General features: G+C 64.2%; 412 protein-coding genes, 3 tRNA genes, 3 pseudogenes and 3 riboswitches (2 of these 421 cut by a window edge). Of the genes and pseudogenes, 168 read left to right on the top strand and 250 right to left on the bottom strand.

The annotated features are described in order from the left end of the window. Positions 1-1,389: the 5' portion of an excinuclease ABC subunit UvrC gene (gene uvrC / locus ACXJ1Z_RS12390; protein WP_463777013.1), read on the bottom strand. Its footprint begins 555 nt before the window's first position; 1,389 of the gene's 1,944 nt are visible here — the first part of the coding sequence; the start codon lies at positions 1,387-1,389; its stop codon lies beyond the left edge, outside the window. Positions 1,390-1,555: 166 nt separating this feature from the next. On the opposite strand from uvrC, the gene infA reads away from it, so the two are divergent. From infA to ACXJ1Z_RS12365, 5 genes are all read left to right on the top strand, one after another. Further along, positions 1,556-1,804 (top strand): translation initiation factor IF-1, encoded by a 249-nt coding sequence (gene infA / locus ACXJ1Z_RS12385; protein ID WP_463777012.1) that lies wholly within the window; start codon positions 1,556-1,558, stop codon positions 1,802-1,804. Positions 1,805-1,824: 20 nt separating this feature from the next. Then, positions 1,825-2,430 carry a Maf family protein gene (locus ACXJ1Z_RS12380; RefSeq protein WP_463777011.1) on the top strand — a complete coding sequence of 202 codons (606 nt, stop codon included), beginning with the start codon at positions 1,825-1,827 and terminating at the stop codon, positions 2,428-2,430. Continuing rightward, positions 2,423-3,403 carry an Rne/Rng family ribonuclease gene (locus tag ACXJ1Z_RS12375; protein WP_463777010.1) on the top strand — a complete coding sequence of 327 codons (981 nt, stop codon included), beginning with the start codon at positions 2,423-2,425 and terminating at the stop codon, positions 3,401-3,403. The genes ACXJ1Z_RS12380 and ACXJ1Z_RS12375 overlap by 8 nt, the downstream gene beginning before the upstream one ends. Further along, positions 3,400-3,576 (top strand): DNA gyrase inhibitor YacG, encoded by a 177-nt coding sequence (gene yacG, locus ACXJ1Z_RS12370; protein WP_463777008.1) that lies wholly within the window; start codon positions 3,400-3,402, stop codon positions 3,574-3,576. The genes ACXJ1Z_RS12375 and yacG overlap by 4 nt, the downstream gene beginning before the upstream one ends. A gap of 100 nt (positions 3,577-3,676) precedes the next feature. Next, a tRNA-Phe gene (locus ACXJ1Z_RS12365) sits at positions 3,677-3,752 on the top strand. Here ACXJ1Z_RS12365 and ACXJ1Z_RS12360 read toward each other — a convergent pair. From ACXJ1Z_RS12360 to ACXJ1Z_RS12350, 3 genes are all read right to left on the bottom strand, one after another. Then, on the bottom strand, positions 3,715-3,981 hold the full coding sequence (locus ACXJ1Z_RS12360; RefSeq protein ID WP_463781246.1) for an AAA family ATPase: 267 nt from the start codon (positions 3,979-3,981) through the stop codon (positions 3,715-3,717). The two genes, ACXJ1Z_RS12365 and ACXJ1Z_RS12360, sit on opposite strands and share 38 nt — an antisense overlap. Positions 3,982-3,990: 9 nt before the next feature. Continuing rightward, on the bottom strand, positions 3,991-5,208 hold the full coding sequence (locus tag ACXJ1Z_RS12355) for a VWA domain-containing protein (RefSeq protein WP_463777007.1): 1,218 nt from the start codon (positions 5,206-5,208) through the stop codon (positions 3,991-3,993). 447 nt (positions 5,209-5,655) lie between these two features. Further along, the gene (locus tag ACXJ1Z_RS12350; protein WP_463777006.1) at positions 5,656-6,798 is read right to left on the bottom strand and encodes a hypothetical protein; all 1,143 of its coding nucleotides are present in this window, start codon (positions 6,796-6,798) and stop codon (positions 5,656-5,658) included. Between the two features lie 378 nt (positions 6,799-7,176). Between ACXJ1Z_RS12350 and ACXJ1Z_RS12345 the strand changes: the two genes are divergently transcribed. Genes ACXJ1Z_RS12345 through ACXJ1Z_RS12335 form a run of 3 tightly spaced genes read left to right on the top strand, consistent with a single transcriptional unit; the run spans position 7,177 to position 13,074 of the window. Next, positions 7,177-8,364 (top strand): efflux RND transporter periplasmic adaptor subunit, encoded by a 1,188-nt coding sequence (locus ACXJ1Z_RS12345; protein ID WP_463777004.1) that lies wholly within the window; start codon positions 7,177-7,179, stop codon positions 8,362-8,364. A gap of 7 nt (positions 8,365-8,371) precedes the next feature. After that, positions 8,372-11,608, top strand: a complete 3,237-nt coding sequence (locus ACXJ1Z_RS12340; RefSeq protein WP_463781245.1) for an efflux RND transporter permease subunit — start codon at positions 8,372-8,374, stop codon at positions 11,606-11,608. Then, on the top strand, positions 11,605-13,074 hold the full coding sequence (locus tag ACXJ1Z_RS12335; RefSeq protein WP_463777002.1) for an efflux transporter outer membrane subunit: 1,470 nt from the start codon (positions 11,605-11,607) through the stop codon (positions 13,072-13,074). Before ACXJ1Z_RS12340 ends, ACXJ1Z_RS12335 begins: the two co-directional genes overlap by 4 nt. Positions 13,075-13,113: 39 nt before the next feature. Here ACXJ1Z_RS12335 and ACXJ1Z_RS12330 read toward each other — a convergent pair whose 3' ends face one another. The 3 genes from ACXJ1Z_RS12330 to ACXJ1Z_RS12320 all read right to left on the bottom strand — a co-directional run bounded on the left by ACXJ1Z_RS12330 (position 13,114) and on the right by ACXJ1Z_RS12320 (position 18,464). Continuing rightward, the gene (locus tag ACXJ1Z_RS12330; RefSeq protein WP_463777001.1) at positions 13,114-14,160 is read right to left on the bottom strand and encodes an NAD(P)H-dependent amine dehydrogenase family protein; all 1,047 of its coding nucleotides are present in this window, start codon (positions 14,158-14,160) and stop codon (positions 13,114-13,116) included. 143 nt (positions 14,161-14,303) lie between these two features. Then, on the bottom strand, positions 14,304-16,676 hold the full coding sequence (locus tag ACXJ1Z_RS12325; RefSeq protein ID WP_463776999.1) for a TonB-dependent receptor: 2,373 nt from the start codon (positions 16,674-16,676) through the stop codon (positions 14,304-14,306). A gap of 129 nt (positions 16,677-16,805) precedes the next feature. After that, a complete protein-coding gene (locus ACXJ1Z_RS12320) occupies positions 16,806-18,464 on the bottom strand; it encodes an MFS transporter (protein WP_463776998.1) in 1,659 nt (552 codons plus the stop codon). A gap of 217 nt (positions 18,465-18,681) precedes the next feature. Between ACXJ1Z_RS12320 and ACXJ1Z_RS12315 the strand changes: the two genes are divergently transcribed. Continuing rightward, positions 18,682-19,935, top strand: a complete 1,254-nt coding sequence (locus ACXJ1Z_RS12315; RefSeq protein WP_463776996.1) for an acetyl-CoA C-acetyltransferase — start codon at positions 18,682-18,684, stop codon at positions 19,933-19,935. A 77-nt stretch (positions 19,936-20,012) separates the two neighbouring features. Continuing rightward, complete coding sequence (locus tag ACXJ1Z_RS12310; RefSeq protein ID WP_463776995.1) at positions 20,013-20,444, top strand: MarR family winged helix-turn-helix transcriptional regulator; 432 nt, start codon at positions 20,013-20,015, stop codon at positions 20,442-20,444. Positions 20,445-20,555: 111 nt separating this feature from the next. Here ACXJ1Z_RS12310 and ACXJ1Z_RS12305 read toward each other — a convergent pair whose 3' ends face one another. Next, a complete protein-coding gene (locus ACXJ1Z_RS12305; protein ID WP_463776994.1) occupies positions 20,556-20,867 on the bottom strand; it encodes a hypothetical protein in 312 nt (103 codons plus the stop codon). 328 nt (positions 20,868-21,195) lie between these two features. Between ACXJ1Z_RS12305 and ACXJ1Z_RS12300 the strand changes: the two genes are divergently transcribed. The 5 genes from ACXJ1Z_RS12300 (at position 21,196) to ACXJ1Z_RS12280 (ending at position 27,044) form a co-directional block, all read left to right on the top strand. Next, positions 21,196-22,425, top strand: coding sequence for a CaiB/BaiF CoA transferase family protein (locus ACXJ1Z_RS12300; RefSeq protein WP_463781244.1), 1,230 nt, complete (start codon positions 21,196-21,198; stop codon positions 22,423-22,425). Positions 22,426-22,618: 193 nt separating this feature from the next. Next, positions 22,619-22,909 (top strand): hypothetical protein, encoded by a 291-nt coding sequence (locus ACXJ1Z_RS12295; RefSeq protein ID WP_463776992.1) that lies wholly within the window; start codon positions 22,619-22,621, stop codon positions 22,907-22,909. A gap of 37 nt (positions 22,910-22,946) precedes the next feature. Continuing rightward, positions 22,947-24,446, top strand: a complete 1,500-nt coding sequence (locus ACXJ1Z_RS12290) for a class I adenylate-forming enzyme family protein (RefSeq protein ID WP_463776991.1) — start codon at positions 22,947-22,949, stop codon at positions 24,444-24,446. Next, complete coding sequence (locus ACXJ1Z_RS12285; RefSeq protein WP_463776990.1) at positions 24,430-25,629, top strand: CoA transferase; 1,200 nt, start codon at positions 24,430-24,432, stop codon at positions 25,627-25,629. Before ACXJ1Z_RS12290 ends, ACXJ1Z_RS12285 begins: the two co-directional genes overlap by 17 nt. After that, the gene (locus ACXJ1Z_RS12280) at positions 25,623-27,044 is read left to right on the top strand and encodes an amidohydrolase family protein (protein ID WP_463776989.1); all 1,422 of its coding nucleotides are present in this window, start codon (positions 25,623-25,625) and stop codon (positions 27,042-27,044) included. The genes ACXJ1Z_RS12285 and ACXJ1Z_RS12280 overlap by 7 nt, the downstream gene beginning before the upstream one ends. On the opposite strand, the gene ACXJ1Z_RS12275 is transcribed toward ACXJ1Z_RS12280, so the two are convergent. After that, positions 26,943-27,929, bottom strand: a complete 987-nt coding sequence (locus tag ACXJ1Z_RS12275) for an enoyl-CoA hydratase/isomerase family protein (RefSeq protein WP_463776988.1) — start codon at positions 27,927-27,929, stop codon at positions 26,943-26,945. The genes ACXJ1Z_RS12280 and ACXJ1Z_RS12275 overlap by 102 nt on opposite strands. A gap of 273 nt (positions 27,930-28,202) precedes the next feature. Between ACXJ1Z_RS12275 and ACXJ1Z_RS12270 the strand changes: the two genes are divergently transcribed. Beyond that, positions 28,203-29,006 (top strand): helix-turn-helix domain-containing protein, encoded by an 804-nt coding sequence (locus ACXJ1Z_RS12270; protein ID WP_463776987.1) that lies wholly within the window; start codon positions 28,203-28,205, stop codon positions 29,004-29,006. A gap of 72 nt (positions 29,007-29,078) precedes the next feature. Here ACXJ1Z_RS12270 and ACXJ1Z_RS12265 read toward each other — a convergent pair whose 3' ends face one another. Continuing rightward, positions 29,079-30,440: an amidohydrolase family protein gene (locus ACXJ1Z_RS12265; protein ID WP_463781243.1), complete on the bottom strand. Its 1,362-nt coding sequence runs from the start codon at positions 30,438-30,440 to the stop codon at positions 29,079-29,081. 252 nt (positions 30,441-30,692) lie between these two features. Between ACXJ1Z_RS12265 and ACXJ1Z_RS12260 the strand changes: the two genes are divergently transcribed. Continuing rightward, positions 30,693-32,882: an acyl-CoA dehydrogenase family protein gene (locus ACXJ1Z_RS12260; RefSeq protein ID WP_463776985.1), complete on the top strand. Its 2,190-nt coding sequence runs from the start codon at positions 30,693-30,695 to the stop codon at positions 32,880-32,882. Between the two features lie 12 nt (positions 32,883-32,894). After that, positions 32,895-33,728, top strand: a complete 834-nt coding sequence (locus ACXJ1Z_RS12255; protein WP_463776984.1) for an enoyl-CoA hydratase/isomerase family protein — start codon at positions 32,895-32,897, stop codon at positions 33,726-33,728. Positions 33,729-34,056: 328 nt separating this feature from the next. Here ACXJ1Z_RS12255 and ACXJ1Z_RS12250 read toward each other — a convergent pair whose 3' ends face one another. The 10 genes from ACXJ1Z_RS12250 to cysD all read right to left on the bottom strand — a co-directional run bounded on the left by ACXJ1Z_RS12250 (position 34,057) and on the right by cysD (position 45,232). Continuing rightward, positions 34,057-34,773 (bottom strand): TetR/AcrR family transcriptional regulator, encoded by a 717-nt coding sequence (locus ACXJ1Z_RS12250; RefSeq protein WP_463776983.1) that lies wholly within the window; start codon positions 34,771-34,773, stop codon positions 34,057-34,059. A gap of 19 nt (positions 34,774-34,792) precedes the next feature. Next, positions 34,793-36,283, bottom strand: a complete 1,491-nt coding sequence (locus ACXJ1Z_RS12245; protein WP_463776982.1) for an aldehyde dehydrogenase family protein — start codon at positions 36,281-36,283, stop codon at positions 34,793-34,795. 40 nt (positions 36,284-36,323) lie between these two features. After that, on the bottom strand, positions 36,324-37,109 hold the full coding sequence (locus ACXJ1Z_RS12240) for an SDR family oxidoreductase (protein ID WP_463776980.1): 786 nt from the start codon (positions 37,107-37,109) through the stop codon (positions 36,324-36,326). A gap of 110 nt (positions 37,110-37,219) precedes the next feature. Next, on the bottom strand, positions 37,220-37,642 hold the full coding sequence (locus ACXJ1Z_RS12235; RefSeq protein WP_463776979.1) for a nuclear transport factor 2 family protein: 423 nt from the start codon (positions 37,640-37,642) through the stop codon (positions 37,220-37,222). Next, positions 37,642-39,348, bottom strand: a complete 1,707-nt coding sequence (locus ACXJ1Z_RS12230) for a class I adenylate-forming enzyme family protein (RefSeq protein WP_463776977.1) — start codon at positions 39,346-39,348, stop codon at positions 37,642-37,644. The genes ACXJ1Z_RS12235 and ACXJ1Z_RS12230 overlap by 1 nt, the downstream gene beginning before the upstream one ends. Positions 39,349-39,468: 120 nt before the next feature. Continuing rightward, a complete protein-coding gene (acuI, locus tag ACXJ1Z_RS12225) occupies positions 39,469-40,467 on the bottom strand; it encodes an acrylyl-CoA reductase (NADPH) (protein WP_463776976.1) in 999 nt (332 codons plus the stop codon). A gap of 136 nt (positions 40,468-40,603) precedes the next feature. Further along, positions 40,604-41,263: a TetR/AcrR family transcriptional regulator gene (locus ACXJ1Z_RS12220; protein WP_463776974.1), complete on the bottom strand. Its 660-nt coding sequence runs from the start codon at positions 41,261-41,263 to the stop codon at positions 40,604-40,606. Between the two features lie 131 nt (positions 41,264-41,394). After that, positions 41,395-42,138 carry a 3'(2'),5'-bisphosphate nucleotidase CysQ gene (locus ACXJ1Z_RS12215; protein WP_463776973.1) on the bottom strand — a complete coding sequence of 248 codons (744 nt, stop codon included), beginning with the start codon at positions 42,136-42,138 and terminating at the stop codon, positions 41,395-41,397. Continuing rightward, the gene (gene cysN / locus ACXJ1Z_RS12210; RefSeq protein WP_463781242.1) at positions 42,138-44,060 is read right to left on the bottom strand and encodes a sulfate adenylyltransferase subunit CysN; all 1,923 of its coding nucleotides are present in this window, start codon (positions 44,058-44,060) and stop codon (positions 42,138-42,140) included. Before cysN ends, ACXJ1Z_RS12215 begins: the two co-directional genes overlap by 1 nt. A gap of 236 nt (positions 44,061-44,296) precedes the next feature. Further along, on the bottom strand, positions 44,297-45,232 hold the full coding sequence (gene cysD / locus ACXJ1Z_RS12205; protein ID WP_463776972.1) for a sulfate adenylyltransferase subunit CysD: 936 nt from the start codon (positions 45,230-45,232) through the stop codon (positions 44,297-44,299). A gap of 41 nt (positions 45,233-45,273) precedes the next feature. Here cysD and ACXJ1Z_RS12200 point away from each other — a divergent pair, with 41 nt between their 5' ends. Beyond that, complete coding sequence (locus ACXJ1Z_RS12200; protein WP_463776970.1) at positions 45,274-46,371, top strand: helix-turn-helix transcriptional regulator; 1,098 nt, start codon at positions 45,274-45,276, stop codon at positions 46,369-46,371. A gap of 502 nt (positions 46,372-46,873) precedes the next feature. Here the strand turns inward: ACXJ1Z_RS12200 and ACXJ1Z_RS12195 are convergent. From ACXJ1Z_RS12195 to ACXJ1Z_RS12185, 3 genes are read right to left on the bottom strand one after another with little or no spacing between them, the layout of a single operon-like run. After that, positions 46,874-48,118, bottom strand: coding sequence for an MBL fold metallo-hydrolase (locus ACXJ1Z_RS12195; RefSeq protein WP_463776969.1), 1,245 nt, complete (start codon positions 48,116-48,118; stop codon positions 46,874-46,876). 1 nt (position 48,119) lies between these two features. After that, positions 48,120-49,130: a zinc-dependent alcohol dehydrogenase gene (locus ACXJ1Z_RS12190; protein WP_463776967.1), complete on the bottom strand. Its 1,011-nt coding sequence runs from the start codon at positions 49,128-49,130 to the stop codon at positions 48,120-48,122. 45 nt (positions 49,131-49,175) lie between these two features. Continuing rightward, on the bottom strand, positions 49,176-49,964 hold the full coding sequence (locus ACXJ1Z_RS12185; protein WP_463776965.1) for an SDR family NAD(P)-dependent oxidoreductase: 789 nt from the start codon (positions 49,962-49,964) through the stop codon (positions 49,176-49,178). Between the two features lie 204 nt (positions 49,965-50,168). On the opposite strand from ACXJ1Z_RS12185, the gene ACXJ1Z_RS12180 reads away from it, so the two are divergent. From ACXJ1Z_RS12180 to ACXJ1Z_RS12170, 3 genes are all read left to right on the top strand, one after another. Further along, positions 50,169-51,062, top strand: a complete 894-nt coding sequence (locus ACXJ1Z_RS12180; RefSeq protein WP_463776963.1) for a helix-turn-helix transcriptional regulator — start codon at positions 50,169-50,171, stop codon at positions 51,060-51,062. A gap of 145 nt (positions 51,063-51,207) precedes the next feature. Next, a complete protein-coding gene (locus tag ACXJ1Z_RS12175; RefSeq protein ID WP_463776962.1) occupies positions 51,208-52,371 on the top strand; it encodes a sulfotransferase family protein in 1,164 nt (387 codons plus the stop codon). Positions 52,372-52,374: 3 nt separating this feature from the next. After that, complete coding sequence (locus ACXJ1Z_RS12170) at positions 52,375-52,845, top strand: VOC family protein (protein ID WP_463776961.1); 471 nt, start codon at positions 52,375-52,377, stop codon at positions 52,843-52,845. Between the two features lie 45 nt (positions 52,846-52,890). Here ACXJ1Z_RS12170 and putA read toward each other — a convergent pair whose 3' ends face one another. Next, positions 52,891-56,487: a trifunctional transcriptional regulator/proline dehydrogenase/L-glutamate gamma-semialdehyde dehydrogenase gene (gene putA / locus ACXJ1Z_RS12165; RefSeq protein ID WP_463781241.1), complete on the bottom strand. Its 3,597-nt coding sequence runs from the start codon at positions 56,485-56,487 to the stop codon at positions 52,891-52,893. Between the two features lie 125 nt (positions 56,488-56,612). Here putA and ACXJ1Z_RS12160 point away from each other — a divergent pair, with 125 nt between their 5' ends. Both ACXJ1Z_RS12160 and modB read left to right on the top strand, forming a co-directional pair. Next, entirely contained in the window at positions 56,613-57,056 is a 444-nt protein-coding gene (locus ACXJ1Z_RS12160) for an Lrp/AsnC family transcriptional regulator (RefSeq protein WP_463776959.1), read from the top strand. A 66-nt stretch (positions 57,057-57,122) separates the two neighbouring features. Then, positions 57,123-57,806 carry a molybdate ABC transporter permease subunit gene (gene modB, locus ACXJ1Z_RS12155; protein WP_463776957.1) on the top strand — a complete coding sequence of 228 codons (684 nt, stop codon included), beginning with the start codon at positions 57,123-57,125 and terminating at the stop codon, positions 57,804-57,806. A 48-nt stretch (positions 57,807-57,854) separates the two neighbouring features. Here modB and ACXJ1Z_RS12150 read toward each other — a convergent pair whose 3' ends face one another. Next, entirely contained in the window at positions 57,855-58,115 is a 261-nt protein-coding gene (locus ACXJ1Z_RS12150) for a hypothetical protein (RefSeq protein ID WP_463776956.1), read from the bottom strand. Between the two features lie 302 nt (positions 58,116-58,417). Here ACXJ1Z_RS12150 and ACXJ1Z_RS12145 point away from each other — a divergent pair, with 302 nt between their 5' ends. From ACXJ1Z_RS12145 to ACXJ1Z_RS12135, 3 genes are read left to right on the top strand one after another with little or no spacing between them, the layout of a single operon-like run. Beyond that, a complete protein-coding gene (locus ACXJ1Z_RS12145) occupies positions 58,418-59,104 on the top strand; it encodes an SRPBCC family protein (RefSeq protein WP_463776954.1) in 687 nt (228 codons plus the stop codon). Next, on the top strand, positions 59,104-60,312 hold the full coding sequence (locus tag ACXJ1Z_RS12140) for a zinc-dependent alcohol dehydrogenase (protein ID WP_463776953.1): 1,209 nt from the start codon (positions 59,104-59,106) through the stop codon (positions 60,310-60,312). Before ACXJ1Z_RS12145 ends, ACXJ1Z_RS12140 begins: the two co-directional genes overlap by 1 nt. Next, positions 60,312-61,124 carry an SDR family NAD(P)-dependent oxidoreductase gene (locus ACXJ1Z_RS12135; RefSeq protein WP_463776951.1) on the top strand — a complete coding sequence of 271 codons (813 nt, stop codon included), beginning with the start codon at positions 60,312-60,314 and terminating at the stop codon, positions 61,122-61,124. The genes ACXJ1Z_RS12140 and ACXJ1Z_RS12135 overlap by 1 nt, the downstream gene beginning before the upstream one ends. A gap of 460 nt (positions 61,125-61,584) precedes the next feature. Here the strand turns inward: ACXJ1Z_RS12135 and ACXJ1Z_RS12130 are convergent, their stop codons facing one another. Further along, positions 61,585-62,637, bottom strand: a complete 1,053-nt coding sequence (locus ACXJ1Z_RS12130) for a glycosyltransferase family 4 protein (protein ID WP_463776950.1) — start codon at positions 62,635-62,637, stop codon at positions 61,585-61,587. Position 62,638: 1 nt separating this feature from the next. Beyond that, positions 62,639-64,234 (bottom strand): alpha-amylase family glycosyl hydrolase, encoded by a 1,596-nt coding sequence (locus tag ACXJ1Z_RS12125; RefSeq protein WP_463781240.1) that lies wholly within the window; start codon positions 64,232-64,234, stop codon positions 62,639-62,641. A 152-nt stretch (positions 64,235-64,386) separates the two neighbouring features. Between ACXJ1Z_RS12125 and ACXJ1Z_RS12120 the strand changes: the two genes are divergently transcribed. The 3 genes from ACXJ1Z_RS12120 (at position 64,387) to ACXJ1Z_RS12110 (ending at position 65,908) form a co-directional block, all read left to right on the top strand. After that, positions 64,387-64,575 (top strand): DUF3008 family protein, encoded by a 189-nt coding sequence (locus tag ACXJ1Z_RS12120; RefSeq protein WP_463776949.1) that lies wholly within the window; start codon positions 64,387-64,389, stop codon positions 64,573-64,575. A gap of 89 nt (positions 64,576-64,664) precedes the next feature. After that, the gene (locus ACXJ1Z_RS12115) at positions 64,665-65,474 is read left to right on the top strand and encodes a glycosyltransferase family 9 protein (RefSeq protein ID WP_463776947.1); all 810 of its coding nucleotides are present in this window, start codon (positions 64,665-64,667) and stop codon (positions 65,472-65,474) included. Between the two features lie 44 nt (positions 65,475-65,518). After that, complete coding sequence (locus ACXJ1Z_RS12110; protein ID WP_463776946.1) at positions 65,519-65,908, top strand: DUF6165 family protein; 390 nt, start codon at positions 65,519-65,521, stop codon at positions 65,906-65,908. 101 nt (positions 65,909-66,009) lie between these two features. Here the strand turns inward: ACXJ1Z_RS12110 and ACXJ1Z_RS12105 are convergent, their stop codons facing one another. From ACXJ1Z_RS12105 to ACXJ1Z_RS12080, 6 genes are read right to left on the bottom strand one after another with little or no spacing between them, the layout of a single operon-like run. Further along, a complete protein-coding gene (locus ACXJ1Z_RS12105) occupies positions 66,010-67,095 on the bottom strand; it encodes a CgeB family protein (protein ID WP_463776945.1) in 1,086 nt (361 codons plus the stop codon). Then, entirely contained in the window at positions 67,092-68,192 is a 1,101-nt protein-coding gene (locus tag ACXJ1Z_RS12100; RefSeq protein WP_463776943.1) for a CgeB family protein, read from the bottom strand. Before ACXJ1Z_RS12100 ends, ACXJ1Z_RS12105 begins: the two co-directional genes overlap by 4 nt. After that, positions 68,189-69,304 (bottom strand): CgeB family protein, encoded by a 1,116-nt coding sequence (locus ACXJ1Z_RS12095; protein ID WP_463776942.1) that lies wholly within the window; start codon positions 69,302-69,304, stop codon positions 68,189-68,191. Before ACXJ1Z_RS12095 ends, ACXJ1Z_RS12100 begins: the two co-directional genes overlap by 4 nt. Next, positions 69,301-70,374, bottom strand: a complete 1,074-nt coding sequence (locus tag ACXJ1Z_RS12090; protein WP_463776940.1) for a glycosyltransferase family 4 protein — start codon at positions 70,372-70,374, stop codon at positions 69,301-69,303. Before ACXJ1Z_RS12090 ends, ACXJ1Z_RS12095 begins: the two co-directional genes overlap by 4 nt. A gap of 26 nt (positions 70,375-70,400) precedes the next feature. Further along, positions 70,401-71,471: an SDR family NAD(P)-dependent oxidoreductase gene (locus tag ACXJ1Z_RS12085; RefSeq protein ID WP_463776938.1), complete on the bottom strand. Its 1,071-nt coding sequence runs from the start codon at positions 71,469-71,471 to the stop codon at positions 70,401-70,403. Continuing rightward, positions 71,468-72,598 (bottom strand): NAD-dependent epimerase/dehydratase family protein, encoded by a 1,131-nt coding sequence (locus ACXJ1Z_RS12080; RefSeq protein ID WP_463776937.1) that lies wholly within the window; start codon positions 72,596-72,598, stop codon positions 71,468-71,470. Before ACXJ1Z_RS12080 ends, ACXJ1Z_RS12085 begins: the two co-directional genes overlap by 4 nt. A 246-nt stretch (positions 72,599-72,844) precedes the next feature. On the opposite strand from ACXJ1Z_RS12080, the gene ACXJ1Z_RS12075 reads away from it, so the two are divergent. From ACXJ1Z_RS12075 to ACXJ1Z_RS12050, 6 genes are all read left to right on the top strand, one after another. After that, positions 72,845-73,447 (top strand): histidine phosphatase family protein, encoded by a 603-nt coding sequence (locus tag ACXJ1Z_RS12075; RefSeq protein WP_463776935.1) that lies wholly within the window; start codon positions 72,845-72,847, stop codon positions 73,445-73,447. Further along, positions 73,440-74,282: a TIGR04290 family methyltransferase gene (locus ACXJ1Z_RS12070; protein ID WP_463776934.1), complete on the top strand. Its 843-nt coding sequence runs from the start codon at positions 73,440-73,442 to the stop codon at positions 74,280-74,282. The genes ACXJ1Z_RS12075 and ACXJ1Z_RS12070 overlap by 8 nt, the downstream gene beginning before the upstream one ends. Further along, positions 74,279-75,211 carry a glycoside hydrolase 5 family protein gene (locus ACXJ1Z_RS12065; RefSeq protein ID WP_463776932.1) on the top strand — a complete coding sequence of 311 codons (933 nt, stop codon included), beginning with the start codon at positions 74,279-74,281 and terminating at the stop codon, positions 75,209-75,211. Before ACXJ1Z_RS12070 ends, ACXJ1Z_RS12065 begins: the two co-directional genes overlap by 4 nt. Positions 75,212-75,223: 12 nt before the next feature. After that, positions 75,224-76,324, top strand: a complete 1,101-nt coding sequence (locus tag ACXJ1Z_RS12060) for an inositol-3-phosphate synthase (RefSeq protein WP_463776931.1) — start codon at positions 75,224-75,226, stop codon at positions 76,322-76,324. A gap of 217 nt (positions 76,325-76,541) precedes the next feature. Further along, positions 76,542-77,507, top strand: a complete 966-nt coding sequence (locus ACXJ1Z_RS12055) for an MDR/zinc-dependent alcohol dehydrogenase-like family protein (RefSeq protein ID WP_463776930.1) — start codon at positions 76,542-76,544, stop codon at positions 77,505-77,507. Beyond that, positions 77,504-78,484, top strand: a complete 981-nt coding sequence (locus ACXJ1Z_RS12050; RefSeq protein WP_463776929.1) for a Gfo/Idh/MocA family protein — start codon at positions 77,504-77,506, stop codon at positions 78,482-78,484. The genes ACXJ1Z_RS12055 and ACXJ1Z_RS12050 overlap by 4 nt, the downstream gene beginning before the upstream one ends. Before the next feature lie 13 nt (positions 78,485-78,497). Here the strand turns inward: ACXJ1Z_RS12050 and purU are convergent, their stop codons facing one another. Both purU and ACXJ1Z_RS12040 read right to left on the bottom strand, forming a co-directional pair. Continuing rightward, on the bottom strand, positions 78,498-79,352 hold the full coding sequence (gene purU / locus ACXJ1Z_RS12045) for a formyltetrahydrofolate deformylase (RefSeq protein WP_463781239.1): 855 nt from the start codon (positions 79,350-79,352) through the stop codon (positions 78,498-78,500). Then, positions 79,349-80,374, bottom strand: coding sequence for an NAD(P)H-dependent flavin oxidoreductase (locus ACXJ1Z_RS12040; protein WP_463776927.1), 1,026 nt, complete (start codon positions 80,372-80,374; stop codon positions 79,349-79,351). The genes purU and ACXJ1Z_RS12040 overlap by 4 nt, the downstream gene beginning before the upstream one ends. Before the next feature lie 191 nt (positions 80,375-80,565). Here ACXJ1Z_RS12040 and ACXJ1Z_RS12035 point away from each other — a divergent pair, with 191 nt between their 5' ends. After that, complete coding sequence (locus ACXJ1Z_RS12035) at positions 80,566-80,955, top strand: hypothetical protein (RefSeq protein WP_463776925.1); 390 nt, start codon at positions 80,566-80,568, stop codon at positions 80,953-80,955. 43 nt (positions 80,956-80,998) lie between these two features. Here ACXJ1Z_RS12035 and ACXJ1Z_RS12030 read toward each other — a convergent pair whose 3' ends face one another. Next, positions 80,999-82,273, bottom strand: coding sequence for an aspartate kinase (locus tag ACXJ1Z_RS12030; RefSeq protein WP_463776924.1), 1,275 nt, complete (start codon positions 82,271-82,273; stop codon positions 80,999-81,001). A 78-nt stretch (positions 82,274-82,351) separates the two neighbouring features. On the opposite strand from ACXJ1Z_RS12030, the gene ubiG reads away from it, so the two are divergent. Beyond that, positions 82,352-83,101, top strand: coding sequence for a bifunctional 2-polyprenyl-6-hydroxyphenol methylase/3-demethylubiquinol 3-O-methyltransferase UbiG (ubiG, locus tag ACXJ1Z_RS12025; protein WP_463776922.1), 750 nt, complete (start codon positions 82,352-82,354; stop codon positions 83,099-83,101). 46 nt (positions 83,102-83,147) lie between these two features. On the opposite strand, the gene ACXJ1Z_RS12020 is transcribed toward ubiG, so the two are convergent. Further along, positions 83,148-83,495, bottom strand: coding sequence for an arsenate reductase (locus tag ACXJ1Z_RS12020; protein WP_463776921.1), 348 nt, complete (start codon positions 83,493-83,495; stop codon positions 83,148-83,150). 247 nt (positions 83,496-83,742) lie between these two features. On the opposite strand from ACXJ1Z_RS12020, the gene aroC reads away from it, so the two are divergent. From aroC to ahpF, 3 genes are all read left to right on the top strand, one after another. Next, complete coding sequence (gene aroC, locus ACXJ1Z_RS12015) at positions 83,743-84,810, top strand: chorismate synthase (protein WP_463776919.1); 1,068 nt, start codon at positions 83,743-83,745, stop codon at positions 84,808-84,810. Positions 84,811-84,960: 150 nt separating this feature from the next. After that, positions 84,961-85,527: an alkyl hydroperoxide reductase subunit C gene (ahpC, locus tag ACXJ1Z_RS12010; RefSeq protein ID WP_463776917.1), complete on the top strand. Its 567-nt coding sequence runs from the start codon at positions 84,961-84,963 to the stop codon at positions 85,525-85,527. Between the two features lie 103 nt (positions 85,528-85,630). Then, positions 85,631-87,241, top strand: coding sequence for an alkyl hydroperoxide reductase subunit F (gene ahpF / locus ACXJ1Z_RS12005; protein ID WP_463776915.1), 1,611 nt, complete (start codon positions 85,631-85,633; stop codon positions 87,239-87,241). Positions 87,242-87,364: 123 nt separating this feature from the next. On the opposite strand, the gene ACXJ1Z_RS12000 is transcribed toward ahpF, so the two are convergent. The 3 genes from ACXJ1Z_RS12000 to ACXJ1Z_RS11990 form a co-directional block, all read right to left on the bottom strand. Then, positions 87,365-87,796, bottom strand: coding sequence for a Smr/MutS family protein (locus ACXJ1Z_RS12000; protein WP_463776913.1), 432 nt, complete (start codon positions 87,794-87,796; stop codon positions 87,365-87,367). Positions 87,797-87,933: 137 nt separating this feature from the next. Beyond that, positions 87,934-89,109: a murein transglycosylase A gene (gene mltA / locus ACXJ1Z_RS11995; protein ID WP_463781238.1), complete on the bottom strand. Its 1,176-nt coding sequence runs from the start codon at positions 89,107-89,109 to the stop codon at positions 87,934-87,936. Positions 89,110-89,153: 44 nt separating this feature from the next. Continuing rightward, the gene (locus tag ACXJ1Z_RS11990) at positions 89,154-89,837 is read right to left on the bottom strand and encodes a Tim44/TimA family putative adaptor protein (protein WP_463776911.1); all 684 of its coding nucleotides are present in this window, start codon (positions 89,835-89,837) and stop codon (positions 89,154-89,156) included. Positions 89,838-90,055: 218 nt separating this feature from the next. On the opposite strand from ACXJ1Z_RS11990, the gene secB reads away from it, so the two are divergent. The 3 genes from secB to trpS are packed head-to-tail and all read left to right on the top strand — an operon-like array spanning position 90,056 to position 93,218. After that, positions 90,056-90,565, top strand: a complete 510-nt coding sequence (secB, locus tag ACXJ1Z_RS11985) for a protein-export chaperone SecB (protein WP_463776909.1) — start codon at positions 90,056-90,058, stop codon at positions 90,563-90,565. A 27-nt stretch (positions 90,566-90,592) separates the two neighbouring features. Then, positions 90,593-92,188 (top strand): murein biosynthesis integral membrane protein MurJ, encoded by a 1,596-nt coding sequence (murJ, locus tag ACXJ1Z_RS11980; RefSeq protein ID WP_463776908.1) that lies wholly within the window; start codon positions 90,593-90,595, stop codon positions 92,186-92,188. A gap of 10 nt (positions 92,189-92,198) precedes the next feature. Beyond that, complete coding sequence (trpS, locus tag ACXJ1Z_RS11975; protein ID WP_463776906.1) at positions 92,199-93,218, top strand: tryptophan--tRNA ligase; 1,020 nt, start codon at positions 92,199-92,201, stop codon at positions 93,216-93,218. A 12-nt stretch (positions 93,219-93,230) separates the two neighbouring features. Here the strand turns inward: trpS and ACXJ1Z_RS11970 are convergent, their stop codons facing one another. Continuing rightward, entirely contained in the window at positions 93,231-93,878 is a 648-nt protein-coding gene (locus tag ACXJ1Z_RS11970; RefSeq protein WP_463776904.1) for an MOSC domain-containing protein, read from the bottom strand. Between the two features lie 205 nt (positions 93,879-94,083). Between ACXJ1Z_RS11970 and ACXJ1Z_RS11965 the strand changes: the two genes are divergently transcribed. Further along, positions 94,084-94,785: a DUF4136 domain-containing protein gene (locus tag ACXJ1Z_RS11965; RefSeq protein WP_463776903.1), complete on the top strand. Its 702-nt coding sequence runs from the start codon at positions 94,084-94,086 to the stop codon at positions 94,783-94,785. 147 nt (positions 94,786-94,932) lie between these two features. Here the strand turns inward: ACXJ1Z_RS11965 and dut are convergent, their stop codons facing one another. The 4 genes from dut to ACXJ1Z_RS11945 form a co-directional block, all read right to left on the bottom strand. Continuing rightward, complete coding sequence (dut, locus tag ACXJ1Z_RS11960; RefSeq protein WP_463776901.1) at positions 94,933-95,403, bottom strand: dUTP diphosphatase; 471 nt, start codon at positions 95,401-95,403, stop codon at positions 94,933-94,935. Further along, entirely contained in the window at positions 95,390-96,625 is a 1,236-nt protein-coding gene (gene coaBC / locus ACXJ1Z_RS11955; RefSeq protein WP_463776900.1) for a bifunctional phosphopantothenoylcysteine decarboxylase/phosphopantothenate--cysteine ligase CoaBC, read from the bottom strand. The genes dut and coaBC overlap by 14 nt, the downstream gene beginning before the upstream one ends. Before the next feature lie 96 nt (positions 96,626-96,721). Further along, positions 96,722-98,290 (bottom strand): 2-polyprenylphenol 6-hydroxylase, encoded by a 1,569-nt coding sequence (gene ubiB / locus ACXJ1Z_RS11950; RefSeq protein WP_463776899.1) that lies wholly within the window; start codon positions 98,288-98,290, stop codon positions 96,722-96,724. Between the two features lie 40 nt (positions 98,291-98,330). Then, positions 98,331-99,062: a class I SAM-dependent methyltransferase gene (locus ACXJ1Z_RS11945; RefSeq protein WP_463776898.1), complete on the bottom strand. Its 732-nt coding sequence runs from the start codon at positions 99,060-99,062 to the stop codon at positions 98,331-98,333. Positions 99,063-99,142: 80 nt separating this feature from the next. Between ACXJ1Z_RS11945 and mutM the strand changes: the two genes are divergently transcribed. The 5 genes from mutM (at position 99,143) to aat (ending at position 104,239) form a co-directional block, all read left to right on the top strand. After that, entirely contained in the window at positions 99,143-99,955 is an 813-nt protein-coding gene (mutM, locus tag ACXJ1Z_RS11940; protein WP_463781237.1) for a bifunctional DNA-formamidopyrimidine glycosylase/DNA-(apurinic or apyrimidinic site) lyase, read from the top strand. Between the two features lie 135 nt (positions 99,956-100,090). After that, complete coding sequence (rpsT, locus tag ACXJ1Z_RS11935; protein ID WP_463776896.1) at positions 100,091-100,351, top strand: 30S ribosomal protein S20; 261 nt, start codon at positions 100,091-100,093, stop codon at positions 100,349-100,351. Between the two features lie 512 nt (positions 100,352-100,863). Beyond that, the gene (gene dnaA, locus ACXJ1Z_RS11930) at positions 100,864-102,294 is read left to right on the top strand and encodes a chromosomal replication initiator protein DnaA (RefSeq protein ID WP_463776895.1); all 1,431 of its coding nucleotides are present in this window, start codon (positions 100,864-100,866) and stop codon (positions 102,292-102,294) included. A 223-nt stretch (positions 102,295-102,517) separates the two neighbouring features. Next, on the top strand, positions 102,518-103,360 hold the full coding sequence (locus ACXJ1Z_RS11925; RefSeq protein ID WP_463776894.1) for a GGDEF domain-containing protein: 843 nt from the start codon (positions 102,518-102,520) through the stop codon (positions 103,358-103,360). A 90-nt stretch (positions 103,361-103,450) separates the two neighbouring features. Continuing rightward, on the top strand, positions 103,451-104,239 hold the full coding sequence (aat, locus tag ACXJ1Z_RS11920; RefSeq protein WP_463776893.1) for a leucyl/phenylalanyl-tRNA--protein transferase: 789 nt from the start codon (positions 103,451-103,453) through the stop codon (positions 104,237-104,239). A 35-nt stretch (positions 104,240-104,274) separates the two neighbouring features. On the opposite strand, the pseudogene ACXJ1Z_RS11915 reads toward aat, so the two are convergent. The 4 genes and pseudogenes from ACXJ1Z_RS11915 to ACXJ1Z_RS11900 form a co-directional block, all read right to left on the bottom strand. Further along, a pseudogene (locus ACXJ1Z_RS11915) lies at positions 104,275-104,457 on the bottom strand (DUF2155 domain-containing protein); the annotation flags it as partial. A 259-nt stretch (positions 104,458-104,716) separates the two neighbouring features. After that, complete coding sequence (locus ACXJ1Z_RS11910) at positions 104,717-105,118, bottom strand: NADH:ubiquinone oxidoreductase subunit NDUFA12 (protein WP_463776891.1); 402 nt, start codon at positions 105,116-105,118, stop codon at positions 104,717-104,719. A gap of 82 nt (positions 105,119-105,200) precedes the next feature. Next, positions 105,201-105,701 (bottom strand): DUF192 domain-containing protein, encoded by a 501-nt coding sequence (locus ACXJ1Z_RS11905; RefSeq protein ID WP_463776890.1) that lies wholly within the window; start codon positions 105,699-105,701, stop codon positions 105,201-105,203. A gap of 11 nt (positions 105,702-105,712) precedes the next feature. Beyond that, positions 105,713-106,282, bottom strand: a complete 570-nt coding sequence (locus ACXJ1Z_RS11900) for a RecX family transcriptional regulator (RefSeq protein WP_463776888.1) — start codon at positions 106,280-106,282, stop codon at positions 105,713-105,715. A gap of 143 nt (positions 106,283-106,425) precedes the next feature. On the opposite strand from ACXJ1Z_RS11900, the gene ACXJ1Z_RS11895 reads away from it, so the two are divergent. Then, the gene (locus tag ACXJ1Z_RS11895; RefSeq protein ID WP_463776887.1) at positions 106,426-108,198 is read left to right on the top strand and encodes a fatty acyl-AMP ligase; all 1,773 of its coding nucleotides are present in this window, start codon (positions 106,426-106,428) and stop codon (positions 108,196-108,198) included. 54 nt (positions 108,199-108,252) lie between these two features. Here the strand turns inward: ACXJ1Z_RS11895 and ACXJ1Z_RS11890 are convergent, their stop codons facing one another. Then, a complete protein-coding gene (locus ACXJ1Z_RS11890) occupies positions 108,253-108,993 on the bottom strand; it encodes an energy transducer TonB (protein ID WP_463776886.1) in 741 nt (246 codons plus the stop codon). Positions 108,994-109,075: 82 nt separating this feature from the next. Between ACXJ1Z_RS11890 and ACXJ1Z_RS11885 the strand changes: the two genes are divergently transcribed. Further along, positions 109,076-109,795: a dienelactone hydrolase family protein gene (locus ACXJ1Z_RS11885; protein WP_463776885.1), complete on the top strand. Its 720-nt coding sequence runs from the start codon at positions 109,076-109,078 to the stop codon at positions 109,793-109,795. A gap of 243 nt (positions 109,796-110,038) precedes the next feature. After that, positions 110,039-112,612 (top strand): TonB-dependent receptor, encoded by a 2,574-nt coding sequence (locus ACXJ1Z_RS11880; protein ID WP_463776884.1) that lies wholly within the window; start codon positions 110,039-110,041, stop codon positions 112,610-112,612. Between the two features lie 112 nt (positions 112,613-112,724). Here ACXJ1Z_RS11880 and ACXJ1Z_RS11875 read toward each other — a convergent pair whose 3' ends face one another. Next, complete coding sequence (locus tag ACXJ1Z_RS11875; RefSeq protein WP_463776882.1) at positions 112,725-113,807, bottom strand: phosphotransferase; 1,083 nt, start codon at positions 113,805-113,807, stop codon at positions 112,725-112,727. Between the two features lie 138 nt (positions 113,808-113,945). Here ACXJ1Z_RS11875 and ACXJ1Z_RS11870 point away from each other — a divergent pair, with 138 nt between their 5' ends. From ACXJ1Z_RS11870 to ACXJ1Z_RS11845, 6 genes are all read left to right on the top strand, one after another. Further along, positions 113,946-115,163 (top strand): CaiB/BaiF CoA transferase family protein, encoded by a 1,218-nt coding sequence (locus tag ACXJ1Z_RS11870; RefSeq protein ID WP_463776881.1) that lies wholly within the window; start codon positions 113,946-113,948, stop codon positions 115,161-115,163. After that, a complete protein-coding gene (locus tag ACXJ1Z_RS11865; RefSeq protein ID WP_463776880.1) occupies positions 115,163-115,588 on the top strand; it encodes a Zn-ribbon domain-containing OB-fold protein in 426 nt (141 codons plus the stop codon). The genes ACXJ1Z_RS11870 and ACXJ1Z_RS11865 overlap by 1 nt, the downstream gene beginning before the upstream one ends. Continuing rightward, positions 115,585-116,769, top strand: a complete 1,185-nt coding sequence (locus ACXJ1Z_RS11860; RefSeq protein WP_463776878.1) for a thiolase family protein — start codon at positions 115,585-115,587, stop codon at positions 116,767-116,769. Before ACXJ1Z_RS11865 ends, ACXJ1Z_RS11860 begins: the two co-directional genes overlap by 4 nt. Positions 116,770-116,850: 81 nt before the next feature. Continuing rightward, the gene (locus ACXJ1Z_RS11855; protein WP_463776877.1) at positions 116,851-118,050 is read left to right on the top strand and encodes an amidohydrolase family protein; all 1,200 of its coding nucleotides are present in this window, start codon (positions 116,851-116,853) and stop codon (positions 118,048-118,050) included. A 100-nt stretch (positions 118,051-118,150) separates the two neighbouring features. Further along, positions 118,151-118,945, top strand: a complete 795-nt coding sequence (locus ACXJ1Z_RS11850) for a histidine phosphatase family protein (protein ID WP_463776876.1) — start codon at positions 118,151-118,153, stop codon at positions 118,943-118,945. Then, complete coding sequence (locus ACXJ1Z_RS11845) at positions 118,942-119,832, top strand: NAD(P)H-hydrate dehydratase (RefSeq protein WP_463776875.1); 891 nt, start codon at positions 118,942-118,944, stop codon at positions 119,830-119,832. Before ACXJ1Z_RS11850 ends, ACXJ1Z_RS11845 begins: the two co-directional genes overlap by 4 nt. 48 nt (positions 119,833-119,880) lie before the next feature. Here the strand turns inward: ACXJ1Z_RS11845 and ACXJ1Z_RS11840 are convergent, their stop codons facing one another. From ACXJ1Z_RS11840 to ACXJ1Z_RS11820, 5 genes are all read right to left on the bottom strand, one after another. Further along, a complete protein-coding gene (locus tag ACXJ1Z_RS11840; protein ID WP_463776874.1) occupies positions 119,881-121,284 on the bottom strand; it encodes a M20/M25/M40 family metallo-hydrolase in 1,404 nt (467 codons plus the stop codon). Positions 121,285-121,367: 83 nt separating this feature from the next. Beyond that, a complete protein-coding gene (locus ACXJ1Z_RS11835; RefSeq protein ID WP_463776873.1) occupies positions 121,368-122,417 on the bottom strand; it encodes a phosphotransferase family protein in 1,050 nt (349 codons plus the stop codon). A 128-nt stretch (positions 122,418-122,545) separates the two neighbouring features. Then, entirely contained in the window at positions 122,546-123,403 is an 858-nt protein-coding gene (locus ACXJ1Z_RS11830) for an IclR family transcriptional regulator (protein WP_463776872.1), read from the bottom strand. An 84-nt stretch (positions 123,404-123,487) separates the two neighbouring features. Next, positions 123,488-125,074 carry a class I adenylate-forming enzyme family protein gene (locus ACXJ1Z_RS11825; protein ID WP_463776870.1) on the bottom strand — a complete coding sequence of 529 codons (1,587 nt, stop codon included), beginning with the start codon at positions 125,072-125,074 and terminating at the stop codon, positions 123,488-123,490. Between the two features lie 149 nt (positions 125,075-125,223). Beyond that, positions 125,224-126,612, bottom strand: coding sequence for a helix-turn-helix domain-containing protein (locus tag ACXJ1Z_RS11820; RefSeq protein ID WP_463776869.1), 1,389 nt, complete (start codon positions 126,610-126,612; stop codon positions 125,224-125,226). Between the two features lie 139 nt (positions 126,613-126,751). On the opposite strand from ACXJ1Z_RS11820, the gene ACXJ1Z_RS11815 reads away from it, so the two are divergent. The 5 genes from ACXJ1Z_RS11815 (at position 126,752) to ACXJ1Z_RS11795 (ending at position 131,649) form a co-directional block, all read left to right on the top strand. Next, positions 126,752-128,338: an isocitrate lyase gene (locus ACXJ1Z_RS11815; RefSeq protein WP_463776867.1), complete on the top strand. Its 1,587-nt coding sequence runs from the start codon at positions 126,752-126,754 to the stop codon at positions 128,336-128,338. A 22-nt stretch (positions 128,339-128,360) separates the two neighbouring features. Continuing rightward, entirely contained in the window at positions 128,361-128,537 is a 177-nt protein-coding gene (locus tag ACXJ1Z_RS11810; RefSeq protein ID WP_463776866.1) for a hypothetical protein, read from the top strand. Between the two features lie 201 nt (positions 128,538-128,738). Next, positions 128,739-129,848, top strand: coding sequence for a type III polyketide synthase (locus tag ACXJ1Z_RS11805; protein WP_463776864.1), 1,110 nt, complete (start codon positions 128,739-128,741; stop codon positions 129,846-129,848). 38 nt (positions 129,849-129,886) lie between these two features. Then, positions 129,887-130,567: a methyltransferase domain-containing protein gene (locus tag ACXJ1Z_RS11800; RefSeq protein WP_463776862.1), complete on the top strand. Its 681-nt coding sequence runs from the start codon at positions 129,887-129,889 to the stop codon at positions 130,565-130,567. Beyond that, complete coding sequence (locus ACXJ1Z_RS11795) at positions 130,561-131,649, top strand: NAD(P)/FAD-dependent oxidoreductase (protein ID WP_463776861.1); 1,089 nt, start codon at positions 130,561-130,563, stop codon at positions 131,647-131,649. Before ACXJ1Z_RS11800 ends, ACXJ1Z_RS11795 begins: the two co-directional genes overlap by 7 nt. A gap of 224 nt (positions 131,650-131,873) precedes the next feature. Here the strand turns inward: ACXJ1Z_RS11795 and ACXJ1Z_RS11790 are convergent, their stop codons facing one another. From ACXJ1Z_RS11790 to ACXJ1Z_RS11780, 3 genes are all read right to left on the bottom strand, one after another. Beyond that, positions 131,874-132,899, bottom strand: a complete 1,026-nt coding sequence (locus ACXJ1Z_RS11790) for an IS110 family RNA-guided transposase (RefSeq protein ID WP_463781236.1) — start codon at positions 132,897-132,899, stop codon at positions 131,874-131,876. A gap of 256 nt (positions 132,900-133,155) precedes the next feature. Then, positions 133,156-133,530, bottom strand: a complete 375-nt coding sequence (locus ACXJ1Z_RS11785; protein WP_463776860.1) for a response regulator — start codon at positions 133,528-133,530, stop codon at positions 133,156-133,158. Further along, on the bottom strand, positions 133,514-136,657 hold the full coding sequence (locus ACXJ1Z_RS11780) for a CheR family methyltransferase (RefSeq protein ID WP_463776858.1): 3,144 nt from the start codon (positions 136,655-136,657) through the stop codon (positions 133,514-133,516). The genes ACXJ1Z_RS11785 and ACXJ1Z_RS11780 overlap by 17 nt, the downstream gene beginning before the upstream one ends. A gap of 443 nt (positions 136,658-137,100) precedes the next feature. Here ACXJ1Z_RS11780 and ACXJ1Z_RS11775 point away from each other — a divergent pair, with 443 nt between their 5' ends. Further along, positions 137,101-138,165 (top strand): Crp/Fnr family transcriptional regulator, encoded by a 1,065-nt coding sequence (locus ACXJ1Z_RS11775; RefSeq protein WP_463776857.1) that lies wholly within the window; start codon positions 137,101-137,103, stop codon positions 138,163-138,165. Between the two features lie 666 nt (positions 138,166-138,831). On the opposite strand, the gene ACXJ1Z_RS11770 is transcribed toward ACXJ1Z_RS11775, so the two are convergent. Together ACXJ1Z_RS11770 and ACXJ1Z_RS11765 are read right to left on the bottom strand one after the other, a co-directional pair. Continuing rightward, the gene (locus tag ACXJ1Z_RS11770; RefSeq protein WP_463776856.1) at positions 138,832-141,243 is read right to left on the bottom strand and encodes a TonB-dependent receptor plug domain-containing protein; all 2,412 of its coding nucleotides are present in this window, start codon (positions 141,241-141,243) and stop codon (positions 138,832-138,834) included. Positions 141,244-141,536: 293 nt separating this feature from the next. After that, on the bottom strand, positions 141,537-141,713 hold the full coding sequence (locus ACXJ1Z_RS11765; RefSeq protein WP_463776854.1) for a hypothetical protein: 177 nt from the start codon (positions 141,711-141,713) through the stop codon (positions 141,537-141,539). A 1,054-nt stretch (positions 141,714-142,767) separates the two neighbouring features. On the opposite strand from ACXJ1Z_RS11765, the gene ACXJ1Z_RS11760 reads away from it, so the two are divergent. After that, complete coding sequence (locus tag ACXJ1Z_RS11760; protein ID WP_463776853.1) at positions 142,768-143,154, top strand: GNAT family N-acetyltransferase; 387 nt, start codon at positions 142,768-142,770, stop codon at positions 143,152-143,154. Positions 143,155-144,007: 853 nt separating this feature from the next. Here the strand turns inward: ACXJ1Z_RS11760 and ACXJ1Z_RS11755 are convergent. Further along, entirely contained in the window at positions 144,008-144,481 is a 474-nt protein-coding gene (locus ACXJ1Z_RS11755; RefSeq protein WP_463776852.1) for an Lrp/AsnC family transcriptional regulator, read from the bottom strand. Between the two features lie 108 nt (positions 144,482-144,589). On the opposite strand from ACXJ1Z_RS11755, the gene ACXJ1Z_RS11750 reads away from it, so the two are divergent. Together ACXJ1Z_RS11750 and ACXJ1Z_RS11745 are read left to right on the top strand one after the other, a co-directional pair. Further along, a complete protein-coding gene (locus ACXJ1Z_RS11750) occupies positions 144,590-144,841 on the top strand; it encodes a DUF6356 family protein (protein WP_463776851.1) in 252 nt (83 codons plus the stop codon). 143 nt (positions 144,842-144,984) lie between these two features. Continuing rightward, the gene (locus ACXJ1Z_RS11745) at positions 144,985-145,665 is read left to right on the top strand and encodes a hypothetical protein (RefSeq protein WP_463776850.1); all 681 of its coding nucleotides are present in this window, start codon (positions 144,985-144,987) and stop codon (positions 145,663-145,665) included. Between the two features lie 876 nt (positions 145,666-146,541). Here the strand turns inward: ACXJ1Z_RS11745 and ACXJ1Z_RS11740 are convergent. From ACXJ1Z_RS11740 to ACXJ1Z_RS11710, 7 genes and pseudogenes are all read right to left on the bottom strand, one after another. After that, a complete protein-coding gene (locus ACXJ1Z_RS11740; protein ID WP_463776848.1) occupies positions 146,542-147,345 on the bottom strand; it encodes a hypothetical protein in 804 nt (267 codons plus the stop codon). A gap of 515 nt (positions 147,346-147,860) precedes the next feature. Next, a complete protein-coding gene (locus tag ACXJ1Z_RS11735; RefSeq protein ID WP_463776847.1) occupies positions 147,861-148,322 on the bottom strand; it encodes a hypothetical protein in 462 nt (153 codons plus the stop codon). A 183-nt stretch (positions 148,323-148,505) separates the two neighbouring features. Continuing rightward, complete coding sequence (locus ACXJ1Z_RS11730; protein ID WP_463776845.1) at positions 148,506-149,714, bottom strand: tyrosine-type recombinase/integrase; 1,209 nt, start codon at positions 149,712-149,714, stop codon at positions 148,506-148,508. Further along, the gene (locus ACXJ1Z_RS11725; protein ID WP_463776844.1) at positions 149,711-150,367 is read right to left on the bottom strand and encodes a tyrosine-type recombinase/integrase; all 657 of its coding nucleotides are present in this window, start codon (positions 150,365-150,367) and stop codon (positions 149,711-149,713) included. The genes ACXJ1Z_RS11730 and ACXJ1Z_RS11725 overlap by 4 nt, the downstream gene beginning before the upstream one ends. A gap of 99 nt (positions 150,368-150,466) precedes the next feature. Continuing rightward, positions 150,467-150,535, bottom strand: a pseudogene (locus tag ACXJ1Z_RS11720) (hypothetical protein); the annotation flags it as partial. Between the two features lie 131 nt (positions 150,536-150,666). Continuing rightward, positions 150,667-150,864: pseudogene (locus ACXJ1Z_RS11715) on the bottom strand (Arm DNA-binding domain-containing protein); the annotation flags it as partial. A gap of 203 nt (positions 150,865-151,067) precedes the next feature. Beyond that, a complete protein-coding gene (locus ACXJ1Z_RS11710) occupies positions 151,068-151,706 on the bottom strand; it encodes a TetR/AcrR family transcriptional regulator (RefSeq protein ID WP_463776843.1) in 639 nt (212 codons plus the stop codon). Positions 151,707-151,844: 138 nt separating this feature from the next. Between ACXJ1Z_RS11710 and ACXJ1Z_RS11705 the strand changes: the two genes are divergently transcribed. Further along, complete coding sequence (locus tag ACXJ1Z_RS11705) at positions 151,845-152,171, top strand: 2Fe-2S iron-sulfur cluster-binding protein (RefSeq protein WP_463776841.1); 327 nt, start codon at positions 151,845-151,847, stop codon at positions 152,169-152,171. A gap of 26 nt (positions 152,172-152,197) precedes the next feature. Continuing rightward, the gene (locus ACXJ1Z_RS11700) at positions 152,198-153,445 is read left to right on the top strand and encodes a cytochrome P450 (RefSeq protein WP_463776840.1); all 1,248 of its coding nucleotides are present in this window, start codon (positions 152,198-152,200) and stop codon (positions 153,443-153,445) included. Between the two features lie 61 nt (positions 153,446-153,506). Here ACXJ1Z_RS11700 and ACXJ1Z_RS11695 read toward each other — a convergent pair whose 3' ends face one another. The 5 genes from ACXJ1Z_RS11695 to ACXJ1Z_RS11675 form a co-directional block, all read right to left on the bottom strand. Beyond that, complete coding sequence (locus ACXJ1Z_RS11695) at positions 153,507-154,361, bottom strand: alpha/beta fold hydrolase (protein ID WP_463776839.1); 855 nt, start codon at positions 154,359-154,361, stop codon at positions 153,507-153,509. A gap of 2 nt (positions 154,362-154,363) precedes the next feature. Next, positions 154,364-155,320, bottom strand: a complete 957-nt coding sequence (locus ACXJ1Z_RS11690) for an aldo/keto reductase (protein ID WP_463776837.1) — start codon at positions 155,318-155,320, stop codon at positions 154,364-154,366. Between the two features lie 104 nt (positions 155,321-155,424). After that, positions 155,425-155,724: a DUF938 domain-containing protein gene (locus ACXJ1Z_RS11685; RefSeq protein WP_463776836.1), complete on the bottom strand. Its 300-nt coding sequence runs from the start codon at positions 155,722-155,724 to the stop codon at positions 155,425-155,427. 133 nt (positions 155,725-155,857) lie between these two features. Further along, positions 155,858-156,355 carry a GNAT family N-acetyltransferase gene (locus tag ACXJ1Z_RS11680; RefSeq protein ID WP_463776835.1) on the bottom strand — a complete coding sequence of 166 codons (498 nt, stop codon included), beginning with the start codon at positions 156,353-156,355 and terminating at the stop codon, positions 155,858-155,860. A gap of 88 nt (positions 156,356-156,443) precedes the next feature. After that, the gene (locus tag ACXJ1Z_RS11675) at positions 156,444-157,121 is read right to left on the bottom strand and encodes a DUF938 domain-containing protein (protein ID WP_463776833.1); all 678 of its coding nucleotides are present in this window, start codon (positions 157,119-157,121) and stop codon (positions 156,444-156,446) included. Positions 157,122-157,220: 99 nt separating this feature from the next. Here ACXJ1Z_RS11675 and modA point away from each other — a divergent pair, with 99 nt between their 5' ends. Then, positions 157,221-158,003, top strand: coding sequence for a molybdate ABC transporter substrate-binding protein (modA, locus tag ACXJ1Z_RS11670; protein ID WP_463776832.1), 783 nt, complete (start codon positions 157,221-157,223; stop codon positions 158,001-158,003). Between the two features lie 9 nt (positions 158,004-158,012). On the opposite strand, the gene ACXJ1Z_RS11665 is transcribed toward modA, so the two are convergent. The 3 genes from ACXJ1Z_RS11665 to ACXJ1Z_RS11655 are packed head-to-tail and all read right to left on the bottom strand — an operon-like array spanning position 158,013 to position 162,224. Further along, positions 158,013-159,563, bottom strand: coding sequence for a DHA2 family efflux MFS transporter permease subunit (locus tag ACXJ1Z_RS11665; protein WP_463776831.1), 1,551 nt, complete (start codon positions 159,561-159,563; stop codon positions 158,013-158,015). Continuing rightward, positions 159,563-160,756, bottom strand: coding sequence for an HlyD family secretion protein (locus tag ACXJ1Z_RS11660; RefSeq protein WP_463776829.1), 1,194 nt, complete (start codon positions 160,754-160,756; stop codon positions 159,563-159,565). Before ACXJ1Z_RS11660 ends, ACXJ1Z_RS11665 begins: the two co-directional genes overlap by 1 nt. Then, complete coding sequence (locus tag ACXJ1Z_RS11655; RefSeq protein WP_463776828.1) at positions 160,749-162,224, bottom strand: efflux transporter outer membrane subunit; 1,476 nt, start codon at positions 162,222-162,224, stop codon at positions 160,749-160,751. Before ACXJ1Z_RS11655 ends, ACXJ1Z_RS11660 begins: the two co-directional genes overlap by 8 nt. A 65-nt stretch (positions 162,225-162,289) precedes the next feature. Here ACXJ1Z_RS11655 and ACXJ1Z_RS11650 point away from each other — a divergent pair, with 65 nt between their 5' ends. Both ACXJ1Z_RS11650 and ACXJ1Z_RS11645 read left to right on the top strand, forming a co-directional pair. Beyond that, entirely contained in the window at positions 162,290-162,910 is a 621-nt protein-coding gene (locus tag ACXJ1Z_RS11650) for a TetR/AcrR family transcriptional regulator (protein ID WP_463776827.1), read from the top strand. A 58-nt stretch (positions 162,911-162,968) separates the two neighbouring features. Then, a complete protein-coding gene (locus ACXJ1Z_RS11645) occupies positions 162,969-166,424 on the top strand; it encodes an acyl-[ACP]--phospholipid O-acyltransferase (RefSeq protein ID WP_463776826.1) in 3,456 nt (1,151 codons plus the stop codon). A 36-nt stretch (positions 166,425-166,460) separates the two neighbouring features. Here ACXJ1Z_RS11645 and ACXJ1Z_RS11640 read toward each other — a convergent pair whose 3' ends face one another. The 29 genes from ACXJ1Z_RS11640 to ACXJ1Z_RS11500 form a co-directional block, all read right to left on the bottom strand. Next, positions 166,461-167,321 carry an NAD-dependent epimerase/dehydratase family protein gene (locus ACXJ1Z_RS11640; protein WP_463781235.1) on the bottom strand — a complete coding sequence of 287 codons (861 nt, stop codon included), beginning with the start codon at positions 167,319-167,321 and terminating at the stop codon, positions 166,461-166,463. A gap of 44 nt (positions 167,322-167,365) precedes the next feature. Next, positions 167,366-168,496: a glutamate 5-kinase gene (gene proB / locus ACXJ1Z_RS11635; protein WP_463776824.1), complete on the bottom strand. Its 1,131-nt coding sequence runs from the start codon at positions 168,494-168,496 to the stop codon at positions 167,366-167,368. A 135-nt stretch (positions 168,497-168,631) separates the two neighbouring features. Further along, on the bottom strand, positions 168,632-169,690 hold the full coding sequence (obgE, locus tag ACXJ1Z_RS11630; RefSeq protein ID WP_463776823.1) for a GTPase ObgE: 1,059 nt from the start codon (positions 169,688-169,690) through the stop codon (positions 168,632-168,634). Between the two features lie 98 nt (positions 169,691-169,788). Continuing rightward, a tRNA-Ala gene (locus tag ACXJ1Z_RS11625) sits at positions 169,789-169,864 on the bottom strand. 90 nt (positions 169,865-169,954) lie between these two features. Continuing rightward, positions 169,955-170,650 carry a hypothetical protein gene (locus ACXJ1Z_RS11620; protein ID WP_463776822.1) on the bottom strand — a complete coding sequence of 232 codons (696 nt, stop codon included), beginning with the start codon at positions 170,648-170,650 and terminating at the stop codon, positions 169,955-169,957. A gap of 178 nt (positions 170,651-170,828) precedes the next feature. Next, positions 170,829-171,569, bottom strand: coding sequence for a Bax inhibitor-1/YccA family protein (locus ACXJ1Z_RS11615; protein WP_463776820.1), 741 nt, complete (start codon positions 171,567-171,569; stop codon positions 170,829-170,831). Between the two features lie 115 nt (positions 171,570-171,684). Then, positions 171,685-172,491, bottom strand: coding sequence for a pyrroline-5-carboxylate reductase (gene proC, locus ACXJ1Z_RS11610; protein ID WP_463776818.1), 807 nt, complete (start codon positions 172,489-172,491; stop codon positions 171,685-171,687). Positions 172,492-172,505: 14 nt separating this feature from the next. Further along, positions 172,506-173,012, bottom strand: a complete 507-nt coding sequence (locus ACXJ1Z_RS11605; RefSeq protein WP_463776817.1) for a type III secretion system chaperone family protein — start codon at positions 173,010-173,012, stop codon at positions 172,506-172,508. Positions 173,013-173,155: 143 nt separating this feature from the next. Next, positions 173,156-175,207, bottom strand: coding sequence for an SPOR domain-containing protein (locus ACXJ1Z_RS11600; protein ID WP_463776815.1), 2,052 nt, complete (start codon positions 175,205-175,207; stop codon positions 173,156-173,158). Positions 175,208-175,400: 193 nt separating this feature from the next. Further along, positions 175,401-176,969, bottom strand: coding sequence for a cell division protein FtsZ (ftsZ, locus tag ACXJ1Z_RS11595; protein WP_463776814.1), 1,569 nt, complete (start codon positions 176,967-176,969; stop codon positions 175,401-175,403). Positions 176,970-177,121: 152 nt separating this feature from the next. Beyond that, a complete protein-coding gene (gene ftsA, locus ACXJ1Z_RS11590; protein WP_463776813.1) occupies positions 177,122-178,417 on the bottom strand; it encodes a cell division protein FtsA in 1,296 nt (431 codons plus the stop codon). Then, positions 178,417-179,346, bottom strand: coding sequence for a cell division protein FtsQ/DivIB (locus ACXJ1Z_RS11585; RefSeq protein WP_463776812.1), 930 nt, complete (start codon positions 179,344-179,346; stop codon positions 178,417-178,419). The genes ftsA and ACXJ1Z_RS11585 overlap by 1 nt, the downstream gene beginning before the upstream one ends. After that, positions 179,343-180,296 (bottom strand): D-alanine--D-alanine ligase, encoded by a 954-nt coding sequence (locus tag ACXJ1Z_RS11580; protein ID WP_463776811.1) that lies wholly within the window; start codon positions 180,294-180,296, stop codon positions 179,343-179,345. Before ACXJ1Z_RS11580 ends, ACXJ1Z_RS11585 begins: the two co-directional genes overlap by 4 nt. Next, positions 180,293-181,183, bottom strand: coding sequence for a UDP-N-acetylmuramate dehydrogenase (murB, locus tag ACXJ1Z_RS11575; RefSeq protein ID WP_463776809.1), 891 nt, complete (start codon positions 181,181-181,183; stop codon positions 180,293-180,295). Before murB ends, ACXJ1Z_RS11580 begins: the two co-directional genes overlap by 4 nt. After that, complete coding sequence (gene murC, locus ACXJ1Z_RS11570; RefSeq protein WP_463776808.1) at positions 181,183-182,592, bottom strand: UDP-N-acetylmuramate--L-alanine ligase; 1,410 nt, start codon at positions 182,590-182,592, stop codon at positions 181,183-181,185. Before murC ends, murB begins: the two co-directional genes overlap by 1 nt. Beyond that, a complete protein-coding gene (murG, locus tag ACXJ1Z_RS11565) occupies positions 182,589-183,785 on the bottom strand; it encodes an undecaprenyldiphospho-muramoylpentapeptide beta-N-acetylglucosaminyltransferase (RefSeq protein ID WP_463776807.1) in 1,197 nt (398 codons plus the stop codon). Before murG ends, murC begins: the two co-directional genes overlap by 4 nt. After that, on the bottom strand, positions 183,782-184,945 hold the full coding sequence (locus ACXJ1Z_RS11560) for an FtsW/RodA/SpoVE family cell cycle protein (RefSeq protein ID WP_463781234.1): 1,164 nt from the start codon (positions 184,943-184,945) through the stop codon (positions 183,782-183,784). The genes murG and ACXJ1Z_RS11560 overlap by 4 nt, the downstream gene beginning before the upstream one ends. Before the next feature lie 56 nt (positions 184,946-185,001). Continuing rightward, entirely contained in the window at positions 185,002-186,360 is a 1,359-nt protein-coding gene (gene murD / locus ACXJ1Z_RS11555) for a UDP-N-acetylmuramoyl-L-alanine--D-glutamate ligase (protein ID WP_463776805.1), read from the bottom strand. A 9-nt stretch (positions 186,361-186,369) separates the two neighbouring features. Further along, entirely contained in the window at positions 186,370-187,440 is a 1,071-nt protein-coding gene (gene mraY / locus ACXJ1Z_RS11550) for a phospho-N-acetylmuramoyl-pentapeptide-transferase (RefSeq protein ID WP_463776804.1), read from the bottom strand. A 15-nt stretch (positions 187,441-187,455) separates the two neighbouring features. Continuing rightward, positions 187,456-188,925, bottom strand: a complete 1,470-nt coding sequence (locus ACXJ1Z_RS11545) for a UDP-N-acetylmuramoyl-tripeptide--D-alanyl-D-alanine ligase (protein ID WP_463776803.1) — start codon at positions 188,923-188,925, stop codon at positions 187,456-187,458. Between the two features lies 1 nt (position 188,926). Further along, on the bottom strand, positions 188,927-190,405 hold the full coding sequence (locus ACXJ1Z_RS11540) for a UDP-N-acetylmuramoyl-L-alanyl-D-glutamate--2,6-diaminopimelate ligase (protein ID WP_463776801.1): 1,479 nt from the start codon (positions 190,403-190,405) through the stop codon (positions 188,927-188,929). Further along, complete coding sequence (locus tag ACXJ1Z_RS11535) at positions 190,402-192,102, bottom strand: peptidoglycan D,D-transpeptidase FtsI family protein (protein ID WP_463781233.1); 1,701 nt, start codon at positions 192,100-192,102, stop codon at positions 190,402-190,404. Before ACXJ1Z_RS11535 ends, ACXJ1Z_RS11540 begins: the two co-directional genes overlap by 4 nt. Positions 192,103-192,216: 114 nt before the next feature. Continuing rightward, on the bottom strand, positions 192,217-192,756 hold the full coding sequence (locus ACXJ1Z_RS11530) for a hypothetical protein (protein WP_463776800.1): 540 nt from the start codon (positions 192,754-192,756) through the stop codon (positions 192,217-192,219). After that, the gene (rsmH, locus tag ACXJ1Z_RS11525; RefSeq protein WP_463776799.1) at positions 192,753-193,727 is read right to left on the bottom strand and encodes a 16S rRNA (cytosine(1402)-N(4))-methyltransferase RsmH; all 975 of its coding nucleotides are present in this window, start codon (positions 193,725-193,727) and stop codon (positions 192,753-192,755) included. The genes ACXJ1Z_RS11530 and rsmH overlap by 4 nt, the downstream gene beginning before the upstream one ends. Beyond that, entirely contained in the window at positions 193,724-194,221 is a 498-nt protein-coding gene (locus ACXJ1Z_RS11520) for a division/cell wall cluster transcriptional repressor MraZ (protein WP_463776797.1), read from the bottom strand. Before ACXJ1Z_RS11520 ends, rsmH begins: the two co-directional genes overlap by 4 nt. Before the next feature lie 352 nt (positions 194,222-194,573). Next, on the bottom strand, positions 194,574-195,284 hold the full coding sequence (locus ACXJ1Z_RS11515) for a DUF4350 domain-containing protein (RefSeq protein ID WP_463776796.1): 711 nt from the start codon (positions 195,282-195,284) through the stop codon (positions 194,574-194,576). Positions 195,285-195,288: 4 nt separating this feature from the next. After that, on the bottom strand, positions 195,289-195,498 hold the full coding sequence (locus ACXJ1Z_RS11510; protein ID WP_463776795.1) for a hypothetical protein: 210 nt from the start codon (positions 195,496-195,498) through the stop codon (positions 195,289-195,291). Positions 195,499-195,646: 148 nt separating this feature from the next. Further along, positions 195,647-196,645 carry a cysteine synthase A gene (locus tag ACXJ1Z_RS11505; protein WP_463776793.1) on the bottom strand — a complete coding sequence of 333 codons (999 nt, stop codon included), beginning with the start codon at positions 196,643-196,645 and terminating at the stop codon, positions 195,647-195,649. A gap of 131 nt (positions 196,646-196,776) precedes the next feature. Further along, entirely contained in the window at positions 196,777-197,094 is a 318-nt protein-coding gene (locus ACXJ1Z_RS11500; protein WP_463776792.1) for a 2Fe-2S iron-sulfur cluster-binding protein, read from the bottom strand. A gap of 121 nt (positions 197,095-197,215) precedes the next feature. On the opposite strand from ACXJ1Z_RS11500, the gene ACXJ1Z_RS11495 reads away from it, so the two are divergent. Further along, the gene (locus tag ACXJ1Z_RS11495) at positions 197,216-197,833 is read left to right on the top strand and encodes a DNA-3-methyladenine glycosylase family protein (protein ID WP_463776791.1); all 618 of its coding nucleotides are present in this window, start codon (positions 197,216-197,218) and stop codon (positions 197,831-197,833) included. 3 nt (positions 197,834-197,836) lie between these two features. Here the strand turns inward: ACXJ1Z_RS11495 and ACXJ1Z_RS11490 are convergent, their stop codons facing one another. Continuing rightward, positions 197,837-198,127: a 4a-hydroxytetrahydrobiopterin dehydratase gene (locus ACXJ1Z_RS11490; protein WP_463776789.1), complete on the bottom strand. Its 291-nt coding sequence runs from the start codon at positions 198,125-198,127 to the stop codon at positions 197,837-197,839. Positions 198,128-198,192: 65 nt separating this feature from the next. Here ACXJ1Z_RS11490 and ccmA point away from each other — a divergent pair, with 65 nt between their 5' ends. The 7 genes from ccmA to ACXJ1Z_RS11455 all read left to right on the top strand — a co-directional run bounded on the left by ccmA (position 198,193) and on the right by ACXJ1Z_RS11455 (position 203,494). After that, a complete protein-coding gene (ccmA, locus tag ACXJ1Z_RS11485; protein WP_463776788.1) occupies positions 198,193-198,783 on the top strand; it encodes a heme ABC exporter ATP-binding protein CcmA in 591 nt (196 codons plus the stop codon). Beyond that, positions 198,780-199,439 carry a heme exporter protein CcmB gene (locus tag ACXJ1Z_RS11480; RefSeq protein ID WP_463776787.1) on the top strand — a complete coding sequence of 220 codons (660 nt, stop codon included), beginning with the start codon at positions 198,780-198,782 and terminating at the stop codon, positions 199,437-199,439. The genes ccmA and ACXJ1Z_RS11480 overlap by 4 nt, the downstream gene beginning before the upstream one ends. 90 nt (positions 199,440-199,529) lie before the next feature. Continuing rightward, on the top strand, positions 199,530-200,675 hold the full coding sequence (locus ACXJ1Z_RS11475; protein ID WP_463776785.1) for a sulfotransferase family protein: 1,146 nt from the start codon (positions 199,530-199,532) through the stop codon (positions 200,673-200,675). Between the two features lie 68 nt (positions 200,676-200,743). After that, positions 200,744-201,370 (top strand): carboxymuconolactone decarboxylase family protein, encoded by a 627-nt coding sequence (locus ACXJ1Z_RS11470; RefSeq protein ID WP_463776784.1) that lies wholly within the window; start codon positions 200,744-200,746, stop codon positions 201,368-201,370. A 177-nt stretch (positions 201,371-201,547) separates the two neighbouring features. Further along, entirely contained in the window at positions 201,548-202,261 is a 714-nt protein-coding gene (gntA, locus tag ACXJ1Z_RS11465; RefSeq protein ID WP_463776782.1) for a guanitoxin biosynthesis heme-dependent pre-guanitoxin N-hydroxylase GntA, read from the top strand. Further along, a complete protein-coding gene (locus tag ACXJ1Z_RS11460) occupies positions 202,258-202,842 on the top strand; it encodes a DUF1989 domain-containing protein (protein WP_463776781.1) in 585 nt (194 codons plus the stop codon). The genes gntA and ACXJ1Z_RS11460 overlap by 4 nt, the downstream gene beginning before the upstream one ends. Positions 202,843-203,047: 205 nt before the next feature. Further along, complete coding sequence (locus tag ACXJ1Z_RS11455; RefSeq protein WP_463776779.1) at positions 203,048-203,494, top strand: hypothetical protein; 447 nt, start codon at positions 203,048-203,050, stop codon at positions 203,492-203,494. 99 nt (positions 203,495-203,593) lie between these two features. Here the strand turns inward: ACXJ1Z_RS11455 and ACXJ1Z_RS11450 are convergent, their stop codons facing one another. The 8 genes from ACXJ1Z_RS11450 to ACXJ1Z_RS11415 form a co-directional block, all read right to left on the bottom strand. After that, entirely contained in the window at positions 203,594-204,157 is a 564-nt protein-coding gene (locus ACXJ1Z_RS11450; protein ID WP_463776778.1) for a DUF4142 domain-containing protein, read from the bottom strand. Between the two features lie 123 nt (positions 204,158-204,280). Next, positions 204,281-204,721: an NfeD family protein gene (locus tag ACXJ1Z_RS11445; protein WP_463776776.1), complete on the bottom strand. Its 441-nt coding sequence runs from the start codon at positions 204,719-204,721 to the stop codon at positions 204,281-204,283. Positions 204,722-204,726: 5 nt separating this feature from the next. Continuing rightward, complete coding sequence (locus ACXJ1Z_RS11440) at positions 204,727-205,710, bottom strand: SPFH domain-containing protein (RefSeq protein WP_463776775.1); 984 nt, start codon at positions 205,708-205,710, stop codon at positions 204,727-204,729. Positions 205,711-205,791: 81 nt separating this feature from the next. Then, complete coding sequence (locus tag ACXJ1Z_RS11435; RefSeq protein WP_463776773.1) at positions 205,792-206,124, bottom strand: hypothetical protein; 333 nt, start codon at positions 206,122-206,124, stop codon at positions 205,792-205,794. Next, on the bottom strand, positions 206,124-206,996 hold the full coding sequence (locus ACXJ1Z_RS11430) for a dienelactone hydrolase family protein (RefSeq protein ID WP_463776772.1): 873 nt from the start codon (positions 206,994-206,996) through the stop codon (positions 206,124-206,126). Before ACXJ1Z_RS11430 ends, ACXJ1Z_RS11435 begins: the two co-directional genes overlap by 1 nt. Positions 206,997-207,106: 110 nt before the next feature. Further along, the gene (locus tag ACXJ1Z_RS11425) at positions 207,107-207,508 is read right to left on the bottom strand and encodes a VOC family protein (protein ID WP_463776770.1); all 402 of its coding nucleotides are present in this window, start codon (positions 207,506-207,508) and stop codon (positions 207,107-207,109) included. Positions 207,509-207,569: 61 nt separating this feature from the next. Continuing rightward, the gene (locus tag ACXJ1Z_RS11420) at positions 207,570-208,946 is read right to left on the bottom strand and encodes a Coenzyme F420 hydrogenase/dehydrogenase, beta subunit C-terminal domain (protein ID WP_463776769.1); all 1,377 of its coding nucleotides are present in this window, start codon (positions 208,944-208,946) and stop codon (positions 207,570-207,572) included. 4 nt (positions 208,947-208,950) lie between these two features. Further along, complete coding sequence (locus ACXJ1Z_RS11415; RefSeq protein ID WP_463776768.1) at positions 208,951-210,009, bottom strand: polysaccharide pyruvyl transferase family protein; 1,059 nt, start codon at positions 210,007-210,009, stop codon at positions 208,951-208,953. A 306-nt stretch (positions 210,010-210,315) separates the two neighbouring features. Here ACXJ1Z_RS11415 and ACXJ1Z_RS11410 point away from each other — a divergent pair, with 306 nt between their 5' ends. Beyond that, positions 210,316-211,302, top strand: coding sequence for an asparaginase (locus ACXJ1Z_RS11410; RefSeq protein WP_463776766.1), 987 nt, complete (start codon positions 210,316-210,318; stop codon positions 211,300-211,302). Between the two features lie 17 nt (positions 211,303-211,319). Here ACXJ1Z_RS11410 and ACXJ1Z_RS11405 read toward each other — a convergent pair whose 3' ends face one another. After that, positions 211,320-212,459, bottom strand: coding sequence for a JmjC domain-containing protein (locus ACXJ1Z_RS11405; RefSeq protein WP_463776765.1), 1,140 nt, complete (start codon positions 212,457-212,459; stop codon positions 211,320-211,322). Positions 212,460-212,609: 150 nt separating this feature from the next. Between ACXJ1Z_RS11405 and ACXJ1Z_RS11400 the strand changes: the two genes are divergently transcribed. Beyond that, the gene (locus ACXJ1Z_RS11400; protein ID WP_463776764.1) at positions 212,610-212,897 is read left to right on the top strand and encodes a UvrB/UvrC motif-containing protein; all 288 of its coding nucleotides are present in this window, start codon (positions 212,610-212,612) and stop codon (positions 212,895-212,897) included. Between the two features lie 45 nt (positions 212,898-212,942). After that, entirely contained in the window at positions 212,943-213,197 is a 255-nt protein-coding gene (locus tag ACXJ1Z_RS11395) for a DUF3253 domain-containing protein (protein ID WP_463776763.1), read from the top strand. Positions 213,198-213,296: 99 nt separating this feature from the next. Here the strand turns inward: ACXJ1Z_RS11395 and ACXJ1Z_RS11390 are convergent, their stop codons facing one another. Next, a complete protein-coding gene (locus ACXJ1Z_RS11390; RefSeq protein ID WP_463776761.1) occupies positions 213,297-213,467 on the bottom strand; it encodes a hypothetical protein in 171 nt (56 codons plus the stop codon). 190 nt (positions 213,468-213,657) lie between these two features. After that, positions 213,658-213,746: riboswitch (TPP riboswitch) on the top strand. Positions 213,747-213,792: 46 nt separating this feature from the next. Here ACXJ1Z_RS11390 and ACXJ1Z_RS11385 point away from each other — a divergent pair. From ACXJ1Z_RS11385 to pnuC, 3 genes are read left to right on the top strand one after another with little or no spacing between them, the layout of a single operon-like run. Continuing rightward, a complete protein-coding gene (locus ACXJ1Z_RS11385) occupies positions 213,793-216,087 on the top strand; it encodes a TonB-dependent receptor (RefSeq protein ID WP_463776760.1) in 2,295 nt (764 codons plus the stop codon). Positions 216,088-216,139: 52 nt separating this feature from the next. Next, positions 216,140-217,279, top strand: coding sequence for a phosphotransferase enzyme family protein (locus tag ACXJ1Z_RS11380; protein WP_463781232.1), 1,140 nt, complete (start codon positions 216,140-216,142; stop codon positions 217,277-217,279). Further along, complete coding sequence (gene pnuC / locus ACXJ1Z_RS11375; protein WP_463776759.1) at positions 217,279-217,845, top strand: nicotinamide riboside transporter PnuC; 567 nt, start codon at positions 217,279-217,281, stop codon at positions 217,843-217,845. Before ACXJ1Z_RS11380 ends, pnuC begins: the two co-directional genes overlap by 1 nt. A gap of 7 nt (positions 217,846-217,852) precedes the next feature. Here pnuC and ACXJ1Z_RS11370 read toward each other — a convergent pair whose 3' ends face one another. The 12 genes from ACXJ1Z_RS11370 to cpaB all read right to left on the bottom strand — a co-directional run bounded on the left by ACXJ1Z_RS11370 (position 217,853) and on the right by cpaB (position 229,244). Then, positions 217,853-218,710 (bottom strand): response regulator, encoded by an 858-nt coding sequence (locus ACXJ1Z_RS11370; protein WP_463776757.1) that lies wholly within the window; start codon positions 218,708-218,710, stop codon positions 217,853-217,855. 282 nt (positions 218,711-218,992) lie between these two features. Then, positions 218,993-219,466, bottom strand: coding sequence for an A24 family peptidase (locus ACXJ1Z_RS11365; RefSeq protein ID WP_463776756.1), 474 nt, complete (start codon positions 219,464-219,466; stop codon positions 218,993-218,995). Next, positions 219,467-219,901 carry a TadE/TadG family type IV pilus assembly protein gene (locus tag ACXJ1Z_RS11360; protein WP_463776754.1) on the bottom strand — a complete coding sequence of 145 codons (435 nt, stop codon included), beginning with the start codon at positions 219,899-219,901 and terminating at the stop codon, positions 219,467-219,469. 14 nt (positions 219,902-219,915) lie between these two features. Further along, the gene (locus tag ACXJ1Z_RS11355; RefSeq protein ID WP_463776753.1) at positions 219,916-220,092 is read right to left on the bottom strand and encodes a Flp family type IVb pilin; all 177 of its coding nucleotides are present in this window, start codon (positions 220,090-220,092) and stop codon (positions 219,916-219,918) included. Between the two features lie 151 nt (positions 220,093-220,243). After that, the gene (locus ACXJ1Z_RS11350) at positions 220,244-222,067 is read right to left on the bottom strand and encodes a TadG family pilus assembly protein (RefSeq protein ID WP_463776752.1); all 1,824 of its coding nucleotides are present in this window, start codon (positions 222,065-222,067) and stop codon (positions 220,244-220,246) included. Further along, positions 222,064-222,765 (bottom strand): tetratricopeptide repeat protein, encoded by a 702-nt coding sequence (locus tag ACXJ1Z_RS11345; RefSeq protein ID WP_463776751.1) that lies wholly within the window; start codon positions 222,763-222,765, stop codon positions 222,064-222,066. Before ACXJ1Z_RS11345 ends, ACXJ1Z_RS11350 begins: the two co-directional genes overlap by 4 nt. Continuing rightward, positions 222,762-223,667 (bottom strand): type II secretion system F family protein, encoded by a 906-nt coding sequence (locus tag ACXJ1Z_RS11340; protein ID WP_463776749.1) that lies wholly within the window; start codon positions 223,665-223,667, stop codon positions 222,762-222,764. The genes ACXJ1Z_RS11345 and ACXJ1Z_RS11340 overlap by 4 nt, the downstream gene beginning before the upstream one ends. Then, positions 223,667-224,575: a type II secretion system F family protein gene (locus tag ACXJ1Z_RS11335; protein WP_463776747.1), complete on the bottom strand. Its 909-nt coding sequence runs from the start codon at positions 224,573-224,575 to the stop codon at positions 223,667-223,669. The genes ACXJ1Z_RS11340 and ACXJ1Z_RS11335 overlap by 1 nt, the downstream gene beginning before the upstream one ends. Continuing rightward, entirely contained in the window at positions 224,569-225,927 is a 1,359-nt protein-coding gene (locus ACXJ1Z_RS11330) for a TadA family conjugal transfer-associated ATPase (protein WP_463776746.1), read from the bottom strand. Before ACXJ1Z_RS11330 ends, ACXJ1Z_RS11335 begins: the two co-directional genes overlap by 7 nt. After that, positions 225,924-227,090, bottom strand: coding sequence for a CpaE/TadZ family protein (locus ACXJ1Z_RS11325; protein ID WP_463776744.1), 1,167 nt, complete (start codon positions 227,088-227,090; stop codon positions 225,924-225,926). The genes ACXJ1Z_RS11330 and ACXJ1Z_RS11325 overlap by 4 nt, the downstream gene beginning before the upstream one ends. A 1-nt stretch (position 227,091) precedes the next feature. Next, the gene (locus ACXJ1Z_RS11320; protein ID WP_463776743.1) at positions 227,092-228,291 is read right to left on the bottom strand and encodes a type II and III secretion system protein family protein; all 1,200 of its coding nucleotides are present in this window, start codon (positions 228,289-228,291) and stop codon (positions 227,092-227,094) included. Next, positions 228,288-229,244 carry a Flp pilus assembly protein CpaB gene (cpaB, locus tag ACXJ1Z_RS11315; protein ID WP_463776742.1) on the bottom strand — a complete coding sequence of 319 codons (957 nt, stop codon included), beginning with the start codon at positions 229,242-229,244 and terminating at the stop codon, positions 228,288-228,290. The genes ACXJ1Z_RS11320 and cpaB overlap by 4 nt, the downstream gene beginning before the upstream one ends. A gap of 633 nt (positions 229,245-229,877) precedes the next feature. Here cpaB and ACXJ1Z_RS11310 point away from each other — a divergent pair. Further along, a complete protein-coding gene (locus ACXJ1Z_RS11310; RefSeq protein ID WP_463776741.1) occupies positions 229,878-230,990 on the top strand; it encodes a sensor histidine kinase in 1,113 nt (370 codons plus the stop codon). Positions 230,991-231,011: 21 nt separating this feature from the next. Here ACXJ1Z_RS11310 and ACXJ1Z_RS11305 read toward each other — a convergent pair whose 3' ends face one another. The 6 genes from ACXJ1Z_RS11305 to ACXJ1Z_RS11280 all read right to left on the bottom strand — a co-directional run bounded on the left by ACXJ1Z_RS11305 (position 231,012) and on the right by ACXJ1Z_RS11280 (position 239,103). Next, positions 231,012-231,872: a sensor histidine kinase gene (locus ACXJ1Z_RS11305; RefSeq protein ID WP_463776740.1), complete on the bottom strand. Its 861-nt coding sequence runs from the start codon at positions 231,870-231,872 to the stop codon at positions 231,012-231,014. A 52-nt stretch (positions 231,873-231,924) separates the two neighbouring features. Further along, on the bottom strand, positions 231,925-232,308 hold the full coding sequence (locus tag ACXJ1Z_RS11300) for a response regulator (RefSeq protein ID WP_463776738.1): 384 nt from the start codon (positions 232,306-232,308) through the stop codon (positions 231,925-231,927). Between the two features lie 272 nt (positions 232,309-232,580). Beyond that, a complete protein-coding gene (locus ACXJ1Z_RS11295) occupies positions 232,581-234,038 on the bottom strand; it encodes a hypothetical protein (RefSeq protein ID WP_463776737.1) in 1,458 nt (485 codons plus the stop codon). A gap of 1,034 nt (positions 234,039-235,072) precedes the next feature. Then, entirely contained in the window at positions 235,073-235,999 is a 927-nt protein-coding gene (locus tag ACXJ1Z_RS11290; RefSeq protein ID WP_463776735.1) for a ParB/RepB/Spo0J family partition protein, read from the bottom strand. An 812-nt stretch (positions 236,000-236,811) separates the two neighbouring features. After that, positions 236,812-237,213 (bottom strand): 2OG-Fe(II) oxygenase, encoded by a 402-nt coding sequence (locus ACXJ1Z_RS11285; protein WP_463776733.1) that lies wholly within the window; start codon positions 237,211-237,213, stop codon positions 236,812-236,814. A gap of 237 nt (positions 237,214-237,450) precedes the next feature. Next, positions 237,451-239,103, bottom strand: a complete 1,653-nt coding sequence (locus tag ACXJ1Z_RS11280; protein WP_463776732.1) for a ShlB/FhaC/HecB family hemolysin secretion/activation protein — start codon at positions 239,101-239,103, stop codon at positions 237,451-237,453. A gap of 485 nt (positions 239,104-239,588) precedes the next feature. Between ACXJ1Z_RS11280 and ACXJ1Z_RS11275 the strand changes: the two genes are divergently transcribed. From ACXJ1Z_RS11275 to ACXJ1Z_RS11265, 3 genes are all read left to right on the top strand, one after another. Further along, the gene (locus ACXJ1Z_RS11275) at positions 239,589-239,777 is read left to right on the top strand and encodes a DUF6961 family protein (protein ID WP_463776730.1); all 189 of its coding nucleotides are present in this window, start codon (positions 239,589-239,591) and stop codon (positions 239,775-239,777) included. 448 nt (positions 239,778-240,225) lie between these two features. Further along, entirely contained in the window at positions 240,226-242,088 is a 1,863-nt protein-coding gene (locus ACXJ1Z_RS11270; protein WP_463776729.1) for a putative bifunctional diguanylate cyclase/phosphodiesterase, read from the top strand. A gap of 154 nt (positions 242,089-242,242) precedes the next feature. Then, positions 242,243-244,756: a sensor domain-containing protein gene (locus ACXJ1Z_RS11265; RefSeq protein ID WP_463776727.1), complete on the top strand. Its 2,514-nt coding sequence runs from the start codon at positions 242,243-242,245 to the stop codon at positions 244,754-244,756. A gap of 25 nt (positions 244,757-244,781) precedes the next feature. Here ACXJ1Z_RS11265 and ACXJ1Z_RS11260 read toward each other — a convergent pair whose 3' ends face one another. The 8 genes from ACXJ1Z_RS11260 to ACXJ1Z_RS11225 form a co-directional block, all read right to left on the bottom strand. Then, positions 244,782-246,167: an FAD/NAD(P)-binding protein gene (locus tag ACXJ1Z_RS11260; protein WP_463776726.1), complete on the bottom strand. Its 1,386-nt coding sequence runs from the start codon at positions 246,165-246,167 to the stop codon at positions 244,782-244,784. A gap of 182 nt (positions 246,168-246,349) precedes the next feature. Next, positions 246,350-247,411 carry an SGNH/GDSL hydrolase family protein gene (locus tag ACXJ1Z_RS11255; RefSeq protein WP_463776725.1) on the bottom strand — a complete coding sequence of 354 codons (1,062 nt, stop codon included), beginning with the start codon at positions 247,409-247,411 and terminating at the stop codon, positions 246,350-246,352. 1 nt (position 247,412) lies between these two features. After that, positions 247,413-248,852 carry an MBOAT family O-acyltransferase gene (locus tag ACXJ1Z_RS11250; protein WP_463776723.1) on the bottom strand — a complete coding sequence of 480 codons (1,440 nt, stop codon included), beginning with the start codon at positions 248,850-248,852 and terminating at the stop codon, positions 247,413-247,415. After that, on the bottom strand, positions 248,849-250,795 hold the full coding sequence (locus tag ACXJ1Z_RS11245; RefSeq protein ID WP_463776722.1) for an HAD-IIIC family phosphatase: 1,947 nt from the start codon (positions 250,793-250,795) through the stop codon (positions 248,849-248,851). The genes ACXJ1Z_RS11250 and ACXJ1Z_RS11245 overlap by 4 nt, the downstream gene beginning before the upstream one ends. Positions 250,796-251,015: 220 nt before the next feature. Continuing rightward, positions 251,016-251,240: an acyl carrier protein gene (locus tag ACXJ1Z_RS11240; RefSeq protein WP_463776720.1), complete on the bottom strand. Its 225-nt coding sequence runs from the start codon at positions 251,238-251,240 to the stop codon at positions 251,016-251,018. 172 nt (positions 251,241-251,412) lie between these two features. Next, a complete protein-coding gene (locus tag ACXJ1Z_RS11235) occupies positions 251,413-252,792 on the bottom strand; it encodes a MaoC/PaaZ C-terminal domain-containing protein (protein WP_463776719.1) in 1,380 nt (459 codons plus the stop codon). Between the two features lie 224 nt (positions 252,793-253,016). Continuing rightward, entirely contained in the window at positions 253,017-253,808 is a 792-nt protein-coding gene (locus ACXJ1Z_RS11230; protein WP_463776718.1) for a hypothetical protein, read from the bottom strand. 724 nt (positions 253,809-254,532) lie between these two features. After that, positions 254,533-255,084, bottom strand: a complete 552-nt coding sequence (locus tag ACXJ1Z_RS11225) for a hypothetical protein (RefSeq protein WP_463776717.1) — start codon at positions 255,082-255,084, stop codon at positions 254,533-254,535. Between the two features lie 64 nt (positions 255,085-255,148). On the opposite strand from ACXJ1Z_RS11225, the gene ACXJ1Z_RS11220 reads away from it, so the two are divergent. Beyond that, positions 255,149-255,706 (top strand): hypothetical protein, encoded by a 558-nt coding sequence (locus ACXJ1Z_RS11220; RefSeq protein ID WP_463776715.1) that lies wholly within the window; start codon positions 255,149-255,151, stop codon positions 255,704-255,706. 36 nt (positions 255,707-255,742) lie between these two features. On the opposite strand, the gene ACXJ1Z_RS11215 is transcribed toward ACXJ1Z_RS11220, so the two are convergent. Both ACXJ1Z_RS11215 and ACXJ1Z_RS11210 read right to left on the bottom strand, forming a co-directional pair. Continuing rightward, positions 255,743-257,065: an alkaline phosphatase family protein gene (locus ACXJ1Z_RS11215; protein WP_463781231.1), complete on the bottom strand. Its 1,323-nt coding sequence runs from the start codon at positions 257,063-257,065 to the stop codon at positions 255,743-255,745. Between the two features lie 8 nt (positions 257,066-257,073). Next, the gene (locus ACXJ1Z_RS11210) at positions 257,074-259,440 is read right to left on the bottom strand and encodes a TonB-dependent receptor domain-containing protein (RefSeq protein WP_463776714.1); all 2,367 of its coding nucleotides are present in this window, start codon (positions 259,438-259,440) and stop codon (positions 257,074-257,076) included. Positions 259,441-259,755: 315 nt separating this feature from the next. Between ACXJ1Z_RS11210 and ACXJ1Z_RS11205 the strand changes: the two genes are divergently transcribed. Continuing rightward, entirely contained in the window at positions 259,756-260,772 is a 1,017-nt protein-coding gene (locus ACXJ1Z_RS11205) for a sensor histidine kinase (protein ID WP_463776713.1), read from the top strand. 12 nt (positions 260,773-260,784) lie between these two features. Here ACXJ1Z_RS11205 and ACXJ1Z_RS11200 read toward each other — a convergent pair whose 3' ends face one another. The 6 genes from ACXJ1Z_RS11200 to ACXJ1Z_RS11175 form a co-directional block, all read right to left on the bottom strand. Next, positions 260,785-263,133, bottom strand: a complete 2,349-nt coding sequence (locus ACXJ1Z_RS11200) for a TonB-dependent receptor (RefSeq protein WP_463776711.1) — start codon at positions 263,131-263,133, stop codon at positions 260,785-260,787. Continuing rightward, entirely contained in the window at positions 263,048-264,043 is a 996-nt protein-coding gene (locus ACXJ1Z_RS11195; RefSeq protein ID WP_463776710.1) for a FecR family protein, read from the bottom strand. Before ACXJ1Z_RS11195 ends, ACXJ1Z_RS11200 begins: the two co-directional genes overlap by 86 nt. Before the next feature lie 82 nt (positions 264,044-264,125). Continuing rightward, positions 264,126-264,650 (bottom strand): RNA polymerase sigma factor, encoded by a 525-nt coding sequence (locus ACXJ1Z_RS11190; RefSeq protein WP_463776708.1) that lies wholly within the window; start codon positions 264,648-264,650, stop codon positions 264,126-264,128. A 258-nt stretch (positions 264,651-264,908) separates the two neighbouring features. After that, positions 264,909-265,424: a DUF2141 domain-containing protein gene (locus ACXJ1Z_RS11185; protein WP_463776707.1), complete on the bottom strand. Its 516-nt coding sequence runs from the start codon at positions 265,422-265,424 to the stop codon at positions 264,909-264,911. 133 nt (positions 265,425-265,557) lie between these two features. Continuing rightward, positions 265,558-266,256, bottom strand: a complete 699-nt coding sequence (locus tag ACXJ1Z_RS11180) for an outer membrane protein (RefSeq protein WP_463776706.1) — start codon at positions 266,254-266,256, stop codon at positions 265,558-265,560. Between the two features lie 145 nt (positions 266,257-266,401). Beyond that, complete coding sequence (locus ACXJ1Z_RS11175) at positions 266,402-267,094, bottom strand: DUF3313 domain-containing protein (RefSeq protein ID WP_463776705.1); 693 nt, start codon at positions 267,092-267,094, stop codon at positions 266,402-266,404. A gap of 268 nt (positions 267,095-267,362) precedes the next feature. On the opposite strand from ACXJ1Z_RS11175, the gene ACXJ1Z_RS11170 reads away from it, so the two are divergent. Continuing rightward, a complete protein-coding gene (locus tag ACXJ1Z_RS11170; protein WP_463776703.1) occupies positions 267,363-267,767 on the top strand; it encodes a hypothetical protein in 405 nt (134 codons plus the stop codon). Next, positions 267,764-268,060 (top strand): hypothetical protein, encoded by a 297-nt coding sequence (locus tag ACXJ1Z_RS11165; protein ID WP_463776702.1) that lies wholly within the window; start codon positions 267,764-267,766, stop codon positions 268,058-268,060. The genes ACXJ1Z_RS11170 and ACXJ1Z_RS11165 overlap by 4 nt, the downstream gene beginning before the upstream one ends. 88 nt (positions 268,061-268,148) lie before the next feature. Here the strand turns inward: ACXJ1Z_RS11165 and ACXJ1Z_RS11160 are convergent, their stop codons facing one another. The 5 genes from ACXJ1Z_RS11160 to ACXJ1Z_RS11140 all read right to left on the bottom strand — a co-directional run bounded on the left by ACXJ1Z_RS11160 (position 268,149) and on the right by ACXJ1Z_RS11140 (position 273,560). After that, complete coding sequence (locus ACXJ1Z_RS11160; protein ID WP_463776701.1) at positions 268,149-268,955, bottom strand: TrmH family RNA methyltransferase; 807 nt, start codon at positions 268,953-268,955, stop codon at positions 268,149-268,151. Positions 268,956-269,149: 194 nt separating this feature from the next. Then, positions 269,150-269,866, bottom strand: a complete 717-nt coding sequence (locus ACXJ1Z_RS11155) for a fimbria/pilus periplasmic chaperone (protein ID WP_463776699.1) — start codon at positions 269,864-269,866, stop codon at positions 269,150-269,152. After that, positions 269,863-272,406, bottom strand: a complete 2,544-nt coding sequence (locus ACXJ1Z_RS11150) for a TcfC E-set like domain-containing protein (RefSeq protein WP_463776698.1) — start codon at positions 272,404-272,406, stop codon at positions 269,863-269,865. The genes ACXJ1Z_RS11155 and ACXJ1Z_RS11150 overlap by 4 nt, the downstream gene beginning before the upstream one ends. A 10-nt stretch (positions 272,407-272,416) precedes the next feature. Continuing rightward, positions 272,417-272,914: a hypothetical protein gene (locus ACXJ1Z_RS11145; RefSeq protein ID WP_463776696.1), complete on the bottom strand. Its 498-nt coding sequence runs from the start codon at positions 272,912-272,914 to the stop codon at positions 272,417-272,419. 79 nt (positions 272,915-272,993) lie between these two features. Beyond that, positions 272,994-273,560 (bottom strand): hypothetical protein, encoded by a 567-nt coding sequence (locus ACXJ1Z_RS11140; protein ID WP_463776695.1) that lies wholly within the window; start codon positions 273,558-273,560, stop codon positions 272,994-272,996. A 345-nt stretch (positions 273,561-273,905) separates the two neighbouring features. Here ACXJ1Z_RS11140 and ACXJ1Z_RS11135 point away from each other — a divergent pair, with 345 nt between their 5' ends. The 4 genes from ACXJ1Z_RS11135 (at position 273,906) to ACXJ1Z_RS11120 (ending at position 277,838) form a co-directional block, all read left to right on the top strand. Then, entirely contained in the window at positions 273,906-274,598 is a 693-nt protein-coding gene (locus ACXJ1Z_RS11135; protein WP_463776693.1) for a response regulator, read from the top strand. Further along, a complete protein-coding gene (locus ACXJ1Z_RS11130) occupies positions 274,588-275,346 on the top strand; it encodes a histidine kinase dimerization/phospho-acceptor domain-containing protein (RefSeq protein ID WP_463776692.1) in 759 nt (252 codons plus the stop codon). Before ACXJ1Z_RS11135 ends, ACXJ1Z_RS11130 begins: the two co-directional genes overlap by 11 nt. Positions 275,347-275,547: 201 nt before the next feature. Further along, positions 275,548-277,242 carry a catalase gene (locus ACXJ1Z_RS11125; RefSeq protein WP_463776691.1) on the top strand — a complete coding sequence of 565 codons (1,695 nt, stop codon included), beginning with the start codon at positions 275,548-275,550 and terminating at the stop codon, positions 277,240-277,242. After that, positions 277,242-277,838, top strand: coding sequence for an ankyrin repeat domain-containing protein (locus ACXJ1Z_RS11120; RefSeq protein ID WP_463776690.1), 597 nt, complete (start codon positions 277,242-277,244; stop codon positions 277,836-277,838). Before ACXJ1Z_RS11125 ends, ACXJ1Z_RS11120 begins: the two co-directional genes overlap by 1 nt. 105 nt (positions 277,839-277,943) lie before the next feature. On the opposite strand, the gene ACXJ1Z_RS11115 is transcribed toward ACXJ1Z_RS11120, so the two are convergent. After that, positions 277,944-278,606, bottom strand: coding sequence for a TenA family protein (locus ACXJ1Z_RS11115; protein ID WP_463776688.1), 663 nt, complete (start codon positions 278,604-278,606; stop codon positions 277,944-277,946). Between the two features lie 261 nt (positions 278,607-278,867). Further along, positions 278,868-279,123, top strand: a riboswitch (cobalamin riboswitch). Between the two features lie 241 nt (positions 279,124-279,364). On the opposite strand from ACXJ1Z_RS11115, the gene ACXJ1Z_RS11110 reads away from it, so the two are divergent. The 3 genes from ACXJ1Z_RS11110 (at position 279,365) to ACXJ1Z_RS11100 (ending at position 283,414) form a co-directional block, all read left to right on the top strand. Further along, complete coding sequence (locus tag ACXJ1Z_RS11110; RefSeq protein ID WP_463776687.1) at positions 279,365-281,506, top strand: TonB-dependent receptor; 2,142 nt, start codon at positions 279,365-279,367, stop codon at positions 281,504-281,506. Then, positions 281,493-282,971: a PepSY domain-containing protein gene (locus tag ACXJ1Z_RS11105; protein ID WP_463776686.1), complete on the top strand. Its 1,479-nt coding sequence runs from the start codon at positions 281,493-281,495 to the stop codon at positions 282,969-282,971. The genes ACXJ1Z_RS11110 and ACXJ1Z_RS11105 overlap by 14 nt, the downstream gene beginning before the upstream one ends. Before the next feature lie 263 nt (positions 282,972-283,234). Continuing rightward, the gene (locus tag ACXJ1Z_RS11100; RefSeq protein WP_463776685.1) at positions 283,235-283,414 is read left to right on the top strand and encodes a hypothetical protein; all 180 of its coding nucleotides are present in this window, start codon (positions 283,235-283,237) and stop codon (positions 283,412-283,414) included. 241 nt (positions 283,415-283,655) lie between these two features. Here the strand turns inward: ACXJ1Z_RS11100 and ACXJ1Z_RS11095 are convergent, their stop codons facing one another. After that, a complete protein-coding gene (locus ACXJ1Z_RS11095) occupies positions 283,656-284,102 on the bottom strand; it encodes a DUF983 domain-containing protein (protein WP_463776684.1) in 447 nt (148 codons plus the stop codon). A 522-nt stretch (positions 284,103-284,624) separates the two neighbouring features. Then, positions 284,625-284,715: transfer RNA gene (locus tag ACXJ1Z_RS11090), tRNA-Ser, on the bottom strand. 75 nt (positions 284,716-284,790) lie between these two features. On the opposite strand from ACXJ1Z_RS11090, the gene ACXJ1Z_RS11085 reads away from it, so the two are divergent. After that, complete coding sequence (locus tag ACXJ1Z_RS11085) at positions 284,791-285,975, top strand: peptidylprolyl isomerase (protein WP_463776682.1); 1,185 nt, start codon at positions 284,791-284,793, stop codon at positions 285,973-285,975. Between the two features lie 9 nt (positions 285,976-285,984). Here the strand turns inward: ACXJ1Z_RS11085 and ACXJ1Z_RS11080 are convergent, their stop codons facing one another. Both ACXJ1Z_RS11080 and hemF read right to left on the bottom strand, forming a co-directional pair. Then, on the bottom strand, positions 285,985-288,096 hold the full coding sequence (locus tag ACXJ1Z_RS11080) for a RelA/SpoT family protein (protein ID WP_463781230.1): 2,112 nt from the start codon (positions 288,094-288,096) through the stop codon (positions 285,985-285,987). A gap of 93 nt (positions 288,097-288,189) precedes the next feature. Beyond that, the gene (hemF, locus tag ACXJ1Z_RS11075; RefSeq protein WP_463776680.1) at positions 288,190-289,053 is read right to left on the bottom strand and encodes an oxygen-dependent coproporphyrinogen oxidase; all 864 of its coding nucleotides are present in this window, start codon (positions 289,051-289,053) and stop codon (positions 288,190-288,192) included. A gap of 44 nt (positions 289,054-289,097) precedes the next feature. Between hemF and pdeM the strand changes: the two genes are divergently transcribed. The 8 genes from pdeM to ACXJ1Z_RS11035 all read left to right on the top strand — a co-directional run bounded on the left by pdeM (position 289,098) and on the right by ACXJ1Z_RS11035 (position 295,830). Then, complete coding sequence (pdeM, locus tag ACXJ1Z_RS11070; protein ID WP_463776679.1) at positions 289,098-289,778, top strand: ligase-associated DNA damage response endonuclease PdeM; 681 nt, start codon at positions 289,098-289,100, stop codon at positions 289,776-289,778. Positions 289,779-289,941: 163 nt separating this feature from the next. Further along, positions 289,942-290,460 (top strand): translation initiation factor IF-3, encoded by a 519-nt coding sequence (infC, locus tag ACXJ1Z_RS11065; RefSeq protein WP_463776677.1) that lies wholly within the window; start codon positions 289,942-289,944, stop codon positions 290,458-290,460. Positions 290,461-290,718: 258 nt separating this feature from the next. Beyond that, complete coding sequence (gene cobA, locus ACXJ1Z_RS11060) at positions 290,719-291,495, top strand: uroporphyrinogen-III C-methyltransferase (RefSeq protein WP_463776676.1); 777 nt, start codon at positions 290,719-290,721, stop codon at positions 291,493-291,495. Then, positions 291,492-291,788 (top strand): DUF2849 domain-containing protein, encoded by a 297-nt coding sequence (locus ACXJ1Z_RS11055; RefSeq protein WP_463776675.1) that lies wholly within the window; start codon positions 291,492-291,494, stop codon positions 291,786-291,788. Before cobA ends, ACXJ1Z_RS11055 begins: the two co-directional genes overlap by 4 nt. Before the next feature lies 1 nt (position 291,789). Continuing rightward, complete coding sequence (locus tag ACXJ1Z_RS11050; RefSeq protein WP_463776673.1) at positions 291,790-293,418, top strand: nitrite/sulfite reductase; 1,629 nt, start codon at positions 291,790-291,792, stop codon at positions 293,416-293,418. Between the two features lie 35 nt (positions 293,419-293,453). Next, positions 293,454-293,885, top strand: a complete 432-nt coding sequence (locus ACXJ1Z_RS11045; protein ID WP_463776671.1) for a DUF934 domain-containing protein — start codon at positions 293,454-293,456, stop codon at positions 293,883-293,885. A 197-nt stretch (positions 293,886-294,082) separates the two neighbouring features. Then, positions 294,083-294,907, top strand: a complete 825-nt coding sequence (locus ACXJ1Z_RS11040; RefSeq protein WP_463776670.1) for a phosphoadenylyl-sulfate reductase — start codon at positions 294,083-294,085, stop codon at positions 294,905-294,907. A gap of 113 nt (positions 294,908-295,020) precedes the next feature. Then, positions 295,021-295,830: an SDR family oxidoreductase gene (locus ACXJ1Z_RS11035; RefSeq protein WP_463776668.1), complete on the top strand. Its 810-nt coding sequence runs from the start codon at positions 295,021-295,023 to the stop codon at positions 295,828-295,830. Here ACXJ1Z_RS11035 and ACXJ1Z_RS11030 read toward each other — a convergent pair. The 8 genes from ACXJ1Z_RS11030 to ACXJ1Z_RS10995 all read right to left on the bottom strand — a co-directional run bounded on the left by ACXJ1Z_RS11030 (position 295,827) and on the right by ACXJ1Z_RS10995 (position 305,882). Beyond that, positions 295,827-297,206, bottom strand: a complete 1,380-nt coding sequence (locus ACXJ1Z_RS11030) for an efflux transporter outer membrane subunit (RefSeq protein WP_463776667.1) — start codon at positions 297,204-297,206, stop codon at positions 295,827-295,829. The two genes, ACXJ1Z_RS11035 and ACXJ1Z_RS11030, sit on opposite strands and share 4 nt — an antisense overlap. After that, complete coding sequence (locus ACXJ1Z_RS11025; RefSeq protein ID WP_463776666.1) at positions 297,203-298,348, bottom strand: HlyD family secretion protein; 1,146 nt, start codon at positions 298,346-298,348, stop codon at positions 297,203-297,205. The genes ACXJ1Z_RS11030 and ACXJ1Z_RS11025 overlap by 4 nt, the downstream gene beginning before the upstream one ends. Then, entirely contained in the window at positions 298,348-300,039 is a 1,692-nt protein-coding gene (locus ACXJ1Z_RS11020; RefSeq protein ID WP_463776664.1) for an MFS transporter, read from the bottom strand. Before ACXJ1Z_RS11020 ends, ACXJ1Z_RS11025 begins: the two co-directional genes overlap by 1 nt. 128 nt (positions 300,040-300,167) lie before the next feature. Next, positions 300,168-301,529: a methyltransferase family protein gene (locus ACXJ1Z_RS11015; RefSeq protein WP_463776663.1), complete on the bottom strand. Its 1,362-nt coding sequence runs from the start codon at positions 301,527-301,529 to the stop codon at positions 300,168-300,170. A gap of 92 nt (positions 301,530-301,621) precedes the next feature. Beyond that, positions 301,622-302,965: an outer membrane protein assembly factor BamB family protein gene (locus ACXJ1Z_RS11010; RefSeq protein ID WP_463776662.1), complete on the bottom strand. Its 1,344-nt coding sequence runs from the start codon at positions 302,963-302,965 to the stop codon at positions 301,622-301,624. Positions 302,966-302,990: 25 nt separating this feature from the next. Beyond that, on the bottom strand, positions 302,991-303,764 hold the full coding sequence (locus ACXJ1Z_RS11005) for a tetratricopeptide repeat protein (RefSeq protein WP_463776660.1): 774 nt from the start codon (positions 303,762-303,764) through the stop codon (positions 302,991-302,993). 124 nt (positions 303,765-303,888) lie between these two features. Next, positions 303,889-305,016, bottom strand: a complete 1,128-nt coding sequence (locus ACXJ1Z_RS11000; RefSeq protein WP_463776659.1) for a glycosyltransferase — start codon at positions 305,014-305,016, stop codon at positions 303,889-303,891. A gap of 5 nt (positions 305,017-305,021) precedes the next feature. Further along, positions 305,022-305,882 carry an alpha/beta fold hydrolase gene (locus tag ACXJ1Z_RS10995; protein WP_463776657.1) on the bottom strand — a complete coding sequence of 287 codons (861 nt, stop codon included), beginning with the start codon at positions 305,880-305,882 and terminating at the stop codon, positions 305,022-305,024. A 68-nt stretch (positions 305,883-305,950) separates the two neighbouring features. Between ACXJ1Z_RS10995 and ACXJ1Z_RS10990 the strand changes: the two genes are divergently transcribed. After that, entirely contained in the window at positions 305,951-307,327 is a 1,377-nt protein-coding gene (locus tag ACXJ1Z_RS10990; RefSeq protein WP_463776655.1) for a protein adenylyltransferase SelO family protein, read from the top strand. Positions 307,328-307,430: 103 nt separating this feature from the next. Further along, complete coding sequence (locus tag ACXJ1Z_RS10985; protein ID WP_463776654.1) at positions 307,431-308,909, top strand: succinylglutamate-semialdehyde dehydrogenase; 1,479 nt, start codon at positions 307,431-307,433, stop codon at positions 308,907-308,909. Positions 308,910-308,922: 13 nt separating this feature from the next. Here ACXJ1Z_RS10985 and ACXJ1Z_RS10980 read toward each other — a convergent pair whose 3' ends face one another. Beyond that, on the bottom strand, positions 308,923-309,654 hold the full coding sequence (locus tag ACXJ1Z_RS10980) for a hypothetical protein (RefSeq protein ID WP_463776652.1): 732 nt from the start codon (positions 309,652-309,654) through the stop codon (positions 308,923-308,925). 270 nt (positions 309,655-309,924) lie between these two features. Further along, a complete protein-coding gene (locus ACXJ1Z_RS10975) occupies positions 309,925-310,365 on the bottom strand; it encodes a glycine zipper 2TM domain-containing protein (protein WP_463776651.1) in 441 nt (146 codons plus the stop codon). A 174-nt stretch (positions 310,366-310,539) separates the two neighbouring features. On the opposite strand from ACXJ1Z_RS10975, the gene rarD reads away from it, so the two are divergent. Continuing rightward, complete coding sequence (rarD, locus tag ACXJ1Z_RS10970) at positions 310,540-311,445, top strand: EamA family transporter RarD (protein ID WP_463776650.1); 906 nt, start codon at positions 310,540-310,542, stop codon at positions 311,443-311,445. On the opposite strand, the gene ACXJ1Z_RS10965 is transcribed toward rarD, so the two are convergent. The 6 genes from ACXJ1Z_RS10965 to ACXJ1Z_RS10940 all read right to left on the bottom strand — a co-directional run bounded on the left by ACXJ1Z_RS10965 (position 311,442) and on the right by ACXJ1Z_RS10940 (position 322,001). Next, positions 311,442-312,764, bottom strand: a complete 1,323-nt coding sequence (locus ACXJ1Z_RS10965) for a dihydroorotase (protein WP_463776648.1) — start codon at positions 312,762-312,764, stop codon at positions 311,442-311,444. The two genes, rarD and ACXJ1Z_RS10965, sit on opposite strands and share 4 nt — an antisense overlap. 177 nt (positions 312,765-312,941) lie before the next feature. After that, positions 312,942-315,362, bottom strand: coding sequence for a malto-oligosyltrehalose synthase (gene treY / locus ACXJ1Z_RS10960; RefSeq protein WP_463776647.1), 2,421 nt, complete (start codon positions 315,360-315,362; stop codon positions 312,942-312,944). Beyond that, positions 315,359-317,326 carry a 4-alpha-glucanotransferase gene (malQ, locus tag ACXJ1Z_RS10955; RefSeq protein ID WP_463776645.1) on the bottom strand — a complete coding sequence of 656 codons (1,968 nt, stop codon included), beginning with the start codon at positions 317,324-317,326 and terminating at the stop codon, positions 315,359-315,361. Before malQ ends, treY begins: the two co-directional genes overlap by 4 nt. Continuing rightward, positions 317,323-319,026 carry a malto-oligosyltrehalose trehalohydrolase gene (treZ, locus tag ACXJ1Z_RS10950; protein WP_463776644.1) on the bottom strand — a complete coding sequence of 568 codons (1,704 nt, stop codon included), beginning with the start codon at positions 319,024-319,026 and terminating at the stop codon, positions 317,323-317,325. The genes malQ and treZ overlap by 4 nt, the downstream gene beginning before the upstream one ends. Further along, complete coding sequence (gene glgX / locus ACXJ1Z_RS10945) at positions 319,023-321,128, bottom strand: glycogen debranching protein GlgX (protein ID WP_463776643.1); 2,106 nt, start codon at positions 321,126-321,128, stop codon at positions 319,023-319,025. The genes treZ and glgX (ACXJ1Z_RS10945) overlap by 4 nt, the downstream gene beginning before the upstream one ends. Positions 321,129-321,230: 102 nt before the next feature. Next, a complete protein-coding gene (locus ACXJ1Z_RS10940; RefSeq protein ID WP_463776641.1) occupies positions 321,231-322,001 on the bottom strand; it encodes an energy transducer TonB in 771 nt (256 codons plus the stop codon). 127 nt (positions 322,002-322,128) lie between these two features. On the opposite strand from ACXJ1Z_RS10940, the gene ACXJ1Z_RS10935 reads away from it, so the two are divergent. The 8 genes from ACXJ1Z_RS10935 (at position 322,129) to ACXJ1Z_RS10900 (ending at position 332,559) form a co-directional block, all read left to right on the top strand. After that, positions 322,129-322,821, top strand: coding sequence for a PepSY-associated TM helix domain-containing protein (locus tag ACXJ1Z_RS10935; protein ID WP_463776640.1), 693 nt, complete (start codon positions 322,129-322,131; stop codon positions 322,819-322,821). 17 nt (positions 322,822-322,838) lie between these two features. Next, entirely contained in the window at positions 322,839-323,324 is a 486-nt protein-coding gene (locus ACXJ1Z_RS10930) for a DUF2271 domain-containing protein (protein ID WP_463776639.1), read from the top strand. A gap of 55 nt (positions 323,325-323,379) precedes the next feature. Beyond that, positions 323,380-324,315: a DUF4198 domain-containing protein gene (locus ACXJ1Z_RS10925; protein WP_463776637.1), complete on the top strand. Its 936-nt coding sequence runs from the start codon at positions 323,380-323,382 to the stop codon at positions 324,313-324,315. Between the two features lie 19 nt (positions 324,316-324,334). Continuing rightward, a complete protein-coding gene (locus ACXJ1Z_RS10920) occupies positions 324,335-325,312 on the top strand; it encodes an FAD:protein FMN transferase (RefSeq protein WP_463776636.1) in 978 nt (325 codons plus the stop codon). A gap of 143 nt (positions 325,313-325,455) precedes the next feature. Continuing rightward, entirely contained in the window at positions 325,456-327,864 is a 2,409-nt protein-coding gene (locus tag ACXJ1Z_RS10915) for a TonB-dependent receptor (RefSeq protein ID WP_463776634.1), read from the top strand. Positions 327,865-327,968: 104 nt separating this feature from the next. Continuing rightward, positions 327,969-328,649 carry a Fe2+-dependent dioxygenase gene (locus ACXJ1Z_RS10910; protein WP_463776633.1) on the top strand — a complete coding sequence of 227 codons (681 nt, stop codon included), beginning with the start codon at positions 327,969-327,971 and terminating at the stop codon, positions 328,647-328,649. Beyond that, the gene (locus tag ACXJ1Z_RS10905; RefSeq protein ID WP_463776631.1) at positions 328,646-329,761 is read left to right on the top strand and encodes an alpha-hydroxy acid oxidase; all 1,116 of its coding nucleotides are present in this window, start codon (positions 328,646-328,648) and stop codon (positions 329,759-329,761) included. Before ACXJ1Z_RS10910 ends, ACXJ1Z_RS10905 begins: the two co-directional genes overlap by 4 nt. 104 nt (positions 329,762-329,865) lie before the next feature. Continuing rightward, the gene (locus ACXJ1Z_RS10900) at positions 329,866-332,559 is read left to right on the top strand and encodes a TonB-dependent receptor (protein ID WP_463776630.1); all 2,694 of its coding nucleotides are present in this window, start codon (positions 329,866-329,868) and stop codon (positions 332,557-332,559) included. Positions 332,560-332,586: 27 nt separating this feature from the next. Here ACXJ1Z_RS10900 and ACXJ1Z_RS10895 read toward each other — a convergent pair whose 3' ends face one another. After that, the gene (locus ACXJ1Z_RS10895; RefSeq protein WP_463776629.1) at positions 332,587-332,991 is read right to left on the bottom strand and encodes an EthD domain-containing protein; all 405 of its coding nucleotides are present in this window, start codon (positions 332,989-332,991) and stop codon (positions 332,587-332,589) included. A gap of 169 nt (positions 332,992-333,160) precedes the next feature. Here ACXJ1Z_RS10895 and ACXJ1Z_RS10890 point away from each other — a divergent pair, with 169 nt between their 5' ends. From ACXJ1Z_RS10890 to ACXJ1Z_RS10880, 3 genes are all read left to right on the top strand, one after another. Continuing rightward, on the top strand, positions 333,161-335,857 hold the full coding sequence (locus ACXJ1Z_RS10890) for a M1 family metallopeptidase (RefSeq protein ID WP_463776628.1): 2,697 nt from the start codon (positions 333,161-333,163) through the stop codon (positions 335,855-335,857). 133 nt (positions 335,858-335,990) lie between these two features. Continuing rightward, positions 335,991-336,173 carry a hypothetical protein gene (locus ACXJ1Z_RS10885; protein WP_463776626.1) on the top strand — a complete coding sequence of 61 codons (183 nt, stop codon included), beginning with the start codon at positions 335,991-335,993 and terminating at the stop codon, positions 336,171-336,173. A 636-nt stretch (positions 336,174-336,809) separates the two neighbouring features. Beyond that, entirely contained in the window at positions 336,810-337,910 is a 1,101-nt protein-coding gene (locus tag ACXJ1Z_RS10880) for a zinc-binding metallopeptidase family protein (protein WP_463776625.1), read from the top strand. Between the two features lie 45 nt (positions 337,911-337,955). Here the strand turns inward: ACXJ1Z_RS10880 and ACXJ1Z_RS10875 are convergent, their stop codons facing one another. After that, on the bottom strand, positions 337,956-339,677 hold the full coding sequence (locus ACXJ1Z_RS10875; RefSeq protein ID WP_463776624.1) for a DEAD/DEAH box helicase: 1,722 nt from the start codon (positions 339,675-339,677) through the stop codon (positions 337,956-337,958). A 267-nt stretch (positions 339,678-339,944) separates the two neighbouring features. Here ACXJ1Z_RS10875 and ACXJ1Z_RS10870 point away from each other — a divergent pair, with 267 nt between their 5' ends. Beyond that, positions 339,945-342,317, top strand: a complete 2,373-nt coding sequence (locus tag ACXJ1Z_RS10870) for a TonB-dependent receptor (protein WP_463776623.1) — start codon at positions 339,945-339,947, stop codon at positions 342,315-342,317. 25 nt (positions 342,318-342,342) lie between these two features. Beyond that, positions 342,343-342,759 (top strand): ribonuclease HI family protein, encoded by a 417-nt coding sequence (locus ACXJ1Z_RS10865; RefSeq protein ID WP_463776621.1) that lies wholly within the window; start codon positions 342,343-342,345, stop codon positions 342,757-342,759. 9 nt (positions 342,760-342,768) lie between these two features. On the opposite strand, the gene ACXJ1Z_RS10860 is transcribed toward ACXJ1Z_RS10865, so the two are convergent. Continuing rightward, positions 342,769-344,070 carry an Hsp70 family protein gene (locus tag ACXJ1Z_RS10860; protein WP_463781229.1) on the bottom strand — a complete coding sequence of 434 codons (1,302 nt, stop codon included), beginning with the start codon at positions 344,068-344,070 and terminating at the stop codon, positions 342,769-342,771. A gap of 110 nt (positions 344,071-344,180) precedes the next feature. Then, the gene (locus ACXJ1Z_RS10855) at positions 344,181-344,453 is read right to left on the bottom strand and encodes a hypothetical protein (RefSeq protein ID WP_463776620.1); all 273 of its coding nucleotides are present in this window, start codon (positions 344,451-344,453) and stop codon (positions 344,181-344,183) included. 143 nt (positions 344,454-344,596) lie between these two features. Here ACXJ1Z_RS10855 and ACXJ1Z_RS10850 point away from each other — a divergent pair, with 143 nt between their 5' ends. Further along, positions 344,597-345,289: an SDR family NAD(P)-dependent oxidoreductase gene (locus ACXJ1Z_RS10850; RefSeq protein ID WP_463776619.1), complete on the top strand. Its 693-nt coding sequence runs from the start codon at positions 344,597-344,599 to the stop codon at positions 345,287-345,289. Here ACXJ1Z_RS10850 and ACXJ1Z_RS10845 read toward each other — a convergent pair. After that, a complete protein-coding gene (locus ACXJ1Z_RS10845; protein ID WP_463776618.1) occupies positions 345,286-346,611 on the bottom strand; it encodes a cobyrinic acid a,c-diamide synthase CobB in 1,326 nt (441 codons plus the stop codon). The genes ACXJ1Z_RS10850 and ACXJ1Z_RS10845 overlap by 4 nt on opposite strands. Positions 346,612-346,767: 156 nt before the next feature. Further along, positions 346,768-346,960: riboswitch (cobalamin riboswitch) on the top strand. A 210-nt stretch (positions 346,961-347,170) separates the two neighbouring features. Here ACXJ1Z_RS10845 and ACXJ1Z_RS10840 point away from each other — a divergent pair. From ACXJ1Z_RS10840 to cobU, 8 genes are read left to right on the top strand one after another with little or no spacing between them, the layout of a single operon-like run. Next, positions 347,171-347,578 (top strand): DUF1636 domain-containing protein, encoded by a 408-nt coding sequence (locus ACXJ1Z_RS10840; protein WP_463776616.1) that lies wholly within the window; start codon positions 347,171-347,173, stop codon positions 347,576-347,578. Then, a complete protein-coding gene (gene cobT / locus ACXJ1Z_RS10835; protein ID WP_463776615.1) occupies positions 347,575-348,591 on the top strand; it encodes a nicotinate-nucleotide--dimethylbenzimidazole phosphoribosyltransferase in 1,017 nt (338 codons plus the stop codon). The genes ACXJ1Z_RS10840 and cobT overlap by 4 nt, the downstream gene beginning before the upstream one ends. Then, on the top strand, positions 348,588-349,178 hold the full coding sequence (locus tag ACXJ1Z_RS10830) for a histidine phosphatase family protein (protein ID WP_463776614.1): 591 nt from the start codon (positions 348,588-348,590) through the stop codon (positions 349,176-349,178). The genes cobT and ACXJ1Z_RS10830 overlap by 4 nt, the downstream gene beginning before the upstream one ends. Continuing rightward, the gene (cobS, locus tag ACXJ1Z_RS10825; protein WP_463776612.1) at positions 349,175-349,888 is read left to right on the top strand and encodes an adenosylcobinamide-GDP ribazoletransferase; all 714 of its coding nucleotides are present in this window, start codon (positions 349,175-349,177) and stop codon (positions 349,886-349,888) included. The genes ACXJ1Z_RS10830 and cobS overlap by 4 nt, the downstream gene beginning before the upstream one ends. After that, entirely contained in the window at positions 349,885-350,871 is a 987-nt protein-coding gene (locus ACXJ1Z_RS10820; protein WP_463776611.1) for an aminotransferase class I/II-fold pyridoxal phosphate-dependent enzyme, read from the top strand. Before cobS ends, ACXJ1Z_RS10820 begins: the two co-directional genes overlap by 4 nt. Then, the gene (gene cbiB, locus ACXJ1Z_RS10815; RefSeq protein ID WP_463776610.1) at positions 350,868-351,803 is read left to right on the top strand and encodes an adenosylcobinamide-phosphate synthase CbiB; all 936 of its coding nucleotides are present in this window, start codon (positions 350,868-350,870) and stop codon (positions 351,801-351,803) included. Before ACXJ1Z_RS10820 ends, cbiB begins: the two co-directional genes overlap by 4 nt. Then, the gene (locus ACXJ1Z_RS10810; RefSeq protein ID WP_463776608.1) at positions 351,791-353,251 is read left to right on the top strand and encodes a cobyric acid synthase; all 1,461 of its coding nucleotides are present in this window, start codon (positions 351,791-351,793) and stop codon (positions 353,249-353,251) included. The genes cbiB and ACXJ1Z_RS10810 overlap by 13 nt, the downstream gene beginning before the upstream one ends. Positions 353,252-353,253: 2 nt before the next feature. Further along, positions 353,254-353,751, top strand: coding sequence for a bifunctional adenosylcobinamide kinase/adenosylcobinamide-phosphate guanylyltransferase (cobU, locus tag ACXJ1Z_RS10805; RefSeq protein WP_463781228.1), 498 nt, complete (start codon positions 353,254-353,256; stop codon positions 353,749-353,751). Between the two features lie 391 nt (positions 353,752-354,142). On the opposite strand, the gene ACXJ1Z_RS10800 is transcribed toward cobU, so the two are convergent. From ACXJ1Z_RS10800 to fliI, 10 genes are all read right to left on the bottom strand, one after another. Beyond that, positions 354,143-355,201: a DUF2332 domain-containing protein gene (locus tag ACXJ1Z_RS10800; RefSeq protein ID WP_463776607.1), complete on the bottom strand. Its 1,059-nt coding sequence runs from the start codon at positions 355,199-355,201 to the stop codon at positions 354,143-354,145. Positions 355,202-355,213: 12 nt separating this feature from the next. Next, a complete protein-coding gene (locus tag ACXJ1Z_RS10795; RefSeq protein ID WP_463776605.1) occupies positions 355,214-357,043 on the bottom strand; it encodes a methyl-accepting chemotaxis protein in 1,830 nt (609 codons plus the stop codon). Positions 357,044-357,137: 94 nt separating this feature from the next. After that, complete coding sequence (locus ACXJ1Z_RS10790; RefSeq protein ID WP_463776603.1) at positions 357,138-359,633, bottom strand: TonB-dependent receptor domain-containing protein; 2,496 nt, start codon at positions 359,631-359,633, stop codon at positions 357,138-357,140. 406 nt (positions 359,634-360,039) lie between these two features. Then, on the bottom strand, positions 360,040-361,929 hold the full coding sequence (locus ACXJ1Z_RS10785) for a methyl-accepting chemotaxis protein (RefSeq protein ID WP_463776602.1): 1,890 nt from the start codon (positions 361,927-361,929) through the stop codon (positions 360,040-360,042). A gap of 176 nt (positions 361,930-362,105) precedes the next feature. Next, positions 362,106-362,705 carry a response regulator transcription factor gene (locus tag ACXJ1Z_RS10780; RefSeq protein ID WP_463776600.1) on the bottom strand — a complete coding sequence of 200 codons (600 nt, stop codon included), beginning with the start codon at positions 362,703-362,705 and terminating at the stop codon, positions 362,106-362,108. A 449-nt stretch (positions 362,706-363,154) separates the two neighbouring features. Then, complete coding sequence (locus tag ACXJ1Z_RS10775) at positions 363,155-364,381, bottom strand: helix-turn-helix domain-containing protein (protein ID WP_463776599.1); 1,227 nt, start codon at positions 364,379-364,381, stop codon at positions 363,155-363,157. An 88-nt stretch (positions 364,382-364,469) separates the two neighbouring features. Continuing rightward, entirely contained in the window at positions 364,470-365,576 is a 1,107-nt protein-coding gene (locus ACXJ1Z_RS10770; protein WP_463776598.1) for a sigma-70 family RNA polymerase sigma factor, read from the bottom strand. 116 nt (positions 365,577-365,692) lie between these two features. Next, positions 365,693-366,628 carry a peptidoglycan-binding protein gene (locus ACXJ1Z_RS10765; protein ID WP_463776596.1) on the bottom strand — a complete coding sequence of 312 codons (936 nt, stop codon included), beginning with the start codon at positions 366,626-366,628 and terminating at the stop codon, positions 365,693-365,695. 41 nt (positions 366,629-366,669) lie between these two features. Next, positions 366,670-367,116: a hypothetical protein gene (locus ACXJ1Z_RS10760; protein WP_463776595.1), complete on the bottom strand. Its 447-nt coding sequence runs from the start codon at positions 367,114-367,116 to the stop codon at positions 366,670-366,672. Then, positions 367,113-368,459, bottom strand: a complete 1,347-nt coding sequence (gene fliI / locus ACXJ1Z_RS10755; RefSeq protein ID WP_463776594.1) for a flagellar protein export ATPase FliI — start codon at positions 368,457-368,459, stop codon at positions 367,113-367,115. Before fliI ends, ACXJ1Z_RS10760 begins: the two co-directional genes overlap by 4 nt. Positions 368,460-368,711: 252 nt before the next feature. On the opposite strand from fliI, the gene flgE reads away from it, so the two are divergent. From flgE to ACXJ1Z_RS10740, 3 genes are read left to right on the top strand one after another with little or no spacing between them, the layout of a single operon-like run. Beyond that, positions 368,712-370,013 (top strand): flagellar hook protein FlgE, encoded by a 1,302-nt coding sequence (gene flgE, locus ACXJ1Z_RS10750; protein ID WP_463776592.1) that lies wholly within the window; start codon positions 368,712-368,714, stop codon positions 370,011-370,013. Between the two features lie 46 nt (positions 370,014-370,059). After that, on the top strand, positions 370,060-372,144 hold the full coding sequence (gene flgK, locus ACXJ1Z_RS10745; RefSeq protein ID WP_463776591.1) for a flagellar hook-associated protein FlgK: 2,085 nt from the start codon (positions 370,060-370,062) through the stop codon (positions 372,142-372,144). Between the two features lie 12 nt (positions 372,145-372,156). Further along, complete coding sequence (locus tag ACXJ1Z_RS10740; RefSeq protein WP_463776590.1) at positions 372,157-373,065, top strand: flagellin; 909 nt, start codon at positions 372,157-372,159, stop codon at positions 373,063-373,065. Between the two features lie 89 nt (positions 373,066-373,154). Here ACXJ1Z_RS10740 and ACXJ1Z_RS10735 read toward each other — a convergent pair whose 3' ends face one another. Both ACXJ1Z_RS10735 and ACXJ1Z_RS10730 read right to left on the bottom strand, forming a co-directional pair. Beyond that, positions 373,155-374,993, bottom strand: coding sequence for a tetratricopeptide repeat protein (locus ACXJ1Z_RS10735; RefSeq protein WP_463776589.1), 1,839 nt, complete (start codon positions 374,991-374,993; stop codon positions 373,155-373,157). Then, positions 374,990-375,238 carry a hypothetical protein gene (locus ACXJ1Z_RS10730; protein ID WP_463776587.1) on the bottom strand — a complete coding sequence of 83 codons (249 nt, stop codon included), beginning with the start codon at positions 375,236-375,238 and terminating at the stop codon, positions 374,990-374,992. The genes ACXJ1Z_RS10735 and ACXJ1Z_RS10730 overlap by 4 nt, the downstream gene beginning before the upstream one ends. Before the next feature lie 98 nt (positions 375,239-375,336). Here ACXJ1Z_RS10730 and ACXJ1Z_RS10725 point away from each other — a divergent pair, with 98 nt between their 5' ends. Next, entirely contained in the window at positions 375,337-375,750 is a 414-nt protein-coding gene (locus tag ACXJ1Z_RS10725) for a flagellar basal body-associated FliL family protein (RefSeq protein WP_463776586.1), read from the top strand. A 49-nt stretch (positions 375,751-375,799) separates the two neighbouring features. Here ACXJ1Z_RS10725 and ACXJ1Z_RS10720 read toward each other — a convergent pair whose 3' ends face one another. Genes ACXJ1Z_RS10720 through ACXJ1Z_RS10705 form a run of 4 tightly spaced genes read right to left on the bottom strand, consistent with a single transcriptional unit; the run spans position 375,800 to position 378,232 of the window. Then, entirely contained in the window at positions 375,800-376,324 is a 525-nt protein-coding gene (locus ACXJ1Z_RS10720; protein WP_463776584.1) for a MotE family protein, read from the bottom strand. After that, positions 376,321-376,689 carry a DUF6468 domain-containing protein gene (locus ACXJ1Z_RS10715; RefSeq protein WP_463776582.1) on the bottom strand — a complete coding sequence of 123 codons (369 nt, stop codon included), beginning with the start codon at positions 376,687-376,689 and terminating at the stop codon, positions 376,321-376,323. Before ACXJ1Z_RS10715 ends, ACXJ1Z_RS10720 begins: the two co-directional genes overlap by 4 nt. Before the next feature lie 5 nt (positions 376,690-376,694). Further along, the gene (gene fliM / locus ACXJ1Z_RS10710; protein ID WP_463776581.1) at positions 376,695-377,699 is read right to left on the bottom strand and encodes a flagellar motor switch protein FliM; all 1,005 of its coding nucleotides are present in this window, start codon (positions 377,697-377,699) and stop codon (positions 376,695-376,697) included. Continuing rightward, positions 377,696-378,232 (bottom strand): flagellar basal body-associated FliL family protein, encoded by a 537-nt coding sequence (locus ACXJ1Z_RS10705; RefSeq protein WP_463776579.1) that lies wholly within the window; start codon positions 378,230-378,232, stop codon positions 377,696-377,698. The genes fliM and ACXJ1Z_RS10705 overlap by 4 nt, the downstream gene beginning before the upstream one ends. Before the next feature lie 135 nt (positions 378,233-378,367). Here ACXJ1Z_RS10705 and ACXJ1Z_RS10700 point away from each other — a divergent pair, with 135 nt between their 5' ends. From ACXJ1Z_RS10700 to flgH, 4 genes are read left to right on the top strand one after another with little or no spacing between them, the layout of a single operon-like run. Then, positions 378,368-379,108 carry a flagellar hook-basal body complex protein gene (locus ACXJ1Z_RS10700; protein WP_463776578.1) on the top strand — a complete coding sequence of 247 codons (741 nt, stop codon included), beginning with the start codon at positions 378,368-378,370 and terminating at the stop codon, positions 379,106-379,108. A gap of 27 nt (positions 379,109-379,135) precedes the next feature. Further along, positions 379,136-379,921 (top strand): flagellar basal-body rod protein FlgG, encoded by a 786-nt coding sequence (gene flgG, locus ACXJ1Z_RS10695; RefSeq protein ID WP_463776576.1) that lies wholly within the window; start codon positions 379,136-379,138, stop codon positions 379,919-379,921. Continuing rightward, entirely contained in the window at positions 379,921-380,379 is a 459-nt protein-coding gene (gene flgA / locus ACXJ1Z_RS10690; protein ID WP_463776574.1) for a flagellar basal body P-ring formation chaperone FlgA, read from the top strand. The genes flgG and flgA overlap by 1 nt, the downstream gene beginning before the upstream one ends. 29 nt (positions 380,380-380,408) lie before the next feature. Further along, on the top strand, positions 380,409-381,182 hold the full coding sequence (gene flgH / locus ACXJ1Z_RS10685) for a flagellar basal body L-ring protein FlgH (RefSeq protein ID WP_463776573.1): 774 nt from the start codon (positions 380,409-380,411) through the stop codon (positions 381,180-381,182). Between the two features lie 153 nt (positions 381,183-381,335). On the opposite strand, the gene ACXJ1Z_RS10680 is transcribed toward flgH, so the two are convergent. Beyond that, complete coding sequence (locus tag ACXJ1Z_RS10680) at positions 381,336-381,740, bottom strand: flagellar biosynthesis repressor FlbT (RefSeq protein WP_463776571.1); 405 nt, start codon at positions 381,738-381,740, stop codon at positions 381,336-381,338. A gap of 332 nt (positions 381,741-382,072) precedes the next feature. Between ACXJ1Z_RS10680 and ACXJ1Z_RS10675 the strand changes: the two genes are divergently transcribed. The 3 genes from ACXJ1Z_RS10675 to ACXJ1Z_RS10665 all read left to right on the top strand — a co-directional run bounded on the left by ACXJ1Z_RS10675 (position 382,073) and on the right by ACXJ1Z_RS10665 (position 383,966). Beyond that, on the top strand, positions 382,073-382,939 hold the full coding sequence (locus ACXJ1Z_RS10675; protein WP_463776569.1) for a flagellin: 867 nt from the start codon (positions 382,073-382,075) through the stop codon (positions 382,937-382,939). 155 nt (positions 382,940-383,094) lie between these two features. Then, on the top strand, positions 383,095-383,499 hold the full coding sequence (locus ACXJ1Z_RS10670) for a hypothetical protein (protein WP_463776567.1): 405 nt from the start codon (positions 383,095-383,097) through the stop codon (positions 383,497-383,499). Between the two features lie 131 nt (positions 383,500-383,630). After that, positions 383,631-383,966: a hypothetical protein gene (locus tag ACXJ1Z_RS10665; RefSeq protein WP_463776566.1), complete on the top strand. Its 336-nt coding sequence runs from the start codon at positions 383,631-383,633 to the stop codon at positions 383,964-383,966. A 182-nt stretch (positions 383,967-384,148) separates the two neighbouring features. Here ACXJ1Z_RS10665 and ACXJ1Z_RS10660 read toward each other — a convergent pair whose 3' ends face one another. Beyond that, positions 384,149-384,811, bottom strand: a complete 663-nt coding sequence (locus tag ACXJ1Z_RS10660; protein ID WP_463776564.1) for a flagellar hook assembly protein FlgD — start codon at positions 384,809-384,811, stop codon at positions 384,149-384,151. A gap of 13 nt (positions 384,812-384,824) precedes the next feature. Further along, positions 384,825-385,916, bottom strand: a complete 1,092-nt coding sequence (locus tag ACXJ1Z_RS10655) for a flagellar hook-length control protein FliK (protein ID WP_463776563.1) — start codon at positions 385,914-385,916, stop codon at positions 384,825-384,827. Positions 385,917-386,085: 169 nt separating this feature from the next. Between ACXJ1Z_RS10655 and ACXJ1Z_RS10650 the strand changes: the two genes are divergently transcribed. Next, positions 386,086-386,475 (top strand): hypothetical protein, encoded by a 390-nt coding sequence (locus ACXJ1Z_RS10650; protein WP_463776562.1) that lies wholly within the window; start codon positions 386,086-386,088, stop codon positions 386,473-386,475. Between the two features lie 33 nt (positions 386,476-386,508). On the opposite strand, the gene flhA is transcribed toward ACXJ1Z_RS10650, so the two are convergent. The 6 genes from flhA to ACXJ1Z_RS10620 form a co-directional block, all read right to left on the bottom strand. After that, on the bottom strand, positions 386,509-388,587 hold the full coding sequence (flhA, locus tag ACXJ1Z_RS10645) for a flagellar biosynthesis protein FlhA (RefSeq protein WP_463776560.1): 2,079 nt from the start codon (positions 388,585-388,587) through the stop codon (positions 386,509-386,511). A gap of 9 nt (positions 388,588-388,596) precedes the next feature. Beyond that, the gene (locus ACXJ1Z_RS10640; protein ID WP_463776558.1) at positions 388,597-389,928 is read right to left on the bottom strand and encodes a sigma-54-dependent transcriptional regulator; all 1,332 of its coding nucleotides are present in this window, start codon (positions 389,926-389,928) and stop codon (positions 388,597-388,599) included. Continuing rightward, the gene (gene fliN, locus ACXJ1Z_RS10635) at positions 389,928-390,293 is read right to left on the bottom strand and encodes a flagellar motor switch protein FliN (protein ID WP_463776557.1); all 366 of its coding nucleotides are present in this window, start codon (positions 390,291-390,293) and stop codon (positions 389,928-389,930) included. Before fliN ends, ACXJ1Z_RS10640 begins: the two co-directional genes overlap by 1 nt. An 11-nt stretch (positions 390,294-390,304) precedes the next feature. After that, positions 390,305-391,900, bottom strand: a complete 1,596-nt coding sequence (gene fliF, locus ACXJ1Z_RS10630) for a flagellar basal-body MS-ring/collar protein FliF (protein ID WP_463776556.1) — start codon at positions 391,898-391,900, stop codon at positions 390,305-390,307. 110 nt (positions 391,901-392,010) lie between these two features. Beyond that, entirely contained in the window at positions 392,011-392,661 is a 651-nt protein-coding gene (locus ACXJ1Z_RS10625; protein ID WP_463776554.1) for a FliH/SctL family protein, read from the bottom strand. A 44-nt stretch (positions 392,662-392,705) separates the two neighbouring features. Continuing rightward, positions 392,706-393,737, bottom strand: a complete 1,032-nt coding sequence (locus ACXJ1Z_RS10620) for a flagellar motor switch protein FliG (RefSeq protein ID WP_463776553.1) — start codon at positions 393,735-393,737, stop codon at positions 392,706-392,708. A gap of 88 nt (positions 393,738-393,825) precedes the next feature. On the opposite strand from ACXJ1Z_RS10620, the gene ACXJ1Z_RS10615 reads away from it, so the two are divergent. Together ACXJ1Z_RS10615 and ACXJ1Z_RS10610 are read left to right on the top strand one after the other, a co-directional pair. Then, complete coding sequence (locus tag ACXJ1Z_RS10615) at positions 393,826-396,507, top strand: NHL repeat-containing protein (protein WP_463776552.1); 2,682 nt, start codon at positions 393,826-393,828, stop codon at positions 396,505-396,507. Further along, a complete protein-coding gene (locus ACXJ1Z_RS10610; RefSeq protein ID WP_463776551.1) occupies positions 396,504-396,935 on the top strand; it encodes a flagellar basal body protein in 432 nt (143 codons plus the stop codon). Before ACXJ1Z_RS10615 ends, ACXJ1Z_RS10610 begins: the two co-directional genes overlap by 4 nt. A 128-nt stretch (positions 396,936-397,063) precedes the next feature. On the opposite strand, the gene ACXJ1Z_RS10605 is transcribed toward ACXJ1Z_RS10610, so the two are convergent. The 3 genes from ACXJ1Z_RS10605 to ACXJ1Z_RS10595 are packed head-to-tail and all read right to left on the bottom strand — an operon-like array spanning position 397,064 to position 398,903. Then, the gene (locus ACXJ1Z_RS10605) at positions 397,064-397,486 is read right to left on the bottom strand and encodes a hypothetical protein (RefSeq protein ID WP_463776549.1); all 423 of its coding nucleotides are present in this window, start codon (positions 397,484-397,486) and stop codon (positions 397,064-397,066) included. Then, the gene (locus ACXJ1Z_RS10600) at positions 397,483-397,803 is read right to left on the bottom strand and encodes a rod-binding protein (protein WP_463776548.1); all 321 of its coding nucleotides are present in this window, start codon (positions 397,801-397,803) and stop codon (positions 397,483-397,485) included. The genes ACXJ1Z_RS10605 and ACXJ1Z_RS10600 overlap by 4 nt, the downstream gene beginning before the upstream one ends. Beyond that, on the bottom strand, positions 397,803-398,903 hold the full coding sequence (locus tag ACXJ1Z_RS10595) for a flagellar basal body P-ring protein FlgI (protein ID WP_463776546.1): 1,101 nt from the start codon (positions 398,901-398,903) through the stop codon (positions 397,803-397,805). Before ACXJ1Z_RS10595 ends, ACXJ1Z_RS10600 begins: the two co-directional genes overlap by 1 nt. Before the next feature lie 67 nt (positions 398,904-398,970). Here ACXJ1Z_RS10595 and ACXJ1Z_RS10590 point away from each other — a divergent pair, with 67 nt between their 5' ends. Beyond that, entirely contained in the window at positions 398,971-399,390 is a 420-nt protein-coding gene (locus ACXJ1Z_RS10590; RefSeq protein WP_463776544.1) for a flagellar assembly protein FliX, read from the top strand. 17 nt (positions 399,391-399,407) lie between these two features. On the opposite strand, the gene flhB is transcribed toward ACXJ1Z_RS10590, so the two are convergent. The 5 genes from flhB to flgC are packed head-to-tail and all read right to left on the bottom strand — an operon-like array spanning position 399,408 to position 402,301. Beyond that, positions 399,408-400,478: a flagellar biosynthesis protein FlhB gene (gene flhB, locus ACXJ1Z_RS10585; RefSeq protein WP_463776543.1), complete on the bottom strand. Its 1,071-nt coding sequence runs from the start codon at positions 400,476-400,478 to the stop codon at positions 399,408-399,410. Between the two features lie 4 nt (positions 400,479-400,482). Then, a complete protein-coding gene (fliR, locus tag ACXJ1Z_RS10580; protein WP_463776542.1) occupies positions 400,483-401,235 on the bottom strand; it encodes a flagellar biosynthetic protein FliR in 753 nt (250 codons plus the stop codon). 5 nt (positions 401,236-401,240) lie between these two features. Further along, a complete protein-coding gene (gene fliQ / locus ACXJ1Z_RS10575) occupies positions 401,241-401,504 on the bottom strand; it encodes a flagellar biosynthesis protein FliQ (protein WP_463776541.1) in 264 nt (87 codons plus the stop codon). A gap of 4 nt (positions 401,505-401,508) precedes the next feature. Further along, positions 401,509-401,832, bottom strand: a complete 324-nt coding sequence (gene fliE, locus ACXJ1Z_RS10570) for a flagellar hook-basal body complex protein FliE (protein ID WP_463776539.1) — start codon at positions 401,830-401,832, stop codon at positions 401,509-401,511. 31 nt (positions 401,833-401,863) lie between these two features. Further along, complete coding sequence (gene flgC / locus ACXJ1Z_RS10565) at positions 401,864-402,301, bottom strand: flagellar basal body rod protein FlgC (RefSeq protein WP_463776538.1); 438 nt, start codon at positions 402,299-402,301, stop codon at positions 401,864-401,866. Between the two features lie 115 nt (positions 402,302-402,416). On the opposite strand from flgC, the gene ACXJ1Z_RS10560 reads away from it, so the two are divergent. Genes ACXJ1Z_RS10560 through fliP form a run of 3 tightly spaced genes read left to right on the top strand, consistent with a single transcriptional unit; the run spans position 402,417 to position 403,869 of the window. Beyond that, on the top strand, positions 402,417-402,644 hold the full coding sequence (locus tag ACXJ1Z_RS10560; protein WP_463776537.1) for a FliM/FliN family flagellar motor switch protein: 228 nt from the start codon (positions 402,417-402,419) through the stop codon (positions 402,642-402,644). A 3-nt stretch (positions 402,645-402,647) separates the two neighbouring features. Further along, on the top strand, positions 402,648-403,151 hold the full coding sequence (locus tag ACXJ1Z_RS10555; protein WP_463776536.1) for a FliO/MopB family protein: 504 nt from the start codon (positions 402,648-402,650) through the stop codon (positions 403,149-403,151). Further along, positions 403,144-403,869 (top strand): flagellar type III secretion system pore protein FliP, encoded by a 726-nt coding sequence (fliP, locus tag ACXJ1Z_RS10550; RefSeq protein WP_463776534.1) that lies wholly within the window; start codon positions 403,144-403,146, stop codon positions 403,867-403,869. Before ACXJ1Z_RS10555 ends, fliP begins: the two co-directional genes overlap by 8 nt. Here fliP and ACXJ1Z_RS10545 read toward each other — a convergent pair. Genes ACXJ1Z_RS10545 through motA form a run of 13 tightly spaced genes read right to left on the bottom strand, consistent with a single transcriptional unit; the run spans position 403,859 to position 413,289 of the window. Beyond that, positions 403,859-404,554, bottom strand: coding sequence for a PilZ domain-containing protein (locus tag ACXJ1Z_RS10545; RefSeq protein ID WP_463776533.1), 696 nt, complete (start codon positions 404,552-404,554; stop codon positions 403,859-403,861). The two genes, fliP and ACXJ1Z_RS10545, sit on opposite strands and share 11 nt — an antisense overlap. 22 nt (positions 404,555-404,576) lie before the next feature. Then, on the bottom strand, positions 404,577-405,002 hold the full coding sequence (locus ACXJ1Z_RS10540; protein ID WP_463776532.1) for a hypothetical protein: 426 nt from the start codon (positions 405,000-405,002) through the stop codon (positions 404,577-404,579). Positions 405,003-405,006: 4 nt separating this feature from the next. Further along, positions 405,007-405,858: a flagellar motor protein MotB gene (locus ACXJ1Z_RS10535; protein WP_463776531.1), complete on the bottom strand. Its 852-nt coding sequence runs from the start codon at positions 405,856-405,858 to the stop codon at positions 405,007-405,009. 1 nt (position 405,859) lies between these two features. Continuing rightward, complete coding sequence (locus ACXJ1Z_RS10530; RefSeq protein WP_463776529.1) at positions 405,860-406,144, bottom strand: hypothetical protein; 285 nt, start codon at positions 406,142-406,144, stop codon at positions 405,860-405,862. Between the two features lie 40 nt (positions 406,145-406,184). Then, complete coding sequence (locus ACXJ1Z_RS10525) at positions 406,185-406,706, bottom strand: chemotaxis protein CheD (RefSeq protein ID WP_463776528.1); 522 nt, start codon at positions 406,704-406,706, stop codon at positions 406,185-406,187. A gap of 9 nt (positions 406,707-406,715) precedes the next feature. After that, positions 406,716-407,105, bottom strand: a complete 390-nt coding sequence (locus ACXJ1Z_RS10520; protein ID WP_463776527.1) for a response regulator — start codon at positions 407,103-407,105, stop codon at positions 406,716-406,718. 11 nt (positions 407,106-407,116) lie between these two features. Then, a complete protein-coding gene (locus tag ACXJ1Z_RS10515; protein WP_463776525.1) occupies positions 407,117-408,139 on the bottom strand; it encodes a protein-glutamate methylesterase/protein-glutamine glutaminase in 1,023 nt (340 codons plus the stop codon). Beyond that, positions 408,136-409,008: a CheR family methyltransferase gene (locus ACXJ1Z_RS10510; protein WP_463776524.1), complete on the bottom strand. Its 873-nt coding sequence runs from the start codon at positions 409,006-409,008 to the stop codon at positions 408,136-408,138. Before ACXJ1Z_RS10510 ends, ACXJ1Z_RS10515 begins: the two co-directional genes overlap by 4 nt. Next, the gene (locus ACXJ1Z_RS10505) at positions 409,005-409,496 is read right to left on the bottom strand and encodes a chemotaxis protein CheW (RefSeq protein WP_463776522.1); all 492 of its coding nucleotides are present in this window, start codon (positions 409,494-409,496) and stop codon (positions 409,005-409,007) included. Before ACXJ1Z_RS10505 ends, ACXJ1Z_RS10510 begins: the two co-directional genes overlap by 4 nt. Continuing rightward, complete coding sequence (locus ACXJ1Z_RS10500) at positions 409,493-411,748, bottom strand: chemotaxis protein CheA (RefSeq protein ID WP_463776521.1); 2,256 nt, start codon at positions 411,746-411,748, stop codon at positions 409,493-409,495. The genes ACXJ1Z_RS10505 and ACXJ1Z_RS10500 overlap by 4 nt, the downstream gene beginning before the upstream one ends. Next, positions 411,745-412,110: a response regulator gene (locus tag ACXJ1Z_RS10495; protein ID WP_463776519.1), complete on the bottom strand. Its 366-nt coding sequence runs from the start codon at positions 412,108-412,110 to the stop codon at positions 411,745-411,747. Before ACXJ1Z_RS10495 ends, ACXJ1Z_RS10500 begins: the two co-directional genes overlap by 4 nt. Further along, a complete protein-coding gene (locus tag ACXJ1Z_RS10490) occupies positions 412,107-412,412 on the bottom strand; it encodes an STAS domain-containing protein (RefSeq protein WP_463776518.1) in 306 nt (101 codons plus the stop codon). Before ACXJ1Z_RS10490 ends, ACXJ1Z_RS10495 begins: the two co-directional genes overlap by 4 nt. Beyond that, entirely contained in the window at positions 412,405-413,289 is an 885-nt protein-coding gene (gene motA, locus ACXJ1Z_RS10485) for a flagellar motor stator protein MotA (RefSeq protein WP_463776516.1), read from the bottom strand. The genes ACXJ1Z_RS10490 and motA overlap by 8 nt, the downstream gene beginning before the upstream one ends. A 174-nt stretch (positions 413,290-413,463) precedes the next feature. On the opposite strand from motA, the gene ACXJ1Z_RS10480 reads away from it, so the two are divergent. From ACXJ1Z_RS10480 to ACXJ1Z_RS10460, 5 genes are all read left to right on the top strand, one after another. Next, positions 413,464-413,823, top strand: a complete 360-nt coding sequence (locus tag ACXJ1Z_RS10480) for a flagellar biosynthesis regulator FlaF (protein ID WP_463776514.1) — start codon at positions 413,464-413,466, stop codon at positions 413,821-413,823. Between the two features lie 222 nt (positions 413,824-414,045). After that, complete coding sequence (locus tag ACXJ1Z_RS10475) at positions 414,046-414,348, top strand: DUF1153 domain-containing protein (RefSeq protein ID WP_463776513.1); 303 nt, start codon at positions 414,046-414,048, stop codon at positions 414,346-414,348. 430 nt (positions 414,349-414,778) lie between these two features. Continuing rightward, complete coding sequence (locus ACXJ1Z_RS10470; RefSeq protein WP_463776511.1) at positions 414,779-416,344, top strand: cyclic di-GMP phosphodiesterase; 1,566 nt, start codon at positions 414,779-414,781, stop codon at positions 416,342-416,344. Between the two features lie 176 nt (positions 416,345-416,520). Next, positions 416,521-417,603: a PAS domain-containing sensor histidine kinase gene (locus ACXJ1Z_RS10465; protein ID WP_463776510.1), complete on the top strand. Its 1,083-nt coding sequence runs from the start codon at positions 416,521-416,523 to the stop codon at positions 417,601-417,603. Positions 417,604-417,622: 19 nt separating this feature from the next. Continuing rightward, entirely contained in the window at positions 417,623-418,498 is an 876-nt protein-coding gene (locus ACXJ1Z_RS10460; protein ID WP_463776508.1) for an SDR family NAD(P)-dependent oxidoreductase, read from the top strand. A gap of 77 nt (positions 418,499-418,575) precedes the next feature. On the opposite strand, the gene ACXJ1Z_RS10455 is transcribed toward ACXJ1Z_RS10460, so the two are convergent. Both ACXJ1Z_RS10455 and ACXJ1Z_RS10450 read right to left on the bottom strand, forming a co-directional pair. Continuing rightward, positions 418,576-420,009 carry an acyl-CoA reductase gene (locus ACXJ1Z_RS10455; protein WP_463776506.1) on the bottom strand — a complete coding sequence of 478 codons (1,434 nt, stop codon included), beginning with the start codon at positions 420,007-420,009 and terminating at the stop codon, positions 418,576-418,578. Continuing rightward, the gene (locus ACXJ1Z_RS10450; RefSeq protein ID WP_463776505.1) at positions 420,006-421,358 is read right to left on the bottom strand and encodes a hypothetical protein; all 1,353 of its coding nucleotides are present in this window, start codon (positions 421,356-421,358) and stop codon (positions 420,006-420,008) included. Before ACXJ1Z_RS10450 ends, ACXJ1Z_RS10455 begins: the two co-directional genes overlap by 4 nt. Positions 421,359-421,461: 103 nt before the next feature. Between ACXJ1Z_RS10450 and ACXJ1Z_RS10445 the strand changes: the two genes are divergently transcribed. Beyond that, a complete protein-coding gene (locus ACXJ1Z_RS10445; RefSeq protein WP_463776504.1) occupies positions 421,462-422,118 on the top strand; it encodes a TetR/AcrR family transcriptional regulator in 657 nt (218 codons plus the stop codon). 128 nt (positions 422,119-422,246) lie between these two features. Here the strand turns inward: ACXJ1Z_RS10445 and ACXJ1Z_RS10440 are convergent, their stop codons facing one another. Together ACXJ1Z_RS10440 and ACXJ1Z_RS10435 are read right to left on the bottom strand one after the other, a co-directional pair. Then, a complete protein-coding gene (locus ACXJ1Z_RS10440) occupies positions 422,247-424,196 on the bottom strand; it encodes a GGDEF domain-containing protein (RefSeq protein WP_463776502.1) in 1,950 nt (649 codons plus the stop codon). A gap of 355 nt (positions 424,197-424,551) precedes the next feature. After that, positions 424,552-425,544 (bottom strand): Ros/MucR family transcriptional regulator, encoded by a 993-nt coding sequence (locus ACXJ1Z_RS10435; protein ID WP_463776501.1) that lies wholly within the window; start codon positions 425,542-425,544, stop codon positions 424,552-424,554. Between the two features lie 318 nt (positions 425,545-425,862). Between ACXJ1Z_RS10435 and ACXJ1Z_RS10430 the strand changes: the two genes are divergently transcribed. After that, complete coding sequence (locus tag ACXJ1Z_RS10430) at positions 425,863-426,204, top strand: DUF3060 domain-containing protein (RefSeq protein WP_463776499.1); 342 nt, start codon at positions 425,863-425,865, stop codon at positions 426,202-426,204. An 83-nt stretch (positions 426,205-426,287) separates the two neighbouring features. Here the strand turns inward: ACXJ1Z_RS10430 and ACXJ1Z_RS10425 are convergent, their stop codons facing one another. The 3 genes from ACXJ1Z_RS10425 to ACXJ1Z_RS10415 are packed head-to-tail and all read right to left on the bottom strand — an operon-like array spanning position 426,288 to position 428,714. After that, entirely contained in the window at positions 426,288-426,458 is a 171-nt protein-coding gene (locus ACXJ1Z_RS10425) for a hypothetical protein (RefSeq protein WP_463776498.1), read from the bottom strand. Further along, entirely contained in the window at positions 426,437-427,219 is a 783-nt protein-coding gene (locus ACXJ1Z_RS10420) for a hypothetical protein (protein ID WP_463776496.1), read from the bottom strand. Before ACXJ1Z_RS10420 ends, ACXJ1Z_RS10425 begins: the two co-directional genes overlap by 22 nt. Next, a complete protein-coding gene (locus ACXJ1Z_RS10415) occupies positions 427,212-428,714 on the bottom strand; it encodes a glycosyltransferase family 2 protein (protein WP_463776495.1) in 1,503 nt (500 codons plus the stop codon). The genes ACXJ1Z_RS10420 and ACXJ1Z_RS10415 overlap by 8 nt, the downstream gene beginning before the upstream one ends. Before the next feature lie 29 nt (positions 428,715-428,743). On the opposite strand from ACXJ1Z_RS10415, the gene ACXJ1Z_RS10410 reads away from it, so the two are divergent. After that, positions 428,744-429,355: a cytochrome b gene (locus ACXJ1Z_RS10410; protein ID WP_463776493.1), complete on the top strand. Its 612-nt coding sequence runs from the start codon at positions 428,744-428,746 to the stop codon at positions 429,353-429,355. Positions 429,356-429,361: 6 nt separating this feature from the next. Here ACXJ1Z_RS10410 and ACXJ1Z_RS10405 read toward each other — a convergent pair whose 3' ends face one another. Together ACXJ1Z_RS10405 and ACXJ1Z_RS10400 are read right to left on the bottom strand one after the other, a co-directional pair. Further along, the gene (locus ACXJ1Z_RS10405) at positions 429,362-431,887 is read right to left on the bottom strand and encodes a TonB-dependent receptor (RefSeq protein WP_463776492.1); all 2,526 of its coding nucleotides are present in this window, start codon (positions 431,885-431,887) and stop codon (positions 429,362-429,364) included. A 194-nt stretch (positions 431,888-432,081) separates the two neighbouring features. Further along, on the bottom strand, positions 432,082-432,873 hold the full coding sequence (locus tag ACXJ1Z_RS10400; RefSeq protein ID WP_463776490.1) for an N-formylglutamate amidohydrolase: 792 nt from the start codon (positions 432,871-432,873) through the stop codon (positions 432,082-432,084). A gap of 13 nt (positions 432,874-432,886) precedes the next feature. Between ACXJ1Z_RS10400 and ACXJ1Z_RS10395 the strand changes: the two genes are divergently transcribed. Together ACXJ1Z_RS10395 and ACXJ1Z_RS10390 are read left to right on the top strand one after the other, a co-directional pair. After that, positions 432,887-433,831, top strand: coding sequence for a transglutaminase family protein (locus ACXJ1Z_RS10395; protein ID WP_463776489.1), 945 nt, complete (start codon positions 432,887-432,889; stop codon positions 433,829-433,831). Between the two features lie 14 nt (positions 433,832-433,845). Then, the gene (locus ACXJ1Z_RS10390; protein WP_463776487.1) at positions 433,846-434,664 is read left to right on the top strand and encodes a transglutaminase-like domain-containing protein; all 819 of its coding nucleotides are present in this window, start codon (positions 433,846-433,848) and stop codon (positions 434,662-434,664) included. Here the strand turns inward: ACXJ1Z_RS10390 and ACXJ1Z_RS10385 are convergent. From ACXJ1Z_RS10385 to tsaD, 4 genes are read right to left on the bottom strand one after another with little or no spacing between them, the layout of a single operon-like run. After that, positions 434,661-435,245 carry a helix-hairpin-helix domain-containing protein gene (locus ACXJ1Z_RS10385; RefSeq protein ID WP_463776486.1) on the bottom strand — a complete coding sequence of 195 codons (585 nt, stop codon included), beginning with the start codon at positions 435,243-435,245 and terminating at the stop codon, positions 434,661-434,663. The two genes, ACXJ1Z_RS10390 and ACXJ1Z_RS10385, sit on opposite strands and share 4 nt — an antisense overlap. A 55-nt stretch (positions 435,246-435,300) precedes the next feature. Then, a complete protein-coding gene (locus ACXJ1Z_RS10380) occupies positions 435,301-436,806 on the bottom strand; it encodes a lipopolysaccharide biosynthesis protein (protein ID WP_463776485.1) in 1,506 nt (501 codons plus the stop codon). Beyond that, entirely contained in the window at positions 436,803-437,804 is a 1,002-nt protein-coding gene (locus ACXJ1Z_RS10375; protein ID WP_463776484.1) for an NAD(P)H-dependent glycerol-3-phosphate dehydrogenase, read from the bottom strand. Before ACXJ1Z_RS10375 ends, ACXJ1Z_RS10380 begins: the two co-directional genes overlap by 4 nt. After that, positions 437,801-438,832 (bottom strand): tRNA (adenosine(37)-N6)-threonylcarbamoyltransferase complex transferase subunit TsaD, encoded by a 1,032-nt coding sequence (gene tsaD / locus ACXJ1Z_RS10370; RefSeq protein ID WP_463776482.1) that lies wholly within the window; start codon positions 438,830-438,832, stop codon positions 437,801-437,803. Before tsaD ends, ACXJ1Z_RS10375 begins: the two co-directional genes overlap by 4 nt. 69 nt (positions 438,833-438,901) lie before the next feature. Here tsaD and hemC point away from each other — a divergent pair, with 69 nt between their 5' ends. From hemC to ACXJ1Z_RS10355, 3 genes are read left to right on the top strand one after another with little or no spacing between them, the layout of a single operon-like run. Further along, the gene (gene hemC / locus ACXJ1Z_RS10365) at positions 438,902-439,843 is read left to right on the top strand and encodes a hydroxymethylbilane synthase (RefSeq protein ID WP_463776481.1); all 942 of its coding nucleotides are present in this window, start codon (positions 438,902-438,904) and stop codon (positions 439,841-439,843) included. Beyond that, complete coding sequence (locus ACXJ1Z_RS10360; protein ID WP_463776479.1) at positions 439,840-440,568, top strand: uroporphyrinogen-III synthase; 729 nt, start codon at positions 439,840-439,842, stop codon at positions 440,566-440,568. The genes hemC and ACXJ1Z_RS10360 overlap by 4 nt, the downstream gene beginning before the upstream one ends. Further along, complete coding sequence (locus ACXJ1Z_RS10355) at positions 440,555-441,508, top strand: hypothetical protein (RefSeq protein ID WP_463776477.1); 954 nt, start codon at positions 440,555-440,557, stop codon at positions 441,506-441,508. The genes ACXJ1Z_RS10360 and ACXJ1Z_RS10355 overlap by 14 nt, the downstream gene beginning before the upstream one ends. 19 nt (positions 441,509-441,527) lie before the next feature. On the opposite strand, the gene ACXJ1Z_RS10350 is transcribed toward ACXJ1Z_RS10355, so the two are convergent. After that, complete coding sequence (locus ACXJ1Z_RS10350; RefSeq protein ID WP_463776476.1) at positions 441,528-442,784, bottom strand: UbiH/UbiF/VisC/COQ6 family ubiquinone biosynthesis hydroxylase; 1,257 nt, start codon at positions 442,782-442,784, stop codon at positions 441,528-441,530. After that, on the bottom strand, positions 442,781-444,466 hold the full coding sequence (locus ACXJ1Z_RS10345) for an alkaline phosphatase family protein (protein ID WP_463776475.1): 1,686 nt from the start codon (positions 444,464-444,466) through the stop codon (positions 442,781-442,783). The genes ACXJ1Z_RS10350 and ACXJ1Z_RS10345 overlap by 4 nt, the downstream gene beginning before the upstream one ends. A 104-nt stretch (positions 444,467-444,570) precedes the next feature. Between ACXJ1Z_RS10345 and ACXJ1Z_RS10340 the strand changes: the two genes are divergently transcribed. Continuing rightward, a complete protein-coding gene (locus tag ACXJ1Z_RS10340) occupies positions 444,571-446,652 on the top strand; it encodes a protein-disulfide reductase DsbD family protein (protein WP_463776474.1) in 2,082 nt (693 codons plus the stop codon). Positions 446,653-446,665: 13 nt separating this feature from the next. Here the strand turns inward: ACXJ1Z_RS10340 and ACXJ1Z_RS10335 are convergent, their stop codons facing one another. The 7 genes from ACXJ1Z_RS10335 to glgB form a co-directional block, all read right to left on the bottom strand. Further along, on the bottom strand, positions 446,666-446,890 hold the full coding sequence (locus tag ACXJ1Z_RS10335; protein ID WP_463776472.1) for a DUF3072 domain-containing protein: 225 nt from the start codon (positions 446,888-446,890) through the stop codon (positions 446,666-446,668). Positions 446,891-446,977: 87 nt separating this feature from the next. Next, positions 446,978-448,960 (bottom strand): TonB-dependent receptor family protein, encoded by a 1,983-nt coding sequence (locus ACXJ1Z_RS10330; protein WP_463776471.1) that lies wholly within the window; start codon positions 448,958-448,960, stop codon positions 446,978-446,980. Positions 448,961-449,041: 81 nt separating this feature from the next. Continuing rightward, positions 449,042-449,452, bottom strand: a complete 411-nt coding sequence (locus ACXJ1Z_RS10325) for a hypothetical protein (protein ID WP_463776470.1) — start codon at positions 449,450-449,452, stop codon at positions 449,042-449,044. Positions 449,453-449,516: 64 nt separating this feature from the next. Further along, on the bottom strand, positions 449,517-451,301 hold the full coding sequence (gene glgX, locus ACXJ1Z_RS10320; protein ID WP_463776469.1) for a glycogen debranching protein GlgX: 1,785 nt from the start codon (positions 451,299-451,301) through the stop codon (positions 449,517-449,519). An 8-nt stretch (positions 451,302-451,309) separates the two neighbouring features. Next, positions 451,310-452,785 carry a glycogen synthase GlgA gene (glgA, locus tag ACXJ1Z_RS10315; RefSeq protein WP_463781227.1) on the bottom strand — a complete coding sequence of 492 codons (1,476 nt, stop codon included), beginning with the start codon at positions 452,783-452,785 and terminating at the stop codon, positions 451,310-451,312. A gap of 2 nt (positions 452,786-452,787) precedes the next feature. Beyond that, a complete protein-coding gene (glgC, locus tag ACXJ1Z_RS10310; RefSeq protein ID WP_463776468.1) occupies positions 452,788-454,050 on the bottom strand; it encodes a glucose-1-phosphate adenylyltransferase in 1,263 nt (420 codons plus the stop codon). 18 nt (positions 454,051-454,068) lie between these two features. Continuing rightward, a protein-coding gene (gene glgB / locus ACXJ1Z_RS10305; RefSeq protein ID WP_463776467.1) for a 1,4-alpha-glucan branching protein GlgB crosses the window boundary here: on the bottom strand, positions 454,069-455,743 show its 3' portion. 491 nt of this gene lie beyond the right edge of the window; the window shows 1,675 of its 2,166 coding nt (coding positions 492-2,166); the start codon falls outside the window, past its right edge; its stop codon occupies positions 454,069-454,071.

The raw sequence follows: 455,743 nt of genomic DNA, 5'->3' as shown, positions 1-455,743 counted from the left end.
TATGTTGAACTTGCGGTACTGGGCCTTGATGAACCCCTCCGGACCCGCGACCACCATCGCCCCCAGCGCCTTGGTGCCCGAGATGTGGCTGTTGTCGTAGACCTCGATCCGCTTCGGGATCTCCGGCAGCTCGAGGAACTCGGCGAGGTCCGCCATCACCTTGGCCTGGGTGCCGCGCTCCGCCAGGCGCCGGTCCAGCGCCTCGACCGCGTTGCGCGTGGCCTGTGCCATCAGGTTGCGCCGATTGCCGCGCTGGGGAACCGAGATTTCGACCTTGCCGCCCGCGCCTTCGCGGAACGCCTCGGCCAGCAGATCCGCCTCGGGCAGTTCGCGATCGACCAGGATCGTGCGCGCTGGCGGCACCTCCTCGTAGAACTGCGCCAGGAACGCGGTCATGATCTCCGCCTCGGACAAGCCCTCGGTATGGGTCGGGAAGAACGCCCGGTGGCCCCAATTCTGGCCGCCGCGGATGAAGAACGCCTGCACCCCGACATGCCCGCCCTTACAGGCCATCGCGAATATGTCGGCGTTGTCCATGCCCTCGGCGTTGATCGCTTGGCTGCCCTGGATGAAGGTCGCTGCGCGCAGCCGGTCGCGCAGCATCGCCGCGCGCTCGTAGTCGAGCGCCTGCGCCGCCTCGGCCATCTGGCTTTCGATCTTCTTCTGCACCGCGCTGGACTTGCCGCCCAAGAAGTCCTTCGCCTCGCGCACCAGCTCGCCGTAACCTTCGCCGTCGATGCGCCCGACGCACGGCGCCGAGCAGCGCTTGATCTGGTACAGCAGGCACGGCCGGTCGCGCCGCGAGAAGAAGCTGTCGGTGCAGCTGCGTAACAGGAACAGCTTCTGCAGCGCGTTGATGGTGGTGTTCACCGAGCCCGCGCTGGCGAACGGGCCATAATAGTTGCCCTTGGCGTTGCGCGCGCCGCGATGCTTGGTGATGCGCGGGAAGGCATGTTCCGAGCGCAGCAGAATGAAGGGAAACGACTTATCGTCGCGCAGCAGCACGTTGTAGGGCGGGCGGAAGCGCTTGATCAGCTGCGCTTCCAGCAGCAGCGCCTCTGCCTCGGAGTTGGTGGTGACGATCGTCATGCTGCGCGTTTGGCTGACCATGCGCTGCAGGCGGCCGGTCAGCCGCTCCCACTGAGTATAGTTGGCGACGCGGTTCTTCAGCGCGCGCGCCTTGCCGACATAGAGGACGTCGCCCTTGGCATCCTGCATGCGGTAGACGCCCGGACACGGCTTGAGCGTGCGCACGGTGTCGCGGATCACCTCGACGCCGGCCTTCAAGTCGGGCTGGTCGGAGCCGCGTACGGTATAGGTCGCACGGTCTTCGTGGAAACGTTCGGTGCCTTTGGGCAAATCGGGCCTGCCGGCGGGGGTTCGAGTCATGAGCGCGATTTAGGAGCGGTGGGACGAAAAGGGAACTGCACCGCAAGCGGTTATCACGCCAAACCGCCGCAGCTTGCGCCGGGCACGTCGCAACGCTTCCCTTTTGCCATCGCGATAGCTATGTGCCGCCCCGATGATGAACAAGACGAACGGAAACTGATCGCCTATGGCGAAAGAAGAACTCCTCGAGATGCGCGGCAAGGTAGTTGAACTACTGCCGAACGCGATGTTCCGGGTGGAGCTGGAAAACGGCCACGAAGTCCTCGGCCACACCGCCGGCAAGATGCGAAAGAACCGCATCCGCGTGCTGGTGGGTGACGAGGTCTTGTGCGAACTTACCCCCTACGATCTCACCAAGGCGCGGATCACCTATCGGTTCATGCCGGGTCGTGGCGGCCCCGGCCAGTTCGGCTGAGGCCGGTTCCGAGCGCAGACATGGATGGTAAGCAGATCGAAGCCGGAGAGCGAACCGCTCCCCGGCTTATCCTTGCGTCCGCCAGCCCGCGCCGCCGCGAACTGATCGCGCGGCTTGGCCTGGTGCCGGACGCCATCGCCGCCGCCGACATCGACGAGACACCCGCCCCGCAAGAACTGCCGCGCGTCTATGCCAAACGCATGGCGCGCGAAAAGGCTTTGGCGGTCCCGGGCGGCGACGATCATGTGCTGGCCGGCGACACGGTCGTCGCGCTTGGCCGGCGGATCCTGCCCAAGGCCGAGGATGAGGCGACCGCGCGCCGCTGCCTCGAACTGCTCTCCGGCCGGCGCCATCATGTGCTCTCCGCCGTGGCACTCAAGGCGCCGGACGGCTCCTTGCGCGAACGGATCAGCGATACCGTCGTGCGCTTCAAGCGATTGAGCCCTCAGGAGATCGACGCATACATCGCCGGGGGCGAGTGGGACGGCAAGGCCGGTGGCTATGCCATCCAGGGCAGCGCCGAAGGCCTGATCGCGGCGATCGCCGGCAGCCATTCGGGCGTGGTCGGCCTGCCGCTGTTCGAAACGCGCGCCCTGTTGCGCGCCGCCGGTTTCACGATTGCCTGACGCCGTCTGGCTGGTCGAGCGGGGCATCGGTGAAGACCGGGCCATCCTGATCGAAGCCGGCGAGGTCTGCGCCGCACGGATCCAGCGCCCTGGCCGCCTCGCCCCCGGATTGATCGCCGACGCCAAGCTCATCTCCCGCACCGCCGGAGCACGCCGTGGCACGCTGCTGTTCGACAATGGCGAAGAAGCGCTGGTGGACGGCCTGCCCATTGACGCCCGCGAGGGTGCACCGTTTCGCGCGCTTGTCACACGTGCCGCCATCGCCGAGATTGGCCGGTACAAGCGCGCGCAGGCTCGTCCGACAGACGCCGCTCCTCGCTCCGCGCCCGCGCTGGATCAATCCTTGCAGGCAGACGGCACATCGGTGCGCGTGGTGCGCCGCTTCGCTCCGGACGAATGGCCCTACATCATCGAGGAAGCGCACGATGGTACGATCGCTTTTGATGGCGGCACGCTGGTGCTCAGTCCCACGCCGGCGATGACATTGATCGATGTCGACGGCACCTTGCCACCCGCACGCCTCGCCATGGCGGCAGTTCCCGTCGTCGCCAGGGCGCTGCACCGACTCGACATCGCCGGATCGATCGGCATCGACTTCCCCTCGATCGAAGGACGCGCCGAGCGTCGCGCGCTTGACGAGGCACTAGGATCCGCTTTGGTCGACTGGCCGCACCAGCGCACCGCGATCAACGGCTTCGGCTTCGTCCAGTTGGTCGCGCGACTCGAACGCCCCTCGATCCTGGCCGAGATTCGCCAGGATCCAGCCCGAGCAGGCGCCTTGCAGCTCTTACGACGGATCGAGGATGTTGCCGCCCCGGGCATGATCCTGGCTACCGCCCATCCCGACGTGATGGCTGCACTTACCCCGGTGTGGAAGGCCGAAGTGGAGAGGCGCACCGGGCGCGCCGTCCGCTGGCAGGCCGACGCAGGCCTTGCGCCGCTGGGCGGCTTCGCCCAGGCGGTGCCATCATGAGTCGACCGAACCGCCCCTGCCCGATCTGCGGCAAACCCCGCCAAGCCGAGCACACGCCATTCTGCTCCACGCGCTGCCGCGATCGCGACCTGCTTCAGTGGCTCGACGACGGCTACGCCCTGCCCGGTCGCCCGACGACCGATCCAGCCAAGGATGACGACGAAGACGCGTGATCGCACGATCGCCGAATCTGGGGTTGCCAAGGCGGATCGCCTTCGCCATAGGCGCTGCTCCAACCGCTGGACGCTCCTTAACAGGCACAAGTCCGGCGATGCCCGGGTAGCTCAGTTGGTAGAGCACGTGACTGAAAATCACGGTGTCGGCGGTTCGAATCCGTCCCCGGGCACCAGTTGGGCTATCGCATAGGTCGCCCTGCCCTTTACAACACTGCAGCAATCCACGTTTTTCGAACCACTGGTCGCGTATTCGAGCGCCGAGCGGATACTGGAGCCTGTCTTTCCAAGATAGCTGCGCATCACCGTTACTAGGTCGAGCGTGATAAGCGGACGGCCAAGCTGAGACGCCAGCCAGCGCGCCAACATCGTCTTACCGACCCCCGGGTAGCACCCGCAGTTCATGCATGTGTGTCACTGGCCTGGCTTCCAACCGCTCGGCAAGACGCAGCGACCGGCGTCATAAGTGCCGACGGTCCTGATCACTTCGGCTCGCTCTGGTTCGATGCGGCGACCGGAGATCTGCGCATCGAGCACTCGACGAACCGCATCGGCAAGGCTCGTCACCTTATAGCAATCGATCGCCGGTGGAGCATGCGCGTTGCCGATGCCGCTATCGTCAGTGAGAAAGAGATAGCGAGACTGCGTGAGCGCAGCAGCCGCACGCATGATGTACTCCGCCCCTCCGTTGGTGTCGGACGAGGCGACCGGCACGATTTGCACCCGCTTCTCTCGGAGTGCCTCGGCTGCCTGCCAGCTGGATGCCACGTCGTCTGCGTGCGGCGGTGCATCTGCGACCCACAACAGTGACTTTACCGCATCCGGACGCCACTTCAGAGCGGCCGCCCGCGCCAGTGCCTGCTCCACTGCTTCCGGCGTGTCGCCCCCTCCGCCCGCACTCAAGCCCCCTAGATCGCGCTGCAGTCTCGCGAGGTCACCCGTGAAAGGAAAGGTGCGCGTCACATACTCATCGCCCTTGTCGCGATAGGCCACGAGCGCGACACGCAGGCTTAAACCAGGATGCGCTGCATGAACTCGGTCGAGGATCGCCCGCAACTCCTCTCGCAAGAAGGCGATTTCGTCACCCATGCTACCAGTGGTGTCGAGCACGACCGCCAGATCGAGCGACTCAACCGCGCGTGGCGCACCACGTACCGTCATCGTTTGCATCGCTCCGCCTCGTCCTGACAGATCGATGCTTCGCGAGTCACCTCCAGGTACAAGCACCCTAACCTTGGCTCCGAGCTGATCGAGTCCTGGGAAAAATACTGCGCGACCGTCCGCGACTGTCGCCAGGGTCAACGTATTTCCATCTGCGCAGGTTAGCGTTACCGGGGCGAAAGGGACGGGTCGGCCCGCAGGGTCCTGAACGGCAATGGTGAGGACGCTGCTCGTATCGACACGAGGTACACCCGCGAGCGGTTCCGACGCGAGAAACCGCTCGACATAATTCGCGTAGAGCTCCGGGTTGAGCAAATCGTCATGCTCACCGGCAGTAAGGAGTCCTGCTCCTGGCCGCTGGCTCGGCGCACGAGGTGCGAATGCGGAACCGCCTTTCACCGCCTCCTCCAGATCGGCGCCAGCGCTCGACGCGGTCGTGGCAGCGCCTACTCTCCTGCTGGTCACGACCACATCAGCGCCCGTCTCCCCTGCCACGGGGGATGCAGCTGGCGGCGGCGGTGGTGGCGGTGGTGGCGGTGGCGGTGGCTCGGACACCGCAGCGATCGCCGGCCGGCCCACAGAGCCCTTGCCTGACGCTCTTGCCTGCTGCGGCTTCGCTATGGGAGGCTCTGGGACCAGCGTCGGAAGGTGAGCTGCACGCCGACACATACCGGAAGCTGCAACCGGACCCTGCATCGTCTCTGCGTAAGCTGGAACAGGAGGCACAAGCAGCAGAGTAACCGCAACGATAGCTTGTATGCGCATTCGTGTTCCCCCGACAGATCCGGCCAGCATCGTGAACCTGGCGGATCTGGTCTATGCTTTGATTACGCCATCGCCGTTGCAAGTCGAGGAACTAGTGATCTCGCATTTGGCCCGCTCCAACAAGGTTGCTGGCGCGTTTCTGCACGAGGTGGCTCAATCGGGCAGCGGCGCGGCCGCCTTGGTCAGATCCAGCACTTGCAAGGTCCGCGGCCCCGCCGCTCGCTTGATGAGCGAGCCGATTGGCGCAAGGTGCTGTGCGCGCCAGGTGAGGCGCTCCACCCGGTACAGCCCAGGCTGGCCGGGCGCGAGCGCAAGCGGTGCATAACGGCGAGCGGCGATGCGCTTCACGAACGGTTCCGTCCAGCGCAGGTCGCGATTGCCGCGCAGCACGTCAACTTCGGACACGCTGCCGTCGGCTGCCACCATGTAGCCGATGTCGGCCCACTGTATCGGTGAAGCCTCGCTAGAGGCCGGCGCCGCCCGGTTCGGCTCCCAGTAACGTGCGGCCTCCTGCGCGGCGGCTTGATCGGCAGTTGGGTCAGCTTCAGGCTCGTGCAGCAGCACCGGCGCCACGATCGCTTCGGTGCGCAGCGTGGCAAGCAAGTTCTCGATCCCGCCTTCCTCACCTCGCGCCGAGGCAATGCGGGCGCCCAAGACCGCCCGCAACTGCGCAACGGCGGGATCGTTCGCCGCGGGCATCGCTGCCACCGTACGCAGTCGGCTCTCACTCAGTTGCAGGTTCTTGCGCGAGAAAGCCATATAAGCACCCCGCAACGCTGCCAGGGCCGCCAGCCGCGGTTGTTGCGCCTCCCCATAGCCACGTTCCGCAGCGGCATACCGCCGTTCCGCTTCACGCCAGTCGCCTCGTGCAGCGTAATAGTCTCCTTGTTCTATGCTGAGCAGTAGCACCTGCGGATCGTTGGGCGGCAGATTATCCCGCAGCGTCTTGGATTGCCCGACAAGCGCGGTACGATGCGCGTCCATGTCACCACGATGTAGGCTTACCGTACCGCTCGCCTCGTAGAGGGCGGCAACCATCCGCGGATACGTTTTTGCAGCGCCCTTATTGCGCCCTATGGCGGTCTGAAGCGTATGCTGCGCGCCGTTGTAGTCGCCATTGGCGAACTGCGCCTCGGCAAGGGCGATCGACAGGCGGATGTCCTCGGAGGTGGGGCAGCCTTTAGCGAGGCACGTGTTTAGCGCGGCATCAATTCGCTGGGCTCTGACCACGATTTCAGAAGTCGGTGTCGCGGCCGCTGCCTGCGCCGCGAGGACCAGAACGATGGATGTGAGCATCGCGTTTCCTGGGACACTAAGCGGCTAATGGTGACACTCCCATCGGGTTTGACAAGAGTTTTGAGCACCTGTCGACCGCCTTGGACAGCCCTTCCGGACTTGGTTCACCGGGCGGTCATTGCAGTACCACCCCGTCCGATCGGCGGGCTGGCGCCGCGTTGCATGAAGTGATCTGCTTGCCGCGAAACCTGCGTTGGCTGCGATCCCAGCCCCTTGGTGCACGTCGGTCGCAAAATGTCGCTGCGGCGCGATCATGCCTTGCCCGGTTCGAGAAACGGTTCGATACGCAAGCTGATCTATACCGAGGCGAATAATTTGACGTTCCGACGCTCCGTTGCGGGTGGCTGCCAACCCGGGGCTGGCGCCGCCCGATCTTCCATGTCCTTTTTTGGTGTGACGGTACTGTGCGTCGCGCTCCTGTCCGGATGCGGCAAATCCGACGACGAAAAGCGCCAGAAGCCTCCGCCCAAAGTAGGTTTCATGGTTGCCGCACCCAGTGCGGTTCCGCAATCGGCGACGCTTGGCGGGCGAACCGTCGCGTTCGAGACCAGCGAAGTGCGCCCCCAGGTGGCCGGCGTGATCCAGCGGCGGTTGTTCACCGAAGGCAGCTATGTGCGCGCCGGGCAGCCGCTATTTCAGATCGACCCCAGTTTGTACCGCGCCAGCGTCAACCAGGCGGAAGCCAATCTACAAAGCGCCCGGGCGAGCGCCGCAGCAGCCATCGCCAAGGCAGAGCGCTACAAACCCCTGGCTGCGATGGAAGCGGTCGCGGCACAAGATTATACCGATGCCGCCGCGCAAGCCCGCGTCGGTCGCGCGACCATCGCCCAGAACGCCGCCGCGCTCGAAACCGCGCGCGTGAACTTGCGCTTCACTACAGTGCCCGCTCCGATCAGCGGCCGCATCGGACGCTCGCTGGTGACCGTCGGGGGGCTGGCCAGCAACAGCCAGACCACTCCGCTGGCGATTATCCAGCGTACCGATCCGATGTTCGTCGACATGCAGCAATCTGCCTCGGACTTGACCGCCCTGCGCCGCAAGCTGCGTAGCGGCGGGATCGAGGCCGGCAGCACGCAAGTCACGCTCAAGTTCGAGGACGGCAGCGATTATCCCTTGCCGGGAACCGTGCAGTTCTCGGAGGTCACCGTGAACCAGGATACCGGTACGGTAACCCTGCGGGCGCGCTTCCCCAATCCCCAGGGCATTCTGCTACCCGGCACTTTCGTCAACGCCGTGTTCAACCAAGCGGTCGAAAACAACGTATTCCTGATCCCGCAACAGGCGGTGCAGCGCGACTTCGATGGCTCGGCCTACCTCATGCTCGTCGGCGGCGACAACAAGGTCGTGCGCCGCAAGGTCGCAACCACACGCACCTACGGTAATTACTGGGTGGTCAGCTCCGGCATCAAGAAAGGCGACAAGTTCATCCTTCAGGGTCTCAACGGCCTGAAGCAGGGTGCGCAGGTCGTGCCCGTGGCTGCCAGTACGCCACAGGATCCAACCAAGACGGCCCCTTCGGACGCCCAGCAGCAGGGCCGATCCGGCGCTCAGAAGCGGGGCGGCTGAACCCTTGATCTCGCGCATATTCATCGACCGGCCGATCTTCGCCTGGGTCATCGCGATCATCGTCATGCTCGCCGGTGCCGGCGCGCTGACGATGCTGCCGAGCCAAGAATACCCGGACATCGCTCCGGTCCAAGTAAACATCACCGCGACGTACCCGGGCGCGCAGGCCGAGGCGATCGAGAACAGCGTCACGCAGGTGCTCGAGCAACAGCTTACCGGGATCGATGGCCTGCTGTATTTCAGTTCGCAATCATCGAACCGCGGCCGTGCCACCATCAGCGCGACTTTCGTGAAGGGCACCGATCCCGACATCGCGCAAGTGCAGGTGCAGAACCAGGTACAAAGCGCGATCCCGCGTTTGCCGCAGCAAGTGCAGCAGCAAGGCGTACGTGTCACGAAATCGAATCCCGATCAGTTGATGCTGGCGGCGGTGTATGATTCGACCGATACGCGATCGAACCAGGACGTCTCGGACTATCTCGCGTCGAACATCCAGGACCCCCTCTCGCGCATCAATGGCGTGGGTGACGTCAACGTCTACGGTGCACCACACGCCATGCGTATATGGCTCGACCCGCGCAAGTTGGCTGCGGTCAGCCTGATGCCCAGTGATGTCACGTCCGCCATTCAGACCCAGAACACCGAAGTCGCGGCGGGCGAAGTGGGCGGCACCCCCTCACCCGACGCGCAGATGCTCAACGCCACTGTTACTGCTCAGTCCCGGCTGCAGACGCCCGAGCAGTTCCGCGCGATCGTGATCAAGACGCAGCCGGACGGATCCACCGTGACCGTCGGCGATGTCGGGCGGGTCGAGATCGGCGCGGACAGCTATGCCGTGGTCAGCCGCGTCAACGGGCACCCTGGGGCTGGTATCTCCATCTCCCTGTCCCCCGGCGCGGACGCGCTGCGCACCGCCGAGGCGGTGAAGGCACGGATGAAGGAGCTGACTCGCGACATGCCCGAAGGGCTGGAATACGTTTACGGCAGCGACACCACCGCCTTCATTAAACTGTCGGTCGAGGAAGTCGAGAAGGCTCTGCTCGAGGCGATCGCGCTCGTCGTGGTGGTGATGTTCGTGTTCCTGCAAAGCTGGCGCGCCACGCTGATCCCGACCATCGCCGTGCCGGTCGTGCTGCTGGGCACGTTTGCGGTGTTCTATGTCGTCGGCTTCTCGATCAACACGCTCACGCTGTTCGGTCTTGTTCTGGCGATCGGCCTGCTGGTCGATGACGCGATCGTCGTGGTCGAGAACGTCGAGCGGCTGCTGGAAGAAAATCCGGGCATGAGCCCGCGAGAAGCGACGATCAAGTCGATGGACGAATTGACCGTGGCGCTGGTCGCGATCGCGTTGGTGCTGTCGGCCGTATTCCTGCCGATGGCTTTCTTCGGTGGGTCGACCGGCGTCATCTACCGCCAGTTCTCGCTCACCGTCATCACCGCGATGGTACTGTCGGTGCTGGTGGCGCTTATCCTCAGCCCTGCCCTGACCGCCACCTTACTCAAGGCCAAGACCGAGGAGAAGCAGCCAGGCTTCATGCGCCGCCATTTCCCGGCAGTAGGCGACCGGCTAGTGCAGTTCAGCGATGCGTTCAACCGCGGGTTCGAGCGGTTGAGCGATCGTTATGCCGGCACGGTCACCCGCACCGTCGATCGCAAATGGCTGTTCCTGCTGATCTATGCGGCGGTGGTCGCGATCATGGCGATCTTGTTCTTCCGCCTGCCAAGCGGGTTCCTTCCGACCGAGGACCAGGGCACGGTACAGGTCCAGTACCGCCTTCCGGCCGGCACCGTGCTCGGACGCACGCAAGTCGTGCAAAAAGAGATCGAACGCTATTTCCTGACCAAGGAAAAAGCCAATGTCGATGTCATGTTCACGGTTTCCGGCGGCGGACAGGGCGCAGCTGGACAGAACACCGGCAGCGGCTTCGTCAAGCTGAAGGACTGGTCGGATCGTTCCGGCAAGGAAAACAGCGCCGATGGCATCGTTCAGCGCGCGTCGAAATCCTTTCCGGCCTTGCGAGACGCTCAGGTCTTCGCGCTGGTTCCCGCAGCGGTCCGGGGTTTGGGTCAATCGTCCGGCTTCACGATGGAATTGCAGAATGCCAGCGGAATGACCCGCGCCAAGTTCGTGGAGGCGCGTGACAAGCTCCTCGCCGCAGCCAATGCCGATGAGCGACTGGCCGGCGTGCGCCTCAGCGATTTGCCCGACGTCGCCACCATGTCGATCAATGCCGATCCACAACGCGTCACCGCCTATGGTATCCGCCTCGCCGATGTGAACAGCACCCTGGCAACCGCATGGGGCGGCACATACGTCAACGATTTCATCGACAAGGGCCGCGTCAAGCGCGTGTATGTCCAGGGCGATGCACCTTACCGGACCAAGCCAGAGGATCTGGCTCAGTGGTACGTGCGGTCGAGCACGGGCGCGATGTCGCCCTTTTCCGCATTCGCGCAGACCGGCTGGTCGACAGTGCCCAGCACCACGTCCCGTTTCAACGGCATCCCGGCGTACGAATTCTCGGGCCAGGCCGCGCCTGGGGTGAGCTCGGGAACCGCGATGGACATCATGGAGGAACTTGCGAACAAGATCCCGGGCACCAGCGTCGCCTGGGCCGGTGCCTCGTTTCAGGAACGCCTGAGCTCTGGCCAAGGGCCCTTGCTCTACGGTCTGTCCCTAGTGGTCGTATTCCTGTGCCTGGCCGCGCTGTATGAAAGCTGGTCGATCCCGGTGGCAGTGCTGTTGATCATTCCGCTGGGCCTCGTCGGGGCCATATTCGCGGTCACGCTGCGGGGGCTGGAGAACGACGTCTATCTGCAGATCGGTCTGCTCACCACCATGGGCCTCGCCGCAAAAAATGCGATCCTGATGATCGAGTTCGCCGAACAGGCGGAAAGACAAGGCAAGCGGGTGATCGACGCTGCGGTAGAGGCCGCGCGCATCCGCCTGCGTCCGATCCTGATGACGAGCTTCGCCTTCATTTTCGGTGTCTTGCCATTGGCGCTCGCCACCGGGGCCGGTGCCAATAGCCGCGTGGCGATCGGTACCGCGGTCATCGGCGGCATGCTGACCGCTACGATCCTCGCGCTGTTCTACATCCCGCTTTTCTTCGTGCTCGTGCGCCGTGGCGTGAGGGATGGCATAGCTGCCGCGCGCGATCGGTTGGGCCACAAGGATCATGACGCTGACCACGATCCCGACGCGCCGGTTCGTGGCGATCGCGCGAATGGTGAGCCGGCATGATGCGTCAATCGCTTTTACGCTGTGTGGCGCCGTTCGTCGTTCTTTCCCTTGGCGCATGCTCGCTGGCGCCGAAGTATGTCGCGCCGACCCCACCGGTTCCCCAAGGCTGGCCGGTGGGCGACGCCTATCTTGCGCAGAGCGAAGCGCGGTTGCCGGTCGTTTCCTATACCGAGATCTTCCGTGATCCCCGGCTGCAGCAGCTCATTACCCTTGCGCTGGAGAACAACCGCGACATCCGCGTTGCCGCCGCAAACCTCGGCGAGGCTCGGGCGCAAGTGCGGGTGGTGCGTGCCGACCAGTTTCCCGCGATCGGCGCCAATACCTCGGCGACGTACGCGGATCGTGGCAACTCGAACGTCAACACTGGCACCAATGGCGGCACCGGCACGACGAGCGGCGCCACTCGCCGGTGGTCGTATTCGGTGCAAGGCGGTATCTCCAGTTTCGAACTCGATTTCTTCGGCAAGTACGCCAATGCTACCGAGGCGCAGCGCAATGCCGCGCTCGGTACCGAGGCTGCGGCACGTACCGTCCGCCTCGGCCTGATCGCGGATCTGGCGCAGACCTGGGCGACATATGCGGCCGATCGCGATCTGATGGGGGTTGCCGAGGCGACCGCCCGCAATGCGCAGCGCAGCGTCGAACTTACCCGATTGCGCCTGAAAGGTGGTGTCTCACCGCGAACCGACCTGCGCCAGGCTGAGCAGATTCTCGAGACCGCGCGTGGCGACCTGGCCGAGCAGCAAACGGCATTGGCGCAGGATGCCAACGTGATGCGCCTGCTCATCGGCGCAGAGTTCGACCAGACCCTGCTGCCCGGTGGCATCAGCGAAGTGCTCTCCTCGCTTGCGACGCTACCTGCGGGCACCAATTCGCAAGTGCTGCTGCGCCGCCCGGATGTTGTCCAGGCCGAGTACGATCTGCGCGCCGCCAATGCCGACATCGGCGTGGCTCGCGCGCAGCTGTTTCCTTCGATCACGTTGACCGGCCTGCTCGGGTTCGCCAGCACCGCGCTGGGATCGCTGTTCAAGGGCGGCGCGTTCAACTGGTCAGCCGGCGGCGGCGCCTCGTATTCGTTGTTCAACGCCGGCGGCCGGGTCGCCAATGTGGAAGCAAGCAAAGCCCGCCGCGATGCCGCAGTCGCCAGCTACGAACGCGCGATCCAAAGCGCATTTCGCGAAGTGGCCGATGCGCTTGCCGATCAGGGCACACTGGGCGAGCGGCTTCGCGCGGCGAGCGCCAACACGACCGCCGCAGCCGACACCGCGAAACTGACCGAGGCCCGCTATCGCTTTGGTGTCGACAGCTTCCTGTCGAGCCTCGACGCCCAGCGCAGCCTCTACACCGCGCAACGTGCGGAAGTATCAACCCGCCTCGCGCTCGCCACCAACCGCGTGACGCTCTATCGAGTGCTGGGTGGCGATGCCGCCACCGCCACCGCGCCCGGAGCGGAACCCCGCCCCTGACCGAAATCCGGGCGGTTTTGGCGACAGGGCCGCCCGACCCTAGCTGAAGTTCGGAATGACCTGCGGCAGGTCCGCAGTCGTGCGGATGCCGGCGGGGGCGGCGCAAACCACTGCGATGGCATTGACCGGGCGATGCGCGGTCAGTCCTGGTGTGAACGCCGCGTAGTCTTCCTCTGGCACCGGAAAATGGACGTCGACCAGCAGCGGCGTGTCGCCCTCGGTGTGCACCCGCCATCCCGAATCGCGCAAGTTCCAGCCCTCGTCCTCGATCTCGGTGGTGACATACCAGTTCGCGCGGAAACGCAGTACTTCGCGACCCCGATGCTTGCAGGTGATCGTGGTACGCATCGCTCCGACTGTGCCGGCCTCGACCGTTCCGGCCGCGATATGCAGCGTCTTCTTGGTGGCGGAGAGCTCGCCCTTCGCGGTGATCTCGTCGATCGGCAGCCCGATCGCTTCACCGATTTGTGACAGCGAACTTCCAAAGTCGCCCTTGAGATGCTCGGCACGCCGCTGATCGAACGGTGCCATCGGCTGGCCGAAACCCATGATCTGGAACAGCATCTCGGGCGAGTCACGGCTCGACACATCCGCATATTCATCGATCGTCAGCAGGTCGTGCCGGCGCGCGAGCGACAGCAGCGGAAGCACGAAAGCTTCGGTTATGAAGCCGGGGCTCGAACCGGTGCTGTAGATCGAGCTGTTGCCCTGCCGACAGGCCTCCTCGATCCGCACGCGATTGTCCGGTGCGATCATCGCCGGATAATGGAAATCGCCGCGCGTGGTAACGACGTTCTTGCCCGAGGCAAGGATCGCGCACAGTTCGTCCCAATCGGTACCCTGGCGCATGTAGAGGACGCAGTCGGCTTCGAGCGCGATGAGCTCGGCGGCGGAATCGGTGGCCTTAACCCCGATCTCGCGACCGAGACCCGCCAGATCGCCGGCATCCTTTCCGACCTTCGCCGGTGAACTGACCCACAGCCCCACCATCTCCATCGCCGGATGCTCGATCACGGTGCGCATCGCGCGGCTTCCGACATTGCCGGTCGCCCACTGAATCACGCGGTACTTGGTGTCTTCGGCCATTCGCATCTCTCCCGATCGCGCGTCGTGCGCTGATCCACCAGGCTCGGTTCTGGCAGGCCACTCCCGATGCCAGAGTATATCCTATAACCCGGTCGACACGGCGGACAGTACCCTTGTGGTAACTGCCCGCCCCCCACAGACGATCAGAACTTGAAGCCGACCTCGCCACCGAATGTCACCGGCTTGTTCCAGTTCGCGCCAATGCCGAAATTCGAATACTGCACCTGCGTGAGGTACCGCTTGTTGGTCACGTTGTCGCCATAAGCGGCCAGGTACCAGCGATCGTCCGGAGCGGTCCATTGTGCGCGTAGCGAAAGCGTTTCGTATCCCGCCTGCTTGAACTGGATGCCCGATGGTCCGAAGAAGAACTTCGACGAGTAGGACAGGTTGCCCGAAAGCGCCAGTTCGCCACCCGCCACGTCCGTCGCGTAACGCGCGCCCAGGAAGCCGGTGAATTCGGGTGTGCGTTGCATCGTCACGTTGTCGAGGTTGCGTCCCAGCACGAGGAACGAGATGCCGTTGGCGGCGCAAGTCGCCGGCGCGGGGGCCGGAAGCGTGCTGCAGCGCGTATAGATCGGCGCGTTGGTGAAATCCTTGTACCGTGCGTGCACCCAGGATGCGCCGGCGGACAAATCGAGTCCCGGCAGCGGCCGGATATGCGTGGCGCCTTCGAGGCCGTAGATCTCCGACTGCGCGGCATTGACGATACGCGCCGTTCCCGCTTCGTAGATCGACACCTGCAAGTCGCTATAGTCGTAATAGAAACCCGCGCCCTCGAACGAGAAGCCGGGAACCTCGTATTTGAAGCCCAGCTCGTAGGCATCGACCGACTCCGGCCTCACCCGGCTGCAGACGAACGGTGCGTTCTGGCACGATCCCCCGACGTCGATCAGCGCCGCCTTGTAGCCACGGGTGAAGGAAGCATAGATGCTCGACCGATCGTCCGGCTTGAAGCGGATCACGGCGCGGGGAGTGAAGCGTCCGCTGTTGGCGAACTTGACGGCGTCGGGATCGAAATCCTTGATGTAGATCCGACCGTCGGGCGCGTTGGGTTCGCCGGTATCCTGCCGCCCGTTGCTGTTCTGGTCGAGATACGGCGCCAGGAACCGCGTGTTGAAATAGGCGTCATCGACCTTGTCGTACGCGTATCGCAGTCCGGCGGTGAAGAAGAGCCGGGGCGTGATCTCGTACGTGGCGTCGGCAAATGCGGCATAACTGCGCACGGTCGTGCTCGATCCGCCCAGACGCGTACGATTTGCAGCACCGCGTGTGTCGATCGCGGTGATGTATTGGTCGGTGTTCTCGAAATAGAACAGCCCGGCGGTCCACTGCAGCTTCGGCCCCGACTTCGAGGTCAGCAGCAGTTCCTGGCTCCAGGTCTCGTTGTTGTTCGGCAAGCCGATCTGGAAGATGTCGGCACCCGAGTAATCGAGCTCCATCGAGGCATCGACCTTCTCGTTCCGGTACTGCGTGTACGAGGTGAGGTTCGCAAACCCGAGATCGGCGGTCAGCGTGGCTTGCAAAACGTCCGAGTTGGAACGGAAGAATTCTGGCTGCGATCCCGATGCGATTTCGTTCTTGGCAGTGGTGAAGGTACCCGGAATCCCGCCGAATGGCGCGCCGATGCCGACATCGGAGTCGACATAGCTCGACGTCAGCAGCGGCGAAGGATCGTCGACGCTGCCGTGCTTGTAGCGCAGCAGCAGCGAAACGTCGTCGGTCAGCTCAGCTTTCAGGCTGACCCGCGCGGACCAGTTCTCGTAATCGCCGACCCGGCGGTCGGTCGATATGTCCCGCTGCCATCCGTCTCCACGACGGTATTGCCCTTCCACGCCGATGGCGACGCGATCGGAGACGACGATGTTGGCGATGCCATCGATGCGTGCCTCGTTGTAGCGGCCATAGCTGGCACGCCCCTCGAACGAATTTGCTTCTGTGGTCGGTTCGCGCGTGGAAACCAGGATCGCGCCACCGGTGGTGTTGCGCCCGAACAGCGTACCTTGCGGCCCCTTGAGCACCTGAATGCTGTTGACGCTGATGAGATCGAAATCCGCTGCCAGTGGATTGGGCGAGTAGAACCCATCGATGTAGATGCCGACGTTCCCGCCACCGCCGGAGGTGGCGACGGCGGTGCCGATGCCGCGGATGGTCGGTTGAAAGAAGCCGCCCGCGAAGTCGAAGCGCAACCCCGGCGTGACCTTGCCGATATCGGACAGTTCCTGAACGTTGGCGGTATCAAGCGCGTCGCTGCTCAAGGTCGTGATCGAGATCGGAACGTCGACTTGCGCCTCGGCGCGGCGCTGGGCGGTGACGATGATGACGTCTTCGTTGCTGGCGACCTCGGGTTGATTGGCGACTTCGGCCTCGACCCGCGGTTCGATCTGCGTCTGTGGTGTACTTCCGGTCTGGCCGGCAATCGCGCTCGTATCCTGAGCGCGGACCGGCGCGATGCCGAATGCCGTGGTTGCCAAAGCCGCGCCCATGGCGGCCGACGCACGAAGATGCTTATGCAGCATAGTTTCACTCCCCCTGTTTTCTACACTTTGCGTGCTATTCTAGCTTTGCTTGCGGAACATCCTAGCCATGCCAAGCTGCTCCGTATCTGTTTGCCACCACTGTGCAGCTTTGGCGCAACGGGTGAGGCGCTATGGCCCCATGTAGCCCATGGTCTCCTGCTGCGGATCGAACGACTCCGCCTTCCAGCGCACCGAACCGAATGGCCGCTCAAGCATGCGACGGACTCGCCGGCTGGTGGAGCGTTTGTTGAAGCTGTCAGCGTCGGCCTGGATCTGGAACTCCACCTGACTGTAGCGGTCCCTCATGCGCAGATAATCGCCCCAGGTCGGGCAGTGATAGCGCTCGGTCCAGATCGCCGGATTCTCGATATCGCGCGCAAGCGACCAGTCGAAACCGCCCAGCCGTTTGCGCACGCGCTGCAATTGCATCATCGCCGCGTAGAATTCGCGCGCCCGCTCTGGATCGACGTCGTACTCGAGCTCCAGAACGATCGGCCCCGACCGCAAAGTCAGCGCCATGCCCACTTCGGGCTCATGACCAATCTCGACGAGGTTGGTATCATAATCCTCCCGGCTGAGTGGCAGGACGAAGCCCAGCAACACGGTAGCGCCGACGGCGATGCCCGATGCGATGAATGCGCTCGACACGCTGGTCGCACCGGCGATCTCGCCCCATGCCCAGGCGCCGATGCCGATCCCTGCGGTGATCGCCGACGAGTAGAGCGACAACGCCCGAGCGGTCACCCAACGGGGTGCCGACATCTGCACGGATACGTTGAGAATGGCGACGGTAAGGATATTGCTGCCGCCCACCACGAAGAAGGCGAGGCAGGTAACAATGACGTTGCCGCTAAGGCCGACCACGACCAGCGCGATACCCGTGGCGATGGCGCACGCGCGTATCGCCGCCTCGGTCGACATACGCTGGGTTACCTGCGAAACGAACAGAGCACCCAGCACCGCGCCGACGCCCTGCGCGCCGAGCAGAATGCCGTAGATGGCTGGGCCGCCCTGCAGCAGCGACTTGGCGACCAGCGGCGCAAGTCCGGCCGCCGTCGCGGTGCACAGCCCGAACGCGAAGATGCGGGCCAGCGCCGTCCGGATGCCGGGCGAATGCAACGCATATCGCGCGCCGCCGATCATCGCGCGATCGATACGCTCGGGTGGGAGACGCGAGGGGACGTGGCGCCGCTTCCACAGCACGAACGAGATCAGCAACGGTAGATAGAGCAGCGATGTCAGGCCGAATACCGCCTTGGCCCCGGCTGCCAGCACGATCACGCCACCAAGCGCCGGACCGAAGCTGCGCGCGACGTTGTAGCTGATCGTACCCAGCGCAATCGCCGCTGGCAGGTTCTCGCGAGAGACTTGTTCGGGTATCGAAGCCTGCCAGGACGGCGAGTAGAGCGCCACGCCCGCACCGATCAGCGCGCAGAATAACAGCAGGATCCACGGTGTGGTAAGACCCAGGAACGCTATCGTGGCAAGGATGGCAGCGGACACCGCCGAGAACGTCAGGCCAGAAATCGCGATCCGGCGCCGATCGAACATGTCGGCAATGGCCCCAGCCGGCAACGTCACGAACATCAGCGGCACCATCAGGGCGGTCTGTACCAGAGCGACCATCGTCGGCGAGTTGCTGAGCCGCGTCATCTCCCAGGCGGCACCGACGCCAAGGAACAGCTGCCCGAAGTTCGACAGCACGCTGGCGGTCCAGATGCGGCGGAAAACCGGCTCTCGCAACGGAGCGAACGCCCCGCCCGATTTTACGCTCACGCCCCCGGTCATCGTATTCCTCTCACCCTGCCCGTCCCGTCTGTCCTCCACGCGATGCGCGGTCGCGTCAAGCCGACATCAGCGGCACGTTGGGCAGCGCCGACGGCAGGCGGTCCTCGCAAGATACTAACCTTTGAAAGTAAATCGCAGCGGCGATGCCCTGCCCGATTGCAATCCGCACCTTGCCCACGCATGTCGTTATGGAGTTCAGGTTTGCAGGAGATCCGCCATGGCCGAGGCCTATATCATCGATGCCGTCCGTACGCCGCGCGGCGTGGGCAAGATGGGCAAGGGTGCGCTCTCCACCATGCACCCCGAGCATCTGGCTGCCACGGTGTTTACCGCCTTGAAGGAGCGCAACGACCTCGACACGGCCGATGTCGACGATATCATCTGGGGCACTTCGGCGACGATGGGCCTTCAGGGTGGCGCGATCGGACGCATGGCCGCGCTCGACGCCGGATACGACGTGCGCGCGAGCGGCGTGAACCTCAATCGCTATTGCGGCTCGGGCCTTACCGCCACCAGCCTCGCCGCCGCGCAGATCATGTCCGGGATGGAGGATCTGGTGATTGCCGGCGGGTCCGAGCAATTGTCCTACGTCAATTACTACGGCGGCAAGATGCGCGAAGCCGGCATGGGCAGCGGGGGCATGGGCGTGGGCAATCCGCGCCTCCAGGCCAAGCATCCGCAGACCAACCAGGGTATCGCCGCCGATGCCATCGCTGCCATGGAGGGCATCGATCGCGACGCGCTGGATGCGTTCGGAGCCGAGAGCCAGCGCCGCGCGGCGATCGCCATCGAGGAAGGCCGCTTCGCCGGATCGACGATCACCGTCAAAGACGATGAAGGCAACGTGATCCTCGATCACGAGGAATACCCGCGCCCAGGCACGACCAAGGAGAACCTCGCCCAGCTCAAGCCGGCTTTCGCCATGTTCTACGACATGCCGAGCGAAAAGGACGGGCCGACCTATGCCGAGCTGATCAAGAAGAAGTATCCCGATCTCGCGTTCTCTCCGATCCATCACGCCGGTATTTCATCCGGCGTGGTCGATGGCGCGGCAGGCGTTCTGCTGGCCTCGGCGGAATATGCCGAGGCTCACGGTCTGAAGCCGCGCGCGCGCGTGGTCGCCACGGCCAACGTCGGGGACGATCCAACCCTGATGCTTAACGGACCGGTCCCTGCAGCCCGCAAGGTGCTGAAGCGAGCCGGACTGACGATCGACGATATCGACGTTTTCGAGATCAACGAGGCGTTCGCTGTCGTGGTCGAGAAATTCATCCGCGATCTTGGCCTGGATCGCGCCAAGGTGAATCCGAACGGCGGATCGATCGCGCTGGGTCACCCGATCGGCGCGACCGGTGCGATCATGATCGGCACCGCCCTTGACGAGCTCGAGCGAACCGGCGGTCGTTACGCGCTGGTGACCATGTGTGCGGCTGGCGGAATGGCGCCTGCCATGATCATCGAGCGCGTGTGACGCTGCTGACGGACAGGATCGGTGCGGAACCAGAACCCGACATGAAAGGCAGCCCGGCAATACCCGAATCGAGTGAAATGGCTTACGAAGCGCGCCGCAGCATCGGGCTGCGCTTTACGATCCTGGCGCGTCTGCTTCGCAACAACTTCGATCGCCAGGTCGTCAACCTGAGCGTGACGCGCTCGCAATGGGCGATGATCGCGGTGGTGTCGCGCGCGCCCGGCGCGACTCAGCGCACCATCGCCGAAACGCTCGAAATGTCGGAGGCGTCCGCTGGCCGTCTGATCGATCGGCTCTGCGCGGACGGGTTGCTCGAACGGCGCGATCGACGGGACGATCGCCGCGCCCGTGCCGTTTACCTGACCCCTGCCGCCGAGCCATTGTTGGCACAGCTGGCCACCATCGCGCGCGCGAGTGAGCAGCGCATGTTCAAGGGTTTCAGCGAAGACGAGCTGGTCACGCTGGGCGGACTGCTGGATCGAATCTACGACAACGTCAGCCGCGGCTGAGCGCGCAGGTCGCGTTCACGGGATGTATGTGGGCTCGGATCATCCGGCAGGAATGAAGAAGGGGCGGCGCTTTCGCACCGCCCCTTCTTTTATCAGATTGCTCCGTGCCGATTACTTGGCCGAAGCGAGATCCTTCTTGGTGAGCGAGGTGGTGACCTTGCCGGCAACCGACGAGATCGTCGTGGCGGGAACGGTCACAAGCTTGCCGCTCAGGATGATCTGCGGGTTGCCTTCGGCGTTCACGCGATAGATCGGCGCAACGCGATAGCCTGCCGCGCTATACAGCATCTGGCCGGCGTTCAACTTGGCAGGAGCCGCTTCTTCGGTGACTTCGCGGACCGACTGCGAGGTCTCGGCGAATGCGGCCGGGATCGAGAAGGTTGCGATGGTGGCGACGGCGGCGAGAGCGATGATCTTCTTCATGTTATAAACTCCGGCGTTCGAACTGTTGACCCAGAAGGGGTAGGCGACGACTTGCCTTACTCACCTAGGTTAGGATTGCGTGTCGCGCAAGTCAATTGCAAATGCTGCAAGCGCGAAGAAGATTTGCTCAACTACCTTAGTGTGCCCCGGTAATCGCGGCATAAACCGTATGCGGATGCAAAATGCCGGCCATCGCTCTGGATCGCAGCGATATAGATCATCGTCGAGACGATGGGCTCCACAGTTGATCCATCCGATGATTGCGCCCAAACCTTTGGGATGGGAGCCGAGCCATGCCTCGGCACGAAAAGCAGGAAAGATGACGAACATGGTCACCAGGGTGATGGAAGGCGTGAAGGTTCTGGAAGTCGCCCAGTTCACGTTTACGCCGGCAGCCGGCGCGGTCCTCGCCGATTGGGGCGCTGACGTCATCAAGATCGAGCACCCGGTTCGTGGCGATACGCAGCGCGGATTCCTCAACATGGGCGGCGTCAAGCTCGACCCGCTGCGTCACACGCTGTTCGAACACCCCAACCGCGGCAAGCGCAGCGTCGGTATCGATCTTGGCACGGTTGAGGGGCAGGAACTGCTCTATGAGCTGGCCAAGCAATGCGACGTGTTCCTGACCAACTTCCTTCCGCAAGTCCGCCAGAAAAACAAGTTCGACGTCGAACATATCCGCGCGGCCAATCCGAACATCATCTACGCACGCGGCTCGGCGCTGGGCAACAAGGGCCCGGAGCGCGAGGTCGGCGGCTTCGATGGCACCTGCTTCTGGTCGCGCAGCGGCATCGCCAAGGCCATGACCCCGGACGAACTGGAAGGTCCGCTGACGCAGGGCATTCCCGCGTTCGGTGATTCGATCGGCGGCATGTTCATCGCCGGCGGCATTTCGGCCGCGCTGTTCCATCGCGAGAAGACCGGCGAAGCGGTCGAGCTCGACGTCTCTCTGCTAAGCGCCGCCTGGTGGGCATCGGGCGCACTAGTCTCGCAAGTCATGGAAACCGATGTGCTCAGCGGCAATTCGATGCCCAAGTCTGGGGGATCGCCGGTCAATCCGTTCATGGGCAACTACCGCACGCAGGATGGTGGCACGATCAACTTGTGCACCATCAGCCCAACGGGCCACATCCGCAGCTTGTTCGAGCACCTGGGCATTCCCGAGGCTGCGGAAGACGCACGCTTCTCGGAACCGCGCGCCTTGTTCGACAACGCCGATGCCGCCAGCGCGCTGATGGTCGAAGCGTTCGCCCGTCAGCCGTTTGCCTACTGGCGTCAGCACCTCAAGACCTACTCGGGCCAGTGGGCTCCGGTGCAGACATTCCGTGACCTGCTGACCGACGAGCAAGTCATCGCCAACGACATGATCATCGAGGTCGAAGGCGGCGACGGCGGCGAGCCGCTCAAGCTCGTGCGTGGCCCCGTGCAGTTCAATGGAGAGGCGCTGGAAACCACCCGATCACCTCAGGCGAGCGAACATACCGAGATCGTCCTGATGGAAATGGGCGTCGAATGGGATCGCATCGAAGCACTGAAGGCCAAGGGCGCGATCGCCTAGGACCGTGGCTTTGCCAAGGATCGGCGTGGGACATGCCTTCGATGCGTGGCCCGCGCCCTGATCCCGCTTTCGCCGCCACCATTAGCCGGGATTGCTGATCCAAGCGGATCTCGGTCTTGAATGCGACGGCATGGAAGGCTTAAAGGCGGGCGAGCCACCGCCTGACCATAGATCAGCATGAGGATTTAAGACCATGAAGCCCGGTACCCGACTCAAGAGCGCCGCAGACGACACCGAAGTCATGGTCATCCGCACCGGGGGCGGATCGATCGAATGCGGCGGCTCGCCGATGGTCGAGACGAAGCCCGCCGAACTGGCGCCTCTGGCAGCGGACTTTTCCGGCGGCACGCTGATGGGCAAGCGCTATGTCGATGCCGACAACACCTACGAACTGCTGTGCGTGAAGGCCGGCAAGGGTTCGCTCTCGGTCGACGGCGTCGCGCTGGTGACCAAGGATGCCAAGCCGCTTCCCGCTTCCGACTGATCCCACTTTACCGATCCCGAGGGCCATCGACAACGCCATGAACATCGCGCTTCTTCTCGAAATGGCCGCGGAGGCCGCACCCGACCGGGTCGGTCTCGTTTGTGACGGCAAGCGATGGACATATGGCGAATTGCTGTCGGCGGCACGTGGCGCGTTCGAACTGATCGTCGAGAGCGATGCGCAATACGTCGCGCTGCTGGACGAAAGCAGCGAGGCGGCACTGATCGCGGTGTTCGGAGCAGCCCTGGCAGGCGTACCTTATTGCCCCCTGAACTACCGCCTTCCCGACGCCGACCTGGCCGCCCTGCTCGGGCGGATCGCACCGGCCCTGGTCATCGGTGACGAGGAACGGGTGATCCGCGTCGCGGCAGACCAGGGACACACGATCATGAGCCGGGAGGAGTTCAGCCTCAAGGTTCAGGAAACGGTACCCGGCGAGGACACGCGCGAATACGACGCCGGCGAAGGTGTGGCGATCCAGCTGTTCACCAGCGGCACGACCGCAGCGCCCAAGGCGGCGATCCTACGCCACTCGAACCTGATCGGCTACATCCTGGGCACGGTCGAATTCGCCAGCGCCGACGAAGACGACGCCGCATTGGTGGTGGTTCCACCCTACCATATCGCCGGGATCTCGGCGCTGCTTTCGTCGATCTATGCGCAGCGCAAGATCGTCATGCTGCCGAACTTCTCGCCTGAGTCCTGGCTCGCACTGGTCAGCGATGAGCGGATCACCAATGCGTTCGTCGTGCCCACAATGCTGGCGCGGATCGTCGACGCCATGGCGAAGGGCGCGACGGCCCAGGTCTCGAGCTTGAGGGCGGTTGCCTATGGCGGCGGCAAGATGCCGCTGGAGGTGATCCACAAGGCGCTCGAGCTGTTCCCGACCAGCGGCTTTACCAATGCCTATGGCCTTACCGAGACCAGTTCCACCGTCGCGCTGCTCGGCCCCGACGAGCATAGGGCGGCGCTGGCCTCGGACGATCCCAAGGTCCGCGCACGCCTGACATCGGTGGGCAAACCCATCCCCACCGTTGAAATGGAAATCCGCGGCGAGGACGGCGAAGTCCTGCCCGTTGGCGAGGCGGGCGAGATCTACGTGCGCGGCGACCAGGTTTCGGGCGAATACAAGGAAAAGAGTGCGCTGGACGCACAAGGCTGGTTCCCGACCCGCGATGCCGGATTCATGGACGAGGACGGCTATCTGTTCCTGTCGGGCCGTGCCGACGACGTGATCGTGCGCGGGGGCGAGAACATGAGCCCCGGCGAGATCGAGGACGTCTTGCTGACGCACCCGGCGATCGCCGATGCCTGCGCCTGCGCAGTGCCCTCGATCGAATGGGGCGAGGCCGTTGGCGTCGCCGTGGTGACCCGTGAGGGCCATGAACAGCCTGACGAGAACGAGCTCAAGGAATTGATCCGCGGTCGTCTTCGCTCCAGCCGTGTGCCCGAGCGGATCGCCTTCGTCGCCGAGTTGCCTTATAACGAAATGGGCAAGCTCCTGCGCCGCAAGGTCAAGGATGTCCTTGCCGGCTGACGGCACGCAAGGCCCGGCGATCCCCCTGGCACGCTGGGCCGATCGCCGCCTCAAGGATCTTGCGGCGGAAACGGCCAGCGTCCGCATTGCCGCTCTGGATGGGGCGACTTTGCTGGCGGAGCGCGGCTCCAACGGTAGTTACCGCATCAACGGTCGTGTCTCTGCCGGACTTGGTGGCAGCCGTTTGCTCGCCACGCACGACGGCGGCTGGTTCGCCCTCACGTTGATCCGGAGCGAAGATCGCGAGCTTCTGCCCGCCTTGTTCGGCGATGCCGACCTGAATGTCTTGGACGACGCGGCAATCGCCGCAGCCGTAGGACGGCACGATTGTGCCACGCTGGTTGCGCAGGGACGCGACCTTGGCCTGCCGGTCGCGAGCGCGGACGAGACCCCGGTTTCTACACCCGTCGAGTTGCTGACCCGCGGCCCCTGCAAACGGCGGAGCGGCGTTGATCGTCTGCTGGTGGTCGATCTCTCGGCCATCTGGGCCGGACCGCTGGCGGGGCATTTGCTCTGGCTTGCGGGTGCCGAGGTGGTCAAGGTCGAGAGCCGCACGCGCCCCGACCTCATCCGCCGCGACGATTCGGCCACCTTCGACCTCATCAACCAGGGCAAGGCCAGCATCGTCGTCGATCTGACTCGCGAAGCGGACCGCGCCGCGTTGGTCGACCTGATCCGCCGCGCCGACATCGTCATCGAATCCTCGCGGCCACGCGCCTTGCGCCAGCTAGGGATCGACGCCGACGCCCTGATTCGGGATGTTCCCGGGCTCGTCTGGCTGTCGGTGACCGGCCATGGAGCGCAAGGCAGCGCGGCGAACTGGACCGGGATCGGCAACGACTGTGCGGTGGCGGGCGGCCTCAGCCGCGCGCTGGCCGATGTCACCGGCGAAATCGGCTTTGTCGGCGACGCGATTGCCGATCCGCTGACCGGGATCACCGCCGCGCTGGAAGGCTGGCGGGCACTGCGGAGCGGACGCGCGTGCCGCCTGGGCTTCGCCATGAGCGCCATCGTCGCCGACGCCATCGCTGGCGAGCTTGCACAGGATGCGCCGGCGTTCCGCGACGACCTGCAGGCCTGGGGTGATGCCAGCGGCAGTCCATTTCCGAAAGTCGCGCGCCGCCCTCTGGTGGGTGCCGTGCGGCAGATCGGCGCCGACAATGCCCGTTACCTGACATGCTGATCCGCGATGCCGATATCATGGGATACGGACGCGCCAGCCTGCGCATCCGCGATGGTGTCGTCGCTCAGATCGGCCGGCTCGAGGCTCACTGCGATGAAGTGGTCGTCGAGGCGCGTGGCGGCGCGCTGCTTCCGGGCCTGCACGACCATCACATCCATCTTGCCGCATCCGCCGCGCGTGCCGCATCGGTTGTTTGCGGCCCGCCTCACGATGCCGAAACCCTCACCGGCACACTTCGCCGGGTGCCTGGCAGCGGATGGATCAGGGGTATCGACTATCACGAGAGCGTACTGGGCGGCTTGCCCGACGCGATCATGCTCGATCGCCTGGTGGCGGATCGCCCCTTGCGTATCCAGCATCGATCCGGTCGCATGTGGCTGTTCAACACGCTGGCGCTGGAAATCCTGTTGGATAGCAATCCCGCGCCCGAAGCTCTGGAACGCGACGGCACCCGTTTTACCGGTCGGCTGTTCGACGACGATGCCTGGTTGCAACGGACTTTGGGTAGCGTGCCGCCGGACCTTACCGCGGTCAGCGAAGAACTCGCCCGTTGCGGGGTAACCGGCGTGACCGACATGTCGCCGCGAAACGACCCGCGAATGGCGGCGCACTTCGCTGACCAATGCCGCTCAGGTGCGCTGCTTCAGGGCCTGGTCTTAGCCGGAACGCCGCAATTGGCGCAGGCGCCTGCGGACTTGTGGGCTTTAGGGCCGGTCAAGCTGCACCTGCATGAAGCTGCCCTCCTCGATTTCGACGCGGCGGTGACGCTGGCGCGGACCGCCCACCGGCAGGATCGTGCGCTTGCGGTGCACTGCGTTACCGAAACCGAGCTGGTGTACGCACTGGCGGTTCTCGCCGAGGCTGGCCCACGATGCGGCGATCGTATCGAACATGTCTCGGTTGCCAACGATGAACTCCTCGATCGCATGGCCGAAATGAACCTGCGCGCGTGCGTACAGCCAGCGTTCGTCCATGAGCGCGGCGACCGCTACCTTGCCGATGTCGAGCCCCGGCACCTGCCAGACCTGTATCGCCTGCGGGCGCTGGTCGATCGGGGCATCGTGCTCGCCGGCGGCAGTGATGCGCCATACGGCAGCGTCGATCCGTGGCTCGCGATGGCCGCTGCGGTTTCGAGAGAGACGAGCGGCGGTCAGGCCATCGGCCGCCACGAGGCGCTCGAACCCGATGAAGCACTCGCATTGTACCTTGCCGATCCGCTCGATCTCTCGCGCCGGGGCGTCATCGCGCTGGGTAGTACGGCGGACCTTTGCCTGTTAGACCGACCGTGGACCCAAGGCCGCATGCGGCTGACATCAGCCGGTGTCGTCGCCACCATCGCGGCTGGCAGGATTATCTACCAACGCGTCGACCAATCCCCAGGCGAGAGCCTCGCGCGCACCGACACGACGGCCTGAAAGCACCATCAAGGCGGTGCGCTGCCGACCGATCCGGCGCGGCAGCGATACGCACCCGCCCGCTCCCGGAATGATACCCATCGCCAGTTCGGGTAACTGGAACCACGATCGCGATGTCGCGGTGATCCGGCTCGCGAACGCCGCCAGTTCCAGCCCCGCCCCGATGCAGGCGCCATCGACGTGCACCTCGAGGCGGTCGGCGCAAGCGATGGCGGCGTGCGCCGGCAGTGTTCGCGACCGGATCGAATGCGCCATCGCCGGATCGCCAGTCGTGCCGAACTCGGCCAGTTGCGCCCCGAGACAGAACGCCTTGCCCCGGGCATCAAGGGTGATGCGGGCAATGGTGGTATCGAGCGCTGCGAGCGACAGGGTCTGCGCCAGGGTGTCGCGCATGGTTGCGTCGATCGCGTTGCCGTACTGCGCATGATCCAGCATCAGCCGCAGGTGATCGTGAGCGCGCCTAACGGCTACCTTGCCTTCGGATGGGATCGGGGCCTCCGAACGCCTCGCGAGCCATGCACGATGCTCAGCGCTTCCCTGCAGCATGGCATAGGCCAGCGACTCGACGACAAGTGCATCACCGGGAAGCATGGCTTGCGTCGTTCGCAGCACCTGCACCAGTGCTGCCGCGGCAAGGGGATTTGCCGCGACTCGTCGCGCTATGTCCTGTGCGATTGGGACCGAGCCGACGATGGCATCCATCTGCATCGCCAAAGGGTGGTGCCCTGCCCCGTGGCCCAGTGCCAGAACGGGACACGATGGCATGTGCAAGTCGTCGGGATCGGGCTGATCCATACCCAACGACACGAAGGCAAGCGCCCCATCCCACGGCTTCTCCCACCGTGACAGGCGCGAGATCGGAATCGTGAGAGCAGCAAGGTCCATCGCGCGCTCTGTCATGCAAATACACGGCGCTGTCACCCGACATCGCTACACGTTTCCGCCGCGCATCCGCACCTCATCGTCATCCTCACCCATTTCAACGCCATCCGGGGGCCGGAGATCGCCTAGACACTTGAGCTCAAACGATGGCGAAGCTAAGCAAGGTCAGCAAAAAATGAACCGCGCTCATTTTTCTTGACGATCGGCGACGCTTGGCTGATGTTTCAGCCGCCCCCGCGATCATAATAGAAAATAAGCGGAACGGAGGAGATGTGTATGCCCGGTGCCATGTCAGGCTCTAACAAGGCGAAGATCGCGCGGCGCGTGATCGAGGTTCTCGAATATTTTGACGACGCCCATTGCGAGGCGACCGTGATGGACATCGTCCGCCGTTACAACCGGCCGCAGTCCAGCACGTCCGAACTGCTTTCCAGCCTCGTCGAGCTTGGACTGCTGCACAAGGATGCCTTTACCCGCTCCTATCGCCTCACCCCGCGTGCGGCGCTGCTTGGCACATCGGGCCAACCCGAGATCGTGCGCGATGGCAGACTGATGCGCCTGATGGATCGTCTGGCAGCGCAGACCGGTCTTTCGGTGTCATTGATCGGCATGGTCGGGCTCGACTCGCAAGTCATCGTATGGCGCCACGGCCAGCGCGCCCCCGCTTGCACCCGCGACTTGTTCGGCGGTTGCAAGGAGCCTCTCGCACGTAATCTGGCCGGCCAGTTGATGCTTTCCACCGTGTCGGCAAGCCGTTGCGAAGGCATGCTGCGTCGACTCAACGCCGAAGCTGACGCCGCTCACAAGTTTCCCGCCGCCGAAATGAGCGCGCGGATCGCCGCGCATCGTGGTCACAACTACCTGTTCGGCACCACCGGGTTCGGGTCGGAAGCCGAGTCGCTATGCGTACTCATCCCCCGCCAGCCCGACGACCATCCATTGGTGATCTCGCTGGTCTATGGCCGCGACGAGAAGGTAAACGCTGACAGCTTGCTGCAATGCGTCAGCGAGGCGATGCGCGCCTGCCTTCCCGATCCGCAGCCATCCAATATCGAAGAACTGCAGAAATCCGCCGCCTGATCTGGCGTTCGGCTGACTGACGGAACCCAAAAAGGCCGCCCGGGATCACTCCCGGGCGGCCTTTTCTTGCGTTCAGGCGTCTTCGTGGCGCATGAACATCTTCATGATGTCGCCCGAGGTGACGGGACGCACGTCACCTTGCGCCAGTGGCCGTTCGCCAAGCGACGACTTGGGCGATACGTCGACGTTCGCGGCCTTCGCCTTCGCCCGCAGCGCGCCGACGCTCAGGTCCGCGCGACCGTAATGTGCGAACGGATCGAAGCGGAACCACCTCATCGCGTTGCCATGCGTGATCTTGTCGATCTGCGCATCGGTAAGGTGATTGATCGTCGGCCACAGCCGTTCGGGCACTTCGGGCCACAGCGTGTCGGAGTGGGGATAATCACACTCGTAGGCGATGTTGTCCTCGCCGATGAATTGCACGTTCTGCAGGCCGAACGCATCGTCGATGAAGCAGTTGAGGAAGTGCTTCCTGAACATCTCGCTCGGTTTCTTGTCCTGAAAACGCGAGTTGGTCCAATACTTGTGCCGCGAGTTCGAGAAGTCGGCGCGCTCGGTGAAATAGGGGACCCAGCCGATGGATCCCTCCGACAGCGCGATGCGCAGGTCGGGATACGTGTGCAATGCGTCCAGCTGCAGCCAGTCCGAAGCAGCGTAGGCGATCGACATCGGCATCGTCGAGATCCACGCTTCGATCGGCGTCTCCATCGAAGCATGCGGTGCGGGATTGCCGCCGCCGATGTGGATGCAGATCGTCATGTCGAGATCGGTGATCGCCTTGTAGAACGGATCCCAGTATTCGTTGTGGATGCTGGGCAGGCCCTGACACGTCGGGTTCTCGCTGATCGAGACGGTGTGGCAGCCCTTGGCCGAAACGCGCTTCAGCTCGGCGATGGTCGCTTGCATGTTCCATGTCGGCAGGATCGCGCAGGGGATGAAGCGGCCGGGATAGGCCCCGCACCACTCGTCGATGTGCCAATCGTTGTAGGCGGCGATGTGCGTGACCGCCAGTTCGCGATCCGGCACGCGATGCAAGCGTCCCCCGGCGAAGTCGAAGACACTGCCGAAATTGAGCGAGGCCGCGACGCCGTTGACGTCCATGTCCTTCACCCGCTCGTGCACGTTGTATACGCCCTCGCGCAGCTGATCGAGCGAGGTTGGTTCCATGCCGTATTCTTCGAACGGGCGGCCAACCACGGCATTGAGCGCAACCGACGAAAAGGATTGCCCCTGGTAGACCCAGATGTCCTTTCCGTTGTCGTCCTTGATCAGCTTCGGCGCGCTTTCCAGCGCGGCACCGGTCAGGTGCTTTTGGAACATCTCGGGGGGTTCGCTGATGTGATCATCGACCGAGATGATCACCATGTCGTTCATGTCCATTCGCATCCGTCTCCAGCTGTAGCCGGCTTGATCGGTGGCATGTTCGATCCGCATCGCCACGACGGAAATACGGATCGAAGGCTGCGTGATCGCGGCTCTGTTTTCAAGATCTCCCGGGCCGCTTGGCGGCCTCGCACGAAGGTGTAACACCGTCCCGGCGCGCGACAAAACGATGTGGATGCGGATCGCTCGTGCGATGGCCCCAAATGGGAAGTTGAACCGCCGCGCGGTCTATGGTGTGGGTTGTCGCAAAGGCGGATCGCATCCGCGGCCAACGACAACATAACTCCTGGAACGGTAACGCTCATGAATTTCGATCTCACCGACGAACAGGTCATGGTGCGCGACACTTTCGCGCGCTTTCTGGACGAGAAGTCGAGCACCGTGCGCGTGCGCAAGGCGCTTGAGACCAACGGCTTCGATGCCGAACTGTGGTCCGGCCTCGCCGAGCTTGGCGCGTTCGCCATGCGCGTTCCGGAAGAGTCGGGTGGCATGGGCCTGGGCCTGTTCGACGCCGTGATCCTCATGGAGGAAGTCGGCCGCACGATCGCATCCGGCCCTGTCGCCGAAGCCCTGGTCGCCGCCCGCGTGCTCGCGCAGCTTGGCGGGGCGGACGAACTGCTCGAAAGCGCCATCGGCGGCGAGAGCGTCGTCACCATCGCATTTCACGACATCGCCCAACGTCCGGTCCAGTGGATCGCGGGTGGCACCGATGCTGCCGCTGTCGTCGCGCGTCGCGGTGACGACATCGTGCTGGTGACGATCCCCCAGGACACCGCCACCGCCGAGGAGACGCTCGCCACCACGCCGATCGCCGAGATCGACCTGCGCGCGCTGGATACGCAGGTACTCGGCTCGGGCGAGGCCGCTCTGGCCGCCTTTGCCGCCGCTCTCGAAGAGTGGAAGCTGTACATGGCGGCGGCGCTCTCGGGCCTGGGTCGACAGGCGCTTCAGCTCGGCGCCGCCTATGCCAACGAGCGCAAGGCGTTCGGTCAGCTGATCGGCACCTTCCAGGGCGTCTCGCACCCGCTCGCGGATCGGCTGTGCGAAGTCGACGGCGGCAAGCTGATGGTATGGGGCACGATCCGCCAGATCGCCGATGGCGAAGCTGACGCCGCCGGCAACATCTCGCTCGTCTTGTGGCATTGCGCGACCGCGGCGGCGGCGGCGGTCAGCCAGGCGCTGCAGACTTTCGGCGGATACGGCCTCACCACCGAGTATGACATCCACCTCTACAACCTGCGCGCCAATGCCTGGCCGCTGGTGCGTGGCGACATCCAGGATCTGCTCGTCGAAGCCGGCGCTCGCCTTTATGGCGGCGAAACGGCTGTGCTGCCCGAAGCCGGCGAAGTGCCGATCGAGTTCGACATCGGCGAAGAGGCCCGCGCGATGGGCGCTGAAATCGACGCCTTCTTTGCCGAGCAGACCACCGAGGAAGAGCGCGCGCAGTTCCACTACAGCTGGGAAGGCTGGGTGCCGTCGGTGCACAAGAAGCTGGCTGACGCCAACCTGTTGTTCCTGGGCAACCCCGACATGGGCGGTCGCGCCCTGGGCCCCTATGCCAAGAAGGCTGCCCGCGAACGCTTCAACAAGCACGGCTACGCCAACCCCGGCGCCGGCGTGACAGAAATGGTCGGTCACATGATCGTCCACTACGGCAGCGACGAGCTGAAGGAGCAGGTACTCACCCGGCTGAAGGCCGGTGACTGCATCACTTCGCTGGGCTATTCCGAGCCTGGCTGCGGTTCCGACGTGTTCAACGCCCAAACCCGCGCCACCCAGGCCGAAGACGGCAGCTGGCGCATCAACGGCACCAAGATGTGGACCAGCGGCGCGAATCTGTCCGAATACGTGCTGATGCTCACACGGACCAACCCGGACGTGCCCAAGCACAAGGGGCTGACGATGTTCGTCGTGCCGCTGAAGGCCGAAGGCGTCGAGATCCAGCCCATCTACACTTTCCAGGATGAGCGCACGAACGTCACCTTCTACGACAATGTCGAAGTGCCCGACACCTGGCGCCTCGGCCCGGTCGACGGCGGCACCAAGGTGATGGCAGTCGCGCTGGAACTGGAGCATGGCGGCGGTTTCTCCAAGACGATCGAGGAAAACGTCGACGCGGGCGTCGAGGTACTTCGCGAGACCGGCCGGATCGCCGAGCCCGGTGTGCAGCAACGTCTCGCCAAATTGCGCGCTCTGGTCACCACCTCGGAGATGATCGAGCTGCGCGCGATGTTCTCCAGCGTCGAGAAGAAGCCCAACTTCGCGTTCGGTCCGATGGCCAAGATGTACTCGTCGGAGTGCTTCATGATCGCCGCGCGCGAGATCCTGCAGCTGACCGCGCCTGCCTCGCTCTCAAAGCGCGAGGGTGCGCTTCATCTCATCAACCAGAGCTACCGTCATGCGCACGGCACCCGCATCTATGGCGGCACCAGCGAGGTGCACCGCTCGATGATCGCCGAGCGTGGTCTCGGCATGCCCCGGACCCGTGGCTGAAGGATGACGGACGTGACCGAAGCCACCGAAGCGCCGCATCTGCTGACCGAGATCGTCGACGACAGCATCCTTGTCGCCACGCTCAACCGTCCGGACAAGCTCAACGCGATTTCGCGCCAGATGATGGACCTGTTGACGCAGGCCGTGCTGACGTTTCGCGACACACCGACGCTGAGGGTCATGCTGATCCGTTCGTCGGGACGGTATTTCAGTTCCGGCGCGGACTTGCGCGGCGGCAACCAGAACATCGCGTCATCCGCGAACAGCGCCAACAATTCGGCCAGCACCATCCGTGAGAACCATCGCCTCAACCTCAACAACATGCAGCAGTTGTGGGACGAGATGGAGCATATCGAGAAGCCGTTCGTCGTCGCACATCATGCGATGTGCGTCGGAGGTGGCTTGGAGATGAGCCTGTCGTGCGACTTCCGCCTTGCCGGTGAGAGCGCTGGCTATGCGTTTCCCGAAGGACTGTTCGGCGTGCTGCCCGCTTCCAACGGCGTTTCGCGTCTGACGCGCCTGTGCGGGCCGCACTGGGCTCGTTGGTTGATCATGGGCAACAAGAAGGCGGATGCGCAAAAGGCGCTGACGATGGGACTGGTGCACGAAGTCTATCCAGACGATACCCTGCAGGAGGAGGCGCTCGAATTTTGCCGCCACCTCACCAAGCAGAAGCCGGAACAGATGGGCGCCGCCAAGATCGCGATCGAAATGTGTGCCGAACTCGGCCGCGATATGGGTCGTAACGTCGAACGCATGGCCAACTCCGCGTTGATGCTCAATCCGGACTACATCAAGGGTATGGAGCAGTACCTGAAGGGAGTCGGTAACAAGTCGAAGAGCTGACATGGCTCGTCGGGCGCGCTGACGAGGGCATGACGAGCGGAGCCCGCCCACGCTCGTGACTTGGGTAGAAGCCTGAAGGCGATCCCGCGCGCGACAGTATTGTGCACTCAGGCATTGTGCGTGGCCGATCAGCGCATTGTCGCGGTGCAGGCCGAAGCTGTCATTCTTGCAGACGCGATACGAAAATCCAACTCAGATTAGCATGCGTTCTGCCGGGAGATGATGGAGACCCACAAAGGGTCCTGCCCACGCTTGCATCCCTACCGATAAGGTGGCTTTAACGAATGAGCGGCGCCGCGCGCTTGGGACGCCGTGCCCGTTCCGCGCCTCAACCCTGCCGCAAGTCGCGAATAGCCAGTTCCAGCAGCCGCGCGTTGCTGACGTGGTAGCGATCCTCGCCCACGTTGAAGGGCAGGCCCGTAAGCTTGGGCAAACGCTTGTCGGTCGCCAATGTCACCGAGCGTTCGATACCGGTCATCAAGACGGTCGCCATGCTGGTATGTGCCTGTTGCGGCTCTGCTCCGGCGCTCATCTGCCGAACCAGCAGCGCGATCAGCGGACGGGTGGAATTGATGCGGTGCATCATCATGCGCACGTCGAGCTGGTCGGCCAGGCTATTACGCAGATGCAGGAGGCCAGAGTGCCTTGCCCAGAACGCATGATAGGCCCTGACGAAGGTGAGTGTGGACGCGGTCAGCGCCTCGTCGGGCCAAGGCAGCCGAACTTGCTCCATATAGGCTTCATCGGAGGTCGCCATGACGGGTTCCAACACCGCCAGCAGCAACTCGGTCTGATCCGAGAAGTAGTTGTAAAGCGACGACATGCCGAGGCCAGCGCGTCGTGCGACCCCGGTCAGCGTAAACGCCTCGTCTGCGTTGTCTTCGATAAGTTCGAGCGCGGCGGCGATGATCCGTTCGCGGGTGACCCGGCCTTTGCGGCCCAGCTTTTGCCCGGCGAGATTGTGGCTGACGGCGGCACAAGCGCCGGCCACGGCAGCGGCGAGCGCGGGCGGGAAGCTTAGCTCCCCGCCACGAGCCGATGCCACCGCAGCAGCCATCCTGGCCTCAGGCTGGCTCGACCTGGCGAACCGGCCAGGCCAGCATCTTGAGGTTGAGGTATTCTTCGATGCCCTCGACACCCCACTCGCGGCCGACACCGCTCGCCTTGTATCCGCCGAACGGGATATCGCCAGCGATGCACATGCCGTTGTTGATGCTCATCGAGCCGGTGCGGATGCGCTTGGCAACGCGCATCGCCCGCTCATGATCACCCGAGCTGACGCCGCCCGAGAGACCGTAGTTGCTCTCGTTGGCGATACGGATCGCGTCCTCGTCGTCCTCATAGGGGATGACCACCAGCACCGGACCGAAGATCTCTTCCTGGGCGATGCGCATGTCGTTGGTGACGTCGACGAAGCAGGTCGGTTCGATGAACCAGCCGCCGCCCTTATCGGGGCGCATGTTGCCGCCGGCGAGCAGCGTCGCGCCCTCTTCCTTGCCTAGCTCGACATAGCTCATCACGCGCTCCATCTGCCGCTTGGACACGACCGGACCCATGATCTGCTGCGGATGCGCGACGTCGCCCCAGTTGTCGCCGAAGTTGCTGTAGGCACCCTTCAGGATCGCCTTGGCTTCCTCATAGCGGCTCTTGGGAACCAGCAGTCGGCTCTGCACGGCGCAACCCTGGCCGGCGTGGAACACCAGCATCGTCATGCCCACTTCCATCGCGAAGTTGGGAGCATCGTCGAGCACGATCTTGGCCGACTTGCCGCCCAGTTCCAGGAACACGCGCTTCAGCGTGGCCGCGCCCTGCTCCATGATGCGCTTGCCGACACCGGTCGAACCGGTGAACGAGATCAGGTCGACGCGCGGATCGGTAACCAGCATTTCACCCGCCAGCGCCGGATCGGAACCGAACACCACGTTCAGCACGCCCTTGGGCAGACCCGCAGCTTCGGCCAGTTCACCGAAGATCGCGCCCATACCGGGGGTGTTCGGAGCTGGTTTGAGGATCACGGTACAGCCGGCGAGCAATGCCGCGACCACCTTGCCGATGTTGACGTAGAGCGGCACGTTCCAAGGCGTGATCGCGCCCACGACGCCGACCGCCTCGCGTACGGCCACGCGCTTGTGCACCGACCCGAACGCTTCCTTTTCACCGTAGTCCTTTTCCCACTCCACGCGGGGGAACACGGCCAGGTAATCGTCCCAGCCGTCGAGCGCCATATTGACGTGGGCGCGGAACACCGCGCCCTGCGCCGCACCGGCCTCGTGCGTGGCGAGTTCGGCAAGGCGATCGCGGTTCTGCTCGAACAGTTCGCGGTACTTCTTGAGGATCTCGAAGCGGTTCTGGCGGTTCTCGTCAGAACTCCAATCGGTGTGGTCGAATGCGTGGCGGGCAGCGGCGATCGCCGCATCCACGTCAGCCGCGGTCGCATCGGCCGCCTGACCGACCGTCTCGCCGGTCCACGGGCTGGTGATATCGTACGTTGCCCCGCCGGTCGCGCCGCGCAGTTCGCCGTTTATGAAAAGCTTGGCTTCGGGAAGAGTGGTCATCGTTATGATCCTTGGCGTTGGCGTCGCAGAATGGAAAAAATCAGACTTTGGCAGCGCTGACCGAAATGTGCGGAAGCTGCACATCGGCCGGAAGATCGAGGATCGCGCGGAACACGCTGGTGACGTTCTCGCAGTTGGAGATGCCACGCTCGCGCAAGTTCACGCCATTGGCCATGCTGCGCTTGTAGAACTCCGCAGCAACGGTCGGATCCCATGCGGGCGCCTGCTTGCCCACTTCGTACATCTGGCCGGCACGAACTGTCGTGACCCTGATGCCGTTCTCGTCGAGTTCGGCGGCAAGCGCTTCGGAAAAGCGCTCGAGCCCGGACTTGGTGGTCTGGTACATCGAAAGCATGGCGAAGGGAACGGCGATCGATTCGCTGCTTACATTGATGATCTGGGCGCCCTTGCCCATCATGGGGATCGCCGAGCGACAGCAATAAATCGGCCCCGCCAGATTGGTCGCCAGCGAATCCGTGATCTGCGCGTCGGTCGCATCGACCACCTTGAACGGCTCGTAGATCGCCGCGTTGTTGATCAGCACGTCGATCGTCGGGAAACGTTCGGCGATCGTGGCAAATGCCGATCGCACCGAGTCGGGCGATGCGACGTCGCACGCGACCGCCAGGTGCTTGTCGCCAAGCTCCTGCGCCAGCTCCTGCACTTTGCTGAAGGTTCGTCCCAGCAGGACGACCGTGTCACCCTCCGCAGCGAAGCGACGCGCGAGCGCGCGACCAAGGCCCAGACCCGCTCCGGTAATGACGATCGTCTTGGCCACAAACTCTCCCGATTTACTTATCAGCACTGGCTGGATTTGGCCCATCATATCGCCACAACAAGAGGTTGCCTATCGCATTGGCGATAGTTCGCGCTAAAATGGGAACGCCGTTCCCATGTTCCAGGCGAAGATAATCCGGGCAAGGTACGTCGGCCCGTTCAAGGAGCTTGGCGAATGTCCACCATCAGGCGTGTCAGCGATTGCGATGCGATACGCCATCCCGCGTTCGTGCGCACGCAACGCTCGTGATAATGGCCGTACCCGGTGAGGTCGAAGGCATCCTTGACCACGCGATCCTGCATCGCCCAGACCACGTCGACCGTGTCTAGTCCGTCAAACGTCATCTCGGGACTGTGGACCTGATGCGCCGTTTTCGCGGTTGCAAGACTCTGGCGCACGAACACGGCCATCGCGGCGCTGCCCTCGACCACGGATCCACCACTGCCGGTGGTGTCGAAATGGCAGTCGGGGGTGAACAGCTGCTCCCACGCTTCCCACTGCTTGGTATCGAGCAATCGGCAATATGCAGCCTTCAGATTGCAGATCGCCAGCCAGTCGTCGAACCGGGGCGCCGGCGCCATCAGTTCGCTGCCGCCAGTCGCCCGGCCGCCAGCTTGCGCAGCTCGGCGGTCTTGATCTTGGCGCTGCCGGTAGTCTCGAGATCTTCCTCGGCGACGAACAGGATCCGGCGCGGCACCTTGTAACTGGCCAGCTTCTCCTTGGCGAAATTGCGCAGAGCCTCGGGATCGGGAGATGCCCCCTCTACCGGCACGATGCAGGTCACCACGACCTCGCCCAGCAGTTCGTCGGGCACGCCGACCGTCTGCGAAACCTTGACGTCCGGGTGGTCGCGGATCACCGCATCGATCTCCAGCGGCGATACGTTGGCGCCGCCGGTCTTGATGATGTCGTTGAGCCGCCCTTCCCAGAACAGTCGACCACGTTCGTCGAGATAACCGCCATCCGCCGTGCGTAGGAAGCCCTCGCTGTCGAGCGTCTCGTCCAGCGGCACGCCGATATAGCCCAGCATCAGCGTCGGCCCCTTCACGGCAATCTCGCCACGCTCGCCGATGGGGACTATCGCACCGGTCAGCGGTTCGACGATCTTGATCGTGGAGCCGGCTGTGGGAATACCATGGCTGGTCGACGCGACATCGTCCGGTGTACCCGACGGGAACACGGTGATGAGGGTGAAGGTCTCGGTATTACCGTAAGCCTGGCCGGGTTCGCGCCAGGTGGTGTCGACCGTCGGATGCTGGGCGATCGGCATGTTCGCATCGACATAGCGCATCGCCGAGAAATCGACGTCGAGGTAATTGGGCGCGGCGGCGAGTTGCGGCCATTGATGCGGCCAGGCCAGAGCCATTGTGCAGCGTTCCTTTGCCATCACGTCGTTGGCCTCGGTCGGATCGAACCAGCGCTGCAGGATCAGCGTGCCCCCGGTGGAGAGCGTACCGCCCAGCGCCTGAGAGAAATTGCCAGACCAGAAGAAGCCGTTGGCGGACCAGGTACGTGGCGACTGCTGCGGATCGATCGCATACCAGTTCGGCCACCGCCAAAGCTGCAGGCAGACCCCGCGGTGTGCACTTAGGATGCCCTTGGCCTTGCCGGTCGATCCTGAGGAGAACAGCAGGATTCCCGGATCGGCTGGAGCGATGGCGTCCGCGGCGGCATGGACCCAGTCATCCGCGATATCGCTGCCGCGCGCGACGAAGGCGTCCCAGCCCTCGATCATGCCCAGCGGCTCGCGGCTGTCGATCATCGCGGCATAGCGCAGGAACGGGAAGTTGGTGGAATGCAGTTCTCCCGGCGCGCAATCCTGCGCCAGCGGCTCGAGATCGAGCAGTATCTGCGCAAAGTCCTTTTTCAGGACGCGGCGTTCGAGCAGCAAGACCGACACGCCCGAGGCCTTGAGCACGACCTCGATCTCGGCGGCGGTGTAGAAGGTGCTGATCGGAGTGGCGACGCCGCCGGCCAGGGCCGCACCGAAGACCGAGGCGAGGAACTCCTGCCGGTTCGTGATCAGGATGCCGACGCGCGTGCCCTTGGTGACGCCTAGCGCCACCAGCGACTTGGCGACCTCCATCGCCCGATCGAGCAGATCCTGATAGGTCCAGCGGATCACCTCGCCATCGAGATGCAACACCGCCGCTTCACGGGGGCCGAAGCGCCCGGCCAATTCACGCAGATAGCCACCGAGCGTGAGCGCGCCCACGCCTTCTTCCTCCGCCAACGGAATGCCGCGCACCTCGGACATACCACCGACGATCGTCGCCAACTGCGTCATTGTCTTCCCTTCTCGAAGGCGCTGGAGACTTTTCCGCCCCCCGAACCGTCACATCCCGGCATGGCCGTGCCGTCGTCCCCGTCGCCGTGGCGGGGGAACGACGGCATGGTTTGTCCGCCCTCAGGCGTTCACGTCGACGATGTAGCGGCCCTTGACCTCGCCCGACATGAACTTCTTGGCGGTATCGATCGCTTCGCTCAGACCGATGGTCTGTGCGATGGTTTCGAGCGCTGCAGGGTCGAGATCCTTGGCCAGGCGATCCCATGCCTTCAGGCGCTTGGCCTTGGGCGCCATGACGCTGTCGATGCCAAGCAGCGAAACGCCGCGCAGGATGAACGGCATCACCGAACCCGGCAGGTCGAAACCCTGCGCCAGACCGCAAGCCGCAACCGCGCCGCCGTAACGGGTCTGCGCGATCGCGTTGACCAGCGTGTAGCTGCCGGCCGCGTCGACCACACCGGCCCAACGCTCTTTCTGCAGCGGCTTGCCCTTTTCGGCGAACTCGGCGCGGTCGATCACGCTGTCCGCGCCCAGGCTCTTGAGGTAGCCCTCTTCGCTCATCTTGCCGGTGAGCGCGGCGACCTTGAAGCCCAGCTTCTTGAGGATCGCGATCGCGACCGAACCGACGCCGCCGGTGGCGCCGGTGACCAGGATCTCACCCTGTTCGGGTGTAACGCCCGCGTCGATCAATGCATCGACGCACAGCGCGGCGGTGTAGCCGGCGGTGCCGATCGCCATCGCCTGGGCCGGGGTGAACGCTGCAGGCAGCGGTACCAGCCAGTCGCCCTTGAGCCGTGCTTTCTGCGCCAGGCCGCCCCAGTGGCCTTCGCCCACGCCCCAGCCATTGAGCACGACGGTGTCACCGGCCTTCCAGTCCGCGTGGCTGCTCTCGGTCACGGTGCCGACCAGATCGATGCCCGGAACCATCGGGAACTTGCGCACGACAGGCGAACTGTTGGTGATCGCCAGGCCGTCCTTGAAGTTGAGCGTCGAGTACGCGACGTCGATCGTCACGTCACCTTCGGGCAGCGCGCTTTCGTCCAGCTGCTGCAAGGAAACCGTCTGCGCACTCTTGGGGTCGGCGGCATCGACCTTGTCGATAACGATCGCTGAAAACATCGGCTTCTCCTAGCTTCCCGAGCAGCAGTGGCCCGGTACAATACCCGTGTCGGGCTATCAGAACTTCGCACCTGCACAAGGCGCAAAGGCCGCGTCACGTCAATGACACCATCGTCGCTCATCGCCGGAGCGAAGGCTATGAAGTTGCGTCCGGCCGCACTCTGGCAACGATTTCGGGAAATGCCTCGGCGCGCATCGTGCCGAACAGCGACAAGCGCAGGATTTCCTGGCTGAAGCGGCGGCTCAGTTCCAGCCGCTGCTTGGGCGTAACCGCATGCGCGCGCGCCAGAATCGGCCAGAAGAACACGCCCGACAGGTTCATGACCGACAGCACTTCGACGTCGATGCCCGGCTCGGCCAGATCCGTTGCGGCGAAGCGCGCGAACGAGCTGGAATATTCACGCCAGAACGGATCCTGGCGCGGATCGGGCGATGCCAGCACCTGCTGCAGCCAGACCCGGCACATATCCGGGTTCTCCATGGCGAAGTCCCCCAGCCGCTCAGCCATCGCCAGGGGGTCGACTTCCTCGATCCGGCGCTCCCCGATGGTGGCGGGATCGCCGAAGACCGCGCGAAAAAGGCGATCGGACACCCACTGCACCGTCGCTTCTATCAGGCGCTCGCGGGTTTCGAAATGCTGGTAGGCAGTGCCGCGATTGACCGCGGCCAGATGCGCGACGGCCGACAGGCTGACGCCTTCGGGTCCATCCTTGGCGAGCAGGTTGGCGGCCGCCTCCAGGATCGTCTCGCGCGTGGCGACCGGATCGCGTACCCTGCGCTTCACTCGCGCGTCCATCGTATGCTCTCCCTGTTTGGAGCGAGCATACCGCGCGTGGAACTAATCGACAATGTTGATCATCGACGCCCGATCAACCTGCGGTCGGGAGACGAGCGATCCCGGCTAAGCCCAGGATCGCCCGTATCCGATCAGGTCGTCAATGCAGCCACTTCGGCCAGCACGCGCTCGGCATGATCCTTACGGCAGATGAGCAGGTCGGGCATGTAAACGTCCTGCTGGTTGTAGACCAACGGGCTGCCGTCGATCCGCGAGCAATGCAGCCCCCAGCCCAGCGCCACCGCGACAGGCGCGCAAGAGTCCCACTCGTACTGTCCGCCCGAGTGCAGGTAGATGTCCGCCTCGCCGCGCAGGATCGCCATGGCCTTGGCCCCGGCCGAGCCCATCGGCACCAGCTCGGCGCCAAGCTTGGTCGCGACTTCGGTCGCCTCACGCGCAGGGCGCGTGCGGCTGACCACCATGCGCAAGGTCGCGGGCGCGGGCGGCACCTGACCCGGCTGATCCGAACGCAGCACTTCGTCGAGCCCGGGGAGCGCGACGGCCCCCAGCACCGGCGCGCCATCCACCGCCATCGCGACGTGGACCGCCCAGTCGGCCCGCTCCTCGCCATACTCGCGGGTGCCGTCGACGGGGTCGACGATCCACACGCGGCTCTGGCTCAGGCGCTCGGCGTTGTCCTTTTCCTCCTCGGACAGCAGCCCGTCGTCCGGCCGTTGCTGACGCAGGGCGTGGACGAGGAACTGGTTGGCGGTCTGGTCACCCGCCTTGCCCAGAGACTTGCCCTCGAACAGGCCCGACTCGCGAACCTGCAGGAGGATCTTGCCGGCCTCGACCGCCAACTTGGCGGCGAGGTCGCCATCGTTTTCGATCGCCATCAGGCGTCGCCCAGCAGCTTGTCGACGATCAGGCTCGCGGCTTCCTCGGCCGTGATCGCGGTGGTGTCGATACGGATCTCGGGATTGCGCGGGGCTTCGTAGGGGCTGTCGATCCCGGTGAAGTTCTTCAGCTCGCCATCGCGCGCCTTCTTGTAGAGGCCCTTGACGTCGCGGCTCTCGGCAACGCGCAGCGGGGTGTCGATGAACACCTCGATGAACTCGCCTTCGGGCAGCATCGCACGGACCATTTCGCGCTCGGCCTGGAACGGCGAGATGAACGCGGTGATCACGATCAGGCCGGAGTCGGTCATCAGCTTGGCGACTTCGCCGACACGGCGGATGTTCTCGATGCGGTCGGCCTCGGTGAAGCCCAGGTCCTTGTTGAGACCGTGGCGCACGTTGTCGCCATCGAGCAGGAAGGTGTGCCGGTTCATGCGGTACAGCTTCTTCTCGACCAGGTTGGCGATGGTCGACTTGCCCGAACCCGAAAGCCCGGTGAACCACAGCAGCGCCGGCTTCTGGTTCTTGAGGTCGGCACGCTGGTTGCGGCCGATGTCGAGCGCCTGCCAGTGCACGTTCTGCGAGCGGCGCAGCGAGAAGTTGATCATGCCCGCAGCCACCGTGGCGTTGGTCATCTTGTCGATCAGGATGAAGCCGCCCAGCGCGCGATTGTCGGCATAGGATTCGAACACGACCGCCTTGTCGGTGGTCAGCTCCGCCACGCCAATCGCGTTGAGTTCCAGCGTCTTGGCCGCCATGTGCTCCATGGTGTTCACGTTGACCGTGTACTTGGGCTCCTGCACCGTGGCCGAGACCATCTGCGTGCCGAGCTTGAGCCAGTAGGCGCGCCCTGCGGTCATCGCCTCGTCGGCCAGCCACACGAAGGTCGCCTCGAACTGGTCGGCAGTCTGCGGCGGATTGTCGGCGGTGGAGATCACCGAGCCGCGTGAGCAGTCGATCTCGTCGGCGAAGGTTACGGTGATCGACTGGCCGGCAGTGGCTTCCTCAAGATCGCCGTCCAGCGTGACGACGCGGGTGATCGTGCTGGTCTTGCCCGAGGGCAGGACGCGGATCTTGTCGCCCGGCTTGACCGAACCGGTCGCGATCAGGCCCGAGAAGCCGCGGAAGTCGAGGTTGGGACGGTTGACCCACTGCACCGGCAGGCGGAACGGCTTGTCGGCATCGATCGAGCTCAGCACTTCGACGGTTTCGAGATGCTCGATCAGCGTCGGGCCGGTGTACCACGGCGTGTTCTCCGACCGGCTGGTGATGTTGTCACCCTTGAAGCCGGAGATCGGCATCGCGGTGAACGTGTTGATCCCGATCGAATGGGCGAACTCGGTATAGTCCTTGACGATCGCATCGAATACCGCGTGATCGTAATCGACCAGGTCCATCTTGTTGACGGCCAGGACGATGTTCTTGATGCCGATCAGGTGGCACAGGTACGAGTGGCGGCGCGTCTGCACCAGCACGCCCTTGCGCGCGTCGATCAGGATCACCGCCAAGTCGGCGGTCGAAGCGCCGGTGACCATGTTGCGGGTGTACTGCTCGTGGCCGGGGCAATCGGCGACGATGAACTTGCGCTTCTCGGTGTTGAAGAAGCGATAGGCGACATCGATGGTGATGCCCTGCTCGCGCTCGGCGGCGAGACCGTCGACCAGCAGCGCGAAATCGATGTCCTGCCCTTGCGTGCCGACCTTCTTGGAGTCGGCGGTCAGCGCGTCGAGCTGGTCCTCGAAGATCATCTTTGAATCGTACAGCATGCGGCCGATCAGCGTGGACTTGCCGTCGTCGACGCTGCCGCAGGTGATGAAGCGCAGCATCGTCTTGTGCTCGTGCTGCTCGAGGTATGCGTCGATATCTTCGGCGATCAGGCTGTCGGTGACGTAGATCGCGTCTTTGGTTTCGGTATCAGCCATCATCTTCTCTCCGCTCGCCCTGAGTTGTCTCGAAGGGCATTGGCGTGGCGCTCGGGGGCTTCGACAAGCTCAGCCTGAGCGGGAATGGAACGCTAGGTTGTGTCGAGGTTCAGTCCAGACCGAGCCGAAAATGGTGGATCTGGGTGACCCGGAGCGCAGCGTACTTAAGTACGTGAGCACCGGAGGCGCACAGAACCGCCATTTGCAGGCCGGTATAATCTGAAGATCGATGCAACCTAGAAGTAACCCTGCTGCTTCTTCACTTCCATGCCGGCGCCGCCCGCGTCCTTGTCGATGGCGCGGCCCTGGCGTTCCGACGTGGTGGTCAGGAGCGTTTCCTGGATCACCTCGGGCAGGGTCTTGGCGGTGCTCTCCACCGCGCCGGTCAGCGGGTAGCAGCCCAGCGTGCGGAAGCGGATCGAGCGCTCGACCGGCACTTCGCCCTCACGCAGCGGAAAACGATCGTCATCGACCATCAGCAGCATGCCGTCGCGCTCCACGGTGGGGCGCTTGTCCGCGAAATACAGCGGGACGATCGGAATGTCGTTGAGGTGGATATACTGCCAGATGTCCAGCTCGGTCCAGTTCGAGATCGGGAACACGCGGATCGACTCGCCCTTCGCCTTGCGAGCGTTGTAAAGGTTCCACAATTCCGGGCGCTGGTTCTTGGGATCCCAGCCATGCGACGTGGTGCGGAACGAGAAGATGCGCTCCTTGGCGCGGCTCTTTTCCTCGTCGCGGCGGGCGCCGCCGAACGCGGCATCGAAACCGTACTTGTCGAGCGCCTGCTTGAGGCCCTCGGTCTTCCACATGTCGGTGTGGAGCGCGCCATGATCAAAGGGGTTGATGCCCTTATCCTTGGCTTCCTGGTTCTGATACACGATCAGTTCCATGCCGGATTCCTGCGCCATCTTGTCACGCAGCTTGTACATCTCCTTGAACTTCCAGGTCGTATCGACGTGGAGCAGCGGAAACGGCGGCGGCGAGGGATAGAACGCCTTGCGCGCAAGGTGCAGCATCACGGCGCTGTCCTTGCCCACGGAGTACATCATCACCGGCTTTTCAGCTTCGGCAACGACCTCGCGAAGAATGTGGATCGCCTCGGCTTCGAGACGATCGAGATGCGTAAGTGTCGTCATATCCCTCTCCGATTGTTCGGTTGCCCCTGTCATCGCAGAGGTGACATCTTCGTAAACCTCCCATATGGTAGGTCATGGCACTTACCAGTCGTGATGAGACCGATTTGTTGCTCCCGCTGCTTGGCGGGGCAAGCGAAGTATCGCCTTTCTCGACGTTTCTCGAACGGCTGCGCCAGCGCACGCGGATGGTCAGCGTAAGCCTGACCATCCGGCCGGGAGAACATCGCCAGCCGATCGCGCTGTTCGCCGGTCCGGACATTCGCGCGCGTGCGCACGAACTGAACCTGGCCGAACTGAACCTGACCGACCGCATCCAGTACGATCGGCTGCGGCCGGGCCGGGTCTATAGCGGTGACGAATTCGACGATCATGATCGGGTGCGCAAGGCACGCCGCGCGCAGGACATGCGCAAGTTGGGTCTGGTCGATGAACGCGTGGTGCGTCTGCTGGATGACGATGAGGCGAGCGCCTGGTTGATCCTTGCCAGCGAACGTCCCTGCACAGCCGCCGACAGCGCCTTGCTTTCGAACCTCGCCCCCTATGTCGCCGTCGCGGTGCGCGGTTTCGTTCGCGCGGAGCGGACGAAGCTGGCGATGGTAATCGACGAGGAAGCGCTCATGCGCGCCGGATCGGGCTGGATCGTGTTCGACAAGGCAGCGCACGTCCTGGCCCTGGCGCCAACGACCGGGCAAATGTTGACCAGGGCTTTCGGCCACGCGCCAGCGCGCGGCCAACGGCTGCGCGAACTTGGACCCGGCGTCGATCGGGCGCTGAGCGATGCTGCGCGCGCGTTTGCGGCAGATCCCGCCAGTACGGACCGGACGCTGGTTCTGTCATCGCAGCCATCGATCCTGGCGATCCTGACGCCTTGGCATTCCGGACTTGTGACGGTGCTGGATGCGCCGGCTATGGTGGCGCATTGCCGGCAGCCGCGCCATGCGCTGGTTGGGGGTGCCGCGCATTTCGCGCACCTGTTTGCGCTGCCGCGACGGGAAGCGGAGCTGGCGATGCTGCTGGCGTCCGGCCATTCGCTCGTCGAAGCCGGCGAAGAACTCGGACTGACGATCGAGACCGTGCGGAACTATTCGAAGCGGCTGTTCGCCAAGGTCGGCGTGCGGGGGCAGGCTGAACTGGTGAGAGCGGTTTACGAAAGCTGCGCAGTCCTGGCGTGAGCGCGACGTCGATGCAGGCGGCAGCGATTGCCCCACCTTGACATAGCGAACCGTTTAGGTTATATGCTGCAGCACTGGAGCAGGTCTTGGCCTGATCCGGTAAACGGCGGGTGCGGGCGGACAGGGCCTTGTTCGACACCAACCCGCACCGTGCGGCCGGCGCTTCACAGACGGGCGCCTGCACCCGATGCGATAGCTAACGAGTGGCATACCGGCGGTACGTCCGCAGGCTCTGCCGATCGTTCAAACCGGCGGCGTTCTGCGAACCTTTCGCCGCCGGGGCTTCGCATGACAAGAAGGTCGAGTTGACGGTCCGCTTCTCGCGCTTCCCCCGTCAGCCGGTCGCGAGATGGAACGCGAGCCAAGCCTGTCGTGTCAGGCACCCCGCGCCGGCCGCAACGTCCGCCGTGTGTTTCCCCTGGTGTTATCCCGCGTTCGCCGGCGGGTGAGAAGCCGCGCATAAGGCAGACCCACCCGTTTAAAGGCGGATATGCCTGCACGTTTACTTTGCGAGCTTCGCCTCGGTCTCGGCGATCTCGGAGCGCAGCCACATCGTCTCCGACAGGTTGCTGCCGCCCGATGCCTTGAGCAGCGCCTCGGTCGCTGCCTTCTTCACCTGCAACGACGCGTTGTCATCCGGCACGGCGCCAAGCGCAATCGCCACCAGGTGCAGCGCTTCCAGCGGCGCCCCTGCATCGAGTTTCGCCTGCGCCCGCTCGGCCAGCTTGCCCGCTCCGCCGGCCAGTTCGACCAGATCGGCATCAACGCTGGAGCGCGGCACACCGTACAGCTCGGTGGTACCGTCCTCGTAATGGAACCAGCCGGAGTATTCCTCCCAGATGGTCTTGACCGCCCAGCTGGCCTTGCCGTGGAACTCACCGATCGCCAAACCTTCCGGCCAAGCGAACTCGCGCATCAGTTGGTGGACGTCCTTGCCCGCCTTCATGCCTTCCAGCGTGTAATCGCGCACATAGGTCACTGCCGTCTCGATCCGGTCGAGGTCGGCGCGGATCGTGTCAGCGCCGCGGATCGGCTCGCCGTGGCCAGTGACGATGATCTCGGCCCCGAGATCGCGCACCTTCGCCAGCGACTTGAGATACTGCCGGACCGAGCGCGGCTTGTCCCCGCGCAAGGTGCACAGGAACGGCATCGACAGCCAGACCGGGCCGAACAGGTTGCCGGTAAAGGCGATCTTTTCCTTGGGCAGCCAGACCGTCAGCCCGTCGATCGTCTCGCCCTCGGGCGTGTGGATGATCTCGAATGTGCGATCACCCAGTTCCAGCGTCAGCTTGCGATCGACGAGAATGTCGGGCGTGATCATCGGTGCCGGCTTGGGCGTGCCGCCGCGCTTCAGCGTCGAGCCCCACAGCTTGCCGCTGCGTGGTCCGAAATACGATTGCAGCCCCATCATGTCGCCGTTCGCCTCGACGAAGTCGGGACCGCCGATGATCTGCGTGCCCTCTTCGAGGAACTCTGGCACGCCGCCGAAGTGATCGGCGTGGCTTTGCGTCAGCACGATGAACGCCAGCGGACCGGTGCGGTGAGGCTGCAGCAGCCCCTTGGTCCGCTCGGCATTGTCCATGAAGCCGGTGTTGATCATCACATCGCCTTCGGTCGTGGTGACCAGGTAGGCATTCGAGATGTCGTTCGCCTGGAAGACGAAGTCGGTGATGGCGATGGCCTCGGCCTGCGCATCGCCCGACCGGACGAGATTGGCGAGCTTGGGCGCCTCTTTGGTGTCGCTCATGTTATGCGTCCTCGAACCCGATCATGACTTTGGCGGAGCTGGGCGTGGCTGCGATCTCCAGGCCCTTCAGCACGTCCTTGAACGGCAGCTTGTGGCTGATCATCGCCGCGATCTTGTCCTTCAGGCGCGGCATGGCTGCGACCACTTCGGGCATCTCGGTGGGATAGCCGACCGCGGTGGTGATCGTCATCTCGCTGGTCAGCATGCGACCGGCGGGGAATTCCAGCGGCTTCATGTAGGCGGCGGTGATGACCAGGCGCGAATGGAACTTGGCCATCATGATCACGTCGGTGAGGATCGAGGGCGCGCCGGCGGCATCGATGTAGGCATCGGTGCCCACGCCGACCCGGCCATAGCTCGGCACTTCGCCATGCAGCCGCGCAAGCTCGGCGCGCAGATCCACCTTTGAGGGGTTGAGCGCCGCCTGGACGCCCAGTGCGCGGGCGCGTTCAAGCCGTTCCTCTGACAAGTCGAGCGCGACGACGTCGGTGATCCCACGATCGATGAGCCACAGCAGCATGCCAAGGCCGATCGGACCGCAGCCGAACACGACGACCTTATCGCCAGCCTTGACCTCCGCGCGATTGACGCCGTGCATTGCGACGGCGAGCGGCTCGCACATCGCGGCGACGTCGAACGAGATGCCTTCGGGGATCGGCAGGATCGAGTCGCCCAGACGGGCTTCGCGCACCAGCAGCTCCTGGGTGAACGCACCCTCGGGGCCGCCCGAACCGATGTTGCTGGGGGTCATCATCGGATTGATGATCACCGGATCGCCGATCGCGATGCCCTCGACCTCCGAGCCGACTTCAAGAACCTCGCCCGCACCTTCATGACCCAGCGCCGTTTCGGTGCCGGGGGTCGGAATGCCGCCCATCTTGATGTACGACAGGTCCGAGCCGCAGATGCCGACGGACTTCATCTTGACGACGACGTCCTTGGGGCCGGCGGTCGGGCGCTCGTACGAGCCCAGCCGCACATCACCGATGCCATGAATCTTCAGCAGTTCCATCTTGTCTCTCCCAGAGCTCTGTTTCGGCCCCCGTTTATCGTGTGGTTATGGGCGAACCATGTAGCCGCCGTCGATGGCGATCGTCTCGCCCGTCATGAACGACGAAGCGTCCGAGCACAGATACGCGCCGATGCCTTCGAAGTCGGAAGGAAAGCCGGTGCGCTTCATCGGGATCTGCGGCGCGAAGTGCGCGGCAACCTGCTGCGCCCGCTCCCCCTCACCCATCATCGGCGTGATGATGAGACCCGGTGCGACCACGTTCGCGCGGATGCCGAGGGGCGCCAGCTCGATCGCTAGCGCGCGCACGGCAGCGGCGACGGCGGACTTCGATGCGGAGTATTCCATCTTGCCCGGCAGGCCCTGGAACAGCGACAGCGATCCGCATGCCACCAGGCTGCCCCCACCGCCACCGGCCTCCGCACGTGCCTTCATGTGCCGCGCACCTTCGCGCAAGGTGAAGAACGCACCATGCAGCGCGGTCTTCTGGAACTCGTACCAGTGCTCGGTCGGCATATCGAAGACCGAGTTATACCGCGGGCTGGCCCCAGAGTTGGCGAAGACGCAGTCGACCCGGCCAAAGTCGGCCATCACCGTGTTGAAACCGTCGATGATCGGCTGTTCTTCGGAAACGTCGATTTGATAGGCGATGACCTTGCCGGCGCCGGCGGCCTCGAGCTCCGCCTTCGCCTTCGCGCTTTTCTCGGCATTGCGCGCCCAGATCGCCACGTCGCCACCCATCTTGGCGACGCCCATGGCGAAGCCGAGGCCGATTCCGCCGTTGCCGCCCGTGACGACCGTAACCTTGCCAGTGCAATCGAATAGGCCAGCGGCCATGGTATTCTCCTCAAGATCCCATCGTGCGGACTGCTTGAAATCAGCACCGCTTGCGTCGGCGCGGATTTCGCGCGTCCGATGCTTGCGCCGCAACCCCGCCCCTCATAGAGATCGGGCCGGACTGTCTGATCACGGACACAATGCTGGCACTGATCCCGCCGGTCGTCACGATACCGCGCGCCAGCGGGTGAAGAAAGAGGAGCGATGACCGAACCACCCCTGGCCAATGCCACGATGACCGTCGATGCAGAGCTTACAGGGCCCGCGATCATCGCGCAGATCGTCCGCTTCAACATGCCCGAACCGACCGCGTCGGTGCACGCGATCGAGGATCGCTATCACCTCAACATGTGCCTGACCCCCCGGCCGCTCTCCAGCCGCGGCGGCTATGCCAAGCGCTGGGGTCCGCATCGCATGGAGCGGCTGGGGGACATCTTCCTGCTGCCACCGGGCGAATCGCTGTTCATCCGGGGTGGCAGCGGGCGGCAGGCCTCGCTGATCTGCCATCTCGATCCGGCGCTGGTGCACGAGATGGCCGGCCGCCCGCTCGATTGGGACGACCAGCATCTGGCCGCGACGCTCGACATCGGCAGCGCTCGCATCCGCGCGATCCTGTTCCGGCTGACCGAGGAAGTGCGTCATCCCGGCCTCAACTGGGAGCGGATGCTCGGCTTCCTGGCCGGAGAACTCTCGCTGGAACTGGCGCGCCACTGTCTCGACACGATCGAGCAGCCGGTCACAGGCGGCCTCTCGGGCTGGCGCTTGCGGCTGGTCGACGAGCGCATCGCCGATGTTTCGCGCGCGCCGTCGCTGCAGGAGCTTGCCGACTTGTGCCACGTCTCGGTTCGCCAGCTCACCCGGGGTTTTCGCGTCAGCCGCGCCTGCTCGATCGGCGACTACATCGAGCAGCGGCGCATGGAGACGGCGAAGCGGCTGCTGATGGCAGGCGAAAGCGTGAAGACGATCGCCTTCGCCATGGGTTTCGCCTCGCCCTCCAGCTTCACCTTCGCATTCCGACGCGCGGTCGGCGCCAGCCCCAGCACCTTCCGCCAGCGCCAGGGCCGCGCCATTGACGGGCCGCTGAAAACCATCGCCTGACCCACCGTCGGTAGTGTCCTGCATTCGACATAAGGTCCCGATCTGCACGCCCAACCGCGTGGCCGACGATGGCAAGTGCGGGCTAGGTCACGCTCAAGAGCCGCCCGGCGGCCCGCAACACCACGCATAGGGATAAGAGGAACCGATGGCCCAGCACCTGAACGCAGATGCGCTGATCGAAACCGCGATGAAGTCGACCGGCCTCGACCAGTTCGATGCCGAGACCTACCGCGAGGGGCTCGACGTCCTCGTCAACGACGTCAACGCCGGCATCGACAAGGGCTGGTTCATCGACAGCGGCGTCGCCCAGATCGAGAAAGACTGCCTGCTCTATCTCTCCAGCCGGTTGAAGGTCGCGGACTACCTGCGCCGGAACCCGGAACTGGAAAGCCGCAAGATCGAACGCCCCGTCTTCGTCATGGGCGTGCCGCGCACCGGCACCACGTTGATGTCGAACCTGCTCGCCGCCGACCCTGCGCGCCGCTCGCCGCTGACCTGGGAAATCGACGACCCGGTTCCGCCCGCCACCACCGCGACGCTGACCACCGATCCGCGCGCGCTCGCCCGGATCGAGGAACAGCGCCGGATGCTGGAAGCGATGCCGGAAGCGGGCAAGTATTACCGCTCGTCGCCGATCTATCCCAACGAAGACGTCTTCATCATGGCCGGCGACTTCAAGACGCTGATGATCGAATCCAAAGGCCGCCTGCCGGCCTACAAGGAGTTCATCTTCGGCGCCGACATGACCAGCGCCTACGCCTATCACAAGAAGTTCCTGCAGGTGCTGCAGCACCACGCGCCGGGCGTGTGGAACCTCAAGAAGCCCAGCCACGCGCTGTTCCTGGAATACCTGTTCGCCGAATACCCGGACGCCCGCGTGATCTGGACCCACCGCGATCCCTACGCCGCTGCGGCGTCGCTTTGCTCGATCATCTCGCTCTCGCACCGCCGCCACATGGGCAAGGTCGATGTCGAGTGGCTGGCGCAGGATTACCCGTGGCAGGCGGCCGAACATGCCAACCGGATCATGGATTTCCGCGACAAGTTCGGCGAGGACAAGATCATCGATATTCATTACGACGCGATGCTCGACGATCCGCTTGGCACGATGAAGTCGCTCTACAAAACGCTGGGCGACGAGTGGACCAGCGGAGCCGAGCAAGGCATCTCGGGCTGGCTGGCCGACAACGCCCAGGACAAGTTCGGCAAGCACGAATACAAGCTGGCGCAGTACGGCCTCAGCAAGGAGCAGCTCGATCCGCTGTTCGAACGCTACCTCTCACGCTACGACGTCGCGCGGGAGGGCTGAACCATGCTCGAAGGCAAGCATTACCAGAACGCCTACATCTGCGATAACCTGGAGGCCGGGATCGATCTGTTCCGCGGTCGCGGGCTGGTCAAGGAACCGACGATCATTCCGGTCGACCAGGAAGTGATGACGCCCGACGGCCTCAAGCGCCAGAAAGCACGCATCTGCTTCATCTGGATCGGCGAGCTGCAGTACGAGCTGATTGAATATGAACTCGACGAAGTGGGCATCTACGGCAACTGCCTGTCGAACGGCGGCCCGTTGCGGTTCCATCACATCTGCTTCCGGATCGACGACTGGGCCGACTTCCGTGCTCGTGTCGACGAGCAGGAGTTCCCGATCGCGATGGAACGGGCGGGCGCGGGTGAGAACGACTTGAAGTTCCTCTACCTCGACGCGCGCAAGGTGTTCGGCCACTACATCGAATACACCTGGGTGCCCGAACCGATGTGGCAGCATATTCGCGGGATGTGACGTACACGGCGTCCCGGGATCGCCCGGGACGCCGCCGATTTCCCGTCAGCCGATCATCATCAGGCTGGCATTGCCGCCCGCCGCCGTCGTATTGATCGAGATCGACACCTCTTCCAGCAACCGATCGCAGTCCCACTGCCCATCATCGTCCGCGACATGAACCGGCACGATCGGCCCGGGCAACGACGCGGCCCAGGCGACCGCATCGGCAACGCGTGTTGGCCCGCCTTCGACCAGAATACCGGCCAGACCACTCGCGGCTCCGCAAAACGCCGCGGCGACGGTCGACGGTAAGCCTTCGGGCAGCACCATGTCTTCGATGGTCCCGCTGTTACCGGTCGCCAGAACGGCCGCCATCTGGGCATAGAGTCCTGCTTGCGTCATCGGCTTTAGCAACATCCGCCCGCGCGGATGCAGCGTATAGACGTTACGCTCCCCCACCGGCCCGGGCAGGATGAACTCGGCGCCAAAGGCCGACGCTTGCATCTGGCGGCGAGCCGAAGCGGCGGCTTTGTCTTCGCCGCGCGCTTCGAGCCAGTCGGCGAAACCATGCAGCGGCGTCACCGCCTGCCCCAGGACACCCAAGGCCGCCGGCCTGTCGACCAGACGTCCGAGGTACAGCGGGCCACCCGCCTTGGGTCCGGTTCCCGAAAGGCCGCGTCCACCGAACGGCTGTACGCCGACGATCGCACCGATTACGTTGCGGTTCACATACAGATTGCCCGCCTTCACCCGTGCCGTCACCCGGGTGACCGTTTCGTCTAGTCGGGTATGCAGGCCGAAGGTCAGGCCATAGCCGGTGGCGTTGATCGTATCGAGCAGCGCCTCCAGTCCATCGCGGCGCCAGCGCAGCACATGCAGTACCGGCCCGAACACTTCACGCTCGACATCTGCGATCCGATCGATCTCGATGATCGTCGGCGCGACGAAGCTGCCATGCCCGGTTCCGGGCCCTAACGGCAGCCGCTCGATCGCGTGACCTTGGCCGCGCATCGTCTCGACATGGCGCTCGATGCTTTCACGGGCCTGGGCGGTAATGACCGGTCCGATATCCATCGCCAGACTATCGGTATTGCCGACGCGCTGCTCGGCAAGTGCGCCCTTCAGCATCGCCAGCACGCGATCGGCGCAGTCCTCCTGAAGGCACAGTATCCGCAAGGCCGAGCACCTCTGCCCGGCGCTATAGAAAGCCGATGCGATCACGTCGCCCACGACTTGCTCGGCCAAGGCGGAACTATCGACGATCATCGCGTTCTGGCCCCCTGTTTCGGCCACCAGCGGGATCGGTTTGCCGGCGGGCGAGAGACGTGTCGCAAGCTGGCGCTGGATCATTCGCGCCACCTCGGTCGAGCCGGTGAACATGACTCCCGCGATCTCGGGCGCGGCGACCAGGGCGGCGCCGATGTCGCCATCGCCGGGTAGCAATTGCAAGGCGTCGGCGGGCACGCCCGCCGCGTGCAGCAGACCCACCGCCTGCGCGGCGATCAGCGGCGTCTCTTCGGCGGGTTTGGCCAGCACCGGATTGCCGGCGACCAGCGCCGCCGCGACTTGCCCGGTGAAGATCGCCAGCGGGAAATTCCACGGGCTGATACAGGTGATCGGACCCAGCGGCGCCTGTGCCGGACCCAGCGTCGTGCGCCCTTGCGCCGCGTAATAGCGCAGGAAGTCGATCGCCTCGCGCACTTCGGCGATCGCGTTGGCGGCGGATTTGCCGGCCTCGCGCATCGCTAGTCCCATCAGCTGCGACATGCGGTCCTGCATCGCGTCAGCGGCACGATCCAGCATCGCGGCACGTTCGATGACCGGAACCGCGCCCCAGGCGGATGCCGCGGCGATGCGGGCAGCTTCGCAAGCCTGCTCGACGCTCGCCTCGACGACATGCCCGACGATGTCGCGATGATCCGCCGGATTGCGCACGGCGCGCTCACCTTTGGCAGGCGAAGCCGGCGCCGCGCGCCAGGTGATCGCGGCACTCTCACGAAGCGCCTGGGACAGGGCCGCCAACGCGTTCTCGTCGCTGAGGTCGAGCCCTGCAGAGTTGCGCCGCTCCGGGTAGAGCTCACTCGGCAGCGCAATCTGTGCGTTCGGGGCGCCGGGATCGGGCATCGCCAGAACCACATGCGCGGGATCCGCGATCAGCTCCTCGACCGACACCGCCGGATCGGCGATGCGGTTCACGAACGAGGAATTCGCCCCGTTCTCCAGCAACCGTCGCACCAGGTATGCCAGCAGGGTCTCGTGGGTGCCGACGGGCGCGTAGATCCGGCATGGTCGGTTCAGCCGATTGGCACCGACGACCTCGTCGTAAAGCTGTTCCCCCATGCCGTGAAGGCACTGGAATTCATACTGGCCCGGCGCGAAAGCCGATCCGGCAAGGTGGTAGATCGTCGCCAGCGTCTGCGCGTTATGCGTGGCGAACTGCGGGAACACCGCGTCGGGTGCGGCAAGCAGTCGACGCGCGCAGGCGATGTAGGCGACGTCGGTGTAAACCTTGCGCGTATAAACCGGAAAGTCGGCCAACCCGTCCACTTGCGCACGCTTTATCTCGGCGTCCCAGTAGGCGCCCTTGACCAGGCGCACCATGATCCTGCGGCCAGAGCGCCGCGCCAGGTCGATGATCCAGTCGATCACGAACGGGCAGCGCTTGCCGTAGGCCTGCACGACGAAACCCAGTCCATCCCAACCAGCCAACGCGGGATCGAACGCCAGGCTTTCCAACAGGTCGAGCGAGAGTTCCAGCCGATCCGCCTCCTCCGCATCGATGTTGAAACCGACGTCATGGCTCTTGGCGAGCGAAGCCAGTTCCCGGACGCGTGGCAGCAGTTCGGCCATCACCCGCCCGACTTGCCCACGCCCATAGCGCGGGTGCAGCGCCGACAGTTTGATCGAGATACCCGGCCCGGCATAGATGCCCCGGCCCGCCGATGCCTTGCCGATGGCGTGGATCGCCTGGACGTAGTCGTCGAAATAGCGTTTCGCATCGGCGGCGGTCATCGCCGCCTCACCCAGCATGTCGTAGCTGTACTGGAAGCCTCTCGCCTCCATCGCTTTCGCGCGCTTGAGCGCTTCAGCGATCGTCTCGCCGGTGACGAACTGCTCACCCATCATCCGCATGGCGAGATCGACCCCGCGCCGGATGACCGGCTCTCCCGCGCGGGCGACCAACCGTGTCAACGCCGAGCCAAGTCCGCGATCGTCGACGCTGCCCACCAGCTTGCCGGTCACGACCAGGCCCCAGGTCGCGGCATTGACGAATAGCGACCTGCCACCGCCCAGATGCGCGGCCCAATCGCCGTCGGCGATCTTGTCGCGGATCAAAGCGTCCCGCGTGTCGTTGTCGGGGATGCGCAGGAGCGCCTCGGCCAGGCACATCAGCGCGACGCCTTCCTCGCTGGACAGGGAATATTCCTGAACCAGCCCTTCCACCGGAGAGCTCTTGCGGTTGCCGCGAAGCGAGGCGACTAGGTTCCGTGCCGTCGCTGCGATGTCGGCGCGCATCGCATCATCCAGCCTGGCGGCGTCGAGCAACGGCTTCATCGCCTCCTGCTCGGGCAGGCGACAGGCGGCGGTGATCGTCGCGCGAAGCGGGCCTGGCACCGAAACCGGTGGAGCGAAATCGGCGAACGGGGCTGGCTGTTCCATCATACGGTTATAACCCATCAGCGCCGGACGGTTCGACTTTTCAAGCGCACCGTGACGAGCATGATGCCTTATTGCAGACAGGTTCGCAGCGTGCTTAGCTCACTTTCATGTCGCAAACAGTCGATATGGATGACTTCGACCGCAAGATCATCGGTGCCTTGCGCCTGGATGGGCGCATATCGGTGACGGACCTTGCGCGGCAGATCGGGCTGTCGAAGACGCCATGCCAGGTCCGCCTGCGCCGGCTTATCGACAGCGGCGTGATCCGTGGGTTCACAGCGCTGGTCGATCCGGCCAAGCTCGGCCTCGACCATGTGGCGTTTGCCGAAGTAAAGCTGTCCGACACCCGCGAAACCGCCCTCGAGGAGTTCAACGCCGCCGTTCAGCGCATCCCTGAGGTCGAAGAGTGCCACATGATCGCCAGCAGTTTCGACTACCTGCTGAAAGTCCGCACGTCCGACATTCGCCGCTACCGCATCGTGCTGGGCGAGAAGATCTCCGCCCTGCCCCATGTCTCCAGCACCTCGACATTCGTGGCCATGGAAACGGTCAAGGATCCGGGCGGCTGACGGTTGCGAAACCGGCCCGGTCGATATACCGCCGGATACATGCAAGTGATATCGGTCTGATCCCGGGTGCTCAGTCCCGCCGAATGGGAGGTGATCGGCCTGTCGCTCAAGGTCAGCGTCATCGCGATGGCAGCCATGCTCCCCATCGCGTTCGCACTCGCCTGGGTGCTGGCGCGTACCCGGATCCCGGGCAAGCTGCTGCTGGATGCGCTGGTACACTTGCCTCTCGTACTGCCGCCAGTGGTGACCGGCTGGCTCCTGCTGCTGGCATTCGGCCGTAACGGTCCGATCGGACACCTGCTGGCGGATTGGTTCGATGTGTCGCTGATGTTTCGCTGGACCGGTGCCGCGCTAGCAGCCGCGATCATGGCGCTGCCGCTCATGGTGCGGGCCATGCGCAGTTCGATCGAGAATGTCGACCGCCGGCTCGAGAACGCCGCTCGCACTTTGGGGGCGACCCCATGGCGCACCTTCTGGACGGTCACCGTGCCGCTGGCGATGCCCGGGCTCCTCGCCGGTCTGGTGCTGGGCTTTGCCCGCTCCATCGGCGAGTTCGGCGCTACCATCACCTTCGTGTCCAACATTCCCGGCGAAACGCGGACCCTGCCACTGGCCATCTACACCGCCTTGCAGGTTCCAGGCGGCGAACAGGCCGTGACCCGACTTGCGCTGATCTCGGTTGCGCTCTCACTCGTCGCGCTTGCCGTCTCAGAGCTGCTGACGAGGCGCGCCGAGCAGAAGCGCCAGTAGTCATCCTGCCGGGGCAGCGATTGCGGATTTGCCACCCCGGCCCGACGCTTACTCCGGCTTGCCGGACACGTCGTTCCGAACGTCGTTCTCACCCGGCGTTCCATCGGCGCGAGGCGGCTTTTTGCCGTCCTTCTGCCATCGGTCGGTCGGATTGGAGGTTTGACCGGTCACGTTGCGGCTATCGGCGGGCTCGTATTCCGCGGTCGACGCCTCGGGGTCTTCCTGCTCGCGCCAGCTCTTGTCGGGATCACCTTTGGTTCCCACGACCTTGCGTGAATCCTTGGGTTCGTATTCGCCGCCACCAGGCATATTCTTGCTCCTTTACCCATGCGGCGATCCGGCGATCACCGCGCTGCTCATTTGCAAGCGAGCTTGCTGGCGAAAAGTTGCCGAGAGCGTTCTCGTCACAGATAAATCATTGTTAATCCCGGACACTTGGATGCGCTGCCACTCCGACGGAATGGTGCCGGCGTACGATCTGATGAAGCGCGGCGGGGCAACTTCGCCGGCGTGCGCCCGCTTACATCCCCATGATGGAACGACTGACCAAGGTCGCTTCACAACCGACACGGGCTGGCGAACAATCGCGGTCCGCCAGCCAGGAGACACCAATGTCCGATTATACCAGGAAAGGCCTGTGGGGTTCGGCGGGATTTGCCGGCCTGATGCTTGCCGCTGGTGCCGGAGCATACCTGTCGGCCCGACGCGAAAAACGCGATCGATCGCCCGACGACGCGCCCGGCGTAACCGCTCGCCGCAGCTTCGGGGCCTATGACGTGATCGGACGCACGGTCACCATCGCCCGCCCACGCGAGGAACTTTTCACCTTCTGGCGTGACTTCGCCAATCTGTCGACTTTCATGGAGAACATCGTTTCGGTCAGGCCAACCGGCGATGATGGCCGCGCGGTCTGGACGATTTTGGCTCCGGCAGGTCGCACCGTCGAAGTCGAAACCGAGATCGTCCGCGAGGAAGCAGGCGAACTGATCGCCTGGCGCTCGGTGCCCGGCTCCCAGATCGATACCGAGGGGCGCGTGACGTTCGTCGATGCGCCGGGCGAGCGAGGCACCCGCGTCGGCGTTCGCGTGGCCTACAAACCGCCCGCAGGAGAGTTGGGACGCGTCGTGGCCAAGCTGTTCATGCGCGAACCCGAGATCCAGGCACGCCATGATCTGAAACGGTTCAAGATGCTGATGGAGGCAGGCGAAATCGCAACCTCCGCCCGTCGCAAGGACCAGACGCGCGCCGCCAAGCAAGCGGATGCGCAGAACAACTCGAAGCAAGAGGAGAACGCCTGATGCGCGCACTTACCTGGCAGGGCACGCACAAGGTGCAGGTCGATACGGTCGATGATCCCGAGATCGTCAACCCGCGCGATGCCATCATCAAGGTCACCTCCACCGCGATCTGCGGCTCAGACCTTCATCTTTACGATGGCGTCATTCCCGGCCTGATGCCGGGTGACATCCTGGGTCACGAATTCATGGGCGAAGTGGTCGAGACCGGCCCGAAGAGCTCCTTGCAAAAGGGCCAGCGGGTCGTGGTGCCGTTCACCATCAGTTGCGGCCAGTGCTTCTTTTGCAGCACATTGCAGTATTCGTGCTGCTCCAACTCCAATCCGGTCGAGAAGCAGGATATCTCCGCCAACGTCTATGGGCAGGCGATGTCCGGCCTGTTCGGCTATTCGCACATGACGGGCGGCTATTCCGGCGGTCAGGCGGAATACGTCCGCGTACCGTATTCGGACGTGGGCCCGATCGTGATCCCCGATCATCTCGAGGACGAGAAGGTCCTGTTCCTGTCCGATATCCTGCCCACCGGGTGGATGGCGGCCGAGAACGCCGAGATCCAGCCAGACGACACCGTCGCCGTGTGGGGCTGCGGCCCGGTCGGCCTGTTTGCGATTCAGTCCGCGCTGGTCATGGGCGCATCGCAGGTCATCGCGATCGACCATTACCCCCACCGGCTGGAGCTCGCGCGCAAGCTCGGCGCCAAGGTGATCAACTTTCGCGAGAGCAACGTCCTTGAGGCCCTGATGGAAATGTCGGGCGGCATCGGCGTGGATGCAGTGATCGATGCGGTGGGCATGGAGGCCCACGGCTTCGCGATCGACAACATCATGGACACCGCCAAGCAGAAGATCGGCATCGGCGCCGATCGCGTCAGCGCGCTGCGCCAGGCGATCATGGCGGTGCGCAAGGGGGGCCGCGTCTCGATCCCAGGCGTCTATGGTGGGATGGCAGACAAGTTCCCCATCGGCGCGATCATGGAAAAAGGCCTGCAGATCCGCGCCGGACAGACCCACGTCCAGCGCTATACCAAGGACCTGCTCGCCAAGATCGAGGACGGCACGCTCGATACAACCTTCCTCATCAGCCATCGTTTGCCACTCGAACAGGCGGCCGATGGCTACAAGAACTTCAAGGAGCAGCAGGACACCTGGACCAAGGTCGTCCTCAAGCCCGGCATGAGCGCATCAGAAAACACGCCTGGGGAGAACGCCTAATGGCAAAGCATAGCATCGACGCCCTTGACGGGTTCGTCGTCATCACCGGCGCATCGAGCGGTATCGGCCTTGAACTGGCGAAGCTGGCGGCGAAGGACGGCACTTCGCTGCTGCTCGTGGCAGACACCGACCTGACCGAGGCGCAATCCGCTGCGCAGATGGCGGGCGCGATTGCAGTGGAGACGCTGCAGGTCGACCTCGCAACGGATGATGGCGTGGAGCAGGTGATCTCGAAGATCGGCGCACGACCCGTATCTGCATTGCTCGCCAACGCCGGTCACGGTCTGGGCAAGGGCTTCCTGGACCAGGACTGGACCGAGGCGCGCCATGTGATCGACACCAACGTGGTCGGTACCGTGCACCTCATCCACGCGGTCGGCCAGCAGATGCGCAGCCGCAATGAGGGACGCATCCTGGTCACCGGATCGATTGCCGGGCACATGCCGGGTAGCTTCCAGTTGGTCTACAACTCGACCAAGGCGTTCATCGACGACTTCTGCAACGGCCTTGCCAACGAGTTGAAAGACACCAACGTTGTCGTCACTTGCCTGGAGCCGGGCCCGGTCGAGACCGAATTCTTCAAACGGGCGGACATGCTCGACACCAATGCCGGCACCGGCAGCAAGTCCGATCCGGCCGATGTTGCGAGGGACGGCTACAAGGCGCTGCTCGCCGGCGACCTGCAGATCACCAGCGGCTTCATGAACAAGGTGCAGTCGTTCTTCGCCGATATCCTGCCCGACGATCTCATGGCGCAGATGCACCGCCGCATGGCCGAGCCCAAGTCCGAGAAAGCGCGCGAACACACCTGACATGCAAATGGGAGAGCCTCGAAAGGAAGCTCTCCCATCACGTTGCGTCGATGACGTACGGGGCGCACATGCGTTCCGGCACTCTGTGTTCAGTTGGCGGGAGCGTCGCTGGGCGCCGCGGCCTCACCAGCCTTGCGCATGGTCTGCTGGGTGTACGAACCCGGTTCGCCCGCAGGGGCGGCGCTTTCCTGATTGCGCAACGCGTCGGCACCCTCCCTGATGACGGCGACCGCGGTCGGGTCGCTTTGTGCAGCAGCCTTATCCAGTTGATCCGCCTCCCGACGGAGAAGCCTGCTGCGGTTTCTTGCCGCACGCGCTCAACGTCAACGCTGCCCCGATGATCACCGGCGCCAGCGCTCTCGTGCTCACAAACTTTCTCATGACCAGCCTGTACCTTTCTGCCTGCATTGCAATCTAACCGAGGGGATCGCGCGATCGTTCCTCTGTTTCGCAAGCTCAATCACGCCCGTTCGGTCGCCCTCTGCGCGTCCTGGGTTGGCCGTTGCCCGCCATCGAGGATCCGACGGTACAAGGCGAGGTACTCGTCAGCCATGCGATCGACGTGGAACCGGGTTTCGACGCTGCGACGAACGGCAGCCCGGTCCAGCGTCGCCACCTGCTCGACCGCTGCCAGTGCCTCTTCGTGATTGTCGACCAGAAAGCCATTCACGCCATGCTCGATGATCTCCGCCATCGAACCGCGGCGCGAGGCGATCACCGGCGTCCCGCACGCCATCGCCTCGACCACCGACAGGCCGAACGGCTCGTCGAACTCGATCAGGTGCAGCAAGGCGCGCGCGGAGCCCAGAGCCTTGAGCCGGTCGGCACCGCCGACGGGGCCATGATAACGCGCTGTGTCATTCAGATTGGGCGAAACCTCGCGTTCGAAGTAGCCGTGGTCCTGAACGATGCCGTAGAGGTTAAGCCGCCGCCCGCTCTCCGCCGCCACGGCCAGCGCGAGATGTGCGCCCTTGTCGGGGTGCATGCGGCCAAAGAACAGCAGGTCGTCGCTGCCGACGGGATCGAACGGAAAACCCTCGACATCGATGCCATGATGGATCGTCGCCGCATAGCGCAGCCGCGGGTGCCGGTCGGCCTCGCTGATGGCGACGTAGTGCACCCGATCCTGGTATGGCTCGTACATCGGCAGGATCCGGTCTGACGAAAACCCGTGAATGGTCGTCACCATCGGCGTTTTCACCAATGCTGCAAAGGCATGCGCCGGAAAGTCCGCCTGGTTGTGGATCACGTCGAAACGATCGGCCTGCGTGAACAGATGCGCGAGATGACGATGCTCCCACACCTTGGCATCGATCGCCGGATCTTCGCTGTAAGGCGCGGGGACCACGCCATCCAGCTTTCCGGCAGTCTCGCTGTCCTGCGTGGCGAACAGAGTCACGTCCGCACCTTTTCGCACCAGCGCCTCGGTCAGCAGGCTGGTGACGAGTTCCCATGGGCCATAGTGCCGTGGCGGGGTGCGCCAGGCGATCGGAGCCAGCATCGCGATGCGCATGTCAGTGTTCCTCAAGCCGCAGGATCAATCCCTCGTCGCCGCCGACGGTGCCGTCGATCTCGCGAGCGGGCTTGGTCGATGCCAGCGTTTGTGTGGCCTTGAAACCCCTCGGCAGAACATATCGACGGACCTGGCAGCCAAGATTGAGCACGACGAGAAGGGTCTGGTCGCCTTCGACGCGGACGAAGGAAAGCACGTCCTCTTCGGCATCGGTCAACGCGAAGCTGCCAGTCGCCAAGGCGGCCTGTGTACGCCGCAACCGCAGCAACAAGCGATAGAAGTGCAGTAGCGAACCATCGTCCTGTTCCTGCGCGGCAACGTTGCGCACGGACCAATCGTCGTTGAGTGGCAGCCACGGTTCGACGGAGCTGAAGCCGGCGAACGGCGCTTCGCTCCACGGCATCGGCGTACGCGATCGGTCGCGACCGATGTTCAATTCGGGCTGACGGTGATGCTGCGGGTCGCGCATGCGATCGGGCGGGATCGTCACTTCGCCGATACCCAGCTCGTCACCCTGGTACAACGTCGGCGTGCCCCGCAACGTCAGCAGCAACATCGCCGCGACGCGCGCCTGGGCATCCCCGATCCGGGCGGCAATCCGCGGTGCGTCATGGCTGCCGAGCACCCAGTTCGGCCAACCGAACGAAGGCAGCGAGGCTTCGTAGTCGGCAATCACGCGACGCAAGGTGGCGGCATTCCACTCGTTCTCGACAAGCTGGAAGTTGAACGGAAGATGCACTTGCGGCTGCTCGACCGAACCATACCAACGCGCAAGGCGATCGTTGGGCAGGAATATCTCCCCGATAAGCACCCGATCACCATAGCCGTCTGCCAGTCGCCGCATTTCTGCAGAAATAGCGTGGGCCTCGGGCTGGTCTGTCGAATGCGACTGGATCAGTCGATCGCGATCCCGCACCGCCGGAGTCCAGGCCGGGTTCGGCGGATTGTCGAGCAGTTCCTCGTGCTTGACGATGTGCCAGAGCACGTCGATCCGAAACCCGTCCACGCCGCGATCGAACCAGAAGCGCAGGACGTCCATCATCGCCGCGCGTAACGCCGGGTTGCGCCAGTTGAGATCCGGCTGCTCCTTCAGGAAAGCGTGGAGGTAATATTGGCGGGTCGCCTCGTCCCATTCCCAGGCCGCGCCGCCGAAGTCGCTGATCCAGTTGTTCGGCGGACCGCCATCCGGCGCCGGATCCCGCCAGATATACCAATCACGCTTGGGGCTCTCGCGCGACGAGCGGCTCTGGCGAAACCACGGATGCTGATCGGAGCTGTGGTTCGGAACGAAGTCCAGCAGCAGCTTGAGGCCTTGATCGTGAACCGCGCGCAGCAGATCGTCAAACTCGGAGAGATCGCCGAACATCGGCTCCACATCGCAATAGTCCGCTACGTCATAACCGAAGTCCGCCATCGGCGAGGGGAAGATCGGCGATAGCCAGATCGCATCCACGCCGAGCGCGGCGATGTAATCGAGGCGCGACCGGATACCGGCAAGATCGCCGATACCGTCTCCGTTGGCGTCCTGGAACGAGCGGGGATAGATCTGGTAGACCACTCCCCGCTCCCACCAGGGCCTATCGCGTGCCGTTGCCATATCGCACACGAAAGGCGCAGGCCGGTCGATGGTTCCTGCCGACACCCCCCGCACCATCGGCGGAAGCGGACAGCCGCTGATTTTTATGAAGAAATTCGACAACCGCAGGTGACTTTGCGCGTTGTTCGAATGACCATTCGAGGAGCCTGACGATGCCGGCAAAATCCGCAGCGCAGCAAAAAGCGGCCGGTGCCGCGCTCTCTGCAAAACGCGGCGAAACGCCCAAAACCAAGCTGAAAGGCGCATCGAAATCGATGGAGCGATCCATGAGCGAGGATCAGCTGGAAGAGCTTGCCGCGACCAAGCGCAAAGGCAAGCCCGAGCATGACGCCAAGAGCTGATGCTCCACGCGCGCTCGCACGACGACTGGCTAACCGCAATTCGCGCGGGCAATCATGAGCGGGCGTGGGAGTTGAACAGGCAGCAGGCCATGCTGCGATCGCCAGACCAGCGCGACGATCCCACCCTGCCCTATCACCAACGCTGGGTGTGGGATCTGGCTGACCTGGATGATCGCGACGTGCTGGTGCGGTGCTATCACGGGCTTGGCGACACCATCCAGTTCCTGCGCTTCCTTCCTGCTTTGCGCCAGCGGGCCGCAAGCGTCACCCTCGAGATGCAGGGGCGGCTGATCCCCCTTCTGCCCCCAGGTTATGCCGATCGCGTGGTGGCCTTCGATGTCGCCGCTCCCTTGAAGCCGGCCGCGCGCAATCTTGAGATAATGGAGCTGTCATTTGCGTTGAGGCTTGCGCCAGACCGATGCCCGCCGCCGTATCTCGAGGTTGCATCGGCACCCCTGCCGCCCCGTACGATCGGCGTATGCTGCGTATCCGGAGATTGGGACGCCGATCGGTCGGTTCCGCCATCGCTGTTGGCGCCGGTGCTCAACGGTCGCTCCTGCATCAGTCTGGACGCTGCGCCCGGCGGCTTGCCGGTGATCAACCCCGACGGCTGCCCGTTCGACATGGCGCAGACGGCTGCCCTGGTTGCCGGTTGCGCGCTTGTGATCACCGTCGACACCATGATCGCGCACCTGGCCGGCGCGCTCGGCCGTCCGGTGTGGCTGATGCTCAAGCACGAGCCCGACTGGCGCTGGGCACCCGCAACGGGACGTAGCGAATGGTATCCCACGGCCCGCCTCTATGCGCAGGCGGCCCCGGGCGACTGGCCCTCCGTCATCGAGCAGGTGGCGCACGACCTTGAACTATTTTTATCGCCCAAGCCGGAGTTTGTCCGATGAACCAAGTCGTTTGCTGCCCCCAGGTGCCCGTCTCGTGGGGCGAATTGGTCGACAAGATCACCATCCTGCAGATCAAATCACAACGTATCGCGACCGGCGAAGCCCGTGCGAACGTGACGCACGAACTCGGCTCGCTGAGCAGCGTCGCTGGCGCTGCCATCGACAGTCCGATGATCACACCGTTGATCGCGCAGCTGCGGGCCGTCAACGAAGAGCTATGGGAGATCGAAGACAAGATCCGCGAGCGCGAGGCCGCGGCCGATTTCGGACAGCGCTTCGTTCAGCTTGCCCGTTCGGTCTATAAGAAAAACGATCTGCGCGCGACGATCAAGCGACACATCAACGAGGCGCTTGGTTCTGAACTGGTCGAGGAAAAGAGTTACGCGAACTGGCAGACAAACCGCCGTTCAATCCCACAAGTTCAGGTAGCGTAGTTTACCAGCGATGTATGCGAACCGCATTGGCCGACTGGCGCGCATACGTCGAAAGCTGCCCTGGCGATTGCGACCATCCGCACTCGGCCGGATGGCTGGAATCACCTCGTAACACTGTCCCGCATACGTCTGATCGCGGGCTCGGCGATCGCTTGCTCCAGGTCTCGCTCAAGTTGCAGCGCACGCCACTGCGCCGTGTGTGCGCTCAGAACTGCCGCGCGCGCGGCTTCGCCGAAGGAGGTTGCGTCCTGTTGAAGCGCGGCGACAACGTCGTCGGTCGTATCCGCGAGGATGATCGCCCTGCCGGGTTCGAGCACATCTTCGATCCCCTCCCACCTATCCGAGATGATCGGTGTTCCGCAGGCCCCCGCCTCGAACAAGCGGACCGATGGCGACCAGCCTGCCGCTATCATGTCCGCGCGCGTCACGTTGAGCGTGTAGCGCGACTCGGAATAGAACCGCGCATGATCGGCGGGTGGCAAGTGCTCGATCCGCTCGACATTGACGGGCCAATCGATGTCCGCCGGATATTGCGGTCCGGCAACGGCAAAGCGCATCCCGGGGCAACGCCGGGCCGTTTCAATCAGCAGGGTGTTCAAGGTGGGCTGGCGATCGTCGCTGTAAGTCCCAAGGTACGTCAGATCCCACCGCTGCTCCACCGCCAGCGGCTGATAGCGCGTGGCATCGACCGAGCAGTACAGCGCCCGCGCGCTTGGTGAACCGAAATCATGCTCAAGCCGTTCCAGCGTGGGTCCGCCGGTAAACGAGAAATAGATGTCGTAGTCGGGAATGGATTCGGGATTTAGATATTCGAAGTCGTTGCGCGCCAGCTTGGCCAGCGTCACGGGCGTATCGATATCGTAAAAGCAGACGACACCTTGCGCCTCGGCTTGCACGAAAGCCCCGACCGCCACGCCATCGGGCACGTAGGACCCGACGATCACCGCGTCCGCTCCCGCGATCACGTCGCGCCAGTTCGCCAGTTCGTCGACAGAACGATAATAGTCCAGCTTGCAGAAGTCCGGATCCGGCAAGTCGCGATGGTCGGCATACCAAGGCTTGTCTCGTTCCAGGAACAGGATCTGATGCCCCCTTGCCGCGAAGGCGGAAAGCAGTGCGCGAAAGGTCGTGGCATGGCCGTTGCCCCACGCGGAGGACAGCGTCAGCCCCAGAACCACCAGCCTCATGCGACCGGCACTGCGCTGGTCTGCGAAACCTCATGGGACGCACGCAGGATGCGATCAACTTCCACGGCCCGCAATTCGTATGTATGTTCCGCCAGCACGCGCGCGAGCGCGGCCTGCCCGATCGCACGGCCACGATCCTGGGTCAGCTCCGACAGATGCTCGGCAACGTCCTGCCCGTCGCGTGCGACAAGAACTTCCTCGTCGGGCTTGAGGAACTGCTCGATCCCCTCCCACGCATCGGTGATCAGGCAGGCGGCGGCCCCTGCTGCCTCGAACACCCGGGTGGCTGGCGAATACCCAATCCGCGCCATCGAATCGCGCGCCACGTTCAGCACTGCTCGCGGCGTACAGTTAAAGGCGTTATGCTGGCCCGTGCCCACATGGCCGATGTCGCGCACATTGGCGGGCATGGCCTTGTCGTGCCAACCATTGCCGCCGATCAGGAACTTGCGATCGGGCAATACAGCCGCCGGCCTCAGGAAAAACTCTTCCACCCTGGCTTCGCGATCGGGCAGACGATTGGCGAGGAACGCCAGGTCGCAGTCGAAAGCCGGCTCGGCCGGCACCGGATGATGCGTCGCGGGATCCAGCGCATTGTAGATCGGCACGCACCGCGCGGCACCAAAGCCCTCGTAATCCCGGATCACGGGAGGTCCGCCGCCATACGTTAGCACCATGTCGAGATGGGGCAACGCCTTGCACACCGGGTGATCGGCATCGCCCCGCATCTCGTCGAGCGTCGCGGCGGCATCGACGTCCCAGTATATCTTGATCGCGTCCGGTCGCGCGTTGGCGATCACGCCTTCAAGCAGTTCCTTGTCGAACACGCCCACGCCGTTCGCCTTGACGACGACGTCGGCATGCGCCGCCTCCGCCAGAACGCGGCGCAATGACGCTTCATCGGCATCATAGACGACCGATCGCACCCATTCGGGCGGCTCGATGTCGCGGTGTTGCTGTCGGCCAAAAGCATCCGGCTCGTAAAACGTGATCTCGTACCCACGGGCCGCCATCGCCGAAAGGATCCCGCGATAGTAAGTCGCCGCGCCGTTCCAGTACGACGACAGCAGGCTCGAACCATAGAATGCGATCTTCAAGCGGGGCCTCCTGCCGCAGATAGGGAAGGTCTCAGGGTCGCGACGATCGCCAGCAGCTCGTCGACACGGTGCGCGCATGTATGCCGCGCCAGGATGATCTCCCGTCCGCTAGCCACCAGCGTCTCCTGCAACGCGGCATCGTTCTTCAAGTCGAGCAGATGCCTCGTCATTTCGCGACCGTCCCGCGCGACGAGGTAATCCTGCCCCGGCCGAAACAGGCCCTCGGCGTCATCCCAAGGTGCGGATACCAGCGGAATGCCGCAAGCCAGTGCCTCGAAGACGCGGATCGTCGGGATACCCGGCAGGATGGTGGAGTAGTAGCGACGCGGCACATGCACCGTCGCGAGATGGCGCGAAAAGATCCCCGGCGCTGCGGCATTGGCCGCCCAGCCGTGGTAGCGCACCGCATATCGGTCGAGCAGGGCGCGGGCCTCGGGGGGATAGCGGACGCCGTAAACATCGAGCGAGAGGTCTGCCGCTTGCGCAGGCTCGAACAGAAAGTCCTGCAACTCCTGCGTGCGCTCGCCATCGCCCCAGTTACCGATCCAGACCAAGCCTTCGCGTGGCACGTCTTGAGCAGGAGGCCGAAACCGGCGCACGTCGGCAGCCTCGTGCCATGTCCATACCCGGTTGCCCCAACCGCGATCCCGATAGACCGCGCTCAATGTCTCGCCAAAAGCCAGCACGCCATCGTAGGATGACAGATCGTAAGCCTGCATCTCGTCAGGGGCGCTGACCGCGCGATGATGAGTGTCGTGGAACAGCAGCAAGTATCCAGCACCCTGAGCCCTGGCTTCGCCCAGGGCAGCGACAAGTGCGTGATCGTTCCATTCATGCACGATGACGAGGTCCGCACCTTCGGCCAGCGCCACTACGTCATCGTCCTTCCCGTAGCGCATCGAGGAGAGGCCGGGATAGGCCTCGCGATAGGCGTTCAGGCCCTCTTCGCCATGATCGGCGACAAGATTGGCCCGGCTCCAAGCATCGTGCGGCTCATAAACCCGCACGTCATGGCCCCGGCCGATCAGATCGTCGAGCACGCCACGAAGAAAGTGGGCGTTACCGTGGTTCCAGCAGGAATCGAGCGAATGCGTGAAGTAGACGATTCTCATGCCGCCAACCTTTCGGCCAAAAGATCGCGGTAGATCGTCGCCATCGCGGTAGCCATTCGCTCGGGCGTGTAGGCAAGCGCCCGCTCACACGCGGCCCTCCCCATGGCGGCGCGCTGTTCGTCCGAAAGCAGGATCTCGTTTATCGCAGCGGCAAAGCCGGGCGCGTCCGAAGCAGGCACGAAGGTGGCGGCGCCATTCCAGAGCTCGCGGAACGTCGGGATGTCCGAGAGTACGAGAGGACAGCCCGCAGCCGCCGCTTCCAGAACCGCCAGGCCGAACGGCTCGAACGTCGCAGCGGACACGAACACCGGGCGCGCTTGCATTTTTGCAGCAAGCGCAATGTCGTCGAGGTGGCCGAGCAGTTCGAGATGCTCGACCCGCGCGGTCTCGCCATGTGGCGCCGTTATGTGACCGGCAGCGCGAAATGGAACGGACAGCGCTGCAGCGGCGGCATCGAGCGTACGAACGTTCTTGACCTCGTCCCACAGCCGTCCGGCGGTCAATGCCTCGTCGACCCCCGGCACATCGGTGCGAGCGCCGGGCGGAGTGCGACCGTTGTGCACGACCAAAGGCACACCGTTGAGTCCGAATACGCGGCAAAGTACATCCGCGAAGGAGGCGGTCGGCGCGATCACGCGATCACTGGCGCGCAAGCCCTTCGCCATCATGTCACGATGCCACGTAAACGTTTCATCCAGCGGCTGATCGCCGCGCGCCGCATCCCACCACGTCGCCAGACAGCCATGCGCGACCGCGACGATCGGGACTGGCCAGACGTGGCTGGCCGCGAGCGCGGGAGAGTTTAGGTGCACCAGATCGACGTGTTCGCGTCGAGCGATCCCCGACAGGGTGACGGCAGCCTGTCGGGTCGATCCCGCATCGCTGAGCCAATCGAGCGGCAAACCGGTTTCAATCAATTGCAGGCCGGCAATGCGCTGCACGTCCTGCCACTGATCTTCGCGGCAATTGGGCCCGAGAACGGCCAGAACGGTATCGACACCCACTGGCTGCAGCGCGCGGGCCAGTTCGGTTGCATATTGCCAGACGCCACCGACGGCATCGACCGTCATGAGGATCCTGACCGGCGCGCCCGTCATCAACCGTGCCCGACTGCCGCCAATGGGATCGAAGCAGCCGGAGCAACGAGATCGCGCTGCTCGGTCAGCCAGTCGGCCAGCCGGGCCACGCCGCTGCGCCAATCCCGCTTTGCAGGCAGGCCCAACGCCGCGTCGATCGCGCGGGTGTCGGCGACGAACCAGCGTTGGTCACCCTGCCGCCACTCGGACGTTTCGATCGCCACTTTGCGGCCCAGCGTATCGGCGATGTGGCCAAGAAGATGGTGCAGCGAAACAGCATTTTGCGGGCCCCCGCCCAGATTGAAGACCTGGCCCTTGATCCTGTCGATCGCCCGCAATGCGCCGACATAGGCGGAGACGGCGTCGCCGACATAAAGGATATCGCGCACCTGGTGACCATCGCCATATAACGTGATCGGGCTACCCTCGATCGCACGAATGAGGAAATGGGCGACCCAGCCCTGATCTTCCGTCCCCATTTGCCGCTCGCCATAGACACAGCTCATCCGCAACACCGCGGTTGGCAGGTCATAACTGCGGGCATAATCGAGTACGTACTGATCGGCGGCGCCCTTCGAACAACCATAGGGCGTGTGGAAGTCCAGCGGCTGCGTTTCGGGCACGCCATGAGCCGCCAGCATCGCATCTTCGGGATAGTGCCCCCGGTCGGTCATTTCCGAGCCGAACTGCACGAGATCGCCATAGACCTTGTTGGTCGAGGCAAAGATGACCGGAACGGGAACGCTGGCCAGCCTTGCGGCCTCGAGAAGATTGAACGTGCCGTTGATGTTGATCGCAAGGTCCGCTGCCGGATCCACCATGCTGGTCGTGACTGCGACCTGGGCGGCGAAGTGGTATGCCGCGTGCACCCCTCGCACGGCCGCCGTCAGCTTGTCAGCCTCGCGGATGTCAGCAATCACAGGCTCGATCAGATCGCCATGACGCTGGCACAGCCATTCCAGATTGCGCTCGACGCCCGGCCGAGCAAGCGCATCGAATATTCGCACGCGATACCCATCTGACGCCAACCTGTCGGCAAGGTTGCTGCCGATAAACCCGGCACCGCCGGTGACCAGGATCGTCTGCGTCATGCCACCAATCCACGGGCTTCAAGTTCCTGGCGTGCCTTTGCGACATGGTCGGTGGCGGTTTGCTGGCCGACCCATTCGGCGAGTTCGGCCAGACCCAGGGCGAAATCCTCGGTCGCCTCGATACCGAGTTGCTCACGCGCATTGCCGGTGTCGCAGAAGCAATGGCGGATATCGCCGATGCGCGCCTTGCCGACGATCTCGGCGGTAAGATCGTTGCGCCCCATCGCGCGGGCCAGTTCCTCGGCAACCTCGCGCACGGAGAGGTCTCGCCCGGACCCCACGTTGTACGTGCCGCCGGGCGCTCGTGGATTCTCCAGCGCCTCGGCGAATGCCCTGGCAACGTCGCGCACATGCACGAAGTCACGACGTTGCTCGCCGTCCTCGAAGATCATCGGCGCCTCACCATTGAGAAAACGAGAGGCGAAGATCGCCAGAACACCCGTATAAGGATTGGAAAGCGCCTGCCCGGCGCCGTAAACATTGAACAACCGCAGGCACACACCTTCGATGCCGTAAGGTGGCGCCATGATGTGAGTTGTGCACTCCTGCACATACTTGTTGAGCGCATATATCGAGGAAAGGTTGGGCCTCTTCCACTCAGGCGTAGCGACGGGTTTTAAGGGACGGCCCTGCTTGTCGAGGGGCTCCCAATTCGCCTGCCCATCGTGCAAGGCAAGTCGTTGCGCGTCTTCGACCAGATTGCCGTCGAGATCCTCGTAGAGCCCCTCGCCATAGATGCTCATCGAAGAGGCTGTCACCACGCGACGGACGGGATGATCGATCAGCCGCTCGAACAGGACTGCTGTGCCCACGTCGTTCGTCGAAGTGTAGCGCTCGACCTCATACATGGATTGACCAACGCCAACCTCGGCAGCCAGATGGATGACGCTATCGACGCCCTTGAGGGCTGCAGCGACTGCATCACCATCGCGTACATCGGCTTCGATCAATTCGATCTCGGGCTCGAGGAACGGTGGCCGCCCACCGCTGCCCCTCAGATCCGCGCCATGAACTTGCTCGATCAGGCTATCTAGCGCGATCACCCGGTGGCCGCGCTGCAAAAGCTCACGACCGACATGGCAACCGATGAACCCTGCTCCGCCAGTAATGAGTACTGTTTCGCTCATACGCCCCCATCGATCAAAACCACGGCGAGATTAAAGCACCTTCATCCTCATTGTTCCAGAAGAAGATGAAGCACGTATGGACCTTAACATTTGTTATCTGTACTAGGCTTCTGTTCTATCGATATCGGCGGACAGTCGAAAGATAGCAACAATCCAGCTGCTGACTGGTGACTTTCAGGAACTAAGCTTCTAGCCTTTGGTTCTGTCGACGCTGCGACAAGCGCGGCTCAGATCAAAGGAGGCGATGTGACTGCGACGATCCTGCTGATCCGTCATGCAGCGCATTCGCATCTTGGCCACATACTCTCAGGTCGTTCGCCCGATATCGCACTCAGCGGCGAAGGCCGATTACAGGCAGCCAGGCTCGCCACACGCCTGGGCCGCGAGACGCTGAGCGCGGTTTATTCCAGCCCGGTGCAGCGCGCATGCGAAACGGCACAGGCCATCGCCACGAGACATCCGGGGCTTACGGTCGAGGCCGTGCCCGCGCTGGACGAGCTGGACTTCGGCGAATGGACCGGTCGATCGTTCGCGGAATTGGCCGATGACCCTCGCTGGACCATCTGGAACGAAGCACGCTCCTGCGCCACCGCACCCGCTGGCGAAAGCATGCGCGCAGCGCAACGGCGCGCCTGGGCTCATGTCTCCCGTTCGGCGCGGCTTCACGCCGGGCGAACGATCGCCATGGTAAGCCATTGTGACATCATCCGCGCCATCGTGGCGCAAGTGCTTGGCCTGTCGCTCGACCATTATGGCCGGTTTGACATCGATCCGGCTTCGATCACGCATATCGCGGTGGGAGATTGGGGTGGAAGGATCCTGCGAATCAACGAGACCATCAATGAGTGATCGAACCATATCGACGGACGCAAATCAGGCACGATCGCTGCACAGGCAGGTGGAGCAGCTTGGCCCATGGTTCCAGAACATCGATCTTGGCGCTGGCGTGCTGACTGCGCCGCACCATTTCCTCGGTGACTACCCGGCCTTCAAATTCCGCGGGTTCGCGCACGTCATTCCTGAAGATCTGAGTGGCAAAAGCGTGCTGGATATCGGTTGCAACGCCGGCTTCTACACCATGGAGATGAAGCGGCGTGGCGCCAGTCGTGTTCTGGGCGTGGACAGCGATGATCGCTACCTCGCTCAGGCACGCTTTGCCGCTGCAACGCTTGGGTTTGCCGACATCGAGTTCCGCAATCTATCGGTCTATGATGTCGCGACCTTGGGCGAGAAGTTCGACCTCGTGATCTTCATGGGCGTATTGTATCATCTGCGCCATCCGCTGCTGGCGCTCGACCTGATCCGCGAACACGTCGCCGACGACATGATGCTGTTCCAGACGATGCAGCAAGGTTCGGTGGACGTGTTGCAGGTTCCCGAGGATCATCCGTTCCACATTCCCGGCACCAGCACGCCTCCTACTTGCTTCGAAAATCCGGCATATCCGAAAATGCATTTCATCGAGAAGTCTTTCGCCAACGACTGGACCAATTGGTGGGCGCCCAATTCGGCATGCAGCCAGGCCATGCTGCGCGCCGCCGGCTTCGCCATCGAGGCGCAGCCCGAGCCTGAAGTGTACATGTGCCGCACGGTGCCCGTTCCATACGCGGAATTTGGATCGGCGGTAGTCTATCCGGCGGCAGGATCCGCGAAAAAGCAAGCGACCGAGGTGAATACGAAGTGATCGAAGCGGCGATGATCTGGAACGAGCCCAACAACAAGTCGCACTGGGATCCCCAGTTCGACCCCGACTGGAGCGTCTATGGCGATCTCGTCAAGCGCGCCGGGCAGGCCATCCACGCGGCCAATCCCAACATTTTGCGCGTACTGGGCGGGATGTCACCGATCGATCCGTCCTGGGTGAACCGCATGCGTGGGCACGGCGCTCTCGAAGCCGTCGATGTCGTTGCGGTCCATGGTTTCCCGCTCGACTGGAACCTGTGGCCGATCCACGACTGGCCCACCAAGATCGCGGAGATCGAGGCCGCCTGCCCCGACAAGCCGATCTGGGTCACCGAAGTCGGCGTCGGTTCGTTCGGTGCCGAGGAGGTGCAGGTATTCGGTGTGAACCGCACAGCCGAATTGCTGATCGGACGGGTGCCCCGCATCTTCTGGTACTCGCTATACGATCTGCCGCAGGAATGGGGCGCGACTACCCGCCACCGCGAGGCCGAGGGATCGAGCTATTATCGCCACTTCTACATGGGCCTGATCCGCGAGGACGGCACGCCGAAGCCCAGCCTGGACGACTACGCGAAGGTCGCTGGCAAGATGGGTCTTATGCAGTGGTTCCACTTCGAAGACCCACGGCTCGACGATGCCGTGGCCTGGATGAAGCGACTCGGCACGCGGCATCTGCGTACGGGGCTATCGTGGGCGGACAGCTTCCGCCCCAACGCCCTCGATTGGTTCGATCGCCAGATGGAAGCGCTTGCCGACTTCGACGTGACGGTCACCTTCTGCTTCACCCCAGAGCACCTCGGTGCCGGCGCGCACCACACAAGCCCGCCTTTCGAGACGCAAGGGTTCGCCGACTTCTGCGGGCAGATGATCGAGCGCTATGCGCCGGCGTCAGTCATGCCGGCCTCCCCCCTTCAGCCCGCCGTAGTCTGAGGAGACATCCCGATGCTTTCACCCCATCCGCACGGGATCAACGTCGCCGTCGTCGGGATCGGCAACTGCGCCAGTTCGCTGGCCCAGGGTATCGAGCACTACCGCCTCGGTGCCAACGAGACGATCGGCCTGATGCATTACGAGCTTGGGGGATATGGCCCGAGTGACATCCGCATGGTCGCGGCGTGGGATATCGATAAGCGCAAAGTCGGTCGCGATGTCGCCGATGCCGTCTTCGCCAAGCCCAATTGCACGACGGTCTTTTGCGAGACGATCACCCCGACCGGAGCGATCGTGAAGATGGGTCGCCTGCTGGACGGCGTGGCCGAGCACATGGCCGATTACCCCGACGACCGCACGTTCCTGATCGCCGACGAACCCGAAGCCACACAGGATGAGGTCATCGCTACGCTGCGCGAAAGCAAGGCCGACGTGCTGATGAATTATCTGCCGGTCGGATCGCAAAAGGCGACCGAGTTCTATGCCGAATGCGCGCTCAAGGCGGGCGTAGCCTTCGTCAACAACATCCCGGTGTTCATCGCCAGCGATCCCGAATGGGCACGTCGTTTCTCCGAAGCCGGCGTTCCGATCATTGGTGACGATATCAAGGCCCAGCTCGGCGCGACCATCACCCATCGCGTCCTCACCGACTTGTTCGCAAAGCGCGGCGTGAAGCTCGACCGCACCTACCAGCTCAACACTGGCGGCAACACCGACTTCCTCAACATGCTGGAGCGAAAACGCCTCGCCTCGAAGAAGGAATCGAAGACGGAAGCCGTGCAGTCGGTGGCTGCCGAACGGATCGAGGACGAGAACATACACGTCGGTCCATCGGATTACGTGGCCTGGCAGAACGACAACAAGGTCTGCTTCCTGCGCATGGAGGGCCGCATGTTCGGCGGCGTACCGGTGAACCTGGAAATGCGGCTTTCGGTCGAGGACAGCCCAAACTCCGCTGGCGTCGCGATCGACATGATCAGGTGCGCCAAGATCGCCAGCGAGCGCGGCCTCTCGGGCCCGATCGATCCCGCTTCGGCTTACTTCTGCAAGCACCCGCCAAAGCAGATGACGGACGACGAGGCCTTTAGCGCCCTGGAGACGTTCATCGGATGAACAGGCCCAGGGTCGGCGCTCTCTGGCCCGCGGCACCGGTTACCGAATTCACCGCCGTGAAAGCGATGTTGAACCGCATCCGCGAAAGTCTTCTTCCTGCTGCCTTCCTTTCCTCTGGTGATATGCCGATGATCAACGAATGTAATTTGATGACCGCGCCGAGTGGTCGCGCCTCGACCAACGTGGCTTGTGGCGCATGTGAAAGTCCGGTGCGTTCATGGCGATGATGCAAACTGCCGTCGTCACCGGGCCCCGCAGTCTCGAAATCATCGACGCCGCACTCCCATCACCTGACGCTGGTCAGGTCAGGATAAAGCTTGAAGGGTGCGGTGTGTGTGCCTCTAACGTCGAGCCGTGGCAGGGACAGCCGTGGAGCACTTATCCCGGTGAGGCCGGTGGCTTGGGCCACGAAGGCTGGGGCATCGTCGACATGGTGGGGACTGGTGTCACCGACGTCTCCGTCGGCGATCGTGTCGCCACGCTCACCGGCCACAGCTTCGCGCAGTATGACGTCGCCGGATCGGACAGCGTGGTGAAACTTCCCGATGAACTTGCGGGCAAGCCCTTCCCCGGCGAGCCTTTGGGCTGCGCCTTCAACATCTTTCGCCGCGCCGACATCCGGGCCGGACAAACCGTCGCTATCATCGGCATCGGTTTCCTTGGCGCGGTGCTGACCAAGCTTGCGACCGACGCCGGTGCGCGCGTGATCGCGGTGTCGCGACGCGCTTCGTCACTCGATCTTGCCCGCCACTACGGAGCGGCTGACACGATCGTCATGGACGATCACTGGCGCATCATCGAAAGCGTCAAGGCAATCACCGGTGAAGCCTTGTGTGAGCGTGTGATCGAGTGCGTCGGTTACCAATGGCCCTTGGATCTCGCGGGCGAACTCGTCGGTTTTGGCGGCAAGCTTGTGGTCGCAGGCTACCACCAGGATGGTCCGCGACAGGTCAACATGCAGATGTGGAACTGGAAGGGCATCGACGTGATCAATGCCCACGAGCGCGATCCGACAGTGCAGCTTCAGGGATTGCGGGACGCCGTGAACGCGGTCGCCAGCGGCCGCCTCGATCCTGCGCCGCTTTACACGCACACTTACCCGCTGGAACGGCTCGCCGAGGCGCTCGATGCCACCCGCGACAAGCCCGATGGCTTCGTCAAGGCACTGGTGATCATGGCATGAGCAAGCCGCGCATCGGTTTTCTGGGTACCGGCTGGATCGGGCGGCATCGCATGGAGGCGGCCCTCGCCACCGGGGCGATCGAAGCTGTCGCCATTTGCGACCCATCGCCACAATGCGCGGAGCAGGCGGCGCTGCTTGCCCCCGAGGCGGCGGTTGTCACCTCGCTGGAGGCCATGTTGCAACAACGGCTGGATGGGGTGGTGATCGCGACCCCAAGTGCTCTTCACGCAGCACAATCGATCGCTGCACTCGATCGAGGCGTGGCGGTATTCTGCCAGAAGCCGCTTGGGCGCAACGCTGCCGAAGCAGCCGCGGTGGTCGAGGCCGCTCGACGAGCGGACCGCTTGCTCTCGGTGGACTTCTCGTACCGTCATACCCGTGCGGCTCGGGCCATGGCCGAACAGGTGCGCTCGGGCGCGCTTGGCGATGTCTTCGCTGCCGACCTGATGTTCCACAATGCCTATGGCCCGGACAAGCCATGGTTCTACGACCGGGTTCAATCGGGCGGTGGCTGTGTGATGGACCTTGGCGTGCATCTGGTGGATCTGCTGCTGTGGCTGCTAGACTTTCCCGAAGTCGCGAGCGTGACGTCGTCGCTCTTGGCCGGGGGCAAACCGACCGGCGCCGATGCGGTCGAAGACTACGCCGTCGCGCAGATCACGTTAGCGAGCGGAGTGGTCGCTCGTCTTGCCTGCTCGTGGCGCCTTCAGGCCGGACAGGAAGCCGTCATAGAGGCCAGCCTCTATGGAACGAAGGCTGGCATTTCGCTCCGCAATATCGCAGGCAGCTTCTACGATTTCGAGACGCGCCGCTATAGCGGCACTACAAGCGAGACGCTGGTGACACCTCCCGACGACTGGGGTGGTCGCGCCGTCGCCGCATGGGCGGTACAACTGGCGCAAAGCAACAGGTTCGACCCGGACGCAGAGCGTCTGGTCGATGTAGCCAGGGTGCTGGACCGCATCTACGCCGCCTGATCCGACCGTGCGCTCAGCTGCGGAACACCACCGTGCGGGTTCCGTTCAGCAGCACCCGGTCGCCAAGATGCAGCCGCACAGCTTCGGCCAGAACGCGACGCTCGATATCGCGACCCTTGCGTACCATCTCGTCGGGCGTATCCGCATGGGTCACTGGCTCGACGTCCTGGTGGATGATCGGGCCTTCATCGAGATCGGCGGTCACATAATGCGCCGTCGCGCCGATCATCTTGACCCCTCGCGCATGCGCCTGGTGATATGGCTTGGCGCCCTTGAAGCCGGGCAGGAACGAATGGTGGATGTTGATGCAGCGGCCCGACAGGAACGCGGCCATCTCGTCCGATAGTATCTGCATGTAGCGCGCCAGCACGACCAGTTCGGCTCGCGTATCCTCGACGAGGGCGCGCACCTGCGCTTCCTGCGCGGGCTTGTCGTGCTTGGCGACTGGCAGGTGATGAAATGGGATGTCGCCGATCAACTGCGTGTTGATGGCCTCGCGCGGATGATTGGAGACGATGCCCACCACGTCCATCGCGATCTCACCGATGCGGTGGCGATAGAGCAGGTCAGCCAGACAGTGATCGAACTTGCTGACCATCAGCAGCACCCGGCGGGGTCGATCACGCCGCGACATCGACCAGGCCATGCCATATTCGTGGGCGATCGGGCCGAAGCCTTCGCGAATGTCCTCGTGATCGGTTTCGCCCGGATCGAAGGCGACCCGCATGAAGAACTTGTTTTCGGCCAAATCGTTGAATTGCTGCGCCTCGATGATGTTGCCGCCGGCCCGCGCCAGATAGCCGGTCACCCGGGCGACGATGCCGGGCCGATCCGCACAGGACAGCGCGAGGATCAGCGGTGCCATCAGGCAGCGGCCATGCGCATGCCCAGGGCCGTCTCGCACTCGCTCATCAGCGCCGTCAGGATTTCCGCCACAGGCTCTTCCTTCGTCACCATGCCGACCGACTGTCCGGCCATCAGCGATCCGTTCTCGACGTCACCGTCGATCACCGCACGCCGCAGGGCCCCCGCCCAATAATGCTCGATCTGCAACTGGGCCTCCATCATCGCCAGCTTGTCGTCATCGACCATCTTGGCGACCTCGATCTGCTTGGTGGTGAATGCTTCGGTGCCCTTGTTCTTCAAGGCGCGGACCGGAATGACGGGCAATCGCGCGTCTACCTGCACTGAAGCGATCGCATCGCGCGCCGATGCCCGGAAGAACGCCTTTTTGAACGCCGGATGGGCTATCGATTCGCTGGCACAGGCGAAGCGTGTGCCAAGCTGCACGCCCGCTGCGCCCATCTCGAGGTAACCGGCAATCGCCTCGCCGCGGCCGATACCGCCGGCAACGAAGACCAAGTGGTCGGCAGCCAAGCTCGGCAGGATCTCCTGCGCCAGCACCGAGGTGGAAACCGGACCGATGTGACCGCCGGCCTCCATGCCTTCAATCACCAGAGCATCCGCGCCGGAACGCAGCAGCTTCTTGCCCAGCGCCAGCGTTGGCGCGAAGCAAATGACCTTGGCGCCGTCGCCAGCCTTGATCGCCTCGACACTGCCCTTGGGCGGAATACCGCCGGCAAGCACGACATGGCCGATGCCATGACGGTTGCAGACCTCGATCAGGTCGAACAACTGGGGGTGCATGGTGATCAGGTTCACGCCGAAAGGCTTGGCGGTCAACGCCCTGGTAGCGGCGATCTCGGCATCGAGCAGCTCGGGCGTCATGGCGCCGCACGCGATCACCCCGAAGCCTCCGGCGTTGCTGATCGCGGAGACGAGCTTGCGCTCCGAGACCCACGACATGGCCCCACACATGATCGCGAATTCGCTGCCGAGAAATTTGGCGCCGCGTTCCATCAACGTTGCGCTTCTGCGATAGGCGGCCATGGCTGCTCCTGGACCCTCGGGATGAGCCCGCGATGGGAAGGAGCGCGCCTTAAGCCCCCAAGGCTTTTCGCACAAGGCCGCCGACACGTAGCACAACCGCCACAATGCCACGCTAGGATGCGGGAACAAAAGGCGCTTTTGCGCACTAAGCAGGTACCGGCGGAAGATCGGTTAAGTAGGAGAACCTCGAAATGGCCGCGCCGCTGTTACAACGCGATAGCGATATGGACGAGACGGTCCCTGCCAACGACGTTACGGATGGCGTTTCGACGCTTGCCTCCATCGACAAGCCCAAGGCTGCAAACGCGGCGATCGAGATCGCCGGCAGAGCGGCCTGGCTTGCGTGGCAGATCGATGCCGAAGAAGTAAATCTGGATGAAGCACGATACCAATTATCGGGTATTGGCGAGGATCTCGGGCGTTACAAAGAACGTCTGCCCGCCCACCTGATTTCCCGTGTGATGGCCGATTACAGCGCCGCGCGATCGGCATCGCAGAATAACGATCTAGCCGGTATGTCAGCCGCCACCAGGCAGATCCGGCTGACCATGGAGCAATTCCACAAGGCTACGCTCGGTTGAAATTCGGCTCCGGATAGGCCCACCGCCGTCCGGAGCATTTCGCTCAGCTCGCGGCGTCCATGCCGTACGCGGTATGCAGCACGCGAACGGCAAGCTCGGTCTCGTCCGAATCGATCAGCACCGATACCTTGATCTCACTGGTGGAGATCGCCTCGATGTTGATGCCGCGCTCTGCCAAGGTGCGGAACATGGTCGAAGCGACGCCGGCGTGACTGCGCATGCCGACGCCGACAACGCTGATCTTGGCCACCTGATCGTCTGCGATCAGGCGATAGTAGCCGATAGACTCTTGACGTTCTTCAAGCAGCGCCTGCGCACGCGCCAGGTCCGATATCGGCACGGTGAAAGTGACGTCGGTTTCGCCCTTCTCCTTGGCGACGTTCTGGATGATCATGTCGACGTTGATGTTGCCATCGGCAAGCGGGCCGAAGATCGCGGCCACTGCGCCCGGTCGATCGGAGACGCGGGTCAGGGTGATCTTGGCTTCGTTCTTGTCGGCGGCGATGCCGGTGATCAGCTGGCGTTCCATGTCGCTTCCTTCCAGTTCGGCGTTGGCCAGTTCTTCGTCGCTGACGATCAATGTGCCCGGCAGAGTATCGGCGGCCGGCGCGTCTTCGTCGATGAACGAGGAAAGCACCTGAACGCGCACCTTCTCCTTCATGGCAAGGCTGACCGAGCGGGTTTGCAGCACCTTCGAGCCGACCGAAGCCAGCTCGAGCATTTCCTCGTAAGTCACCAGCGGCAGCTTGCGCGCCCGCGCGACGATGCGTGGGTCGGTGGTATAGACGCCATCGACATCGGTGTAGATATCGCACCGGTCGGCCTTGATCGCCGCGGCGACGGCCACCGCCGACGTGTCCGAACCACCTCGACCCAGGGTCGTGATACGCCCTTCGGGCGAAACGCCCTGGAATCCGGGGATCACCGCGATCTCGCCTGCCGCCATCGATGCGAGCAGCGCCTCGGCATCGATGTTCTCGATCCGCGCCTTGGCGTGGGCATCGTCGGTGTGGATCGGCACTTGCCAGCCCAGCCAGGACCTCGCCTTGCAACCGATCGCCTGCAACGTGAGCGCCAGCAGGCCCGATGTCACCTGCTCGCCACTAGCGACGACGACATCGTATTCGGCGGGATCGTAAAGCGTGTTGGCTTCACGGCAGAAGTTCACCAGCCGGTCGGTCTCGCCCGCCATGGCCGACACCACCACCGCGACTTCGTGGCCCGCTGCCTGCTGGCGTTTGACGATACCCGCCACGCGCCGGATGCGCTCGGTGCCGGCCATCGAGGTGCCGCCGAATTTCATCACGATGCGAGCCACGTCTTCGATGCCCCTCTAGCGCGAGCCCGACTATGCGGGCAGGTGGATTCAAGTTCGGCGCGCTGTTAGGAGGTGCCCATGAACAATGCAACCACGGCTGACACCGCGATCTCCGCCACGATACGCCCTGCCGAAGCCGCGCACTTCGGTGCGCTGGCCGCGCAATGGTGGGATGCGAAGGGTTCTTCGGCCATGTTGCATCGGCTCAACCCGGTGCGGCTGGGCTTTATCAGGGCCGCCATCGACGACCATTTCGGAACCGATAGCCGGGCGCTGAAGCCATTGACGGGACGCCGCGCTCTCGACGTCGGTTGCGGTGCGGGCCTGCTTGCCGAACCACTCGCAAGGCTGGGCGCACACGTGACCGGGATCGACGCCGCAGCGGAAAATATCGCCGCTGCACGCAGCCATGCCGCCGCGATGGGCCTGGAGATCGACTATCGGGCGGGCGACATCGGCCATATCGCGCCAACCGGGTACGATCTGGTCTGCGCGATGGAAGTCATCGAGCACGTCGCCAACAAGGGAGCGTTCGTTTCCGCGCTTACGAACGCTGTCGCGCCGGGCGGATTGCTGGTGCTGTCCACTCCGAACCGCACCGCCAGATCGCGCATCCTGCTCGTCGAAGCTGCCGAGCGCCTGGGTCAGGTGCCGCGTGGAACGCACCATTGGGATGATTTCATCACGCCCGACGAGCTTGGCGAACTGCTCGCCGCAGCCGGGTTCACGATGGGCAAGCCCCGGGGCATTGCCTGGTCTCCGGTGAAGGGCCTGCACTTGAGCGACGACGCGGCACTCAACTACATTAGCATCGCATTGCGCAGCTGAAAGCGCGATTGCAGCCCATCCCGGTGATGGACGCAAAACGGCGCGATCAGAGCAGGACTTCACCCCAGGCCTGCGCATCGAAGCCGACCAGCAGTCCGCCGCGATGTTCGACGATCGGGCGTTTGATGCAGCTGGGATGCGCTGCCATGATCGCCACGGCCTTGCCTGCATCGAGATCGGTCTTCTCCGCTTCGGGCAGCGCCCTGAACGTCGTGCCGCGCCGGTTCAGAACGACTTCCCAGCCGGCCTGATCCACCCAGCCCGCCAGCCGCTCGGGATCGACGCCCTGTTTTTTGTAATCATGGAAATCGTACTGGATGCCGTGCTGATCCAACCAGCCGCGTGCCTTTTTCATCGTATCGCAGTTTGGAATGCCGAACAGAGTGACGCTCACGGATTTGCCCTTCGTATGGATCGCAACGCCTCTCGGCAGAGTAGTCGGCCAGAAGGCGGCGTACTACGGCAGCACCCCCCGCGTCCGCAATGATCGATGTCCCCCAGCGAACGTTCCATTCGCGCGATATCGCTGACAGGCGCGACCATGCCGAAGGGCGTGCCGACATCCGATGACGACGATGAAGTTGACCGTCCCTCCGAGCCCCGGCTGGACAAAGGCGCGATCTGGCGACAAGGGGGGGCGCATGAGCGTGAACAGCTTCGGCCGCCTGCTGCGTTTCACCACCTGGGGCGAGAGCCATGGGCCGGCTCTTGGTGCCGTCGTCGATGGCTGCCCTCCCGGTCTGGCGATCAGCGAGGCGGTGTTGCAGCCATTCCTGGATGCAAGACGCCCGGGGCAATCCAAATACACCACCCAGCGCCAGGAACCCGATCAGGTCCGCATCCTATCCGGCGTGTTCGACGGACGCACCACCGGTACGCCGATCTCGCTGATGATCGACAACGTCGATCAGCGTTCGAAGGATTACTCCGAGGTCGCGAAGGCCTATCGTCCCGGACACGCCGACTATGCCTACGATGCCAAATATGGCTTTCGCGACTATCGCGGCGGAGGGCGCAGTTCGGCGCGCGAAACGGCAGCGCGGGTGGCCGCCGGCGGCGTCGCCCGGCTGGTGATCCCCGAGGCAGCGATCCTTGCCTATGTGACCGAGATTGGTGGGGACGTGATCGATCGCGCCAACTTCGATCCGAGCGAAATCGGCAACAACCCTTTCTTTTGCCCCGATCCGCAGGCGGCGGAACGCTGGGCCGTTCAGCTCGAGGCCGTCCGCAAGTCTGGCTCCTCGATCGGCGCCGTGGTCGAATGTCTCGTCACCGGTGTTCCGGCGGGTTGGGGCGCGCCGCTTTACGGCAAGCTCGATGCCGACCTTGCTGCCGCGATGATGGGCATCAATGCGGTCAAGGGCGTGGAAATCGGCGACGGCTTTGTCGCGGCGCGTTTGTCGGGTGAACAGAACGCCGATCCGATGTACCCCGGCGATGGCGGGCCGGTCTTCGATGCCAATCATGCAGGCGGCATCGCCGGAGGCATCTCGACCGGGCAACCGATCGTCGTGCGTGTGGCGTTCAAGCCCACCAGCTCGATCCTGACCCCGCAACCCACCATCACACGTGATGGCGAGGCGACTCAGCTGATGACCAAGGGGCGGCACGATCCGTGCGTCGGCATTCGCGGCGTGCCTGTGGTCGAAGCGATGATGGCGCTGGTGCTGGCAGACCATAAGCTGCTGCATCGTGGGCAATGTGGCTGAACCAAAGCAACTTATCGCCGCAGTCACTCAATTCAGCGCTTGGTGATCGGGTTAGCCGATCAAGCCCATCGGACCTTTTGGCTACCAAGTGCGTCTTGCCGACCCTATCTCCGGTTCTCGACAGTTCAACCAACCAGGAGATAATCACCCATGGGTATCGTCGGTAGCACCATCAAGCCGTTCAAGAACACTGCCTTCCAGGCCGGCAAGGAGTTCTTCGACGTCACCGAGAAGGACATCGAGGGCAAGTGGGCGGTCTTCTTCTTCTATCCCGCGGACTTCACCTTCGTTTGCCCCACCGAGCTCGAAGACCTTGGTGAGCAGTATGCCACCCTGCAGGGTCTCGGCGTCGAGGTCTTCGGCGTCTCGACCGACACGCATTTCAGTCACAAGGCTTGGCATGACACGTCCGAGACCATCGGCAAGCTGACCTATGCGTTTCTCGGCGATCAGAACCATGCGCTGACCAACAACTTCGGCGTGCTGCGTGAAGGCGCCGGTCTTGCCGATCGCGCCACCTTCGTGGTCGATCCCGACGGCGTTATCCAGCTGGTCGAGATCACCCCAGAGGGCGTGGGCCGCAATGCCACCGAACTGGTGCGCAAGATCAAGGCTGCCAAATACTGGCGCGAGCATCCCGGTCAGGTTTGCCCGGCCAAGTGGGAAGAAGGCGGCGAGACGCTGGCTCCGTCTCTCGACCTCGTCGGCAAGATCTGACGATAATCCGCGCGGCCTGATGGCCGCGTAAGGTGCGGCTCCGTCGATCCCGGCCGTGGATCCGGAGCCGTCACCACCACTACTTTCATGGAGTTTTCGACCAATGCTCGACGCCACCTTGAAGCAACAGCTCTCGCAATATCTCGCAATGCTGCGCGAGCCGATCGAGCTCGTCGCCTCGCTGGGCGCCGACGCCAAGTCGACCGAGACGCGCGAGTTGCTGGAGACCATTTCCGGCTTGTCCGACAAGGTTACCGCCACCTACGACGGCGATGACGCGCGCCGGCCCAGTTTCATTATCCGCCGTGCGTCCGACGCATCGGTATGGGTGCGCTTTGCCGGCGTTCCCCTTGGCCACGAGTTCACCTCGCTTGTCCTGGCCTTGCTATGGACCGGCGGGCACCCTCCGAAGGTTTCCGACGAAACGCTGCAGGCCATCCGCGATCTCGAGGGCGATTTCGATTTCGAGATGTATTTCTCACTATCGTGCCACAACTGCCCCGACGTGGTGCAGGCCTTGACACTGATGGCGCTGTTCAACCCACGCGTGAATGCAACCCTGATCGAGGGCGGAACCTTCAAGCAGGAAGTCGATGAGCGCGGCGTGATGGCTGTGCCGGCCGTTTTCCTGAACGATCAGATGTGGGGTTCGGGCAAGATGAGCGTCGAGGAAATCCTCGCCAAGCTCGACACCGGTGCCGACGCCCGCGTCGCCGCCAAGCTTGCGGACAAGGATCCCTACGAAGTGCTGGTGATCGGCGGCGGTCCAGCAGGTGTAGCCTCCGCTATCTACACCGCGCGCAAGGGCTTCCGCACCGGCATCGCTGCCGAACGTTTCGGCGGCCAGGTGCAGGACACCATGGGCATCGAAAACTTCATTTCGGTTCCCTATACCGAAGGCCCCAAGCTGGCAGGGTCACTGGAACAGCACGTCAAGGAGTATGAGATCGACTCCATGAACCTGCTGCGCGCCGAAAGGCTCATTCCGGCGACCCGGTTGGGCGGAATGCATGAAGTGGTATTTGCCAACGGCGCTTCGCTGAAGGCGCGCTCGGTGATCCTCACCACCGGGGCACGTTGGCGCAACCTGGGCGTTCCCGGCGAGGCGGAATATCGCAACAAGGGCGTCGCCTACTGCCCGCATTGCGACGGCCCGCTGTTCAAGGGCAAGCGCGTCGCGGTGATCGGTGGTGGCAACTCGGGCGTCGAAGCGGCGATTGATCTGGCCAACATCGTCGGCCATGTGACGCTGGTCGAGTTCGACAGCAAGCTGCGCGCCGATCAGGTACTGGTGGACAAGCTGCGTTCAATGAAGAACGTCGACATCCTCGTTTCGGCACAGACCACGGAAGTGGAAGGTGACGGCGAGAAGGTCAACGCCCTCGTCTACAAGAACCGTGAGACCGGGACCGAGCACAAGGTGGAGTTGGAAGGTGTCTTCATCCAGATCGGTCTGGTGCCCAACACCGAGTTCCTCAAGGACTCGGGCCTCGAACTGACGCGCTTTGGCGAAGTCGTGATCGACGCGCACAACGCTACCAACCTGCCCGGCGTGTTCGCGGCGGGAGACGCCACCACGGTGCCGTTCAAGCAGATCATCATCGCCATGGGCGAAGGTTCGAAGGCCGCACTCAGCGCCTTTGACTACCTGATCCGCAACGAGCCCGTCGAGGAGATCGCGCAGGAGTTCCAGGAGGCCGTCGCAGCGGAGTAAGGCTTCGGGTCGCGCTGAAGGCATAGGCGGCGGTCGTTTGGGCCGCCGCCGACCTTGCGACTTCAAGGGTTGGCGGATGCCCGACACTCGTCCTGAACGGATGGGTTTACAGCAGCGTGGCCTTCAACGGGTTTTTTTTAACACCACGTACAGTGCGCCTTGTCCGCCGTGACGTCGATGCGCGCCACGGATCGCCGCGATCGAGCCCGCATGTTCGCTGGCACCCAGCCAATCGACGATCTTGGCGCGGATCGCCCCACGCGCGCTTCCGCGATCCGCCGCCTCGGTGGGGCGTGGCTTGCCGGTGACGATCAGAACGACTCGTGCGCCCATGGCGCGAGCCTGGCTCAGCCCGTGCATCAGCCGTCCATACGCCTGGTCCAGTCCCGAACCGTGCAGATCGAGGCTGAAATCGGGATCCAGCACGCCACGGGCGATCTTGCGCTCCCAGGATGAGTCCAGACCCAAATTGTCGTTGGGCTTGCGGATTAACGGCTTGGGGTGATCCGGCGGCACCAGCGATCTCGCGGACGAAGGCTTCGGCGTCTTGACCATCGGTTGCGATGGATTTGGCGGAGACGGAGGGTCTTGCGAGGGCACCGCCGAAATCCGACGCCGATCCAGTGGCGTGACGGTCACCGCCACCTTGCGCCACAGCGCTGCCTCATCGCTGGTAAGCCGGCGGGGCGGCCTCATCTGGCGCCCAGGCGCTCTAGCGCGCCCTTCGGCAGCAAAATGAACGCACGGCCATTGCCGCTCATGCCTCCGGCGATACGCCGGGCGTCATCGCCAGTCCCCCAGAACGTATCGAAGCGATTGGCCCCCTTGATCGCTCCGCCGGTGTCCTGAGCGATCCATAATCCGTTCGCCTCGGTTCGATCGAGATCAAGCCAGACCGGCGCGCCAAGTGGAACGAAGCGGGGATCGGCAGCCACCGAACTTTGCGCTCGAACCGGCACACCGAGCGCGCCAAGCGGCCCATCACCTTTCAGTTCACGAAAGAACACCCAACTACGGTTCTCGCGCATCAGCGCGCGGCCTTCGGCCGGGTTTGCGCGAATATACTGCATGATGCCCTGCATCGAGCCCGGGTATTGGCCTGGCCCCTCCCCGATGAGGCCACGCTCGCGCATCACCGCGCCGATCCCGGTATAAGGCAGGCCGTTCTGCCCGGCATAGCCGATTTGCATGACGCCGCCATCGGGCAGCCGCAGCCGACCGGACCCTTGCACCTGCAGGAAGAAGAACTCCACGGGATCGCGGACCCACGCGAGTTCCAGACCCTTGCCCGCCAAGGCACCATCATCGATCTGGCCACGGTCGAAGTACGGTTGGAACCGCCCAGCTTCGTCATAACGGCCCAACAGCATCTGTCCGTTGTCGACAGGCGCGGCATCGCCGGGCCTGGCTCTGATCAGGTCCGGCGGAACGGCATAGACCGGGGTGTCGTACCCCGCGATGTGCGTCCGCGACCCGGCAATCTCCGGCTCGAAGTATCCGGTCGCGAACGCGCGACCATCACCGACCTGAACCGCTTCGAAGTAGGTGGTGAAGAAATCCGCGGATTGCGCATAGGGCCAAGTCGCGAAGGCCGCACACGCGGCCTTCCAGTCGTCAGGTCGCGTCAGGCCGCTTTGATCCGTTCGCGTTGTCAGACGCGGGCAACTCTCGCGAAAGGACAGCAACGCGGCCGCCGCATCCGCCTGCCGTAGGCTCAGCGAGTCGATCGCGGGCCCTTCTCGCAGACCGAGTTGCAACGCGGTGTTTGCATTGGCGGCCGCCGGCTTCATAGCCCCGCGGGGCAATTCGCCCGGTTCCGGCACCAGACCGCCACAAGCGGCCAAGGCCGCCAGGAAAGCCGGGATCAGGACAAGACGAACCCCTCGTCGGAACCCCGCACTGGACGGCAAGATCAGCCCTCGTCAGTCTCGTCGAGCAGCCAGTCCGGATCGGCGGACGTTACGTTACGGCTGAACGTCCAGACGTCGATCGCTTCGATCGCATCGTCCAACGAACCGGCGATAACCGCCCCATCGCTGTTGCGGGTAACTGCAGCGATATCGCTACGAAAGCGAACGGTGATGCGCGCGACGTTACCATCCATCCCGGCGGCGGTAATCGACGTGTCCTCAATGCGGATCAGCCGGTTGTTAAGCGTCTCACCGGCTTCGGTACGCGCGTCGATTGCCCCAGCAAAAGCTTCGTAAACGTCGTCGTCGCAAAATTCGCGAAGCTCCGCCTTGTTGCCAGCCCAATATGCTTCGAGGATCATGCGATAGGCACCGCGCGCGCCGTCGAGAAACGCGACCGCATCGAAGCGGCGATCCGCGGAGGTTATGTCGCGCAGACCACGCTCGACCGCGGGCGGGTAAGCCGGCAGTTCACGCTGGCGAACATTGGTGTTGGCAGCGCCATTGGCGTTGTCATCGGACTTGGCGGGCGCGGCCACGCGTGGCGTGTTCGCGGCGCCACGGCGCGGATCGAGACGGCCGGCGATCGGCTCTTCCTCATGCTCGGCCCGACGGCCCAGCACGGAATAGAGCCGCAGACCCAAAAAGGCCGCGATCATGGCCAGGATTACGATTTCGACCGTCACGTCTAGCTAACCGTCCTTCCGTCACCACCGAGTGATCCGGCAGCATAAACCCAGATAGGTAAACTTTACAAATGAACAACGCGTGAGTTCCGCCTTAGGGAAGATTTCCCAGTCATGCGTGCGCGCGATGCCATACCGGATGTGCGTGCCATTGCCGCACGACGACGGCGATGCTAGGCGCGGCGTCATCGACACGGACATCAGAAAGCTTTGGTTAAATGGCCGACGAAGGCAACATCATCTCCGATCTCAACTTCGACAGCGACACCTTTGCCGAAGACACCGGCCCTGCCGCGGGCATCATCTCGCAGTACATCAAAGACCTGTCGGTCGAAAATCCCAACGCGCCGCAAAGCTTCCAGTGGCAGGATACACCGCAGATCGACGTGCAGTTCAACATCGGCGCCACGCCGGTGGAGGGTGAAGTGCATGAGGTCGAACTCAAGATCGTCGTCACCTCGCGCGCCGACGCAGGCGTCGCCTTCGCCATCGACTTGAGCTATTGCGCGCTCGTCGGCATGCGCAACCTGGCCGATGCCCAGGCTCACGCGTTTCTCTTCGCCGAAGCACCGCGCATCCTGTTCCCGTTCGCGCGCGCGATCATCTCCGAGGCCGTGCGTGATGCCGGCTATGCGCCGCTGATGCTTGAACCGATCGACTTCAACGGCCTCTACACCCAGCAGCTTTCCGCTCAACAGGGCGTCGGCGAACCTGCGGGGAATGCCTGATCGCGACACGCTGACGAGGCTTGCACAATGAGCCTCGTCCGCAATGTCGGCACGATCGGCGGGCTGACGGCAGTCAGCCGCGTGTTCGGCTTCGTTCGCGATATGCTGCTGGCCCGCGTACTTGGTGCCGGACTGGCCGCCGACGCCTTCCAACTGGCCTTCGTCCTGCCAAACACCTTTCGTCGGCTGTTTGCCGAAGGGGCTTTCTCGGTCGCGTTCGTACCCATGTACACGCGCGTTCTTGCCCGCGAGGGCGGGACTGCAGCCGCCGAACGCTTCGCCGCCGACGTGCTGGCAGTGTTCATCTGGGTTCTGCTGGCCTTTTCGGCGCTGGCGATGCTGGCCATGCCGGCCATTGTCTGGGCGCTCGCGGCCGAATACCAGGAGATCCCGGGCAAGTTCGAACTGGCCGTCGCGTTGAGCCGGGTGACGTTTCCCTATCTCGCCTTCGTCAGCCTGGTCGCGATGCTGTCGGGCATCCTCAACGCGCACGCACGCTTCGCTCCGGGTGCGTTCGTACCGGTCCTGCTCAACCTCGTGTTGATCGCCGGGGTCGTGGTCGGAGCCATGCTACGTGACGCAGGGGGCGACGACGTGTCCGTCGCCTGGTCGATCGCAGTGGCAGTCGGTGGCGCCGGCGTCGCCCAACTGGGCTACATGGCCTGGGCCACCCGCAAAGCCGGCGTGCGCATCCGGATCACCTATCCGCGACTGACTCCCGACGTGAAGCGCCTGGGGCGTCTCATCCTGCCGGCGACGTTCGGGGCGGGGATCTACCAGATCAGCCAGTTCGTCGACACCTTCTTTGCCACATCGCTGGCGCAAGGTTCGCTGACGCTGTTGAAATATGCCGATCGCCTAAATCAGATGCCGCTGGGCATCGTCGGTATCGCGCTGGGCACCGCGATCCTCCCCATGCTGGCGCGCCACATTCAAGCCGACGATCATGCCGGCGCCCAGAAGCTACAGGCCAATGCCGTCGAGATGTCGACCCTGTTGACCCTGCCGGCAGCCGCCGCACTGTCAGTCTGCGCCCCGGCATTCGTCACGGCATTCTTCGTCGGTGGGAAGATGACGCAGATCCAGGGAGAAGTCATGGCGCAGATCGTCGCGGCCCTGGTTTGCGGCCTGCCCGCCTATGTCCTGGTCAAGGTGTTCCAGCCGGCGTTCTTCAGCCGCGAAGACACCCGCACGCCGGTCTGGATCGCCGTCGCCTCGCTCGTCATCAACATCGCGATCAATATCGCCATTGTGCCGCGCTATGGCATCGTCGGGCTGGCTGGTGCCACCGCCTTCACCGCCAGTCTCAACGTGGTGACGCTTTACGCCGTGTTGCATGCACGCGGATGGTTCCGGTTGTCCTGGCCGCTGATCTCCCGCGTGATCCGTCAGTTTGCCGCGACAGGGGTGATGGCACTCGCGCTGTGGGCGCTCGTGCCGCTGCTGGCCGATCACTACGGCGGCACCGCCATCGAGCGGGTGGGATCGCTGTCGCTGCTGGTCGGGAGCGGCTCGGTCGTTTTCTTCGCCGTGGCATGGCTCGTCGGCGCGCTCGACAAGGGGCACTTCGCACAGCTACGGGGACGTAAATCGGCTGTACGGCCGGTCGATCAACCCGAATAGGTTCACGAATATGCGTATCGTTTCCGGCATCCAGCCAACCGGCAATCTGCACTTGGGCAATTACCTCGGCGCGATTCGCAACTGGGTGCGGATGCAGGACGAGGTTGCCGCCAGCGGTGGCCAGTGCCTCTATTTCCTGGCCGACCTGCACGCGATCTCCATGCCGCAAGTGCCGACCGAGCTGGCCGCCAACACGCGCGAGATGGTGGCGGCTCTGGTCGCCTGCGGGATCGATCCCGAACGTTCGATCCTGTTCAACCAGGCGCAGGTGCCGCAGCACGCAGAACTGCAGTGGTTGCTGAACGGAACCGCCCGGATGGGTTGGCTGAACCGGATGACGCAATGGAAGGACAAGGCGGGCAAGAACCGCGAAGGCGCCTCGGTGGCGCTGTTCACCTACCCCGTGCTGCAGGCGGCCGACGTGTTGCTGTATCAGGCGACGCATGTGCCGGTCGGTGACGATCAGAAGCAGCACCTCGAACTCGCCCGCGACATCGCTCAGAAATTCAACAACGATTTTGCATCAGAGGATGCGCCGGTGTTTACGTTGCCGGAACCGTTCATTCCACCGGAAGCCGCTCGCATCATGTCCCTGCGTGATGGTTCGGCCAAGATGAGCAAGTCCGATCCCTCGGACATGAGCCGCATCAATCTGACCGACGATGCCGACACCATCATGCAAAAGGTGAAGAAGGCCAAGACCGATCCCGAGCCCATGCCCACCGACAAGGCCGGGCTGGAAGGTCGGCCCGAAGCCAAGAACCTCGTCGGCATCTATGCCGCGATGGCGGGCACGACCATCGAGGACGTGCTCACCCGCTTCGGCGGTGAAGGGTTCGGCAAGTTCAAGCCGGCGCTCGGCGAATTGCTGATCGAAAAGCTGGCCCCGATCAACGCGCGTTTCGTGGCGCTGCGGCAGGATCAGGGTTCGCTCGACGCCATTCTCAAGGCCGGTTCTGCAAAGGCGCGCGATCTTGCCGTCCCCACGCTGAACGCGACGTATGCGGCGCTCGGCCTCGTACGGGGCTGATCGAAAGACCAGCTATGGGCCTAGGAGCGATGCGCGGCGCGACGCCCAAGGTTCCGCCAAGGCACGAACGATCCCCAAGGCATCAAGGCTTGCCCGATCATGCCGGTGGTCGCCGGCGATCAGCAGTCCGAACACCCGTGCGACGGTCCAGTCCGGATATGCCCGATCGACGAGGTCCAAGGTATCTCCCGCTGCGACATCCCCTTCCTCGATCACGCGATAGTACCAGCCCGAACGGCGCGACTTGATCATGTTGGCCATGACGGCGGCGCCAGCGAAGCGATGATCGAGTTTCCAGCAAGGCTGGCGCCCCTGGCTGACTTCGACGAGCGCCGAGCCCAGACGCCAGCGGTCCCCGATGCAGACTTGCGTCTCGTCGAGATCTGCGGTGGCGACGTTTTCACCGAATGCCGCTGATCTGGTAGCGGGCAGATCCTCGCCCAGGATCCCGCGCCACCACGCGTAATGCTCTTTCGGATAGTGATGGATGGCCTTGTCGGGCCCGCCATGCACGCGCAGATCGGCTTGCTCGTCTCCTTCGATGCCAAGCTTGGTCACCCGGATACGCCCGGTCAGCGGCTGTTTGCTGATCGCGCTGCGTTCCTCGCCCCGGAACGGTACGGCCTTTCCACCATTGATCGTAAGAATCCTGCTCGTCATCGCCCGACCTCCTCCCTACATCCTATCATACGGCGGCACGGCAGGAACGAGCGAGTACCAGATATCGTGATTCTCTATCCAGTTTGTCGCACAAGTAGCTCTATTCAACCGGTATTCAGGCGTCTCAACGCATGATTCGCATCATTTCGGATGGACCACGCCGGGAGGGGCGTAACGGACCAATCGATTCATGGAGAATATAAGCATGACCATGAAAGCCAACAGCCACTTCGGTCGACTTCGCGTCGCCGCCGCAGTGGTTTTGCTGGCGGCTCTTGCGGCGTGTACGTCGACCTTCCGGGCCGACGTATCGCGGTTCCAGTCCCAGCTTCCCGCTCCTGCGGGGCAGACGTTTGCCGTCGTCGCCGATGATCCGTCGATGGCCGGCGGTATAGAGTTCGGCCAGTATGCGCGTCTGGTGGAAGCGCGCCTGGCACAGCAAGGCTACACGCCCGCAGCCTCGCCTGAACAGGCCCAGTTGCTCGTCCACTTCGATTACGGCGTCGACAAGGGTCGTGAGCGCGTGCGTTCCACCGGCTTTGGCGGCGGGTACGGCGGCTGGGGTCCCTGGTACGGTGGCGGCTTCGGCTACGGCGGTTTCGGCCGTGGCGGGTTCGGACGCTACGGCGGCTGGGGCGGTCCCTGGCGCTATGGCTGGTACGATCCGTTCTTCGACAACGGCGTCGAAAGCTACACCATCTACACCAGCGGCATATCGATGAAGATCGATCGCCGGGCGGACGGTAAGCGGCTGTTCGAAGGCAAGGCCGAGGCGGTTTCCACCTCTAACAACCTGCCCTATCTGGTTCCGAACCTGGTCGAAGCCATGTTCACCAACTTTCCCGGGAACTCGGGGGAGACCATGCGCATTACCGTGGCGCCAGAGAAGACAAAGCGAGCCAACTAGCTCCCGTCAGGGGGAGACCACCGAGGGGCGGGTCCGTCGAAAGGCGGGTCCGCCCTTTTGGTTTGGGGCTGGGTCACGGTCGTCCGCCCCTAGCGGGCCGGTCACAAGGCTTCAGGAGCGACCGCATTCGGATGCCGCGTGCCAAGATTAGTTGCCCAGTGAGACTACGCCGCCCGTGGAGCCAAAGCCACCTTCACCCCGATCGGTACGGTCGAGCTCGTCGACCTTGAGCCATGAGGCGCGCGTAACCGGCGCCAGCACCAATTGCGCCACCCGATCGCCGCGTCGCACCTCGAACGGTTCGGTCCCGTGATTGATCAGGATCACCTTCAACTCGCCGCGATAATCAGAATCGATGGTTCCCGGCGTATTCGGCACGGTGATGCCATGCTTCAGCGCCAACCCTGAGCGTGGTCGGACCTGGATCTCGAAGCCAGCCGGGATCGCGAAAGCCAGGCCTGTCGCGACCGCATGACGCGCACCCGGAGCCAGCGTCACGTCCTCGGCTGCGAGCACATCCATCCCGGCCGCACCTTGCGTGGCGTATCCGGGCAGTTCCAGTCCGTCGAAGTGCGCGAGCCGCTTCACCGGAACGGCGACGCTTTCAACCGAGTGCATCGGCAATCCTTTCGACGAGGATGCGGGCTACGTCCTCCTTGGGCATTTCAGGCAGGCTGACGACGTCATTTTCGCGCACGATGTGCACCGCATTGACGTCTCCGCCCATCACGTCACCCGACACGTCGTTGGCGATGATCCAGTCGACTTGCTTGCGGGCGCGCTTCTCTTGCGCATGGCGCAGCACGTCATGCGTTTCAGCGGCGAAGCCGATCAGCAAGCGCGGACGCCGGGCGCTGGCTGCAAGGGTCGCCAATATGTCCGGGTTCTCGGCCAGTTCGAGCGGGGGCGGAGTGCTGCCATCCTTCTTGATCTTGCTGGTGACCGAAGTGGCTGCCCTCCAGTCGGCGACCGCGGCCACCATCACCGCGACATCGGCGGGAAGCGCCTGCTCGACCGCATCCGCCATCTCGCGCGCTGTCTCGACGTCGATCCGGTCGACACCCGATGGTGTCGGCAGATGAACCGGCCCTGCCACGAGCGTGACCCGCGCACCGGCCGCAGCCGCGGCGGCAGCGATCGCAAAGCCCTGTTTGCCCGACGAGCGATTGGCGATGTAGCGCACCGGGTCGATAGGCTCATGGGTCGGACCGGCGGTGACCAGAACATGACGGCCGTGCAGCGCACGATGCGGTGCTGCATCGAAATCAGGCTGGCCGCTCAGCGGATCACCACCAAGCTGCTGGCTTATGCGCTGCCAGATCACCGACGGTTCGGGAAGCCGACCGGGCCCGAACTCGCCGCATGCCATCGGTCCTTCGTCCGGCGCGATGACGTTGACACCCGAGGCGCGCAATGTCGCCACGTTGCGAACGGTGGCCGGGTGTTGCCACATCCGCACGTTCATGGCCGGCACCGCCATCACCGGCTTATCGGTCGCCAGCAGCAGGGTGGTCGCCAGATCATCCGCCATTCCAGCGGCCATCTTCGCGAGAAGATCGGCGGTAGCGGGGCAAACCACCACCAGATCCGCCTGACGCGACAGCTGGATATGACCCATCTCGGTCTCGTTCTTGAGATCCCAGAGGGTTGTATAGACCTCGTTTTCCGAGAGCGCGGCAAGCGTCATCGGTGTCACGAAATGGCTGCCGCCCTCGGTCAGGACGCAAGTGACCTGACCGCCCTCCTTGCGGATCAAGCGTACGAGTTCGCAAGCCTTGTAGGCGGCGATCCCGCCACCCACCACGAGCAGGATGCGCCAAGGGGATTGATGTCCGGACATGCCGAGGCTTGTGCAACAGGGTCGAACGCGAGGCAATGGCCTTGGCCGGCTCGAGACGTCCAGGCGCTCCAGCGCAGTCGCGCCACTACGACTAGACTAGCTCAGCAGCCCCGATAGCGACAGCATCCATACCGCCACTCCCCCGCCCGCAGCGGCAAACACGTATCCCAGCCAAGTGTTGGCATGGCGTTTACGCGACCAGATCAGTTCGATGGGCGGCAGCGGCGCTTGTTCGGGTGCACCGCCCTTCGGCGGATACTTGTCCTCGATCCGGCGCACGAGCGCGGGGATGCGCAGCAGCGTATCGACGTCGGTGCGCAGGCGCTCGGCGATGAACGCCTCCGGGCCAAGCTCGTCGCGGATCCAGCCGCGCACGAACGGCGCCGCGACATCCCACATGTTGATGCCCGGATCCAACGAGGTCGCCAGGCCTTCGACCATCACCATCGTCTTTTGCAGCAGCAGAAGGTGCGGCTGGGTCTGCATGTCAAAATCGCGGGTTATCGCGAACAGGCCGTCGAGCATCTGGCCGACGGACAGCTCGCTGACCGGCTTGCCACGCATCGGCTCACCCACCGCGCGCAGGGCCGTCGCGAACTCGTCGACCGAGTGGTACGACGGTACGTACTGCGCTTCGAAGTGGATCTCGGCGACGCGACGATAGTTGCCGGTGGTCAGGCCATAGAGGATTTCGGCCAGCCACTGCCGCGCCTGGCGATCGATCCGGCCCATAATGCCGAAATCGATCGCGACGATGGTACCGGCAGGATCGCCACCGCTGGGCTGAACGAACAGATTGCCCTGGTGCATGTCGGCATGGAAATAGCCGGCATTGATAGCCTGCGTCAGGAAGGCAAGGACCAGGCGCTGCGCCAGTAGCGGCATGTCGATGCCCGCCGCGCGCAGGGCATCGTGGTTGCTGATCTTGATGCCGTCGATCCACTCGCTGGTCATCACCTTGCCATTGGTGCGGTCCCAGTCGAGATGGGGGACGCGATATCCTTCGTAGCCCTTCATCGCATCGGACAGTTCCGATGCCGACGCCGCCTCGCGCCGCAGGTCGAGCTCGCGCAAGGTCCACCGCTTCAGATTGGCGATGACCGCCCTGGGGCGCAGGCGCGAAGCCTCACCACCCAACGCCTCGAGGTGCGCGGCGGCCCACTCATAGGTTTCGATGTCCTGCGAAAACCGCTCGCGTACGCCGGGGCGCAACACCTTGACCGCGACTGTCTGCCCATCCGCGGTGGTCGCGCGATAGACTTGCGCGATCGAGGCCGATCCGATCGGCTGGGGATCGATACTGGCGAACAGCTTCTCGACAGGCGCGCCAAAGCTGTCCTCGATCTCGCGGCGGACCAGATCGAACGCGAGTGGCGGCAAGGCGTCCTGCAACGTCAACAGGTTGCGCGCAGGCTCCTCCCCGACGATATCGGGCCGGGTAGCAAGTGTCTGACCCAGCTTGATCGCCGCCGGACCTATCTCCTGAAAAGCGCGCGCGTAGTCCGGAACCTTGGGCTGAACGGTGCCGAACCGCGCGACCCGACACAGGCGGCGGACCGGGGCGGGCGTGTTGCGTCCTTCCTCGATGATGCGCAAGGCACCATGGCGCGCGAGCACGCGGCCCCACTTGAGCAGACGCAAGATGTGCGTGACAGAGCCGGTCATGCGGGTACCGGGCCTTTGCTGCGATGAGGCGGCAAGATGCTCAGGCTTTCCATCCCGAGTGGATCGCGACCAGTCCGCCCATGATCGGTTCGACCTTGGTCTGGGTAAAGCCGGCTTCGCGGATCATGCGCTGAAACTCGGGCATCTTGGGAAACTTGCGGATCGATTCGACGAGGTATTTGTAGGAATCGGCATCCCCCGCGATCGCCTGGCCGAGCTTGGGCACGACCTTGTGCGAATAGGCGTCATAGACTTCCTTGAACCCCGGCCACTCGACGGTCGAGAACTCCAGGCAGAAGAATCGCCCGCCATAGCGCAACACGCGGTGGGCTTCGGCGAGCGCCTGGTCGATGCGGGTCACGTTGCGGATGCCGAAGGCGATCGTGTATGCATCGAAGAACCTGTCCCCGAACGAGAGCTCCTCGGCGTTCTGGCACGACCACACCAGGCCATCGATGCCGCGCTCCATCGCGCGCTCGACGCCTACGTCGAGCATGTCCTGGTTGATGTCGCTGACGGTGACGCTCGCACCCTTGGCCGCCATGCGAAAGGCGATGTCGCCGGTGCCGCCCGCCATATCGAGGATCGTCTCGCCGGGACGTGGCTTCACCCGGCGAACGAAACGATCTTTCCACAAGCGGTGCATGCCGCCTGACATGGCATCGTTCATCACGTCGTACTTGCGCGCGACATTGGAGAACACGGCGCCTACGCGCGTGGTCTTCTCCTCGGGGCTGACCTCTTCATAGCCGAAGGACACGGTATCGTTCATGCCGCCTGCCTTAGGGGCAATTGGCGATGGCGCAAAGGGTGCTGGAGGGTCAGGCCTACACTTCCTATATCACGCTTCACATGCCCGAACTTCCCGAAGTCGAAACCACCGTGCGCGGCCTCGCCCGCTTCCTCGAAGGTGAGCGGATCGTCCGCCTAACCCTGAACCGTGCCGATTTGCGCCGCCCTTTCTCCGATGGGTTGGTGCAGGCCCTCACCGGCGCGGTCGTGACGGGCCTTGGCCGCCGGGCGAAGTACGGACTGGTCCATACCGATCGCGGTAGCACGATGATCTTTCATCTGGGCATGTCGGGCCGCTGGCGGATAGAGCCGACCGCCATCGAGAAGCACGACCACCTTGTCGTCGAGACAGGCTCGGGTCACATTCTGGCTCTCAACGACGCGCGGCGGTTCGGGTCGGTCGATCTCGTCGACACCGACAAGCTGGATTCCTGGCCTCCGTTCGCGGCGATGGGGCCGGAACCGCTGGGGCCCGATTTGACGGCGGCCCACTTGCAACAGGCGTTCGCCGGCAGGATCGCACCGATCAAGCAACTGCTGCTCGATCAAGGCGTCGTCGCCGGGCTTGGCAATATATACGTGTGCGAGGCGCTTCATCGGGCCAGGATCCGTCCGGACAAGGCGGCGGGCAAGGTCTCGCTTGCTGCGCTGAAGCGTCTGGTGCCCGCCGTGCGCGAGGTGCTTACCGAATCGATCGCCGCCGGGGGGTCGACGATCCGCGACTATGCGCAGCCGACCGGGGAGCTTGGCTACTTCGCCAGTTCCTGGCAGGTGTACGGTCGTGAAGGCGCGGCCTGCCGTTGTGGCGCGCCGGTGCTGCGGTTCGTCCAGGGTGGTCGCAGCACGTTCTGGTGCGCGAAGTGTCAGAAATAGGCCGCTCGGCTAAGTCGCCGCGCGCTTGACGATTCGGGAACCCGCCTGTAAGGCGCGCCCTTCCCGGCGAGTCCGCTCGCCAGACAGTTTCAACCTGACAAGCGAAGGCCGCGACCGGCCGGTACGAGGACAGACATGGCCAATACGCCGCAAGCCCGCAAGCGCATCCGCCGCAATGAGCGTCGCGCAGAAGTAAACACCAACCGCGTCAGCCGCATCCGCACCTTCATCAAGAAGGTCGAGGCTGCGATCGCCGGTGGCGACAAGACCGCCGCATCCGAAGCGCTGAAGGCCGCTCAGCCCGAACTGGCCCGCGGCGTATCGCGCGGCGTGCTCCACAAGAATACCGCTTCGCGCAAGATGTCGCGTTTGTCGAAGCGCGTTTCGGCTCTCTAAGCTGATTCGCGTGAGCCGCGTGTTTGCGGCTCGACAGTACGGAACAAGAACGAAGGCCGGGGGCAACCTCCGGCCTTTTTCTTGCGTGCTTGCGACAACCATCAGGGCTTTTGGCTAACTCGCGGAAATGCTGCGATTCGGACCATGGTGAAAATCTAACTGCCTGTTTTATTGTCGGAAATTAGCATTATTAAGGTTTTGCGTCAGTCCTGGAGTGTCAACGCCAAATACTTTTTTTATTTGGGGACGCGCTCTTGCTTTGGCGCGTGATGCCTTCCTAAAACGGGGCTCGGCAGTTGCGATAGAGCAAGCCGGGACGGAAATTCGAAAGCGTGAATTGCTGGGCGGCAGACCTCGTTTGCTGTTAATGGCGAAGTCATGCCTGTCTGTCCCGGATCCTTCGCGCGCCGGTCGGGGACAGCTTCGACATAAGGAGGCGGTCGGTGACGGGGACAATAGCAGGGCAGTCGGCAAGCAATGCCGGCAGGAAAGCGAAATCAGTGCGGGTGGAAATGAACGAGGATCAGGAAGCGCTTAACCTGGCGGCCGATTGGGCCGACATCAGCCAGGGCTTGCGCAAGGATCTGGGCCAGCAGGTTCACAGCCAATGGATCAAGCCGGTTCAGCCCGGCAACTACTGCGCCGAAACCGGCACTCTCGACCTCTACCTGCCGACGGAGTTTTCCGCCAACTGGGTTGCCGATCGCTTTGCGGACCGCCTCTCACTGGCCTGGAAGATCGCTCGGCCCGATGTCCGGCATGTGCGTATCCTGGTTCATCCCGGCCGCCGCCAGCTTCCCGAACTGCGGCTGGGCAACGGCGGCAATCCGCGCCGGCCCGCCAACGATTCCGCGCAGGGCGTTTCGGATCCGCTGGGTGCCGCGCTGGAAGGCGATGCCTTCGCCTCGCTCGGCCAGGGCGCGCCCGGCATTGATGCCTCCCAGACGTTCACCAGCTTCGTCACCGGCACCAGCAACGTGCTGGCGGCCAACGCGGCACAGCGCATGGCCGCTCCCGAAACCCCGCAGTTTTCGCCCTTGTACCTCAAGGGCGCGACCGGTCAGGGCAAGACCCACCTGCTGCATGCGATCGGCCACGCCTATCTGGCCAGCCATCCCAATGCCCGCATCTTCTACTGCTCGGCCGAGCGTTTCATGGTCGAGTTCGTCCAGGCGCTGCGCCAGCATCAGATGATGGAATTCAAATCCCGGTTGCGTGGTTTCGACCTGCTGCTGGTCGATGATATCCAGTTCATCATCGGCAAGGCCAGTGCCCAGGAAGAGTTGCTCTACACGATCGATGCGCTGCTTCAGGAAGGCAAGCGGCTCGTGTTCGCCGCCGATCGGGCACCGCAGGCGCTGGACGGGGTCGAGCCTCGCCTGCTCAGCCGCCTGTCGATGGGCCTGGTCGCGGATATCCAGTCAGCCGACATCGAGCTACGCCGTTCGATTCTGGAAAGCCGCCTGACCCGCTTCGCCTCGGTGACGGTGCCGGCCGATGTTATCGAATTCCTGGCGCGCACGATAAATCGCAACGTGCGCGAACTCGTCGGCGGCTTGAACAAGCTGATCGCCTATGCCCAGCTCACGGGTCAGGCCGTCTCGCTCCAGCTTGCCGAAGAGCAGCTGACCGACATTCTTTCCGCCAACCGCCGCCGCATCACCATCGACGAGATCCAGCGGACGGTCTGCCAGTTCTACCGCATCGACAAGACGGAGATGAGTTCGAAGCGCCGTGCCCGCGCCGTCGTGCGCCCGCGTCAGGTGGCGATGTACCTGGCAAAAGTACTGACGCCCCGCTCCTATCCCGAGATCGGTCGCAAGTTCGGCGGACGCGATCACTCCACCGTGATCCACGCAGTCCGCCTGATCGAGGAACTGCGTACGCGCGATGCCGACATGGACGGCGACGTGCGAAGCCTGCTGCGTCAACTCGAAAGCTGATCCCGCAGATACTTTACCGCGAACGAAGGGCCGGAAAGTCATCTTTCCGGCTCTTTGTGTATCCGCTGCGGGCTCAAACCGCCTCTCGCCCGGGATTTGGACGATTGCGTGCTATTCCCCATGTCATTGTCCCGCTAATCGCGATCCTCGTGGTGAGAACGTCGACACGACCGGCAGGGCAGATCCGCATCTGATTGGGTAAGCAGCAGGGATTTTTGCCAACATGCGGTTCTACCAGGCAACCCGGTTCCTGTTTCCGCGCAGCTTCGAGCTGCGCGTGCTCGCGATATGTTTCCTGGCGGTGCATCTGCCGCTATTCGCCTGCATCGGGTTTGGCGCCATCACCGGCAACTGGCCGATTGAAACGCTGCTGGTCGTGCTGGTGGCCACGCTGGCCGGCACCGCCATCGGCATGGCCGCCATCCACGCGCTACTGTCGCCGCTCAAGGAAGCCACGGCGATGCTCGGTGCGATCCAGCTTGGCCAGCGTGTTGCGACCATCCCGGTCGGCGGCGATGATCTGGTGGGACAATTGCTGCGCGGGGTCGGAAACGCGGCTAACGAATCGGCCGATCGCTCCGATCGCCTGACCGATGCGGCGGAGCGCGATCCACTGACCGGGGTGCTCAACCGACGCGGCTTCACAAGCGCCGCGCAAGGTCTGCTCGCACCGGGAGATGGCGCGGTTCTGGCCTTGCTCGATCTCGACCATTTCAAGGCGATCAACGATCGATATGGCCACACCGCAGGCGACGCTTTGCTGCAGAGCTTCGCGCAGCGATTGCGGGACAGCTTGCGCCGCTCCGACATCTGCGCGCGATGGGGCGGCGAGGAATTCGCGGTCATGCTGCCCGGCGCCAGTCTGCAACAGGCACGCGAAGTCATGGAACGCTTGCGCGCGGGAATCGCGCTCGATCCGCTTGCGCCCGATACGCTGGTCACTTTTTCGTGCGGGCTTGCCATGCTGCAGGACATCGCCGGGCTTGCCGCCGCAGTTACACGGGCCGATGATGCGCTGTATGCTGCCAAAAGCGACGGCCGCGACAGGATCGAGAGCGCCGAGTAGGCCGCCTACGAAGGGTCACGATGACAGTCGACCATCGTTCCGGCTGCGCTGGCGGCGGCGATCTGTTATGATCCACGCGTGCATGCGCCCATGACGACGATCGAACCCGAGCTGCTCATGCTCGCCTACCGCAGCGGGATCTTCCCGATGGCGGATTCGCGCCACGATGCCGACATATTCTGGGTCGAGCCCAAGCTGCGGGCGATATTGCCGCTCGATGACTTTCACTTGTCGCAGTCCCTGGCGCGAACGCTGCGTCGGGAGCGCTTCACCGTCACTTGCAACACCGCGTTCTCCCGCGTGCTCGATGCCTGCGCCGCGCCGCGCGACTCCGAAAGCGGAAGCTGGATCAGCCATCGCATCCAGGCGAGCTACGAAACCCTTCATGCCCTGGGACACGCCCATTCGATCGAATGCTGGCAGACCGATGGCGAGGGGCGCCAGGAACTCGTCGGCGGGTTGTATGGTGTCGGGTTCGATCTGGCCTTCTGCGGTGAGAGCATGTTCTCACGTCGGGCCGACGCTTCGAAAGTGGCCCTGGCGTGGCTGGTCGCCGCCTTGCGCAAAGGCGGAATGCAACTGCTCGATTGCCAATTCATCACCCCTCACCTTGCCTCCCTTGGCGCAGTGGAGATCAGCCAGAAACGCTATCTGGGGCTGCTCAAACAGGCTCAGTCCGGCGCGTTGCCAACCTCGCCAGCGTCCGGCGAAGGCGCTGCAGGCGATGGTGTCGCGCTGGCCGAAGCGGTTGGCGTGGGGGTCGCGTCAATGCGCCCCCTGCCAGACGCCTTCGCCGCGCTCTTGGCGGATGCTGCATCGGCCGGGCTTTCCTCTTCACCCGGAAAACTCATCGCGCAGTTCTTGAGCCATACGTCATAGACCGGATGCTGCACGACATTCAGCGCCGGCGAGTTCTTGAACAACCAGCCTGAAAAGATCTTGTGCCACGCCAACGGCTCCTGCGACGTCGCCCGATCCTGAATGAACACCTGGACGAACGCGCCCTGCTCCGCCGGCCGTTCCCAAGGAAGCGTCCGCTCGCATGATGCCAGCTTTATCACCACGTTGCCCACCCGACGTGTCTCGCCGGGCTTCATCACCACGTCCTGGTTCAAGTTGTTGCGCTTGTTCAGCAAGCCAATGGTGGCGACGCGCTCCTTGAGCGGGGTGCCGTAATCATCCTTGCGCGTGATCGGCGCGACCGCCTTGCCACCGGTCTGCGCGATCGCTTCGGGAATGCCGGTTTCCTGCACCTCGGGCGCGGGCTCAACCTTACAGCCCGGCAGCAACGCTAGAGGCGCCACCAGCGCGGCGAAGCCGACCGCCGCCTTGTTCAGCCGCGACATCAGCGGCGCCTCAGGCGTCCGGTGACCAGGCTTCGTAATCGCCCGTGGCACGAGCCCGCTTGCCGCCGCGCTCCAAAGCACCTTGCGGGCGATAGGCCTCGAGCGTGCCGGTCGCATTGGGCGTGTAATCGACTTCCCAGATCCGTGCGGGCGCAAGATGACTTTCGGGAATGGCATCGTAGCTGTGATGCAGCCAGCCGTGCCATTCGGCAGGCACGTTGCTCGCGTCGTTCGCACCCGCGTACATCACCCAGCGCCGCTCATAACCTTGCGTGGTTTTCAGCTTGGGCGAGCGGAAGTACGTGTTGCCTTGCGCGTCGGTGCCGACCTTGTCGCCGAAGCGCGAACTCCACAGCATCGTGCCGAGGGTGGCACCGTCCCACCAGGTGAAGATTTTCGATAGGATGCTCATGACCTTCGCGCGTTAGCCTCCTTCGCGGGTCGTGCCAAGGCCATTGCTGGCCCACCGGCACTTGGCGCGGGGATGATCTCGATCACGATGAGGCATTGCGGGGCGCGGGCAGCTTCCAACTCACCTTGTCGCCTGGTTTGATGCCAAGCTGCGCGGCGCGGCCGCCATTCAGTTCGAGCACGCCTATCGCGAGCCCCTCGGCAGGAAGCGGCGTCAGATCGTAAGGCAGCGCATTGACGATGTTGAGCACCCGGCCGTTGGTGCCGATGTAGATGATGTCCAGCGGGATCACCGTGTTCTTCATCCAGAACGAGGGCTGGCGCGGCGTTTCCTCGGGGAACAGCATGCCCTCGTCGCTGCCCATCGCGGTTCGGAACATCAGGCCGCGCGCCTGCTCTGCCTCGGTTCTCGCTACCTCGACGTGGAATCCATGCTTTCCGGTCTTGGTAGCGACCGTCAGATCGATCACCGGCAAGCCCGAGACCGGGTGCACCGATGGCTGCATGCTCTTGGCCGAGGCAGCGCCTGATCCGCCATCCAGCGCGCCCGAGGAACACGCTCCCAGCGCCAGGGCGACAGCCAATACCGTTGGTATCAATCGCAATTGTCGTCTCCGAAAAAACTGTGAGGGTCTGCCGATTCGACCCATTCCTCGACCGTGGCGAGATCGATCGCTTCCACGATTCGGCGCGCATTGTCGAGCGTGTGTCCTGCACGCAGCATCGCGGCGATCTGCTTGTCGCGCAGTGGTCGGTCCGGCAGAGGGTCCGCCCATGGACCAAACCGGCGACGCCGGGCCATGGCGAAGGCCGCACGCCGCGAGGCGTCGGCACCCGGGGCGACATCGTGACGGACGGCTTCGTCCACGCCCGCGGCTCGCAGGGCCTCGCCCACCCGCCGGCCGCCGTAGCCCCGACGCAGCAGGCTCTCCGACTTCGCGCGCGCATAAACGGCATCGTCGACATAGCCGGCATCGGCAAACCGCACCGCCAGGCCTGCGGGATCGGGTGGCTGCTCGCCTTCCCAGCCCCGCTCGCGCAGCTTGCGCACGAGGTATGCCTCCAACTTTGCACGGGTGGTGGCGAAGCGCGCGACATACGCAAGCGCCAGTTCTTCCAGCTTGGTGTTACCAAGCGGCAACGGTTTGTGATCTCGGTACGCCATTGTGCCCTAATCGTGCCACAGTCGCGGCAGAATGAGGAGAGCTGCCGTGACACGGGAGTGAGACAGGTTTCGCAATAGCCAATTCCCGCATAAGGGCCGCGAAACTCGAATGATGAAATAGCAACAGCACAAGGTCTTGTGAGATGAACGCCACCGTCAGACTGGTGCCGCAGCCTGAAAATGGCCCGCCGGCCCCGACGCCGCGAGAGGACAGCCTGCCCCGCCGCCTGGCGGACTTCGCGACGTTTGGCGACGCGCTCGACTATGCCGCCCAAGGCGTGCGTGGCCTCAACTTCCACGATCCGCGCGGCACTCTCACCCGCGCCTATCCTTTTGCCGAACTGCGCGAGGAAGCGCTGGTGGTCGCGCGCGCGCTCATCGCCCGGGGCCTCGTACCCGGCGACAGGCTGGCGTTGATCGCCGAGACCGGCCCTCAGTTCGCGGCGCTTTTTTGCGGTGCGGTCTATGCCGGTGTCTGGCCGGTTCCCCTGCCGCTGCCCACCAGCTTCGGTGGGCGCGACAACTATATCGAGCAGCTTTCGGTCCAGCTCGCGAGCTCGGATCCCACGATGCTGGTCGGCCCGGACGAAATCGCCGAACTGACCGCGGCCGCTGCCAATCGGCAGGGTTGTGCACACGCCTCCTGGAGTGACTTTGCCGCCAGCGCGATCGGCGATGCGGCAGCTTGCGAGCTGCCCGAACTTCAGCCTGACGATATCTGCTACTTGCAGTACTCGTCGGGATCGACGCGTTTCCCGCACGGTGTCGCGGTGACCCACCGCTCGCTGCTGTCCAACCTTGCCAGCCATAGCCATTCCATGAACGTCCAGGACAGCGATCGCTGCATCTCGTGGTTGCCTTGGTACCACGACATGGGCCTGGTCGGCTGCTTCTTGTCGCTGATCGCCAACCAGATTTCCGGCGACTATCTTCGAACCGAGGATTTCGCCCGCCGCCCGCTCGCCTGGCTCGATCTGATAACCCGCAACCCGGGTACGTCCGTCTCGTTCTCGCCGACGTTCGGCTACGATATCTGTGCGCGTCGCATCTCGAGCCAGAGCTCCGTCTCCGATCGCTTCGACCTTTCGCGCTGGCGGATCGCAGGTAACGGCGCCGACATGATCCGGCCCGACGTTATGCAAAGCTTCGTCAACGCATTTGCCGATGCCGGCTTCAAGGCCAGCGTGTTCCTGCCGAGCTATGGCCTTGCCGAAGCGACGCTGGCGGTCACCGTCATGCCGCCGGGTGAAGGAATCCGCGTCGAGCTGGTGGAGGAAGAACGCCTGTCTGGCAGTCCGCGCGATCTTTCCCGCCCTGCGCGATACCGCGCGATCGTCAATTGCGGCAAAGCCGTCAAGGACATGGAAGTCGTGATCCGCGGCGAAAGCGATACCCCGCTGGGCGATCATCAGATCGGCAAGGTGTGGTGCCGCGGGACCAGCGTCATGCACTCCTACTTCCGCGATCCCGAGGCGACCGCCGCCTGCCTGGTCGATGGCTGGCTGGATACCGGCGACATGGGTTACATGGCGAAGGGATATCTGTTCATCGTCGGGCGTGCGAAGGACATGATCATCATCAACGGCAAGAACCACTGGCCACAGGATATCGAGTGGGCGGTGGAGCAGTTGCCCGGCTTTAATCACGGCGACATCGCCGCCTTCTCGATCGAGATGGAAAACGGCGAGGAGACCCCGGCGGTGTTGGTGCATTGCCGCGTGTCCGACCCGGTCAAGCGGATCGAACTGCGCGATCAGATCCGCGACAAGGTGCGTGCGATCACCGGGATGAATTGCGTGATCGAACTCGTTCCGCCCAAAAGTTTGCCCCGCACCAGTTCCGGCAAGCTCAGCCGTGCGCGAGCCAAGAAGCTCTATCTGTCGGGCGAGATCGCTCCGTTCGAAATGGCGGCCTGATAGCGACAGGATCGGCGGGGCACGCCAACCCTCCCGATCGGTTGCGTCAACGCGTCAGGGCGCGGTTGGTGCAAACCAGCGTTGTCGCCAGCCGAATGTGGATGCGACCGGCCTGCCCGTCGCATCATGTGCTGGTTTGAAGCGGAAGCGCGTGGTTGCCAGCCGGCAGGTGATCGCATCCGCCTCAGGATCACGACTGGGTCCGACGATGCGACAATCGCTGACGCGCCCCTCGACGTTCACGGTCAATGCGATCGTGACCGCACTGCCGATCCGCAACGTCCGTGATTTCGCGGGATAGTCCCTGGCCGAGACGATATCGCCGGCGATCTTGATCGGTTTGGTCGCACCGCCGCCAGCGCCGCCACCCATACCCACCGATCCAGCTCCATTACCGGAATCTGATGCGCCTGCACCCACGCCGGGGCCCTGTTCCTGCGCGCCCGCGTCGTTTTCACTCCCGTTCCCGACGACAGGAGGCGCACGCAGGGGCGCCAAGGCAATATGCACTTGCGGCGCGGCGATCGCGCGCCGCGTCGCCCTTCGTCCGGCCAGACCCGACGGGGCTTCGGCCAGCGGCGCGGAAGTCGGTTCTGGCGGGCGGACGGGCGGGCGCACAGGAGGCGTCCTATCGATCACCACATCGAAAGCCCTGATGGCGGGATTTATGATCGTTTGCCCGAAATCTGGTGCGAAGGCGCGTATCAACACCGTAAACGCCACCGCGTGCAGCAGGACCACACCCAAGGCGATGCTGACGCGAGCGCGGCGCGGGGTGTGCAGATCGGCTGACATCTCACCATTGAGATAGTTAGGCGCCAATGGCTTTGACAGGCCCGGGGCAATTGGAACACATTGCCGAAAGGGGAGACGGACGATGACGCAGACGCCCGAAGCGGTGTTCGAAATCGCACATGACGACGTGATGCTGCGCGGCTGGGCGGTGTCGCCGACTGGGCCTGGCCGGCGTCCGGCGGTGCTGATGTTCCCGGGCGGCACCGGACCGACGCCGGCTTTCACTGCAGCGGTACGAGAGCTTGCAGGTCTGGGTTATCTGACGATCGGCGTCGATATGTACGGCGGCGATGCGGACATCAGCACGCCGGAGGCTTGCGGCGTTCACTTCGAGGCATTGCTGCGTGCGCCCGATCGGTTGCGAGCCCGCGCTCTGGCGTGGGTGGATGCCGTCGCCGCCCGGGAAGATGTCGATGCAAGCCGGATGTCGGCGATCGGCTACTGCTTCGGCGGCAAATGCGTGCTCGAGCTTGTTCGCGGCTCGGCTACCTTGCGCAGCGTGACCAGCTTTCATGGACTTCTGAAAACGCATGCGCCTGCGAGCCACAAATGCTTCGACGGCCACGTCGCGGTCTGGACCGGCGGACGCGATCCTTATGCGCCGGTCGAAGATCTCGCCGGCTTGTGCGCAGAGTTCGACCAAGCGCAGATCGACTATCAGACGACCTTATTCGCTCAGGCCCTGCATTCCTTCACCGACCCGGGAAACGACGGCATTCGCCCTGGCATCGCGTACAATGCGGTGGCCCATCGCGTCGCATGGGCAGGTACCTTGGCCATGCTCGATCTCGTCCTGCGATAATCCTCGGGATCGGTCATCGCATATTCTCATTCTTGACGCGAAGTTCGCTATTGTGAAGAATTGGCTCTTGATCTAAGTCTTGAATTACCAAGAAGCTCGCTCAAGCGGCTCGGGTCAGGGGAGGATGAACAAGTCCGCGCACATCGCGGCTATCGGCGAAGCTGCATCAATCAAGAACATCATAGTCGGCAGCAACCCCCGCGCGTGGGGCTGCGAAGTTCGACAAACGGGGAGGATGATCGCGTGACAAGCAAGGATTGGAAAGCTGTACTTGGCGCCGGCGCAGCCGTCACCACACTTATCGTGAGCATGCCAGCCATGGCTCAGGATGCCGGGGACATCGTCGTCACGGCCCGTCGAACGGAAGAACGTCTTCAGGACGTTCCCATTTCCATCACGGTGTTCAACCAAGAGCAGCTGCAAAAGCAGAACGTAGCGGTCGCATCCGATCTTGCGATCTACACTCCGTCACTGGCGGTCAACACGCGTTACGGCCCTGAAAAGGCGACGTTCGCCATTCGCGGTTTCAACCAGGATGCCGCTGCGGCGCCGACCGTCGGTGTGTACTTCGCCGATGTGGTGGGCGTTCGCGCGCAAGGCGGCACCGCCGGTGGTAACTCGGTCGGCGCAGGATCGTTTACCGATCTGCAGAACGTGCAAGTGCTCAAAGGCCCACAAGGCACGCTGTTCGGCCGCAACACGACCGGCGGCGCGGTGCTGCTGGTGCCGACCAAGCCCAGCGATTCACTCGAGGGCTACGTGGAAGGCACCTATGGGAATTACGATCAAAAGCGGGTCCAGGCCGCAATCAACGTGCCGTTGGCCGAAACGTTCAAGGTCCGATTGGCAGTGGAGCGCAACAAGCGTGATGGGTACATGCGCAATCGTTCGGGTGTCGGTCCCGACCGCTACAACGATGTCGATTACTCCTATTACCGCCTGAGCGTCGTCGCCAACCTGACTCCCGATATCGAGAACTATACGCTCGCTACCTACAGCCACTCGAACACCAACGGCTATGCGACGCACTACGAAGGATGCGATCGCAATCCAAGCACCGCAAACCTGCCGCGTTACTACACCTCGCTCGCCGCCTGCGACCAGATCGATCGCCAGGCCGCGCGGGGCGATGGTCCGCTCGATGTCGACGTCAGCAATCCTAACCCGGGTATCAAGCTGGATATCTGGCAGGTCATCAACACGACTACCTGGCAGGCCAGCGATGCTCTGACCGTCAAGAACATCGTGAGCTATGGTGAGTACCGCGAGAAGTCGGCCTTCCAGCTTTACAGCGACAACTTCTTCATTCCCAATACGGCTGTCACCAGAGCGTTGGCCGCAACTGGTGGGCCTGCGGTCGGTCGCCCGTTCGATTACATCCAGCTCGGCACGCAACCCGGTTATGACGCGGCCGCCGGATCGACGACGACGGAGGAGCTGCAGCTTCAGGGGCGATCGGCGGACGGCAAGTTCAACTTCGTCGTCGGCGGTTATCTTGAGTTCAGCCGTCCGATCGGCTTCAACCAGCAACGCACCGGCATCTATGGCAATTGCAGCGATCCCGGCCTGGGCGTCGCGGGCTGCACGGGTGGTATTCCCCTCGTACCGATCCCCGCCAACGGACTGTTCCCCGGCTCTCCTGCCTACGTGCTGTCAGCCGGCCTCCTTTCTGAATCACGTACGAAGTTCGATTTCGACAATCATGGCATATTCGGTCAGGGCACCTACAAGTTCTCCGATAAGTTCTCGGTGACTGCCGGCGGACGTTGGACTTTCGACAAGATCGTCGGGTATTCCGAAAGCAACCGCTTCACCTTCGCGACCCTTCCCGCCGCACTGGGGGGCAGCACCCGCACCTTCGCGCGCGGCTGCAACGACAATCTTAACCACCCCGCACCCGGCGCCCGCAACGCGACACCCGCCAACACCGTGAACCTGCTCACCAATGGCGGCAACACGGCGGCTTGTGGAACGACCATCACCAACAAGTCGAACAAGCCGACCTGGCTGATCGATTTCGACTTCAAGCCGTCGCCGGACATGCTCATCTACGCCAAGTACGCGCGCGGCTATCGCCAAGGCGCGGTGAACTTCACCAATCCCGGTATCGAAACCGTCGCGCCCGAGAAGCTCGACGCCTATGAAATCGGCGGCAAGTTCACGTTCCGCGGCAGCGTCCCAGGCTACTTCAACGTCGCTGCCTTTTATAACGACTTCTCCAACCAACAGATCTTCGGTGCTTTGATCGCCAAGCCGGATAGTGGTCTGACGGGTGGTGCGGCGCTGATCAACGCCGGCAAGTCCGTGTTGAAGGGCGTCGAGGTCGATACCGGCGTCACCGCGTTCGACGTTCTGCGCCTGGGTGGTTCCTACACGTACCTGGACACGAAGCTGAAAGAGATCACCGTGCCGACGCTATCGGTGGATAGCCCGTTCTCGGCGATCATCCCACGCGGCAACGTTGGTGGTCCGCTCACCTACACGCCGAAGCATCGCCTGACCCTGTCCGGCGACATCATGATCCCGGTCGACGAGAACATCGGCAAGGTAAGCGTAGGCGCGATCTACACGTATACCGCCAAACAGCTTGTCGATGGCAACACGGGTATTCCGTCGTTCAGCCTGCTCAACCTGAACGCTACCTGGAACAATATTGGCGGCAGCGGTCTCGACGTCGTCGGATTTGCAACCAACATCACCAACAAGAAGTATCGCGTGACTTCGGGCGGTGGCTTCGAATCGTCGGGCATCCTCGACTTCGCGTATGGACAGCCCAGAATGTACGGCGTGCGCGTACGGTACAACTTCGGGACTTGAGCGATAAAGGGCCGTGGCTCGATCCACGGCCCGACCCACCGGCTACCGAGCCGACCTGAGGCCACGCTCCATCCGGAGCGTGGCTTTCCTTTTGCTGAAAGCGCCGCTTCGCCTAGCTGACGCCAAGCAGTTTGTGGCTCTGATGCCGCATCACCGCCTTGCCCAGGCGATCGGTAAATTGCACGATGATCGGCGGATCCACCCGGCGGGTAATGCTCCACAGATAAAAGCCGTAGATCGGCGCCTCGCGATATTGCGCCCAAGCGTCCTCGTCGGACGGCATTTGCATGCCGCGGCCACGCATCAGGCTAAGGTATTCGCGTAAGAGCCGCCGCTCTTCCACCTCGGCGACTGCGGGCGGCAGCACAGCATTGAGGTGATAGGCGACGTCGAGCGCCCATCCGCCGCGCTGCAGCAGTTGCCAGTCGATAAGGCCGGCTCCTTCGTCGGTGCGAAATATGTTGCCGGCATGCGCATCGCCGTGAATGAGGAACTGGGGTCGCGCACCATCTCGTGCCGCCAGCGCCTTCATCGCCGCGCCCAATCGCGTGGCACTGCGCACGTCGGAGCTGAGATTGTCGCCACGCGGGCCGTCGAGCAATTCCTGCAGCATATCCGGAGTCACGTAAGTCATCTGCGCCAGTTCCGCCGCGCGGGGACGGATCCACTCGGCTCCGTCCAGCAAGTGACTGCTCGCATGCAGCTTCGACAGCTCCGCCAAACTCAGCAGCGCATCATCGGCGCTGAACGGTTCGAGCGCAGTGCAGAAGCGACCGCCATCGACGATCACGTCGCGCATCAGCGTTACCGCTTGCATGGCCTCGCGATCGACGACCGCCGATACGCAGGTCGGCACACGCAGGTCGGGTATCGATGGCGCGATCCGGCAATAGAAATCGTCCTCCAGCACGCACGTGGAGCCACCCCGCGCAGTTGCAGCATCGACATCCAGCAAGCCCTTCAGACAAAAGGCGTGCCGATCACCGGAACCGGCAAACGTCACCGCGAAGCGCACCTTGGTCGCGACGGTGCGGATCACCTCGACCTGCTCGACCGATGTAATGGACGCGCCACCCGAGATTTGCGCCAGCGCCGCGCTCAACCATTGAGGGTCGAGCGCCTCGGCCAAAGTCTTGGGGACTGCGATCGCTGGCTGTGCCGGTATCGCGCGTTCCGGGGGCTGCGGCATCATCATCGTCCCTCTCCGTGTCAGCGTCAGACCGCTTGACGCTATTCGCTATTTCGTTTCATGCTTCACAATATAGAATTTGTATGGCCGGGGAAGCGTCATCGAACAAGGTGGGCCCGTCGGTTGGAAAAAATGGGACGAGGCATGGGAAAACCACTGGAAGGCATCAAGGTCGTCGAAGTCGCGATGTGGGCGTTCGTACCCGCATGTGGCGGCATGCTCGCCGACATGGGAGCCGACGTCATCAAGATCGAGCCACCGACCGGCGACCCGTTGCGCGGTCTGCAGATCGGCAACATGGCTTCGGGAAGTGGTCGCAACATCGATTATTCCTGGGAAAGCTATAATCGCGGCAAGCGGTCGATCACCCTCGATCTCAAACAGCAGGCAGGTCGCGCGGTACTCGACCAGCTACTGGCGGACGCCGACGTTTTTCTTACCAACCTTTTGCCGCGTGCACGTCGATCGATGGAGATTGACGCCGATGCGCTGCGTCCTCGCTTTCCGAACATCATCTACGCCAGCGGCAGCGGGGTGGGCCCGCAAGGTCCAGAGATGGAAAAGGGCGGCTATGATGCGATCACGTTCTGGGCTCGCGGCGGGATCTCCTCGTCCATGACCGAAGACGGTTCCGAGCATCCGGTGGGACCGCCGGGGCCGGCATTTGGAGATACCCTGTCAGGATCGATGCTGGCCGGCGGCATCTGCGCTGCGATCGCCAAACGTGCGTTGACCGGCGAAGCTTCGGAAGTCGACGTATCGCTGCTGGGTACGGCCATGTGGTCGATGCAGCGCTATATCTGCCAGGCCACCGCAGACGGCGTCGACAAGTTTCCGCGACCCAGCGCCCGCAGGCCCAACAACGTGCTGGTCAGCAACTACCGCACGTCGGATGGTCGCTTCGTGGCGCTCTGCATGCTGCAGGCGGACAAGTACTGGGCGCCGCTGATGGCTGCCGCCGAACGGCCGGACCTGCGCGACGATCCACGGTTCGCCGATGCCAGAAGCCGACGCGAAAATCTCGACGCCTGCTACGCCGAGGTCGCGGCGATGTTCGCCTCCAGGACGCTGGCCGAATGGCGCGCGATCCTTGCCCGGCAGGATGGGCAATGGGACGTGGTGCAAAATGTCGGCGAGATGAAGCAGGATGTGCAGGTCCAGGCGAACGGTTATCTCAAGGACGTGGACTATGGCGACGGCTCGACCATTCCGATGGTCAGTGTGCCGATGCTGTTCGACCGTGAGCCGCTGTCCTCCACCCGCTCGCCGGACCTGGGCGCCGATAGCGATGCGATCCTGGCGAGCCTGGGATACGACGAGGACGCGATCATCGACCTCAAAGTACAAGGCACCGTCCTTTGATGAACGACCATGCCGGCCCGCCACCGCGCAAGCTGCCTCTGCTGGAACCGGGCAGCGCCTTCTTCTGGACCGGAGGCGAGACCGGTCGCCTGCTGATCCAGCGCTGCACCCCGTGCGGGGCGTGGCAGCACCCCCCCCTGCCCCGCTGCGCCGCCTGCGGCAGCGAGGACGTGGCGCCTCGACCGGTCAGCGGCAACGGCCGGATTGCCAGCTACACGATCAACCATGAACGCTGGTTGCCGGGGTTGGAGGTTCCCTTCGTCTTCGCGGTCATAGAACTCGAGGAACAGGCTGAACTCTACGTCTTTTCCAACATCCGCGCCCCGATCGAAACGGTCCGCATCGGCATGCCGGTCTTCGCCGCATTCGAGCGGCACGACGATGTCTGGCTGCCGATGTTTCGCATTTCGGAAACCGCTGCATGACGCTCTATCCTGAAAAGTCGTGCGCCATCACCGGCGCCGGACAGTCTGCCGTCGGACGACCCTCTTCGCGCACCGCACTGCAACTCACCGCCGATGCATGCCTGGAGGCGATCGCGGACGCCGGGCTGAGACCGAGCGACATCGACGGGATCGCGACCTATCCGGGCAAATCCTCGGAGGGCGGCGGCATAGCGCCAGTCAGTCCATCGGAAGCGGCGGCGGTGCTGGGCATCGAGCCCAAGTGGATCCTGGCGTCCGCCGAAGGGTTCAGCCACATGGCGCCGATCTTCAACGCGATCAACGCGATCGCTTGCGGCTTTGCACGACATGTCGTGGTGTTCCGCTCGGTAGCGCAGGCACAGGCACGCATGGCCTCGCGATCCTCGACCCTGATGTCGGGTCATCACAACCGCGTCGAAGGCAACAACGCCTGGACCGTGCCGTACAACGCGCTCTCGCCGATAAATACCTTTGCACTCTACGCGCAGGCCTATTTCGCCAAATATGGTGCGAACGAGAAGCAACTGGGCGCCATCGCGGTGAACAGCCGCGCCAACGCCGCGCACAATCCGAACGCGATCTATCGCAAGCCGCTCAGCTTGGACGATTACCTCGCCTCTCGGGTGATCTCCTCGCCCCTGCGTCTGTACGACTGCGACTCGCACATCGATGGCTCGACCGCGATCGTCATCTCGCATCTCGACGCTGCCAGGGATCTGAAGAACGCGCCGTTGCGCTTCGAATCGATCGGCATGGCCGTCGGCGGCCTGTGGGTGGGCAAGCACGAAGGCGATTTTACCAGCATGCCGGCCGCGGCCCGCGCCGGCGAGATGCTATGGTCGCGCACCGATCTCAGACCCGCCGACATGGATTGTGCGCAAATCTACGACGGCTTCTCGATCCATGTGTGGATGTGGATGGAAGCGCTCGGCCTCGTTCCGCGCGGGGAGGCTGCCGGCTTCGTCGAGGGTGGCAGCCGTATCGCCCGCGATGGCGAGCTTCCGCTCAATACAGGCGGCGGGCAACTCTCAGGCGGACGCTTCCACGGTTACGGCCACATCCACGAAGCGACAGTGCAATTGTGGGGACGCGCCGCGGGTCGGCAGGTCCAGGATGCGCGGACCTGCATCGTCTCCAACGGTGGGTATGGCTACGGCGCGATGATCCTGCGCCGCGATTGATCGCGCTCTCGCCTTGACCGGATAGTTCGTAAATGCGATAATGCATTCGCTATTTAGAATATGGATGTTGGGAGACTGGAGATGGGTGAAGCTGATCCGGCACTGGGTGGTGCCACCAAGCCGGCCTGGACGCTCGGACCGATTTTCGATGCGGACGCGCACATCGATCCCCCGCATGACATGTGGAAGGACTACCTGCCCGCGCATCTGAGAGATCGCGCGCCCACCATCGAACACGGGCCCGAAGGCGATTTCATCTGCTTTGAAGGCAACAAACGCCCGTTCATGATGATCAACAACCAGGCCGGACGGGAGGGGCGCAACTTCAAGATGCAGGGCCGCCTTGCCGATCAACGCAAGGTCTGGGAGCCAGCGCAGCGCCTCGCCGACATGGATGCCGATGGCATGGATGCCGCCCTGCTGTTCGGCGGCGGACCGCTCGGCACTTCCGACAACGAACTCTACATCGCCAGTTACGAAGCCTATCAGAACTGGGTTCTGGACTTCGCGGCGGCCGCGCCCGATCGGTTATTTCCGGTCGGCTATGTGCCCATGCGCGATATCGACGAGACGTGCACCCATGTGCGGCGGCTGGCCCGCAAGGGTTTCAAGGCGATCAACCTGCCGGCGTTCCCGCAGAACCCGGATGCATGGAACACCAGCTCCGGTATCGCGGCGATGAAGTCCGGCCAGGTCTCCGCGCTGACCGGCGACCCCAAAAGCTCGCTGCAATACTTCCAGCCCGAATTCGACAAGCTGTGGCAGACCGTGGTCGACGAAGGCGTCATCATCACCTTCCACCTCGGCGCTCGCGTGCCGCGCTTTGGCGAAAAGCAGCATTTCCTGGCGGACATGCCGATGAGCAAGCTCGCCATGGCCGAGCCACTCGGCATCTTCATCTTCAACTGCATCTTCGACCGCTTTCCCGACCTCAAGATCGGCAGCATGGAAAGCGGCGTCGGCTGGTTCGCCTGGTACACGGAGTACATCACCCGTACCTGGGAGAAGCAACGCTTCTGGACCCAGAGCGAGCTGAAAAACGCGCCGGTCCACTACATGGAGAACAACGTCTTCGGATCGTTCATCCAGGATCGCACCGGCATTCTGAGCCGCGACTTGCCGGGCGGCAAGAACATCATGTGGTCATCCGACTACCCGCATTCGGAAACCACATTCCCCAACTCGCACGATATCATCCTTCGTGATTTCGCCGGCGTGCCGGAGCCCGCCATCAAGGACATCATCAACAACAACGCGCGCAAGTTGTTGGGTATTTCCTGACACGAGTTATGGGGCCAAGCTGCCCCATCGCCGCACGCGGAACCGGGCCAATGCGCTGGCCCGGCTCGGAACATGCGCCGATCCGCCGCATTTCCTTCTTATGAATCAAGATCTCACGAACTCTGCCCGCAACAGTCGCTGGCCGGCTCGGTTATGGGTGGTCCGTCATGGTCAGAGTGCCGGCAACGTTGCACGCGATGCTGCCCATGCTCAGGGGGTGCACCGTATCGCTCTGGATATCCGCGATGTCGACGTGCCGCTGTCCGAACTGGGAGAGCGACAGGCCGAAGCGCTTGGGCACTGGTTCGCGTCGGGAGAGGCGCATGATCGCCCCGAGGTGATCTTGTGCAGTCCTTATGTCCGAGCGCGCGACACTGCCCGGCTGTTCCGCGAAGCTGGCGGTGCCCCGTACGACGAGCCGATCTGCGGCGATGAGCGTCTGCGCGAGAAAGAGTTCGGCATCCTCGATGGCCTGACCACCGCAGGAGTTCGCGCGGAAGAACCGCAGCAAGCCGAGTTTCGCCGCCTGCTGGGCAAGTTCTATCACCGTCCGCCCGGTGGCGAGAGCTGGTGCGATGTGATCTTCCGCCTGCGTTCGCTGCTCGACACGGTATCGCTGCACTATCACGGGCGCGCGGTCATGATCGTCGCGCATCAGGTGGTCGTGCTATGCCTACGCTACATCATCGAAAATCTGAACGAGGAACAGATCCTCGCCATCGATGCCGAAGGCGACGTGGCGAATTGCTCGGTGACGGAATATGTCTTCGATCCTCGGCAAGGTGACCATGGCGGCCTCAGGCTTGTGCGCTACAACGTGACCGCACCGGTAGCTGAAGACCCGTCGACACAGGTTACCAGCGAACCCGATGCCATGGTCGGCGCCCGCGGATGACGCCGCTGGACGATGCCTGGCTGACGGACCACCCGCTGCCGCAGATCGAGCAGGATACAGACAAGAACCGACGCGGCCGCCTGCTGATCGCCGGGGGCGCGTTGAACGTACCCGGCGCCTTGCTGCTGACGGCGGAAGCAGGCCTGCGTGCAGGGGCGGGCAAGGTACAACTCGCAGCGCCGCTCGCCATTGCCACTGCGATCGGTGTGCTCATGCCCGAAGCTGCCGTGTTCGGCTTACAGACGGGCGACAAGGGCGAACTCGGCCCCGCCCCCCACGAACTCGCGGCTTTGGTCGATCGGTGCGATGCGCTCGTTCTCGGACCGGGGACAGGACGCGATGCCGATGGCCCCGCCCTGCTTGAGGCGGTGCTCGACAAGGACAATGGCGACATCGCGTTGTTGGTCGACGCGGCCGTGCTTTGCGCGAGTGGCGACCTTGCCGACGCACTACGCGCATGGCGTGGGCCGCTGGTCTTCACGCCGCACTTCGGCGAAATGGCGACGCTGATGCGGTGCGAGGCCGATACCGTCGAAAAGAGCATGGCCGCCGCCGCCGCCGAGCGGTTCGGCGCCACCGTGGTATTGAAGGGCCCGAAAACCTGGATCGCTTCGCCCGGAGCGGAGGTGATCGAGTATCCCGGTGGCGGCCCCGGACTAGGGACGGGCGGTTCGGGCGATGTGTTGGCAGGCGTCATCGGCGGCCTGCTGGCGCGTGGCGCCGACGGACCGACCGCAGCCGGCTGGGGCGTGTGGGCGCATGGCCAGGCGGGTCGAGCACTTGCCAAGCAAGTCGCGCCGCTGGGCTTTCTTGCGCGCGAGTTGCCGCCGTTACTGCCAGGGTTGCTCTACGGCGGTGACCAGCGTGTCGGGACTACGCCGCGCTGACCTTGGTCGGGAGCCGTCGCGCGTATCAGACTCAGCAGCTCGTGCGGCTCATTTGCTCAGATCGGGAATAAGCGCGAGATAATACGTGATGCCCGGCGCGATGTTGCTTAGCGGGATACGCTCGTTCAAGCCATGCGCGAACTCGTCCGAATCCTTCACGAAGACGGGGCTGGCTCCGTAACTATCGACGCCCTTGGCACGAAACCACATGCTGTCGGAGGCACCTGACGCCTGGACGGGGAAGATCGCGACCCCCGGATAAGCCTTGCCCATCGCCTTGGTCACCGCCGCTACGAAGTCGGGTCGCAAGGGGGATGCCGGCGAAACGGTCGATTGCTCGCCGGTGATATCCTCGACCTTCACGTTCGGGTTGCCGATCACACGCTCCAGCTCCGCGCCGATTTCCTTGCGCGAATGTCCGGGAAAAACGCGGCAATTGATGTTGGCGGTGGCCTTCTGCGGCAGCGCATTCTGGGCATGGCCGCCCTGCACCATCGTCGGCACGCAGGTCGTGCTGATCTTGCCGACCTGCGAAGGATCGGCCCGCAATGTCGCGGCGGCGGCCTGATCGTTCGGGTTGGCCGCGAAAGCCCGCATCGCCGCAGCCATCGCCGGCTCCTTGAACCGGGCAGCGCCTTCGAAAAACGCCTTGGTGATCGGATTGAGCTCGGTCTTGAAATGGTAGGCCCCGATCTTCTCCAACGCCCTGGACAGTTCCACGATCGCGTTCACCGGGCGCGGCGCGGAGCTGTGTCCGCCGGGGTCGGTGATGGTGAGCTGATAATCGATGTAGGTCTTTTCGGCCCCGTCCCAGCCCCAGAAGGTCGGCTTGCCGGTCTTCTCGTCAAGCGTGCCGCCGCCGCCATCGATGTTGACGACCAGTTCCGCGCCCGACAGCTTGTCGGCCAGAATCTTGCTGGTTTTCATCGTCGTTTCCTCATCGCCCGAAAAGGCGACGACGATTGTGCGCCGAGGTTGGTAGCCCTGCCTTCGCAGCGCAATCAGCGACGATACGGTCAGGGCCGCGCTGGTCTTCATGTCGATCGATCCGCGCCCGAACAGATAGCCATTTTCCATGACAGGCTTGAACGGATCGCGCTCCCAGTCCTTGGGATCGGCCTCCACGACGTCGAGATGGCCCGAGAACACCAGCGGCTTTAGGCTCGCATCGCTCCCACGCCAGGTTGCGACGAGGTAGGCGGTATCATCGACGGGCGTGATCTCGACGTCGGCCGTGCTCCAGCCGCCCGCGACAAGCGCATCGCGGAAGAGGGCGTCCACCTCTGCGGTCTTGTTGCCGGGCCCCGCGACCGAACGCAAGGCGATGGCCTTTTGCGCCAGGTCGAGCGCCTGCTTTTGCGCAGGATCGTTCGCCGCTGCGCTTGTCTGGACCGGTAACAGCCCCAGCGCGGCGGTGCAGACCAGTGCGATCATCGAAGCGCGTGCGTTCACGTATAATTCCCTCGGTATCCAAGCGCAAACGCTACAGCCTGATCCGCCGCTCCCGCAACCTCGCGCTTAGACTCGTACCCGCATCAGGCGACCTTGAGCCGCCGCCGCATCGTCTCGTCATCCATCATCTGCGTGCCGCGCAAGTGACCGAGCCGAACCCCGGTGCACGTCATCTTGAATTCGGCGAACGCCTCGTACCATTCCAGTCCCTTGGCCGATTTGCCACTGACTTCCTCCCACAGCGCCACCGTTTCGTCATGGCTGCCCATGCCCTCTAGCGGAGCGCCGTATGTCGAGCGGGGGCCATGCATGGTTTCCGCGATGACACAGAACCAGGCGAGATCGTGAAGCGCGCCGCCCAACGATGGCTGCTCCCAGTCCATGACCGCGACCACGTCGCAGTTCTCATCGAACATCATGTTGCCGATGCGCGCGTCGCCCCAGACCAGGCCGCTGGGCTGATGCTCGGGCCATAATCCCTTGAGACGATCCATCGCCGCGCGCAGAATCGGTTGGGGCGCCGTCTCTTCCAGCCAGTCGACGAAGCGGGTGTACTTGTCCCACTCCTGGAGCAATCCCCGCCGGGCACCCTCGGGTCCCTCGAGGAAAGAGAACCGATCGTCCGCAATTGTCTGGATCAGGGCAAGTTGCGTCACGGCGTTGTGCCACAAGGTCCGCCGCTGCGCGACCGTCGCCTCGGTCATCCAACCGCTACGCGAATACGGCGGGATGCTGACCGGTACCCGGCCATCGACCTTCCTCATGACGAAGAACGGCTTGCCCAGAATGGTCGGGTCGCGCTCTAGCCAGAATGGCTCGGCGACACGGACGCGGCCATCTTCATGCAGCGCCTTCATGATAAGGTACTGCTCTTCGAACAGGTTGTCCGGAAAAACGGTGAACGCCTCGGGGCGGATCCGCACCACACAGCCGAGTTCGTGATCCCGACCCGCCTGGCGATAGCGCGCATCGAACAGGATCGTCTCGTGCGACTGCCCCGCTCCGCGAGGATACGCCAGGTTGGCGATCGTGATATCGGACGCACCATCCAGACGCTGACCCATCCAGCGCGACAACTGGCGCGCAAGGATGTCGAGATCACGAACCTCGGGCGCGACGATGACATCGGACATACTGCTCTCCCTTATGCCGACAACCTATCAATTCACATAAGCGAATTATTGTTCGGATATGGATAACAGTTAAGTGGATGCGATAGCCCGGTCAAGCGTTGCCGGGCCTTGGCTAAACGCCATAGGCCTCAATCCTCGTCAGCGGGCTCGACACGGCCGGTCAGGAAATCGGACACGCGTGCGCACGCGGCCTGCAAGCGCTCGCCGGCAACCACCAGCTGCGAGCCGGTCTGCGCGTCGTGGAAACCCGCCATAAGCAGCAGGATCATCGTGCGACCACCCGCGTCATAGATGGGCGCCATGATCGCGGCCAGGGGATAACGCTCATCCTTGTCCACCATCAGCAATGGCCGCACTGGGGGGTCATCGCGCGCAGTGCGCGACTCCGGGGCGATATCGCCTGCCTTCCAGGTCGCTCCGGGACGCCGCACCAGCGCGAGGTATCCATGCTCGCGCACGTGTTCCATCGCGATGGTCATCGCCTCGCTGCGTTCCTTGTCGATGTCAGGAAAATTGCGTTCGAGCCAGGCTTCGCTCTCCTTGGGAGCCTTGGCGAAGAAGACACTCGCCTGCACCGTCGTCAACGGCATGCGCGAACCGAGCGGTACGGGATAGCCGACATGGCTGGCCGACGTCGATCGCTCGCGCAGATGCATCATGTCGCCTTCGAGGAAGTATGCGCCGCACACCACGTCGAATTCGTCGGCGATGGCGCGCATCTCGGGCTGGGCGACCTGGAGCGGAGAGAAATGCTCGGCAGCGATGCGCCCGATGTTCACCAGAGCCGGTCCCAGAACGTAAGTCTTTTCGCCTGTGCGATAGAGATATCCGACATCGACCAGCCCCGTCAGCAAGGCATGACAGGTCGCCCGGCTCAGCTTGAGCGCGCGCACGAGGTCGGTCAGAGCAAACGCCTTTCCCGGGTGATCGGCGATGAAGTTCAGGATCGACGCGACGCGGCGCACGCCGGGAGAAGAGCGCGACATAAAGACTTTCGCTATTTCGAATTGCGGGTAAGTCGTTGCGTCTCGCGCGTCAATCCCGCGGCTTGTGATCGACGGGCGCCAGCCTCAATCGCGGATCGCTGCTGGCGCCACCTCTGAGCTACGCCCCAGCCGTTCCGCCAGCAATGCGGCGATTTCACGCCGCGCCACCTTGTTCGAGGCGAGCAGTGGCACTTCTTCGCGTGTCAGCGACAGATACACGCGCGGCACCTTGTAACTGGACAGTTGCTCGCGGAGCTTGCCCTCAATCGCGGCAAAATCCAGATCCGCGCCGTCGCGCGCGACGACCGCCGCCGCCAGGAGCTGGCCACGTTCGGGGTCGGGCAGACCGACGACGTAGGCATTGTGGACCCCGTCGAGCGCCTGCATCTCCATCTCGACCTCGGCGGGGGAAACGTTCGAACCCGCGGTCTTTATCATGTCCCCGCTGCGGCCGACGAAGTGCAGTCGCCTGCCCTGCGTTCGCATCTCGACCAGGCACATGTCTCCGGTCCGGTAATATCCGTCGGCGGTGTAGTAATCGTCACGGCGCAGCTTGTGCAGACCGGTGGCGACGGCAAGCCCGCGCAACTGCATTTCGCCGACCTCACCGTCGGCAACAGGACGATCATGTTCGTCGGCGATCCGCACTTCGTAGCCAGGGGCGATGTGGTCCAGTGGCGCACATACCGGATAACCCGGCGCGCGAAAGTCGTCGGCCCATGAATAAGGGCCGAGCGTCTCGCTCATTCCGAGGCCCCACCACGGCTTGGGCGCTCCGGAAAGCCGCGCCAGATCTTCGTCCGACAACACCGAGCCCATCGCCATGCGACTGTCGTTGAGTGTCTTGTCGGCACAGATGGTCGTCGCCCCGGCCTCCCAGTTGGGCAGCAGCGTCATCATCAGCCCGCCCACCCAGAACATCGGCAACATGGCGCGGGCCTGTTTCCCCTTTGTCGCGCCCAGCATCCCGACCAGCCAGTGGCTGCGGAACAGGACGGCGGCATGGGTGTGCTTGACCCCTTTTGGCAAAGCCATCGAACCCGAAGTGTAGATTTCGACGATCTGGTCCGTCGGATGGACTTCGCTTTCCACCTCGCGCAGCAATTCGTCGCTGACCCCGGCGGCGGCCGCGATAACTTCGCCGACATCGCGGATCGTCGGCGGCAAATCGGCGCCGTGGGAGATGATCGTGCGCAAATAAGGCACGCGGGCAATGCGCAGGTCGGCGGTCGCACCCTCGCGCAGTTCTCCCAATGCATCGCACAACCGCTCGACATAGTCCTTCCCAAGCTGCTCGCGCTGCAGATAGAGAAATTGCACGTCCGACTGGCGCAGAACGCGCACAAGTTCGTTGGCGCGGATCATCGTGCTGATCGGCACCGCGATCGCGCCGATCCGCGCGGCAGCGGCAAACCAGAGCGCGAAGCGCGGGCCGTTGCCGCAGATGAAGCCGATGCGACTTGCCTTGCCCGCGCCCATCGCCAGCAGGCCGCGCGCGAGCATCGCGGACTGATCGTCCAGCTCGGTGAAAGTCGCGCTCTCGTCGGGGATCGAGGCATCGCGCAGGACCACCGCCGGCAGTTCGCCATAAGCCGCGGCTGCCGAGCGGATCAGCTGCGGGAACGTCGCCGCTTCATGCGGAAGATTGCGGGCAACAGGCTCTTGGCTCAAGACGGCATCCTCTCCATTATTCTTATCGCCTGTCAGTCTCGCAATTCACTGACGGCAGCATGACCCACCCGGACGTCAATCACACCCGCCCGGTTTGTAGGTTTGGCAGTTCACCCACGCAAATTAAAAGTCGCGATATCGAATTTACATCAGCTTTCTGTAAACGCGAAGGGTTGTGGTGGCCGGCGATATTCATCCGTAAGGATGTCGCGGCCGATCGGCGGGGCCGAACGCGCTTCGCATTCGACACGTTGGCATAGCCGGCACGTTACCCCGATCGGAGTGTTAGCGCTTTCGTCGTCCTGCGCATAAACCAGCCGCGGTGCTTCGGAGGCCGCACAAGCCAGCGCGATCGCGCGCAGGATCCGCGGTCTGCGGTGGCCACCCCCGCCGCTCGTCACGGTCCGGGCAATCGAGAAGAAGCGCTGGCCATCGGGCAATTCTAGCCTCTGCGTCAGCACCGCCCCGGGCGAGCGGAACGTGCTGTGTACGCTCCACAGAGGGCAGCCACCACCATGAGCGGCGAAGGGGAAACCCGCTCCGTCGAGACGCTTGGAAATATTGCCGGCTTCATCGACCCGAACGAGAAAGAAAGGCACCCCCTCCTGCCCCGGTCGCTGCAGCGTGGCCAGCCGGTGAGCGACTTGCTCGAAGCTTGCGCCGAACATCCCGGCGATCGCTTCGATATCGTACTTTCGCGCCTCCACCGTGCGCGCGAACCGATCATACGGCATGACGATCGCGGCGGCGGCATAGCCGGCCAGGCCGCGCCGGACGAGCAGTTGCGCAGTGGTGCTGGAAAATTCCTCTTCACGCAATGTCTGGGCTATTTCCGTTCGCAGCGAGGCGTAGGCGATGTGCAGCGCGATCTGGAAGGTTCGCGTCGCCGGTGCCAGCGTATCCGCGATCAGAAGTTGCTGGTTGTGGCGATCGAACCGTCGCAGCGCGTCGGCCAGGACATCGGGCGGCAGAAACCGCACGCGCACGCCTTTCTTGGCCAGAAAACGCACCGCGCCGCCATCGGCCTCGATCTCGGCGGCCAGATCTTCGGCCCGCCGGTCGAGCAGATCGACGTAGTTGCGGCGATTGGCGATAAAACGCTGGGCTTCGGCGACAGGGTCGTTCTCATCCCCATCCCCCGACCCGGACCGGCGGGCCGCCAAGGCCTGCTGCTCGCGGATATAGGCGCCATGCAACCGCAGGAGTGCTTCGGAAACTCCGGGAAAGCTGGTTGCCAGATCCGAAACCTCCAGCGGCGGCATATCGATATCGGAAAAGATCGGATCGCGCAGGACGTCGGCGATTCGCCGGGCGTAGCTCTCCCCGTCTTCGCTGGCCAGATCCGTGACGTCGAGCCGGTAGGTGCGTGCCAGACGCACCAGCATGTCCGCCGTGATCGGCCGTTGGTTGCGCTCCAGCAACGCGACATACGATGCGGAAATGCCAAGGTCCTCGGCCATCACCGACTGGGTCAAACCCAGTTCACGTCGCAGCCTGCGAAGGCGTGGTCCCAGATAGAGAGAGCGATTCTCAGCCATACAACCAGCTTTGTCACGCCTACACAACTTTACAAGCTTCATCTGTAAGGTTTGACAGACTGACACCAGGTAGGGTTCCGGGCCGTCGAACCACGGCATATCCAAGGGCTAACGAAATTGAGCAATCCGAGGACGTATCGTGACCTATCAGCAGACCATCGCCAAAGCCGATGACGCCATCACCGCCGAACCCAACTGGAACGGCATCGAGGCGCAGTCCGTCGCGCGTATGCGCTTGCAGAACCGGTTCCACACCGGCCTCGACATCGCCAAGTACACCGCCAAGATCATGCGCCAAGACATGGCCGCCTATGACGCAGACCCTGCGAACTACACCCAGTCGCTGGGTTGCTGGCATGGCTTCATCGGTCAGCAGAAGATCATCAGCATCAAGAAGCACTTTGGCACCACGAAGGGCCGTTACCTCTATCTGTCCGGCTGGATGGTCGCGGCGCTGCGCAGCGAGTTCGGCCCGCTGCCGGACCAGTCGATGCATGAAAAGACCAGCGTTCCGGCCCTGGTCCAAGAGCTTTACACCTTCCTGAAGCAGGCCGACGCCCGCGAACTGGGCGGCCTTTTCCGCGATCTCGACAAAGCGCACGAAGCTGGCGACGAGATGGAAGCCAAGCGCATCGAACACGCGATCGACAACTACGAGACGCATGTCGTTCCGATCATCGCCGACATCGATGCCGGCTTCGGGAACGCCGAAGCGACCTACCTGCTCGCCAAGAAGTTCATCGAGGCCGGCGCCTGCTGCCTGCAGATCGAGAACCAGGTTTCGGACGAAAAGCAGTGTGGCCACCAGGACGGCAAGGTCACCGTGCCGCATGAGGACTTCATCGCCAAGATCCGCGCCATACGTTACGCGTTCATGGAGATGGGCGTCGATGACGGCCTGATCGTCGCCCGCACCGACTCGCTGGGCGCCGGCCTGACCAAGCAGATCGCCTTCACCCGCGAAGCCGGCGATATCGGCGACCAGTACAACAGCTTCCTCGATTGCGAGGAAGTCAGCACCGTCGGCCATGGCGAGGTTCTGATCAGCCGCGACGGCAAGCTGATGAAGCCCAAGCGCCTGCCCTCCAACCTCTACCAGTTCCGCTCGGGCACCGGCGAGGACCGCTGCGTCCTCGATTGCATCGAGGCGCTGGAGAAGGGCGCCGACCTGCTGTGGATCGAGACCGAGAAGCCGCACATCGCCCAGATCGGCGGCATGGTCAGCCGCATCCGCGAGGTGATCCCCAATGCCAAGCTGGTCTACAACAACTCACCCAGCTTCAACTGGACACTCAACTTCCGCCAGCAGGTGTTCGACGCGTGGCAGCAGGCCGGCAATGATGTCTCGGGCTACGACCGCGCCCGCTTGATGAGTGTGGATTACGACGGCACCGAACTTGGCATCGAGGCCGATGAACGCATCCGCACCTTCCAGAAGGACGCGGCGCGCGAAGCGGGGATCTTCCACCACCTGATAACCCTGCCAACGTACCACACCGCCGCGCTGTCGACCGACAACCTGGCCAAGGAATACTTCGGCGAGGCGGGCATGCTCGGCTACGTCAAGGGCGTCCAGCGCGAGGAGATCCGTCAGGGCATCGCTTGCGTGCGCCACCAGAACATGGCCGGCTCCGACGTCGGCGACGATCACAAGGAGTATTTCGCCGGTGAAGCCGCCCTCAAGGCCGGCGGCGCCCACAACACCATGAACCAGTTCGCTGCCTGAGAACGCTCGAAGGAGATCTGTGATGACCGATACCACCACCACGGCAGAACCCACCCGCGCTCGCGCCGTGCTTTCGAACGAAGACTTCAAGCTGCTGCAGGAAGCCGTCGTCTTCTACATCAAGGCGCATGAGGACGATCCGATCTCGTCCAAGTATGCCAACCTGCATCACCGCCTCGGCAGCGCCATTCGCCGCTAGGCATCTCGCCATCGGGCGGTCCGATGGCGAGAGAGAGTTTCCTGGGGAGGAAAACCGCGGCCCGCCGTGCGAAAGCATGGCGGGCCCTTTTGCGTTCTTCGCCCTGCGGGTCAGGTCGGCAGCAAAGTGGCCCCGCGCACGTTTGTACTCTCAGGCATAGGCATGCATGGCGCTGATGGATGCCGGTATAGAGTACTGACAATGCAGACAGATTCCGCCCCGACTATCGCGCACATCAACGCCATTGGCACCGCCGTTCCGCCCAACAACGTGCACGAGGCGTTTCGCGGTCTGATCGACCACATGCTGCCCGACCGTCGCAACCGGGCGATCTACGAACGCATGGCGAGACGATCGGGGATCGAACGGCGGTACTCGTTCATCGAGCCGGCCATCACGGACGACGGGCAGACCACCGACACCGAGCGCTTCTACATACGTGGGGCTTTCCCCACGACGGCCGAACGCATGGAGCGGTACGAGCGCTGGGCGCCAGGCCTGGCCTTGCAGGCGATCGAACAGCTGGACGGTGATATCGCCGGCCAGGGCATCACCCATGTCGTCGTGGCGAGCTGCACCGGGTTCGTCGCGCCCGGCCTGGACCAGATCCTGATCCGCAAGACCGGGATCGATCCATCCGCCGAACGGACCCTCGTCGGTTTTATGGGCTGTTACGCCGCCGTCAACGCACTGCGGCTTGCCCATCACATCGTACGCTCGACGCCCGAGGCACGAGTGCTGGTGGTCAATGTCGAACTGTGCACGCTTCACCTCCAGCAGACCGAAGAGGTGGAGCGATTGCTGGCGATGCTCCTGTTCAGCGACGGTGCCTCCGCCGCGCTGATCACGTCCGAGCCCAAAGGGATCGCACTCACCGACTTTCGCGCGGCTGCTATTCCGGGCTCCGATGATCTCATCACCTGGCGTATCGGCGACCAGGGTTTCGCGATGCACCTTGACGGACAAGTACCGCTGCGGATCGCCGAGGCTCTCGAACACGAGCGCCAGCGCAACGATGACACGGGCATCCTGCGCGGCCGATCGCCTGCGGACTACGATCTGTGGGCGGTCCACGCCGGGGGTCGCTCGATCCTTGATGCGGTGGAGCGAGCACTCGAACTTCCGGAAGACGCGCTAGAACCATCGCGGACGGTCTTGCGTGAAAAGGGCAATATGTCGTCGGCCACGCTGATGTTCGTGCTTGCACGGATGATGGCGGCGCGCCGCCCACAGGACGGTCCAAGGTCGGGCCTGGGCATGGCTTTCGGTCCTGGCCTCGCCGCCGAGACCTTCCGCTTCGATCTTCTGTGACCGTGCCGGACTTGCGCAGCCGCGCACGCGGCGCAGAAATGATGGATGGAGATGACGTCGCGCCAAGCGACTACGCCGCTTGCATGGCCGATCTGGCGCAGGTCAACACGGTGACTCTGGCGCGACGGCCCACCCTGGCCTTCATCTCGCAGGCGATCGCGCATCTCCCGCCGAACCCCACGATCCTCGACGTGGGATTCGGCGCCGGCGACATGCTGCGCGCGATCGCCACCATGCTTCACCGCCGGGGCATCCCGGCGCGTCTTATCGGCATCGACCTCAACCCCCGTAGCGAGGGCGCCGCGCGCGGATTGACACCGACCAACGACGCGGCAATGGCCGCCATCGAGTGGCGCACCGGCGATGCCTTCGCTCTCGGCCCCGCCGACCGCCCGGACATCGTCATCAGCTCTCTCGTCACCCACCACATGGACGACGCAGAAATCGTGCGCTTCCTGGCCTGGATGGAGGCAACCGCCCGACATGGCTGGTTCGTCAACGACCTGCACCGCCATCGCATCGCCTATTGGGGCATCACCACGATGGCTAGGATCGCGCGCTGGCATCGTTTCGTGCGCCACGATGGCCCCCTGTCGGTGGCGCGCAGCTTCCGCCGGGCGGATTGGCAGGCCTTGCTGGCGCGGGCTGGCGTATCGACGCGCGCCACGGTGCGCTGGCGCTTTCCTTTCCGCTACTGTGTGGAGCGGCGCGCGTGGTAAATCCGATCGTGGTGATCGGCGGTGGCCTGGCCGGTGGTGCCGTCGCCACGAAGCTGGCGCGTGCCGGGCGTGCGGTCACAGTGCTGGAGCGCGAAAACGGACCGCATGAAAAAGTCTGCGGCGAGTTTCTGTCGGTCGAAGCTTGCCACGATCTCGACCGCCTGGGCCTTCCACCGCAATCGCTGGGCAGCGTCGCCCTGGACACGGTGCGCGTACACCACGGTCGCCATAGCGTCGAAGCACCGCTGCCGTTCATCGCGCATTCGCTGAGCCGGGCGCGATTGGACGAGGCGCTGCTGCAATCCGCCGCCGCTGCCGGCGCAGAGGTGCTGCGCGGTGTGCGTGTGACCGGTATCAGCGGCGACACCGTCCTGGCATCGGACCGAGCCCGAACTTCGCAGCACATCCTGCTCGCGACCGGCAAACACGACTTGCGCGGTCTGCCGCGCACCGCCCCGGCAACGCGGGACGGCTATGTCGGCTTCAAGATGCATTATCGCCTCACCCCCGCAGCCCTGGCAAAAGTCGGCACCGCCATCGAGTTGCTCGTGTTTGCGCAAGGCTACGCAGGATTGCAGCGGGTCGGCGAACACGACGCCAACCTCTGCTTGGTGGTCAAGCGGACGCATCTGGCGGATGTCGGCAACAGTTGGGACACACTGCTCGACGACCTGCGGAGTGATGCCGTACTCGCGGATCGGCTCGATGGTGCGGTGCCCCTTTTCACCAGGCCGCTTGCGATCGCCAATCTACCGTACGGCTACATCTATCGCCCCCAAGCGCTATCAGACGGCATCTGGCGGCTGGGCGATCAGGCGGCGATGACCGCGTCGCTCACCGGCGACGGGATGGCGGGCGCATTGCGAAGCGCGCATCTTGCCGCCGATTGTCTTGAAGCCGGCACAAGTGCTGCCTGTTTTCAGAGGTTGCTGGCCGAGCAGACTACTCGCCAGGTGCACCGTGCCATGCTGCTCCAGCGGATGGCGGAAAGCAAAAGCGCACTGCGCCTGGGGATGATGGCAGCGCGGATCTGGCCGGCATTGTTGACGATGAGCGCGCGGGCGACGCGCCTATCCGCGTAGGGTGTGCTCGCGCAGGTTCAGGTGCTTCCGTGTGTCCGGCCTGATTGATGCAGCCATCATCACGGCTGCTGGCCTGTATGGAGATCGCGGATCGGGTCCATGACGCTTTCGCGCGCTCGAAGCGCTTGGCCACTCTCTGGTTTTCCCGACCCCGTCTTCTGACCGTTGCGCCATACCTCTCTACTGACCTTCCTTGCGTCCCTGACGCCTCAAGCCTTGGCGGGTTACACTGCCGCGGCCGGAGCTCTGTAGGACCCGCCATGCGCCATCAGCGCCCAGACGATCCTAGCCATCTTGTTGGCGAGTGCGACGGTGACGAGCATGCGCGGCTTGCGCGTCAACATGCCGGCCAGCCATGCGCTAGCTTTATCGGGGTTACGTGCAGCGACCTTGGTCGCTGAGCTTGCGCCCAGGATCAGCAGCCGTCTCAAGCTGCGCTCGCCCATTTTCGTGGTGCGCCCGAGCCGCTCCTTGCCGCCGCTGGAGTGCTGCCTTGGGACGAGCCCGAGCCAGGCTGCAAAGTCACGCCCCCGCTTGAAGGTGTTAGCAGCCGGCGCAAGCGCAACCAACGCCGTTGCCACCACAGGGCCAACACCTGGAATAGTCATCAGCCGCTTGGCGACGGGATCAACCTTTGCGCGAGTGGCGATCTCACGATCGAGAAGAGCGATCTGCGATTGCAGCGCCTGAAAGCTGTCCGCCATGATCACGAGCACCGGCCGTGCTTCATCCGGGATGTCGGATGCAGGATCTCGGACCAGTTCGACCAGCTTGCTAACGTGGCCCACGCCTTGGCGCACGATGTAGCCGAACTCGGTAAGATGCCCGCGCAAGGCGTTTATCAGCTGCGTGCGCTGGCGAACGAGCAGATCACGGGTACGAAAGACTACCGCTGAAGCCTGGGCCTGCGCGCTCTTGCCTTGCACGAACCGCATCGTTGGGCGCTGAGCTGCCTCACAGATCGCTTCCGCATCAGCCATGTCGTTCTTCTGGCGTTTCACAAACGGCTTCACGTACGCCGGTGGGATGAGCCGTGTGTCATGACCCAAGCCTCCGATCTCACGCGCCCAATAATGAGCGCTTGCACATGCCTCCATCGCAACAATGCATTGCGGCAAGGACGCGAAGAAGGGCAGGACCTGGCCTCGGCGCAGCTTCTTGCGAAACACAACAGATCCATTCGGTCCTGAGCCGTGAACCTGAAAAACCGACTTGGCCAAGTCGATGCCGACTATGCTAACCTCATCCATGGACGCCTCCAACAGTGGTGTTTCAACACCTCCACTATGGCACATCAAGGCCGTCAGGGGGCGTCCACCCCAACGCTTTCGGGCGTGCTTCCGCGGCAGTTGAGTGACCGGAATGAGGGCGGTAGGCGCCCTGCCCCGCCCCTTATTTTCCGCCCACTTGGCGAAATGAGGTCGGCTGACTATACCCGCAAATGAGCTATCTAGGCATACATCGCAGCTTGATGATGTTGATACCTGTTTTCTAGAGGGTTCAGCATTATGACCCATCTAACAGTCGCGTTAACGCCGCCAGTATGCTCTGTGGCGTAGTTGGTTTTGATAGTGAGGGGATTGTATGATATCTTCTCGGTAGATCCGTATAATGGTATCCTGTGATCAGTAATGTAGGGATACCGCGACTTATCAGCGCGTCAGCAATCGGGTAACTCATCTCTGTACCAAGATTGATATCAAGAAGCGCCGTATCGATGTGATGGTTTTCGACTAACGCCAACCCGGTCTGAACCGTATCGGCAGGGCCTATGGCACGATAGCCGGCCCTCTCGACAATGTCGGCGATCATCTCGGCAATCCACCATTCATCCTCAACCACAAGCACATTCAATATGCTGTTCTCACCGTGGTCCATCATCGTCCTCGCCGCCATGCCGGGGGTAGGGGAACGAGAGTGTGACCTTCAAACCCTCTGATCTGAAGGCGAATTCACAAGACCCTTTCATGCTATAGCGCATTTCGTTCCGAACCAGGCGCATGCCAAATCCGGTTTTCGACGGCTCACTTACCGGCGGGCCTCCCGTTTCCTCCCAGATCAGTGCCAGTTGATCGTCCTCAGCCTCATGGCGCGAGGTGGCGGCGATGCTGATCTGCCCGGCGGCATTCGACAGGGCTCCGTACTTTGCCGCATTGGTGGCCAGTTCATGCAGGACCATGCCAAGGGAGAGTGCTCGCCGCGGATCAAGTGCGATTGCACCACCCGCTATATTGACCCGATGCCGGCCAAACGGCTCCAGTTCGTGCGAAGCGATATCCTGCAACATCACCGGCGCCCAGTTTTCGCGCGATAGCAACTCGTAGGCCCCCGCCATCGCTGCCAATCGGCCGTCAAAGGCAACACCGAATTCATCAAGTGATGTGTAGGCCTGACGCATCTGCCCCGAGATGGCCATCACGATGCCCAGCATGTTCTTAACGCGATGGTTGAGTTCGGCGATCAAGGTACGCTGATGAGACTCTGCCTCGGCCAAACCGGTCACATCGATAATCGCGACCGCAACGCCTTCGGCGTCACCGCTGTGATTGCGATACGGTGTGATCCGAACGAGGAAGCGCTGAGCCCCTTCCGATTCCGAAACGTGCCGCTCTATCACTTCACCCGAAGCCAGAACCCGTCGGAGATCATCGAAGAGCTGCGGATGATCCAACCTGTGAGATAAATCCGTCAGCGGTCTCCCGCGATCGCTCGATAGCATTCGGAAGATCTTACCCGCAGCCGGGGTAAACAACCGGATTACCAAGTCGCGATCAAGGAAAATCACGGCAATGTCGGTTACTTCAAACACGTTCTGGAGATCGGAGAACGTTTCATCAAGCGCTTCCATCTTGCTGTGAAGCTCACCGTTGACGGTGTACAACTCCTCATTCAGCGCCTGTAGTTCCTCCTTGGACGCCTCAAGCTCCTCATTGGTGGACTGCAATTCTTCATTTACCGAAACCAGCTCCTCATTCGAAGATTTGAGCCCCTCCAGAGCCGTTTCATATTCCTCGATTGTCGATTGCAGCCGCTCGCGCGTGTCGCGAAGCTCTCGTTCCAGTTCGAAATTGGCGTCGTCATGCCCACGCGGACGCAGGCGTGCCTGCTCAGCGCTTATCGATGGACCGTAGTCATGGAAGATCACCAGCAAAAGGCGCTCGTCGGCTATGCCTGAGAGGGGTTCGACGCTGATGGCGAGCTGTTGAATGCGACCATCGTCGTTTTCAAATTCGACGCCATGACAGTCAACCCGCTGCCCATTTTCCACGGCCTCCCGGAACGCGCTGCGCAGATCCAAGCGCAGGCCTTTGCGCGCCATGAACAGAAGCTGCCGATTTGGCATTCCCGCGGGGGCTTCAAAATACTTGCCGGTGCGCGCGCCATAATAGACGATGTCGCCCTCTGCATTGACGACCACGTGTGGCGGAGCATGGCGATCAAGAACAAACGCCTCGACACCTTGGCGCAGCGGTGTGATCGCCGTTCCTTTTGGCCCATGTGGAATGGACAAGTGCGTCAATGTCGAGCGGATGTCCGGTGCCACCAACGGCAAACGTTGAGCCAGTCCACCAGCATCGCGCGCGCGGAATAAGCGGTGCTTCTTGTCCACCGGCGCAAATAGCTCGTCAAATTGACTGATACCTTCCGATGAGCCGAGAAACAGATAGCCGCCTGGGCGGAGCGCGTAGTGGAAAGTGGGTATCACCTGGCTTTGGGCGTCGGCACCGAAATAGATCAGCAGGTTTCGGCAGGAGACCAGGTCAATCCTCGAGAACGGTGGGTCCCGCAACACGCTGTGTGGCGAGAATATGCACATTTCGCGGATTTCTTTCGTTACCACCCAACCGCCACCGTTAGGGACGAAGTAGCGCTTGCGTCGCTCTTCGGAGACGCTGTCGAGTAATGCTTCCGGGTAGTGAGCGGCCCGCGCAACACCCAGCGCACGGTCGTCGATGTCGGTTGCAAAAAGTTGAACACGAGGCACATTGCGCAGGGTATCCATGTGTTCACGCAAGACCATCGCGATGGAGAACACCTCCTCGCCGGTTGCACAGCCCGGCACCCAAACGCGCACCGTCTCATCCGCACCCCGCCCCTCGAAAAGGTGGGGAACGATCTGCTCGGCAAAAGCGTCGAAGGTTTCAGGGTCACGGAAGAAATTCGTCACGTTTATGAGCAAGTCGCGGAAGAGAGCCGAGACCTCCTTGGGATCCCTGCGGAGCAATTCGACGTAGGTGTTGATTGCATCCAACTGATTGACCTGCATCCGTCGTTGGACGCGACGCAAGAAAGTCCTCGTTTTGTACCCACTGAAATCATGGCCCATCTGCCCGCGGACCAAGGCATAGATTTCCCTGGCGGCGTCGTTGACGCTCGCATCCTCACCATGCGCTACCTCTCTGGCCATGGCCTCCAGGACTGAAAAACTGCGGGCGAACTCGACCAACCGTTGCGCCATGGCTGCCACTGGCACAGCAAAATCGATCAATCCCGTAGAAATCGCGCTATCAGGCATTTGCTCATGCTGGGGTGGGTGCCCGTCGGCGACCTGCGCCATTGTCAGCCCACCCCGCTCCTTCACAGCCTTGATGCCGAGCGTGCCATCGGAATCGCTGCCGGACAGGATGATCGCTGCAGCCAGCTCTCGCTTGTCCTTGGCGAGCGCGCTGAGGAATATGTCGATCGGCTTGCGCTGCCGGACGCCCTCGTGCGGCGAACGCATCCTCAAGCAGCCGTCGCTGAAACCGAGGACGGCATGCGATGGAAGAACGTACACGTGGTTGGGTTGTACCTCTATCCCGTCAATCGCGTCGTGGACTGGCATAGCGGTAAACCGGGAAAGGATCTCGCTGAGCATGCTTTTGCGATCCGGGCTCACATGGGTAACCACCACGAAGGCGATGCCTGTATCGACAGGCATGGGCTCGAACAGCCCCTTCAAGGCATCGACGCCGCCGGCGGACGCTCCGATGACGACAACGGGGAAGCTGGGATTCTGGCCTGTCAAATTGCTGTCCTCGAGCCTGACAGCCTCATGAGCCCTATTGCGCGATAATCAAAACAGGTTCGGCACCTTCGACGCGCACTAAGCGAGAAACAGGAGCGAACGGAGATTCTCAGCAAGGCGTAATTTTATGGTTTGCCATCGACTGCGCCAAGGAAGACGCACAAATGCCAAATCCCAAGGGTCGCTTGGGTTGGTCGTCACGCTCCTGTCAGCGTCGACGCTTCCCCCAGGCCGGGCGGTGTCGCCGTCTGCGATGTCACAAGCAAGCGGCATATCGCAATCTTGGGAGAGGATTGTTCGATCCTCCCCCGCTTGCGGCCTTTTCCTAGCTCCGCCTGATTATGAACGGAATTTTGCTCCCAGGCAGTCGAAGCGACATTAAGAATGGCTGGAACTGGGCGATTAGCCGCCCTCCTGCCGTAATCTGATGCCCGATTTTCCGGATGGATCTGCCTGAAACCGGGAACGTCGATCCCGTCACCAATGCCGTCGACATCCAACCCACCGTTTTGCGCCGTCGGAGAGAAAAGGCTGATGATCAAGGACGGACCGCGCCAGCCAGTGAGCCGCCGGAGCTTGAACGGCAACTGCAATGCTTGGATCATCACCAAAACGATATGAGGTTGGTACAGTCTATAGACGGTGCTACGCCTGCGACATCACCGGCACGACTTCTCGGGCGCTGGTGGCTGCGAGACCTGTGCGCTCCCGCCTTTCTGGCCGGAGTACACATCATGCCTGCATTTCACCTTGCTGCTTTGCCTTTGTTTATGAGGCGCTTATCCTCACGCTCCATTCTCACCGGAGACGAAGAAGTTGCCCTAATGGCTTTGAAGGGCCAGGTGAAGCAGGTCGAACGGCGTATCGACATCGTTTTACAGGGAGAGACTGTTGATCACTCCTGTCTTGTCGTAGAAGGCCTGATAGGTCGGTTTGGCCAGAGCAGTGACGGTTCGCGGCAAATAACATGTCTGTATATTCCCGGCGACATGGCCGATCTACCGTCCGTGGTCAGCCCTAAATCGGGGTGGGGATTGATGTCTCTAACCAAGACAACGATCCTTCGTTTGCCGCATATCGATCTCCGTCGCCTCGCCGCTTCGTACCCCGGAATCGCTGAAGCGTTTTGGCGCGATTGTGTGGCAGATGGATCGATCTTTTCCGAATGGGTTGTGAATGTTGGCAGCAGGGATGGTCCTGCCCGTATCGCGCATCTGATTTGCGAGATGGCCATCAGGTACGAGCAATCCGGACAAAGTAGTCGACAGTCTTTCTCGCTTCCGATCACCCAATCCGATCTCGGCGATGCCACCGGCTTGACAAATGTCCACGTTAATCGTGTCTTGAAGGGGCTCAAGAACCAATCAATAGTCACCCTTCAATCCGGCCACATCACAATCCCTAGCTGGGAGAAGATCGTATCGGCTGGTGACTTTGATGACAGCTTCATGCTTTTGGATGGACCATCACCTCGAATATCGCTGACGGAGAATAACCGCGCCCTTTAGCAATCATCATCCTGTGACCCCGCCTCTATTCCGCAAATTCATAGCGAAGACTGCCACAGCTTTTACACATGTTGTTTCTGAGTTGCGCGGAAGATTCTAGTTCCCCTGCATATCTAGGGGATGAGCGCCATGATGTCAGATGTAAGCCTCTGTGCGACAAAGCTCTGCGAACAGCGTCGACTGGCACGAACGGCTCCGTGCGCTGAAGTTGCCGAGGTTCACCTTCAGAGGGCGATGCTATATAAAGATCAATTCAGGTTTCTGAGGGCTCGTAGACGCCAAAGTTGCAGGCCTTGATCGGGATCGTACCGTTTCACGTTGGCTTAATCGAAGTTGAAGGGCGTCCACCCGAAAGGCTGCCGCAGATTGCGAATTTACATAAGAAGGCAGCATGCCAAACCAACCTAAAGGTCGATCGTGGCGGTTGTACTTGCCGGAAGAACCACTTTGCTGGCAGCTGGCTGCACTAGTTAAGGCGCCATCATGGAGATTAACGAAGGGCAGCTTACGGGCACGGCATCGTGGCCTGCCCATGACTGGAATGAGGGCGGTTGCAGGCGCCCTCCCCCGCTTGTCCCGCCGGGCACGTCCGCTAACCTCGCTTCGTTCCGCAATCCGGACAAGCTATTCGCGCCCTTCCAAGTGAGCTGGATCAGGCGCGCTCGGTCACCATGCCAGGTTCACGCGCGCGTAGAGGAAGCGGCCGTTGAAGCCGAAGGGTGAATAGTACGGAAACGCCGTGCCACCGTTGTTGTAGTTGATCACGTTGGTATCGGGCACGCGGTCGGGATAGACGTCGAACAGATTGTTGACGCCGATCGCCACGTTGGACTTGCCGAACAGCGGGGCGCGCAGTTCTGCGTCGACGATGACGTGCTTGCCGGTCTCGACGTAGTCCACCAGGCTTGAAGCCGGTTGGGTGACGCTGCCGTAATATGTCGCGCGCAGCAGGCCGCCGAAGCCCGACTTGGTCCAATCTACCTGCCCGGTCAGCTTCTCGCCCGGCGTGCCGTCCTCGATGCTGACGATGCGCTGCTGGCCGAACAGCGCGGGCACGGTGATCGTGCCGGTGCCGGTGGGTACGCGCGTGAGCTTCACGTCGTTGAGGTTGCCCGCCACGGTGAAGTCGAAGTTGCCCGCGGACGTGGTCGTCAGGCGATAGTGTGCGACGAGGTCGATGCCCTTCGTTGTCGACCGGATGCCGTTCACGAAGAAGCGCGCGGCCGTCACATTGAAGGGCTGCAGCAGCGCGGTGATCGCGGCGCTGGAATTCACGCCAGTGCCGATGTTGTCGGACAACGCGAGCTGGTTGCGCAACTTGATGCGGTACGCGTCGACCGTAAGGTCGAACCCGCCCGAGCGGAAGACGAAGCCACCCGACAGGTTGAACGACTTCTCGGCGTCGAGCGGCTTGCCCCCCAGTGCCGCGCCAACCGGGCTGGTCGAGGGGAACGTTCCGGTGTCGACCACGGTCGCGACGCCGCCGATGTTGGCGACCTGCGGCTGCGTCAGCGTGTAGAACTGCTGCTGCAAGGACGGAGCGCGAAAGCCGGTGGAGACGGTGCCGCGCAGCGCGAAGCTGTCCGCCAAGTCATAGCGGGCGGAGAACTTGCCGGTGCCGGTCTCGCCGAAGTCCGAATAGCTCTCGCCACGACCCGCCAGCCCTAGGAGCAGCTTACCGATCTGCGCTTCCAGATCGACGTAGCCGCTGACGTTGTCACGATGGCGGCTGACCGAGTTGGCGGGCGAGAAGCCTTGGAACCCTTGCGCGCCGCTGCCCAGCGCGGTGTTGCCGCCCAGCGGACCGCGCGCGAAGCTTTCGGTCTGGCCCTCGCGGATCTCGAAGCCTTCGTTGCGGTACTCGACGCCCCAAGCGACGTTGAGCGAGTTGCCGCCGTCGAAGTCGAACTTCTTGCTGACGTCGAGGCCGCCGACGATCTGGTCGTAGATCAACTTGCCATCGTAGAAGTCAGTCGGCGAGGCGGCCCCGTAGGTCGAGTTGATCGAGTTGCGGGTGTGCAACGTCAGCTCATTGCGGCCGTAGGAAACGCTGAGGTCGACGGCCCAGCTGCTCAGCTCGCCGCGGATGCCGAGCGCTGAGTTGATGTCGTCTGACTTCACGTTGATCAGCGGCAGGAAGCCGGTGGGGTATACCGCAGCCACGTTGTTGACGTTGCTCCTCAGCCGCGGAAACGCAGCGCTGGTGCTGTCGCGGTTCTGGTAGCCAGCGTAGCCGTACACGGACCACACATCGTTCACCGGCGCCCCGAAGTTGGCAAAGACGGTGTACTGTTCCTGCTTGGGATCACCGAAGCGGCTGGTCACGGCGTTAGGCGTCACGCGCCGGTCGAGGTCGCCACGACTGGTGTAACCCCGGTTGAGGTAATCGGCCGAGATCGTCAGGAAGCCATCCTCGCCGATGCCGAAGCCCTGCCACACCGAGGCGTTGTAGGTCTTGCCATCGTGCCGGTCGCGGCTCTGGCGCGCGGTCTCGACTTCAGTCTCGTACTGGCCGTAGCTGGCCGAGGCGCCCCCGCCCTGGCGTGCTTCGCGCAGGCGCAAGTTGATGACGCCGGCGATCGCATCTGAACCGTACTGCGCCGACGCACCGTCACGCAGGACTTCGACCCGGTCGAGCGCGACGGTCGGGATCGTGTTGAGGTCAAAGGCCGACGAGCCTCGCCCAACCGAACCGTTGGTGTTGAGAAGTGCCGAAGCGTGGCCGCGGATGCCGTTGATCAGCACCAGGGTCTGGTCGGGCGAGAGACCGCGCAGCGTAGCGGGACGGATCGAGTCCGTGCCGTCCACTGCGGCCGAGCGCGGGAAGTCGATCGAGGGGGTTACGTTCGAGAGCGCCTGACCCAACTCGGTCGTACCCTGGGCGCGCAAGGCTGCGCTCGACAGCACATCGACCGGCGAGGCCGTGTCGAGCCGCTGACGTCCGGCCACCCGGGTGCCCGTCACGATGATCTCGTCGGTTCGGGCGGCCTCATCACGTGCATCCTGCGCCTGCGCCAGGTCCGGCGCGAATATTGCCATCAGCGAGCAGGCGATCAGATAATGGGTACGTGTCTTCATGGCGGGCTCCACATCCTTGGATTGCCGGCCTAATACACAACCAAGTGGCTAGACATATACCTCTTGGGCATCATGCAGCATCGTTTCGCGCAAGCGATGCACATGAGCAACACGGTAGGCGACTGGCGCATTATGAAACTACAGGCTGGATGGGCTTATTATAGATCCGCAGCGCCAGTTTTTTGGTCGCCCCGTCACTCATCCGAACACTGCCTTTGGTGCGGCAGGCGTCCTTCCGCGCCCGTTCCGCTCGCCGCATGCGATATGGCAAAAGCATCAGTGCGCTTCGACCATCAGTCGTTGTCTGGCATCAGCCTGGCTGGATCAATCGCCACCAGGGCGCCAATCATCCAGAACGAAGTTTCCAGCAGCGCATCGTTCAAGCGCGGGTTGTCCCAGTGCAGATCGCTTCCAGTGATTGCGACTAGCCAGCGGTGCAGATTAGCAATTCGGTCACGCGACATGCTCACGAGGTCGATTTAAGCTCAGGATTGGCGCACCGCAATCGTAGGCCAGCCAGGTCGCGCAGGGTATTCCCAGTCGTTGGCATGAGTCGGAGGAAAGTTGATGGTTCTAGGAGGCTCAAGTCCCGATCGCGAACGGAACGTTGCGATTTACATAGCCGTCATTGATGGCGCGACCTTTGGTGAGCTTGCTGCGCAGCACGGTATTAGCAAGGTTCGCGTGCAGAAGGCCTATGCACGTGAGCGCACAAACGCGTGGGAAGCGCGAAGCCGAGGAGATACAAGCTACCTAGACCGCCCAATTCCAGCGGATGTTTGAGACCGGCACGCGACCGTGGAGATGAACGATGGTCCGCTATCGGGCACACTGGCCTAGTCTGCGAATGACTGGAATGAGGGCGACAGGCACCCTGCCCTGCCTCTTCAGCCACGCATGTCAGCTAACAGCACTTACTATCCTGAACTCGGACAGGCAGTTTGCGCGCCCTTGCAGACATCACCTTGGTGGGTCAGCATTGTCGCTCACGAGATGGAGGTTTCCCCTGCGACTGCCTATCCGCAACTATCTCGCGACACCGCTGACGATCTTCATCGAACCAGTCTGTGATCAGTATGAAGTTCCGCCTCAAGGCGAAGCAGTTGTGATCCTTGAAGGTGGCCTCCCGCACTCAATTGACATCCACCCGGATAATTGGGTTTCGGTTTGGAACGAGGGATCAGAGTGGGCGAAGGTCGAGATATTTGATCAGCACCAGTTCTCCGGCCCTGTGCGCCCGGCAAAGTAGGGTCTGCCAATGGCGGCTCACCCACCGATCCTCGTCATAGGGCCCGCTCCATACGGAGCCCGAAAGCTGCCTCCCATTCAGCTAGCGGGCACCTCCATCAAGCCCCCGTCAGTCCTTTCCAATGGGATCAGGTAGCGAGAAGCTGCCCAGTCGCCTAAAGCGCCCCAGACTGATGCCAGGGGCGGTGACAAAAGATGCAAATCCGGCGAGACGATCCGACAGCACCTTACGTAGCGAACCTACTGCGCCATCACCTTCGAGAGTTGCAGGGCGCGATGGCTGGCAATGCATTCGCACTCGATGCTTCCGGGCTTTCGGCGGCGAGCGTTACATTCTGGACGGCATGGAATGGCGAAACGCTGCTCGGCTTCGGCGCTCTCAAGGAGTTGGACACAACGCACGGCGAGGTGAAGTCCATGCGAGCAGCTCCGGCAGCACGAGGCACCGGGGTCGGTCGCGCCATGCTTGAACATATCATCACGGAAGGCCACCAGCGCGGCTACACCCAGTTGAGCCTTGAAACGGGAACCGCGCCGCTGCACGTGCCGGCCATCTCACTCTATCGCAGCGCCGGGTTCACATCCTGCGACGCATTTTCAGATTACCAACCTAGCCCACATAACCAGTTCTTCCGGCTCGATCTATCATATGCGGCAGGCTGATTGCTTACGAACGAACGGTTGACGAAACGGTTCGGGCTGTCTCGATCGGGATCGCAAAATGGGAAATCCGGCGAGCCGATATCAAAAGAAGAGTGCTGCTACTCCGTTGCGTGCCTGTCCCCGACGCATGGCCTGGCGGTAGCCAATATGATAAAATGGGAAACGAGTGTTCATCTGATCCTGAGCGGAGTGACAATGAAACTGGTAATCCTCGTTTCGGCGCTGGCTCTATGCGGTGCATCGTCCGCCAGCGCATCCGACCAATTCGGTGAGATTTGCACAGGCACTGAGACGGTGCAGGTTGGGACACAGGCGCCGAGAAGCGTTCCATACACCCTCACTTTCAGTGCGGACCTACGGGCCGGGTCGTACTGCTATGACAAGTGTGGATCAGACCAGACATATATTGTGAGCAATAGCAGCAGCGATCCTGTAAAGCTTGCGGACCTCAGTAGTGGAGGACAGGAGCGTATGCTGACCTTCGATCGGCGAAACGCCGTGCTGACTGATTATCAAAGCTTTGATGCCGGTCTTGGTAGGATTGTCAGGAAAGCTTCCGCTCAATGCCGACCAGCGGCATTTCACCAGCCGGCTACGGTGAGCGTGGGCAAACCCTGACGATCGCAAGGGGGGCCGCTCTTCAGTCGTTGCTACGTTCCTGATTTGGAACGGCCAGCGAGACGGCGCAGGCGTTCTCGGAATCGATGGTGAAATGGGAAAGCCGGCGCCAGGGTCCGCTATGTGCGGCATCGGTGCCCGATTCCGGACAGGCCGTTCACGCCCCACTTGAAGACGGAAGCGGCAGTTCGGCACACGCAAGACGCAAATTTCAGCGGACGCATTTGTAACGGGCTCAGCCGAAAAGCGGAAGAGCGGTCGTTGACTTGATCTCCTGCATCGCAAAAGACGAACTCACATCAGTCAAAGGCGCAACTTTGGTGAGCTTGCGGTAAATCCGATCATAGTCGGCGATATCCCGCGCAACGATCTTAAGCAGATAATCAATTTCGCCACTCATCCTGTAGAACTCGACCACTTCCGGAATCCGCGAAACACCTGCGGCAAAATTATCCAACCATTCTTCACTGTGTTGCGCCGTGCGTATAGCCACGATCACCGTTACACTTAGTCCAAGACTATTACGGTCGAGAATGGCAACCCGCTTGCTGATTACCCCCTCCCGTTCCAAGCGCTTGATCCGTTTCCAGCATGGCGTTGCCGATAGGTTAACCCGCTCGGCAACTTCGGCAATCGCGACGGTGGCATCCTCCTGCAAGATGCCAAGGATGCGCCTGTCCACGCTATCAAGAATAATATTCCCTACCATCCAGCCTTGATAGCATGTGATGCTCCGTCAGACCAGTTGAGGCGGACAAAAAGTGAGATAATCTCTCTCTGCCTGGTATGTTGCTGGCTCAGTTTATCGGAGCACCTCATGATCAAGCGTCTCTTTCTCGACCATCCGGCTGATGTGGATGAAACCTATTTTGAGCATCTGCGGACCGCCAGTGGGTTCGCCATCACGATGCAAATCAGCGCTTTGGCGTGCTTCATCCACGCTTTGGTGCCCGGATTATTCGCGAGAAGAGGCGGAGACATCATACGTAAGCTTCATGACCGTATGGTTCTCAACCGACGGCACACAATGATCGCGGCAGAGCAGCGGAACAGCGACATTGAGGATTAGAGATGGCCGCTATCCACCCCAACCTCGTCATTTAGCCGGCTCCATACGGAACCCAAAAGCAGCCGCCCGTTCATCAAGCGGACACCCCCTCTGAGCGTCGGTCGGTCGTTCCCAATAGGATGGTTAATCGGGAATTGTGGTGCGTGGATGATAGCCGCTGGCCTAGCTCACCAAGCAGGCCTCGTGAGTTGAGAACGGCCTGCGGAGAAGCGGTAATGCGTTACATGTACCGGGAGGAAGATGCCGAATACGTTGCCGATCTACAGTTTGATGCACGCAGCTACAAAGAGATCCATGATCTTAAGCTGGCGCCCCTACCAACCAAGGTGCAGCTCAGCGTCCGCCGACGGCGGACTTTGTTCGCCAAGATCAACCAACTCGGCGATGTGTCCGTGCCAAGCGCGCCGTGGTTCAATGCACGGATCATGGCTTTGATGGACGGGACCTTGTTTGTAGGCGTCGACCATGGCTTGCTGTTAATCGATCCAGCTACGGCCAGCGTCCGGCAAAGCATTCGCGCTGGCAACACCGAAGTGACGCAGATCATGCCAGATCACGATCGGCGCCGAGTCTACGTCGTCAACGAAGCTTACGGCTTCGCGGCCGAGCCTCATGTGTCGAACATCGCGGCTTTCGAGCATGACGGCACGCTGGCTTGGCGTGCCCCAACGGTGGCGGAACCATGGGCGCAAGATCCGGGCTTCTACTCGCAAATCGTGGCCATGGATCGCGCGGTCCTCGAAGTCACGACCTGGACGGGCCGATGCCAGCTGGACATCGAAGACGGCCATGTCATCGCCAGCTGGTTCACCAAGGGGATGTAACGACCTGACAAAGCGGAACCCCTATATCGTCGGCCAGCAGCTTCAGCCCTAGCCCTGTAGCGCATAAGCGACCTTTCCCGTTTCGGAACGGTGATCGAGACAGCGGACAGGACGAGCTAGGGCCTTTCCCGCTCCGGCGCCGGCGTTTTCCCGATACCTGTTCCCAATTGCTCTTTCCCGAAACGGTCTGTTGGACATGGAGAAACGGGACTGCTGTAGGCTCTCGAAATGGCCGGTTTAGGGATGCCGCAGCCGATCTGCCGAACGGCCGACATTGGGTCGCTAGCCGACCGGCGGGTCATGCGCCGGAAGCCGCCATACGACTGAGCCGCAAGGAACGGCGGATTTGTCCCACTTGCCGCCTTCCCCAAGCGCCTGCGCGATTATGAACGAGTGTCAGCTTTCGGGCGCGCCGTCGAGTCACCTGAGCGACCGGAATGAGGGCGTCAGGCGCCCTGCTCCCGCTTTTGCGCGTGTCCACTATTCCCGGCATCGATCTTGATTTCGGACGGGCGGGTCGCGTGGCAGTGGGCCATATCGTGCTTGCCGTAGCCCGCCAGCATTCCATTACGTCGCTACGAAACTCGCAGAGGCGACGAAAGCCATTCAGGAATGGGTGAACCTCCATCCCTAGCGGCAGCTAAGAAGTCAGGCGCGACCGGGCAACACGGATCAGCCGAAAGTCAACCGCAAGGTGTTGCTATTAACACCTCCGGCTATTCCCTGCTTAGTACCAGTCACGCGATCAAATCGTTGCCCGCAAGTCCTAGATGTTTCCATCTGCGCGACAGCCCTCCGACGAGCAGCATGGGCGTTTGAGGATCGCTACTCTGCCTTAGGAGGCGAACGTACCTTGCCCTTATGTATCCTAGTTGATCAGGCAAATTCACCTCGACTCACAAACGATACCTCAATGGTGTTTGCGACCGTTCGTGTGTTGGTGTTGTCAGCGCCAAGACTGAAAAAGAACAGCTTAAGCTTACCACCGACTTGGCCAACTTTTTCGATGGTGAAGCCTAGCTTCACTGAATTGCCTTTCTGGTCCTGCTCAAGGCCAAAATTGAAGCATGGCTTGGTATCTGCCGTTTTCTCCATCGAAGAACGCAACGCTTCTAGAGTGTCAGTTATCGGGTGACCAGTGAACTCAGGCTGCGCTACTGGCTCGCTGTCGACATACTCTTCTTCGTCTAAAGCATTTGGGGCCGTTGGATAAATTTCGACGGTCGTGGTTAGGCTCTGAGAATCTTTCACAGAGTAACTCCCAGATGGAGAAAATGAAGCCAGGCCAATCGGAATCTCCAGTCCACCGCTTGCTCCCGTCTTGTTATCAACGGAGGCAGTCACAGTGAGCTTCACCTTGGTTAAGGTCATTGATACTTGTCCGGCACAAGCTTCCTTTCGTCCCGGCTTTGTCTCACGATACTGCCCCGCAGCGAGCAGGTCATTGAAAGCCTTGATCTTCTCCGGTGACGCTCCTGGCGCAGGACGATTTAGAGCTTCCTTTTCATACTGATGCCGCCACAACCATGTGCCCACATCGTACTTTACTTGTCGCAACAGAGCTTCAAACGGGATTGTCTCGACAGGTACCGACGCTCGCCCGCGACCAGTAACGCATCCACTCAGAAGCGCAGCAAAACCAACGCTGCCGGTGACTAAAAGGTGACGACGATCTACCATAAATCCCCCTAGGTTGATGAAGCTGCCGCGACCCAGGTATCGATTCTCTGTCGATTTGCAGGATATTCCCACAACAAACTTGCGAAGACTAGGGGCTTACTGCTGGACGCTACAGGCGGTCCATATCGAATGGCGGCATCGATGGTGCTCGGGAATGGCATTAGAATCTAGCGTTTTGCGTCCGCCTCTCGGCTCTTAAGCGCAGACTTCGAACGGGGGGCTATCGACCCCGATGGAGACGATTGTGCCTCCGCATCAAGCATGGCACTGGTCTTGATGGCTTTGCTGTAAGCCCGGGGCCGGGTAGGTAAGCCAGATGAACGGTCGTCCGCTTTTGGACGTGCAGTCACGCCGTTCGAATGACTGGGTTGAGGGCGTGAACGGCCGGGCGCGGAGCCGCTCCGAACGGTCGGAAAGGCCAGTCCGGCGCTCCAAAGCGGCCGTGCCGTCGTCCGCCAGGCGCGACAACGTTGATAATTTTCAGCCGCGTGGCTGGCCTGAAGTCGGCTTGGCAATCAGGAGCGCTGATAATCGGCAAGGCGCACCCCGCAAGCTTGACGGCTTGGCCGCTGCCGCTTGGCGACCTGCACGGCGATAGTCATGTCAGAGCGCTTGATGACGTAGTCTGGGTTGTCCCCGTAGCAGATAACCAGATGGTCAAGAGCGCAATCGGCGAGGGTTGTGCCAACCGCACAACGTATAGCGTGCAACCAGCGCGCTGAGGCGTACGGATGGGCAAGGGTCCATATGCCTCGGCCAAAATCGAAGACAACCACGATCAGCCAAAGCCCAAAAATGGCCAAGGCGGGAACCGATGAGGAATCGTCTATGATCGCCTGTGTAGCCGCCGCTGCTACAAACAGGAACGGTAGCGCAAGTAGGCTTAGCGACGACGGGATCGTTCCAAGCGGACTTACTTCCAACCGCGCGATTGCCAAGCTGATGAGGCCAGGTTTTCGGTCTTTCGAGGGGGTCATATGGGCCTCCTTTGCGTCGGGCAGCCTTGCCATTTCCAACTGTAATCCCGGACAAGATGGATACCACGCCACCCGTGTTAGCGAATAACGTCGATCGTATTTGGCCGACGATACTGCCTTGGGGGCCGCACGCCTATCGAAAAGCTATACTCCAGCCGTAGCTTGCAGCGAGCGCTTCGACCATCAAGGCGCCGTGCCGCCAAGCAATCGCTCAACAACGATCCCAATCTGCTTCGATGCCTCCAACAAGTGCTCATCGCCCAAGTGAGAGTATCTTGATGTCGACTCCGCTTTGACATGGCCCAGCAACCGCCCGATCATGGGAATGGACTCCTTGTTCATCGCCGCGTGGCTGGCAAAGGTATGACGCAGGTCGTGGAGCCTGACGTTTCGCAATTCAGCCTTGCTGCGGAACTCCTCCCAGTAGTACTGAAGGCTTCTGAGCGGCTTTCTAAACTTCAGGTTCCAGAACAGCCAAGGGATGTCGCGATGGCGTGGGAGAGTGGCGATCAGTGCCCTGGCTTCATCGCCAAGCCAGATGGTTCGCGGACCGGTCTTGCTGTCCCGAAGCTTGAGGCGGCTCCCCTTCACATCCTGCCACTGTAGTCCCAAAATCTCTCCGCAGCGGCACCCGGTCAGCAACAACAGAGTGATGGCGACGGCTGCCACCGGACGGACCTTCTCGTCGCCTGCCCTCTCCCTAGCGAGCAATCCCCCAAGCTTCTCCAGTTCCGCGACACTGAGGAACCGCTCGCACTTCCTGCGACGGTTCTGGCGCACCTCGCGGCATGGGTTAGTGTTATCGCGGCGATATCCCCAGCTCTCGGCCTTGTTGAGCATGTGGCTCAAGATGCCAAGCGTCCGGTTGGCAGCGCCGGGGCCGCCGTTATCCGTCACCATCGAGAACCACTTGGTCACGTGCGCTTCGTTCAGCTCGTCGATGAACACGCCGGTGAACGCGTCGTCGAGGTAGAGCGCGCGGTAGTACTGATTGCGATCATAGGTGGACGGCTTCCAGCGCGGCGCCCAACGTCGCCAGTATTCTTCGAGGAAATCGTCAAACCGCGGTGCGCCTCGCGCGCGACGACGATCCGTCGCCGGATCGCCACCTACCTGGGCGTAAGCGGACACGCGCCGGGCAACAGCGGCCGCTTGATGCTGCGTGATCACGTTGGCGGGGCCGATCGTAACCGTGCGGACGCGCCCGCCCATGCGGGTCTGAACTATGTAGACGTTTCGACCGCTCTTGTAGTGCCGTACGCCGAAGCCGTGTTCGACACCGATCCAGGTCGTTGTCCGCGGACGGCCCTTGGGGACGCGAAGGTCCAGCAGATTGGCGCCGATCTCGGCAAGTGCTTTTGCCAACACCTGCTTGAGCGAAAGAGCCGTCATCGCGTTAGCCCTATGTTGCGAGCCAAAGCGCCGCAGACCCGCTGCGCCGCGTCAGCGATGGTGTCATCGGACAGGTGGGCGTACTTGGCAGTAGTCTCGACGAGCAGATGGCCAAGCAGCTTTCCGATAGTTGCAAGAGGAACGTTGTCCATGACAGCCGTCGAAGCGAAGCTGTGCCGCAGGTCATGGATGCGCACGTCCGGTATCGCGCATGTACGTCGGAAGTTTGGCCACCATTTTCCGAGAACCATCGGCCCCGTTCGCTTGACGTTCGGGAAAACCAATGGGCAGTCGCCGATGCGTGGTACAGCGTCGAGGATGGCGAGCGCCTGACTGTTGAGCCAGATGGTTTTCGCGCCGGTCTTGCTATCCGGGAGGAGCAGGTATGGCGGCCTGACCCATTCCCATCTGAGGTCCTTGATCTCGCTGATCCGAGCACCCGTGTAGAGCAGCAATCGGATAATCGCGACCTCGGCTGGGTAGTCACCTTCCGCTTCGCTTAGAGCCGCTCCTACGCGACGATATTCAAGCGGAGTGAGGAAGCGTTCACAACGCGCGCGGCGGTAGCGCGGCATAGCCCTGCAAGGGTTTGATCCCTTGGGTCTCAGGTGCAGCTGTTCGGCGTAGTTCAGCAGCGATGCGAACACCGGCACCGCCCGATTGAAACGCGCTTCGAGGTCACCCGAGCAATCATCTCGCCACCGTGTCACATCAGCACGGGTTATGTCTGCAACGCGTATGCTCCCGAATACCGGCCCAAGGTCGCGCTTCCACGCTTCGAAGTTGCGTTTCTGCGTCGATGGCTTCCAATGCCGAGCAATGTCTTTCCAGTAGATCTCGACATAATCGGTGAGTGTCGGAGTAGACTGACGACCACTCTTTTGGGCAGGCCGTCGAGAGCAACTTCGGCAAGCAGGCGACGTGCACTGGCGCGTGCCGCCACTGCCTCGACATCCACCGTCTTGCCCAGACTAAACCGCCGATGCTTGCCACGCTGCCGCAGCCGAACGAACCAAAAGCGGGCGCCTGACGGTCTGACACGAAGCCCGAAACCAGGCAGTTGTGTGTCCCAGATGCAGTATTCTTTGCTGCGCGTGGGCAGCTTGCGGCGAGCGAGATTGCCGTCAAGAAATGCCCTTCGAGGCTGCATCGGTCGTTTGGGGACCATAAGGCCATCAGGTACAGCAAAACTATTAAGAAAAGCCTCGGAAGTCTGCGGATCTGCGGGGACCTGACAGCCATCGTGAGCACCCGAACTGTCGAGCGATTCCTGAAACGCCTGCACTGATTTGATTGCACTTTTTCCCATAAAATGCGGCTTAGCCGCGTAGGGTGTGCCTCATCACGGGCGGATCAAGCGATAACGGCCCTGCGGCAAAACTCCCAGATCGCATCGGACAATTGCTCGCGACGTTCCAGATTGGGATGATCTCCCTCTTCGGCGAGCAATTCGACATGCACCGTGGCCGCCACGAAGTTGTACACCAGCCCTGCCTGCAGACGCGGGTCGCAGTCACGAAGCTGGCCATTGGCGATCCCTGCGGCGATTACTTCCGCGATCATCGCCAGCAGCGGACTGAGCGCGATCTGGAGATCCTGCGGTCGCGATTCCGCCAGCCGCAAATGCTCGCGGCTTAATGCGGCGCTGCGCCGGCTGTTCGCCGTGCCACGGCCATAGCCGAGTTGACCGACGACCAGGCTGGTGACGATGACACGCAACGCTTCGAGCGGATCGGCGGCATTCGTCGCCTCCTGACGGAAGTGCTCCGCCGCAAAGTGCAAGGTGCGTTCGAACACCGCCAGCACCAGGTCGTCCTTGCCCTGGAACTGTTCGTAAAACGCCCGCCGCGCGCGGCCGGACCGATTGAGGACCGCACGAATGGTCAGCCCTTCGAGTCCGCTTTCCTCGAGCAAATCGCTGGCTGCCAGAATGAACACGCTGGAGCGGTCGTCACTCGCCTGGGAGGCGTATGGTTCGACGGTTGTTGCCATGCGAACATGGACTAGCCACGATCCCGCACATGGTCCACCGGCGATCGCAGCATTCGCGGTGCGCGGCAACACAGCCTAAGTTGACGATCGCTATCTTGCGCGCTAAGAGATCGAGAACAATGTTCTCATGGAGAGAAGATGCCCAAGATCACTTTCGTCGCCTTTGATGGCGAGGCAACCGATGTCGATGCGCCAGCGGGCGAGAACGTCATGCGCGTCGCGCTTTACAACGGTATCGACGGCATCGTCGGTGAATGCGGCGGCGGCCTGTCGTGCGCGACATGCCATTGCTACGTCGACGATGAGTGGATGGACAAGGTGGGACCACCCGCTTCGGAGGTCGAGGCCGAGCTTCTGGAATCGGCCGGTGCGAGCGTGAAGCCGACCAGCCGCCTCAGCTGCCAGGTCGAAATGACCGACGCACTCGACGGGCTCGTCGTGCATCTGCCTGAAACCCAGTACTAAGCCGGCACGGAACAAAGGATCTCACCATGGCCATAGACGCCGCCAATCCCGTACCGCCGACGCTTCCGCGTCGCGCCGGTCCCGATCAGGTTCCGGATCATGTCGCACCCGAACTGATCAGGTCTGCAGGCATCACTTTCGCGCCGGACTTCCTCAAGGCACCGCACGACTTCATGGCGAAGCTGCACGAGGATTTTCCGCCGATCTGGTACGACGTCTCGCCGTTCCAGAATGCCTGGAGTGCGATCAAGCACGAGGACGCGCTGTTCGTATTGCGCAACCCCGAGATCTTCTCGAACGAGGGCGCCACGCCGTTCCCGCGCGATCCGGACGACTATTTCTACTTCATCCCGATCGAGATCGATCCGCCGCATCACCGCAAGTATCGCAACATCGTCGATCCCATGCTCAGCCCCAAGGGCGTGATGGCGTTGGAAGGCCGCATTCGCGAGCTTGCGAACGATCTGATCGACGAGGTGATCGACAAGGGCGAGTGCGAGTACACCACATCCTTCGGCCGCACCCTGCCCGTCTCAGTCTTCCTCGACATCATGGGCCTGCCGCAATCGATGCGCGACACCTTCGTCGACTGGGCGGTGAACCTGCTCCATTCGAACGATCGTGCTATCATGGCGCAATCGATGAAGAGCATCTCAGACTACCTCAAGATGGCGATCGAGGAAAAGAAGGCCAACCCGGACGAAGGCGTGGTCAGCCGCATCGCCCATGCCGAGTTCGATGGCGTGCCGCTGTCGGACAAGGAAGTGTTCGGCTTCGTGGTGTTCCTGTTCATCGCCGGGCTCGATACGGTCTTCGCGACCCTCAACAACATCTGGATGTATCTGGCCGAGCATCCCGACAAGGTGCAGGAGATCATCGATCGCCCGCAGGACATCGACAAGGTCGTGGAAGAACTGCTCCGCCGCTGGTCGGTGACGTTCTCGGGCCGCGTTCTGGCCAAGGACTACGAAATGCGCGGCGTCCAGATGAAGGAAGGCGATCGCATCACCTGCGTGTTGCCGGCCTGCAACTTCGACCCCGAGGTGTTTCCGAATCCGCTGGAAGTCGACTTCGATCGCCCCCGCAAGACGATCCTGGCCTTCACCGTCGGCGTGCACAGCTGCATGGGCGCGCACCTCGCTCGCCTCGAGGTCAAGATCGCGCTGCAGGAATGGCTCAAGCGCATTCCCAAGTTCCAGATCAAGCCCGGCTACGAGATCGAATACCGCCCGGGTGGCGTGGTCGGCCCCGAATACCTGCCGCTCGTCTGGTAGTAGGCTCGCAACTGGATTTAAGCGCTGGCGGTGAGGACGTTCATCGCCAGCAGCGCGGCGATTACGAGGTCGTCGCGCTGCCAGATCTTGATGCGCCTGCTGCCAGGATCCCGGCCAACGCCTCCTCGAAGGCCTGCGGCCGTTCATACATCGCCCAGTGCCCGGCATCGGCCACGACCGCGAAGAGCAGGTCCGGACACACCGAGCGCAACGCCGCTTCCTGAAGTGCAGGATCGGGATGCGGGCGATCGAACTCACCCCAGATCGCATCGACGCGGCATTGCACCCGCGGAAGTATCCGCAGCAACTTGTCGGGCAGCACCATGTCCGCCGCGACGAGGCGCGAACGTTTCGCGTTGGGCAGCAGCATGTGCACGGCAAGCGCATCGGCGCTCTCGGGATGGTGCAGCATCAGGCCCAGCAGATTGGCTTTCAAGACCGCTTCTCGTTCCGCTCCGCGCAAGCCGCTGACACGCTGCAGATGAACATGGCCCGCCGGGGTGCCCAGCCCACCGCATCCGACCAGCACCAGCCGACGCGCAACCTGCGGGTGCAATGCCGAAAGATGCGCAAAGCACAAGCCGCCAAAGGAGAAGCCGCACAAATCGGCGGCAACACCCTCACCCAGGATAAGCGCGAGACCATCCGCCAGCGCCTTGGCGATACCGGGGTGATCGGGCGTGTCGGGCAAGGCTGAGTCGCCGTGGCCGGGCAAGTCAGCCGCGATCACCCGGCGCGACGCCGATAGCGTATCGATGTTGCGCACCCAGTGCTGCCATGATCCTTGCGCGCCATGCGCAAGCACCAGCGGTTCGCCCTGCCCCCACGCATGCCAGACCATCGAACCGTCACCGCAAGGGGTCTCGATCCGCTCCGCCCTGGCGGTCAGATCGTCGATGATGAATTGAGGATCCATCGTCAGTAACGCTCGCCCACCACTTGCGCGGCCGGAAGCGCCTGTTCGATCTCGCCGAGATCCTGAGCGCTCAAGACAATGTCGGCGGCGGCAAGATTTTCGTCCAGCCGATCGATGCGCCGGGTGCCGGGGATCGGCACCATGTCCTCGCCTTGATGCAGAACCCATGCGAGCGCCAGTTGCGCGGGTGTGCAGCCCTTGCGCCCCGCCAGCGCCTTGAGCGCGTCGACCAGACGCAGGTTGCTCGCCCCGGCTTCGGCCTGAAAGCGCGGCATGCCGGCGCGAAAATCGCTTGGGGCCAACGAACCGGGCTGCACTGCCCCCGTCAGGAATCCCCTGCCGAGCGGACTGAACGGCACGAGGCCGATTCCCAGCTCGCGGATAGTCGGCAGCACCTCGGCCTCGATGTCACGCGTCCACAACGAATACTCGCTTTGCAGCGCTGCGACCGGTTGCACCGCGTGAGCGCGACGGATGTCCTCGGGCGCCGCTTCGGACATGCCGAACCAGCGCACCTTGCCGGCAGCGATCAACTCCGCGACCGTTCCCGCGACATCCTCGACCGGAACGTCCTTGTCGACGCGATGCTGGTAGAGCACGTCGATGTGATCCGTACCCAGCCGCCGCAGCGAAGCCTCGACCACCGCGCGGATATGCTCCGGGCGGCTGTCCATTCCAGCCGCGCGGCCGGTATCGGGATCGATCTTGAAACCGAACTTTGTGGCGAGCACGACCTGATCGCGGAACGGCGTGATCGCCAGACCAACCATCTCCTCGCCCAGGAACGGGCCATAGATCTCGGCGGTATCGAACAAGGTCACGCCCTGGTCGAAGGCTCTGCGCAACAGCGCATCCGCATCGGCCTGGGAAATCCTGTCGCCGTAGCTGCCGCTTATACTCATGCAGCCAAGGCCCAGTTTCGAGACTTCCAGGCCGCTACCCAGCTTGCGCATGTCCATTATCGCTTCTCCTCTTGTGCAGGAAAGCACGGCCTCGTTGCGATGCGAAGCGTTTATCAGCTGCGATCGCCGCTGCGTCGCATCGTCTTTACACGAAGCGGGCGTCAGCGACGACGCAGCACCAGCGAGAGGTTGTTGGCTGGCATCTCCACCGCTTTGCGCTCGAAGCCATGCTCTGCCGCAAGCTGGCAAACCTCATCGAGATCACGCAACCCCCATCGTGGATCACGGGCCTTGAGATCGGCGTCGAAAGCCACGTTGCTGTCGGCGAGCGGCACGTCCGCGCACACGAACGGCCCATAAAGCACCAGCGGCGCGCCCGTTGTCAGGATCTGTCCGGCATGGCGCATCAAGCCTACGCTGGCGGACCAGGGGCTGATGTGGATCATGTTCACAATAGACATCAGCCTATTTATTAAAGCTTTTTGTTTCAAATCAATATGTTACCAAGATGAGGCTGCGATGAGCGGATCGGTCACATCAGTCCATGCAAGGCGAGGCGGAACGTCTAAAAGGGCGGTGGAGAGCGGACGAGAGTTACCCGGTAAAGGCAGAAGCGTATTCGACGCTGGCAGACGGCGTAGTGGGCGCGGCAAGGAGCAAGCGCATGAAGTATTCTGGCGGCGCACCATCATACCGCAGATTGTCATGCCTCTCGAACCCGAAGCGCGCGTAGTAGGCAGGGTCGCCTAAGACGACACATCCAGCAGCCCCTTGGGATTCAAGCTGCTTGAGGCCGCTACGGATCAGAGCTGAACCAATGCCCTTCGCCTGATGATCCGGTTCGACCGAAACTGGCCCCAGCCCGAACCACCCGTCCTCAGCCCCATTGATCGTGACTGGTGAGAAAGCGACATGACCGACCAGCCTGTCGTCATCGACCGCGACAAGCGAGATTGTCAGGGCGTCAGTTGCTCGCAACCTCACAATGATTTCCGGCTCGGTCTGGTCGCTATGTTCCGCATCGGCAAATGCCAGTGCAGTCACCATGCTGATGGCATCGTAGTCGCCTTTTTGCTCGTGTCGTATCAACATCGATAGCCCCATAGCAGAGGGTTGAAGTCGCACGTCAAGGCTGCTTACCCGTGTCCGCAATTGGGGCGTGAACGGACATTAGCCAAAATCAAGAGCCTGACTCGCCGACGCGATAGACGAGAATGAGATTGTTGGCTGGCATTTCGACCCGTTTGGTCCGGCGGAACCCGTACTCAGCAGCCACCCGATCCACGTCAGCGATATTCCGTAAGCCCCATTCTGAATTGCGCTCCTTCAACGAGCGATCGAACTCCAGATTGGACGGGGCGGTTTCGATTCCGTGTTCAATATACGGACCATAAAGCACCAGCGGAGCGCCAAGTACGAGCAGCTTCGCGCATCCTCTAAACAGGCCCACGGTCGCGAGCCACTCGCTTATATGCACCATGTTGATGCACACGCAGGCGTCATAGGTAGATGATTTTGCTGGATAACAACTTTTAGAAGGCATGTTGATGCACACCACGGCATCGGCCCGCGCGATTGGCCAGGCAGCCGCTGCGGCATCCAGCGCGATCGGCGGCAGCAGGTTGGCGCCGCCTTCCTGCGCACGCCAGCCCTCTATCGAGGCGCGAGCCTCATGATCGGGATCGCTGGGCTGCCATTCGAGGGAAGGCAGCGCGCGGGCGAAATACGCCGCATGTTCGCCGGAGCCACTCGCGATTTCGAGCACGAAACCGTTTGCGGGCAATGTTGCTTTCAGAACCTGCAGTATCGCCTCGCGGTTGCGAAGGGCGGCGGGCGAATGGCGACGGGCATCGGTCATGCCGCCGTCGATAGGCCCTGCGCCGCCATGAGGAAATGCTGTTCAGGCAGTCCGTCAACGTTATATCCAGCCGTATATCGATAAAGAAGGACACCCGCCTTGCGTCGCATTCTTTTGGTGCTGCTTGCCTTGGTCGCGCTGGGCGCCGGATCGTTCTGGCTGCTTCGAGGCCGCGAGGAACCACGCGGTCCGGTCGTGCTTGCGGCCGCCAGCCTGCAAGGTTCGCTGGACGAAGCCACCCGGGTCTGGGCAAGCCAAGGCCATCCCGCTCCGGTCCTGTCGTTTGCCGCCAGTTCGGTGCTGGCGCGACAGGCAGCGGCGGGCGCGCCCGCAGACGTGTTCATTTCCGCCGATGAGAAATGGATGGATACACTGGCCGGCAAGACGCTGATCCGGCCGGCCAGCCGCGCCACGCTGTTACGCAACAGCCTGGTGCTGATCGCCCCCGTGGCCAGCAAGGTCTCCCTTGATGCGCGCCCCGGCTTCCCCCTGGTCGCCGCGCTGAACGGGGGCAAGCTTGCGCTGGCCGATCCCGCAGGGGTGCCCGCCGGGCGCTATGCGAGGCAGGCGCTGGAGGCGCTGGGCGTCTGGGACCAGGTGTCGGGGCGCGTGGCGGCAGGGGACAACGTGCGCGCCGCACTCGCACTGGTCGCGCGCGGCGAGGCTCCGCTAGGGATCGTCTATGCCACCGACGCGATCGCCGAGCCGAAAGTGCGGATCGTCGCGACGTTCCCCGATCGGAGCCACACGCCGATCACCTATCCGGTGGCGGTACTCACCACCGCGCGAAATGCCGATGCGCAAGCGCTGCGGGACTTTCTGCTATCGGCGCAAGCGCAGGCCATATTCCGGCGCCACGGTTTCGCCTCACCGGCTCGCTGACATCGCCGATCAGTGCGCGGCGCCCGCAGGTGCCGCTCGCTTGGGCCGCGGCGCCAGCCAGATCGCCGATGCCGCCATCAGCAAGACCACCGCCGCGACCATGAACAGGTGCGTCGTGCCGACCGCCATGCCTTGCTGGGTGACCAACTGGTCCAGCATACCGCGAGATTGCTCGACGCTGTAGCCATGCTCCTGCAGGCGGGTCATCGTTTCTGTACCGCCGTTGACCTGGCCCGCCATCTGCGCCGCATCCGCCCGCGCCTGGTTGCTCCAGTATGTGGTGACGAGCGCTGTCGCGACGGCGCTGGCAAGCGTGCGCCCGAAGTTCGCGATGCCCGCCGCCGATGCCGTCTCCTCGGGATCGACCGCGCCCAGGCTGATCGTGGTCAACGGCACCATGAACAGCGAGACACCCGCGCCCTGCAGGAGTTGCGGCAGCGCCAACGTCCAGAACGTCGCGTCGGTCGACCACCACAAGGCCCGCAGCAGCGAGCAAAAACCGATCCAGCCGATACCGACGAAGACGAGCAGACGCGGATCGAACCGTTTCATCAAGGCTGGCACGAACGGAGATATCAGCACCGCCAGAACACCGCTGAAGGCCATGACATAGCCTGCGTCCGTCGCGGTGTAGTTCAGCGATGTCTGCAACCATTGCGGGATGATCACGACTGACGAGAAGTACGTGCCGAAAGCCAGGATGAGCGAAAGTGCCGCCGCCGAGAACCCGGGATGCCGGAACACCTTGAGATTGACGATAGCCTCTTCCTCGGTCAGCTCCCAGATGACGAACAACGCGAAGAACACCGCCGCCACCACGCCGCAGGCCACGATGAAGGGCGAAGCGAACCAGTCCTCTTCGCGCCCCTTGTCGAGCATTACTTGGAACGCACCGACCCAGATCACCAGCAGTCCCAGACCGACGCCGTCGATCCGGCGCTTTTGCGTGGGTGTCTCCACGCCCCGCACCATCGTCACCACGCCGAATATAATCGCGACGATGATCGGTACGTTGATGAAGAATATCCCCTGCCACGACCAGTTGTCGCTGATGTAGCCGCCCAGGATGGGGCCCAGAATCGGAGCCACCACCACGGTCATCGCCCACAGGGCCATCGCCTTGGGATGATGCTCCTTGGGAAAGATGCGCAGCAGTAGCGTCTGCGTCAGCGGCATCAGCGGGCCGCCGCAAAACCCCTGCCCCAGCCGAAACAGCACCAGCATCTCGAGCGAGGTCGACAGGCCGCACAAGACCGAGAAGATGCCGAACCCGACCAGCGAGAACATGAAGGTGCGCAATGTGCCGAAGCGCTGTGCGAGCCAGCCGGTCAGCGGCACGCAGATCGCTTCGGCAACGGCGTAGGAGGTGATGACCCAAGTGCCGCTTGAGACCGATACGGCGAGGCCGCCGGCGATGTGCGGAACCGAGACGTTGGCGATGGTAAGGTCGAGCACGACGATGAAGTTCGCCATCGCCAGCACGAGGCCGGCGATGATGAGCTTGGCTCCGGTAAACGTGCGCGGTGGCTCCGAAACCTCGAAGAGGCCTCCGAAAGCCATCAGTGGCGACCACTCTTCAGGTCGATCGTCGCTTCCATCGACAGGCCGACGCGCAAGGGGTGCTCACGCAGTTCCCTGGGGTCGAGTCTGATGCGCACCGGCAGGCGTTGCACCACCTTGATCCAGTTGCCGGTCGCGTTCTGCGCCGGGATCAAGGCGAACGCCGCTCCGGTCCCGCCCGAGAATCCCACGACCTTGCCGTGATAGACGACGTCATCGCCATAGAAGTCAGACACGACCTCGACGTCCTGTCCGCCGCGCACCTTGCCAAGCTGGTCTTCCTTGAAGTTCGCGTCGACGTAGAGCTGCTCGACCGGCACGACGACCATCGCCACGCTGGCATTGGTCACGCGCTGTCCAACCTGGACCGAGCGCTGCGCGATGACGCCGTCGATCGGCGCCCGGATCACGGTGCGCGATAAATCGAGCCTGGCGGTGGCGAGGCGGGCCATGGCAGCGCGCACTTCGGGCGCCTGATCCACCGCAAGGCCGCTCGTGGCGGCGCGGCTGGCGGTCTCATCTTGACGCGCGCTGATCGCGTCCGCACGCGCCTGGGCGACGCTCGCCTGCGCCTGCTGCACCGCAGCCTGCGCTGCGACGAGCACATTGCGGGCAGAGGTCAGTTCCTCGCCCGAAACCGCGCCGCTGCCATCCAGCGACGCACGGCGCCGGTAATCGGTCCGGGCCTTTTCGACGTCGGCCTGCGCCGAGGCGAGACGAGCCTGAGCCTCGGGGATGCCGGCCTCCTTGGCCTCTGCCGTTGCCCCCGCCGCCGAGCCTTGCGCGCGAGACTGGGTATAGCGGCGCTTGGCCATCGCCAGCATCGCTTCGGCCTCGGCCACGGCGATACGCTGATCGGAATCATCCAGCCGCATGAGCAGCTGTCCCCGGCGGACGGGCTGGGTGTTTACAACTGCCACCTCGATCACCTGACCTTGCGTCAACGGCGTGATCTGCGCGTTTTCGCCGGCGACATAGGCGTTGTCGGTGGATACCGAGCGGCTGCCGACGAAGATGCTGTAAAGCAGATAGATCAGCCCGATCACGACGATCGCGATAACCAGGCCGACGATCAGCGGCTTGCGCTTGCGCTTGTCGACCATGCTGCCCGATGCGGCACCGGCAGCGCCCTCTTGCGAAGTGTCTTGATCGTGCTCGGCTTCGACGGAGCCGCCTTGGTTGTTGTCACTCATCTGTCGAAACCTTCTTGTTCGTATCGTCCACGAAGCCACCGCCCAGCGCGCGTTTCAGCGTCACCTCGGTTGCCAGCGTGCGAAAATGGGCATCGACCGCCGCCTCGCGCGATTGCAGCGCGAGTTGCTGCGCGCTCAGCGCCTCGATGTAGCTGGACAGGCCGGCATTGTACCGCTTGTTCGCCAGATCGTACGCGCTTTCCGCCGCGATCCGCGCCTGCGCCGCGTCGCGCTCCTGGCTGCGCGCGGCATCGCGCGCGACGAGCGCGTCGGCGATCTCGCGCAAGGCGTCGACGACGATCGCGTTGTAATCGGCGACGGCAAGATCGAAAGCGCCCCGAGACCGGCGGTACTCGCCCCGGATGCGCCCGCCATCGAAGATCGGCAGCGTGAAAGCGCCCCCGGCGTTGCCATAGGTCGAGCCTGAGTCGAACAGGTTGGACACGCCAAGCGAGGTCAGCCCGATCAAGCCACGCAGGCTGATGTCGGGCAGGTATGCGGTCTTGGCGATATCGATCCGCTTGCCCGCGCTTTCGACGCGCAATCGGGCCGCCACGATGTCGGGACGACGCCCTGCCAACGCGATGCCCGCATCGGACGGTAGCGCCGTCTCGGTAAATGTCGCAAGCGGAGTGGGATCGATGGCGAGGCCGCGATCGGGGCCCTGCCCAAGCAAGGCCGCGATCGCATGGCGTCGCGCGGCGATCTGCTCGCGATTGGCGGATAGCGCGATCTTCGAATTCAGCGTCTCGGCCTGCGTCTGACGCACCGGCGACTGATTTTCCAGCCCTTGCTGCGCACGCCGGCTGGTGAGCGCCCCCAGGCTTTCGCGTGACTTCACCGCCTGCTCCAGCGCCTGATCGCGCGCCAGCAGCCGTGCCAGGTCGAAGTACGAGGAGACCACGTTGCTGGCGAGGATCAAGGTCGCCTGGCTGGCATCCGCCCGCGCCGCCTGCGTCTCCGAGGTAGCAGCGGCGAGCAGCTTGCGTCGGCGGCCCCACAGGTCGAGGTTGAAGTCGCCGCTCAGCGCCAGCGTGCCGGTGTCGTTCCATCCCCTGGGCACGAAGCCGGCGGGGATGCCGTTGTTGTAGCTCTGCTTGGTGTACCCGACGGAACCCTGGCCGTTGAGCTGGGGCAAGGTGTCGGCGCCCACGATCTCGGCTTGGCCGCGCGCCTGTCGGATCCGTGCCAGCGCGGCGGCAACATCGGGCGAACCGGCCAGAGCCTCCGCAACCAGCGCATCGAGCTGCGGATCGCCATAGGCCCGCCACCATTCCTGTTGCGGCCAGTCTGCCGAAGCATCGGGAGCAAGCCCACCGGCCGTCGCGAACGACCGCGTCGTCGCCAGGCCGGCTGGTCCGCGGGTTTCGGGCCGGGCACCAAGATCGGGCAAGCCGCACGCGGACAATCCCACGGTCAACGCCAGCAGTCCTACCGCAGCGACTCGTCTAGTGATGAACATCTTCATGATCGCTGGCCAGATCGTCTCTCGGCTTGCGCTTGTCAACGCAAAACTGTACTTGCCCGTACGGTATGGAAAGCAAGATGGGCAAGCGTGAACGCAACAAGCTGCAGCGGCGTGACACGATCGTCGAGATCGCGACGCATGCCTTCTTGGATAACGGCTATGCCGCGACCAGCATGTCCGCCATCGCCGATCAACTTGGTGGTTCGAAAGCGACCTTGTGGTCGCACTTCGCCTCTAAAGAGGATCTGTTCGCCGCCGTCATCGACCATCTCGTAAGCCGCTTCGCCGGCGAACTGGACACCGCGCTGAGCGAGGGCGTTTTCTCGCTCGACGGATTGCGCCGCTACTGCCTCCGGTTCCTGGCCAAGCTGATGGGCGATGACGCGATCCGACTGTACCGCCTGATCATCGCCGATGGCGGACGCTTTCCCGAGATAAACACTGTCTTCCATGTGCGTGCACCGGCGCGTATCCAGCGCTTGCTGACGGGATACTTCGCCACTCGGTTCGATGCGGAGGATGCGGACCGCCTGGCGCGCCTCACCAACTGCGCGATGGTGGGCTACCGCGCGAACGCACTCACGCGCCCTGCCCTGCCCGGCGAGGCCGAAATGGAACAGTTCGTGGAGGACTTCATTGCCCATCTGCGTCTCCCCGCATACGAGACGTTGATCCCAGGCACTTAGGCCGGGCACCCCCCTTTGGTGGTGACCGGACAGCGAGCCGACCACCGCAGGAGCCAGCGTGTCAGCACCCGATCTTTCGCTTCTGGCCAAACGCCGGCTCGGCCCGATGTTCGTCGTCCAGTTCCTGGGCGCGTTCAACGACAACCTGCTGAAGTATGCGCTCGTCTTCCTGGCGAGCTTCACGATCTACAAGTCCGACCCCAGCCAGGCCGAGCAGCTCGCGGTGATCTCGCAGGGGCTGTTCATCCTGCCCTACTTCCTCTTCTCGTCGATCGCCGGGCAGCTGGCGGACCACATCGACAAGGCGCGGCTGGTGCGCCTAGTCAAGACTGCCGAGATCGCGATCATGGCGCTCGCGCTTGCGGGCTTCTGGTTCCAGTCCGTACCGATCCTGCTGTTGTGCCTGTTTCTGATGGGCATCCATTCCACGGTGTTCGGGCCGGTCAAATACTCGATCCTGCCGCAGCACCTGCATGGCAACGAGATCATGGGCGGCACCGGACTGGTCGAAGGCGGGACGTTCCTGGCCATCCTGGGCGGCCAATTGCTTGCCGGCTTCATCCCGCCATGGGAGGCAGGACTCGTAGCCGTCGGCCTCGCGGTTCTAGGCCTGGCGATGAGTTTCGCCGTTCCGCCCGCACCGCCAACCGGTGAAAAGGGCAAGATCGACTACAACATCGTGCGCGGCACCTGGGCGGTCCTCAAGACCGCGCATACGGGACGCGGCGTTTGGCTCGCGATCCTGGGCATCAGCTGGTTCTTTACTGCGGGCGCCGTACTCACCAGCGAGTTCGCGCCGCTCGTGGCGGGGCAGTTCTCGGGCAGCCAGCACGTCGTCAACCTGCTGCTGGCGGTGTTCTCGGTTGCCGTCGCACTGGGATCGCTGGCGGTGAACCGCTTGCTCAAGGGTGAAGTCTCGGCCCGTTACGTTCCGGTCAGCGCGCTGTTCATGGCGATCGGCCTGATCGACCTGTGGCTTTCCTCGCACGCCTTCGTCCCGCAGGTCACGGGCGCCACGGTCGAGCAATTCATCGCCAATCGCGGCTCGTGGCGTGTCATCGCCGACCTGGTGGTGGTCGCATTCGCGGGCGGCATGTTCATCGTGCCGCTCTATGCCATCCTGCAGACCTGGACCGCGCCCGAGCAGCGCTCGCAAGTGGTCGCCGCGAACAACATCGTCAACGCCGCCGTGACGGTGGTCGTCGTCGGCGTCGTCAGCGTCCTTCTAGCCAACGGCATGAACGTGCCCGGGATCATCGGTACGCTGGGCTTCGCGACGCTGGCCGTCGCGCTCATCAGCATCTGGCTGCTTCCCGAAACCGTATTCAAGACCGTAGTGCGCTGGATCCTCAAGGCGCTCTACCGCGTCGAGCTGATCGGGGCCGAGAACATGGCCAAGGAAGGCGAACCTGCGGTGGTCGTGGTCAATCACCTCAGCCTGCTCGACGGCGTGCTGCTCGGCGCGTTCCTGCCCGGGCGACCGACCTTCGCGATCAACACCCAGATCTCCAAGGCCTGGTGGGTGAAGCCCTTCCTCAAGCTGTTCGAGGCGTTCCCGGTCGATCCCACCAACCCGATGGCGGCCAAGGCGATGGTGCGCGCGGTGAAGGAGGGCAAGACCCTCGTCATCTTCCCCGAAGGCCGCATAACCGTCACCGGCGCGCTGATGAAGGTGTTCGATGGTCCCGGCATGGTCGCCGACAAGTCCGGCGCGCCGATCATCCCCGTGCGCCTCAACGGGCCGCAGTTCACGCCGTTCTCGCACCTCAAGGGCAAGGTGCGGACCAAGTGGTTCCCCAAGATCACGATCACCGTGCTGCCCCCGCGCCACTTCGAGATAAAAGGCGAGATGAGCGCGCGCCAGCGTCGCGCCGCCGCCGGCCGCCAGCTCTACGACGTGATGAGCACCATGATCTTCGACACCTCTCACACCGACGAGACGTTGTTCTCGGCCCTGTGCGAGGCGCGCCACATGTATGGCGGCAAGGCCAAGATCGTCGAGGATACCAAGCGTGAGCCACTGAGCTACGACAAGCTGATCCTGGGCGCGGAGCTGGTCGGCGAGCAACTCGCCTTCACCACGAAGCCGGGCGAGAACGTCGGCGTGCTGCTGCCCAACGTCGCCGGTGTCGCCCTCGCCTTCTTCGGCCTGCAGGCCGAAGGCCGCGTGCCGGCGATGCTCAACTTCACAGCGGGCCAGGCGAACCTTGTCTCGGCCTGCCAGACCGCGTGCATCCGCACCGTCGTCACCGCGCATGCCTTCGTCGAGCAGGCCAAGCTGCAGCCGGTGATCGAGGCGCTGGAAGCGGATGGCCGCAAGATCCTCTACCTCGAGGACGTCGCCAAGCAGATCGGAACGCCCGCCAAGCTGTGGCGCCTGCTGACCAGGAACGGCGCCGCGAGCCGCCACAAGGCGCGCCGCATCTCGCCCGAAGCCCCGGCGGTGGTGCTGTTCACCAGCGGCTCGGAAGGCACCCCCAAAGGCGTCGTCCTCACCCACCGCAACCTGCTGTCGAACTGCGCGCAGCTGGCCGCGCGGATCGACTTCAACCCATCCGACATCGTGCTCAACGCGCTGCCGGTGTTCCATTCGTTCGGGCTGACCGGCGGCACGCTGCTGCCGATCTTCTACGGCGTGAAGACGGTGCTGTACCCCAGCCCGCTGCACTACCGCATCGTTCCCGCGCTCGCCTACGATGCCAACGCGACGATCATGTTCGGCACCGACACCTTCCTCGCGGGCTACGCGCGCATGGCGCACAGCTACGACTTCTACTCGCTGCGCTACATCTTTGCCGGGGCCGAGCGCGTGCGCGACGAGACCCGCAAGGCCTATGCCGACAAGTTCGGACTGCGCATCCTCGAAGGCTACGGCGCCACCGAGGCTGGCCCGGTAATCGCGGTGAACACGCCGATGCATTTCAAGGCCGGCACCGTGGGTCGCCTGCTGCCCGCGATCGACCAGCGGCTCGATGCGGTGGAAGGCATCGAGGAAGGCGGCCGCCTGTTCATCCGAGGTCCCAACGTCATGGCTGGCTACCTGCTCGCCAGCGATCCCGGCAAGCTGCAGCCGCCCGAAGGCGGCTGGCACGACACCGGCGATATCGTCACCATCGATGACGAAGGCTTCATCGCCATCAAGGGCCGCGCCAAGCGCTTCGCCAAGATCGGCGGCGAGATGGTCTCGCTCCCGGCGGTGGAAGGCTATGCATCCAAGGTCTGGCCCGACGCCGAACATGCCGTCGTCACGCGACCCGACGCCAAGAAGGGCGAACAACTGGTCCTGTTCACCACCGCCAAGGACGCCAACGGCAAGGCCCTGCTCGGCTGGGGCCGCGAAAACGGCGTCACCGAACTGATGCTGCCGCGCGACGTGCGGGTGGTGGATGCGCTTCCGGTGCTGGGCACGGGCAAGCTGGACTACGTGACCATGGGCAAGATGGCGCAGGAAAAGGCGACCGGGGCGGCACAACCAGAGCAGGACGAACCCGCCGATGACGAGGAGCAAGCCTGATCGAGCAAAACTATCCGTTGATCCGAAACCAGCGGCTTAGAGCCAGCCCTCTTCGCGGTACCAGTCGGCCGTCGCCTTGAGGCCGGTCCGGGTTTCGATCTGCGCCTGCCACAAGCTTGCGGGCACTTGCGCGCGAGGAGAGCCGGTCCAGTCGGGATGCGCAAGGTAGGCCGCGCGGTCGAGAGTCATCTTCGCGCCCTTGCCCCGCAGAAATCCGTCGACCCCCGCCGCCCGGCGCAGCGATGCCGGCGACAATCCCACCACACGCGGGCGTCGCCCGACGGCCCAGCCGATTGCCAGCGCCAGTTCGCGATGATCCCAGCCGCCGGGCCGCCCGTCGTCGGGTTCGAACACCTCGAAGCTCACGCCTTCGCCACCGGGCAGCAGCGCCAGCAGCAATCGCGCGAGATCCTCGACATGAATCACCGATGCCCGTCCGTCCTTGGGCACCGGCATCACGCCCCACCGCGCGGCGCGAAACAACTCGAACATCTCCTTGTCGCGCGGACCATAGATCACCGCGGGGCGCACTGCCGTCCAGTCGAGCAGGCTGGCCTTCACCACCTTCTCGCCCTTCAACTTGGATGCGCCATAGGCCGACAATCCGGGCTCGCGCGCCGAAAGCGACGAAACATGCACGAACCGCCCGACGCCTTCTTTCAAGGCGGCGTCGACGAGGTTGAAGGTGCCGACGACGTTGCCGTCCTCGAACCCTTGCGGATCGGGCGCGTTCACCACGCCAGCGATATGAACCACCGCCTCGGCGCCATGCACCAGCTCGGCCAGCGCGGCATGATCTGAAAGGTCGCCGGATATCCACTCGACCCCCTCGCGCGGAATCTGCGTGGAGCGGGCGAGCGCGACGAGCTTGTGCCCTGCTTCGAGCGCGCAATCCATGAATGCGCGGCCGACGAAGCCGGTCCCTCCGGTCACCGCGATGATCACTTGAGCACCAGCTGGTCGCGGTGGATCACGGCCGATCGAGGGGCATAGCCCAACAGCTGCGCATGCTCGCTGCTGTGCCGGCCCTGCAATCGCGCACATTCCGCAGCGCCGTACTCCGCCAGGCCATGCGCCAGCACGCGGCCATCCGGACCGCAGATGGCGATGGGATCGCCGCGCTCGAACGCGCCGCCGACGTCGGTCACCCCTTTGGCCAGCAGGCTCGACCCGCGCGACAGCGCCGCCGCGGCCCCACTGTCGACCGTCAGTTCGCCCTTCAGACGCAAGCGGCCGCCAAGCCAGGCCTTGCGCGCACCAGCTTTGCGACGGGGGCGGAACAGAGTGCCGATACCCTCGCCCATCGCCCGCGCCATCGGCCGATCATGCACGCCATTGGCGATCACCAGCGCGATACCGGCCAACTCGGCGATCTCGGCCGCCTGCAGCTTGGACGTCATCCCGCCCGAACCCATGCCCGATGCGGACTCGGCACTTGCCATCGCATGTATTTCGGCGGTGACGCCGTCCACTTGCGCGATCAGCGTTGCACCCGGTAGCCTGGGATTGCGGTCGTACATCCCATCCACGTCGGAGAGCAGCAGCACCGCGCTCGCCTGCGCCGCCTGCGCAACGCGCGCGGCCAAGCGGTCGTTGTCGCCGAAGCGGATCTCCTGAGTCGCCACCGAGTCGTTCTCGTTGATCACAGGCACCGCGCCAGCGTCGAGCAATCGAGCCAAAGTGGCGGTGGCGTTGAGATAGCGGCGTCGATCTTCCAGATCGTCCAGCGTCAGCAGGATCTGCGCCGCGGTCAGACCGTGACTGCCCAACAGTTCGGCCCACAAGCCCGAAAGCGCGATCTGGCCCACGGCGGCGGCTGCTTGCGCATCGGCAAGGCTACCGCGCCCGCCCCGATCCAGCCCAAGGCGAGCCGCCCCCAGCGCGATCGCTCCGGAGGATACCACGATCACGCGCTGACCACTTGCGTGGGCCGCCGCAATCTCACCCACCAGTCCCTGCAGCCATTCGCGGCGCACGCCATCCTTGTCGACGAGCAGCGACGACCCGACCTTGATGACCAGGAGCGGACAAGCGACGGGGCTGGCTAGATCGAAGAGGCTGGCAATAGGCATGGGAGGGCAAGCCTCTAGGCGCTTAGAGGGGCTGTGAAAAGCGCGTCCACCGCAATGCCGGCGCATACCAGCGCGCGCGATTGTGGACTTCTTTTCGGCCGGCAAACGATACGACGGTGGGAAGTGGCTGTCCGCTCAGAGCGGGGACCACGGCGCGTCGTCCGCCTCCTCACGCTCGCCCTCCGGCCGCTCGGTAACCGTCGCGGCAGGCAATTGCGCGATCACCGCGTCCAGCAAGGCATCCATTCCCTCGCCGGTCGCACCGGAAATCGCGAATACCCGCCCAGCCCCGGCATCCTGGAGCTCAGCGGCAAAGCTGGCGGCCAGTTCCTGATCGCCAAGGTCGATCTTGTTGAGCACGATCAGGCGCGGTTTCTCCTCGAGCCCGCCGCCATACGCCTCAAGCTCTTCTTCGATCACCTGCATGGCCTCGGCAGGATCATCGCCGGCGATGTCGATCAGATGGATCAGCACGCGGCACCGTTCGATATGGCCGAGAAACCGATCGCCGATGCCCGCGCCTTCGGATGCACCCGCGATCAGGCCGGGAATATCCGCCACCACGAACTCGCGGTTCTTATGCCGCACTACGCCCAGTTGCGGATGCAGCGTGGTGAAGGGATAGGCGCCGACCTTGGCCTGCGTATTCGTCAGGTAATTGATGAAGGTCGATTTGCCCGCGTTCGGCAAGCCGACCAGACCCACGTCGGCCAGCAGCTTGAGCCGCAGCCACACCCACATCTCCTCACCCGGAATACCCGGCTGATGCTGGCGCGGCGCACGGTTGGTGCTGGTCTTGTAGGACAGGTTGCCCCGGCCGCCCATGCCGCCTTCCAGCAGGACGATGCGCTGCCCCACTTCGGTCAGATCGGCGATGACGGTATCGCGATCTTCGTCGTCGACGATGACCTGGGTGCCGATCGGCACCTTGATGACCAGATCGCTGCCCTGCGCTCCCGTCCGGTTCTGGCCCATGCCATGCCCCCCGCGCGGGGCCTTGAAGTGCTGGGTATAGCGAAAGTCGATCAAGGTGTTGAGCCCGGCGACCGCCTCGATGATGATGTCGCCGCCCTTGCCGCCGTTGCCGCCGTCCGGGCCGCCGTACTCGACGTATTTCTCACGGCGGAAACCCACCGCTCCGGGGCCACCGCCACCGGCGCGGATGTAGATCTTGGCTTGGTCGAGGAAGTGCATGGCGATACGATCCGATAAGCTCTGCGGCCAATCCTGCGATCCGCCCAAATGCGAACGGCCGCAGCAATGTGCGGCCGATCAACGCTGATTTCAATTACTGGTGGAGCCGAGGGGGATCGAACCCCTGACCTCGTCATTGCGAACGACGCGCTCTCCCAGCTGAGCTACGGCCCCGTTCCAGCAATCGCGCGACACGGGTACCCGCAACGCCTGCGGCCGCCATAGCGAACCCGCGAGCCGCTTGAAAGGTAAATTTGGCTGGCCTTACGGCGTGACGACCTGCGACGCCGCCGGAGCACGCTGCGCCTGCTGCGGCGCTACCACGACGATGCCGCCATATTTGCCCTGCCAGGCGGCAAGGTCGGCTCGATACTGATCGTAGGCGTTGAAGAAGTCCATGAAGGGCGCCTCGATCTTTGCCAGACCCTGCGGGGCATAGCCGTCGAGTTGACCTGCGGGCACAGATGCCAGATCGATGGCCACCTGCATCGCCGCACGGCAGAAGGTCGTCTTCACCGGCGGAACCGAAAAGAAGTTGTAGACCTGCGTCTGGTAGGTTTCACGCTCCCGCGTGCCGGACTTGCCGAATGCGCCGTTGAAGTTCTTTTTCAGGTCCGCGTCGGCCTTGTCGAGCGTCTTGTCATGGACTTTGAGGAACGACTTGTAGCCATCAAGCACCGAAGCATATTCCGGCTCGACGCAATTCAACGCAGCCACGTTGAAGGCCGAACGGAAATTCCACACCGCCTGCGCACTGGACACGTTGGTGTTCACGGTCTTGCGGACACCATCGACCCCGACTTCGGGAATGCGCATGTTATCCTGCGCACCCATCGGCGGCTGTGGCTGAGGCGGGATAACCACGACCGGAGGCGGTGGCGGAGGCGGCACTTTCTGGGCGCATGCTGCGAGCAGGCTGATCGCCACCGCCGACGGTGCGAGCCTGGAAAAACGTGGCATGAAACTTCTGGCAGTCGGACGCGTCACCGGACCCTCTTGTGCACCTGTGAGGTGTTTCCTCTAACCGCTTACCGCCACAAAGCAAATGCCCGGCGCGAACGAGTCGCACCGGGCAAAATCAATCACCTGTGGATGAACCGCAGATCGCCTTGATACAGGCGTCTGCGGCCATCGCAGATCAGTTACGCTGCCCCATGAAGCTGAGCAGGAACTGGAACATGTTGATGAAATCGAGATAGAGGCTCAGCGCGCCGAGCACGATCGCCTTACCCGCGAATTCGGTACCGGCAAGCTGATGGTACTGCTGCTTCAAACGCTGCGTATCGTAGGCGGTGAGACCCGCGAAGATCAGCACGCCAATGACCGAAATCGCCATTGCCAGCGCCGGCATCGGCCAGATCATGTTGACGATCATCGCGATCAGCAGACCAACCACACCCATGATCAGGAAGGTGCCGAAGCCCGACAGATCCTTCTTCGTCGTGTAACCGAAGAGGCTTAGACCTGCAAAGGCGCCCGAGGTCGCGAAGAACGTCGCGGCGATCGAGGGTCCGGTATAGACAAGGAAGATCGACGACAGCGACAGACCCATCGCGATGGCGAAGCCCCAGAACAGCAACTGCAGCGTCGAAGTCTTCATACGACTTGCGCCGAAGCTCATCGCGAACACGAAGCCGAGCGGTGCGAGCGCAATGACCCAGCGCAACGGCGTACCGAAGACGGCCGCAGCCGCGCCAGACTGTGCGAACAGAAGCGCCACGACGCCAGAGAGCAGCACGCCCGACGCCATGTAGTTATAGATCGACAGCATGTGACGGCGCAGGCCGGCGTCCACGCCAGCGCGGGCACCTGTGCGGCCGCCCAGGCTCGGGGACGCACCGAAGCCCGAACGGGGCTGAGGGTCGTTCCAGTTAGCCATTTAAAACTCCTATCCCGGCACCGCCGAATGCGGTGGGTTCCGGACAGAGTTGAATATCGGCCTGCTTCCTCGACAATTCAAGAACAACCACAGGCGATCTGCGTAACGAAGTGTGTCAAACCTGACGGGCTTCGCGCCCCATCTCCGCCGAGCGCGCCTCGGCTGCCTTCATCGCTGCCGCGACCACCCCCGCCAGCGCCGATCCGGCATCCAGCACATCAAGACCGGCCTGCGTCGAGCCGCCCGGGCTCGCGACCCGGCGGGCCAATTCGCCCGGCGCATGATCCGAGGATCCTGCCAGCAGCGCCGAGCCTTCGACGGTCGCCAATGCCAATCGCGTCGCTTGCCCCGGCTCGATACCAAGCGCCACCGCACCTTGGGCCAGAGCATCGATGAACCGATAGACAAAGGCCGGCCCACAGCCTGCCAGTGCCGTGACAGCATCGAACAGTGCCTCGTCGGCCAGCCACTCGGGCGTGCCCAGCGGTTGCAGGAAATTCGCCACCGCATCGCGTCCCGCCTGGCCCAGGCCGCGCTGCGCCAGCGCCATGGGCGACTTGCCGATCGCGGCCGACAGATTGGGCATGATTCGCACGATCCCGCCGTTCGTGGGAAACGATGAGGCGAGAGTGGCCAGTTCGACCCCTGCCAGGATCGATAGCAGCAACGTGTGCGAACCGATCGCCCGCGCCACCTGCGGAGCGACATCACCCAATCCCTGGGGCTTCACGCCCAGCAGCACGGCGTCGAAGATCGCGTCCGGAACGTGTGGGACGACCCTGACCCCGGCGGGGGCATCCTTCAAGTTGGGATCGGCGACCGTGAAGCGTTCGGGGGACACGCCCCCCGCCAACCAACCCTGCAACATGGCGCCACCCATATTGCCGCAACCCACGATGAGAACGCGATCGAGCCTTGCCATGACCATTAGTGCCTTCAGGCTTCGCCGACCGCGTCGACCAACGCGGCCGCCAGGGCTTCCGCCGGGGTCTTGTCCCCCCACAGAATGAACTGGAACACCGGATAGAAGCGATCGCACTCCTCGACCGCCATTTCCACCACCGCCTGGGCCTGAGCAGGACCGAGCAAGCCATCTTCGCCCAGCATCAGGCCATGGCGATACAGCACCACGCCACCATTGGACCACATGTCGAAATGCCCCAGCCAAAGCTGTTCATTGATCAGGGCCAGAGCCTCATGCATCGGCGCGCGCTTGCCTTCGGGCACCCGGATCTCCGGGAGACACAGCAATTGCAGCACGCGATCCTCGGTCCGCCAGATGGCCTGGAACTGGTACGTCGCCCAGCTACCCTTGACCTCTGCGGATATCTCGTCCTCGCCCGCGTACTCGAAAGGCCAGTCGCGCGCCTCGAAGAGTGCGGCCAGCATCTCCACAGGGGCGGAATCGTCTTCCCGATCGATTTCGTCTTCAACGCTTCTCATATGTTCCGACATCACGCCTCCGTGTTGCGCCACGATTGCGTCGCTCGGGCAGGCGGCACAATCATCATGCCCCACACCGTTGCGTAAAACTCGACAAGTCTGTGAACAGAGTGTGGATAAGCCGGGATTAAGCAAGCTTTGCGCTATTTTACGGGAAGGGGATCCACGGCCTGTCCGGCCGGGCTGCTCCACACGAAAGCGCCGGCGACATCACCCTTCTTCAACTTCGCCGTAAGCTCACTCGCTTCCTTCTGATTTTCGAACGGGCCCAGCAGGATACGGTTGGTCCGCCCCATGTCGCTGATCGACGGCTCGCGACCCTTGAACAAGGTGGGGTTGGCTTTCACGAACTTGCGCCAGTCATAGCCGATCGCAGCCTTGTCGCGTCCGACACCGACCTGCACCCAGATACGACTGGGATGGCTTGGCGCGGCGTTCTTCGCATCAGCCTTCTTGGCGTCGGCCTTCTTGTCGCCCTTCTTCGTCCGGGCGAGCGTTGATGCTTCGTCGGTTGCCTCGGCGAGTTTGGCATTCTTTCCTCGCGTCGTCTTCTTCCTGTTCACCGCTCCCGTATCGACGTCGGCCAATCGGGCGGCATCCGCTTTCTTCACCGCCGTCTCCGTGGCCTCGTCCTTCGCGACCCTCGCGCGCACCGGCTCTAGCTTGACGACATCCAGCGTCACGACCGGCGTTATCGCGCGAACGTCCACCGCGCCCGCGATTGGCGCCGGTGCGCGACTGGGCGATCCCAGATCGGCGAAAGCCTGCTCGAGTGACAGGGCTGCTCCAGACGTCGCGGTGCCCGACACCTGGCTGGTCGCGACCGCGGCTGTTTGGTTCCCGCCACTTGCTACGCCGGACCGGCTGGCAGGCGCACTCTCCACCCGAGCCAGGTCGAAGGTCGTTGCCGTGCCTCTGGCCGGTTCGCGCGTCGCCTGAACCGGACTTGCCGCGGTTGCCGGCGCGGACGCTGGCGGCCTGGCCGCAAACGAGGGAAGTTCCAGCGTCCCGGCACGCACGGTTGCGGTGGCCGGGGCTGGCGAGGCAACCTGTCGAGACGGCGAAGCCGGCGCCGCCTCGGCAAGGCGTGCAGCAACGCGTGGGCGCTCAGGTTGATTCTGGGTCGGGCTGTTGGAGAAGATCACGTTGCGATCGACCGCCGAGGCCATCGACGGTGGCGTCGTCGGGGTACTGGCAGCAAGCGCGGGAAGTTCGCCATCGCGATCGATCGCCGGCATCGGCTCGGGCGGTGCCACCCGCGCCGCCTGAGCAGCCTCCGTTCGAGCCAGACGCGCCGCCTTGTCGCGGGCACGGCGCTCTTTCGCCGTCAACGGCGCCGTCGAAGCACTCGCACCGCCGGCACTGCGCCCCCCGCCACTGCCCAACGGCTTGCCCCGTGGGATCAGCAGGCTATCCGCCGACGCCATGCGGGTATTGTTCGCGGCGAAAGCGATGATCGTAGGATCGTCCTGGCCGATCTCCGACGCCCGTGGGAACTTGCCGAGGTTCACGGCGGCGGCTTGCTGGGCCCGCGTCAGACGCGGCATATAGCGCAAGTACGGGGTCACGCTCTGCGCCAGCGGTCCGGGCAGGATGGCGTTGACGGTATCGACCGCTTCCTTGGTCTTGCCCGCGATCGCCAGGGCAAAGGCGTGCGCGCGCCACGCGGGCTTGTCCTGCTTTCGTAGCAGCGGCATCAACATCGCATCCGATGCCGTAGCGTCACCGATGATTGCCAGGCTGATCCCGAGGCGGCGACGCACTTCGTCGTCATCCCTTCGCGCCAGCGCCGTTTGATAATAGCGCTGCGCGGTCACCGGATCGCCAACAAGATCATAGGCAAGGCCACGATCCGAAGTCACGTCGCCGGCCGCGCCAGCCGCGCCAGCCGCGTCGGCGCTCGCGAACAATGTGATGGCCTCGACCGGCTTTCCCTGCAGGACCAGCGCGCGCGCGAGGCCTGCCTTGATGCGCGGATTGTTGGGGGCGATGCTGTCGGCCCGCTTGTAGAAGCCGACAGAAGCCTCGGGATCACCCATGGCGTTGGCGGCGTCGCCGGCTTCCATCAGTGCCGAGAAATCACGAGGATCGCGCGCGATTCGGGCCAACGCCGCACTCAGCCGCCGGGACTCTCCGCTCGGCAGGCTCTGCACGACCGGCCGGGAAACCACGGGAGTGGCCTGGCCAAGCGCCACATGGGGGCACATCAGCCAAGAGGCCGAGGCTGCACTTGCGAGCCATGCTCCAAGGCGTCGCCTGAACTGCACGATGAACCCGTTACCTCCGCAATCGGTGCCGCGCGCTCGTCGCCGCACCCTGCACGTCATGTCTCTTTTCGAATGAACGGCTCAAGAACGATTAAACGCCCATGAGCCGCCCTCTTGCTCGTCACTGGTTGTTCTGGCGGCCCAGGAAGCGCGGTATGCTGATCGAGCCACCGTCATCGTCTTCACCGTCCTGAGGCGGAGTTGGCTTGGCGCCGCGCGACAGGTTCGACATGCGCTCGAACAGGGTGCTGCCGGTCGCTGCCGGTCTGGGCGCCGGCGCGGCAGGTGTCGCTGCCGGTTCGGGCGCGATCGGACGGCGCCGGGGCGGAGCCGCCGCGGCTTCGGCTTCAGCCTTCAATTCCAGTTCGTCCTGACGCGACGGGCGTGCGCCGGACGCATCCGGGCTGCTAAGATCGAGCGGCTGACGCGTCGGACGACTGGCGAAGCTCGGAGCCGGAGCCGGAGCCGGAGCCGGCTCATCGGCCAGTTCCTCCGCACCACCCAGCTCGAGTGCCGCGTCGTCGGCCTCCAGTTCCGCGTCCGCACCCAGATCGAACGGCTCGGGCGCTGGCTGCGGATTCGCTTGCGGCACGGCCGGGGCCGCACTGCGCTCGGACGACGAATAGGAAACCGTCGGAGCGGACGAAGGAGCCGCGTTCGGACGGACGGGACCACGCGAGGAATTGAAGCTCATCGGCCGCGAGGCGATCTCCGCCTGCTCCGCCGATTGCTCTATACCGGTGGCGACCACCGAAACGCGGATCTTGCCCTGCAGGTCCGGGTTGAACGCCGAGCCCCAGATGATGTTGGCATCGCTGTCGACCAGTTCGCGGATGTGGTTGGCCGCCTCGTCGACTTCGAGCAGCTTCATGTCGTCGCCGCCGATGATCGAGATGATGACACCCTTGGCGCCCTGCATCGACACGCCGTCGAGCAGCGGGTTGGCGATCGCACGTTCGGCTGCTTCAAGCGCACGGTTCGGACCCTCGCCCTCGCCCGTGCCCATCATCGCCTTGCCCATCTCGCCCATGACCGAGCGCACGTCGGCAAAGTCGAGGTTGATCAGGCCGGGCATCACCATCAGGTCGGTGATCGAGCGCACGCCCTGCTGCAGCACTTCGTCGGCAAGGCCGAACGCCTCCTTGAAGGTGGTGTCCGCCTTGGCGACCAGGAACAGGTTCTGATTGGGGATCACGATCAGCGTGTCGACGTGCTTCTGCAATTCGTCGATGCCGGTTTCCGCCGAGCGCATGCGGCGCGTGCCTTCGAACATGAACGGCTTGGTGACGACGCCGACGGTCAGCACGCCCTTGTCTCGCGCGGCCTTGGCGATGATCGGCGCGGCGCCGGTGCCGGTGCCACCGCCCATGCCCGCGGCGATGAACACCATGTGCACGCCTTCGAGCAGGCGGTCGATCTCACCGATCGTTTCCTCGGCGGCCGCACGACCCACCTCGGGACGCGATCCGGCGCCGAGGCCTTGCGTGATATCGGGGCCAAGCTGGATGCGGTTCTCCGCGATGGAGCTGTTCAGCGCCTGCGCGTCGGTATTGGCGACGATGAAGTCGACGCCTTCGATCTGCGCCTGGATCATGTTGGCGATGGCGTTGCCGCCCGCCCCGCCGACGCCGATCACGAGGATGCGCGGCCGCAGTTCTTCGATCGCCGGCGGTCCGATATTGATGCTCATTCTACTCTCCTGGCAGACACGCGCGGGAAGGAATTATTGACCAAGTCTGATGGCACATGTGCGCTCATCGCTGCAAAGGTTTAAGCGCCTTTGTCCACAACAGTCCGCCGTGCCCATGCAACAATTCGTGGCCGACAAGCCACCAGCCCTATTCAGAAATACTCGCGGAATGCCCGATAGATGCGACCGGCCGTGCCCATCCGCTGCGATCGTACCGTCGTCTGATGACGGTTGCTCAGCGTGCGGATATCGATCGGGTCCGCCGATGCGTACATGACAAGGCCGGCAAGCGTCGAAAAGCCGGGTTTGACATGCGCCTCGGCCAGGCCGTTGAGATGCGGTACCCGGCCGATCCGTACCGGCTTACCCAGCGCGGCCTGCGCGTAGTCCGCCAGACCCACCAGTTCCGAACCGCCACCGGTGAAGACCACCTGCTTGCCGCGCTGGCCATTGAACCGGATCGTCTTGAGCGCCTTGTTGATCTCTTCCATGAGCATGCCAAGCTGGCCGGTGATGACCGCGATCAGCTCGGCACGCGGGATGCGATTCTTGTCGTCGGCATGGCGCGCGATCGGACCGGTTTCCTCTTCGCCCGGTGCATTCACCGGGATCATCTCGCGATGGTCGGCAGGACTGGCGAGCGCGGAGCCGTTGACGCACTTCAACCGCTCGGCCTGGAAGCGGCGGATGCCGAAGGCGGAGGCGACCGCATCGGTGATGTCGGCCGACCCCATCGGGATCGGGATCAGCCCGGTCAGCATGCCTTGCGAATAGACCGCGACGTTGGTCACCTCCGCACCGAACTCGACCAAGGCGACGCCGAGATCGCGCTCCTCGGGCGAAAGACAGGCGAACCCGGCGGCGATTGGTGATCCGACCACCGCCTCTACTTCGAGATGCGCGGACTGCACCGCCTCGGTCAGGTTACGGATCGGCGCACCATCGGCGAGCATGATGTGGATGTCGACGCCCAGACGCTCGGCATGAAGACCGCGCGGATTGGCGACGCCGTGCGCGCCGTCGAGCCGGTATTGCGCCGGCTGTGCGTGCAGGACCATGCGCCCATCGGGCCGGATCACGTCGCGCGCGGAGCTGAGCAGCTGGTCGATATCCTCCTGCTCGATCCTGCGACCGCCGATTTCGGCATCGACTTCGGCGACCTGGCTGGCGAGTCCGGCGCCCGAACAGCCGATCCAGACCCGCTGCACCGATGTGTCGGCCATCTTTTCGGCCCGGTCGATGGCGTCGCGGATCGCGTAAGTCGCCGCGCTCATGTCGGTCACATAGCCGCGTCGCACGCCCTGGCTTGCACGGTGGCCGGAGCCAAGAACCACCACATCGCCTGTTTCCGAGATGCCCGCGACGATCGCGGAGATCCGGAACGAACCGATGTTGACCGCGCCGAACACGCGGCTGATCCGCGGCTGTGAAGATCGTGCGCCGGCCATCAGTTCTTCACTCCCTTGCGGACCGCGCTCGCGGCCAGAGCGGCCTGCTCGGCCTCCCGGCCCGGAACGCGCAGATAGATGCGATCACCGGCCCGCATGTCGAAGATGGTCACCTTGCCGCCGAGCAGACGGTTGGTGCCATCGAGGCGGGCGAACGATACCAGCGCGCTCGCCGCCTGTGGATCGCCTTCCGGCAGCGCCAGAACCTGGCCTGTGTTGAAGGTGATATTCCAGCGGCGATTGCCGATCCATTCGGCTTCCTGCACGCGGGGCTTCAGGCCCGGTGCGGCCTCGAGCAGATGCGACAGCGCGATGACCTGCTGGCCTGCGCCAAGGCCCGACACGATCAGCTTGCCTTGGGCACGGCCCCGCGCGACGGTCTCGAGCTCATGGCCGGTGTCGTCGATCAGCACGAAGCGATCGGCCTTTCGCAGCACCGCGTGGGGTTGCCGCTCGACGATGTCGATCACCAGCGTGTCGGGCAACTGGCGCGAAACCCTGGCGTCCTTCACCCATGACAGGTTGAGCAGTTCCTGACGCAGGCTTTCCAGATCGACCAGCGGCATCGCCCGGTCCTGCTGCGCCAACGCCCGTTCATAGACCTTGAGTTCGTTGAGGTTCTTCACCCCGCGCACGTCGACGTGCCGCACTTCGAAGCCCGCGTCGGAAGCGACTTGTGCCATTTGCAGGCCGGCGAAGCTTGGCAAACCCGCAGCCGATGCCACCACCCACGCTAGGATCGCCGCACCGCCCAGGATGATGATGAGGAACATGCGATGCAGCTGCGCTTCGCTGAACGGCAGCGCGGCAATCGCCATGTCGATGACCGAGCCGGTGCGCGCCTTGGCCTGGTTGACCTTCGCCTGCTTGCCCTGCGCCGCCGCGGTCTTGCGCACCGTCGTCGCCTTGCGGCGGATGGTCTGGCTCATGACGCCGGTTTCCCTGCCCGCGCATCGGCAAGCGCCTCGGCGATGATCGCTTCGACCAGTTCCGGATAGGCCATGCCACACGCCTTCGCCTGCTCGGGAACGAGGCTGAGCGGGGTCATTCCGGGCTGGGTGTTCACCTCGAGCAGGAACAGTCCCTCGACGCCACGCTCGTCATCCCAGCGAAAGTCGGAGCGGCTGGTCCCACGGCAGCCCAGCAACTGGTGCGCGCGCAAGGCGATGTCCTTGCACGCCGTCGCGATCTCGTCGGGGATTTCGGCGGGACAGATATGCTCGGCACCACCATCGGTGTATTTCGCATCGAAATCGTAAAAGCCGGTCTTGATCCTGAGTTCGGTGACCAGCAGCGCGCGCGTGCCGATGACGGCGGTGGTCAGCTCACGTCCGCGGATGAACGGCTCCGCCAGCAGCCGATCGAAATCCTGCCAGGGCCCCTTGGCGTCGCGCGCGATCGGATTGCCATAATTCGCCTGATCGGTGACGATGGCGACACCCACCGACGAGCCTTCGTTGACGGGTTTGAGCACATAGGGTCGTGGCAGCGGGTCGCGCTCGAAGACCTCCGCGCAATCGACGATCCGGCCGCCGGGCATCGGAATGCCGTGCGGTACCAGCGTCTGCTTGGTCAGTTCCTTGTCGATCGCGATCACCGACGTGGCCAGCCCCGAGTGGGTGTAGGTCAGCCCCATCAGGTCCATCAAACCCTGAACCGTGCCATCCTCACCCGGCGCGCCGTGCAACGCGTTGAACACGACATCGGGTTTCGCTTCGGCCAGTTTGAGCGCGACGTCGCGGCCCATGTCGACGCGGGTGACGCGATGGCCCTTGCCTTCCAACGCCACGGCCACGCCCTCGCCGCTCATCAGCGATACCGGGCGCTCCGACGACCAGCCGCCCATCAGGACCGCGACGTGAAGTGGGGGCAGACTCATGGACGACCTACTCGCTGGATTTCCCACTCGAGTTCGACGCCCGAGTTTGCCTTCACCCGGCGGCGCACTTCATCGCCGAGCGCTTCGATGTCGCTGCTGGAGGCCCCGCCGGTGTTGATGAGAAAGTTGGTGTGCTTTTCGCTGACCTGAGCGCCGCCAAGGGTCAGCCCACGGCAGCCGGCGCGATCGACCAGCTCCCACGCCTTGTAGCCGGCGGGGTTCTTGAAGGTCGAACCTCCCGTTTTCGATCGCAACGGCTGCGACGCCTCGCGGCTTGCCGAAATGCGGTCCATCTCCGCCTGAATCGCTGCCGGCTCACCGGGACGCCCGCAGAACCGCGCGGCAACCACGATCGCGCCGGCGGGAAGCTGCGAATGGCGGTAGGTATAGTGCAAGTCGGCATTGGCCAGCGTCATCAATTCGCCCGAACGCAGCACCACGTCACAGTCGATCAGGATATCCTTCACCTCACCGCCGTAGGCACCGCCGTTCATGCGGACGAAGCCCCCGACCGTTCCCGGGATCGAGCGCAGGAACTCGACGCCGGCGATAGCGCCATCGCGCGCGGTGGATGAGACCAGAATGCCCGAAGCGCCGCCACCGCAATCGAGTGTCACCGCATCCAGCTTGCGCACCGCCGCGAAAGCCTTGCCCAAACGCACCACGACGCCGGCAAGTCCGCCATCGCGCACGATCAGGTTCGACCCCAAACCCAACGGCATGACCGGTATCCGGGGATCGAGACCGCGCAGGAAGTCCTGCAGATCGGCCAGATCCCTGGGTTCGAACAACCACTCTGCGTTACCGCCGGACTTGAACCAGACCAGTGGCGCCAATGGTGCATCCGGTGTCAGCTTGCCCGCGACCTTGGGGAGCGTATCCGCCATCACGCCGCGACACGCTCACCGATCGCGTCGGCAAGACCCGCCGCCCATTTGGTGATGTCGCCTGCCCCCAGGCATACCACCATGTCGCCGCGGCGCGCGGTGCGGCTCAGCACATCCGCAAGCTCGTCAGGGCCGGCAACGACATGGGCATCGCGATGGCCTCTGGCCTTCAGGCCCGCGACCAGGGCCTCGGCGTCGACGCCCTCGATCGGCGCTTCCCCGGCGGCATAGACCGGGGTGACATAGACCGCGTCAGCATCGTTGAAGGCGGCCTGAAACTCGTCCATCAAGTCGCGCAGACGGCTGAAGCGGTGCGGCTGCACCACCGAGAGCACCCGCCCCTTCACCCCTTCGCGCGCAGCGGCGAGGACGGCGCGGATCTCGACCGGATGGTGGCCGTAATCGTCGATCACCGTGACGCCGCCCACTTCGCCCACCTTGGTGAAGCGACGCTTGACGCCTTCGAACTTGGCAAATCCGGAACGCACGATCTCGTCATCGCAGCCCATCTCGATCGCCACCGCCACCGCGGCGAGCGCGTTCTGCACGTTGTGGCGGCCCGGCATCGGCAGTTCGATGCCCTCGATCCGGCGCTGCTCGCCATCACGCTCGCGCACCACGACATCGAAGCGATTGCCGCCTGGAACCGGCGTCACCGCCTCGCCGCGCACGTCGGCCTGCGCCGAGAAACCATAAGTGATGACCCGGCGATCACGCACCTTGGCGATCAAAGCCTGCACTTCGGGATGGTCGATGCACACCACGGCTGCGCCATAGAACGGCACGTTCTCGATGAATTCGACGAACGCGGCCTTCACCTTATCAAAGCTGCCATAGTGCTCGAGATGCTCGGGATCGATGTTCGTCACCACCGCAATGGTGCCGTCGAGCCGCAGGAACGAACCGTCGCTTTCGTCCGCCTCGACCACCATCCAGTCGCTGGCGCCGAGTCGCGCGTTGGAGCCATACGAGTTGATGATGCCACCGTTGATCACGGTCGGATCGACGCCACCGGCTTCGAGCAGGCACGCGACCATCGAGGTCGTCGTGGTCTTGCCATGCGTGCCGGCGACCGCGACGGTGTTCTTGAGCCGCATCAGTTCGGCCAGCATCTCTGCCCGGCGCACGACCGGAATGCGATTGTCGAGGGCATAGACGACTTCGGGATTGTCGCGCTTCACCGCCGTCGAGGTGACGATCACCGAGCAATCGGTGACGTTCTCGGCCGCGTGACCGATCATGACCTTGATCCCGCGCTTGCGCAGGCCTTCGATCACGTAGCCTTCGGCGATGTCGGACCCTTGCACGGTATAGCCCAGATTGTGCATGACTTCGGCGATCCCGGACATGCCGATGCCGCCGATGCCGACGAAGTGAACCGTACCGATGTCGGTGGCGACGCCCTTCATTCCGCATTCTCCAACGCCAAAGCTTCCTTGGCACCTGCCTTGTGCCCGGCCTTGGCCGTTTTGCCCCCCACGCGGATGACGTCCATCATCGGCGCGCCACCGAATCCTTCCACCAGATCGGCCAAGTCCGTCGCGGCGTTGGGATAGCCGCAATTCCACGAGGCGTGCGCGGCGTTGGCCAGCGTCTCGGGATGCTGGGCCATCGCCTGGATCTGCTTTGCCAGTTCGACCGCGGTGAACTTGTCCTGCCGGATCGATCGCGCGCCGCCCGCCGTGACGATTTCACGCGTATTGGCGGCCTGATGATCGTCGGTCGCGATCGGTAGCGGGATCAGGATGGCGGGACGGCCCACGGCGGTCAATTCCGCGATGGTCGAAGCACCCGCGCGCCCGATGAACAGGTGCGCCCCGGCGAGACGGGCCGCCATGTTCTCGAAATACGTGGCGAGTTCAGCCGGAATGCCATGGGTGGCATACCGCTGGCGTACCGCCTCGATGTCCTCCGCCCGGCATTGCTGGATCACCTGCAAGCGCGCGCGCAGCGCCGTGGGCAGCATCGCCAGCCCATCCGGGACGACTTCGGACAACACCCGCGCGCCCTGGCTGCCGCCGGTAACGAGGATGCGCAGCAGGCTGTCGCCCGAAAAACCGGGAAAGGGCGCATCCCGCAATGCGAGAACCTCGTCTCGAACGGGATTGCCGACCAGCGTCACTCTGGGTTCCAGCTTGGCATCGAGCCGATCGACTTGCGCGAACGCGGTGGCGATCGCGTCGACACGCCCAGCGAAGAAGCGGTTGACCCGGCCCAGCACCGCATTCTGTTCATGCAGGATCGTCGGGATCTTCGCCGAACGTGCCGCCAGCATCGTCGGCAGCGCGGGATAGCCGCCAAAGCCGACCACGGCGGTGGGGGCAAAGCTTCCGAACAGACGCAGCGCCATGCGACGGCCTTCGAGCACACCCCGGGCACCCTTGAGCCAGCCCAGCGGATTGAGGCCCGCGATCCGCCCCGGCGGCAGGACATGAGCGGGCAGCGTATCGGGCTTGCCGGGGATCTGGGCGCCACGCTCGTCGGTGATCAAGGCGACGTGATGGCCACGCCGTTCCAGCTCGATCGCAAGGGCGAACGCGGGGATCAGGTGCCCTCCGGTCCCTCCTGCAGCCAGCACGTAGTGGCGGCTTACGGCAGTCATGACAACTCTCCGACATCGCTGAGCGAGAAGCGCTCGCGGTCGATAAAGGGGTTTCTGCGGGTTATGGCCAGAAGCATTCCGACGCAGATGCTCATCGCCACGGTGGAAGAACCGCCGTAGGAGACCAGCGGCAGCGTCATGCCCTTCGACGGGAACAGTTGCAAATTCACCAGGATGTTGATGAACGCCTGCCCGCCAAATTGCGCGGCAAGACCCGTGGCGGCCAGAACCGTGAACAAGTCGTCTTCACGTACCTGTCGCAAGATCGCACGCACGAGGATGGCGCTGTACAGCAGGATCACGACGGCACAGACCCACAGCCCGAACTCCTCGCCGATGACCGAAAAGATGTAGTCCGTGTGCGCTTCGGGCAACGCCATCTTGCGCGTCCCCATCCAGAAGCCCCTGCCCAGCCAACCGCCGTTGAGAAGGGTCCGTTCTGCCAGATCGACCTGGTCGTAGGCACTGCCGCCGCCAAGGAACGCGTCGATGCGATTGCGACCGTTTTCATAGAAAAAGTATGCGAGCGTAACGATGACTAGGCCGCCGCCGACCGCCGCGGCGATCCTGCGCACGTCCAGCCCGGACAGCAGGATCAACACGAACCAGGTGGCCGAGAACAGCATCGTCGATCCGAAATCGGGCTGGGCCATCAGCAGGATACCGATGAAACCCATCAAGCCGATGGTCACCCGCATCACGGGAAGCCGATGATCGCGTATCCGCCAGGACAGGATCCACGCGAGCAGGATCGGAAATCCGCATTTCAGGAATTCGGACGGCTGGATCGAGATGCCCAGGTTGATCCAGCGCCGCGCCCCGTTGACCTCGCCGCCGACGAAGGGGACCAGCACCAATGCGAAGATCATAGTCCCGGCGATCAGGATTCCGAGCCGCCGCGCCATGTCCTTGGTGAGCGTGGACGTGGCGAACATCGCGATCAGCCCCAGCGCCTGCCATCGCAGATGAAGACTGAAGAAATGCAGGTCCGTCAGGGTCTTGGCCGATGTCGACAAGCGACGCGCACTGGCTGGCGACGCCGCCGCGACCGATATGGTGCCGATCGCCATCAGGATCAGCACCAGGCCGAGCGTGACCCGATCGATCTCCTGCCACCAAATCGCGAACGTGCTGCGACGACTGCGGTTGTAGCGCACCATGGCATTGCCGGTGGCGATCTGACTGATTCCGGAAGGACCGGCGACGGTGCTTGCCATCAGCCATGGTCCCCTTCGCTACCCGATTCCGGCGCGGTGAGCGCGGCGACGATCTGCCGGAACGCATCCCCCCGGGCTTCGTAATCGCGAAACTGGTCGAAGCTGGCGCAGGCGGGCGATAGCATCACCACGTCGCCCGGCACGGCATGCGCGATCGCCTCACGGATGGCCTCGGCCATCATCTCGCTGCGATAGACCTGCATGTGCGGGGCAAGCAGTTCGGCGAACAAGGGCCCGGCATCACCGATGATGTAAGCAGCCGCCACATTGGCGTAGAACGGTACGCAATCGTTCAGCTCGTCCCCCTTGGGCAGGCCGCCGACGATCCAGTGGATACGCGGCTTGGCATCCGGCGCCTCGCTAAGGGGTGGGAACGCAGCCAGCGCCGGTGCGGTCGACGCCGGGTTGGTGGCCTTGCTGTCGTTGATGAACAGAACGCCATCCGCCTCGGCCACGCGTTCCATGCGGTGCGGCAGGCCTTGGAACAGCGGCATCGCCGCTTCCCACTGCGCGCGCTCGATCCCGAGCGCCTCGACGATCGCGACCGCTGCGGCGGCATTCTGCAGGTTGTGCGGCCCTTGCAGCGATGGCCAGTCCTTCTGCAACTCGGCCAATCCGCGCCCATCGGCGAAGCGCACACGATCCTGCGCATGGGTCGCCATCTGCATGCCGGCGATGGTGGTGGTTTCCTCGTCGCCGATGCCGAACACGGCGTAGTGATCGGCATCCTGCATCGAAAACAGTCGCGCCTTGGCGCTGACATAGCCGCCGAAGCCCTCGTAGCGATCGAGGTGATCGGGAGTGATGTTCAGCAGGGCCGCAACATCGCAATCCAGCGTCTGCGTCAGGTCGATCTGATAGCTCGACAGTTCCAGCACATAGACGCCGCCGGGCGCCAGCGGCTCCTGGCTCAGGATCGGCAAGCCGATGTTGCCGCCCATCAGGCTGGGAACGCCCGCGCTTTCCAGCAAATAGTGCACAAGCGCGGTGGTTGTCGACTTACCGTTGGTTCCGGTGATGCCGACGACCTTGTGCGGCGGCAGGTCCGCTCGCGCCTGTGCGAACAGTTCGATGTCGCCGACCAGCGGCACGCCTGCATTCGCGGCGATCTCGACGATCGGGTGGCGGTTGAGCGGAATGCCGGGCGATACGACGATCCCGTCGTAGCCCGACAGATCGGCGTTGAGCGGATCGGCCAGTTCGACCCGGTCCGTCAGCGCCGCGCGGGGTTCCTCCCGCGCATCCCAGGCCATCACATACGCACCGCTTGCCAGCAAGGTCTCGACCGTGGCCATGCCTGATCGCGCGAGGCCCAGGACGGCGTAGCGCTTTCCACGGAAGGCAGACGAAGTCAGCACGGCCGCGCGTTATCGCAGCTTCAGCGTCGAAAGGCCCAGCAGCGCGAGCACGATCGAGATGATCCAGAAGCGAATGACGACGGTCGACTCGGCCCAGCCGAGTTGCTCGAAGTGGTGATGGATCGGTGCCATGCGGAAGACCCGGCGGCCGGTCCGCTTGAAGAAGAACACCTGGATGATGACCGACAGGGCTTCGAGCACGAACAAGCCGCCGACGATGCCCAGAACGATCTCGTGATGCGCGGCAACGGCGATGGCGCCCAGCGCCCCGCCCAGGGCCAGACTGCCCGTGTCTCCCATGAAGACGGCCGCGGGCGGCGCGTTGAACCACAGGAACGCCAGTCCCGCCCCCATGATCGCGGTACACAGGATCGCCAGATCGCCCGCGCGCGGGACATGCGGAATGCCGAGGTACGTCGCGTAATCGACGCGGCCGGCCAGATAGACGATGATGGCGAAGGTTCCTGCGGCGATGATCACCGGCATCGTCGCCAGTCCGTCTAGGCCATCCGTAAGGTTGACCGCGTTACCCGCGCCTACGATCACCACCGAGGCGAAGATGTAGTAGAACGGTCCGAGCGGGATGTAGCGCCCGGTCAGGAAGGGCACATAGAGATTGGTGTTCAGCTGCTGCACGATGATGAACGCGGCGATGCCGGCAACCACGAACTCGAGCAACAGTCGCAACCTGCTCGACAGCCCGGCATGGTGGCGCTTGGTCACCTTGTCGTAGTCATCCAGGAAACCGATCGCGCCGAAACCGACGGTCACCGCCAGACATGCCCAGACGAACGGATTGGTCAGGTCCATCCACATCAGCATCGAGATCACGACCGAGATCAGGATCATCAGCCCGCCCATGGTCGGCGTACCGCGCTTGGCGAGATGAGTCTGGGGGCCGTCCTCGCGGATCGGCTGCCCCTTGCCCTGGCGGATGCGTAGCATGTTGATGAAGCGCGGACCGATCAGGAGGCCCACGATCAGGGCCGTCATCAGCGCGGCGCCGGCACGGAATGTCTGGTAGCGAAAGAGGTTTGATACCCCCTCGAAGTGAAACCAGTCTGCGATGATGTACAGCATCTCTCAGGCTTGCGCCTATCCTTCGCGTTTGCTGAGAGCGGACACCAAAGACGCGAGCCCGACCGAGTTCGATCCCTTCACGAGGATGGCATCGTCACGTTCAAGCCCGAAGGCGCGCAGGGTGTCCGTTGCTTCCCCCACATCAGCGCAATGCGCGAAGGCTGTCGGTTTGCCAAGCGCGTTGGGCACCGGTTTCCCCAATTCGTCCACCAGAGGCTGCATCTCGGGACCGACGAGGACCGCGTAATCGACGCCCGCCTCACGCAAGGGAGCAGCCAGCGCGGCGTGAAAGTCAGGGCCATGACTGCCCAGTTCCTTCATCGCACCCAGCACCGCGATACGCCGCTTTGCCGGTGTGCGGCCGAGCTGCGCCAGGGTGGCACGCATCGATGCGGGATTGGCGTTGTAACTTTCGTCGATCAGCAGCGCCTGCCCGGGGGGCACATCGTCGTCGATGTCGATCTCGATGCGTGCGCCACGCCCGGCAAGCCCCTCCATCTCGGCCAGCGCGACACCGGCAGCGCCAAGGTCACCCCCGACGGCACGAACGGTCGCCATGACGGCGAGCGAGTTGATCACCCAATGCTCGCCCGGCGCGGCCACGGTGTAGCACACCCGGCGGTCGCCCATGTCGGCGGTGACGAGCGAGCCGCCACCGATGGCGGACACGGCGTCGAGCAGGCGGACATTGGCATGCGCAGACTTGCCAAACGAGATCACCGCAACGCCAAGTGCTTCGGCCGCCGCGCGCAGCCGCTCGAAATGGGGGCTGTCGGCGGGGATAACGGCGACGCCGCCGGCTTCCAGACCCTCAAAGATTTCCGCCTTGGCATCCGCGATCGCCTCTTCAGAGCCGAGCATCTCGATATGCGCCGGTGCGATCGTGGTGATGACCGCAACGTCCGGTCGCACCTGGCGGGTCAGCGCGGCGATCTCGCCGGCGTGGTTCATGCCCATCTCGAACACGCCGAACCGGGCGCGGCTTGCCATGCGCGCCAGGCTGAGCGGCACGCCGACGTGGTTGTTATAGCTCTTCACCGAACGGTGCGCATCACCGTGCGAAGCGCGGTCGAGCGCCGCGAAGATGGATTCCTTTACACCTGTCTTGCCGACCGAACCGGTGACACCGACGATGCGACCACGACTGCGCGCCCGTGCGGCGGCGCCCAGACGCACGAGGGCCTCGGTCGTGTCCTTCACCAGGATATGCGGGCCGGCAACCGGTCGATCCACCACGACAGCGGCAGCGCCTTTGGCAAAGGCCATGTCGACAAACCGATGACCGTCCATGCTCTCCCCCTTCAAGGCGAAGAACACGTCGCCGGGCTGCACGTCGCGACTGTCGATCTCCACGCCCGAGGCCAGGAAGTCGGCACTCGCCGTGCCGCGCACCGCACGCGCGAGGCTGCATGAGTCCCACAGGGCGAGCGGGTTCTCGTCAGCGGCGTCGAGGGGCCAATCGAGGATACGGGCAATGGCATTCATCTTATCTGTCTCCCAAAGGGATAGAACTCGCGCCGGACAATTCCCTGGCGACGGTTACGTCATCGAACGGCAGCACGCGCGCTTGCGCGCCGCTGCCCACCACTTGCCCCTGTTCGTGCCCCTTGCCGGCGACGAGGACGATGTCCCCGCCACCGGCCTCGACGATCGCCGCCTCGATGGCGTCACGACGATCTCCGATTTCCTTTGTCCCATCGACGCACCCGGCGAGCACCATGGCTCGGATCGCGGCGGAATCTTCGCCGCGCGGGTTGTCGTCGGTCACAATCACCAAGTCCGCATGGCGGCAGGCCACTTCGCCCATTTGTGGTCGCTTGCCCTGGTCGCGGTCACCGCCCGCGCCGAACACGACGATGACGCGCCCCTTCGCATGGGGGCGCAGGGCCGCAATGGCGGCTTCGAGCGCATCCGGCGTGTGCGCATAGTCGACATAGATCGGCGTGCCCTTGGCCGAAACGGCGGCGCGCTCCAGGCGACCGCGCACGGTCTGGAGGCGCTTCATCGCATCGAACGTCTGCGCCGGAGCACCGCCCGTCGCCAGCACCAGGCCCGCCGCGACGAGCGCGTTGGCCGCCTGATACGCCCCGATGAGCGGCAGTTCGATCTTCACCGACATGCCGAGATATTCGACCAGCAACGTCTGGCCCAGAGCCGTCGGCGTGCGTGAGCGCAGGCGCAAGTCGGACCCGTTCGTGCCTACGGTGAACAGTTTGACGGCGCGTTTGCGGGCATGCGCGATGGCCTCCTCGGACCAGTCGTCATCCGCCCAGACCACGGCCGTTCCGTCCGCTGCGACGACTTCATCGAACAACCGCATCTTGGCGGCGAAGTAGTCCTCCATCGTCGCGTGGTAATCGAGATGGTCCCGGCTCAGATTGGTGAATGCAGCCGCCGCCACCCGCGGCCCCTCGCTGCGGAACTGCGACAGGCCATGGCTCGAGGCTTCGAACGCGAGATGCGTGATGCCTTCGCGCGCAAGGCCGCTGAGGTTCGCCAGAAACGTGACGATATCCGGACTGGTCAGTCCCGTCGCAACGCTCTCGTCGCTGGTGGTGACGCCAAGGGTGCCGATCGAGGCGGCACGCTGACCGCTCATGCGCCACAGCTGCCGCGTGAGCTCCACGGTCGAGGTCTTGCCGTTGGTGCCGGTGACGGCCACCAGGGTTTCCGGAACCGGGGTGAAGAACGCAGCCGCCAGGCATGCGAACGCGCGGCGTGGCTCTGCATCGACAAAGTGAACAGCACCGTCGACTTGCGCTTCTGGCTGCGCAACGATCGCGATCGCGCCCGCTTCGATTGCTGCCGGAATGAAGCCTTGACCATCGACGCGCGCGCCTCTGAACGCACCAAACACGGTCCCGGGCGCGACCTTGCGATGATCGATCGCAAAGCCCGTGACGTGGGCGTCTTCACCTGCGGGCATCGCAAGCCCGGCCGCGCCGGCGAGGGTCGACAGCTTCACTCGCTGGCCCCTGCGGGAACGAGGGGCTTGAGGTCCGAGATGTCGATATCGCGCGTTTCGTCAGGCATGATCCCCAGCAGCGGACCGATGCGCGGCACCACCCGGCTGATCACGGGGGCGGCATTCCAGGCGGCGGTGCGCTGGAACGATGTCGCGGCCGTGCCCTGAGGCTCGTCGATCATCGCGATTACGACATAGCGGGGGTGATCCATCGGGAAGGCGGAGGCGAACGTCGCGATCAGCGAGTGATGCTGATAGCCGCCGGCACCCGGCTTTTCGGCCGATCCGGTCTTGCCACCGACGCGGAAGCCCGGCGCATCGGCCTTGCGGCCGGTGCCATAGGATACGATCATGCGCAGCAACTGGCGCATACGGGCGCTGGTCGCTGCGGTGAACACGCGCTCGCCCCGAGGAATCTGGCCCGGCGCGAGTTTGTTCAGCGTGGCCGGACGCCAGATCCCGCCGTTGACGAGCGCGGCGTAGGCGGAGGCGAGGTGCAGCGGGGTCACCGCGATGCCGTGCCCGTAGGATACGGTCATCGTGCGCAGTCGCGGCCACACACCCGACGGCCAGATCGGGAAGCCGCGCGCGGGCAGTTCGATCTGGGGCCGCGCGTTCATGTGCAGCGATTCCATCGTCTTCTTCAGCCTGACGCCGCCCAGTTCATCCGCGATCTGCGCCGTGACGACGTTTGACGAATGGATGAGCGTTTCCGGGACGTTGAGCGAGGCGCCCATGCCGTGGCTGTCGTGAATCGTGAAACCGGCGACGTGGAGCGGTGCCGCCGGCCAGCGGCGACCGAGGTTGGTGATGGTGCCCGCGTCGAGCGCCGCGGCGACCGTGATCGGCTTGAAGGTGGAGCCCAGCTCGTAAACCTGGTTGGTTACGCGGTTGAAGATATTGGGGGTGTTGGCCTTGTCGATTTTGTTCGGATCGAACGTCGGCAGCGAAGCGAGGGCAAGCACTTCGCCCGTTTCGACATCGAGCACGACGCCAGCGGCACCCTTCGCGTTGGAAAGCGCGATGCCACGACCCAGCTCATCCTCGAGCGCACCCTGCACACGCACATCGATGGACAGCGCCATCGGCGTCGCGCGGCCCTCGGTCGACTTGAGGCGGGCGTCGAAAGCCTCCTCCATGCCGACCTTGCCGTTGCCGTACGAGTCGACGAAGCCGAGGATATGCGCTGCGGTCGACCCCTGGGGATAGAACCTGGCGGTCTCCTGCGGAAATTCCAGCGCAGGCTCGCCGATCGAATGAACGCGATTCGCTTCTTCGGGCAGGATCGACTTGCGCAGGTAACCAGGTTGCCCAGACGCCAGCATGGCGGTGGTCTTGCGCACGTCCAGATCGGGGAAGATCGCCTGCAGCTTGGCCGCGATGTCGGCAGGCTTGCCCACCAGCGGCGGCCCGTCGGTCATCGCCTTGGGGTTGAACCACAGCGAATAGACATGGAAATCGCGCGCCAGGGGCGTTCCGTTGCGATCGACGATCACGCCGCGTGACGGCATCAGCAGGTTGGCGATGTTGCCGCTCTGCCCCGTCCCGCCGGTCAGACCGAGAAACACGAGCCTCACGATCGCGCAAATGCCCAGCAGCGCGAAGCCGACCAGGACCCACAAGGCGCGCCACTTGGCGACGACCAGGGCCTTTTGCCGCACGTTGACGACCCGATGACGGCCGGTCGAGAGCGGCACCACCGGGGCGACCGGTTCCGGGTTCGAGAATGCCAGGCGCGGCGCCGTCGGCGCGCGAGCCGGTATGGCACGGCTGGATGGTAGCCCGGCAGGATAGATCGCGCGCGTGGCCACTTACTGCGCGTCCGACGCGACTTCGATGCGCGCCAGTCGCTTGCCGAGATTATGCGCGTCGCGGGCCAGCGCCTTTGCCTCTCCATCGTCGGCTGCGGTTTTAGCCGTTGCCTTCTCTTCACCAGCCACCACTCCGCCGATCGGCGAAACCATCGCGAGCAATTGCGCTCCACCACCCTCGCCCGGCGTCGTCGTGTCTTCGGCATTGGCGTAGCGGATCGGCGATGGCGCACCCGGAGCCGGCGCCTTGCCCAAGGCTGCCAACTGCCGCTCACCCTCGATGTACTGGCCGGCGCGCGGCGCCTCGTAGCCGAACTCGACGTCGTTCAGCGTCTTCAGCTGCTGCTGGTTCGAGCGGGTCTGGAACTCCGTCTGCAGAAAATCGATGTCCCGCTTGAGATAGACGATGTGCTTTTCCGACATCGCGACCCGGCTCTTCACCGCGTTGACCCGCAGCATCAGCGCGAGGCTGAGCGCGCCGCATACCAGCAGCACGGTCATCCAGCCGATCGAATGGACGCGATCGCGTGTCAGGTTCATGCGGACTTCCTCGGGCGGGCGGGAGCTTCGGTGCGTGATGCGCTGCGCAGTGTTGCGGAACGGGAACGTGGGTTGACCGCGACCTCGGCCTCGCTGGGTCGGATCGCCTTCGACACTTTGGCGAATGTCGGTGCGTCACTCGGCGCGGCCTGGGGCACATGGCGCGACGTCGATGCGGTCGCACCGCTGGCCTCGCGCAGGAACTGCTTCACGACGCGGTCCTCGAGCGAATGGAATGAGACTACCGCCAGTCGACCCTCTGCCTTCAGCAGCGCCTCGGCAGCGACCAGGCCGGCGTCGAGCTCGTCGAGCTCGCCGTTCACGTGAATGCGGATAGCCTGGAAGCTGCGGGTCGCCGGATCCTTGGGCGCACCGGCATGATAGCCCAGCGCCCTGCGGACCACGCGCGCCAGATCCGCCGTCGTCGACAACGGGCGCGCGGCGACGATAGCACGGGCCACCCGGCGCGACTGACGCTCTTCGGCGTAGAGATAGAGCACATCGGCGATGCGCCCCTCATCCGCGGTGTTCAGGAAGTCGGACGCGGATTCACCCTCCTGGCTCATGCGCATGTCGAGCGGGCCGTTGGTGGAGAATGCGAAGCCCCGCTCGGGCTGGTCGAGCTGCATGGACGACACTCCGATGTCCATCGCAATGCCGTCGACCCGCGCTATCCCCAGCTCAGCGAGGCTTTCCACCATTTCGGAAAAGCGCCGCGGGTGCAGCACGAGGCGCGGCTCTTCCTCGTGTGCTTCGGGCCAGCCTTCGGGATTGGCCCGTACGGCCGCGATCGCATCGGGGTCCCGATCGAAGGCATGCACGGTGGCCCCCGCATCGAGCAGCCGGCGGGTATATCCGCCCGCCCCGAAAGTGGCATCGACGATGACCGCGCCCGGGGCGGGACGCAGAGCGGCGATTACTTCTTCGAGGAGAACCGGAATGTGCGGGGCGGGTGCGATCTCGGCGCTCACTTGCCGGCCGCCTTCTTGATTTCCGCTTTGGCGAGGCTTGCGCAGGACACTTGCGCGCCCTTGAACTGGGGCTCGGTCATCGCCGCCAGAGCGTCGGGCGCGAACACGAAGAAGTACTGCCCTGCGCCCTGGAAATAGAGCTGATCATCCACCTCGGCGAGAGTCGCGAGATCCTCGGGCAGGACGAACCGTCCGGAACCGTCGAACGGGATCTCGTGATAGTTGTAGAGCGTCATCGCCTTCATATCGCGATCGAACGGAAGACCTGCCTTCATCGCGAACTCGCGCTCCTGCTCGATGATGGTCTCGAACTCGTACGTGCGCGAGAGGCCATAGCCGACCAGGCAGTTCCAGCTTTCGTGCTTGGCGAGGCAAAGGACCTGACCGTTGCTCGATTCGCGGACTGCGCCACGAAACAGGTTGGGCAGCACGAAGCGGTTCTTGTCGCGGCGAAGCGAAAAGCCCTGTCCCCGATAGATTGGCTGCCCCGCCATCTGTGCTGCTCAATTCCCTAAAAAGCCCCGTTCGAAAAACCACAGCACCTCCGCGCCCCGCATCGCGCAGATGCGCGAGAGGGTGGCCGCGACCATGGTCGCCGCAGGGATTCTGTCATTCCGATTGATCGATCTTCTAACTCGTCCCTGACGGGCCGGAAAGGGAAAAGTGGGGATAGCCGGGCCGAAAGCTGTTGATTGTTGAGTGCCTACAACAACCACACGCGGGAAGCCTGCCCACGCGTCTAGATTACGCCCGAGGATGCACTGATCTAAAAGGATTTTCCATAGAAGACGCTTAGAGACCAAAAAGTCCCGCACCATCCCCAATGGCGCAGGAAGGCGCAGGCGTTCAGGAGGTCAAACGGCGCAGCAAGGCGGTCACGGAGGCCGCGCGTCCCGTCTCATCCCCATCAAACACCGAAGCATCCCCAACCGCGATGACTCGCCCGCGTCCGACACGGCAGACGGCGATAACGGCGGTGGCAAGAATCGAGCAGTGCGCCCCGGGCACTCTCGCCCAGCGACCCGCCATATCCACGGGGAGCGCAAAACCATCGGCATCGACGATCCGCTCACCAGGCGTCTGGTCCGCATCGAACTGCAAGCGCAATCCCCAATGCTCCAGGATAGGCGACAGCATCGCCGTTCTTTGCGGACCACGCGGATCTCCCAGGGCATAGTCTGAGTGAGTGGTCAGCATGGGGTCCGCGAACAGCAGCAATCGGCCTCCCGAACGTACCCATGCGTCCAGCGCGACGTTTTCTTCGGGCATCAACGGCTGCGGCTGTATCAGCACCAGCAAGGCATCGCGGGGCAGCGGCAACGCGCCCTTCGGGCCTGCCAAAGTGTCGAGCGCAACGACCCGGCCGCGAGATCCGAGGACACGCATCGACCAGTGCGGACCGCCCGCATTGGCAAGCTGGCCCCGAATATCCCCAGCCTCCCGCCAGATCAGCGGCAAGCTTGTCGACAAGCCGATCAGTCGCTCGGGAACGACTGGCGGCGCGGGCGCACATGCGCTCAGCACCATCACCAGCAAGGCCAAGCCGGCGCGGATCACGATGTCAGGGAAGTGCGGCGCCCGTCGGTTGCGCCAAACCGCCTACGCCCGGCGTCGGGTCGGCCGCCGGGACCACGCCGATGTCGGCAAGAGGCTCGCTGGCCGGCTTCTTGGGCTCGGCATCGACGGCCACGACCTTCTCCACAGGCTCCTTGGTGTCGCTCAGCCTTGCGCGATCCATGATGATGTTGGCGAGACCCACGATCAACAGCATCGCACACAAGCCACAAAGGCCCACTTGCAGGCGATGAATTGCCTGTGCGCGCATCTCTCGCGCCGTGGGTGGCGCAAAGTGCTGGGGTGTCGTGATCGGCTCGACAATGCGGGGCGGAACGTTTCCTGCCATCGGCGACGTGTTTAGCTTATCGTTTCAGCCAAGGGAAGACCGGGAGGCCCTTCGCCTCGAGCCACTCGCGATTATAGAGCGACGACAGGTATCGAAAGCCGGTATCGCAAAGGATCGTCGCGACCCGGGCATCCGGCCCGAGCTGCCGCCCCAAGGCAACCGCACCCGCGACGTTGATCCCGGACGACATGCCCAGGCATAGGCCTTCTTCCGCCAAAAGCCTCTCCACCCAGACCATTCCCTCTTCGTCCGAGATCCGGAACTGCGTGTCTATCGGCGCGCCCTCAAGGTTGGCGGTGATCCGCCCCTGCCCGATACCTTCTGCAACCGACGAACCCTCGGCATGCAGTTCACCGCAGGCGTAGTAGTTGTAGAGCGCGGCGCCATGCGGATCGGTCAGGGCGATCGTGACGTTTTCGTCGAAAGCCTTGAGGCCCATGCCGACGCCAGCGATTGTGCCCCCGGTTCCGGCCGCGCAGGTGAAGCCGTCGATACGCCCACCCATCTGCTCCCAGATCTCGGGCGCGGTGCTCTCGATATGCGCCTTGCGGTTGGCGATGTTGTCGAACTGGTTGGCCCAGATCGCACCTCGCGTCTCCTCGGCCAGGCGGCGCGAGGTGTGGACGAAGTGGCCGGGGTTGGAGAACGGTGCCGCCGGCACCAGCACCAGCTCGGCCCCGAGGGCACGCAGCGTGTCCATCTTCTCGCGCGACTGGGTTTCGGGCATGACGATGACGGTCTGATAGCCCAGGGCGTTTGCGACGAGCGCCAGCCCGATCCCGGTGTTGCCCGCCGTACCCTCGACGATCGTTCCGCCCGGCTGGATCAGGCCCTTCTCTTCGGCGTCACGCACGATCCAGAGTGCCGCACGATCCTTTACCGATGCGCCCGGATTGGCGAACTCACACTTGCCCCAGACTTCACACCCGGCAGCCTCGCTGGGCCCCTTGAGCAGAACGAGCGGCGTGTTGCCGATCAGGTCGAGGGAAGAGTGGCGAGCATGGGGCGCGTTCATATGCGGCAGGTAGGAAGTCGTACCGCCGGGCGCAAACGCTTTTGCGAATGCGCCCGGCGGTTGCTTGTGGCGGCCAACCCCGCTGGCGGTCGCCCCCTCCTATGCCGGAGCGGGCGGTGCCGCCGCGACAATCAGTCTTCCTGTGCGATCGTGACCTTTGAGCCATCAAGATCGTCGGTAATCGGTACCTGGCACGACAGACGCGAGAGCTCGTTGCGGTGCTCGGAGCTATCCAGGAGGTCATTCTCGTCCGGGCTGATCGGAGGCAGTTTGGCAAAATGTTCGGCATCGATGTGCACATGACAGGTCGCGCACGAGCAGCAGCCGCCACAAAGGGCCAGCAGTTCGTCGAAACCGCTATCGCGAAGCACCTCCATCAGCGTGCGGCCCTCGCTTGCCTCGACGGTCGATTCTTCACCAGACTGATTGACGACAGTGATCTGCGGCATGTTGCTTCCCGTTCAAGTTGACCGACATAGATATGATATATGCTGTATCACAAGGCCGCTATACAAGCCTTCGATCAAGGCTGCTAGTGGGTGCCAAATTCTTTGGCAAGGCAATCGAATCATGGGACTGCAGATGGATGCGCTGCGCGCGGGGCTCGACCATATCGCCGCGATCGAACCGGGCCTGGCTCGAGCGATCGAACGGGTGGGTTATCCAGAGCCGCGCATCCGTGAGACAGGCTATGCCACCTTGCTGCGCACGATCGTCGGCCAGCAGGTCAGCGTCGCCTCGGCGGCGGCAGTGTGGGCCAAGCTTGAAGCGCTGCTCGGCCCTGCGATCTCGCCCGACTTGCTGCTGGCGGCAGAGTTCGACGCGCTGCGGGGTTGCGGCCTGTCACGACAGAAGCAGGGATATGTCCGATCGTTATGCGAACTGGTCGTGGCAGGCTCGCTCGATCTCGACAACCTTCCGCAGGACGATGAAGAAGCGATCGCGAAGCTGGTGACGATCAAGGGCATCGGCCGATGGTCTGCCGAGATCTACCTGCTGTTCGCCGAGGGAAGACCGGACATCTGGCCCGCGGGCGACCTGGCGGTGCAGGCCGGTCTGCACAAGATCCTGGATCTTGACGCGCGCCCGACGGAGAAGGAGACGCGCCTGCTCGCGGAAGCGTGGCGACCACACCGCGGCGCGGCGGCGATCTTCACCTGGCACTGCTATGACAACCCCGCGCTGTGACGCCTAGCCGATCGCGTCGATGAACGTCGCAAGCGCCACGTCACGCGCGCTGAGGCCACCGGCATCGTGCGTCGTCAAGGTGATCTCCACACGGTTATAGACGTTGAACCACTCGGGATGGTGATCCGTCTTCTCGGCTTCGATGGCCACGCGGGTCATGAAGGCGAAGGCCTCGCCAAAGTCACTAAAGCGCAGCTTGCGCTCGATCGCCAGTCCATCCGCGCGCAAGCACCATTGCGGCAGCGCACCGAGCGCCGCGTCACGTTCGATGTCGGTCAATCGGGCAATCGCCATCACAGCTCTCCTCGCCGGTCCAGTCCAGTTGGCAGTCGCCGCGACATCCCCTATCCCCGCGAACCATGCAAGGGGCACCCACCAAGGCGCGTTTCACCGCCAACGACCTCGCGTGCCGGCGCGGCGATCGCGTGCTGTTTCGCGGCATCTCCTTCACCCTGAACGCGGGCGAGGCCCTGCAGGTGACCGGCCCCAACGGGATCGGCAAATCGAGCCTGTTGCGCATAGCTGCGGGCCTCGCGCCCGCCTTTGCCGGCCATATCGACCGCGAGGGCGAAGTCGGGCTTGTCGACGAGCGACCGGGGCTCGATCCCGAACTGCCCCTTGGCCGAGCGCTGGCGTTCTGGAAGCGTCTTGATCGCGGCGGTTCGGCTCCGCTCGAAATGCTAGGCCTGAGTACCCTGCTCGACGTTCCGGTCCGCTACCTCTCGACAGGACAACGCAAGCGCGCCGCGATGGCGCGGTTGATGGCCCAAAACGCGGACATCTGGCTGCTCGATGAACCGCTCAATGGCCTGGACGTAGAGGCGGTGCGGCTGATCGAGCGATTGACGGCCGCGCACTGTGCCGTCGGCGGCATCGCCATGATCGCGTCGCATCAACCCTTCTGCCTGCCTGGTATGCGCCAGCTGGCATTGTCGGATCACCTGGCATGATCGGCCCGTTGCTCGCTTTGTTCAGGCGCGATCTCGTCCGTCTGTTCGGGTCCGCACAAGGCGGTGGGGCGGTGCTGCCGGTGCTGTTCTTCCTGGCCGTGGCGATGATCTATCCGTTCGCGGTGGGTCCAGATGCCGCGTTACTGGCGCGCACCGGCGGGGGGGTCCTGTGGGTCGCTGCATTGCTGGCGGCGATCCTCCCGCTCGATCGCCTGGTCGAGCCCGATCTTGAACGCGGCATGTTCGATCAATGGGCCTTGCGGGGCGTCAGCGAGGAAGCGGTTATCGCCGTGCGCGTACTTGCGCACTGGGTAAGCTTTGGCCCACCGCTGCTGCTCGCCGCGGTGCCCGCCGCCGGCATGCTCGGTCTATCGGGGGCAAGCCTGAGAACCGTCGAGCTTGGATTGCTGGCCGGAACCCCGGGCCTCGCGGCACTGGGCGTGGCCGTGGCGGCCATCACCGCGGGCCTGCGCGGCGGCGCCGCGCTTGGCGGACTGCTGATCATCCCGCTGGGCGTGCCGCTGCTGATCTTCGGTGCCGGCAGTCTTTCCACCGGTGGCGAGAGCGGGCTGGCCCTCACCGCCGCGGTCAGCCTTGTCCTCATGGCCATAGCACCTTTTGCCGGAGGGGCCGCCATACGCGCCGCCCGCGACTGACCGGCGGCTTGATCGTCGGGGCGGTTGGCGCCGGCGCCCGCGAGCCGCATAGTGCCCGCCAGAACCAGACAACTGGACGGGAGAGCACCAATGGCGAGCACAGGCGATCTCATCGACAAAGCACGGTCGAGGACCGGTCTCGACGATTTTGGCGGCGACGATTTCCGCCAGGGACTGGAGATCCTGACCCGTTCGCTCGGCGATGAAGCGAGGCTCAACCCATCGGGTGAGCATGCCGTGCATGAACGCATCGTCCTGCATCTGGAACAGCGCCTGCAGATAGAGGACTGGTATCGCCGCCATCCCGAGATCGATGAAGAAATCATCGCGAAACCGCTGTTCGGCGTCAGCCTGCCGCGCACAGGCTCGTCGGCCTTGTCGTTCCTGCTATCGAGCGACCCGGCGGTCAGATATTTGCGAGTGTGGGAAAGTGCCCAGCCGTGCCCCCCGCCCGGCACCGTCTGCGGGGACGACGCTCGCCGCGATGGATCGGCCGGCGCGATCGAGGACGAACTGGCGAACAGCACGCGCACGCCCACCGGCATCGACGGCGCGATGGAATGCCAGGACCTGATGGCGCTCAACATGACGAGCCAGATCTTCCTCGCCTTTGCGAGAGTGCCGACTTACGCCGCGTGGCTCCTCGATGCCGACCTGACCGCGACGTATGCCTACCACAAGCGCGCGCTCAAACTGCTGCAGTGGCGCCAACCGACCCGGCCCTGGCGGCTCAAGGCGCCGACGCACCTGCTCTATCTCGACGCGCTGAACGCCATCTACCCGGATGCCCGCTTCGTCATGACCCATCGTGATCCCGGCGACGTGCTGCTGTCGGTCTGCGACGTCTATGCGCAGATCATGGGCAAGTTCACCGACACGCTCGATCGGGGCTGGATCGGCGAACTGAACCTGCGCAGCTGGTCGGAAGGCATGCGCCGCGCGATCCGCTTCCGCGAGCAGGGCGACAACGACGCGCGGTTCTGCGACATCCACTTCAAGGCGATGCAGCAGGATCCGATCGCGCAAGTGCGTAGGCTCTACAACTGGCTGGGCGAGCCGGTCTCGCCACGATTCGCCGCGGCGATGACGCGCTGGTGGGCCCACAACGACGAGCGCGAACGCGCGGCCAAGCCGGACCCTGCCTCGTTCGGACTGGAGCCGGGCGAAGTCCACGCGCAGTTCGCCGATTACGTCGCGCACATGCGCCGCTGGGCGCCGTGGAGCGAAGCCGCCTGAGCCTCTTGCCCGCGGGAATAGAGTGGCTAAGGCATCCCCAAAGTACACATGAAGGACGAGGAACGCGCATGACCCAGCCCATCACCGGCAAGTACGAGTTCGACACCGCGGCACGCGAAGCGCAGGTCATCACCGGCGGCCCACGCTATGCGCCGCTCAGTCTCGACGAGGTCACGCCGGCGGGGCAGGAGCAGGTCGACCACATCCGCGCCGCCTTCAGCATTCCCAGCGAGCGGCCGTTCCCCGACGTCAGCCTGATCCAGCTGCGCCACCCCGGCATGTTCAAGGGCCAGATGGTGCTGGGCATCGAGCTGGCGAAAGGCGCCATCCCCGGCCGCGATCGCGAGCTTGCCGTGCTGCGCATCGCCTGGCTCGCCCGCGCGCCCTTCGAATGGTGCGAGCATGTCGACATCGGCAAGCACTTCGGGCTGACCATCGAGGATATCGAACGGGTCACGCAAGGCTCGGACGCTCCGGGCTGGACCGAGCACGAGGCCGCGCTGCTGCGTGCGGTGGAAGAGCAGATGGCCGACTATTGCATCGCCGATGCGACCTGGGACGCGCTCACCAAGACCTACACCGAAGAGCAGATGCTGGAACTGCCGTTGCTGGTGGGCTGCTATGTACTGGGCGCCATGCAGCTCAATTCGCTCAAGATTCAACCCAAGGGCGGGTTCGACTATCGCGGAAGCTGAACGAAGCATCCATACAGTATCCGCGGTTTGTCATCGAGCAATCACGGCCAAGATGTGCCGTTATAACCCGCTTGTAGAGGGGACCAAAGGGCAGATCGCGGAACATTAAAGCCTTATCATCATTCAATGCCTGCAGCCGGAGCACAATCCGGTGACAACTTGATTGATGTTAAGAACATGAGCCCACAGATTACGGCGACCGAGGCGCAGAAATGGCGCGGCGCTTTTGAGGATTTCGTCAAGGACAAGGGATTTCCATGCGTCGGTGCCAAGTCGGCGCTTGCGCATGGAACGCTCAAGACCGTGGTCTGCTGGTCGATCGAGAGCGGCTGGGACGACGTCCGGATCCACCGCGAACTGCTCGAATGGGCGTTCGACTATGGCGACGAGCCGGGCCTGTTTCGCAGCATCGCCTTCATCTTCGCCCGCCCCGATCCGATTTCGGAACAGCAGTTCGAAGAGTCGATGTGGCAGCGCATCCAGTCGCTGTCGGATAAGGACGCGTGGCTGCAACAGCCTTATGACGCGCGCGTCAGCAACGATCCCGAAAGCCCGCACTTCTCGCTCAGCTTCGGCGGCGAGGGTTTTTTCGTCGTCGGCATGCATCCCGAAGCCAGCCGGCCGGCGCGGCGCTTCGAGCGGCCCGTTCTGGTATTCAACCTGCACGATCAATTCGAAACCTTGCGTGATCAGGGCAAGTACGAGAACATCCGTGAGACGATCCTGAAGCGCGACGAGAAGCTGGCGGGCTCGATCAATCCGATGCTGGCGCGCCATGGCGATAGCAGCGAGGCCGCCCAATACAGCGGTCGTCTGGTCGGTGATGGCTGGCGCTGCCCATTCTCGGATTCCCGGATCGCCCGCGACGAACCCGAAGTCGTGTCACGATGAGCATCGAAAGGATTGCACCGCGATCGGCGGCCGGCTTCGAGCTACGTGCAGGCCAGACACTTACCGTGATCGATGCCGAAGGGGTGCAGGTTGCCGACCTGTTGGCGTACAGCCTCGACGATCCGCGTGAAGTCATCAGCAATGGCCGCACCTTCGATTACGAGGAGACCATCCGGCTCACCACCGGGCATCGCCTGTGGTCCAACCGGTCGAACATGCTGATGACGATCGTGGCCGATACGGTCGGCTGCCACGACTTCCTGCTCACCCCATGCAGCGAGGATACTTTCCGGCATTTCTATCCCGACAAGCCCGTTCATCGCGGCTGCTTCGGCAATCTTGCCGAGGCGCTGGCACCGTGGGGGATCGAGCCTGACGCCATCCCTTGCGCGTTCAACGTCTTCATGAACGTCCCTGTCGATCAGCATGGCAAGGTCAGCGTGCTACCTCCCGTCAGTGCTGCCGGCGATTCGCTGACGCTGCGCGCCGAGTGTGACCTGATCATCGGACTGACCGCCTGCTCGGCCTATGCGAGCAACGGCGGCACCTTCAAACCCATCGATTACCGCATCGAAGGCTAGGTTTTCGGCGGCTTGCAAAAAAAGCCGGAGGCCGTCGGGAACGACACTCCGGCTTGAGTTTGGGATAAACGGCGCCCCATGACTGGCTCCGTATCCGCAAGGGCTTGACCGCGAGGTCCAGCCGCGTATCAATCGCTAATGATAATCGTTCGCAAATGAAAGCCCTTTTGCGACTCGCGATTGATAAGACTTGAGGAGATGCAGGATGTACCAGTTTGTCGATCGGGAACTCGAGACCGTCGATGAGGGAGCGCGCTTTCTCGTCTGGTCGATGCGGGCATGGGTAACCTCGATGGGGCAGCGCAACTGCCCTGCCCACGCCCTTGCCCCGGCATTCGCCCGCTGGCGAATGATCGGCGGATTGCAGGCATTTCACCGTACCATGCTGTTGTTCAATCGCGATGCCTTGGAGACGTTCGGGTTTGCTCCGCTTGCCTGCAACCGGGTTTCGGAACACGAGGCGCTCATCCTGGGGCTGGTGGTCTCGATGCGCGACCATGGTCCGCGAACGACGCGCGAGACGATCGAGTTGATGGTTCAGGAAGACGCGGTGGGCGATCTGCTGGGTACCATCTCGACCCTGAGTGCTACGTTGATGGTGGCAGGATTGTTCCCCGGGGACGCCTTCACACCCCGCCATGTGGGCGACTGACACCTGAGAACCTAGTATGCCCCCAAGTGAAAAGGCGGCACCTGATGGCACCGCCTTTTACACTACGTCCGCCGGCTAGAGCCCGGCGACCTGCATTGCTTACTGAGCCAGACCAGCCGGAACCATCTGCTGGGCATGCGTCAGGTGGCGCTCGATCACCGGCACCGCGGTGGCTGCGACCTGCTTGAGCGCAACGTCGGTTCCATCGGTGGCGTAACCCTTGTGCAGCGCCCATGCGGTCTGATGCGCTGCGACCTGCTGCTGCAGGTACAGATCGTCGAAGCTGCCCTTCGGCGCCTTCTTCAGCAGCGTGAGCTTGGCGGCGTTTTCTGCAGACAAGCGCGTCGAAGGACGCGCGATCGTACGATCGTTGTTCTTGAGGGCGGCCATCAACGACCGGCTGGTGGTGGTATGATCCGCGATCATCTGCTTGGCATAGGCCTTGACGTCATCGCGCTTGCTACGCGTCAGGGCCAAGCGGCTCGATTGCATCTCGAACAAGTCGGCATCGGCAGCCATCTTTACGTAATCGGTTGCCGATATGCCGGTCAGCGGGGCGACACCGGCCATCGAGGAACCGGCCGGGGCGGCGACGTACTGGGCGAGTGCGGGAGAAATGGTTGCCAGCGCCAGCGCGCTTGCGAACAGAGTCTTGCGAAACATGGAACGTCCTTTTCAAATCGTCCCACCGCAAACGGCACACCGACAATGAAGTTCCGCAGCCCCGTTAAAGTCCGTGCACTAGTGAATCAGGGTCAAGATCGCGTTTGTACCGTCAGCGCTTCTTCAATTCGTCGGGGGGCCGACAAGAAGCACCGAACCATCCACCCCGTCCACCTTAAGCCGAGACCCCGGCGCGGCATCTTCACCCCGTGCCATCCATTCGCTGTCACCCAGCCGCACTCGCCCTGAGCCGCCGATGATGGCTTGCGTTACCACCACGCTATGACCGATCGCCTGCGCGCCACGCCTGTTCATCAGCGGATCGGCTGACACGACCGGATGACGCGCCAGATATCGCCGCCCCACGAATACGGCGAGGATCGACAGCAACGCGAAGGTCATGATCTGCAAGGGTAGGCCGATGTCGATCAGCCAAGTGAGCACTCCGGTCAACAAAGCCGCAGCGGCCATCCAGATCAGGGAAACGCCCGGTATCGCCATCTCGACCACCGCCAGCACCAGGCCGATCGCCATCCAAGTGTAATGCGGCTCGAAATCGAGCATCGCCCTCATGCCTCGCCGACAGGGCCGGCCGGCGGCACGGTGGTGCGGCGCGGGGCGGCAGGTGAAGGTTGCGGAACGGCTGCGTTTGCCCCCAAGGCGTCCTTCGCCAGTTCCGCGATGCCGCCCAGTGTTCCGATAAGTTGCGTCGCTTCGATCGGGAACAGGATGGTCTTTGCGTTGGGAGACGTCGCGAACTTGCCGATCGCCTCGGTGTATTTCTGGGCGATGAAGTAATTGATCGCCTGTACGCCCGACTGGGCGATCGCTTCGCTGACCAGACGCGTCGCGTTGGCTTCCGCTTCGGCTTCACGTTCCCGAGCCTCGGAGTCGCGAAACGCCGCCTCGCGCCGCCCCTCGGCCGCCAAAATCTGCGACTGCTTCTGCCCCTCGGCCTTGAGGATCTCCGAAGCGCGTCGCCCTTCGGCTTCAAGGATCTCCGCCCGCTTCTCGCGCTCGGCCTTCATCTGGCGAGCCATGGCGTTCGAGATATCCAGTGGCGGGCGAATATCCTTGATCTCGACGCGCGTAATCTTGAGACCCCACGGCGCCGTCGCGTGATCGACCACCACCAACAGCCGGGCGTTGATCTCGTCCCGCTTCGACAGCGTCTCGTCGAGGTCCATCGATCCCATGACGGTGCGCAGGTTGGTGGTCGTCAGGGCCATCACCGCGGGCTGCAGCGTATGCACTTCATAGGCCGCCTTGCCCGCATCCAGCACCTGGAAGAACACCACGGCATCCACGCCCACCATGGCGTTGTCCTTCGTGATGATTTCCTGGCCGGGAATGTCCAGCACCTGCTCCATCACGTTGACCTTGCGCCCGACGCGATCGATGAACGGTATGATGAGGTGCAAGCCCGGCTCCGCCGCCAGCGTGTACTTGCCCAGCCGCTCGATGGTGTAGACGTAACCCTGGCGAACCACGCGCACGCCCATCACCAGGAAAACGACGACGACCACGACCAGTGCGATCAGCAAATTGCCCATGACTTCACCCCTATGCGCTGGTGCCGATCGTAGACCATGGGTGACCGGCGACAAGCGAAACCGGTGTCGTCTTGGCCTTGCTCAGCACGCCATCCTGCGCGATGCGATCACGCGTTCGACGAAAGGCACGAAGCCGGGTGGTCCCGACGCCTTGTCCTTGAGATGGACGGTGATGTGTTCGCTAAGCTCGAAGGCGGCGCGCACGATCGCCAGGCGCTCGGCCAGTTCGATCGCGGCACCGATCACCATGATGTCGATCGGATTGAGCGATAGCGTCTTGCGCGCCTCGTCCAGCGTAGTCGCCCCATAAAGGATCGTATCGGCGCTTTGCACGCGCGACTTGGTTTCGTCGACCAGATCGAGGAGCCGCCCGACGATAAGCACGTGCAAGGTCCGGTCGGTCCCGGGCATCATCAGAGTTTCCCGAAAAGCGCGAGCATCCGCTGCCATGCGCGATCGGCTTCGACCGGATCGTAAGCGGGCGAATCCGGCACCGTCCAGCCATGATCGGCCGCATAAACTTCGATCTCGGCCGGACGTTTTGCCGCCTCTGCGGCCTGGCGCAAGGTGTCCTTCACGGAAGGATCCTGTGCATCGTCGTTGCGGCCGATGGCGAACAGATAGGACGCCTGGGTGGCCGCCAAGAGCCGATGCGGGCTATCCGGATCCGGTGTCACCAGCCCGCCGCCATGAAGCGAAGCGGCCGCGCCGACACGCCCGGGAACCGCAGCGGCGGTGCGCACGGTGAATGGCCCGCCCATGCAATACCCGTTGCTGCCGATCTTGCGCGCCTTGTCCACCGCGGCATCACCATCGAGGAAACCGACATAGGCGGTCGCATCACGGGTGATCGCCGCCGACGTCAGCGCCGCGCGCAGGGGCTTGACCTTCGCCTGACCCTCGGGCGTGCGAAATTCCGAGAAGCTTTCCATGATCGGTGCCGGGCCGCCCCGATAATACGGGTTCACGCATAGCACCGCGTATCCCGCCGCCGCAAGCCGCCGCGCCATGACCTTATTGGCTTCACGCAGACCCGCGATGTCGGGCCACATGACGATGCCGGGATGCAGGCCCTTGGCCGGGTGGGCGAAAAATGCGTCGGCGATGCCGTCAGCGGTCGTTATCTCGACCATGCGCTCGGTCAGGTCGCCGGGTGAACCGGCCTGTCCCACGCCACCGGCACAGCCAGCCAACGCGGCCGCGGTGCCCAGTGCAGCGAACTCACGCCGGCTCAGGCCTTTGGTGCCACGGCTAACGTCGCCCTGCCCGGTATAATCGTCGCACATGGTCGAACTCCCCCGTCGTCATGCCAGCATCGACATCTAGCCGGGTCGGAACGCGACGACCAGCGTTGGTTTGACGACCAGAAATTTGCGAGCGGCTCAGCACTTGCAGGTCAGTCCGCCATGAAGTTCAGTTCGAGATTCACGGCATCGGGGTCAACTAGGAATATCTGCCGCACATCGCCATATTGCCGATCATTCACCCGATAACGCGCGCCCAAGGCGTCAAGCTTGTCGCGGATGGCCTGAAACCCCTCGCAGCGAAACGCCACATGGTGGACCGCATTGGTCGAAGAGCCGGGATCATAGCCGTCGTAACGGTCAGAGGCCGGATCCTTCCATACCAGATGCACGATCGCGCGGCCTGTCGCATCGCGCATCCACGCGCCGCGAGAACTCATCGCGACGGCATTGTTGTCGCCGCGCTCCAGGCCGAGCACCTGTTCGTAGAACGAAGCGCTGGCATCGAGGTCTTTGGTCAGGATGTTGACATGATCGATCCCGCTAATCCGCATAGGCTTTCTCTCCCATTTGTGGGGATGATGCGGCGGCTTGGACCGCGACGCAAGCAGGCGACTAGTCCCGTCCCGCCGCGCTGGGATCTATGAAGCGATCCACCAGCCTGCCCAGCCGTCCGCGCGAATAGGCGAAACCGTGATAGGCCGCGAGTGCGGCCCGCCCCCAGCCGATGTAAAGACCCGGCCAGTGCAGTACGCGCGACATGCGGAAGGCACGATGGCTCCCCCTGCCGATGCTCTGGCGCATACGATAGATCAACTTGCGCCGGGCCGGGATCGCGGTGGATGGCTCCACGCGCTTGACCGGTTGTATCGCCAACCTGGCGCGCGAGAGCCGATAGGCTAGACCTTCGCGCCGCTGGCGAAATCCCGCCGCTTGCGTTTGCCTGACGAAGGCATGATCGACCTCGCTCAAGCGCAAACGTCCCTCGGCAATGCCGGTCTGCACCAGTTCGAGCATCAGCGGCGAGCGTGCGATAACGACGTTGGTACCCTTGCCATCCGAGGAATATGGCTCGACCCAGGCGTCTCCCATTGCGATATCGGCGGTCTCGGCCACCACATCGTCGCAGAAATTGCACGCCGAGTTCATGAAGAACCCCGAACCCCAATCGCCGTCGACCAGATGCCACCAGTCCTGCTGACGCGTCGAGCCGTCCGCCAAGGTGAGTTGCGCGGTGTACCAGTTCGCGGGCCGATCGGGGTTTTTGAGCCGATAATCGATGGCGGATACCGCCTGCGGCGCAGCGCCGAGCTGGACCGCGAAGCTATCGACCATCTGCGCGCTTTTCATGTGCCCGCAGAACAGACCGATGGTATGCGTCACCCGCTCCGCGATGATTGGATTTTCGCGACGAAGCAGATTGATCGCCTTGATAAAGCACGGAATGCCGACAACGGCATAACGCCCGGGCATTCGCGCGATATCGCGCAACACGCCCGATAACTCGACCGGGTAGTATCGCGACTTCGCGCCCTGATGCAGCTCGGCGACAGAGCGCGAGATGCGATAGCCGAACAACCGTCCATCGCCCTCGTCGCGTGATTGCGGGGTAACGTGCGCCACCCCATCGACCAGGCCACGGCGCAACAATTCGGCGGCGACCCAGCTTACCATGCCGCCCGAACTGCCGGCGATACGGAACTCGCCCTCATCGACGTGTCCGACATAGGCGCCGGCATAGCGGCCGATCAGGGCGTCTCCATGCGGCGCATCGGGAAAGCGGTCCGAGGCGATCACGTCCTCGTTGGCGGCAACCGGCGAGAACGGACAGATGCCGGCGAAAGCGTCCCCCGTCGGCATGGACCCGGTCGTCTTGGGCTCAAGATGCCCATTGGCATTCCAGCCCATCTTCATCGACGGATCCAGCGTCGTGCAGCCACCGCAGCCTATACACAGCCCGGAACCGACTATCTCGCGCGGGGAGAGCGTCACGCCGTCACACCCCTATCGATCGCAGATAGGCCTCGGACTGGACGCGCAACCTGGTGATCGCGGCATCGATCCCGCTGTCCAGCGGGTGATCGAGCACGGCCGCGAAGCGTTCCGAAGGATCGTCCTCGCGAAGCAGATGCGCTTGGGCTTCGACCGCGTTGACCAAATCGCGCACCTTGTTCATGCGGTATGGCGAGACGGCGCAGGCGAACGGCTTGTCGTTCAATAACGCGAAGACGCACCCGTGGAAAAAATTGGTCACCACCGCTTCGGCTTGGGTGATCGCCTGCGCGAACTCGAAAGGATCGGCGTCGAGCCATTGTTCATCCGCCCAGTCGTTGCGATAGCCGATACTCACAAGCTTGAGCCCGCGACCTTGTGCCCATCTGCGCACGGCCTTGCCGAACCCATCGCTGAAGCTATGTCCGTAGAGGGCGACGAAGGGCTCCGCCGGGGATTGGACGTCCTTGGAAATGGCGATGGGGAACTGCAGCACCGGATCGAGCACCAGCGTCGGTTCGCGATCGAGTGCGCCATTGACCAGCCGCCGCGAATTGTCGTCACGCACCGAAATCGCGTCCAACTGGCGCAGGCGCTCCGCCCAGCGTGGCTCGATCCCCGCTTCGGCATCGTAGTTGCCAAAGCTGGCGGCGTAAGACACGACACGCTTGGCCGGTATCCCGCCGCCCCAGAACAAGTCGAACCCGCCGAACCACGGGTGGCTGAGGTTCCAGACCTCGTCGCTGCCGATCACCACCAGATCATGGGGTGCCATCGCGGCGGGATCCCGCAAGGCGAACCGGTCCGATAGCGGCAAGGCGGCGCACGCCTGATGGAACGCCCTCGCCTTGCGCGCGTAAAGGCGAATATCGGCCGGAGACGATCGGCTTGGCAGGAGCGGCTGCATCGCACAGCGCCACTCGGTCCGGTCGATCTGAGGACAGTCGTAGTCTAGCAGCACCACGTCATGCCCGCGCGCCGCCAGCCCTTCCAGCAGGCTGCGCGCCTGCCAGTACGAGCCGTAGTTGACGCAGCGGTGAAAGGTCAGCACGCCGATCTTCAAGGCGTGATCCGGATCCCCCCCGGCGTTACCATCAACAATCTCGCGAAACATACTCACCATTGTCGTTTAAGCACTGAAAACACGCTACTTTGCTGCAACGCTTACGCCATGACCGCCATCGAGCATGTTCGCATCGGGCACAAGGCCCATGCGCGTGGCATTCGGCGTTACCATGTGACGAAGCACGATTATTTTGCTGGAGCCAGGGTGCGCACCACATCGGCGCCATGGCGATCCAAGCCGTATGGCATTGGCCCATCCTTTCCGGCATGGATCGACCCACCGAAATATGAGGCGCGATCCCAGTTGTCTGACTTAGCCGAAGAGTTGCAGGGTGGCGTGTCCCCCCTCGTCCTGATCGATGCGGGCGGTACGATCGCCTCGGTTCTCAACGAAGACGGTGTGCTGATCGGGCGCCGGGGCGGGTCCGACCTGGGTAGTGCGACGGTCGGAAAGGTGATCGAGCGCCAAGCCTACGCCGGGTTGAGCGAGGACATGCAGATGGGCGATGCCATGCGGGTCGTCGCGCTCGTCGACGAGGCGGCGGCGGCCAAGTCCATCGGTGTGGTCATCACGCATGGCACGGACATGATGGAGGAAGTCGCGTTCCTCACGCACTTGTTCCACGATACCGACATGCCGGTGATCTTCACCGGGGCGCAGAGGGCACCTGCCTTGCCGGGCTATGACGGCGCCGCGAATTTGCGCGATGCACTGGCCGTGGCGCGCAGTACGGCAGCGCGCGAAATCGGCGTGGCGATCGTCTTTGCTGGCCGGGTACTGACGGCGCGCACCGCGACCAAGCAGGACAGCGCCGCCCCCGATGCCTTCGGACCCGATAGCGCAATGTTGGCGCGGGTGGATGAACATGGCCTGCGGATCGCTTCCCTTCCGCGGCCTTCGCCGACCTTCGCGCGGGTTTCTCCCGATCCGGCGGTGCACATCGTATCGCTCGGGTTGGAGACCGCTCCTGAGTTGATCGAGGCGCTGGTAGGCAGCGGCGCAAGAGCCCTGGTGATCGAGGGCTTTGGACGCGGCAACGTGCCCATGCGCCTCATTCCGGCGATCGAGCATGCCCGCGCCGCCGGTGTCCTGATCGGCCTTGCCACGCATTGCCATGCGGGCGGTGTGGCGCCGGCATACGAGTCCGGAGCGCGGCTCGCAGCCTTGGGCGCAATCGGCGCGGCCGATCTCAGTGCCCGCAAGCTGCGGCTTCTGCTCGCGGTCGCTTTGGGAGGTGGGCGTGATGCCGATGAAGCCACCCGCCTGGCGCAGGATTGGCTCTGCCGGTAAAGGCACCTAGCGCGACGTCAGTCGTCTTCACAAAACTCGATATTGCCACGATTCAGCAGATCGACGATCAAGGCCAGCGTCGTTTCCGAAGCGGTATCGGCATCCAGCGTCGTGATCTGTTCGCTGGCACACAGGCGTTCGGCAAACGTCGCAAGCTGGCCGGTGCAACCGTACGATCGCCCATCGACGAACAAGGCAATGGCTCCCCCGCCCTGGCGAACGAACGAGAAGCGGCTGGCGGGATTGCGGGCAAGGCAAACCGGGACTGCGTCCCGCAAATCGGAAAGCGTCGTACGCTCCTCAGGCGCCCAATCGATCTCAAGGTTCTTGGGCAACGTGCTATACTGCCCGAACCACTGTGCGAATGTCTCGGGGTCCGCCATACTCTCGCTGACCATCGCTTGCAGCGCGGCAAGCGCTTCGGCCGTGATCTCGCCGGCGTTGTCCTGCAGCGGCAGCGCGGGATCGGCATAACGATCGTCGTCGGACATCTGGCGCACGAGATGTTCGGACCAACCGGCGATCAGCTCCGCGCGTGAAGGCGCCCTGAAGCCGATCGAATACGTCATGCAGTCATCGCCCAGCGCGACGCCGTGGTGAGCGATGCCCGGGGGTACGTACAGGACGTCCCCCGGTTCGAGGATCCACTCGGCCTCGGGCTCGAACTGCGCCAGCAAGCGCACCTCCTCGTTTTCCACCAACGCCGATCTTTCATCGCATCGGCCACCCACCTGCCAGCGCCGGCAGCCGAGGCCTTGCACGAGGAAGACGTCATATTGGTCGAAATGGGGACCAACCCCGCCCTGGTCGACGGCATAGCTCACCATCACGTCGTCGATGCGCCAGTTGGGGATGAAGCGGAAAGGTGCCAGCAGCGCGGCCACGTCGGGCACGTAGTGATCGACCGCCTGGACGAGCAGGGTCCACGGATCCTTTCCGATCGTGGCGAAGCGCTCCTCGGCAAACGGTCCGTGCTCGACCGCATAGACCGCGTCGACCTGCGTGATGATGCGCGCTTCGACCTCCGCTTCACACGCCAGACCGGCAAGATCGTCAGGATCGAGCGGATTGCTCCATGCCGGCCACAATCCTTTGATCAGGCAGGGTCGCTTTTGCCAGCTGTCCCGCAGAAAGGCGCGGGTATCGAACGTGTTCATGGCGCGGATCACTTTTCATCGTCTGGCGGCACCGACCGCCCGCTTCCAGCCGGCCATAGGCAATCCAACCGCTGCGCACCATGCATCGCTGCCGCTGTCGATCGCCTAGCTACCTTGCGTCCTTTCACCGCCTCCGCGCGTTCCCAAACAATGACCGAGACGATCGAAACCTTGCAAAGCCTGATGGATGCGGCCGCCCAGGCACTCGATTTCGAGGAAGCAAGACGATTGCGCGACAGGATCAGCCTGATGCGTGGCGGCGCGACAGCGACGGATGCGGAACAGGCCGATTTGTCCGGGCTGATCCGCCAGCGACCCGGCGCGATGGGCCTTGGCACCAATCAGCAGCAGGTCGCCCCTCCACCCGGATGGCGAGCGCCGACCAGGCCCGATCCACTGACGGCCAATCGCACCACGCGGGGCCGGAAGCGCCGATGACCGGAAGCGCCGATGACCGGAAGCACCGATGATAAGTGACCAGGCATGACCGACGGTGCGCGCGACGCGACGCTGGCGCTGCTCGCCGGGCGTGCAACCGGTGCGACGATCTGCCCCAGCGAAGTTGCGCGCGCAATCACCCCCGGGGATTGCGATACCCAAGCCTGGCGAAACGCGATGCCGATGGTGCACGAGGCAATCGATCGCCTGCTGGACGAAGGACACGTTCGCCTCAGCTGGAAGGGAAAGCCTCTGACAGCGCGATCAGGACCATACCGCATCGCGCGTGGTCATAGCTGACCGAAGGTAACGGTCCGCGCAGCTTCATTCATGCAGGCGGAGCGCGGTGAGTGTCTTCTTCGTGCCGGTTACCTGCTTCACGGCGACTTGCCCACGGGCTCAACGCGCCTCGGTCATCGCCGCGATCACGTCACTCGCCACCGCCACCATATCCACTTTGCCATGCATCACCACGACACCGTCCGACTCGTAGATCAGACCACGCAGACCATGACGGTCGATGCTGTCGATGATGATCTGGGCAAGCTGCTCGGCAGTCGGAACGGTCATCGGCCTGCCAATAGCCTGCCTGCTGGGAAGGCCAAGACGTTTAAACGGTTCGCCGCTGTCCCGCCCGCTACAAGCAGGATCGCCGGTCGGCACACCAGTCGGGCTGTGGTCCGGCCTCCTCGACCACTATGAGACATCCGGCCCCAGATATCGCTTTGCAGCCATCGCTTGCGAGACTAGGGGGGCGCATCCCCGGGGAGCCGCTGATGCGCGGCTGAGATGTGGCCTGCAGGCCGCGACCCGCCGAACCTGATCCGGTTGATACCGGCGTAGGGAGGGCGCGCGGCATGCCGCTGTCCCCTCCATGTGGAGTGGACGCAAGACAATGCCCGTTGCCGTTACCCGTTTGAAGCTGACCATGCTGGCCTTGCCGGCGGTACTGTTCGCCCCATGCGTCATGGCGGCCGACAGCGGTGCCGAAGATCCCGCGACGATCCGGGTAAACGGCCATCGCGACCCCGAAGGCCTGCTGCCGGATCAGACCGAACCCAAGTCGATAAGCGCGGTCTCGACGGATTTCATCGTCAAGCAAACGCCGACGTATAATGCGTTCCAGCTCGTCAACCTGCTGCCGGGCGCGAACGTCGCCACGACCGATCCCTATGGATTGTCCGCCAATTCCAGCCTGACCTTGCGTGGTCTGGGCCAGGACGCCATCGGGGTAGTGCTCGAAGGCGCGCCGCAGAACGACATCGGTTATTTCTACGCCTACCCCTCACAGTTCGCCGATGCCGAGAACGTGCGCCAGATCGCACTGACGCAGGGCGCGGCCGATATCGCCGAGCCGGTGGTGGCCGCCGCCGGCGGATTGCTGTCGCTGACGCTCGACGATCCCAAGAAGGATTTCGGCGCTTTGGTGAACCTTTCGGTAGGATCGTACAGCGAACGGCGCGCGTTCGTCCGGGTCGACACCGGGGAAATCGCCAATTCCGGCATCAGCGGGTTCCTCTCGTACTCCAACAATCGCGCGGACAACTGGCGCGGCCCCGGCTTCGACAAGCGCCAGCACGTCGATGCCAAGCTGCTGACGCAGTGGGGCAACGGCAATCGCGCCAGCCTGGCGGTGTCGTACAACGACGCCATCACCTCCACGTATCCGAGCCCGAGCCTGGCCGACTGGATGGCGCTGGGCCGCGACTTCAACTTTACCCGGCGCTATACCCCTGGCGATACGAGCTACTGGCGCCTCTATCGTGCGCCGTTCCGCAGCTTCTATATCGCCTCGCCGCTGCATCTGAACCTGAGCGACCGCCTGAGCTTCGACAGCAGCGCCTATCTTCAGTTCGGCCACGGCAACGCCCCTTACGGCACGCAACTGACGACGACAGGCAACTTCCTGGGTACCGAGGAACTCGCCCAGCCAGTCACGCTACCCGGTTCGATCGATGGACTGGCGACGGTCATGGGCAACTATACCGGCAAGCAGTTTCGCGTAGGCGACGTCGCCAAGCTGACCCTGCAGGCCGGAGCGCACCGGATCACCGCCGGGCTGTGGTTCGACTATGGAACCGATCGCGTCACCCAGTCGTACACTTCACTTCGGGACGACGGCCGACCGGTCGACGTCTGGGGCTATCAATCCGAGGCGATCCGTAGCGCCGATGGCCGGCTGCTCGCCTACGAAAACGCGCGCACGAAGACGGTGACCAAGGCGTTCTTCCTGGCCGACAGCATCCAGGTGACGCCAAAGCTCGGCATCGACCTTGGCTTCAAGGGCGTGAACCTGACGCGCAATGGCCGCAACTACCTGCCCGGCCCGCAACAGAAAGTGCATTTCGATGCGTTCGCCGCCCTGCCCCGTGCCGCGATCCATTACCAACTTGACGATCGTCAGCAGCTGTTCGCCAACGTGACCACCAGCTTTCGCACGCCCAACGAGTTCGCGCTTTACGACTACTATTTCGGCGGCGAAGTGGTGGCCAAGGGCTCGACCGCACTCAAGAACGAATACTCGCTCTCCCAGGAGTTGGGGTATCGCTATATCGGCCCCAACCTGTCGTTCTCGTTGACCGGTTTCCACTACCGGTTCCGCAATCGCCAGATCGCTACCGTCGTCAACAGTGGTGGTGCCCTGGTCAACTCGACGATCAATGCCGGCAGCCAGACCTCCTATGGTGTCGATGGCGAGATCGATTATCGTCCGGCGGCAGGCGTCAGCATCTACGCTTCGGGCGAGTACCTTCACACGCGGCTGAACGACGACCTGCCCGTCGACGGCGACCTTCTGCCCACCAGGGGCAAGCGCGCGGTCGCGAGTCCGCAGTTCCAGTTCGCGATCGGGACCACCTACGACGATGGCCGATTGTTCGGCAGCAGCGCCTTCAAGTACGTCGGGCGCCAGTACGCGACATTGCTCAACGACGAGAGCATCAAGGGTTACGCTACGCTGGACCTGTCGATCGGCGTCCATCTAGCCGGGCTGATCGACGCCCAGCGCACGGACTTGCGCCTCAACGCCATCAATGTGACCAACCCTCGCGTTCTGTCCGGCATTCAGATCGTCAGCAACAACGCCGGCGATGCGATCGGACGCAACGGCAGCATGATCGCAGGTTCGCCGCCGACATATTACATCGGAAGCGGACGCGCGTTCGTGGCAACGCTGTCGCGCGCCTTTTGACGATGCGTGGATGCGGCATTGCGCGACGGCGAGTGATGGCGTGAACGACGCGATGTCGGCCAGCGACCATCTCGTGCACGGCATGGGGACCGCACTCGAGGCGCCGACATGGCCCGCGATATCTCCGGTGCAAGCGCAGAAGATCCTGGCTGGCTTTGACGAAGCGGGGCCGTTCGAGACACTGAGCTGGCACTCGCCCCGCCCCTTCTCCGCCGCAGCGCTTGTCCACACCGATCGGGGCGAGTTCGTACTCAAGCGCCATCATCACCGACTGCGCTCGCCAGCCGCCCTCGCCCCCGAGCATGCGTTCATGGCTCATCTGCGCTGCGCCGGTCTGTCGGTCCCCGAAGTCATGCTCACCCATGAGGGCGTCGGCGCGATCGCCAATAACGGTTGGACCTACGAACTGCATCGCAAGGCCGCCGGTCTCGATGTCTATCGCGACCGGCCATCGTGGACACCGTTCCTGAACCATGGCGATGCTTTTGGCGCCGGCAAGGCATTGGCCCTGCTGCATCTCGCCGCACGCGGTTTCGACGCGCCCGATCGCGCCCCGGATCCGCTGATCGCCAGCTTCACGATCCTTCCTGCGCCGGATCCTCTCGCTGCGGCACAGACGTATATCGCGCGACGGCCCGCGCTTGCCCGCTTCCTTGCCGGCAAACCCTGGCGCATGCAGCTCGGGCGGCTGTTGGCCATGGCCGACCCTAGCCTTGGCGAGCGATTGCGCTGCCAGTCACCGATGTGGACCCACAACGACTGGCATCCATCGAACCTGCTGTGGTCCGCCGACGGCACCGTCACCACCGTTTTCGATTTCGGCGTGGCGACACGGACGTGTGCAGCACATGACCTGGCAACCGCGATAGAGCGCACCGCTGTTCCATGGCTGTCTTTGCATGATGGCAGCTTGAGCCAGCCCATCGACGTCACCGCCGCCACACACCTCGTGGCGGGCTATCGAACGGTACTGCCGCTCACCCAGGACGATATCACCACCGTCGCCTTGCTCCTGCCGCTGGTGCATCTCGAATTCGCGCTGTCCGAAATCGACTATTTTGCCGGCATAGTCGGCGATTATGCGCAGGCAGAAATCGCCTGGCAGCGATATGCTGTCGATCATGCGGATTGGTTCGGATCGCCGGCAGGCCAGCAGTTCCTCGAGCAATTCAGCTGCGAAGTCCGGATCTGATGTCGACGCTCGAGATCATTGCCGTCGCGATCAGCTTCGCAGGCATCTGGCTGACCGCCCGCCGCTCATTGCTGTGCTGGCCGGTCAGCCTGCTGGCCTGTGCACTGTACTTCAAGATCTTCCTCGACGTGCGTCTCTATGCCGACATGATCCTGCAAGCCTTGTTCGGTGCCACCTTGCTCTATGGCTGGGTCGTGTGGGCCAGGGGCAAGCAGACGACGGGGGACGTCGTGGTCAAGCCATTGCACCCCAAAGCGGGACTGCTCGCCCTGGCGGTCGGCGGCGTGGGGGCCCTTGCGGTCGGGTCGATCACCAGCCGCTACACCGATGCGGCGTTAGCCTGGATGGATGCGGCGCTCAGCAGTTTCAGCCTGGTGGCGCAGTACTGGACGGCACGCCGCCATGCCGCGAGCTGGCTGCTGTGGATCGCGCTTGATGCGCTCTATGTCGGCATGTTCATAATCAAGGGCCTGTGGCTTACCGCCGGTCTTTACGCAGCGATGATCGTGCTCGCCGTATTCGGCTATCGCCATTGGCAAGCTTCCCGCCGGACCAGGCCTGCCTAGCGTGTGGTCACGCCTTGCTGCGGCTGATCTGATCGGCGACGTAATCCAGAAGCGGCTGCTCGAACTTCGAATTGATCACCAGGAAATGGCGCCGACGATCGTGTTCGTCGGGTAGGCGGCACAGCACTTCCTCTCCGACAAGCCGGCGAACCAGGCGCAGGGCCGTGCTCATCGGCGCTCCCGAGGCGATGCACGCGCTCGATACCGATATGCGCCGCCCTTCGATCTTGGCCAGCAGCAGGTCCAGGAGCATCGCCCAGGTGGGATCGCCGAACAGATCACCGCCCCCGATCTCACGGCGTTTCGCTTCGCGGCGAAGCTGGTCGCGGATAAAGGCGTTCATGCTCGATGGATCGACGTCGGCGCCCTCGCCTTGCGATACCTCGCCGGCGTCCGCTTTCGGCGCCGGCTCGGGTTCGTCCATCAGCATCGCCAGCCGCTGCAGTTCGGCGCTGAGATTGGAAATTTTGTCGAGCAACGCATCGCGCGCCGGCACAGTCGGCCGCAAGCCGCTGAGACGTTGCAAGGCGGCGCGCAGTTGTGGTTGCGTGATCGGCTTTTCAAGGAAGTCGACCACCGACGCGCGCACCGCACTGATGGCGATGTCCTTCGTCGCGTAGCCGGTCGCCATGATGAAGTTGAGCGATCGCCCCTGCTCTTCGGCCTTTAGCGTCAGATCATGGATCAGGGTAATTCCGTTGCTCTCCGGCAGATTGTAGTCGACGATCGCGATCGACACGTCGTTCTCCAGGAACACGGCCATGGCATCGACGACACTGTGGGTGACGAGCGGATCGTAGCCGAGTTGGCGCAAGCTGAACGCGCACTCGAGACACCAATCACGATCGTCATCGACGATGAGCACCGGCTCACCCGCCTCGCGCGAATGCGATGTCTTTTCGCCGCGTTCTGCCGGAATGGAATTTGCATCCGGGCTGATGCCCGCCGCAGGTCGGGCAGTCGGTTTCTCGGATTTTACTACCGGAACCGAGGCCTCCGGTAGTAACCCATCGTCCTGCGCCGGCGTGCCGGGGTTGGCAGGCTGATCGCCGTCAATTTCTGTTCTATCTGGTCCGACGAGGGACCATAACCTCGTGCGCCAACTAGAAGTCATTCAGATGTATACCAATCCTATAATTTATTACCATCAAGCAATCAAGTTATCAAAAGATAAGTTTTGATACAAAGTGGAAATTATCAACGAAAATACGACTACGAGCACCGATACCGGACGTGAGGCAGCTTTGCTGATGCGCCTCCATACCGCAATGGCAAATATCACGATAATCGATATAGCCAGCATTAAACCCATACTTGATAGATCGAGCCAAGTGGCACCAGCGGCCATAAGTTTGATCTGACCGCCTGTCAGAACCCACAGCCGCAGCTTCCTTCGTAACAAGGCGGTAAGCCCGCCAACCACCACGATGATGCCCAGCGCACTCACGATCGCCGATCCAACCGCAGGCAACCCGCCCGTCCACGCGCTTATCGCCAACCCGCATCCTGCGATTACCGCCAGGAGTGCGTCAGGCAGACGGCGCCCTTCGAGGGACATGACCGCGATCGGAATGAGAAGCACCGTTAACACGGCCAACGTAAAATATCCACCCGCGACCATTTAATATCCTCCGTTGGTGACCAGAACGCTCGCCTGCACGGTCTTGTCTGGTAGCGGGACGAAGCCACCATATCGCATGATCGGGCTATTGCTCATGTCGTAGGTGACGGTTACCTTGAACACGCCCAGGCTGTCGGGCGCGGCTGATACCTGAGGCAGATTGCCACCCAGCAGCGACCCGTAATTGCCCAGCACCTGCCCTGCTCGCGTCTGTGCGAGCGTCATGCGCTCGGCGGTGGAGAGGCCCGCCATCGCCGCCCTCGCCCCTTCCGAGGCCGCCTGTCGTACACCGATCACGGCGGTGAAATAGATCGAGTACACGATCACCCCGAACGCGATCATCAGCAGCCCCGGAGCGAGCAGCGCGAACTCCACCGCCGCAATGCCGCGCCGGCTTGTTCTCAACGAGCGCGTGAAGTGGGTAATGCCACGCATCGGCGGCGCCTCGCTCAAGGAGTAGTATCAAACAAAGATTTGAAGGCCAATCCGAGATCGGTCTTAAACTCCGTTCCTACAGCGACTATAGCAGCGACAACAATAGCACCAAGAACTGCGTATTCAACCGCAGTAAGCCCCCGATCATCTGATGCCAGGCGTGCGAAGAATTTACGGACGGTATCAATCATAATCTTTTCCTTCCTCCTGTGAATTAGGCGGCGCCGACTGGAGGTTGTCTTCGGCACCACGATTGGTTCGCTCCACTACGAGCAGAAGGCCATCGCGCTTGACGGGCTCATCGCTCTGACAAGACGGTTCGCTCCACCACCTCCTTGCTGATCAAATCAGAACCGGCACGCCGCACCGGACGCCGGTCGTCCAGACGGTCGCGTGGCCAAGCTCTATCCCCAAAGCCGCCAACACGTTGTCGAGCAGCGGATCGGCGACATTGCCCAGCAACGAGCCGGTGCGATCCAAAACGGTCTTCAGGTTGGCCAATGCGGCGGTGTCGGGGTTCACGCATAACAACGAGCCGACGGCGCAAGCCCGTAAACTGTTCGATGCGAGCAAGCTGTTGGACAAGGCGCTGACCGTCGAGCCGACCATTCCCCGGTTACCCACCACGACGCCCGTACCAGCGGCTTCGGGAGCGCCGATCACAGCCGGGCCGCCACGCCCGAAGATCGCCACGGAGTTGCTGGCGCCGACGACCGGCTTGACGATCACCTTCCCCTGCAATGTCGCCAGAGGAATGCCGACCAAGCTGAGCTTGAAAAAATCGGCGTTCTTGAAATCCGAATCCTGCAATGTCGGCATCTGCTTCGATACCTTGCCGGGATTCATCAGTTCGCCCACGTAGCCGTTCACCAGGCCCGACTTGGTGTTGATCCTGACAAGGGTCTGGCCTTTCTGCTCGGCCTGGCCTGCGCATTCGATCCCGCCGCCCGCGATCTCCGCCTCGGCCGCCGCCACGTCGAGAACCAGCGGGACATGCGCTTTGGCGTCGAGGATGCCGGGTATGCCCAGGTTCACCAGTTCGACATCCAGCTGCAGCCGCAGCATCGACGTGCCGACACGGGTTTCACCGGCCGGACCGAAGGCGAAGCGGGGCCGATCCGGCAAACCGCTGGCTACAGCTTTGACTTGCACGGTGCTGTTGGGGGCCGCCAGGCTCACGAGTTTCGATGCGTCGATCACACCGGGGCCCGCCTGCGCGGTGTACGTCACAAGTTGATAAGCATTCAGGCCCGCGCGCAGCGCCGGTCGCACGCTCGATCCGCCGACGGGCATGTTCTTCCACACGCCAAGGCCAAACAGGGGGACACCGTTCTGGGTGAACGGCACCTTGTAGGCATTTCCGGCGACACCGCCGATTGTGCGCAGCGCGGCGGCGGTCGCGGGGTTGTAAGCTGCGTCGGCGGCGGCCAACGTGATGTCCTGCATCCCATACGTGCCTTGCATCAGTTGGCTGTAGGTGCCGGTCCGACCGGTGCGGCTGGCAAGCGCATCGAAGAATTTCCCGGCATCGACGTTACCGCCCATCAAGGCTTCGACGTCAGCGGTGCTCAGGCGCAGTTTGATCCCAAGCAGGGTACCGAGCAGATCGTTGACCGAATTCAACAATGTGTTGGTAACGGTCAGCAGCCCGGACGTGATCGTGATGCCGGCTTCATCGATGCGGGCGGCGCTGGCGGTCGCGGTCAGATCGGGAATGGCGCCGGACATGCCGATCACGCCCGTCAGGAAGTGTCGGCTCGGCTTCCCGGTGGTCAGGCGAACCGCGTTCTGCGCCGAGCTGCCGGGACAGTCGGCGAGGTTGCTGGCGGTGACGAAGCGCGATCCGGCCGGGTATCTGGGGTCGATGTTGGCGCAATAGTAGCCGACCTGCCAGGTCTTCAGCACGGATGCGGGATAGCCGTTCCTGACGAGGTAATCGGTCGCGCGCTGGCGTGCCTGCGCGGGGTTCACTGCAGCCGACAAGGCTGCGGCTTCGGTCGCGGAACGCAGATCGGCGTTGCCGAGATAGTACAGGCCGACATCGAGCGCGAGACCGGCAGCCCCCAGCAGCGAGATGGCGAGGACGGCGACCGCCGGCGCGACGACGCCACCCTCATCGTCGCGCAACCGCCGCAGCCGGCAGACGGACGACACCAGCCGCTTCATTGCACGATCGCTTCGCTGGCGCGGCGCGGCGCGGGCAACCGAGCCGCCTCGGCCGCAAGTCGGTTGCCCAATCGCAGGCGCTCGGAGCTGTCGCGAACGCGCGCGAACAGCGCGGTCGCCTCGTCGATCCGTCCGGACGCGGTCAGCGCCAGCGCGAGGTTGTTGCGCACGACATCATGGCCTTGCGCGATGTCGGGAGCGAGATCGAGCGCGCGTTTCAGCGTCTCGACGGCCTGTTCGGCCTGACCGGTCCGCAACTGGGCATAGCCGAGTGCATTGCCGATGAGCGGATCGGCTGGACTGGCGGCCTGCGCGGCGATGTAGGCGGTGACCGCCTCGCCCCAACGATCCTGCGCCGCAAGCACATGGCCGCGCACCGCCAACGCCTCGCCGCTTCGATCGCTCGCGGGGATCTGCGTTGCGGCGGCTTGCGCCTGATCGATCTGGCCAAGGTCGAGCAGGCAGTTGACCCGCAGGATCCGCGCTTCGCGATCATCGGGATAGTGACGCGCGAAATCGTCCAGATACGCCAGCGCAGCGCGCGCCTTGCCGTCGACGCGTGCTTGTCGGATCAGCGAGAGATAGAGCGTGCGGGTAGAGCCGACGTTCGCATCGGGATCGGCAGGGCGGGCGATCGCGGAGGAACCCGCCGACAAAGCCAGCGCGATGGCCAGCACCGTGACGCGTGCAAGGCTCATTTGGCAGTTCCCACACCGGACAACGTGTCGAGGATCGCGGCCACCGGCGGCCCTGCCAGCACGATGAACAGCGCGGGCATGAAAAAGATCAGCATGAGGATGACCATGCGAACGGTGATCGTCCCGATCGCTTCCTTCGCGCGCATGACCCGGCGTTGCGAGAACTCCCGGATGAACTCACGCAAGGCGGGCACCAGTTCCATGCCCTGGAACATCGATTGCCGGAACAGCGAAGCCAGTTCCTTGGCACCGTTGACGTCGACCCGCGCCGCCCAGCGTTCGAAGGCAAGCTGGTAATCCTGCCCGCGATCCAGATCCTCGACCAGCAAACCCATGATATGAGCATGGCTGGGCACGGTCGCTCGTTCGTCCCGCGCGATGCCGCGAAACACCTGATCGAGCGAAACGCCGCTTTCCAGCATCATCAGCATGAGGTCGAGCAGGAAGGGGAATTCGGCGAGCAACACGCGCTCGCGCCGACTTGCCCGCATAAGCAAGACGTACTTGGCGGCGATCCACGACAGACCGAACAGCGCCAGCGCGAAAAGCGACGCCTTCATCATGCTGCCGCCCGTCAGTCGCACCGCCACGAAGGTCAGCGCGGAGACCGACACCGCGCCTACGAAACGCAGCCACACGAACAGCTCTACCGCCCGAGGTTGCATGTAGCCCGCGCGTCGCAAGCCCCTCTCGATCTCGGCCAGATCCTTGCCACGCGCCAGCAGTGCGCGTGGGACACGCAAGCTGCGGCGGCGGCCGCCCGGCTGCTTGACGCCGACGAGCGCCTGCCCCTCGATCCGTTCGCGCAGGACCACGTCCATTTGCAACCAGCGCAGCCCGACGACGGTGACCACGATGCACGCGGCGCTGAGCGCGAAAAGGATGATGCTGCCGATCGGCATCAGAACTCAAGCCTCAGCATGCGGCGGATGATGAGGATGCCCGATCCTTCGAGCCCCGCAGCGGCGAGCGAGAGCGTCTTGCCCCGTTCGTCTGAAACGAAGAATTCGATGTAGGCCGGGTTCATCAATACCAGCAGCGCCATCGCCAGCAGCGGCATGGCGATCAGCACGCGCGAACTGACTTTCGCCTCCGAGGTGGCCGCGACGAGCTCGCGCCGGATCCGGACGCGCTCGCGCAGAATATGCGCCAGGTTATGGAACGCGCTGGCGATCGAGCCGCCATAGCGCAAGTTGGTCCGGATCGCGGCCGCCAGCATCGAAACCTCGGGCACCTGCAGGCGGTCGGCCATCTGCTGCATGGTTTCGCCGACGGGCGCGCCCAGCGCGAGCCGGCGTGCGGCCGGCGCGAAGTAGCTTTTCAGGGCATCGGGCGCGTCGGCAAGCGCTCGCTCCAGCGCTTGCGACAGCGAATTGCCCACCGCCTGCAACTGCCGCACGGTGTCGAGGTATAGCGGCATCGCTTCGGCGAGCGCCTCGACCCGCTTGCGCGCGCGGGCGCTCAGCCAGCTATGGGCCGCCAGCGGCAAGCCGATCAGCAGCACCAGCGTCGCCTCCGGCCCCAGGACCAGCAAGATGATCCACGCGGCAAGCAGCACGCTCATGCCGATGATGCGCAGGATCGTTCCGGTAAGCTCGAGCTGCGCCTGCACCAGCAGCGGTGCGAGCCGGTCGGGCACCGAGATCGCCACCAGCGGACGCGTCGCCGGTGCGGCCATTCCGGACGAGCCGATCGCACCCAGCCGACGCTCGATCAGCGCCAGTTCGCGGCCGCGTTCGCCCAGCCAGTGCACCACCAGCACGCCGATGATCAGCAACGCCAGGGCGAGATAGGCCAGCCCCTTCACCATGCCGATGCACTGCCATCGTCGGCAGTCAGCACCGGCATCGTGTAATCTTGCAGGCGCGCGGCATGAAAGGGGCGCGGCGACATGGTCTTGAACACGCCCTCGCCCGAACCGGGCACGTGCTCTTCGAAGTGAAACAGCTCGTTGAGCGAGAACGTCTCGGCCTCGACCCCGGTGACCTCCGCGACGGACGTGACCCGGCGTGAGCCGTTGGACAGGCGCTGGATGTTGACGATGACGTGGATCGAATTGGCGACGAAGCGGCGTACGGCGCGCACGTCGTTCTGCTGTCCGGCAAACCCCAGCAGCATCTCCAGCCGCGACAGCGCATCGCGCGGGGTATTGCCGTGGAGGGTGGCCATCGAGCCGTCGTGCCCGGTGGACATCGCCTGCAGCATTTCGACCGCCTCGACACCGCGAACCTCCCCCAGGATGATCCGGTCCGGCCGCATACGCAGCGCGTTGCGCAACAAGTCGCGCGCGCTGACCTCGCGGCTACCATCGACGTTGGGAGGCCGCGTTTCCAGCCGCACGACATGCTCCTGCCGTAGCTGCAACTCGGCCGCGTCCTCGATCGTGACCAGCCGCTCCTTGTTGCTGATGCAGCTCGACAGGACATTGAGCAGGGTCGACTTGCCCGCCCCGGTGCCGCCACAGATCAGGATGTTGAGCCGGCTTCGGACGGCGCTCGACAGATAGGCGGCCATCGTCGCGCTCATCGTGCCGGCGGCGACACAGTCTTCCATGCTCAACTGCTGCAGCCGGAACTTGCGGATCGAGACCAGCGGGCCGTCCAGCGCGATCGGCGGGATGACGATGTTGACGCGGCTGCCATCGGCAAGCCGGGCATCGACGAACGGCGTAGCCTCGTCCACGCGCCGACCGATCGGACCGACGATGCGCTGGATGATGTTCATCAGATGCGCATCGTTGCGAAAACGAGTGTCGACCCGGCTCAGCACGCCGCCACGCTCGGCATAGATCGTGTTCGCGCCGTTGACGATGATATCGTCCACGGTAGAGTCTCGCAGCAGCGGCGCCAGAGGGCCGAGGCCGATGACCTCGTCGATCACGTCCTCGATCAGCAGCAGGCGCTCCGCGCTGTTGAGCGCAAGCTGGCCGCGTCGGCTGCGGCTGTTGATCACCTGTTCGATCTCATAGCGCAGGCCGCGCTCCTCCAGCAGCTCGGCGGTCATGCCCTGCGCCTCGAGATGCTCGATGACTTGCGCGCAGGCTTGCGCCTTTACCGTCTGGTAGCTGTCGCTCATCCGCTGCGCCGATGGCGGTGATACGGTCGTTCGGCGCGGCGCGGTCAGCGTGGTTGCCTGCGTGGCTTCGCTGGTAAGCAGGCTCATGCGCCACGCTCCACCGATTGCAGGAACTTGCGCTTCATTTTCTCGATGCCGGCCATCGCCCCCTTGACCGGGGCGTTACGCCCGATCGCTCGCCGCACCGCATGCATGTAGGCGCCGCCGTCGCGCTCGGTCATCAGCGGACGGCCCGCATTCAGCGCATTGCGCATGCGTACCCGGTCGAGGGGGATCGCGATCGTCGGCTCAATGCTAAGCACTTCGGCCATGCGCCGACCGTCGAGCAGGACGCGCGGGTCATGGTCCCACACCATCAGCCGCATCCGCTCCGCGCTGGCGGTATCCAGTCCGATCCGGTCGAGCAGGCGGCGCGTCGCATCCAGCTCGCGGATCGACTGGCTGCACACCACCTCGATCGCCTGCGCCTGCGACGCGAGTTCGCGCAGTAGCCCACCGTTGCGCAGCGAACCCGCGCACAGAACTATATGCCCACAGCTGGATCGCAGCAGTTGCACCAGGCCGACGATGTCGTTCGGCCCGATCCCGACCGGCTCGGCTCCAAGGCCGCCATCGAGCGTCAGCAGGCCCAGCCCGCTACGCTCGTGACGTGCCAGCGAGTTGGCGAGCAGGCTGGCGTCGAGCCGGTCGATATCGGCGACAGCGGCAGCAAGCCCGTAGTCGACCTTGAGATCGAGATAGGCTTCGGCCGTGCTGGAAGGCAGCGTGCAATCGACCAGCAGCGTGGGCACCTGCGCCAGACTGTGCGCCAGCGCCATGTCGGTCGCGAGCAGCGCGGTCGCCTCCTCGTCGGTGCCCAGCACCAGTGTCAGGCGGGCCAATCGCCCCAGCGACGCCATCGCACTGTTGAGCACGCGGGTCAGGGTGCCGGCGATCTCCGCCCCGCTGGCGCCGCGCGGCAGCACGTCGGATGCGCCCGAGCGGATCGCCTGCAGCACGGGTCCGGCATACCAGTCCTCGGTCGCGACCACGATCGCGCGCCCTTGTGCCGACTGCGCCAATTCACCCAGCACGCTGGTCAAGGTGCGGTCGGCGGGAATGGAGGCGTGGTCGAGCACGACGATGCCGGGTCCATCGAGCGCGGCATCGTCGAGCGAGTGGACCATCTCGATGGGTACGTGGTCGCCCATCGCTTCCGAGATCCGCTTGCACAAGGTGCGATCGACCGAGAGGAGGTGGATGCGGGCCATATCAGCGCCTCACCACGCCGAAGTCCGACACGGCTTTCTCTACACCGTCACCACCCAGGATCATCTGCCCGATCGAAGGATCGAGCGCTGCCGGGTTGGTCAACTGCGGCCTTTCCGAGTTCGCCTCGACCAATCGCGGGGTTGCCACGATGATCAGCTCCTGGCGTTCCTTCTGGTTTTGCTGCCGCTTAAAGAATGCACCAAGCACCGGCACGTCGCCCAAAAGCGGCACCTTGTCCTTCGTGACGGAGCTGTTGGTGTAGTTCAGTCCGGCGATGACGAAGCTCTGTCCGCTGCCAAGTTCTACCGTGGTCTCCGCGGACCGTCGGCGGATACCCGGGACTACATAGCCCTGCAGCTGCACGCCGTTGCTGTAGTCGAGTTCGCTGACTTCCGGTGCGATTTTGAGGATTATGTGATCTGCGCTTAACACCCATGGGGTCACCGTCAGGCGGACCCCAAATTCCTTGTATTCGATCGAGATGGTGCTGCTGTTCAGACCGCTTGCCTGCGGGATCGGGATGGGAACCTCGCCTCCGGCAAGAAAGCTCGCTTTTTCGCCAGACCGCACGAGCAACGTCGGTTGCGCGAGTAGTTGCGAAAGGCCGTTGGTGGAAAGCGCGCTCAACACCGCGCCGATCCCGCGATTACGAGCGGATAGGAACAGATTGAACGCGCCGGCAATCGGCTGCGAACTGCCGATAGACAAGCCGCCGCTGCCAAAGGCGTAACTGCTGAGGCTGCTGGGCGAGATGACCGCGCCCTGAAGGTCACCCGAGAGCTTGCTGAAATTGAACCCCAGCGCCTTCAGCGTGGACGAGTTGACGGCGGCGAACTGCACGTCGACCGCGACGACCTTCTCACCCGGGCGCATGACGCCGGCGATCCCGTTCTGGCCGCCGGTCGCCATCCGGGGCGAAACCTGGATGCGGGATTCGCGCAGGACGCTGCCGTCTGCACCAAAGACGCTCAACGTCGTCTCTCCGGAACCTATGCCGGTAATCCGCAGCGAGCGCGAGGTGGGCGCGATAACGTCGATGACGTTCTCGGCACTCACCTCGATGCGGCCAATCGGTCGCGGGAAGTTGAGCGTACGCGCATCGTCCACCAGGAACGATTGGTCACCCGCCGCAGCCATTGCAGGCATCGGCCGCAGCGTCGCGGCGAGGACAAGCAGGCATGAACCCAGAAAGGCTTTCACTGCACGCCGCTCCCCGAATAGATCACTTCGTGATTGCCGCCCACGACAAGATCGATCGCGTGGGCCGCCGGTTCGCGACGAGCCGGTCGGGGCGCTGGCTGGGACATGACCACGCGAGGCGGCGCGGGCGCGATGGCCTGCTGCAGCGCAGGTGGCGCGGCCCTCGATGGAGAGGATGCGATCTGCGCCACCTCGACCTGATCGCGATCACCCGGATTGCGTAACGACAAGGTGAGTGAACCGACATTCTTCGCCAAAGCCAATTCGGCAACTTGCGGCGGCGTCAGCGCAAGCGTGACCGTCCGCGCCGCCTGCGTCCCGGATGGGGCCGGCGTCGAGCCTGTGGCATCAGCGATCGTCGCCGTGGCGCTCTGCTGCGTGGCCGTTCCTACAACCAGATCACCCACCGCCAAAACCGGCACCAGTTGCAGAAGCGTGCGCGCCCGACTGCTACCGTTGCCGCGCGCCCCCGAAATCGCATCCTCCCCGGGATAGACGACCTGCACGTCGACCCGGTCGCCGGGACGAACCAGGCCGGCGACGGCGATCTCGGCCGTAGTGTCGATGCTGATCGCCCGCATGCCCACCGGCACCCTGATCGCCAGGTTCGCTTCACCGCCCAGCATCGAACGCGAAATCAGCGTACCGGCTGCGATATCGCGGGTCGCCACCTTACCGATGACTTCCTGAGGCATCGCGATGCCAGAGTGACGCGACGGGTCGGCGGCGGCGTTGCGTATCATATCGGCGGTGATCGTCTCCCCGGTACGGATCGGTCGCGTGCTGGCGGCCAGAACGATCATCGGTGCGCGTTGTGGCCGGAGGTCAGCCATGACAGGCGGCACCGGATCCGACGGCGCGCGCATCAGATCGCGTACGCCAAGAGATGCAAAAGCCGTCGCCGCGACGAGACCGACCCCGATCGTCAGCTTTGCTTTTGAACCAAGGCGCATGCCACTCCCTTCGCCACTTGCGCTTACGCAACGGCAATGGGCGCTTGCAGATACCGAACGAAGCAAGGTCCACGCATTGCCGATGCGTCATGGATCGGAGCTAACATCGGTTCAGGGCGAAAGGCGCATCCAGAAGGAGCCAAAGCGAGGGGATTGCGCCTACCTGGCCGCACAAGTCTTAATGCCGGAAGTTAGGCAGTCCCGAAGCGTCGAGCATGACGTGCGCAAAACCGGGAAAGACACGCAAATTCGCAGCCGCATAACCATTAAGGCGGTCGAGGCTGGCCTGGTTCTTTTGTCGTCTTCAAGAACCGCTCCAACACGCGCACAAGCAGTAGCGGTCGTGCACAGATGCGTAATCTCCGCCTCGAGCCCGTCTTCTGGGCTCGCACGATTCGCTTCACGTTAGGGCAATCTGTTATAGGTCTAGATCGTTTACCGCGATCGGCGGATCAGGGATGAGGCGTTTTATGAACAGAGGCCTGTGGGTCACCTGCCAGTTCGTTGCATGCCTGCGGCCGCGGGATCGGCGACTGAACAAGCGACAGGCTGTCTGAATCGATGGGCCTTGCACGCTTCTGGTCCAATGCTGCCATCACGCGAGACGATACACGCCCTCATCCTTGGGCGATAATGCTAAGTGCCGCGATACTCGGGATCTGCAGCGCTCATGTCCCAATTGCCGGCGTGTTCACCGCGCCCGCGATCGGCGCCTTGCTGGCGCTCAACGCTCGCAGGCAATCGCGTATCCTGCTCGCGATCCTCATGCTCGGCTTGCTCCTCGATATAAAGACCGAGACGGCTTCGGCGTATTGGACGGTCATCGCGCTTGCCGGCTTGACCGCCTTTGCGCCACGCGGATGGGTAATGAGACTAATGTTTTTGCCACGATCGACCTGGCAGATCCTCGCAGTCCTGAGCAGCGCCAGTATCTGCGCGATGCTGCTGGGTTATGGTATCGTTCCGACGCTGCTTGCGCTGTCGATGACGTTCTGCCTGGGCGCACAAGTGACGCGTCAGATGTCGAATATCGATGCGCGTTTGCTCAACTGGGGTGACGACGGACTGTTCGCCGTAACCCGCGATCTGCTGCTGGGGCGCGTCACCCGCGGCATGCTGCATGATCTCGCCCAGCCACTTAACGTGATTTCCATGGCGAACGGCAACATGGGCTACATCGCCGAGCATCTTGCGATCGGCGAGGATGAGCGCCAGCAGTTGCTCGATCGTGTCGAACGAATTTCGCAACACACGTCCAACGCGGCCTCCATACTCAGCCTGTTCCGCTGGTTCGGTCGCGATGGCAGCGACGAAGCCGCGCAGCTATCCGTGCGCAGCGCGCTCGAGCGTGCCGTGGGCGCCACGCGATCCAACGTGCGCCATCATGACGTCGCCGTCGACGTACAGGGCAACGCGCTGGACTACATACTTACGGCGCGACACGGCTCGCTGGAAATCATCGCCGTGGCCGCGCTGCTATGCGCCTTTGCCAGCTTCATCGGGCCGGATGGCAGCAAACGGCGCGGCAGGGTCCTGCTTCATGCAACGCTTTCACCCGCTTATGTCATTGTCAGCGTGCGATGCACCGACGAAGCCGGACAACCCGTGCCGGGCAAGACGATGGATCATGCGACGATGTGGCTGGTCGAGCAGGTCGCGCACGAAGCATCGGGGGACTTTCGCTGTCTGAGGCAGTCAGTCGGCCCAGAGCGGTTCGTCATCAGGCTGGGGCGGGACGACACGTAGCCACTCCAGGCGCCGCCATGCTCAGGCGTGCGAGGGGGGCCGGACCAGAGGCATGACCACTTCCACCTCGGCGCCTTCGACGTTTCCTGCCTTGAGGGCGATGATACCCTGTGCCTTCCCGATCAACTGCCGGCAAAGGTGCAGGCCCAGTCCGGTGCCATCGTCCGCCTTGGTGGTATAGAACGGCTTGAATACGAATTTTTCGGCCGATGGCGAAAGCCCCGCGCCATTGTCGGCGATGGTGGCGCGTACATCGTCACCGCATCGTTCGATGGTGACGACGATGCGCCCCCGCCCATCCCAGCCCGCCTTGCGGCGATCGTCGATGCTTTCGATCGCATTGCGTAACAGATTGCAAAACACCTGGTCGAGTTCAAGCCGGCTGGCGGCGACAAGCAGCCCGGCCGGCGGCAATCGCCAGACGATCTGCACATCGTGGGCGTCTTGCAGAGACTCCAGAAGATGCGCGGCGTAGGCGACCGATGCAACGATATCGCCGGTATCGCACGCGTTTGCGCGTCGCGACGCGTCGAGCAACGTGTGTTGGATTATGGCCTGCGCATGCTCGACTTGCTCCGAGATACGCATCACCGAGCGGCGCACGACCTCGCGATCGAATTCTTCGCTCTCCAGGATCAGACGCAGGTTTTCGTTTGCCATCGCGATCGTGAAGAGTGGCTGGCGCAATTCGTGAGCGAGCAACCCGCCGACGTCACAAAGATCGCCAGGCCTTCCATCTGCCGCCGGTGCCTGCAACAGGCGCGCCGCTGGTTCCAGTTGGACAAGTTCCTGAACGAGTTGCAGCAACTGCGTTCTATCGAGCTTCTTGCCGACCATCTGGTCGTCCGGCCTGCCGGAGTCCGGCACGGATCGATGATCCATGCTTGAGCATGACGGCAGATCTTGCCCGTCGTCCGGCACGTAAGTCGCTCGCTCAGCCATCGACCGCGCTCAACAACTGCTTGACGGTAGCCATCAGCACTGCCGGCTGCACCGGCTTGCTCAGAACCTCAAGTCCGGAGCAGGATTCGAGGCGGTCGAGTTGCATCTCGTCGCCCGTAACGAAGAGATAGCGATAATGGCGTTCGCTGAGCGAAGGGTGCGCCTTGATCTGGCGGATGATATCGATACCGGATTCACGATCCAGTCGCACGTCACATGAGATGACGCGTATGGATGGATCACGTTCAAGCGCTTCAATCGCGCCCGGAAGGTTGGCCGCGCCTACAGCCGGGATGGCATGAAGTTGCAACAGGGTGAGAAGCTCCTCGACGATCGCCTCGACATCGTCGATGACGATTACGGTCGGTGGTTCCATCCTGGCCAGACCCTTCATCCCCTCCACTATCCCCCTCACCCGTCGTTCCATGGTGATAATAACCCCGGGTGTTCGGTATTATCATGGTCTAATTGGATATTGTGAAGACAATATGATCGGTTGGCTGGGGAGAAATACGGGTACTTGCCAATTTGAGAAGCTCGAAGAGGCAGCCACCCATGGCGGCTGCCTCTTCTCCTCGCCCCCGATTTCAGGGTTGAGGCAATGCGTGCCCGGTCATGAAATGTTGGGGCACCTGGGCACGCCTTGGATTACCTGGGCAGACCACCAAGCAGACCGCCCAGCACATGATTTCCCGGCGCTAGCGGCGCGCCCGTGTTCGGCGTGGTGCTCACCGGTCCGCCGACGACACCATTAACGATGGCGCCAACCGCTCCGGTAACCGGGGCGAGCACGGCGCCGGCGTCAGGAGCGGCTCCACCGCCGCCCACCAGTGCGCCAACCGCTCCGGTAACCGGGGCGAGCACGGCGCCGGCGTCAGGAGCGGCTCCACCGCCGCCCACCAGTGCACCGACCGCTCCGGTAACCGGGGCAAGCACGGCACCGGCGTCAGGAGCGGCTCCTCCGCCGCCCACCAGTGCGCCAACCGCTTCGGTAACCGGGGCGAGCACGGCGCCGGCATCGGGACCCGCTCCACCGCCGCCCACCAGTGCGCCGACCGCTCCCGTAACCGGAGCGAGTGCGGCGCCGGCGTCAGGACCCGCTCCACCGCCGCCCACCAGCGCGCCGACCGCTCCGGTAACCGGGGCGAGCACGGCGCCGGCATCGGGACCCGCTCCACCGCCGCCCACCAGTGCGCCGACCGCTCCCGTAACCGGAGCGAGTGCGGGAACTGCGGCTTCCGCGCCTCCGACAACTCCGTCAACAATCGTTGCGACAGCATTCGTCACCGGCGCAAGGACACTGCCTTCGCCAATCGCACCACTCAGGTTACCAACGACCGGTCCCAAAGCACCATTTACGGTATCCAGTACCGGGGCGGTCACGGTGTCGACCACCGCAGTGACTGGCGCCACAACAGGCGCCAGAACTTGATGGACTTCGGTCGTCACCGCAGTCGCCTGGCTACCGAGCAGCGAACCTGCAAGCGTCCCGACCGGGGCCAACCCGGCCTCGACACCGGCCGCGGTGGTCGGCAGCGCCACATCAACGACTTTGCCCCCCGACAAGACGTCGGCGGTCACCAGCTGACCACTCGCCAGACCGGGATTTTGCGCCAGAACATTGGCCGCGATGATGGTTTGAGTCGTGCTGGCTTCGGTCACGACAGCATTGCCGGCATTGAGCGCGACAAGCGGTCCGTCGTAAGTCGGAGCCGGTGTCGTCGATGAACCCAGCGGGGCGGCCACGGTATCGACAAGCTGGCCTACCACCGCCGTCACGGGCGCAAGTGCTCCGTCTGCAGCCACGACCGGTCCAAGGCTACCGTTCACGACACCGGTCACTGGCGTGAGCACGCCGTTCACCGTACCGGTCACCACGGCAACCGTGGGCGACAAACCGTCCGTCAGCTGCATGACTGCGCCGCCGGTCTGCTGGCCCAGCAAGGCGCCTGCAAGCGAACCAGCAGGAGCAAGCGCCTGCTGGACCTGCGATGTCGTGGTGGGCATGGTGATCTGCACCACCTTGCCGTCGCCTGTAAGCACGTCCACTGCGAAGCCATTTGGATCGGTGGTAGCCGTCGGCGGCGTAAGATTTACATCGATCAAGGTGCCAGGGCCGCTTGGTCCGACGATCGTCGAGCCGCCGATCGATATTGATCCGACCGTTCCGGTGTAGCTGCCGGTCGGACCGCTTGGCCCAGTGGGACCACCAGGGCCGGTAGGACCGCCAGGGCCCGTGGGGCCGCCGGGCCCAGTCGGACCGCCAGGGCCACTCGATCCGCCGGGGCCAGTCGATCCGCCAGGGCCAGTCGATCCGCCAGGGCCAGTCGATCCGCCAGGGCCAGTCGATCCGCCGGGGCCAGTCGATCCGCCAGGGCCGGTCGATCCGCCAGGGCCGGTCGATCCGCCAGGGCCGGTCGATCCGCCAGGGCCGGTCGATCCGCCAGGGCCGGTCGATCCGCCGGGGCCAGTCGATCCGCCGGGGCTGTTCGGCCCTGTCGATCCGCCTGGTCCCGTGGGACCGCTAGGACCATTGGCGCCCGGCCCATTGGCGCCGCTGGGACCATTCGGTCCTGCAGCATCTCCTGGACCGGTAGGTCCGCCGGGACTTGTCGATCCGTCAGGACCACTGCCGGTACCGCCGTTCGAGCCCGATGGTGCTCCACCGGTGCCCGCTCCTACACGAAAGCCGGAACCATCGGCACATGCTCCGAGGAGGAGGATCGGAATGGTTGTTGCACAGAGCAAGGCGCGCCTCGCTGAACGACCGACAGGACGATGTGACATAAAGAATTCGCTCCACGTTTAAGCCCACTGCCAGGCAGCTAGCCACATCCCGTCTGCGAATACTTCTCCAACAAATGCCATTCAGACGCTTCCGCCACGCGGAGTTGGAGCGACCTCAAGAAAATAATCACGCAACGACATGTCGAACTCATGGGATTTGGCAGTAAAAATGCGCAAACCCCCGAGAACCGACACGAAATACCGGTACCTTGCGCCTAAACTCTGGCGATTCGTAAAGATTGTGTTAAACTGACTAGCATCGATCTGAGTGCATCTGACATCGCCGCGCCAGGCCGATCATTCTCTTTATCGGCCACAATCGACGCCGCTGGGCTAGGGCGCAGGCAAGCGAGCTATATCGAATCGACGCCGGGAGTCGCCGCCTGGGCTCTGGCCTTCGTTATCGCGGCACGCACGGCGCCGAGCAGCTGATCGAGGTCGTCATCAAGCGCAACCTGCAAATCGACCGCAAGCGCATCGCGCCCGATCTTGACCCTGCCAACCTGTACACCGCCCGAGAAAATGGGTGTATCTACCAAGCCCCGGGTTTCATCACGCGTAGCGGCCCGCAATCGGGACAGTACCGCGGCAGCTGCGATCATGCGCTCACCCGTAGAAGCAAGCTGCTGTTGCTCTTCTCCGATCTGCACGGCGGCACGCAAAACGCGCGCACGCTGCTCTGGGCGTCGAAGCAGCGGGGTCAGCACTTCGGAATGGCGTACCCTTAATTCGCTCTTGGTCGCGAATGCGTTCACGACCTCATCTGGTAGCTGCGCCAATGCCAGCAAGCGACTAAGCTGGCTGTTCGACAGGCTCAACGCCTCGGCCATGCGGGATTGAACGCCTCCGTAGAACCTGTCGACGGCATTTTGATAGCTACGTGCGCGGTCCAGCTCGGTGATATCCTCGCGTTCGCGGTTTTCGATGTCAGCCAGACGAAATGCTTCTTCGTCCGTCATCTCGACCACGAGAGCGTTCAGTCGCACTTCCGGGCGACCATTGTGGTTGAGCCAGTCGACCGCGAAACGGCGTCGGCTACCAACCAGCAGTTCGTAAGGGTACTCGGCTCCCGGTGGATTACGCCGGACCAGAACGGGGATGCGGTTGCCATCTTCCTGCGCGATCGAATCGATGAGCGAATGGCAGCTTTCATAGGAAAGCCCCGGAACATCCCGAGGGTTGCCATCCCAGACGCTGCAGTCGGTGGGGCGGATGGAAAGTGCCACCCGCCTTCCCTGCCCAGGCGAAAAGCCGGCGAGCCGCTGATCGAGCCGCAGCAACTCCTCGCCTTCAGCGCGCAAACCGTCACTTGGCTCAGGCTCATACGACAAGGTAGCGAGGATATCTCGAACGAAGCTCATCTCGGCCTCCCAGGTTACGGTGATCCGAAACCTGCTTAGCGCGACCTTATTTTGCGTGCTGGAAAACTATGTTCGCTCCGGTTGTAAACACCTCATGCGGGATACTCAGGTTTGTCAGCGACGGTGTAAATAGAATCCCGAAGACCAACAACTGTCTACCACAATCCGCTACGCCGCCGAGATCAGCGTAGCGGATCGCTGCGAAGGGTGCGCCCGAAGGACTTCGCGCTGGAAGATCTCTCCCTCGATTTGCTGCCGACGCAATCGCCATCCAACGCATCACAAGAGGAAGAAATCAGTGAGAGCCGCCAATACCGGATGTAGCTACCTCGGTCCTGGCAAAGGTGGCCATCGCATCCTCTCATGATTGCCGTTGTGGCTGTTCAATCCCGACGAAAGCACCGACTCATGTCCGTCGATGCCATCGCAAGAAGGATTATGCAGGCTACGATGCGTATCGGATAGTCAAAGCGAAGCCGAACAGAGCGGATCAGCATAGCGGCGGCTTTTGCGGATCGAGATTGCCAATTGCGTATCTAAAAACAGATGGGGATTGTGACGGCGGCGATGCACGCACAAAGCCGAGACCGCAGAAAAGTGGCGATCGAATTTTCAGGGCATTCGACGCGAAAGCAGGCGAACTGGCTAGTTCCGCTTCATTGAAGACGACATAGCCAAGAGCAGCAAATCCGTATCGATGAGTCAACTCGGCCGCACGGTCGAAGCGAGCACTAACGCCAGTTCGGCCCTTCTATCCAGGTGACCAGGCTCCGCCGAACGCCTTCGGTTACTGGTAAGACACGATGCTGCAGGAATGAGGGAAAGATCAGCACGCTTCCGCGTGCGGAGAATTCCACCCCTGGATTCTGCAATCCAAAAAACTCGAAAATACCACCCTGGTAGTCCTCGGGATCCGAAAGCTGCACTACGACAGACAGCTTGCGGGAGAAGGGTCGGTGCGATTCAAGCCACACGTCATGATGCCAGTCATAATGGCCCTCGTTACTGGCTTGATATTCAGTGTACTGCAGCTCGTAGAGCGCCTCGACGTCGACACCGAAGTTTGTTCGATTGGACGCCCCAACCAGATGCATGATCTGGTCGACAAGCCAGCTTTCGCTTTTCGCGTCCAACCACCTGATGGCGCAAGATCGATACGCAAGATCAGACCGAGATGTGTCAGCAAACCCGATAGTGGGGTTCACCTCAGAGTAGGCGTTCGCGCGTTCTGTAATTCGATCGCAGTCCTGGGATGAAAATGTGCGAGACCAGACTTCCCAAACGTTCTTCATACTCGAATTCCAAGATACGACTATCGACCCTATTTGCGGATGCGCAAAAAGAGCAAAATCCTTTGCGCATACGCAACGCTAGACCGTGCGGGTGATGCTGAAGAACACGCGCGGTTTCTTACCGAAACTCGCATCGGGGGATTTAACCGGAATGGCTAATTGCACGGTCGCCGCCCAGGTTTTCGTCGGATTGATCCGCAACCCGCCACCTGCTGATGCAAGCGTGAAGTTACGCCCATCAAGACGATACGCCGGGCGCGCGAAAGACCGGGCTGTCGCGCCGTCGGCATAGGCAAAGACAGATATGCCTCGCGATGTCGCATTCTTGCCGATCAATCGCCATGACAGTTCGACATCTGCTGATGCGCCTTTGTCTGCGGTGACGATCCCATAGCGATAGGCTAGCCCTGCCCCCTCTCCGCCCAGGGCGAACCGCTCGGTCGTTGGCAGTCGATCCTGGCTGTATTGCCCGCGCAAGCCGGCCTTAACGGCGACTTTGCTACTTATTTGCTTCAACGCGACGAGTTGCAGATTGGCCTTGCGATAGGATTCCTGCGAATAACCAAACGTTGCCCGGGCGCCCAGCGCGTCGAGACCCTGACTCAAGCTGGCGTTGATGGCATAGCCATCATCCTTGCCGAGGACGGACCAACTCGCACCAAAGCGCAAAGCGCGGGTGTGAAAGCCTCCGAATGCCGTATCGAGGAAATAGTTCTCGCTGTTTGTGCCATCCAGAGATGCGGTCATCGACAGGTTGCGCTGGTTTGAGCGGATCACGGGGTGCGCGATGACGATGCCGAATTGCTTCGCCTCACCGCGAACCTCGGGATCACGGGTGCGGGTATGAACATAGGCCCCGTTGAAACCGAAGGTCGTACCCGATGCACCGATCGGAGTGGTGTGGCTTGCCGAGTAGAACTGGTACCTTGAAGGCTGGAACGGCACTGCGGCAGTAAATCGGGTACTATCTCCCTCGCGCAGCAAGCCATTCGCCGCGATGCCGATCTGCGCCTGAACACCGGTAGTGACATTCACCACCCCGCGATTGTTTACGTTTAACGTGATTTCCAACTGCTTGCGGGAGATATCGAGAGCGAGATCAAGTTCATCCGGCTTGCTGGTGGTCCGCAAGTCTGCCTTGACGGTCTGGCCGGGAATATCGCGTAGCAGTCCGATCGCTCGTTCGAGCTGCGGCTTGTGCGTCGGCTTGTCGGCAAGAAGTGGCTGCAATTGCGCATCGATCAGCCGGTTCGGGGTACTTCTCGTGCGCTTGGCCAAAGTGTAGCGGGCGATCCGTCCCTCGACGACTTTCACCGTCACGACACCTTTGGCTAAGTCCTGCGTCGGTATGCTCACCGCATAGAATGCGATGTCGCTCTTCGCGTAAATGGCGGTGATCGCATTGGCGAGCTTCTGCAGCGTCTCGCGCGTCAGGGGTGCGCCGGCGAACATCCGCGCGGCGTTCGCCAGCCTTGGTGGATCAATAGTCGACCCGGCGAACCGAACGCCGCGCAAGGTCGCGGCGGACGCAGTTTGCGGACTGGTGACCGTAGGCGGCAACTGACGTGGTGGCCTGGCAGGCGCCGGTCCCGGTAGCACAGGATCCTGGCGATCGAGACGGTCGCGATCGACTGTCGGCACGCCTTCCGGATTAACCTGCGCAGCAACGGCGGCCACCGGTTGCGCCGCGGCGGGGGCCAGCGACGATGCCCAGACGCCGAGCGCTAGCATCGACAGGCACCGTCGCGTCGGCCCGAAACGTTTTATCCCAACGTTCGGGCTGCTGGATCCCCCTGTCGAACGCGCGCTCATGCGTGACCTTTGAAAAACTGCCCCGCGTCGATGTAGCCACGGTGCGCGGGGCAATCACGTCGAACAACAGCCGCTCTGACCCTTTGCCGGCAATGATGGCGCCTGCGCGGATCGGTTAGGCTCCTGTTCGGATGCGTACACAAGGCGCGACGAGATCAGGCGGTTTCATTCCGGCTGCATCGCTTTGCAGTAGCAAATTCCTCGTTTGAACGCATCGTCTTGCCTTTTTGCGTATCGAAAACCTACCTAGCCGCAACCGGGTGCGGACCAGCGTCGCGTATCCTGGTTCGGTTGTTTCCCTTGCGTGAGGTGGTTTTTCGAGCGGCCATGTCTAGCTGACGGGTCAATTCGCTCGGGTTGCACTTTGCCTTGGCGCAGATGCCAGATGAGACAATGATCCATTCATGCAAAACGAACACGACATTGCCGCCATGGCCGCTTGGGTGACGCAGCATCGGGGATGCGATGCGCGCCGCTACGTCGCGGAGCAAATTGCCCGGCTAAGCAACACCGGTTGCGAAGAGAGCCTGCGATTATGGCGTGCCGTCGACACGCAGATGGCTCTTCCACCCACTCAGATCATTCCTGCCTGACGATACGGAAAGCAGTGGGATAGCCCTCCCTCAGCTCGACAGCGACGCCATTTGACGTGGATCGCGCGGTGGCGACTATACTGATGCAAGCTGGCGCCCGTTTGGGATTGTCGAAACTGAAACGGAAGGCGTTCAGCATTTGCCCGGTCGTTTACCACGCCCCCTTGCCTTGATCGCTGCCAGCGAGGGAGCGATCATCAACCCCGCGTCGTTCTACAGTCGGCGCAGTCTGCGCGAAATACGGCCCCGGGGCGCTAATGACTTGCCCCGACGAAGTCGCGCGCGACCGGCTCGCATGCCTGTAAAACCGCTGAAATCCGCTTCCACGCTGCCGCATCGGTTCTTTCTGGTAAATGCCCTCTATAATACATTTTAACGATCGGGAGGCATGCCGATGTCACTAATCGGGATGCGACTGGTGCAACTTAGACGAAAACCCCCAGCCCACTTGAAGGGCGAGCTTGAGGCACAGCAGTTCCGGATCTTGCGCACGCAGATCCCGATCCTCTATGCTGTGCTTGCAATCAATACAGGCATTTTGTGCTATTCGATCTACGGTTCGGTCTCGGCAAGTCTGTCGCTGATCATCCCTGGTGCGTTTGCCGTGCTGATCACAGTCAGGGCGGCTATCTGGCTCGCCCGTCGTAGCATCGAACCGGCTGCTGGCCGTATCTCGCGCTATCTTTGGTCCACCACGCTCATCGCCGCTTTCGTAAGCCTGGGCCTGGGTATCTGGGGTGTGATCCTGTTGCGCTCCGATATCGGCGACAAGCCGTTTGTACCCTTGTTCATCGCCTTCGGCGCTATCGCCTGCGCTTATTGCCTCTCATGCCTGCCGCGCGCGGCCTTTGCGACGATCTTCCTTTCCACGACGCCGGTGATCGGTTCGATGCTCACCTCTGGCCTCGCCATTCAGGAGGCCGCAGGGCTGAACCTGCTTCTTATCTTCCTCTTGATCCTGCGCCTTATCGGGCATCAATACCAATACGTGCTGGATGGCGTGATCACCCATACGCTGCTCAAGGATCTCGCCTATACCGATCCGCTGACGAACCTCGCCAATCGCCGTGCCTTCATCGAGCATCTCGATGAACAACTGAGCGAGACGCGTGAGGAAACCAGCCATCTTTCGGTGGCGATGATCGATCTGGACGGCTTCAAGGCCATCAACGATACTTATGGACATACCGCCGGCGACAAGGTGCTGGTCGAAGCGGCGACGCGCATTCGGCTTGTCTGTTCCGATTGCCGGATGGTGGCACGCCTCGGCGGCGACGAATTCGCCGTGGTGGTTGAAGATGCCGATGATGCCAATCGTATGCTTGGCGTTGGTCAGGAACTGGTCAGCGCATTGGCCAGGCCCTACACCGTCGATGGATCACAACTGCATCTCGCCGCATCGATCGGCCTCGCCTTTCACGAGGAGGGCGATGCCGTGGCGACTGCCATAATGTCGCGCGCCGATCTTGCGCTCTACGATGTCAAGCATGCCGGTGGTGGCGCGATCAGGCTGTTCCAGTCATCCATGGGAACGCGGCTGCGGCGGCGTATGCAGATCGAACAGGCTCTGCGAGAAACCTGTCCGAGCCCGGAAATCGAAGTTGTCTATCAGCCGATATTCGATGCCAAAACCCGGCAGATCGCCAGCTTCGAAGCACTCGCGCGGTGGAACCATCCGCAACTGGGCCCCCTAAATCCGCTTGAGTTCATCGGCATCGCCGAGCAGATCGGCAGCATCGCGGCTCTTTCGGAACAGATCTTCACGATCGCGATCCGGGAGGCGGCCAGTTGGTCCACCCCGATCGGACTCTCGATCAACCTGAGCGCCGTCGACCTGTGCCGCCCCAGCACGCCGCTCATGATCATGTCGCTGTGCAAGCGATTTGGCCTCGATCCCCACCGGCTCGAAGTGGAAGTAACCGAAACATCGGTGCTGGCCGATTTCGACATGGCCCGCGACCAGCTCGAACTATTGCGCAGTTCAGGTATCCGGGTGGCGCTCGATGACTTCGGTTCGGGCTTTGCGTCGATCTCGTACCTCAGGGAAATCACCTTCGATCGGGTCAAGATCGACGGTGACCTGATTGCGGATGTCACATCCTCGGCAAAGAAGCGCCGCCTCATCCAAGGCATCCTGCAACTGTGTTCCGCGATCGACGTTCCTGCGACGGCAGAGAAAATCGAAAGCGAGGAACAGCTTTCGGTGTTGACAGGCCTGGGTTGCGATCGTCTCCAGGGTTACCTCCTGAGCCGGCCCGTAAACGCGCAATGGGCGCAGATGCTTGCGTCGCAACGGCGCAGTGTTGCCTGAGAGCAGGCCCGGCATTTTCGAGATTGGTAGATTACCCCGTCGAGGGTTTTTGCGCTCATTGTACCCCGTCGATAGCCGACGATAACGAACCGCTTAACCTTCTCAGCGTAATACATCTTTTGGGACGAGCAACGGACTCGCCTGGAGTGGACAAATGGATCTTGGCATCGGCGTCGACCAATTTTCGCCGGAAAATAGTGGGGAGCTGGCGGTGCTGGCCACGTCGCACCCGCTGACGTCTGCAGACTTCCTCATCGCGGCGTTACGGCAAGCGAACGTGGGAACGTGGCAGGTCGACTTGCTCACGGGCATATTCACCTGGGACGCGGTGGCCAGCCAACTTCTTGGCCTTCCCGCCGAGCCCATTACGACCGACGAGTTGCTGTCCGTCCATCCCGACGACAAGGACAAGGTGCGCGAGCGTTTCGAACATCACGCCGCAGTGGGCGGTTCTGACGGGATCGAATTTCGGATTTATTGCCCGGATGGCACGCTCCGCTGGTTGCAGGCGACAGGGCGCAGGATCGACGTGGAAGGCGAGCCCAGCCGCCATCTGGTAGGCATCGTAACCGATATCACGGAGCAGAAGGTTGCGGCACAAAGCCTTCAGGAAGCCGAAGAGCGGTATCGTCTGATCAGCCAGGTCACCACCGACATCATCTTCGATTGGGACATCAAGAACGATCACATCCGCTGGAACGAAGCGAAAGGCGCCTTCTTCGGGTATTCGTCCAACGATCTGGGCTCCATGGGGCATCTGCGGCACAAGATTCATCCGGACGATCAGGATCGCGTCGTCGAAGAGTTTACCCAGGCATTCGGCAGCCTGAAGACGAACTACGCCTCCGATCATCGCCTGCAGAACTCCGAGGGTACGTACCTCGACATCCATGCTTGCGGTACCATCATCCGCGATGACAGCGGGCAGCCTATCCGACTGGTCGGATCGATCCAGGACGTCAGTGAGCGTCGCTATGCCGATGCCGCGCTACGCGAAAGCGAAGCCGTCAATCGCGGTATCGTCGAAGCGAGCACCGACAGCGTGGTTCTCGTCGACCTCGAAGGCAGATTGCTGTTCATGAACAACAGGGGCGGGCTGACCAAGACGACGCGGGATTACTCGCCGCATTACGGCGCGCTCTGGGCTTCCCTGTGGCCCGAAAGTTCGCACCAGCAGATCGCCGAAGCCGTCAGGACCGCGGCGGCGGGTGGGACCGCGCAGATCACCGAATGCTTCGTGTACGGCGGCCAGCGACGGTGGTGGGACGTGGTGGTGTCGCCGATCCGCAACGATGCCGGCGATCCCATCAAGCTTGTCGCCATCGCCCGCGACATCACCCAGCGACGCAACGCGGATGACAAGCTGCGTCGTGCCGCCACGTACGACTCGCTGACCAACCTGCCCAATCGCGCATGCTTCCAGGATCGGCTGGGGCAGGCCGTAAGCGCTTTGCGCACCGATGGCGGGCGGCTTGGTCTGCTGATGCTCGATGTGGACGATTTCAAGCAGGTCAACGACACGCTGGGCCACGATGCTGGCGATGCCTTGCTCAAGTCCATTGCGGAACGGCTCGATATCCCTTCGATCCGGCAACGTGTGGTAGCAAGGCTTGGCGGCGATGAATTCGCGGTGTTGCTGGAAGGCATAGAGGACGAAGCCGAACTGGGCGCACATGCCCGCGCGATCCTTGCGCGCATGAAGGACCCCATGATCCACGCAGGCCGCGTGCTGGACTGCAAGGTCACCATCGGCGCCGCGCTGTTCCCAGAGCACGGATCGACGCCCGAGGAGCTTCAAAAGAGCGCCGATATTGCCCTGTATGTCGCCAAGGAAGCGGAGCGCGGGGCGTTCAAGACTTTCGAACATAAGCATCGCGACGGCCTGCGCACCCGTGCCAAGATGGTTTCGGTTGCCCGGTCGGCGTTGCGCGAGGGACGTCTCGTCCCCTTCTATCAGCCCAAAGTCGCGCTCTGTGATCGGTCGATCGATGGCTTCGAAGCCTTGTTGCGCTGGCGTCACCCCACGGCGGGCATTCAGTTGCCGGGTACGGTCGCGGCCGCATTCGAGGATCTGGAAGTCGCCACCGCCATGAGCCGGACCATGCTCGACCTGGTGATCGCCGACATGCGCGATTGGCTGGATCGCAGCCTGCCGTTCGGCCATGTCGCCGTGAATGCCGGCGCCGCCGAATTTCGCGATGACGGCTATGGCGAGGGCTTGCTCGAACGTCTGCACCGCGCCCGGATACCCACCAACCGCTTCCAACTGGAAGTCACCGAGACGGTGTTCTTCGGTCCGGGCGCGGAGTACGTCGAGCGGGCATTACGCCTGCTTGCCCGAGAAGGCGTACGCATCGCGCTCGACGACTTTGGCACCGGCTATGCCTCGTTACGGCAGCTCAAGCACTTTCCTGTCCACGTCATGAAGATCGACCAGGGCTTCGTTCAGGGCATGGGCGCGAATGCGGAAGATGCGGCGATCATCGCGGCGGTGATCAACCTCGGCAAAAGCCTGCGCATCGATGTCGTGGCGGAAGGCATCGAGACGATCGAGCAGGAGGCACAATTGCGGGATCTCGGCTGCGAGTTCGGCCAGGGTTTCCTCTACTCCAAGGCAATTCCCGCCAGTTCGCTTCCCTGCCTGCTGACGGGCAACGCGTTCGTCTGACATAATCCGCAGCGCTAAGTCGGCATCAAAGTCCCTCGCCGCCGACCCAGTGCGCATGGCCAAGGTAGCGCGCCAGATCCCAGACCTGGCGGCGAATATCAGGCACGGCGACAATTTCCCAAGCCTCGCCCTTGGTCAGGGGACCGGCCGCCAGCAATCGTTCCTGCGCCACGCCATTGCCGTCCAGCACACGTCCCGAGCGATCCACATCAAGCCCCAGGCCATGCGCATCGGCACGCACGCGACCTTGCGCTACCAAATCGCGGATCAGCGGATGGTCCGCCTTGGCCAGCGCGCCCTCGGGCCCGGTGCAGTTGATTACCCGATCGGCATCGAGGGTCGCAAGCGCGTCACTTCCGCGCGGGCGCCATTGCAACCGTACGCGACCGTCGTGCGCAGTGGCCGAGACCAGCTTGCCAGCCTGGAAGTCCAGTCGTCCCTCGTTCTCAAGCGCCTGGACTTGCGCCGCCACGTCAGGAGCAAGGCGATGCCGGTGCACGTCCCAGTACGGCCTTGCATGGCGCAGAAACCGACGCTGCGCCTTGTCGTCGTGGCGTCGCCAGAGATGCTGGGTATGCGGACGCAGTTCATCGACCGCCGCGCGCCAGCCGATCTCGGCTGCACGGGCACGGACCGATCGCAGCAACCAGGATCCGCGCGCATCGGGCTCCGTCACCGGCGTCACGGCAGGACCGACGTCGGCATGTGCACGCGGCTTCAGCCCGCGACGTGAAAGCGCCGTGATGCGCCCTTTGAACCCCGAACGGTTAAGGGAAACGATCATGTCGGCAGCCGTCAGGCCGCTGCCCAGCAGGACGACATGCTCCAGGTCGTCGAGCCTCTCCATCACTCCGGGCGACCAAGGATCTGCGAAATGCAACGGCGCCCCCAGATCGGTTAGCGGGGGCAGCGGCGACGGCGGAAAGTTGCCCAGCGCCAGCACCATCGCGCGACACGCGACTTGCGCGCCGCCAGCCAGCGCGAGCGTGATCCGCTCCTTGTCGAACGCTGCCGAAACAGCTTCTCCCTGCAGGATCTCGGCCTGGCCGGGCGATGCCGCCAGCGCATTCACCAGCAACTCGCGCAAGTAGTGCCCATAGGACAGGCGCGGTACGAAGCGGTTGGCCTGCTCCTGATCGGAAAAGCCCATCCAGCGCAGGAAGTGGCCAAGATCGTCGGGAAAAGCGCTCATGTTCGAAGCACGTACGTTCAACAGGTGCTCGGGCCGTCGCGTGCCGAACGCCAGTCCCTTGGCCAGCTGACGCTCGTCGCGCTCGATGATCACCACCCGAACGCCCAGACGGATGAGGTTCACTGCGAGTAAAGTGCCGCTGAAACCCGCGCCCACGATCGCGACGGGCAATTCGGTGGTATCGTTCAGCGTTGCGGCAGGATCCTGTACTCGCACCATCGGCGCTCAACTCGCATAAAGGGTCAGGGCATCGATCCGGAACACGATGCGCCTGTCGCCGCCACTTCCGAGCCTGCCCGCGTCAGCGCATAGAGCAGACAAGCATCAAAGCCAAACTACGAACGGGTGATCCGGTAAAACCTGAAAGGCGATGCCGCTGACCGTGTCGGATCCGGCCGTCGCTAGGATGGACGGCAGTTCCTCAAAGCGGGAATCGCCTGGGTCAGATGCTGCTCCACCCCTTTGCTGAGGTACAGGGAGCCAAGGTCGTTGGGATGGTAGCTGACCACGTAGTACATCGAGGCGGTGGGTACGTTCCGCGGCGTCCGGTCGAGCGTATTGGCATAAAAGATGCCCTTCTCCTCGGCGAGCTTCCTAAGCGCCAGGCTGACCGGCGTATTCAGATCGTGCGAGAGGCGTGCGTCTATCACTTCGGCTCGATCCGGAGCGTAAGTCAGCACGATCGGTACCTTCTGACCGGGGTTGAAGCTGGCGATGCGATCGAGTTGCTCGCCCAGCAGGGCGACGCCGGCGGCGGTGTCTGGCCGCAACTTGGCGCGCTCGCGATGCTGGGCGGCGAGATGCGAGACATAATCATCCTCACGCCCGAGAACGACCGCGCGGGCCATATGGAACAAGGCGAGGTTGCCCATCGCGTTGTTGAACTGATCGATCACCATGCGCGCCAGCTTGCGTGACGAGGCGGGCTTGGTGGACGCGACATCCAGATCGTAGCTGGTTATCACCAACACCAGTGCATCGGAATCGAGCTTGAGCGCCTCGCGGGCGCTGTTCGCCAGATCCTTGACGGGCATGCCTTCGACGGCGAGATTCTGGGTTTCGACCGGGACATGACAGGCTCGGGTCAAGGCCGTACTCAACCTTCCCGCCAGGCTGTTCTCCTCCGAAACGAGAAAGCCGCTGCCGGTCGAGCTGCCCAGAACCGCCACGCGGGAAGTTCCGGCCGGCTTGGGACCACACGACGCCGGAGAGCGATACCCGCATTCGTTATAGCGATTCTCGACCCAGGGGCCTTCCGCCGCCTTGGACCGCGAGATGCAGTTGGGCGTGCCGTGTGGCTGCGTGCCTATGCGCCGCACGCACGTATCATGCTCGTAATCGGGGTACCGGTGCCGCACGACAAGTTCCGCGGGGATGACGAACAGCGCAGCCGTCGCCAGCGCCAGAAGAGGCAGGACGATGAGATCGCGCCTGATCGATCGTTTGCGCGGCGGAGCTTCCATATCAGAAATCTTTGTACACGACGTGCCCGGTATCATCCGAGATCACGACATTGATCGCGATGATCGACAGCAGCATGATGGTGATCCAGACGGTGCGCACATAGCGCGAGGTAACCAGCGGTTGCCCGGCAACGACAACCTTGAGCGCAAGCTCCTGGATGACGCGCAGCAAGCCTAGGACCAGGCACGCCGCCACGATCAGGATCGCCGCGCCTGCCACTACCCCGCTCCAGCCGAGCGGCTTGGCCAGGCTTCCCAGCTCGGGCCAGTCGGACCAGAACCATAGCAGGGTGAACGCGACCCATGCGAACGTTACGCCGCGACCGACAAACTCGTAGGCGGCGCTGGTGCTCAGCTTCAGGAACTTCGCCGAACCGAGCTGGCGCTGCATGCGCAGGCGATAGAACTGGTTCACCGCGACACCGCCGCCGTTGAGCAGACCGAAGAAGAAGAAGTGCCAGGCTCGCCCATGCCAGACGCCGATGAGGAAGAACGTCAGGAACAACGCGCCCGCGTTCAACAGTGGCAGCATGCCCGGCTTCGTCACCCGACGGGCGCAGGCCAGCAGCACCGGATTATAGACATGGATCTTGAGCCAGTTGGACAGGCTCATATGCCACCTGTTCCAGTAGTCGATAAAGCTCGCGGCCCGGAACGGGTGGTTGAAGTTCTCCGGCAACTCGATGCGGAAGAACCGCGCCACGCCGATGACGAAGCTGGTGTACCCGGCGAAGTTGAAAAACAGGAACACGGGATAGGCCGCGGTCAGTGCGGTGACGAGGACGATGCGATGAAGCGGCGTCAGCGTGGTGTCCAGCAAAGCGCCGGCAAGCTCGCGCTGCAGCAGCGACACCAGCGTTGCCAGAACGAAGAACTTGAACATGCCTTCGACGATGCGCTCGATCGCGCGGCCGGCATCGTCGAACGTCAGCGGTGCCGGCTCATCCTGCGTCATCCGCTTGTATTCGTCGTACTCCTGGATCGGTCCCGATGTGAGCGACGTGAAGTTCAGCGTGTAGTTGATGTACTGGACCGGCCCTACCCGCGCCATCTCGGGCTCATCGTGCGCAGCGACCGCCAGGCTCAGCACTCGGAAGAAAACGTAGGAAAGCCCGACCGTGGCGTAGTTGAACGACAGGAACAGGTCGTGCGGGAAGAATCCGTACTGCTTGAGCCAGGCGTAGAACAGCAGGATGACGGCGACGCACCCGGCCAGCCCCACGCCGCCGATTCCGCGACCGATCAGACGGATCAGGCCATAGCCGACCAGCAGGAAGGCAAGGTACGGCGCCAGTTCACGCGGATCGTGGCTGAAACTGAGCAGGAAAGCGATGTTGACCACAAACAGCACGGCCATTCGCCACCGGACCGAGGCGAACAAGCCATGGGCAATCGCCGCGACCGTCGCGAACGCCAGGAAGACGAGCGATGGGACGATCATGAAGCGCTGTGCCGCTCGCGTTGCACGTCACCGGCCGTGACCGGATATCTGCGGACGACATCGAACCAAGGCGCTTCAACGGGTGTATCCGTCGCCAGCGACCATCGGGTCTCTCCCGCCTCGTCCTCGTTTTCGAAGGTGAAACCGAGCTCGGCATAGTGCCCTTTGACCAACGCATTCCGCGGGGTCGGGCGATAGGTTCCGATCAGGGTGCGAATGCCGTGCTCTCTCGCCTGCTCGACGATCTCCTTGAGCACCATCGTCTCGACTCCGCGCCGCAGCACCCGGCAACTCATCAGCCAGGTGTCGATTTCCCAGGTGTCAGCACCGGCTTCGCGACAGATCACCACCGAGATCATGCCGTTGTCGCCAAGCCGATCCTTCAGCCGCACCTGCAGCGTGAAGATTTTCGGATCGGCTTCCATCTCGGCGATTTCGGCTTCGGTATAGCGCTGGGTGGTCAGGTTGAACTGGTTGGACTTGACGATCAGCTGCTGGATACGCGACCGGCCCACGACATCGAAGGGCTGCACCGTAGCCTGCATCTGCAAGCCCGAGAGAAAATCGTCGATACCGTTGGCGGAACTCATCAACGACGCGCGTTGGGCGTTCGCCTTGTAGGCATCGGCCCGCGCGCGATCTTCCTGAGAGTAGGCGACAGCCTCGAAATAGCCGGCAGCCGCAAGCGTACGTGCGTAAAGCGCCGGATCCTCGGGAAGCTCGGGAACCGCGACCTCTGGAAGATAGAGGCGCACCAGTTCGCGCTCGGCCGGATTGTCGTCGAGGAACACGAACGCATCCAAGCCGAGCGCCAGTTCTTCGGCGATCGCCCGGATGTTCGACGCCTTGTCCTCCCAGTTCGCCCTGAACGAGGCGAAGTGATCCTGCTGCAACAGCATGTCCGGGTGATCGGCAAAAGGCGTGCGCGCGATTTCGTCGGTGTTCTTGGACGATACCGCCAGCACCACACCGCGTTCGCGCAGCGTCAACGCAAGCCGCTGAACGTTAAGGAACGCCTCGCCCGTCGCCTCGCCCTCTCCCACGATGATGCCATGCAGGCCATCATCGCCGATCACCCCGCCCCAGAGCGTGTTGTCCAGATCCAGCACCAGCGCACGGCGCGACTTGCCATGCATCGCCGCCAGCAGCCTGCAAACGTGATCTGCGTAAAGGGGCAGCAATTCCGCCGAAAAGGTGAACTTGGCGAGGTTCCACTGCCCTGGATCATGCCAGTTCGCCAATCCCACCGTGTTGGCGAGATGCGCCGTATCGAGCAGGAAGACGGACGCGTCGCGGCATTCGGCGACGATCGCGCGGTTGAAGGCCGCCACCATCGACTGGACGGACCCGGCCCAGCATGAGTCCAGGCTGCCGAACAGCGTCTCGGGTGCCGGCACCAGTGTCTGCAGGATGACCCGGGCGTTGCTGTTGGCGCGTACACCCCGACAGACCGAGCGCAGAGTCTCGATCGAGCGCTCGACCCGATCGCCCGCGTCCTGTTCGTCTGTCGCCGCCTGCCCAAGCGGTAAACCACGGTAATCGAATGCCACCAGAACGACATCGCAGTCAGCACGGTTGATCGTGGAGCCCGGGTCGAGTGCGCCCTGTTCGACCTGGCCATATTCGGCCATCACGCAATCGACCGTGAAACCGTGGCGCGGAGCGGTACCGCGGATTACCGGATCGACCAGAGACAAGGTTCCGGTGCCCAGAACGCCCAGCTTGAGCGGGACGAGCGGCGCTGTCGACTGCCCCCTGGCCTTCAAATCGCCGATCAGCGTCGCGATGCGCTGTAGCTGCGGCGCGGACAGGCCGTGTGTGGCCAGCCTGCGCAGGGCGGCGCCCGCAGGTTCGGAACTTTCGGCGATATCGCGATAGTTACCGCGAAAATCCTTGCAATCAGCAAGCCAGCCAAGACCAGCATACAGCGCGGAGTTCATCATTCCCCCTGCCGGCCCAAAAAAACCGTCTTAGATGTGCGAAAACAGCATCGGCACAGAGCCCTTCATGTGGACGACTCTGTAACCTTACCTAACTCGTTAGATGATTTTAACCATCAATCAAGATGCGCATCGCTGGACACAGTCCAGCAATGAAACGATGCGATCGGCATCCGTAAACAAATAGAAAGCCGCATCCATGCATGGGCACGGCGCAAGATGGTCAGCCCTTGGCTTTCAACTTCACCGTAATGACATCGACGAAACCGCCTACATCCTTCAGTCCCGACACTTGCGCGGCGGTGAGGCGTATCTTGAAGGCGCGTTCGACAGCGATGACCATCTGTATGTTGGACAGGCTGTCCCACATCATGATGTCGGCGGCAGTCGTACTTTCACCAACCTCGATATCGTCGTCCTGAAAGACGTCGCGGAAAATGTCGGTCAATTCCGCAAATATTGCTTGTCGATCCATGCTACTTTTATTCCCACAAGCACATGACGGCACGGCCTCCACCTTCGGGGACGCTGCCTTACGGTGCCCATATCGTAAAAACACTTACACAACAGCCAAGATCCGCAACAGACCTGAAAGGCAAAGATCGTGCTGTAAAAAGATCCTATGTCGTTGACATCAACCGCTCGAGGTGGGGGATCAGCGTCCAAGGAGCGCTGCCCCCCGCGATGCCCAGACGCGCGGTCTGATCGGTCGCCATCGCCGGCAAGCGAGGAGCGAACACGCGACCGCGGGTGAGCCAGGCCTCCATGGATCGCGCGAGCACCTCGCCCGCCGCTTTGGCCATGCAATATTCCGTCAAGCCCGCGGGTGGCGCTTCGATCCAGGTGGTCGACGGATAGAACAGCCGCAGGTCCGATCGTCGCGCGTGCAGTGCAGCCGCCACGAGGGAAAAGCTGGTGGCGAGTACGCCCAGATATGCACTCAGGCGTTTGTCATCCGGCAATTTCGCGTCCGTGCGCACCATCGGCGGCGACGCGAACCAGCAGACGTGAGAGGGGATCAGATCGCCAAGCTGTTCATCGATGGGCTGGCCTGCATCGAATCGCATCGTCGCGCATAGACCGCCTGCCTCGACGATCTCGGCTGCCACCGCCGCGGCGTCCGCTGCGCCGTCGCGATATGTAATCGTCACATCGGCGCCGCCCAGCGCAAGCAGCTTCGCAGCAGCCTCTCCTGCGCCCCGCGATCCGCCGACGACCAGCACTTGGGTTCCGGCAAAGCGCCCCGGCGCGACCAGATCGCGCAAATCAGCGCTTGCCGGCTGCGGCACGGGGGCATGGGGCACCCGGCAATCCAGCGTTCCGGAGATACCGCCGCCAGCAATGATAGCGTCGATCTGTCCGTGACGCTGCTCACCCATTTCGAATGCAAGAGCGCCGGCCCCGTCGCCTGGCGTCAGCCGCACGTCGATGCCGCCGAGCACCGAATAGAGGCCGGGATAGATCATCCCGACAAGCCGCGTCGCCGCCGCCAGCGCATCGATCCGCTCTTCGCCCAGCCATCTCGCGGCTCCCGGCAAACACGAGGCGAGCGCGCCTGCCGGCGTCATGAAGCGCACGGTTCCACGCCGGTCGTCGAACGATATGCCGTCATGATCGAGCGGACCCGTGCCGGGGAGATGAGCCTCGCCACCCGGCATGATCGGGTCGCAAGTGCCCAGGGCATCGAACGTCAGTCGAATGTCCGCTCGCACCACGTCCTCAGTCATCACGCTGAGCCGGATCTCGCCTTCGCGCCCGGCGCTGCGCACCAACCGCACCTCGTCGCCGACATACGTGAAACGCAGGAACCGCACGCGGATACGGCCGATCTGCGGAAGCTCGCCATCATACGTCCGGGCCAGAACGCCAAGCGACCACAGCAGAACGTGAACGCCATGCACGACGAGGCGCGCGGGCAAGGTGCGCCGGACAGCGATCGGATCGACATGGATGGGGTTATGATCGCCGGACAGCGTCGCGAAACGCAGTTGCTGATCCATGTCGAAACATACTGCGCCGATCACAAGGCCCCCTTCGCTGACGTATTACCCGCCTTGCTTAGCAGCCTTCGTCCGGCGATCGTCGCTCCTTTTTAGCGCAGGCGATCATCTTTGCCGTACGATCCGATCCAACCGGTGCGACGCAAACCGCCCCACTCGCGACCTGTCGTTTCAAAGAACGCCGATGCGCGGGCCCGGTGAACGCCATTGAAGGATCGCGGGGACTATTTGTACGACACGCTGAATTTGCGCAGGATAGCGGCGCCGCTGCTTCCAGTGGGCTCCACACCGATGGCGAAGCCATTGAACCACCAGGATCCGTTCACCACTCCGGCATTGCGCAAGAAGTCGATCGCGCCCTTGCCATCGAGCGTTCCCGACAGCCGCTGTTCGGTAGGGACGAACAAGACGTAATTGTTCGCCGCGCCGCTCTTGCGGACCGAAGCCGCCCATTTCTTGCCATAACGGTCGGTGAAGGTGCCGAGTTGGCGTCCCGTCTTGGCCCATGCCGTCGTAAGCAGGGGAGAATTCCAGAACCACCCGATCTCGATCGCCTTCTTGTTGGCGGCGCCGGCTTCGGTCGTCAGGTAGAATTCGGCCAGTCCGTTATACCACTGGTCGTTAGCCGACTCCTGGAACGTATAGGATATAGCCAGGGCCGAGATCGACATGACCTGGCGCGACGGCACCGGCGCGCGTACGGCTCCACCATCGTAGTTGCCCCAGGCGACATGATTGTAGGCATAGACACCGCAGTTGGCCGGCTTCTGGGCTAGAGCCGGCCAGCGCCATTTGATCGTGATATCGGTGCCGGTCCCAAGATCGCCCGTGTCGTAAGACATCGAGTCCGCATAATCGGTCCCCTCGGTCAGCGACGGGTTGGAATAAGCGCACCATGGGGAGGCGAAAGCCATATACGACCCTTCGCTGGTCCACTTTCGGTCCTTCGCGACGATCGTCTGCGCGCCTGCCGACACCGGCACTAGCGCCAACAACAGTGGGAATGCTCGTCTCATGGTTTGGCCCGCCTCTGAATCCTGAATTCGAGAGGGCCATCAAAGGCGACCCGATCGTTGCTTGGTACTTCTGCACCACCTTGGAAGCTAAGGGGAGACACCTAGTCGTCGCTTCGACCGATGGCATGAACTGCTCGGCAGACAACATCCGCGACCGAGCCGGCGATCGCTATTTTCCATGGCTCTTCGCATGGTCGAACAGCGTGACAATCCTATGAATGACAGGAGTGAGCCTAGGCGGTGGCATAGGCGATCAGACGGCCTGGGCTGTCGCATGCACCGAACCCGGCGATCTATATCCCAACCACAAGGCGGGCGACGCCGAACAGTCATTCACCGATGCGGTCGCACCAAGGATATGCGCCAAGACCTTTTACGTACTTTTGCTTGCCCGGACGCGGTACAACGTGGTTAATGGTCGCGGGAAGCGGCTGTGCAGGAAGCTGTTCCAAGGAAATGGGGGCTTTCCGTTGTACCGCTTCGATCATTGGCAACAGCCGCAATACGACATTGCGATTGCGCCCTCTCTCGGACTGGATACCATCGCCGGCGACCGACCCGGATTCTTCACCATCTCGATGGTAATGAAGGCGCTTCTGGTCTCGAGTGTGGGCGTCGCCGCGGTCGCCTATAGCTTCAATCCTTCGGGTATCTCGCCGGCACAAACCGGGTTGCGACTGAATTCGCAGCTTTCGAGCAAGCAGACCCTGTCCGACAAGGCCGCTCAAAGTTCGCGGGTCCATCCCGCGTCGCCAGCATCGAGAGCCCGGCGCGTCCCAGATGTAGCGGGTTTTGCCACATCGATGCTCGCCCCCACCCTGGCGATTGCGGGATCATTGCCAAAAAGGCTGCCCGATCCGGCGGCCGCCCCACCCCCGAGATCGCGGCAAACGCAGGCCGTGATGGCGCCAAGCGGGCTGGCCCCATCACTCGAGCGATCCCCGCACTGCCAGCCCTTCCATCCTTGCGATGCAAGCGCGTACGGCAAGCTCGATGGGACGACCGCAACTTCGGTGCCTGCCGCGATCACCGCCCCATCGTATTTCGCGCAAGCTGCCGTCGCCATCGTGCCGCCGGGCATGGCGACGAAAGTGGTCGAGACGGTTGCACCTTCGAACACCGCAGTGGACGTGGCCTCCGGACAAGCGAGCGTAGCGAAGCTGGCGGCATCCCCGCCGCCATCGTACGGGATCGCCCCGATCGGCAAGTCCGTGACCGCCGATGTCGCCGCGCTGGCGGCGGCGGCGCGGCCCATGCCGGCTGAGGGTGGAGACACGGAGTTGTTCTCCGGGCCAAAACCGGCGCCGATACAGATCGTTTCGCAACCAGGTCCTCCGCCCATGCCTTTGATGGAGGAGGGCGCTGCGCCCTTGGCTGCTCGCCCCGCCGGCACGATGCGCAAGCCGACCGTCCCGCCCCCTGCCGCCAGCGAGATCAGACCGGGCTTCGTCAGTCTTCGGGCGGCGACCCGGCAGCGTCCTGCGGAATCGAAGCCGCTGATTGCGCGTCCTGCCGGCGCCAGACCAGCCGATGCGATCGCGCGGTTATCGTCAGCGGCACCGCTTGCGGATAACACGCCCTCTATCAGCCAGCCGCGACAGACGGCGAAAGGGATCGAGTTCGCGGTCAAGACCCAGATAAACGGGGCGAGCAGCGGCACCCTGAAACTGCTGATCGCCGGTGACGAACAGCACCCGCAGTATGCGGCGGACGAGTTTTTCGTGCGGCTCACCGATGTTCTGGATCTTCTCAGATCACGGATGAACCCGGCGCAATACAGCCGTCTGAGCGCGTCGAAGAGCGCGCATGTCTATGTAACCCTCAACGAGCTGCGATCGCTGGGCATGACCATTTCGTTCAGCTCGGACGATCACCTGATCTTCAAGGCCCCGCAATAGGTCGTACGGCACGACCTCCCATCTTTCGAGGCGATCTCAGAAAGCGGGCGCGGCGGTCGCGGCAGGCAACTTCACGCCCAGTACGCGTGCGACCGATGGTGCGATGGCGCGCATATCGACCTGGCCAAGATCACCATGGCGCCGCAGCGATGGGCCCGCCACGATCAGCGTGGAGCGCATCGCGGGCAAATCTGGCATGTAGCCGTGCATTCCCTTGTATGACGAGGGAGTGGAGAGCGGCGCTGCCGGATCGCGACCGGTTTCGAAGCCGGGCTGCATCGCGATGGTGAACGCCGCTTCGCGCGGGCCACCCTGGCGCTCGGTCTCTTCGCGATCGAGAACCCGTGCGATATGATAGCGAGGATCGGCCGCGAGCTTGTCGACCAGCGTTTTCACCCTCGCCCGGACCGTCGCATCGTTCGGATCGGCCAGCACGATCGTCGCGGTCCCGCCGGCCAGCCAGGGTTCGGCCTGCCAGGTCGTGACCTTGCCAGCCTTGTCCAGCGCGATCAGCCCCGCCTCGACGAACGGCGCGAACAGATTGATATCGGTGGTGACCGGGAGAAAGCCGTGGTCGGACACGACAACGATGGTGACGTCCGGCATGGCCTTGCGAGCCGATGTGACGAGCGCGCCGACCAATGTATCGGTCTTCTCGATCGTGGCGCGCGCTTGGGGCGAATCCGGCCCGCTGCGATGTTCCTCGTGATCGATGCCGGCGAGATAGACCGTGGTGAAGGCCGGTCGATCGGCCAGTATCTCCTGCGCGAACCTCACTCTCTTCGCATCGCCCTCCACCGTCTCGTCGATACCCTGCTCGTAAGGTCCAAGCCTGGCCTCAAGCCGTGGCAGCAGACCGGGCGTGGCCAGGGCAGCCATGATCTTGGGATCGTCGGTCGTACCGGTGCGCCAGTATTGCGGCAGATTTTCATCAATAGCTGCCGCACCCACCGTCACCGGCCAGTGAATGCTCGCGGTCTTGAGCCCGGCGCCGTGTGCGGCCTGCCACAAGGTGGGCACGCGGATATCCTGCGCGTACCAGTACCAACCCTGCTGGTTCTTTCCATAAGGGTCGTAGGTCAGGTTGTTGGACACACCATGATCCGCCGGCGAGACCCCGGTGACGAGCGTGGTGTGGCTGGGATACGTCAACGTGGGCAGCACTCCGACCACGCCCGACGCATACGCGCCCTGCTTCGCCAGCGCGCGCAGGTTCGGCACCTTGATCCCGCGCGCATCGGCGTCTGCCACGTCCCCTGGCCTAAGCCCGTCCAGCGAGATCATCAGCACCGGCGAGGCTTGCGCGGCGCCCGCCACGCAAGCCAGAGCGGCGGCGATCGCGCGCACCAGGGTGACGATCGCCACGGTCAGAACCCCTTCTTGAGCGAGACGAAGAACTGTCGCGGGGCACCGGCCAGCAACGTCTGGTTGTCTCCACTGGCGGTGAAACCGTTGGAGCCGATCGTGGCGATGTACTTCTTGTCGGTCAGGTTGGTTACGCTCCCCTCGATCCCGACACCGTGCAGCACGCCCTCGCCTTCGAAGTGATAGCCGATGCTGGCATCCAGCAGCACGCGTGATCGCGCCGTCACGTCGTTGAGGTAGGTGACATAGCGCTTGCTCATGTAGTCGGCGCCCACGCGCGCGGTGATGCCGTCCTGCTCGAACACGACTTCGCCCTTCAGCATGTGCCTGGGGGTATCGACCACCGCCTTGCCGTCGGTCGCGACGAGCAGCGCCCCGGCGGCATCGCGCACGTCGTTGGCGTATTTGGAGTGGTTGTAGGAATAGCTCGCGAACAGCGAGAGCGGCGTAAACAGCCGATAGTTGGCCGATACCTCGGCGCCATAGGTGTGAACGCCGCCGACGTTGTTGAGCGTCGCGGGATTGCCGATGATGCCGGCGCCGTTGGCGAAAGCGAGCAAGCGGTTCGAGAAGTCGACGTAATAGCCGACCGCCGATGCCTGGAACGGACCGCTGCGCACGCGTAGGCCACCCTCGACGGTCCGCGAACGCTCGGGCTTGAGCTGCCCCCTTATGGCGTTGAAGCCGGCCTGGGTGGTCGAGAACGGGCCGGTCGTCGCCGAAGAGGTGAAGGCGCGCATGTTCTCGGTGTAGTCGGCGAACAATTCGGCCATCGGCGACAGCTTGAACAGCACGCCGGCCTGGGGCTGGAACAGATCCCGTGCCGAGATGCGGCCGACGGCGAGAGGCGATGTCGTGTCGGGCAGCATGATCGCCCGGTTCACGACATAGACGCCCTTCCAGCCTGCGTTCAGCACCAGCCGCTCGTCCATCAGGCGAATGGTATCCTCGACATGGTACTGCAACGTGTCGGTGCCGTACTTGCCGTCCCATTGCGTCCGGTACGGGTTCTTCTGATACGCGAGCGTATCGCGGTTGGGGGTCGGCGTGTCGGTCATGCCGTAGAACCGGCGCGCCTGGACGAATTGGTTGTTCTCGATCCAGCCGCCCACTTCGATACGGTTGGCCCCGGTGTCATACGCCAGCGCGCCGACCATGCCGATGCGCTTCATGCGATATTCGGTGGTGCGAAAGCCCAGTGGACTTGGGGCCGCGATGATCGAGCCATCCTGATCGAACGCGCCGACAGGCGTGGGCGAATAGGGCGTGATCCACGAGCCCTGCCCTTTGTTCTCATGGTAGTAGGTCGTCGCATCGAGCGTCAGACCGGGGGCCAGGTTGGCATTGAACTTGACCCCGCCCAGCCAATCGCGACGAAGTCCGCCTGCATCGTAATAGGCGTCGTCCACGGTGCCGAACCCGGTCGGAAGCGTCGTCCCGAACCCCGGCCAAGGCAGCGCGGTCCCCGGCGCCGCGCTCTGGTTCTGATAGACCTTCGCGATCCGCAGCGCGAGCGGGTAGTCATTGGCGATGTTGTCGTTGTTCAGGCTGCGGCGCGCGATGATATCGTAGCTCAGGTCCTGATAGTCCTGCTCGCGCCTGTCCGAGAAATTCAGGAAGGCCGAAATGCTGCCGAGCGCCCCGAGATCCTTCACGATCTTGCCGTTGGCCTGATGCTGGCGTTGGGTGCCATAGCCCTTCCACTTGTCGGTGGTGAGATAGGCGTAGCTCAGATAGCCCTTCAGGCCGCCACCGATGTCGCCGCTGTCGATCCGGGCGAATGCGCGCCAGGTGTCGTCAGAGCCGTACGTGCCGCCGCCGGTCACGTTGGCGGTGTCGCTGGGCGTGGCGCTGAAGAATTCGATCGTGCCACCAAGGTTGCTGGTGGACGCGGTGCCGAGTGCACCGGCGCCTTGCGCAACCTCGGTGCGGGCGACGTTCTCGGAGATGATCGCGCGGCTGATATGCAGGCCGTTGACGTTGCCATAGCTCATGTCGCCCAGCGGTACGCCGTCCAGCGTAAAACCGAGCTGATTCTGGCTGAACCCGCGCAGCGAGATCCGCACTGCCCATTCGTAGGCGCCGAACGGATCGGATGCCTGGAAGTTGACGCCCGGCAGCTTCGAAATGGCCTTGAGCGGACTGGACCCCGGCGTCAGCCGCGCGATGTCGTCGGCGGTGACGCTTTGCACCTGGCGGCTCTGGCCGAAGCCCAGCACTACGATGTCCTGATCGGCCTCGCTTCCGGCGGTGGTATCGACGACCGGCGCAGTAGCGCCGTCGACCGAAGCGGATTGGGCGCTGGCCGTCATCGGAAGCGCGAACACGGCGAGCGAGGCGCCCGCGAAAAGGCACTGACGGATTTTCATGGTAGGCTCCCTGGGCCCTTATGGCTTGAGCGCCCCCATGATCCCGATCGGTTACAAGCCTGCGTCTGTTGAATGACAGTTCGAAGACCAGCGTGAACTTGGTTAACAATTTGCAGCGCAAAGCCCGGCCAACGCTGTTTCGAGCTACGCCCACGTCCAGAGCCTGCCCGCCCCATCAGAAATTTTTGATCCGTGCAGGTAGGGTGGTTGGGCAGGCCGCCGTCTCCTGATCAGCAGTCAGGCAATTTTGACGGAACCTCCATGCTTCACTCGTCTTCTCAGCTTCGCACGGCGTACCCCATCGCCGAACCTCGCGTGCACATCGGTGTCGCGCGGCAAAGCGGGCTACGTCGGACTGCGGGAACGCATCGGCAGCTCGTTCATGACCATGCCGCTTCCGGTACGGCAGCCGCATCGTGGAAGCTGGGCGACCCTGTCCCACTTCCCCTGGTCCAGATCGCCGGTGTGATCGGCCTGGGTCTGGTATTGCCGGTCATGCTGTTCACGGCCCTATACCCATCGAACTGGCCGGCACTTCTCGCCGCTTTCTGCGCGGTCGCGGTGTGCTTCGCCATCTTGCAGTCTCGTGAAGTCGAGCCGGAACCGGTCCGCAAGGCCGCGAGCCGCGACGACGCGACCAGCGAAAGCCGCAAGCGCCACCAGCGCCGCATGCTGACCGCAGGGGTCACGCATGAATTGCGCACGCCGCTGACGATCCTGAAGGGGCGCCTGCATGCGATCGAGGATGGCGTGATCCTGCCCGACGATGGCGAGACCGCACGGCTGCTGCGGCAAGTCGAGCATGTGCTCAGGATCGTCGAGGACTTCGACTTGCTTTCACAGAACGAAAGCGGCGCGCCGACCCTGCACCGCCGTTCGATCGGCTTGAGCGAAGTGGTCGGCGCGGTCGTGTCGGATCTGCGCCCGCTGTTCGAGCGCCACGAGATCGTGATCGCCGAAAGCTACGACGGCGAGGCCGTCATCCATGCCGATCCCGTGCGGCTGACCCAGATCGCCACGAACCTGATCACCAACGCGGCCAAGCACTCTGCCGTCGGTGGCCGCATCCTGATCGACGTCGAGCGCCGGGGCGGTCAGGCGTGGCTCAGCGTTCGTGACGAGGGCCCGGGCTTTGCACCGGCCGACCGCGAGCACTTGTTCGCTCCGTTCTGGCGATCGAAGGCGTCGGTCGCACGCCCGGGCTGCTTCGGGACGGGCATGGGCCTTGCCCTCACCGCCGGCCTCGTCGAGGCGCATGGCGGACGTATCGTGGCCGAGAACCGGACCGACACCACGGGCGCATGCTTCAAGGTTGCGTTCCCGATCTGCTGACCCGGACGGGCTTCAGAAGGAGCGGTCGATGCGCAGCAGCACGGTTCGCGGCTGCTGCGGCGTCGACTGGACCTGTTTGCGGTAGGTGAACGGATTGCCGAACGGGAAAGTATCGCTACGATCGTTGAGCAGGTTGGCCACGCTCAGCACGGCGCGCCAACCATCCCTGCTGACCGACAAACCCGCACCGGTCAGCCAGCGCGAGCCGATTTCCAAGGGCCGCGTCGGATCGAAGCCAAGCTTGGTCTCCCCCCAATAGTTGGCAGATGCGTACCCACCAAGGGTCCAGCCGCCAACATCCTTGCTCCAGCTGACCCGCGCACGACCGGACATATCGGGCAACACGGGCAGGCGCAGATCCGTATCGTCGATCAGCGTCGAGTCGAGGCGCCCGTGCTGACGGGTGGCGGAAAGTTCGAGCGCGACTGCACCCAGACCCAATCTCGCCGCGGCCTCGACGCCGTGATTGTCCGCGTCGCCGACATTGGTGGTCACCACCAATCCGCTCAGCCCTACCCGATCGCTCTGGACATTGTGCCAGCGCAGCGCGAACGCGGTCAGATCGAGATCGAGGTGGCCGTCTAGAAGCGAGAGCCTCGATCCCAGTTCGATGTTGCGCAGCTTGTCCGAGGCGAAAGTGACCAGCGCGCCCGTACCGTCGAGGTTGCGTCCCCCCGGCCTTGTCGCGCTGGCGTACCGCGTCCACACCATGGCATTGGGTGCGGGACGCCAGGCCAGGGATATGCTGGGCGAAAGACCGTATTGATCGATCGATTGCCCGCGGGTCGAGCGCGGGTCGTCCCAGATGTTGGACACGAACGCGCGTACCCCCGCGGTCAGATCGACATTGCGGCCCAGCGTCAGCGTACCCTCTCCGAAGAACGCGGCCTCAAGGCTGAGATTGGCCTGCGATCGCCCCAGGCTGGTCGCGCCGGTGGCGGAGGTGAACGTCCCCAGGTTGACGTTGATCGCGTCCACGATCGAGACACCGGTAAGCCACTTGAACCGACCGCGCGATTGGCTGAGGCGAAATTCCTGGGTAATGAGATAGACGCTACGGCGCTCGTCATAAGCGACCGGAGGGGTCAAGCCCTGGTCGCCGGCAGCGGTACTGGCATCGTAGCGGCTGTTGACGTGATTGCGCTCGATCGCGGTCGAGGACAGGAAGTCGAGTCCGGCAAGTGGTCCGGTGGCGTCGAGGCGAAGCAGCAGGAAATCGTTGCGGTGCGGCTCTGCGATCGCGTTTGCACGGGTAAAGCCGGCAGTGGCATACTGGGTGTCGCGTGCGGTCAGTCGCTGCGCCACCAGCGATAGATCGAGCGTCCAGGCATTGTCCGGTTTCCACCGCACGTTGAGCCGGCCGCCCTTACGCAAAGCCACGTTGACGTTCGACTTGTCTCGCATGGTGTCGTCGATCCAGCCGCCGTTGCGGTCGACGTAGCCGACCGCGCGCAGAGCCAGATTATCACCGACGGGCACGTTCACCCAGCCTTCCAGTGCTCCGCCGGTACCGCCAGTCTTGACCGACGATCCCTCGATCGAAAGCCCACCATCCAGACCATCCTGGCTGGGGCGGTTGGTGACGATGCGCACGACGCCGCCCAGTGTGCCCGCGCCATAAAGCGTGCCTTGCGGACCACGCAAAACTTCGACCCGATCGATATCGACCAGCCGCAGGTCGGGATCCGGCAACGCATAGTTTATCCTGGCGTCATCCAGAAACAGGCCGACGGTCGATTGCGTCGGGCCGTTGAAGGGGCTGTCAGCTACGCCGCGCAGGAACAGGCGCTCCTTGCCGGGGCCCATATGGGTCGAAAACAGACTGCCGACTTCCTGACCCAAATCGCTTGATCCGCGAGACGAGGAGCCACCGTTGAAGCGATCCGCCGGTATAACCGCGACCGACACCGGCGCCAGATCCAGCGTCTGCCGGCGCTTGAGCGCGGTGACGACGATCTCCTGCACCGGCAAGACGGGTGGCGCAGCAGGCGTCCGCCCGGAGCCCTTCGAGGCTGCGGCCTTCGCCGTTGGAACAGGACCGGGAACAAGCTGCCACAGCGACGACGCCACTCGGCGCGCGCGCCAGCCGCTGGTCGCCAGCAACCGGGCAAGCGCCGCCGCCGGCTCCATGGTGCCGCTCACACGCGGCGTACGGATGTCCGGCAGGCGGCCCTGCACCGCCACCGAGATGCGCGCCTGGCGCGAGAGAACCGAGATCGCGCCGGCCAGATCGCCGGCCGGGATATCGATTCGGACCGGATTGGCGCAGGCCGGTTCAGCGTTCCCCGCGAGCGACCAAGCGAACGCGCTGATCGTCGCGGCGAACGTCCACCGGCAGGATAGCGCTGATCTGATCGGCAAGGTCTGAACCATTTTGGATGAGCAAGATGCCTGAAAGCTTGAGCTGGGCGACGGCGGGATCGACTTCGATCCTGGCGTTCATATAGCGCGAAAGATCGGTTGCCACGTCGGTAAGCGGCGTATTGTCGTAGATCAGGCGCCCCTCGCGCCAACTTGCCACCGATCCGGGATCGACGGTGCTTACCCGGACCCTGCCTCCTTGTTCCTCTCCCTCGAAAGACTGGCCTGCCTTGAGCCGCGTCGGTTCGCCCCCTTGCCAGCTGATATCTACCAGTCCCTCCTCGACCGCGACGAAAAGCCGCCCGGGGCTGCGGGCCATCGAGAAGCGGGTGCCGATGTCGCGTACCGCGAAGCGCCCGGAGCGGATCTCCAGGGGACGCTTTTCGTCGTGGCGGACATCGAAGTATGCGGCGCCCTTGTCCAGGCTGAGCTGTCCCCCGTCACCCATTGCGACCTGGCTGTATTGGTCGAGCACTACCCGGCCACCGTTATCGGCAAGAGCGATGGTCCTGGAGGCATCCTGCGTCGCATAGACCATCGACGAGCCGCCGCCGCCCAGCAGTTGCGGAAGACCGATCGCCAGGGCCGTCAGCGAAGCCGCCAGCGCACCGCCGATCCACCAGCGCGGCGCACGCCGACGCGGTGCTTCGGCAATGTCGACGACCTGTGCCGTCCCTTCACCATCGACGGACGCATCATGATCTTCCTGCACGGCCGCCAAACGCGGCCCCGCGCGCACGGTCTCGACGACTTCGGCGTCCAGCATGGCGATGCGATCGTAGGCTGGTTGGTTGCCGGGATCGGCATCGAGCCACTGCGCGAACGCGTCCCAATCGACGTCACCGCCAAGGACCAGCGCGTGCCAGTCGGCCGCATCGCGTTCGCTGATTTCATCTTGGTCGCGGGTCACGACGTTGGCTTTCGAATAAGAGGGTTCGGGTATTCAGGATGCGACGACACCGAGGGGCGATCACCCCACCTGCGCCGGACGTTCATGTGTCGATCTCCTTGGCCAGATGACGCAGCGCGGTCGCCATGTGTTTTTCGACGCCCTTGCGCGATATGCCGAGGCGACCGGCGACCTCGGCGTGGCTGAGCCCGTCGATACGATGCATGCGAAAAACGCGGCCCGCACCGGGCGGCAATCCGGCGATCGCCTGGTCGATTTTGGCGGAGCGCTGCTGCGCTTCCAGCATGGTGAAGGCAGAGGGCTGATCGTCGACATATTCGTCGCCGATGCGGCTGGTGGTGCTGTCGGTCCACTCGCTCTCGCGCTTGGTGCGGCGTTGCCGCTCACGCGTGCGATCGATTACGAGGTTGAGGCCAATCCGATGCAGGTAGCCGACCGGATCTCCGATGGGGCCGGCGGTGCGACCAAGGCGCAGGTAGATCTCCTGCACTATCTCTTCCGCTTCGGCATGATCGCGCGTTCGGCTGGTGAAGAAGCGCAGCAGCCGTTCGCGATTGGCGATAAACGTGGCTGCCAGGCCCGACGCGTCGCTGCGAGTCTCATCCATGGCCGAACCAACGCTCCAGGCCTTCGGCTGACGGCCGCGCGCCTATCGTCAAGTCGGGCATCCGCTTTGTCCGATCGATCGATGAAGTCGGCATCAAAAAGTGGCCAGTGCCGCGATGGGATGGAGAGACTGTGACGATCATCCCTACGAAGCTTCTTCATCTGACGGGCCAGGAGGGCCGCAGCGTCCCTTGGCACAGACAAGCGCGGCGCGCCACGATCATGCACGGACGCTGGCGTCCCGATGGCGCACGGTCGTTCAGCGCGACGCCAGCACGAAACCGCGAATGCCCTTCATGTATTGCATGGTGACCGGCACGGTGCGCGGCGAGGAACCGACCGTCACCACCGCATTTTGAAGCCGGGGGCGCGCAAAGCCGATGGATCGTGCGACCGGCAGGCCCGCACCGTCCTTGCTGAAGCTGAACTTGTCCAGTCCGTCGCGGTCGTGGATGACGACCAGCGCGTAAGTGCCCGGTCCCGGCGCACGCAGGCATATGCCGACCGCCCCCGACTGCCCGATCGCGGCGACGCTGCGGCGGAACACCTTGCCATCGTGAAGCAATTTGTCCTTCGGCTCCAGGAAATCGGCCGGTGTCGCCGGATAGAGTTCGGCGATGATACGCCCGGTCCTGTCCTTGAGGCCGGATACCTCGATCGCCAGTTGCGACCCTTGCGTGCATGGCGCGGCAGCCCTGGCCGTCGCGACGAGCGTAAACGGCGCCGAGATCAGAACCAGGGTCCGTACCGCATCGGCGGGTAAATGACGAAGCATCGTCTCGATCCTTTCGGTATCTTCGGCACGACCGCACACGAAGGAATGGCCACGTCGCCTCGGTGAAAAACGACGTGGCCGCCCTTGGCGCTAACCTTGGGACTTTTCCTTCCTTCGCGCGGAGGGGACGCGCTTAGAACTTGTAGCGGACGCCGACGGTGCCGGAGATGTTGCGGATCTTGGGCTCGAACACCGCAGGATCGCCGCCGCTCACGCCGTCGAACTTCAGGCCACTGATCTGGGTGTAGCGGCCACCGACTTCGAGCGTCACCTTGGGCGCCACGGCGAAACCGACGCCGGCATCGGCGTGCCACATCAGGCCCCAGTCCTTGTCGGCATAGCTGGTGGACGTCTCAAGAATGGTGTCGGTACGCGACAGCTTGGCGTTGACGCGCGCCGCGCCCACACCGCCGCCGACGAACGGCTGGATGACGCTGCTGCCAAGAGGAATATCGACATAGCCGTTGATCGACACGAACATGCTCTTGTTTCGCCCGGTGCCGGTAAAGCCATCCTCGTCCAGGCCCTTGGCCTTCGAACTCATGTAGCCTGCGGTCTGCTCCAGGCGGAACATGCCGAAGTCGTAGCCGCCGCCCAGTTCGCCGGTGAAGCCCGAATCGTACTTGGTCTTGCTGTCGAAAGTGGCCGTCGCCGGAAGATCCTCTTCGTTGAACTTCTGATCGGGGCTGACGGACACACCACCGCGGGCAACCGCATAGATGCCCGTATCGGTCGCCTGCGCCTGTGCCGTGGTGGCAAGCGTTGGGATCGTGATGGCACCGGCGATGCACAGAATGGTCTTGAAGCGCAGCATGATTGTATTTCCCATCATGAGCGCCGCTCCCTGTGAGCAGCGCTTGAAAGAGGGTTTAGGGGCAGAGGATCGAGAGGCGCGGGAGGCTTGATGGAGGATCGATGGACCCAGCTTTTTTACGCGAATGCGCCTCAAGCATCGGGAATGCCGCATCCCCCCCGCGTCACTTGTCGTCCGACCTGTTCGTCAGTTTCTCGCGCAGTTCGCGCGCGCCCTTGCGTATGCCGGCCATCGGCGCCTTGAGCGAACCCATCGCCGCGCCGACGTTCATGGCGCCAGGGTACTGCTTGGCGACTTCGGCCAGCAGCAGCTTGTCGGTGATGCTGTCGTACACCTCAACCGCATAGATCACCGATCCGGTCATCGTGCCTTCCTTGCCGCGAATACCCTGAAAGGCGTTGTACGGTCCGCCGGCTATGTCGAAGCGCGACAACGGGCCGAGCACCGCCTTGCTGGGTGTCGCCCCGGTCAGCGTCAGGTGGATATGCAGCGCCACACGCTCGGGCCGATCGACGATCTCGAAGTCCTTCTCCAACTCGGCGCCGAACTGGTCCTCCATGTAGTCCGCAAGCTGCTCGCGCTCATCCTCGGAAAGCTTGTGGAACTGGGCGTCCCGGCCGTCATAGATTTCCACGGGGTCGAGGATGACCTTGTAGTAACGACGCCAGTTCACGTCTTCGGCGAAACGATACGGTACGTGCCCCGCGTCCTTCTGGTCGCTTGGCTCCAGCACCGGGGATGAAGCCAGCCCGGTGTAGAAGACGGGGGCCGGACTGGCGCACCCTGCAAGCCCGACCGCGCCGATGAGCGCAATCGCGTAGGGCGGCCATGTTTTCGAGGATTGCGTCAATGCCATGGTCTCCACCTGTCCGAGAGCCGGTTCTGGAAGGCAGGGCCCCGGCCATTTCAGACCGATCCTTGCACGCGGTCCATGGAGTACCCGTGCGGCATTGATGGAGCGGCGATGGAGGGACACGGATCGACGATCGTCGATGGCGTCTCCATCATCGCTCCACGCATGTCGGCGACCTTGCGCGCGGCACGAACAGGCGGCGCAAGAACATCGTCGGGTTGGACGTGCGCGCGTTTTACTCAAGCTTCCCGATTACAAGGAAACCCGAACGATGACCTATCGTCTTCCCACCGCCCTACTGGCCTCGGTCATGTTGCTGGCCCCGGTATCCACGATGGCCCAGGGCCAGGCAGACGCCCGAGGCGAGTGGCTCGTCACCGGCCAGATCGACGGCAAGCCGTTCTCGGCGAACTGCGATTTTCGTCCGCAAGGCACCCGGCTGGCTGGTGCCTGCACCGACATCGCCAAGGGCGACAAGGCCAAACCGGGCAAGGTGCACACGATCTCACGCGGTAGCGTCAGCGGCAATAGCCTGCGCTGGACTTACCCCATCAAGGTCATGATGATGTCGATCGACATCAATTTCAGCAGCACGATCACCGGCGAACGCATGTCGGGCACGATCGAGGCCAAAGGGCGCGAAGGCCAGTTCACCGCTGTGAGGCGAGCCGCATGATCGTCTCAGCGCACCGCGATCAAGCCAGTATGCCCGCAGCACAGTCGCCCATCATGACGGATCGTGCCGATCAACCGCGTCGGCTCAGAGTGGCCGTGGCGGGATTGACCATGCCCTGCCTGCTGTTGTTACCGGGATGTTCGCTGGCGACGCTGCCTTTCAAGGCGACCAGCAAGGCAGTCGACTGGACCACCACCAGCCAGGACGAGGCCGATCGTAACCACGGGCGGGCCATTCGCAAGCACGAGGAGCGCGAGGATCGTTGCGCCCGCCGACGCTATGCGGACTGTTGAACGATGCGGTAGTGGCTTGGCCGGGGAAGGCGCTCGATCCGAGGCGGCATCCGCGGTCGGCGCCGCCTCCATGCCGGCCCGGGCGGGGTCACGTCCTCGCGGTGGCGACGTGGTGCAGGACGATACCTGATGTCGTCGCCACGTTGAGCGAGTCGAACCCGGCCGCCATCGCTATCCGAACACTGTCCGCGCGTCGCAGGATATCGGACGACAGACCCGGACCCTCCGCACCAAGGAGCACGGCCGTGCGATGGCCAGGTTGCCAGTCCTTCAGCAGGTGACCGCCATCAGGGCTCAAGGCGACGGGCGCGAAGGCGTGGCGTCGCAGGACTTGGACCGGATCCTGCGCGCGCTCCAGCTTCGCGAACGGCACCAGCAGCGCAGCGCCCACCGACACGCGGATCGCCTTGCGGTAGAGGGGATCGCAGCAGTCGAAGCCAAGCATCACCGCATCGACACCGAAGGCGGCGGCATTGCGGAACAGTCCGCCCATGTTGTCGTGATTTGCGATGCCGCACAATACAAGCACCGTAGCTGGCCCGTCGATACCCGCCAGCAGTTCGTCGGCCGTCGGCGTTCGGGTGCGACGTCCGATCGCCAGGATGCCACGGTGCATGGGAAACCCGGCGATCGCGTCCAGCACTGGCTGCGTCGCCACGTACACCGGCACATCGTCGCCAAGGCGCGAGAGCATCGGCCCGAGCGCAGTCACCCGCTTGCTGGCGATCAGCAGCGACTGCGGGCGGTGCATGTCGCTGTCGATCAGCTTTTCGACGACCACGCGTCCCTCGGCGACGAACAAGCGGTCGCGCCCCACGAGGTCGCGCTCCCGAATGTCGCGGTAGGCCTCGATCCGCACGTCGCGGGCGTCGTCGATATCGATCAGATTGGGCAATTGCAGACGGCTTCTATGCTACGAGACCTGGGCACTTGTGGGGCCACTACCGCGAAGAAGCCGGCAGGCCCAGCGCCGATGCCGCCCAAATCGCCAACGGGCGACCTACAGTACGCGATACCGGCACCTTGCCCCTTTCGGCAACGATCACCTTGCTGAGCCGCCTGCCGCCGCCTGTGTCCAGCAGCTGGATCTCAGAAGGTCATCTTCGTCGCGGTTCTGGCACCGTGGACCCGGAATTCCACACGGGCGCCAGGCCGGATGGGCATGGACATGTCCGCTCCCGCATAGAGCCGCGCGGACGGCAAAGGCGTGCAATTGCCTTGGCCGGCATCGCACTGGCGCCCATCGGCCATCTCCACGCTGGCGTTCGAGCCGTTATGGAAGGTGATCGTTCCCGCTGCGCGCGTGGCGGTGACGTCTCCGGCGATCGTCGTCGGCCGGGCGATGATCAGCACGTCATAACCCACGAAAACCTTCAGTGACGTTTCTTCCGCCTGGACGGATCCCGCAACCGGCTTGATGGTCAGGCGAAACACCCGCTCCTTCTGATCGCGCGGGGCAAGCAGGGCCACCCGCACGAGCTTGCTCTCATGTGGTTCGAGCACGAGCTTCTGCGGCGTGACCAGCAGGCCGGTCACGGTAGGGTCGGCGCCCTCGATCCGGCTCTCGTTCGGTTTGCCGGGGGACTGGATGATCGCAGGCTCGGCGACGACGTACTGGCGCTCGTCGCCGGTGTTGGTGACCTCGATATCGTCGCGCGGCGGCATTGCCGGGGTGAGGTCGACGATTACCTTGTTCAGCGCGATCGCCGCACTGGCTGCGGGAGCGTGGAGTGCCGCGAGGCAGGCGGCGATCAGCGCCAGACCTTTGGGGAGCCGCACCGCCGGCTGAGTAAATGCATGAGTCATGTGCTGCCTTTCGAGGCGGTTTGGGCAGGATTGGTCGAAGCGAAGGACGAAGGAACGAGGATATGGCAGACCTGATCGCCGATCGCGGAATAACCCTCGACGGGGGCCAGCGGCGGCAGTGCGACGGAGCACGCCATGCCGTCGCGGGCGTGGACGGTAAGCGTGGCGCCGCTTCCCGTCTGGATAAGGAAGCGACCCTGCTCGTCGCTTTGCGCAAGATCGCTGCCGGCGGTGATGTCGGCATGGGCAAGCGGCTTTCCATCGACGCGCACGAGGCGCCCGAAGACGGCAGCGACAGGGGTCACGCGCCAGTTCATCCGGGCGACGTTGCCGGGATAGAGGCTCACCTGCCTGACGTTCGCATCATAGGCACTCAGCGTCCCGCCCTTGCTACGGATTCGAACGGCATAGGCGCGGTAAGACGGCAGTGCGATCGTCACCTTGTCTCCGGCTCGCACCGTACCGGCTACGCGATTGTCGATGACGATCTCGAACGCGCCGCCACGTTGCTCGGCATCGACTCCGACGATGAGCATCGCCTCGCCATTGCCCGCCTGGCTCAACCGCACGCCGCTACCATCCGCCACCAGCGCGGTGTGCATCGAAGCGCCGAACTGCAGCTTGTCGCGATCAAGAGGCTGGATGAGGTTGACGCTCGCATCGCCGATCACGCCGTGGGCGTTCGCCTGCGCATCGGCATAGCTGACGCCGTTCGCATGCTGCACGCCGCCGTCCACCTGAACTTGCGTATCCAAGACATCGTCGAACCGGCGCGACATTCTGAAGCCACCGTACAATCCGTTGCCCTGCAGCCTTCCACCTGACGCGGCCTGCCCGCCGGCGACCGCGGTGTACGTCGTGCGCGGGCGCGTTATGTTGAGCGCCACGCCCGCATAGCCCTGGCGGCCCAGGCTGGTAAAAGCATATGACGCGTTGAGATCCAGCGTCATGGCACCGCGACGCACCAGCGGCAGGTAGAGACCGGGGCCGATAGAATAATCGCGGCGCCTGCCCTCCTGCCGGCGATAGCTGCCGGCCATGGTCAGCCGTGCAGAGCCCAACCGATATCCCATGGCGCCGCTGACCTGGCTGTAAGCGCCGACGTCCTGCGTATATTGCAGCCCTCCCGGCACCGGCAGTACGAAGGTGGTCGCCGCCAGCAAGGGGCCGCCGCCGGGATTCGATACGTGGCGCGCGTCGAGGTCGACGGACAAGGGCCCTTGATCGGTGCGGGACACATGCCCGTAAAGACCCAGACCGCCACGGCTGGATGCGTGCACCGAGGCATTGAACTGCCAACTGGACGTCAGCATGGTCGCTCCGGCGGAAACCCACTGCCTGCGATCGGTGCCGATCAGGCCCAGGTTGATGCTCAAAGTGGGGCGCAGGCGCCGGGCCCAGCCAGCCTGAAACAGCGGCGTGTGCGTCACATCGCCGACGATACCCTCGCTGTCGCGTACGAACGCGCCGGCATAAAGGAAATAGGCGTCATGGCCCTGAACCGCCATCGCGGGGTTTCGCGAGAAGAAGCGTCGTTCTTCGCGGACCTGCCCTGCCGCCGTCGTGATGCGCAGGATCAGCGTATAGGAGCCGCTGGGAAGCCCTGCGGTGTCCAATGCCTGATTGCCCGCATCGTATGCCTGGGAGGACATGATATTGCCGTTTACCAGGATATCGACGCGGGAGCGCTGTTCCAGAAAGATGATCAGCGGGCTGCCCATCAACTGATCGCGATCCAGCCGGGTGTCGAACTGCGTCGAGATGCCACCGCCCAGGACCTTGATGCGATCGATCAGCATGTCGCCCGGCACCCAGAAAGCACCGGCGCGAAATCGCAGGCCGGGCCGATCAAGCTCTCCCACGAACGTGTCGGTCTGGAACCCGGAGTAGCTGGCCTGCTGGATGTTGGCGCGGATGCGACCGGTGCCGATGCCCAGGACGGCATTGTTCTGCACGAAGTACTGCACCGGCAGGCTTCCACCGCCAGACGCGGTGGCGGAAAGGAAGTTTACCACCCCCGGCGCGGAGGAGGGTTGCGGAAGGTTCTGCATCCGCACCGCGGCGCGCACGGTGAGATAGCGCGGATTGATGACGATATCGACGCGATAGCGCGCGCCGTCATAGACGATGGCGGCGACGTCGGGGGTAGGCCGCGCACAGGCTGCGTCCGCACCGGGCCGGCATACAGCCTCGCCATGGGTATCCAGGTCGGACACCGCGAGCGCCGCCAGCACGCGCGGCCGGTCGTTGATCTCGGGAAGACTGTCCACGAGCTTGCGGGGATCGACGAAGCGGAAGTGCCCGCCTTGTACGACGGCAAGCGCCTCGCCCACCCGGCTATCGTTCATGAAGACGTCGACGACGACCTCTTGCGGGGCAAGCAACACTTCGAACCCCTCGGGCGCGGCAACCTGCATCGCGCTCTTGTGCCGCTGCGCAATAGCGGTCTCCTGCGCACCGCAGGCGTTTGCGCTCGATGCGATGGCAAGGACGAGCCCTGCCGCGTGGCAGGCGGCTTCAAGAAAGGGCCGACGCTTCATCGTACGCCGGTCAGTTAGGCGATATCAGCAGCGTCAGCGTCCCGGTGTAATTGCCGGACTGCGCCGCGCTGAGGCTGGCGGCGGGGAGCGTGACGACGAGGCTGGCGGCCCCCGCAAGAAGGCTGCCGAACGAACAGAGCAGGTTCAGCGGATTGGGGGTGAACCGGGTGCCCTGGCCCGCGGTCAGGGGGGTGCCGGACGTCTGCGATCCCAATGATGCCCACTGCACGGTGTACGGCATCTGTGCCGCGCTGTTTGCCAGATTGCCCAGCGTGAAGGCGTTCGAAGGCCCGGAGCCAGTGGCTCGGACGGTGTAGTTCCCGGTGGAAGTGAAGACGCACAGCGTTTGCGACATCGTCTGGTTTGCGGTTACCGAGGCAACGGTGCCGAACGACATATCGGTCAGCGAACCGATCTGGACGTTCTGCGCCCATGCTGATGCCTGAGGGCTGAATAGCCCGGCGATGCTGAGGGCCCAGCCTATCGCACGGACTATCCGCGGTGGCATGATCTTGTCCCCCAAGGCCGGTGTATGCCCATCTCCCGCTGCCCCGCGCCGAACCGGCGCTGCGAGCGCCCGTTTCCGGTTACTGGGGCGTGACGAGCAAGGTCAGCACGCCCGCATAAGCGGCATTCGCGACCATCGCCGCCTGATCGGTAGCGCCGATCGAGACGAGCAGGGTTGACGTCGGGCTCGCGCCAAGTCCGCACAGCGGTGCCACCGCCGTGCTGGTGAAAGCGGCGGAGGTGACGTTCGTGGTCAGTGCGGTTCCCGAGGTGGCGCCCGCGGTGTTGGCCCACGCCACCGAATAAGGGATCGCCGCGTTGGCGCCGCTGGCCAGAGTGAAGGCGCTGGTCGTACCGTTGCCGGTGGCCTTGATCGTGTAGCTTTTGCTGGCGGTGTTGCTCCAGACGCAGATGTTGTCGGTCTGCTGCGCGGTCGCGCCACCAGTCAGACCCGAAAACGTGATGTCGTTCAGATCGGATATCTGGACCAGACTGTTGATCGTCGCGTTGATGGTGACGGTACCTGTGGATGTCGCGCCAATAGCGCCTTGGGTGGCGGCGTTGGCGGAGAAGCAACTGACCAGACTGCCGATAGCGACCATGCTGCTGACGAGGCGGCGAAGCGGCTTATCAGTATAAGTAGTCATACTTAAATACCTTATTTTAGACATCCGGCCCGTTGTTCGTGAAATGCCGCTATAATGTGATGCAAATCTTAGAAACTCATCGTTAACGAGTCCTTTTCGTTGTCGAATAGCGAGGCTTTGTTTTGCAATCGCTTCGGCTGTATCATCGTGATCGAAGCGGCTGCATCCGCATGAACAGCGGTATTGCGCCGGGTTTAAGGCTTGGCGCTGATGCGGAAACCGCCTGGATTCAGACATCCCTGCCCGCATGGCTCAGGCTGAAATGGTCGCAGCGCTTGCGTTGGAGGGGCCACCTCCACAAGACCTCCATCGAGTTGAGCCATCGGGGCGCGGTGAGGTGCGATAATGGTAGCTAAGATATTGGTCGTCGAGGACGAGCGGGAGATCGCGGATCTGCTGGTCGCTTACATCGAGCGGGCCGAAATGCAGGTTCTGCGCGCCACTTCGGTGTCGGAGGCGATCATGATCCATGGTCAGAACGCGCCTGATCTGGTGCTGCTCGACATCGGTCTGCCCGGGGGCGATGGGTTGGACGTACTGGCGGCTATCCGTCGTCGCTCTGGGACGCCAGTCATCATGCTTACCGCGCAAGGCGACGACGTCTCGAAACTTTCGTCGTTCCGGATCGGTGCCGACGATTATGTGGTCAAGCCGTTCAATCCCGCCGAGGTGATCGAGCGCATTCGCGCGGTGTTGCGCCGCGCGAATGGGGAACGTGAGCCCAAGCGGCTGTCCTGCGGACCGCTGAGCATCGATCTCGAGGCTCGACTGGTGAGCTGTGTCGATGGCGAACACGCGAATCGCCGCCTGAACCTGACCCCCACCGAGTTCGATATCCTGGCCCACATGGCCCGCTATCCGCGCCGCGCGTTCTCGCGAGCGGAGTTGCTGGAAGCCGCCGCGCCCGGCAGCGAAGCCTTCGATCGCGTCATCGACAGCCATTTGTCGAAATTACGACAGAAACTCGTCAGCGTCGGCTGCAAGGATATCATCGAGCCCGTGCGCGGGGTCGGTTACCGCCTGTGGCTTGGCGATTGATCGTGCCGCGCATGGCTACGAGCCGTTCGCGACGCGCCCCGCGGTTCCGGCGATGAGCGGGCCGTGCCCGTCGAATCACGACTACGCGGCGCAATCACAGTCCCAGCCTGATCCTCGACGACGTCCCGACGTCTTCGTATCCGGTTTGGCGCACGAATTGCGCACACCGCTTACCATCGTCAAAGGTCGGCTGCACGGCTTGAAGGACGGCATCATCGATCCCGCATCCGGTGAGTGCGACCGCTTGCTGACGCAGATCGATCAGTTGATGCGGATCGTCGACGATCTCGGCGCGCTGGCAAAGGCACAGGCCGGCAATCTGACTCTGGACCTGCGCACGGTCGAGGCATCGCGGATCATCGAACACGCGACGCGTATCGTCAGAATCGAGGCTGCCGAAACGCAGATTCGGCTGGTGGTGACATGCGCGGCTTCCGAGATCCGCTGCGATCCTGTCCGCCTTTCGCAAGCGTTGCTGTTGCTGCTGCGCTCGGCCGGTGAATCGATCGTGGCGCGGCGGGCAAGACGAACCGGCCCTACGCAAGCCGCCGTACTGTCCCTTCGGTTGGAAGCGCGCGACGATGGCTGTGCGGCGCTCGCGGTCAGTTGCGAAGATCCCTGGGAGATCGGGCTAAGGCCGGCATTGGCCTTGTCCCTTATCCACGCGCACGGCGGCAGCGTGGCCGTGAGCCGACAGGGTTTCTGCAACGACGATTTGCAGATCGTCGTGACCCTACCAGCGGCCTAGGGCAGGCTTCAACGCTCGTCGCAGCGCAAGCCGGGCGCGATACGCCTTGGGGATCATTGCTCCGCCAATTTTTGAAAGTCGTGCCAGGTTCCTGCAACCTTGCGCCAAGATGAACGATCTTTTCCGATCACTGACAGTGGTCAAGGTCGCTGGCTGGCCCACGCCTGCTCCGCCATGATCAGAAGAACACGGAGAAGACGCATGACACGGTTCGATAAGCTTGCCCTCGCCACTGCCATGTCGGTGATCCCGCTGACGGCTTATGCGCAGACTGGCGGTACGGCGGAAGCCACGCAGGTCGAGAACCGCATGACCACCGTCGCCGAACCGATCGCCGCATACAAGCCCGCCGCGGCGCAGGCGGGCGTCGAAAACACGGTCGACGCACAGGGCGGTGCTCGCGCCGCCGGTGCGCCGCAGATGACCCGCGATAATGGCGCGCCCATCGGCTCGAACCGCAACTCGCTTGCCGCCGGCGATAATGGTCCGGTGCTGCTGGAAGACACCACCCTGCTCGAAAAGCTCGCCCGTTTCGATCGCGAGCGCATTCCCGAGCGTGTCGTCCACGCGCGCGGCACCGGTGCGCTCGGTGTTTTCCGCGCCACCGCAGGCTTGTCCGATGTAACGACGGCTTCGCTGTTCGCCAGTGGCAAGGAGACGCCGGTCTTCGTGCGGTTCTCCACAGTGATCCACCCCTCCGGCTCGCCCGAGGGCTTGCGCGATCCGCGCGGCTTTGCGGTGAAGTTCTACACGGACCAGGGTAACTGGGATCTGGTGGGCAACAACCTGCCGATCTTCTTCATCCGTGACGCGATCCAGTTCCCGGACATGATCCACTCGCTCAAGCCTTCGCCGGTGACCAACAAGCAGGATCCGAACCGCCTGTTCGAATTCTTCTCCGGCACGCCCGAGGCGACCAACATGCTGGTCCACGTGTACTCGAACCTTGGCACCCCGGCTTCATATCGCACGATGGACGGCAACGGAGTCCACGCGTTCAAGCTGGTGAACCAGGACGGCAAGGTCGTCTTCGCCAAGTTTCGCTGGATCAGCCGCCAGGGCGTGAAGAACCTGAATGGCGATACCGCCAACAAGGCTCCGTTCAATTACCTGACAGACGATCTCTATGGAGCGATCGCGGCGGGCGAGAACCCAACCTGGGATCTCATGATCCAGACCCTGACACCCCAGCAGATCGGCAAGCTGCCATACAACGCGTTCGATGACACCAAGGAGTGGTTGAACGTACCGTTCCGCAAGATCGGCGAGATGACGCTGAACCAGGTGCCCGACAACTTCTTCCGCTGGACCGAGCAATCGGCCTTCGCCCCCGCCAATCTGGTGCCCGGTATCGAGGCTTCGCCCGATCGCATGCTGCAGGGTCGGCTCTTCTCGTATTCCGACACGCAGCGCTATCGCATCGGCGCCAACGTGATGGACCTTCCGGTAAACCGCCCGCGAGTAGCGGTCGTCAACAATAACCAGGATGGGCAGTTGGATGCCGCCGAGAAGACCGGCAAGGTCGACGTGAACTACTTTCCGTCGGTCACGCAGGGCAAGACGGTGAACCCGGCTTACGCGCCGACCCCGACCAGGATCGACGCGATCGCGCAGACGGCGCCGATCTCCAAGACCGAGCCATTCGACCAGGCGGGTCAATTCTACCGCTCCTTGAGCGCGGCGGACAAGGCCGACCTCGTGAAGAACCTGGCCGGAGATCTGGGCGTGGTCACTTCCATGCGTACCAAGGTGGTGATGGTCAGCTACTTCGCGCAGGCCGACAAGGATCTGGGTAGCCAACTGGCACAAGCCGTCGACGTGCCGATGGACGAAGTTGCCCGGGCCATCAGCGAGTACAAGACGGCCCTCCCCGCCCGCTACGAGGGCAAGCAGTGATGTTTGCCCTGCTTATCGCGACCGCCCTCGCCACTGCCCCGGCTCCAGCCACCGGGGCTACGGAGAAGGCGCCGACCGGACAGGCTCGCTCTCAACAGGCGGCAACCCTGCCCTCGCCCGCGCGGCGGCAGGAGTTGCTGTTCGAAGCGGCCAAGCTGGGCCGGGCGGACCTGATCCCCGTGCTGGTGCGCAATGGCGCCGACGTGAACGGGTACGATTCGCGCGGCTTCACACCGCTGATCCTGGCCGCCTACGACGGTCAGGGGGGTGCCGTCGAAGCGTTGATCAAGGCTGGCGCGGACGCCTGCAAGCCGGACCTCAACCAGGGCAACACCGCGCAGATGGGCGTCGCATTCAAGGGTGACGACCGGATTGCCGCGCGCCTGCTTAAAGAAAAGTGCGACGTCAACGCACGCAACAAAGCTGGGCAGACGGCACTCATGATGGCGTCGCTGTTCGGCCGCGCTGCGCAGATCGACATGCTTATCGAAGCCGGCGCCGACAAGGCGCTCGTGGACAGCTCGGGCCGCTCCGCCGCCAGCGTCGCGGACGCGCAAGGCAATCAATCCGTGGCCCGAAAGTTGGATACGCCGTAACGGGCAGCACCGTTTTCGCTCGGCCGGGCGCGGCGCCTGCCGGTATGCCGACCGGCGTAGCCGCGAACGCAAGGCGCGAGGATCACCGTTGCGATCGCGCCGGGATCAGATCGGCCATCCGATCTGGTGATAGGCTGAATCCCAGAACATCCATTCGTAGCGGGTGGCTGTTCGGAACGCCTTGGCCATCGCCGCAACGGTGCCGGGCGACGCGGTGCTCGCCGCCGCATCCACCAGCGCACGCACTCTGCCTGTCGCCTCGCCGAACGCGGGGTCGGCGTACGTGTCGATCCATGCGTCGTATGTGTTCGCTTGCACCGCGATCGGCTTGATGTGGCATCCCACTTCCCAATACACCCAGAAGCATGGGAGGATGCCGGCGATCAGCTCCTCATAGCTGCGGGTTGCCGCCAGGCTGGCAAGGTAGCTGGTATAGCCCAGGCAAACCGGGCTGGGTTCGGTCATGCCCGCAACTGCGGGAGTCACTTCGAAGCGCGCGAAGAACGACTGGTGGAGGACTTCCTCGACCTGCACGGCAACTTTGGCGCCATCCGAAAACTCGAGCCTGCCCGCCGCGGTCGGCGCGCGAGCCGCAGCGATCGCGAGGACGCGGGCGTATTCTGAAAGGTACAGGCTATCTTGCACGATATAGTGCTGAAAGCTGGAGACGGGCAGCGTTCCTGCGGCGAGTTCGGACAGGAACGGCTGCGCCAGGATAGCACGCCGGATCGAAGCGACCTCATCCCACATCGCATCGCAAAAGCTCATTGAGTGATCCTTGGTTGAAGTTGCCCGGACCGCCGTCGCGAACAGCCTCCTTGCAGACGTGAACGAGATGAAGCCCGGCCCGGCAGCCGAGGAGCACCGGCAATAGGCGCTTCAACATACGGTGTCCCCCTGTCTGTTTTGCTGTCCACGTTTTCGTTCGGCAGCCGTCCCGAGTTCGCCGGCCGGCAACACACTGCGGGCTTGCGGATACGACGGACGCTAGCTATCGGGCGGCCGTCCTGCTCGTTCCATGAACGGCCGGGATACTGATCGCGCCGGTTCCTCGAAAGAGGATTAAAAGGGAACGCGGTGAAGGTGATCGACAGCGATGTCGGGCATCCGAAGCCGAGGCTGTCCCTGCAACTGTAAGCGGCGAGCGCGATGTACATGTGTGGCGTGGGCAGAAAGCCACGCCGCCAGCCACTGGGTCGGACGCTAAATCGAGCGAGGCCTGGGAAGGCCGTGCATCAAGCGATGACCCGCGAGCCAGGAGACCTGCCGGCGTCTGGTCGCTCTTGCCTATGGCCCAGGGGATGGCCGCGGCACGGTGAACTCCGTCTGAGCGACGAAGATGCGGCGGGGACCGCAACGGCGTTTGCGCCGGGCGTCTGCGCGTCCGTTCGGCACACCGTCGTCCGCAGATCGTGCGGAGGCCCCCGTCGGATGTCGCTCGGCGCCGGGGGTAAATCGTCATGTGCAGGAATTATCGTAATCACGCTGGATGGAAGACACTCGTTCTGGCCACTTCGCTTTCGGGCATGCCCGGCGTTGCCGTGGCAGAGGATCGAGCAGGGTCGGAGCAGACGGAAGCCGAGGACATTCTCGTCGTCGGTCAGGCAGGTCTGGGGCTCAATCTACCCACCCAGACCGGCAGCCGGCTCGGGCTGACACCGCTCGATATGCCAGCCAGCGTGTCGACGGTGGATGGCGACGCAATTCGGATGCGCGGCGATCTTACCGTCGCCGAGGCGGTATCGCGCGCGCCGGGCATAACCAACGCCTCGAACCAGGGCGACGGCGGCACGGCACTGGCGGCCCGGGGATTTGCGGGCCAGGGATCGGTCCTGCAACTGGTCGATGGGGTCCGCCAGTTCCCCCTGAACGGCACCGTCACGTTCCCGAGCGATCCGTGGAACGTGGATCGTATCGAGGTTCTGACCGGCCCGGCCTCGGTGCTCTACGGGCAAGGCGCACTCGGCGGTGCGATCAATGTCATCAGCAAAAAACCGTCCGATCGGCAGGTGATAGACCTTCAGGCAAGCTACGGATCCCAGAACACAGCGCAACTCGCCGCCGGTGCCGGTGGACCGCTCGGCGATGTCCTTGGCTACCGGATCGATGCAAGTTATCGCCGGTCCGACGGCTATGTGGATCGCGGTCGCAGCAAGTCCTTCGCGCTTGGCGCGGCGCTTGCCTTCACGCCTACCGACGAATTGTCGATCTCGCTACGCGCGGACTACGCGCGCAAGGAACCGATGCGGTATTGGGGTACGCCGCTGGTCGCAGGCCGCATCGACGACCGCCTTCGCCACCGCAACTACGAGGTATCGGACGCCACGATCCGCTACCTCGACGACCGCGAGACGCTGACGATCGAATGGTCCGCGAACGACGCGATCACCTTTTCGAACGCGACGTATCGCATGGATACGAAGCGGACGTGGTACTCGCTGGACCTGTATTGCTTCATCGAGGCTGACGGCGATTGCCGGAACGGTCTGGGCAGCGGGACGCCGGGGAACGTCTATCGCGCAGACAACGTCGGGATCATCCATGACAGCCAACAAGTCGGCAACCAGGGCACGGTCGCGATCAAGACACCGCTGAGCGGCGCGATGGCGAATGACCTGGTGCTCGGCTTCGATGCCAATTACATCAAGCATGATTACGCGCACAACTTCGACTTCTCGACTTACACGGACGAGGTCGATCCCTTCGACTTCGATCCCGGCTTTCTCGCAAGTCGAGACCAGACCCTCCCCCGTTACCGCACGCGCACCCGCGAATGGGCGATCTTCGGTGAGGACCGGCTCAAGCTGAACAGCCGGCTCTCGCTGATCGCCGGGTTTCGCTATGAAGAGGATTGCGTGAAGCGCCGCAACTTCGTCTATACCGATGGCGTGATCTCGGGCACGGCCAACGCGTTTCCGGGTGGCGTCGCGCAGAAGAAGTTCACCGATTTCACCTGGCGCATCGGCGCGGTCTATCAGCCGAGCCCCACGATCTCGATCTATGGCCAATACGCGACCGGCGTCGATCCGATCGGCACGCTGACCACTTTTACCACGAACGCGGCACAGTTCCTGTTCACGAATGCCAAAGGCGATCAGATCGAGGCCGGCATCAAGGCCAGTTTTCTCGATGGTCGCGGATCGGCGACGTTTGCCGCCTACCGGATCGTGAAAAAGGGGCTGGCGGCGCAAAGGGTGACGAACGGTCCGATCGAGCAGATCGGCAAGCAGGCGTCCCAGGGCATCGAAGCCTCGCTTTCGCTTCTCCTCGCCGGCGGCTTCGGGATAGAGGCCAACGGGACGATACTCGACGCCGAGTACAAGAGCTTCCTGAGCGGCAACGTCGATCTATCCGGGAACACACCCTTCGATGTTCCCGAGCGTGCGGGCAATCTGTGGCTGACGTGGCAGGGCGATCGCGGGCTGCGCGCGCAAACCGGGCTGCGCTATGTGGGTCGGCGGTATACCGACACGGCAAACGCTTTCCGCATCCCGGGCTATACCGTGATCGATGCCGGGATCTCCTATGCCGTGACTAAGAACGTCGCGATCGATCTGCGTGGGCTCAATCTGTTCGACGAACGATATGCGATCTCGGCCTACAACAATGAACAGTGGATCCTCGGCCGCCCCCGCTCGGTAGAGGTCGCGCTTCGTGGCCGCTTCTAAGGGCAAGGCTCAAGCGCCGGGTCACAGGATCAAGCGCTGGCTCTATCTTGTCCACCGCTGGATCGGCATCGCGTCCTGCCTCTTGTTCGCCACCTGGCTGCTGTCTGGACTGGTGATGATCTACGTCCCTTTTCCGTCGCTGACGGCGCGGGAGACGGCGAGAGGTCAGGATGCCATCGATTGGCTGCGGGTGAACGTTCAACCGCTCGCCGCGCTGGAGCAGGCAGGCACCGGCCTGCCGCGGTCAATGGCCCTCGAGATGCGCGACGCTTCGCCGGTATGGCGCATCGAACCCTGGACTGGCAGTGCGGTCACGGTCCCTGCCACGGCCGGCGAAAAGCTGGCCCCTGTCGATGCGTCGCTCGCCCGCCGCGTAGCGGAACGGTTCGGCGGCAACCCGGCCGGGACGATAAAGCTACTCGACCGCGATCAGTGGACCGTGGCTGGCGGCTTCGATCGGCACAGGCCGTTATGGAAGGTGTCGCTCGCCGATGCGGTCGGCACCGAACTCTACGTATCGTCTGCCAGCGGCGGCGTGGTGCAGAAGACCGATCGCCGCGAACGTTTCTGGAACTGGGTGGGCTCGGTCCCACACTGGATCTATCCCACCGTACTTAGGCAGAACAACGAGGCCTGGCGGCAAGTGGTGATGTGGGTGGCGGGACCATGCATCGCGGCGATCGTCACGGGAATGTGGATCGGCATCCTGAGAGTGCGGGTCGGCAAGCGCCGTTTCCGCGATGGCCGGATCATACCCTATCGCGGCTGGATGTGCTGGCATCATATCGCCGGGCTGACAGGCGGTTTCGCATTGCTGACATGGATGTTCAGCGGCTGGCTTTCGGTGGACCCATTCCATCTCTTCGCAAGCAGGGGCATCGCAACGAGATCGCTCGCGGTGTACGCGCATGCGTCGCCGCCCCTGCCGCTTGCGCCCTGGAAACTTGCCACGTTGGCCCCGGACGCCAGACGCATGACGATAAACTGGTCTGCGGGTCGCGAGTTGTTAACGATCGATCGAGCCGATGCACCCGTCATTCTGGATGCCCGGACCCTCAAGGCGCCGCAAAGAAGCTGGAACGATCTGCAAGCAGCGGTGCGAAAGCTCGTCCCCGACGCTTCGGTCATCTCCGTGCAACGCCTGACCACACCCGACGCCTATTGGTACGAGGTCGGCTCGCCGCCGAAATTACCGATCCTGCGCGTCCGGTTCGACGATGCTGCCGCCACATGGGTCCACATCGATCCTGACAGCGGCATGCTGCTGGGTGACCTCGACGCGAGACGACGGCTTTACCGGTGGTGCTTCGACCTTCTGCACAAATGGGATCTGAACGGCCTCACGCTGAACCGCCCGTCGTGGGACATCCTTTTGTGGTCGCTCTCGATCGTGGGATTGGTCACGTCCGTCAGCGGCATCTTGATCGCCTGGAGACGCCTCAGGCGCCCCCGCCGCGGCGGCTGACATTGGTTGTCGCCTGCTTGTCCCTTGGCGAAGTACTCGCCGACCAGCTTGGCAGCAGGTTGTTCTACCGCAGCGTTGACGCCGGCCGTGTTCGATGGGTGAACGCTTTGCTAGGTATGGTGGTTTGAACGTAGGATATGCTCACAACATACCGAACTGCGACGCGTTTAGCGGTAAATGAAAATATCGGAGTATGACGAATGCAGCGGCAAGGCCTCGTGGGGGCCCTTCTTGGATGGAAGCGTTCTCCAAGTGAAAGCGGAATGGTGATCACTGTGCAGGCGCTCGCGCCGCACTCGGTCGAAACTGACAGCCATCGTTTTGAGGTTTCACTCGCTCTCAATGATCGGCAGATCCGCTCCCTTGCCCGTGACCTTCAACGCGCGGCCGCGGAGCGGGGCGTCACCCTGTGGGCCAAAAAGCGTTGGTGGCAGCTTTTGTAAGCTGAAGGCGAGGCTGCTCCCGCGTCGTTCACCACCAAAAAAAGGCTCCAAGGCAGCATCGCAGGCTGCCCTATTCCCCCTCGCGACCCTTCTCTGCTTGCCAGTGGGTGCATTTGTTTGACCGAGCCGCGTACCCTCAGCCAAGTCGTTGCGATTGTTGCCAACATACTGCGTATTCTCGATAACCAGCTCATCGAAAATCGACACTTCGATGGTTGCTCCGATGGGACAATGCACGACACTACGGTCGATTATCGTCGTCTTTTTCCCGCAATTCGTCGCGCGAATTCAGTTTGGCCCAGAGCTTTTCGGTTCCAGCCTCCTGCGCATTGTTCACGTATGCCGAAGCCACCAACCACCCCTTGATATACTGTAGCGGAAGAACGCAGCCTAGACCAAGCAAGGGTATCGACGTGACAAGATGAACCCAAAAGGGCGGCTCGAATCTGATCTGCAGCCAAACTACGAAGAACGTGAGCGGGAAGGCGACGATGCAGAGCGAGAAAAACGCTGGCCCATCGTCAGGTGCCGCAAAATTGTAGTTCAAATCGCAGACCGGGCATCGATCCTGCAGCTTCAAAAACTTCCGGAACATGCGCCCTTTGCCGCAGCGCGGGCAAAGCCCCTTGATCCCGCAATGCAGTATCCAGCGCGCGTTATCATTGGGCACCCGTGCATCATCGCTCATATCAACCAAGTCCAGTTACTCCGGTCGGTCGTTGATGTAAGCGGCAAATATACCGATGCAAACCGAGCGTGCTGTCCGTCCAGCGCAGCTGAGCGGCGTTCCTTGTAAGCCTTCGATCGACTAGATAACGTTTCAGGCTCAAACGGTTTTGGAAGTGGGCCTGGACAGAAAGCGAACCTCTGGCGGGCTTAATCTGCCTGAACCTGCCGCCCCGCTTCCGCGGGACCTTTTCTACAAATATGGGCCCTAACCTGATCTTCCACAGCCTCACCTTCTCGTTCCAAATGTCGAATCCGCGCCCGAAGAGCATGTCTTTCACGTTTTTCAAGCTAAGCGGAAAGCGCACATACATCAGCACCACCAGCCGGATCACCCTTCGGTGAAAAACTGAAGTACCGCGATAGACTGAACGGCCTGCAAGGACAAAGCATTCACCTGCCCTTCCCCGGTTAAGCTTACCTGCCATTGCACCTATTTGACAGAGCCACCTGGCTTAACAATCAAGCTTTTAACGCGAGAAAATGGCGGAGCGGGAGGGATTCGAACCCTCGATACGCTTTTGGCGTATACTCACTTTCCAGGCGAGCGCCTTCGACCACTCGGCCACCGCTCCGCATGCACTGGAGGGGCGGGCCCTAGCGTGGCGCGGGGGGTTACGCAAGCGGTGCGGTCGTGGCATCAATCAACGATGTCGTTTCATCCTCGTTTCGCCTTGATCCCCGCCGCGTCATGCCTCGCAATGTTCGGGCAAGCTTATGCGGACGCCGCGCCAGCGGCGCCCGCAGGCGCCCCGCAAACAGCGCCAGCAGCGCCGGTCACGCCGGCACAGATCGTGGCCGACGCGCCGGCAGCGCAGTGGGTTGCGATCGCGCCGGACAATTTGCTGGTGATGGATCTTGCGCCGCCCGCTGCGTTGCCCACCGCGCCGGTCGCAGTTGCGGCGGATGCCACCGCTTCGCAAAGCACCACCTTGGCGAGCCCCGGCTCCGGTTCGGATGACGCTTCGCCCGTGGCTGCGACGGTCACCGCTCCGATGGTCGCGCCGGTCGCACCACCGCCGTTACGGCGGGTCGTGATCCAGCTGATCGCCCCCCCGTATTCGCAAGGATGGGTAGCCAATATAAGAGTGCTGGCGGCCGAGCACTGGTGGGATGGACTGGCGATCGTGAGGGCCCAGGACAACTACGTGGTGCAATGGGGCGATCCGCAGGCCGAAAATGCGGCGCAGGCACGGCCGTTGCCCTCGGTCCTGCAGAAGATGCCCCAGGCCGACTACGTGGCGGGCAAGCCCGGCGATTGCGGACAGTTCGCAGATATCTGCCCACCCGCCTCGCTGGCGTATCTGACCACCAAGGAAATTCGCGACTCCTATGCGCAAAGCGCCGGTTTCGTGGGAGGATGGCCTGTCGCCGTCGAGGGCGCGCGCAGTTGGCCGGTGCATTGCTACGGCGCGGTCGGCGTGGGCCGCAACGTGGCACCGGATACCGGCAGCGGCGCCGAACTCTATGCGGTCATCGGGCAGGCACCGCGCCAGCTCGACCGTAATATCGCCGTCGTCGGGCGAATCATCGAGGGCATCGAGAACCTGTCGTCGCTGCCGCGCGGAACCGCGGACCTGGGGTTCTATGCCACGCCCGAGGAACGCACCGGTATCGTCTCGATCAGGCCGGGCAACGAAGTTCCCGACTTGCCTCGCTACGAGTACCTCGCGACCGACAGTGCCAGCTTCGCCCGCTATGTCCACGCACGCGCTAATCGCAAGGACGATTTCTACATCCAGCCCGCAGGTGGCGTCGACGTGTGCAACGTGCCGGTACCGATCCGCCGGATGGCCAAACCAGTTGTCAACAAGAAGAAGCGCGGCGCCAAATAGACGCTCGCCTTAAACCCGCTGCGCTTCAGCGACCGCCTCGCTAGCACGCAGGGAGCCGACGATACGCGTAAGATGCGCCAGGTCCGTGGCCTCCAGGTCCACCTCGTAGGTGCCGAAAGGCTCGTCGCGCTGCACCATCTGCAAGTTGACGACGTTGGCACGATTGCGTGCGAAAATATCGGTGACTTCGGCCAGTGTGCCCGGGCGGTTGTACAGCACCAGCCGCAACCGACCGATGGCGCCGGTCGTCGTCTCGCCCCAAGACACGTCGAGCCAGTCGGCATCGAGGCCGCTGGCCAGCGTCAGGCAATCGATCGTGTGCACTTCGACCTTGTGATCGGGTCGCCGCAGACCGACAATGCGGTCCCCCGGTACCGGGTGGCAGCATTCGGCGAGATGGAATCCCATCCCGGGCGTCAATCCCTTGATCGATATCGCCTGCTCCTGCATCGGCCAGCCGGCATCCTCAGGCAACGCCGCGGTGCTACCGGGGACGAGCGCCTCCATCACCTGCCTGTCGGTCAGGCGGGCCGAGCCGACGGCGAACATCATCTCCTCCTCGTCGCGCAGGCCAAGACGATTGATCGCGGCGACCGTGGCCTTCTTGCCGATCCGGCCGGGAAGGCGCGAGGCGATCTCGTCGAACAGCTTGGCCCCGATCGCGGCGATCTCCTGATGCTCCTTGGCGCGTACGGCACGGCGGATCGCGGCGCGCGCCTTGCCGGTGACGACGAAGCCCAGCCATGCCAGCTGGGGCTCGGTGCTGTTGCTCTTGATGATCTCGACCACGTCGCCGTTGACCAGCCGCGTGCGCAGCGGGACCAGCCGCCCATTGATCTTCGCCCCCACAGCGGCGTTGCCCAGCTTGGTGTGCACCGCGTAGGCGAAGTCGACCGCGGTCGAGCCCTTGGGCAGCTGGTGCAGCGCGCCCTTGGGAGTGAAAGCGAAGATGCGATCGGCGTAGATCGCCAGCTTGGTATGCTCGAGCAGTTCCTCGGCATCATGACTGGCGTCGACGATCTCGATCAGATCGCGCAGCCAGCCAACCTGTCCATCGGGCCTGACGTTGCTGCCGGGCCTACCGCCGCCCTGCTTGTAGGCCCAGTGCGCGGCGAGGCCGAACTCGTTGGTGCGATGCATGTCGCGGGTGCGGATCTGCACCTCCATCCGCATGGAATTTTCATAGATCAGCGCGGTGTGGAGCGACTTGTAGCCGTTCGACTTGGGGGTCGAGACATAGTCCTTGAAGCGGCCCGGGATCATCTGCCAGGTCTGGTGGAGCACGCCCAACGCGCGGTAGCAATCCGCCGGTTCTTCGACGAGGACGCGGAACGCCATGATGTCGGTGATCTGTTCGAACGTGACGTGGCGCTCGCTCATCTTGCGCCAGATCGAGTACGGGTGCTTCTCGCGCCCGGCGACTTCGACGACCAGCCCGGCCTCGGCAAGGGCTTGGCGGATGGCAAAGGCGATCGCGTCGACCTGACCGCCGTCCTGGTTGCGGATCTGCGTCAGCCGCCCGGTGATCGTGGCGTAGCCCTCGGGCTCGAGCTGTTCGAACGCGAGCAGCTGCATCTCGCGCATGTACTCGTACATGCCGACGCGCTCGGCGAGCGGCGCATAGATATCCATCGTCTCGCGCGCGATGCGCCGGCGCTTGTCCTCTTTCTTGATGTAGTGGAGCGTGCGCATGTTGTGCAGCCGGTCGGCAAGCTTGACCAGCAAAACGCGCAAGTCCTCGCTCATCGCCAGCAGGAACTTGCGCAGGTTTTCGGCCGCGCGCTCGTTCTCGGGCATCGCCTCGATCTTCGACAGCTTGGTGACGCCATCGACCAGCCGCGCGACATCGGGGCCGAACATCTGCTCGATGTCCTCGATGGTGACGAGGGTGTCCTCGACCGTGTCATGAAGCAACGCGGTGATGATGGTCGACTGGTCGAGCTTGAGCTCGGTCATCAGCCCCGCGACCTCGATCGGGTGGCTGAAGTAAGGATCCCCGCTGGCACGCTTTTGCGAGCCGTGTTTCTGGACGGTATAGACGTAGGCGCGGTTCAGCAGGGCCTCATCGGCCTCGGGCGCATATTCCAAAACGCGTTCGACGAGTTCGTACTGGCGTAGCATCCTGCCGTTCATGTGAGGATTCTCACCCCGGCGGCAAGGGGAAAGCGCGATTGCCGCGATCGAACGCGGATTGTGTGATGGAAGATCGGGGCGTCAGCTCCAGGTAGCCTCGGGCGGCAAGCTCATCAGGATCGCATCGATGTTGCCACCGGTCTTGAGCCCGAACAGGGTTCCGCGATCGTAGACGAGGTTGAATTCGGCATAGCGGCCGCGCCATTCCAGTTGCCGGGCCTTGTCCGCCGACGTCCATGCCATCCCCAATCGTCGCCGCACGATACGCGGATAGACCGCCAGGAAAGCCTGACCGACCGCGCGCGTGAACGCGAAGTTGGCTTCCCACTGGGTCTCGTCGGCACACTCGAGATGGTCGTAAAAGATACCGCCGACTCCGCGATGCACGCCGCGATGGGGAATGTAGAAATACTCGTCCGCCCAGGCCTTGTAACGGTCGTACGCGTCGGGCGCGAAGCCGTCGCACGCGGCCTTGTAGGCGGCGTGGAACTCGGCGGTGTCGTCGTCGTAGGGGATCGGCGGGTTGAGGTCGCCGCCGCCGCCGAACCAGGCCTTGGTCGTCACCAGGAACCGCGTGTTCATGTGCACCGCCGGCACATGGGGATTGGCCATGTGCGCGACCAGGCTGATGCCGGTAGCGGAAAATGCGTTCTGCTCGGCGCTGGCACCGTTGATCGTGCCGGCGAAGTCCTTTGCGAGGCCGCCCGAGACGGTCGAGACGTTGACGCCGACTTTCTCGAACACGCGCCCTTTCATCACCCCGCGTGTGCCGCCGCCGCTCTCGGCCTCCTCGCCTTCCAGCGCCACGCGCTTCCACGGCGTGTAGGCAAAGGTGGCGTCACTGCCGTTCTCCTGCTCGATCGCTTCGAATTCGGCGCAGATCGCATCGCGCAAGTGCTCGAACCATTGGCGGGCGCGCTCGGTTTGGGGTGTCCAGTCGGTCATCAGGGGTGCTTGCCAAATCGGGCGGGCTGCGGCAAGGGCAGTACATGGTTCCCTTTTCGTTCTGTACCGAGGAGTTGCGTCTGGTCGGTGGCGGGCGGGCGCTGTACTGGCCGCGCGAACACACGTTGCTGGTGGCCGACCTGCACCTGGAAAAGGCGAGCTTTTACGCGCGCGGCGGACAGATGCTGCCTCCTTACGACAGCCGTGAGACGCTTGAGCGCCTGGCGCTGGCGATCCGCGAGACGAGCGCGCGCAGGGTGTTTGCGCTGGGCGACAACTTCCACGACGATGGCGGCGTCGCCAGACTCGATCCACATGCCGCCGGTATGCTGGCGGCGCTGACCCGCGCGGTCGATTGGGTGTGGATCGTCGGCAATCACGACCCCTCCCTGGAGAAGAGCGCCGGCGGCGAAGTGATGCAGGAGGCAATGCTGAACGGCGTCATCCTGCGCCATCGCGCCCGTGCCAATGAGACGGCGCCCGAGTTGTCCGGTCACTTCCACCCCAAGCTGGTGGTCGCGACGCGCGGGCGGCGGATCAGTCGGGCCTGTGCGGTGGCGAGCGAGCGAAGGATCATCCTGCCAGCGTTCGGCGCGCTGACGGGCGGCATGGATGCGGCTTCCAGCGAGATCCTCTCAGCGATGCAGCCCGCAGCCGCGATCGACGCGATCCTGCCGGCCCGCGGACGATTGCTGCAGTACCCCCTCTGGCGCGCAGCCGCCTGAGTTCCCATATCGATCGAGCAGGAGTGGCGAAAGATATGCGCGGTAACCGCGATATCAATTCGCGCTTTGCTTGGGGCACCGATTCGCATTATTGGCCGCACCATTCGTCACGACACTATAACGATTCTGGAGAACGCATATAGCACCCCCACCCCGGCGCAGCATGGCGCCACCGGTCAAGAGCGGACCGCGCTTCAACAACCTGATCCAGTCAGACAAAGTCCGCGTGATCGATGAAAATGGTGAGAACCTGGGCGTGTTGTACACGCGCGAGGCCATCGAACAGGCTGCCGCGGTAGGCATGGACCTGGTCGAGGTTTCGCCCAACGCCGATCCGCCGGTCTGCAAGTTCCTCGACGTTGGCAAGTTCCGCTACGAGGCGCAGAAGAAGGCCAACCTTGCGCGTAAGTCGCAGAAGACGCAGGAGATCAAGGAGATCAAGATGCGTCCGAACATCGACGATCACGACTACGACGTGAAGATGCGCAACGTCGCGCGCTTCATCGACGATGGTGACAAGGTGAAGGTCACCCTGCGCTTTCGTGGCCGCGAGCTGTCGCACCAGCAGCTGGGTATGGACCTGCTGCGCCGCGTGCAGGCCGACGTCGCCGAAACCGCGAAGGTCGAAGCCTATCCGCGCATGGAAGGCCGTCAGATGCTGATGGTGCTTTCGCCAAAGTGATGATGCGGTCCCGGGCCTTGGTCCGGGACCACTTCCTTTGACGGTGCGGCGAGCTTGGCATTGATCGAGTAAGAGCCACACGAATCTGCCTTCCCCCTGGCGCGGAATTCCGGTGCCTACCTCATCGGTCCGGGGCTCCTGGTCGGCCCCAGCTCTTACGCTCAGGCGACCGAATAGTGCGCCGTCGTAAAGCTCTCCTACCGACCGCTTAAGCCATTGTCGCTGGCATGATCTCGCACCTTCCGGCATCGCGATCCTATGCAAGCTTCCTCCTCCGACTCCCGGATCGGCACGGTCCACCTCGTAGGCGCCGGCCCCGGCGACCCCGACCTGCTGACACTGCGCGCCGCCCGTCTGCTCATGTCCGCCGGCATCGTCATCCACGATGGCCTGGTCGCTCCTGAGATCCTGGCGATGACCCGGGCCGGCGCCCGCCTGATCTCCGTCGCCAAGGCTCGCTCACGCCACACCATGAACCAGGACGCGATCAACGACCTGCTCGTGCGCGAGGCGCTGGCCGGCCATGATGTCGTCCGGCTCAAGGGCGGCGATCCCTTCATCTTCGGGCGTGGCGGCGAGGAGGCCGAAGCCTGCCGCGCCGCCGGTGTGCCGGTTCAGGTCGTGCCCGGCATCAGTTCCGCATTGGGCGCCTCGGCCGCTTCGCAGATCCCCCTCACCCACCGTGATCACGCCTCGATCGTCACCTTCGTCGCCGGCCAGTGCAAGGGCCTGGCCGAGCAGGACTGGGCGGGTCTTGCCGGCAAGGACCGCACGCTGGTGATCTTCATGGGGATCGCGACCGCACCGCAGATCGCCGAAAAGCTGATGGCGGACGGCCTCGCGCCCCAAACGCCCGTTGCGGTGATCGAGAACGCCACGCGATCACAGATGCGCGTGTTGCGCGGCCCGCTTGCGGGATTGCCCGACCTGGTGCAGGAGCAGCGCGTCCGCAGCCCCGCCCTGATCGTGATCGGCGACGTGGCGGCGGCGCAAGACGAGACCATTCGCGCGGTTGCGCTGGAGGCAGCACAGTGAAGATCCTGACCGGCAACGACCTCAAGAGCGGCGCCGTCATCTGGTGGGACGGCCAGGGCTGGTCGCTCCACGTCAACGACGCGGTCGACGTCGCCGACGCCGGCGCCACGCTGATCGCGCGCGAGGAAGCGGCGCAGAACGTGTTCGCCGCCTATGTCGTCGACGGCACGAAAGATGCCGAAGGCGTCCGCCCCGCCCACATCAAGGAGCGCATCCGTGCGCTCGGCCCCACCGTGCGTCCCGACCTGACGCTCAAGCCCGCCGATCCTGCGGCCGTGAACTGGGTGATCTGACATGTACAAGTACGACAACTACGACCAGCAGATGGTCGACACCCGCGTCGAGGAATTCCGCGATCAGGTCCGCCGCCGCCTGACTGGCGAGCTGAGCGAGGAGCAGTTCCGCCCGCTTCGCCTGCAGAACGGCCTCTACCTGCAGCTGCACGCCTACATGCTGCGCGTCGCGGTGCCATACGGCACGCTGAGCAGCGCGCAGATGCGCCTGCTGGGCGACATCGCGGACAAGTACGATCGCGGCTATGGCCACTTCACCACCCGGCAGAACATCCAGTACAACTGGATCAAGCTGGAAGAGACGCCGGATCTGCTGGCCGATCTCGCCAAGGTCGAGATGCATGCGATCCAGACCAGCGGCAACTGCATCCGCAACATCAGCTCCGACCAATACGCCGGGGCCGCCGCGGACGAGATCATCGATCCGCGCCCCTATGCCGAGCTGCTCCGCCAGTGGTCGAGCTTCCATCCCGAGTTCCTGGCCCTGCCGCGCAAGTTCAAGATCTGCGTGATCGCCAGCGAAACCGATCGCGCGGCGATGCGCCTGCACGACATCGGCATCAAGATGGTCCGCAATGAGGCCGGCGAGATCGGCGCACAGTTCTACGTCGGCGGCGGCATGGGCCGCACCCCGATGATCGGGCCGATGGTGCGCGAGTTCGTGCCGCTCGACCAGCTGATCACCTACTCCGAGGCGTGCCTGCGCGTGTACAACCGCTACGGCCGACGCGACAACAAGTACAAGGCGCGGATCAAGATCCTCGTCCACGAGCTGGGCAAGGAAGAATACACCCGCCAAGTCGAGGAAGAGTTCGCGCACCTGATGGCGCAAGGCATTGAACCGCCGATCGCCGAGCTGGAGCGGATCAAGACCTACTTCGTCGACCCCGCCTATGACGCCAGCGCGTCGGACGAACTGGACCTGTCCGACCCCGACTTCCGCCTCTGGGTGGAGCGCAATACCGAGGCCCACAAGCAGGCCGGGTACGTGATCGCCACCGTCAGCCTCAAGCCCGTGGGCGGCATTCCTGGCGATGCTTCGGCCGACCAGATCCGCCTGATGGCCGACCTCGCACGCGACTACAGCTTCGACGAACTGCGCGTCACCCACGCGCAGAACATCGTCTTTCCGCACGTGCGCAAGGCCGACCTCTACACCGTGTGGCAGGCGCTCGACGCGGCGGACCTGGGCACGCCCAACCTCGACACCATCGGCGACATCATCGCCTGCCCTGGCCTCGACTACTGCAGCCTCGCCAATGCCCGCTCGATCCCCGTCGCGCAGAAGATCTCCGAGCGCTTCGCCGCCAAGCAGGAAGAGATCGGCGAGATGAAGCTGAAGATCTCGGGCTGCATCAACGCCTGCGGCCACCACCACGCCGGCCACATCGGCATCCTCGGCGTCGATCGTAAGGGCAAGGAAAACTACCAGCTCCTGCTCGGCGGATCGGAAGGCGCGGACACTTCGCTGGGCCAGATCACCGGCCCCGGCTTCGACGAGGACGGCATCGTCAACGCGGTGGAGAAGGCGACCGACGTCTACCTCGAAAAGCGCGAGCAGGGCGAGCGTTTCCTCGACACCTACCGCCGGATCGGCATGGCGCCGTTCAAGGAGGCGCTCTATGGCTAAGTCGTCCAAACCCCTTCGTACCAAGGTGATCCGCATTGTCTGACGTGCAGTTCCGCTTTCGCGATGACGAGCCGGTGTCCGATCCGGCCGTCACCGTCGGCTCTTTCGCTGATCAGACCAACGCGACCGCTGTTCGCGTCGAGCCTGGCGACGACGCGCGCGAACTGCTGCCGCATCTCGACCGCCTGCGCCTGATCGAAGTGAACTTTCCCGTGTTCACCGATGGGCGTGGCTATTCGTCGGCCCGCGTGCTGCGCGAGGCTGGGTTCGAAGGCGAGATCCGTGCTGTCGGCGAAGTCACCGTCGACATGCTGAGCCACATGCGCCGGTGTGGTTTCGATGCCTTTGCGCCGGAAAAGCCGCTCGATCCCGACGATGCGACCGCTGCGTTCGATCGATGGCCTGAGGTCTATCAGGCCACCACCGATGGCCGCCATCCGATCTGGGCCAAGCGCCACCCGGCGTGAGCAGCCACGGCTGACGGCCCCTTCAATTATTCAGGCCGCCTCGTGATTTCGTCAGTCGCGCGAATGACGAGGCGCGGCGGCGACGCAAATCTCTACCTGCAGATGGAAGAAAACCGGGCTACGCTCCCTGTTCCTTTTTCTTCGTCGACTCTCCACCGGCCCGATCCCATTTGAGCATGGCACAAGGGATCACCGTCATGTTCAACGCAACCGCAGAACAGTCATGGATCGCCGGCGCTGAGCGCACTCGCGATCGCATCGACACCACCGCCCGCTTCCAGGAAGCCGACGCGGTTCGTCTCAACCGCATGTTTCGCGGAACCGAGACGGTCGAGATGCTCGAGACGCTGTTGCGCGAGCAGATGGCAGGCGATGTCGCGATCGTCTCCAGCTTTGGCGCCGAGAGCGCGGTGCTGCTCCATCTCGTCAGCCGGATCGATCCCAACATCCCGGTGCTGTTCCTCGAGACCGGCAAGCATTTTTCGGAAACGCTGGCCTATCGTGACGAATTGATCGCCCGACTTGGCCTGACCGGCGTGCGCAGCCTGACCCCGGATGCGACCGAGATTGCCAAGCGTGACGAGAACGGCCTGCGTTGGTCGTTCGATCCCGATGGCTGCTGCGAGATCCGCAAGGTCAAGCCGTTGGCTGAGGCGCTGGCTCAGTACGATGCGACGATCACGGGTCGCAAGGCGTTCCAGGCCTCGACCCGCAGCGCCTTGCCGCGTTTTGAAATCGACACCACCGACAAGCAGGGCAGGCTCAAGATCAACCCGCTGATCGATTGGACGGCGGAAGATATCGCGGCTTACGTCGCCGAACACGATTTGCCAGCACACCCGCTGGTCTCGCAAGGCTATCCGTCGATCGGTTGCTCGCCCTGCACCAGCAAGGTCGCGCCGGGCGAAGACCCGCGATCGGGCCGCTGGAAGGGCTGGGACAAAGTCGAGTGCGGCATCCACGTCGCGGGTCCGAGCGACGTCGTGACCGATCTGCCGCCGGGATACGATCCGGTCTTCTGATCACGATCCGCTGAGGCGGGCGGCGATACGCAACCATATCGCCCCTGCGTCATCATCCTCCTTGCGCTCTCACCTCGGGCACGGCAGCGTCGCGGCTCGCAAGGGAGAGCGACATGACACAAGCGACTCCGCCGCAAGGCGCAATCATCATCACCGGTGCCGCCGGCGGCATGGGCCGCCCTGCGGCGATCCGCTTCGCACGGCGCGGCCAGCCTTTGATCCTGTGCGATATGTCGGGGGAGCGACTTGCCGCCATCGCCGCGCTGCTCGTCGCAGAGGGTGCCGAAGTTTCGACGCTGGCGGGTGATATTTCCGCGCCGGATTTCCCAGCCCAGTTGCTCGCGGTGGTGGGTGAGAACGAGATATCGGCGGTCGTTCACACAGCCGGCCTGTCGCCGACGATGGCCGATCCCGATCGCATCCTGGAAGTGAACTACTTCGCCACCGAGCGCCTGTTGGACGCGATCGCACCGCGCATGGCGAAGGGTGGCTGCGCGGTCATGATCTCTTCGAGCTCCGGCTACATGATCCCCGCCGGCGACATGCACGTAGCGGTCAAATCCATGGTCCATGGCGGCGGACGCGAGGCCGTGGCGCCCTATCTGCAGTCTCCCCAATCGGCCTACCCGGTGTCGAAGCTGGGAATCATGAAGCTTGTCGCCAAGGAATCCGTCCGCTTTGGTCAACGTGGCGCGCGGATCGTCTCGATCGCGCCAGGCTTTATCGACACCGAAATGAGCCAGGCCGAGGCGCAAGCCAGCGAGCAGATGCGGGCGATGATGACCAAGGTTCCGCTGCAACGCATGGGCCTGGGCGACGAAATCGCCTCGGTGGCGGAGTTCCTGTGCTCGCCCGCGGCATCCTACGTGAGCGGCTGCGACATCAAGGTCGATGGCGGCGCGCTGGGAGAAATGGGCTTTTAGCGCGCTAGTTCCGCCCCGGTCCAGCCGCCGCCCAACGCGCGATAGAGCGTCACGCGCGCGGTCAGGGCGTCGGATCGGGTCTGGACGAGAGCAAGTTCGGCCGACAGCAGCCCGCGCTGGGCGTCGAGTTCCTCGAGATAGGGCGAATAGCCTTCACGGTAGCGGTTACGGGCCAATCGGTAGCTTTCGGCCAGAGCCGCGCATTGCGCGATCCCGATACGCAATTGCGCGTCGGCACTGACCACGGTCGCCAGCGCATCGTCCACTTCGCGAAAAGCGGTGAGCGCCGTGCGGCGATAGCTTTCGGCCGCTTGGTCCCGCCTGCCGGCAGCCGCCTCGGCACCGGCGCGCAAACGTCCGCCCTGGAAAAGCGGCGCGAGCACGCTGCCGCCGATCGACCATATCGAGATCGGATCGGGCAGGAGCGAGGAAAACGCGGCGCCACCGGCGGCGCTGAGGTTGAGCTGAGGCAGGAACCGCTTGCGGGCAGCGGCTAGCGAGCGGTCGGCGGCTACCAGCGTTTCCTCCGCCTGAGCCACATCCGGACGGCGTGCCAGCAATTGGGAAGGCAGGCTTGCCGGGATCGGTGCGGTCAGCAGTGTCTGCAGCGACGCCCCTCGAGCGATCGGACCCGGCAAGTCTCCGGAAAGTACGCTTAGGGCGTTCTCCTGGCGCGTGATCGCCTCTTGCGCTGCCGGCACCAGGCGGGCGGCGGCCTGGTAGTCGGCTTCGGCTTGCTCCAGCTCCAGCTTGGGCGAGTAGCCCTCTTCCACCCGCCGCCGGATCAGCCGAAGCGAATCCGTACGCGCGGTCAAGGTCTCACGCGCGACCCGCAGCCGGGCATCGAGTGCCAGTACCGTGATGTAACCGGCCGCTGCCGTCGAAGCGACGGAAAGCCGCAACGCATCACGCGCAGCTAAGCTTGCGGTCGTCTGCGCCCGTGCGGCGGCGCGCTCGTCCCCGAGCCGGCCGAACAGGTCGATCTCCCATGCGGCCTGGACTTGCGGTTGCGCCCCGGTCGCCTCGGCCGGCTGACCGAACGCGTTGACCGAGCGCGACTGACTGACGCCACCCGCGGCCTGCAGCGATGGCAGCAAGGCGGCGCGGGCATTCAACTCCTGAGCGCGGACCTCGCGGATGCGCCCAACCGCAACGGCGATGTCCGGATTGCGCGCGAGCGAACGTTCGACCATGGCGGCGAGCTGCGGATCACCGAAGCCGCGCCACCATTGCTCATCGAGCGGCGCCTGCGCGATGACTGGCGTTCGCCATCCCGTCGGCGGCGCGACCGTCTCTACCGGCGCGACATCGATGCGGGGGCCCGCGCAGCCGGCGATCAGCACGAACGGTATCAGCGAAGCGGCAGGACGCTTCATTCGCCCGTTACCACCTTCACCTCGACGGACATGCCCGGCCGCAAACGCTGCGTGGCCGGCTGACCCTGGTCGATCCGAATGCGAACCGCGATCCTCTGGGCGACCTTCACGAAATTGCCGGTCGCGTTATCGGACCTGAGAACCGCGAATTCGGATCCTGCCGCTGGCGCGATGCTCTGGATGTGTCCAGTGAGCCTTGTTCCACCCAAGGCATCGACGCGGAATCCCACTGCTTGGCCAACCCGCATGGTTCGCGTCTGTGCCTCCTTGAAGTTGGCAATCACCCACATATCGTTGGGGACCAGGAACATGAGCTGGGTGCCCGAGGTGACGTAGGCGCCCTGGCGCACGCCGATTTCGGACAGCCGGCCGTCCCCCGGTGCACGGATCCGCGTATTGTCGAAGTCGATCTGAGCCAACCGCAGGGCAGCACGCGCATTCTCGACCCCGGCCTCGAGCCCACCGCGTCCGACCACGACCGAACGAACGTCCTGTACGCCGACGCTCTGCTGGGCCTGCGCCTGGCCCACCGCCGCCTGCGCCGCGAGCAGCGCAGCGCGGGTCTGGTCGAACTCGCGCGCCGAGATCGACCCGTCGGATACCAGGGCCTGTGCCCTTCGCATGTCGGCCTGGGCGCGCACTTCCTGCGCCTTTGCACTGGCCACACCCGCTGCCTGGCCGGTCAGCGCCGCCGCGCGCGAGCGTTCGGATTGCTGTGAATTGGCGAGCGCGGCGACTTGCGCGGACACGTTGGCCTTGGCCTGGGCGACCCTGGCGGCATAGATTCGGTCGTCGATGGTGGCGAGCAATTGTCCGCGCCGCACCACCTGGAAATCCTGAACCGGCACGCTCGTGATGTAACCGGCGACCTGTGGGCTGATAACGGTCACTTTGCCGCGCACGTAAGCGTTGTCGGTTTCCTGCGACCAGCCCGCAAACGGAGGAAGTTGCCAGGCATAGAGGATTGCCAGCACCGCAGCGATGCCGATGGCGATGATGGCAAGCACCGTCGCCGGCCCCTTGGCGGGAGGCCGCCAACCGCGATGCGCGACTTCCGGCGCGCCGACTTCCATCGGTGTGGCGGACGGCTGTGCCGAACCGGTCGGTATCGCAGCCGGCGTCGTATCGATCTTATCGTCCATCAGGTCTCCGCCGGTACGGCTGTGGCGGCCGCGCGCTGCTGCAGCGCAAGCACGGGCGATGCCTCGCCCCGGCGCCGGATGGAAGCCCTGATCGACAATTGCCAGATGAACGTGAGCATGGCCAGCACGCCGATCAGCAGGAAGACGTCGTTGTAAGCCAGGATGTTTGCCTCACGCGCGACGGTGCGCGCCAGCAGCGCCGCACCTTCCGCGTTGGTCAAAACCGGATCGCCGATCACGTTGGCGACGCTCGCGCCGGTGCCCCGCAGTCGCGCGGAGACCAAGGGGTCGGTCAACACCAGCGATTGTACCAGTTCGTGCGAATGGAACTTTTCCCGCACGATCTGGAACGTGCCGAGCAAGGCATTGCCTGCGAGCCCCCCCAGGCTCTGACTGAGCCCGAACAAGACCACGAAACTGACGAAGTGCTTGGGCCCCGCCAGCAAGGTTCGAGAGATGCCGATCACCATTGCGTGCGACAGGAACAGTAACGAAGCGAACCCGATCAGGGCCTGGCTGACCAGGAAGCTGTCCGGTCGTGTCAGGTTGGTGGTGTTGGCATCCATGAAGGCACCGAGCGCGATAAGCAGTACCGCCACCGAAATCGCCCGGCTTGGGTCGGCGGGATCGAAGAGGGTGATCGCGGCGATCATGCCCGCGATCGAGGCCCCGACGATCACGAGGTTGAGCACCACCATCTGGTCGTTGATCAGGCCCAGCGCGTTGAACAGCCCGACCGATCCGAACGCCTGCTCGGACAGCAGTACGCGCACCGCGATCGCCACCAGGATCAGCCGGCCCATCTCGCGCGTCCCCAGCCAGCGCGTGTTGATCAACGGGTTCTCGCGATTATGCTCGAGCACCAGCGCGGTGGCGATCAGCGCCGCGCTGGCGGCCAACGCCCAGCCCATCCAGGCCCGCTCCGTCCACCACTCGATACGGCCTTCGGTCAGGACCGCGATCAGCAGCCATAAGCCCGGCGCGAGCAACGCCACGGTCAGGAAGTCGCGCTTCTCGAACGCCTGCACGCGCTCGCTGGGCGGCAACGGCAGCGACATCACCGCCGCCAGGGTCGCGAGCGTCAGACCCAGTTCGCACCAATACAGCATGTGCCAATCGCCGCTGATCAACAGGCTGGGGGAGATCGCGCGAGCCAGCGGCGTCGCCAGCTGCGGGATCGAGATACCCAGCATCACCCCGACCAGCCGCTTCTGGGCCGACATGCTCTGCATGATATACAGCAGCGTCAGCGTCGACAGCGCCGATCCCGCGAAGCCGCTGGCCGCCCGCACCGCCAGCGAAGACCACAACCCGTGGACCAGCAGATGCAGCACCGTCGCCGCGGCATAGATCGGCAGCATGTAGCGGATGAAGCGCTGCAGTCCGAATTGCTGGCGGTATTTGACCAGCAACAGGTTCGCGGTGGTGTTGGTCATCAGATACACGGCCGTCAGCATCGCGCTCTGGTTCGTATCCAGGCCTAGCGTACCCTGGGCGAAGTTGAGGTTTACGCTCACCAGCGCGTTGCCAAGCCCGCCGGTTATGCCGACCAGGATACCGATCACGAAGTAGCCCAGACGCCGGGCGCCGGGGTGAGCCGGGTTCGCCGGCGAGCCGGGCATCGTCGGCCGCTCATGCGGGGCAAAGGCGTATTCCGGTTCGTCCCGCCGCGCTGTGAAGAAGCGGTTCATGCGTGCGCCATAAAGCCGAACGGCCGCGGCGGCCGGCAAGGAAGCACGATCATCGACATCGTTCCAGATATCGGCTCTGGGCAGCGAGGCGCAAGGAGCAAGTCGTACAAGACCATTTCAAGCTCCGCTCACTCAGCAGGCGATATCGATCCTTTTGCAGGGTGCGCCCTAGACCTGCGTGGGTGCAGCAGCCGTCCGATGGCCGAGAGGTTCCGCGTGATCGGCGCGTTCCGGGCCATCCAGGCGTGGTAGGCGCGGTATTTGGCATCCTGGGCCAGCAGATGTGCTTCCTCGGTCCGGGCGCGCCAGTAATAGATGCCGCTGATCAGCGAGAGCACGACCGTGTTGCGGACGGCGTCGGTCCATGATCCGTTCGTCACCAGAAACGGCATGACCGAACACCACCAGAACAGGTTCTTGGCAAGGTAGGCGGGATGCCGGGTGAAGCGATACGGCCCGTTGGTCAGCACGCCGCGATAGGTCAAATTCGAAAAGCGAATGCCGAACGCGAACGTCGCCCATGCATAGACTGCGGTCAGGAACACCAGCCAACCGGCCCACGCCCATAACAGCGGCGTGCTGCCTTGCAGCCAGTGGGCCCAGTCGGCGGTCGCGGCCTGGTAACCCATGACATCGTCGCGGCCCATCGTGCCCCAAACGAACGGCGGATAACACAGCAAGGCGGCGATCCAGCCTGCGAGCAGGGGATTGCCGCTCCGGATATGCGCATCGAGCGGGCGGAACGTCAGCAGGTAACCGACCGTGCCGATCTGCACGTCGACGACGAACAGCGTTTCGAAAAGCGTCTGCCCCAGCCTGACCGGATCATGAATCAACGCGGCATAATCTGCGGTGACGACCAGCGCGAAGCCCGGCGGCAGGATCGAGATCATGAATGCGCCGAAGAACCCCTTGATCGCCCAGGCCCGCCAATGCGCCGCGACCTGTTCGCTCGACCAATCCTCGCGTCCGATCAGCATCGCGCCGAAATGCCAGACCGCATCGCGCGGCTCTACAAGGTAGCGGTCGAGCCAGATGACGTACGGGATGGAGAGCACGAACAAGGGCACACAGAAAGTGCCGATCACCTCCATCGCGAACAGGTACTGCCCGTCCCAGTACCAGCGCCCGACGCAATAGAAGAAGCCGATGCCGGCCCATGTCGCCCAGAAGCCCGCAAGCTTGGTGATCGAGATGTCAGATGTTTCGCGCGTGGAGCGCTTCAGCGTCCAGTCGATACCGGTGGAAGCGCGACGATGAACCTTGTCGACCAGCAGCGACCAGCCAATCATCGGCAGCGATGTAAACAACAACGTCATCACGGCCGCATAGGGGCCGGACATCGGCTCACGCGGGCCGGGGATCGAGAACGCTTGCGCTATCCCGGCCCAATTGCGGCAGATCAGGATCCAGGCGATCAGCCCGGCCACGCCGACCAGCCCGACGCCAGCCGAGATGTCACTTTGGGGGCGAAGCTTGACGCTGCTCATCGCGGCTTTGCTAATGCGCAAAGGTTAAAACGCGCGAAACATTGTCACTCATCCCTGTCCGGGCTGACTGCCGGACACGGATCGAGCGAATGTCAGCGGTAGGCGGTGATCGTCCCGCTATCGTCCAGGATATAGAGCGTCTGGTTGGCGACCACCGGAGGCAGCGATACGGCGCCCTTGAACTTGCCGTACTGCGTCAGAGTGCCTTCCGAAGGATCGGCATAGGCCAGTTCCCCTTCCGAGTTCGCCACCCACAGGCGATTGCCCGCAAGCACCGGACCGACCCAGAAGACCGGACCCTTGCGCTTCTCCGGCTTGCGATAGCGCTCAAGCTGGTTGAGCCAGCGCACCTTGCCGGTGCCGCGCGCGATGGCGAGCAACTGCGCATGATCGGTCAACGTGAACACCCAGTCGCCCACCACCGATGGCGTCGAGATGCCGGCAAGGCTCAGTTCCCAGATGCGCTGGCCGGTGGTCAACTCGTATGCCGCCATGCGTCCGCCCTGACCGAGCGCGAAGACCCGGCCGCGATCGATGATCGGATCGGCGTCGACGTCGGTGAGGCTGCCCACCTCGGTCGAGATCGAGGTGCGCGCCAAGGCATCGGACCACAGCTGGCGGCCGTTTTCGTAACGATACGCCACCAGTTCGCCCGAGGAATAGCCGGCGACGACCGTACCTTGCCCGACAGCCGGAGCGGCGACGCCGAACACGCCGGACTGCGTGACCGAGGCGGACTCGTTCCACAGCTGCTTGCCGTCCTGCGCGTTGAGCGAGACGATCTGATTGTCCTGCGTCATCACATAGACGGCGTTGTAGCCGATCGACGGCGAACCGCGCAGCGGGCCGGCGGGACGCACCTTCCACTTTTCGGCGCCGTCGGTCGCGTTCAGCGCCGCGACTTCGCCAAGCCCGGTGGTGACGTAGACGGTTCCGGCATCGAAACTAATGCCACCACCGAAGATTGCCTTGGCATCGTCACCAACGTCGAAGTTCTTGGACCAGATCCTGGCACCGGTATCCGCACTGAACGCAGTGACCACGCCGCCCGTGTCCATGGCATAGAGGCGGCCGTCACCGATCACCGGCGAAGCGGCCAAGCGGCGCTTGTTGGTCGAGCCGGCGATGTGTGCGGTCCAGAGCCGTGCCGGCGAGGCGCCGAGTGCGAGATGACCGTATGCCTTGCTGGCAGTGCCCCCGCCCTGCGCCCAATCGGCGTTCGCTTCGGCCGGTGGAAGAATGACAGAAACGCCGGCGAGTTCGGGATCGACCTTCGCACCCGATTCGATCCGCGAAAGGATGGGCACCCGCTCACCAACGGTGGGGGTCTTGGGTCCGCTCTTGCCCTTGAAGATACCGCAGCCCGACACGCCGAGCGAAAGCGCGACGATAAGGGTGGGAACCAGCAGGCGTGCGCGTGAACAGCGTGTCATCATGTCGTAAGCCTTGGCCGCCAAAATACTATTCTCCCCCGGCGCCAGGGCCGGACGCACCGCCCTCGCCCGAGGCACTTACGACATCGTCGATCGCATCATATCCGAGTTGGCCGGACAACTGACGCACGCGCGCACGCAGCGCATCGGGCTGGGTCTTGTCCTTGGCGATCTTGGCCAGCAACGGTCCTGCCTGCTTCACCTTGCCTTGCTTGAGGTAGGCGATGCCCACCATCTCGCCAGCGGTGCCGAACCAGGGGTTGCCTGGCTGCGCCAGCGACGAAAGGCGATCGATCACCGTCTGCGGTGGCAGCTTGTCGTAAGCGGCCGCAATCTCGCGAACGGTTGCCAAATCGCGCAATGGCTTTGGCGCGGCGCTATTCTGCGCGACCTTGGAATAGAGTTGCGCGGCCTCTTCAGCCTTGCCCTTTTCCAGCAAGGCGCCGGCTTGCGTGATCTGCGCCATGACCGCGATGCCGCCCGTTTCCGCCGCAACCGGCGCCAGCTTGGCCTGCGCCCCGGCGACGTTGCCGGCATCGAGATCGTCGAGCGCGAGGATCAGCTGTTCCGACCCGGCTTCGGCCTCTGCCTTCTGACGATGCTGCCAATACAGGAAGCCCCCGAACGCAAGCAGGGCGATGACGATACCCGCGATCACAGCCACGCCATAGCGCTTCATGAACGTCTGAAGCTGATCCTGGCGTACGGCTTCGTCGACCTCGCGCATGAACACACCGCTTTGCTCAACCTGGCGGCGAGCGGCGGCGATATTGGTCACGGGATGCTGGGGAGGAACGGCCAAGGAAGGGCTTTCTGGGAAACCTGACGATCGGGGCGCTGTTTAGCGCAAGGGCGCCGCAATTCAACGGTGATGATCGGTGGCGGATATCGGGTGAAGGACGCGTGAATGGCGCAGTCGTGTCCAGCTATGGGAAAGACGACTTGCCCAGTGCCCGGGCGTAGATGCGCCCATAGGTCGAAATCATAGTCTTTTCATCGTAGTGCGCCAAGGCATGGCTGCGGTTGGCGGCGCCGACGCGAGCGCGTGCAACCTCGTCCCGGGCGAGCCTTTGCAGCACATCCGCGAGCGCGTCATCATCGTGCGGCCTACAGATAAAATCACGATTCTCGGCCGAGACCATCGCTGCCACGTCGCCCACGGCAGGGGATGCAACCGCGATTCCCGCGGCCATGGCCTCCACCACCGAGATCGGAAACTGCTCGCTATCGGAAGACAGCGCGAAGATATCGAACAACCCGACCGCCTTGGCGGGGTCGGCAGCGAAGCCGGGCAGATGCACGCGATCCGCGATCCCGCATGCGTGCGCCTGCGCCTTGATGGCGTCCCGCTCCGGACCTTCGCCCAGGATCACCAGTTGCCACGGCTCGGGCAGCTTGGCGAAAGCGCGCACCAGTCGCGGCAGGTTCTTCACGGCGCGCAGGCCCGCAAGGGTGCCTACCCATCGTTCTGCGGGACGTTTGACGATGCGCGGCAGGGCGTCCGCCTTGGGCTTCCTGGCGTAAGTGGCCAGCGCGATGCCATTGGGAACCAGGTGAACCCGGCCCCGCGGCTGCTGCCAGGCACCGAGCGCGACGGCCTCGAGCTTGCGCGACGGCACGACCAGCGCCGACGATCGATAGAGCGCCAGCCGCCGATACCAGTTGCGTGTGACCTTGAGCTTGTCGGCCTCGTCCTCGTTGAAGCCATCCTCGTGGTGGACCAGCGGAGGCAGCGCCAGAAAGTCGCCGAAGATGGTATGCGCCATCACCGCATCCATCGCGCCCCAGTTATAGGTGAGCACGAGGTCGTAGGGTTTCATCGCGGTCGCCAGCCGTTGCAATCGCCCCGGCGTTGGCCTCCCGGACAGGCTGGGGAAGTCTTCCGGGTAGCCGACCCGGATGCCGCGATCGATCGCGGCCGCCGCTGCCATCGCGCCGGGCACCGCGGACACCACGTCATGCTCCAGCTCGCGTCCGAACGCGTTCATCAGGCGTGCCGCCCGCAACTCCTTGCCACCGCGATCGAAGCTGGAATGAAGGTGGAGTATCCGCAAGACCGTCAGCCGACGCGCGTCAACAGGCTGTCGATCGCGGCGAACGCCTCCGGCTCGCACAAGGTCGGTGCGTGGCCGACGTGCGGGATGGTGACCGATACCGCTTCAGGCAGGCGTTTCAACATTTCGGCAAGGGTCTCGGTCCCCAACAGGTCGGACAGCGCCCCCCGCACGATCAGCACCGGACGATCGCGCAAGGCGTCGAGTGCCGGCCACATGTCGGCTTGCGTGGCGTTGGCGTCCAGCTGCACGAACGGCTCGGCTATCTTCATGTCGTAGTCGAAGACGATGCGGGCGTTGTTGCCCAACGTCATCACTCGCTTGGCGGCGGCGATCCAGAACGGCAGATCGCGATCGGGATGCGCTGCGCCGTGCATCTCCTCAAGCCCGCGCGCGGCATGGACCCAGGTGGGAAAACTGCGTCCCTGGCCGACGTAACCCTTGATGCGCTCGATTCCGGCGGGATCGAGGTAAGGCCCGACATCGTTGATGACCGCGGCAACGATACGCTGTGGCTGCTGCAGGGCGATCAGCATCGTCATCAGCCCGCCCAGAGACGTCCCCACGGCAACGAACCGATCGATGCCAAGCTCGTCGAGCAACGTGGTCACATCCTCGATATATTGCAGCGGGTTGTAGCTTGCCGCCTCGCGCGCATACTCGCTTTCGCCGCGCCCGCGCATCTCCAGACACAGGACACGCCAATCGCCCGACAAGCGCTCGGCCAAGGGCTCGAAGTCGCGGGCATTGCGCGTGAGGCCATGCAGGCAGATCACCGGCGGACGCGCATCGTCGCCCGGATAATCGCGATAGTGCAGTTTCAACCCGTCCCGGCTGCACCAGAACCGATCTTCGTAACGCGTCATGCCCGTTTGGCGCCCTTGCTTGATCCGCCCGGCTTGATCGACGGGCGCCTGGTGCCCACTATCGCCTGATGAAACGCGAACCGCAAGCGAGTGCCTATCACCCCGACCCGAAGATCCTGGCGATCGCCGACTGGATCGGCGATCCGGTCACGGCCGCCGGGTTTCCCAGCCACATTTTGCGCTTTCGCAATGATCGTTGGGCCAAAGCGGTAGGGCTGGAGGCTGTGGACGATACCAAGTGGCTCGATCACTTCGCAAAGTTCGCCCCGCTGCCCGGCAATCTCGCGCAGCCTTTGGCGTTGCGATACCACGGCCACCAGTTCCGTTCCTACAACCCCGACATCGGCGATGGTCGGGGCTTTTTGTATGCGCAACTTCGTGATGGCAACGACCGGTTGCTCGATCTGGGGACCAAGGGTTCGGGGCAGACGCCCTACAGCCGGTTCGGCGATGGCCGGCTGACGCTGAAAGGCGCGATGCGCGAGATCCTCGCCACGGAGATGCTCGAGGCGCTGGGGGTCAACACCAGCAAGACGTTCTCGGTCATCGAAACCGGAGAGGCGCTGGAACGCGGCGACGAGCCCTCGCCCACCCGGTCGGCCGTGCTTGTGCGCCTGTCGCATGGCCACATCCGCTTCGGCAGTTTTCAGCGCCTGCTTGCGTTGGACGAACGGGATCATATGGCGCAGCTGGTCGATTACTGCCTCGCCAACTACCCCGGCGGCATGCCGCCCGAGGATGCGCCGGGACGCGACGAACCGGCGGTGATCCTGCTGCATCAGGTCGTCGAACGCATGGCCGATCTTGCCGCATCCTACATGGTGGCCGGCTTCGTCCATGGCGTTCTCAACACCGACAACATGAACGTGTCGGGCGAAAGCTTCGACTATGGCCCATGGCGTTGGTTGCCGCAGTGGGATCCTGCCTTCACCGCCGCCTACTTCGACCACTCGGGCCTCTATGCCTTCGGCCGCCAGCCAGAGGCGATCCTGTGGAACTGCGGCCAGCTCGCCGTGGCCTTGCGGCTGCTCGTCGATACCGCTCCCCTCGTTGCCGCGCTCGACCGATACGGTGAACTGTACATGCAAGCGATGGCACGCCGCTTCACCTGGCGGCTCGGCATCGAACAGCGCGGCCAGGCGGCTGACACCGCGTTGATCGCGGCGGCGGAGCGATACATGCGCGAACGGGCGCTATCGCCAGACGCGTTCTTCTTCGCCCATCGCGCCAGCCGCGATCGTCCCGATGGCGAGTTCGGCGAACTGCTGTCCGCCTATGTGCCGACTTGCGAAGCGCGCGGCGAAGTGTGGGCCCATGGCGCCCCGCCCGGCGTGCTCATCGACGAGGTCGAACGGCTCTGGACCGCGATAGACCAGCATGACGACTGGGCACCGCTCCACGCCAAGGTCGCAGCGATCCGCCAACTCGGCGCCGCACTGGGGTGATCGTGCAAGGCCGTGGTTAACCTAGCGTTGTTAGCATGACGGTAAGGAGCATCGTGGCATAGCCGCATCGGGAAGCTCGAGCGATAACGGAACATCAATCCTAATGGACGGCGCCATCACGCCTGACACGACCGCCGGCGAAACGCGCAGTCTTCCGCGTGCGCAGCCGGCGTCGCAGCTCGTGTCGTTCGAGCCTGCGACCGGGATGGAGTTGTGGCGCGGCGCCATCTCGGATGTCGACGAAGTCGTGTCGCGCGCGCGCCGCGCCTGGCCGGCATGGGCGGCGCAGCCCCTTTCCACACGCATGGAACTGGTCCGCCGGTTCGCCAACGAGGTGCGCAAGGAAGCGGACGCCCTCGCCACCACGATCGCGCGCGAGACCGGCAAGCCGATGTGGGAAGCGCATTCCGAAGTCGAGAGCGTGATCGCCAAGGTCGAAATCTCGATCCGCGCCTACGCCGATCGGACATCCCAGCGTAAACTGGACAGCGCCCTACAAGGCACGATGGCGGTGCGCCACAAGCCGCATGGGGTACTGGCGGTGCTCGGGCCGTATAACCTGCCCGCCCACTTGCCCAGTGCGCACATCATCCCGGCGCTGATCGCGGGCAACGTCGTCGTCTTCAAGCCGAGCGAAAAGGCTCCCGCGACGGGCGAGGCGCTGGCACGATGCTTTCACCGCGCCGGCATCTCCGCCGCGGTGATGCAGCTCTGCATCGGCGGCCCGGTCGAGGGGCAGCGGCTGGTCGTCCATGACGGTATCGACGGGATTCTCTTCACCGGGTCCGCGAACACCGGCATCGCCATCAACCGCAAGCTTGCGACCCGGCCCGACAAGCTGGTGGCGCTGGAGATGGGGGGCAACAATCCGCTGGTGGTATGGGACACGCCCAAGCTGACCGATGCCGCCGCGATCGTCGTGCAATCCGCTTTCGCGTCCGCCGGTCAGCGCTGCACGGCGGCACGCAGGCTGATCGTCAAGGCCTCGATGTACGATGCCTTGATCGCCGAAGTGAAGACGTTGGCGGACCGCATCATCTTCGGGGCGCCGTTCGATTCGCCGACTCCGTTCATGGGGCCGATGATCGACAACGCGGCGGCGGACGGGTTGATCGAGAGCTTCGTCTACCTGCTCAGCCATGGCGGCCAGGCGATCAAACATCTGGTGCGGCCCGACGAGGGGCTTCCGTTCCTTTCGCCGGCGATGATCGACGTAACGGCCATGCCCGAGCGGCCGGACGTGGAACTGTTCGGGCCGATCCTGCAGATCATCAAGGTCGACGATCTCGACGAAGCTATTGCCGAAGCGAACGCCACGCGCTTCGGGCTGGTGGCGGCTCTGGTGGGTGGGACGCCGCAGGAATACAATCGCTTCTGGGCACAAATCCGCGCCGGCATCGTCAATTGGAACCGGCCTACCATCGGACCGGCCCATGCCGCGCCGGTCGGTGGTGTCGGACTATCGGGCAATCACCGCCCGACCGGCTACTACGCTGCCGACTATTGCGCCTATCCGGTATCCTCGGGAGAGATCGAGCAACCCCGCGCCGCGATCGGTATCGGACTGCGCGAGGCGTCTTGAACCGCGCGGCGGATCAGCTCCCGCTGGAAACCAGATCGACCTCGGTCAACCCGTTGGCCAGCTTGCGTACGTAGACGACATAGGCTTGCCCACCCTTGCGGCCGCCCAGAACGTTGTCCGACCCGTCCATGCGATACTCGGCGCCATAGCCCGCTGCCGTCGCCTTGGTGTAATAGAAGTCGATGACGTCACGCGGAGTCACCGGGCTGACGAAGTTCACCACGCGCAAATGACAGCCGTCGGCATCGGTTCCGGCCGCCTCCTGCACCGCTCCGCGTGGATAGACCGGGAGATCTTTCGGCAGCTTGCCCGCCCAGGTGGCGGAATACTGCGCCTTCTTGGTGCAATCCACGCTGGCGGCCTTGGCCTGCTGCGCAACTTGCGCTGCCGTCGCGGCACCCTCGACCAAGGATGAGGCGGGACCGGATTGGGCCGCGGGCGCCGACTTGAGATTGCCCCCGGCCTGCACCATCGCCTCGTCGCGCGCGGCCTGTATCGCTTCGGGCGAGCGTTGCTGCGGGGGCAGCTCGATCTGCCCGCCGTTCGCCGCAACCGCCGCGCCGTTGTTGCCCGCCATGTTGGGATCGACCATGATCTGATCGCCCAGCGCACCGGTCACTGCCGGATCGCTCTCGGTCGGCGTCGGTGTATCCTTGTCCGAACCGCACCCGGCGAGAAGCAGCGTGGCGGCCAAACTGGCGGCCAAGGGCATGCGGGCTTGTGCGAAGGTCGGCCTGTTCATCATCACATCCTCGAGCGGCTGACGCTGCAAGTCGCAATCAGCTGTGCTTAACGAAACGTTAGCCTTGCGGCGCATGCGTTAACGAGGTGTTGTTGTAACTGGTTAATTTCAGCGATGTACCATTGTGGGAAGATACCGCGCCGCCGGGTAAAAGGACAGGCGCCCCCTGCCAAGACAAGAGGCGCCCATCCCGCCCGCTTCCAGGCAGGCTATGCCGCCGGGAAGCAGACTTCTCCCGCGCGCGTCGCCGTCCGCGCGCGGGGATGGTTTGGATCAGCGGCAGCGCGAGCTACCCCTGTCGACCTGCCGTCCCAGCAGGGCGCCGCCAGCCGCGCCGAGTACGGTGCCCAGGGTGCGGTCACGACCGCCGTCGATGCCACGGCCAAGCAAGGCACCCGCGGCGCCACCGACGAGCAGGCCGGTCGTGCCGCTGCCCCGGCGGCAGGAATAGCGGTTGTCATCGCCGCGCCACGAGCGGTCACGGTAGTCGCGGCGATAATCGCTGCGATAGTCGTTGCCGTAGCCCCGACGATAGTTGTCGCGCGAGTAGCGGCGATCGCGCGACCAATCGCGATGATCGTTATAGGTTTCGGTGCCCGGTGCGACGAACGTCGATTCGTTTTGCGAATAGGAAACTGCGGCGGTCGCCGGCATCGCGGTCGCCAGCGTTGCGGTGGTGGCGATGAGGGCGGAAAGCTTCAAAAGAGCGTTCATGATGTTTCTCCTGCTCGGCGGAGACCAGAAGATCCGCCGTCTGCATTCATCTTTACGGGCTTCAACATGAACGATCCGCAACGACCTCGTCAGATTCGAAGATTTCGGCGAAGCGAGTAAAATCCTCTGTCGAGTTGCTTGAAGCACGTTCTTTGCGCCCGTATCACTCACGCCATGAGAGCAGGCTCACAGCCCAGCGGGCTTCCCTACGCCATCGCCGCCTACCTGATCTGGGGCCTGATCCCGCTGTATTTCCGCCTGCTGCACGAGGTGCCGCCGTTCGAGCTGGTCGGCTGGCGCGTGCTGTTCACCGTGCCGATCTGTCTCGTTCTCGTCATGCTGATGAAGCAGTCGGGCGAAGTGCGGCGGGCGCTGACGACACCCCGGACGCTGGCGGCGCTGATGGTCAGCGCGATGTTGATCGGCGTGAACTGGCTGGTCTACGTCATCGCGATCGCCACCGACCACGTGCTGGCCGCCAGCCTGGGCTATTACATAAACCCGCTGATGAACGTGCTGGCCGGCACCGTCTTTCTGCGTGAGCGCCTGTCCCGGCGTCAGTGGCTGGCCGTGGTGCTGGCGACCGTCGGCGTTTTGATTCTGGCCTGGGGCGCGTTGAACACGCTGTGGATCAGCATGGGCCTGGCGATCAGCTTTTGCGGTTACGGCCTCGTTCGCAAGCTCACCCCGGTCGAATCGCTGCCCGGACTCGCGGTCGAGACGCTGGTGCTGATCGTGCCGGCGCTGGCGCTGGTCGGATGGCAGTCCGTGCAGCCGGCCGGCATCTCGCTGGGACAGTCTCCCATGCTCGACGTCACACTGGCGATGGCCGGGCTCGTCACCGGCATCCCGCTACTGCTGTTCGCCACCGCGGCGCGGCGAATGGACTATTCGACGCTCGGCTTCGTGCAGTTCCTGGCGCCGACGCTGGTCTTCCTGCTGGGATTGTTCGTCTTTCACGAGCCGTTGCGCCCGGTACAGCTTGCCAGCTTCGTGATGATCTGGGCTGCCATCGCCGTGTTCTGCTGGGACTTGCTGCGCAGCCGCAAGCCCCCGGCGATCATTGACGAACCGGTCTAGAGCGCACCGGCGAAGCGCAGCGGTTCGCCCACCGCGGTTTCGCCCAGCTGCCCTTCCCACATCGCGAAGTGGCCGCGCACGATGGTGCCCAGCACACGGCCTTCGAGTTCCATGCCGGTGAACGGCGACCAGCCGCAGCGGCTCTCCAGCCAGTCCTCGGCCACGGTGAAGCTGCCCTTGCGATCGACCACGGTGAAGTCCGCGTCGTATCCGGCGGCGATCCGGCCCTTGCCCACCAGACCGAACACCCGCTGCACGCCTGCGCTGGTCATGTCGATCAGGCGCTCCAGGGTCATTCGCCCCTTGGCGACGTGATCGAGCATCAGCGGCAGCAAGGTCTGCACACCGGGCATGCCGCTGGGGCTGGCGGGGTAGGTCTTCGCCTTTTCCTCGATCGTGTGCGGCGCGTGATCCGAGCCGAGCACGTCGGGCACGCCCTGATTGAGCCACTGCCACAAGCCGTCGCGATGCGCGCCCGAGCGGATCGGCGGGTTCATCTGCGCATACGTGCCCAGCCGGGGATAGGCATCCTCGGCCGCGAGCGTCAGGTGCTGTGGGGTCACCTCGCACGTCGCCACGTCCCGGTGTCGCGCGATCAACTCCAGTTCGGCCGGCGTGGTAATGTGCAGCACATGGATCGGGCGCCTGGCCTCGCGTGCCAGGCGCAGGATCCGTTTCGTCGCCAGCATCGCGCTTTCATCGTCGCGCCATACCGGGTGGCTCGAAGGATCGCCTTCCACCCGTTCGTCCTTGCGCGCGTTCATCCGCGCCTCGTCCTCGGCATGGATGGCGACGCGGCGCCGGCCGCTCGCGAGAACACGGGCAAGCGCCTCGTCCTCGGCCACAAGCAGGCTGCCGGTGGACGCGCCCATGAAGATCTTGACGCCGGCCGTACCGGGGATCCGCTCCAGCTCGGCCAGATGCGGCGCGTTCTCGGACGTGGCGCCGACATAGAACGCATGGTCGCAGTGCATGCGGTGATGCCCGCGCGCCAGCTTGTCGAGCACACGCTCGGCGGTATCGGTGTTGGGATTGGTGTTGGGCATCTCGAACACGGCGGTGATGCCGCCCATCACCGCGGCGCGGCTGCCGCTTTCCAGGTCTTCCTTGTGCTCCAGCCCAGGCTCGCGGAAATGTACCTGGCTGTCGATCACGCCGGGCAGCACGTCGAGCCCGGTGCAATCGACACGACGCGACGCATCCGGATAGCTACCCACCCCGACGATCTTGCCATCGCGCACCGCGACGTCGGCATGGACCGGGCCGGACGGCGTGTGGACCATACCGCCAGCCAGTACGAGTTCGGGGGCAGCGCTCATCGTGTCATCTCCAGGTTGCCGCAATTGCCGGTGTCCTGACCAAAGGCAAACCCCTCCCGGTCGCGAGCTTCAAGGACGGGCGAAAGCGATTCGTGGGGGGGCAAGGTCATATGCCCTTCTGCACCGAACCCGATCGCGTAGGACAGCGCGAAGTGATCAGCGCGCTGCCACACCGCCTCACTGGATGGCGATGAGGCTGTCTGCAAACAGGTCGCGCGCCGCCCATGTCTCACCATTCGCCATGATCCGCGTCTCGCCCCACCACTCTGGCGCGGGGACCGGGGACGACTGCCCGATCAATGCCGATCCGAGCCGTACCGCAACCGCGCACAACAACGTCTCGTCCCCATGCGAGCGCGAAAATGCGACGATGTGGCCGGCGCGTTCGCCGGTGACCGACAGCGGTTCATAGCCGCCTTCGCGCAAGGCTGCGCTGCGCTTGCGCAAATCGAGCAAGGAGACGACCAGCCGCAGCTTCGCGGCTTCGCCATCGAGCGCGTCGCCCGCCAGCAACGCGCGTCGGTGGTCATAATCGACTGGCCGGCGGTTGTCCGGATCGACCAGCGAGTGATCCATCAACTCGCAGCCCTGATAGATGTCGGGAACGCCGGGCGCGAGAAGATGCAGGGCGGTCTGCGCCAGCGTGTTGGCGCGCGCGGCGCCAGCAATCTCGGCGACGAACGCGTTGAAGTCCTCGCGGAAGGCGGCGCCTTGGGCCCCGGTCAGCAGCAATGTCGCCAGATCGTGGCAATGCGCCTCGTAAACCTCGTCGGGCGCTTCCCACGACGATCGCAGCTTGGCTTCGCGCAGCGCCTTGCGCTGCCAGTCGTGGATCCGTTCGAGCAGCGTCTCGTCGCCGTGCTCCCAAGCGCCGACCAGGCTTTGCAACAGCAGATAGGCATCCGCCGGATCGACCGCTTCGGCATGGCGGGCGGCGAGATCGAGCCAGCGGCGGGCTCGATGTTCCCAGGCTTGCGGCACCGCGCTCAGCACCGCAAGCCGTGCCCGGGCATCTTCGCCGCGCTTGTGGTCGTGCGTTGCGGTGGCAAGCATCGCGTGCGGTGTCGCTTGCGCGCGGGTGCGCATCGCGGCGTGGAAATCGTCCAGTGCGCACGCGGCATTACCCGGATCGAAGCCCACGTCGTTGGCGGAAAGCAGCACGCCATGGCGATAGAAGGCAGTATCCTCCACGCCCTTGGCGGCGATCGGCGCGGAAAGCTGCTGGAACCGGCGCACGGCTTCGCCCAGCAGTTTCGGGCGAGAGCTCGTCCCCGTCAGCCAGCCCAGTACGGCATCGAGCACCGCGATCTCGCCGGGAGGCATCAACGGCAGCGCGGCCGCGCGCGCCGCCTGTCGGATCGGTTCGTCCGCAGCGGGGGCGCCCTCGGCCGTGGCGTAAGTGCGATAGACCGGGAAGATCCAGAGCAGCCGCTCGATCGCGCGACGCAGCATGCCGGCGGTCAGATCCTCGCGCCCCTCGCCTTGCGCCAGCGCGACGAAGCTGGCGACGCAGGCGGCGAGCTGCCCCTCGAACTGCCATGTCAACAGATCCTGCCGCGCCGGTGTCGCTTCCGCTTCGAAATCGGCGCTGCGCCCGCTGATGTCCTCCCACAGCGCCGCGAGCGTCGCCTGCCCGGCGGGATCGTGCAGAACCTCCGACACCTCGCGCATGAAGTCGTAGCCGCTGGTGCCTTCGATCGCCCAATCCGTGGCGAACGGTTCGTTGGCGGCGAGGATCTTTTCGACCACGATATAGGCCCGGCGATCGGGCGCGATCTCGTCAAAACGGGTCCGCAACTGACGGCAGTAGCCGGCGGGATCGGTCAGCCCGTCGACATGATCGACCCGCACGCCATCGATGATCTTGCGCGCGAACAGATCGAAGTACAGGGCGTGGGTCCGCGCGAATACGGCCTGATCCTCGATGCGGACCCCGGCCAGTTCGTTGATCGAGAAGAAGCGCCGCCAGTTCAATTCATCATTGGCGGCGCGCCAGTAGATCAGGCGGTAATGCTGGCGGTCCAGCAGCGCGCGGAAGCGTTCGCCGGTGGTCTCCTCGATCGCTTGTTCCGCGCGCAAACGATGGACCGGATCGTCGCGGCGGATCGGGTAGATCGCGCCTTCATACAGTTGGACGCCCAGCCGCTCGCCACGCGGCACCAGCGTGATCGCACCCTCGGCGATTGCTTGCGGCAGTGGCGTGCTCAGCACCGGCAAGGCCAGACGCTCGCGCCAGTCGATGTCGAAGACCGGCGCGAAATCGCTTTCGGGTCCGTTCTCCAGAACGTCCATCCACCAGGCGTTTTCGTCACCCGCGACGCCCATGTGGTTGGGAACGATGTCGATGATCAGGCCCATGCCGTGCCTTTGCAACGTGGAAGCCAGGCTGATCAGGCCCTCCTCGCCACCAAGCTCGGGATTGATCCGCGTCGGGTCGATCACGTCGTAGCCGTGAGTCGATCCTTTCGCCGCCGTCGTGATCGGCGAGGCGTAGACATGGCTGACGCCCAGATCGGACAGATAGGGCACCAGCGCTTCTGCATCGGCAAAGGTGAACTCGGCGTGCAACTGCAACCGGTAGGTGGCGCGAGGCATCATGCCGAAGGACCCGACGCGCGCGCTGCGATCAGCGCGGCGACGCGGCGTGCGGTGGCAGGTTCTGCAAGCAGGTCGGCCAGCGGCGCGGCAAGACGGCGGCGCCAGTTGGGATGCTCATCGATAGTGCCCGGCAAGTTCGGCTGCTCTTCAAGCGCTAGCAAATCTTCCAGCGGAACGATCGCCAGCTTGCAGGGGGTGCGCGCGAGATGCGCGATCGCCGCTTCGACGACGGGAGCGGGGTCCCGATCGGACGGTTGCGGCGACCCGCTCGGGGCGATCCGGGTCCAGAGTGCCTTGCGATCGGCCATGCGTCGTCGTTCCTCGTTCTCGCAATCCCCGCCGCGTAACAGGCGCCGGTTCCATTCGATATCGCGCCCGGTCCACCAGCCGGCGATGGTGGCAGTGTCGTGCGTGCCGGTCATCGCCACCGCTTGCGCGGGGAAGTCGGCCGCAGGGCGGAAGCTGTCCGCATCGCGTTCGAACCAGAGCACGCGCATGCCCAGCATCGCCTTTTGCGCCACCGGTTCCACGAAGCCGGGCGGGCGCGTGCCGAGATCCTCTCCGACGATCACCGTGCCCGCCCGATGCGATTCGAGTGCGACGATCCGCAGCAGGTCGGCGAACGGATATGTCAGGTAGGCACCGTCGCCCGCGCCCGCTTCTGGCGGCACGACCCACAGCCGGGCGAGCCCGAATGCGTGATCGATCCGCAAGCCACCCGCATGGCGCAGGCTTGCGCGTAAGGTGGCGATCCAGGGCGCGAAGCCGGTTTGGCGCAACCCGCGCGGCGAGAAGCCGGTAAGCTGCCAGTTCTGCCCCTCGGGGCCCAGCGGGTCCGGAGGGGCGCCGATCGTCAGGCCGTGGAGCATCGCCTCCTGCATCGACCATGCATCGCTACCGGCAGGATCGATGCCGACGGCCAGATCGGCGATCAGGCCCAGCGCCATCCCCGCGGACCTGGCCTCATCCTGCACGAGCGCCAGCGATCGATCCGCCAGCCATTGCGCATAGAGATGGAACGCTAGTTCGTCCCCATGCTCGACCGCGAACTGCGCGGCGGCTCGACCATCGGGAGCGCGGTATTCGATCGGCCAGCGCCGCCAGTCGGGCTCGTGCAAGTGCGCGGCCAGCGCATCGAACAGCGCGTGCCGTTGCAACGCGGGGCCCTGCTGCTGGGCCCAGGCCTCAACTTCGTCCCGCGTGCCTGCATCAAGGTCCGCGAAGGCGCGGCGCAAGGCGCGCGTCCGCTCTGACAGGCTGGTCGGCCAGTCGATCAACGCCCCGCCTTCGCCGACGGGATTATCGTCGATCGGCGCGAAAGCAGGGTTCAGAAACAGGCGGCTCGAAGGCGAGTACGGGCTGAACCGTTCGCACTCTCCACCGATCGGGGCGTGAACCGGGCTTATCGCGACCACGTCGGCGCCATGACCGGCGAGCAGGCGCACCGCTTCGCGCAGGTCCCCGAAATCGCCATAAGGCGCGGACCGCTCCCGCAATGAGGGTATCTGGATCGCGGTACCCCAAAGCTGGCGGCCGCCACCATCCGCCAGATCGTCGGGCACCACGCAACGCTGCGGCGCCACCGCCAGGATCAGTTCGTGCCCGGCTATGCGCAAACGGTGATAGCCCGGCTGAGCGATGCCCGGCAGGATGCCGCGCACGACGGCCAGCGCATGAATGCCGCCATCCTCCAGTTGCAACTCGGCGCTTTCCGCCGCGCCGAAAGCGGCAGGCAGGGCAAGCGGCGCATCGACGTCGGTGGACAGAAACACCGGCGGCTCGCGCTGCTCCTGCGCCAGCGTTTCCAGGCTGGAGCGAGCCGCATCCTCCGTCTCGGCGGGATAGCCCAGCGCCGTCAGGATCGCCCCGAGGTTCGCGTCGCCGACAATCCGTTCTACGCCGCCCGCATCCTGCCAGACGCGCGCGAGACCGGCGGCTTGCGCCAGAGCATGAAGCTCGCTCATGCCGGGGCCAGCCGCGCGACGAAGCGCTGTGCCTCGGCATGGATGATCTCGCCCGGCGCATCGGGCAAGGCTGCCGGCGTATCGGCAAGATCGATCGCAATGTTCAGGACCGCACCATCGCCCAATAGCCAGGAGGCAGAAACCGCCTTTTCGCCCGACACGTGCGCGCCGAGCGACTTCGCGCCCCTGAGCCGGGGCACGATCCACTTCGACCGCAAGGCGATGAGCGTACGATAGAGTTGCTCCCACGCGTCGGCATCGGGCCCGGGCTGAGGTTGCGATGCGGCGAACGTGCCTTGCGCGTTGGGATCGGGAATCGCGCGCCGTGCGCTTTCATCCGCGAACGCGGCGAACTTGGCGAACTCACGGCGACGGCCTTCGCGAACCGCATCGGCAAGATCGTCGTGGAAATCGGTAAAAAACAGGAACGGGCTCTGCGATCCGCGTTCGTCACCCATGAACAGCAACGGGATCTGCGGGCCGAGCAGCAGCAGCGCGGTGGCGGCACGCAACTTGGACGGATCGGTGAGCAGGGTCAGCCGCTCGCCCATCGCGCGGTTGCCGATCTGATCGTGGTTCTGCAGGAACGCCACGAACGCGGACGCCGGCAAGTGGCCGCTGGACGAACCACGATGCTTGCCGTCCTGATTGGCCGAGGGCTCGCCCTGATAGATGAAGCCTTCGGCCAGGCAGCGCGCCAATCGCGCCTCGGGCTCGTCGGCAAAATCGGTGTAGTACGCGTCGGTTTCGCCAGTCAGCAGCACATGCAGGACGTTGTGGAAATCGTCGTTCCACTGCGCGTCGTAGACACCTTCGCGCAGGCGATCGGCCTCGTTGTGCTCGTTTTCAAGCACCAGATGGATGTGGCGGCAGGCCGATCCGGCACGCAGATCATGCGCGAGCTGGTCGAGAAACGTCGGATTGTCGATCGCGTGAACCGCATCGAGGCGAAGCCCGTCGAAGCGGTAATCGCGAAGCCACATTTGCGCGTTCTCGCGAAAGTAGGCTGCGACCTGCGGCTTGTCGACGGCGACCGCGCCACCCCAGGGCGTCTCGACCTCGATATGGAAGAAGCCGGGCGCATAGGCGTTGAGATAATTGCCGTCAGGACCGAAGTGATTGTACACCACATCGAGCAGGACCATCATACCAAGCTCGTGGGCCCGGTCGATCAGCGCGCGCAGTTCCTGCGGCGTGCCATAGCTTTCGGCCGGTGCGAACGGCAGCACGCCATCATAGCCCCAGTTGCGCGTGCCGGAAAACGCGCCGATCGGCATCAACTCGATCGCGGTGATGCCAAGATCCGCGATGCGCGGCAGTTCGTCCATGACCCCGGTAAAACCGCCGAGCGCACCGACATGCACCTCCTGGATAATGGCTTCTTCCCAGGGCCGGCCGCGCCAGGTGTCCGTGCGCCAGACATAATCGTCGGGATCGACGACGACGCTCCATCCGTGAACGCCGCCATCCTGCGACCGCGATGCCGGATCGGGCACGGCAAGACCATCGTCCAAGTGGAAGCGATATCTGGCGCCGGCACTCGCCTCAACCTCGGCGCTGAACACGCCATCCGCCTGCGCCACCATCGGCACTGGCTGGGCGCCTTCGATCTCAAGCAGTGGACGGTGCTGCTCAGGCGCCCACAATGCGAAGCGCCAGCGGTCTGGCGATACCTTCCCAGGGCCCCAGACCGTGGTCACTGCGCGAATTCCGACAGCGAACGGATCAGCACCGCGCTATGCGGTGCCAGTTCGTAATCGGCCCCGACTGTCTCGTCTGCGGCGTCCGGCCGGGCGCTGTCGATCAGCAGGGTGCGTTCGGCCGTGCCCATGTTCAAGGTGAAGTGGATGGGATCGTCGCTGGCGTTCAGCAACAGGTTGATCGCTTCGACGTGGCCATCGTCAAGCTGGATGGCCCGGCGCATGCGCAATGCCCGGCCTTCCGGGTTCTGCCAGTCCTCGGACGAAAGCTGCTCTCCGCGCTCGTCCCACCATTCGACGTCGTCGACGCCCTGGCCCGGCGAATTCTCGCCATAGAGAAACACCTTGGAGCGCAGCACCGGGTAGCGTTTGCGCAAGGCGATCAGCCGCGATGTGAAATCGCTCAGCGCCGCGCCAGCCTCGGTGTCCAGCAAGGACCAGTCGATCCAGCTGATCTCGTTGTCCTGGCAATACGCGTTGTTGTTGCCGTTCTGCGTACGGCCGAACTCGTCGCCCGCGACCAGCATCGGCGTGCCGAGCGAGGCGAGCAGCGTCGTCAGCATCGAACGCTGGACCTTTGCGCGCGTCTCGACGATGCCCTGATCGTCCGTCGGCCCCTCGGCACCCCAGTTGCGCGAGATGTTGTTGTCGTGACCATCACGGTTTTCTTCACCGTTGGCCTCATTGTGGCGCTCTTCATAGGCGACGAGATCGGCCAGGGTGTAGCCGTCGTGGCTGGTCAGGAAATTGACCGAGGCCCACGGACGCCGCGCGCGCCGGTCGAACAGGTCGCCCGAACCCAACAGTCGCGCGGCCAGATCGCCACGCTGTCCCGGCTCGCCGCGCCAAAAGCTGCGGGCGGTGTCGCGGAACTTGTCGTTCCACTCCGCGAAGCCCGGCGGGAAATTCCCGAGCTGATAGCCGCCGATCCCGACATCCCAAGGTTCCGCGATCAGCTTCAGCCGGCCCAGCACCGGATCCTGGCGCAGCACGTCGAACAGGCCGGCATTGGGATCGAAGCCATGGGCGGTGCGCCCCAGCGTCAGCCCGAGGTCGAAGCGGAAGCCGTCGATGCCATAGGACGTCGCCCAGTAGCGCAGCGAGTCCGCCACCATCTGGATCACGCGGGCATGCTCCAGATTGAAGGTATTGCCCGTACCCGTATCGTTCAGGCAATAGCGCTTGTTCTCGGACGACAGGCGGTAATACGTCGCGTTGTCGAGACCGCGCCAGCACATCGTCGGGCCAAGCTCGCTGCCTTCGCAGCTATGGTTGTACACGACATCCAGGATCACCTCGATACCGGCGGCGTGCAGTCGGCGCACGGCGACGCGCAGTTCGTCCTGCGTATTCTCGTCGGCGAAGTAGCTGGGCTCCGGCGTAAAGAAGTTGAGGGTGTTGTAGCCCCAATAATTGCGCAGGCCCCGCTCCTGCAGGAAACGATCCTGGGTGAAGGCGTGGATCGGCAGCAGCTCCAACGCGGTGATGCCCAGCCGCTTGAGGTGGTCGATAACCTTGGGATGCGCCAGCCCGGCGAACGTGCCGCGTTCCTGCGGCGGCGCATGCTCCAGCAGCTTCGTCAGACCCTTGGCATGGGCTTCGTAGATCACCGTCTCGGACCAGGGCGTATTTGGCCGGCGATCCTCGCTCCAGTCGAAATGGTCGTGGGTGACGACGCCCTTGGGCATGGCCGGCGCGCTATCCCGCTTGTCGAAGCCCAGATCGGCGCGGCGTCCACGCAAGGGGTAGGCGTGGAGCACGTCGTTCCAGCGGATGTTGCCGTGCAGCCGCCGGGCATAGGGATCGAGGAGGAGCTTGTTGCGATTGAAGCGGTGGCCCTGCTCCGGCTCATAGGCACCATGCGCGCGATAGCCGTAGAGCAGGCCCGGCCGCGCATTGGGCAGATAGCCATGCCAAACTTCGTCGGTGCACTCGGGCAAGGCGAACCGTGCTATTTCACGCCGCCCGCTCGGATCGAAAAGGCACAACTCGATCTGCTCGGCATTGGCGGAGAAGATGGCGAAGTTTACACCCAGGCCATCGAACGTGGCTCCGAGCGGATAAGGTCTGCCGCCTTCGAGGCGGTCGGGCAAAAGGCTCAAGGGTGCTCCCGGCGCAGCTTGGTGTCGGCAGGGAGAATGCTTGTTGGCGGATTTTGCTGCAACGCGGCAGGACAAGGTCCGAAAAAAGGTGCGCGATCAGCCTCAGCTGGTGAGAACGAACGGAATGGTCACGTATCCGCGCACCGCGACGGGCGATCCCGCTTTCTTCTGCGGCGCCCAGCGCCAGCGCTTCACCGCTCCCAAAGCCGCACGATCGAGCGCCTGGCTACCGCTACTCGAGGCGAGCTGGATGTCGGACACCTTCCCGTCCGGGCCGACCAGCACCATCAGCTTGACCGTGCCCTGCTCACGACGGCGGCGCGCATCGACGGGATAGGCCGGCGGTTTGGCGGACAGGACCTGGCTCGACAGGTCGCCCCCCTCGACCGGATCGGATGATGCCACCGGCGCCGCCGCCGCCGTGGCGATAGCCGGGGCGACGGCCCGGGTGGTGGGCACGGGCGCGCTTGGTGGGGGAGGCAGGTCGAGCGCGACCTGAACCGGTCCAGGTGACGGCAGCTGGATCATCGGCTTGGGGATGAATGCCCGGGGCGGCTGCTGCACCGGCTTGTCGAGGCTTTTCGGCGGCGGAGGTGGCGGTGTCGTATCCAGCTCCTTCATCGCGACCACGGTCAGCCGCGATGGCGCTTTGTGCTGGGCGACGACGTTCAACGTCGCCAGTGCGGCGATACCGGCCAGGATCATGCCCGCCGATGCCGCGAACGCAACCGCGCTCGATCGACGCGAGGGCTGATAGACGCTGCGCTCCATCACCATGTGACCGTTCGGCACGCCATCCGGCGTTCGCAACGCTAAAGGCTGGAACGACGGCGTCAGGGCCGGTGCATATCGCGGTGCTGCCAGGGTGGCCATGTGAATGCCTCATCGGATTGCGCAATCGGGCTATTGCGAGTCATTCGCATAGGCACTAAGGCGTGCGGCGTCCAGACCCTTCGGTTGCCCCGGCGGCAATCGCCCGCCATCAGGAAAGTTCGTATTCGTGGAAGCCGTCGACGTTGCCGAGCCCGTAGCGCAAACGCGTGCCGCCGCCACGACGACACGGCCCGCGCCCCCGCGAAAGAGCCGCAAGGTTCGCTCCTTCTGGCTCAAGCAACTGCATACATGGCACTGGATCAGCGCCGCGGTGTCGCTCACGGCCATGCTGCTGTTCGCGATAACCGGACTGACGCTGAATCATGCCGCCTCGATCGCGGCAAAGCCGATCGTCACCCAGGCCAGCGGAACCTTGCCCCAAGGATTGCTCAAGACCCTTCCCGAGCCGGGCGACAGCACCGCGCCGCTGTCGGCCCCGGTCGCCAGCGCCGTAGCCGCGGCGGTAACCCTGGACCCGGCGGGCTTTGCCGCCGACTGGTCGGACGAGGGAGAGGTCTATGTCGCGATGCCCGGCCCGGGGCGCGACGCATGGGTCAGCATCGACCGCGAGACCGGCGCCATCACCTCGGAAAAGACGCAGCGCGGATGGATCTCCTACGTCAACGACCTGCACAAGGGGCGCAACACCGGATCGGCGTGGTTCTGGTTCATCGACGTGTTTGCCGTCGCCTGCCTGGTTTTCACGCTGACCGGGCTGATCCTGCTGCAGATGCACTCCAAACACCGCCCGTTGACCTGGCCGATGGTCGGCCTCAGCCTGGCCATCCCGCTCGTCATCGCCATCTTCTTCATCCACTGACCAGGAAGCCTGCACATATGAAATCGAAGGTCCTGCCCTCCTTGCCGCTGCTGGTCGCCGGCACATTCGCCGCGCCGGCGACGGCGGCCACGGTCAGCGTCACCATCCCCAAGGTGAACGTCGCCGAGTATCACAAGCCCTACGTCGTGGGTTGGCTGGAGCCTGCCGCCGGCGGCGAGGCGCGTACCGTGTTCGTCTGGTACGATCTCAAGAAGGGTGGTCGCGAACCCGGCACCAAGTGGCTTGCCGACTTGCGCAGCTGGTGGCGCAAGGGCGGTCGCTCGCTCAAGCTGCCCGCCGACGGCCTGAGCGGCGCGACCCGCGCGCCCGGCACCTATCAGATCGCCATTCCCGGCAATCTGCCTGCGGGCGACTACGTGTTCAAGGTCGAGGCTGCGCGCGAAACCGGCGGCCGCGAGCTCGTATCCGTGCCGATCAAGCTGCCACGCGGCGGCGGTTCCGCCGCCGGCAAGACCGAGCTTGGCGCCGTCACCGTCCGCTAGATCATCGGGCCGATCCGCGACCTTCCCAAATCAATTACGCAACAGGGATCCCTTTATGCGCACTCGTCATGCTTTGCTTGCCGCCGCCGCTCTTGCCATCGGCATATCGTCGCCCGCGCTGGCGCACCGCCAGTGGCTGCTTCCGTCCACAACTACGCTTGCCGGCACCAGCGAGTACGTGACGGTCGACGCAGCGGTCTCGAACGACCTGTTCTATGCCGACCATGTCGCCATCGACCCGGCGCTGGTGAAGGTATGGGCGCCCGACGGCAGCGAGGGCAAGATCGAGAATGCGGCGAAGGGCCAGTACCGGTCGACCTTCGATGTGAAGATCGACAAGCCGGGCACCTGGACGATCGGCATGGAACGCGCGGGCGTCATGGGTACCTTCAAGGTCGGCGACGAGACCTGGCGCGTAGGTGGTCGTGGTCGACCCGGCGGTGGGCAAGGTGGCCCCGGCATGGCCGGCGCCGGTGCAGGCGGACCTAACGCGGGCGGCCCTAACGCAGGCGGCCCCGGCGCGGGTGGCCCGGCCCGCCCGCCGATGAAGAGCGTCGCCACCGTCGCGGACATTCCCGCCAACGCGACCGAGGTGAAACTGACCGAAAGCTATTCGCGCAACGTCATCTACGTGACCGCCGACGCGCCGACCGCCGGGGCGTTCAAGCCGACCGGAAAGGGTCTCGAATTCCAGCCGATCACGCAGCCCGGCTCGCTGGCGTCCGACGAGGAAGGCCAGTTCCGTTTCCTCGTCGATGGCAAGCCGGCAGCCAACGTCGCGGTGACGGTGGTGCCCGGGGGCAAGAAGTTCCGCGAGGCCGAGGATGCGCAGGAGCTGAAGACCGGCGCCGATGGGGTGCTTCACGTCAAATGGCCGGTCGCGGGCATGTACTGGCTCAGCGCGAATTATACGGACAACAAGCCGTCCGTCCCCCGTGCGACCGAGCGCCGCCTCGGCTTCACCACCACGCTCGAGGTGGTCGCGCCCTGAGGTCGTAGCCGACTGCGCCGTGCGCCTGGCCGTCCCCCTCGCGATCGACCCTGCAATCCTCGATGGCTGGCGTCCCGGCGCGCCGGTCGTCGAGCTGGATGGCGAGACAATGGGGACGGACTGGCGGGTGCGGCTGGCGGCGCCTTCCGGCTTCGATCGCGACGCGCTGCTCACCGCGATCGAAGCGCGGCTCGAAGCGATCCTCGCCGAGATGAGCCACTGGCGTGCCGATTCCGTCCTTGGCCGCTTCAATCGCGCTCCGGGTGGAACCTGGTTCACCTTGCCGGCTGATTTTACGCAGGTCTATCAGGCGGCGAGCACCGTCTTTGAGTGTAGTGGCGGAGCCTATGACCCTGCCATCGGCGAGCTTGTCGGCTTGTGGGGGTTCGGACCGGAACCGGCCAGGGCGCCGCCGGACGATGCGACGCTGACAGGCGCACGCGCGCGTTCCGGCATGGCGCGACTCGCCTACGATCCGCAGACCCGGCGCTTGCGCCAGCCAGGTGGCGCCCGCCTCGACTTCTCCGGCATCGCCAAGGGATTCGCCGTCGACGCGCTTGGCGTGGTGCTGCGCGAGCATGACTGCCATCACGCCCTCATCGAGATCGGCGGAGAGCTGCTGGGCCTGGGGCTGCGTCCCGATGGCGATCCATGGTGGGTCGAACTCGAAACGCCGGTCCGGGACATCCAGCGCCTGCGTATCGCGCTGCATCAGCTCGCGGTCGCGACTTCTGGCGATTACGTGCAAGGCCGGCACACCATCGATCCCCGCACCGGCGGACCTGTCGCCCATGCGCTGGCGGTCAGCGTGGTGCACCCCTCGGCAATGATGGCGGACGCCTGGGCGACGGCTCTCAGCGTGGAAGCACCGGCCGCGATGCGACTGCTCGCCACGCGCGAAAAGCTGTTGGTACGCGCAATCCTGCAGGCGAACGACACGCCAGTCGAATGGATCAGCCCCGCGTTATGGGCCCTCATCGGCGAACCGGAAATCTAATAAATCGGTTCGGAAACCGCGGCTTGGTACGGTTCGAAACACGATAGCCCACGCGCCTTGCGACAAATTGATATGATTTGTCTTGCTACTGCGAGTGACTCGCAATATCGGGCGCTTCGTTACCGATCCATATGGGGGAATTCATGTCATTCAAGCCGTCATCGTCGGCCACGCGCCGCACATTCCTGGCGCTTTCCTGCATCGCGCCGGTGTTCGCGCCTGCGCACGCGCAACAAGCCGGAACACCGGAGCGGTCGCTGGGCGGTGTCACGGTGACGGACAGCGCGATCGTCGAAGAACCCGGCCGCAAGCTTGAATCCCCCAAGCGCACGCGTTCGGTTCGCGACACACCGCAGACGATCACCGTGCTGACCAACGAGGTGATCGAACAGCAGAACCTGCTCACCTTGCGCGACGTGCTTTCGACCGTTCCGGGCATCACCTTCGGCGCGGGCGAAGGCGGCACCGGCCCCGGCGACAACATCACCTTCCGCGGCTACAGCGCCAGCAACGACATCACCATCGACGGCGTGCGCGACAGCGCGCAGATCACCCGCACCGATACCTACAACCTTGAGCAGCTCGAGGTCACCAACGGTGCCAACTCGGTGATCTCGGGTGCGGGTTCGACCGGCGGCAACATCAACCTGGTCACCAAGCGACCCAAGGCGAACGACGCCTATCTGGCGACCGCCGGGATCGGCACCGACAATTACTATCGCGCCACGGTGGACCTCAACAAGCGCGTCAACGATCTGGTCGCCTTCCGCCTCAACGCGATGTGGCACAAGAACGACGTGCCGGGCCGCGATATCGAGGATTTCAAGCGTTGGGGCGTGGCACCGTCGGTCACGTTCGGCGTCGACGGCCCGACAAGGCTGACGCTGCAGTACAATCACCAGGAGGACGACAACATTCCGCAGTACGGCGTGCCGTACTATTCGGGTAAGGTCCCCGGCGTCGATCGCAGCGACTATTTCGGCTACCGCAACTTCGACAAGCAGAAGATCAACGTCGACCAGGCGACCGCGATCTTCGAGCATTCGTTCAGCGACACCGTCTCGGTCCGCAATCTGGCACGCTGGCAGGACTCGCGCCAGTTGACGCAGGTTTCGCCTCCGCAGGGCACATACTGCGTCGCTGCCACCAACCGCACGCCGACCGGCGGCGCCTGCACGGTGAATCTGGGCACCACCGCTGTGCCGATCAATGCGACGCTGCCCACCGGCTACTATTACGCCACCGGCCCGCGCGGCAACACGCGTGATACGCGCAACCAGCTCCTGTTCGATCAGCTCGACCTGCGTGCGGTGCTCAACACCGGTGCGATCGAACACACCATAAATCTGGGCGGTGCGGCGACCTGGGAGAAGTACGACCTCCTGACCGGCAACTCGCTGCGCAACCCCAACGGCACGGCGGCCTTCGCCCGCTATCCGCTGATCAACATCGACAACCCCGGTGAAGTCATCACCGGACCCGCCTCCGCGTTCTTCACGTACGGCAGCAACGTCTACACCGGCCCGGTCAACTTCATCCCTGGCACGCACACGGACAGTGAGCAGACCAACGTCGCCGGCTACCTGTTCGACACCATGAAGCTGGGCAAATTCGAACTGAGCGCCGGTGGCCGCATCGAGCGTAATGTCGGCACGTCGTTCTCCGACACCATCTCGACGTCGGGCGCGACACTCGGCACCGTCACGGCGCGCAGCGCGGTGGCTCGCAGCGCCGATACGCTGCTCTCCTATCGCGTCGGCCTGAACTACAAGCCGGTGGAGCCGGTGAGCCTCTACATCGCTTACGGCAACTCGCAGACGCCGTCGAAGAACTCGGTCAACGGTTCATGCACCGCCGACACGCCCGGCGTGACCAACGCGACCTGCAACATCAACCCCGAAACCGCCAAGAACTACGAGATCGGCGCCAAGGCGGAACTGTTCAACGGCGGCCTGCTGCTGACCGCATCCGCCTTCCGCAACGAGCGGGACAAGTACGCGGTCATCTCGGGCGATCCCACCGTTCCCAACCAGCAGCTCGACGGCAAGTCGCGTGTCGACGGCATCGCCCTGGGCGCGTCCGGCACAATCACCCCGGCCTGGACGATCACCGCCAACTACACCTACCTGAAGGCCAAGCTGCTGCAGTCGGTATCGGACGAATGCCTTGCCAATCCCGGCACCGGCACCTGCACCAACACTGTCGCCAATCCCAACCCCGGCAGCGACCAGTTCCTGATACAGACGCCCAAGCACTCGGGCAGCCTGTTCACCACGTATCGCCTGCCGTTCGGCCTGACGCTGGGCTATGGCTTCACCTACCAGGGCAGCTTCCTGCTCTCCGCCGCCACGCCGCTTGCGGCCGCGATCCGCTCCGAAGACTTCCTGACGCATCAGGGCTACCTCGCCTACGAATTCAGCCCCAACGTGTCGGCTCAGGTCAACGTCAAGAATATCGGCAACAAGCTGTACTACACCCGCATCCGCAACAACGGGTGGGCGACTCCGGGGGATGCACGTTCGGCGGTCCTGACCATCACCGCCAAGATGTAGGCCCTGCCCCCGAAAGGTCCGGCGGACGCTTGCCGATTGCGTCCGCCGGGCTTGACCGGTCGCCTGGCGTTGCCTTGGCTCACGATACGGGCAAGAGAGAGCCGATGGTCATCGAGATCCCCGAACTGTTCACGCCCGACGAAGTACGCGGTATGCGCGCCGCGCTGGAAAGCGCCGACTGGGGCGATGGCCGCGCCACTGCCGGTCATCGGGCGGCCCGGGTGAAGCAGAACGAGCAGCTCGCCCTCGAACACCCCCTGGCGCGCGAGCTGGGCCAGCGGGTGCTGGCAAGGCTGGCCCAGACCCCGCTGTTCATCGCCGCCGCCCTGCCCGCCCGGGTGCTGCCACCGCGCTTCTCGCGCTATGACGGTCAGGGCCATTACGGCAACCACGTCGACAACGCGATTTTCCCGCTTCCCGGCACCGGCGAGCACGTTCGGTCCGACATCTCGGCGACGCTGTTCCTCAGCGATCCCGAGGACTACGACGGGGGCGAACTGGTGATCGAGGATATGTTCGGCACCCACGCCGCCAGACTGCCGGCGGGGCACGCGATCGTCTATCCGGGATCCAGCCTGCACCGGGTCGAGCCGGTCACGCGCGGAACCCGCCTCGCCGCGTTCTTCTGGGTGCAAAGCTTCGTCGCGTCGGCCGAACGCCGCCGGCTGCTGTTCGAACTGGACGGAGCGATCCAGTCGGTCGCGACCGACCACCCCGAACACCAGTCCGTCGACACGCTGACACAAGTCTATCACAACCTGCTGCGGCAATGGTCGCAGACGTGACGCCGCGGCCAGCGCACGCCGGAGTACCGGGCGGCATCGCCACTCTGGCCGATTACGAGCAGGTGGCCCAACAGCACTTTTCGCCCGAGGCCTGGGCCCACGTTCAGGAAGGTTCCGGCGCGGGTCGCAGCGTGGCGGAGAACCGCGCCGCGTTCGCCCGCTGGGGCTTCCTGCCGCGTGCCATGGCGGACTTACGCGGGGGCAATACCAAGCTGTCGCTGCTGGGCCGCGAACATGCATCGCCCGTGCTGCTGGCGCCGATGGCCTACCAGCGCCTTGCCCATCCCGAGGGCGAGCTTGCGGTCGTGCGTGCGGCCACCGCGCTGCAGGCCGGGATGATCGTCAGCACTTTGGCGAGCGTCACGCTGGAGGCGATCGCCGAGGCGGCGGCGGATGCGGCGCGGCAATTGACGACCACGACACCACCGCTGTGGTTCCAGCTCTATCTCCAGCCCGAGCGCGAGCATTCGCTGGCGCTGGTACGTCGCGCCGAAGCGGCCGGGTACGAAGCGATCGTGCTGACCGTCGATGCCGCGATCAAGCTGTCGGGGATCACCTTGCCGCCCGGTGTCGAGGCCGCGAACCTCAGCCGGATGCCGCGCCTGCAGCAGACGGCCGTGCCGGGCGGAAGCATCCTGCTGGGCACCGCGCTGGCGGACAATGCGCCGCGCTGGGAAGACCTGGCCTGGCTGCGCGCGGCGACGCATCTGCCGATCCTGGTCAAGGGCATGTTGCTGGGCGAGGATGCACGGCAGGCGGTGGACATGGGCGCCGACGGCCTGGTGGTCTCCAACCACGGTGGACGGGTGCTGGATGGCTTGCCCAGCGCCATCGACGTGCTCGCCAATGTACGCGAGGCGACCGACGGCAAGGTGCCGCTGCTGGTGGATGGGGGGGTGCGAACGGGCGCGGACGTGGTCAAGGCGCTGGCTCTTGGCGCCACCGCGGTGCTGCTCGGCCGGCCCCAGATGCATGCGCTGGCGGTGGCCGGAATGGCCGGCGTGGCGCATGTGCTGCATCTGCTGCGCACCGAAACCGAAGCGGTGATGGCGCAACTGGGCTGTCGCGACCTGCGTGCGGTCGGCCCGGAGCGATTGATCCGGCTGGATTGAAGGCAGGCAGCGCCGGGCCTGTCACCAATTGATACAAAATGCGACGCCATGGGGCGTCCAATTCCGCCATGGCGAAAGCCAGCGGGACAAGGGTGGGTAAATCGATGATCGGGGCCAATGTGACTTCTACAGCCAGACGTGCCGGACTGCTGCTCAGCGCGGCGGTCGGCTTCGTTCCCTCCGGTGCCGCGCTGGCGCAGGAGGCGGTCGCCGAAGAGCCCGAGGAGATCGTCGTCTCGGGCCAGCGGCCGCGCGGCTCGGTCGTCGGCGATGTCGCCCCCGAAGTCACCCTCGACGCTGGCGACGTCCGGGCGCTGGGCGTCTCGAGCGTCAACGACCTGCTGGCGGAACTCGCCCCGCAAACGCAGAGCGGTGGCGGCGGCTCGCCGGTGGTCCTGCTCGAAGGGCGGCGCATCGCCAGCCTGCGCGAGATCGGGACGATCCCCACCGAGGCGATCCAGCGGGTCGAGATCCTGCCCGAGGAAGTCGCGCTGAAGTATGGCTTTCCGGCCACCCAGAAGGTCGTGAACATCGTGCTGCGCCAACGCTTCCGCGCCTTCGCGGCCGAAGGTGGCGGGCGATTGGGCACGCAGGGTGATGGCCTGCGGCTGACATCACGGGGCGATTTCCTCGCGATCAGACGCGGCGAGCGGATCAACCTCGATGCGAACTACACGCAGAACAACGCCATCCTCGAAGGCGATCGTGGCCTGAACACGGCGGGCGACAATGGCAGGAACCGCACCCTGACGCCCGAAACCCAGGCGCTGACGCTGACAGGCACCTGGGCCAAGCCGCTGTCACGGGTATGGCTGGCGACCGTCAACGGGGAAGTCACCACCAACGAAAGCCGCAGCCTGCGCGGCAGCGCCGTGCGCCCGGTGACGATTCCCGGCGGCAGTCCTTATGCCACCGGACCGGCCGACACCGTGTTCGTACCCGGCGTGGATGGTCTGAACCCCTTGCGCAACAGCAACTCGCGCCAGACCGGCCACATGGGGCTGACGCTGAACGGCACGACCGCGAAATGGCAGTGGACCGCCACCGGCAATTACGACCACACCGATACCCGCGCCATTTCGCAGCGACCGCTGAACCTGGCGACGTATGCCGCGGCGGTCGCCGCCGGCGATCCGCTGGCCGATCCCGACCTGCCGATCGCGGGACCATTCCTGGTGCCGCAACGCGCCGACGTCTCGCGCAACAACAACGACAGCGCCGACGTGAACCTGCTCGCAACCACCTCACCCTTCAAGGTTCCGGCCGGTGCGGTGACGACGACTTTCGCTGCGGGCGGTTCGACCTTCCGGTCGGATGGCACGATCACACGTGGCGGCCTGGTTCAGGACACCGGCGTGTCGCGCGACGAAGGGCAGGCGTCGGTCAACATCGACGTGCCGCTCAGCAGCCGGGCGGTACCGCTGTTCCCGGGTGCCGGTCGCCTGTCGCTCAACGGCAACGCCGGGGTCCGGCAGGTCGGTGGGTTCGGCACCTTGCGCACGCTGGGCGGTGGCCTCGTCTGGAACCCGACTGCGCGGCTGAGCCTGATCGGCAGCTATCGCGACGACCAGAGCGCACCGACCGCCGCACAGGTCGGCGATGCGGTGATCACCACCGAAAACTTCGACCTGTTCGATTATTCGCGCGGACAGTCGGTCCGCGTCAACGCGCTGACCGGGGGCAATCCGCTGCTGGCGCAAGCAAGCCTGCGCAACTTGCGGCTGGGCAGCACGCTGCGGTTCGACAAGCCGGGCATCACCCTCAACCTCGACTACAACCGCAGCTGGCAGAGTGGCCAGATCGTCGCGCTGCCCGGTGCGACCCCGGACGTGCTGGCGGCGTTCCCCGAACGCTTCGTGCGTGATGCCAACGGCAGCCTCATCTCGGTCGACCTGCGACCGATCAACATCGCCAGCGAAGACCGCTCGCAACTGCGGATGGGGATCACCTTCACCAAGTCGCTCAAGACGCCGCAAGCCCAGATCGATGCCATGCGCGCCAGCTTTCAGAAACGCTTTCCCAACGGCTTTCCCGGTCGTGACGGCGAAGGTCGCGGTGACCGGCCGGACGGTGATCGCCCTCGATCGGACGATGGCCCGGGTGCCGCACCCGGAGGCGGTCCCGATGGCGCGGCGAACGACGCCGGTACGCCGGCCCGGGCGCCCGGCGGCGCGGATGCCGGCGGTGATCGCGGCAGCGGGGGCGGTGGCGCGCGCGGCGCTGGTGGCGGACGCGGCGGTTTCGGTGGGTTTGGCGGCGGCGGTGGCGGGCGCGGTGGACGGCTGACCTTTTCGGTCTATCACACCTGGGTGCTGTCCGATCGCGCGGTGCTGCGCGATGGCCAGCCCAGCATCGACCTGCTCGACGGCGGCACCATCGGCGCCAGCGGCGGCGGCACCCCGCGCCATCAGGTCGAGCTTCAGGCCGGCTACTCGCAAAGCGGCCTTGGCGTGCGGCTCAATGGCGATTGGCAAAGCGCCACCAGGGTCGACGGGATCGATGGCTTCCCGACCTCGCAGTTGCGTTTCGACTCGCTGGCGACGTTCAATCTTCGCTTCTTCGCGGATCTGGGCCAACGGCCCAAGCTGGTCGACAAGGTGCCGTTCCTGCGTGGGGCACGGATCACCTTCGCGGTCGCCAACGTGTTCGATGCCCGCCAGCAGGTCCGCGACGGCACCGGAACGACCCCGCTGGCCTACAACCGCAACATCATCGACCCGGTCGGACGCAGCTTCCAGTTGACCTTGCGCAAGCTGTTCTTCAGCCGACCGGCCGGAGCGCCCGGCCCCCGCCCCTGATCCACCAACGGCGCGGGCAGCCGGCGTTCAGCCCTGCTGAGCCGCCCTCACCGCGTCGAGATCGGTGTCGCACTCGATCACGGTCAGGATCCGGAACGAGGAACGGTCGAACAGCTGTTGCTCGTCCGCGACGATCTCGTCCGGCATCAGGGTGCTGGTCAGATAGGACAGCGTGCCGCGAAACGTCGCCTCGTCGTCAAACCACAGTTCGGTGATGACGTCGTAGGGCAGTTCGCCCGGCTCGCCGGTTTCCGGGTGGCGGTGCGGCTCGAGGTAGCGGCGGACGTAACGGCTAAGCATCCCCGACGATTTGGCCGCCAGCGGTGCGTGATGGTTCTCGTAGTAATCGCGGAACGCCTCGACCGACATGCCCGGCTTGCGCTTCATCGGCAACAGGATCTTGTAGGTCGTGGCAGGGTCTGAAGATGGCATGGCAACACTCTCCCGTTTGTCTCGTTGTGCCGGTCATAGCCATCCGCCACGCGGGGGTCATCGGCCAAGGTGCGCGATCGGCAGGGTATGGGCTGGATCGCGTCGCCGCCGATGTCTAGACGTGTGGCAGGCCGCCGTAAAAACAACACCTTTCGGAGCACGTCACGCCATGCGCCCATTCCTTCGCTCTCTCGCGTCTGCCTCCGCCGTGATCGCCCTGGCAGTCTCGTTGCCGGCCATCGCCGCATCCGCGCCCAGCCCCGCTGCAGCCGCCGCGGATGCCGCTCCGCTGCCCGAGACGATCCCGAGCGATCTGCCGCGCACCGCCCGTCCCACCCACTACAGCATCGAAGTGACCCCGGACGCCAAGGCCCTGACGTTCTCGGGCAAGGTCGCGATCGACATCAGGGTGTTCGCCGCCAGCCAGGGCCTGACCCTGCACGGCAACAGCCTCAAAGTTTCTTCGGCCCGGCTGATCCCGCAAGCGGGAGGCGCGGGCGTGCCGCTGCAGGTGACCGTCGACGACAAGGCGCAGCTGCTGCGTTTCGCGGCGCCTGCCGCGATCCAGCCCGGTACGTACCGCCTCGACATCGCCTATACCGGCACGATCGGCACGCAGCCGTCGGGCCTGTTCGCGCTCGACTACCCCGACAAGCGCACCGGCCGCAGCGTGCGTGGTCTGTTCACCCAGTTCGAGGCGCCCGACGCGCGCCGCTTCGTGCCCAGCTTCGACGAACCCAGCTACAAGGCGACGTTCGACCTTGCCGCTGTGGTCCCTGCCGACCAGATGGCGTTGAGCAACATGCCGGTCGCCAGCGAAAAGAAGCTGGGCGGCGGGCGCAAGCGCGTCACCTTCGCCACCACGCCGCGGATGAGTTCGTACCTGCTGTTCTTCGGCGTCGGCGATTTCGAGCGGACCGCCCGCAAGGCGACCGATGGTGTCGAAGTCGGCATCGTCTCGGCGACCGGCAGCGGCGCCAAGGCCGACTACGCCCGTGACTCGCTCGCCGAGATCCTGCCTTGGTACGACGACTATTTCGGCGTGAAGTTCCCGCTGCCCAAGCTCGACAACATCGCCGCTCCGGGCAGCTCGCAGTTCTTCGGCGCGATGGAGAACTGGGGCGCGATCATGACGTTCGAGCGCATCCTGCTGCTCGATCCCGCCACCACCAGCCCCGGCGAAAAGCAGGACATCTACAGCGTGCAGGCGCACGAAACCGCGCACCAGTGGTTCGGCGATCTGGTGACGATGGGCTGGTGGGACGACATCTGGCTCAACGAAGGTTTCGCCAGCTGGATGGCGGACAAGATCACCGATCACTTCCATCCCGAATGGGGCTGGAAGCTGAATGCCATCGATGGCCGCGAGTCGGCGATGGCGCTCGACGCGCTGCCGACCACCCATGCCGTGGTGCAGAAGGTGCGCACCGCGTCCGAGATGGAACAGGCCTTCGATTCGATCACCTACGAAAAGGGTCAGGCGACGATCGCCATGCTCGAGGATTACGTGGGTGAGGATACCTGGCGCAGTGGCATCCGCAGCTACATGCAGGCCCACGCCTATTCGAACACGGTCAGCAAGGACTTGTGGACCGCGATCGAGGGCGCTGGCGGCAACGACGTCAACCGCATCGCCGACGCTTTTACCCGCATCCCCGGCGTCCCCTTGCTGCGCGTAACCGCCACGTCCTGCAAGGCTGGCAAGACCAACCTGCAACTGGCGCAAGGTGCGTTCTCGCTCGATCCTTCGGACCGGGCGGGCCAGAAGCCGACCTGGCCGCTACCGCTGCTGATCCGCGCCAGCGATGCCGCCCCCACGCGCCATCTGATGACCGGAAAGACCGACACCGTCACCGTGCCAGGATGCGACGCGGCGTTGGTGAACAGTGGGCAGCTGGGCTACTATCGCACGCTCTACGATGCCAAGTCGCTGGCCCGGCTGACCGGCAGCTTCGGCTCGCTCGCACCGATCGACCAGTACGGCCTCTTGCGTGACAACATGACGCTGTCGCTGGCGGGTTATCAGGACATGGCCGCCGGGCTGAACCTGCTGGCGGCGGTCCCGGCGACGGCGGACGCGACACTGTCGGAAAAGGCCGCAGCGCAGTGGGAAGGCCTCGACGCCGTGCTGGAGGATGGTCCGGCCAAGCAGCAGTACGCCGCGCTGGTCTCGCGAACATGGTTGCCTCGCCTGCAGAAGCTGGGGTTCGATCCGGTGGCGGGTGAGCCGCTGACCGATACCAAGCTGCGCGCGCAACTGGTCGATACGCTTGGCACCGTGCGCAACCCGGACGTCGGAGCCGAAGCGCGCCGCCGCCTGCAAGCATTGCCCACCAACCCCAAGGCGCTCGACGGGCCGCTCAAGCGTGACTGGCTCGAAGCCGCCGCCCGGCAGGCGACGCGCAGCGATTGGGATCTGATGCGCCAGCAGGCCGGCAAGGTCTCCAGCATCGTCGAACGCCAGCTGTACTACAGCACGCTGGGCCTCGCCCAGGACGAGACGCTGGCGAACGCGACGCTGGCACTGGCGATCTCGGGCACGCCCGACGCCACCAGCGCGGCGCAGATGATGACCTCGGTCGGGCGCGTGCACCCGGAACTGACGTTCGACTTCGTCCGTGCTAACCAGGACGCGGTCAACAAGCTGGTCGAGCATGCGGGCCGTCCACGGTTCATCGCGCGGATCGTCGCCGCCAGCACCGACCCGGCGATGGTCGGTAAGCTGCAGGCCTATGCTGCCACGCTTCCCGCGGACGAAGCCAAGCCGGTGATCCAGGCGCTGACCAGCCTCAAGCAGCGACTCGCCACGCGCCCTGCCCAGCGCAAGCAGATGGCGGCATGGCTGGCCACGAAGGGAGCGCGATAAGCAGGATCGGATGGCGGGTTCGTTCAGCTCGGCGCAAGGTTTCGGCAACTCGGCTCAAGTGGGTTTGACTGCCGAAACCGTTGTGGCAATACTCTACTTACTGGGTTGAACGATGTTGAACAGGAGACGATGGATGCGCAGTTTCTGGACTCGTGAATTCCTGACCCGCCGGATCGATCGCTGCTATCTGATCGCGGCCGGCGCACGGCGCGCCGAGAAGCGCACGCTTCACCTCGAACTCGCACGGTACTATCGCCAGATGTTGGCGGTCATTACCGATGGCTCGAACCGTGGCCTGGCGATGGCCGGAGCCTGAAGCCCACCAGCTGCAATCGAGAGGATGATACGCCCCTGCCACTCATCATTCCTGCATCGCCGGGAATGATGAAGCAGGTGGCGAGACGGTATCAGGCGCCGCCGGACGCGCTAACATGCCCGCCGGCGAGCGCGGGATAACGCCAGGAAAGACACACGGCGGACGTTGCGGCCGGCGCGGGGTGCCTGACGCGACAGGCTTGGCTCGCGTTCCATCTCGCGACTGGCTGACGGGGGAAGCGCGTAAGCGGACCGCCAGCTCGACCTTCTTTTTCATGCGAAGCTCCGGCGGCGAAAGGTTCGCAAAAACGCCGCCGGTTTGAACGATCGGGAGAGCCTGCGGACGTACCGCCGGTATGCCGATCGTTAGCCATCGCATCGGGTGCAGGCGCCCGTCTGTGAAGCGCCGGCCGCACGGTGCGGGGTTGGTCGAACGATGCGCATCGTTCCCCGCACCCGCCGTTTACCGGATCAGGCCGAGACCTGCTCCAGTGCTGCACCATATAACCTAAACGGTTCACCATGTCAAGTTAGACCGCGCCTCCCGGCCCGATTGCCTGAAAAACGGGCAACAGTGTGCCGCAACGGACGTTTGTGTGCCAGCTAGCCATGCCGCGCTCACATGACGAAAGTTGAAATGCCGACCAGATCTTGCCCCGCCTGCGCGAATGCGCTGCCGTTCGAGAGCCGGCATTGCGATGCCTGCCTTCGCCCGGTTGGCTTCGACTGGCGCGGCGACACCTTCCTCGCGCTCGATATCGATGTGGGCGGGTGGATCGACACCACCGGGTTGCGCGGCGATCTCGTGCCCTGTCGCAACACCGCGTTCGGCGCCTGCAACTGGCTCGTCGCGGCAACGGCGAAAGACGATCGTTGCCTGGCATGCGGGCTCAATCGCATCATCCCGGACCTGACCGTGGCGGGCGTCCTCGATCGCTGGCGCCGGATCGAGGACGCCAAGCGGCGGATGCTGCATGGCGTGCTGCGGCTGGGCCTGCCGGTCACCGCGCGGGGCGGGGCGCCGATCCAGTTCGACTTCCTCTACGATCCGGTCGCGGAGAACGGCGCGCCTCCACAGTTCACCACCGGCCATGCATTCGGCGTCATCACCCTCAACATCATCGAGGCGGACGACGCCGCGCGTGAACGCATCCGCCAGGCGCTCAAGGAACCGTACCGCACGTTGCTCGGCCATTTTCGCCATGAGATCGCACACTACTACTGGCACCGGCTGGTCGAGCCATCGTCAGACCTCGGGCCGTTTCGCGCGCTATTCGGCGACGATCGCGCCGATTATGCCGCCGCCCTGCGGCGCCACTATGCGCAAGGAGCGCCGTCCGACTGGCAGGAACGGCATATCTCCAGCTATGCCGCGACGCATCCGTGGGAGGATTTCGCCGAGACTTTCGCGCACTACCTACACATCGTCGATACGCTCGCAACGATCCGCGAGACCGGGCTGGCGCAAGTCGCGGATGGGGGGCAACCCTCGGTCGATCCCTACACCGCCAGCTTCGCCGAACTGGGCCGCGCCTGGATCACGCTCGCGTTCAAGCTCAACGAGGTCTCGCGCAGCATGGGTCACCGCGATCTCTATCCGTTCAGCCTGTCACCCGGCGTGATGCTCAAGCTCGACTTCGTGCACCGGCTGATCGCCTTTGCCGCCGGTCGCTGGGCCCCCGGCAGTGCCGAGGGCGCCGAACTTCATGCCCTGATCTCGGGCCTTAGACCCGCCTGATCGCGACATCCAGCCGAGCCCGAGAGAGCCGGCCAGCACGCTATGTCAGCGGGCGCGCGGGCCCTTGCGGTGCGGCTTGCCACCACCGGCATGCTGGGGGCGGCCTTCGCGCGGACCGCTGCGGTTCTGCCGGGCTGCTCCGCGTGGCGTATCGGCCGGGCCGCCTTCGGCCAGTTCGATGCGCACGCCGCTCTCGTCAGAGCCATCGGCGCCGGCAGTGCGGGCGACGGCGGCGCTGAACTTGCCGGCGATGGTGCTGGGGATCTGGAACCAGGTTTCAGTGGCGGCAATGCGGATCGCGCCGATCTCGGTCTTGGTGACATGCCCGCGACGGCACAGCAGCGGCAGGATCCAGCGCGGATCGGCGTTCTGGCGGCGACCGATGTCCATCCGGAACCAGACCGTGTCCTCGAAGCCGGGGCGATGCTTTTCGACCTGCGCCGCCTTGCGCGCTTCGGGCGTGCCCTCGATCAGTTCCTCTGGGCTCGGCAGCGCGGCGCGGTACGCACGCACCAGAGCCGCGGCGATATCCTCGGGCGTGCGTTCCGCCAGCAGGCGAGCGCCGAGCTCGCGATCCTCGTCGTCGAACTCGACCGGGGCCAGTAGCGCCTCCAGCGTGCGCTCACGATCGCGGGCGCGGATGTCGTCAGGTGTCGGCGCGGTGATCCATTCGGCCTGCACCCGGGCATCGCGCAGCATGCCTTCGACCCGGCGACGGCGCGGATAAGGCACGATGAGCACGGCGGTGCCCTTCTTGCCGGCGCGACCGGTACGGCCGGAACGGTGCTGCAGCGTCTCGGCATCACGCGGCAATTCGACGTGGATCACGAGGCTGAGCGAAGGCAGATCGATGCCGCGTGCGGCTACGTCTGTGGCGACGCAAACGCGGGCGCGGCGATCACGCAGCGCCTGCAACGCCGCGTTGCGCTCGTTCTGGCTATGCTCGCCCGACAGCGCGACGGCTTCGAAGCCGCGCTCGGTCAGGCTGGCGTGCAAATGGCGGACGTTGTCGCGCGTGGCGCAGAACAGCATCGCCGTATCCGCTTCGTGAAGGCGCAGCAGGTTGATCGCCACATGCTCGATATCGGACGGAGAGACGGTGACGCACTGGTAAGCGATGTCGCCATGGCCGCGATCCTCGCCTACGGTCGAAATGCGCAAGGCATCGCGCTGGTAGCGCTTGGCCAGCGCCACGATGGGCTTTGGCATCGTCGCCGAAAACAACAGCGTGCGACGGCCTTCGGGCGTGCCGTCGAGGATCTGTTCGAGATCCTCGCGGAAGCCCATGTCGAGCATCTCGTCCGCTTCGTCGAGGATGGCGACCTTCAAGGCCGACAGGTCGAGCGCCCCGCGCTCAAGGTGGTCGCGAAGACGGCCGGGCGTGCCGACGACGATGTGGGCGCCGTGGTTCAGGGCGCGACGCTCTTTCGAGGCATCCATGCCGCCGACGCAGATGGCGATGCGCGCGCCGGCCTTTTCGTACAGCCAGCCAAGCTCGCGGCTGACCTGCAAGGCCAGTTCGCGAGTCGGTGCGATGATGAGCGCGAGCGGCGTCGCGGCGCGGGGCAGGCCCTCGCCTTCGAACAGCTGCGCGGCCATGCCGAGGCCGAAGGCGACGGTCTTGCCCGAGCCGGTCTTGGCCGAGACGACAAGGTCGCGCCCCTCGGCTTCAGGTTCGAGAACGGCGCTTTGAACAGGAGTGAGCGCGGTATAACCGCGCGCGGCGAGCGCTTCCGTGAGAAGCGGCGGAGTGGATGCTGGTGTCATGCGAACGCGCTCCTTGGCCTATCTCGCGCTTTTACACAAGGGCGCGCCGTGCCGATCGCGACAATGACCTCGAATGGCCGCCTGCCGCCTCGCCCGATTGTTGCAGCCCGGCACCACGTTGCGGACAAAGCGCAACAATATGAAATATTGTCACCAATGTCACATCAAGCGGGATTAGGGGCGCGCCAACGCCGCCGAGCAGAGGGAACCGCGCCACCAAGGCGCGGCTGTGGGGGCCGCGAAACCGGTGACAAAGGAATCTCTCGAATGACTTCGTACAAGCAGCATCGCGCGTTGATCCTCAGCGTTCTGGCGCTTGGTGCAAGCGCACTGCCGGGCATGGCCATCGCCCAGACGGCCCCGGCCGCCCCCGCCGACAATTCGGCCGCCGCCGATGCCGGCACGACCGCGAGCGCGCAGCCTGCGGAAGGCGCCGACATCGTCGTGACCGCGCAGCGCCGCCAGCAGCGGCTCATCGACGTGCCGCTGTCCGTGGGCGTGCTGCGCGGCGACGACGTGCGCACCTTCACCTCGGGCGGCGAAGACACGCTGCTCTCGCTGTCGGGCCGTGTCCCCGGCCTCTACGCCGAATCGACGACCGGACGCATCTTCCCGCGCTTCTACATTCGCGGCCTGGGCAACATCGACTTCTACCTCGGCGCATCGCAGCCGGTGTCGATCATCCAGGACGACGTCGTGCTGGAGCATGTCGTGCTCAAGTCGAACCCGGTGTTCGACGTGGCGCAAGTCGAAGTGCTGCGCGGTCCGCAAGGCTCGCTGTTCGGCCGCAACACCACCGCCGGCATCATCAAGTTCGACACCGCCCGCCCCACCCAGACGCTTGACGGACAGGCCTCGCTCAGCGTCGGCAGCTACAAGACGGTGACGATGGATGCGGGCATCGGCGGCCCGATCGTGGCCGACAAGATCGCCGTGCGCGCTTCGGTGTTCGTGCAGCATCGCGACGACTGGGTCGACAACACCTATGCCGGCCCCAGCTTCGACGGCACCGTCACGCCGATGAAGAACGTCATGGGCGGCTTCGATGATCGCAACGCGCGTCTGCAGGTGCTGCTGACGCCGACGGACAACTTCTCGGTCCTGCTGTCGGGCCACTATCGCGATTACGAGGGGACTTCGACGCTGTTCCTGCGCGGTGGACTGGTGAAGGGCTCGAACGATCCGATCGCCCCGCGCAGCTCGGTCGCCTTCGACGAGGCGCAGAACAATCCCCAAGCCTACAAGACCAAGGGCGCATCGGCCCACGTCACCTGGGACTTCGGCCCGGCGGCGCTGACGTCGATCACCGCCTACGAAACCACCAAGGGCTACAGCCGGGGTGACACCGATGGTGGCGCCGCGGCCAACTTCCCGTTCAACGGCGTCGCCAATGGCTATGGCGAGTCGCAGGGCCAGATCCGCGACCTCGACCAGTGGACGCAGGAACTGCGCCTTGCCAGCACCGGCGACACCGCGTTCAAGTGGCAGGTCGGCGGCTTCTATTTCGACAGCCGCGACACGACCGACTTCTACCAGCGCCGCTTCTTCCTGACCGCGCCGGCCTCGGCCACCAACCCGAACAGCAACAACCCCAACAACTGGGTACGCCTGCGCAACGTCAACACCTCGTGGGCGGTGTTCGGTCAGGCCAGCTACAAGATCGGCGACAAGTTCACGATCACCGCCGGCGGCCGCTACACCGACGACGACAAGAAGACGCGCCTGCTCAAGACCGCGAACACGATCACCAACGCGGTCACCTACACCGGCCGCCGCTTCGTCGAGCTTGAGGACAAGAAGCCCAGCTGGGACGTGAGCGCGTTGTACCAGGCGACGCCGGATCTCAGCCTCTATGCCCGCATCGCGCGCGGTTTCCGCGGCCCGACGATCCAGGGCCGCTCGGCCGTGTTCGGTTCGGACTTCACCACCGCGGATTCCGAGACGATCACCTCGTACGAAGCCGGTTTCAAGAGCCAGCTGCTGGACAACACCCTGCGCTTCAACGCCAGCGCGTTCTACTGGAACCTCAAGGACATCCAGCTCAACGGCAACGATTCCAACGGCAACGGCGTGCTGTTCAATGCCGACAAGGCCGAAGCCTATGGCATGGAAGCCGAGCTGGAATATCGGCCCGTCGAGAACCTTTCGCTTTCGCTGGGCGGAAGCCTGCTGCACACCGAGATCAAGGACAACCGCGTGTTCGCACAGGCGTGCAGCCTGAACGGGGTGCTTGTGTGCACCGTCAACGACCCGCTGATCACGCGCGGCACCGGCACAGGCACGACCTACTTCGCGCAGATCAACGGCAACCCGCTGCCCAACGCGCCGAAGTACACGCTGAACGCCACCGCGCGTTACGATATCCCGATCAGCGATACATCCAAGGTGTTCATCTCCACCGACTGGAACGTCCAGGGCTACACCAACTTCGTTCTCTACAAGACCGACGAGTTCTTCTCGAAGGGCAACTTCGAGGGCGGCCTGAAGGTCGGCTACGACACCGGCACGTTCGAGATCGCGGCGTTCGCCCGCAACATCACGAACGAGAAGAACCTCAAGGGCGTGATCGAGAACTACATGGCCGCCGTCTACAACGAACCGCGCATCATCGGCGTATCGTTCAGCGGCAAGATCCGCTGAGCTGATCCGAATGGGGGCGGCCGGGATGCCGGTCGCCCTTTCCCATGATACACCGCTGGCGATGCAACGTGCGATCTTCCACTTCGACGGGGGCAGCCGGCCCAACCCCGGCCCGATGGAGATCGCCGTCGTCCATGCCGGCCAGACCCATTTTCGCGACGATATCGGTTTGGGCGACAACAACGAAGCGGAGTGGCTGGCGCTGCTGTTCGCCGTCGAACTCGCCACGGCGGCGCAGGTTCGCGACGTCCGGTTCGTGGGCGATTCGACGTTGGTGATCCGGCAGGCGAGCGGGGCGTGGCCCTGCCGCAGCCCCCAACTCCAGCCTTATCTCGCGGCGTTCGGCCAGGCGACCGGCGTGTTCGATCGCGTCATCATGCGCCACGTCCCCCGATCGAAGAACCTGGCCGGCATCGCCCTCGCCGGACGCGCTCTGCCTTAAGTCAGGCGGTCAGGCGGTCCAGGCGGAGACATCGGCCTCCTGCGCCACCAACGCCAGACCATGCGCGATCGAGGTCAGCTCGCCGCCGGACATGATCTTGTCGGTGCCGAACCGGCTGGTGAACACCGCGCGCACCGCCGGCACCAGCGAGGTGCCGCCGGTCAGGAACACGCGGTCGATCCGATCCTCGCCGACACCGGACGCCGCCAGCGCCTCGTCCACCGCGTTCGCCATGCGGGCGACATCCTCGGCGATCCAGCCATCGAACTCGGCACGGGTCACGATCGCTTCGATGTCGATTCCCCCGCCAGCAAAGCGGAAGGTCGCCTCTTCCTGATCGGACAGCGCCCGCTTGAGTTGCCCCACCGCATCGTAGAGCGCGAATCCCAGCTCGTTCTCGATCATCGCGATCATGCGACCGATCGCGTCGGGATCGACCGCGCTGCGCTGCAGGCGTTCGAGCTCACCCAGCGTGCGGCGATTGCGCATCAGCGCCAACTTTGACCAGTCCGCGAAGTCGTTGAAGTAGGAGGCGGGAATGTCGAGCACCTTGTCGAACGAACGGTACTGCCCGCCCTTGCCCAGGCGCGGCAGCACCAGCTTGTCGACGATGCGCTGGTCGAACCGGTCGCCGGCGATCCCGACACCGGCATGGCCCAGCGGCACACAGCGCTGCGCCGCCCCCGGCTCCTTCACCGACACGACCGAGAAGTCGCTGGTGCCGCCGCCGAAATCGGCGACCAGCAGCGTCGCGGGTTCATCCAGCCGCGAGGCGTAGCTGAACGCGGCGGCCAGCGGCTCGTAGACGTAGTGCACCTCGCCCGCGAAACCTTCGAACATCGCGTCATAGCGCTGCCGGGCGAGTGCCGGATCGGGCCTGCCACCGGCATAGTGGACCGGGCGGCCGACGACGACGCGGTCGAGCCGTTGCAGCGCCCCGTCGGCATGCGCCGACAGCTTGCCAAGGAACAGGCGTCCCAGTTCCTCGAACCGATAGCGCTTGGTGAACACCGAGGCGCTTTCGAACGAGGGGCTTGCGGCGACCGACTTGAACGACTGCAGAAACCGGCTGTTGCCCGGATCCTCGAGGTATTCGTGGATCGCCGCTGGCCCTGCCTCGACCGACAGTCCGCCAGGAACGCCGTCATCCTGCCAGAAGCACAGGGCCGAGCGAAACACCTCCGCCGACCCTCCCGGTCCTTCCAGCGCAATCAGGCGCGGCGGTTCGCCCGCATCGCCTGACAGGGCGACGACGCTGTTGGTGGTTCCGAAATCGAGCCCCGCGCTGGAGCCTGCCTGCCTTGATGTCATCTTGCTCTGCTGCGCCGCCGCAAACGACAGCTTCAATGGTCAGCGCCTTATGGCCGCAATCGCGGACAAATGGAACCATGCGCTACCGCATTGCAGCAATTCGGATGCGCTTAGCGTTGCGGCAATTGCTCTGCCAGCAGGGCGATGCCTTCGGCCGCGAAGTGCGTGTGGGTGGCGCCGTCGATCAGGATCGGATGCTCGGGCGTCAGCGTGGCGTTGTCCTTGTGCGCCGCGTCCAGTTCCAGCCACGTCCGCACCGCGCCTTCCAGGTTGGTGACCTCGGCCAGATCGCCATCGCCGCGCGGCACGTTCTGCAGCGCCGCGCTCATGCGCCAGTCGATCCGGGGCGTGGTGGTGTCGTCCCCCCATGTGGCTTCGGTCATCGTCTCAACCCTCCTGTCGCCAGCGGCCGGGTGCCGCAGCCTTGCAGTAGCGCAGACAGGCACGCGAGGGTTCCCTGGGGATCGCAGCACCGGCGCGGTTCACCGCCTTCCCCTCGCAGCCCGGCCGGGTTAGGCATGGCGACATGACCACGCACATCCTTTTGACCGGCGCCAGCCGAGGCATCGGCGCCGCGCTTGCCCAAACGCTGCGGACCCGTGACGTAAAGCTGTTCGCCGCCGCAAGCGCGGATGCCGACCTCGCTTCGCCCGAAGGCCCCGCCGAGCTGTGGGCAAAGGCACGCGACCGGCTCGATGATCGGATCGACGTGCTGATCAACAACGCCGGCGTGTTCGAAGCCTGCCCGCTGGACGAGGCGGACGAGGCATGGCGCGATCAGTGGCGGCGAACGATGACGATCAACCTTGAGGCATCGGCGCTGCTGTCGCGCTGGGCGATCCTGGCATGGCAGGCGAGCGGCACCGGCGGGCGGATCGTCAACGTCGCCAGCCGCGCCGCCTATCGCGGCGACAGTCCCGCCCACTGGCACTACGCCGCATCCAAGGCCGGGATGATCGGCATGACCAAGACCATCGCGCGCGGTTATGCGGCGCAAGGCATCCTCGCCTTCGCAATCTGCCCGGGCTTCACCATGACCGGCATGGCGGACGATTATCTCGCCAGCCGGGGCGGCGACAAGCTGCTGGCCGACATCCCGCTGGGTCGCGTCGCCCAGCCCGAGGAGATCGCCACGATCGGCGCGTTCCTGGCGCTTGACGCACCGCCATCGATGACCGGCGCGGTGCTGGATGCCAACGGCGCCAGCTACGTGCGTTAAAGCGCAGCGCCGAAGATTTGCGCGATCGCCTGCGGGGCCGATGCGAAATAGAAGTGCGCATATGTCGCGGTAAGGCCGCCGCAGCGATAGATCCGCTCGCCCTCGCGCCCATCCAGCCGCATCGCCTGCGCCACGGGAGCGAGCGGCGTGACGGTGCTGGAATAATGGAAGGTGTGGCCGCGCAGCGTGCCGCCGGGCATCTCCACCTGCTGCATGCCCAGCGCGGCGAAGCGGGCCTGCATCGTCGCGGTGCCGGGGATGATGCCGGCCATCGCCGCGCCGCCGCTACCGCCGCCGCCACCGCTATCGCCCTGCCGTCCCTCCAGCCGATCGAGGCAATAGAGCATGCCCCCGCACTCGGCCAGCATCGGCTTGCCGGCGGCATGGTGCGCGCGGATCGCCGCGATCATCGGCCGATTGGCGGACAACGCGTGCCTGTGCAGCTCGGGATAGCCACCGGGTAGCCAGATCGCTTCGCATTCGGGCAGCGCCGTGTCGTGCAGCGGCGAGAAAAAATGCAGTTCGGCACCCAGATCCTGCAGGCACGAAACATTGGCCGGATAGATGAACCCGAACGCCGCATCGCGCGCGATGGCGATGCGCACGCCGCGCAGCAGTGCCTCGGGCGTGGAGCCGACATCCGGCGGATCGAAGCGCACCGGATCGGGCAACCACGCCGCGCCAGGCGGAAGCGCCGCAGCCGCGCGCGCGATCCGGGTTTCCAGGTCAGCGATCTCGGCCGCCTGCACCAACCCGAGGTGCCGCTCGGGAAAGGCGGAGTGCGGATCGCGCGGCAGCGTGCCCAGCCACTGCACGCCGCCCCGGACGCCGGCCTCCAGCATCTCGGCATGGCGGGCGCTGCCGACCCGGTTGGCGAGGACGGCGGCGAGGGTCACGTCTTCGCGATACGACGCCAACCCAAGCACCAGCGCGCCGAACGTCTGCGCCATCGACGAACCATCGACCACCGCCAGTACCGGCAAGCCGAACCGCACCGCAAGATCGGCGGCGGAGGGGTCGCCGTCGAACAGACCCATCACCCCCTCGACCAGGATCACGTCCGCTTCGCGCGCGGCTTCGTGGAGCAGGCGGCGGCACTCCGCCTCGCCCACCATGAACAAGTCGAGCTGATAGACCGGCGCCCCGCTCGCCCGTTCGAGGATCATCGGATCTAGGAAGTCCGGCCCGCACTTGAACACCCGCACGCGGCGTCCGGCATCGCGATGCATGCGGGCGAGCGCGGCGGTGACCAGCGTCTTGCCCTGCCCCGAGGACGGCGCCGAGATCAGGAACGCCGGGCACTGTTCCGCCTGGAGGCTCAAACCCCGACCCTCGTGGCGCCGAGGTGCGCGTGCCCACGGCAGGGATGCAGGCGTCGATCCATGGGTGAGGGGACTTTCATCGAAGACGGCGGCGGATATGCCATGTGCCGGCCCATCGCAAGCAAGAGCCGCTTGCGTCGCCTATGGCCGCACGATAGGGCTCCCACCGCGACAGGTTCCCCGCATGGGGATCAAAAGGGAACTCGGGTGAAAGCCCCGAGGCTGCCCCTGCAACTGTGAGCGGTGAGCCATCCGGCCAATCTGCCATTGGGATCTAAAGTCCCGAGAAGGCGGCCGGAACCGGCGACGACCCGCAAGCCAGGAGACCTGCCGGTCGCGGTCGTTCTTCATCCGGGCAGGGTGCACCGGGTGTTCGAGGTCGCCTTGCGCATCGGCGCCGGGCTCCCTTGCGCAACGACAGCCACTGCCTTGCCGCGACATCCGCGCAAGGGAGCGTCATGTCGTGCCCCGCCCCTCGCGCCGGGGATCGTGCGCGCTTCCCCTGCACTGGTCGACCGGCAAGGTCCGACGTTGTTTGCGATGAGGGAGCGAGAGCCAAATGCTGCAGCCGGTCAATGCCGAGGCCGCCGTCGTGGTCTGCTCCACGTGCCGCGTATCCACCGACGAGCGCGAGGACGGCGCCGGGCAACGCGGCGGCGCATTGCTCGCGCAGGAAATGCGCGCGGTGCAGGCGGCCGAGCCCGAACTTGCCGGCGTGGCGGTCCAGGAGATGCCGTGCCTGTTCGCCTGCAAGCGTCATTGCGTCATCCACGTCCGCGCGCCCGGCAAGGTCGGCTACGTGCTGGGAGACTTCACGCCCGATCGCGATGCTGCGCATGCGATCCTGACCTATGCCGCGCTGCACGCCGCCAGCGAGGAAGGCGTGGTACGCTTCGCCCAATGGCCCCAGGGCGTGAAGGGGCATTTTATCGTGCGCACCCCGCCCGAGGGCTTCGTCTGCACATGATCGCGTTCGCGGATCGCAGCGCCTTTCTGGACGCTTTGCGCGCCTTACCGACCGCCTCCGCCGTGACGCGCGCGGGAGCGCTCGCCCGCCAGGCGGAGCTGACCAAGCCGCAAGGCTCGCTTGGCCGGCTGGAAGAACTCGCGCTGTTCATGGCCGGCTGGCAGGAGTCCGCGCGGCCGCGGCTGGATCGCGTGCGGGCGGTGGTGTTCGCCGGCAATCACGGCGTCGCCGCGCGCGGGGTCAGCGCGTTTCCGGTCGAGGTGACCGGGCAGATGGTCGCCAACTTCGCCGCCGGCGGTGCCGCGATCAACGTCCTGGCGCGCGAATGCGGCGCCGACCTGACGGTGGTCCCGCTCGAACTCGACCGACCGACCGGCGACATCGCGCAAGAGGCGGCGATGAGCGAGGCGGATTGCCTTACCGCGCTGAACCGGGGTGCGCGCTCGGTCGCCGCCGATACCCAGCTGCTGCTGCTGGGCGAGATGGGGATCGGCAACACGACCCCTGCCGCCTCCCTGTGCGCCGCCGCGTTCGGCGGCGATGCGGCCCTCTGGTCAGGCCGGGGGACCGGGATCGACGACGATGCCCTGGCACGCAAGCGCGAGGCGGTGGACATCGCGCTGGCCTTGCACGCCGACGATTGCAGCGATCCGTTCGAAACCCTGCGCCGGCTGGGCGGACGCGAAATCGCCGCGATCGCCGGCGCGGTCGTGGCGGCACGACTGATGCGCGTGCCGGTGCTGCTCGACGGCTTCATCGTCTGCGCCGCCATCGCGCCGCTGGTCGCGCGCCACCCCGAACTGACGCATCATTGCATCGCCGCGCACTGCTCCGCCGAAGCCGCGCACGAACTGCTGCTCGATCGACTCGGGCTGGAACCGCTGTTGCGGCTGGGCCTGCGCCTGGGTGAGGGCAGCGGCGCCGCGCTGGCCGTGCCGCTGGTGCGGGCGGCGATCGCCACGCACGCCGGCATGGCGACCTTTGCCGAGGCGGCGGTCGCCGGGCGGGCATGAGCGAGCGACTGGTCCACCTGCTGCGCCATGGCCCGCCACGCCGCACCGGCCTGCTGCTGGGCCATACCGACGAGCCGGCGATGACCGGCGATTGCCCGATCATCCGCGATCGCACCGCCGGGCTGGCGATCCGGCACGTCGTGACCTCGGACTTGTGCCGCGCCCGCGATCAGGCGGCGATCTGCGCACGCGATCGCGATGTCGCGCTCACCATCGATCCGGCCTGGCGCGAGCTGGATTTCGGGTCATGGGACGGGATGGCGCCCGGCAGCGTCGATCCATCGGCGCTGGCCAGTTTCTGGGACGATCCGGACGCCGCCCCGCCGCCCGGTGGCGAGCGCTGGTCCACCTTGCGCCAGCGTGTTTCCCAGGCGCTCGACCGGCTGGACACCGCGACGCTGGTGGTGACGCACGGCGGCGCCATGCGCGCGGCGCTCTCGGTGCTGACCGGGCTGGATCACCGCGCGGTCTGGGCGCTGGACTTGCCGTACCGGGCGCTGCTCACCTTGCGCATCTGGCCGGGATCGCCGATCGCCGGCCATGTCACCGGCCTCGACACCGGCCCGGTCACGGACGACCGCGCGTGAAGGCGATCATCCTCGCCATCCAGTTCATGACGCGATTGCCGCTGCCCGATGTGCAAGCCGACGCGCGCGACATGGGCCACGCGATCCGATGGTTTCCCGTCGCCGGGCTGATCGTCGGCCTGTGCGTGGCGGGCGGCGCGTGGCTGGGCCTGCAGCGCGATCCCTGGGCCGGGGCGCTGCTGGCACTGCTCGCCTGGACAGGGATGACAGGCGCCCTGCACCTTGACGGCCTGGGCGACATCGCCGATGCGGCGGGTGCCGCGCATGGCGACCGCTCGCGACTCTCCAGCGTGCTGGCAGACCCGCACATCGGCAGCTTCGGCGTGACCGCGATCGTCCTGCAACTGCTCACCAAGCTGGTGCTGGTGCGGCTCGCGCTGGACGCGCCATCGCTGCTGCCGCTGATCGCGGTGCCGGTGGTCGCCCGGATCGGTCCTTTGCTGTGGACGCTCACGCTGCCGCCGCTGCATCGCGGACTTGGCAGCACCTTCGGCGCGGGCGCGACCTGGCCGGTGACGGCGGCATGGCTGGCGATGCTGGCCATCGCGGCATGGAATATTGCCCCCGCCCTGCTCGCCGCCCCGGTGGCGATGGTGATCTGGGGCCTGTGGCTGAAGCGGCGGATCGGCGGCATCTCGGGCGACGGGCATGGCGCGGGTATCGAACTGGTGGAAAGCGCCATGCTCGCGGCGCTGATCTTCGTGCCATGAGCGACATACTGACCCACCACGGCGGCCGCCTGGGTGATGCGCGGGCGCGGTTCGGCGGCGCAGCGGCGGACTGGCTGGACCTGTCGACCGGCATCAATCCCACCGCCTGGTCACCGCCGGACGACCTCGTCATCGATTGGCGCGGCCTGCCCGATCCGGGTGAGCTGGCAGCGCTCGAACGCAGCGCCGCCGCCTATTTCGGAGTCGACCGCGCACGGTGTCTGGCGGTGCCCGGAAGCGAGACCGGCTTGCGCGCGCTGGGCGAACTGCTCCGGCTTCCGGGACGGCATGCGCCGCTGTGCTACAGCACGCACGTCAACGCCTTTGCGCAGGCACGCGCCATCTCCGCGCAGGATGACGCGGAACCGTCCGTGCTGGTACTGGGCAATCCCAACAACCCCGATGGCGCCACCATCGCTCGCGATGCGGTGCTGGCGGCACTGGCGCGGCAAGAAGACAACGGCGGCTGGCTGCTGGTCGACGAGGCCTTTGCCGATTGCGCCCCCGATACCAGCGTCGCCGCCGAGGTGGCGGACGACCGGCGGCTGATCGTGACGCGTTCGTTCGGCAAGTTCTTCGGCCTCGCAGGTGTGCGGCTCGGCTTCGTGCTGGCGCCGCGATCGGTGCTGGCTGCCTTGCGCGAGCGGCAGGGCGAATGGCCGGTCTGCAGCGCCGCGCTGGTGTTCGGGACCATGGCCTATGCCGACCGGCGCTGGATCGACCGCACACGACACGATCTGGCGGCGACGGCGCGGCGGCTCGACGATGTGCTGCGCCACCACGGGCTGCACCCGCAGGGCGATTGCCCATTGTTCAGACTGGTGGATACCCCCCTGGCGGGGCGGCTGTTCACCCGGCTGGCGGAGGCTCACATCCTGACCCGCGCGTTCGCCGATCACCCGCGGCTGCTGCGCTTCGGCCTGCCCGGCAATGCCGCCGCGCTCGCCCGCATCGACGCGCAACTCGCCGCCGCGCTGGCATGAGCGATCCCGTCGCCCTGCTCGCGCTGGCGCTCGACGCCGGGCTCGGCTGGCCGAACGCCTTGTATCGCCGCATCGGCCACCCCGTCGGCGGGTTCGCGCGCATCATCTCGGCTTGCGAGCGAGGCTGGAACCACGCCAGTCGGCCAGAGGCGCAGCGCCGGGTGCTGGGCGCGGCGACCTTGGTGCTGCTGGTGCTCGCCAGCGGTGGCGCCGCGTTCGTCTTCGAACTGGTCGTGCGCCGGGTGGCCGGACCATGGGCCTGGCCGCTGATCGCGCTCGCCGCCTGGCCGGCGCTGGCGCAGCGCAGCTTGCTGGATCACTACCAGCCGATCCTGACCGCGTTGACCGTCGGCGACTTGCCCGCCGCGCGCCGCGCCGTGGGGATGATCGTCGGGCGCGATACCGCCGCTCTCGACGAACGCGGCATCGCCCGCGCCGCGATCGAGAGCCTGGCCGAAAGCTTCTGCGACGGCGTGATCGCACCGCTGTTCTGGCTTGTCGTGTTGGGGCTTCCGGGCGTTTGGGCCTACAAGGCGGTCAACACCGCCGACAGCCTGATCGGCCACCCCGAGTCGCCCCTGCGCGCGTTCGGCTGGGCTTCCGCGCGGTTCGATGACCTGATGAACCTTGCCCCTGCGCGCCTGAGTGCGGTGCTGATCTGCCTGGCGGGCGGCGGCGGCTGGCGCGTGCTACGGCGCGATCACGGACGCCACGCCTCGCCCAACGCCGGTTGGCCCGAGGCGGCGATGGCCGGCGTGCTGGGCGTGCGGCTGGCGGGGCCGATCGCCTATGAGGGCGTGGTCGCCGCCAAGCCGTGGATCGGCGACGGCGGGGCGCCGGGCGCGATGCACATGGCGCGCGCGCGGACCGTCTTCCTGCGGGCTTGCGCGCTGGCCTGGATCCTGGCTGGAGGTGTCGAATGGCTGCTGTGATGTTTCAGGGGACCGGCTCGGATGTCGGCAAGTCCGTTCTGGTCGCAGGCGTGTGCCGCGCGCTCGTCAACCGGGGTCTTGCGGTGCTGCCGTTCAAGCCGCAGAACATGTCGAACAACGCCGCCGTTACCATCGACGGCGGCGAGATCGGCCGGGCGCAGGCGCTGCAGGCGATCGCCTCGCGCGCCGAACCGCATACCGACATGAACCCGGTCCTGCTCAAACCGCAGGCGGATCGCACCTCGCAACTGGTGGTGCACGGCCAGGTGCGCGGCACGCTGGGTTCCGCGAACTATCGCGAAGGACGGCGCGGACTGCTGCCCGAAGTGCTCAAGAGCTGGCACCGGCTGCAGGACCGCTGCGACATCGTGGTGGTCGAGGGCGCGGGCTCCCCGGCCGAGATCAACTTGCGCGAAGGCGACATCGCCAACATGGGATTCGCCCGCGCCGCCGGCGTGCCGGTGGTGCTGATCGGCGACATCGATCGCGGCGGGGTCATCGCATCGCTGGTGGGGACGCGCGCGGTGATCGAACCGGAGGATGCCGCAATGATCCGCGGCTTCATCGTCAACAAGTTCCGCGGCGATCCGGCGCTGTTCGCCGATGGCTATGCCGGGATCGAGCAGCGCACCGGCTGGCGCGGGTTCGGCCTGGTGCCGTGGCTGGCGGCGGTCTCGCGCCTGCCCAGCGAGGATGCGGTCGTCCTCGAACGCGGCACGTCGCGTAAGGCGGGTCGCGTGCTTATCGCCTGCCCGATGCTGCCGCGCATCGCCAATTTCGACGATCTCGATCCGTTCAAGGCCGAACCGGACGTCGAGGTGGCTATGATCCCGCCCGGGACGCCCCTGCCCGCCGACGCCGGGCTGATCGTGCTGCCCGGCTCCAAGGCGACGATCGCCGACTTGGCGTTCCTTCGCGAACAGGGCTGGGACATCGACATCCTGGCGCACCATCGGCGCGGTGGGATGGTGCTGGGCATCTGCGCGGGTTTCCAGATGCTGGGCCGCTCGATCGCCGACCCCCTCGGCATCGAAGGGGAAGCAAGCCGGATCGCCGGGCTGGGCCTGCTGGCCGCCACCACGACGTTGACCCCGCGCAAGACCTTGCGGCTCGTCACCGGCACCGCGCTTGGCGCCGGGTTCGAGGGATACGAGATGCACATGGGCCGCACCGATGCCGAGGACCACGATAACGCCTTCGCCACCCTTGCCGATGGTGTTGGCGATGGCATGGTGTCCGCCGATGGGCGGGTCATGGGAACCTACTGTCACGGCCTGCTCGCCTCGGGCGATTTGCGGCGCGCAGTGCTGGGCCGTGCCGGCGCGCGCAGCACCGGGGCCGATCACGCGGCGGTCGTGGATGCCGCGCTGGACGAACTCGCCGCCGAACTGGAGCGGCACCTGGATATCGATGCGCTGATCGCCCTGGCCCGCGAGCCACGGTCATGACGATGCTGGTCATCGGCGGCGCCCGGTCCGGCAAGAGCCGCTATGCGCAGGACAGGGTCGAGAATGTGACAGGGCGGCTCGCCTTCATCGCCACCGCCGAGCGGGGCGATGCCGAAATGGCGGATCGCATCGCCCGCCACCAGGCCGATCGCGGCCCGCGCTGGACCGCGTTCGAAGCACCGCTGGAACTGCCCGCCGCCATCGGGCGTATGCAGCAGCAGGCGGATGCGATCCTGGTCGATTGCCTGACCCTGTGGCTGTCCAACCTGATGCTGGCGGAACGCGATCTGGCGTCGGAAACCAGCGCGCTCGAAGCGGCGGTGCACGAATGCGGCATACCCATCGTGCTGGTCACCAACGAGGTTGGCCAGGGCATCGTGCCGATCAATGCGCTCGCCCGTCGGTTTCGCGACGAGGCGGGCAGGCTCAACCAGCGGATGGCCGCCGCGTGTCGGCAAGTGGTGCTGGTAACGGCCGGTTTGCCCTTGACGCTGAAATGAGCGGTGATGCCCAGAGTGGCAAGCATCAGGAACAAAGCAGGAAGATCAGCCGCGGATTTTCGGTACGATCCTGAAGCTATCGTGCCCCGGTCGACCAAGAGCGGTGGCACGCTGATCGTATTCGCCGGCCAGCAGAGTCAGGCGCTCACAGGTAAGCGTATCCGCGACGCCCGATGCAAGACGACGGCAGCGCGCTGCTTCTTTGCGTAGCCACGTTGCATCATCAGGGACGGTCACGACATCTCCTATCTCGAACTTACTTTTGTTAAAGTACTGTCGCGATTGTTTCGTTCCTGACTTTATGTCGCAAGAAGGCTTCAGCTCGGCGCCTGTTGCAGATGGGCCGCTTTGTGAACCATCTGGCACACAGCGCTCTCCACGGGGCATGGGATCAGGTCCGCTGCCAGGGTCGATCGATTACCTCGATCCAATCGCCATACGCGTGGCACCTTGCCAGCAGTTGGGTGTGCTGGTCGGGCCAGCGTGTCAGCAGAAGCTGCACTTCACTGCGTTTTGGCGTCCATTCGAAGGTAATCCACGCCAGCGGTCGTTCGCACGTCGCGGCATGCCCTGCCTGTCGGATGCTGCGCATGATCGCATAGCGATCGCGCGTGCCAAGATACTGGAACACCATCGAATGAAACACGACGCGGCAGACGCCGGCCTCCTGCGGGGTCGTCAGGCGTGAGGCCAGCCAGTCGGCAGCGTTGCCCTTGTCCACGCGCGGCGGGTGACTTTGGGCCATGGCCAGCGCCTGCTCGAGGCGCCTGGCGCGTTGTGGCTGGTCGGCCCAGACGAACGACAGCAATCGTTCGCGCGTGGCATCGTCGCCGGCGTCGAGCGGATTGAGATCCACCCCTCGCGCGCTGACCACCTCGACGGGCGCGTAAGCCGGCGCGGGACCGCGCCATTCGGGGCGAATGCGGATCGGCGAGTTGTCGTCGCCCGCCGACACGCCGCCAAGCTCGTAAGCGTAGCGAGCCAAATTCAGGTTCAATCCGCAGCTGGACCCAAGCTCGAGCAGTTCGAATGGTGCATCGAACACCCGGCGCATCGCCATCAGTGCGGTCACGATCGCCGCGGCGCGCCCAACCTCGTTGGTCTGCGGCGTATAGCGCATCCATTCGGCGATGAAGCCGTCTTCCCGCGTCAGCGTGGCCGCGATCGCCGCGTCGAAATCATCGTGCTCGCCATTGTAGAGCGACGTGAGATCCGATTGCGAGCCGCGCCGGGCAATCGCGTTGAGCGCGGCGTTGAACCGCATTGCGAGCGCCGCCGCCGAAGGATCATTCGGCCAGTTGGCGATGAGATCCGCCGTCCTGGGAGCATGGTCGATCTGGCGTTGCCCCGCCTCCAGGACCGAGGCCACGAAGGAGGATCCAAGTTCCCGCGCGACACCGGCCTGGTATTTCAACTCGCAGCGTCGTTCGACGCGCGCCATCATGTTCATCGGTCGCGGTCCTCAGTGCCAGGCCTGTTCGCCATTGGCACCACCGATGTCCATCAGCGCCGGGATAGCGAAGTTGGACATGGGCTGGGCCCGGCCGCCAAGGCGGCTCTGGATGGATCCCGCGTGGCTGCCCCCCTCGACCTTGAACTGGCCGGCCTGTTCGGACAGCGATCCGACCTCGCTGGCGAGCTGGCGCGCGGCGGCTGACGTCTGCTCGACCATCGCGGCGTTGCGCTGGGTCGATTGATCCATCGATCCGATCGCGACGCTGACCTGGGTGATGGCGGTGGACTGCGCCATGTTGTCGCTCGCCATCTGGCCAAGCAACTGATGCACGTCGCCCACACCCGCCGAGATATCGGCCAATGCGCTGTCGACCTTGTGAACCGCGCCCACCGCCGATGCGATGTCGGTCCGCGTCTCGGTCAGCTGCCCCCGGGCGCGACCGGCCTCCTCCTCGGCGCGCATCGCGAGCGCGGAGACGAGATCGGCGACGACGGCGAAACCGCGCCCCGCTTCACCCGCGCGCCCGGCCTCGACCGCGGCGTTCATCGCCAGCACGCGGGTCTGGAAGGCGATCTTGTCGAGCCCCTCGATCACGCTGTCGATACCCTTGGCGCTGTCCGCGACCCGCGTCATCGCCTGCACCGCTTCTTCCGCCGTCGAGCGGCCACCGGTGACGCTGGCCATCGTGCCATCGGCGCGTTCGACCGTGCGCGTGGCCGCTTCGGCGGTGGCCTTCAGGCGACCATCCATCTGGGTGATCGTGGCCGACGTCTCTTCGAGGCTGGCCGCGTTCGCCTGGGTGCGACGTGCCAGATCCTCGGCGGCCTGCGCAATTTCGGTCGAACCGGTGCGGATCGAGCTGGTCGATTCCATCACCGAGGTGATGACCTCGCGCAGCGCAGCGACGGCAGCGTTGAAGTTGGTCTTGATCGCGGCGTACTCTCCCGGGAAGTCGCGGGTGATCTCGGCCGTCAGGTTGCCACCGGCCAGTTCGGAAAGCTGGGCCGAAATCGTCTCGACCACCAGCTTCTGTTCGGCATCGGCGCGCGAGCTGGCAGCATCCGCCGCCTGCTTGGCGAGCGCCGCATCGCGGAACACCAGAACCGCACGGGCCATGTCGCCCAGTTCATCGCCGCGATCGGCATCGGGAACCTCGACGTCGTTCTTGCCACCGGCGAGTTCGCCCATCGTCTTGGTCAATCCGGCGATGGGACGAGCGATCATGCGGCTCAGCATCAGCGCCAGGGTGACGGCGATGCCGATCAGGGCGATGCCGCCGATGATCAGAACACTCGTCGCGCTTGCGATCGCGCCATCCTGGCGTGCGGAGTTTTCGGCGATCTGGGCAACCTGCGCATCGCGGATCTCGCGCAGCGGCAACACCGCGTCGCTGACCATCACGGCCTTGCCGGCGCGACGGACTTCTTCCTGTGCACCTTCGCGGTCGCCGGCCTGAACACGAGCGATCAGGCGATCGCCCCAGGCCTTGCGCCACTTGAGCGTTTCCTCGCGCGACTTGACGAGCGCCGCCACGAGCTTGGGATCGTCGAGGTTCTGTTCCAGCTCGGCCGAGATGCGATCGTAATCGTCGCGGCCTTCGTAATAGGATTTGAGATAGGATGGGTCCGCCGTGACCAGGAAGCCGCGCAGCTGGCTGTTCTGGCGCAACAATGCGGTATCGAGCGCCAACGCGTTGGCGTGGCGCTCCTGGCTGGCGTTGTTCTGAACGGTCGAATTGCTGATCATGCTGATGTTCATGAAGAAGACGACCATCATGATCGCTGCGGACGCACAGATCATGAGGAAGGACAGACCCAGCTTCCTCGGGATCTTCATGGATTTAAACATCTTGAAGTCTTTCATTGGATAATCGCGGCCATCGCCAGGGTAACCGGGCGCGCAACCTGCGCGCCCGGCCATGATGCGTTCGTTAGAAGTCGAAGCGCAGCGACGAGGAGATGGTGCGGCCGTTGATGGCACGGACACCGACGATGCCGTTGGCGGGGATCGTACCCTGCGCGACTTCCGTCAGGCCCAGTACGTTGAACAGGTTGCTCGCATTCAGCGCCACCTGCACACCGCGAGTAGGACGGAACTGGAGGAACGCGTTGACCACGGTGTAACCCGGCATCTTCAGCTGGTTGATGTCCTGCGAATAGCTGCTGGTGGTGCCGACGAAGTTGGCGCCGACGGTGACCTGCTCGATCTCGAACTGCGGCGTCGCCTGGAAGATGAACTTGGGCTGGTGACGCGGTGTGTTGCCTTCCAGAACCGGGTTCAATGCGTCGCTCTCGATTTCGGCATGGGTATATGTCGCTCCGGCGGAGATGCTGAATGGCCCTTTGCGAAACGCGCCTTCGAACTCGGCACCCATCGCCTTGTAGCCCCGTGCGATCACCGAAGGCTGCAGCGTGCCATCGGGCAGCGTCACCGTCTGCAGGTTGATCTCCCGCGTCTTCGCCCAGAAGCCGGTCAGGTTGAGCGTCAGCGCACCCTGGCGATACTTCAGGCCGGCTTCCGCCTGCTTGACGACATCGTGGCCGGCACGATCGTCGACCAGGCGACCGCTCGTGGCGCTCACGATCGGCGTGAACAGGATGCGATCGGCGGCACCGCGGCCACCACGGCTATAGCGGGCGAACAGTGCGAGCTGCTCGGCGACGCGGTAGTTTACACCGGTCGAATAGCTGAGGTACTCGTACTTGAAGTTGACCGGTGCCGGACGATCGAGAGGCAACACCGCAGTGCTGCGCTCGGGGGCCGAGATCACACCGTCATTGTTGATGTCGTACGAGATCAGGCCGACGCGGCCACCGCCCAGATCGGCACCGAACAGCGAGCCCTCGACCTTGGTCATGTCATAGCGGATGCTGCCGCCGATCGCGAGCTTGCCGATCATGTAGTTGAGCGAGCCGTAAGGCGCGGTCACGTTGAAATCGACGTCATACTTGCGCCGGAATGACGAGCTCCCGGGGGTGCCGGTGTAGGCCAGGAACCCGGCCTGGGTTGCCGGCACGCCGTTCGCGCGAGTGATGTTCACCAGAGCGGCATCGCCGCCGCCACGGACATCGGTCACGGTCGCACCGAATAGATAATCCACATCGAAGGTCTGCTTCGAATTGTAGACACCGCCGGTTGTCGTAAGGATGCCAGAACCGATGTTCCACTGGCGGCTAGCCCGGATATCGTTCGTCATGTTGTCAATCGAGTTGATATTCATCGAACGCGACGCGGTGTAAGCCAGCAATCCGTTTCCGTTCAAAGAAGCCGGATCGTTGATCGCCTGACCCGTGTTGGGACCGGTGGCATAGCTCAGCCTGGCGCCGGCGCCGCCGAACAGTCCTGCCAGAGATGCCGCGGGAAGAGTCAGCGCGTGCTGCACCAGGTTCATCGCACCCGACAGGCTCGCATAACGAAACTTCTCGGAGATGGTCCAATCGGCGATCTCGAACTGGCTTTCCAGGCCGATCGTCTTGGCCACCGCATGGATGCCGTCTTGCAAATTCACGCGCGAGAAACGGTTGTTGCCGTCCAGCGTGATCAGGTTGGTGACATAAGGTGACAGCGTCGAGTCACTTTTGATGTTGTAGTTGGCGATGTTCGAGTATTCGGGATCACTGTTGCTGCCGGCGATGCGCATCGGCCCCGGCATGTAGCCAGGCGTACGATCGTCGAGATACTTGCCCGAGATGCGGATGAAGCCGCCGGTGAAATCCTTGGTGACGTTCAACTTCACCTGGCCGCCCTTGTAGGCGGTGAAACCGGTCTCGCGCGGGCCTTCGCCGGTGCGATAGAAACCGCCGACATGAAAGCGCAGCGTGTCGTTGATATGCGTGCCATAGTCGAAGTCGAGGCGCTTCTCGTCATAGTCCACGCCGGTTCCGACCTGGACAGTGCCGCCTTCGACATCGCCGGTCTTGGAGATGAAGTTGATCACGCCGCCGGGCGAATTCGACGCGAAGGTAGAGGCCGAACCACCACGGATCGCTTCGACCGCGTTCAGGTTCAGGTCGGCCCGCAGGAACAGGTCGGCACCGATGGCCATGTCGCCGTACTCGAGTACCGGCAAGCCGTCTTCCTGCAGCTGCAGATACTTCGAACCGGACGAAGCCAGCGGCAGCCCGCGGATGGTGAAGCTGTTGTTCACATCGCCGCTGCCGGCTTCGACACGGATGCCGGGAATGTTGCGAAGAACCTCGGCCACAGAACGCGCGCCGATCTTCTGAATTTCGTCGCCGCGCAGCGCGCTGGTAGAGGTCGCGCTGTCGAGACGGTCACGCCCCTTGGCGACACCCGTCGAGAACACTTCGACGGTCTTGCCCTTTGCTGCGGCATCCTCGCTTGCGGCGTCAGCAGCTGCATGTGCAGCACCCGGCGCCATCAGCGCCATTGGCGCCAGGCCAAGAAGGAACGTGTACTTTTTCATTATAGGACCCCACCTGTCTGAAAAACTCCGACATCTTCGATAATGTCGATGCCGATGTCGGCTATTCATTATAGATAATATTTGGATTTCACGGTCGCTTACAATCAATATAATCACCGGATCCCGGAACTAATCTCGGCTACGCGTACTACCCAGAAATCTGTTTATCTTACCGTGGACCGACGTATTGTTTCGGGCGCGCCTTTGAAGGTCCGCGTCGTCCTGACGGCATGATCGAAAGAGGGCGCATGGTACTGCCCCTTAGCTGTCCGATCCGATCGGCTCAGATCATTATAGAGCCCACAGCGCAACGCGGCGGCGCAAAGGCCAAAAACCCTCGCCCGCCGCGTCACATCGTCGATTTGCGATCAGCGCGCCGATCCGGACGGCGCGCTGTTCCGGGCGCCTAGAAGCTCGCCCAATCACCATCGGCGGCGGCCATCGCCATGCTGCCGTTGGCGTAGCCGTTGACTTTCGCCGCGACGGGGGCGCTGCGATCGTTCGCGACATGGCCGGGCGTCTTGGCCCCGGACCTGACGACGATCCTGCTCTGCCTGGTCTCGGCGCCGATCTTGAACTCACCGGCCTTTTCGGCCAGCGCTTCGGACTCGCCGTTGAGGTTGCGCGCAGCGGCTGACGTCTCTTCGACCATCGCGGCGTTCTGCTGGGTTGCCTGGTCCATGCTCGATACCGCGACGCTGATCTGGCTGATGGCCGAAGCCTGAGCCTGATTGTCCGCCGCCATTCCACCCAGCAACTGATGCACCTCGCCGACACCTTCGGAGATCCCCGCCAGCGCGCCATCCACGCGCTGCACCGCCTCGACCGCGGTGACGATGTCGGTCTGCGTCACCGTCAGCTGGTCGCGAGCCCGCTTGGCCTCCTCTTCGGCGCGCATGGCCAGTGCGCTGACGAGATCGGCCACCACGGCGAAGCCACGCCCGGCATCGCCTGCCCGGCCGGCCTCGACTGCGGCGTTCATCGCCAACACGCGGGTCTGGAACGCGATCTTGTCGACGCCTTCGATGACTTCGTCGATGCCCTTGGCACTCGCGCGCACGCGGCTCATCGCCTGAACCGCCTCATCGGCGACGACCCGGCCGCCAGACACGGTGCTGATGGCTTCGTCCGCGCGGGTCACGGTCCGGCGTGCGGCTTCCGCCGTCGCCTTGATGCGCCCGTCGATCTGGGTCAGCGCTGCGGATGTCTCCTCAAGGCTGGCGGCGTTGCTTTCGGTGCGCCGTGCCAGGTCTTCCGAAGCCTGGGCGATTTCGCCCGAGCCGGTGCGCAAGCTGTGCGAACTTTCGATGACCGAACCGATCAGTTCGCGAAGATTGCCAAGGGCTGCGTTGAAGTTCGTGCGAAGCTGCGTGTATGCCGGGGGGAACTGGACCGTGATGTCGGCGGACAGATCGCCTCCGGACACGTTGAGCAGCTTTTCCGACACCGTATCCACCACATATTTCTGTTCGGCCTCTGCCGACGCCTTTGCGGTCGTGGCATGCTGTTGATCGATCAAGGCATCGCGAAACACGAGCAACGCCTTCGCCATCGAACCGACCTCGTCGCCACGCTCGGTGCCGGTGACTTCGGCCGTGACGTCGCCCGCCGCAAGCTTTCGCATCGTCGCTTGCAGGCGGTCGAGCGGACGGGCGATGGTGTTGCGCGCCAGAGCGATGGCGAGGCCGACAGCGCCAAGAACACCGCCGATGCTCATCGCCAGCATCCAGAAGGATGTCGACTGGGCCACTGAAGTCAATTCGGCACTGCGCGCGTCACTCGCAGCGATACGTGCGTCGTTCAGGGGGGCAAGCGTCGCGGTAAACGCCTGCATCTGCCTGTCGGCCTCCACCAGTTCACGCTTGGCTTCGTCGTTTTGGTTGACCAGCCCGGCCTTCACCCCCCGTTCCACGGCGGCGTTGATTTCTTCGAAGCTCTTGCGAAATTCGCGGACCTTACCGGCGATCGACGGGTCTTGCCTGGCGGCCTCGTCGAACAATTTCGCACCCGCATCGTGTGCGTCGCCGACCCTCTTCGCCGCCTCCCGCGCTTCGGCGCTGCCGCCGTCGTAAGTGAGCACGCGATAACCGGCATAGACCATTTCGACCGTCATGCGATTGGCACGGGTGATATTCGTGGTGGCGGGAAGATTCGAGTTCGTCAGTGCCGAGTAGTCGGTATCAAGAGCGACGATCGTTCGATAACTCATGATCGAAAGGCAGACGGTAACCATGCCCAACATGACCAAAAGGGCGGCCACCTTCCCGGTGATCTTCATGTCGTTGATGAAGTTCATGATCTTGTCCTTCGTCTGCCAGACGCGCCGCGCTCGCGGCACAATTCAACGCAGATTATAGGACGATGCCGGCCTCAACGGGGCTGGTAGCGGTTTTTAAAAGGTGCTTTGCGTCCCAAGCCGTATTTCAGAGATGCCAAAGGGTCACGACACGCGCGCGCCGCAGCTTGGATGCTCTAGTCGAAGGGAAGCAGCCCTGCCGCGAACGAGATGCGCAGGGCGTCGGACAGGCTGCGCACCTCAAGCTTCTCCATAAGGTTCGATCGATGAATCTCGACCGTGCGCGGACTTATGTCGAGGTCGTGCGCGATGACCTTGTTCGAGCGGCCGCGGATCAGCCCTTCCAGCACCGCGTTCTCGCGACCGGAAAGACGCTCGATCTTGGCGCGAGCCGCGGCGACGCGGGCACCTGCGGCGCGATCCTGTTCAAGGCGGTCGAACGTCGCGTCGATCGTCTCCAGCAGCGATGCGGGATCATACGGCTTTTCGAGGAAATCCACGGCGCCGCCCCGCATCACCTCCATCGCGAGATAGACGCTCCCGTGCGCGGTCAGCATGATGGTCTTGAAGCGCTGCCTGTCGGCCATCCGCAGTATCTCGAGGCCGTTGACCCCGGGCATGTCGTAATCCAGCAGCAAGACACCCGGCTCGAGGTCTTCGATTTGGTCGATGAATTCACTGCCGGACTTGTAGCAATGGATCAGCAGATTGGACTTGATCGCTAACAACGTACGAAGTGAGTCACGCACTGAATCGTCGTCGTCGACGATATACACCGTTCGACTAGTCACAGCATCTCCCTCTCATTCCGATAAGTCCCTTGCGGGCTTAAATTATTTTTTAGCTAACCTAGCTTTGTAAGCTAAGACTGTAACCCTCCCGCTTTCCAGTCACCATGAACGAACAATATCAAATTCCACTTTGGCGCGAAATTGCGAATCAATATCAACTCAGCAAGGACCGGCTTCTATTCTCGATCGTATTCTCGCTTTCCGGCACGACGCGGGTCGCTTCGGCATGCAGAATGCTCGCACGGTGGTGAATTAGGCAATAGATAATGTACGCAGGGATAAATTATCTGGCACCGCTGGCCTGTGCGCGATTCAAAAGCGTGCGATCTCCGCAACTTGGGAACCTGCATCCCCCTCTATCGCACAACCAGAACGGCAAAAATCGGAGCAGGTTTAATGACACCGGGCGGCATGTGCCCTGGCTCGTGGGCCAGTCAGATGAAGGTCGCGCTAATCACCGCCGCCAGCGCCGACGGGTCCAGCGAGTCCAGCGGCACTTCGAGCGCGGGATTGATGCTGTGCCCGATCATCGCACCGGATAGATTGAAGGTCACGGCCAGAAGACGGTAGTTGCCCTCGACGTTCGCCACGGCCAGCCCCCCTGATGACGGAAACACATCGGGATCGACGACCACGATCGCGTTGCCCGGCAGTCCCGCGCCCAACGTCGGCCGGCATATCCGCAAACCGAACGCGGCGGGCCCGGCAGCGCGCGGCGCCTCCACCTGCAAACCGGTGTCGGTCGGCGCAATCAAACCGTCGGCAAGCGGCGCTCCGATCACGCGGAGCAGACGCAATCGCGCAGATTGGCCCGGCTTCGCCTGCGGTACATTGCTGTTGCTGCGTTCAGGTGCGGATGCACGCACGGCCGGTGCTTGCAAAGCCGATACCCCCGTCGCACCAGCGGGCACCGAAGCGATATCGAGTTCGCTCGCCAGTAGCGCGATAAGCTTGCGCGTCTTGCGAAGCCGTTCATCGGGCGCTGCGATCGCGCCGATGAATTCGTCGAGCACCCCGCTGCCGTACTGCCCTTCGACCTTTCGCCGCAGGGCGAGCTCGTTGTCCACCTCGAACAGCCGACACAGATTTTCGATGGTCGCGTCATTCCAGCGATCGAGGGTCTTGGCGGCGTTCTCGATGCGCGAGAGAACCACCGGCGCAATTCCGTAATCACGCTCGATGGCCGCGATCGTGAGATCCGCGGCCTGTGCACGCCGGGCGCGGGTCGCCGCCGCCAGAAGAACCGCGAACTGCTCTTCGGCTTGGCTGGCGGCCTTGCCTTGCTGGAACGGCTTCGACCAGGTGTCGATATCGAAACCAGGTGCGTCGACATCGATCAGCAGATCGTGTGGCTTGACCCCCAGCACGCCGGCGATGCGCACGACCTCGTCACTGCGCGCGACCACTTCCCCGCGTTCGATCTTCGACAGACGAATATAGGGGATCTCCGGCAGCGCCGAGACCAGCTGGAGAAGCTTGGGATAGCCATGACGGATGCGTTGTTCGCGGATGCGGTTCGGGAAAACGAACGAACGGTGCGGATCGATGACGATCGAACGCGGCAACACGGCAATCGGCAGCGCGGCGAGGCGACTGTCCGCCGCCTGCCGTGATCGCCTGCCGGGCGACCGTTTATCCGCTTTCACCATAAGTTCGCGCATCCGAAGTCGCCGCAGTCCTTAACTCCTGCGGCACGTTCGTCCAGAGGAAAGAACTTTCGGCTGATGCGCAGTTGGTACTTGCCACAGGTCAGGCGGCGAGCGACCCGCGATCCTCCATGCCGGCGTACTGGCGGATGACGCTGGTCCGAAGGTCCATGTACAGGTCCGAGGTCGACGAAGGCTGCAGGCTGTCGATCGCGACGACGCGCGAAGCCTGATTGTGGGCCAGCGCCGGATCGGGCAGCAGGCTGACCGTGGTCTCGGCGACGATCGCGATCGGAGCGACCGGCTTGACGCAGGCCGGGGACGCCTTGGTCGGCTTGGCCGGCTTGGCCGGCTTGGCCGCGGCGACACCATATTCGGCCATGATCGCGAAACGCGGTTGAGTAAGGGCAAGTTCGGCCAATCCCTTGGTCGCGCGCTTGCTGATCTGGCGGATCTGCTCCTTGGTGATGCCCGCGTCACCGGCGACCTCATCCAGGATCACTTCACTGAACACCCGGCGTTCCAGGATCTCGCGATCACGGACCAGCTTCTCCTCCAGCTTTTCGACATCCGCCGGATCGAGGCGGCTGGACGAAAGGCGCGGGCCTTCGGTGGGCTCGGCAAGTTTGCGAAGGCCGCGCTTGGGCTGCGGGCGGCGACGGAGCTGCTCCATTCCCACAGTGCGGTTGTGGCGGACGTATTCGTCGATCAGGGCCGCGGTGCTGCGCTTGGCGAGATAGTCCGACGCGCCGCTTTCGGTGAGATCGAGAGCGTTCTCGTCCTCGATGGTCAATTCCAGAGCGGCCTCTTCGCCATCGCGGCCGACGCCGGCGGCGTGGAGAGAAACCGTCGTCGCCTCCACCTTCTTCGCCGAGGCGCGCTGATCGGTCATCAGCCGGAAGCGCAGGCTTTGCAGTTCGCCGCGCAGCTGCCAGTTCACGAACGTGGTAAACTGCGCTTTCGTCGGGTCATAAGCCTCGATCGCACGGTGTACGCCGATTGCGCAGCACTGTTCGGCATCATCCCAATGCGCAATCAGCCCGTATTGGCGGATGAAGTGGCGAATACGCGGAGCGATAAGCTTGAGGATCTGCACGAAAGCCTTGTCGATATTGGCTTTCTGGCGAGCGGTCTGGCGCTCACCTTCTGTCGGCTTATTGGCGATTACGGTAGCGACGGCAGTTTCCAGCGCAATGGTGATCTTCGACATTGGATCGTTCTTCCGGTTTCCCGGGCGGTTCCTGCCGCCCCCCTGAAAGCTGAAATAAACTTTGATCCTATAATTGGAGTAACCATCCTAATACGCGTAACTACGTAGTCCTATAATTAGGCGAACTTCTGGGGGCGAATGCGGCGCTCGGTATAGGCCAGCAGCCAGCCACGGTGCGCGTCGGTGGCGTTCCCGGTCGCGGCAAGCCGGCGACTCGCCTCGGCATGTCCGACCTGCGCATCCAGCAGCCGACGCGCGCGCGCGGGATCCAGCCCGCCGCCCAGAAACTTGGCCGCATCTCCCGCCCCAAGATGATGACCGAGGTATGCGGCGCGCGCGATGCTGCCCACGTCGTCGCCCAGATGAACCCCGGCACGGCCGAGCCGGTGCAGATTGCCGTTGGCATAATCGGCGATCGCCTGAATGTTGGCCTCGGGATCGTAGCGCAAGGCCAGCAGCGCGCTGCGCGAGTCACCCGTCACGCGGCCCTTGTCGTTAAGCCATCCCCGCCGATCGGCTTCCGCGTTGAGCCAGGTACCCGGACGCTCCGCCTCGGTTTCCCAGGTGCCGCTGAGAAACTGCCCAAGGCCAGCGGCACTCGATCGCGGATTGCGTGAGTGAACGTTCCATGAGCCGTCGCGGCCACGCCCCGCTTCTGCATCGATGATCGACGCGAGCGCGGTGGCGGGAAGCCCGGTGCGTTGGGCCGCGCGCGTAATCGCGTCGCCAAAGCGGGCATTGGCGCCAAGGGATTCGATCCGCAGCGGCGAATCGACGCTGAGCAGACTGACGGGAGCAACCTGCGGTTCGGTGCCGGAATCGTTGCTAGGTGCGCTTGCCGGCGGCGCATCGACCTGAAGCGCGGCGGGCTTCGCCTTGTTGATCATCGCCAGCAATCCATCGAGAGCGCTGTTGGGCACGGATGGCTGGCTCCAGGTGGCGAACCGGTTGTCGTTCGAGTCACCCTCGCCCAGTGCGGCCTGCCAGAGGCTGCGCGCCAGCTCCGACTGCGCATTGCGATAGATCAAGTCAGCCCGCTGTACCGGATTCATCGATGCCGGAGACGGGACAGCGGCGGATTGTGCGCGCGCGATCATGATCGACGCCGGCTGGCGGCGGCTTTCACTGACCGCAGGCGCGTCAGGAAGTCCGAGGCCGAGCGATCGTCGACCGCTGATTGCTCGGCGCTTTCGATGCGGCGGGTCTCGTCGAGGCGATAGCGGTCGGCCGCGCCTTCGATGGCGTTCAGCGAACCATAGACTTCGCGCGCGGTGTTGCGCAGGCTTGCCACCCGCGCATCGAGGATGCGCTGGTTGTCCTCCAGTTGTGCCCGCTCGGCATGCATCCGCAGGAAGTAGGCGGTGGCGGGGATGTAGGACGCGCCGGCAGCGATGTCGCGCTCACGACGGATGTCGGCGACGATCTGGGCCTGGCGCTGTTCCACCTCGGTCAGACGGCTCACCTCGATGCCGATCGAGATACGGATCTGGTCCACCTCGCGGCGCTGCAGACCGATAGCGGCGCAATAGGGCGTCCTCATGCGCTTTCCCTCTCCGCTACGTCGACCGGGGCCAGTATCTCTTCCAACGCGGCAAAGCTCTCGATCCGGTTGCTCGAGCTATCCTTGCCCTGCCCCAGCAGCGCCTCGATCCTGGGGGCAAGCGTGATGGCGCGATCGACCTCTGCGCTGGCTCCGGCCTTGTAGGCACCAAGCCGGACCATCTCTTCCATGTCGGCATAAAGCGACAGCAGGCCGCGCGCTTCGAGCCGCAGAGCGTTTTCGTGTTCGGTGTGGGCGCGCGGCAGCGTCCGCGAGACGGACTTGAGCAAATCGATCGCGGGATAACGGCCGCGCTCGGCGATCTTTCGGCTCATCACGACATGACCATCGAGCACACCGCGCACCGCGTCGGCGATCGGCTCGTTGTGATCGTCGCCGTCGACCAGCACGGTGAACAGGCCGGTTATGCTGCCCTGCCCCTGCAGGCCGGGGCCGGCACGTTCGAGCAGGCGCGGCAGTTCGGCGAATACGGTGGGGGTGTAACCCTTGGTCGCCGGTGGCTCGCCCGAGGCAAGGCCGATCTCACGCTGCGCCATGGCGAAGCGCGTTACCGAATCCATCAGGCACAGCACGTTGAGGCCCTGGTCGCGGAAATGCTCGGCCACCGCCAGCGTCGTCCATGCCGCCTGGCGTCGCATCAGCGCGGGTTCGTCCGACGTCGCGACCACCAGCACGGAACGGGCAAGTCCCTCCGCCCCAAGATCGTCCTCGACGAATTCCTGCACTTCGCGACCACGTTCGCCGATCAGGCCGATCACCGCCACATCGCATCTGGTCCACCGGGCCAGCATCGAGAGCAGCACCGACTTGCCGACGCCCGAGCCGGCGAAAAGACCGAGGCGCTGGCCGCTGCACAGCGGCGCGAAGATATCGAGCGCGCGAACGCCGGTGTCGATCTTGCCACCCACGCGTCCGCGCGAGGCGGCGGGCGGGGGCGACGCCTTGACCGCGCGGGCCAGCGGCCCCACCGGCAGCGTCCCTTTGCCGTCGATCGGTCGTCCCAGACCGTCGACCATTCGGCCAAGCCACCCATCGTCTGGCCGCAACCGGAAACTTGTGGCGACCAGATTGGCGCGCGTGCCCGACGCGACACCCTGCGGATCGCGAAACGGCATGCAATGGGCGATATCGTGATCGAGGCCGGTCACTTCGGCTTCGACGCAGCCGGACTCCGCGGCGATCTCGATGCGCGAGCCGATCTGCGCGGCGCCCGACAGGCCCGCCACTTCGATCAAAGCGCCACGTACCGCCACGACCTTGCCGAAACGGCAATCGGGCGTCAGCGCGCGGATCGCCGGCGCAGCGGATGCGATGCTTGCCATAGAAAAGTCCGAGCATTGTAAGGCCCGGCCATCGCCGGACCCGGGCCGCGCCCGATCGCCGAGCGCTGAACCACGATTGATCCAAGGCACCCGCATCGTTCGGCAGCTGCTGGCATCAGTATAGGATGGACGGCGGAGATCTGGATCGATCGTCGAATTTTCCGGTAAACGACGAATGCTTGCCGCCTCGTCCTATAAATCAACGAGAGCGGTGCATCCGGCCCCGCGCAATCTCTCAAAGGGAGACCCCTGTTGAGCCTTTATTCCGCACTTTATGCGGGCGTGTCCGGCCTCGGCGCCCAGTCGGCTGCCATGGCGACGGTCGCCGACAATATCACCAACATCAACACGGTGGGTTACAAAGGCGTCTCGGCTGAATTCCGCACCCTCGTCACCGATGGCCGACTGCGCAGTTCCTATTCGGCCGGTGGCGTCGCCGCCGCACCGCAGGCGATGATCTCGAAGCAGGGCCTGCTGCAGGCCTCTGCGGGCGATACCGACCTTGGCATCGACGGCGCCGGCTTCTTCGTGACCCGCAGCGGCACCGGCGCCAACGCCGATGTCGCCTTCACCCGCGCCGGCTCGTTCAAGCCCGACGTGGAAGGCTATCTGCGCAACACCAGCGGCTTCTACCTGCAGGGCTGGCGCCTCGACTCCAAGGGCGATTACGTCGACACCGGCAATCTCGATTCGCTCGAGCCTGTGCGCCTGAGCGAGCTTACCGGCTCTGCCGCCCCGACAAGCAAGATCCAGCTGCGCGCAAACCTGCGATCCGACCAGCCCGTGCACACCGGTGCCTACACCGCCGGAAACATGGCTTCGGGCGCAGTCACGCCGGACTTCTCGCGTCCGATGGATATCTACGACGCGCAAGGCACCGCGCATCGCATCACGCTGTCCTATCTCAAGACCGGCGCGAACACCTGGGCGAGCGAGATCTATGCGGTTCCCGCGTCGGACGTCACCGCGACCGGCGGCCTGCTCGCCAGCGGGAACATCGCCTTCAACGCGGACGGCAGCCTCAACCGCACGGGATCGACGGCGGCCTTGTTCAATCCACTAAACGTCACATGGAGCAACAGCGCGGGTTCCGAACCCATCGAGCTTTCGCTCGGCAAGGATGGCAGCCTGGATGGACTTACCCAGTTCTCGGGCGAGTCCGCACTGATCTCGTCGTCTGTGAACGGCGGCCTGCTGGGCACCATCGCCTCGGTCGAGATCTCCCCGGCGGGCAAGGTGAGCGCGATCTTCTCGGACGGAACCGCCCGCGCGGTGTTCCAGCTGCCGGTCGCGACCTTCCAGAACCCCGATGGCCTCACCCGCGTGTCGGGCAACGCGTTCATGACGTCGAGCGCCTCGGGCAACGTCGCCATCAACGCTCCGGGCTCGCTCGGCTCGGGCAAGATCTCGCCGGGAACGCTGGAGGCCTCGAACGTCGACCTGGCGCAGGAGTTCACCAACATGATCCGCTTCCAGCGCGCCTACAGCGCCTCGTCCAAGATCATCACCACGGTGGACGACATGCTGCAGGAGCTCAGCAACCTCAAACGCTGATACCTCGTCCGCCTGACCACTCGCCGTTCACCCAGGAAACAGTCACGTGTCACTAAACGATATTCTGGGATCCGCCTTGTCTGGCCTGGGTGCCTCGCAGGCCGCGCTGCGCACGGTCTCGAGCAACATCGCGAACGTCAACACGCCCGGCTACGCCCGGGAACGTGTCTCGCTTTCGACCGGAGTCACATCCGGCCGGGTGAACGGCGTGGTGGTCAGCGAGCCGGCACGAGTCGCCGATCGCTACTTGGAGGCAACGGTCTATCGCCGCTCGGGCGCGATGGGTCGGGCGGACGTCACCGCCGATTACCTTGGCCGCCTGCAGGCGATGCTGGGCGCCCCCGATTCCGATTCCGGGCTGTCGGCCAGATTGGACGCGGTTTCGGCGGCGGCGGTCGCGATGACCGGCTCGCCCGGATCGGAGCAGGCGCGCGGCGCCTTCACGCAGCAGATCGGCGATGCGATCACATCGATGCAGCAGCTCGATAACGACGTCGGCTCGTTGCGCGCGGATGTCGCGACCGAGGTCGGCTATGCCGTCGAGAAAATCAACGGGCTGCTGAAGCGCGTCAGCGAACTCAACGATACCGTCGCTCAGCTGGAAGGTCTTGGCCGCAGTTCGGCGGGTTCTGCCGATCAGCGCATGTCCGCGCTGGACGAACTAAGCACCATGATCAACGTGACGGTGCGTGAGCAACCCGATGGTCGGGTCACGATCGACACCGCGTCGGGCGCCGTCCTGGTCGATCGGCGACCGCGTCAGCTATCCTATCCGATCGCCGGAGATGGCGTCGCCCAGCCCACCTATCCGCCGATCGACATCCGTTTCGCGGATGGCACCGGCACCGGGGAACGGCTCGATTCCGCCGCCGTCGGCGGCAAGCTGGGTGGCCTCGTCGAATTGCGTGACAAGACGTTGCCGCAATTCGCGGATCAAGTCGGCTCGCTGTTCGGGGGCGTCGCCCAGACGCTGAACGCGGCGGCCAACGAAGGGACCGCGGTTCCGGCGCCAGCCGCTCTCGAAGGGCGGCAGACGGGCCTAATCGGCACCGACCGGCTGGGGTTCACCGGCAGCGCGAATTTCGCGGTACTGAAGAACAACGGCGAACTGGTCGCCAAGACGCAGATCGATTTCAGCGCCCTGCCCGCCACGGCGACGATCGACGATGCGGTGTCCGCGATCAACGCCGGGCTTGGTGGCGCCGCGACGGCCTCATTCGCCGACGGCAAGCTGACGATCTCCGCCACTGCCGGCAATCAGGGTGTCGCCATCGCGCAGGATGCCACCAACCCCAGTTCGCGCGCGGGGACGGGTTTTTCGCATTTCTTCGGGCTGAACGACATCGTGCGCAGCGACGACAGCCCGCTGGTGCCCTCGGGACTGGCTGCCGGTGACGCGCACGGCTTCACCACCGGGCAGACCACGGAAATGGTCCTGCGCGACGCCAGCGGCAGATCGCTGGCCCGCTATACCCTCGCGCCGACCACGGGCGGCACGATGGGCGACATCGCGGCGGATCTCAACGCCAGTCCACTGGCGGCGTATGGCGCGTTCTCGCTCGACGATCGTGGGCGGTTCCAGTTCCAGCCCGCCGCTGCCGTCAGCGGTGCGACGCTGAGCATTCCCGCCGATTCGACCGATCGTTTCGGCACCGGACGATCGCTGACATCACTGTCCGGGCTGACCGGATCGGCCAGCGGCCTGTCACGCGCGACATTGCGACCGGCACTGTCCGGGAATCCCGACCTGCTTCCGCTTGCGCGCCTCGATACGTCCGTCGCGATCGGCGCAAAGGCGGTCGGCGCGGGCGATATCCGCGGCGCCACCGGGTTCGTCGAAAAGCTTTCCGCCCTGTCCGACTTCGGCAAGGACGGTGCTTCGACGATCGAACGCTTCGCCGCGGGCCTGCTGGGTCGCGCCGGCATGCAGGCGGCACAAGCCAGCGCATCGCTGACCGACACGACCGCCCAGCGCGACGATGCCGTGAACCGGCGCGATTCCTTTTCCGGCGTGAACATCGACGAGGAACTGTCGCAGCTCGTCGTCTTCCAGAACAGCTATTCGGCCGCGGCCCGGGTGATGACCACCGCGACCGACATGTACGATACGCTCATCAAGATGGTGGGCTGAAAGGAACGATAGATGACCAGGGTCGCCTCCATTCCGATGCAGCGCACGCTGTTCGACGCCATCCAGCGCTCGCAGCAGAAGCTTTCCGCCGCGCAGCTTCAGCTTGCCACAGGCAAGAAGGCGAACACGTATGCCGACCTCGGCACCGAGGCGGTACGTACGCTCTCGGCCCATTCGCTGCTGGCGCGACAGGATGCGCAAGGGACCGTCGCCAAGCGGCTGGGCACCACGCTGTCGATCCAGGATGCCAACATCTCGAACATGGAAAGCGCCGCCGAAACCATGCGAGTCGGAGTGCTGGCGGCGATCGGCACCAACGATTCCGCTGGACTGCAGCAAACGATCGAGACCGCGTTCCAGCAAGTGCGTGCGGCGCTGAACGCGGACGAGGGCGGTGTGCCGCTGTTCGCTGGGTCGCAGACCGATGCGCTGCCTTTCAAGCCGACCGACCTTGCCGATCTTGCCGCCACGCCGGCGGCGCAAGTGTTCTCGAACGATGGCGTCCGTGCTTCGGCTCGCGTCGCCGAAGGGACGGATGTCGAATTCGGCGTTCTTGCCAGCGATGTCGGTGCGAAACTGATGGAAGGCTTTCGCACCCTCGCGCAGATGGGCACGATCGGACAGAGCGTGACCACCGCGCAGAAAGCCAGCCTTACCGATGCGATGCAGCAGATCCAGGACGGACTTACCCAGATCCGTTCGGTGAACGCCGATAACGGGCGCAAGCAAGCGCAGATCGAGACGCTGGGCTCTCGTGCGGACGATCGTTCGGTCCTGCTCAAGGATCTGATCAGCCGCAGTGAAGATGCCGACCTCGGCGAAGTCGCGGCCGAACTTTCATCGCGCCGCACGGCGCTGGAAGCATCCTATTCGGTGTTCTCGCAGCTTTCGGGTCTGAGCCTGGTCAACTTCCTGCGCTGAACGGCAAAGCATACCTCGGGACAAGCAAAAGCCCGGCACCCTCGTTTCGCAGACGAGGATGCCGGGCTTCTTGCTATGGCGAGTACGGCTTACTTCTGCGCAGTCTTGGCCACGCTCACGTCCAGCAGATCGGCATACGATCCTGCCGGGCTGGCGCTGGGGATGGCGGACATCGCCCGCATCAAGGTGTCCTGATCGACGCTGCCCGGTTCACGCGTCAACAGGTCGAACGCCGGCGCGGTCTTGAGCGTGGCGAAGGCCGTTTCGTAGCGGCCACGAAGCCGTGCGATCTCATCCTCGCGCCCAAGCATGCCAAGCGCGATGGCATAACGCAGCACCACCGCCTGCTCTACTTCGTTGAGCGCGCCCGGACCCGGCAGGATCGGCGCGCTGGCCACGATCAGATGGCTCCAGTCGCTGCGCTTCCACAACAGCTCGCTTCGCAGGCCGCTGGTGTCGGGTACGTCTTCGAGGGCGGCGAGCGCCTCTTGCGTCTTGCCCAGCTGGTGCAGCGCTACCGCCTGGATGCGCGCGCGATCCCACAACATCGGCTGGGGGAAGATCGTGCGCTGCGTATCCCTGATGGCTGCGAGTGCACGGTCGGGCCGGCCGGCGAGAATCTGCAAGGTCGCCACCCGGACCGACAGCGGGCCTTGCGCGATGTCGAGCGCGCGATGCCGCAGCTGGAAATCCAGCAACTCCGCCGCGCGGGCATAGAGGCCGCTGCTTTCGAGGCGATCGGCCAATCGGGAGATCAGCTGATCCCCCGCCGCGCCGGCGGGCATCAAGTCGCGATAATCCCAGTATAGGCCCGCGGCATCCGCCAACTGCATGCGATTGCCCGGCGCGACCAATCCGGCAAGCTGCGCCTGCACATCGGCCAGCAACGGCGACAGACCCGGCCCAAGATCGAAATAGCGCACGAGCGTCGAGCCCGCGGACAAGGCCCCGCGCGTGTCGCCGGTCTTCTTGGCAAGGTCGAAGCTGAGGCGCAGCGCCTGCTCCTCGATCGGGCCGCCGCGCCAGACGAAGCGGATATGGTCGACCTCGCGCCGCGCGTCCGCAACGCTCATGGTGCGTTGCGCCACCGCCATCTCGATCAGTGCCAGCCTAGCTGCATAGCGCTGCGGCTCGTTACCGCTGCGTTCGGCGCGACCAAGCCGGATTCGCGCTTGGCCCAGATCGTTCATCGCCATGTACGCGCGGCCACGCACGATGTTCGCCGAAGCATCACCGTCAGGAGCGACAGCCAGCCATCGCAGCGCCAGATCCGGCTGCTGCCTGGCGATGGCGGCCTCTGCCAGCGCGGTCAGGAACGGTATCCGCTGCGGCCCAGGGCGCGCGGCAAGAGCAGCGCGGGCGCAGCCGAACTGACGCAGGGCTTCATCGTCCATGCCCGCTTGCGCGAACGCCGTGGCTCGCCAGAAGCACGCCTCGGAATTGTTCTGCAGGGCTGCGCCTTCGAGCGCTGCAAGCGCTTCGCGCGAACGGCCCAACGCCGCCAGCACGGCGCCGCGCGACAGCTGAAAATTGCTGACGAGGCCAAGATCGGAATCATCCTGGAGCATCACGTCGAGCACGCCGAGCGCGTCCGCGAATTCGCCATCGGCGATGAGGCTGGTCGCATAGGCCCAGCGCGCCTGCTGTCGCGTCGTCGGCTGTGCGGCCGCGAGCAAAGCCAGCGCGCCGTGCTGGTCGCCGTTGCCCCATCCCTTGGGGCCGGAAATACCCGGCATGTCGGACAATTCGGGCGCGAAGCCGGGATACCGGGCCGGGCGCGCACGCTGCCCATCGTGGCGGGCGGCAAAGTCCTTGGGCGCGGGGGGCTGAACATGAAGCGGAGCAGGCGCCATGGGGATCGGACCCGCACTATGCGTCACGCCGCCCGCACCCGCTCCGGCGAGCAGGAGCAAGATCGACATCTTCATCCGCTGAGACCTGCGACAAGCCCGAGATAGACGACGCCGGCACCGCCGGTGGCGCAACCAAGCACGAACAGCGCCGGCAGAAGCAGGTTCGCCTTACCGGACTGCCCGGCGGCGCCGGGCCTGGCCGCGATGGTCGCTGCGCCGGGCGCGGTACCGCTATCGGCTCCGTCCCCGATACGACGCCCGGGATTGGCAGGTGTGGTGCCGACGACCTTGAATTTACCAGGCTTCTGATTGCTGCTCATCCGCGCCCCGTCTCAACTTCCTGTCAACTCTTCCATTATAGGATGGATCTTGTCGGGACGGGCAGTGCCTCGCACCCCGGCCATGGAGATGCTTGGAAATGCGCAGATCGGTCTTTGTGGGGGGCGCCGCCTTGTTGTTGGCGGGTACCGGTTCGCTGGCCGCCAGCGCGCCGGCGAACAAGACGCAAGCACCCGTGGGCGAGCCGAACCTGGTGACGATGTTGCCGATATCGGTCCCGATCATCGACGGCGATCGCCTTGACGGATCGTTTCGCCTGAACACGGTCCTCGATGCGACCGACGAAGCCGCAGCGGAGCGCGTCACCGCCGCTCTGCCCCGGCTACGATCGGCGACCCTTGCGGCAGCGCTCGAGTTCGCGCGCCTCCACGCATCGCCGATGCGCCCGGTCGATGCCGAGATGCTGAGCCAGAACCTGACCCGCGCTCTGCAGCACGAAGAGCCGGGGATCGAGCGGGCGCTGGTCGTCGAAGTGGCGACCCATCCCGCCTGATAACGGCGCGGCGATCGCGCGCGTACGATCGCCGGAACCCCTCCCTTCGTTACTGCGGTGCGGCACTCGGCTTGCGAGGCTGAACTTGCGGCAGGCGCGCCATCGCCATCGTCAGCGTTGCGGCCTTGGGAGGCGCCATGCTGGCCAGGATCAGCCCGGTCGAGCGTTCGCGCATCCGACGCGCGACTTCCACCTGAACGTCGAGGCCGAGCTGCTCGAACACTACAGCGGCGCGGTTCGGGCGCATCGCCTGGTAGATCCGCGCGAGTTCGGAGAAGCGCTCGTCATTGACATCGCGTGGTGCGTCGCCGCCGGCACCCGGCCGGGTCGGCGCACGACCGCCACTCGCCTGCAACCGCTGTTCCGTTGCGCGGGCCGCCTGCTCGCGCATTTCGAGCGCGCGGTTGCGTTCCGCCACTTCCTGATCGCGCTGGGCGATGTCCTGCTTGATCGACGCGCCAAGCCGGGTTTCGGGTGCCCCCGGACCGGCAACGGCGGCGCTGACACCGTTGGCAAGCACCGACGCGCCCGCCGCCAGCGCGGTCAGCATCAACAGCGATGGACGCAAGTTCATGCCGCCACATCCTGAAGCGCGACAAGCTCTTCTTCGCTATCGACATCGCGCTTGCTGCTGACTTCGACCAGGCGATCGGCGGTCGCGTTGGCGATGCCGACCATGATGCCCAGTTCATCGCGGATGTCCTCCGCCTGCGACAGCGCCCGCACGTTCACCGAGGCATCGGTGCGCAGCGTATCCTTCAGTTCGGACAACACCTTGCTCGCCTGCGCGGTCGCGGTGTCGAGTCCCTGCAGCATCTGCGGCAGGGCCGCTCCTGCGCCTTTTACCGCATCGAGGCTGCGCATCAGGCGCACGCTTTGCACGAGCACCGCGAGGCAGAAGATGACGGTGATGATATTGACGAAACTGGCGAAACCCATGGCGTTCAATCCTTCGTGATTTCGGTGACCAGCCGGAAAGCGATGTTGTGATTGCGCTGGCCAAGCTGTGCGCAGCCGAGACGAACTCCCCCGCACTGTATTTCAAACGGATCGTCGGGATGCTTGTTGAGCGGCAGGGTCTGTCCCACCTTCATGTTGCGCACTTCCGACAACGGGAAGTTGCGCTCTGCCAGCACGGCATCGAGCTTCACTTCGGTCTTGCGGATCTCGCTGCGCATGTGCGCTTCCCAGATCCCGTCGCGGCCCATCTTTTCGCCCATGAAACGCTGGAGCAGCTTGTTGCGGACCGGCTCCAGCGTCGCGTAGGGCAGCAGGAAGCTGAACTTGCCACCGCGGCCTTCCATGTCGACGCGGAAGTTGGCGACGGCGGTGACGTTGCTGGGGCTGGCGATGGCGGCGAAGCGCGGGCTGGTCTCGATCCGCTCCAGCTTGATCGTGATCGGCGCGATCGGCTCGAACGCGGCGGCGAGGTCGGACAGCGCCAGCTCCACCATGCGCGAGACGAGTGACGTCTCGATCGTGGTGAAGCCGCGCCCGTCGATGCGGCTGGGCCCGTTGTTCCCGCGCCCACCCAGAAGCGCATCCACCACCGAATAGATCAGCGCGGAATCGACCACGACGATGCCGTAGTTCTCCCATTCCTCGATGCGGAACACGCCGAACATCGCCGGCAGCGGAACGCGGTTCATGAATTCGCCGAAGCGTACCGAAGTCGTCGCCTCCAGACTGACGTCGATCGCGTCCGATGTCAGGTTGCGCATATTGGTCGCGAAGGTGCGGATCACGCGATCGCAGACCACTTCGAGCATCGGCAGGCGTTCGTGATTGATCACGTCCGATTCAATGACCGCGCGCAAGCCGCTTTTCTGCGGCGCGGGGCCGCCGACGTCGCCGAACAGCGCATCGATGTCCAACTGATCCAGTTCCTGGTCGTCGCCGATCAGCATCGGCTGCGGTTCAGGAAGATCGAAATCCCAATCGTCGCTCATTGCTGAACCAGATCCTGTATAAGAACGTCCGCCACCGACCCCTTGCCGACCTGGCGATTGGCGCGGATCAGCATTTCTTCCTTGAGGCGGAACGCGGCTGCCGATCCGGCGATATCCTCGGGCCGCAATTCGCGCAGGAACGGCTGATAGGAGTCGATGATCAAAGGCAGCTTGGTGGTGATCTCGGCCTGCTTGTCGGGCGATGTCGGCACCAGCATCAGGTGTACGCGCAGGAACCGGGGCGTACCATCGGCAGAGCGAAGGTTCACCGTCATCGGCGGAACCTCGATGAAGGTATCGGGGCCCTCCTTTTCGGCCCCGTGGCCCTCGGCATCCCCGTCTCCCTCGGCAGCCTCGTGCGAGCCGCCGCCCATCACCGCATAAGCCGCACCGCCGCCGCCAAGAAGCAGGACCGCGGCGGCGGCACCGATGATGATCAGCTTCTTTTTCGACCGTACCGACCCGCCGGCGACACCCTTGTTCGCGCCATCGCCCGATACGTCATCCGGCGAGGCCCCCTGCACTTGTGTCATCTTCGATCCTTGTAACCGGTGGCGTGCAAAATCGTCTGCCGCGCGCCGAATGCCGTTGTTCCCTCCTATTATAGAAGCCGTGGGCGGCAATTTCTGCCTAGCGCGGTTTTCGCGAGAATATTTCGGAGGGAGTGAATGGACGTCTCCGCATACGTGCTTCTAAGTCATGAGCAGGCGCTGCAACGTCGACTGGACGTGGTCGCCAACAACATGGCCAATACGAGCACAGCCGGGTTCCGGCGCGAGCAGCCCGTCTTTCGCGAATACGTGGAGGAAGGAGAGGACAACGCGGTCGACGCCGCACGTAACGTCTCGTTCGTCCTTGACCAGGGCGCCGTGCACGACACGCGCGCAGGAGCGTTCCAGACGACCGGCAATGCGCTCGACGTGATGATCGATGGTCCTGGCTATCTTGCGGTCGAAGCGCCGGAGGGCGGCAGCGCCTACACCCGCGCCGGATCGTTGAAAGTGCTCGAAAGCGGCGATCTCGCCACCGCGACCGGTCAGCGCATCCTGGGCGAAAACGGCCAGCCGATCACGATACCACCCGACCAGACCGTGGGGCTGACGATCGGCGATGACGGGACGGTCTCAGGAACTTCGGGTCCGCTCGGGCGGATCGCGGTCACCACGTTCGACGAGTCCCAGGTCACCCCGCGCGGTGACGGGCTGATGGCGGCTCAGGGCGGCACCGTCCTGTCGCAAACGCAGACGCGCCTGCGCACCGGCGGCTTCGAGGGATCGAACGTCGAGCCGATCGCCGAGACCACCAGCATGGTGGAGATCCTGCGATCCTATCAGAACAGCCAGAAGATGTCCGACGCGCTGAGCGACATGCGCAAACGCGCAATCGATCGCCTCTCACAGGTCGGCTGACCAACACGTTTCTAAAGGGAAGATTCCATGCGTTCCTTGTCTATCGCCTCCAGCGGCATGCTTGCGCAGCAAACCAATGTCGACGTGATCTCTAACAATATCGCGAACATGAACACCACGGCCTACAAGCGTCAGCGGGCCGAATTCCAGGACCTGCTCTATCAGCAGGTCGCCCGTCCCGGCTCCAGCACCGGCGGACCGGATGCGCGCGCGCCTTCGGGCATTCAGATCGGCGCGGGCGTGCGCACCGGCGGTGTCTATCGCATCGGCACGCAAGGCGCGCTGACCCAGACCGACAACCGCTACGACCTCGCCATCGAGGGTCAGGGATATCTCCAGGTGCTGATGCCCAACGGCGATACCAATTATACCCGCGCCGGTTCGCTGCAGCTGTCGGATCAAGGCGAGCTGGTGACGTCGGATGGCTATCCGGTCCAGCCCGGTATCACCATTCCACAAGGCGCCGTCGACGTCGTGATCTCGGCGACCGGCAACGTCCAGGTCAAGATCGGCGGCGCGCCGGAGCTGCAGGACGTGGGCCAGCTCCAGCTTGCCTCGTTCGTGAACGAAGCGGGTCTGGAAGCGCTGGGCGGCAACCTCTTCGCCGAAACCTCGGCCTCGGGCCAGCCCAACGTCGCCTCGCCCGGAGAGCCGGGCTTCGGCACGCTGCGGCAGGGCTTCATCGAAGCGTCGAACGTCAATCCGGTCGCGGAAATTACCGCCCTCATCACCGCCCAACGCGCCTATGAGATGAACAGCCGGGTGGTGAAAACGGCCGACGAGATGCTGGCCACCACCAGCCAGCTGCGGTGATGACGATGCTGACTTCGCTACTCGCCCTGCTTGCCGCCCAGGCTGCAAGCGTGCCGGCCACGCCGGCCGTGGCGGCTACCGTCGATACGCCCGTGCTCACCCGCATCGTCGAGCGCGGAGAGGTCATCTCCAGCAGCGACTTCGCGCCCGAGCCGCTGCCCGCCGCGCAGGCCCGCGGCGCCCTGCAGCCAAGGGCGGCGAACGGCATGGAGGCGGCACGCCGCCTGGCCGCGGGCACGGTGGTGCGGGCAAGCGACGTCACCACGCCGCGCCTCGTGCGCCGTGGTGAGGCGGTGACCATCACCGTGCGCTCAGGAGGGCTCACCATCACCACCGCCGGCCGCACGCTGGATAACGGCGCCAAGGGTGACCGGGTCCGCGTCGTCGCCAATTCGACCAGCAAAACCCTCGATGCCGAGGTCGAAGGCTCCGGCGCGGTGCGCGTCGTCGCACCATGATGCCTGGCGCCCGTAACGGAGTACCCTCGATGAAAGTCAAAACCCTCTTGGCTCTGGCGGCGGTCGTGCCGCTGGTGTCCGGGTGCGGAGCCGCCGGTCGCCTTGCGAACGTCGGCAAGGCGCCGCGCTTCACGCCGGAACAGGATGTGCAGACCGCGATCGCCGAACGCTCGATCTCGCAACCCGGCATCGTCGATCCGCTGGGCGCGCCCCGCGCGCCTGGCGAACCACCGGCCCAGGCCCCCAGCGCCTCGTTGTTCCGCGCCGGCGCCGGTGGCCTGTTCCGTGACCAGCGCGCCAACGTCCTTGGCGACATTCTGACCATCCGTATCGACGTGCGCGATCGCGCCAGCGTGGGCAACACCACGGATCGCAGCCGCTCGGGCTCCGAGAACGCGGGCCTCGCCTCGCTGCTGGGCCTGGAAAAGCCACTCAGCAAGCTGCTGCCGGGAAATCCCGACACCAACAGTCTGGTCGGCGCGAATTCGAAGTCGTTGTCGAGCGGTTCGGGCAAGACCGAACGCAGCGAAACCATCAACATGACGATGGCCGCCGTCGTCACCGGCGTGATGCCGAACGGCAATCTCGTGATCCGGGGGCGACAGGAAGTCCGGGTGAACTTCGAGCTTCGCGAACTGATCGTCTCGGGCATCGTCCGTCCGCAGGATATCGCGCGCGACAACTCAATCCGCCACACCCAGATCGCCGAGGCCCGGATCAGCTATGGCGGGCGCGGCCAGCTGACCGACGTGCAGCAGGCCCGTTGGGCGCAGCAGGTCTATGACGCCCTGTTCCCGTTCTGAGGGGCCGGTGGGCAGTGCCCTTCGCCAACAGCCATGATCGCCTCTAACGAAAAGCCCCCGGTCATCACGATCGGGGGCTTTTCGCTTGAAGGCAGGACTGGGCAAAGCAGCGTTCGGTGGACCGACGCGCTTGCAAGCCTCGCTAATCGAGGATCACACCGCCTCCATAGCCGTTTGCGCGGCTTGCGCGTCCTCGTACCCGATCAGTTCACGACATTCCGCCAGCGCCCGATAATACGCGCCTTCAGCCACGAGGGTCGCGAAGCGTACGCAGGCCGCCTTGGCCTCCGGAGCATCGAGCGTCGCGATGAGCGCGGTCAGCAGCGCAAGGATGGCGGCCTGATGCCGCTCCAGGTCGGGCTCATCGACATAGGCCAACGTGCAGGCGAAATAGAGCTGGCGCGCCGGTGTCGTTGCCTCCTCGGGCGACATGACATCGCGTCCCCGCATCACGGCGGCCCGATTTTCCAGCAGCAGGTGGCTGCTGCCGCGTGAGGCCAATACGGCCCCATTGACGATCATCTTCTCGCCGTCTCTCATCTTGATATGCAATGCCATGGTTCGTCCTTCTGGATGTACCTGGTTATTGTAGGACGACCGCGACCGGCATCGTGCGATTACTAGGCAAATTTTGCCTAGCCGATCATCTGCCGACGCCAACCCGATCATTCGTGCCCGTACGCGCGTGCGGCTGGACCGGACAGAAGCCATCCCTGACAATGACTTAGCCTGTTAGCGATTGGTTAGGCATAGAAAAACCCGGTCCAAGACACGGGCCCGTGCTTTTTCTTCCCACAATAGAGAGGCGGGCCGCGATGATGCGGCAAGTCGCGGACCAGCGATCTGGTCCAAGGCCGTAGAAATGGCCATTTCCTAGAAGGAATTTCACTATGGGTATGTCAGTAAACACCAACGTTGGCGCGATGGCGGCTCTTCAGAGCCTCAACGAGACGAACAAGGGTCTTTCGACCGTCCAGACCCGGATCAACACCGGCCTGGCGGTTTCCTCGACCAAGGACGACTCGTCCAAGTACACCATCGCGCAGAAGCTGCGTGGCGATGTCGGCGGACTGACGGCGGTTACGTCTTCGCTCAGCCGTGCAAAGAGCACGGTCGACGTTGCCGTGGCCGGTGCGGAGCAGGTTTCGGATCTCGTCAACCAGATGAAGTCCAAGGCCACCGAAGCTTCGGATGGAGGCCTCGACGCCAAGAGCCGCACCGCGATCGGTGAGGATCTCAAGGCGCTCAAGAAGCAGATCAACTCCATCGTCGGCTCGTCGGAGTTCAATGGTACCAACCTGCTGAAGACCGACTCGTCGGCGACCGGCAAGGTTTCGGCCTTGATGTCGGCCAGCGGCACGTCCAAGCTGGATGTCGCCAACGTCGACCTGGAAGCCGATGCGACCACTGCCTTTGGTGCAGCCGGTACGGATACGGCGCTGACTTTCGCCGGCACCGATCTGGCTGCCGATGCGACGGCAGCGGGTACCTTGAAGACCAACCTCGATACCTTTGCCGCCAGCGTCAACACCAAGCTCAGCACGCTGGGTTCGGCCTCGCGCCAGATCGATGGTCAGATGAGCTTCGTCAGCAAGCTGTCGGACTCGATCGAAGGCGGCATCGGCAATCTCGTCGACGCCGACCTCGCCAAGGAGTCGGCGAAGCTTCAGGCCCTGCAGGTCAAGCAGCAGCTTGGCGTTCAGGCTCTGTCGATCGCCAACCAGGCGCCGCAGTCGATCATGTCGCTGTTCCGTTAATCGCGGATCCAGCGGACTTGACCGTCTAGATCTGGGGTCGGAGTGGAGATGCTCCGACCCCATTTCTTTGGAGCGAAACCTGGACCGATCCCGCGTTTCCATGTCGGTACGGTCCTTTGCGCTCTATAATGAACTCAGGACTTCGGCGAGGCTTTGTGTTTCCCAGAATTCGCGAAATCGTCGATCAGAGCGGCGGGCGATTGCGAGTGAAACTTGCCGCCGATCAAGGCGGTGCGTTGATCACGCTCCAGCATTCCGACTGGTCCGACGCAGTGGGCGTCGTTCTCGATCCCGCAAGTGCCGAGCTGCTTGGCAGCTTCATCATGTCGGCGCGCCTGGCGCTGCCACACGGCCTGCCGGACGAAGACAGCCAGCGCGGCCTGGCACGCCGCTTCCGCCTTGTGGTGGAACCCTCGCCGCGCATCGAAGTGCTGCAAGGCAGCGCCGACGATCCATTCGACATACCCCACTGCTATTGGGACAAACTCTATGCCGAGCTTTGTCTGGTCGTCGCCCACACGCGTGATTTCAACTGGCATGCCCCGATCCGCACGCACTAGCGGCGGAGGGGCATATTCAGCACAGGTTAAAAAATAGTTACGACCTCGGGAAAACCCTTAGTAGTCATACGCTGTCTCTCACGTCAGGGCGACAACGATCGGGGCAAGAACAAGTAGGAGCATGATCCAAGATGCATGAGTTCAATCATGCTGCAATAGGAGACATCATCGCCGGAGGGGACCGCAAGGACCGGTGTGACGCTATTGTGATTTCCGTGGCGCTATCCGTGCGCGATCACGAAGCGCTGTGGGATGCTGCCGCCATCAAAGGCATGTCCGCGCCCGGCACTCGGTTGAATGACCTGATAGATGTGATCGGACCGCGTGAAGATCCGTCCATCGCCGAATGCATCGCTATGCTGGCGCAGCCCGCGCTATTGCCGGGTTGTGATCTTGAGGATTTCGACGTTCAGATCGTCGCGACGCTGCGCAGTCGTGACGTGGGTCATGATTTGAAAGCTGCCTGACCCCGCGAAGATCGTCCTGCTGGTGCGGGATTGTCATCACGCCAACATCGAAAGGGGCGGCTCGCGCGCGAGCCGCCCCTTTGCATTTGCGCTGCTGGATCCATGCTTATGATCCGGCAAATCGCCAGATGACAGGGTCGCCGGGGTGACGCCACTCGGCCACCCCCGGCCCCTGCCGGCGTTCAGCTGCTGGCCGTGACGTTGACGAGCTTGCTGGAAGCGATCTCGGCACCGTTCACACCCAGCACGATATTGCCGGCGCTCGACGCCACGCTGTCGACGGTGCCAATACTGCGAATGACCTCGGGTACGTCCACGCCGTTAGCGTCCAGTGCATCGATCGAAAGGGTATAGCTGCCATGGGGCGCGGTGCCGCCGCTGGCCTGCTGGCCGTTCCACGAGAAGCGACCTTGCGAACCCGGCTCGAGCATCTTGGTGGCCACGGTGACGCCCGCGGAGTTCTTGATCGTGGCGGTGACCGACGTGGCATTGCGCGGGAGGCTGTACGACCATTCGGCCGGGCGGTCGGTCAATCCGGCCACGTTCGTATCGAACTGCGCCTCGCGACCGATGAAGCCGGCAGCCTGCGACATGTCCGATGCCGAAAGACGCGAAAGGATATCGCGAAGAACGCCGGTCTGCTGCGTGGACTGCTCGACTTGAGAATACTGGACCAGCTGCTGGGTATATTCGGACGTCTTCATCGGATCGAGCGGATCCTGGTTCTGCATCTGCGTGGTCAGCAGCTTGAGGAACATGTTGAAGTCCGCCCCCGTGGTGGTTGCGGGCTTGGCGGTGGCAGCGGCGGTCGTGGCCTGCTGCGTAGAACCGGTGATCGTCGTCATCTAGTGTACTCCCTCAAGCCATCATGTTGATGCGGCCGTTCGTGGCCATGGGTCGGTATGTCGGCTCATCATCGTTGCGCGCCTGGGTGCTGGTATCGTTACGATGGGTCGCGGCACCCCGCTGTTGGTAATGCTGCTGCCACTGGCTGCCCTGTTCGCTGTTCCCACCGCGATCGAAACGGAAGCTTTGGCTGTCGGTTAGGACGCCCGCTTGCTCCAACGATCGATTGAGTTCGACGATGTTGCCCTTGATCGCGTCCAGCACGAGCGGAGCGTCGGCCGCCACCACGGCGCGAAGATGGCCATGTTCGTTGACGGACATGCGAATGTTGATGCGCCCGAGCTCAGCAGGATCGAGGCGGATCAGCAGTTCGTTGCTGCCGTTCGATACGCGGCGCGCGATCTCCAGCCCCATTTCTCGTGCGGCCTTGTCGGGATGGAACGCCATCCTGGCATGGCTCTCGACGGGAGCCGGCTGAACCTGGGGCACGGCTTGCGGCGGTATCTGACCCGGGGTTGGCACCGCGACTGCCGGACCACCCGGCGCCGCCTGACTTGCGCCAGCCGCAGCGGCGACAGGTTGATCGGGACCTGTGCTCGTCAGGGCGTGTGCAAATCCCTTTGCGACCGGCTCGGCCCCTGCTTGCATGGACTTGATATCCGGTGAGCCCGTATCGATCGTACCCTTACCGTGAGACGCCTGCGTCCCTGCACCGATGACCAACGAAGGCACTATACCGGACGACCCTGCCTCTCCCGCCTTGCCATGCATCGGCGTGACGACGAGTGGTGTGGTGCCTGGGACGGGCGTGAGCGCTATAACGGCGATGTCGGCCTGCTCGGCGTCCGGCCCGTCGCCATCGGCACCAGCGGTGGTCTTCGCCTTGGGGGCGAGCCCCACGGCCAAGCTTCCTGCCGCGATGCCGGAAGTGTCGGGCAGGACGGGTTGCTGCGGGATGGCGTCCGGTGCCGGCACGTCGCCGATCTCTTCGCCATCGTTCTGCTTTGCCGACCCCTGATGCGCCGGCTCGACCGAAGGTTTCGCGCCGGTCGCACTTGCCGGCGTGGCTACGAGGGGCCCTTGCCATGGAACGCTCGCCGCCATCTGTTCTTGCCCGGGCAAAGCAGGTGGGAGCGTGGGGGGTGCGATTGCCGTCAGCGGCTCCTGGGTTGGTGGCGCAACCGCTTGCGGCTCTTCCACGGCTGGCCCATCCAACGCCATCGCAGGCTCTGAAGCAGAGGACGCGAGCGGGGCGCTTCCTTGCGGCCCCGCCATGACCGAACCATTTGAAGCGACCGAAGGCGTTAAAGCAAGCGACGCTGGTATCGGTCCGCTCGCTTGCGGTACCGGCACGGCTGCGCCCTCTGGAATTCTTGTCTCAGGGCTCATCGGCAATACCGGCGCTTTTGCGAGAGCACCCTGCCCCGCGGCATCGATAGCCGCGGTGTTCGCCAGCAACGACATGGTCATGACCGGTGCGACCGGACCGACGGCGGTCCCGACTGCGGCGGGAATCGTCGTGATGCTGCTGGTGCCCAGTATCGTCGCGAACGGCTGGCTACCCGTCTCGGCGGCAAAGCTTGCGGTGTTCGAGGCGCTTGGGCCAATTACCCCGGCTGCTGCGATTTCCATTCGACCCCTTTTGCGCGAATGCGTCGTGTAAAGTCATTATAGAGGGAACGCGGGCTGGCTGCGGTCAGCCGACCATTCCGATCGCCCTGACGCGGGCGCGGGTGTGGATCTCGTTCTGTGACAGCACCACGGTCGCCGGACGGACGCGCTCGACGATGGATCGCACGAACGGTCGGATCGCCGGGTTCGTCAGGATGCACGGTATCTCGCCGACGGCCGCCAGGCGGTCGTAGGTGTCACGAACCGCGCCGATGAACGATTGCAGGGTCGACGGCGCCATGGCGAGCTGGCGTTCCTCGCCCTGCCCGACGATGCTGTCGGAGAATGCCTGGTCCCACTCGGGCGACAGGGTGACGATCGGTATGGCGCCGTCGGTGCTCTGCTGCGCGGAGATCTGGCGGGCAAGGCGCCCGCGCACATGCTCGGTAATCTGCGTGATGTTCGAAGTCGTCGGCACCGCCTCGGCGACCCCCTCCAGGATCGTCGGGATGTCGCGAATGGAGATCCCCTCGCTCAACAGGTTCTGCAGGATGCGCTGGACCCCCGAAACCGATATCTTCGATGGGATGATGTCCGCGATCAGCTTCTCGGCATCCTTGTGGACTTCGTTGAGCAGCTTTTGCACTTCAAGGTACGAGACCATGTCGGCGATGTTGTCCTTGACCAGTTCGGTCAGGTGGGTGGCGATGATCGTGCCGCAATCCACCACGGTCACGCCGCGCAGCCCGGCCTCTTCGCGCAAGTCGCGATCGATCCATAGCGCCGGAAGACCGAACACCGGCTCGCGCGCGGCCTCGCCGGGAAGGCTGGTCGGGCCTTCGGCGGGATTGATGACCATCAGCTTGTCCAGCCGCAACTCGCCACGCGCCGCCTCGGTCTCCTTGATGTAGACCACGTATTCGTTGGCCCTGAGCGCCATGTTGTCGATGATGCGGACCGACGGCAGCACGAAACCGTAATCGGTCGCCATCTGGCGGCGCAGCGCCCGGACCTGATCGTCCAGCCTTGGCTCGGCGCGGGCCTCGTTGATGATCGGCAGCAAACCGTAACCCAGCTCGATCCGAATGGCGTCGAGGGCGACGGTGGGCGCGACGGGCTCCTCGGCCTCGGCGGCTTCGGCGTCGTCTTGCGCCTGGACATAGCGTTCGCGAGCCACCGCCTCCTGCGCCTTCTTGCTTAGCGACCAGGCAAGCCAGCCGCTCAGACCGGAGAAAGCGGCGAACGGGATGAACGGCAGACCGGGGATAAGCGCCAGCGCGCCCATCAGGAACGATACCATCCCGAACGCCTTGGGATAACGGCCGAGCTGTTGCGCCAGTGCCGCGCCGGTCTTTCCCGCAACGCCGCCCTTCGACACCAGCAGGCCGGCGGCGGTGGATACGATCAGTGCGGGAATCTGGCTGACCAGTCCATCGCCCACGGTGAGGATGGTATAAGTGTGGAAGGCTTCCGCCAGTCCGACGCCATGGATGGTGACGCCGACGATCAGTCCGACGAAGACGTTGATCCCGGTGATGAGCAAGGCTGCGACGGCATCGCCCTTCACGAACTTGGACGCACCATCCATCGCGCCGTAAAAGCCGCTTTCGGCCTCCACCTCGGAGCGGCGAGCCTTCGCTGTCGCCTCGTCGATCATGCCGGCGTTGAGATCGGCGTCGATCGCCATCTGCTTGCCCGGCATCGAATCCAGGCTGAACCGCGCGGCGACTTCGGCGATGCGGCCCGCGCCCTTGGTGATGACGACGAAGTTGATCACCATCAGGATGATGAAGATGGTAAGGCCGATGACCACTTCGCCGCCGATGAGGAACTCCCCGAAGGCCGCGATAACGCCGCCGGCAGCGTGCGTCCCCTCATGCCCGTGGCCCAGGATCAGGCGGGTCGAGGCCAGGTTGAGGCCCAGCCGCAGCATCGTCGAGATCAGCAGGATGGTGGGAAATGCCGACAGATCGAGGGGACGTTCGATGAACAGCGCCGTCATCAGGATCATGACGGACAGCGTGATCGACAGCGCCAGCCCGAGGTCCAGCAACCAGCCCGGCATCGGCAGGATCAGCATCGCGATGATCGCGAGAACGCCACCGGCCAGCGCCATGTCGCGGTTCGCGCCGAGGCGCTGGGCGATCTCGATAAACTTGTTCATGACTTACCCTCAGGCCGCCGGTGCGATGCTGATGCCGGCCTCGATGAAGCTCTTGAGCTTGTTGCGCATCGTTCGAACGGAGATGCCCAGGATCGTCGATGCCGTCGTGCGATTGCCACCGCAGCGCGTCAGCGTCTGCAGGATCAATTCGCGCTCCACATCCGCCATGCTGCGGCCCACCAGCGACCCGATTTCAGCCTCGGCATTGGCAACGCGCGGCGCCGCGATCTGCGAGCCATCGTTGAGGACCAGCGCATCGCTGTCGATCTGCGACCCGGTGGCCAGCAGCGCCGCGCGCTGGATGACCTGCCTGAGTTCGCGCACATTGTCAGGCCAGTGATGTTGGCCCAGCCGCCGCAGCGCCGGCGCCGAGAGCGGACGTGGCGCCATGCCTTCCGCGACTGGCAGTTGCGCGGCGAAGTGGATCGCCAGCCGCTCGACATCATCGCCACGCTCACGAAGCGGCGGCAGATCGACGCGCAGCAGACCAAGCCGGGACGCCAGATCCGAGCGGAACGTACCGGCGGACACTTGCGCCGCCAGATCGCGGGTCGTGCTGGCGATAAGACGTGCGTGACGCCGCGGGCCGGCATGATCGTCCACTCTTCCCGTATCGAGTGTCGCAGACAGCCTCGCCTGGGTCGGCGGCGGCAAGGCGCCGATCTCGCGCAGGAAGACGGTGCCATCGATCGCCTCTTCCAGACGGCCTGCGCGCGATGCGAGAGAGCCAGGAAAAACGTTGGCATCGTGGCCGAACAGCTCTGAATCGAGCACGTCACCGCCAATTCCGGCGCAGTCGACGACGACGAAGCGGCCAGGGCGCGCCGAAGCGTCATGCACCATGCGGGCCACCACTTCCTTGCCGGTGCCAGGTTCGCCGGCGATCAGCATCGGCGCCTGCGAGGATGCGATCGCACGCGCATAGCCGATCGCGTGGCTCATCGCCGGACTTTCGCCGATGGGCGATGCCACGCGCTGGCCCAGCATCATGATGGCGGCGGCGATCAGTTCGCGTTCGGGCGGAAGCGGGATGTAGTCGCGCGCACCGGCGAGAACGGCGGCCACCGCGCGCGCGGCGGGCGCGTCGATGCCGCATGCCAGCACCGGCGTGGCGATGCGATCGGCACGAAGCTGGTTCAGGAAGCCGGGAACATCGAGCGCGACGTCGATCATGACAAGGTCGCCGCCGCTGCGCCGCAACAGGTCGAGCGCGCTGCCCGAAGTGTCGGCGGTGACGACTTCCGCTCCCGCCTCGCGCGCCATCTCGGCAGCGAGGCGGAATTCTCCACCGGGTGGACCGACCAGCACCAGGCGAATCGTGTTGGATGTTCGCGCTGTCATCAACCGTCCTGCTTCACGATCTCGGTGAGGGTGACGCCGAGGGAACCATCGATCAGGACGAGTTCGCCGCGCGCGATGAAACGATCGTTGACGAACACGTCCACCGGCTCGCCGACACGGCGGTCGAGCTCGACGACGCTGCCCGAACGCATCTGGATCAGCTCTCCCACCTGAACGCGGGCACCGCCCAATACGGCCTTCACTTTGACCGGAACGTCGAAGACGGCCTCCATCTCGTCAGATGAGCTATGCATTTCGATCGGTGGCGGCGGCGGCGTGTTCCCGAATACCGACCCGTCGAAATCGTCGAACGGTGCGTCGAAGGTCGAGGGGATCAGTTCCTGGGCATTGATCTCGATATTCATGGGAAACTCCACTAAGCGGCCATCCACTGGCGGATTACGGATGCGGCTTCGGCGGGGCTGGCGGACACCGCGTCACCGATCCTCTTGATTGCGGAAAGCTTCACCCGGCCATCGACTTCGGCGAGGGCGACTTCCTGGTCGAGCAGATTGCCCGAACCTTCAGGCGCCGGCAGCGCACCCGCCCTGTCGCCGCCACCCGCCGCCATCAGCGCCGGCGTATCCTGGCCGGGCCCACCCAAAGCCTGTTGCGAGCCGTCTCCCGCCAGCATCCGGCGTTCGAAGCGCGGGCGCAGCATGCGGATGACGAACACGGCGACCGCCGCGATGATCAGCAGCTTCAGGACGCTGAATATCTGGTCGGTGGGCAGGTTCGAGAACATACCCTCCTGCGCACCTGAGGCGTCCTCGGCCGAGAACTGCATCGCCTCGATGACGACGCTGTCGCCACGTTCGGCATCGAAGCCGACCGCGTTCTCGACGATGCGCTGCAGCCGCTGGATCTGGGGTGCCGGCAATCCCGCCTGCCCGCCATCGACCATCACCGCGACCGAGAGGCGAGTCACCGCGCCGGGCGAACGCACCTTGACGGTGTTGGTCCGGCTGTTCTCGTACGTCGTGTCCTCGGAGGTCTCGCCGCTTTGCGAACGGCGCGTGTCCGAATTGCCGGACGGCGGCACCGCGCTGGCGTCCGGCAACTGCTGCGCGACGCTGGCGGCCTGCGCGCCAGGCTGGTTCTCGTTGCTGGCGTTGTTGGATTCGACCGTCACCTGATGGGCGATGGCCTGGCGGTCGGGATCGACGACGCTGGCTTCCTCGCGCGTTTGATCGCGATCGACGGTCGCGGCGACTTCCGCGCGGACCTTGCCGGCCCCCACGATCGGTTCGAGCAGGCTTTCGATCTGCTGGCGCAAGCGCCCTTCGACAGCTTGCTGGCGCTCGTCGCCATCACCCCCGCTCGCCGCGCCGGCTTCGCCCGCGCGCGCCAGCAATGCGCCGGTCTGGTCGATGATAGAGACGCTTTCCGGGGAGAGTTCCGGGACCGATGAAGAGACGAGATAGCGGATCGACTGTACGGCTTCGGCCGGCAGGCGGCCGCGCGTCTTGACGGTGACGGCCGCCGTCGCATGGCGCGGCTCGGCGGCGAATATCGCGCGCTCGGGCATGACGATGTGGACGCGCGCCTGAACGACGTTCTGCAAGCTCTGGATGGACTGCGACAGCTCGCCCTCGATGGCACGCGTCTCGTTGATCTTGGCGCGGGAGGAGGAGACACCGAACGGCTCTTCCTTGTCGAGCACCGCGTAGCCGATCGGCCCGCCCAGCTGCTCGGCGGCCATGCCCATGCGCAGTTCGGCAAGGCGGTCCTGCGGCGCCATGATCGAAGTGCCGTCGGCGGAAAGCTGGAAGGGCACGTTCTGCGCCTGCAGCTTGCCGACCATCGTTTGCGCCGAGGCGGGATCGAGATCGGTGTAGAGAAAGCCCATCTGCGGGTCGCCGGCACGCAGCGTAAGGTAGCCGAGGCCGACCAGCAGAGCGGCCCCGACGCCGCCCATCAAGGCCAGGCGGCGCGTACCGATCTTATCAGCGAAATCTCGCAACACGTTCAATTGCAGCCCCGTGACTGACGGGCCTAGCGCCCCTCCAGTTCCATTATAGGATCAACGAGGCGGCAAGTTTTTCCGGGCGGAACTTTTTGCCGCGCCGGCAGCGGATCGGGTCAGGCGCGCGGCAGGATGCCGTCGAGTTCGGCACGCACGGCGGCGCGGCGACCCTCCGCATCAAGGCGCAGTCCGCCCTGGTCCCACTGCAGGACCGCATCGCCCGGCACCAGGGCATCATCGCCGAACACCATCAGCGACAATCGCCGCCGCTCGCTGGCCTGGCGTTCCGCGACCAGCCGTTCGATATCGGCGACCAGGTCGGGGTGGACGCGGATGCGCACCGGTTGTCCGCGTGGAACCTGGATCAGGGCGCGCCCGATCGCGTCGTCGATCGCGGTGGTGGCATCGATCTCGAGCGCACGCGCGGCGATGAAATCGGCCGCCGTCAGTGCCAGCTCTCCAGCCTCGTGTGCCAGCCGCATCTCTATCTCGGCCAAGCCGTCTTCCACTGACTCGATGGAGGCCTGCAGCGAATCCACCGCGGCCAGCAGCGCCGTCTCGCGTTCGGTTCGGGCGAGATCGAGGCCTTGCTGAAACGCCTCGCAGCGCACCGCCAGAAGGGCTGCGTCATGCTGTGCCTTCATGGCCTCGCGTTCCAATTCGAGCTCGACGACACGTTCGGCTAGACCCGGATCGAACACGATGGATTCCACCATCGGCTCGGAGAAGATGCGCGAGAACGGGAATGGGGTGACTTGCGCGTTCATGGCCTGGGTTCTGCTCCTGAGTGGGAATGGGATCCGGGATCAGATCAGATGATGACGGCTTCGTCGTTCCTCGGATCGACCAGCACGATTTCGCCATTGTCGGCCAGCGTCTTGGCCAGGCGGACCAGCACGTTCTGCGCCTCTTCGCAGTCGCGCGCGCGGATCGGACCCATCGCCGCCATGTCTTCGCGCATGAGCTTGGACGCGCGCTCGGTCATGCTGGCGAAGAACATCGCACGCATCTCTTCTGGCGCCCCCTTGAGCGCGAGCGCCATCTGGCGCTTGTCCGCGACCTTGACGATGCGCGCGATCGAAGCCGGCAGCAGGTTCATCAAGTCCTCGAAGGTGAACATCAGAGCGCGGATCCGCTCCGCCGATTCCGGCGCACGGATGTCGAGCGCGGTCAGCATCGATTCCTCGCTGGCGCGGTCCATCGCGTTGAACACTTCGGCCATGCTCTCGTGCGGATCGCGCTTTTGCGCACGCGACAGGTTGGTCATGAACTCGGATTTGAGCGTGTTCTCGACTTCCTGGATGACTTCCTTCTGCACGGTCTCCATGCGCAGCATCCGCGTGATGACGTCGACGCCGATCTCGGGCGGCAGTTCAGCCAGCACGCGCGCCGCGTGATCGGGCTTCAGCTTGCTGAGGATGACCGCGACCGTCTGCGGATATTCGTTCTTGAGATAGGCGGCGAGGACGGACTCGCTGACGTTCGACAGCTTGTCCCACATCGTGCGACCCGACGGCCCACGAATGTCCTCCATGATCTCGCGCACCTTCTCGCCCGTCATGATGCCGGCAAGAAGCTTTTCGGTCGTCTCGAATGAGCCGTGGAGCGAAGCCATGCTCGACACTTCGCTGGTGAACTGGACAAGCAGATGCTCGACCACGGCCGCGGGCAGTCTGCCCAGGTGCGACATGGCCGAGGACAGTTCCTTTACCTCTTCGACGGACATCTGCTGCCAGATCGCGGCGCCGTGATCGCGGCCAAGGACAAGCAGGAGAGCGGCCGCCCTTTGCAGCCCGTTGTACTTCTTCAGCTCGGGCGGCTCCGCCGCAAGTACCATGCTCATTCGATTTCCCTGACACGAAACTGCTTCGCAACACCTCTGAGGGCGCATTCGGGTCTATTATAGGAAGGTATCAGGGAGTGTCGGACACGTGAGCATCAACTTGTCGAACAGCATGGCCGGCCTCTCGCTGCTGATGGGAGGGAACGCCTTCGGCAGCCTCGACACGGCGGGACTGCAGATCGAAACGCGTGCTGCCCGCACTGCCAAGGCGCAGTTCAAGACCCCCCTGACGACGCCGCCATGGAAGGCTGCGAGCGTCAGCACGTCGGCGTCCTCGCAGATCTCCACGATCAAGCGCATGGCCACGATCATCGACAAATCCTCTTCGACCGGCACGACGATCCCCGACGTGCAGACCACCTTCATCGCCTACAAGGCGCTCGACCGATTGCGCGTGCTGGCTGAAAGCGCAGCGCTCAAGACCACGCTCTCCACGGAACGCGCCGCGCTCGAGAAGACTTTCGCCAAGGGGTTGGCCGATCTGCAGACGTTCCTGGGCACAGCCCCGAACGACCTGGTCCAGCTTTCCTTCGCCCAATCGGCGCGGCGAGTGAACACCGTCGCGGTGCCGAGCCCCACGGGCACCACGAAACTGGCCAAGGGCGTCGTCGATACCCGCACCGCCCCGGTTCCCGGGATCACCGGCGACGAGACCTTCACGCTCAAGCTGAACCGCGGCACGATCACCGATACGGTGTCGGTCGATCTGTCCGGCACGCCGAAGCCGCCGACGCTGGATTCTGTTGCGCAGGCCTTCAATGCGGCGATCGCCTCGATCCCCATGCGCGATACCAACGGCGCCGTCGTCACCGGTTCGGGCGGGGCGGCGGTATCGCGATGGTCGACCAAGTTCGCCGTCACCAAGGAGAGCGGCACCTGGGGCTTGCGACTGGATACGCCGGGCAACGAACAAGTCGCGATCGAGCAGACGAACGCCCCCGATGCGCTGGTCGTCGCCAACGGGCAAACCGCGCTCGACGCGCCGACCGCCACCAAGATCACGCGCTTCGACGATCCTACCGGCACCATGGAGGCGCACAGCCTGGGTGCGATCCGTGCGGTGGACCGCGAGGGCACCGCAGCTTCTGCACTGGCGGCGACCAAGGACAAGCCCGCCCAGCAGATCTGGGCGCCTACGACCACGAGCGCGGTGGCGACCGATGCCGAGGGCTATTCCTATGCCGTCGGGACGATCGCCGGCGATCTTGGCGCGAACCGTCTGGCCGGAACGTCCGACCTTTACCTGACCAAGCTGGACAGCGAGGGCAAGGTCGTCTGGCAGCAGACGCTCGGCACCGCGGCGACCGCGACGGGCACCGCCGTCACCGTGGCGGCCAATGGCGACATCGTGGTCGCGGGCACGGTTACCGGCAACTTCAAGGGCGCGACCGCCGACGGCGACATGGCGGTCGCCCGCTTCAGTGCGAACGGCGACGAACAGTTCGCCTCCCTCGTGCGCAATTTCGGCGCGGACAGCGCCAGCGCCGTGGCGGTCGGCAGCGACGGTACCGTCTATGTCGCCGGCAAGACCGCCAGCGGCGGCGGCGATGGCTACATCGCCCGGCTGAGCGCGACCGGCCAGGTCCAGGAGCGGCGTACGATCGACAGCGGCGGCAGCGACAGCGTCAAGGCCCTGGCGATCGGCGCGGATGGCGACTTGCTGGCGTTGACCAACGAGAGCGGCACGGCAAAGCTGCACAAGATCGCCGCCGGATCGCTCACCACCGAAAGCGCGCCGGTCGTCGATCTGGGATCGCGCGATGCGCGCGCGATCGCGGTTGGCGCCGATGGACAGATCGCGGTCGGCGGCGCGAGCAACGGCGACGGTTTCATCGCGCGTATCGACGCTGACCTCAGCGGCCCCGCCTCATTCACCCAGATCGCGACGTCCGGAACCGATCAGGTGGACAGCCTGACCTTCATGGGCGGCACGCTCTACGCCGGGGGCCGGACGACCGGCGACTTGCAGGGTACGCACGTCGGCAGCGTCGACGGCTTCATCGCCCGTATCGATCCTACTACCGGCAGCACCCAGTCGATCAAGCAATTCGGCCAATCCGGGCTGCGGACCGAGTCCGTCCAGATCGCCGCCGCGACAGCGGGAGACAGCGTGCTTGGCGCGCTCGGCCTCAATCGCGGCATCGTCAGCTCGCAGGCTTCCGCGAAGCTTACCTCGCAAACGAGCCTGCGCGCCGGTGACGAGTTCCGGATCCGCATCAACGACGGCACCCTGCGGCGCGTCGTCATCGACGATGGCGAGACGCTGGCGACCTTATCCAAGAAGGTCAGCAGTCTGACCGGCAGCAACGCCACCGTTAGCACCCCGCTCGACGGCAAGGGAAACCGCTCGCTGCGCATCGAGGCCAAGCCGGGACAGGAGATCGAGCTGGCAGCTGGAGCCGCCGGCAAGGATGCACTGGCGAAGCTCGGCATCGAACCCATGCGGATCGCCACCCCGGCCATATTGTCGAACGACGCCCCGAAAGTGCGGCCGGGCGGAAGCTATGGCCTGAACCTGTCGAACGCGTTGGAGCTTACCGACGCGACCAAAGCCGCGAGCGCCCTCGACAGCATCAAGACCGCATTGTCGATGACGCAGACCGCGTATCGCTCGCTCTATTGGGATAGTTCGAAGGAGGCGCTCGCCAACGGATCGGCCAAGGGCGGGGGCGGCAGTGCGTCGGCCTATGAACTTGCACAAGCCGGGCGTTATCAAGCGGCGCTGGATCGCCTTACGAGTACGACATCGATGACGGGATTTGCGTTTTGAGCGGCAGCACTCCACCGGTCATGCAAGGCGTAATCCAGGCGATGCGCAACCTGTCGGACCGGCAGCGCGTGATCTCCCAGAACATCGCCAATGCCGATACGCCGGGCTATCGCGCGCGCGCGCTGGAGCGGCCCGACTTCGGCGGCCTGGTCGAAGCCACGGGCGCCGGGGCCGGTGCCCCGCGGGTGGCACGGCCCAGAGTCCAGCTCACCGCGGGAATGTCCGCGCTGGGCGCATCGTCGATCAGCAGCGGCGGGGTAATCCTGGATCGCAACACGTCCGAGACGAAGCCGGACGGCAACAACGTGACGCTGGAAGACCAGTTGCTGCAGATGGGCCAGACGCAGGCGGACTTCACCGCGCTCACCGGCCTGTATCACAAGCAGATGGGCCTGTTGCGCAGCGCGCTCGGCCGTGGTGGCGGCTAGGCAAAGGCAAAGGGCGACGCGGCCGGTCATCGCCGGCTCCCTTCGCGAAGACCGTGGCCGATACGAAAGACCCGCCACTCCATCAGGAGCGGCGGGTCTTTTTCACAGACCTTGGCTGTAAAGGCCAACTACAACTGGGTGTTGACCGAGATCGGCGTCGCCAGTTCGATACGCGAGATACCGCCACGATGGCAGTAGGTCTCCGATCGCGTGCCCGACAGCCGCTTGGCCTCTGCCGCGATTGCATCCAGCATCTCGACCGAAAGCCGGATCTGCCGCTTGAGCGCCTTGCCGTTCTGCGCCGACACTTCGCACAACTCCGAAAGGCTTTCGGTCAGCAGATCGCGATCTTCAGCATCCAGCCGCGCGCGCCAATCGGGCTGCTCGCGCGAAAGCTTGACGATGCGCGTCTCGATCCAGCCCACCAGGCGGGCTTTGGCCGAAGCGATCTCCTCGATCTGACCGGTCGGCCCGGTCGACAGCAAGCGATCGGTCTCTTCGCGCATCAGGTTGATCAGGGAGCGAATGCAATCGACAAGCTCAGTGGTCATGGGTTCTTCCCCTGCAAGCGGATAATCTGATCGAGAACGAGCGGAGCGATACCGATGCCGCCACGCTTCGCCATTTCGGTGCCGAGCTTTTCGGCCAGCACGCCGCGGAACATCTCCTCGCCGTGCCCGCCGGAAAACTGATCGCTGGTCTGCACGCTTTCGAGCATCAGCCCGGCCATCTGGCCCAGGAACACGGCTTCGAACTCGCGTGCCTTGTCGGCCGCGGCCGTATTTTTGCGAGCGGCAGGAGCGGCCGCGCCTGCAGGCGCGGCGGGCGCGACGGGTGCGGTCGCCCCGATAGGACGGATGGGGTCCATCACTGCACCTCGATTTCCGCTTGCAGCGCGCCCGCGCTCTTGACCGCCTGAAGTATGGTGATGAGATCGCGCGGGGTCACGCCCAGTGCGTTGAGGCCGCTCACCAACTGGTTGAGCGAGGCACCGCCGACCATCGCCAGCGACCGGCCCTGCCCGTCGTCGACCTGCAATTGCGTACGGGGCACCACGGTGGTCTTGCCGTTCGAGAACGGCGCGGGCTGCGATACCTCGGGAGTCTCCGTCACGCTGATGGTCAGGCCACCCTGCGCCACCGCGACCTTGCTGATGCGCACGTCGGCGTTCATCACCACGGTGCCCGACGCTTCGTTGATCACGATCTTCGCAGGCTGATCGACTTCGACCTCGAGGTTCTCGACGCGGGAGACCAGATCGATCAACGACCCCGATGCTCCCGATGGCCTTACTTCCACCGTCGCCAGGTCGAGCACCTGCGCGGTGCCTGCGAACTGGCGATTGATGGCGGCGGCGATGCGCTGCGCGGTGGTGAAATCCGGGTTGCGCAAGGCCAGCTTCAGGCTGCCCGCCGAGTTGAGCGCGTAAGGAACCTCGCGCTCGACGATGGCGCCATTGGCAATGCGCGCGGACGTTGCGACGCCCCGGCTGATGCTGGCGGCCGCGCCTTGTGCCTTGAACCCCGAGACCGCGACAGGCCCCTGCGCCACGGCATAGATCTGACCGTCCAGGCCACGCAGGGTCGATACGATCAGGGTGCCGCCTTGCAGGCTGCTGGCGTCGCCCAACGCCGAAACCTGCACGTCGATGGTGGAGCCACCGCGTGCGAAGGGCGGCAGCATCGCCGTCACCGAAACCGCCGCGACGTTCTCCGTGCGCATCTGGGTGCCGCGGATGTTGACGCCCATCCGCTCGAGCATCGCCTGCATCGATTCCTCGGTGAAAGGAGAGTTGCGGATGCGATCGCCGGTTCCGGCCAGACCCACCACCAGCCCGTAGCCGACCAGCTGGTTCGACCGGACGTTCTCGACCGAGACGATATCCTTGATGCGGGGCCCGGCGAAAGCGGGCACCGCCGCGCCAAAGCAGGCGGCGGTAAGACAGGCGAGGAAACGGGTATGTCGCATATCGCTCCGGTCGGATGGAAATTTACCGTATATTTTCTTATAGGATAATATAGGAGGTAACGGTCATATGCAGGTCAATGCGCCATCTTCGCTGTTGCAGATCCTGCTCGCCGCCCCGGCGAAGCGTGACACGCCCGCATCGTTCGCGACCGAGCCTGCGATCCTTTCCGCTCCGCCCGCTTCCGCGCTGGAAACGCCCGTGCAATCGGTACAGATGCTGGTGGCGCTGGCCGCCGTGACGCCGGCACCCGGAATCGAACGCAGACGCCGGCTGGCCAAGGACGCACAAAAGGCGCTCGACGCGCTGGAGATGCTGCAAGTGGCGCTGGTGGTGGGTGTCGGCCATGCCGAGCCGGCCGCGCAGCTCAAGGAATGGGTCGATGGTCGCACCGCGCCCGACGATCCCGCACTTGCCGGAATCATGGACGAGATCGACCTTCGCGCCCAGGTCGAGCTTGCGAAGCTGAAACGCAGAAGCAGCGAATAGGCCGCCCTGCCGCAGCCTCAGCCGCGGCCCTTGGCGAGACGCATCACGTACCCGATGATCTCCGCCACCGCCTTGTAGTGCTCGGTCGGAATGGGGCGGTCGATCTCGGCCGAGGCGAACAGCGCGCGCGCAAGTGGCGGGCTTTCGACGATCGGCACCTTCGCTTCGGTCGCCAGCTCGCGGATCCTCATCGCGACCGCGTCGACGCCCTTGGCGACGACGACCGGCGCGGCCATCTTGCCGTGATCGTATTTCAGCGCGATCGCGTAGTGGGTGGGATTGGTGATGATCACGCTCGCGGTCGGGACCGAAGACATCATCCGCCGCCGCGACCGCTCCATGCCGATGGCACGGATGCGCGCTTTCACATGGGGATCGCCGTCGGAATCCTTGTGCTCGTCCTTCACCTCCTGAAGCGACATGCGCATGCGCGACATATACGTGCGGCGCTGATAGACCCAATCGAACAGCGCCAGCGCGCCGACCAGCAGCGCCACCGCTTTCAGCATTGCCATCACCAGCGCGCCGGCGGCGCGGGCAACGTCGCCGGGCTCCATGCCGATCAGTTCGTCCAGCGCGACCGCGTGCGGCCAGATCACGACGATGGTGACGGTGGCCACGAGGATGAACTTCGCCAGCGTCTTGGCGAATTCGATCAGGCCCCGCATGCCGAACATCCGACCGAGGCCGGCCGCAGGCGAGAGCTTGGACCATTGCGGCTTAAGCCGCGTCCAAGCGAGCGTCGGCCGCCCCTGGGTGAACAGGATCAGCAGCGCGAAGGCAAGCAATGCCCCCAGCATCGGACCGAGTGTGCTGCCGAGATCCGCGAACAAGCCGGTGGCGAAAGCCTGCGCGCCATCGGCTTCGAGCCGGATATCGTCGGCGCCCCCCCACAGCCTCACGAACGTATGCGCCAACGTGCCGAACGTACTGACGCCAAGACTGCCGCAAACGAAGATGATGCCGGCGAACATCACCGCATGGCGCACTTCCTGGGCGACCATGACGTCACCCTGCTTGCGCGCATCGTCGAGCTTCTTCTGTGTCGGCTCCTGGGTCTTCTGATCCTTGTCCGGTCCTTCTGACATCGGTTCAGACCCAGCCGCTCTGGACCCACTCGCCCATGGCGGTGGCGAAAGTGTTGATCATGGTGCCAAGGATGATTCCGAACAGCGCCAGACCCAGCAGGATGTTCAGGGGCTGGGCGATGAAGAAGACCTGGATCGTGGGCGCGAGCCGCGCCGACAGGCCAAGCGCGACGTTGAAGACGATACCATAGACCAACAGCGGCGCCGCCAGGCTGACCGCAAGGCTGGTCGACTTGCCGATCGTGGCGATCGCCAGTGCGGCGAAATCGCCGAGGTTTGGCACGACACCGACGGGAAACAGCACATACGACCGCATAAGCGCGCCGATCCACAGATGATGGAGGCCAAGCGAGAAGCAGACCAGCGTGGCCGCCAGCACCACCAGCTTGGTCAACACCGGCGTCTGTCCGCCAAGCGCCGGGTCGAACACCAGCGCGGAAGAAAGGCCGATCTGCGTACTCGCGATCGAGGCGGCCATGCCCACCGCGTGAAACATCAGGCGCACGATCGTCCCCAAGGCCAGACCCACAGCCAGCTCGATCAGCAGAATGCCGGTCAGTGCGTTCTGATCCTCGGCGGCGGGCAGCACGGTCGCGGACAGCATGCCCCATAGGCCGACGCTGAGGGCGAAGGCGATGAGCAGCCTGATCCGGCCCGGCACCGCTTCGTCCGAAAACATCGGCAGCAGCATCAGCATCGCCCCGACGCGCGCAAACAGGATAAGGAATGCGCTGGCTTGAAGCGGCAGATCCGACATCGTGTTCAGCCGCCGACGACGTGCGCGGCGATTTCGGCCATGAAATCGGACAAGGCGCGGCCGGTCATCGGCAGCGTCACCAGCATCACGACGCCTAGCACCAGCATCTTGGGAACGAACGTCAGCGTCATTTCCTGGATCTGGGTGAGCGCCTGAAACAGCCCGATCACCACACCGACGATCAGGGACGCGATCAGCATCGGCCCCGCGATGGTCAGCACCAGCATCAGCGCGGACTTGGCCAGCGCCAGCGTATCGGCGGGATCCATCGGACTAGATCTGCATGCGCATGATTTCGCCATAGGCGTTGACCACCCGGTCTCGCACGGCGACGACGGTATCGAGCGCCGTCTCGGCCGCACCGATAGCGGTGACGACATCGATCAGGTCGCCCTTGCCGGCAACCTGCTTCGCACTGGCCTGTTCGGCGGTGCGCATCGTGTGTGTGGCGTCGCTGACCATGTCTTCGATCATGCTACCGAACGAGCCGGCGCCCCCGGCCCCGCCAAGCGACGGCGGAGTGGCGATCTTGGTCGAACTGCCTGTGCCCAGGACGCGGCCATAGGCCGCGGCTGCATCGAGTGCGCCGATGGTCATATCGTATTCCTTAGATGTTGAAAGCGAGTGCTTACTTGAGCAGGTCGATCGTCCGCATCGTCATCGCTCGCGCTGCCTGGATGGCGTTGATGTTCGCTTCGTACGAACGCTGCGCGGCGTGCATGTCGGCCGTTTCGATCAGATTGTTAACGTTGGGCATCGAAACATAGCCCTTGGCGTCGGCAGCGGGGTGCCCGGGCTGATAGACGCGCTGGAACGCCGAACTGTCGGTGGTGATCCCGCGCACGCGCACGCCGGTGCCGCCGGCGGAACCATCGCCAGCAGCAGCGGCGCCGGACCCGCCGTCCAGAACGGGCTCGAATGTCACCACGCGTCGACGATAGGGATTGCCCCCCGGCGTACTGGCGACGGATTGCTCGTTCGCGAGATTTTCGGCGATCACGCGCATGCGCAGCGACTGAGCGCGCAGGCCCGACGCCGAAATCTCAACTGAGCTACTGGGGTCCATCTTCATCTCCGGCTCGGCGATCGTTGCCTCCACTCTCTTGTAGGCAGAATTTGCCTAGTTGGTCCGATCGGCCGGAAATTTACTCCTATAAGTCTCCTCGTAAGGAGATGCGTTCGTGCTTGAAGATGTTCCTGTCCAGATGTCGGTGGTGCTGGGTTCGACCCAGCTGCCGATCCGCCAGATCCTGAGAATGGGCCGAGGCGCGCTGATCCCGCTGGACTGCGGCTATGACGACCCGACCGAGATCTACGTCAACGACAAGCTGATCGCGAGCGGGAAGATCCACGTTTCGGGCGATCGCATGTCGATCGAGATCACCGAAGTCATGCGGCGGGGACGCTAGGCGATGGACACCTATTCGCTGATGCGCATGCTGGGCGCGCTCGCCACGGTGCTGGGCATCCTGGCCGGTGCCTTGTGGATCGTGCGCCGCTTCGGCATTCGCCTGCCGGGCCGCGTCGCCACCGGCGGCCTGCGCCGGCTCGACCTGATCGAGCGTACCGCGCTCGACAGTCGCCGCAGCGTCGCGCTGATCCGGCGCGACGGGCGCGAACACCTGATCCTGCTCGCCCCCGAAGGCAATGTCGTGATCGAAGCGGCGATCGTGCGCGACGAGATCGACCATGGGGCCGAGCTCGAGCGCCTCGAAGCACAGCGCCAGGCATCCGAAGCGTCGAAGGAACAAGCCGAAGCGCTACGCGAATCCTTCGTGGCCATGGTCGACAAGGCGCGCACCGGGGTCAGGGATCATCTCGAGTTCGCCCAACCCATGTTCGAGCAGGCCAAGGCGCGGATGCAACCCGCCTTCCAGCACGTAACCGCGCGCGCGGTCGGAGGCCTTCGTGGTTAAACTTTTTCGCATCGGCGCCGTCATAGCCGCACTGGCCGTACCGACCACCGCGTTCGCGCAGGCCGCCACGGTGAACCTTGGCGATCCTTCGCTGACGGGCCGGGCCGTGCAGCTGGTGCTCATGCTCACGGTGCTGAGCCTTGCCCCCGGTATCCTGATGACGGTGACGTGCTTCACCCGGATCGTGGTCGCGCTGTCGCTGCTGCGCACCGGCATCGGCGCTCCGGGCGTGCCGCCAAACCCGGTGATGATCAGCCTCGCGTTGTTCCTGTCGTTCTTCGTCATGGCGCCGACGTTCGAGCAAGCCTGGACCCAGGGCATCAATCCGTACACCGAAGGCCGTCTGACCGAGCAGCAGGCTTTCGATCGCACCGCCGAGCCGTTCCGGGTCTTCATGCTGAAGCAGGTGCGCGACGATGACCTGCGGCTGTTTACCGAACTTTCGAAAAAGCCCCCGGTGCCCCGCATGCAGACCCCCCTACCCACGCTGGTGCCCGCCTTCATGATTTCGGAACTGCGCCGCGCGTTCGAGATCGGCTTTCTGCTGCTGTTGCCGTTCCTGGTCATCGATCTTGCGGTGTCCGCGGTGCTGATGGCGATGGGCATGATGATGCTGCCGCCGCCGACGATATCGTTGCCGATGAAGATCATCTTCTTCGTGCTGGTCGACGGGTGGTCGCTCGTTTCCGGTTCGCTGGTGCGCAGCTTCACCGGCTGAACCCCGCCGCCGCAAGGGGCCACCGTGCTTCGTCGCCCGGCCCCGCCTGTCCCCCCTGGTCCTCGGCCCACTCGGCCAGCAGGTCGAACGGCAGCGGCTCGTAGAACCCCAGCCCCGCCACCGCGTCCTTGAGCCAGCGCACTGCGCCGCTCTTTGGCGGCAGTCCCGGAACGAGCATGATCAGCCGCTCGTCCGGCGTCGGGCGAAACGGCAGTTGAAGGCACGCACCGCCCTGCGAGATGTCGAGCAATCGCACCTGATGGGGCACCCCGCGTGCGACGATCTCGATGGTACGATGTGCCGCCAGCCGAGGGCCGCGTGGTGCGCGCACGCGCGACAGACGACCTTGCGCCGGTTGCGGGGCAAGCGTAGCCTCCACATCGATCGGCGTCTGAAAGGCCAGCCCGGCCAGCCCATCGCGCGTCCAGGCGACCCTGGCCGCGATCTCGCCACCAAAGCGCATGGCCACCCGCACCATCTGGTTCACCACGATCAGCGCGCGCGTCTCGATCATCATGCCGGTCGCAGAGATGTTGCGGACCCGGCACAGGCTCTCACGCTCCTGCTGGATCAGCTTGCCCGTGATCAGCAAAGTCATCTTGCGCGGGGCGCGGTCCTTGAAGGTCGAACTGTCCCTGCCCCCTGAATCGACGGAGCGCTCTTGCGGCCTGGGTAGCGCGGTCATGATGGTATGCCCTCGGGTTGGGTCATGCGGGATCGGCCTGGGTGATCGCCGCGTGGCGCACGATGTTCTCGCCGAACGCTTCCGGGGCGGCCGCCATGACGACTTTGCGGAACTGCTCGACATCGGGAAGCATCCCGTCCCTGCCGCTTGCCAAGGGGCTGCGATAGGTTCTGAGATTGATTGCATGCAGCAGCAGCGGCATCCGGGCGGTGACGAACTCCACCTCGTCGGCGGGCACCTCCAGCTGGATCTGGAACGACACGTAGCCGGAAAGCCGGCCGTCCGGCAGCACCAGCGGCGCAAGCACGGCGCCGGTCGGCACGAACGCGTTCTCGGTCGCCTCGCGAGGGTGGGGCTTACCCAGCAACGCGGCCGTCGCGTAAGCCGCCCCGCCGCCGGCTGCGAGCCCCAGGATGACGACGGCAATAATGGACAGGACTTTTTTCATGACATCAGAACTTGAAGCTTACGTCGGACGGCAGCGACGCCGGGTCGGCCAGCACGACCACGGTGATGCGACGGTTCTCGGGCCGATCGGGTTGATCGGGATAGACCGGGCGGGAAGCGCCCATCGCCACGACTTCGGTGAAACGATCCTGCGGAACGCCGCCGGCGACCAGCGCCATGCGCGCCGCCTGAGCGCGATCGCCGGACAATCGCCAATTCTCGTCCGGCTGACCGGCCGCGTCGGTGTGTCCTTCGATGGCGATCTGGAAACCGGCCGGCGCGATCCGCGCCGCGACCTTGGCGAGCAGGGTCTGGCCATAGCCGTTGAGTTCGGCGGTGCCGCTGCGAAACATCGATTGATGATCGGTATCCATCAGGCTGACGCGCACGCCTTCGCGGCTTGGCTGCACCTCCACGTCCTGCTGCGTGTCGCTGGATTCGGCATCGAGCGCCACGCGTAGTTCCTCGGCCAGTACGCGCATCGACGGATCGGGGATATTGGCGGTGCCGCCACGCGCGGTTCCGACCGTGGCGGATTCCATGGACGGCTGCCCGAACGAGGTGGTGTTGTCCGCCTGCGCCTTGCGGGTACGCCCGCCCTGACCCTTGGTGTCGCCCGGCGACATCCCCGACATCGACGACGTTCCGGGAGGCGATGGCGTGAAGTATTCGGCCAGCCCGCGCAGGCGCTCCTTGTCCGGGTTCGCGATCAGCCAGAGCAGCATGAAGAACGCCATCATCGCCGTCACAAAGTCGGCATAGGCGACCTTCCAGGCTCCGCCATGGTGCGCCGGGGCCATTTTCTTGACACGCTTGATAATGATCGGGCGCTCGTTCGCGCCGGAATCGGAGGCCACGTCAGGCGGTTCCCAAGGCGGTTCGCAGGCGGTCCTGAACCAGGCTCAATCGCACCCGGCCGACGGCTTCCATCGTCCCCGTGCCATTGGCGACGCAATCCAGCAGCTCGGCGGCCTCCTGCGATCGCTGGACCAGCAGGTCGAAGGTCTGCAGCTGCTCGGTGTACGTGCAGGCGAGATACTCGTCGCATGCCAGGACGTCGGCGAGTGACTCGATGAGCGCGCGGATGTCGCGGATCTCCTGCGCGACCGCAGTGCAAAGAGTTATGGCTAGGTCGTCGATCATGGGCATCCGAGGTGTCCGATACAGGCAAGAATGGCGGTGGTCAGAACAGCTCCAGTTCGCCGACGCTTTCCAGCGGGCGGCGGACAGGGGCAGCGGCGACGACATCGGGAGCGTTCGCGACCCGATTGCAGCGAGAGCGTCCCTCGAAAGGCTGGAACTCGACGCGGCGGGCGGAATTGCCGCCCAGATCGACATGCGCGATGGCGATGCCTTCCGCCTGCACGAAGCGGCGGGCGAAGTCGGCATTGCTGGATCCGATCCCGCCAAGGCCGGCGATCATGTTGGCGCCACCATACAAGTGCGCGCGCAGCCGGTTGCGGGCCCCGCCAAGCTTCATCATCTCGTTGATGAGAAGCTCCATCGCGTGGATGCCGTAGTTCAGCAGGTTATGCTGTGCGACGCGATGATCGGGCTCGCCCAGCAGGAAGTGGTTCATGCCTCCCACCTTGGCGACGCTGTCCTGCAGGCACACGGCGACGCATGAGCCCAGCACTGTCGAGATGGTGACGCCGGGCCGTGCGACGACGGCATGCTCACCCTGAACTATCGAGATCCGCTCCATCACCCGCGCTCAGGTCAATTCGCCGAAGACGCGCTCGATCTTCTCCTTGAGCGCGACGGGGGCGAAGGGCTTCACCAGGTAGTTGTTGACGCCCAGCGCGGCGGCCTTTTGCACGATCTCGCGATCGGACGAGCCGGTCAGCATGATGAAGACCGTCTTGCCGATCACGGTATCCTTGCGCACTTCCTCCAGGAATTGCAGGCCGTCCATGTCCGGCATGTTGAAATCCGAAATGATCAGGTGGACGCGATCGGAACGCACGGCGGACAACGCCTCTTGTGCGCAGCCCTTGTCGCGCACGTCGGCGAAGCCGAAGTCCTGAAGCGCGCGCCGGATCATGGCGCGCATGCTGGCCTGATCGTCGACCACCATGACCTTGATTGCAGCTGCTGCTGGCATTGCTTCCTACCTCAAGTACGGCATGCCGCGAGGATCGCCTCGGGCATTGCAGACAGACTGAATTGATGCTCGACCGCCTCCATCTGGAAAGCGGCTCGGGGCATGCCATAGACCACGCAGGTCTCCTGGTTCTGGCCCAGCGTGCGCGCACCGGATCCGCGCATCGCCAGCAGACCTTCGGCACCGTCGGCACCCATGCCCGTCAGGATGACACCGACGGCGCCCGAACCCAGACGAGCGACCGATTTGAACAGCATATCGACCGAGGGGCGGTGTCCGCTCATCGGGTCGGCGGCGCGCAATCGGATCCTCGGCTGACCGGGGCTGAGCGTCATGTGCCGCTCTCCCCCTGGTGCGATATAGACGGTTCCACGCTCGATCGGCGTGCCATCGACCGCTTCCACCACCGTCACCGCGCAAACGGAGTTCAGGCGTGCCGCGAAACCAGCCGTGAAGCCTGCGGGCATATGTTGAACGATCAGGACGGGCGGGCAGTCCGCCGGAAGCCCCGCGATCAGCGAGAACAAGGCTTCCACGCCGCCGGTTGAGGCGCCGATCGCGATCACGACGTCGCGAAACGACGATCCGGGAGCCGCCGCCCGCGCCGGTGCCAGCGCTCCGCTCTGGCGCACCTGACTGCGGGCCGCCGCCTTCACGGTGGCGCGCAGATGATCGGCGTTTCGTGCCAGTTCGATCGCATTGCCGCTGGGCTTGGCGATGCAATCGACAGCACCCAGGCGCAGCGCCTCGATCGTGACTTCGGTGCCACGCGTGGTCAGCGTCGAGCACATGACGACGGGCATCGGCCGCAGCCGCATGATCTTTTCGAGGAACGACAGGCCATCCATGCCCGGCATTTCCACGTCAAGGGTCACGACGTCGGGATTGAGCTCCTTGATCATCACCCTCGCCGCGTGCGGCTCGGGCGCGAGGCCGACGACCTCGATCTCGGGATCGGCCGCGAGAATCCGGTTAAGGGCCATGCGCATGCTCGCGCTGTCATCGACGACTACGACCCGCACAGGGTTCGTCATCGGGTTCCTCCACTCTTCTGGTAAATGGTCTGGCCAACAGGCTTCATGCCCAGCTTGCCCGGAGCGATCAGGCGCTCCGAATGACCGATGTAAAGAAAACCGCCGGGCGCCAATCGTTCGACCAGCTTCTCTTCCAGTTCCGCCTTGGCCGCATCGTCGAAGTAGATCATCGCGTTGCGGCAGAAGATGGCATCGTAGAGCTGGCGCATCGGCCACGGTTCGAACAGATTGAGCGTGCGCGCCGTCACCAGCGCCCTCGCCTCTTCCGCCATCTGGAACCCGGTGGCATGCGGACGCAGCCAGGTGGAGCGATAGGGCTCAGGGATGGATTCGCGCGCCGATTCGCCATAGACCCCGCGAAGCGCCGCCTCGACCACGGGCGTCGAGATGTCGGTCGCCAACAGCCTGACATCCGCGTTTTTGAGCCAGGTCGCGGCGGTGCGGTCGCGCCCGAGCAGGCACATCGCGATCGTATAGACCTCTTCGCCGGACGAGCAGGCGGCCGACCAGATCCGCAGCGGCTGCGCCTTCGCCCGTTCCTTGAGCTGCGGCATCAGCACGCTGCGCAGGTGATCGAAATGATGCGATTCGCGGAAGAAGTGCGTGTGGTTGGTGGTGAGCGCGATGACCATCGCCTTGCGCTCCACCGCATCCCGGTCGACCAGCGCCAGGTATTCGCGAAACGTCGCCAGGTTGTTCTCGCGCAGCCGCCTGCTGAGACGCGAATGGACAAGGGTCCGCTTCGCATCGGTCAAGTGGATACGCGCCTCTCGCTGCATGATCGCGACGATGCCGGCGAACTCGGCAGCACCGAGCTGGGCCTCGCCGGGTACGACCGGAGGTTGCACAAGAGTGGAGAGGTTGCTCACGCGGCGAGCTCCATGTGCCGGGTGACGCTCAGGGCTTCCTGGTCGAGCAGCAGCACCATCGTCGCGACTTGCTCGCCCTGGTTCTCCTGCGCACGCGCGGCGACCTGCACCAGACCGGCGATGACGTTGCTGTCGTCGATGTCGATTTCGGGCGCGGGTTTGATCTCGCTGTCGTTGATGGGAACGATATCGGCCACTTCATCCACGAGGAAACCGGCCTGCTTGCCACCGACGCTGACCACCAGAATGCAAGAGCGGGCATGGGGAACGCTAGGCGCCCAGCCGAGCCGCTCCGCCAGATCGACGATCGGGATCACGGTCCCGCGCAGGTTCGCCACGCCCTTGATGTACGAGGGGACACGCGGCAACGGCGTCGGTTCTTCCCACTCGCGGATCTCGATAAGCGCGCGCATATCGATGCCGAAGGTCTTTTCTCCGAGCGAGAAGGTGACGATCTTCCGCTCCGCGCCGTCGCTGGTGGAGGTCATGCTGCGAGTCCTTTGAGGGTGTGCTTGGGGGCTGAAGGTGCGGGCGACGAGACGATCGCCTCGAGGTCGAGGATCAGCGCGATGGAGCCGTCACCCAGGATGGTGGCGCCGCCAAGTCCGCGGATCGGGTGGAGATTCTGATCGAGGCTCTTGATCACGACCTCGCGGCGGTCGTCGATGGTGTCGACCATCAGCCCGACAAGGCCGGTGCTGTCGCTTTCGACGACGATGACCAGGGACTCCTCGGGCTTGTGCGCCTCGCCGTCCTTGAGGCCGAAGAAGTCGGTCAGGCGCTTTACGGGCAGATAGTTGCCGCGAAGTTCCATCACCTCGGTGGTCGGCGAGACGGTCTGCACCTGGCCCGGTTCGGGGCGGACGGATTCGACCACGCTTGCCAGCGGCAGCACGAAGCGCTGGTTCGCCAGCCGGACCACCATCCCATCGAGGATCGCCAGCGTCAGCGGCAGGATCATAGTGAAGGTCGTGCCCTCGCCAGGCACCGACTGGATCTCCACCCGGCCACCCAGCGCTTCCACGTTGGAGCGAACGACGTCCATGCCGACGCCGCGCCCGGAGATGTTCGAGATCGTTTCGGCTGTCGAGAAGCCCGGCGCGCAGATCAGCTGATCGATCTCTTCATCGGACAGCACGGCATCGGCCGGGATGATGCCCTTTTCGACCGCCTTGGCGCGTACGCGCTCGCGGTTTATACCCCGTCCGTCGTCACGCACACGCACCAGGATGCGCGCGCCCTTCTGCTCGGCCGACAATCGCAGGCGTCCTTCGGCAGGCTTGCCCAGGGCGATGCGCTCCGCCGGCAACTCGATACCATGGTCGACGGCGTTGCGGATCATGTGGGTCAGCGGATCGCCGATCTTCTCGATCACGCTCTTGTCGACTTCGGTCGTCTCGCCCTCGACGTCGAGGATCACCTGCTTGCCCGTTTCAGACGAAAGCTCGCGCAGCATGCGCGGCACGCGGCTGAAAGCCTGCTTGATCGGCTGTGCGCGCAGCGACATGACGCTGTCCTGGATCTGGCGCGTCAGCCGCGAAAGCTGGGGCAACTCCACGCGCTCCTGATCCGCCGGCGAAAGCCGGTCGGCCAGGATCGAACCACGGATCACCAGTTCGCCAACCAGGTTCAGCAACTGATCGAGCTTGGGCAGGTCGACGCGGATGGTCTGCGAGCCCTGTTCGGTCGGCTTCTCGCCCTTCGGCACTGCCGGCGCGGCGACGTCGGCAGGCTTGCTTTCGACAAGCGTCAGCACGGGCGGCGCGACTACCGGAGCGACGTCCTCGATGATTGCGGTGATCGGCTGGAAGTCGAAATCATCCAGGGAAACATCCGCGGCCACGGGGGTGGCCGTCGATACCGGCGAGGGTGCAGGTGCCGTCTCGACCCGAGCGATCTCGACAAGCGAGTCCGGGGCGATGAAATCGAAGCACTCGCTGATTTCGCCCTCCTCGACCGTACCCGGCACCGAGATGGACCAGACGAAGTAGCTTTCCTCGGGATCGACCTCGCGCAAGGACGGCAACGCGGAACTGTCGATGCCGACGACCGTGCCGCCCAGCCGCTCGATCTCGCGGACCACCAGCAAGGGCTCGCCGCCGTTCGCCAGCGCCCCGCGCGATGGCCCGAAACGCACCAGCCAGTCGGCCGGGATCGCGGAGGAACCGTCCAGATCGTCGAGCGCCACCGCCACTGGCTCGAAACCGAACGGATCGAATTCCTCGACCATCGCGGTGACAGGCGTGAACCCGAAATCGTCCTCTGCCGGGGCGGCAGGAGCGGCGCTGGCGGGCGCGGCGCTTGGGGCGGGCGCGGCGCTTGGGGCGGAAGCGGCCGCGCCATCGACGCAAGCCCCCTTGGTGGTCAGGATCTCGTCGAGCTTCACCAGCATCGCGTCATCCGCCGGAGGGGACGACTGCTCCTGGGCTGCGGTGACGTGGTCGGAGAGGATGTCGAACGCGGCCAGCATGACCTTGACGACGCCCGGGCTGGCCGCGATGCGACCGGCGCGCACTTCGTCCAGCACGTTTTCGAAACGATGCGAGAAGGCCAGCAAGGCGGCATGGCCGAACGCACCCGATCCGCCCTTGATCGAGTGGACCGCACGAAACACGCCCGCGATCGTCTGGGCGGAGGTGTCACCGTCGGCCATCGCCGACAGGCCGGATTCCGCAGCGACAAGTCCTTCGACGCACTCTTCGAAGAATATCGCCTGGATCTCGTCGAGTTCGTCGCTCACGGGCAGACGCGGCGGATCGCCGTTCCCAGCTTGTTCGCATCGAACGGCTTGGTGATCCAGCCAGTAGCGCCGGCCGAGCGGGCGCGTGCTTTCTTGTCATCCGAGAACTCGGTCGAGAGAACCAGGATGGGCACGCCCCGGAAATGGGGCACCGAACGCACCGCCTCGATCAGCTCGAAGCCGTCCATCTTGGGCATGTTGATATCGGTGATCAGGAGATCTGGCTTGACCTCGTGCATCCTCTCCAGTCCGTGAGCGCCGTCATTGGCACTCTCGATCGTGAAGCCTTGCGCAGTCAGCGACGCCTTCAACAGCATTCGCATGCTGGCCGAATCGTCGACCGTTAGGATCAACTTGCTCACGAGCGGTCCTTTCCGTTTTCGAGACCAAGCACTTCTGCCAGGCCACATCCTGCGACGCGGTCCTGAAAGGCGGCGCTGGGATTGATGATTTCAAAATCGAGAGACTTGGCGTCCGCCTCGATGCGCGCGGCGAGCAGCAATTGCAGCACGCACTGGCCGACACTTTCGACTTGCGACGCATCGATGCGGATCTGGTCGTCGAAGTCGGCTGCGAGTACCAGACGGACCTTGACGTCCTCTGCACTCACGGTGTTGCCGTTGACGGGGAGGCAAAGCGACCGGTCTTCGGCCGGCTCAGCCACGGATAGCGGAGAGTTCATCTTTTGCCTCGTCGAGAGCGGTCTCGAGTTGTTGGAATGAAGGGGCGTGAATGGTCGGCGTCATACGCCGGGCAATCTCCACCGCGACCTGGATGGGAGCGCCCTGAGCGTAGGCGACGATCGCGGTCTTCACGATCGCGAAGGGTTTGGCGTCGTCCTCGACGATGCCCAGAAGTTTCGAGGCGATCGGGGCGACGACACAGTAGGCGAGCAGAACGCCGAGGAAGGTTCCGACCAGTGCACCGCCGATCATGGCGCCCAGAACTTCCGTAGGCTGATCGATCGACCCCATGGTCTTGATGACACCCAGAACCGCGGCGACGATGCCCAGCGCCGGGAGGCCATCGGCCATCGTCTGCAGGGCGTGCTGCGGTGCCAGCTCCTCATGATGATGCTTTTCGATGTCGGCTTCCATCGCCGCTTCGAGCTGATGCGGATCCTCGAAGTTGACGGTCATCATCCGCAAGTAATCGCAGATGAACTCGATGAGATGATGATCGGCGAGCAGTCGCGGGTAGCGCGAAAACAGCGAGCTTTGTTCGGGTTTGTCGAGATGCGGCTCGATCACCGTGGCCCCGCCCTTCTTGAAGGTCGAAAGCAGGCCGAACAACAGCGTGAGCAGATCGCGATAGTCGCTTTCAAGCCACCGACCGCCCTTGAAGGCGAGCTTGATGCCGGCGCCGACCTTCTTCACCATCGCCATGGAGTTGCCGACGATGAACGCGCCGACCGCCGCGCCGCCGATCGCCATCATTTCATGCGGCAGCGCCTCAAGAATAATGCCGACCTTGCCGCCCGCCATGACGAAGCTGCCGAATACGCAACCCAGAATTATAAGAAAGCCGATGCCGTTGATCATTACCTGTCCAGCCCTCGATCGGGAATACTTCAGGTTATAGGACGAAAACGGGAAGGCAGGCGGCGAGCATCGACTTTTCCATCGAACCTCGCATGGCTTTCATGGATATCGACGACATCCGATCACGAACGCCGCCAATTCGTCTAAATTAGCGAAAACAGCAGGAGCCAACCCATGTCAGTTTCGGCCTATCAACGCGTGCGTGCCATCGCGGAAACGCCGCGGCACACCGAGTTTCGCCTGGTCACGCAGATCACCGGCGAAATGATCGCGGCTCACGAGGCCGGTCTCACCGGTTCCGCACTCATGCAGACCTTGCACCGCAATCGCGAGATGTGGGGCACTTTCGCCAGCGCGTGCGGTACGCCGGGCAATGGCCTGCCTAACGACCTGCGCGCGAGCATCATTTCGCTCGCACTATGGATCGACCGCTTCACCAGCGATGTCGTAGGCGGCCGCGAGCCGCTCGACGAGTTGATCGGGATCAATCGCCTGCTGCTGGAAGGTCTCGCGCCCGAAAAGGTCGCTGCCTGAACGATGTTCGCCGCGCGCCGGACACGATGAAACGCCCTTCCGGGTCGCACGCGGAAGACAAAGGGCACGTGCGCCAGATCGATGCTTTCTGGCGCACGTGAAATGTCGGTCGTGAGGGCAAGGCGGAAAATCTTGCCGCCCTCTCCGGCCACTTCAAACCCGATCTATAAGTAGGGCTCAGCCCCTTTTTGAAGAAGAGGCTGTCGCTAACAAGAGGTGAATATGTCGAACTGCGAAATGGTCGTTCCCATGGCAAAGTCTATCCCTGCAGCCACGAACAGCGGGAGGTCTTTCTTGCCGTCTCCGAAGACTTCGCGGTGGTTCCCCAAGATCAAGGCACAGGTTCTCAACGGCATCAAGGATGGCACGCTGAGCGTCCACGAGGCCTGCGCGATGTACAAGCTTACCGCCGAGGAACTCAGGTCGTGGCAGCGGTCGATCGAACGCGACGGCCTGGCAGGCCTGCGCGCCACGCACCCGCAGCGCTACCGCCGCATGGTCGAGGAAGACAAGCGGGCCGCCTGACGGTCGCTGGCTCCGCCTGCATCTCCTAACCAAGGGCGATGCGGCGGGATGCCCTTCCACCACCAGAATAGATCACGGACGTACGGCTCGGCCTGGACGGGGTATTCGCCCGGTTCTTTGACGCCGAGCCGTTTTCCCGTGCCAACCCGTTTGCGCGCCACCGGCACTTGCCAGGCTCGATCGGCACCGATCCCAAAAAAGCGCTGTCAATCGCAGCCTTCGGTACAAAGCAGCCATTGGTACAAAAAAGCCGTCTCGCGCCCACGCTCCTTTGCGGCGCTCTATAATGTTCTTTCGGGTGCGCAATGCACGTGGAGCAGGATGTGATGGACCGGTTTCGAATTGATCTGATCGATGAGCGAGGGCGATCCCTCGCGTTCATCGAGATCAGCTGCGCGTCACAGCGACACGCGGCCGAGGAAGCGCAAAGATGGTCGGCAAGCTGGCCGTACTGCGTGGCCTCGGTCAGCATGGTACCGGCAGGGGACTGAGCCGCGATGTCGGATCGCTTCGCAGGTTGCCGGCACGACGCCACCTCGCCGATGCGTATCGACAACGTGGCAGCGCGCGTATTGCGTTGCGTCGGGCAGCGCGCATGGGTTCCGCCTTCCTTTGGCGCTGCTGTAAAACAGGCGCCTTGCACATCCCGATGCGACGAGAGTCCTCTCGCAACACCAATCCGCACGCCCTCTGGCACGCCCGAACGGGCACGAGGTGCGGCATGATGCTTCGGCGCATCCATCGCGATCAGCTTCGCGTCGGCATGTATATCCATGCGATCGATGGATCGTGGTTTGAGCATCCGTTCTGGCGTCGGCGTTTTCTGCTGAGCAAGGCGGAAGAGGTCGATGCCATTCGCGAATCCAAGATCGAGACGCTCTACATCGACACCGCGAAAGGCCTCGATGTAGTTTGCGCGACCGAACATGCACCGACCACCGACATGTCGGACAAAGCCGCCCATCCTTCGCAGGGCACGATCGAAGGCGCAGACGGCGACACGGCGCATGAGGAGTCCTCGCCTAGCAGTGACAAAACCCTGACGGGTGCAGAGCTGGTCGCCGACCGTTCCATGAAAGCGATCCGGAACATTTTCAACGATGTCCGGCTCGGAACATCGATCAGATCCGAAGTCGTCAGGGAAGTCGTCGAAGACATCGCCGGGGCTATTGCGCGTAATTCCAACGCCTTCCTGAACGTCGTACGATTGAAGTCCAAAGACGAATACACGTATATGCATTCCGTGGCGGTATGCGCGCTGATGGTCAGCCTGGCGCGGCAACTTGGCCTCGACAAGCAGACCACCGCCGATCTCGGCACCGCCGGCCTCCTTCACGATGTAGGAAAGATGGCGATACCGATCGATGTGCTCAACAAGCCCGGCCGTTTGAGTGACGACGAGTTCATGCTCGTCAAGACACATCCCGAGCATGGCCATCGCATGCTGTGCAATGGCGGCGATATCCCCGAAACCGCACTGGACGTATGCCTTCACCATCATGAGAAGTTCGATGGAACCGGCTATCCGCACAAACTGCAAGGCAGCCAGATCAGCCTCGCGTCGCGCATGGGAGCCATCTGCGACGTCTATGATGCGATAACCTCGAACCGTCCTTACAAAAACGCCTGGTCCCCGCTCGAAGCGATCACGCGAATGCAATCGTGGGAAGGTCATTTCGATCGCAAGCTGATGTTCGCTTTCCAACTGAGTATCGGCATCGTTCCCGTCGGTACGGTCGTTCAACTTGCCGAAGGCCGCCTGGCCGTCGTGGTCGACAGCGGCGGAGGTGGTACCCGGCCCAAGCTTCTGACCTTCTATTCCACCCGCAAGCGCAAGCTTTCGCGTACCGAGCTTACCGTTCTTAGCGAGGGGCAGGCCCGAACTTCGGGATTGATCGAGGCCAGCCTTGCCGACTGGGACATCCCTCAGAAGACCGTCGACGGGTTCGTGCAACTTGGAGCGCAGTGGGTCAAACAACTGAACAATCGCCCGTAAACCCGCGCACTGCGAACCTTCGATGCCGGCGGATACGGCCCGTCGCTCGCGATACTTCAGTCCCGACACCGTCCGATCAATAGGCTTGAGGTCGCCGCTCATCGACGGCATGGCATCCAAATCAGATGAGGCGCCCGTCTAGTGATGGCTCCGCGCAATCTGCCTAGGGAACTGGAATGCCGCCTACCGCGAGTATCGAAGCGATTTCGCAAATTTCACTCGATGCGGTGATCGCAACGACGTGCAAGGGCGTAATCATCAACTGGAGCTCGGTTACCGAAGACATATTCGGATGGTCCGCCGACGAAGTGCTGGGCCGGCCAGTCGGGGAAATCATCATAACCCCGAAGGACCGCCAAGCCCATGCCGATGCGATGGCGCACTTTCACGCGACGGGTGAGTTGCCATCCCTAGGGACACGGATGACCACCAATGCCCTTCACAAACACGGTCATGAGTTTCCAGTCGAGTTGACCTTGACGCTGATCGGCGATGCGCGCACCGGCAATTTTATCAGTTTCATACGCGACCTAAGTTCCACGTACGCGATGGCGCAAAAGGGCAAGAAATTGAACGACGAACTCGTTCACGTCTCGTGGGCGGCCGCGGCAGAGGAAGTCTCGTCGAAACTGAGCCACGAGCTTGCCCAACCATTGACGGCGATTTGCAATATGGCAACGGCGGCCAAGCTGGTCCTGGAAGCGGATGGACTGGCGCAAAGTCCCGCATTGCCTATGATAGAGCAAGTGTCGGACAGCGTCCGAAAAGCCAGCGCCATCCTGCGGTCGGTACGGGAGCTTTCACTCGCAGTGAAACCCGAAACGACCCGTTTCCTGCTGCGACCGGCGGTGGATGAGGTCGTCAACCTGATGAACGCAGCCGCTGCAACGGTGCTGCCGGTATCGGTCCAGATCGAAGATGCCATGACCGTGCGTGCGGATCGCATAAAGCTGCAGCAAGTCCTGCTCAACCTTATCAGAAACGCTTCGGAAGCGATCGCCGCCGCCGCCGCCGGCAAGATCGAAGTGACCGCGCAGGTTCATGAAGGCACCGTCCGTCTCTCGGTCTGCGACAACGGGCCTGGCGTCTCTCCCGCCATGCTGCCGACGATCTTCCATGTGGTCGAGTCGACCAAGTCGGGAGGCATGGGCATCGGCCTGTCGATCTGCCGCACCATTGCGGAAATGCATGGTGGCCGGATCTGGGTAGAGAGCGACAAAGGTCGCGGCGCCAGATTCCACGTCGAACTACCGGACTGAGCGCGAATGATTGGAGAGAATGTCGATGAATGAAGCGCGCAAGGTCGCTGTGGTGACGGGGGCGAGCGCGGGTGTCGGTCAGGCGACGGCGCGCATGCTGGCGCAGCGCGGCTGGCACGTCATCGGCGTCGGCCGCGATCCCGATCGCCTGGCGGCGGCCCAGCGCGACATCCGCGCCGCCGCCACATCGGGCGCGCAAGTCGACTTCCTTCGCGCCGACTTCACTGATATGCGCGCGGTTCGCGATCTGGCCGACGAAATCGCCGCGCTGACGCCGCGTCTCGACGTCTTGATCAACAATGCCGGCGGGGTGCGCGATGCGCGCTACGATACGGTCGACGGCTTCGAGGCGACGCTGGCCGCCAACCATCTGGCGCCATTCGTGTTGACCCGCGCCTTGTTGCCGCTGCTGGTGGCCACCGCCAGAACGTCCGCACCCGGCTCGGTGCGCGTGATCGCGGTGTCTTCGTCCGGGCACCAAGGCTGCGCGGCGATGAAATGGGCAGATCTCAACATGGCGGAGGACTTCACGCCCACCGCAGCCTACTGTCAGGCGAAGCTGGCCAATCTGCTGTTCACACGCGAGTTGAACCGGCGCGCGGGCGCGGACGGCATCGTCGCACAAGCGATGCACCCGGGGCGCGTCGCCAGCAATTTCGCCAGCCACGGCGATCCCGGCATGCGTACCTACATGGAGAGCGCCGATACCGTCCCGCCCGACGTCCCGGCCGAAACGCTTGTCTGGCTGGCGACCGCAGCGGACGCGGGGCGCGACCCTGGCCGCTATTTTCACGACCAGGTTACGGTGGAGCCAGCGCCACAGGCGCTGGACCCCGATGCTGCACGGCGCCTGTGGACCGAGACCGAAAAAATGCTGGAGCGGCTCGATCCTTGAGGCCCGGCCGCCCGGAAACCGTGGGTATCAAGGATCTGCTACGGAACCCACGTAGGGCGCCGTCGACGCAAGTCCAATCAGACCGGCGCCACGCCGTCCTCGTGCGCCATCCAGTGGACGAAGCGGTGTAGCGGATACATCGCGTCATGCGGATTGCCGAGCGTGCTGGGCCCCGCTTCACCAAGATGGACGATACGCTGCGCGCCACCGCTGGCAAGCCGATCGCGATAGTCGGCCATACGTGCGAACGGATAGAAGCCCACCGTCTGCGTTGCGACGTTGATGTACTTCACGGCATCGTCGAGCGATGGGACATGCACGACGTTGGCGGTCTTGTTGATCGGGTGAAATCCCACCGGTTCGTCCGACCGGATCACCACGCCCTTGCCGTCGGCACGGCCCCAAACGCCGTAATCGTCATCCATCATCCGCATGGTCTCGATCTCTTCCTTGAGCTCCATGTCGAGCGCGCGGACATCGCCCGAGGCGGCCGCACGCTCGGCGATGCGGCGATGCAGCTTTTCGCAGAAACGATCCACCTGCTCGCGGCTGCCCTCGACGAACTGGAAGCGACTGGCCACGCACGCTTCCTGATTCAGCGTCATTACGTCCGCCGAAGCCAAATCGGCAGCGAGATCGAGAGACTCCTCGCTATCGAAGGCTTCATGCCCGATCATCGAGATCGAGGTCTTGGGATCGAACGAGACGAGCTGGAAGCCGGGTCCGATATACTTGATAACGTTGTTGATCGCATCGCCTCCACCCCAGGCGACGATCTTGTCGAAATACTGCGGCCGATAGAGGATCGGCTCGATCGTTTCGTCCCCGCCTCGCCAATAGACCGCCGACATCGATCTGACGATCGGATGATCGGCATCGATCTCGGCCATGATCCGCAGCAAGGCCACCATCGTGAACGGGTCACTCGACGACATCTTGAACAGATTGATCGCCTTCACCATCGCACCCTGGGCGATGGACTTCACCGCCACGCCCGGCGAATTGCCCGGCAGGACATGAATGAGCCGCGGCGCGAACGCGCGGACGAAGCTGCGGCGGCCGGTATAGTCCTGCTTAGGCACCCAGCCGTCCAGCGCGCCGGGATCCGGGAAGTTCTGCTCGACCTCGGCCATCAGCTTGCGTTTGTCGAGATAGAGCGACGCGTACATCGCCTGGTTGGCGACCACCTCACGCGGGAGGATGTGCGTGGAGCACATCCGATCGATGCAGTCCTGCATGACCGCGTTTCTGGGATCACGAATGCGTTCGCCGGTCTCGACCAGGAAATCGATGATTTCCGCCAGCGGCACGTTCAGCAGCGGCGGCACTTCGGTGCGCAGGCAAACGACGCGATCCAGGTCGATCCTTGGCGTGGTGAAATCGACGCCCAGGTCACGGGACCGGTGTGTGGTCTCGACGCCTTCCACCAGCGTGCCTCGCAGGAAGAATGGCGCCGAAACCGGCGCCGGCCTTACGATCGAACCGACATCGGTCTGGACGGTCATGGTCATGCCACCCCCCTTACATACGCGTCGACGGTGCCGGCACATCCGATCTTGTCGTCACCTTCCAGATCAGCATAGCGCACGACGTTGTCACGAATCGACGGGCCTTTGTTGCCGCACGCGCACGGACGAAAATCGATCGAGACACGATCGCCGGAGATGACCCCGCCCCATCGACCATCGATCGACAGATCGAAGAACGCAGCGCGGCCTTCGTATTCGTTTGCCAGATCGATCGGCAACAGGTTGTCTCCCGCCTTGTCCAGGATCAGCGGGACGACCCACGGCGGTAGATGGTAGCGTCCGCCTTTCTGGCACTTGGGCATGCCGGTGTGCAGTTCCTGCATGCTGTAGTTCTGGAATGCACGATCGGGTGAGATGTTGAACGTCTCGTAGACGAACGCCTGATAATCGTCCGGCAGCACCGCGCGCTTCAGTCCGCCGCCGACGTAGATCGAGTTCTTTGGATTGAAGTCCTTGCCCCCATACCCGAGGTCGCGCACCGCCTTGGCCACGTTGTACAGACCCGCCCACAAACCGGATACGTGAATGCGATCTGCACGCGCTTCGATCAGCGCCTGCGCGGTCAGCCCCACCGCATCCTCGACAGCTCGGGCGCGCATTGCCGAGTTCTGTTCGAACGCGGCGATCTCGCCCGGCATCGCGGTGCCCTCGCTGATCTTCTTGCGCAGGACCACCATCTCGGTCAGCCCGCCGACGGTGATCGGCGGCACCGGATAGGCGAAACGTTCGTGCGCCGGATCCTGATAGGCGGCGGTATGCCCCGCGCCCGAAGCCAGGTTGCGCGCCACATGGGCCACGGCAGCCAGACCGAACATGCGACGGTCCTGCGCCGGCTTCACGCCCGAACCCCACGCGTAGCAAGCGACCGATTCCACCCCCACCCAGTTCATGTCCTGCCTGGACGCGACCAGCATCGCCGATTTGCCGGTGGTGCCGCTGGAACACGAGACGTAGAAGCCGTTCTGCTCCAGCTTAGCGATCCAGTCGTCGATACCGCTGGCGTCCTTCACCTTGTCGATCGGCACGCGATAGGTCGAAACCGTATCCAGCCATTTGGCGAGCCGGTCCCAGCGCTCTTCCTGCAGCCACTTTTCAGGATAGCTCTTGTAAGCGGTATGCGGGAACAGAAGCCTGGCGGCATCCTCATGGCTGTGAATGCGGTCCACCCCAGCCTCCTCGGCGCGATGCCTGAGCAGCTTGATCGCATCCTTTCGTTCCTGGAAGCGCTCATTCATCGCTTCCACTTGCGCGATTCGCACATCATCGAAGGCGTAATCGAACCTGTCATCCATACCGACGCGCCGCGTCAGGCGATCCGCTGCCTCACCCATGCTTTTTCTCCTTGTGGCTCTGGTTTAAGGACCGCACCAGATGCTCGATCGTTTAATGGTACTTGTAAGTACCTTTCTTGGAAGTTTTTCACCGGAGGTCAAGATGAATTCGCAAGCGGCCGCCATCGGCGATGCCCGGCCCGGCGTGGGGCGGCCGACGAAGGCGCAGCAGGCCATCCGCAACGAGGAGCTGTTGAACGTCGCGCTCGACATCTTTCTGGAGCGTGGCTTCGATCAGGCGACGGTCGACGACATCGTCAACACGGTGGGCATGTCGAAACGTACGGTTTACGCGCGCTACAAGGACAAGGCCGCACTTTTTCAGGCAGCGGTGCGCCGGGCGATAGAGCATTATACACTGTCGCGCAGCGCGCTCGAGGCCGTCGTCGACGACGATCTGGAGACGACGCTCACGCGCATCGCCCACTTGCGCATCGCCAACGTCGCGACGCCGATCGCGACCAAGTTGCAACGGATCCTCACGACCGAGTCCTATCGCTTTCCGGAGCTGATAAACGCCGCTTTCAAGGAAGGCGCCGGCCCGGCGATCGACGTTCTATGCGACGTGTTCGCCCGGCATACCGCGCACGGCGAAATCGCCGTGGACGAACCCGCCCATGCGGCCACGGCGTTCCTCTCCCTCGTCGTCGGGGGGCCGGCGCGCATGATCGTTACCGGCAATCAATTAAGCGAAAAGGAGATGTCCGCGCGCGTACGCTTCGCTGTCGGCCTGTTCCTAAACGGCGTTCGCGTGCGTTGAGACATGCCACGCAGAATCGAGGTAACCGGATCTCGCAACATTCGCGAATGATCGAGGCATATGGTCGTTGTTATATATTCGCCTCTCGTCTGAAGTTTGTCGAGACGGGTGGTCTCGCGCCTCGCGCGTCAGCTTGCCAACGCTACCGCGGCTTTACCAAGCGTTACGCTGGCCGTGCCGAATTCCAGCGCGCCACTTTCAGGCGATAGCGCCAGTTCGATGCGATCCCGGCCTGACGCCTTTGCACGATAGAGAGCCTCGTCGGCTTTTTGCGACAGGGTCTGCAGGTTTCCGATCCCGGCGTACGAAGCGACGCCGGCGCTGAACCTGACACGCACGGCTCCCGCTGCCGTCACGATCGGGCTGTCCAGCACCTCGCGCACCCTGTTCAAGGCGTTGATTGCCTGGTGTTCGCTGGCATTGGGGAAGATGACGATGAATTCTTCGCCACCCCACCGTGCGACGATGTCGCATTTGCGGACGACCCCGCGGATCGCCTCGGCGAAGCCGATCAGGACCTCGTCGCCGGCATCATGCCCGTGATTGTCGTTGACCGCCTTGAAGTGATCGATGTCGACGATCGCGATCGTCAACGCCGCACCGGTCTTGGCATGCGTCTCGATCAAAGTCTTTTCGTTTTCGTTCACGAACCGCCGGTTCAACAATCCGGTCAGCGGATCGGTGTTGGCAAGCGTCACCAGCTTGCGCCGGTGATAGACACCCATCACCGCGATGATCAGCAGCAGCAGGATGCCGCCGGCGGCGGACACCACCAGGATCGCATATTGTTTCGCCTGCTCGCGCTCGCGCACCCCGGCATAACGCAGCTTCATCTGCAGGTCTTCGTTGCGAGCCGCCGCGCGGTCCGTGTCGAAGCGGGCCCGCAGGACGGCGCTCTGCTGCTCCTGTTCCGATAAGTGCTGCTGATCCGACGTACTGACGTAGCGCTTCAGATCATCGTAGGCCCTTTCCGACCTTCCCAACCGTCTGTTGATGTCGGAACGAAGCCGGAAGGCCTCGGGAACCAAGGCAAAAGATTGCAGGCCGTCCTTGCTTGCCAGCAAAGGATCGAGAAGCGCCAGGGCCTTCTCCGGCTGCTCCTGCACATAGGCGATCCGAGCAAGATAGAGTTGCGCTTGCGCTCTTGCGGTATCCCCATGCGCCACGAAAGCCTGGTCCGCGCGCTCACAGATCATCTTCGCGCGCGCAAAGGACTGCAGGCGGATCAGCGTGGCGCAAGTCTGAAGGTCGAGATAGGCCGCACCGACAGGGTCGGTGGTGACCGGCGCAAGCGATCGCGAACGCTCGAAATCGCTCAGAGCGTCGCGAAAGGCGCCACGATTGAGGTTGAAGACACCGCGAAAATAGTAGTCGTTCGAAAGCGACACCAGCCTGCCATGGGCCTGATCCCAATCGATGACGTCCTCGATCAGCGAAATCGCCTGCAGATGGTCACCCGCCCCATCAAGCACCCGGGCAAGCTTTTCACCGGCAAGGTGATGCTGGCGCTGCATCGCCGGCACCGACGTCGCGCGATAAGCGTCTGCCAGATAGACCACGGCACGTTCAGGCATGCCGCGCATCCGTTGCATTTCGCCAAGGGCGATCTGCAGGCACACGTCAGCGGCCGATCCGTGCGCCACCATCTGCCGTGCAGCCTGGACTTGCGGAATGGCCTGCGTGATCTCTTCGGCATGAAACCCGTTCATCGCATGCCGGGTCAGCAATTCGATATACACCGGACTGGTCTGAGCCAGGCCGCTGCCCAGCAGTTCCTGCGCAATTTTGCGGGCCTCGGCTGGACGCGAAAGCGTATCCAAGGCTTCGGCCTTTGCCGCTCCGGACCAGGCGCGCTCCACCTTTCCGGCGGTAGCGGGGATGGCCATTGCGACAACCTCTGTCGGATTACGCCCCGACATCTGCGCAAGGTCGCGCAGACGCGCCGTCGGTGCCGACATGCACCCGGCGTTGGCGGCCTGGATACCAACCAGCATCGTGGCACAAAAAGACAGGAACCCGAACACGCCGTTGCCGCGTCGAACGCAAAGTCGGACGATGAACTGATACCACGAACGCATTCCGCCAATCCCTTGCGAAACCGCCCGATGCCTACATCGTATAGTATAAGTTGAGGTAAACGTGATCCCGGCAATCCGACAAAGCTTCGTGGCCCCGATGGATTGGCCCGCGCTGCCTGGTGCATGGCCGCCTATTGCCATGACCGGGCGAGCGCCTGCCGCCTATGCGACGCCGGATCACCTGCCGCCGGTCGCAGACGGCCAAGCTACTTAGCGAAAAGACCGCCTTCGATGAACAGGCGCTACGGCAGAAACGCGGTGCGCGCGCTAAATCGATGGCACCGTTGCACACGATCGAACACGAATCAGCCGTCCGCCTCGCAGGCGTGATTACGAATGCGGACGCACGGATGTCCTACTTGGCAGCCCGAGCCATGCGCTTGGGAGGGCGTGCCTTGGCCTTTTGCTCGGTCGACGGCTTGTCGCCGCCAGCCGCTTCGGCATGACCGGCCTGCACCTGGCCGGCAGGGTTCTGCATGCCGTCAGCCTCGCTCGTATCCTTGGTCGGCTCGGTCTTGCCGCGCCGCTTCGAAGGCTTGGCAGTCGGAGCGTCCGCAGCCTCTTCGGACACGCCGTCCGCGCGTGCGCCGCTGCTTGCCGCCGAAGCCACCTTGCCACGCGCTGGGCCGCCAGATGTCGAGCGCGACTTGCCCGCCGATGCTCGCTTGGCGACGGGAGGAGTGCTGGTCGCCTTGGTCGGGGAATCGTCGCCATTGGATACGGCAGCATCAGGAATACCGGCAGGTGACGGCGCGCCTTCGCCCGCGTCTTCTTGCCTGGCTACAACTGGCTTACTCTTGCGAGACCCTGCTTTTGCAGCCTTGCGGGGCGCCGAAACGGTCTCGGTCGCCACCGGTCCAGCCTCCGCGTCGACCAGTTCGGTTGCTTCCGGGAGATTCTTTGTGGCCGGGGAGTCCTGCTGCTCGGCGACTGACACCTTTGGCCCCTTGCGCCCCAATCCGAACTGTTGCGCGACTTCGCGCCGATGGTCGGCGTAAGCCGGCGCGACCATCGGATAGTTCGACGGCAGATTGTAACGGGCTCGATAGGTTTCCGGGGTCAATCCCCGCGATGCAAGATGTCGCTTCAAGGTCTTGTAGGGCTTACCATCGATCAAACTGATGATATGCTCGGGCGACGCCAGGCTCTTGCGTGCGGAGACAGCCGGCGTGAAAGTTTCCGCTTCGGCCACATCTGCGACCGCGGCGGCATCTTGCGTCAGAGCGACCTTCGTCGTCCTGATGAGCTCGGCCAACTCTCCTGCGGGAATGGTGTTGTTCGCAAGGTACGCGCTCAACAGCTGCACCGTCAGAGCGGAAACGTCGGACGTTGACTCATTTTCGGGCATTGAGCGGATCTTTCGTTCACAAGAGATGCAGGGGGAGCGACCAGCGCATTGAATCGATCAAATGCGGTAGTCTAAGTCGGAGACTATCAATAGCGCAAGTAGTGACAGAACAACCGATTGAGGTCCATCGCTACGCCAATACGATCCAAGGGCGTTTGAAATGCGCGAATCGCCATAAACGCCACATGCGATGATCTCGAACGATTGCACTACAGCGGGTGGGTAGCCTAATCGCAAATCGCAGCTTGAGCTATTGAGGTCACATGGCTACGAACCTCGATGGAACAAAATCGTCCGTATCGAGAGGGTGCTTCGAATATGAGCCGTATTGCCATCGCACTTGCTCTGTCTTCGATCGGAATGGCTCCTGCTGCGTTAGCGCAGAGTCGCTATGAAGGTGCTGGCGAAACCGGCGAACTCGATTGTGGCGGCGCCACCGCAACGATCTCGGGGGCAAGCAACACCATGACCGTGACGGGCCGCTGCAAGCAATTGGTGATCGAAGGCGCCAGCAACCGCGTTCAAGTCGACCTCGCATCGAAAGGCGTCATCCGGATCGTCGGCGCCGGAAATCAGGTGCAATGGACCACGCCCGACGGCAGCAAGGCACAACTTCGCATCACCGGCGCCGGCAATCGCGTTTCGCAAGGCCGACGATAACCCGGTGCCAGGCACACTGCTTACCAAAGTCGGTCGACTTTCTCCAACCGGGCTGATGCAAATACCGAACCGGAACGACCACGCTATCGATCGTCGCGCAGGAAAGTCACACTGCCATCGCAATCGCCGATGAACGTGACGGGTTTTGCCCGATCGAGGAAGCAGGCGGACTCGAACTGGCCGACGACCGGCGCGATCTGAATGTCGACGCAACCGACGGCGGCATAGCTGATTAGCGGGCGGTCGCAGTCCATCGGTGCGCACGCTCCAGTGACGTCACGAGTAGCGGATCGAAACCAAGCTTGCGCAAAGCCTTCTCGTCCAACCGGACTTCTTCAGCGCAGGCCTGGATGACGTGAGGAAACTGGGCCGGCTTTGCCGTCAGCACGCCCGACGCCGCATCCAGTCCGATGGTGAAGCCGGCATACTCCTCCTGCCCGAAAGCCTCGCGACAATCCGGCTCGGCATCCGCGGCGGCGCGCGAACTGAGTTGCCGCCATGCGACCAGACCCAACGTGGCGCCACCGGCCGCGGTCTCGCGCAGCGCGCGGGCTCCGGGTGGAAACAAACGCAACCAGTCGACCGGCCGCCCCGTCGTCAGGTCATACACGAAATCGGACCTGATGCCGTCGTTGGGATAGGGACCGCCGCAGTAATAGGAATCGCTGATCCGATAGGCCAGGTAACGCGGGCCAGCCATCGTTACCTTGACGGACCGCTCCCAGCCGCCATCGGCCGCACCCTTGTCCGTCTGGCGCAGGTTGCCCGCGCAGTCGGCCGCAGCGGCGATACCGCGCGCGTCTTCACGACGAAGCGACGTGTTGATGCGCGACGCATTGATCGCGCTTACTGCGGGACCGGGCAGCACCATGGGCAAGTGCTCGACATGCCCGGTGACACGCGGCCCAACCGCTTCGAACGTTACCGGACCATGCACTCGTTCGGCCGGTGAGGCCTGGGCGGATGCCGTCATCAACAGGCTGGCGAGGATGGTACAGGCATGGCGCTTAGACATGATCACTCTCCGCCCGCCAGATCGCACCGTTAACCGGCAAGGCGACGATCGCGGTGCGTTGCTGCTGGCCCCAGGCACTCCCGCCTGACAGGAAAGCGACCCAGCCCCATACTGCCCCGGCATGCCGCAGCAGTTGAAAACTGAACGGCTCGACCAACGAGAGCAGCAATGCCTGCAACCAGTTCAGGTCTTCGCGCTCACCCGTCCAGCGCTTGTATATGCCGATCGACCACAAATGAAACGTAAGGTCGATCGCGACTTTGGCGATCATGATGGCCAGGATCGGCAGCGCGATCGTGAAGCGCTGCGTCACCACCAACCCGATGAGGATCGCGAACGCGGCCAACCCGTAAACCGGCTGCAAGGTGTCCAGCGCCTTGACCGGCAGCATCCGCGTGCCCAGTCGCCCGAAGCGGGAGTTGCCCACCATGTCGCGGTTCCAGTGCTGGGTCTGCAGGAACCCGCCGAACCATCGCCGCCGCTGGCGCAGGAACGCGATCGGACTGGCCGGCGCATCGGTGCTGGCGCGTGCTTCGCCGATGACCCGGATCGTCCAGCCCCGGCCATTCAGGGCGGAATGACGATACAGGCGATGGATAAGCTCGTAATCCTCGACCATGCAATCGGGATCGAAGCCGCCGACCTCGATCACCGCTTCACGGCGAAATCCCGCGAACGCGCCCGAGATCAGCAGCAGCCCTTCCTGCCGCATCCACGCATACCGCGAAAGGAAATTGCGGACATACTCATAGCGCTGAAAGCTCTCGAACAATCTCTCGTGAAAGCGGGTACCACAGATCGGCACCAGCACGCCCGTGGCCGCCGCCAACGCCGGTTCGGCAGCGAATGCGGCGCGCATCGCCTCCAGGGCACCGGGCGCCAGCAGCGTGTCGGCATCCACGGTCAACACCAGGTCCGTATCGAGCGTGACGATCGCGGCATTGAGCGCGCGCGCCTTGCCCCCGTGCGGAAGACGGAGCCAGCGCAGGCACGGCAAATGCGGCGCTGGCCCACTCACCTGTCCCATGGCCGGGGCATCGAGGCCATATAGCTGGTGCAGCACCCCGGCGCTGCCATCCGTCGAGCCGTCATCCGCCAGCAGGATCACATCCGGCGGATCGGCCTGCGCGATCAGCCGGTCGATCGTGATTTTCAACACCGCGGCCTCGTTATGCGCGGCGACGATCACACCCAACGTCGCGGGTGCCTTCGTGGCTGGCTCCAGCGGCGATAAGCCTGACGCAATCGCGCCGGCAGACCGGGCGGGACCGCGGCGCAGGGGCAAAATGCTCCAGGCGGTGAACAGCAGCAGCGCCGTATCGTAGAGGATATAGACGATCCCGACGCTCCATGACGCCACCCCGGTGCGCCAGAAAGCCTGAACGATCAAAGCGACAAGCAGCAACGGTGAGGCCAGTCCGATCAGCCGGCTGGCAAACGGCACCGAGCGCGGGCGCAATCGCGGCGATTGCACTTCGAAGGTGTGCTGAAGCATTGTCATTGCATCACCTTCGTCAATGCCGGATGAACCGATGGTTGCCGCGCACGTCGCGCGGCGAACCGGAGTTGCAGATGATCGCTCGGTACACGAAAACCGCCATGGTGTTCCACTGGCTGGTGGCGGCCCTGATCGTCGCCAATGTCGCGCTGGCATGGCTGTGGCCGGTGGTGGCGGACGAACGGGTGCGCCCCTTGATCGACACGCACAAGTCGATCGGCATCACCGTGCTGGGCCTGGCGATCATGCGCGTCTTGTGGCGCCTGACGCATCGCCCACCCGCCTACCCCGCGCATTATCGAGGTTGGGAGCGGAGCGCGGCCAGCCTGGTCCATGCCGCGTTGTACCTCATCATGTTCGGCATGCCGCTGACCGGCTGGATCATGGATTCCGCCTACAAGGATGCCGCCACCCATCCGATGTTCCTGTTCGGCCTGTTCGAGTGGCCGCGCATCGCCTGGTTCCAGCACCTCGACCCTGCGAAAATGGATCGCGCCCACGACTTTTTCGGCGCCGCACACGGGCTGGGTGCCTATGCGCTCTACGCCCTCGTTCTGCTGCATGTGGGCGGGGCGCTCAAGCATCAATGGCTCGATCGCGCACCCGAACTGCAACGCATGTGGCCCGGTCGCCGCTAAGCTTTCTCAATAGCGCGCGGTGATCGTGCCGAACACGGTCCGCCCCGCCGCGATCGCGGCATAGTGCGTCGTGAAGGTCTGCGAGAAATAGGCCTTGTTGGTCAGGTTCTGCGCATTGATCGCGATCTTGAGCCTGTCGCTGAAGTCGTAGCTGGCCTGTGCATCGAAGCGCCAGTAGCCGGGCACGCCGCGCGCCAATTGTACCGTCGCCGGACTGACGGTCACCACCCCGGCCGCGTTCTGCGTCGCCCGGCGATCGTCGCCATATCCGCCGTATTGGCGCGCCATGTAGATCGCCGTTCCGCCCAACTGGAACTTGGGCGTGAACTGGTAGGCCGTCGTCGCGGTAAAGCTGTTGCGCGACAGCTGCGGCATCTGCTTGCCGGTGTTGACCGACGGGACCAGCACCACCTTCGCACCTTGCGTACCGTTCACCGGAGCCGTCAGCGCGGTAAAGCCGCCATCAAGGATTTTGCCGTCCAGGAAGCTGTAGCCGCCGAACACGGTCCAACCCGGCAGAACCGTGCCGTTTACCGTCAGTTCCACACCGCGAATGCGGGACTCGCCCAGGAACGCCACGTTGTTGTCACCATCGGTCACGCGGGCGTTGGCGATGTCCGTCTGGAACACCGCCACGGCCAGCGCCAACTGCTCGTGGAACAGGTTAGCCTTGGCGCCGACTTCGTAGGACTTGGTCTTTTGCGGCTTCAGGGCATTGAGCACGCTTGCCGTGGCGATGGTCGTGGGCAAGGCGTTATCCTCGCGCCCTTCGCCCAGCAGGCTGTTGGGTGGCGTCGCGGCGGTGGCATAGCTCCCATAGAGGCTGGTGTCGGTGCTCGGCTTGAAGACCAGGCCAGCCTGCCAGTTGAACAGTTCGTCCTTGCGCGATAGCCGCAAGCCGCTCGCCCCCACGGCGAACGGCAGCGTGACCGTGGATTTGAAGCGATCGTATCTGGCGCCGATGTTCGCGATCAGTTGCGGCGACAGGGTGATGGAGTCGAATCCATAGACCGAGATCGTCTGCGCATCGTTCTGGGTTTCGGTGTTGCTGGGCGCACGCACGATCGGTGTCGTCGCGGTACTCAGGTCGGTGGTGAAGTTCTGCCACGGATCGTTGGGATTGGGGCTGAACAGGCTGGTGCAGTTGTACCGAGCGACGCTGGCGGTATCGCAACGCGGGCTGACCGACGCCCCGTTCTGCACCAGGAACGTGCCGCGCCGCGACTTTTCCCAGTTGGCCTCGGCACCCACGGAGAAGCTGTGCTCGATCGCGCCGGTCTTGAACTTGCCGTAAAGATCGACTTGATCGCTCAGGGTCTGGATCGAGCTGTGCCGGGTGTTGGCGCGACGCCAGACATAGCCTCCGCCGGTCAGCCGTGCGCCGCCGGTCGTTGGGTTGATCGAGCCGGGAGCGGAAGCGGGATTGCCGAACACGTTGCCTTGGCTGTCGTCGGGCTGGGTGAAGATGTACGCCTGATTGTCGTCGGTGAAGCGCGCGGTGTTGCGCAGCGTCACGTCACCGAAATCGTGCTCTGCCCGCAGCAGCGCGGATTGCGAGCGGGTGTCGCGAAAGTCCCTGTCCTTGAGGCCATAGTATGTCGACCGGTCGACCTTGCCGGTGGTGCCATCGCGCACGGTCACGGTGCCCAGAGCGGGTGTCGTGAAGACGTTGCCCGCCGGCGCGTTGCACAGCGTGGCCGAGCAGACATATTGGTAGGGAAGCCCCGAATCCGGCAGTTCATGGCTTTCAAGATAGTAGTATGCGGCGGTGATACGCGTGTCGGTGCCAAGGCCCACGGTCACGCTGGGCGCGAAGCCCCAGCGCTTCTGCCAGATCGCATCGCGCCCGGCGACATCCTGATCATGCCACACGCCCTGGACGCGAAAGGCGATGGTGTCGGCTAGCTTCAGGTTGATATCGCCGCTCACGCGCTTGTAGTCGGCGTTGCCATAACTGCCAGACAGGCTCGCGAAGGTTTCGGCCTGAGGCAGCTTGGACACGATGTTGATCGTACCGCCGGCCGAACCGCGACCGCCCAGCGTCGAATCCGATCCGCGTACGATCTGCACCGACTCGATCGCGAAAACCTCGCGGCTCTGCGAGGCGAGATCGCGCACGCCATCGACGAAGATCGAGCCCTGGCTGTCGAAGCCACGGATGAACGGCCGATCACCGACGGGATTTCCCCCCTCGGCCGCTCCAAAGGTGATGCCCGGTACCGTACGCAGCGCATCGGCAAGGCTGTTAGAGCCGGTTTGCGAGATGATTTCGCTGGAAATCGTCACCACCGATCGTGGCGTATTGATCGGCGGTGCCACGTCCTTGGCGCCGACACTGTCGCGCTCGCCATTGACGATGATGTCGGTACGGCCGCCTCGTGTCGATGGTGCTTCGTCCGCGACGCTCGCATCCGCTTCGACCGCGAAGGCGGGAGACGTGGCGAACGCGCCGATGCAGGTCAGTGCCAGAAAGGCCGGCGTTGCAAGTCCGCCCCGATTGAACTGGCCCGTACGCGAAACCTTACCCTGCAAGCCCACACCATTTCCCCATTTCGGCCAACAAGGATCGTCATCCTTGCCGCGGATCGTTCATCATCCCTATTGATAATGCGTTGCAAACGCCACCGCCCCTTGTGGGCAAGGTCGATGCTTGTCCATCGGGATTCGCAAACCGGGCGAACGGGGCGCGCGGTTCGTTGCAACACGGCAACGCACCGCATACCCACTTAGAAGTGCATCACGGCCGAGCGAGCTTTGATCAACGCATCGCCCAGCAGGTTCGCGAACCGTTCCTGTCCAGCCGCATCCGTCAATTCGTCCTGCCGCACCTCGAATTCGATGTAAGGTCGCGCCTTATCGAATGCGTGTCGCGGAACGGTGTGGTCGGTCTCGTCCATGCGATAGGGCTCGTTATCACCGACCACGATCCCGGGTGATTCCCGCAGGCGACTGAGAACCTCGCGCGCAAAGCGGCCATTCCCCCCACCATGCAGCACGCCGATCTGCCAGGGCCGGTGGATACCCTGCATGCTTGGCGTGAAGCTGTGTAGCGAAACGAGGATCGTCGCGCCCTCACCCAGTTCACGATCACGCGCCTCCAGCAGATCGGCGATGGTCTGGTGGTAGGGTGCGAAGATCGCCTGCCTGCGCTCGTCGCGCTGCAGCGTGGTCAGGCCGACGTTCCTCGGCACCCGGGTGCCATCGCTCGAAACCGCGATCGATTCCGGATCATCGAGGGAGCGATTGCAATCGATCACGAGCCGCGAATATCGCTGCTCGACGAACGTGACGTCGAGCAGCGCCGCAAGTTTGGCTCCAAGTTGCGACACGCCGATATCCAGTGCGATATGTCGCGAAAGTTCGGCGGCCGAAAGGCCGAGACGATCCAGTTGCTCCGGGATGCCATTGCCGGCATGATCGCCCACCAACAGGAACAATCCTCGGGCATGCGGGTTGACGACGTTGACCGGTTGAGCATCCCGAGAAGCGAGCAAGCCGCGCAAACCTTCGCTTCTCATAATCGGATCTTTCATGCCGCTGGTGAACCTGTCCCATGTGACGACATATTCGTACAGTAAACCGGTTCGTTTCGGCGAGCACCGGTTGATGGTGCGACCGCGCGAAAGCTACGATCAGCATCTCATCAGTTCGGCGCTGGAATTCGATCCCGCGCCGAAGGAACTGCGCTGGCTGCACGACGTATTCGGAAACTCCGTCGCGATCGCCAGCTTCGATAAGCCGCACCATCAGCTACGGATCGAAAACAAGGCGCAGCTCGAGCATTTTCCCAGCGATCTGAGCGATGTCCATATCGAGGATTATGCGCGCAACTATCCGTTCACCTATTCGTCCGAGGAGATGCCGGATCTGCTGCGATCGATCGAGCGGCAGCACCTCGATCCCCAGCGCAAGATCGACACCTGGGCGCGCCGCTTCGTCGACCGCAGCGGCGCCACCTCAACCCTTGCGATGCTGACCGAGATGACCAACGCGATCAAACGCGAGTTCACCTACGTTCCGCGCCATCAGAAAGGCACGCAAAGCTCGATCGAGACGCTGGAACGGGGCACCGGCACTTGCCGCGACTATGCGATGTTCATGATAGAGGCAGTGCGGGCGCTGGGCCTCGCCGCACGGTTCGTTTCGGGCTACGTCTACAACCCATCGGGCCGGCGCCGCGCGATCGGCGGGGGCAATACCCATGCCTGGGTCAGAGTGTATCTGCCCGGATCGGGATGGGTGGAGTTCGATCCGACCAACGCCATCATCGGTACGCGCGGCCTGATACGGGTCGCGATCGCGCGAGACATCTACCAGGCCGTCCCGATCTCCGGCAGCTGGAGCGGGTTCCCCGGCAGTTTCAAGGACATGCAGGTCTCGGTCGATATCCACGTCGATCCGATGACGCCACCCAATCCCGATCCGTCCATCCTGCCCCCGTCCGAGCCCATCCCGCTCGCCCCCTCGCACTCCTGAGCAAGGTGAACCCCATGCTGATCCGCGCCGGCTTCGATATCCGTTTCGACACCCAAGTGCCGACGCCGATGCTGGCAATGCTCAGCCTTCACCCTTCGCGACACAAGGATCTGACCACGCCTCAGCGCGTGCTGACCACGCCCGAGGTGCCGATCTACGACTATCTGGACGCCTATGGAAACGTCTGCTCACGCCTGACGGTGCCAGCGGGCGGACTGACGCTTTCTACCGACTTCATCATCCAGGACAGTGGCCAACCCGATCGCCAGGCTTTCGATGCTATCCAGCATTCGGTCGAAGACCTGCCGGACGACGTGCTGATCTATCTGCTCAGCAGCCGTTATTGCGAGACCGACCGGCTGCTCGAAACGGCATGGTCGTTGTTCGGACATGTCGCGCTCGGCTGGTCGATGGTCCAGGAAATCGTCTCCTTCGTCCACAACCATATCGAGTTCGGTTATCATCACGCCCGCGCCACCCGCACGGCGTGGGACGGCTATCAGGAGCAGCGCGGCGTGTGCCGCGACTTCGCCCATCTGGCGATCACGCTGTGCCGCTGCATGAATATCCCGGCGCGCTATTGCACCGGGTATCTGGGCGACATCGGCGTGCCGGTAAGCCCGTCACCGATGGACTTCTCGGCCTGGTTCGACGTGTATCTGGGCGGAGAGTGGCATTATTTCGACGCGCGCCACAACATCCCGCGCATTGGCCGCATCCTGATGGCGCGCGGGCGGGACGCGACCGACACCGCGCTCACGACCTCGTTCGGTCCGACGATACTGGCGGACTTCCAGGTCCACACCGACGAAGTGACTGCCGACCAGCCCTAGAGCTTGCCGAACTTCGCTTCGTAGGCGGCCGTGTCGCCGCCTGCTAGAAGCTGTGCCTGCTCGACCCAGGAATCGCGCCGGGGGCGACCGGCGAAAGCGCCAAGCTTGGTATCCAGATCATCGAGATCGGCGTCGGTCCAGGCCGCGATTTGGTCATAGCGGGTAATGCCCAGCGCCTGCAGGCTGGTGACCAGCTTGGGACCGAGGCCCTTGATTCGCCGCAAGTCATCGCCGGCGGCAGGCGCTGCGGTTGCCGGGGGCGCCTCGGATGCATCCGCTCGCGCGGCCTGCGCTTCCTGGTGAGCGCCTTGTGCGATCACCTCGCCGATACCGGCCAATGTGCCGGCTGCGGCCGGGGCCACGATCAACGGCGCCGCGACCGCCGCAGCGGGTGGGGCATCGATCAGCGCCTGGTTGCGCTGCGCGGGCGCGGCCCCCTTGTCAAGCACGTCCGGTCGACGCCGATCGCGTGCCTTCGACCGGGTGGCCCGGCCGATCAGCCAGATCACCAGGATGAGCGCGATCACCAGAACTACGCCGACGATGGGCCAGTTGGCCTCGATCAGCTGGGCAAGGTTCATTCTTGTTTCCTCAGATCAGCAGCGGCGCATTTCTTTGGCCGCAAGCATTAAACAGTCAAGCCTGCGCGCCTTTTGCCTTCTGGAACAGCACCCGATCCTCGGGGCCGAACGCACGCATCCACAACACGCCGAAGTACACACCGAGGATGACCGGTATGCCCAGGGCCAGTTCCGCCCATTCCGGCAGCAGCAAGGTCGCCGCACCACCTACGACCACGGCGGGCACCACCGCCCAGACCAGCGCCCAGCGCCAGTTGTTGATCGGTTCGGCCAGGATCTTCGCCAGAATGCCGGCTTTGACCAGCGATGCGAATCCGAGCGCCAGCGCCAGCGCCAGCGCCGCGGCGGCGGCCTGGTACAGCTGATTATAACCCAACCGCTGCAGCGCCAGGATCCCGGCGATGGTCAGCAAGCCCTGCAGTACGATCGTGAGGACCGAGACGACAAGGTTCTGGACACGCGCGACATAGATCAGCGCCGCCTCGCTCACCACCGCCGTCGCCGCCACCGCTTCGGCCGCCAGCAAAAACGCCAGCGCGCCCGTGCCGCCGACGAACTGCGGCCCGATCAGCCCCATCACGCCTTCTCCCGGTATGGCCAGAGCCAGGGCTATGCCGATCTGCGCGGCGAGTATCCAGAAGCCGACTTGCCGCACCTGCCGGGCGATGGCGGCGTAATCGCGCGTCTTGAGGTTGCGCGTGATCACCGGCCCCAGGATAGGCTCGAAGCTGGTCTTGAGCTTCTGCGGCAAGCTCGCGACCTGCTGCGCGACATAGTACACGCCAACCGCGCTGGGCGCCGCGAACAGGCCGAGGATGAAGATGTCGAGCCGTCGCGTCCCCCACTCGATCGCGTCGGCCGTGGCGATCGGCAGGCTGCGCAAGGTGAGCTTGCCCATGCCGGAAAGCGACGGATGCCAGTCGCGCGGCAACCCGTATGCTTTCATGAACGGCACGAAGGCGGCAATGGCGGTGGCGTAGACCGAAGCGAGGTATGCGACCGCAAGCCCGCTTCGGGGCGCGACGAGCGCCATGATCCCCGCGACAATCGAGATCGTCCATGGCTCGACCACGGAGCGGGCGCGGACGGTAGCGCCCACGTCGAACCGATAGGCGAGCCCGGCAAGCCAGATCTCGGTGAGCGCCAGCGGTGGGATCGCCAGCACCATCAGCCGGTCGATCCAGGTGAACTCACCGCCCGGAAACAGCGGAGCGGGAAACAGCCAGAACGCCAGTGCGACCGCGCACGACGCGATCAGCGCGATCAGCGAACCATCCGCGATGACGTTGGCCGGATGCTCGTCGGAATCCGACAAGCGCTGCGCCAGCCCGCGCTTTTCGCCCAGCGTGCAGATCATCGCGCTTAATTCGATCAGGACCAGCGCCGATGCGAAGACACCCAGCGCCGCCGGGCCGTAACCCGGTGCGCGCCCGGCAATGAACAGGAACGGGATTCGCGCGGCAAGGCGCAGGAAGAAACCGAACAGGTTTGTTCGCCCACCCTTGGCGATCGCCGCCAGATCTTCCTGTTGGCCGGGCGCGGCGGCATTCAAAACGGTCAAGCGCCGAAACCCTCCTGCTCGGCCTTGAGCGGGCGCGACAGGATTTCAGTGACGACCGCGCTTGCCGGGCTTTCGCCCGTCAACAGCCGACACACGCCTTCGACGATCGGCATGGCGATGCCGATCTGCGTCGCCAGATCGGCCAGCACCGGCGCCGTGGCCGCGCCTTCGGCGACGCTACTCTTGCCGGAAAGCGCGTCGGCGGCGGTCAGCCCTTGCCCCAGCGCAAGACCGAGCGAGAAATTGCGGCTGGAGGTCGAGGAGCACGTCAGCACCAGATCGCCGAGACCGCACAGCCCCGCCAGCGTCTCGGACCGGGCCCCACGCGCAAGGCCGAAGCGCAGCATCTCGGCATAGCCGCGCGCGATCACGGCGGCGCGGGCGTTCTGGCCCAGGTTCATGCCTTCGACCACGCCGCACGCGATCGCGAGCACGTTCTTCACCGCGCCACCGATCTCGGCACCGATCACGTCGTCCGAATAGTATGGCCGCAACGATGGCCGTGCGATCATCGGGGCCAGCCGCTCCCACTGGCTTTTTCCGCCGGAGCAGGCGAGCGTGACGGCGGTGGGCAGCCCCGCCGCCACCTCATGCGCGAACGTCGGGCCGGACAGGACCGCGAGTTGCGCCTCGGGATCCGCAGTCGCCGCGACTTCCGCCATCAGGCGGCCAGTACCGGCCTCGATCCCTTTCGCGCACAACACCAGGTCGCGATTCCCCACCGGCAATTGCGCGATCACCGCGGCGAGGAATTGCGCGGGCACAACGATCAGCAGCACCGGCAAGGCGCCCAGTTCCGCCAGATCGTGCGTCGCGCGGATCGTCGGTGCGAGTGCGGCGCTCGGCAAGTATGTGCTGTTGCGCCGCTCTTCGTTGATCTCGCGCACGAGTTCCGGTTCGCGCGCCCACAGCAGCACGCTGCTGCCATCGCTGGCCAGCGCCTGGGCCAGCGCGGTGCCCCAGGCACCGGCGCCGACGACGCCGATCCGAGCGGTCATGCCTTCACTCCTGCACCGCGCACGGTCTCGGCCGATGGGTCCAGCGGCCAGCGCGGATACGATGGCGTGTCCAGCGGATCGTTTTGTCCGAGGCGTTCGACGCCGGCCCAGGCGATCATCGCCGCATTGTCGGTGCACAACGCCAGCGGCGGTGCGACAAACGGCAGGCCATGCTCGGTCGCCAACCGCTCAAGCGCTCCACGGATCGCCTGGTTCGCGGCGACGCCGCCGGCAACCACCAGCGCCGTAACCGCCCCCGCCGCACCCAGCGCCCGGCGCGTGCGGTCGACCAGGCAGTCGATCGCAGCTTGCTGGAACGAGGCGGCAATGTCGGCATCGCCATAGGCCCCGTCGGCCTGCTTGGCCCGCATCACCGCGCTCTTGAGCCCAGCGAACGAGAAGTGCGGTTCAGCGCTCCCCAGCAGCGGTCGCGGCAACGCCACCTTTTTGGGGTCGCCGTCGCGCGCCAGCCGCTCGACCGCCGGACCACCCGGATAGCCGAGGCCCAGCAGCTTGGCGGTCTTGTCGAACGCCTCGCCCAGCGCATCGTCGATCGTCGTGGCCAGCCGGCGATAGCGGCCTACGCCCGCGACCAGCAGAAGTTGGCAATGCCCCCCCGACACGAGCAACAGCAGATAGGGAAAGCTCAGGGCCTCATCGGCCAGACGCGGCGACAAGGCGTGGCCTTCCAGATGGTTGATCGCGATCAGCGGCTTGTCGCTCGCCATCGCCAGCGCCTTGGCCGTCACCAGGCCGACCATCACGCCGCCGATCAGCCCGGGTCCGGCCGTAGCGGCAATCGCATCGACGTCCGCCAGCGTCATGCCGGCATCGTCCAAAGTCGCCGCGATCAACGGCGTCAGCCGCTCGACATGCGCGCGCGCCGCGATCTCGGGCACGACGCCGCCATAGGGTCGGTGGGCGTCGTCCTGCGACGCGATGCGCTGCGCCAGGATCACGCGTCCTTCGGTGACGAGCGCCGCCGCGGTCTCGTCGCACGAGCTTTCGATGCCGAGAACCGTCCTCATCCGTCTTTACCTCTGCCCCACCACGTCCATCTTTTCCTCGGGCGCAATGCCGGGTAGCACGCTTGGCCCATGAACTCACGCAACACGCAGCACTTCCGCCTCGGCACGCGCCGTTCTCCCCTCGCCCTGGCGCAGGCGGAGGAAGCGCGGGCTCGCCTGGCGGCAGCGCACGGTATCGAGCCAGCGCATATAGAGATCGTGCCGGTCACCGCCAGCGGCGATCGCATCCAGGATCGTGCGCTGGCCGAGATCGGCGGCAAGGCGCTATGGACCAAGGAGCTCGACGCCTGGCTACTGGCCGGAGAGATCGACTTCGCGGTTCATTCGGCCAAGGATGTCGAGACGATCCGCCCCGCCGGAATAGCCATCGGCGCGGTACTCCCGCGCGAAGACGTGCGCGATGTGCTGGTGGGCGCAGCGACGATCGCCGCCTTGCCGCAAGGCGCCGTCGTCGGCACCAGCGCGCCGCGGCGAGCGGCCCAGCTGCTCCATGCCCGGCCGGACTGCAAGGTCGTCACCTTTCGGGGCAACGTCGCCACGCGCCTGGCCAAGCTGGCGGCCGGCGAGGTCGACGCCACGTTCCTGGCGGCAGCCGGACTCAATCGCCTGGGAGAGAGCGGCACCGGCCATGCGCTCGATGCCAAGCAGTGGCTGCCGGCACCGGGCCAGGCCGCGATCCTGATCGAATGTCGCCCCGACGACACCCGCACGCGCGACTTCCTCGCTGCCATCGACCATCGCTCCAGCCGCACCGCGGTGCTTGCGGAACGCGCCTTGCTCGCCGCGCTGGGCGGCAATTGCCATAGCCCGATCGCGGTGCTGACCTGCCAGGACGATACCCGCATCACGATGCGCGCTGCGCTCTACAGCCCCGACGGCGCCGAGCGGGTCGAGGGTGAAGTGACTTTCGACGACACCGACGTGGAGGCGCCGGCCCGGCTCGCCGCCGAACTGCTGGCGCGCGCCGTACCCGCGATCACCGTGCATTTCGCCGGAGCGTCGCCAGCATGACCAGGCTCATCATCGTCCGGCCCGAACCGGGCGCGTCGGCCACGCTGCTGACCGCGCGGTCCATCGGGCTCGACGCACAGGCGCATCCGATCTTCGCTGTGCGTCCAATTCCGTGGATCCCAGTGCCGCGCGAGCGGGTCGACGCCATTGTCCTGGGTAGCGCCAACGCGATCCGCCATGGCGGGGCAGCGCTCGACGACTTGCGACGGCTGCCGGCCTATTGCGTGGGCCAGACGACCGCGAACGCGGCGCAGGCGGCTGGCTTTCCCATCGCTCGTATCGGTACCGGCGGACTGCAGAACGTACTGAACGCACTGGCGCCGGAGCATCGCCGACTGCTGCGTCTGGCGGGCGTCTCGCGCGTGCCGCTGACGGTTCCCGATGGCGTCACCATGGATACGCGCGAAGTCTATGCCAGCGTGCCGATGCCGATGGGCAAACGGCTGGATCGAGCGCTGGATCAGTCTGCCGTCGTCATGCTCCATTCCGGCGATGCGGCCGAACACTTCGCTGCGATCTGCCATGAATCGGGAATCGATCGCAGCCGCATCTCGCTGGCGCTCATCGGACCGCGCCTGCTACAACACGCGAAAGATGGATGGGCGGGCGTGCAAGTCGCCGAACTGGCCAGTGACGCAGCCCTTCTGGCCTTGGCGAAACAGATGTGCCAAGACGCGGACGGGGCACCGAAATCCCCCGAAGAAAGGCCCGATGCAGGACGATAACCCGACCATCGTGATGGATGGCCCGCTGCCGCCGAGGCGTCGCAAATCAACCGGAGCGACGGCGCTGCTGGTGCTGCTGGCGTTCATCCTGGGCGCCGGTCTGGCCGGGTGGTTCGCCTGGACCGGAGAGCTTGCCCGGTACCTGCCGGCACGATCGGGCAGTCGCCAGCCTTCCGCGACGAGCGGTGGACCATCCGGGACCGATGGCGCGGCGATGACGGCCGCCACGCCGCAGCCCGCCAACACGACGCCACAGGCGGTGGTATCGCTCGAGGGGCGCCTGGCGATGCTGGAAGACCGCTTTTCGCGCATCGATTTCAAAGCCGACGCGGCCTCGGGAAATGCCGCGAGAGCGGAAGGCCTGCTGATCGCATCGGCCGCCCGCCGTCTGGTCGAGCGGGGCGAACCGCTGGGCTATGTGGCCGACCAGCTCCAGCTACGCTTTGCCGATGCCCAGCCCCAGGCCGTCGCGACGATCACCGCGTTTTCGCGCAACCCGGTGACGATCGACCAGCTGACCGCCAGATTGGAAGCGCTCGCTCCGGATCTGACCGACGATTCCCAAGAGACCAATTTCCTGGCCCGCACGCGCGAAGAGCTGGCGGGCCTGTTCATCGTTCACAGCGACTCTCCGACGCTGCTCGCTCCCGCCGCCCGTATCGATCGGGCGCGGCTGATGCTCACCGCGCGCCGGATCGGCAGCGCGATCGACGAGGTGGAGCGTCTTCCCGGCGCCGATGCCGCCAACAAGTGGATCGCCGATGCCCGGCGGTTCGACGACGCGCAAAACGCGCTCGACCTTCTCGAAACCACCGCCATGCTCGAGCCGCGACGGCTGAAGGATGGATCGGGTCAGGACGTGAATCAACCGAGCGCGCTATCGACGCCCGAACCTGTCCCGACGCCCAGCGCCGCCAGTTCCACCGCGCCTCCGACCTGAAGGCGCCGTTCGCTTCGGATCAGCCTTGCAGCAGTTCCGGCAGTCGCCCCGAAACACCCCGCGCCTCGTCCATGAAGAAGCTCTTGATGATGGGCAGGCGCTGTACCGCGCCCATACCCAGGCGGCGCGCGGCCGACGGCAACCGGCCGGGGATGCCGAACAGGCGGTTCAGGCCGTCCGTCACCGACATGACCATGAATGTGTCGAGACCGCGCCACGTCTCGTAGCGGGTGAGCAACTGCGCATCGCCCGGCTCGAGGCCGAGCCGCATCCCCTCGCCCAGCACCTCGACCAGCGCACCGACGTCGCGCAGGCCCAGGTTCAGTCCCTGCCCCGCGATCGGATGCATCCCGTGCGCGGCATCGCCGATCACCACCAGACGTTCATCCGTGACCCGGCCCGCGTGGTGGAAGCGCAAGGGGTATGACATGCGCGGCGCGGCAAGCGCGATCGCACCGAATACGCCATGCATCCGGTCGGCGACCTCGCTGCGGAAGATCGCATCGGGCAACTTGGCGATCGCGGCGGCATCTTTCTCGGCCACGGTCCAGACCAGCGCCGAGCGGTGGCGACCATCCTCAGTATCGCGCAAGGGCAGCAGCGCAAACGGACCGTCGGGATAGAAGATCTCCCACGCGACACCGCTATGCGGCTTCTCGTGAGTCAGCCCGGTCACCATCGCGTTGTGGCGATAATCCCACTTGGCATAGGTAAACCCGGCCTCGTCGCGGGTGGGTGACTGCCGACCCTCGGCAGCGACCAGGAGGCTGCCCGACAGCGTCCGGCCGTCCGCCAGCTCGACGTCGACGCCATAAGGACCACGCGTGCGTCGCACGACTTGCGCGCTGGTGTGCCATGCGATCGCATCCTGCTCGCGCGCCGCTTCGAACAAGGCCAGCCGCAAGTCGCGATTGGCGAACATGCGGCCCAGCGTGCCCTCCTCGGGCTCGGGCCGGAAATCGATGCGGCCTGGCTTCATGCCATCGCTGACCGCGATCGCCTGGATCGGACAGCCGAGCGGTTCGAGCCGGGCAGCGATGCCGATGTTGGTGAACAGGTTCCAGCTTGCCGTCGAGATCGCCGAGGCCCGACCATCGGCGCCTTCGGCCGTCAGTTCCGCAGGGTCGGCGCGATCGACGACGTGACTGGTCAGCCCCTGCCGCGCGGCGGCCAGCGCCAGCGTCATGCCGACGAGCCCGCCGCCCAGGATCACGAGGTCGCGGCGATCCTGGGCGGGAGCGATTGCGGTCGGAGTGGTCGATTCTGCCTGGTTCATCGCCTGCATGTATCGGCGCGTGAACCGTCGATGTCGAGGCAGCGACCGTCCCACGTGCCCGAAGGTTCAGCCAGGCCGATCAGCGATGCCAGCGTCGGTGCGATGTCCACCGTCTCGACCGGGTCCGGCTGCTCGTACCCGACCATGCCCTTGCGCCAGAACAGCATCGGCACGCGGCGGTCGTAGTCCCACGGGCTACCATGCGTGGTGGTGTAACCGGGCCTGGGTTCGCCGGGAACGACGCCGCGCTTGGTCATCATCAGCACCTGGCCCGAATGCTCGGGATCGAAAGAGGCGCGCACCCGCTGCGCCATCGTCCAATCCTGGGGATCGCCATGCGGCACCGGCATCTTGGCAAGTGCGGCGGCGCTATAGACGGCGGCGACCTGCGGGTGCCTGGCAAGGCGAACCAGCAGCGCGTCCACGACCTTCTTCTGCTGCTTGGCCGTCAATCCCGCGGCGAGCCAGATATCGCCGGAAGCACCTGCACCGTGGATCAGCTGGCCATCCGCGACCGTCACCCCGGTATCCTGCGAGATCGCCTGCGACAGTCCCTCGGCCGTCAGCGCCGGATCGATCCGCTGGGCCGAGGGAAACCCGGTCAGCTGCAACCGCTCGGGCGCATCGATGCCACCGTGGTCGGCGGTCAGCACCGTGACGTAATCGATTCCGCGCTGATCGAGCGCGGCGAACAGCTTGCCCAGCGTCGCATCGAGCTGCGCCAACTGGATGCACATCTCCACGCCCTCGGTGCCATAGGCGTGCCCGACATAATCCGTGGCCGAGAAGCTCACCGACAGCACGTCGGTGACGTCGTCCTTGCCCAGCGCCATCTCATCGACCAGGCGCACGGCCATTTCGCCGGTCGCGGCATCGATCCGCGGGGTGCGATTGAACGTCTTGTAGTCGCCCGCCGCCTGCGGAAATCGATACGTGCCAATGGTGAAATCCTTGATCGGCACCGCACGGTCGACCCGCTCGCACCATTGCGGCGCAGGCAGCGCGGGAGCGCCTGCATCGATCATCCTGTCGGTGACGGCATTCTGCGCCAGCGCGGCGGCCGAAGGCGCCCGGCCCTCGAACGTCGTGAACCCCTTGCCCAGCCACCAATAGACCGCGTCGGTGCGGTGCCCGCTCATCATCACCGCGGCGCGGTCCTTGGCCGATACGGCGACATTCAAGGCCGCCGGGTTGGCCTGCTTCATCAGATCGCCCAGCGTCGGCGCCTTCAGGTGCCAGTTGGAGACGACCGGCTCCTTCGCGGTGCTTTTGGGATTGCGCTCGTCCTCGCTGCAATAGACGTCGCGGCCCATCTTGGCGTCGTACCAAGTATTGGCGATAATGCCGGTGCGCGATGGATGCACGCCGGTCAGCAAGGTCGAATGCCCGGGGCAGGTTTCGGTCGCGGCGTGAGACTGGAATCCCTGCGGATACACCGCGCCCGTCAGCAGCCGCGCGAAGCCGCCGGTGAAGTGCTCACGATATTGCGCGAACAAGTCGGCCGAGAATTGGTCGATCGAGATTGCCAGGATGAGTCGCGGCTTGGAGCTGGTGGACGGCGCCGCGGGGGCAGCCGGCGCGGCCGACCGATCCTGCGCTCCCGAGGGTACGGTGAATGTCAGTGCGCCAAGTCCGACAACCGAAGCGACAGCGAGACGCAGGGCACGCACGGCAGGGTTCATGAGAGGCGATTCCTTGAATTGTCCCGACGAAAGGAGCAGAGGCGTCGATGGCTGCAATGCCGCCGACGCGCAAGATGCCTCGGCAGCGAAGGACTTTTGAAACGATGATCCGGCGCCGTTACAGCTTTCTTGTTGCGATCTTGTGGCAGGCCTGCGCGCTGCTTCTGGCGATACCTTCCGCACAGGCAGCCCCTACGCACATCACCGCCGAACTCGTCGCCGGGCCGGCTACGACGCCGGGCGGATCGACTCAGCTGGCCTTGCGCATGCGGCCACAGGCAGGCTGGCACGGCTACTGGCGCAATCCCGGCGACGCTGGTCTGGGCATGGTCCTCGACTGGTCACTGCCGACCGGCGCCAGCGTGGGCGAGCCACGCTATCCGGTGCCACGGACCCTGCTGATCTCCGGTTTGATGAACCATGTGTACGAGCGCGAATATGCCGTCCTAATGCCCTTCATCGCGCCGGCCGACGCCAGAGCGGGCGCGCGATTGCCGGTGCGGGTCAAGGCCCAGTGGCTCGCCTGCACCGATCAGCTGTGCGTGCCCGAAAGCGCGGACCTCTCCACCACGATCACGATCGCAGCGACACCCGGCGCGGCGATCCCCAGCTTCGAGGAGTGGGCGCGTCATCTGCCCGCGCCGCTTGGCGCCAGCGCGACATTCACGCTGACGAACGACACGCTGCGAGTTGCGATCCCGCTGCCGGCCGCCGCCCCGCTGGCGAACCCACACCTGTTCGTGGTGCAGGACAAGCTGGTCGATTATGCCGCCACGCAAAGCTTTTTCCGGCAAGGCGACACCCTTCTCATCACCATTCCCCGGCTCAAGGTCGCGGCGGCTTCACCGTCGAATGTCGAGGCGGTGCTGCGGCTAGACGGTGAAGGCAACGGCATCACGTTCATCGCAAAACCAGGTGCCGTCCCCACCGGCGGCGTGCCGATCGCCGGCGCGCAGCCGCAGCCGGGTGCTGGAACGGGCGCCCTGCCATCACTGCCCTGGTTGCTGCTGGGCGCGCTGCTGGGCGGCCTGCTGCTCAACGTGATGCCCTGCGTGTTCCCGATCCTCAGCCTCAAGGCACTGAGCCTTGCGCGGGCAGGAGAGAGCGAGGCCCAGGCCCGGGCGGAAGGTATCGCCTACACAGCCGGTGTCGTGATCGCCTGCCTCCTGCTCGGCGGCCTGCTGCTGGCCTTGCGTGCGGCGGGACAGCAAGTCGGCTGGGCGTTCCAGTTGCAGGAGCCGGCGGTGATCGCCGCGCTGCTGCTGCTCGCCTGCACTATCACGGCCAACCTGCTTGGCCTGTTCGAATTCGTGGTGCCCGGCTTTGCCAGCCACAGCTCACCGCAAGGAGCGTTCGCGACCGGGCTGCTCGCGGCCTTCGTGGCGACGCCGTGCACCGGGCCATTCATGGCGACCGCGATGGGCGCGGCATTGCTGCTGCCCGTCACCTCTGCACTGACCTTGTTCGCCACGCTGGGACTTGGCATCGCCTTGCCGTTCCTGGCGTTGGCCTTCCTGCCGGCACTACGCCGACGGATGCCACGTCCCGGGGCCTGGATGAACACCTTCAGGCGCTGGATGGCGCTGCCGATGGGCCTGACCGCGCTAGCGTTGGCGTGGCTCGCGACACGGGTGGCCGGACCGCTGTTCGCCACCGTCGCCATCGTCCTGGCCATCGCGCTGGTCGCAGTGCTCGCCTATGCCGGGCGCCGCCAACGCCTAGGTCTTTCGGCAAGCAGGCCGACCGCCGTCGGGTTGGCCATTCTTGCTCTCGTCGGCGTGCTGGTCCTGCCGCTGAGCGAACGCGCACCAAACGCTGCGGACAAGGGCCTTCTGAATGCGCAACCGTTCAGCGAAGCCGCGCTCGCCAAGGCGCGGGCATCGGGCAAGCCGGTGTTCGCCTGGTTCACCGCCGACTGGTGCCTGACCTGCAAGGTCAACGAAGAGGTGGCGATAGAGCGGGAAAGTACGCTGGCGGCTTTCAAGAAGGCGGGGGTCGTCGTGCTGCGCGGGGACTGGACCCGGCGGGATCCTGCGATCACCCGTTACCTCACCGCGCAAGGTGCAGCAGGGGTTCCGCTTTACGTGTGGTACCCCGCCGGGAACGCCCCCGCCGAACAGCTTCCGCAAGTGTTGAAACCAACGACACTTGCGCAAAAAGCATGTCCGGCGGGATCTTGCTCCTGACCTTCGCTGCGGCTCAGTGGCCGAGCTTGGTTTTCAGTTCGTCGATCATCTTGGATGCCTCGGCCTTGTTCATGCCTTCGGCCGGCGGATCGATCTTGGCCTCTTCGCACAAGGTCGTAAGATAGGACGCCTGCGCGCCGGTCATCGGATCGTCGCCTGAAACCCAGTTATCCGGATCCTTCTCGGCGTTGGAACCGGGGTGTTCATCGAGCTTGGGGTTGTGCAGTTCATCGGCCATGTGCGGCTCCATCGTTCGCTATGTGTTCCCGCCATCAACGAGCGGGATCCGCCAAGGGTTCCCGCTCGCGACCAGCCCCAAAGGCCATCAGAACCGCGCGCGCACCCCGCCGTAGAAAGCCCTGCGCTCTACCGGATAGTAGATCGCCGAGGCTGCCGTCGCCCTCAATACCGCCGAGATATCGCCGATCGCCTTCCTGCCCGTAAGATTACGCGCGTCCACGAACACGTCGACGCCGTTCGCGATCGTGGCACCGGCGCTAAGCCCCAGCAGCGCGTAGCTGCCGGTGCGATGCGTGTTGGCGTAATCCGAGAACGGCCCTTGTGGTATCCACTCCAGGTTCGGCGCAACATGGAGCGCATCGCTTCCCACCCGCACTTCGCTGCGCAAGGCATGGCGCGGTATCACCGGCAGTCGATTGTTGGCGAACACCGCGTCGTCGCGAAAGCGGAAGTCCGAGTAGTTCCAGGTCTGGCGAAGCCGAAGCCAAGTGGCCGCATCGAACGTCATGCCCGCTTCGACGCCTTGGTGCAGCGTCCTGTCGGCATTGAAGGTGGCCGCCGGAATGGTGGCGCTGACGGTATATTGCAGCAGTTCGCCCTTCACCATCGCGCGGTATAGCGACACGTCCCAGGTGATCCGGCCTGCCTTGCCGCGCGTACCGGCTTCGGCGGTCCAGGCGCGCTGCGGGGCGATCCCGGCGATGAACGCATTGGTGCCGTTGACGGTCTGGAACACTTCGCCGAACCCCGGGAATTCCGCCGAGCGGCTGTAGTTGGCGTAGAACTGGATATCCCGCGCGGCATCGAACAGCACCCCGAACTTGGGCGAGAACTGGTCGAAGGATACGCGGCCATCCTGTGCCGGCGTCAGCGAGAAGGCGACGCGTCGCTTGCGCCAGCCATCTGCGTATATCCCGCCGACGATCAGGGACAACCGCTCGACCGGCTTGAACCGCATCTCTCCATAGAGATTGGCGGTGCGGGCATCCTGATCCGCATCGAACGTCAGCGCACCGCGTTGGCCGTTCACGTTGACGAACTGACGCGCGCGGGTGCTGCCGCGTCGCAACTCTCCGCCCAGCGTGAAGGAGAACGGCCCCCCTTCGTGCTCCAGCCGCGCAAAGCCGCCATAATCATCCGACTTCTGGTCGATCACCTGGAAGATCGGATGAAACAGTTGCTTGGAATTGAGGAACGCGCCGACCTCCAGGCTCGTCTTCCCTATATCGATACGGGTCCGGTTCTGCAGGCGGATCGAATCGATATCGCGATGCTGATCGCCGATGATACTGCCCGTCTTGGGCCGACTGAGTGCGACCGCCTCCGTCAACGCGCCGGGCAGCTCCTGCACGATGTGATTGGCGCTGCCGTAGAAACGCGTGGTCACGGCATCGGTCAGTTTGATCTGGACGTTCAAATTGCCGCGCAACGAGTTGCGCCGAGCGTGCAGGCGGTCCCCGTCGCCGCGATCGGCGCTGAGCGCCCCCCAGGCGCTCGCCTGTTCGTCCCCGAAACCTGCGGAGACCAGTCCGCGCATAAAGTCGTACGATCCGCCATCCAGCCGGGCATAGAAGCCATGCGCCAGATCGCCGGTGGGGGTGACACCATTGATCGCGCCGCCCAGCGTTCCCGAGCCGAAGCGCAGCGCATTGGCGCCACGATAAACCTCGAGATGGTCGAAGAAGATCGGTTCGAGCTCCTGGAAGTCGCCGTTATCGTCCGCCAGGTTGATCGGAATGCCATCCTGCAGCAGCGTCAATCCGCGCATGTGGAAACCGCGCGACAGACCGGAACCGCGGATCGCGATCCGCACTTCCTGGCCAAAGCGCGGCTGCGTGTAGATGCCGGGCGAAAAGGCCAGGGTATCGCGCAGGGAAACGGCCGTCTTGTCGGCATAGTCGCGGTATCCGACGACATCGGCGCCCCCGGGCGTGCGCCGCACCCGGGCTTCGGCGGCATCGACACTGGCGTGGCCGGTCACGATGATGGTGGGATCGTTGGCCTCTTCGGCCAGCGCAGGCGTGGAAAGCAGGCTTGCGCAGGCAAGCGCCGCCATTCGAGTTTTCATGGTCGTGTCCTGAAACCTTGCGCGGCCTCTCGTGAAGCCGCGTCGTGCATGGAAGCGTGCCGGAGATTCCGGCAGGCAGGCTCACACGGTGACAGGAGGTCCACGCAGCGGCGGCCGCACATGCGTCCACGCCACAAATCCAGGAGCGGCCAGCGGCGCCAGGCCGAGAGCCAGGATGAAGCCGAGCGCGAGACCAAGCAGGATCGGATCGGCACCGACACCACCCGCCATGTCCAGGACCGAGTAGGGACAGGAGGCCGCCGCCTTGGCCTGTCCTGCCTCATTTGCGGATGACGCGTCACGCTGCGGCAGGATGATCTGCCGCGTGAGATGCGCGCCGCTGGCATCACCGCAGATGGCGATCGTCAGCAGCGTGCCTTGCTCACGCACCATGTAGCCAGCGGGCATCAGCGCCTTGAGCGCCAGCGCACAAGCCACCAGCCACAGCGCCAGCCGCCTTCGCCTCAACAGGATTTGCCGCAAGCCCCTCATCGCGACGGGGCGATAGCGCCGGATCGCGACACTGTCACTGACGTTGCCGCGCGACCATGCGATTTCAGGAGCTGGAGCCGTCCAGTTCGATCGTGCGGCGATCGCGGTCGATTGCGAAGCGGTAAGGCGCGGCCGCGTCGTGCGAGTGGTACGCCAGTTGTCCTGCGCGGCTGTTCCAGTCTGCGACTTCCAGCGCGCCCTTCGGACCCAGCCAGGCGCCGTATTCGGGGAAGCGGACGAACAAGGCGCTACGCTCCGCTCGCCACGCGGCGAGTGCGGCGACGTGATCTTCAAGCGCCCGATCCCGGTTCTTCCAATCGAGCCAGGTCAACGCATTGTCCTGCGCGTAAGCGTTGTTGTTGCCTTGCTGGGTGCGGCCGAACTCGTCGCCCGCCGTCAACATGATCGTACCGGTCGAGGCGAACAGCGTACCAAGCAGCGCCCGCACGTCGGCGGCTCGCGCGGCGATTACCGCCGGGTCGTTGCTGGGCCCCTCGGTACCGTTGTTCCAGGAGAAGTTCTCGCCCTGCCCGTCACGGTTGTGCTCGCCGTTGGCTTCGTTGTGACGCTGCGCGTAAGCGACCGTGTCGGCCAGCGTGAAGCCATCATGGGCCGCGACGAAATTGACCGAGCGGCAGGCGACCCGCTCGAAAACGTCGGAGGAACCGGCCAGCCGTGTCGCCAGCGTGCCGATATCTCCGTCGCCGCGCCAGAACTTGCGGATGTCGTCGCGGAAGGCGTCATTCCACTCATGCCAGTCGTGTGGAAACTGGCCCAACTGATAGCCCGACGGTCCGACATCCCACGGTTCGGCGATCAGGACACGATCCGAAAGCAGTGGATCCGCTGCGATCTCCGCAAAGATCGGTGCATCGCGTTTGAAGGCGGGCCCACGCGCGAGGATGGTCGCCAGATCGAAGCGGAAGCCATCGATCCCGCAGGCGCCGACGAAATGGCGTAGGGCCTCCAGTGTCATCCGACGCACGCAAGGGTTGGCGAAATCGAGCGTGTTGCCGCAGCCGGTATCGTTGATCAGCGTGCCGTCCGGCGCTCGCGCATAGACCGCGTCATCCAGACCACGCATGGACAGGACGCCGCCATGCACGTCGCTTTCGCCAGTGTGGTTAAACACCAGATCAAGGATCACGCCGATCCCCTCGGCATGAAGCGCGGCCACGGTGTCGCGCAGTTCCGCGACGCCGCCGGGGCACAGCCTGGGATCGAGCGCCATCAGCGCGACGGGATTGTAGCCCCAGGCATTGCGCAATCCCAGCGGGGGCAAGTGGCGCTCGTCGATCCAGGCGATGATCGGCATCAGCTCGACCGCGCTGACATGCAGCTTCCTGAGATGCGCGAGCACGGCGGGGTGCGCCAATGCGCCCACGGTGCCACGCAAAGCCTCGGGAACGTCGGGGTGCAATCGGGTGAAGGCGTTCACGCAGATTTCGTAGATCAGGCCGCCGCATCGGAAGCGCGGCGGCTCCGCGATGGACGGACGGTCCGGCGCGGGCACGATCGCGCGGGGTACGATACCGGCCGTCTCGATCCCGAACTCGGCCAAGGAGGGATGCTGGACGAAACCGCGATCGAGTTCGCGGGCATAAGGATCGACCAGCAGCTTCGCTTGGTCGAACCAGCGGCCCTCGCCCGGTGCCCAGTCGCCCGCGGCGCGATAGCCATAGCTTGCGCCGGTCAGATCGGCAGCCAGCTCGACCGCCCATACGTCCCCCTTACGGATCATCGCATGGCGTTTCTCGACCTCGCCGTCGAACAGGCAGAGCCACACCTGGAACGCCAGCGGCGCACGAACAGCGAAGCGGGTCTTACCGCCTTCTACGGTGGCGCCCAAAGGCCCTGTCACGTCGCCAACGAGCGATAGAGCTCGGCATAGGCCTTGCCGCTGGCTTGCCAGGAAAAGTCGCCGGCCATGCCGTTACGCTGCAATCGCAGCCATTCTTCGCGAGACGCATAAAGCGAGATGGTGCGACCAAGCGCGGCGGACAGGCTGTCGTACGATACCGCGCCATGCTGGATGCCCGTGGCGACCCCGGCCGCGAGCGCGGCAGGGTTGGCGTCGATCACCGTATCGGCCAGACCGCCGGTCCGGGCGACGACCGGGACACAACCATAGGCCAGTCCGTAAAGCTGGGTAAGTCCACAAGGCTCGAAACGCGACGGCAGCAGGATCGCGTCGCCGCCTGCCTGCATGCGATGCGACAAGTCCTCGTCATAGCCAATCCGCACTGCGACCCGGCCCGGATGGCGTGCCGCCGCCGCGATGAAACCGGCTTCGAGTTCCGGCTCGCCCGATCCCAGCAAAGCCAGCCGACCGCCCAGCCCGACCAGATGGTCCACTGTCTCCAGCAGAACGTCCATGCCTTTCTGGCCGGTCAGGCGGGTGACCACCACGAACAGCGGCCCACCGGCGCGGGGCCCTTCGCCGGGTTCCAGCCCGAACTCGGCCTCCAGCGCTCGCTTGTTCGCGCCACGCCGGGACAGGGCGCGCACAGTAAAGCGCTTGGCCAAGGCGGGGTCGGTTTCCGGGTTCCAGACCTCGGTATCGATCCCGTTGAGAATTCCCGATACGACACCACCGCGCGCGACCATCAATCCCTGCAGTCCCATCCCGAATTCGGGGGTGCGGATCTCCTGCGCGTATGTGGGGCTTACCGTGGTGATCCGCGTCGCCGCGACCAGCCCGGCCTTGAGCAAGCTGACGCCGCCGTGGTACTCGACGCCATCGACGGACCACGTCTGCGCTGGAAGGCCCAGTTGCGGGAACACCGAGGCGGGCTGCCAGCCCTGGAATGCGATGTTGTGGATGGTCAACACCGAGGGAACCAACGGTGCCCCGGGCGGCATAGCCCAGTGCAGATAGGCGGGCGCCATCGCGCCCTGCCAGTCATGAGCGTGCAGCACATCGAAGGTACGACGTTTGCCGCGCACCATGATCGCCCCGCCGGCGATATCCGCCGCCGCGCGGCCCAGCGCCGCAAACCGCCGCCAGTTGTCGGGCCAGTCGATTCCGACCGGATCGAGGTAGGGCGAGCCCTCACGCGCGAACAAGCCGGGCGCGTCGAGCACGACCAACGGGTGTTCGCCCAGCATGCCTGCCAGCAACCGCGCCGGTTCACCGAGCAGATCGTCCCAGACATGAAGCACGCGGCGGCGCGGCAGCCTGGCCAGGACCGCCGGATAGCCAGGCAGCAGCGTGGTGACTTCGATGCCGTGCGATGCGACCGCAGACGGCAACGCACCTGCGACGTCCGCCAATCCGCCCGTCTTGATCAGCGGCACCGCCTCCGACGTGACCGACAACACCCGTAGCGGCATGGTCAGTCCGTCAGTCGATCGATCATCGGCTTGGTGATCAGGCACACGCCGTTCCCACTTCGCCGGAACCGTTTGGCATCGAGCACCGGGTCGGCGCCGACGACCAGCCCTTCGGGAATCCGAACCCCCGAATCGATGATCACGCGATCGAGTTGCGCCCCCCGGCCGATATTGCAGTAAGGCAGGATCACCGCATTGTTGACGCTGGCGAAGCTGCCCATCTTCACGCCCGTCATCAACAGCGAGCGCCGCGCCGTGGCGCCCGAGACGATGCAGTCGTTCGAGATCAGCGAACAGATTGCGCTGCCGCGACGCCCCTCCTCATCGTGGACGAACTTGGCCGGCGCGGCGACGACGGCGTCCGACCAGATCGGCCAGTCGCGATCGTACAGGTCGAGCTTGGGCGTAGTGTCCGTGAGGTCGAGGTTGGCGTCGAAGTAGGCGTCGATCGTGCCGACATCGCGCCAGTACTCTTCCATCTCGTCGGCCGCGCGGATGCAGCTCGCGGTGAAACGGTGCGCCTGCGCTTTGCCGTGCTTTACGAGGTACGGAATGATATCGCCGCCAAAGTCGCGCTGCGATGTCGGATCGGCCGCATCGCGGCGCAACTGATCGAACAGGAACTGGGTGTCGAAGACATAGATGCCCATCGAGGCAAGGGCCATGTCCGGCTCACCAGGAATCCCGGGGGGATCGGCGGGCTTTTCGAAGAACGCGGTGATGCGATCGGTCTCATCGACATGCATGACGCCGAACGCCACCGCTTCCATCCGCGGGACGACCAGACAGCCGACGGTGACGTCGGCGCCGGAGTCGACGTGCTGACGCAGCATCAACTCGTAATCCATCTTGTAAATGTGATCGCCGGCCAGGATCACCATGTATTTGGGCGCATGCGCCGCGATGATGTCGATGTTCTGATAGACTGCGTCGGCGGTCCCTTCATACCACTGCGTTTCCGACACGCGCTGGCTGGCGGGCAGGATATCGAAGCTTTCGTTGCGTTCCGGTCGCATGAAGTTCCAGGCGCGCTGCATGTGCCGGATGAGACTATGCGCCTTGTACTGCGTCGCCACGCCGATGCGGCGGATGCCCGAGTTGATCGCGTTTGACAGCGCGAAGTCGATGATCCGCGCCTTGCCGCCGAAATAGACCGCCGGCTTGGCCCGATTGTCTGTCAGTTCATGAAGCCGGCTGCCGCGCCCTCCGGCAAGGACATAGGCCATCGCGTCACGTGCGAGGGGCTGGCCCGATGGTCTGTTCATGCCCGACGCTCTCCTGCTTTAACCTGCATATTCGAACCAGACCGTCGACAGGGGCGGCAAGGTCACGATCGCCGCGCCACCCTTGGCTTCGATCCATCCGAGATTTCCCTGACCGCTGCCGCCATAATGCGGCGAGTCCGTGTTGAGCACTTCGCGCCAGTCACCATCATGCGGCAAGGGCAGGCGATAGCCTGTCAGCAGCGTCGGCGTCATGTTGCTGACGACCGCCACCGGCTTGCCAAGGGCTGCGGTGCGCAGCCACGCGAATACCGAATTTTCGGAGTCATCCGCGATCAGCCACGAGAAGCCATCGCTTTCGCAATCGCGCCCATGCAGCGGCGCTTTCTCACGATACAGCCAGTTGAGGTCGCGGACGAGATTGCGAACGCCCTCATGGCTGGGCGCCTCTCGCAGGTTCCAATCGAGCGCACGATCCTCGCTCCACTCCCTTCGCTGGGCGAACTCCTGTCCCATGAACAGCAGCTTCTTGCCCGGATAACCCCACATCAACGCGTAGTAGGCGCGAAGGTTCGCGAACTTTTGCCAATCGTCGCCCGCCATCTTGCTGAGCAATGAGCCTTTTCCGTGGACCACTTCGTCGTGGCTGAGCGGCAGCACGTAGTTCTCGGTGAACGCATAGACGAGCCCGAAGGTGATATCGTCATGATGGTGGCGGCGGTGGATCGGGTCACGCGCCATGTAGCGCAGCGTGTCGTTCATGAACCCCATGTTCCACTTGAACCCGAAACCCAGGTTCGAACGCGATGCCTCCTCGTGTGCAGGGCTGGTGACGCCCGGCCATGCGGTTGATTCCTCGGCGATGGTCACGAAACCGGGATGCGAGCCATAGACCGCGCGGTTGACCGCGCGCAGGAAGTCGACCGCTTCCCAGTTCTCACGCCCACCATCGGCATTGGGAATCCACTCGCCCGGTTTGCGCGAATAGTCACGGTACAGCATCGATGCGACTGCATCCACACGCAGACCGTCGACGTGATACTGCTCTGCCCAGAACAGCGCATTGTTGACCAGGAAGCTGGCCACTTCACGCCGTCCGAAATTGTAGATCAGCGTGTTCCAGTCGGGATGGAAGCCCAGCCGGGGATCCTCATGCTCGTACAACGCCGTCCCATCGAAGCGGACCAGCCCGTGCTGATCGGTGGGAAAATGCGCGGGCACCCAATCCACCAGCACTCCGATGCCGGCGCGATGCGCACCATCTACGAAGCGAGCAAAACCAGCCGGCTCACCGAACCGTGCGGACGGGGCGAACAAGCCGGTCGTCTGGTAGCCCCATGAAGGATCGTAGGGATGCTCCGAGATCGGCATGAACTCGATATGGGTAAAGCCCATTTCGACGACGTACGGGATCAGCTGGTCGGCCAGCTCGTCCCAGTTGAGAAACCAGCCGAAGCGATCGCGCTGCCACGATCCGGGGTGGACCTCATAGATCGAGATCGGCACGCGCCGGGGATCGACGGAGGCCCAGTGATTGCGATGGGCCGCATCGCCCCAGTCCTTCTTCGTCGGAGCGGCGGTGACGGATGCAGTGGCGGGACGAAGTTCGCTGGCGAAGGCGAAGGGATCGGCCTTGAGCGGTTGGACCGTCCCATCCGCGGCGACCACATGATACTTGTAGGCGCGATACTCACCGATATCCGGAATGAAAATCTCCCACACGCCGATATCCTGG

The sequence above is a fragment of the Novosphingobium sp. TK46 genome, assembly GCF_055361525.1.
This window is presented reverse-complemented; position numbering and strand designations above follow the sequence as displayed.

Bases quoted from the DNA above. Each gene is read 5' to 3' on its own strand.
- infA (WP_463777012.1), top strand. From the start codon at position 1,556: ATGGCGAAAGAAGAACTCCTCGAGATGCGCGGCAAGGTAGTTGAACTA.
- ACXJ1Z_RS12380 (WP_463777011.1), top strand. From the start codon at position 1,825: ATGGATGGTAAGCAGATCGAAGCCGGAGAGCGAACCGCTCCCCGGCTT.
- yacG (WP_463777008.1), top strand. From the start codon at position 3,400: ATGAGTCGACCGAACCGCCCCTGCCCGATCTGCGGCAAACCCCGCCAA.
- ACXJ1Z_RS12360 (WP_463781246.1), bottom strand. From the start codon at position 3,981: ATGAACTGCGGGTGCTACCCGGGGGTCGGTAAGACGATGTTGGCGCGC.
- ACXJ1Z_RS12350 (WP_463777006.1), bottom strand. From the start codon at position 6,798: ATGCTCACATCCATCGTTCTGGTCCTCGCGGCGCAGGCAGCGGCCGCG.
- ACXJ1Z_RS12345 (WP_463777004.1), top strand. From the start codon at position 7,177: ATGTCCTTTTTTGGTGTGACGGTACTGTGCGTCGCGCTCCTGTCCGGA.
- ACXJ1Z_RS12335 (WP_463777002.1), top strand. From the start codon at position 11,605: ATGATGCGTCAATCGCTTTTACGCTGTGTGGCGCCGTTCGTCGTTCTT.
- ACXJ1Z_RS12330 (WP_463777001.1), bottom strand. From the start codon at position 14,160: ATGGCCGAAGACACCAAGTACCGCGTGATTCAGTGGGCGACCGGCAAT.
- ACXJ1Z_RS12325 (WP_463776999.1), bottom strand. From the start codon at position 16,676: ATGCTGCATAAGCATCTTCGTGCGTCGGCCGCCATGGGCGCGGCTTTG.
- ACXJ1Z_RS12320 (WP_463776998.1), bottom strand. From the start codon at position 18,464: ATGACCGGGGGCGTGAGCGTAAAATCGGGCGGGGCGTTCGCTCCGTTG.
- ACXJ1Z_RS12315 (WP_463776996.1), top strand. From the start codon at position 18,682: ATGGCCGAGGCCTATATCATCGATGCCGTCCGTACGCCGCGCGGCGTG.
- ACXJ1Z_RS12310 (WP_463776995.1), top strand. From the start codon at position 20,013: ATGGCTTACGAAGCGCGCCGCAGCATCGGGCTGCGCTTTACGATCCTG.
- ACXJ1Z_RS12305 (WP_463776994.1), bottom strand. From the start codon at position 20,867: ATGAAGAAGATCATCGCTCTCGCCGCCGTCGCCACCATCGCAACCTTC.
- ACXJ1Z_RS12300 (WP_463781244.1), top strand. From the start codon at position 21,196: ATGGTCACCAGGGTGATGGAAGGCGTGAAGGTTCTGGAAGTCGCCCAG.
- ACXJ1Z_RS12295 (WP_463776992.1), top strand. From the start codon at position 22,619: ATGAAGCCCGGTACCCGACTCAAGAGCGCCGCAGACGACACCGAAGTC.
- ACXJ1Z_RS12290 (WP_463776991.1), top strand. From the start codon at position 22,947: ATGAACATCGCGCTTCTTCTCGAAATGGCCGCGGAGGCCGCACCCGAC.
- ACXJ1Z_RS12285 (WP_463776990.1), top strand. From the start codon at position 24,430: ATGTCCTTGCCGGCTGACGGCACGCAAGGCCCGGCGATCCCCCTGGCA.
- ACXJ1Z_RS12280 (WP_463776989.1), top strand. From the start codon at position 25,623: ATGCTGATCCGCGATGCCGATATCATGGGATACGGACGCGCCAGCCTG.
- ACXJ1Z_RS12275 (WP_463776988.1), bottom strand. From the start codon at position 27,929: ATGGACCTTGCTGCTCTCACGATTCCGATCTCGCGCCTGTCACGGTGG.
- ACXJ1Z_RS12270 (WP_463776987.1), top strand. From the start codon at position 28,203: ATGCCCGGTGCCATGTCAGGCTCTAACAAGGCGAAGATCGCGCGGCGC.
- ACXJ1Z_RS12265 (WP_463781243.1), bottom strand. From the start codon at position 30,440: ATGCGGATCGAACATGCCACCGATCAAGCCGGCTACAGCTGGAGACGG.
- ACXJ1Z_RS12260 (WP_463776985.1), top strand. From the start codon at position 30,693: ATGAATTTCGATCTCACCGACGAACAGGTCATGGTGCGCGACACTTTC.
- ACXJ1Z_RS12245 (WP_463776982.1), bottom strand. From the start codon at position 36,283: ATGACCACTCTTCCCGAAGCCAAGCTTTTCATAAACGGCGAACTGCGC.
- ACXJ1Z_RS12240 (WP_463776980.1), bottom strand. From the start codon at position 37,109: ATGATGGGCCAAATCCAGCCAGTGCTGATAAGTAAATCGGGAGAGTTT.
- ACXJ1Z_RS12235 (WP_463776979.1), bottom strand. From the start codon at position 37,642: ATGGCGCCGGCGCCCCGGTTCGACGACTGGCTGGCGATCTGCAATCTG.
- ACXJ1Z_RS12230 (WP_463776977.1), bottom strand. From the start codon at position 39,348: ATGACGCAGTTGGCGACGATCGTCGGTGGTATGTCCGAGGTGCGCGGC.
- acuI (WP_463776976.1), bottom strand. From the start codon at position 40,467: ATGTTTTCAGCGATCGTTATCGACAAGGTCGATGCCGCCGACCCCAAG.
- ACXJ1Z_RS12220 (WP_463776974.1), bottom strand. From the start codon at position 41,263: ATGGACGCGCGAGTGAAGCGCAGGGTACGCGATCCGGTCGCCACGCGC.
- ACXJ1Z_RS12215 (WP_463776973.1), bottom strand. From the start codon at position 42,138: ATGGCGATCGAAAACGATGGCGACCTCGCCGCCAAGTTGGCGGTCGAG.
- cysN (WP_463781242.1), bottom strand. From the start codon at position 44,060: ATGGCTGATACCGAAACCAAAGACGCGATCTACGTCACCGACAGCCTG.
- cysD (WP_463776972.1), bottom strand. From the start codon at position 45,232: ATGACAGGGGCAACCGAACAATCGGAGAGGGATATGACGACACTTACG.
- ACXJ1Z_RS12200 (WP_463776970.1), top strand. From the start codon at position 45,274: ATGGCACTTACCAGTCGTGATGAGACCGATTTGTTGCTCCCGCTGCTT.
- ACXJ1Z_RS12195 (WP_463776969.1), bottom strand. From the start codon at position 48,118: ATGAGCGACACCAAAGAGGCGCCCAAGCTCGCCAATCTCGTCCGGTCG.
- ACXJ1Z_RS12190 (WP_463776967.1), bottom strand. From the start codon at position 49,130: ATGGAACTGCTGAAGATTCATGGCATCGGTGATGTGCGGCTGGGCTCG.
- ACXJ1Z_RS12185 (WP_463776965.1), bottom strand. From the start codon at position 49,964: ATGGCCGCTGGCCTATTCGATTGCACTGGCAAGGTTACGGTCGTCACG.
- ACXJ1Z_RS12180 (WP_463776963.1), top strand. From the start codon at position 50,169: ATGACCGAACCACCCCTGGCCAATGCCACGATGACCGTCGATGCAGAG.
- ACXJ1Z_RS12175 (WP_463776962.1), top strand. From the start codon at position 51,208: ATGGCCCAGCACCTGAACGCAGATGCGCTGATCGAAACCGCGATGAAG.
- ACXJ1Z_RS12170 (WP_463776961.1), top strand. From the start codon at position 52,375: ATGCTCGAAGGCAAGCATTACCAGAACGCCTACATCTGCGATAACCTG.
- putA (WP_463781241.1), bottom strand. From the start codon at position 56,487: ATGGAACAGCCAGCCCCGTTCGCCGATTTCGCTCCACCGGTTTCGGTG.
- ACXJ1Z_RS12160 (WP_463776959.1), top strand. From the start codon at position 56,613: ATGGATGACTTCGACCGCAAGATCATCGGTGCCTTGCGCCTGGATGGG.
- ACXJ1Z_RS12150 (WP_463776956.1), bottom strand. From the start codon at position 58,115: ATGCCTGGTGGCGGCGAATACGAACCCAAGGATTCACGCAAGGTCGTG.
- ACXJ1Z_RS12145 (WP_463776954.1), top strand. From the start codon at position 58,418: ATGTCCGATTATACCAGGAAAGGCCTGTGGGGTTCGGCGGGATTTGCC.
- ACXJ1Z_RS12140 (WP_463776953.1), top strand. From the start codon at position 59,104: ATGCGCGCACTTACCTGGCAGGGCACGCACAAGGTGCAGGTCGATACG.
- ACXJ1Z_RS12135 (WP_463776951.1), top strand. From the start codon at position 60,312: ATGGCAAAGCATAGCATCGACGCCCTTGACGGGTTCGTCGTCATCACC.
- ACXJ1Z_RS12130 (WP_463776950.1), bottom strand. From the start codon at position 62,637: ATGCGCATCGCGATGCTGGCTCCGATCGCCTGGCGCACCCCGCCACGG.
- ACXJ1Z_RS12125 (WP_463781240.1), bottom strand. From the start codon at position 64,234: ATGGCAACGGCACGCGATAGGCCCTGGTGGGAGCGGGGAGTGGTCTAC.
- ACXJ1Z_RS12120 (WP_463776949.1), top strand. From the start codon at position 64,387: ATGCCGGCAAAATCCGCAGCGCAGCAAAAAGCGGCCGGTGCCGCGCTC.
- ACXJ1Z_RS12115 (WP_463776947.1), top strand. From the start codon at position 64,665: ATGCTGCGATCGCCAGACCAGCGCGACGATCCCACCCTGCCCTATCAC.
- ACXJ1Z_RS12105 (WP_463776945.1), bottom strand. From the start codon at position 67,095: ATGAGGCTGGTGGTTCTGGGGCTGACGCTGTCCTCCGCGTGGGGCAAC.
- ACXJ1Z_RS12095 (WP_463776942.1), bottom strand. From the start codon at position 69,304: ATGAGAATCGTCTACTTCACGCATTCGCTCGATTCCTGCTGGAACCAC.
- ACXJ1Z_RS12090 (WP_463776940.1), bottom strand. From the start codon at position 70,374: ATGACGGTCGATGCCGTCGGTGGCGTCTGGCAATATGCAACCGAACTG.
- ACXJ1Z_RS12085 (WP_463776938.1), bottom strand. From the start codon at position 71,471: ATGACGCAGACGATCCTGGTCACCGGCGGTGCCGGGTTTATCGGCAGC.
- ACXJ1Z_RS12080 (WP_463776937.1), bottom strand. From the start codon at position 72,598: ATGAGCGAAACAGTACTCATTACTGGCGGAGCAGGGTTCATCGGTTGC.
- ACXJ1Z_RS12070 (WP_463776934.1), top strand. From the start codon at position 73,440: ATGAGTGATCGAACCATATCGACGGACGCAAATCAGGCACGATCGCTG.
- ACXJ1Z_RS12060 (WP_463776931.1), top strand. From the start codon at position 75,224: ATGCTTTCACCCCATCCGCACGGGATCAACGTCGCCGTCGTCGGGATC.
- ACXJ1Z_RS12055 (WP_463776930.1), top strand. From the start codon at position 76,542: ATGGCGATGATGCAAACTGCCGTCGTCACCGGGCCCCGCAGTCTCGAA.
- ACXJ1Z_RS12050 (WP_463776929.1), top strand. From the start codon at position 77,504: ATGAGCAAGCCGCGCATCGGTTTTCTGGGTACCGGCTGGATCGGGCGG.
- ACXJ1Z_RS12040 (WP_463776927.1), bottom strand. From the start codon at position 80,374: ATGGCCGCCTATCGCAGAAGCGCAACGTTGATGGAACGCGGCGCCAAA.
- ACXJ1Z_RS12035 (WP_463776925.1), top strand. From the start codon at position 80,566: ATGGCCGCGCCGCTGTTACAACGCGATAGCGATATGGACGAGACGGTC.
- ubiG (WP_463776922.1), top strand. From the start codon at position 82,352: ATGAACAATGCAACCACGGCTGACACCGCGATCTCCGCCACGATACGC.
- aroC (WP_463776919.1), top strand. From the start codon at position 83,743: ATGAGCGTGAACAGCTTCGGCCGCCTGCTGCGTTTCACCACCTGGGGC.
- ahpC (WP_463776917.1), top strand. From the start codon at position 84,961: ATGGGTATCGTCGGTAGCACCATCAAGCCGTTCAAGAACACTGCCTTC.
- ahpF (WP_463776915.1), top strand. From the start codon at position 85,631: ATGCTCGACGCCACCTTGAAGCAACAGCTCTCGCAATATCTCGCAATG.
- ACXJ1Z_RS12000 (WP_463776913.1), bottom strand. From the start codon at position 87,796: ATGGTCAAGACGCCGAAGCCTTCGTCCGCGAGATCGCTGGTGCCGCCG.
- secB (WP_463776909.1), top strand. From the start codon at position 90,056: ATGGCCGACGAAGGCAACATCATCTCCGATCTCAACTTCGACAGCGAC.
- murJ (WP_463776908.1), top strand. From the start codon at position 90,593: ATGAGCCTCGTCCGCAATGTCGGCACGATCGGCGGGCTGACGGCAGTC.
- trpS (WP_463776906.1), top strand. From the start codon at position 92,199: ATGCGTATCGTTTCCGGCATCCAGCCAACCGGCAATCTGCACTTGGGC.
- ACXJ1Z_RS11970 (WP_463776904.1), bottom strand. From the start codon at position 93,878: ATGACGAGCAGGATTCTTACGATCAATGGTGGAAAGGCCGTACCGTTC.
- ACXJ1Z_RS11965 (WP_463776903.1), top strand. From the start codon at position 94,084: ATGACCATGAAAGCCAACAGCCACTTCGGTCGACTTCGCGTCGCCGCC.
- dut (WP_463776901.1), bottom strand. From the start codon at position 95,403: ATGCACTCGGTTGAAAGCGTCGCCGTTCCGGTGAAGCGGCTCGCGCAC.
- coaBC (WP_463776900.1), bottom strand. From the start codon at position 96,625: ATGTCCGGACATCAATCCCCTTGGCGCATCCTGCTCGTGGTGGGTGGC.
- ubiB (WP_463776899.1), bottom strand. From the start codon at position 98,290: ATGACCGGCTCTGTCACGCACATCTTGCGTCTGCTCAAGTGGGGCCGC.
- ACXJ1Z_RS11945 (WP_463776898.1), bottom strand. From the start codon at position 99,062: ATGAACGATACCGTGTCCTTCGGCTATGAAGAGGTCAGCCCCGAGGAG.
- mutM (WP_463781237.1), top strand. From the start codon at position 99,143: ATGCCCGAACTTCCCGAAGTCGAAACCACCGTGCGCGGCCTCGCCCGC.
- rpsT (WP_463776896.1), top strand. From the start codon at position 100,091: ATGGCCAATACGCCGCAAGCCCGCAAGCGCATCCGCCGCAATGAGCGT.
- dnaA (WP_463776895.1), top strand. From the start codon at position 100,864: ATGAACGAGGATCAGGAAGCGCTTAACCTGGCGGCCGATTGGGCCGAC.
- ACXJ1Z_RS11925 (WP_463776894.1), top strand. From the start codon at position 102,518: ATGCGGTTCTACCAGGCAACCCGGTTCCTGTTTCCGCGCAGCTTCGAG.
- aat (WP_463776893.1), top strand. From the start codon at position 103,451: ATGACGACGATCGAACCCGAGCTGCTCATGCTCGCCTACCGCAGCGGG.
- ACXJ1Z_RS11910 (WP_463776891.1), bottom strand. From the start codon at position 105,118: ATGAGCATCCTATCGAAAATCTTCACCTGGTGGGACGGTGCCACCCTC.
- ACXJ1Z_RS11900 (WP_463776888.1), bottom strand. From the start codon at position 106,282: ATGGCGTACCGAGATCACAAACCGTTGCCGCTTGGTAACACCAAGCTG.
- ACXJ1Z_RS11895 (WP_463776887.1), top strand. From the start codon at position 106,426: ATGAACGCCACCGTCAGACTGGTGCCGCAGCCTGAAAATGGCCCGCCG.
- ACXJ1Z_RS11890 (WP_463776886.1), bottom strand. From the start codon at position 108,993: ATGTCAGCCGATCTGCACACCCCGCGCCGCGCTCGCGTCAGCATCGCC.
- ACXJ1Z_RS11885 (WP_463776885.1), top strand. From the start codon at position 109,076: ATGACGCAGACGCCCGAAGCGGTGTTCGAAATCGCACATGACGACGTG.
- ACXJ1Z_RS11875 (WP_463776882.1), bottom strand. From the start codon at position 113,807: ATGATGATGCCGCAGCCCCCGGAACGCGCGATACCGGCACAGCCAGCG.
- ACXJ1Z_RS11870 (WP_463776881.1), top strand. From the start codon at position 113,946: ATGGGAAAACCACTGGAAGGCATCAAGGTCGTCGAAGTCGCGATGTGG.
- ACXJ1Z_RS11865 (WP_463776880.1), top strand. From the start codon at position 115,163: ATGAACGACCATGCCGGCCCGCCACCGCGCAAGCTGCCTCTGCTGGAA.
- ACXJ1Z_RS11860 (WP_463776878.1), top strand. From the start codon at position 115,585: ATGACGCTCTATCCTGAAAAGTCGTGCGCCATCACCGGCGCCGGACAG.
- ACXJ1Z_RS11855 (WP_463776877.1), top strand. From the start codon at position 116,851: ATGGGTGAAGCTGATCCGGCACTGGGTGGTGCCACCAAGCCGGCCTGG.
- ACXJ1Z_RS11850 (WP_463776876.1), top strand. From the start codon at position 118,151: ATGAATCAAGATCTCACGAACTCTGCCCGCAACAGTCGCTGGCCGGCT.
- ACXJ1Z_RS11845 (WP_463776875.1), top strand. From the start codon at position 118,942: ATGACGCCGCTGGACGATGCCTGGCTGACGGACCACCCGCTGCCGCAG.
- ACXJ1Z_RS11835 (WP_463776873.1), bottom strand. From the start codon at position 122,417: ATGTCCGATGTCATCGTCGCGCCCGAGGTTCGTGATCTCGACATCCTT.
- ACXJ1Z_RS11830 (WP_463776872.1), bottom strand. From the start codon at position 123,403: ATGTCGCGCTCTTCTCCCGGCGTGCGCCGCGTCGCGTCGATCCTGAAC.
- ACXJ1Z_RS11820 (WP_463776869.1), bottom strand. From the start codon at position 126,612: ATGGCTGAGAATCGCTCTCTCTATCTGGGACCACGCCTTCGCAGGCTG.
- ACXJ1Z_RS11810 (WP_463776866.1), top strand. From the start codon at position 128,361: ATGACCGATACCACCACCACGGCAGAACCCACCCGCGCTCGCGCCGTG.
- ACXJ1Z_RS11805 (WP_463776864.1), top strand. From the start codon at position 128,739: ATGCAGACAGATTCCGCCCCGACTATCGCGCACATCAACGCCATTGGC.
- ACXJ1Z_RS11800 (WP_463776862.1), top strand. From the start codon at position 129,887: ATGATGGATGGAGATGACGTCGCGCCAAGCGACTACGCCGCTTGCATG.
- ACXJ1Z_RS11790 (WP_463781236.1), bottom strand. From the start codon at position 132,899: ATGGATGAGGTTAGCATAGTCGGCATCGACTTGGCCAAGTCGGTTTTT.
- ACXJ1Z_RS11785 (WP_463776860.1), bottom strand. From the start codon at position 133,530: ATGATGGACCACGGTGAGAACAGCATATTGAATGTGCTTGTGGTTGAG.
- ACXJ1Z_RS11775 (WP_463776857.1), top strand. From the start codon at position 137,101: ATGGATCTGCCTGAAACCGGGAACGTCGATCCCGTCACCAATGCCGTC.
- ACXJ1Z_RS11770 (WP_463776856.1), bottom strand. From the start codon at position 141,243: ATGAAGACACGTACCCATTATCTGATCGCCTGCTCGCTGATGGCAATA.
- ACXJ1Z_RS11760 (WP_463776853.1), top strand. From the start codon at position 142,768: ATGGCTGGCAATGCATTCGCACTCGATGCTTCCGGGCTTTCGGCGGCG.
- ACXJ1Z_RS11755 (WP_463776852.1), bottom strand. From the start codon at position 144,481: ATGGTAGGGAATATTATTCTTGATAGCGTGGACAGGCGCATCCTTGGC.
- ACXJ1Z_RS11750 (WP_463776851.1), top strand. From the start codon at position 144,590: ATGATCAAGCGTCTCTTTCTCGACCATCCGGCTGATGTGGATGAAACC.
- ACXJ1Z_RS11740 (WP_463776848.1), bottom strand. From the start codon at position 147,345: ATGGTAGATCGTCGTCACCTTTTAGTCACCGGCAGCGTTGGTTTTGCT.
- ACXJ1Z_RS11735 (WP_463776847.1), bottom strand. From the start codon at position 148,322: ATGACCCCCTCGAAAGACCGAAAACCTGGCCTCATCAGCTTGGCAATC.
- ACXJ1Z_RS11730 (WP_463776845.1), bottom strand. From the start codon at position 149,714: ATGACGGCTCTTTCGCTCAAGCAGGTGTTGGCAAAAGCACTTGCCGAG.
- ACXJ1Z_RS11710 (WP_463776843.1), bottom strand. From the start codon at position 151,706: ATGGCAACAACCGTCGAACCATACGCCTCCCAGGCGAGTGACGACCGC.
- ACXJ1Z_RS11705 (WP_463776841.1), top strand. From the start codon at position 151,845: ATGCCCAAGATCACTTTCGTCGCCTTTGATGGCGAGGCAACCGATGTC.
- ACXJ1Z_RS11700 (WP_463776840.1), top strand. From the start codon at position 152,198: ATGGCCATAGACGCCGCCAATCCCGTACCGCCGACGCTTCCGCGTCGC.
- ACXJ1Z_RS11695 (WP_463776839.1), bottom strand. From the start codon at position 154,361: ATGGATCCTCAATTCATCATCGACGATCTGACCGCCAGGGCGGAGCGG.
- ACXJ1Z_RS11690 (WP_463776837.1), bottom strand. From the start codon at position 155,320: ATGGACATGCGCAAGCTGGGTAGCGGCCTGGAAGTCTCGAAACTGGGC.
- ACXJ1Z_RS11685 (WP_463776836.1), bottom strand. From the start codon at position 155,724: ATGTCTATTGTGAACATGATCCACATCAGCCCCTGGTCCGCCAGCGTA.
- ACXJ1Z_RS11680 (WP_463776835.1), bottom strand. From the start codon at position 156,355: ATGTTGATACGACACGAGCAAAAAGGCGACTACGATGCCATCAGCATG.
- ACXJ1Z_RS11675 (WP_463776833.1), bottom strand. From the start codon at position 157,121: ATGACCGATGCCCGTCGCCATTCGCCCGCCGCCCTTCGCAACCGCGAG.
- ACXJ1Z_RS11665 (WP_463776831.1), bottom strand. From the start codon at position 159,563: ATGGCTTTCGGAGGCCTCTTCGAGGTTTCGGAGCCACCGCGCACGTTT.
- ACXJ1Z_RS11660 (WP_463776829.1), bottom strand. From the start codon at position 160,756: ATGAGTGACAACAACCAAGGCGGCTCCGTCGAAGCCGAGCACGATCAA.
- ACXJ1Z_RS11655 (WP_463776828.1), bottom strand. From the start codon at position 162,224: ATGAAGATGTTCATCACTAGACGAGTCGCTGCGGTAGGACTGCTGGCG.
- ACXJ1Z_RS11650 (WP_463776827.1), top strand. From the start codon at position 162,290: ATGGAAAGCAAGATGGGCAAGCGTGAACGCAACAAGCTGCAGCGGCGT.
- ACXJ1Z_RS11640 (WP_463781235.1), bottom strand. From the start codon at position 167,321: ATGGATTGCGCGCTCGAAGCAGGGCACAAGCTCGTCGCGCTCGCCCGC.
- proB (WP_463776824.1), bottom strand. From the start codon at position 168,496: ATGCCTATTGCCAGCCTCTTCGATCTAGCCAGCCCCGTCGCTTGTCCG.
- obgE (WP_463776823.1), bottom strand. From the start codon at position 169,690: ATGCACTTCCTCGACCAAGCCAAGATCTACATCCGCGCCGGTGGCGGT.
- ACXJ1Z_RS11620 (WP_463776822.1), bottom strand. From the start codon at position 170,650: ATGCCACGTTTTTCCAGGCTCGCACCGTCGGCGGTGGCGATCAGCCTG.
- ACXJ1Z_RS11615 (WP_463776820.1), bottom strand. From the start codon at position 171,569: ATGGCTAACTGGAACGACCCTCAGCCCCGTTCGGGCTTCGGTGCGTCC.
- proC (WP_463776818.1), bottom strand. From the start codon at position 172,491: ATGGCAAGGCTCGATCGCGTTCTCATCGTGGGTTGCGGCAATATGGGT.
- ACXJ1Z_RS11605 (WP_463776817.1), bottom strand. From the start codon at position 173,012: ATGAGAAGCGTTGAAGACGAAATCGATCGGGAAGACGATTCCGCCCCT.
- ftsZ (WP_463776814.1), bottom strand. From the start codon at position 176,969: ATGAGCATCAATATCGGACCGCCGGCGATCGAAGAACTGCGGCCGCGC.
- ftsA (WP_463776813.1), bottom strand. From the start codon at position 178,417: ATGGCCGGCGCACGATCTTCACAGCCGCGGATCAGCCGCGTGTTCGGC.
- ACXJ1Z_RS11585 (WP_463776812.1), bottom strand. From the start codon at position 179,346: ATGAGCCAGACCATCCGCCGCAAGGCGACGACGGTGCGCAAGACCGCG.
- ACXJ1Z_RS11580 (WP_463776811.1), bottom strand. From the start codon at position 180,296: ATGAGTCTGCCCCCACTTCACGTCGCGGTCCTGATGGGCGGCTGGTCG.
- murB (WP_463776809.1), bottom strand. From the start codon at position 181,183: ATGGCGGATACGCTCCCCAAGGTCGCGGGCAAGCTGACACCGGATGCA.
- murC (WP_463776808.1), bottom strand. From the start codon at position 182,592: ATGAAGGGCGTCGCCACCGACATCGGTACGGTTCACTTCGTCGGCATC.
- murG (WP_463776807.1), bottom strand. From the start codon at position 183,785: ATGACTGCCGTAAGCCGCCACTACGTGCTGGCTGCAGGAGGGACCGGA.
- ACXJ1Z_RS11560 (WP_463781234.1), bottom strand. From the start codon at position 184,945: ATGGTGCGCTACAACCGCAGTCGTCGCAGCACGTTCGCGATTTGGTGG.
- mraY (WP_463776804.1), bottom strand. From the start codon at position 187,440: ATGCTGTACATCATCGCAGACTGGTTTCACTTCGAGGGGGTATCAAAC.
- ACXJ1Z_RS11545 (WP_463776803.1), bottom strand. From the start codon at position 188,925: ATGAATGCCATTGCCCGTATCCTCGATTGGCCCCTCGACGCCGCTGAC.
- ACXJ1Z_RS11530 (WP_463776800.1), bottom strand. From the start codon at position 192,756: ATGAACCTGACACGCGATCGCGTCCATTCGATCGGCTGGATGACCGTG.
- ACXJ1Z_RS11520 (WP_463776797.1), bottom strand. From the start codon at position 194,221: ATGGCGGGGCAGCCAATCTATCGGGGACAGGGCTTTTCGCTTCGCCGC.
- ACXJ1Z_RS11510 (WP_463776795.1), bottom strand. From the start codon at position 195,498: ATGCTGTTGATCGTGGGTCTCGCCAACATCATCATGGATCGCGCAAGG.
- ACXJ1Z_RS11505 (WP_463776793.1), bottom strand. From the start codon at position 196,645: ATGAACGCGCCCCATGCTCGCCACTCTTCCCTCGACCTGATCGGCAAC.
- ACXJ1Z_RS11500 (WP_463776792.1), bottom strand. From the start codon at position 197,094: ATGCCGCAGATCACTGTCGTCAATCAGTCTGGTGAAGAATCGACCGTC.
- ACXJ1Z_RS11495 (WP_463776791.1), top strand. From the start codon at position 197,216: ATGGGACTGCAGATGGATGCGCTGCGCGCGGGGCTCGACCATATCGCC.
- ACXJ1Z_RS11490 (WP_463776789.1), bottom strand. From the start codon at position 198,127: ATGGCGATTGCCCGATTGACCGACATCGAACGTGACGCGGCGCTCGGT.
- ccmA (WP_463776788.1), top strand. From the start codon at position 198,193: ATGCAAGGGGCACCCACCAAGGCGCGTTTCACCGCCAACGACCTCGCG.
- ACXJ1Z_RS11480 (WP_463776787.1), top strand. From the start codon at position 198,780: ATGATCGGCCCGTTGCTCGCTTTGTTCAGGCGCGATCTCGTCCGTCTG.
- ACXJ1Z_RS11475 (WP_463776785.1), top strand. From the start codon at position 199,530: ATGGCGAGCACAGGCGATCTCATCGACAAAGCACGGTCGAGGACCGGT.
- ACXJ1Z_RS11470 (WP_463776784.1), top strand. From the start codon at position 200,744: ATGACCCAGCCCATCACCGGCAAGTACGAGTTCGACACCGCGGCACGC.
- gntA (WP_463776782.1), top strand. From the start codon at position 201,548: ATGAGCCCACAGATTACGGCGACCGAGGCGCAGAAATGGCGCGGCGCT.
- ACXJ1Z_RS11460 (WP_463776781.1), top strand. From the start codon at position 202,258: ATGAGCATCGAAAGGATTGCACCGCGATCGGCGGCCGGCTTCGAGCTA.
- ACXJ1Z_RS11455 (WP_463776779.1), top strand. From the start codon at position 203,048: ATGTACCAGTTTGTCGATCGGGAACTCGAGACCGTCGATGAGGGAGCG.
- ACXJ1Z_RS11450 (WP_463776778.1), bottom strand. From the start codon at position 204,157: ATGTTTCGCAAGACTCTGTTCGCAAGCGCGCTGGCGCTGGCAACCATT.
- ACXJ1Z_RS11445 (WP_463776776.1), bottom strand. From the start codon at position 204,721: ATGCTCGATTTCGAGCCGCATTACACTTGGATGGCGATCGGCCTGGTG.
- ACXJ1Z_RS11440 (WP_463776775.1), bottom strand. From the start codon at position 205,710: ATGGGCAATTTGCTGATCGCACTGGTCGTGGTCGTCGTCGTTTTCCTG.
- ACXJ1Z_RS11435 (WP_463776773.1), bottom strand. From the start codon at position 206,124: ATGATGCCCGGGACCGACCGGACCTTGCACGTGCTTATCGTCGGGCGG.
- ACXJ1Z_RS11430 (WP_463776772.1), bottom strand. From the start codon at position 206,996: ATGTGCGACGATTATACCGGGCAGGGCGACGTTAGCCGTGGCACCAAA.
- ACXJ1Z_RS11425 (WP_463776770.1), bottom strand. From the start codon at position 207,508: ATGCGGATTAGCGGGATCGATCATGTCAACATCCTGACCAAAGACCTC.
- ACXJ1Z_RS11405 (WP_463776765.1), bottom strand. From the start codon at position 212,459: ATGAACACGTTCGATACCCGCGCCTTTCTGCGGGACAGCTGGCAAAAG.
- ACXJ1Z_RS11400 (WP_463776764.1), top strand. From the start codon at position 212,610: ATGACCGAGACGATCGAAACCTTGCAAAGCCTGATGGATGCGGCCGCC.
- ACXJ1Z_RS11395 (WP_463776763.1), top strand. From the start codon at position 212,943: ATGACCGACGGTGCGCGCGACGCGACGCTGGCGCTGCTCGCCGGGCGT.
- ACXJ1Z_RS11390 (WP_463776761.1), bottom strand. From the start codon at position 213,467: ATGACCGTTCCGACTGCCGAGCAGCTTGCCCAGATCATCATCGACAGC.
- ACXJ1Z_RS11385 (WP_463776760.1), top strand. From the start codon at position 213,793: ATGCCCGTTGCCGTTACCCGTTTGAAGCTGACCATGCTGGCCTTGCCG.
- ACXJ1Z_RS11380 (WP_463781232.1), top strand. From the start codon at position 216,140: ATGTCGGCCAGCGACCATCTCGTGCACGGCATGGGGACCGCACTCGAG.
- pnuC (WP_463776759.1), top strand. From the start codon at position 217,279: ATGTCGACGCTCGAGATCATTGCCGTCGCGATCAGCTTCGCAGGCATC.
- ACXJ1Z_RS11365 (WP_463776756.1), bottom strand. From the start codon at position 219,466: ATGGTCGCGGGTGGATATTTTACGTTGGCCGTGTTAACGGTGCTTCTC.
- ACXJ1Z_RS11360 (WP_463776754.1), bottom strand. From the start codon at position 219,901: ATGCGTGGCATTACCCACTTCACGCGCTCGTTGAGAACAAGCCGGCGC.
- ACXJ1Z_RS11355 (WP_463776753.1), bottom strand. From the start codon at position 220,092: ATGATTGATACCGTCCGTAAATTCTTCGCACGCCTGGCATCAGATGAT.
- ACXJ1Z_RS11350 (WP_463776752.1), bottom strand. From the start codon at position 222,067: ATGAAGCGGCTGGTGTCGTCCGTCTGCCGGCTGCGGCGGTTGCGCGAC.
- ACXJ1Z_RS11345 (WP_463776751.1), bottom strand. From the start codon at position 222,765: ATGAGCCTTGCACGCGTCACGGTGCTGGCCATCGCGCTGGCTTTGTCG.
- ACXJ1Z_RS11340 (WP_463776749.1), bottom strand. From the start codon at position 223,667: ATGCCGATCGGCAGCATCATCCTTTTCGCGCTCAGCGCCGCGTGCATC.
- ACXJ1Z_RS11335 (WP_463776747.1), bottom strand. From the start codon at position 224,575: ATGGTGAAGGGGCTGGCCTATCTCGCCCTGGCGTTGCTGATCATCGGC.
- ACXJ1Z_RS11330 (WP_463776746.1), bottom strand. From the start codon at position 225,927: ATGAGCCTGCTTACCAGCGAAGCCACGCAGGCAACCACGCTGACCGCG.
- ACXJ1Z_RS11325 (WP_463776744.1), bottom strand. From the start codon at position 227,090: ATGGCCCGCATCCACCTCCTCTCGGTCGATCGCACCTTGTGCAAGCGG.
- cpaB (WP_463776742.1), bottom strand. From the start codon at position 229,244: ATGCGCCTTGGTTCAAAAGCAAAGCTGACGATCGGGGTCGGTCTCGTC.
- ACXJ1Z_RS11310 (WP_463776741.1), top strand. From the start codon at position 229,878: ATGCTAAGTGCCGCGATACTCGGGATCTGCAGCGCTCATGTCCCAATT.
- ACXJ1Z_RS11305 (WP_463776740.1), bottom strand. From the start codon at position 231,872: ATGGATCATCGATCCGTGCCGGACTCCGGCAGGCCGGACGACCAGATG.
- ACXJ1Z_RS11300 (WP_463776738.1), bottom strand. From the start codon at position 232,308: ATGGAACCACCGACCGTAATCGTCATCGACGATGTCGAGGCGATCGTC.
- ACXJ1Z_RS11280 (WP_463776732.1), bottom strand. From the start codon at position 239,103: ATGCTAGCGCTCGGCGTCTGGGCATCGTCGCTGGCCCCCGCCGCGGCG.
- ACXJ1Z_RS11275 (WP_463776730.1), top strand. From the start codon at position 239,589: ATGCAAAACGAACACGACATTGCCGCCATGGCCGCTTGGGTGACGCAG.
- ACXJ1Z_RS11265 (WP_463776727.1), top strand. From the start codon at position 242,243: ATGGATCTTGGCATCGGCGTCGACCAATTTTCGCCGGAAAATAGTGGG.
- ACXJ1Z_RS11260 (WP_463776726.1), bottom strand. From the start codon at position 246,167: ATGGTGCGAGTACAGGATCCTGCCGCAACGCTGAACGATACCACCGAA.
- ACXJ1Z_RS11255 (WP_463776725.1), bottom strand. From the start codon at position 247,411: ATGGAAGCTCCGCCGCGCAAACGATCGATCAGGCGCGATCTCATCGTC.
- ACXJ1Z_RS11250 (WP_463776723.1), bottom strand. From the start codon at position 248,852: ATGATCGTCCCATCGCTCGTCTTCCTGGCGTTCGCGACGGTCGCGGCG.
- ACXJ1Z_RS11245 (WP_463776722.1), bottom strand. From the start codon at position 250,795: ATGATGAACTCCGCGCTGTATGCTGGTCTTGGCTGGCTTGCTGATTGC.
- ACXJ1Z_RS11235 (WP_463776719.1), bottom strand. From the start codon at position 252,792: ATGGATCAGCAACTGCGTTTCGCGACGCTGTCCGGCGATCATAACCCC.
- ACXJ1Z_RS11230 (WP_463776718.1), bottom strand. From the start codon at position 253,808: ATGAGACGAGCATTCCCACTGTTGTTGGCGCTAGTGCCGGTGTCGGCA.
- ACXJ1Z_RS11220 (WP_463776715.1), top strand. From the start codon at position 255,149: ATGCCTTTGATGGAGGAGGGCGCTGCGCCCTTGGCTGCTCGCCCCGCC.
- ACXJ1Z_RS11210 (WP_463776714.1), bottom strand. From the start codon at position 259,440: ATGAAAATCCGTCAGTGCCTTTTCGCGGGCGCCTCGCTCGCCGTGTTC.
- ACXJ1Z_RS11190 (WP_463776708.1), bottom strand. From the start codon at position 264,650: ATGGATGAGACTCGCAGCGACGCGTCGGGCCTGGCAGCCACGTTTATC.
- ACXJ1Z_RS11185 (WP_463776707.1), bottom strand. From the start codon at position 265,424: ATGCTTCGTCATTTACCCGCCGATGCGGTACGGACCCTGGTTCTGATC.
- ACXJ1Z_RS11180 (WP_463776706.1), bottom strand. From the start codon at position 266,256: ATGATGGGAAATACAATCATGCTGCGCTTCAAGACCATTCTGTGCATC.
- ACXJ1Z_RS11175 (WP_463776705.1), bottom strand. From the start codon at position 267,094: ATGGCATTGACGCAATCCTCGAAAACATGGCCGCCCTACGCGATTGCG.
- ACXJ1Z_RS11170 (WP_463776703.1), top strand. From the start codon at position 267,363: ATGACCTATCGTCTTCCCACCGCCCTACTGGCCTCGGTCATGTTGCTG.
- ACXJ1Z_RS11165 (WP_463776702.1), top strand. From the start codon at position 267,764: ATGATCGTCTCAGCGCACCGCGATCAAGCCAGTATGCCCGCAGCACAG.
- ACXJ1Z_RS11155 (WP_463776699.1), bottom strand. From the start codon at position 269,866: ATGACTCATGCATTTACTCAGCCGGCGGTGCGGCTCCCCAAAGGTCTG.
- ACXJ1Z_RS11150 (WP_463776698.1), bottom strand. From the start codon at position 272,406: ATGAAGCGTCGGCCCTTTCTTGAAGCCGCCTGCCACGCGGCAGGGCTC.
- ACXJ1Z_RS11145 (WP_463776696.1), bottom strand. From the start codon at position 272,914: ATGCCACCGCGGATAGTCCGTGCGATAGGCTGGGCCCTCAGCATCGCC.
- ACXJ1Z_RS11140 (WP_463776695.1), bottom strand. From the start codon at position 273,560: ATGACTACTTATACTGATAAGCCGCTTCGCCGCCTCGTCAGCAGCATG.
- ACXJ1Z_RS11135 (WP_463776693.1), top strand. From the start codon at position 273,906: ATGGTAGCTAAGATATTGGTCGTCGAGGACGAGCGGGAGATCGCGGAT.
- ACXJ1Z_RS11125 (WP_463776691.1), top strand. From the start codon at position 275,548: ATGACACGGTTCGATAAGCTTGCCCTCGCCACTGCCATGTCGGTGATC.
- ACXJ1Z_RS11120 (WP_463776690.1), top strand. From the start codon at position 277,242: ATGTTTGCCCTGCTTATCGCGACCGCCCTCGCCACTGCCCCGGCTCCA.
- ACXJ1Z_RS11115 (WP_463776688.1), bottom strand. From the start codon at position 278,606: ATGAGCTTTTGCGATGCGATGTGGGATGAGGTCGCTTCGATCCGGCGT.
- ACXJ1Z_RS11110 (WP_463776687.1), top strand. From the start codon at position 279,365: ATGCCCGGCGTTGCCGTGGCAGAGGATCGAGCAGGGTCGGAGCAGACG.
- ACXJ1Z_RS11100 (WP_463776685.1), top strand. From the start codon at position 283,235: ATGGTGATCACTGTGCAGGCGCTCGCGCCGCACTCGGTCGAAACTGAC.
- ACXJ1Z_RS11095 (WP_463776684.1), bottom strand. From the start codon at position 284,102: ATGAGCGATGATGCACGGGTGCCCAATGATAACGCGCGCTGGATACTG.
- ACXJ1Z_RS11085 (WP_463776682.1), top strand. From the start codon at position 284,791: ATGTCGTTTCATCCTCGTTTCGCCTTGATCCCCGCCGCGTCATGCCTC.
- ACXJ1Z_RS11080 (WP_463781230.1), bottom strand. From the start codon at position 288,096: ATGCTACGCCAGTACGAACTCGTCGAACGCGTTTTGGAATATGCGCCC.
- hemF (WP_463776680.1), bottom strand. From the start codon at position 289,053: ATGACCGACTGGACACCCCAAACCGAGCGCGCCCGCCAATGGTTCGAG.
- pdeM (WP_463776679.1), top strand. From the start codon at position 289,098: ATGGTTCCCTTTTCGTTCTGTACCGAGGAGTTGCGTCTGGTCGGTGGC.
- infC (WP_463776677.1), top strand. From the start codon at position 289,942: ATGGCGCCACCGGTCAAGAGCGGACCGCGCTTCAACAACCTGATCCAG.
- cobA (WP_463776676.1), top strand. From the start codon at position 290,719: ATGCAAGCTTCCTCCTCCGACTCCCGGATCGGCACGGTCCACCTCGTA.
- ACXJ1Z_RS11050 (WP_463776673.1), top strand. From the start codon at position 291,790: ATGTACAAGTACGACAACTACGACCAGCAGATGGTCGACACCCGCGTC.
- ACXJ1Z_RS11040 (WP_463776670.1), top strand. From the start codon at position 294,083: ATGTTCAACGCAACCGCAGAACAGTCATGGATCGCCGGCGCTGAGCGC.
- ACXJ1Z_RS11035 (WP_463776668.1), top strand. From the start codon at position 295,021: ATGACACAAGCGACTCCGCCGCAAGGCGCAATCATCATCACCGGTGCC.
- ACXJ1Z_RS11030 (WP_463776667.1), bottom strand. From the start codon at position 297,206: ATGAAGCGTCCTGCCGCTTCGCTGATACCGTTCGTGCTGATCGCCGGC.
- ACXJ1Z_RS11025 (WP_463776666.1), bottom strand. From the start codon at position 298,348: ATGGACGATAAGATCGATACGACGCCGGCTGCGATACCGACCGGTTCG.
- ACXJ1Z_RS11020 (WP_463776664.1), bottom strand. From the start codon at position 300,039: ATGAACCGCTTCTTCACAGCGCGGCGGGACGAACCGGAATACGCCTTT.
- ACXJ1Z_RS11015 (WP_463776663.1), bottom strand. From the start codon at position 301,529: ATGAGCAGCGTCAAGCTTCGCCCCCAAAGTGACATCTCGGCTGGCGTC.
- ACXJ1Z_RS11010 (WP_463776662.1), bottom strand. From the start codon at position 302,965: ATGATGACACGCTGTTCACGCGCACGCCTGCTGGTTCCCACCCTTATC.
- ACXJ1Z_RS10995 (WP_463776657.1), bottom strand. From the start codon at position 305,882: ATGACGCGTTACGAAGATCGGTTCTGGTGCAGCCGGGACGGGTTGAAA.
- ACXJ1Z_RS10990 (WP_463776655.1), top strand. From the start codon at position 305,951: ATGAAACGCGAACCGCAAGCGAGTGCCTATCACCCCGACCCGAAGATC.
- ACXJ1Z_RS10985 (WP_463776654.1), top strand. From the start codon at position 307,431: ATGGACGGCGCCATCACGCCTGACACGACCGCCGGCGAAACGCGCAGT.
- ACXJ1Z_RS10980 (WP_463776652.1), bottom strand. From the start codon at position 309,654: ATGATGAACAGGCCGACCTTCGCACAAGCCCGCATGCCCTTGGCCGCC.
- ACXJ1Z_RS10975 (WP_463776651.1), bottom strand. From the start codon at position 310,365: ATGAACGCTCTTTTGAAGCTTTCCGCCCTCATCGCCACCACCGCAACG.
- rarD (WP_463776650.1), top strand. From the start codon at position 310,540: ATGAGAGCAGGCTCACAGCCCAGCGGGCTTCCCTACGCCATCGCCGCC.
- ACXJ1Z_RS10965 (WP_463776648.1), bottom strand. From the start codon at position 312,764: ATGAGCGCTGCCCCCGAACTCGTACTGGCTGGCGGTATGGTCCACACG.
- treY (WP_463776647.1), bottom strand. From the start codon at position 315,362: ATGATGCCTCGCGCCACCTACCGGTTGCAGTTGCACGCCGAGTTCACC.
- malQ (WP_463776645.1), bottom strand. From the start codon at position 317,326: ATGAGCGAGCTTCATGCTCTGGCGCAAGCCGCCGGTCTCGCGCGCGTC.
- ACXJ1Z_RS10940 (WP_463776641.1), bottom strand. From the start codon at position 322,001: ATGGCCACCCTGGCAGCACCGCGATATGCACCGGCCCTGACGCCGTCG.
- ACXJ1Z_RS10930 (WP_463776639.1), top strand. From the start codon at position 322,839: ATGAAATCGAAGGTCCTGCCCTCCTTGCCGCTGCTGGTCGCCGGCACA.
- ACXJ1Z_RS10925 (WP_463776637.1), top strand. From the start codon at position 323,380: ATGCGCACTCGTCATGCTTTGCTTGCCGCCGCCGCTCTTGCCATCGGC.
- ACXJ1Z_RS10915 (WP_463776634.1), top strand. From the start codon at position 325,456: ATGTCATTCAAGCCGTCATCGTCGGCCACGCGCCGCACATTCCTGGCG.
- ACXJ1Z_RS10910 (WP_463776633.1), top strand. From the start codon at position 327,969: ATGGTCATCGAGATCCCCGAACTGTTCACGCCCGACGAAGTACGCGGT.
- ACXJ1Z_RS10900 (WP_463776630.1), top strand. From the start codon at position 329,866: ATGATCGGGGCCAATGTGACTTCTACAGCCAGACGTGCCGGACTGCTG.
- ACXJ1Z_RS10895 (WP_463776629.1), bottom strand. From the start codon at position 332,991: ATGCCATCTTCAGACCCTGCCACGACCTACAAGATCCTGTTGCCGATG.
- ACXJ1Z_RS10890 (WP_463776628.1), top strand. From the start codon at position 333,161: ATGCGCCCATTCCTTCGCTCTCTCGCGTCTGCCTCCGCCGTGATCGCC.
- ACXJ1Z_RS10885 (WP_463776626.1), top strand. From the start codon at position 335,991: ATGCGCAGTTTCTGGACTCGTGAATTCCTGACCCGCCGGATCGATCGC.
- ACXJ1Z_RS10880 (WP_463776625.1), top strand. From the start codon at position 336,810: ATGCCGACCAGATCTTGCCCCGCCTGCGCGAATGCGCTGCCGTTCGAG.
- ACXJ1Z_RS10875 (WP_463776624.1), bottom strand. From the start codon at position 339,677: ATGACACCAGCATCCACTCCGCCGCTTCTCACGGAAGCGCTCGCCGCG.
- ACXJ1Z_RS10870 (WP_463776623.1), top strand. From the start codon at position 339,945: ATGACTTCGTACAAGCAGCATCGCGCGTTGATCCTCAGCGTTCTGGCG.
- ACXJ1Z_RS10865 (WP_463776621.1), top strand. From the start codon at position 342,343: ATGCCGGTCGCCCTTTCCCATGATACACCGCTGGCGATGCAACGTGCG.
- ACXJ1Z_RS10860 (WP_463781229.1), bottom strand. From the start codon at position 344,070: ATGACATCAAGGCAGGCAGGCTCCAGCGCGGGGCTCGATTTCGGAACC.
- ACXJ1Z_RS10855 (WP_463776620.1), bottom strand. From the start codon at position 344,453: ATGACCGAAGCCACATGGGGGGACGACACCACCACGCCCCGGATCGAC.
- ACXJ1Z_RS10850 (WP_463776619.1), top strand. From the start codon at position 344,597: ATGACCACGCACATCCTTTTGACCGGCGCCAGCCGAGGCATCGGCGCC.
- ACXJ1Z_RS10840 (WP_463776616.1), top strand. From the start codon at position 347,171: ATGCTGCAGCCGGTCAATGCCGAGGCCGCCGTCGTGGTCTGCTCCACG.
- cobT (WP_463776615.1), top strand. From the start codon at position 347,575: ATGATCGCGTTCGCGGATCGCAGCGCCTTTCTGGACGCTTTGCGCGCC.
- ACXJ1Z_RS10830 (WP_463776614.1), top strand. From the start codon at position 348,588: ATGAGCGAGCGACTGGTCCACCTGCTGCGCCATGGCCCGCCACGCCGC.
- ACXJ1Z_RS10820 (WP_463776611.1), top strand. From the start codon at position 349,885: ATGAGCGACATACTGACCCACCACGGCGGCCGCCTGGGTGATGCGCGG.
- cbiB (WP_463776610.1), top strand. From the start codon at position 350,868: ATGAGCGATCCCGTCGCCCTGCTCGCGCTGGCGCTCGACGCCGGGCTC.
- ACXJ1Z_RS10810 (WP_463776608.1), top strand. From the start codon at position 351,791: ATGGCTGCTGTGATGTTTCAGGGGACCGGCTCGGATGTCGGCAAGTCC.
- cobU (WP_463781228.1), top strand. From the start codon at position 353,254: ATGCTGGTCATCGGCGGCGCCCGGTCCGGCAAGAGCCGCTATGCGCAG.
- ACXJ1Z_RS10800 (WP_463776607.1), bottom strand. From the start codon at position 355,201: ATGAACATGATGGCGCGCGTCGAACGACGCTGCGAGTTGAAATACCAG.
- ACXJ1Z_RS10795 (WP_463776605.1), bottom strand. From the start codon at position 357,043: ATGAAGATCCCGAGGAAGCTGGGTCTGTCCTTCCTCATGATCTGTGCG.
- ACXJ1Z_RS10790 (WP_463776603.1), bottom strand. From the start codon at position 359,633: ATGAAAAAGTACACGTTCCTTCTTGGCCTGGCGCCAATGGCGCTGATG.
- ACXJ1Z_RS10785 (WP_463776602.1), bottom strand. From the start codon at position 361,929: ATGAACTTCATCAACGACATGAAGATCACCGGGAAGGTGGCCGCCCTT.
- ACXJ1Z_RS10775 (WP_463776599.1), bottom strand. From the start codon at position 364,381: ATGCGCGAACTTATGGTGAAAGCGGATAAACGGTCGCCCGGCAGGCGA.
- ACXJ1Z_RS10770 (WP_463776598.1), bottom strand. From the start codon at position 365,576: ATGTCGAAGATCACCATTGCGCTGGAAACTGCCGTCGCTACCGTAATC.
- ACXJ1Z_RS10765 (WP_463776596.1), bottom strand. From the start codon at position 366,628: ATGAATCCGGTACAGCGGGCTGACTTGATCTATCGCAATGCGCAGTCG.
- ACXJ1Z_RS10760 (WP_463776595.1), bottom strand. From the start codon at position 367,116: ATGAGGACGCCCTATTGCGCCGCTATCGGTCTGCAGCGCCGCGAGGTG.
- fliI (WP_463776594.1), bottom strand. From the start codon at position 368,459: ATGGCAAGCATCGCATCCGCTGCGCCGGCGATCCGCGCGCTGACGCCC.
- ACXJ1Z_RS10740 (WP_463776590.1), top strand. From the start codon at position 372,157: ATGACCAGGGTCGCCTCCATTCCGATGCAGCGCACGCTGTTCGACGCC.
- ACXJ1Z_RS10735 (WP_463776589.1), bottom strand. From the start codon at position 374,993: ATGAAGATGTCGATCTTGCTCCTGCTCGCCGGAGCGGGTGCGGGCGGC.
- ACXJ1Z_RS10730 (WP_463776587.1), bottom strand. From the start codon at position 375,238: ATGAGCAGCAATCAGAAGCCTGGTAAATTCAAGGTCGTCGGCACCACA.
- ACXJ1Z_RS10725 (WP_463776586.1), top strand. From the start codon at position 375,337: ATGCGCAGATCGGTCTTTGTGGGGGGCGCCGCCTTGTTGTTGGCGGGT.
- ACXJ1Z_RS10720 (WP_463776584.1), bottom strand. From the start codon at position 376,324: ATGAACTTGCGTCCATCGCTGTTGATGCTGACCGCGCTGGCGGCGGGC.
- ACXJ1Z_RS10715 (WP_463776582.1), bottom strand. From the start codon at position 376,689: ATGGGTTTCGCCAGTTTCGTCAATATCATCACCGTCATCTTCTGCCTC.
- fliM (WP_463776581.1), bottom strand. From the start codon at position 377,699: ATGAGCGACGATTGGGATTTCGATCTTCCTGAACCGCAGCCGATGCTG.
- ACXJ1Z_RS10705 (WP_463776579.1), bottom strand. From the start codon at position 378,232: ATGACACAAGTGCAGGGGGCCTCGCCGGATGACGTATCGGGCGATGGC.
- ACXJ1Z_RS10700 (WP_463776578.1), top strand. From the start codon at position 378,368: ATGGACGTCTCCGCATACGTGCTTCTAAGTCATGAGCAGGCGCTGCAA.
- flgG (WP_463776576.1), top strand. From the start codon at position 379,136: ATGCGTTCCTTGTCTATCGCCTCCAGCGGCATGCTTGCGCAGCAAACC.
- flgA (WP_463776574.1), top strand. From the start codon at position 379,921: ATGACGATGCTGACTTCGCTACTCGCCCTGCTTGCCGCCCAGGCTGCA.
- flgH (WP_463776573.1), top strand. From the start codon at position 380,409: ATGAAAGTCAAAACCCTCTTGGCTCTGGCGGCGGTCGTGCCGCTGGTG.
- ACXJ1Z_RS10680 (WP_463776571.1), bottom strand. From the start codon at position 381,740: ATGGCATTGCATATCAAGATGAGAGACGGCGAGAAGATGATCGTCAAT.
- ACXJ1Z_RS10675 (WP_463776569.1), top strand. From the start codon at position 382,073: ATGGGTATGTCAGTAAACACCAACGTTGGCGCGATGGCGGCTCTTCAG.
- ACXJ1Z_RS10665 (WP_463776566.1), top strand. From the start codon at position 383,631: ATGCATGAGTTCAATCATGCTGCAATAGGAGACATCATCGCCGGAGGG.
- ACXJ1Z_RS10660 (WP_463776564.1), bottom strand. From the start codon at position 384,811: ATGACGACGATCACCGGTTCTACGCAGCAGGCCACGACCGCCGCTGCC.
- ACXJ1Z_RS10655 (WP_463776563.1), bottom strand. From the start codon at position 385,916: ATGGCGGCGAGCGTTCCATGGCAAGGGCCCCTCGTAGCCACGCCGGCA.
- ACXJ1Z_RS10650 (WP_463776562.1), top strand. From the start codon at position 386,086: ATGACCGAACCATTTGAAGCGACCGAAGGCGTTAAAGCAAGCGACGCT.
- flhA (WP_463776560.1), bottom strand. From the start codon at position 388,587: ATGAACAAGTTTATCGAGATCGCCCAGCGCCTCGGCGCGAACCGCGAC.
- ACXJ1Z_RS10640 (WP_463776558.1), bottom strand. From the start codon at position 389,928: ATGACAGCGCGAACATCCAACACGATTCGCCTGGTGCTGGTCGGTCCA.
- fliN (WP_463776557.1), bottom strand. From the start codon at position 390,293: ATGAATATCGAGATCAATGCCCAGGAACTGATCCCCTCGACCTTCGAC.
- ACXJ1Z_RS10625 (WP_463776554.1), bottom strand. From the start codon at position 392,661: ATGAACGCGCAAGTCACCCCATTCCCGTTCTCGCGCATCTTCTCCGAG.
- ACXJ1Z_RS10620 (WP_463776553.1), bottom strand. From the start codon at position 393,737: ATGAGCATGGTACTTGCGGCGGAGCCGCCCGAGCTGAAGAAGTACAAC.
- ACXJ1Z_RS10605 (WP_463776549.1), bottom strand. From the start codon at position 397,486: ATGACCACTGAGCTTGTCGATTGCATTCGCTCCCTGATCAACCTGATG.
- ACXJ1Z_RS10600 (WP_463776548.1), bottom strand. From the start codon at position 397,803: ATGGACCCCATCCGTCCTATCGGGGCGACCGCACCCGTCGCGCCCGCC.
- ACXJ1Z_RS10595 (WP_463776546.1), bottom strand. From the start codon at position 398,903: ATGCGACATACCCGTTTCCTCGCCTGTCTTACCGCCGCCTGCTTTGGC.
- ACXJ1Z_RS10590 (WP_463776544.1), top strand. From the start codon at position 398,971: ATGCAGGTCAATGCGCCATCTTCGCTGTTGCAGATCCTGCTCGCCGCC.
- flhB (WP_463776543.1), bottom strand. From the start codon at position 400,478: ATGTCAGAAGGACCGGACAAGGATCAGAAGACCCAGGAGCCGACACAG.
- fliR (WP_463776542.1), bottom strand. From the start codon at position 401,235: ATGTCGGATCTGCCGCTTCAAGCCAGCGCATTCCTTATCCTGTTTGCG.
- fliQ (WP_463776541.1), bottom strand. From the start codon at position 401,504: ATGGATCCCGCCGATACGCTGGCGCTGGCCAAGTCCGCGCTGATGCTG.
- fliE (WP_463776539.1), bottom strand. From the start codon at position 401,832: ATGACCATCGGCGCACTCGATGCAGCCGCGGCCTATGGCCGCGTCCTG.
- flgC (WP_463776538.1), bottom strand. From the start codon at position 402,301: ATGGACCCCAGTAGCTCAGTTGAGATTTCGGCGTCGGGCCTGCGCGCT.
- ACXJ1Z_RS10555 (WP_463776536.1), top strand. From the start codon at position 402,648: ATGGACACCTATTCGCTGATGCGCATGCTGGGCGCGCTCGCCACGGTG.
- ACXJ1Z_RS10545 (WP_463776533.1), bottom strand. From the start codon at position 404,554: ATGACCGCGCTACCCAGGCCGCAAGAGCGCTCCGTCGATTCAGGGGGC.
- ACXJ1Z_RS10540 (WP_463776532.1), bottom strand. From the start codon at position 405,002: ATGAAAAAAGTCCTGTCCATTATTGCCGTCGTCATCCTGGGGCTCGCA.
- ACXJ1Z_RS10530 (WP_463776529.1), bottom strand. From the start codon at position 406,144: ATGATCGACGACCTAGCCATAACTCTTTGCACTGCGGTCGCGCAGGAG.
- ACXJ1Z_RS10525 (WP_463776528.1), bottom strand. From the start codon at position 406,706: ATGGAGCGGATCTCGATAGTTCAGGGTGAGCATGCCGTCGTCGCACGG.
- ACXJ1Z_RS10520 (WP_463776527.1), bottom strand. From the start codon at position 407,105: ATGCCAGCAGCAGCTGCAATCAAGGTCATGGTGGTCGACGATCAGGCC.
- ACXJ1Z_RS10515 (WP_463776525.1), bottom strand. From the start codon at position 408,139: ATGACGAACCCTGTGCGGGTCGTAGTCGTCGATGACAGCGCGAGCATG.
- ACXJ1Z_RS10505 (WP_463776522.1), bottom strand. From the start codon at position 409,496: ATGACCTCCACCAGCGACGGCGCGGAGCGGAAGATCGTCACCTTCTCG.
- motA (WP_463776516.1), bottom strand. From the start codon at position 413,289: ATGATCAACGGCATCGGCTTTCTTATAATTCTGGGTTGCGTATTCGGC.
- ACXJ1Z_RS10480 (WP_463776514.1), top strand. From the start codon at position 413,464: ATGTCAGTTTCGGCCTATCAACGCGTGCGTGCCATCGCGGAAACGCCG.
- ACXJ1Z_RS10475 (WP_463776513.1), top strand. From the start codon at position 414,046: ATGTCGAACTGCGAAATGGTCGTTCCCATGGCAAAGTCTATCCCTGCA.
- ACXJ1Z_RS10470 (WP_463776511.1), top strand. From the start codon at position 414,779: ATGGTCGGCAAGCTGGCCGTACTGCGTGGCCTCGGTCAGCATGGTACC.
- ACXJ1Z_RS10465 (WP_463776510.1), top strand. From the start codon at position 416,521: ATGCCGCCTACCGCGAGTATCGAAGCGATTTCGCAAATTTCACTCGAT.
- ACXJ1Z_RS10460 (WP_463776508.1), top strand. From the start codon at position 417,623: ATGTCGATGAATGAAGCGCGCAAGGTCGCTGTGGTGACGGGGGCGAGC.
- ACXJ1Z_RS10455 (WP_463776506.1), bottom strand. From the start codon at position 420,009: ATGACCATGACCGTCCAGACCGATGTCGGTTCGATCGTAAGGCCGGCG.
- ACXJ1Z_RS10450 (WP_463776505.1), bottom strand. From the start codon at position 421,358: ATGGGTGAGGCAGCGGATCGCCTGACGCGGCGCGTCGGTATGGATGAC.
- ACXJ1Z_RS10445 (WP_463776504.1), top strand. From the start codon at position 421,462: ATGAATTCGCAAGCGGCCGCCATCGGCGATGCCCGGCCCGGCGTGGGG.
- ACXJ1Z_RS10440 (WP_463776502.1), bottom strand. From the start codon at position 424,196: ATGCGTTCGTGGTATCAGTTCATCGTCCGACTTTGCGTTCGACGCGGC.
- ACXJ1Z_RS10435 (WP_463776501.1), bottom strand. From the start codon at position 425,544: ATGCCCGAAAATGAGTCAACGTCCGACGTTTCCGCTCTGACGGTGCAG.
- ACXJ1Z_RS10430 (WP_463776499.1), top strand. From the start codon at position 425,863: ATGAGCCGTATTGCCATCGCACTTGCTCTGTCTTCGATCGGAATGGCT.
- ACXJ1Z_RS10425 (WP_463776498.1), bottom strand. From the start codon at position 426,458: ATGGACTGCGACCGCCCGCTAATCAGCTATGCCGCCGTCGGTTGCGTC.
- ACXJ1Z_RS10420 (WP_463776496.1), bottom strand. From the start codon at position 427,219: ATGTCTAAGCGCCATGCCTGTACCATCCTCGCCAGCCTGTTGATGACG.
- ACXJ1Z_RS10415 (WP_463776495.1), bottom strand. From the start codon at position 428,714: ATGCTTCAGCACACCTTCGAAGTGCAATCGCCGCGATTGCGCCCGCGC.
- ACXJ1Z_RS10410 (WP_463776493.1), top strand. From the start codon at position 428,744: ATGAACCGATGGTTGCCGCGCACGTCGCGCGGCGAACCGGAGTTGCAG.
- ACXJ1Z_RS10400 (WP_463776490.1), bottom strand. From the start codon at position 432,873: ATGAGAAGCGAAGGTTTGCGCGGCTTGCTCGCTTCTCGGGATGCTCAA.
- ACXJ1Z_RS10395 (WP_463776489.1), top strand. From the start codon at position 432,887: ATGCCGCTGGTGAACCTGTCCCATGTGACGACATATTCGTACAGTAAA.
- ACXJ1Z_RS10390 (WP_463776487.1), top strand. From the start codon at position 433,846: ATGCTGATCCGCGCCGGCTTCGATATCCGTTTCGACACCCAAGTGCCG.
- ACXJ1Z_RS10385 (WP_463776486.1), bottom strand. From the start codon at position 435,245: ATGAACCTTGCCCAGCTGATCGAGGCCAACTGGCCCATCGTCGGCGTA.
- ACXJ1Z_RS10375 (WP_463776484.1), bottom strand. From the start codon at position 437,804: ATGACCGCTCGGATCGGCGTCGTCGGCGCCGGTGCCTGGGGCACCGCG.
- tsaD (WP_463776482.1), bottom strand. From the start codon at position 438,832: ATGAGGACGGTTCTCGGCATCGAAAGCTCGTGCGACGAGACCGCGGCG.
- hemC (WP_463776481.1), top strand. From the start codon at position 438,902: ATGAACTCACGCAACACGCAGCACTTCCGCCTCGGCACGCGCCGTTCT.
- ACXJ1Z_RS10360 (WP_463776479.1), top strand. From the start codon at position 439,840: ATGACCAGGCTCATCATCGTCCGGCCCGAACCGGGCGCGTCGGCCACG.
- ACXJ1Z_RS10355 (WP_463776477.1), top strand. From the start codon at position 440,555: ATGCAGGACGATAACCCGACCATCGTGATGGATGGCCCGCTGCCGCCG.
- ACXJ1Z_RS10350 (WP_463776476.1), bottom strand. From the start codon at position 442,784: ATGAACCAGGCAGAATCGACCACTCCGACCGCAATCGCTCCCGCCCAG.
- ACXJ1Z_RS10345 (WP_463776475.1), bottom strand. From the start codon at position 444,466: ATGAACCCTGCCGTGCGTGCCCTGCGTCTCGCTGTCGCTTCGGTTGTC.
- ACXJ1Z_RS10340 (WP_463776474.1), top strand. From the start codon at position 444,571: ATGATCCGGCGCCGTTACAGCTTTCTTGTTGCGATCTTGTGGCAGGCC.
- ACXJ1Z_RS10335 (WP_463776472.1), bottom strand. From the start codon at position 446,890: ATGGCCGATGAACTGCACAACCCCAAGCTCGATGAACACCCCGGTTCC.
- ACXJ1Z_RS10330 (WP_463776471.1), bottom strand. From the start codon at position 448,960: ATGAAAACTCGAATGGCGGCGCTTGCCTGCGCAAGCCTGCTTTCCACG.
- ACXJ1Z_RS10325 (WP_463776470.1), bottom strand. From the start codon at position 449,452: ATGAGGGGCTTGCGGCAAATCCTGTTGAGGCGAAGGCGGCTGGCGCTG.
- glgA (WP_463781227.1), bottom strand. From the start codon at position 452,785: ATGCCGCTACGGGTGTTGTCGGTCACGTCGGAGGCGGTGCCGCTGATC.
- glgC (WP_463776468.1), bottom strand. From the start codon at position 454,050: ATGAACAGACCATCGGGCCAGCCCCTCGCACGTGACGCGATGGCCTAT.